Consider the following 461,373-nt stretch of genomic DNA (forward strand, 5'->3'; position numbering starts at 1 on the left):
GCCTGGAAGCGGAGTTGGAACGGCGGGTCGAGCACTGGCGGATTCTGGGCGGCGATCAGCTTCCCTTCGACGCCGAATACGTCCGCGCCCTGGAGCGAAGGGTCATCGAGCACACCGGGCACGACGCCACCAGTACCGCGCATGCCCGCGCCGACGCGTCCGACCTGGACCGCACCGAGCAACTGGCAGGGGCCACAGTGCCCACCCTGGTCACCTCTGCTCCCGCCGAACCGGTCTCCCCGCCGCCCCATCCCGACCACCTCGCCCAGGCGATTCAAGGCGCACGCATCATCGAGATCCCCGGCATGGGGCACGCACTCCCACCTGAGGTGCACACGCCGCTCGTCGCCGCGATCCTGGACCACACCACCAGACACTGATGCGAGGCCATCACCACCGAGGCGACCACCGCACCCCACGGCACGCTGTCGGCGGTGCCGGCCGCAACACCGCAGGACACACTTCAGCAGCTGCAGTCGATCCTCGGTGCCATCGACGACATGCCGCCCGCCGCCCCCACGATGCGATACGCGCAGGGGCCGGCAGGCCGCACGTGACGCGTCAGGTCCTGTGGGCGATGGCGGCGAACCCGCCGTCGGCCGGGACGTCCACCGTCAAGGTGTCATCGGCCGTCACCTTGTGGCTCTCGCGCACGAGTCCGTCCGGGCCGTCCCTGACCACGTCGATCGTGTACGTACCGTGCCCCAGGAAACGCAGCGGCACCTTCTCGGTGTGGGCCTCGCCGGCGGTCACGTTGCCCAGGAACCAGCGGTTGCCGTCCCGGCGGGCGAGGGTGGTCTTCTTGCCGGGGTCACCGGCCACCAGCCGGGTCTCGTCCCAGACCGTGGGCACGGTCTCCAGGAACTTCTCCAGCTCCGGGCGCTTGCGGTACTCCTCCAGCGAGCCCGCGAAGTTCTGCAGCCCGGATTCGTAGACCACCGAGAGCGCCAGCTCCGCGGCGTCGGACACCGGGATCTTGCCGGTCTGGAAGTCCATCGGGGTGAAGTCCATGGAGCCGACCACGTTGCGGGTGTACGGCAGCACCGACACATTGGCCGCCGTCACGTTCATCTGCTCCGCGCCGTGCACCGCCTCCATCGACATGACCTGCGGCCAGGTCCGCTGGATGCCGTGCGGGATGGTCGAGCCGTGGAAGTCGACGAGGAGGTGGCGGGCCGCCGTCTCCTTGAGGATCCCGTCGTACCACTGGTAGCGGACCTGCTGGTCCGAGTCCATGAAGTCGATCTTGACGCCGACGACACCCCAGTCGGCCAGCTTGTCGAACATCGCCTTCTGCTCGTCGGCGGTGTCCACGTCGGTGTAGTGCAGCCAGAGCAGGACCTTGACGCCGCGCTCCTTGGCGTACGCGGTCAGCTGCGGCATCCAGTCGGTGGTGTTCCAGCCGTCGTCGACGAGTGTGTACTCCCAGTGGTGCTCGGCGGCGTAGTCCACCATCGACTTCTGCTTCTCCAGGCTTCGTTGAGCCTCGTGGCCGCCGTCCATCCACGACCAGGCGACCTTGCCCGGCTCGATCCAGGAGGTGTCCCTGACCCGCGACGCCGGGGCGACGTCGTCGTTGAGCGTGGACTCCGTGACCGTCGCCAGATCGCCGGTCGTCACCGTCCGCCACGGGGTGCTCAACGGCCCGGACGAGTCGACCTCTTCGTCCGCGAGCGAGACCCGGTACTCGCCCTTGCCCTTGGTGTGCGCCAGATGGCTGCCGGAATAGCTGCCGGTCACGTCCGACTCGCTCAGCAGCACGTAGTCGCCGTCGGACCCCGTGCCGCTGGTGCGGAACAGTGCCGGGTAGGCGTAGGCGTCGTCTGCGGCGCCGGCGGCCGAGGTCGACTGGTGTGCGGCTTCGTAGTTGCCGTCCGACCAGGTGTTGATCCACGCCGGCGCGGTGTCGGGCACCTCGAAGGTGGAGGCCTCCTTGGTCACCTTCACACCGTCGCCCTTGGCGTCGGGCACCACGTAGCGGTACGCGATGCCGTCGGCCGCGGCACGCACCACGACCCCGAGCCGGGCGCCGTCCGCGTTCTCGAAGTCGAACCGGGACTCCGTCTGATCGACCGTGCGCTTGAGGCGCTTGCCGACGGTGGCGGTGTAGCGCTCGTGCACCTTCCGGTCGGATCTGTGCACGAACTTCAGGCCGGACGTCAGATCACCCTCGTCGGTGACGATGCCCAGCGCCCCGGGTTCGAGCACGGTGCGGCCGTGCAGACCTACGCCGAGGGTGAGCCTTCCGTCATCGGCCAGGCGGAGGTTGGCAGTTGGCCCGGTTCCACCCCGGGAGACGGCCCAGCACCGGTGGTCGTCGGCCTGCGCCGACGGGGCGAGCAGGCTGCCCGCCATGGCCGCGGTCGCGATGGCGACGAGCAGCACGGATGGTCGTACACGCATGAGTTCCCCTTGGTCTCGTGGTCTCGGAAGCCGACGGCAGCATCAGGGTTTCCGGACGCGGCGCCCGCTACAGCAGGGTCAAGCTGTCGATGTTCGCGCCGGCGGACCGGGTGAGGGCCGCGCGGACGGTGACGTTCTCCCCTTGCGGAAGGTCCGCGGAGAAGGAGGCCGTGGCCCACGTGTCCCAGCCGCCGGTGGGCGGCATGGCAAGGGTGGCGACTTTCGTGCCGTTGACGTCGACGTCCATGGGGCGGTCCGCGTCACCGCCGTTGGCGTACCGGACAAGGAGCCGCTTCTCGCCCACCGCGGGCACGGTGACGGTCCATGCCAGGGTCGACCCCGCCGCCGACGTCCCGGTGAACTCGGCGTAGCCGGTGCCGGTGTAGCCGGGGTGGCGGCTGCCGATGACGAAGGCGCTGTCGAGCCGGGCGGCTTCGGCCTGGTGGACCGTCCCGCCGCCGACTCGGGGGTACGGGGCGCCGCTGGGTTCGACGGTGACGGCCCTGCCGCCGCCCTTCGCCATCCGGATCTCCGGGGTGACGACGCTCAGGACCTTCGCCTCGGCGTCCCACACACAGCCGGCTCCCTTGTCGCTGAGGAGGGCGGCAGCCTCACTGGTGAAAGCGGGCAGCGTGCCACCGCCGTCGACCCGCATTCCCACGGGGCTCGCCAAGCCGTGGAAGCGGACGAGGAAACGGCGGGCGTCGGGCGCGCCCTCGTACGAGCCCTTCGGGTGCGCGATGACGGCGCGGGTGGAGGCGTCGGTGAAGGTGAGGTGCGTGACGCTCGTCTGCCTGCCGCTCCGGTACGCCTCGGTCACCCCATCGTCCTCGACGACGTCGAAGACGCCGTCGGCCCCCGCGTAGACATCCATCTCCAGCTGCCGCTTGGTGAGGTAGGCGGTGCTCTGCGCGTACGGGTACTTGGGCAGGATCGCCCCTGCCCTGACGAACAGGGGTGTTTCGCCGGTACTCGCGGTGTGGGAGAGGTCTTCGCTGTCGGATCCGGTGTGCTTCTCATCCGTCCAGAAGTCGTACCAGTGCGCACCGGCCGGCAACCAGATGTGCTGCTCCCGGCCCTCGGAGGTGACGGGGGCGACGAGGAGCGAGGGGCCCCACATGTACTGGAGGTCGTGGGTGTAGGCCTGGGGCCGGTCCTGGTGGTCGATCACCATGGCCCGGGCCATGGGCATGCCGGTGGCGGCGGCCTGGTGGGCGAGCGTGTAGACGTACGGCATCAGGCTGTAGCGCAGCTGCCCGAATCGCGCGAAGTCCGCCTGGGCCTGCGGGCTTTGGTCGAGTGGCCAGCGTGATGCCCGCTTGCCCTTGTCCTTGGTCGAAGCGGTGCCGTGCGGGCGCCAGATCGGGGCCAGACTCGACCAGCCGACGGGCCAGTTGCGGTAGAAGGCGTCGGAGATCACCTCGCCGTGGCCAAAGCCTCCGCCGTCGATGTTGGCGTACGGGAATCCGCCGAGGCCGGCCGTCTGCATACCCCGGATCTGGTTGCGCATCTCGTCGTAGGTGGAGTCGATGTCACCGGTCCAGTAGTGCCCGTAGCGCTGCTGGCCCGCGGTGGCACCGCGGCACCAGGTCCACGGGCGTTTGCCGGGCCCGATGTGCCCGGCCCCTGCCGGGTCCCAGCCCTCCTCGCCGACTCCCTTGTGCAGGTTGAGAAAGTAGGCGTTGCGGTCCTCGGACCAGGTGCGGCCGTCCGCCGTCTTCGCCGTGTACGGGATGGCTCCGAGGTCGTCGACCTCGTCGATCCACAGTCCGTCGCCGGGATACTCGAGGGCGGGGTCGAGTGCCTTGCCCCAGAAGACCTTCCACACCCAGGCACGGGTGTCACGGTTGCTCCAGTCGGGAACGGCGTTGTTCTCCTTCACACCCGCAAGATCGGCGACCGCGAAGCTGTAACCAGGGGGCGGGCCGCCCTTCCAACCCGCCATCTCGTTGGTGTTGTTGCGGTTGTAGTCCAGCGTCACGGTGACGCCGTTCCCGGCGGCCCACTTCTGGTACCCGGCGGGGTCGGGCCAGCGCTCGCGGCTGAACTCGAACCACGATCCGGACCAGGAGCCCGAGCCTTCGGGCCAGCGGTTGTCGTTGACCTGGTGGTCGAACGGGAAGCCCGCGGCGCGATGTCGGGTGACCTTCTCTCGCCACCAGTCCTGGTCACTGACGTCGGCGAAGTTCTTGTCGGACATCTGAAGCCCGAAGATGGACCGCTGAGGCAGCCGCGGACGCCCGGTCAGCTGCGTGTAACGGTCGAGGAGCTGCGCGAACCGTGGACCGTTGATCAGGAAGTAGTCCAACTGGGGGCGCGCTCCCCCGGCGTCATGACCGTCGGCGTGGAACCCGTACCCGCCGCTTCCACCGAAGCTGAACGTCGTGTCGAACGTGGTGTTGAAGAAGACCCCGTACCCCTTGCTGGAGAGGTAGAACGGCACGATCGCGGGCGCCTGATTGGTGGGGTTCTCCACCGCGCCGGAGTAGTTGTGGGACACCGTGTCACCGGTACGGTCGAGTCGCGGCGTGCGGCCGAGGACGCCGTGCCCCGCCTTCAGGAAACGTTCGTCGGCCTGTGGTGGCGCGAACGCCTCGGCGGCGACCGTGTGGTCCGGGCCGCTCCAGGTGATGCCGTGACCAGCGTCCTCCTTCGCGAGCAGGGCGCCGGTGTCCCGGGCGTAGAACTCCAGCCGTAATGGCTTCTTGCGCAGGACGACGCGGGGACCGTCCGTCGCCGCGGTGCGGAACTCGACGGTGTCCTCGGTGGCCCTGACGTGCAGGCTGCCGCGCATGGCGGAGTGGCTCCGCGGCTGCACCATCTCGTAGTGGGTGTCGGGGAGGAAGCTCTCCCCGGCGCGGGCCGCGCGCACCCTGACGATCTGGTCGCCGTACGCGGTGAGGCGCAGCCGCTGGCCAGTGACGCTCGTGACGGTGACGCTCCGGCCGTCGTCGGTGGCGTGTCCGGCGTAGTCGGTGAGTTGTTCCTGCGCGTCATCTGCCGCGTGGGCGCTCTGCGGCACGACGGCGCCCGCGGCCAGGGCGCCGGCCGCCGTCGACAGGAGGGTTCTGCGTCTGATGCGTTCGCGCTTCATCGCGTCTCCAAAATGGACCGAATGGACCGACTGGACCGACTGGACCGACTGGACCGACTGGACCGACTGGACCGGACGGAGTCGTGCGACTCAGAGGGACGGGCGATCACCACATGACATCGTTGTCAAAGCCCCCGTACACGCATCACTGGATGTGTTTGTGCGGTGCCGGTGAACCTAACGGGCGACCCTTCGAGGGGTCAACAGCCGTGCACCACCTGCCTGTTGGGAGCGCGGCACTGGTGAGCCGGCGGGGCTCCGAGGGCGGGTTGGAGGTGCCCGTCCAGGTACCGCGGCTCCCACGTCGAGCGTCCAGGAGTTCCACCAGCCAACGGTCACCGTCGTTCCGCTGAGGCTCAGCGGGAGCCACACCAACGGGGAGGAACCGAGGTCGTCGGTGTTCCAGCGGTCTCCCGCGTAGATGTAGGTAGTGGCTGAAGTGCCTCGGACCGGGATGATGTTCGCGGTCTGCGTGTTGTACGTCTTGGTGCCCTGAGGCGCCAAGGTGCGGAAGGACGACCAGGAGCCGGAGAGCGAGGTGGCGGTCGCGTAGACGTTGTCGGCTCCGGTGGTTCCCGCCGCGCCGAATCGCGGGCTTAACCGTGCTTGAGCCGGATCTCAAGGCCGACTTAAAGATCGCCGACCGGGCCCTCAGCGATCGTTTCAAGACACTCCGACGACTAGATTCGCCCCGTGAGTCCCGAAGCAACCGCCCCTGATCCGTCCATGTACCCCGCCCTCTCCGCCTACTTGACACAGACACCACGGCTCGGGCGACGCAGGACGGTCAGGTCGTCACATCCAGAGGCCGGACCGACCAACCCCGTGCCGTCTACCGCAGCACCCACCTCACACCGCAGGACGGGCAAGGGGCGCCGCCGCACGGCCGGCCCGGCGAACCGGACGACCGGTGCCGCCACCCCGGCACTACGCATCCCGCTGCCGCGCCCGGGGTACGCGTTCGCCGCCGTGATCGCCCTGGCCACGGCCTCGTTCCTGGCCCCGACGCACGACTCCGCACCCACCCGACCGCACGCGGCAGCCCCGCACCAGCCCGACGTGTCCAGCCCTCCACACCCTCCCGCGAGCCCACCGTCCCCCACCGACAAGCCCGCACATCACTCCGCTCCTCCGGCGAACCCCGGCACCTCCCGACCACACACGACCCCGGATCCGGACGAAGGAGACCAGGATGTCCTCGCTGTCGGCAGTACCGGCAGCGCGGTGGTGCGGGTACAGGAACAACTGCGGCAACTGAGGCTCTACACAGGCCCCTTGGACGGCCACTACAGTCACGACGTCGCAGCCGCGGTGGCCCGCATGCAGCAGGCACAGGCCATACCCGAGCCTCTCGGCCACTACGGACCAGCGACCCGCGCAGCGATCACCACCGCGGCCACCTGACTCCGACTCCCCCCACTCCTCCACTCCCCCACACCCCCACACCCCCACACCGAAAGGTGACCACATGCACCGCAACGCCCTGCGCGCATACGCCACTGCGGCGGCCGCTATCGGCTGCGCCATCACCTTCTGCGTCTCCACCGCGCACGCCGCCGTCATCTGGGACGGGGACGCGTCCCAGGGCACGGGCGCCTTCGCCACCACGCTGTGCGACAGCCCCGGCAGCGTCACGACGGGCAACTGGAACGACGGGCACGGCACGTTCTTCAAGTTCAACAAGCCCATCGGCACGCCGCGTTGCGAAGGACACAGCGTGCGTACCTCGGCAGGCGAGTACACGTTCAAGAACAACAGCACGTACTGGTTCGGCTGGGACTCGATGACCAAGACCGGCAACGCGCAGACCGTGTTCCAGTGGAAGTCCAACGGCACCAACGACCAGCACAGCCAGAACTATCCCGTCCTCATGAAGGTCGAGGACGGGCAGCTCAAGGCCTGGTACGTCGCACCCGGCGAGACGTGGATCCCTATTGGCAGTACGCCCTGGACCGAGGGCGCCTGGCACTCCGTCCAACTGGGCATCACCACGGACTCCGCGGGGCAGGGCACCTTGTCCGTCTACAAGGACGGCAACCGGTTCGCCTCCCGCACCGGGGCCCGAACCTGGGACGACCTGGGCAACAAGCCACGCTGGGGCACCTACTTCGGCACGGACACCAGCACCGCCTCCATCAACTGGGTCGCCGGACTGAAGATGGGGACGTCCCGGGAAGACGTCGACTGAACCACACACCCGCCCGGTCCACGCACATCGCAGGCAGGAACCCGGACACTCGACCCAGCCGGTCCGTGAGATCTTTCCTCGGCTCCGACCTCTTCCCCATACCAACCAGTCGGTACTACCGTCGGGCCACTCCACGCGCACAGTCAACATGCCGTGGGCTCACGGAACCGGACTGGGAGGCACGGTGTCGATCACGCCTGCGGCGGCGCAGCACCCGAGTACCACCGGGCGGGGCGCGCCCCTGCGTCTGCTCGGAAACCGGCGGCTCGACCGGTATCCCGAACGCGGGCCTCGCTACTGGTACTTGGGGATCGTGGTGGCCGTCACGATCATTCTCTACTACCAGCTGTACGTGCAGTACGCGGTGTCGACCGCCATCATCGGCGAGTACGACATGTCGTTCCGGTACTTCGTGTACATCTCGGTGGCGGCGAACGCCGTCGGCGCGTTCGCCTCGCTGGCGGCGGGCCTCGCCGACCGGTGGGGACGGGCCAACATCGTGGTCTACGGCCTGCTCGTGGTGGGTCTGCTCACCACGTTCGCGCTGCCGCACGCGCCGGACAAGGTGAGCTACCTGCTCGGATACTGCGCCGTCGCGCTCGTCGAGGGCATGATCCTGGTGGCGACCCCGGCGCTGATCCGTGACTTCTCTCCGCAGCTCGGCCGCGCTTCCGCGATGGGCTACTGGACGATGGGGCCGATCATCGGCAGCCTCGTCGTCACCGCGGTGACCTCCCGCACCTACGGGGGCGGGACGAACTGGCAGGACGAGATCCGCTTCGCCGGGATCAGCGGACTCGTGTTGTTCGTCGTCGCGTTGTTCGGGCTGCGGGAACTCGCGCCGGCACTGCGCGACCAGATCATGGTGAGCCTGCGCGACCGTGCGCTGGTCGAGGCACGGGCCAAGGGCATCGACACGCAGGCGGCGCTGCACGGGCAGTGGCGGCAGATGATGCGCCTGGACGTGATCGGCTCGGCGGTCGCCATCAGCCTGTACCTCATGCTGTACTACGCGGCCGTCGGCAACTTCGTGCTGTACTTCTCCACCACGTTCGGCTACACACCGCAGCGCGCGAACGCCCTGCTCAACTGGTACTGGGGGGCCAACGCGGTGTCACTGGTGGTCGCGGGGCTGCTGTCCGACCGGCTGCGGGTGCGCAAGCCCTTCATGCTCCTCGGCGCACTCGGTTCGATCGGGTTCACGGCGGCGTTCGCCCTGCGCGCCACCCAACCGGACACCGGCTACTACACGTTCGCTCTCATCGTCGTCGGGATCGGAGTGACCAGTGGTGTGGCCTACTCGCCGTGGATGGCGAGTTTCACCGAGACCGTCGAGCGGCGCAACCCGGCGGCCACGGCGACCGGGCTCGCGATCTGGGGCTGGGTCGTGCGGATCACGGTCGCCCTCTCCGCTGCCCTGCTGCCGCTCGTCGTGCACTCGACGACCCCGCTCATCGAGCACGGCGCCGAGGTCAAGCAGGCCTCCGTGCAGGCGGCACCCGCGCTGAAGATCCGCGCGGCCCACCCGAAGCTGTTCGCCCAACTCGACACGTATGCACCGGGGAAGGTACCGCCGGCGCTGCAGGCGCGCGCGCAGGACGAAGTCGGTGCCGCTGGATTGCGGACCGTACAGAAGGCGGCACCACAGCTGAAGGTGCTAAGCGAACACGGAGCCGAGGTCGAGCAGGCCACCGCCGACACCCCTGGCCAGTGGCAGGCGTGGTGGTGGGTGTGTCTGGGCGGGCAGGCACTGTTCCTGCCCTTCGTGTTCGTCATGTCGGGTCGGTGGCGGCCGCGGGACGCGCGGCGGGACCTCAGTGACCATGAGGAGGCCGTGGCCCGGCAGTTGTCCGAGATGCACAGCGAAGAGGAAGAAGGTGCCCGCGCATGAGCGCCCCCACCGAGCTGCACGCGCTGACCGCACTGGAACAGGCGGCCGCCGTCCGCGCAGGCCAGGTATCCGCCGTGGATCTGGTACGTCATCACATCGGGCGCGCCGACGCCCACGACAAGCGGTTCGGCGCATTCATCACCCGCACGAACGAGGCGGCGCTGGACGCCGCGGCGCACGCCGACGCCACGCCGGCCGCGCAGCGGGGCACCTCTGCCCTGTTCGGGGTTCCGACAGCCGTCAAGGACCTGGTGGACACCGCAGGTGTGACCACCACGTTCGGCTCGAAGGCCTTCGCGTCACGGGTACCGACCCTCGACGCGCACAGCGTGACTCGCCTGCGGAACGCCGGCACGATCAGCCTCGGCAAGACCAACACCCCGGAATTCGGCTGCTGTTGCTACACCGACAACGACGTCGTGGGCCCGGCCCGCAACCCGTGGGACCCGGCCCTGTCGGCCGGCGGGTCGAGCGGGGGCGCGGCCGTCGCGGTGGCACTCGGGCTGGTACCCGTCGCCCACGCCAGCGATGGCGGCGGCTCGATCCGTATCCCGGCGAGCGTGTGCGGACTGTTCGGTATCAAGCCCTCACGTGGCCGCGTCAGTTCCGGGCCGGCCGGCGCCGAGGCGACCGGTCTGTCCGTGCAGGGGCCCCTGGCCCGCTCGGTACGCGACGCGGCCGCACTGCTCGACATCCTGGCAGGGCCCGAACCCGGTGACCCCCACTGGGCACCCCCGCTGCCGTCCGGCGAATCGTTCCTCGGCCACGCGGACCGTCCCCCGCGCAGACTGCGCATCGGCCGGTACGCGACACCTGCCGCGCAGGGCATCACCGTGGACCCGCAGTGCCTGGCCGCCTGGGAACACGCCTCTCACCTCCTGGAACGCCTCGGGCACACCGTGGAGGACATCCCCACACCCTTCGGCCCCGAGATCAGCGACCACTTCGTGACGGCATGGGGTGTGCAGTCCCTCGGCCATGTCCTCGACACCGAACAAGAGGCGCTGCTGCGGCCGGTGACGCGGGCTTGGCGGGAATACGGACGCGGAGTGAGCGGCGAAGAGTTCGCGGCCGCACTGACCGCAATGCACCGGGCGTCACGCGCGGCGGTACGCGCGACGCAGGACTATGACGCCGTACTGACACCGACCCTGGCAACACTGCCACAGCCGCTCGAGCACTTCGACGAGTCGGGCGACCCGTTGGTGAACCTCCATCGCCAGAGCGCTTTCAGCGCGTTCACCAGCCCGTACAACATGACAGGCCAGCCGGCCGTCAGCCTCCCCCTGTACTGGACACCCCACACCGGGACCCCGGTCGGCGTCTCACTGGCAGGACGGCCCGCGGACGAGGCCACACTCATCACGCTCAGCGCCCAACTGGAAGAAGCAAACCCCTGGCGCCACCAGTACACACGCCTGCAGACCGCACACTGACCCCGGCTCGGGGGCCCGCCGACCATAACGCTTGGTCCACCATCACAACTCCGGTACGGACGACGGGAAATGACCCGCCCCCCGACCGGTGTGCCGACGCCGCCTCCAGCAGCGCCCGCGATCAGTGGGCGCCCGGCTTGGCCGCGACGCGCTCCAGGACGGCGTCCAGTTCGGCGCGGGACCACCAGGAGCCGTCCCGCATCACTCCCGCGATCCTTCGGAGAGCGGCGTGGTCCTCCAGCGGGTCCTCGTCGAGGAGCACCAGGTCGGCGGGCATACCTGCGGCGACCTGACCGAACTCGCCTTCCTCGCCCAGGAATCGGGCCGCTTCGGTCGTTGTCATCCGCAGGATGGTCAGCGGGTCGAGCCCGGCCTCGGTGAGGTGGTCGAACTCGTCGTGGAGGGCGAAGCCCGGGATGATTCCCGCCGCCCCGCACGCATCCGTACCGGCGACCATCGGCACTCCGGCGTCGGCGAAGGTCTTGGTCATCCTCAGCTGGGCCGCCCAGTGGTTGTGCAGCGCGTCGCGGGTGACGTCGGGGAGCTGGGAGAACTTCTTCGACGACTTGTCCCAGGTACGCAGTTCCTCGGGGGCCATGTAGCGGCGCCTCGGGTCCTGGGTGTGTTCCGGTGAGTCGCCGAACTGCTGGGTGTGGACCCGGATCAGGGTCGGACACTGCCACGTGGTGTGTTCGACGAAGAGGGCCGCCAGTTCCTCCGCCTTCTGCTGGTCGTACGTGCCGTCGGCGAGGTCGTACGCGTGCGCCTCCGTCTCGGACGTGGCGGTCGCGGGGTTGGTGACCATGCCCTTGATCAGCTTCATCGCCAGCTTGTCGGCGCCCGGGATCTTGACCTTGGGAATCGGCGGGAGCTTGCGGGTGGCGTTGGTGGCCCGCACCTCACCCTCCTTCGAGGACGCCGCGGCGAACACGGTGACACCGGGGCCGAGGTGCTCGATCGACCACACACCGCCGTGGGCCGCCTCACGAGGATCGAGGTCGGCGGGCAGGTGGCCGCCGAGACGGATACCGAGACGGTTCGCCTCCTTCAGAGCCGCCAGGAAGGTCTCCCGGGTCGTCATGCCCGCCTTGACGAAGTCGGCGCCGTCCCGGTGCTGTTCACGTACGGCCTGCACCGCACCGTCGGTGGTGCTCGCGTTCAGCGGGGTCAGCAGGTCACCGGCCGTCGCCTTGAGCGCGGGCGCGCCGGTCGGCTGCGGCAACGTTCCCATGCTCCGGGACTTCAACAGCGCCCGGTTGCCCGACATCTGGCGGAAGCCGACGACACCGTTGGCGAGCATCAACGCGTACGTGCCATCGACGTCCTTCGGGGTGTTCAGGGCGTGCAGGTGCATGTCCATGTACGCCGGGACGACGAACCGGCCCCGCCCCTCCACCACGTGCGCGCCCGAGGTGGGCGCACCGGTCGCGGTCACCGACGTGATCCGGCCGCCTTCGACCACCACGTCCTGGCCGGGGGTGCGGCGCCCGTCCAGCGGGTCGACCACGGTGACGTCGCGCACCACCACGCGCCCGTTGACCGAGGACGGCTCGACGTACCTGCTCATGTCTCTCCTTGATGTCGTCTTGGTGTCATCGCGAGATGTGGTCTTGGTGCCATCGCGGGATGTCGTCTTCGTGTCATCGCGGCGTTCGGGCCTGGGCGGCCGTCATTCGGCGAAGAGGCGACGCGCGTTGCGGGTCGTGAGGTCCCGCCAGGTATCGGTGGCGGAAGGCTGCGCCGCCGAGTCGACGGAGGCAACCTGGGCGAGGGCTCCCTCGGCAGGTGTCCAGCAGTAGTCACTGCCGTACAGGAGGCGCTCGGTGCCGAACGCGCCGTCCAGGGCCGGGATTTGGCGCGGGAAGGGTGTGCCGGCCATGTCGTACCAGAGGCGGCCGAGCTGCTCCAGGGCGCTGGGCGCGTCCTTGTTGCTGCCACCGAACACGGTGCTGAACAAGTCGATGCGGTCGGCGAGCAGCGGCAGCGCTCCCCCGCCGTGGGTCAGCACCCAGCGAATCCGCGGATAGCGGGTGAGTACGCCGCGCAGGAGTAGGTCGCCGGCGGTGCGGGCGGTGTCGAAGAGGAACTCCAGCATCGGCCGCGGCCGCCCCAGGGAGACATCATCGGCGTTGGGCGGTGACGTGGGGTGGACGAAGACGAGGGCGCCGCGGCGGTCGAGGTCCTCCCACAGCGGTTCGAAGCGCGGGTCGCCGAGGTAGACGCCATGGTGGTTGGTCTCCACGGCGACCCCGTCCGCACGGAGCACGTCGAGGGCGTGGGCGACTTCGGCCAGCGAGCCCTCGACGTCGGGCAGCGGTAGGGAGGCGAAGTGGCCGAACCGCTGCGGCCGTTCGGCCCGCACACGGGCGCCGGACTCGTTGACCTCGCGCGCCAGCGAACGGGCCGCGTCGTCGTCCCCGAAATGCACGCCAGGCGAGGAGATCGACAGGTAGGACTTCTCGATGCCCGAGCGGTCCATCAGGTCGAGGTGCTGCTCGACGCTCCACGAGGGCCAGCCCGGCATCCCGTCGGGGTGCTCGACGCCGGCGGACCGGGCCGCGGCGACGTAGCTGTCGGTGACGAAGTGGGCGTGGACGTCAATGAGGCCGGTCGGGGCCGGGGTCGGGGTCATGCGGGGCTCCCTGGATTGCAGGTCCGTACCTGAACCAGCGTAGGAACGCCGCCGTAGGATGGAATCGGTGATGCCAATGAATGAAACGCCGAGTTCTGGTGGCGGCGACTCCCGGCCGCGACGCGGAGGGAAGCCCGCCGAGGGGCAACCGGTCATCGACCGGGCCTTCGCCGTGCTCGGCACGTTCGACAGCGACCACCGTGCGCAGACGCTCGCCGAGCTCGCGCAACGCAGCGATATCCCCCGCAGCAGCGCGCTGCGGCTCGCCCGGTCACTGGTCCACGCCGGTGCGCTGGAACGTCTCGACGACGGCCGTTACGTCGTGGGGCTGCGGCTGCTGGAGACCGCGTCCCTGGCGCCGCGCGGGCACGGGCTGCGGTCCGTGGCCATGCCGTTCATGGAGGACCTCTTCCACGTCACGCGGCAGCACGTGCTGCTCGCCGTGCGGGAGGGCGAGGAGGCCGTGCTCGTCGAGCGGCTCTCGGCGCTCGACGCCAGCCCCGTCCGCTACCGCGTGGGAGGCCGCCTTCCGCTCGCGTCCACCGGCGCAGGACTGGTCCTGCTGGCGTTCGCCCCGCCGCCCGTCCAGGACCACGCCATCGCGACCTACGCCCCCGGCGGCGAGGGCCACGACGACATCTGCACCCCGGCCGACCTGCGGCGCATGCTGGCGGAGGTCCGGCGCGGCGACCACGCATTGGGCCGGCAGAGCCGCCCGTGGCCGGTGACCACCGTGGCCGCGCCGGTGCGGCAGGGGGACGCGGTGGTGGCGGCGTTGTCGGTGGTGGCCCCCAGCACCGGCTTCGCGGAGGCGGGCTACGGTCCGGCGGTGCGGGCGACGGCCCGGGCGATCTCGCGTCGTCTTGACGAGGACGGCCGGCGGACGACGCGTCCCGGCGACGCCGGCACCGATCTGTGAGGCTGCGGCCGGGCCGGGCCGACGTGCGCCTGCCCCCGCCGCGGCGGTTGCCTAGCCCCTATAAACCTCCAACAACCGCAACCACACCTCACTGATCGTCGGATACGCCGGCACCGCATGCCACAGGCGGTCGATCGGGACCTCGCCCGCGATGGCGATCGTTGCCGAGTGGATGAGTTCGCCGACCGCCGGGCCGACGAATGTGACGCCCAGGAGGATCTCGCGGTCGAGGTCGACGATCATGCGGGCGCGGCCCGTGTAGCCGTCGGCGTAGAGGCCGGAGCCGGCCACGTTGGCCATGTCGTAGTCGATCGCGCGGACGCGGTGGCCCGCTGCCTCCGCCTCGGCGAGGGTGAGGCCCGCGCTCGCGGCCTCGGGGTCCGTGAAGACGACCTGCGGGACCGCGTCGTGGTCGGCCGTCGCGGCGTGGGCGCCCCAGCGGTCGGTCTCCAGGAGCGGGACGCCCGAGGCGCGGGCGGTGATCGCGGCGCCGGCGATGCGGGCCTGGTATTTGCCCTGGTGGGTGAGGAGGGCACGGTGGTTGGCGTCGCCGACCGCGTAGAGCCACGTGCTGTTCGTGACGCGGAGGGAGTCGTCGACTTCGAGCCAAGAGCCCGGTTTCAGGCCCACCGTCTCCAGGCCGATGTCGTCCGTGCGCGGCGCGCGGCCCGTCGCGAAGAGGATCTCGTCGGCCTCGAGGGTCGTGCCGTCGTCGAGGGTTGCCGTGACCGTTCCCGCGGGCGACCTCTCCACCGATGCCACCGAGGTTCCCGTGCGGAGTTCCGCGCCCGCCTCGCGCAGCGCGTCCGCGACCAGCTCGCCGGCGAAGGGCTCCATGCGGTCCAGGAGGCCGCTGCCGCGTACGAGCAGCGTGACCTGCGAGCCGAGTGCCTGCCAGGCCGTGGCCATCTCGGTGGCGACCACGCCGCCGCCGACCACGATGAGGCGGCCCGGCACCCGGTCCGCGCTCGTGGCCTCCCGGCTGGTCCACGGCTTCACCACGTCGAGGCCCGGGAGCGGCGGCAGAGCGGCGCGGGTCCCCGTACAGACGGCGACCGCGTGGCGCGCCGTGAGTGAAGTCACCGTGCCGTCCTCGGCGGTGACCGTGACGCCGCGCGGTCCGTCGAGGCGGCCGTGGCCGCGGTACAGGTCGATGCCGATGGACTCCAGCCAGCCGACCTGGCCGTCGTCCTTCCAGTGAGAGGTGTAGTCGTCGCGGTGCGCGAGGACCGCCGGGGCGTCGAGCGGGCCCTGCACCGCCTGGCGCAGGCCCGGCACCCGGCGGGCGTCGGCGCGGGCGATCACCGGGCGGAGCAGCGCCTTACTGGGCATGCACGCCCAGTACGAGCACTCACCTCCGACGAGCTCGCTCTCCACGATGGCGGCGCTCAGTCCCCCGGCTCGCGCGCGGTCGGCGACGTTCTCGCCGACGGGTCCGGCTCCGAGCACTACGACGTCGTACGCGATGGCTTCGGTCATACGCGCCAGTGTCTCAGTGTGGTCGGATGTGTGCGTGCCGAGCACATGGGTACGAGCGCGGAATACGTCCGACATCCGGACGGTTGTGCACAGCGGCTTTGCCCCCGACGGCTTCGCCCCGAACCCCGGAAGCAGGAAGAGGGAAAACACCATGAGCAGCACCACCACGGAGCTGACCAAGGAGAACTTCGATCAGACGGTCACGGAGAACGAGTTCGTACTGATCGACTTCTGGGCTGACTGGTGCGGGCCTTGCAAGCAGTTCGCCCCGGTCTACGAGGAGGCCGCTGAGGCCAATCCGGACCTGGTGTTCGGCAAGGTCGACACCGAGGCGCAGCCGGAGCTTGCCGCCGCTTTCGGGATCCAGTCGATCCCGACGCTGATGATCGTGCGTGACCAGGTTGCCGTGTTCGCGCAGCCGGGGGCGCTGCCGAAGGAGGCACTCGAGGACGTCATCGGCCAGGCCCGCAAGCTGGACATGGACGAGGTCCGTGCGTCGGTCGCCGAGCAGCAGGCGAAGGCCGAGCAGGAGGGCCAGGGGCAGGGTCAGGGTCAGGAGGGCTGAGACTCCTCCTCCCCCTCCCTCTGTCACTCGACTGAACCCGAGGCGGTCGCCTTTTTGGCGGCCGCCTCGCGGCATACCCGCGTCCTTGCCGGTGGGGCGCGCGCGTCAGGCCGACTCGCGTGCCACCAGTGTCACCGCCAGCGCCTCGCGCGGTTCCGGCTCCGTGTCCTCCTCCGGGGCCCTGACCAGGCGGTCCACCAGTTCGGCCAGCTCCCGGCCCGAGGGCAGGTCGAGGCGCACCGTGCTCAGGCGGGGGCGCAGCAGCCGGCCCAGCATCAGGTCGTCGGCGCCCATCACGGCGACGTCGCCGGGGATGTCGACGCCCGCGTCCTGGAGCGCGCGCATCAGCAGCATGGCGTACTCGTCGTTGTAAGCGAACACGGCTTGGAGCCCCAACTCGCTTACCTGCGCTGCGACTTGGGACGCGTCCTGCTCGTCGTACGCGAGGGGCAGCGGGACCGTCTCCGCGCCCGCCTCGCGTACGCCCTCAAGACGCGGCACCGCGAACATGTCGAGGCCCGTCTCCTTCGGCATGACGACGCCGATACGCCGGCGGCCACCGTTCAGGAGATGCGCGGCGGCGACGCGGCCGACCTCCCGGTGGTCCGTGAGCAGGGCGTGCGGGCCCTCGACCGGCTCCGGGCCGAGCGTGATGACCGCGCGGGCCCCGGAGCGGCGGAGCACCGCGATGCCGTCGGGTCCCATTCCGACCGGGCCCAGCACGGCGACGGGGCGCAGCTCGGCCCAGGCGCGCGCGGCGTCGTCGCCGCTGAGGCCCACGCTGCCGTACTGCACGACGGTGTAGTCGAGGCGGCTCAGCGCCCACTGGAGTTCGTTGAGGAAGGCGCTGTACAGAGGCCCGATCGGGACGTCGGGGGTGGGCACGAGGACGATCCGGGTGCGTCCCGCGCGCAGGCTGCGGGCGGCGGCGTGCGGGACGTAGCCGAGTTCCTTGGCGGCCGCGTGGACGCGCCGCCGGGTCGGCTCGCTGATGCGGACCGCGCTCGTGTTGTTGAGGACGTAGCTGACGGTGGCGCGCGAGACCCCGGCGAGGCGTGCGACATCGGCGCTCGTGGGCAGGGCGCCGGATGCGGCCTTGTGGGGCACGGACGGCTGGGCGGACTGCTGCTTCGGTATCTGCACCATGACGTACGGCATCCTTGCAGACGCCGCCCAGCGGCTTCGGCTACCCCCTGCCCCTGGCCCCTACCCCTGGCTCAGCCCCGCGCCAAGGTCCTCCACAGCTTCGGGTCCTCGAAGTTCAGCGCCCACAGGACCGTGTTCCGTACGCCGTACTTCCGCAGGACCGGGAGGTGTGCGGCGGTGCCGGCGGCGTCCTGGTACCAGACGGTGCGGCGGGTCGCCTTCTTGCCCTTGCCCTCCTTGTACGTGAAGTGGGGGGTACGGGACTCCGGGTCGAGGACGTAGCGGGCGCCGACCTTGCGACGCAGCACCTCGGCGGACTTCGACGTGACGTGCCGGGCGCGGTGCTTGCCGCCGCCGTGGGGGCCGCCGACCTTCCAGTTCCAGCCGTACGCGGGCAGGCCCATCTCCAGTTTGGCGCGCGGGACTTGGGTGGTGGCGCGGGACAGGATCTCGTCGTACCACTGGGGCGAGGCCAGCGGTCCCGGCTTGCCCTCCGCGGAGTGCAGGTTGTACGCCATGATCCGCACGCGGTCGGCGGCGGCGCCCAGCTTCCTGTAGTCCCAGATGCGGCCCGTCGAACGGGTCTTGGGCATCACGGTCAGGAAGCACTTCTTGCCGGAGGCGTGCAGGCGCGCGCAGAGTTGGGTGGCGAAGGTGGTGTAACCGGCGCGCACCGCACGGTACTTGTCGTCGGGGGCGGTGGCGATCGACTCGTAGTCGATGTCGAGCCCGTCGTAGGCGCGGCTGCGGACGACGTCGAGGAGCGCGTCGATGTGGCGGGTGCGGGACTTCTTGTTGTTCAGGACCTTGGCCAAGGCGCTCGGCTTCATCGTCTCCATGACCGTGGGGACGACCTGGATGCCGCGGGCGTGCAGTCCGTTGATGATGCGGCGCTCGCCCGCGCCGGTGTGGCCGGCGACGCGGGCCGCGGATTTCGTCTCGTACCAGAAGGGGCTGATGGTGCGGATCTGCGCTGCGTGGGCGAGGGCGTTCTGGTAGGCGGCCTCCTGGTCCCAGTACGGGAGCCAGGCGGAGACGGTGCGCGGGGGCGCGGCCTCGGATGCGGCGGGCCCGGCGGGCGCCGCGGCGGTGAGGGCGAGGGTCCCCGCGAGGACGCTGAGGACGGTGGTGTGACGTCGTTTCATGGGGCGAGCCTGCGACCCATCCGGCGTACCCGCCGCAGGGATTGGGCCGGTCGGCGTCTAACGTGACCCGCGTGACTGCCTATACGGATGACCATGCATACGAACACCCCGGCCGCGGCGGCGCGACGGCCACGGTGGAGGCCGAGCCGACACGGGTCGGCGCGGTGCGCACCGAGTACGCGCCCGCGCACGACGGCGACCCGGATCCCGGCGAGATCGTGTGGACCTGGGTGCCGTACGAGGAGAACGACGGGCGCGGCAAGGACCGCCCGGTGCTCGTGGTCGCCCGGGAGGCGGCGGGCACCCTGCTGGCGGTTCAGCTGTCCAGCAAGCGGCACGACGGCGACCGCGAGTGGGTGGCGCTCGGCTCCGGCCCCTGGGACAGGGACGGCCGGGACTCGTGGGTGGACCTCGACCGCGTGCTGCGCGTGCACGAGAAGGGGATGCGCCGCGAGGCCTGCGCCCTGGACCGCGGCCGGTTCAACACGGTGGTGCTGCGGCTCCGGGAGCGCTACGGCTGGCGCTGACCGCCAGCGCGAAAGGCCCGCTCGAACGTGGAGCGGGTGGCCGCGCCCTTCGTCCGGTCGAGAACGGCGAACACGACCTGCTCGAAGCGGTCCGCGAAACGCCCTTCGAGCGGGGCGCGGAAGGCCTCGGCCACCCGCCCCGGATCGTTGCGGAACACCCCGCAGCCCCAGGCTCCGAGGACGAGCCGCCGGTACCCCTCGGCCGCGGCGACCTCCAGCACACGCTCGGCGCGCGCGGCCAGGGCCGCGGGTATCTCGTGCACCCGCTCCGGGGTGCGCTGCGCGATCACTCCCGCGTTCGGCGCGGGTGACGTCAGGAAGCCGGCCTCGAACGGCGCGTCGAGCAGCCGGCCCTGGTCGTCACGGAACACCGGGACGGCCGGCGCGTGAATGACCCGGTCGCTGTAGAAGGCGTCGCGGTGCTCGCGGTGGTGGGCGTAGAACTCGGGCACCTCGATGAGGCACGTGTACAGCGCGGAGCAACGACAGAGCGCCTCTTCCTGGGCCTGCGCTCCGTTGAGGTAGCCGCCTCCGGGGTTGCGCGCCGAGGCGAAGTTCAGGACCGCCACCGGCTGCGGCCGCTCCCCCACCATGCGCCGCGCCGCCTCCAGGCTGCTCTCGCCCGTGACCTCGACGCGCGTCCGGTCCGCAGACGACGCCGGCGGCACGGGCGATACGTGTGTCACCGGCGACACCGGCGGCATCGGTGGCACGGGCACCGGGTCGGGCCCGTACATCCTGGTGCCCGCCCGCGCCCGCTCCACCGCGGCGCCGATCGTCACCACGCGGCCCCCGTCGCCCGCGTACTCCCCCGAGTCGACGATCTTCTCCGTGCTCCGCGCGAGCTCGCGCAGTCGTGCGCTCACGCCGCGTCCCCCGTCGTCTCCCCCCGTCGTGTTCATGAATCCATCGTGTACGCACAGTGACTGCTCGGGCAACAGGTTTTCGCCGTGCCCGGACAAGTGCCGGACAAGTCCCGGGGATGTCCAGAGGCACTCTTGTGCGAGCCGCCCGAACCGTCTTGGGTGGAGGGTCTGCATCGCCCGGAAGGGGCCCGAACCACGGGCCGAATCGACGGCATGGCCCCCACCAGGGACCATGGAGAACGTGCGAACCAGGAGGAATCCCCCATGAGCGAGGGAGACTGTACGGCGTTCGGTGAGCTGGTCACCGAGGCCGAGGCGGAGGCTCTGGTACGGGGCATCTGCTTCAAAACCGGACCACCGCGCAAGGTCGGGGTCGAGCTGGAATGGATCGTGCACGAGCCGCGGCCCCTGCTGAAGCCGTGGCACCCCTTACCACCCGAACGACTCGATGCGGCGTACGTCGCACTGCGCGCCCTGCCTCTGAGCTCGGCGCTCACCGTGGAACCCGGCGGGCAGCTGGAACTCAGTTCGCTCCCCGCCTCTTCCCTCACCGAATGCGTCTCGGCCATGCGGGCCGACCTGACCGCCGTGCGCGCCGCGCTCCGCGGCCACGGACTCACCCTGTCGGGACACGGCACCGACCCGTGGCTCCCCCCGCGGCGCGTTCTCCATCAACCCCGTTACGACGCCCTGGAGGCGTCACTCGACCGTGCCGGGCCCGCCGGGCGCTCCATGATGTGCTCGTCCGCGTCCGTGCAGGTGTGTCTGGACGCGGGGCACGAGGAGCCGGGCCCGCAGGGGCTCGGCAGGCGCTGGCGGCTCGCGCATCTGCTGGGCGCGGTCCTGGTGGCCGCTTTCGCCAACTCGCCGATGCTGTCCGGGCGCCCGACCGGCTGGCGCTCCACGCGGCAGTTGCTGTGGGAGCGGATCGACGTGGGCCGCTCCGGCGGCGTACCCCTCGACTTCGATCCGCGCGAGGCATGGGCACGGCACGTGCTCGACGCGCCCGTGATGTGCGTGCGTGCCGAGGACGGGCCGTGGCAGGTGCCGGACGGGCTGACCTTCCGCGAGTGGGCGCGCACGGGTGAGCCGCGGCCGCCGGCCCACTCGGATCTCGACTACCACCTGACCACCCTCTTCCCGCCCGTGCGCCCGCGCGGACACCTCGAACTGCGCATGATCGACGCGCAGTCGGGCGACGACGGGTGGCTGGTGCCGCTCGCCGTCACCACCGCCCTGTTCGACGACCCGCAGGCCGCCGAGACCGCGTACCGCGCGGTCAAGCCGCTCGCGGAGCGCGCGGGCCCGCAGCCCGCTCCGCACAACCCGCTGTGGCACGACGCGGCGCGGCTCGGCCTCACCGATCCCGAGCTGCGCGAGGCCGCCACGGCCTGCTTCACGACGGCGCTGGAAGCACTGCCGAGGATCGGCGCGGGCCCGGACGTGCGGCAGGCGGTCGCGGACTTCACGCGCCGCTATGTCGTCCGCGGCCGCTGCCCCGCCGACGACGTGCTCGACCAGCTCACGCGACAACCCGCTCAGGGGAGGACGGTCCGGTCATGACCGCTGAGGAGAATGTCACCACGGACCCGGAGGCGCTTCGCGGCCGCGCCGCGGACGCACTCGAGGCCGCCCGGCGCCGCACGACACTGCTGACGAGCTGTGTCGAAGAGGGCGAACTCACCGCCCAGCACTCGCCGTTGATGTCACCGCTCGTCTGGGATCTCGCGCACATCGGGAACCAGGAGGAGCAGTGGCTGCTGCGCGCGGTCGCGGGCCAGGAGGCGATCCGCCCCGAGATCGACCCGCTGTACGACGCCTTCGAGCACCCGCGCTCGGAGCGCCCGAGCCTGCCGCTGCTCGCGCCGCATGAGGCGCGCGGCTATGCGGCGGACGTCCGCGGGCGCGCCTTCGATGTGCTGGAGAAGGCCTCGTTCGAGCCGGAGGGGATGCGGAGTCTCACCCGCTCGGGCTTCGCCTTCGGGATGATCGCCCAGCACGAGCAGCAGCACGACGAGACGATGCTGATCACGCATCAGCTGAGGAAGGGCGGCGCGGCGCTCACCGCGCCCGACCCGGAGCCCCGGGCGCGTCCGTACGACGGTCCCGCCGAAGTCCTCGTCCCCGGCGGGCCGTTCACGATGGGCACGACGGCCGAGCCGTGGGCCCTGGACAACGAGCGTCCCGCGCACACCCGCCTGGTTCCGCCGTTCCACATCGACACGACGCCGGTGACGAACGCCGCGTACATGGAGTTCGTCGAGGAGGGCGGCTACCGGGAGGAGCGCTGGTGGGCGCCGGCCGGCTGGGCGATGGTGCGCGAACACGGCCTCGAGGCGCCGCTGTTCTGGCGCCGCGAGGGCGGGCAGTGGCTGCGCAGGCGGTTCGGGGTGACCGAGCCCGTGCCGCCGGACGATCCGGTGCTGCACGTGAGCTGGTACGAGGCCGACGCCTATGCGCGGTGGGCGGGGCGCCGCCTGCCGAGCGAGGAGGAGTGGGAGAAGGCGGCCCGCCACCACCCGGCCTCGGGCCGTTCGATGCGCTATCCCTGGGGTGACACGGACCCGACGCCTGACCGCGCCAACCTGGGCCAGCGCCACCTGCGGCCCGCCACGGCCGGCAGCTATGAACTCGGCGAATCCCCGCTCGGCGTACGGCAGTTGATGGGCGACGTGTGGGAGTGGACGTCGAGCGACTTCCTGCCCTACCCGGGGTTCGTGGCGTATCCGTACCGCGAGTATTCGGAAGTGTTCTTCGGGTCCGACCACAAGGTGCTGCGCGGTGGTTCGTTCGCCGTGGACGCGGTGGCGTGCCGGGGCACGTTCCGCAACTGGGACCATCCGATCCGGCGGCAGATCTTCTCCGGGTTCCGCACGGCGTGCGACGCCGAGCCACTGGAGCGTGCCTGATGTGCCGTCATCTTGCCTATCTGGGGCCGCCGGTACCGCTCGGCGAGGTCGTCGACGCGCCGCCGCACAGCCTGTTCCGGCAGTCCTGGGCGCCACGCAGGCAGCGCCACGGCACGGTCAACGCCGATGGATTCGGGGTGGGTTGGTACGCGGACGGCGACCCGGTGCCCGCCCGCTACCGCCGCGCGGGACCCATCTGGGGCGACGCGGCCTACCAGGACCTGGCCCGCGTGGTCCGCTCCGGGGCGCTGCTCGCGGCGGTCCGTGACGCGACGCTGGCCGGGGCGGACGGGGAGGCGGCAGCGGCCCCGTACGCGACCGGGCCCTGGCTGTTCAGCCACAACGGGGCGGTACCGGGCTGGCCGCAGTCCCTGACCTCTCTGACACCCACCCTGCCGCCGACGGACCTGCTCTCCATGGAGGCCCGCTGCGACGCGGCGTTCCTGTGGGCGCTCGTCCTGCACCGGCTGCGGGCGGGCGACGAGGAGGCGCAGGCGCTCGCCGACACCACCCTGGAGATCGCCGAGGCGGCACCCACCGCCCGCCTCAACTTCCTGCTCACCAACGGCGAGACGATCACCGCCACGGCCTGGGGCGACACCCTGTGGTACCGCACCGAGCCGGGCCGCTCCGTCGTCGTCGCCTCCGAGCCCTACGACGACGATCCGCACTGGATCGAGGTCCCCGACCGCACGCTGCTCGCGGCGAGCCGCACCGACGTCCTGTTGACCCCGCTCAAGGAGCCCTCCGCGTGAGCCCGTTCCGCATGACCCGCACCCTGCCCGAGGACGCCACCGACGCAGCCCTTCGGGCCGACGTCCAGCACGGCCTGACCAGCTCCCCGAAGACACTGCCGCCCAAGTGGTTCTACGACGCGCGCGGCAGCGAACTCTTCGACGAGATCACCCAGTTGCCCGAGTACTACCCGACCCGCGCCGAGCGCGAGATCCTTATCGCGCGCGCCCACGAGATCGCCGCGGCGACCGGTGCGCGCACGCTCGTCGAGCTGGGCTCCGGCTCGTCCGACAAGACGCGCCACCTCCTGGACGCGCTCACCGACCTCACGACGTACGTGCCCGTGGACGTGAGCGAGAGCGCGCTGCGCGGCGCGGCGGACACGCTCCTCGCCGAGCGGCCCGCGCTCGACATCCACGCCATGGTCGCCGACTTCACGGCCTCGTTGGAGCTGCCGGAGACACCCGGGCCGCGCCTGGTCGCGTTCCTCGGCGGCACGATCGGCAATCTGCTGCCGGACGAGCGGTCGGCCTTCCTGACGGCGGTGCGCGGCCTGCTCTCCCCCGGCGACTTCTTCCTCCTCGGCACGGACCTGGTCAAGGACGAGGCGACGCTGGTGGCGGCGTACGACGACGCGGCGGGCGTCACGGCCGCGTTCAACAAGAACGTGCTGTCCGTGATGGACCGCGAGCTCGGCGCCGATTTCCGTCCCGACGCGTTCGAGCACGTCGCCCTGTGGAACGCCGAGTGCGAGTGGATCGAGATGCGGCTGCGCTCCACCACGGCGCAGACCGTGAAGATCCCGGCCCTCGACCTCGAGGTCGACTTCGCGGCGGGCGAGGAGGTGCGCACGGAGGTCTCGGCGAAGTTCCGCCAGGAGGGCGTGAAGGCGGAACTTCACGACGTGGGCCTTGAGTTGGGCCACTGGTGGACGGACGAGGAGGGAAGGTTCGCGCTGTCGTTGAGCAGGGCGTCGGCCGGGCCCTTCTAGGCGGGGCCCTTCTGGACGGGGCTCTTCTAGGCGGGGCCCTCAGGACCTGTCCGACGGGCCGGCGGGACGGTCCGCTGTGACCAGCCAGGACGTGCTGAGCAGCCGGACCGTCCCGTCCGCCGCCTCGAAACCGCGCAGGTGGTCCGTCAGGGTGCCGCGGGCGCGGGCCTGCGCGCCCGCGCCGGTCTGCTCCATCAGGTGGCGGCCAGGGCCGGTCCCCAGCAAGAACTCCGCCGCGTCCTCGGCGCCGGTCCCCCATGTCCCGTGGGCCTGCGCCTGGTTGACGGTGACGGCGGTGAAGCCGGCCGCGGCGAGTACCTCGCGGATGCGGTCCGGGTCGGCGAGGGAGAACATGCCGGGCAGCCCCGCCCGCCCGAGGTCGCCGACCGGCAGGACGCCGCGCAGGGATGCCATCGCCGCGACCCAGTCGTTGAGGGCGGCGGCGGCCGGGCAGACGAAGGCCAGGCGGCCGCCGGGGCGCAGCGCCCTGCCGACGTTGGCGAAGGCCGCTTCAGGGTCGGCGTAGAACATCACCCCGTAGCGACTGATCCCCGCGTCGAACGCGCCCGCCTCGAAGGGATGCGTCTGCGCGTCGCCCTGCGTGAAGGAAATGTTGGCGATGCCCTCCCGGTTCGCGCGGGCCCGCGCCTCGGCCAGCATGGGGCCCGACAGGTCGAGGCCCACCGCGTAACCGTGGGGCACCCGGAGCGCGGCGAGGCGTGTGGTCTGCCCGGAGCCGCAGCCGAGGTCGAGGACCCGTTCGCGCCCGGCGACCCGGGCGGCGGCGAGGAGCGGGGCGTTGAACCCCTCGTTGACGGCGTTCCAGCGGTCCTGGTGCCGGGCCCAGTGGGCGCCTTCCGGGCCGTTCCACGCATGCGCCTGCTCTGTGTTGACGATGTCCGGCACGGGGGCCTCCTCGGGTGAAGGACGGAGAATGGGCGTGCGCCCAAACAGTATGGGCATGTGCCCAACCTGGCAATCCCCGCTACCATCCGGGATGTCGTGCCCCTCGCGGGCAGCGGAACCGGAACGGAAGAGGGGCCCATGTCACCGCGCGGAGTGGCGACGCCCGATGTGCGCGAGCGACTGTTCGCGGCCGCCGAGCGCGTCGTGCAGAGGGACGGCCCTGGCGCGCTCACCAGTCGGTCCGTGACCACCGAGGCGGGCTGCGCCAAGGGGCTGCTGCACACGCACTTCGCGGGGCTCGACGAGTTCGTGGCCGAACTCTGCCTGGACCGCTTCGCGCGGACCGCGACGAAGGCGCGGGCACTGTCGGAGCTCGTCGGAAAGGGCACGGTGGCGGGGAACGTCGACGACGTCGCCCAGGCGCTGTTCGACTCCGGTGGCCCTGCCGTCTCGGGCCTCGCCATGACCCGCCCCGCCGCCGCGCTGCGCGTCCGCGAGGCACTGGAGGGCGGGGCGCCCGGCTTCGCGACCATCCAGGAGGCCGTCACCGGCTATTTGGAGGCCGAGCGGGAGCTCGGCCGGGTGGCGCGGGCCCTCGACGCGGGCGCGACGGCCCTCGCCGTCGTCGGCACCGCCCATCACCTTCTGATGACGAGCTGGCCGGGCGCACCGGACCCGCGGCCCGAAATGACGCGACTGGTGGCCGCGTTGGTGTGCAGGTCATAGACCCTGTCTTCAAACTCCCGTCTGCCCGACGGCGTTGACGGGAGTTCGAGAACAAGGCCTAGTGGCCCGCGGGCTCCGCGGCCGCACCGGTAGCGGACCTGCCCTCTGGGACCGCGGACTTGGGCGGCTTGTCCGTTCCGGCGTCGGCCTGGCGGCTCCGCGTGCGGTGCCGCAGCAGGGCCAGCGGGGTGAGGAGTACGGCCAGGAGGCCGCCGCCCAGGCCCAGGGCGGGGAAGCCGGCGCCCGCCACCACCGCGCCGGAGGCCGCCCCGCCCGTGGCGCCCGCGAGGGAGATGCCGACGTCGACGAGGCCCTGGGTGCGGGCCCGGGTGGCCACGGGGAGCGCGTCCGTGATGAGGGCGGTGCCGCTGACGAGGCCGAAGTTCCAGCCGAGGCCCAGCAGGACCAGGGCCGTGGCGAGCGCGGCCACGGAGTGCGGCGGCGCCAGGGCGGCGAGCGCACCCGCCGCGAGCAGCGTCGCCCCGGAGGCCGCGGCCAGCCACAGCCGTCCGATGCGGTCGACAAGGAGTCCCGTGAGCGGGGACGGCAGATACATGGCACCCACGTGCAGGGCGATGACCAGGCCCGTGGCCTGGGTACCGTGCCCGTGGGCCTGCATGTGGACCGGTGTCATCGTCATGACAGCGATCATCACGAGCTGGGTGAGGACCATGACGGCGGTGCCGGTGGCCACGCCGCGGGTGTCCGTACGTCCTGCGTTTCCGGTGGCCGACACCCGCTCCGCCGCCTGCTCCTCGGCCGCTCGCTCGCGCGAGAGCAGCAGCGGGTCGGGGCGCAGGAGGACGGCCAGGGCCACGGAGGCCGCACCGTACGCGACCGTGGCGAGCAGGAAGGGGCCCGCGAGGCGCGGTATGCCCCAGGCGTGCGCCCAATTGCCCGTCGCGTGGACGAGGTTGGGGCCGATGACCGCCCCGAACGTCGTCGCGAACAGGACGGTGCTGACCGCCCGGCCGCGCCGCGCGGGCGAGGCGAGGTCGGCCCCGGCGTACCGGGCGAGGAGGTTGGCGGCCGTGCCCGCGCCGTACACCAGCAGGGAGACGAACAGCAGCGGCACGCTGCCCGCGACCGCGGCGAGCACGACGCCGAGGCTGCCGACCGCGCCGGTCCCGTACCCCAGGGCGAGTCCGGGGCGGCGGCCCCACCGCTGGCAGAGCCGCCCGATGCCCACCGACCCGAGCGCGGCGCCCCCGGTGAACAGCGCGCTGGGCAGCCCGGCAAGACCCGTGGAGCCCAGCATCTGCTCGGCGAGCAACGCCCCCACGGTGATGCCTGCGGCGAGGCCCGCCCCGCTCAGGGCCTGGCAGAGGACGAGGACGGCCAGCACCCGCCGCTGCGCGGGGTGTTCGGGCGTCGGCCGTCCGGCCTGCGGGGACCGTGCCGCAGAGGTCACGCCGCGCCCATCGGCTCGGCGGGGGCGCTCGGCGCCATCGGTTCGAGCGCCGCGATCTCGTCCAGCGGCATGCCCAGGTGCTGGTGCAGGTAGCGCACGATGGTCCAGTGCGGCAGCGCACCCTCGTCGAAGGGCCCGAACTCCCGGCAGTGCAGCGGGATCCAGCGCAGCGCCTCCTCGGCGACCTGCTCGCGGCCCGGCTCGGCCTGGTAGTCCTCGTAGGCGATGCTGCGATGGTGGATGAAGTACCGGCCCGGCAGGCGCTCCTCGCACAGGGCGACGTACTCGCGGGTCTGCAGGATCAGGTAGTGCCAGATCTCGTCAATGGCCTGCTCGACGGGGAGGAAGAGGCCACTGAGCCGCTCGCGGTACTTCGAGACGAGGTAGAGGTAGCGGAGGCACTCGGTGATCTGCCGCTCCACGTAGGCGCGTTCCTCGCCGGTCTCCTCCTCGCCGGTCTCCTTCACGAAGTACGCGACCACCTCGCCGTGCAGGTCGTGCCCGAGCAGTTCGCGAAGGTCCTCACCGGCGACGGTCGCGGCGGGCGCCTCATGCGGGTCGTTCTGGTTGCCCATGTGGCTCTGGTTATCCACGTGGTTCTGGTCGTTCACGTCGTTCCCCTCAGGTGCTTCCCTCGGTGCTTCCCGGGTACGTCCCGGCCCTCACTCCCCCGCATGGGGGCTCCTCCTCAACTCCTCGCCAGCCAGGCATACTTGCCGGAGGCGCCGATGGGGATGTGGTCCCGGTGTTCGACGCGGCAGGCGCGCCCGGTCAGCGCGGAGACGGAGCGCCCCAGTGCTTCGGACTCGTCCGTGCCGAGCGGCTTGCCGTCGAAGGTGGTGCAGCGGAGCACGGCCGACTGTGGCCCACTCCCCTCCGACTCACCCTCCAGCAGCAGCAGTTGGTGCACGAAGACGCGGGGTGAGGCGGCGCCGACCCGCTCGTCCAGGTCGCCCGCCGCGACGGGCCCGTCCGGCCCGTCGAGGAGCTCCTTCTCCCGGCCGCAGAACGAGACGATCTTCTCGGGGTCCGGCGAGCCGTCCCGCGTACGGGCGCAGTCGCCGGAGCGATAGCGGACCAGCGGCATGTGCGGGTTACGGACGCTGGTGACGATGAGGGAGTAGAGGGTGCTGCCCGGGGTGACGGGGAGGAGCTCGACGCTCATCCCCTCCAGGTACGGGCGGTAACTGCCGGTGCGGTCGCTGTAGAAGAGGTAGCCGAGCTCGGTGCTGCCGAAGAGGTCGACGACCGGGCAGTCGAAGCGGCTCTCCAGGAAGCGGCGCACGTTCCTCGGCGTGTACTCGTACGCGGTGATGATGCTCGCCGGGCGCGGGAACGCCCCCGGGTCCTCCCACAGTCCGGCGTCCTCGGCATGGCGCACGAGGTGCGCCAGGTGGTAGCCGGAGCAGTCCAGGTGGTAGCGGCCCTCGGGGTGCGAGGCGGCGATCGCGCGCAGCTCGCCGAGCATGCGCTCGACATCGGCACGCTCCCACAGGGCGGGATCGAGCCGCAGGTTGAGGTAGACGGTGCGCTCGTCCAACCGCCGGTCCTCCAGGGAGGGTTCGGCGTCCGGGGTACTCGCGTGGCCGTCGTTCCCGTCCTGCCCGCCGCGCTTCTTCGCGTTGACGCGGGCCACGTGTTCGGTCGCCAGGACGGTGGTGAGGGAGGCGCGTCGGCAGCCGTCCCGCCAGGTGTGCGCGATGTCGGGGTGCTCGCTCCACAGCCGGTAGTAGGAGCGGAGCAGGAAGTAGGGGGGTCGGATGAGCTGCATCCGCGCGTGGTTGGTGCCGGTGGACAGGACGTACTCCGCCTCGCCGGCCGCGAGGGCGGCCTCCAGCGGCGGCGTCATCCAGTTGTCCGGGAATCCGCGGGCGATCTCGGGCTTCTCCAGCACGGGGAAGTGGCCGCGCGCGACGGAGTCGCGGTAGATCGGTATGTCCTTGACCTGCTCTATGACGTCGGCCGTCGGCTGACCGTCCATGGTCGTCCTCGGAGGATCGGGAACGTGGGGGGTGAGGCGGGCGGGGCGCTCACTGTCGCCCGTACGCCGCCTGGAGGCGGGCCGGGCCGGTCCTGTCGGTCCGACCGCGGCCCGCTCCGGGGACCGCCGCTGTCACCTGGGCCGGTGTTCAGCCGCAGCCCTTGATCATGCGACCGGGTGCGTCCTGCTTCAGGAAATGCAGCCGGTCTTCGGGGCGGCGCTGATGCAGCCCGCCTTGGGGGCCGCGCTGATGCAGCCGTCCTTGGCGGCCGTCGCCGAGTTGGCGGCGACCCAGCCCTGCCAGTTGGCGTCCTGGGCCATCTTCTTGACGAGCTTCTCCATGTCGACCTCCGTAATGGGTGGGGACAGCGGTACGACCAAGATCCGTACCGCCCGGCCGAGCGTAAAAGGGGCCCCAAGAAAATGTCAAAGGTCGGTAAAGTGAACGAGCCAACGACGAGGGGAAATCGGCTCGAACTGATCGTTAACGGGGTGCCCTAGCCGCGCTCGTCGAGGCGGTGGGTGATCTCCCGGGAGGCCCGCTCCGCCTCCGTCGACGGGTCGCCGCCGGCGAGGACCTTGGACATGTACTTCTTGATGGGGTTGTCGCCCGCCTCCACGTTCGGCCACAGCGGCGAGCGGGGCGTCGCCTTGCCGTGGGCGGCGCCGACGGCCATCGCGGCCACGCCCGGCTCGCCCGCGACCGCGCCGGCGAGGGTGGTCTTGTTCGGTACGTAGTTCATGGTGCGGGCCAGGTCGGTGTTCCACTTCTCGCCGGCCAGCGCCTTCACGACCTCGACGGCGCCGTTCCGGTCGTCGGTGTTCGCCGGCACGACCAGGTCGGAGCCGCCGGTGAACACCGTTCCCGGCCTGCTCGACGTCTTGCCGGGGATCGGGAAGTAGCCCAACTTGCCCTTCAGTTCCGGGTTCTTCTGGAGGATGAGCTGGGTGGCGCCCGGCACGGAGATGATCTGCGCGATGTCGCCGCGCGCGAACTGCTCGGCCTGCGGCGGGTGTTCCTCGTCGGCGTCCTTGGGGCCACCGCCGAGCGCCTGGAGTTGCCGGTAGAAGGCCATGCCGCGCAGCGCGGCGGGGGTCGCCAGGGTGCCGGACCAGACACCCGAGGACTCCTTGGCGAGGTGGCCGCCCTCGTCCCAGATGAACCCGGAGAGCGTGTACCAGTCCTGTCCCGCGAGGTAGATGCCCTGGGTGCCGCCGGAGTTCAACTCCCGTGTCGCGTCCAGCCATTGGGCACGCGTGGTGGGCGGCTTGTCGATGCCCGCCTGCCGGAAGAGGTCCTTGTTGTAGATGACGACCCGGTTGGCCGCGTACCAGGGAATGCCGTACTGCCGGGAGGTGTCGACGCCGGGCTCGGCGAGGCCGGGCAGCCAGTCGTGCATGCCGAGGTCGCGCGCGGACTCCAGGGAGAGGTCGAGCAGGCCGTCCCCCTCGACGTACTGCGGGACCTGGGTGTTGCCGACCTCGATGACGTCGGGTGCGCCGGACTCGTCGCCGCGCTCCTTGCCGAGCGCCTTGGTGACCTTGGCGCCGATCCCGGTCCAGTCCTGGATGCGGATGTCGAGGGTGATGCCGTCGTGCCGGTCCTCGAAGTCCGCCGTGAAGCGTTTGACGAAGTCCTCCGACGCGCTGCCCCGCATCAGCCACACGGTGACCGTCTTCTCCCCCTCCCCCGTGCCCGGCAGGGCTCCGCATCCGGTGAGCAGCGCGGCGGTGGCGAGGAGGGAAGTGAAAGTCAGGGCGGGGCGGCGGGAGTTCACGTCGGTCACTTTCTGCCTGCGGACAGGGAAGGTCGGCCCGACGTGGGGGATGAGCGCACGGCTCGTACGGGTGTTCAGGGAGTTTGGTATAGACCAACGGAGGGGTCAAGAGGTGTGGCATACGGATGGCGGGCCACGCCCCGCTGGGGCACGGTGGAACCATGTCGAACCACACGTATCGCGTCACCGAGATCGTCGGCACCTCTCACGAAGGCGTGGACGAGGCGGTCCGCAATGGGATCGCGCGCGCCTCGCAGACCGTGCGCAACCTCGACTGGTTCGAGGTCACGCAGGTCAGGGGGCAGATCGTCGAGGGCCAGGTCGAGCACTGGCAGGTCGGCCTGAAGGTCGGCTTCCGCCTGGAGGACGACTAGGGTCCTTCTGACGGATCAGGCTGGACGCGGGAGGCCGTGAATGTTCGGTTCCGGCGAGCGGGGTAATGGGGCCTCCCCTGCTCGAGCGAAGCCGAGAGCTTGGGGAAGCGTGCAGCTGCAAGGCGGAGGAGGGCGTCAACGCGAAGGGGGTACCTCCCGCCCGAGCCTGGCGAAGCCTGGTTCGAGGGTGGGGGAGTTGGCAACCGACGACAACGCAGCAGATGTGCGTGCCAGACCCAGCGACTCCAGCAGGATCCGTCAGAAGGGCCCTAGGGCTGAGCCCGCCCCGGCTCAGGTCCGCCCCTCGCGCTCCTGCGCGTCATTCAACGCCGCCGACGTGCTCGCCCAGCGGGCCCGTACGACGGTGAATCCGGCGCGCTCCGCCTCGTCGCAGACCAGCTCGTCGTCGTCCACGAACGCCCGGACCTCCCGGCCGCGCGCTATGCGGCGCAGGACGTCCAGCTTGGTGCGCCGGGCCGGCCTGCGGTCGTCATTGCGCCGCATGTGGACCGGCCCCTCCGGCAGCTTCTGCGCCGCGAGCCAGGCAGCGGTGTCGGCCCGGCACCGCTCCGGGCGCCCGGTCAGATAGACGACGTCGCATTCCGCCACGTACGAGAGGACGAGCGCGATCCCCTCGGCGAGCGGCGGATCGTGCGGCGCGGCCGCGAAGAACGCGTCCCAGTCCCGCGGCCTGCGCTCCAGGAACCGCTGGCGGTGCGCGGTGTCCGCGAGGGTGCCGTCGAGGTCGAACACGGCGAGGGGGCGTCTGTCACTGGGCATGTCGCTCAGCTTATGCGGAAGGCCCTTCGCGGCTTACGTGGAAGACCCTGCGCGGCCCGGGAATCCCTGGGACGCCACGGCGTTGAACCAAGGTGTGAGCACCGTGATCGAATCGACCCGCTTCTCCGTCCTGGACCGCTCCCGCACCCGCGAGGGCCACTCCGACCAGGACGCGCTGCGCGACACCGTTTCCCTGGCACAGGACCTGGAGCGCCTCGGCTACAGCCGCCTGTGGGTCTCGGAGCACCACGGGGTGCCGGGCGTCGCCGGTTCCGCGCCGACCGTGCTCGCGGCGGCCGTCGCGGCGGCGACCCGCACCATCCGCGTCGGCACCGGCGGTGTCATGCTGCCCAACCACCAGCCCCTGGTCGTGGCCGAGCAGTTCGGGGTCCTGGAGTCGCTGTTCCCCGGCCGGATCGACATGGGGCTCGGCCGCTCGGTCGGGTTCACGGGCGGGGTGCGCAAGGCGCTCGGCCGGGACAAGGACGACGCCGACGACTTCGCGGCGCAGCTCGACGAACTCCTGGCGTTCTTCACCGGTACGTCGCCCACGCGCGTGCACGCCCGCCCCGCCGAGGGCCTGGCCGTCCCGCCGTTCGTGCTCGCGATGGGAGAGGGCGCCTCGATCGCCGCCCACGCCGGTCTGCCGATGGTGATCGGCGACCTCCGCTCCCGCGAGAAGATGCTGCGCGGCATCGACCGCTACCGCACCGAGTTCCGCCCCTCGCCCTGGGCCGCGGAGCCGTACGTCGTGATCTCGGGGACGGTGGCCGTGGCGGGCAGCGAGCCGGAGGCGCGCCGGATCCTCGCTCCCGAGGCCTGGTCGATGGCGCACTCGCGCACGCACGGCACGTTCCCGCCGCTGCCGCCCGTCGAGCGCATCGCGGGCTTCGACATGACCGAGAAGGAGCGGGAGCTGTACGAGTCCGGGCTGCGCGGCCACATCGTGGGCACGGAGCAGCAGGTCACCGACGAGCTGGAAGCGGTGATCAAGGAGAGCGGGGCGCAGGAGGTGCTGGTGACGACCAGTACGTACGACCGTGAGGCCCTGCTGGAGTCGTTCCGCCGTCTGGCCAGGATCGCGCGCCTGACGCCCCGCTAGGACGCCCCGCTAGGTGCGCTCCTTCACTCCGAGGCCGTGCAGCAGCATCGGCAGTGACGCGTGCAGTTCGCGTTGCCAGTACGGCCAGGTGTGGGTTCCGGGGCCGTAGAAGTTGGTGGTGAGGTGCTTGGCGCCCGCCTTCCTCAACTGGGCGGCCAGGGCGTGGTTCTGGCGGTTGAAGTCGGCCTCCAGGGCATTGGTGGTGGTGCCCGGCGGGTCCAGCGGGCCCGCGGTGCCGTCGCCGCAGGAGAGGTACACGGGGAGCGACTTGAGGCGCTTGGCCAGGTGGTACGGGTCGTGGGCCGCCCAGATGTCGCGCTGCGCGACGGGGTCGCCCCAGACACGCTGCGGGTCGTCGCCCTGGCCCGCGAAGAAGCCCATGATGCGGCTCGTCGACTCGTCGTTCAGGAGCGGATGCGCGGAGCCGGAGTAGGCCGCGGCCGCCTTGAACATCCCCGGGTGCCGGGCCGCGTACAGGAGCGCGCCCTGGCCGCCCATCGAGAGGCCCGCGACGACGCGGCGGGAGCCCGCGCCCCAGTCGCTCTCCAGGAGGCGGCGCAGGTCGCGGGTGTGGAAGGTGTCCCAGGCCGGATCGCCGCCCTCACCGTGGTTCCACCAGTCGCTGTACCAGCCGTTCCAGCCGGCCTCGGGCATCACGACGAGGACGTCGCGCAGGCTCTCCACGGAGGCAACGTCCGTCATGTTCGTCCAGGACGTGTAGTCGCCGCAGCAGCCGTGCAGCAGCCACAGCGTGGGCCAGTGCTTCGTGCGGTCGTCCGGGTTCCAGCCGTCGGGGGTGAGCAGGCGGACCTTGACCGTGCGCCCGCCGAGCGCCGACGCGCGTACGGAGAGGTCCACCTGACGGTCGGCGACCTGAGTGACGTCGACGACCTCGGCGGCGGGCCGCGACTTCGTGGCGGCGAGGGCCGGCGGCGCCGAACCCAGGGTGAGCAGCAGGGCGGCCAGGACGAGCAGCAGGCGTCTGGTGCGGCGGGTCAGGGCGGCGGTCATGGCGGCTCCCTCGATTCGTCCGGCGCTCGGGTCAGTGGATGTCCGCTTGGGTCAGTGGGTGTCCGCTTGCGTCAGTGGGTGTCCGCTTGGGTCAGCTCGGGTCAGTGGGTCGCGGGGAGCACCAACAGCGCGTCCCCGACCGGGCGTTCGCCGGTCACGTCGGACGGATCGTTGATCACCTGGTCGTCGACGACCATCGTGGTCGAGCCGCCGCCGTCGAGGTTGATGGCGTCCCGCAGGCCGAGGGACTTGGCGACATCGGCGCTCTCGTTGATGCTCAGGCCGAGGGATCCGGTGCCGCGGCCGTCGGCGGTGACGAGCACGGTGCGGCCGGCGGCGTCCGTGCCGGCGAGGGTGCGCGGGTTCCGCTTGTGCACCCAGCCGTAGTAGAAGCTCGGGTTGTCGGGCTGCACCATGCCGTCGGTGGCCGGGGTGACATGGAGGCGGCCGTCGCGGACGAGTTCGGGGCCGCCGTTGAGGATGCTGGTCGAGCGGGAGGCGGTGAAGGGCCGCCCCTTGGTGTCCTTCAACCCGCCCTGGATTCGGAGGGGTTGACCGATCTTGGCGAGGGCGGTCAGCTGCGCCGCGTACGCGCCCGTGACCTGGACGCTGCGGCCTCCGGCGGGCAGGGCGCCGCCGCGCGGCGAGCGCACCTCGACGACCCGGCCGGCCCGGTCCAGGACGGCCTCGGCGCCGTCGCCCTTCGGGGTCTGCTTGCCGAACTCCGGGGTGAACGCGACGAGTTCGTCGGGGTCGGTGCAGGTGGTGTCGTGCAGCGGCCGGGCGGTCGGGGAGTCGTCTGCGGTGCCGCCGCAGTTGCGGATCAGGCCGGGGACGCGGTCGATGCCGTCGAGCGGCAGTTTCGCCCCGCCGACGCGGACGCTCCCCCGCCAGGTGAGCCGCTCCACCTCGGTGCCGCGCGCGGAGTCGTGGACGACGAGGCCGGGCCGGCCGTTGACCGCCTCGCTCAGCAGCCGGCCGTTGTAGACGCCGACGCCCGCCGGGTCGCCGGGGGCGCCCGCCTTGGGGTCGAGGACGAAGAAGCCCGCATTGACGCCGGCCGTCGCGTTCTCGGCGGCGGCGAGCGCGCTGGTGGTCTCGCGGTTCTCCAGGTCGGGGCCGTACGAGGCCTTGAGGTCGCCGTGGAACTTCTTCGGGTCGATGGTCAGGACGTCGACGCGCCAGGGGCCGCGGTCCCCCGCGTCCCCGTCCCAGCCGGTGTACCAGGCGGATCCGGTGTATCCGGCGGCGCGCAGCCGGGTGCGTTCGGCGGTGGCAGCGGCCTCGGTCGTGAAGGTGCCGACGCGGACCCGCCAGCCGAGCGTGCCGCCCGCGTAGTCGGCGGTCGCCGCGGTGGTGACCTTCTCCGAGCGGGCGTCGAAGCCGTCCGTGCGCAGGTCGGAGGCGAGTTCGGCGGCGCTGGCCGCGTCCTTCAGGGCGGTCGGCGGCGCGTCCGGGTCGGGCGATCCCGCGCCGCCCGGGATGGAGACCTCCACGGTCCACGCCATGGCCGGGGCATCGGCGCCGCGCACGATCCGGGTGAGCGTCACGCCCGGCTGCAGTGTCCGTGTCGTCCGCGTCTCGGACAGGTCGGCGGCGCCGAGGGGCAGGCCGCCGTGGCGAGGACCGGACGAGGCGGGGGCCGGTGACGACGTGGCCGGTGCGGTCGCCGCACCCACGAGGGCGAGAGCGCACAACGCCGCGCCCACGCCGAACAGTCTGCCGCTCACAAGCCCCCCACTCACTGCCCGAATGACGACCTCCGTAACGGTGCGTGAGCCCATGACCACCAGTCAAGGCGTGTGCACATCATTCATCGGGCGTTCTCCGTGCCGCCGCGACCACGCCAGGGGTGGATCATGGAGTGCGACACCGTGACCGCACAGCCGTCCGTACGACCGGGAGCCCGCCCCATGCACCACCCCACCTCGCCCGACCCCCGCCACGACGGTCTCGTGCGGGTGCGCGGCGCCCGCGAGCACAACCTCAAGGGCGTCGACGTCGACATCCCGCGGGACGTCCTCGCGGTCTTCACGGGGGTGTCCGGCTCGGGCAAGTCCTCGCTCGCCTTCGGCACGATCTACGCGGAGGCGCAGCGCCGCTACTTCGAGTCGGTCGCCCCGTACGCCCGCCGGCTGATCCATCAGGTCGGCGCGCCGAAGGTCGGCGAGATCAGCGGTCTGCCACCCGCGGTGTCACTTCAGCAGAGCCGTTCGGCGCCGACGTCCCGCTCCTCGGTCGGCACGGTCACGACGCTGTCGAACTCGCTGCGGATGCTGTTCTCGCGAGCCGGTACGTATCCGGAGGGCGCGGAGCGCCTCGACTCGGACGCGTTCTCGTCCAACACGGCGGCCGGGGCGTGCCCTTCGTGCCACGGCCTCGGCCAGGTGCACCGCACGACCGAGGAACTGCTGGTGCCCGACGCTTCGTTGTCGATCCGTGAGGGGGCCATCGCGGCGTGGCCGGGGGCCTGGCAGGGCAAGAACCTGCGCGACGTCCTCGACGCGCTGGGCTACGACGTCGACCGCCCGTGGCGGGAGCTGGCGCAGGCGGACCGGGACTGGATCCTGTTCACGGACGAGCAGCCGGTGGTGACCGTGCACCCGGTGCGGGACGCGGGCCGAATCCACCGCCCGTACCAAGGCACGTACATGAGCGCGAACCGGTACGTGCTCAAGACCTTCTCTGACTCCAAGAGTCAGTCGCTGCGCGCGAAGGCGGAGCGGTTCCTGGAGAGCACGCCGTGTCCGGCCTGCGGCGGCGCCCGGCTGCGCGCGGAGTCGCTGGCCGTCACCTTCGCGGGCCGTACGATCGCCGATCTCGCCGGTGTCCCGCTGGCGGACCTCGCCGACCTCCTGGCCACCGAGGGCGACACGTCCGAGACGGCGCGCGTGCTCACCGAGGACCTGCGGGCCCGCATCGCCACGGTCACGGAGCTCGGCCTCGGGTACCTCAGCCTCGACCGGTCGACGCCCACCCTGTCCTCGGGTGAGCTCCAACGGCTGCGGCTGGCCACCCAGTTGAGGTCGGGTCTCTTCGGCGTCGTGTACGTCCTCGACGAGCCGTCGGCCGGCCTCCACCCCGCCGACACCGAGTCGCTCCTCACCGTCCTCGACCGGTTGAAGGCGTCCGGCAACTCCGTCTTCGTGGTCGAGCACCACCTGGACGTCATGCGGCACGCCGACTGGCTGGTCGACGTGGGCCCGCAGGCCGGGGAGCACGGCGGCCTGGTACTGCACAGCGGCCCCGTGGACGGCCTGCGCGAGACCACGGACTCGGCGACAGCCCGCTACCTCTTCGCCGAGGAACCGGCGACCGAACGCCAAGTCCGGGTGCCTACCGGCTGGTTGAAGGTCGGTCCGGTGACCCGGCACAACCTGGTCGACGTCACCGCCGAGCTCCCGCTGGGCGCCTTCACCGCCGTCACGGGCGTCTCCGGTTCCGGGAAGTCGACGCTGATCGGCGAGATCACCGAGGACCTGGAGGGCGTCGGCCGGCTCGTGGTCGTGAACCAGAAGCCCATCGGCCGCACACCCCGCTCCAACCTGGCCACGTACACGGGCCTGTTCGACGTCGTACGCAAACTCTTCGCGGCGACCGACGAGGCGAAGACGCGCGGCTACGGCGTCGGCCGCTTCTCGTTCAACGTCACCGGCGGGCGCTGCGAGACATGCCAGGGTGAGGGCTTCGTCAGCGTGGAGCTGCTGTTCCTGCCGAGCACGTATACGCCGTGCCCGGACTGCGCGGGCGCCCGCTACAACCCCGAGACCCTCCAAGTCACTTACCGGGGGCGGAACATCGCCGAGGTCCTCGACCTGACGGTGGAGTCCGCGGCGGAGTTCTTCGAGGCGGCAGACGACGAGACGGCTGCCGCGGCCCGTCCCGTACTGCGCAGCCTGCGCACGCTCCTCGACGTCGGCCTCGGCTATCTGCGACTCGGGCAACCCGCCACCGAACTGTCGGGCGGCGAGGCCCAACGCATTAAGCTGGCCAGCGAGTTGCAGCGCGTGCGGCGCGGCCACACCCTGTACCTCCTCGACGAGCCGACGACCGGACTGCACCCGGCCGACGTCGAGGTGCTGCTGCGGCAACTGAACGGCCTCGTCGACACCGGGCACTCCGTGGTCGTGGTCGAGCACGACATGGCGGTGGTGGCAGGGGCGGACTGGGTCGTCGACATGGGGCCCGGCGGTGGCGGCGCGGGCGGCCGAGTGGTGGCGGCAGGCCCGCCACGAGAGGTCGCCGCCGCACCCGAGAGCGCCACGGCGCCATACCTGGGACGCGCACTGCCCTAGGGTCTGCCCGCCGTGACGGGCAGGCACTCGGCGAGCAGGTCGACGACGTCGCGCCAGGCTCGCCGCGCGTGCTGTGGGTGGTAGCCGACGCCGGGACGTACGGTGTGGTCGACCTGCGGGTGGTGAAAGGCGTGCAGGGCGCCGCCGTAGACCGCGAGGCGCCAGTCGACGCCCGCAGCCTGCATCTCAGCGGTGAACGCCTCGCGTTGCGCGGGTGCCATGATCGGGTCTTCCGACCCGACCCCGGCCCACACCGGGCAGCGAATGCGCGCTGCCTCGCCCGGTCGGCCCGTGGTCAGTGCGTTGACTGTCCCGATCGCGCGCAGGTCGACGCCGTCGCGCCCGAGTTCCAGCCCGATGGCGCCCCCGGTGCCGTAGCCGACGGCGGCGATCCGGTCGGGGTCGGTCCGCGGTTCGGTGCGCAACACGTCGAGCGCCGCATGACCGATGCCCCGCATCCGGTAAGGATCAGCGAGCAGTGGCATGCAACGGGCCAGCATCTCCTCGGGGTCGCTCAGATAGCGCCCGCCGTGGAGGTCGAAGGCCAGCGCTACATATCCCAGCTCGGCGAGAGCATCGGCCCGGCGGCGCTCGACGTCACTGAGCCCCGTGCCCTCCGGTCCGAGCAGCACCGCGGGCCGGCGGTCGACACCGGCCGGAAGCGCGAGGTGCCCGATCATCGTCAGCCCGTCGGCCGGATACTCGACCGTACGCGTCGTGATCTTCGTATTCGTCGTCATGAGACTGGACTGTAGTGATCGTCGATCCCGGTCCGGCCGCTGTTCTGCCGCAGGCAGAGCAACCTGACTCCGAGCAGGCGAGGGGCGCCGGGGGGGATCTTTGTGACGGTGGCGGAACGCGATGACGGGACCGGAGGTTGAGCACCACGCCGGTCCCGCCCACCCCGCGATCTTCGCGGGACGCCTATCGCCTACGGCAAGGTCAGCGGCTGACCTTGCGGTTCGCGCGCAGCCACTCCTTGTTCATGCTGGTGATGGAGAACAGCGGGATGCCCTTCGGGCAGGCCGTCGCGCACTCGCCGGTGAGGGTGCAGCCGCCGAAGCCCTCCTCGTCCATCTGACCCACCATGTCGAGGACGCGGGTCTCGCGCTCGGGAGCGCCCTGCGGGAGGACGTTGAGGTGGTTGATCTTCGCCGAGGTGAACAGCATCGCCGCGCCGTTGGGGCAGGCGGCGACGCAGGCGCCGCAGCCGATGCACTCGGCGTGCTCGAAGGAGAAGTCCGCGTCCGGCTTGGGCACGGGTGTGGAGTGTGCCTCGGGGGCGGCGCCCGTCGGGGCCGTGATGTAGCCGCCGGCCTGGATGATCCGGTCGAAGGCCGAGCGGTCCACGACCAGGTCCTTCACGACCGGGAAGGCGGAGGCGCGCCACGGCTCGATGTCGATCGTGTCGCCGTCCTTGAAGGACCGCATGTGCAGCTGACAGGTGGTGGTGCGCTCCGGGCCGTGCGCGTCGCCGTTGATGACGAGCGAGCAGGCGCCGCAGATGCCCTCGCGGCAGTCGTGGTCGAAGGCGACCGGGTCCTCACCCTTGAGGATGAGCTCCTCGTTGAGGGTGTCGAGCATCTCCAGGAACGACATGTCCTGCGAGATTCCGTCCACGTCGTACGTGGACATGTGGCCGTCGGCGTCGGCGTTCTTCTGGCGCCAGACGCGCAGGGTGAGCTTCATGCGTAGCTCCGCTGAGTGGGGTGGACGTACTCGAAGACCAGGTCTTCCTTGTGCAGGGTGGGGGCAGCGCCGGTACCGGTGAACTCCCAGGCGGCCGCGTAGGAGAACTCCTCGTCGACGCGGGCGGCCTCGCCGTCGGGGGTCTGCGACTCCTCGCGGAAGTGACCGCCGCAGGACTCGGCGCGGTGCAGCGCGTCGAGGCACATCAGCTCGGCGAGCTCGATGTAGTCGATGATGCGGTTGGCCTTCTCCAGGGACTGGTTGAACTCCTCGCCGACGCCGGGCACCTTGATGCGGCGCCAGAACTCCTCGCGGATCTGCGGGATCCGGTCGAGCGCCTTGCGCAGCCCCGCGTCGGTGCGGGCCATGCCGCAGAACTCCCACATGAGCTCGCCGAGTTCGCGGTGGAAGGAGTCGGGCGTGCGGTCGCCGTCGACCGCGAGCAGCTTCGCGAGCCGCTCCTCGGTCTCGCGCACGACCTCGACGGTGGCCGGGTGTTCGGCGTTCACCTCGTCCGTGTGCGGGTGCTTGGCGAGGTAGTCGTTGATGGTGGCCGGGAGGACGAAGTAGCCGTCCGCGAGGCCCTGCATCAGCGCGGAGGCACCGAGCCGGTTGGCGCCGTGGTCGGAGAAGTTGGCCTCGCCGACCGCGAAGAGCCCGGGGATGGTGGTCTGGAGGTCGTAGTCGACCCACAGGCCGCCCATCGTGTAGTGCACGGCGGGGTAGATCCGCATCGGCGTCTTGTACGGGTCCTCGTCGGTGATCCGCGCGTACATGTCGAAGAGGTTGCCGTACTTGGCCTCGACGGCCTTCTTGCCCATGCGCTTGATGGCATCGGCGAAGTCGAGGTACACACCCTGCCCGCCGGGACCCACTCCCCTGCCCTCGTCGCACACGTTCTTCGCGGCGCGGGAAGCGATGTCACGAGGCACGAGGTTGCCGAACGCCGGGTAGATGCGCTCCAGGTAGTAATCGCGCTCGTCCTCGGGGATCTCGCCCGCGGGACGTGTGTCGCCCTTCGCCTTCGGCACCCAGATGCGGCCGTCGTTGCGCAGCGACTCCGACATCAGGGTCAGCTTCGACTGGTGGTCGCCGGTGCGCGGGATGCACGTCGGGTGGATCTGCGTGAAGCACGGGTTGGCGAAGTAGGCGCCGCGCCGGTGGGCGCGCCAGATCGCCGTCGCGTTGGAGTTCATGGCGTTCGTCGACAGGTAGAAGACGTTGCCGTAGCCGCCGGAGGCGAGCACGACGGCGTCCGCGAAGTACGTGTCGATCTTGCCGGTGATGAGATCGCGGGCGACGATGCCGCGGGCCTTGCCGTCGACGATGACGAGGTCGAGCATCTCGGTGCGCGGGTGCAACTCGATGTTCCCTGCGGCGACTTGGCGGCTGAGGGCCTGGTAGGCGCCGAGCAGCAGCTGCTGTCCCGTCTGACCGCGGGCGTAGAACGTACGGGACACCTGCACACCGCCGAAGGAGCGGGTGTCGAGGAGGCCGCCGTACTCGCGGGCGAAGGGCACACCCTGCGCGACACACTGGTCGATGATCTCGACGGAGATCTGCGCGAGGCGGTGCACATTGGACTCGCGGGCGCGGAAATCGCCGCCCTTGACGGTGTCGTAGAACAGGCGGTGCACCGAGTCGCCGTCGTTGCGGTAGTTCTTCGCGGCGTTGATGCCGCCCTGCGCGGCGATCGAGTGGGCGCGGCGCGGCGAGTCCTGGTAGCAGAACTGGACGACGTGGTAGCCCTGTTCGGCGAGGGTGGCCCCGGCGGAGCCGCCCGCGAGGCCCGTGCCCACGACGATGACGGTGTGCTTGCGGCGGTTGGCCGGGTTGACCAGCTTGGCCTCGAAGCGACGGGTGTCCCAGCGCTCGTTGACGGGGCCTTGCGGGGCCTTGGTGTCGACGACCGGTTCGCCGGTTGAGTAGTCCGCATACTCCGTGGATACAGTCATGTCTCTCAGCTCACCAATCCGGTCATGACGCCCACGGGCACGGCGATGAAGCCGAGCGTGAGCACTACGGCGAGTACGTTGCCGACGGTCTTCAGAACGCGGTCGCGGGTGCGGCTGCCGACGCCGAGGGTCTGTGCGGCGCTCCAGAACCCGTGCTGGACGTGGAGGCCGAGGGCGAGCATCGCGACGATGTAGATGACGTTGCTGTACCAGGTCGAGAACGTGTCGATGATGTTCTGGTACGGGCGCAGGTGCTCGTAGCCGCCGGGGTGCACCGTGCCGGTCGTCAGGTCGAGGATGTGCCAGACGATGAACAGGGCGAGGATGATGCCGCCCCAGCGCATGGTGCGCGTGGCGTAGTCCGAACGCGGCTTCTTGTGCACGTACTTGCTGGGGCGCGCCTTGATGCCGCGCCGGCTCAGCTGGTACGCGGACGTGGCGTGCGCGACGACGGCGACGACCAGCACCACCCGGACGATCCACAGGCCCCACTCGTAGTGGAGGACCGGCTCGCCCATGGTCCGCAGCCAGTGGGCGTAGTGGTTGATCTCCGGAGGACCGAAGAAGATCTTGAGGTTTCCGATCATGTGGGCGACCAGGTAGAGCAGCATGACGAGGCCGCTCACCGCCATCACGGTCTTCTTCCCGACGGAGCTGTCCCAGACAGTGCGTGCCATGGACGGCCGTCGGTCCGTCCTCGTTGCCAGAGCCATGGGTCAAGACGCTAGAGCCCAAGGGCCCGATCGGTCCAAGACATGGTCCGCCTCATTTCGATAGGCATTCGCTATCGAGGGAACTAAGCTGGCCGGTATGCAGTTCCAGCAGCTCCAGTACTTCGTCGCGGTCGCGGAGACCCGGCACTTCACGCGCGCCGCCGAGCTGGTGCATGTCGCCCAGCCGTCGCTGTCCCAGCAGATCCGGGCGCTCGAGCGGGAGCTGGGGGTCGATCTCTTCCTGCGGGCCCGCGGGAACATCTCGCTGACCGATGCCGGGGAGGCGCTGCTGCCGCTCGCCCGCAGGATCCTCGCCGACGCGGACACGGCGCGGCACGAGGTGCAGGAGCTGGCGCAGCTCAAGCGGGGCCGGGTGCGGCTGGGCGCGACGCCTTCGCTGTGCACGGGCCTGCTGCCGGACGTGCTGCGGTCCTTCCACGACCGGTACCCGGGGATTCAGCTGCTGATCGAGGAGGGCGGCTCCCACGACCTCGTACGAGAGCTCGCGCGCGGCGCCCTCGACCTCGCGCTCGTCGTCCTCCCGCTGCCGGCGCCCGCGCCCGCCCTGACGACGGTGGAGCTGCTGCGCGAGGAGCTGGTGGTGGTGTCGTCCCAGGACGCGCCCGCGCCGGGACGGGGCCGGAAGTCCGTACGGATCTCCGACCTGGAGGGCGAGCGGCTCGTCATGTTCCGGCACGGGTACGACCTGCGGGAGCTGACCGTCGCCGCGTGCCGGGGCGAGGGGTTCGAGCCGGACTTCGCGGTGGAGGGCGGCGAGATGGACGCGGTCCTCGGGTTCGTACGGGCCGGGCTCGGGGTGGCGGTGGTGCCGTGGATGGTGGCGCACCGGGCCGGGGCGGATCTGCGGGTCACTCCGTTGGCCAAGCCGGGGCTCAGCCGCACGATTGCGCTGGCGCATCGGTCGGATGTGGCGCCGCCGCGGGCTGCGCGTGAGCTTCAGCGGATGCTCTTCGAGGGGCGGGAGTGACGGGTTGCGGTCACCCCTCTTGTTTGCGGTCACCCGGTGGCGCGGTCGCGGGGCTCTGCCCCGGGCCCCGCACCCCGCGGCCTCTCGTCCAAGAGCGGGGCTTAAATTGGGTCCCGGTCCGTGAGGCAGTACGTTCCGCCCGACGGGTCCCGCAGGACCGTCCAGGCGCGGCCCTCCTGGAGGGGTGTCGCGCCCAGTGACGTGTGCCGGGCGACGGCCTCCTTGCGGTTGGCGCAGGCAAGGTCCGCGTGGGCGGACGGCGCGTCGTCGGTGTCGAGGCGTTGGAGCAGGAGTTGGATCGGCGTCGCCTTCAGGAGGCGGAACTCCGGGCTCTCGCAGGGGACTTCGGGCCATTCGGTGAGCGCCGACCAGAAGTCGACCTCCGCGTCGTACGCGCCCGGCGCCGTGTCCAGGCACAGCTGGTCGAGGCGGCTGCGGGGCTCGGTGGTGGGCGGTGGGACCGTGTGCTCGCCGCGCCAGGTGTCCACGCAGAACCGGTGCCCGGCCGGTGAGCGCAGCACTTCCAGGCCGGGTTCCGCGTGCAGCAGGCTCGCGCCGAGCCGGCGGGCCCGCTCCCCCGTGGCCACCACGTCGTCCACCAGCAGGTCGAGGTGGGCGCCGCCCGGCCCGTCCACCACGCCCTGAACCTTCACGCAGGCGTCGGTGGCGTCGGGCAGCAGCGTGGCGAACTGCCCTTGTTCACCCCGGAGTTCGGAGGTCCGCGTCCCGGTCGCCCGCGACCAGAACGCGCAGGCCGCGTCCAGAGTGGCGTACGGCCGGTCGAGGAACAGATACGCCCAGCGGATCATCCGGCGCTCACCCCGTCGCGTCGGCGAGGGCCAGTTCGTGGAGGCGGTCCGGGGGGCCGGGGCGGGCGTAGTACCAGCCCTGTGCGGTGTCGCAGTTGAGGTGCCTGAGCTGTTCGGCCTGCGCCCCGGTCTCCACGCCCTCGACGGTGACCGAGAGGTCGAGGCTGTGTGCGAGCGAGACGATGCCCTCGACGATCTTCAGGTCGACGGGGTCCGCGGGGAACTGCTGCATTCCCTGCGTGAAGGAGCGGTCCAGCTTCAGGACGTTCACGGGCAGGCGGCGCAGGTTGGCCAGATTCGAGTAGCCGGTGCCGAAGTCGTCGAGGGCGATGTCGACGCCCATTTCGGAGAGCCGTCTGAGGGGCTTCAGGAGGTCGTCGTCGGCGCCGATAAGCGCCGACTCCGTGACCTCGAGGCAGAGCGCGTCCGGTTCGAGGCCGAAGCGCTCCAGGATGTCGACGGTGTCCGTCACCAGGCCGGGGTGGGTCAGCTGCATCGGGGACAGGTTGACGTTGATGCGGAACGGGCCCGCCTCCTCGTACCGGTCCTGCCAGATCCGCGCCTGCCGGACCGATTCCTCGAGGACCCAGCGGCCGAGCGGCACGATCAGCCCTGTGTGCTCGGCGAGCGGGATGAAGCGGTCGGGGCCGAGCACGCCGTGCTGCGGGTGCAGCCAGCGGACCAGGGCCTCGGCACCGCGCACGCTGCCGTCGCCGAGGTGCACCAGGGGCTGGTACTCGATGAAGAACTCGCCGCGGTCCAGGGCGGCGGGCAGCGCCGTCGTCAGACCGTGCCGCGTGATCGCCCGGGCGTCGGCCTCGGGGTCGGCCAGCTCGTAGCGGTTGCCGCCCGCGGACTTGGCCCGGTACATCGTGATGTCGGCACTGCGCAGCACCTCGGCGGGGCTGCGCTCGGCGGCCGGGCCCTCGACGATGCCGACCGAACCGCGCACGGTCAGCTCGCGGCCGTCGATGCGGATGGGCGTGGCCAGGGCGTGCATGATGCGTCCTGCCAGCTCGTCGACCTCGGCCTGGGTGTCCTTGCCGGTGGTCAGCGCCACGAACTCGTCGCCGCCGAGCCGCGCGACCATCTCGCCGGGCGCGGTGGCGCAGGCCTGGAGGCGGTCCGCGACCTCGACGAGGAGCCGGTCGCCCGCCGCGTGGCCGAGGCTGTCGTTGATTGTCTTGAAGCCGTCGAGGTCGAGGTAGCAGAGGCCGAAGCGCATGCCGTTGCCCGCGCTGAGCACCTTCTCCAGGCGCTCGAAGAACAGGGTGCGGTTGGGGAGCCCGGTGAGCGCGTCATGGGTGGCTTCGTAGCGCAGCCGCAGGTTCAGCAGCCGGCGCTCGGTCACGTCCTCCATGAGCGCCAGCTGGTACTGGGGGGCGCCGTCCGCGTCGCGCAGCAGCGAGACCGTCAGGTTCGTCCACAGGGCGGTGCCGTCCGGACGCGAGTAGGCCTTCTCCACCCGGTAGTGCTCGCGGTCCCCCTGCACCAGCTCGTGGTACATGCGCCAGATGTGCGGGGCGTCCTCGGGGTGGGTCAGCTGGTGGGCCTTGCGCTTGAGCAGCTGCTGCCTGCTGCCGCCGAACATCCGCACCATCGTCTCGTTGACCTCGAGGATGGTGCCATCGAGGTCGGCGATCCCGATGCCGATCGCGGCGCCGTGGAACACCGCGCGGAACTTGGCCTCGCTCGCGTGCAGGGCCTCGGCGACGGCGCTGCGGGCGTCGAGCGCGGCGCGCGATATGGCCTCCTGTTCGCTGCGGGTGCGCTCCCGCAGCGCGCCCGCGAACCCGGCGGCCATCGCGTGCTGGATGCGGGCGCAGCGGGAGCGCAGTTCCTCCGCGCGCTCCGCGGAGGGCTCCTGTTCGCCGCAGTGCCGGACGAGATGGGTCTCCACCACGTCGAGGGACTGGGTGAGCGCCTCGGGGTCGGTGCAGTGGGCGTCGACCAGGGCCGCGCCGACGGCCTGTGCCTCCGCGCTGTCCAGGGCCTGCGCGGCGAGCACGGTGCGCAACCGGCGTACGAGCGGCACGAGTTCCGTCTCGAACTCGTGCCGGGTCAGCGAGGTCGCCGTGACCGGGAAGATCGCCCGGCTCCAGATCATGGCGAACTCGCGGGCTCTGTCTTCGGTCCCGCCCGACGCATCACCACCGATGCCGTCGTCGGTCCGTGCCGACTTGCCCGCCCGGCCGGCTTTTCCGGCCTGAGGTCCGGGGTTCGTGCCCCGGGAGGATGCAGCAGTCACGCCTTGCGCCCCACTCCCACATAGCCCGCGTACGTGTACGGGTCCTCGTCCTCCGGGGCGGTGTCGGGCCGCCACACCGGCATCGCCACGATGCCCGGTGCGACCACCTCGTACCCCTTGAAGAACCGTTTGATCTCGTCGCGGTTCCGCATGATCAGCGGATTGCGGACATCGTTTCGATAGACGTCGACCATCCCGTCCGCCCGCTCCGTCTCTATGGGCATGCCCTCATTGGAGGCATGCGTCACAATGAGCAGGCTGCCGGGTGCGAGCGCCTCACTGAGTTCGGCCACCGCCGCGTACGGGTCGTCGGCCTCCTCGATGAAGTGCAGTACGGCGACGAGGAGCAGGGCCACCGGCCGTTCCAGGTCGAGGAGTTCGGCGACTTCGGGGCTCTCCAGGATCTCCCGCGGCTTGCGAAGGTCCGCCGTGACGACTCCGGTGTGCGGGACGTCCTCGAGGACCGCCTTGCTGTGCGCGACGGCGACCGGGTCGTGGTCGACGTACACCACGCTCGCTCCGGGGCTCGCCTGCTGGGCCACCTCGTGCACATTGCCGAACGTCGGGATGCCGGAGCCGATGTCGAGGAACTGTGTGATGCCCTGCTCGGCGGCGTACCGCACGGCCCGGCGCATGAACGCCCGGTTCGCCTGCATGATCTTGGGCAGCCCCGGCAGGAACTCCATGGCCTTGCGGGCGGCCTCCCGGTCGACCTCGAAGTTGTGCGAACCGCCCAGGTAGAAGTCATAGATTCGGGACACACTGGGCACCGAGATGTCGATGCCCCGTGGGGCCCAGGCGGGACGCTGCATCAAGGTCTCCATGGCGTAGGCGTGCCGGTGTTCGAGCAGAGGCTACTGATCCACCGCCAATGGAGCGAGTCAAAACGGAAATTGACCGTCCGTTCCCGGTCACTGCCTCCGTCACGTGCCAATCGGCAACGATCCGAAACCATCCCGAAACCTTCTCTTTCCTCGACGAAAAGAACCGGCCCGCTCCCTCCACACGGCCTGACCTGGCCATGCGGGGAACGGACCGGCGACGAGCCAATTCCGTTGACGACTCTACTGTGAGCGACTCACCGAACGCACTTGACCCTCCTGGTTGTTACTTGGGAGCGCCTACCGGCTTTCCATTCGGAGCGGCCGCGTACCAAGTACCTCCTACGCCCTGACCGTTCGTGTCACCTGGCTTTTTGTCGCCCGAGAAGGTGTAGACGGGCCAGCAGTTCAAGGTCTGCTGCTTGGTTCCGTCGGGCCTTGTGAAGGTCATGTAGCCCTTCAGTGGAATGTTCTGTGTGTCGTTCTTCGCAACCGGAGCGAGTGCGGGCCACTTCTCGGCGCAGGCGCCGACGCAGTTCGACTTGATGGGCCAGGCCGAGTCCTTGAGGAAGCGGTAGACCGTCATCCCGTTCTTGTCGACGACGACCTCACCGAGCTTCGGGTCGTTGCGCGTGGAGAGGCCCTCGAGGTCGGCGGGTTGGGCCCCGGCCTCCTGCTCGGCCTTCTTGTTGGCCTTCTTGCCGTCGGGGGCCGCGGCCCACCAAGTTCCGCCCACTCCCTGGCCCTTGACGTCACCGGCCTTCTTGTCCATCGCGTAGTGGTACATGGGCCAGCCGTCGACCGTCAGCTGCTTCGTGCCGTCGGCGGCGGTGACCTCGCCGAGCAGTGAGGCGTCGACGCCGGGCGCGGCCTTGGCGCCGCTCGCCGGCACGACCGGCCACGCCTTCAGGCAGGCCGCGTCGCAGTTCGACTTGGGCGGTTCGGCGGTGTCCTTGTCGAAGCGGTACAGGGTCATACCGTCGCTGTCGGTGAGCACCTTGCCGAGTTCCTCGCTGTCCCACGAGGCCAGCTGTCCCGCGGACTTGGCCTTGGCCGCGCTCTTGTCGGTGGTGCCCGACGAGCCGTAACCGTCGGAGGACCCGTAGCCGCCTTGCGCATCGGCCGCGCTGCCCACGTTCTGGCCCGTGTCCGCCTGGTCGCCCTGGTCCTGACCGCACGCCGTCGTCAGCGCCAGCAGGGCCGCAGCTGTCGCTACGAGCGAGGCGCTCCGCCAGGAGGTCTTCATCTCAACTCCCGCACATTGCTTGGGTGTTGTGCGAGCCCCGGGTGGGTCGCACATGGCCCTAGGTACGCGCGGCGGTGACGGCTGTGTTCAATGCGGGGGAAGATTTCTTCGGGTGCGGCAGAGGAGTGCCCCGTAAGGCGCAGGTTCCGTAGCAGGCCCGCGCACTCCTGCAAACCCGAATGCTCCCGCGCCCCACCATCGGGGCATTCCGGGTCCGTGTCGGCGTGCCGGGGCCCGCCGCTGCTCAGGATCATGGTCGTGCATCGAACCAAGCGCTCCGGGTCAGCCCTGGTCACCCGCGTCATCGCGGTGCTCGCCACCGCCTGGCTGTGCGGCGCGCCGAGCGCGGCCGCCATCGCCGCACCGCTCGCCGTCCCTGCCGACGCTTGCGCGTACGCCTCCGTCGACGGCGGCTCGTCGGGCGACGCGGTGGCGGTCTCCGGCAGCGGCGTCATCTGCCGCGCGGGCCCCAGCACTCCCCCACCGAAGAAGCCCGCCCCCAAGCCTCCGCCCCCCAAGCCGGCACCCCCACCACCTCCTCCACCTCCGCCGCCAACACCTCCGCCGCCTCCGCCTCCACCGACACCAACACCGACCCCGACGCCTCCCCCACCTCCGCCCCCGGCTCCCGAACCGCCCCCGAAACCACAGCCGAAGCCGACCCCGACCCATACGAAGCCGCCGCCCAGCCCGAAGCCGGTGCACTACCCGGCCTACCGCCCCACCGCCCACCGCGCCCCACCGCGCGGCGGCCCGTCCCTGGTCACGCTCACCCTGCTCATCACAGCGCCCGCGGTGCTCGCCGTCGCCGCGCTGCGCCCCCGCTGAACTTGTTGAACATTTGTGGAGCTGTCGATGTCGGAATGGCTTGTTCTCGCCCTCGCGATGCTCGCGGTCTGCGGTGTCGTCCTCGTCGTCCAGGTCCTGCAGCAGCGCAGGATCGGCGATGACGACGACCCGTCCGAGACTCCCGACGTCATCGAGTACATGACGATGATGATCGGCGTGGTCTACGCGATCGTCCTCGGCCTCGCCATCGCGGGCGTCTGGGAGGGCCGCAGCGCCGCCGAGGACCACGTACGCAACGAGGCGCAGGCGCTGCACGAGGTCAATGAACGCGTCCGGGTCTACCCGGCGGACGTGCGGGACAAGATTCGCGCGGATGTCGACAGGTATGTCAGCCATGTCGTCACCACCGAATGGGACTCGATGCGCAACAAGGGCGAGCTGACCGCCAAGGGCGACGCGCTGTTGCAGAAGGTGCGCGAGGACGTCACGGACTTCGAGCCGAAGAACGACTTCCAGGCGCAGGCCTACCAGCCGCTGCTCGACCAGGTGACGGCCGCCGACGAGGCGCGCGGAGCCCGCTCGGACTCGACAAGCGCCACGATGCCGGGCGTCGTCTGGTTCGGTCTGATCGTCGGCGCCCTGGTCACCATCGGCATGATCTTCGCGCTGCAGATCAGGCGCACCAAGCGCGAGCTGGTCCTCGCCGGGCTCTTCTCGTCCCTGATCGCGTTCCTGCTCTTCCTGATCTGGGACCTCGACGCGCCGTACAGCCGGGGCGTCGCGGCCACGGCGGAACCGTTCCTGATGCTGTTCCCCGGCGCGAACTGACCGTTTCCTGCTGCGGTTCGCCCCTGCGCGCCGCACGCTGTGGTGCATGACCCGATGGCACGCACCGATCGTCGTCCACCCGCCCGCACCGGCGGGTGGACGGCATGTCTCCGTCCGCGGACAGGCGCTCGGCCTGGCGCACAGCGATACGGACCTGACCGAGCTGCTGCGTCGCGCCGGGTTCGGCGAGTCGGACGTGACGCTGGACGATCCGCACCTCGTGGAGTGGCGTGGCGCGGACCCGCACGTCTGGCACGCCGGCGGTCCGATCGAGCATCAGCACGGCCGGGAAGACACCTGACCGGCCCACATGTGTGCCCCGTTCGTACGACACCGATCGCGGCCGTACGGGGGTGTCCCTAGCGTTTCCGGCATCGAGGTGCCTGTCCCCTGCGCGCGGAAACGGTCCGCTGCCGCTCCTCGTGGACCCCGGAGGAACCCCATGCACGCGATACGCGCCGCATCCGCCGCCGCTCTCTCGCTCACCGCACTGACCCTGACCGCGCCGACGGCGCACGCCGAGGACTCCGACTCGTTCCGGCCGAGCATCTCCCCCACCACGATCGCCGCGGGCGGCAAGGTGACCCTGTCGGCCAGCGGGTGCAAGGGGGACACCGAAGTGTCGGCCGGGATCTTCGACACCGCCAAGATCGGCCCCGGCGAGGGCCCCCGCACCGTTCCCGTCGACTGGGACGCGAAGCAGGGCGCCGCCTACACCGTGACGTTCACCTGCGACGGCGGCCAGCCCCGCAGGGTCGACCTCACCATCGCCACCGGCCGCCCCGACTCCTCCCCCAGCCCCGTCCCCCAGGGCGTCAAGGCCGGTATCGGTGGCAGCGCCGGTGGGCTCGACCTGCAAGAGGTCGCCCTCGGTGGCGCGCTGATCGCGGGCGCGCTCGGCACCGCGTACGTCGTGGCGCGCCGCCGCACCGGCGACAAGAGCGCCTGACCCGCCCCGCCGCCTCCCCATGTCGAACTGGCGCTTCGCGGACGAGGAACGGCCCAGAAGGCGCGCCCCGTGGGGTGTGCTCGCGCTGGTGCTGCTCACCGGGCTCGCACTCGTCCGCAGCGGGTCCGGGGAGTTCGACTCGGGCCCGCCGCAGCCCGCATCTGCGGCAGCCGACGAACGGCGCGCGCCTGAGCCGGCGCAGGCGAAGGCCGCCCGCCCGCTGTCCTTCTCGCCGGTCGACCGGGTCCGGATCCCGGCGATCCGGGTCGACGCACCCGTGACGGAGGTCGGCCTGGACGCGGAGGGCTGGATCGACGCGCCGCCGCCAAAAGAAGCCAATCTGGCGGGCTGGTTCTCGGGCGCCGCGGCGCCAGGCGAGCGGGGCACCGCGGTCGTCGTCGGCCACGTCGACAACGCACGCGGCCCCGCCGTCTTCTACGGCCTGGGCTCGCTGCGCGAGGGCCACCACGTGGAGATCCGCCGCAAGGACGGCAGGACGGCCGTCTTCCGGGTCTACGGGGTCGAGGTGTTCGCGAAGTCCCGTTTTCCGGGCCGCAAGGTCTATCGCTCGCACAGCACACCGGAGCTGCGGCTCATCACGTGCGGCGGCCACTTTTCGAAGCGCGACGGTTACGAGGGGAATGTCGTGGCGTTCGCGCGCCTGGTGTCGACGCGCTGACCTCACATCACACGCCGTACGGGCGCGGAACCGTCATCCGGTACCCGGCGTCTAGCAGGCGCGGCAGATAGCTGCGTACGGCGGTGAGTGTCTGGGAGCGGTCGCCTCCCGCGTCGTGGTTGAGGACGATCACGCCGGGGGCCGCCCGGTTCACGACCCGGGAGATCACCGTCGGGGCGCCGGGGTTGTCCCAGTCGAGCGAGTCCACGGTCCAGGCCAGGGGCTCCATGCCGAGTTCGGTCCCCAGCTCGAAGACGTTCCGGTTCCACGCACCGTAGGGCGCCCGGAACCAGAGCGGAGGCTCGCCGATGGTCCGCTCGATGAGCTCGCAGGTGCGCTCGATCTCGGCGCGGATCCGCGTCCTGTCCAGCTTCAGGAGCAAGGGGTGCGTCCAGGTGTGGTTGCCGATGACATGTCCTTCGTCGGCCATCCTGCGCAGCAGGTCGGGGCTCTCCCGCGCCCGGTCCCCGCACACGAGGAACGTCGCGCGCACGTCGTGCTCGCGCAGGATCCGCAGGATCTCGGGGGTGTACGCGGGGTCGGGGCCGTCGTCGAAGGTGAGCGCCATGGCGCGGTCGCCGGGATCGGTGCCGAGGCTCAGGATGGGCGCCTTGCGCACCTTCAGGGCCGCGCGCCGCGGACCGCCCGGTCCGGCGATCGGGCGCAGCCGGTACATGGACGGCTCGCGTACGGGTCGGGCGGCCCCGCCCGCCGGGTCCGGGGCGGCGCCCTGCCGGTCGGGTCCCGCGCAGCCGGTGAGCGCGGCCAGGCCGACGGCGGTGACGCCGCGCAGCAACGCGCGCCGTCCCGTGGTGTCCTGATGCTTTGTCATGATTAATGCGTGACACGGCACGCGGGCGCCGCGCACGGAACCACCGGATGGGACGCGGGAAAGCACCTGATCGGCGGCTTCTCGGTTAACCTCTGCCGCGTGACCGAAGATCAACCACATCAGTTCGAACGTGGCACCGACGGACCGAAAGTGATCGTCGTCGGTGTCGACGGATCCGATTCCTCGTTCCGCGCGGCGGCCTACGCAGGGGGCCTGGCCCGCAGGCAGCACGCGCTGCTCGCCGTGGTCTACGTGCAACCCGTGATGACGAGCGGGGCCGCGCTCGGGGTGCCCGTCGCCGAGACGACCGACGAGATCGCGGAGGGGCTCATCGCCTACATCCGCGAGGCCACGGAGCGGGTCAAGGGCATATACGACGTGCGCTGGGAGTTCCACACCTTCCGCGGCGACCCGTTCAACGGCCTGGTCACGGCCGCCGACGAGTTGAAGGCGGACGCGGTGGTGGTCGGTGCATCGGAACAGGCGGGACACCGCATCGTCGGCTCGGTCGCCGTACGCCTGGTGAAGGCGGGCCGCTGGCCGGTCACGGTCGTCCCCTAAAAATTTCCGTGGGTGCGCCAACGGCGCTGCTGTCTTCCGTACCTGCCGCCGCAGCGGCATCATGATCGGCCGTCAGCCGTCGTCGCAGCAGCGAAGAGGTGAGGTCCCCATGACCGTCCCCCCGAAGATCTCGAGAGGGCAGGGCGTACTGCGCCGTAAGCCCATCGAGCAGATCGAGGACACGGAGTCCGGCGGAAAGCTCACCCGCTCCCTCGGCCTGTGGCAGCTCACCGCGATCGGCGTCGGCGGCATCATCGGCGCGGGCATCTTCACCCTCGCCGGCACCGTCGCGAACGGTACGGCGGGGCCCGCGGTCCTCATCTCGTTCCTCATCGCGGGTGTCGCGAGCGCGGCCGCGGCCCTCTCGTACGCCGAGTTCGCCGGGATGATTCCGAAGGCCGGGTCCGCGTACACGTACGGCTACGCCGTGCTCGGCGAGATCGTCGGCTGGTTCATCGGCTGGGACCTGCTCCTGGAGTACACGGCGATCGTCGCGGTCGTCGCCATCGGTATCTCCGGCTACTTCAGCTTCCTGCTGGGCGAGATGGGTGTCGACCTGCCCAGCTGGATGCTGGGCGCGCCGGGCACCGGCGGCGGCCACAAGGTCGACCTGTTCGCCGCGGCGCTGTGTCTGCTCATCGCGTGGCTGCTGAACATGGGCATGAAGAACGCGGCCCGCTTCGAGACCTTCGTGGTCATCCTCAAGGTCCTCGTCGTGCTGCTCGTCATCGGCGTCGGCGTCTTCCACATCAACTCGGACAACTACACGCCGTTCTTCCCGTTCGGCGTCAGCGGCGCGTTCACGGGCGCGGCCACGGTCTTCTTCGCGGTCTTCGGCTACGACGCCATGTCGACGGCGGCCGAGGAGTCGAAGGACGCGCAGCGCCACATGCCGAAGGCGATCATCTACTCGCTCATCATCTCGATGATCCTGTACGTGCTCGCCTGCCTCGTCCTGACCGGTATGCAGAACTACAAGGACATCGACCCGGAGAGCGGGTTCTCGACCGCGTTCAAGTCGGTGGGCCTGAGCGGCCTCGCGGACGTGATCGCGGTGGGCGCGATCATCGGCATCCTCACCGTGATGTTCACGTTCATGATGGGCGTCACGCGCGTGTGGTTCGCCATGTCGCGCGACGGCCTGCTGCCGAAGTGGTTCGCGAAGACCCACCCGACGCGGCACGTGCCGACCCGTGTGACGTGGATCGTCGGCGTCGCCTCGGCGCTCATCGCCGGGTTCCTGCCGATCGGCGAGGCGGCCGAACTCACCAACATCGGCATCCTGTTGGCGTTCGTCGTGGTCTGCGTCGCGGTGATCGTGCTGCGCTACCGCCAGCCGGAGCTGCCGCGCTCCTTCCGTACGCCCGCCATGCCGTTCGTGCCCGTCTTGGGCATCATCTTCTCGATCTGGCTGATCACGTTCCTGCAGTGGCAGACGTGGGTGCGGTTCGCCGTGTGGTTCCTGATCGGTCTGGTCATCTACTTCGGCTACTCCTACCGGAAGTCCGAATTGGCCCGTACATCCGACTGATTCGGCTGATTCCGCACTGGCCCGCCGGGGCTCCGCCCGTCCCGCTCGCCGCACCGCTCGTCGAGGGCTTCGCCCCGCCCGCCGCACATCCCCGCGCGTCCCCTGGGCGCGCGGGGCGTGCTGCGTTGCCATACGCCCATGACGACGGCGCTCACGACACCCACGACGACGGAGGAGGACCTCGCCCAGGTCCAGCGGGAGCACGGCGGTCCGCTGTTCTCGTTCCTGCTGCGCCTGTGCGACGGTGACGCCCAGCGCGCGGAGGACCTGGTGCAGGAGACGTACGTACGCGCCTGGCAGCATCCGGAGGCCCTCGACCCGCGCTACGAGTCGGTGCGGCCCTGGCTGTTCACGGTCGGGCGGCGGCTCGCCATCGACGCCCGCAGGGCCCGGCTCTCCCGGCCCGCCGAGGTGGGCGACGCCGTCCTGGAGAACGCCCGCGTGTGCGCGGACCACGCGGAGCGTTCGGCGGCCGCGCTCGACGTGCGGGAGGCCGTGGCGACCCTCTCCCCCGAACACCGTGCCGTACTGCTCGAGGTCTACTTCAAGGGCGCCAGTGTGGCGGAAGCCGCACGCGCACTCGGCATCCCCACCGGTACCGTGAAGTCCCGTGCGTATTACGCGTTGCGGGCGTTGCGGCGTGTACTTCCGGGTTATGCATCCGACCTGCGATGAAACCGAGGGCCGGGTCAAGCATCGGTAAAGCGCCTTGCTCCGCACCCCCTTTCCTCGATTGAGTAATCCGCTGTCCTCCCCGGTGAGTTGAGACGGGTGGTCCGGGGGCCGGAGCAGCACGCGGACCGGAGGAAGGCAGGAAGGCGATGCGGTACGGGAGCGATGAGGGCACGGACGGCATGTCCGGCGCCGAGGGTGGACCGGGCGGCGGACTCGTCGTCCCCATGGCGTGGTTGTACGCGGAGTACATCGCGGACGAGTTGTTGCGGACGGGCGACCTGATGCCCCCCACGTCCTTCGAGTTCAAGGCGGGGCGGGACGCGCTCGCGCTGACGATCTTCCTGTCCGACGCGGGCGACGAACTGTCCGGGATCCGCGTCGTGTCCCAGCTGGAGAACTGGCTGTCGCTCACGGCGTACGACCAGCCGTGGCAGTCATGGGTGCGTGACCGCTTCACGGAGCGGCTCGACCAGGACGCGCTCGCGCGGCGGCCCTCGCCCGACCTGCTGCTCGCCGAGGCGGCGTGGAGATGGCTGGAGGAGACCGAGCTGCTCGCCCCCGACCTGGACGCGGTGCCAGTGCCGGACGAGGAGGACGGGCCGCAGGTGTGGACTCCGGCGTGGCAACTCGGGTTACCGCTCGGCCACTTGGCGATCTCGCTGTTCTAGCCCCCCCTCCGTTTCAGGCGTTCGCGGGGGCGGCTACGGCGCGTACACGCCCGCCCGGTACTTCGGGATGCGGATCGTGATCTTCATGCCCGCACCCTCCGCGGTCTCGATCACCAGGCCGTACGCGTCGCCGAAGACCTGGCGCAGGCGTTCGTCGACGTTCGACAGGCCGATGCCGTGCCCCTGGCCGCCCTCGCCGCGCAGGATCGCCCGGAGTTCGCCGGGGTTCATGCCGACGCCGTCGTCCTCGATGACGACCTCGGCCTCGGCTCCCGCGTCGGTGGCACCGATCGAGATACGGCTGCGGGTGACGGCGCCCTCCAGGCCGTGCTTGACCGCGTTCTCGACGAGCGGCTGCAGACAGAGGAACGGCAGAGTGACCGGGAGGACCTCCGGGGCGATCTGCAGGGTGACGGAGAGCCGGTCGCCGAAGCGGGCGCGCACCAGCGCCAAGTACTGGTCGATGGAGTGGAGTTCGTCGGCGAGCGTGGTGAAGTCGCCGTGGCGGCGGAACGAGTAGCGAGTGAAGTCGGCGAATTCCAGGAGGAGTTCGCGAGCTCGCTCGGGGTCCGTGCGAACGAACGAGGCGATCGCCGCGAGGGAGTTGAAGATGAAGTGCGGCGAGATCTGCGCGCGCAGCGCCTTGATCTCCGCCTCGATGAGACGGGTGCGGGAGCGGTCCAGTTCGGCGAGTTCGAGCTGGACCGACACCCAGCGGGCGACCTCGTCGGTGGCGCGGGCGAGCACCGCGGACTCGCGGGCCGCGTAGGCGACGACGGCGCCGAGCACCCGGCCGTCCGCGACCACGGGCGCCGCCACCGCCCACCGCAGCGGGCAGTCGTCGTTCGGGCAGCCGCAGCCGAACGCGGCGCTGCGGCCACCGGCCAGCACCGGGCCCACCCGCTCCATCACCTGGGCCGCGTGGGCGTGTTCGGCCGCACCGTCCCAGGCGAGGACCGTGGAGCGGTTGGTGACGGCGAGGGCGTCGGTGCCGAGCAGCGTACGCAGGCGGCGCGCGGACTTGCGGGCGGTGTCCTCGGTGAGGCCCGCGCGCAACGCCGGAGCGGCGAGCGAGGCGGTGTGCAGGGTCTCGAAGGTGGCGCGCTCCACGGGCGTGCCGACGTCGCTGCGTCCGTCTGGATGCGCGGTGCGCCGCCCGAGCAGGAATCCGGCGCCGAGCAGGAGGGGGCACAGGGCGATGAGGACCGCGGTGACGGTGCCGCTCACTCGGGATCGCCTCCCGTCTCCCCCGCACGCGCCCGGGGCGGCTGGCCGCCCAGCGCGTCGAGACCGCGTCCTGACGCCCCCAGCGACTCCGGGAGGTGCAGCCGCGTCATCGTCGCCGTCGTGTGCGGCGGGATCGCGTCCCGCGTGGCCAGGGACACCAGGATCATCGCCAGGAAGCCGACCGGCACCGACCACACGGCCGGCCAGGCGAGCAGTGTGTGCAGCCAGCCGGACGTGACAGGTCCTGCCACCGTCAGCGTCACCGCGACCAGGGCGGAGCCGCCGCCGAGGAACAGGCCCGCGAGGGCGCCCGGCGGGGTGAGGCGGCGCCACCAGATGCCCAGGATGAGCAGCGGGCAGAACGAGGACGCCGACACCGCGAACGCCATGCCGACCGCGTCCGCGACCGGCACCCCGTCCACCAGGAGCGCCCCGCCGAGCGGCATGGCGATCGCGAGCAGCACGGCGAGCCGGAAGTGCCGTACGCCGCGCGCCTGCAGCACGTCCTGGCTGACGACCCCGGCGACCGCCATCGTCAGCCCCGACGCGGTGGACAGGAACGCCGCGAACGCGCCGCCCGCCACCAGCGCGCCGAGGAGGTCGCCCGCCACCCCGTCGAAGACCCGCCCCGGCAGCAGCAGCACGGTGGCGTCGGCGTCCTGGGTGGCGGTGAGTTCGGGCGCGTACAGGCGGCCCAGCCAGCCGTACACGGGCGGCAGCAGATAGAAGAGGCCGATCAGGGCGAGGACCACGACGGTGGTGCGGCGGGCCGCGCGGCCGTTGGGGCTGGTGTAGAAGCGGACGACGACGTGCGGCAGGCCCATCGTGCCCAGGAACGTGGCCACGATCAGGCCGTACGTGGCGTAGAGCGGATGGTCGGCGCGGCTGGTGGCGAGCGGCTGGCCCGCACCGACCCCGGCGGACGGCGGGGCGAGGGTCGCGGCCTCCGGTGGCGGGGCGCCCTGGCCGTGCCAGGCCAGCAGGAGAAAGAAGGCGGGCACCAGGAGGGCCGTGAGCTTGAGCCAGTACTGGAAGGCCTGGACGAAGGTGATCGAGCGCATGCCGCCCGCCGCGACCGCGAGCACCACGACCGCGGCGACGAGCGTTGCCCCGAACCAGCGGGGCGCTCCCGTGAGGATCTGCAACGTGAGGCCCGCGCCCTGGAGTTGGGGCACCAAGTACAGCCAGCCCGCCCCGACCACGAACAGGCTGACCACGCGCCGCACTTGGCGGGATTCGAGCCGGCCCTCGGCGAAGTCGGGCAGCGTGTACGCGCCCGAGCGGCGCAGCGGCGCCGCGACGAAGACGAGCAGCACCAGGTAGCCGGCCGTGTATCCGACCGAGTACCAGAGCATGTCCGGGCCGTGGATGAGGAGCAGCCCGGCGATGCCGAGGAAGGAGGCGGCCGAGAGGTACTCGCCGCTTATGGCCGCCGCGTTGAGCCGGGGTCCTACCGTGCGGGACGCCACGTAGAAGTCGGACGTCGTGCGGGAGACGCGCAGGCCGAAGCCGCCGATGAGGACGGTGGCGAGGACGACGACGGCCACCGCCGTGATCGCGTACGCCTCGTTCACGGCGCTCCGTGGTCGTGCGCGTCGGCCGGGCGGCCGCGTACGAGGTCGGCGAAGTCGCGCTCGTTGCGCTCGGCGCGGCGTACGTACCACCAGGCGATGAGCACAAGGAAGGGGTAGCAGCCGAAGCCGAGGACGAGCCATTGGACGGGTGCGTTGCGCAGGGCGCCGAAGAACAGCGGCAGGGCTGCGACGGGGACCGCGAGGAGCATGAACGCGGTGATTCCTGCGCGGAGTTGGCTGCGCATGAGGGAGCGGACGTAGGCGGCGCCGAGGGTGGTCTGTTCGTCGATCTCCCATTGCGTACGGAGGCCTGCCGGGCCGGGGGGTTGGCGGGGTTCGCCGGTCACGGTTTCGCGTTGCGGGGGATCGAGCACGTGGCGGAGTTTAGGCAGGTGAGGCGGGTTGGCGGAAGGGTCTGGGTGCAGCACGACGGCGTTACGGTTGCGGGGCTCTGCCCCGGACCCCGCTGCTCAATCGCCGCAGGGGCTTAAATTGCTCGGCCCGCACCGGAGCTTGAATGGGCCGCCCGCACCGGAAGGGGCTACGGCCTCCGCATCAGCAGTTCCCGTACCCGGCTCGCATGTCTGCGGCTTACCGCGATCTCCGCCGAGCCGACCCGGACCGTCATTCCGCCGCCGTCGAGGCGGAGTTCGTCGATGCGGTGGAGGGCGACGAGGTGGCTGCGGTGGACGCGGACGAAGCCGAGTTCCTGCCAGCGTTCCTCCAGGGTGCTGAGCGGTATCCGCACCAGGTGGCTGACGCCGTCCTCCGTGTGCAGGCGCGCGTAGTCGCCCTGCGCCTCGGCGTAGGTGATGTCGGAGATGGCCACGAGCCGGGTGATGCCGCCGAGTTCGACGGGGATGCGGTCGGCGACGGTGGCCGGGGGCGGGGCACTGACCACGCGTTCGGCGACCCGGCTCACGGCCTCGGCGAGGCGCTCGCGGCGCACCGGTTTGAGGACGTAGTCGACGGCCTTCAGGTCGAAGGCCTTCACCGCGAAGTCCTCGTGGGCGGTGACGAAGACGACGAGCGGGGGCCGCGCGAAGCCCGCGAGCAGCCGCGCCACGTCGAGTCCTGTCAGGCCCGCCATCTGGATGTCGAGGAAGAGGACGTCGATGGCCCCGTCCCCGCCGGGCCCATCCTCCAGGGCGCGGCCGATGCGGCGCAGCGCCTCGTTGGCGTCGGTGGCGCCCTCGGCGCTGCGTACGCGCGGGTCGGCCCGCAGGAGGTACAGGAGTTCGGCGAGGGCGGGTTCCTCGTCGTCGACGGCCAGTGCGCGCAACATGCCGCGGAGTGTAATCGCGCGGTCGCTTGAATGAATCAGCCGCCTCCTGCGTACCGGTAACCGACAGACGGAGGAAGGCATGTGGTCCCTGGAACGGCATCGCGACGTAGGCGCCTACGCGCTGGGGGTTCTCGACCCCGCGGAACGCTTCCGCTTCGAGGACCATCTGCCCGAGTGCGCCACGTGCGCGTCCCTGGTCGGTGAACTGGCGCCCACGACAGGTGCGTTGGCCGTGTACGCGCGGGCGACGCCGCCGTGCGTGGAGGCGTTCGCCCGCCCGGCGCCCACGTTCGTCGACCGGGCCGTGGATCGGCTCGGCGCGCTGCACCGCAGGGCGCGGCGCCGGCTGTGGGGGGCGGTCGTCGCGGCGGTGCTGGTGCTCGCGGCGACGGGGCAGGGAGTCGCGCTGCTCACCGGGATCGGTACGGGTCCCGGGCACACGGCGACGCTGCGCGGCCACGACGCGGGGACCGGTGTGGCGGCGACCGTGACGGCGGACGACCGGGACTGGGGCACACAAGTGGGCCTGGACGTCCGGGACTCGGGCGGGCCGCGGGTGTGCGAGCTGGTCGCGGTGGGCCGGGACGGTTCGGAGCAGACGGTGGGGACGTGGACGGTGCGCGGGGACGACGTGGCGCTGGACGGCGGGGTGGCGGCGCGGCCCGCGGACCTCGATCGGTTCGAGGTGCGGGCGGACGACGGGGTGCCGCTGCTGTCGCTCCCGATGCGCTGAGCCCCTATTTGAGCAGTCGTGACATCCGCCGGTCCGCGAGCGGCTTGCCGCCCGTCTGGCAGGTCGGGCAGTACTGGAGCGCGCTGTCGCTGAAGCTGACCTCGCGGACCGTGTCCCCGCACACGGGGCACTTCTCCCCGGCCCGCCCGTGCACGCGGAGCCCGCTCTTCTTCTCGGCCTTGAGCTTCCCGGCGGCGACCCCGCGCGAGCGCTCGACGGCTTCGGTCAGCGTCGTGCGCATTGCCTCGTACAGCGTGTGCACGTCCTCAGCGCTCAGCCCTGACGTCGGTTTGAACGGGGACATGCGGGCGGTGTGCAGGATCTCGTCGCTGTAGGCGTTGCCGATGCCCGCGATGAGCGACTGGTCGCGCAGGGCGCCCTTGATCTGGCGCCGCTCGCCTTTCAGCAGTTCGGCAAAAGCCGCCTCGTCGAAGTCGTCCGCGAGCGGGTCGGGTCCGAGGCGGGCGATGCCGGGGACGTCCCCGGGGTCGCCGACCACGTACACGGCGAGCTTCTTCGTGGTCCCGGCCTCGGTGAGGTCGAAGCCCTCGCCGGTCTCCAGGGCGATGCGCAGCGCGAGCGGTCCTTTGCCGGGTTTCGGCGGCCCGTCGGGGAGGCGCTCCTTCCAGTGCAGCCAGCCCGCGCGAGCCAGATGCGTGACCAGGTGGGGGCCGTCCCCGGTGCTCACGTCCAGGAACTTGCCGTGCCGCGTCACGGCCGTGACGGTGCGGCCCTCCAGGGCGGTGGGCGGCGGGTCGTACGTCTTCAGGACGCTCACCGCGACCGGCAGGACGCGCACGATGTCGTGTCCGACCAGGTGCTCGGTGAGGAAGTCCTTGAGCGCTTCGACCTCGGGGAGCTCCGGCATGTCCGTCAGCCTCTCACTCGCGCGTGGGCACCACGAATTCGCACCAGACGCACTTGCCCCCGCCGCGCGCCTCCACGCCCCACACGTCGGCAAGCTGGTCGACGAGGAACAGGCCGCGCCCCGATACGCCGTCCTCGCCCGCCTCGCGGCGGCGCGGCAGGGCGCTGGAGGTGTCCTCCACGTCGACCCTGAGCCTTCGGTCGGCGCCGGTGAGGACGCGCAGGGTGACGATGGCGGGGCCTTCGGTGTGCATGAGGGCGTTGGTGATCATCTCGTCGGCGACGAGTTCGATCTCGTCGGCGTTCTCCTTCGCTCCCCAGGCGCGGACGGCGTGCCGAATCATGTGGCGGGCGGCCCTCAGCGCCTCCGGGTCGCCGGGCGGCACGTGTTCGGTGAGCCGGCTGCCGCTCTGCACCGCGCCCGCGCCGCGGCGGCGCAGGAGCAGCAGCGCCACGTCGTCCTCGACGTCGCGTTCCTCGCACGACGCGACGAGCCGGTCCGCGAGCAGGTCGAGGTCGTCGGGGCCCGTGCCGATGAGCGTGGTGAGGGTCTGGAGCCCGTCGTCGAGGTCGGCGCCCGGCTGTTCGACGAGGCCGTCGGTGCACATCACCAGCGCCTCCCCTGGGTCGAGTTCGGCGGTGGTCACCGGGTATTCGAGCCGCCCGAACTCGGCGGACAGGCCGAGCGGGAGCCCGCCCTCCACCGCGAGCCTGCGGCAGTTTCCGCCGGTCAGGCGCAGCAGCGGGTCGAGGTGTCCGGCCCGGACGAGCTGGACGACGCCGGTCGACAGGTCGGCCTCCGCGTACAGGCAGGTCGCGAAGCGGTCGGTGTCGAGTTCGTGCAGGAAGGAGGAGGCGCGGGCCATGACGGTGGCGGGCGTGTGGCCCTCGGCTGCGTAGGCGCGCAGCACGATGCGCAGCTGGCCCATGACGGCGGCGGCGTGCGTGTCGTGTCCCTGTACGTCGCCGATGACCGCGCCGACGCGGCCGCCGGGCAGCGGGATCACGTCGTACCAGTCGCCGCCGATGTCCCGGCCGAGCGAGGCCGCGCGGTAGCGGACGGCGAGGTCGGCGCCCGGCACGTTCGGGATGGTGCGCGGCAGCATGGCCTGCTGGAGGCCCTGGGCGAGGTCCTTCTCCTGCTCGTAGAACATGGCGCGCTGGAGGCTCTGCGCGATGCTGCTGCCGAGCGCGACCATGACGTTGCGCTCGGAGTCCGTGAAGCCCTGGCGGTCGTGGAAGAGCAGGCCGACGACGCCGATGGGCCTGGCCTGCGCGATGAGCGGCAGGTAGGCGGCCGAGGTGATCTCCATGTGGGCGATCCGCGGCCACAGCTCGGGGTAGTCGGCGGCGAACTCCTGCGGTGACTCGATGAAGCGGGGCTGGAGGGTGCGCACGGCCTCGCTCATCGGATACGGGTCGTCGACGCGGGTGGTGTGGATGCCCGGAACGAAGGTGCCCTGGGGCCCCTCGGCGACGAGGTGGATGCGCCCGGACCTGACGAGGCCCATGACGAAGCTGGCCGAGCCGCGTTGGTCGACGCCGTGGGTGTCGCGCAGCACGTCGATGACGTCCTGGACGGTGCGGGCGTGCGCGAGGGCGGCCGTGGTGTTCTGCACGACGCCGGTGTCGCCGCTCCGGAGGGCTCGCCGGGCCTCGCGCTCGGCGTGCACGGTGGCGTCGTTCAGCTCGTCGGTGGCGTCACGGACGATGCCCACGATGCGGCGCGGGCGGCCGTGCTCGTCGCGTCGGATGTAGCCGCGCGTGTGGGTCCAGCGCATCTCGCCCGTGCGGGTGCGGATGCGGAAATACGTCCCGTAGGTCTCCTCGCCGCTCTTCAGGGCCCGCGCCACGAGGCTGTCGAGCCGCCCGCCCTCACTGACCGGCACCCGCAGGGCCAGCGTCTCCGGGTTGCCGTCGTACTCCTCGGGGCGCAGGTCGAAGACCTCGTGGGCCTGGGCGTCCATCGCCATGAGGCCGGTGTCGAGGTCCCAGTCGAAGCTGCCCATGCGCAGGCCCCGGCCGTAGGCCTCCAGAAATCCGCGTGGGGAGTCCTCCGGGCCCTCCCCGCCTGGGGCGTTCCCGGACTCCTCGCCGCCCCCGTTACCCGCGCCCATGGGCCCCACGCTAGGCCGAGCCCCCTTCGCCCGCACGTCGTGACCTTGGCGGGAAACGGGGCACACACTGGTGGCATGGACTGGTTCGGCGCTACGGACTACTGGCTCGCACGCCTGGTGTTCCAGCGGGGCCTCGCGGCGCTCTACCTCGTCGCGTTCGTGGCGGCGGCGCTCCAGTTCAGGGCACTGCTCGGGGAGCGCGGGCTGACGCCGATCCCCCGGTTCGTGGCGCGCGTGCCGTGGCGGGCCGCGCCCTCGCTGTTCCGGCTGCACTACTCGGACCGGTTCTTCGCCGGGTGCGCGTGGGGCGGCGCGGTGGTGGCGGCCGGGCTGCTCGCGGGGGTGGACGGGCTAGTGCCGCTGTGGGCGGCGATGCTGCTGTGGCTGGTGCCGTGGGCGCTGTATCTGTCGATCGTGAACGTGGGCCAGACCTGGTACGGCTTCGGCTGGGAGTCGCTGCTCCTGGAGGTCGGCTTCCTGGCGGTGTTCCTGGGGAACGACGAGGTGGCGCCGCCGGTCCTGGTGCTGTTCCTGCTGCGCTGGGTGCTGTTCCGGCTGGAATTCGGGGCCGGGCTGATCAAGATTCGGGGCGACGCGTGCTGGCGGAAGCTGACCTGCCTCGACTTCCACCACGAGACGCAGCCGATGCCGAACCCGCTGAGCTGGTTCTTCCACCACCTGCCGCGCCCGCTGCACCGGGTGGAGGTCGCGGCCAACCATGTCACCCAGCTGGCGGTCCCCTTCCTCCTCTTCACGCCGCAGCCGGTCGCTACCTGGGCGGCGGCCCTGATGATCGTCACTCAGCTGTGGCTGGTCGCCTCGGGCAACTTCGCGTGGCTGAACTGGCTCGCGATCGCCCTGGCGGCCTCCGCGCTCGACCTGTCCGCGCTGCACACACCGCCCGCGCTCCCCGAGGCGCCGCTCTCGTACGAGATCGTGGTCATCGCCCTCACGGCGGGGGTGGCGGCGCTCAGCTACCGGCCGGTGCGCAATCTGCTCTCGCGCCGCCAGTCCATGAACCGCTCCTACGACTCCCTGCACCTGGTCAACACGTACGGGGCGTTCGGCTCGGTCGGGCGGGTCCGGCAGGAGATCGTGATCGAGGGCACGGCGGATGAGGTGCCGCGCCCCGAATCGGGCTGGCTGGCCTACGAGTTCAAGGGGAAGCCGGGCGATCCGCGCCGGCTGCCGCGCCAGTTCGCGCCGTACCATCTGCGGCTCGACTGGATGATGTGGTTCGCCGCGCTGTCGCCCGCGTACGCCAGATCCTGGTTCCAGGGCCTGGTCGAGCGACTCCTGGAGGGCGACCGGGACACGCTGCGGCTGCTGCGCCACTCCCCCTTCCCCGCCGACGCGCCGCCCGTGCACATCCGGGCGCGCGTGTACCGCTACCGCTTCACGTCGTGGCGTGAGCTGCGGGAGACGGGGGCGTGGTGGGAGCGGACCTACGTACGGGAGTTCCTGCCGCCGACCCGGCTGAGGTAGACGCGGCGGGCGGTGCCCCCGAAGATGTGCGGGTCCGCTCCGCCCACCAACTCCCGTGCCGTGTCGACTACTTGTTGATAGGTGGCCGCGAGCGTGCACACCGGCCAGTCGGAGCCGAACATCACGCGGGCGGGGCCGAAGGCGTCGATGACCGTGTCCGCGTACGGCCGCAGATCCTCGACGGTCCAGCCCGCCCAGTCGGCCTCGGTGACCATACCGGAGAGCTTGCAGACGGTGTTGGGGAGCGCGGCGAGCGCGCGCACGTCGCCCCGCCAGGGGTCGAGCTCCCCCGATGCGATCGGCGGCTTGCCCAAGTGGTCGAGTACGAAGGTGAGTTCGGGGTGTTCGGCGACGGCCTTCACGCAGGCCGGCAGCTGGTGCGGCAGGACCAGCAGGTCGTAGACGAGCCCGGCGTCCGCGACGGCGGCGAGCCCGCGCCGCACGTCGGGGCGGAGCAGCCACTCGGGGTCGGGCTCGCCCTGCACCTGGTGCCGGATGCCCACCAGGTGCCGACCGCCCGGCAGCCCCCGCAGCCGCTCCAGGGTGTCGCCGACGTCGGGCCGGGTCAGATCGGTCCAGCCGACGACCCCCGCGACGAGGTCGCTGCGCTCGGCGAGCGCCAGGAACTCGGGCGTCTCCTCGGCGACGCTGACCGTCTGTACGAGCACGGTGGCGTCGACACCGGCCGCCCGCAGGTCGGGGGCCAGGTCGTCGAGGGTGAACGTGCGGCGTATCGGCGCGAGTTCGGGTCCGGTGATCCAGTCCTGGTCGCGTACGGAGAGGTCCCAGACGTGGTGGTGCGCGTCGACTGTTCCGGGTGTCACGGCAGCTCCCATGCGACGGGCAGTCCGGCGTCGGCGCCTTCGGCGGAGTAGTCGTGGGCGACGTCGAGGAGTTCGTCCATGCGGGCCTGCCAGGCGATGTTCACCGGCAGCTTGTCGAGTTCGGCGAGCATGCGGGCGTAGTCCTCGCACTCGATGACGTGGAACAGGTCGGTGCCGCTGCGCCAGATCGTCCACTGCCGGGCGCCCGCCGCCCGGATCGCGGCGACGAGTTCCTCCGGCACCTCCCGGTGGGCGGCCTCGTACTCGTCGATGAGGTCGGCGCGGACCTTGGTGTGCAGGGCGACTCTCACGTGTGCGGCTCCTGTTCCGAAGGTACGGGCACGTCGGCCGGGAGGAGGTGCCGGTCGCGGGCCTCCTGCCAGAACGCGGCGGGCACGGGGGTGGTGAACTGCTGTGCTGTGTCGGCGACTTCGGCGGCCGAGCGGGTGCCGACGAGCACGCTCGTGACGCCCGGGTGACCGAACGGGAAGGCGAGCGCGGCGGCGCGCAGGGTCGTGCCGTGGCGCTCGGCGAGGTCCTTGAACCGCCTCGCGCGGCGGAGGACCTGGGGCGAGGCCAGGGCGTAATCGAAGGTGCCGCCCTGCTTGGGGTCGGCGAGCAGGCCGGAGTTGAAGACGCCGCCGACGACGACGGAGACGCCGCGTTCGGCGGCCGTGGGCAGCAGCAGCTTCAGGGCACGCTGGTCGAGCAGCGAGTAGCGGCCGGCACACAGCACCACGTCGACATCGGTTTCGCGGACGAAACGGGACAGCATCGCGGACTGGTTCATGCCCGCACCGATGGCGCCGATGAGCCCTTCGCCGCGCAGCCGCTCCAACTCCGGGTAGGCCTCGCCGAACGCCTCCTTCGCGTGGTTGTCGGGGTCGTGGATGTAGGCGACGTCGATGCGGTCGAGCCCGAGGCGGCCGAGGCTCTCCTCGATGGAGCGGCGCACCCCGGCCGCGCTGAAGTCCCACACCCGGCGCGCGGTGGCGGGCACCGCGAAGCCGTGTGCACTGTCGTCGCCGACGGCCTCCCCGTTCGCGGACCGTTCGAGCAGGCGGCCGACCTTGGTGGACAAGGTGTACGAACCCGTGGGCCGGGTGCGCAGAAACTCGCCGATCCGGCGCTCGGACAGGCCGAGGCCGTAGTGCGGCGCCGTGTCGAAGTAGCGCAGGCCCGCGTCCCAGGCCGCGTCCAGGGCGAGGTACGCCTCTTCGTCGCGGACGGGCGTGTAGAGGTTGCCGATGCCCGCGCCGCCGAAGCCGAGTGCGGTGACCGGGACATCGCCGCGGCCGAGTGTGCTGGTGCGCATGCGGATCACTGTTCCACGGGGCGAAGACGCAGCCCCTGCATGCCGCCGTCCACGGCGACGGACGTGCCGGTCGTCGCGCCGGACAGGGGGCTCGCCAAGTGGGCGATGGCGCCCGCGACTTCGGCGGCGGAGACCAAGCGCCCGGTGGGCTGGCGGGCTTCGAGGGCGGCGCGTTCGGCGGCCGGGTCGTCCGCCTTGTCGAGGAGCCGGCCGACCCAGGGGGTGTCGGCGGTGCCGGGGTTGACGCAGTTGACGCGGATGCCCTCGCGTATGTGGTCGGCGGCCATGGCGAGCGTGAGGGAGAGGACCGCGCCCTTGGACGCCGCGTACAGGGCCCGCTGCGGGAGCCCCGCCGTGGCGGCGATGGAGCAGGTGTTGACGATCGCCGCGTGCTCGGAGTCCCGCAGCTTGGGGAGCGCGGCCCGGGCGACGCGGACCATCCCGATGACGTTGACGTCCAGGACACGGTGCCATTCGGCGTCGTCGTTGTCGGCGACGGTGCCCTGGGCGCCGATACCGGCGTTGTTGACGAGTACGTCGAGCCCGCCGAGGTCGCGGGCCGCCGCGGCCACGGCGGCCCGCACGGCGGCGTCGTCGGTGACATCGGCGGCGTATCCGCGCAGCGGCTTCTCCACGTCGGTGATGTCACGGTCGAGCACCGCGACGTCGGCGCCGCGCGCGGCGAGCAGCTCGGCGGTGGCCCGGCCGATGCCGGAGGCGCCGCCCGTGACGAGGGCCTTCAGGCCCGCGAAGTCCTGGACGCTCTGGACGCTGGCATCGCTCATGCGGCGGCTCCGTTCGGGTCGGTGGATCCGGGAGCTTCCGTGGATCCGGGTGCTTGAGTGGCGAGGTCCTTCGCCCAGAACTCGCCGTCCGGGTAGGTGAATTCGGCGATGGACGAGGCGTGCATGGTGGCGGAGAACCCGGGGGCCGCCGGGGCGGCGTAGTGGCCCTGGCGGACGACGACCGGGTCGACGAAGTGCTCGTGCAGATGGTCGACGTACTCGATGACACGGTCCTCGGTGGTGCCCGTCAGGGCGACGAAGTCGAACATCGACAGGTGCTGGACGAGTTCGCACAGGCCCACGCCGCCCGCGTGCGGGCAGACGGGGACGCCGAACTTCGCGGCGAGCAGCAGGATCGCCAGGTTTTCGTTGACGCCGCCGACGCGCGCGGCGTCGATCTGCAGGATGTCGATGGAGCCTGCCTGGAGAAGCTGCTTGAAGACGACGCGGTTCTGCACGTGTTCGCCCGTGGCGACCTTCACCGGGGCGACGCCCCGACGGATCGCCGCGTGGCCCAGGATGTCGTCCGGGCTGGTCGGCTCCTCCACCCAGTACGGCTCGAACTCGGCGAGGGCGTTGGTCCATTGGACGGCGTCGCCGACGTTCCAGCGCTGGTTGGCGTCGACGGCCATGCGGATGTCCGGGCCGACGACCGCGCGGGCGGTGCGGCAGCGGCGGATGTCGTCGTCGAGGTCGGCGCCGACCTTCAGCTTGATCTGGGTGAAGCCGTCGGCGACGGCCTGCCGGGCGAGGCGGGTGAGCTTCTCGTCGCTGTAGCCGAGCCAGCCGGGAGAGGTGGTGTAGCCGGGGTAGCCACGCTCGACGAGGCGCGCGGTGCGGTCGGCGGCGCCCTGCCGCCCCAACTGAAGGAGCTCCAGGGCCTCTTCGGGGGTGAGGGCGTCGGCGATGTAGCGGAAGTCGACCTGGGACACCAGCCACTCGGGGTCCGCCTCGGCGAGCAGCCGCCACAGCGGTTTGGCGGCGCGCTTGGCGGCGAGGTCCCAGGCCGCGTTGACGACGGCGCCGATCGCCATGTGCATCACGCCCTTCTCGGGCCCGAGCCACCGCAGTTGGCTGTCGCCGATCAGGTCGCGGTTGAGGCTGCCGGGGTCGGCGCACAGCGCGTCGAGCGGGCGGCCGACGACGTGGTGGCTCAGTGCGCGGATCGCGGCGACCTGGACGTCGTTGCCGCGCCCGATGGTGAAGGTGAACCCGTGCCCCTCGTGTCCGTCGGGGTCGTCGGTGCGCAGCACGACGTACGCGGCGGAGTAGTCGGGGTCGGGGTTCATGGCGTCGGAGCCGTCCAGCTCCCGGGAGGTCGGGAACCGGATGTCGTACGTGTCGACGGCGGTGACGCGGGGCGAGGTGGAGGACACGTGCTGCCTTTCGGGCGGGGGCGGAGGCACTGCGGGGTCAGTCCTGGGCGCGGCCGGTGGTGACACGGGCGACCATGAGGGCGAGCAGGATGATTCCGCCGTAGATGGCCTGGATCCAGAAGGACGGCACCTGGGCGAGGGTCAGCATGTTCTGTACGACACCGAGCAGGAGTACGCCGGTCAGGGCGCCGAACATGGTGCCCTTGCCGCCGTCGAGGCTGATGCCTCCGATGACCGCGGCGGCGAACACCGTGAAGATCATGTTGTTGCCCTGGTTGGCGCTGATGGCACCCACGTATCCGGTCTGCATGATGCCGCCGACGGAGGCGAGGACACCCGCGACCACGAAGACACCGAGCATGACGCGCTCGACGCGGATGCCCGCGGCGCGCGCGGCCTCGGCGTTGCCGCCGATCGCGTACAGGGCACGGCCCACGCGGTGGTACTTGAGGATGAGCCCAGCGACGCCGAACGCGATCGCGGCGAACCACACCGACATCGGGACCCGCAGGAACGTGGAGGTGGCGAGCGCGAAGAACGCGTCGGGCATTCCGAACAGCGTCTTGCCCTTGGTCGCCCCGACGAGCAGTCCGCGCAGCACGATCAGCATCGCGAGCGTCACGATGAACGCGTTGAGCTTCAGCTTGACGACGAGCACACCGTTGAAGGCGCCGATGCAGGCTCCGGCCACCAGCACCGCCAACAGCGAGACGGCGACGGGGAATTCGGTCCCGAACCCGGACTGCGCGACGGGCAGCACGAGCAGGGCGCCGAAGGCCGGCGCGATGCCGACGACCGATTCCAGCGACAGGTCGAACTTGCCGCTGATGAGCACGAGCGACTCGGCGAGCACCACCATCGCGAGGGCGGCGGAGGAGCCGAGGATGGAGATGATGTTCTGCTCGGTGAGGAACGAGTCGTTGAGGACGGAGCCGAGGATCAGGAGCAGCAACAGGGCGGGTACGAGGGCGAGTTCGCGGGCGCGGCGTAGGAGGACGTTCTTGGCACTATTAAGCCCCTGCGGCGATTGAGCAGCGGGGTCCGGGGCAGAGCCCCGCGGCCTGGGCCGCATGGCGACCGGAGCTTTACGGGTTGACGTCACTGGAAACCCCCTCGATCGACGCGATCAATTCCTGGTCCGCCCACCCCGCCGCGTGCTCCGCGACAACACGCCCGTGGAAAAGCACAAGCACCCGGTCGCACCGCCGCAGGTCGTCGAGCTCGTCGGACACGACGAGGACCGCCGTGCCGTCGTCCCGCGCGCTGTCCACCCGCCGCAGCAGCGACTCCTTGGACTTCACGTCGACGCCGGCCGTCGGATTGATCAGCACGAGCAACCGCGGGTCAGAGGCGAGCGCACGGGCCATCACCACCTTCTGCGCATTGCCACCGGACAGATCGGACACGAGCTGGTCCGGCCCCTCCGTATGGATGTCGAGCCGCTGGATCAGCTCACGGGCGAACCGCCGGCGGCTCTCCGTTCCGATGAACCCGCGCCGGCCGAGCCGCCCGAGCACCGACAGCGTGGAGTTGTCACCGATGGACATCCCGGTGACGAGCCCCTGGTCGTGCCGGTCGCGCGGGACACACCCCACACCCGCGGCGAGCGCGGCGGACACGTCCCCGAAGGGCAGCACGCGCCCGTCGAGCCGGGCGGTGCCCGACGTGGGCGTGTGCAGTCCGGCGAGGGACTCCGCCAGCGCGATCTTGCCGCTGCCGCTGGAGCCCGCGAGCCCGACGACCTCGCCGCGCCGCACGGTCAGATCCACGTCCTCGTACGTGTCCGAGGTCAACCCCACCACCTCCAGGACGACGGGCTCGACCGCCTCCTCGGCCGCCTGCTCGACGACCGCCTCCGCCGCGGCCGCCGCCTGTTCCGCGACCGCCTCCCCCGCCATCGCCTCGACGAGGGCGGGCCGCGGCAGTTCGGCGACGGGGGCGGTGGTGATCCAGCGGGCGTCACGCAGCACGGTGACCGTCTGGCACACCTCGTACACCTCCTGGAGGTGGTGCGAGATGAACAGGAAGGTGACGCCCGATTCCTGGAGCGCCCGCATGCGGTCGAAGAGCCGCTCGATCTCGCGGTTGTCGAGCTGCGCGGTCGGCTCGTCGAGCACGATGAACCGGGCGCCGCCGCTCAACGCCCGCGCGATCTCGACCATTTGCCGGTCCTCGACCTTGAGGTCGGCGGTGCGCGCGCCGGGATCGACGCGCACGCCCCACGTGTCGAGCAGTTCCCGGGCCTCGGCGTCGAGCTTCTTCCAGCTGAAGAAGCCGCTCCGGGCGCCCGGCTGCCGGTTCAGGAACAGGTTCTCCGCGACGGTCAACTCGGGGATGACCGTGGGCTTTTGGTAGACGCAGGCGACCTTGGCGCGCCATGCTTCCCGGTCGCCGAGCGGCGGCGCGGGCTCCCCGTCGAAGGTGAGCTCGCCCGCGTCGGCGGCCTGCAGCCCGGTGAGGACCTGGACGAGCGTGGACTTGCCCGCGCCGTTGCGCCCGACGAGCGCATGGGACTCGCCCGCGCGCACGGTGAGCCGGCCGTCGGCGAGGGCGACCGTGGGCCCGTAGCGTTTGACGATGCCGCGGGCCTCGACCAAGGGCGGGGTGGCGGCGGTCACTTGACCGTGTTTCCCCACAGCTCGGAGTCGTCGACGTTCTTCTTGGTGACCAGCGGGGCGGGCAGTTGGTCCTCAAGGGTGCCGCTGGGCAGCTTCACGATCTTCGAGCCGTGGTCGGTGGGCCCGGGCTTGAACTTCTTCCCCTGCATCGCCGCCTTGATGTAGTACATGCCGTACTTGGCGTACGTGTCGGCGGGCTGCGAGACCGTCGCGTCGATCTGGCCCTTGCGGATGGCGGCGAACTCCTGCGGGATGCCGTCGTTCGACACGATCGTGATGTGCTTGGCCGAACCCGCCTTCTCCAGCATCCCCTTGGACTTGAGGGTCTGCAGCGTCGGCGCGAGATAGACCCCGCCCGCCTGCATGTAGATCCCCTTGATGTCGGGGTTGGCGTTGAGGAGGGTGTCGAGCTTGGACGCGGCGGTGTCCGACTCCCACTTCGCCGGGATCTCCAGGACCTTGAGCTTCGGGTATTTGTCCTTCACGCAGTCCCGGAAGGCCTTGGACCGCTCGCGCCCGTTCACCGACGCGAGATCGCCCATGATCTGGACGACCTTGCCGGACTTCACGTGGTCGCCGAGGTACTCGCAGGCCTTCTTGCCGTACGCGACGTTGTTGGCCCGTACGACCATGGCGACCTTGCCCTTGTCGGGCGCGACGTCCACGGCGACGACCGGCACGCCCTTGCGCTCGGCCTGGTCGAGCCCGGCGCCGATGGCGGCGCTGTCGAGCGGCGCGACGACGAGGCCCTTCACGCCCTGGTTGAGCTGGTTGTTGATGTCGGTGATCTGCTGCGACGGGTCGCTGTTGGAGTTGACGGTCTTCAGCGCGTCCACACCCTCGGACTTCGCCATCTTCGGCACGTAGTCGTTGTACGACTGCCAGAACGGCGAGGTCAGCAGCGGCAGGATGACGCCCACCTTGCCCTTGCCGTCACCTGCTCCGCCGCCACCGCCCGCGCCGGACGCGGTGTCCTTGGTGCTGCCGCAGGCGGCGAGGGCGAGGGCGGCGCAGCCGAGCAGGGCCACCGCGCCCAGCCCCCGCCTTCTGGAACTGCGGGCGCGCGAACTGCGAGCGCGCGCCGCGCTGTTCCCCCTGGTCGTTCCCTTCGAGTCCATCGTGGTGCCAGTCATCGGACTGCTCCTCGGCTCCTGAAGTCATGGGCGCGGTCGGCCCCCGCCCCTCCGGTTTCCGGCCCGCGCCGAGATATTTATCAGACCACTTCGGGGCCCCAACACCCTTCGTAGGCAAGTTTTCTCGGTATTTACGCCCTCTGGTGCCGCGAAGAGGTCCGACTTCCTCGGTAGTGGTCCGACCACTTGGCTGGTTACACTGCGCGGCATGCAGAAGGCCACCGTCACCCAGCGGGCCATCGACCAGCTCAAGGCGATGATCGGCAGCGGCGAGCTCCAGCCGGGCCAACGGCTGCCCACCGAGCGGGATCTGGCGGTGCAGCTCGGCATCTCGCGCAGCTCCATGCGCGAGGCGATCCGGGCGCTCACCGTGCTCGGCGCCCTGGAGGCGCGGCACGGATCCGGCATCTACGTCACGCAGTTGGAGGCCGGTGACCTACTGGAGACGTTCGGGGTCGTCGCCGACCTGTCGCGCGGGCCCCGGCTCGTGGAGCTGCTCGAGGTGCGCCGCATCCTGGAGTCGACGGCCACGGCGCTCGCCGCGGCACGGATCACACGTGCGCAACTCGCCGAGGTCGAGGACCACTTGGCGGCGATGGAGGCGACGGACGATCCGGAGGAGATCCTCTCCCACGATCTGGCGTTCCACCGGACGATCGCCGCGGCCGCGGGCAACGACACGATGGCGGCGATCCTGGAGGGTCTGTCCTCCCGGACCTTCCGGGCGCGGGTGTGGCGCGGCTATGAGCAGGAGGGGGCCTTCGAGCGGACCCGTCGCGAGCATGCGCGGATCCTGCGGGCGCTGACGGCGCGGGATCCGGAGGCGGCGCGGGCCGCTGCCGCGGCGCATGTGGGTGAGGTGGAGGAGTGGTTGCGGGGGCAGTTGGGCTGACGCCCCCGGTCGGGCGGGGTTGACGCCGCGGGGCTCTGCCCCGGACCCCGCGCCTCAATCTCCCCCAGCCAACGCTGGGAGGTGCCCCCTGCGGGGCTTGAAATGACGAGACTCAGTCGCCGACCGGGCCAGGTTTGCCGACAGGACTTGAGACGGTCGACCCGGACGCCAGGGAGGAGGCGGTCGGTCCGGCCGCCGCCAAGCTGATCGACTTCTTCGGCAAGCATCTCTGATCAGGCCCGCCTCTGATCAGGCCCGCCTGAAGCCCGGAACCGAAGGCCCCACGCCCACCGCGGGTGTGGGGCCTTCGCGCGCGCTCACTCCGAGGCCGCGACCTCCAACGCCGTCAGCAGCAACTCCAACGCCACCTCGAACGAACTCCCCGCCATCAGCGGCAAGTGCTCGCGCGCAGCACCGAGTTGGGGATGCGTCTCGGCCGACAGGTTCGCGTACTCCCCCGTCCACGCCCGGTCGTCCGCCTCCCGCCGCTCCGCGGGCAGCGCCAGATACGCGGCGTCGAGGGCCGCGTGGCCGAGGACGGTGTCGACGAAGGCGGAGTAGTGCCGCACCGCGTCCTCGTCCCCGAAGCCGGCCCGCTTGAGCAACCCGATCCCCGCGTCGACGGCCCGGAACTCGTGCGGACGCCGCGTCACCCGGTACGCCGCGAGCGCCGCCACCCGCGGGTGCGCGCGGTACCCGCGGTGGATGCGCAGGCCGAACTCGCGCAGCCCGTCGCGCCAGGCCATCCGCTCGGGGTGGAAACCGTCCATGGCCTCGCCGATGAGCCGGTCGGAGACGGCGAGCAGCAGGTCGTCCGTGCTGTGGAAGTAGCGGTACAGCGCGCTCGGGTCGCAGCCCAGGGCCGCTCCGATCCTGCGCACGCTCAGCGCATCGCCGCCGTGCTGCCCGACCAGGCGCAGCGCGCAGTCGACGATCACGTCCTCGGACAGCAGCACCCCCGACCTTGTCAGCTTGCGGCGCCGCCGCTCCACCGGGATCCGCCCTTCCGGCACGGCCCTCTCCCCTCCGTCGCCCGACGCGTCCCGCTTATGACAACACCATTGACGCAAGCTGACAAGGCCGATTTGATCGCGGTCGCCGCCCCCTCGCCGCCCCTCGCGCACCTCCCACCCCCTTTCCGTCCCCGCCTCCCCGGCCATCAGGAGATCGATCATGAGAAGCGAACCACCGGGCCTGCGCCGCTCCCTCGGCCTCGTCGACGGCATCGCCATCGCCGCGTCCAGCACCGCCGCGACCACCAGCATCGGCATCGGAATGGGGTCCCTCGCCGCGACGGTCGGGCTGCACGCGCCCGCGGTCCTGCTCGTCGCGTTCGTGCCGATCCTGGGGATCGCGGTGGCCTACGCGCGGCTGAACCGCCAGGAGCCGAACATGGGCAGCGGCTATGTATGGGTGGGCCGTTCGCTCGGCCCCTGGCTAGGCTTCCTCACGGGCTGGGTCACGCTCGTCGGCACGCTGATCTTCATGGCGTACACGAGCGCGGTGACGGGCTCGGTCTTCCTTCAGTTCGCCAACAAGGCACATCTGCATACGGTGTTGGGGATCGACCTCGACCCGAACTCGACGGCACTTTCGACCGTCGTCGGCCTGCTCGTACTCACCGCCGTCACCGTCACCGCGGTCACCGGCGTCCGCAAAGCGACCCGCCTCCAGGCGTGGCTGCTCGTCTTCGAGTACGTGGTGCTGCTCGGGTTCTGCGGCTGGTCCCTGGTCACCGGCGAGCACGCCTTCCAGTGGTCGTGGTTCAACCCGTTCGACATCCACGGCGGCACGGCCTTCGCGCAGGGCCTGGTCCTCGCGGTGTTCTTCTTCTGGGGCTGGGACGCGGCGTTCACGGTGACCGAGGAGACCAAGGACGTGCGGGACGCGGGGCGCGGCGGACTGATCGCCCTGTTCGCGATGCTCGCGCTGTTCCTCTACGGTTCCGTGGCCTTCCAGCGCGAGATGTCGCTGCCCGAACTGGTCGAGCAGGGCCCACAGGCCCTTACCTATCTCGGCGCGAAGCTCGCCGACGAACCGGTGGCCAGCCTGCCGCTGCTCGCGCTGCTGTTCTCGGCGGTGGCGTCCCTCCAGGCCAGCGTGATCCCGACGGCGCGCGGGCTGCTCGCGATGGGCCGGGACCGCACGATGGGCCAGGTGTGGACGCGGGTGAGTCCCCGCTACGGTTCGCCGGCCGCGGGCACCGTCGTCGTGATGTCGATCGCGGCGGCCGTCGCCCTGCTCGCCTTGGCGATACCGAAGTTGAACGAGATGATCCTCGCCGCCGTGAACTCCATCGGGCTCACCGTCGCCCTCTACTACGGCCTCACGGCCCTCGCCTGCTCGGTCCGTTTCCGCTCACTGCTGCGCACAGCGCCCCGCGAGGCGGTGCGCGCGGTCCTCGTGCCGGGGCTCAGCGCACTCGCGCTGCTCGGCATCGGGGCGTACCTGGCGTACTCGTACGCGACGATGAGCGACCACTTCGAACTGTCGCCGGACAACGGCTGGTTCATGCTGGCCGTGCCCGCGGCGATCGTCGTGTCCGGTCTCGTCATGGCCGCCGTCGCCAAGTACGGGCGCCGCTCCCCGTACTTCAGGACCGGGCGCGGCACGGACGCCGACGCCGTCGAACTGGCCGGGCCGACGGCCAACTGACCGCCCTCTCGTAACACCCGCACATGTACTAGGAGTTGAAAACATGTCCACACCCGCCGACCTCGTCTTCACCGGCGGTCCCGTCCACACCGGCTCCCCCGCCCGCTCGCGCGCCACCACGGTCGCGGTGCGGGGCGAGCGGATCGTCGCCGTAGGCCACGACGAGGTGCGCGAGTTGATAGGCCCGCGCACCGAAGTGGTCGACCTGGCGGGGAAGTTGCTGATCCCCGGCTTCCAGGACGCGCACGCGCACCCCGTCGGGGCGGGCATGGAGATGGGCCAGTGCGATCTGAGCGGCTCGACGACGCTCGCCGCGTACCGGGAGCGGATCGCCGCGTATGCGAGCGCGCACCCGGACGCCGAGTGGATCACCGGGGGCGGCTGGGCGATGGAGGCGTTCCCCGGCGGACTGCCGACGGCGGCCGAGCTCGACGCCCTGGTGCCGGACCGGCCGGTGTATCTGGTCAACCGCGACCACCACGGCGCCTGGGTCAACTCGCGTGCCCTGCGGGCCGCGGGGATCGACGCCCGTACCCCCGACCCTTCGGACGGCCGCATCGAGCGCGACCCGGACGGCACGCCGACGGGCATGCTCCAGGAGGGCGCCGCGAACCTCGTCGGCCGTCTGCTGCCTCCGGTCACCCGCGAGGAGAAGATCGCGGGCCTGCTCCGCGCCCAGGAGCACCTGCACTCGCTCGGCGTCACGGCCTGGCAGGACGCCATCCTCGGCGACCACGCCAACCTCACCGACCCGACGGACGCGTATCTGGCGTGCGCCGACGACGGGCGGCTCACCGCGCGTGTCGTGGGCGCGCTGTGGTGGGACCGCGCGCGCGGCACCGAGCAGATCGGGGAACTGCTCACCCGGCGCGAGGCCGGCACCCGTGGCCGGCTCCGCTCGACGACCGTGAAGATCATGCAGGACGGGGTGGCTGAGAACGGCACGGCGGCGCTGCTCGGCCCGTATCTCGACGGCTGCGGCTGCCGGTCGGACAACAGCGGGATCAGCTTCGTACCGCCCGAGGCGCTGAAGAAGTACGTGACCGAGCTGGACGCCCACGGTTTCCAGGTGCACTTCCACGCGCTCGGCGACCGGGCCGTCCGCGAGGCACTCGATGCCGTGGAAGCGGCACGGGGGGCCAATGGTTGGACGGATACCCGCCCGCACCTGGCTCACCTTCAGGTCGTGCACCCCGATGACATCGGCCGGTTCCGGGAACTGGGCGCGACGGCGAACATGCAGGCGCTGTGGGCCGCGCACGAGCCGCAGATGGACGAGCTGACGATCCCGTTCCTCGGGGCGGAGCGCTCGGCCTGGCAGTACCCGTTCGCGGCGCTGCTGGGGGCGGGGGCGACGCTTGCGGCGGGCAGCGACTGGCCGGTGAGCAGCCCGGATCCGTTGCAGGGGATCCATGTCGCGGTGAACCGGGTGCTGGCGGATGCGCCTGCGGGGACGCCGGTGTTCCTGCCGGAGCAGCGGATCGGGCTGGGCGATGCGCTCGCGGCGTATACCTCCGGTAGCGCGTACGTGAATCATCTTGACGCGGATACCGGGGTCATCGCGGGCGGGTGCCTCGCAGACCTCGTGGTCCTTGACCGGGACCCGTTTGCCGGGCCCGCGACGGAGATCGGCGCGACGCGTGTCGAGCAGACCTTCGTCGGGGGTCAGCGAGTGTTTGCCAGTTGACGCCCAACGGGGCTGGGGCCTCGGGGCTCTGCCCCGGACCCCGCGCCTCAATCGCCGGCGGGGCTTGAGAAACCCGACCCGGCGTCAGTCCACGCTGGGCAGAATGTGCGGCTCCGCAAGATCGTCCTCGTAACCCGCGAGGCGAATCGGCGCCGACCTCGCCCAGACGTCGAGACTGCCAAGCTTCTCCGGCCTGCGTCGGCCGGCCCGCTCGGCTCGGTCCTTCGGGCTCTGTTCGCGATTCGTCTTCTCTGGTGTCACCGCGCACTCCTTGTGTGTCGGGTAACCCGCTTCGGCGGTCCGTCCCTGCGTCGCGCGGGGTCCGGCGCCCGATCGGGCTTGTGTAGAGGGCCAGTTCGGGCGCGGTGGCGCCGGTTGTCGCTCGTTGGGTCGGCCGTGGTTCTCGGTCTGTCCCTGTACGGCCACCATGGGTCGAGGTGTCGGACCCACTTGCGGTAACCGTGCGGCTACAGCCTAACCATATGAGCGGGGGTCCGCTCACTGGGGCTGGAATCTCTGGGTCTTTCGGAGGTCGCCTGGCGTTCATTCAGCCATGGACACCCGTCCAGGCGCGAAGGGTTTTCGCTCGTACGGGGGCACTTCAGGACATCACGGCGTGTCGCCAGGTGGTGTTGACGCGGCCCCAGGCGTCACCCGGGGCCGACGAGGCGCGTGGGACGGGGCGGCCGACGCCGAAGATTGGCGTCAACTCGCCCCCTGCCGCCGGAGGCTAATCGCTCTCGACCGGAACGTTCGCTGCTCGCCCGCGCAGGGTCCGTACAAGGAAGAACGCCCCCACCAGCACGACGACCGCGACCAGGACGAGCAGGTCCGGGACGCGGTCGCCCATGCCGCGCGCCCACTGCTCGGCGGCGAACGAGTTGTCGACGTCGAGGAGTCCGGGAAGCGCCGTCGTCCCGTCGAAGACCAGAAACAGCGTGCCGAGCGCCAGGAAGAACAGACCGGAAGCCAGCGACGTCGAGTGCGTTTCGAAACGGCCGATGCGGACCGGACGGCCGCGCAGCCACCGCTTCCCGCCAAGGTCGAACCGTTCCCACAACAGCGCGAGCAGGAACAGCGGTACGGCCATGCCCAGGGCGTACACCGCGAGCAGCGCTCCGCCGTACACCGGGTGCCCGCCGAGCGCCGCGACCGTGAGGACGCTGCCGAGGATCGGTCCCGCGCAGAAGCCGGCGAGGCCGTAGACCGCCCCGAGCGCGTACACCGACACCGCGTTGGTGGGGCGGATGCGGCCGGAGAGTTCCGACATGCGGCGGGAGGCGAAGCCGCGTCCCGCGATCTGCAGCACCCCGAGCGCGATGATCAGCCAGCCGCCGATGGAGACGAGCAGGTCACGGTTGCCGTAGAAGAATCGGCCCGCGTACGAGCCGGCGGCGCCGAGCGGGACCAGGGTGGTGGCGAGCCCGAGGTAGAAGACTCCAGTGCGGGCGACGAGCCGCGTCGGGCTGTCGATGGAGTACGCGAAGAACGCGGGCAGCAGCAACGCGCTGCACGGGCTGAGCAGCGCGAGCAGGCCGCCGAGGAATGCCGCGAAGTAGCCGATGTCGCTCACTTGCCGCCGCCGGACTTCGCGGACTGTTCCTTCGCGGACCGGTCCTTCGCCGCCTCGATGGCCTGCTCGAAGGCGGCCTCGGGCTGCGCGCCCGCGATGGGCTGGCCGTTGATGAGGAAGGACGGCGTGGAGGTGGCTCCGAGCGCGTACGCCTCGTCGCTGTCCTGCTTCACCGCCGCCTGCGCCGCCTTGCCTGCGCGGTCGGTGCGGAACCGGTCGAGGTCCTTCACCCCGGCCTCGCGGGCGAGCGCGTCGAGGCGGTCCGCGCCGAAGCCCTTGTCCTTGGCGCCGTCGGCGTACGCCGCCTTGTGGAACTGCCAGAAGCGGCCCTGCTGTCCGGCGGCCCACGCGGCGCGCGCGGCGGACTGCGAGTCGGCGCCGAAGATCGGGAAGTTGCGCCACTCGATGCGCAGCGTGCCGTCGTCGACGTACTTCTTCACCAGGTCGGGTTCGGTGTCGCGAGCGAACTTCCCGCAGTAGCCGCACTTGAAGTCGGCGTACTCGATGAGCACCACGGGCGCGTCGGCGCGGCCCTGCGCGAGCGGGTCCTTGGCGTCGCGCCGGGCGAGCTTCACGAGCTTGTCGGTCAGCTCGTCGTTGGCCTCGGTGGTGTCCGCCTGCTGCTGGTCGGCCACGTCGGTACGGGCCTCGGGCCTGGTCGCGGTGTACGAGACGGTGCCGAGGAGGATCGCGGCCACGGCGACGGATGCGGCGATCGCGGCGGTGCGGCGCTGCTTGGCGCGGATGGAGGTGTTCTTGGGCATGACGAAGTCGTCCTTGCGTGCGTGAGGAATGCGTGATGACGGGTGGGGCGGGGCGTCATCTACACGCGCAGGACGGACAGTTCGACCGGTGAGGGCGGATCGTTGGGCGGCGGCGGGCCGCGACCCGCCGGGGTCGGCGGCACGATGCCCGTGAGCGGCGCGGCGGCGCCGTGCCCGTGGGCGTACGCGAGCGGGGCGAGGAGTTCGTGGGCGCTCGTGCCGCGCGTGGGCACGCCCTGGCGACTGTCGGGGGCGTGCTGTCCCTGCGGGTCGCAGTCCGGTGTGCCGGGCGACGCCAGTTGCTGTACGGACGCGAGGGCCGGGGCCGGTTCGACGGGCGCGCCGCCGAAGTCGCTGCCCCATGCCGTGCCCAGCACGGTGACCAGGAGGGTCACCAGCAGAGCGGGAACGGTGAGGCGGCGCATGCGGCAATTCTGCACCATGGGAGAAAGGGGACAGCGTTCACGTCCTGTTGACCGGTGGGTCGGCTCGGCCTCAGTTCGCCATGGTCTGCTTCCGGACAGGCTGCGGAAGAGCTTCGGGAGGAGCCGTCCATGGAACGCGTCGAACTGCGCACCGTCGAGGAATTGATGGCCGCCCTGCACGCCTGCCGGGGCGCCTGGGACGCCCCGGACCGCAGCGGCGACCCCGTCGATCTGCACGACCACGCGCTGCAGACGGCGGCGTTGCTGCGCCGCTCCCGGCCCAGCGACAAGGAGTTGCAGGTCGCGGGCCTCGTCCACGACCTCGGACATCTGCTGTGCCCGGGCGACGACGCGGGACACGCGGACCGGGCGGCGGACGCGGTGCGCGGCCTCCTTGGCGAGCGGGTGGCACAGCTCGTACGGCTGCACGTGCCGGCGAAGCGGTATCTGGCGACGACCGAGCCGGGGCGCGGCCTGTCCCCGCAGAGCGCGCTGACGCTGGGCGTTCAGGGCGGGCCGATGACGCCCCGGGAGGTGGCGGCGTTCGAGGCGGACCCGCATGCCGAGGACGCGGTGACGGTGCGGCAGGCGGACGACGCGGGCAAGGTGGTGGGCCTCGACGCGGGGGTCATGGAGGACTGGCGCCCGGTGCTCGAACTCGTGGCGGCCACCCACGCCTCGTACGTCCGCTAGGTCGGCGGCCTCCACAAACGACCCACGAAGCGTGCACAACTGACACATCGTCATACACCGTGCGCCCGTGAGACCGTACGCGCATGGCTGCGTCCCCGATGGCTCCCACGGATCACCCGCGCGTGCTCGACGGCAGGGCGGCCGTCGTGACCGGTGCCTCGCGCGGCATCGGCCGCGCGATCGCGGAGGAACTCGCAGACTCCGGCGCCCTGTTGTGCGTGACGGCGCGGGATCCGCACGGGGTACGCGAGGCCGTCGCGGCGCTGCGGGCGCGGGGCGCGGAGGCGGTGGGTGTGCCCGGGTCCGTGGCCGATCCGGCGCATCTGTGGGAGGTGACGGAGCGGACGATGGCCGAGTTCGGGCGGGTCGACATCGTCGTGAACAACGCCGCGACCAACCAGCCGTACGGCCCGCTCATGGACGCCGACCCGGACGTCTGGCGCACGGCCTTCACGATGAACGTGGAGGCGCCGCTGCGTCTGGTGCAGTGCGCGTGGCGGGCGTGGATGAGCGAGCACGGCGGCGCCGTCGTCAATGTGTGCACGGAGGGCGCGGGCCATGTCGGCCCGAACGTCGGCGCGTACGGCACCAGCAAGGCGGCGCTGCTGCACCTGACCGCTCAACTGGCGGGCGAGATGGGCCCGTTGGTGCGCGTGAACTCCGTCTCCCCCGGCCTGGTCCGCACCGAGATGGCCCGCTTCGTGTGGGAGCGGGCCGAGGAGTCGGTGGCGGCGGGCCTTCCGGCCGGGCGGATCGGGGAGCCGGAGGACGTGGCGCGCGCAGTGCGCTGGCTGGCCTCGGACGAGGCGTCCTGGATCACCGGGGCGGAGCTGCTCGTGGACGGCGGTACGCGGGTGCGCGCCGCCTCAGCGGGCGGCGCGTCGAACGACGCCGTCCACAAGCAGCTCCGTCACCACTTGCCGGGCTCGTAGTCCTTCAGGAAGACGCCGTACACGTCGTCGCCGGCCTCGCCGCGGACGACGGGGTCGTAGACGCGGGCGGCGCCGTCGACCAGGTCGAGCGGGGCGTGGAAGCCCTCCTCGGCGAGGCGCAGCTTGTCGTAGTGCGGGCGTTCGTCGGTGATCCAGCCGGTGTCGACGGAGGTCATCAGGATGCCGTCGGCCTGGAACATCTCGTGGGCGCTGGTGCGCGTCACCATGTTCATCGCGGCCTTGGCGGCGTTGGTGTTCGGGTGGCCCGCGCCCTTGTAGCCGCGGCCGAAGACACCCTCCATCGCCGAGACGTTCACGACGTACGCGCGTCCGCTCTCCGCCTTCTTCGCGGCGTCGGACATGGCCGGGCGCAGCGCGCTGATCAGGATGAACGGCGACGTGTAGTTGCAGAGCTGGGTCTCGAGCAGCTCGACCGGGGAGATCTGGTCGATGGTCTGCACCCAGGTGTTGGAATCGACGACGTCGGGGACGAGGCCGCCCGCGTCGATCGCGGAGCCGTCGAGGTGCCGCTCGACGCTCGCGTTGCCCGCGACGAGCGCCAGGTCGGCGACCTTCTGGGCGTCGATGCCGCTGGTGCCGATGGGCAGCGCGGCGATGCCGTCGACGGAGCCCGAGTTGAAGGCGCCGATGACGTGGTGCGGCGGCAGCTCTCCTGCGGGCAGCGGCGCGCTCTCGCCGTCGACGAGGGCGGCGTAGGCGGAGGGCAGGCGGCGCACGGTCTGCGTCGCGTTGTTGATGAGGATGTCGAGCGGGCCCGCGGCGGCGACCTGCTCGGCGAGGGCGACGGCCTGGCCCGGGTCGCGCAGGTCGAGGCCGACGACCTCCAGGCGGTGGATCCAGTCCGCCGAGTCCTCCATCGCCTTGAAGCGGCGGATGGCGTCCTTGGGGAACCGGGTGGTGATCGTGGTGTGCGCGCCGTCACGGAGGAGGCGCAGCGCGATGTACATGCCGATCTTGGCGCGGCCGCCGGTGAGCAGGGCGCGCTTGCCGCTGAGGTCGGCGCGGGCGTCGCGCTTGGTCCGGTTCAGGCGGGCGCAGTCGGGACAGAGCTGGTGGTAGAAGTAGTCGACTTCCACGTACCGGGTCTTGCAGGTGTAGCAGGAGCGCGGGCGCTGGAGTATCCCCGCGAACCTGCCCTCCTCGGTCTGCGAGGAAGGCAGGATGCCCTCGGTCTCGTCGTCGATGCGCTGCGCGGACCCGGTCGCCGTCGCCTCGGTGACCGCCTTGTCGTGGGCGGTCTTGGCGGCGCGGCGCTCCTGGCGGCGGCGCTGCTTCACGGTCCGGTAGATGCCGGCGGTGGCCCTGCGGACGGTGATCGCGTCGGGATGGTCGACGTCGATCTCGTCGAGCTCCTCCAGCACACTGAGGCAGACGGCGAGCCGCTCGGGGTCGATGCCGGGGCCGAGGTCGGCGTCGCCGCTCTCGACGGCGTCCGTGGCCTCGACGACCTCGTCGGCCTGGTTGTCCTCTGTCACGGTCATCGCCGCTGCTGTTCCTCGTGTCGCTCGTGCCGCGGCGACACCTGGGGGCCGCGGCTGCCAAAAGGCGGCACCTTACAGGTCACTCGGTTGATCCCGCCAGATCCGGAGGATACTGGCGGGAGCGGCGTCGACCCAAATGACGGCCGTCGGCACCAGCGGCTACGTCAGGTCGCCGCCTTCTCGCACGCCGCCCCGAGCGCGGCCACTTCCTCCCGGATCGCCCGCGCCAGCACGTCGAGGTCCGGTACGGCGCTCGCGTCGGCGACGAGGCCGTAGTGGACCCGCCCGCGGTACGTCGACACCGCCACCGCGAGGGACTGGCCCTGGGCCAGCGGCGCCAGCGGGAAGACCTCGGTGAGCGGGCAGCCGCCCAGTTTCAGGCCGAGGCTGGGCAGCGGCACGCTCGTGACCAGCAGGTCGAAGAGGAGGCGCGCGTTCTGGCCGACGAGGCCGCCGCCGAGCCGGAGGCCGAGCGGTGGGACGTGGTCGGCGAGCAGGGCGACGGCGCCCGCGCCGCGCGTGGGCCCGACGTCCTTGCGCCGGTTCATGGCGGCCCGTACGACCCGCAGCCGCTCCACCGGGTCCGGCTCGGCGACGGGCAGGCGCAGGAGGTAGCCGGAGAGCCGGTTGCCCTGCGGGTGGGCGGTGCGGGGCCTGCGCCGGGAGACCGGGACGAGGGCGCGGGGCTCGACGCCCTCGCTGCCGTCGCCGCGCTCGTCGAGCCAGCGCCTGACGGCTCCGGCGACCACGGCTATCAGCACGTCGTTCACCGTGCCGCCGACCGTCTTGCGGATGCGGTGCACGTCGTCGAGGTCGAGCACGACCCCTGCGGTGCTCCGGGTGCCGCTGGCCTTCGAGGTGAGCGCGGGCGACGTGCGGACGCCCCAGGTGGCGCGGGCGACGGACGCGCCGATGGACACGGCCTGTGTGGCGCTGGTCGCCAGCGCCCGCACATGGTCGGGGTAGCGGCGCGGGTCGAGGTCACCGAGGGTGATCTCGCGCAGGCCGGGAAACGGGAGGCGCAGGCCGCGGCGCGGCGCGGGCGCGTCCTTCGGGGCGCGACCGGCGGGCAGGTCGATCGGGTCCATGACGCCGGCGGCGAGGGTCAGGGCGCGCAGCCCGTCGGCGAGGGCGTGGTGGAACTTGAAGAGCACGGCGAACGACGCGCCGTCGGCGGCCGGCAGCACATGCGCCTCCCACGGCGGGCGGCCGCGGTCGAGCGGGCGCTCCATCAGCGCGCCCGCGGCGGCGTGGAAGTCGTCGACGGGCCCGGCCATCCACACGTGGTCGAGCGGGTCGAAGTCGGCGGCCGGCACGCGGGCCGCGCCGCCGACCGGCACGAGCACGCCGGCGATCCGCATCCGCAGGCCCGCCACGCCCGCGGCGCGGGTGGCGAGCAGCTCGAAGGCGTGCCGGGCGGCTCCGGGGTCGTCGGCCTCGAACACGCCCAACGCCCCGAGGTGCATGGGGTGTTCGGCGGTCTCGATGTTCCAGAAAGTCAGGTCGAGTGGAGCGAGCAAGTCCGAACTCAGAGAGGTCATGAAGGGCTCTCGCGTCGACGACGGTGAGCCCGCAGTCAACCGCCAGCAGTCGATTACGGTCAAGTACGATCATGCCACTCTGCGTTAACAACTGATGAAGACCCGCCCCTCTGGGAGAGGCGGGTCTCATGTGACTCAGTAGACCACTCAAGTGGCGTGTCGTTTACGTCACTTGAGGGCGGGCGGCGCCGCGTCGGCACCGGTCCCCCACGCCGACGGTTCGCCGCCGACGGTGAAGGACAGGTTCCGCAGGCCCCGCAGATCCTCCGTGGTCAGATACGTCTTGTCGTACGCGGCGCCGTCCGTCCGCGCCGACTGGATGTACCGGTTGCCCTCCGAGGTGCCGGGCGCCCGGACGGTCAGCGCGCCCTTCGGGTAGTAGCGCCGGTCGAGCGTGACGTCGACCCGCTCGAAGACGGGCGTCGACAGGCTCCACGTGTCCGTGCCGGGCTGCACCGGGAAGATCCCGATCGACGACAGGACGTTCCAGGCGGACATCGTGCCCAGGTCGTCATTGCCGGTCATGCCGGTCGGGGTGTCGGTGAACAGGGTCAGCGCGGCGTGCACCACGTCGGTGGTCTTCCACGGCTGACCGGTGGAGAGGTACGTGTAGGGCGCGATCAGGTCCGGCTCGTTCTGCGGGTTGTACTTGTCCGCGTTGTAGTAGTCGTACGGGCCGTTGACCCACACCTCGCGGGCGGTCTTCGCGGGGTCCTTCACCAGCTCGTCGTAGGCGAAGAACGAGTCGAGGCGCTTGTTCGCGGCCTCCTTCCCGCCGATCAGATCGACCATGCCGGGCAGGTCCTGCGGGACGAGCCACTGGTACTGCCAGGACGTGCCCTCGTGGAAGCCCTCGCTCTTGGCCGGGTCGGCGGGGCCGGTGAAGGCACCCGAAGCGTCGCGCGCGCGGAAGAATCCGGTCGAACTGTCGTAGATCTTCAGGTAGTTCTGCGCCCGCTCGGTGTACCGCTTCGCGTCGTCCTTGTGCCCGAGCTCCTTCGCCATCTGGCCGAGCATGGCGTCGGACAGGGCGTACTCGAGGGTGGCCGAGGCACCGTGGTCGTAATCGGAGTCGCCGGGCTTCACGTGCTCGCGGTCCTTGATGTACGGCGCGAACCCGTCGGCGAGGTACTCCTTGTTGGCCTCGCGGCCCACGGGGGCGGAGTCGGCCGGCGGCACGCCGTCGGCGTTCTTCTTCAGCGCCCGGTAGGCGTCCTCCTCGTGCCCCTTGAGCAGACCCTGCTGGTAGGCGTTGGTGAGGAAGGGGGTGACCGGGTCGCCGGTCATGATGTTCGTCTCGACCGTGCCGTAGCCCCACTTGGGCAGCCAGCCGCTGTCCTTGTCGATCCGGATCACCGACAGCGCCATGTCCCGCGACTCGCGCGGGGCGAGCAGCGAGAGCAGCTGCGCCTGGGTGCGGTACGTGTCCCAGAGCGACCAGTTCTGGTAGTACGTGAATCCCTTGGCGCGGTGGATCTTCTGGTCCCAGCCGGTGTAGCGGCCGTCGACGTCGCTGCCGATGTTCGGCGCGAGGAACGAGCGGTACAGCGAGGAGTAGAACGTGCGGCGCAGGGTCTCGCTGCCGCCCTGTGCCTTGACGTCGTCGAGCCGGTCCTCCCACGCGGACTGGGCCGCGGCGTGCACGGAGTCGAAGGAACGGGCGCCCTCCGTACGGAGGTTGAGCGCGGCGCCGTGGGCGTCCACGTAGGAGATCGCGGTCGTCGCCTCGACGGTGCGGTCCTTGCTGGTGTCGAAGCGGAGATACGCGCCGTTGCGCTCGGCGTCCGCGGCCGAGGACTTGGAGCCCTCGGTGACGGTGTCACCCTTCCAGGTGCCGGACGTGGCGAAGGGCCGGTCGAACTTGGTGATCGTGTAGAGCGTGTACTGCTTGGTGTCCTGGCAGAAGCCGCTGCCGGTGATGGCGGTGCGCACAGTCCTGCTGTCGAGGATGTCGACCTTGGTGTGCACGGTCTTGTGCAGCGACTGGCCCGCGTTGATCATCACGTTGGCCTTGTCGGTGGCCGGGAACGTGTACTTCTGCACGCCGGTCCGCTTGGTGGCGCTCAGCTCGGCGTCGATGCCGGTCTTCAGGCCCACCTTGTAGTAGCCGGGCGACGCCTTCTCGTCGTCGTGGCTGAACTCGGCCGCGTACTTCGCGTAGTCCGTGCTGCCGATGTCGCCCACGGTCGGCAGCACCGGCAGGTCGCCGCCCAACCCGCAGCCCACGCCGGACAGATGGACGGTGGAGAAGCCGCGGATGTGGTTCTCCGAGTAGTCGTATCCGGTGTTGTGCCCGGTGTCGGGCGAGAACTGCACCATGCCGAAGGGGACGGCGGCGCCCGGATAGGTGTTGCCCTCGTTCTCCGTGCCGATGAACGGGTTGACCAGATCAGTCAGTCGGCCGTCCTTGGACGGGGCCGAGGCCGCGGCGGGTGTCGCAAGGCCGGCGCCGAGCAGCGCGGCGGCCGCGGCGAGCACCCCCAGTGTGCGGCGGACGGGTCTTCTGCGGCTTCTCATCCTGCACCCTTCGACAACGTTGTCAGCATGGCTGGTCATTCTTCGTGCGCCCCAACGGCCCGTCAAGACTCCGGCGCCCACCAAGACTCCAGCACCCATCAAGACTCCTGCGCCCATCAGGAATCCAACCGCCACAGGTGGTCCTCCGTCCCGTTGTCGGCGAACTGCACGACCTGTGCGCTGTCGGCCGTGGACATGCCGTCGACACCGAGCACCTTGCCGCTGTGCCGGTTGCGCAGCAGGAACCAGCCGTCGCTCTGCTCCTCCCGCTCCCACAGCAGATCCTCGCGGCCACTGCCGTCGTCCTCGTACTGCACGACCAGCGCGCTGTCGGCGGTGGAACTCCCCTTCACTGCCAGGTACTTACCGCTCTGGCCGTTGCGGATCCGGAGTGCGCCCGCGTCGGCCGGCAGGAGCTGCCACGCATGGTCGCCGGTGCCCGCATTGCGGAACTGCACGACCCGCGCGTCGTTGTCCGTCGACATGCCGTCGACCGCGAGGACCTTGCCGCTGTGCCGGTTCAGCACACGGTGGTGGCGCGGCTGTGGCGTCCACGAACTACCACTCGGGGCCGCGGTCGGGAACGCGGTGATCCGCAGCCGGGCCACGCCCATCGGCACCAGGGTCACGTCCTCCACCACCGCCCGGCTGCGCGCGGGGCTCGGTTGCAGGGGTGCGACGACGCCCTCCTCGTCGGCGATCCACTCGGGGATGCGGCGGGCCCGCGCGGTGAGCGTGAGCGGCGTGCCGTCCAGGGTGAACGGGTTGTCCGCGAGCGGCCCCTCCTTGCGGTGCACGGTGGCCGAACTGCCCGGAACCAGGCCGTAGTTCCAGGGGGTGGTGGCGTGCGCGTCGTACTCGGGGAACGTGTCGTCGCCACCCGTGCGCACATATCTCTCGCCGATCCGCAGCGAGTACGTGAGCGGGCCGTGGTCGACGCTGACGCTGTCGTGGTTGCCCTTCCAGGTGCGCAGCGCGGTCCTCTGCGGCAGTCGCAGCCGCACCTCGTCGCCGTCCCGCCAGGTGCGCCGGACCTCCGCGAACGAGGGCCCCTTCGCGGCCTTCACCGGGCGCCCGTTGACCGTCAGGCGCGGCGCCTCGCACCACCCCGGAATGCGCAGGCGCAGCGGGAACTCCACCGCACGCTCCACGCCGACGCTCAGGGTCACCGTCTCGTCGAAGGGATACTCCGTCTCCTCCCGCACCGTGGCCTTCACCCCGTCGCCCACCTCGGCGCGTACCTCGCACGGCGCGTACATCGCGGCCACGAGCCCGCCGTCGGGCCCCGCGAGCCACAGTTCCTCGGCGAAGTAGGGCCAGCCCATGCCGTAGTTGTGCGGGCAGCACCGGTACTGGTCGACGCCGGGCTGGTAGGACTGCATGGCGAAGCCGTTCTGGAACTGCCCGTCGGTCTTGCGGGTGTTGTCGAGGTCGATGCCGTTGGCGCTGGTGACGTAGTGGATTCCCTTGCCGGTCGGGTCCAGGGCGGCCGGGAGCATGTTGAAGGCCAGGTCCTCGCAGCGGTCCGCCCACACGGGATCGCCGGTGATCCGGGTGAGCAGCTCGTGGCTGGCCATGAACTCGACGATGCCGCAGGTCTCGAACCCCTGGCGCGGGTCGCCGAACCCGGGCCGGGCGTTCTCGTCCCCCGCCATGCCGCCGCCGGGGAACTGCCCGTATTCGTGCAGCACTTGGTCGTACGTGCGGTAGGTGGCGCGGCGCAGTTCCTCCGCCCCTTCGGTGGCCCACTGGGCGTACTGGGCGGGTTCGCGGAAGCCTTGGGCGATGTTGACGTTGTGCGGGGTGGGGAGCTTTCCCGTCCAGTCGGCGCCGTAGCGGTGCATCTTGCCGACGAGATCCACGAGGAAGGCGTCGCCGGTCCGCTCGTACAGCCAGCGCGCGGTGTCGATGCCGTCGCCCCAGCGCACGGAGACCCAGCTGCTGTCGAAGGCGCCCTTTCCCTGGGCCGCCATGTAGGTCATGAAGCGGGTCAGGAACGGCACGATGCGCTCGTCGTGGGTGTACTCCTCCCATGTGCGCAGCGCCATAAGGAGCGGCAGGAACGGCCAGAAGTCCGGGCCTCCGTTCAACGACGTGCGCAGGGCGCGCGGCCCGAAGAATCCGTCGGACTGCTGGGTGGCGAGGATGGGGTCGATCCAGCGCCTGCACGTGGCAAGCGCGTTGGCGTCGCGAGTGGCGATAGCGAGGGGCACGAACCCCCGCAGCCAGTACGGGACTTCCTCCCAGCCGGCGAGTTCCGGGTGGATCCAGCCACACGTGTCCATGTCGAGGAAGTGGGACTTCTGCTCGTACCGTCCGCACAGTCCGGCCAGTTCCAGGCGCAGTTGGCCGGCGAGCCACCCGTCGGCGGTGACACTGCCGACGGGCAGGCGCGTGAACGCGTCGGCGGCCGGTCCCGACGCGTCCGCCCGCGCCGTCGCGGTGGCCGCGCCGCCCCACGCGGTGGCCGCACAGGCCACCGTCGCGGCCTGGAGCACGCCGCGTCGAGTCACAGTCATGAAGTGCCTCCTACGAAAGAGGGGCGGGCCCGTGAGTACGGGCCCGCCCCAAGGGCGTACGGGTCAGGAGCAGTTCGCCACGGTGTCCTGCGAGGCGTCGCGGATCAGCGCCTGCTGGGCGTCGTGCACCCGCTTCACGTCGGGCTTGACGACCCGGCGGTCATAGGTGAGCAGACCGTTCAACTCGCCCTCGACGTCGGAGATCTGCGTGTAGACGGCGCCGTTGCCGCCCTTGCAGGCCAGCTTGTGCACCTCGTCCAGCTTCTCGAGGTAGCCGTCCGTGTACGTCGCCGGGTCCACGTCGACGTAGGACTGCTGGACCGACCAGGCGTGGCCCGGCACCGCGAGGCCGAGGCCGCCGTACTCGCCCGCGACCAGGGCGCGTTCGCCGTCCGGCTTGGGTGGCAGGGCGGGGCTCGGGTAGCCGTGTTCATCCATGATGTCGCCGGTGCCGCCGTCCTTGCCGAGGTTGAGGCCCGACATGCCGTTGATGAGGCGGGTCGGGTCCCAGGACTTGGCCTGGGTGGCGAGGCGGCCCTCGTCGTACTGGCCCCAGCCCTCGTTCAGGGTGACCCACATGACGACCGACGGGTGGTTGATGTGCTGGTCGATCATGATCTTCATCTCGCGCTCGAACTCGGCGCGGGCGGCCGTCGACGGGTTCGTGCCGGCCTCCATCGCCGGCATGTCCTGCCAGACCATCAGGCCGAGCTTGTCGGCCCAGTAGAACCAGCGGTCGGGTTCGACCTTGATGTGCTTGCGGACCGAGTTGAAGCCCATCTTCTTGTGCATCTTCAGGTCGTACGCGAGCGCGTCGTCGCTGGGCGCGGTGTGCAGGCCGTCGGGCCAGAAACCCTGGTCGAGGGTGGCCATCATGAAGACCGGCTTGCCGTTGAGGATGGTGCGCGGCGTGCCGTTCACCTTCTCGACGGAGATCGAGCGCATCCCGAAGTAGCTGCCGACCTTGTCCTCGCCTACGCCCACCTTGAGGTCGTAGAGGAAGGGGTCGTCGGGCGACCACAGGTGCGGCTTGGCGATCTTCAGGGTGAGCGGTCCGCCGGAGGTTCCGGTGGCGGTGGCGACCTTCTTGCCGTCCGCGTACGCCGTCGCCGTGACGGGGACACCGTCACGAACACCCGTTGCGGAGACGGCCACTTCGCCCGTCTTCACATTCGGCGTCACCTTCAGGTCGGTGGCGTGGTCTGCGGCGACCGGCTCCATCCACACGGTCTGCCAGATGCCGGAGGACGGGGTGTACCAGATGCCGCTGGGGTCGAGCCGCTGCTTGCCCATGGGCGGGTTCTCGGCGTTGTCGGCGTCGGTCGGGTCGTAGACACCGACGATGAGTTCCTGGGTGCGGCCCGGCTTGAGGGCGTCGGTGACATCGGCGCTGAACTTGTCGTAGCCGCCCTTGTGATCGGCGACCTTCGTGCCGTTCACGTAGATCTCCGACTTCCAGTCCACGGCACCGAAGTTGAGCCGCAGCCGCCGCTTGTCGCCGACCTTCCAGTCGGCGGGCACGGTGAAGGTGCGCCGGTACCACATGCGGTCCTCGTGGCGCTGGACGCCGGAGAGCTGGGACTCGACCGGGTAGGGCACGAGGATCTTCTCGCCGAGCTTCTTGCCGACCGGCGGCTGCTCGCCCTCCTTGGCAGCGGCGAACTCCCAACTGCCGTTGAGGTTCTTCCACTTGTCACGGGTGAGCTGGGGCCGCGGGTACTCGCGGTGCGCGTTGGCCGGGGTGACGTCGTCGCCCCACTTGGTGGTCAGCTCGTGCGTCGAGTGGTTGGGCCCGCTCGACCAGAAGGAGCCGATGGCCGTGCCGTCGCTTCCGGCCAGCCCGCCCTTGCCGTCGTACGTCACGTCGGCCTGGCCCGAGGCGTCGCCGTCCTTGTTGCCGACGACCGGCTCGTCGAGGCCGACGATCAGCGCGCGCGGGTCGTCGGGGTCCGCTTTCGCCGTGCCGAGCGGCCACTTGGCGCCGCCGATGACGGCCTTCAGGTGATCGTTGATGTCACCGGGGACGGCGCCCAGCTTCTGCGCGAAGTCCAGCTTCAGGGTGCGGCCGTCGCCGAGCACGGTGGTGCCGATGGCACCGTCGTACTTCCAGTCGTCGGGGATCCGGAACGCGGAGGACGGGATGGCCTCCTTCTTCTCACCGGGCTCGGTCCAGCGCAGGTGGAGGTTGGAGCCGCCGATGTGCTCGAAGTACTCGACCTTGATGTCGACCGCCTTGCCCGCGGTCAGGTCGACGGGCTGGGAAGTCTGTTCCTTCTCCCAGTCGTCGACCCAGTGGTCGATGACCAGCTTGTTGTCGACCCACAGCCGGAAGCCGTTGTCACCGATCATAGACAACGTTGTCGGCCCGGACTTCTCCGGCACCAGCTTCCCGGTCCAGCGCACGCTCGCGTCGTCCGCCTGGCCGGTCGCGGACGACAGACGGGAGTCGAGGCTGTTGAAGTCGATCTGCGGGTCGAAGCCGGTGGCCTTGAGCTTGTCGAAGTCGAAGGCGCCGGAGGCGGACTGGGTGTAGTACTCGCCCTTCAGTCCGTGCGGCACGACCGGGTCGTCGTCCGCGGTGGCGGCGGCGCCGGACGGGGCCACCGCGAGGGCGCTGAGGCCCAGGGCCGCGGTGAGGAGCAGGGACAGATGCCTTGCGTGACGTCTGAGGGTTCGGGGCTGTCCGGATTTTCTGGGGGTTCTTGTGCGCACGGATCCTCCTGTGCTGGGACGCGTCGAGGATGAGTGGCGGCTCGCCGCTCGGGTCTGTGCAACTGCGGTGTATTACGTTGGACTTCGTTGAACATTGTTGCGGGGACGGGCAGTTGGCATCACAGCACGGGCGCGCGTCCCCGGCAAGACCGCGGGACCCGGATGGCCACTGAAACCACACTGAAACCAGCCTGAGTGCGCCGTGCCACAGCCTCTGCCGCATGACCACCACGACAGCGACACCCCCTCCCCTCGCCATCGCGGCGAAGGGGCTCCGCAAGGCCTACGGCGACAAGGCCGTGCTCGACGGCATCGATCTCGCGGTGCCGGCCGGCTCCGTCTTCTCGCTGCTCGGGCCGAACGGCGCGGGCAAGACCACCGCCGTCAAGATCCTCTCCACGCTCGTCACCGCCGACGCGGGCGAGCTGTCCGTCGGCGGCCACGACCTCGCCGCCGACCCCCAGGCCGTGCGCGCGGCGATCGGGGTGACCGGGCAGTTCTCGGCCGTCGATGGCCTGATCACCGGTGAGGAGAACATGCACATCATGGCGGATCTGCACCATCTGCCCCGGCGCGAGGGCCGCCGGCTGGCCGCCGGGCTCCTCGACCGCTTCGACCTCTCCGAGGCGGCAAGCAAGCCCGCGTCGACGTACTCCGGCGGCATGACGCGCCGCCTCGACATCGCCATGACGCTGGTCGGCTCCCCGCGCATCCTGTTCCTCGACGAGCCGACGACCGGCCTCGACCCGCGCAGCCGCCACACGATGTGGCGCATGATCCGCGAACTCGTCGCCGACGGTGTCACCGTCTTCCTCACCACGCAGTACCTGGACGAGGCCGATGAACTCGCCGACCGCATCGCCGTGTTGAGCGAGGGCCGGATCGCCGCCACGGGCTCCGCCGAGGAGCTGAAGCGGCTCGTGCCGGGCGGCCATGTGCGGCTGCGGTTCACCGATCCGGCCGGCTACCGGGCCGCCGTCGCCGTGCTGCGCGATGTCACCACGGACGACGACGCGCTGACGGTACGGATTCCCAGCGACGGCACCCAGCGCGAACTGCGCTCCGTACTCGACTGGTTGGACGCGGCGGGCATCGAGGCGGACGAGCTGTCCGTGCACACCCCCGACCTCGACGACGTGTTCTTCGCCCTGACCGGCGGCGCCGAGCAGACCTCCCGGCCCGAGGAGGCCCTCCGATGAGCAGCACCGCCCTGTCCCTCGCAGTTCGCGACTCGTCCACGATGCTGCGCCGCAACTTCCTGCACGCCCGCCGCTACCCGTCGCTCACCCTGAACATCCTGCTGACACCCATCGTTCTGCTGCTGCTCTTCGTGTACGTCTTCGGCGACGTGATGAGCGCGGGGATCGGTGGCGGCCCCGCCGACCGGAGCGCGTACATCGGCTATCTCGTGCCGGGGATCCTGCTGATGACCATCGGCGCCACTCCGGCCGGGACCGCGATCTCGGTCACGATGGACATGACGGAAGGGATCATGGCCCGTTTCCGTACGATGGCCATCCACCGCGGGTCCGTGCTGATCGGGCATGTCGTGGGTAGCGTGCTGCAAGCGGTCGCCGGCGTCGTTGTCGTCGGCGCGGTCGCGGTGGCCGTCGGCTTCCGCTCCACGGACGCGACCGCCCTGGAGTGGCTGGCGGCGTTCGGCCTGACGGTGCTGGTGGCCGTGGCGCTGAGCTGGGTGGCCGTCGGAATGGGCCTGGCCAGTCCGAACGCCGAGGCGGCGAGCAACAACGCGATGCCGCTGATCATCCTCCCGTTCATCTCCAGCGCCTTCGTGCCGATCGACGCGATGCCCGGCTGGTTCCGGCCGGTCGCCGAGTACCAGCCGTTCACGCCCTTCATCGAGACACTGCGCGGACTGCTGCTCGGCACGCCGATCGGTCACAACGGGTGGCTCACGGTCGCCTGGTGCCTGGGCCTGACCGCACTCGGGTTCTTCTGGTCGAGGGCGCTGTTCAACCGCGATCCGGCGTAGCGGCGGCGCGGGCCGCGTCCCGCAGTTCGTCCCGCCCGAGGGCGGCGTACTCGGCCACCGCGTCGGTGTACGCCGCCCGGTCGGCGCTCTCGGCCGCCTGTCGGGCACGGGCCGCCGCCATCGTGGGCTGGAAGTCCCGCAGCACCCACAGCCGTTCGGCCAGGGCGAGCGTCCGTACGGCTTCCGGGGTACGGTCCGTGAGCCCGGCCGCGCCGAGCGCGTGCAGCACGGTGCCGAGGACGGGGAGTGCCAGCTGGTCGGCGGTCGGCCCCGCGTGCACGGCCCGCAGCCGGTCGACCGTGTCGGCGACCGGTGCGAGCCGGTCCGCGTACGCGTGCGCCGTCACCGCCGTCGCCTGGATCTGCAGAGCCCACGGGTCGTGCCACAGCTCCCCGTCGTGCTGTGCGCCGGCGGCGGGCAGCCGTGCGACGGCACGGCGCCACAGCTCAAGACCGGCCTCGGTGTCGCCGCGGGCGAGCGCGATCTCGGCGCGTACTCCCAGGTCCGGGCTGTAGAAGGGGTCCTTCTGCGCGGTGCCCTCGGCCTGTGCCCGCCGCTGCCAGGTCTCGGCCTCGTCCGGGTCCGCGCGTTGCAGGCAGGCGAGCGCGAATCCCCAGCGGATGCCGACGTAGTCGTTCTCGTCGCCGAACCGGGGCAGTGCCTCGCGGGCCGCCCCGAGGTAGCGGTACGCGGCGTCGCCGTCGCCCGTCGTCAGACACAGCTGGCTCAGCCGTGAGTAGCCCATGACCTCCAGGGGCGGGCTGTCGACCGCCGCCAGGACGTCGACGACCCGCCGCGCCGATGCGAGCGTGCGGCCGATGTCGTGCTCGTACTCCCAGACGTACGTGGCGACGCTCTCGGCGACGGAGACGACCAACGGGTAGTCGCTGTCGCAGAGTTCGCGCAGCACGTCGTAGTCGGGAGGCAGCATCTCCGGTACGGCGACCAGCACGACCGCGATGGCGCGCAGCAGCGTGTCCGGCGGGGCCGCGGGCAGCCGACGCAGGGTGACGAGGTGGCGCAGGACGCGCGGTGCGTGGTCCACGATGAGGCTCGCCGCGCACAACACCGCGGCGGCCCGGGCCACTTCGACGTACCCGGGTTCGGGGCGGTAGTGCGAGAGCGGGGCGCCGGTGTCGGCCGCGAGGGCGAAGAGGCGGGCGAAGTCCGAGTCCGTGGACCACAGGGCGGCGAGTACAGCGGTGACGGCCGCGGTGGTGGCCCCCTCGCCGCGGGCCAGGGCGTGCCGGAGGGCGGTGACGAGGTTGTCCTGCTCGGACTTGATCAGCTCGCGAGTGTCGGGGGAACGCGGGCCGAGCAGTGTGTCGTAGTGAGCGACACCGAACTCGCGTGCCCAGGAGCAGAGTTGACCGAGAGCCCGTTCCTCCTCGCCGGATTCCGCGAGCCGGGCCGCGCTGAACTCCCGTACGGTCTCCAGCATCCGGAACCGGACCCCTGAGGGGGCGTCGGCGACGGTCAGGAGTGACTGCTCGGCGAGCTGCTCCAATACGCCCAATACGTCCAGCACGCCCAGCGCGTCCTTGCCGAGGACCCGTTCCGCCGCGTCGGCGGAGAACCCGCCGGGGAAGACGGACAGCGTGCACATGGCGGCGCGGGCCTCGTCCGCGAGGAGGTTCCAGCTCCACTCCACGACGGCGTGCAGGGTGCGGTGCCGCTCGGGGACGTCGCGTACGCCGCCGCGCAGCAGGGCGAAGCGGTCGCCGAGGCGGCGCGCGATCTCGGGCACGGACAGGGCCCGCACCCGCGCCGCGGCCAGCTCCACGGCGAGCGGCAGCCCGTCGAGGTGTCCGCACAGTTCGGCCACCGCGTCCGGCGGCAGGTCGACGCCGGGCCGCGCGGCCCTGGCCCGCTGGCCGAACAGCTCGACGGAGGTGTCGGGCCCCAGCTCCGGCAGCGCGTGCACCGCCTCCGACGTGAGCCCGAGCGGCGACCGGCTGGTGGCGAGCACGCGCAGGTCGCGGGCGCGGGACAGCAGCGCCTGGACGAGGTCGGCGACCGCCCCGACGACGTGCTCGCAGTTGTCGAGGACCAGCAGCGCGGGTCCGGCACCGAGCGTCCGGACGATGCCGGACACCGGGTCGGCCGGGGCATGCCCGGCGACGGCGCCGTGCCGCCCCTCCCCCACGCCGAGCGCGGAGGCCACCTCCGCGGCGATGTCCGCGTCCGCGGGGACACCGGCCAACGGCACGGCGTGCACGACGCGTTGCCCGGCCCGGCGGGTCACGGCGTACGCGAGCCGGGTCTTGCCGAGTCCGCCGGGGCCGACAACGGTCACGGCGCGCGCCTCACGCAGCAGTCTCTCCACCGCGGCGATGTCCTGTTCACGGCCGAGGAGTTGGTTCGGTTCGTGCGGTACGCCGTGCCGGACGACGGCCGGTTCGTCCCGCAGCAACTCGGCCTGAATGTGACGGAGTTGAGCACCGGGCTCGGCACCCAGTTCCTCCCGGAGCCCACTGCGGTACGTCTCGTAACGGGCGAGCGCGGTGGAAGGGCCGGCCGTGGCGGCCTCGGCGCGGAGCAGTTCGGCGAGCACCTCCTCGTCGCGCGGCAGCCGTACGGCGGTCTCCGCCAGCGGGCCCGCGGCCTCCGCGTACCGGCCGAGCCGGGCGAGCGCGAGGGCCCGCGCGCGGGCGAGTTCCCGGCGGACCGGGCCACGTTCGGCGCGCAGCGCGGCCACGGGATCGTGCGTGCCGCCGGCCTCCTCCGGGGCGCCCTCCCACAGGGCGAGTCCGGCCTCGGCCCCGGCCAGCGCGCCTGCGTGGTCCCCGGCCCTGGCCCGCTCCGCGCACACGGCGGCGTACCGCAGCAGCGCGGAGCTGTCGACCTGGTCATCGGCGAGGCCGAGCCGGTAACCGGTCGGCGTGCTCGCGATGACGTCGGCGCCCAGCTGGGCCCGCACCCGCGCGACGAGCACCTGCACCGCCTTGCCCGGGTGCTGCGGCAGCTCCTCAGGCCACAGCCCCGCCACCAGCCGCTCCGTGCTGCACCCGGTGCGCGGCTCGCTCGCGAGGAGGGCGAGCAGGCCGCGCAGCCGGGGCGCGGTGACCTCCTGCCCGCGGTGGGCGACGCGGGGCAGGAGGGTCAGGTCGGTGGCCATCCGTGCAGGTTAGCCAAGCGAGCCGGGCGCGGGCGCCGCCCCGGCTCCACGCGGCGCCGCACGAGGGCGACTCCCGGCACGGAGACTGCTACACCCAGGGCGAGCCAGAACACGAGCTTGCCCGACGGCCCGTTGGCCGTCCTCAGTTCCCCGTCGTCGTGCCGGCAGAACGAATCCGGCGGCAGGTACCGCGAGACCGGCGTACCGGCGCCGTGGCACGGCGAGGTCTCCGGGAACAGGGCCGGTTGCGCACGCTGTGAGAGGAACCCGCCGACGAGCACCGTCAACCACCCGGCGGCCAGGAACACGGTCAGCATCCAGGCCGGGACCTTCGCTCGTCGCCCCAGCAGCCACAGGCCGCACGTCGGCAGGGCGAACACCAAGAGCGGCACGGACAGCACCAGCAGCGCTTTCATGAGCCAAGTACAGCACCGGCCACCGGCGCGCCCTCCCCTTTCTGCTCAGTGCACCGACTGCCCCTTGCCGAGCGCGATGACTCCCGACTTCGACACGGTGTAGAGCTCCGCGTCGCGGCCCGGGTTGACGCCGATGGTTGCGCCGACCGGGACCTCCACGTTTTTGTCGAGGACGGCGCCGCGTACCACCGCTCCTCTGCCGACCCGTACGTTGTCGTGCAGGACCGAGCCCTGGACGACCGCGCCGTCCTCGACGACGACGCCCGGTGAGAGTACGGAGCGGGTGACCTGGCCGCGGATGACGCAGCCGGGGCTGACGATGGACTCGGCCGCGATGCCGCCCGCGCAGAACTTGGCGGGCGGCAGCTGGCCGGGGTGGGTGTAGATCGGCCAGCGGCGGTTGTCGAGGTTGAAGACCGGGGTGTCCGAGATGAGGTCCATGTGGGCCTCGTAGTAGGCGTCGAGGGTGCCGACGTCGCGCCAGTAGCCGTGGTCGCGGTCCGTCTCCCCCGGCACGTGGTTGCCGTCGAAGTCGTAGAGCTGGGCGACGCCTCGCTCAGTGAGCATCGGCACGATCGAACCGCCCATGTCGTGCGCGGAGTTGGCGTCCTCGGCGTCGGTCGTCAGCGCGTCGACGAGGACCTTCGAGGTGAACAGGTAGTTGCCCATCGATGCAAACACCTGGTTCGGGGTGCCGGGCAGCGGCGGCGGATCGGTCGGCTTCTCCAGGAAGGCGTCGATGCGCGTGCCGTCACGGGCCGGCGTGATGATCCCGAACTGGGACGCCTCCCCGCGCGGCACCCGGATGCCCGCCACCGTGACGCCCGCGCCCGACTCGATGTGCTGGGCGAGCATCTGCCGCGGATCCATCCGGTACACGTGGTCGGCGCCGAACACCGCGATGTAGTCGGGCTGTTCGTCGTGGACCAGGTTGAGGGACTGCAGGATCGCGTCTGCGCTGCCCGAGTACCAGCGCGGCCCGAGTCGCTGCTGGGCCGGGACCGGGGTGACGTAGTTGCCGAGCAGGCTCGACATCCGCCAGGTGGTCGTGACGTGCCGGTCCAGCGAGTGCGACTTGTACTGCGTCAGGACGCAGATGCGCAGGATGTCGCCGTTGACGAGATTGGACAGGGCGAAGTCGACCAGGCGGTAGGTCCCGCCGAACGTCACCGCGGGCTTCGCCCGGTCCGCGGTGAGCGGCATCAGCCGCTTGCCCTCCCCACCTGCCAGCACGATCCCGAGCACCGAAGGTCCGCCGCGCATCCCAACCCCCCTGTGATTCACGTACCGTTGAGAATCTCCTGGTACACGTCGACCGTGCGCCGGGCGATCGCGTCCCAGCCGAACTCCGCCGCCGCCCGCTCCCGACCCGCCTCTCCCATCGCCCGCGCCGCACCGGGATCGGCGACGACCCGGTTCAGGGCGACCGCGAGCCCCGCCTCGAAGGCCTCGGGCTCCGCGGCCGCGTACGGGACGAGCAGCCCCGTCTCACCGTCCGCGACGACCTCGGGGATGCCGCCGACCTGCGAGGCGACCACCGCGGTGCCGCAGGCCATCGCCTCCAGGTTGACGATGCCGAGCGGCTCGTACACGGAGGGGCACGCGAACACCGAGGCGTGCGTGAGCAGTTGGATGACCTCGGCGCGCGGCAGCATGGCGGGGATCCAGCGCACCCCGTCGCGCGTGGCCTTCAACTCGTCGACCAGCTCCCGGAACTCGCGCCCGACCTCCGGGGTGTCGGGCGCGCCCGCGCAGAGCACGACCTGGACGTCCTTCGTCAGCCCCTTTGCCGCGCGCAGCAGATGGGGCACGCCCTTCTGCCGGGTGATGCGGCCGACGAAGAGGATGTAGGGGCGCTGCGGGTCGATGTCGTAGCGGCGCAGCACGTCCGTGCCGGCGTCCGCGTGGTAGAGCGAGACGTCGATGCCGTTGTGCACTACACGGACCTTCTTCGGCTCCAGGGCCGGATAGCAGGCGAGGATGTCCTTGCGCATCGCGTGCGACACGGCGATCACGCCGTCCGCGGCCTCGATCGCGGTCCGCTCGGCCCATGCCGACAGCGCGTAGCCGCCGCCCAGCTGCTCGGCCTTCCAGGGGCGCAGCGGCTCCAGGGAGTGCGCGGTCATCACGTGCGGTATCCCGAGGTGCAGCGCCGCCAGATGCCCGGCGAGGTTCGTGTACCAGGTGTGGGAGTGCGCGAGGTCGCGGCCTTCGATGGCCGCGGCGATGGCCAGGTCCACGGAGAGCGTGCGCAGCGCGTCGTTCGCACCGTCGAGCGCGGGCCAGGCCCGGTGCCGGCGCACGCCGTCGGCCGCTCCCTCGCCCCACGTGTGCACCTCGAGGTCGACGAGGGGGCGCAGCTCGCGCGCCAGGAACTCCACGTGCACTCCGGCACCGCCGTAGACATCCGGCGGGTACTCCCTGGTCAGCAGTCCCACACGCACGCGCGGCCCCCGTAGTCGTCGGTCGGCGACACTCGCTCCGGATCGCTGTTCGAAAGCGCACCTCATGGTCACCCATGGAGGGCCCGTGCGGAAGAGCGCGGACCGTAACGGGCCCGAGTCTCCCCCGGGTCCCTGGGGCACCCGCCCTGGGGATGAATCAGGATGCGGCCTACTCCAACGGGAGTAGGACCCAATGCGTGCTCAAGTCGGACGACAGGGAGAGGTGAAAAGAGCGATCGTAGAGAGTATGAGAAGCGACCGTGCGCCACGCTGCACCCCCAGGGGCGCCTCATGAGCGACCTGGTGCTTTCCGTGCTGCTCTCGCTCGTCTCCGCCGTCGCGTACGCGGGCGGGGCGATCGTGCAGGAGCGCGTGGCCGTGACGTCGCCCAAGGCGGCGTACGCCCCCCTGCGCCGGCCCGCCTGGTGGGGCGCCGGATGCCTGAACGGCCTGGGTGCGCTGCTGCACGTCGCGGCGCTCGCCTTCGGCCCCCTCAGCGTCGTACAGCCGCTGGGCGCCCTCACGATCGTGCTCGCGCTGCCGATGTCGGCGCTCCTGGTGGGGCGCAGGGCCGGGGCGACGGCCTGGCGCGGCGCGATCATGGCGACGGTCGGCCTCGCGGGGCTGCTCTCGCTGACCGGGTCCACGACCGAGCAGTCGCTGGACGGGACGCAGCGCCTGTTCGTCGGTCTGATCACGGTGGGCGGCGTGCTGACCCTGATGTCGTCGGCCCGCGTGGCGCACCGGCACCCCGTGGTGCGCGCGGTGCTGCTCGCGGTGGCGGCCGGCGGCGCGTTCGGCATGGCGTCGGTGTTCACGAAGTCCGTGACCGAGGACTGGACCGGGCAGCCGCTGGAACAGCTCGCCACGCTCCTCGCGATCGCGGGCCTGGCCGTGACCGGGATGCTGCTGTCGCAGGCCTCCTACCGGGGCGCAGGGCTCGCCGCACCACTGGCGACCGCGACGGTCGTGAACCCCGTGGTGGCGGCGACCATCGGCCTCACCATGTTCGGCGAATCGTTCCGGTACGGCACGATCGGCACGATGCTCGCGCTCGCCTGCGGCGTCGTGGCGGCGGGCGGCCTGATCCTGCTGACGACGGAGCGCATCGGGCGCGGCCGCCGGTCGCGCGCCTCGGTCGTCACCACCCTCCCGCACGGAGCGTCACCGGTGATCCCGCCCGTGGTGCCGGACAGCCCGGCCGGGCTCGACTCCGTGCCGCTGCCGCAGCGCGCGCCGGGCCCCCGGCAGAAGCCGCCGTGCGGGGGCTGGACGGCCGAGGACATCCGGTCGTCCTGATACCGGCCCTGAGGCCTCTCGGACACTCGGTCCCTGAGGCCTCTGGGACGCTCAGATCCTGACGCCGCGGGCCCGCAGATACGCCAGCGGGTCCACGTCACTGCCGAACCCGGGCCCCGTCCGCACCTCGAAGTGCAGATGCGGGCCCGTGCTGTTGCCCGTGGAGCCGGAGCGTGCGATGCGCTGGCCCGCCACCACGCGCTGGCCGCTCTTCACCGTCAGCGCCGACAGGTGCCCGTACTGGCTGTACTTGCCGTCGGCGTGCCGGATCACCACTTCGTAGCCGTACGAGCCGCCCCAGCCGGCCGAGACGACGTTCCCGGCGGTGATGGCCTTCACGGACGTCCCGGTGGGCACCGCGAAGTCGACGCCCGTGTGGTAGCCCTTCGACCAGGACGAACCGGCGGCGCGGTAGGGGGTGCCGAGGGACGCGGCGACGGGAGCGACGGCGTTGTGCGTGGTGGCCTTCGCCGTGTCGGACTTCTTGGCGACGGGATTCTCGGAAGTCTTGGCGGCGGGCTTCGAGGCCTTCTTCGCGGGCTGCGCCTGCGTCTCGCCCTTACCCTTCCCCGACACGGCGAGGCGCTGCCCCGGCGTGATCAGGTCCGGGTCGGAGCCGATCGTGGCGCGATTCGCCGCGTACAGCGCCCGCCAACCGCCCTTCACGGACCGCTCGGCGGCGATTCCGGAGAGGCTGTCCCCGCTGACGACGCGGTACATCTGGGCGCGTCCCGCCCGTGACTGCGGCGTGGCCTGCGGCCGCACGTCCGGCGTCGCGGTCGTGCGGGTGAGGTCCGCGCGCTGCGAGCACACCGGCCAGGCGCCGGGCCCCTGCCCCTTGAGCACCTTCTCCGCCACGGCGATCTGCTGGTCCCTGGTGGCGAGGTCGGCGCGCGGCGCGTAGGCGGTGCCGCCGTACGCGGCCCAGGTGGAGCGGGTGAACTGGAGTCCGCCGAAGAACCCGTTGCCGCTGTTGATGCTCCAGTTCCCGGAGGACTCGCACGCGGCGACCTTGTTCCACGTGTGCGCGTCCGCGGCCTGCGCCGTGCTCGCGCCGACGATCGGTATCGCCATGCCCACACCGCCCACGGTCACGGTGAGCGACGCCCGATTGACCCGGCTCGGCTGATACCGGCGGTGCCGGCCACGTAACGCCATGAATGCCCCCTCAGCCACACGTAGGAGCGGCAAATTAGCCGCTCCTACGTAAGTGGACAAGAGTGCCCCGAGCCACCTTGGCGGGATTCAGCCCCTCAAGTGCCCAGGAATCCAACGAAGTTGTGCGGCCTGCTGGAAGGGGCCGCCGCCCTCGTGGTCGTTGAACGTGTACACCTCGATCGACTTCTCGGCGCCCGCCCAGTGGTTGTACGCGCCGAAGACCGTGGACGGCGGGCAGGTCAGGTCCTCCAGGGCGGCGGAGAACAGGGTCGGCGCCGTGGCACGCGCCGCGAAGTTGATGCCGTCGAAGTAGGAGAGCGTGCGGAAGGCGCGCTCGTCCTCGCCGATGTGGGCCTTGAGGTAGAGGGCGATCTCCCGGTACGGGTGACGCTCGGTGAGCGTGGCCGCGCGCCGGAAGTCGCACAGGAACGGCACGTCGGGCGCGGCAGCCCGCAGGTCGGGCACGAGGCCCGCCACGGCGATCGTGATGCCGCCGCCCTGGCTGCCGCCGGCGACGGCGACCCGCGAGGCGTCCACGAGCGGGTGCGAGCGGGCCGCGTCGACGGCGCGCACGGCGTCCGTGTAGACGCGGCGGTAGTAGTACTCGTGCGGGTCCTGGATGCCGCGCGTCATGAAGCCCGGCTGGGACGGCGTGGAGCCGACCGGGTCGGGGGTGTCGCCGACGCTGCCGCCGCTGCCCTGCCCGCGGGTGTCCATCACGAAGTGCGCGAACCCGGCGGCCGCCCAGCGCAGGTGGGTGTGCGGCAGGCCGCGGCCGCCCCCGTAGCCGATGTACTCGACAACGGCCGGAAGCGGCTCGTTCGCGCCTGCCGGAAGGACCAGCCAGCCCTTCACGGGATGCCCGCCGAAGCCCGCGTACGTAACGTCGAATACGTCGACTGCCGTGTACGGGACATCGACGGGCTCGAAGCGTGCGTCCAGGTCGTGCTCCCTGGCCTCGACCAGGGTCTTCTCCCAGAAGGCGTCGAAGTCGTCGGGGGCGGTCAACTCCGGCTGATAAGTACGCAACGCATCGAGTGACAGGTCGAAATGAGGCACGCACGGCTCCAATTTCGTAGAGAGTCCACGGTGGAGAGAATCCATGGTGGGGTCGGATCGCCAACCTAACTCGACCCCCACCAGAAATGAACAAGATCTTTCATTTTCCGCAGGCACAAGCAACAGAAGCGACAGGAGCGGCAGGCATGAGCGACACAGCCCAGATCGGTGTCACAGGGCTCGCTGTGATGGGGCGCAATCTCGCCCGGAACTTCGCCCGCAACGGCTACAGGGTCGCCCTTCACAACCGCACGGCGTCCCGTACGCACGCGCTGGTCGAGGAGTTCGGCGAGGAGGGCATCTTCGTACCGACCGAGACGGCCGAGGAGTTCGTGGCCGCGCTGGAGCGGCCGCGGCGCCTGGTCATCATGGTGAAGGCGGGCGAGCCGACGGACGCGGTGATCAAGGAGTTCGCGCCGCTCATGGAGTCGGGCGACATGATCATCGACGGCGGCAACGCGCACTTCGCGGACACCCGTCGCCGTGAGAAGGAACTGCGCGAGCAGGGCATCCACTTCGTCGGCACCGGCGTCTCCGGCGGCGAGGAGGGCGCGCTGCACGGGCCGAGCATCATGCCCGGCGGCAGCGTCGAGTCGTACGCCTCGCTCGGCCCGATGCTGGAGAAGATCTCCGCCAAGGCGAAGGACGGCGCGCCCTGCGTGACGCACGTCGGCCCCGACGGGGCGGGCCACTTCGTCAAGATGGTGCACAACGGCATCGAGTACGCCGACATGCAACTCATCGGCGAGGCCTACCAGTTGCTGCGCGACGTGGCCGGGTACTCCCCGGCACAGATCGCCGACATCTTCCGCACCTGGAACACGGGCCGCCTCGACTCCTACCTGATCGAGATCACGGCCGAGGTCCTCTCCCACGTGGACGAGGCGACCGGCAAGCCCTTCGTGGACGTCGTCCAGGACCAGGCCGAGCAGAAGGGCACCGGCCGCTGGACGGTGCAGATCGCGCTCGACCTGGGCGTGCCGGTGTCCGGCATCGCGGAGGCGGTGTTCGCGCGCTCCCTGTCCGGGCACGCGGAACTGCGCACCGCTTCAAGCGAGTTGGCGGGGCCGACGGCCGTGGCACTGAGCGAGTCGGAGGCGGCCGCCTTCGCCGACCGCGTCGAACAGGCCCTGTACGCCTCGAAGATCGTGTCGTACACGCAGGGCTTCCACGAGATCTCCGCGGGCAGCGAGGAGTACGACTGGAACATCGACTCCGGTGCGGTGGCCCGGATCTGGCGCGGCGGCTGCATCATCCGTGCCGCGTTCCTCGACCGGATCACGGCGGCGTACGAGGCGGAGCCGAACCTGGTCTCGCTGCTGTCCGACAAGGGCTTCGCCGACGAGATCGCCGCGGCGCAGGACGACTGGCGCTCGGTCCTGGTCGCGGCGACCACGCAGGGTGTGCCCACGCCGGGCTTCGCCGCCGCGCTCGCCTACTACGACGCGCTGCGCGCCGAGCGCCTGCCGGCCGCGCTCACACAGGGCCAGCGGGACTTCTTCGGCGCGCACACGTACCGCAGGGTCGACCGGGAGGGCTCGTTCCACACGCTGTGGGGCGGTGACCGCTCCGAGGTCGACGCGTAGCCGCTAAGCCGGTGAGGGCTCGGGCTCCGGTGGGTGTGGATCGGGGTCCGGGTCCGGCAGCGGCGGCGTCGGTGACGGCGAGGGCCGCGGCGAGGGCTCGGGCACCGGCGTCGGGAATGGGTCCGGCATCGGACCGGGATCCGGCCGGTCGGGACCGGGGCCGGGCCCGGGCGTGGGGGTCGGCGGGACGGAATCGGGGAACGGTTGGGTCATCGTTGGTTCCTCCAACGGTTCGGAGGGGACCTTTCCACTGTCTCCCGGCTCGCGTGCCCACGCCCGCCGAGTCCACGCCTACGACCCGTCGAGTGGCCGGCCGAGGTCGGCGAGCAGCTCGTCGAGCGCCTGCGCGAGGGCCTCGACGTTGGCCGGATCGAACCAGGTGGTGCGGATGCGTTCGTTGTTCCCGTTCGGCGTCTCGTGGTCGGCCGCGAGTCGGTCCAGGGAGCGGGTCCCGTCGCCCAACGAGCGGCCGACGCCCTGGAAGAGGCCGCGGACGTAGCGGTCGGCGTCGTCGGGGGCGATGCCGTGGTCGGCAGCCCATGCGGCGAGCGTCGCGAGATACGCGTAGTGGGTGGTCAACGTGCCGGTCAGCGCGGAGAGAACGTTGAAGGCGGCCTCGTCCGCGACGGGCAGCGCGCCGCCCATTCGCGCGAAGAAGGCATCCACCTCCGGGTGCGAGGGGTGCACGACCGTGACGGAGCGGCGTTCGCGGATGGTCGGCAGGGGGATGGCGCGGACCAACGGGACGTCGGTGCCGAGCGTTCGACGCAGTTCGTCATTGCCGACGCCGGCCATCACGTTGACCACGACCCTGTCGCCGTCGATCCGTAGTCCGGCCACGGCGTCGTGCCGGTCCCGGCGGCGCACCGCGAGGAGCACCAACTCGGAGCGGTCCAACACCTCTTGGTTGTCGGCGCACACCGTGACACCCGCGTACTGCTCGGACAGTGCCTCGGCCGTGCGGGCTCCCCGCGGGGAGAGGAACACATCCGGCCAAGCACCGCCCTCGTGGCGCAGGCCCTCGACGACGGCCCGGCCGATCTCGCCCACCCCGATGATGCCGACGCGTCGCACCGTCTCGTCCTCCACCACCTGTCTCCTCCTCCATGGGTCCGTGATCACGTCGAGGCGGGTGCTGCGCGACAGGCCTGTCGCGCAGCACCTCGTTCAGTCCGCCAGAGCCGCACCGAGGAACTCGCGGATCTCCGTACGGGCGACCTCGGCCTGCGGTTCCATGCCCGGCAGGGAGAGGAACGCATGCTTCGCTCCCGGGTATTCGGTGAGCCTCACGGGTGTCCCGGCCTCCCGCAGTCGTTCGGCGTAGCGACGGCCGTGGTCGGCCACCGCGTCCTGGGTCGGCACCACCACGAGCGCCGGCGCGAGTCCGCCCAGGTCGTCCGCGTACAGCGGCGAGTACGCGCGGGCATCGATCCCCGGCGGGACGGACAGTCGCCGCAGGAAGCGCAGTAGCGGCAGGGCGCGGGTCGGGCTGTACGCGTACTCGGCCGTCGAGGGGTGGTCCTCCATCGTGTCGGTCACGTCGACCGCGGGATTGACCAGGACCTGCGCCCTGAGCCGCAGGCCGGCCTCGCGGGCCCGGATCGCGCTCAGGGCACTGATCAGCCCGCCGAAGCTCTCGCCGAAGACGGCCGTGCGCGCCGGGTCGACGCCCCACCGCTCGGCGTTCCGCACCACGTGCCGCAGCACGTCCCAGCCGTCGTCGGCGGCATGCGGGAGCGTGCTGTCCTGGGCGACGAGGCGATGCTCGACCGAGACGACGACCGCGGGGAGCCGGGCGGCGAGGTGACTGTTGGCCCAGTCACACTGCGCCGCCGTGCCCACGAAGCCTCCTCCGTGCACATGGATCACGAGCGGCAGATCGACCCGGCCGCCGGCCTCCGCGTCCCGCGTCGCCACCGGCCGGTACACCCGGACAGGCAGGTCGCGGCCAGGCAGCGCCACGTTCCGCCAGTCGACGACCGCGTCCGGGTCCGGCTCGCCGAGGACCGCCCGAGCCGCGCGGGACGCCCTGAAGCGGTTCTCCGCCTCGCGGTAGGCGATCAGTTCCTCGTTGGTGATCGCCGAGAAGTCCGGCTCCGGCGGCCGCTCCACAGCAGTGGTCTCACTCATGTCCCGTCTCCCCTGCGTCTGTTCGCTGCTTCGTCTCTTCGCTGCTCCCGATCGGGAGGCCCGGTCGGGCATGTGTCCTTAGTATGCACGCGGTGCGTGCATAACCAAGTGCATTACTGAGAACTACGCTCAGTGCAGTGCCGGGTGCATGGCCATGTGCATGAGCTAGGCTCGGCCGGGACGAGAGGGGAAAAATGGCAGCCCGAAGGCGCTGGTCGACCGAGGAGATCCTGGACACGGCGGCGGAGCTGCTGCGCACGAGCGACGCCGAGTCGTTCAGTGTGCGCAAGCTCGCCGGCGCTCTCGGGACGGACTCCTCCAGCCTGTACCGGCACTTCCGCAACAAGACGGAGCTGCTGCGCGCGGTCGCCGACCGCATCCTTGCGGCCGCGATGGAGGGCTACCGCCCCGAGGGTGACTGGAAGCAGCGCATCACCGCGACGGCCCTGCGTCTGCGGGAGTCCTTCGGCGAGCACCCTCAACTCGCCGCGGTCTGGGGGCGCTACGCGTCCGGAGGTGCCGGCTCCCGGCTGGTCATGGAAGAGGTACTACAGGCCTTGCGGACCTCGGGCCTGCCCGATGAGGAGATTCCGGCCCGCTACCACCGGATCGTGATCCTCGTCGCCTCGCTGATCGCCTCCGAGGCGGGCATCGGCAGCCTCACCCCCGGCGAGTACGAGCAGGGCATGGAGCAGTTCCGGGTCGCGGTGCTGGGTGCCGACCCCGAGCGCTTCCCCGCCCTGGCCCACTTCGCCCGCGAGATCCGCCCCCTCGGGGCCGACCGCGGTGCGGCGTTCGACGAGATCCTCGCCGCCCACCTCGCCCGGATCGAGGCCGCGATTCCCTGACGCGGGCGGGGTGGTGCGGCGAGTGACGACCGGGCCGATTCTCAGCCTTCGGTGCGGCGCAGCCGTACGACGGGAATGTCGCGGCTCGTCTTCTTCTGGTAGACCGCGTAGTCCGGGAACAGCTCCACCAGGGAGTCCCACACCCGCGCCTTGTCCTGCGGCGACAGGGTCTCGGCGCGCGCCGTGAACCGCTCGGTTCCCACACGCAGCCGGACCTCGGGGTTGGCCTCAAGGTTCAGGTACCACTGCGGGTGCTGGTCCGAGCCGCCGTACGACGCCACGATCAGCTGGTCGTCACCGTCCGTGCCGTAGATCAGGACGGTGCGCCGCCACTGGCCGCTCTTGCGGCCCTCGTAGTCGAGGAGCAGGCACGGGGCGCCGTGGATGCTGGTGCCCTTGGTGCCGCCGGACTCCTCGTAGGTGCGGGCCTGTTCGGCGACCCAGCCGGTGGGGCTGATGACGACGTCGGTGCCGGGGTCGGTCATGCGGACTGCCTCCTGGTTCGGGGAGCCGGCCGGTCGCGCCGGCGGGCTCCCGGGTTCCGGGTAACTCCCTTCAAGCTAAGCGTTATTGGCGCTCGCGCATTCCGACGCGGCGGCGCCGAGTCCGGGGCGCGGGCTGGAGAGCACGGGCAGGGCGGTGTGGGCGCGCTCGGCGGCGTCGGTCAGGGAGGCCTGGGCCAGGACGATCACGTCGGCCTCGGCGATGCCGTCGATGGCGGTGGCGACGAGCGCGAGATACCCGTCCCTGTCCCCGGCGAGGAACAGCTCCCAGGCACCCTCGACGAACACGGTGCGCACGTCCACCGCGCGCCCGGCCCGCCGGGCCTCCTCCTCGACCAGGTCGACCGTCGGCCCGAAGGTGCTGCGCACCGTGGCGACCACGGCGATCCGCTCCCCCTCGGCGACGGCCCGCGCGGCCATCGGCCGGTCCACGCGCAGCACGGGCACACCGGCGTCCGCGGCGAGGCCCTCCGCGACGGCGCCGAGCGTGGAACACGTGCACAGCACGGCGTCCGCCCCGTCGGCGACGGCCGCGACGAGCAGCTCCCGGACCTCGTCGGTGACGGCCTCGGGCCCCTCAGCGCCGGCCCGCACGAGCAGTTCCTCGCGTACGACGTGACGCAGCTCCAGGCCCGGGTGGTCGGCGTCGCGCAGGGCGTCGAAGACCGGCACGTGGACGGGCGAGGTGTGCACGAGCGTCAGGTTCATGACCGGCACCCTATGCGCGGATGATCACCGGGCGCAGGGCCGTCTCACCACTTGTCGGGGTCGGCCTCGAGGGCGGCCTTCGCGGCGAGCAGCAGGCCGGCGGAGGCCTCGGGCGCCTCGCCGGGGTGCCGCTCGGCCCACCGGACGACGAACGGGCACAGCGGCGCCACGGCCACCGACTCGGCGGCGGCGATGCCGTACAGCTCGCGGGCGAGCGAGCCCGCGATCCCCTTGCCCTCGTGTTCCGGCTCCACGACGGTGTGCACCGCAACGAGGGCCCGCTCGGGCTCGTCCAGGACGAAGTACTGGATGCGGCCGACGACTTCGCCGCCGGAGCGGGCCTGCAGCAGCCCGTGCTCGCGGTCGTCGCGGATCTCGATGTCACTCATGGGCTCTCCTGCGTCGTGGGCGACCCCGGTCGGCCTGCACGACACACGGCCGCACGTCGCGGGCCTCGGCCTCCTCGACCCGACCGTAACTGATGATCGCGATGTCAGGTCACCGCGTACGCGATGTCGCGCACCGCCGTCCGCGGGTGGGTGAAGCAGCCGAAGTGGCCGCCGTCCAACAGGCGGGCCTCCGCCGTGTTGTCGGTGACGGTGTGCCAGGCGCGGTCGGTGTCCTGCGAGAGGTCGTGGTCGTCCGTCCCGCGCACCGAGGTCAGCGGCACGCTCAGTGGCGGGCCTGTCGTGGGGCGGTAGTCCGTGAGGAGCGCGAGGTCGGCGGTCAGGGTCCGGGTGGCCAGTGTGGCCGTCTCGGTCGTGGTCAGGTCGGGGGTGTCCAGCCACTGGGGAGGCGTGTCGGCCTCCGCGCGGCAGGCGGCCGCGGCCTCGGCAGGGGGCGGGCTCCCGGAGACGATCAGGCGGCGCGGCTGCGGAAGGCCGAGCAGTGCGAGGTGGCGGCAGGTCTCGTAGGCGACGACGGCTCCCATGCTGTGGCCGAACAACGCGTACGGCTTGTCGGCCGCCCATTGCAGGGCGAAGGCGATCTGCCGGGAGAGTTCGCCGAGGCCCGACGGGTGCGGTTCGCCGACGCGGTCCTCACGGCCCGGGTACTGCACGGCCCACAGCTCGTACGCGTCGGGCAGATGGGGCAGCCAGCGCCGGTAGACGCTCGCCGCTCCCCCGGCGTGCGGGAAGCAGACGAGGCGGACGTCGGCGGTGGGAGAGGTCCGCAGCGGGCGCAGCCAGCGGGCCGCGGGCCCGGCCGCGGCGGTCATGACCGGCCCGCCGAGGTGGTGGTCTGCGCGGTGTCGACGGCGCGTGCCATGTCGGCCAGGGTGGCCGAGGCCTGGAGTTCGCGCAGCGGGATCTCGGTGCCGAAGCGGTCGTTGACGGCGAGTGCGAGGCGCATGGTGAGCAGGCTGTCGGCGCCGAGGTCGTAGAAGTTGTCGTGGCGGGAGGCGGGGGCCGGGCCGAGTACGCGGGCCCATTCCTGTGCGAGGGCCTGCTCCGTGCCGGGCCGTGGTGGTTCCTGTGGCGTGGGTTCGCGTGGCGGCGCCGCCCAGGAGATGAGCTGTTTGCGGTCGACCTTTCCGTTGCCGTTCAGGGGGAGTTCGGGCAGCAGCAGGTAGTCGGCGGGCTGGGTGTAGGAGGGTAGCCAGCGCCGGGCGTGGTCGCGTACGTCGTCGAGGTCCACGCCGTCGCCCTGGGGCACGAGGTAGGCCACGATGCGGCGGCCCGCTCCGGTGCCGGCCAGGACGGCGACGGCCCTGCCGACGGCCGGGTGCCTGCCCAACACCCCTTCGATCTCGCCGAGTTCGATGCGGTATCCGTTGAGTTTGATCTGGTGGTCGGCGCGGCCGAGGAACTCCAGGACGCCGTCGGGCCGGTAGCGGCCGAGGTCTCCCGTCAGGTACCAGCGCATGCCGTCGCGCTCGACGAAGCGTTCGGCGGTGCGGTCCGGGTCGGCGCGGTAGCCGAGGGCCACGCCGGTGCCGCCGATCCACAGTTCGCCGGGCACCCAGTCCGGGCAGTCGCGTCCGTAGGCGTCCACGGCCCGGTAGTGCTGGTTGCGCAGTGGGGTGCCGTAGGGCACGGACGGCCAGTCGGGGTCGGTCTCGGTGACTTCGTGGAAGTTGGAGTAGACGGCGCCTTCCGTCGCCCCGCCGCAGGCCACGAAGTGGCAGGAGGGCAGCAGGCGGCGCAGGCGTCCCGGCAGGTCGGTGCCGATCCAGTCGCCGCCGGTGAACACCAGGCGCAGGCTGTCGGTCGCGCCGCGCAGCTCGCCCGCGGTGATCAGCATGTCGAGCAGTACGGGGACGGAGTCCCAGACGGTGACGGCGTGCGTCTCGATGAGGCGGAGCCATGCCTCGGGGTCGCGTCGTTCCTCGGGACCGGGCATGACGACGCGGCCGCCCGCCATCAGCGGACCGAAGATCTCGTAGACGGACAGGTCGAAGTCGAGCGCGGAGACGGACAGACAGCAGTCCGCGGGGCCGACGTCCCAGCGCCCGTTGAGGTCCTCCAGGGAGTTCACGGCGGAACGGTGACTGACCTCGACACCCTTGGGGGTGCCGGTGGAGCCGGAGGTGAAGATGATGTATGCGGGCGCCTCACGGTCACCCAACACCGGTGCGGGCAGCAGTGGTTGGGCAGGATCGAGGGCGGCCTGCCACGACAGACGCAGCGGCCCGTCGTCGGGTCGCCGCCCACTGGGCGTCGCGGCGTGCTCGGGATCACGTATCACCACGCGCGCCCCGGACACCCCGAGCACCTGGCCCCTGCGCTGCTCGGGCTGTTCGGGGCCGATGGGGACGTAGCAACCACCGGCCGCCAATACACCCAGGGCGGCAGTGACTTGGGCCTCTCCTGAGGTCAGACAGATCCCGACGGGTTCGCCGCCGCGCACCCCGAGGTCGCGCAGGCGGGCCGCGAGACGCAGGGCACGCTCGGCGAGCGCGCCCCGGGTGAGGGTCGTGTTCTCGTGGTGCAGGGCGGGAGGGGTGGCGTCGGTGGCGGCCAGTTCGAAGAAGCGCTCGTGCAGCAGCAGCCCGCTCTCGGGCCCGGTGGTGTCGTTGACCCGGGCGCGGGTCTGCCGCTGGCGCGCCGGAAGCCGCTGCGGGACCGGCGAGCTCCAGTCACGGTCGGCGAACGCCCGCAGCACGTCGTCGCAGTACTCGGTCATCGCGTCGAGCGTTCCGGGCAGGAACACCTCCTCCACGGCGTCCCAGGCCAGCACGTAGCCGTCCGCCGGATCGTCGGAGACGGGGTGGGCCAGACAGTCGAGCCAGACCTGCGGAGTGTGCGAGAGCATCCAGGTCAGCGAGCCGAACCGGCGCGTGAACCGGCGGGAGACCCAACTCTGTTCGAGTTCCGTGTAGACGACGCCGAGCATGCCCGTGCGCTGCCCATGACCGCGCGCCGCCTGCTGGAAGTCGTCCACGGTGGGCGCTTGTGCGCGCAGCACCCCCTCGGAGCCGTGGGCGAGTGCGCGGAGATCGGACGGCGCTCCACCGGGCACCCGGGCAGCCGTCAATCGGCTGAAGTCGCCGACGGTCCGCTCTAGTTGGGGATTGCCACCGGGCCGGTCGAAGGTGGGCATGTTGAGGACGAATCCCGCTGCCGGGTCCGCCTGCCAGCGGTGCAGGGTCGCGCAGAACGCGGCGAACGGGACGGCCCGCGCGGAGATGCCGCAGGCCCGCGCCCGGTCCTGGATACGCCGCCACACCGCGCCCGGCACGGGCACCTGGCGCCGGGTGAACCGGGGGACGCCCGCCAGTTCCTCGGGTTCGGTGGCGTACGGCAGCCGGGGCGCGGTGCGCGGCGCGGAGGTGCCGTCGCCACCCTCGCCGATCCGGCGCTCGTCCCGCTCCCCGTTGTCGTCGGAGCTACGGCGCCGGTGGTCCGCGAAGTCGTGGGACACGTCCGGGAGTTCACCGTCATACAGCGCCACCAGGTCCTCGAAGAGTACGCGGATGGCCACCGGGTCGGCCGCCAGCAGGTCGATGTCGGCGTGCAGCCGGGATCCGCCGCCGGGCAGGAGGGTGAGGCCGAGGTCCATCACGCGTCCGGCGGCGACATCCAGGCGGCGGTGCGCCATCCGCTCGCGGATGCGGTCCAGTTCGCCCGCGACGGTGGCGGGGTCGGCGCCGCGCAGGTCGTCGACGACGAGCCGGCCGGTCGGCGACGCCAGCGGGGCCCCTTGGTCGAGGCCGTTGAACGCGGTGCGCAGGGACACGTGCCGTTGCTGGAGCCGGTGGTAGGCGTCCTGGAGCCGGGTCTGGTCCGGCGCCCGGTCGTGGTCGAACTCGAAGGTCATGTGGCAGCCGGTCCCGCCGAGCGGCGTGCCGTCCTGGCGGCCCAGCAGATACGCCCGCTGGACGTCGGTGAGCGGATAGGGGGCGAGGTGGGAGGCGTAGGAGGTGTGGGGGGCCTGCGTCATGAAGTCCTCTCCAGTCGGTCTGCGGCCTGGGCCGCGGCGACGAGCGTCTCGGCGCCGCGCCGCACTTCGTCGTCCGTCACGGTCAGCGGCGGCATGACCCGCACGCAGTTCCCGGCGCTGCCACCAAGACCCACCAGGAGCCCGCGGGTCCGGCACTCCTCCTGCACGGCGGCGGCCGTCGCCGGGTCCTGGAACGCGACCGCGAGCAGCAGCCCCCGCCCCTGCACCCGCCGTACGCCGCCGACGCCCGCGAGCCCCGTCTCCAGGAGGCCGCGCAGGAGATGCCCTGCCGTGTGCGCCCGAGCCGGGAGGTCACGGTCCTCGATCACGTCGAGGGTCGCGAGCGCGGCGGTCGTGGACAGCTGATTGCCGCCGAACGTCGAGATCGACGGCATCGGCAGGCAGTTCATGACCTCACGCCGTCCGACGACGCCGCCCAGCGTCAGCCCGCCGGCCAGGCCCTTGGCGAACACCAGCAGGTCCGGCCTGACGTCGTCGTCCCACTGGTGTCCCCACCACCGTCCGGTACGCCCCCAGCCGGTCTGTACCTCGTCGCAGATCAGCAGGGCTCCGTGGGAGCGCACCGCGCGGGCGTAGGCGGCGAGTTGCCCGTCGGCGAGCGGGACCGCCCCGGCCACGCCCTGCACCGGTTCGGCGATCAGCGCGGCCACCGGACGGTCCGGCTCGCTGTCCAGGACCCGCGTCAACTCACTTACTCCATGGGCAACTTGATGCTCGTCCGCCACCTCGCCGGGCCCGACCTGCGGCGGGACGTCCGGCACGAGGTCGACCCGCAGCGGGGTGCGTCCCGCGCCGTGCCAGCGGTGGTCCCCGGTCACGGCGAGCGCGCCGAACGAGCGGCCGTGATAGCTGTGCCGCAGCGCCACGACCCGGCCGCTGCGCCGGTGCTCGGTGGCCAGCAGCAGCGCCGTCTCCACGGCCTCGGTGCCCGAGCAGGTGAAGAACACCACCGCGTCGTCGATCCCGGACAGTCGCGCGATGCGCTCGGCCAACTCCACCTGGGAGGCGATGAGATAGAACGTCGAGGTGTGCACGACGCCGGTCCGCAGCTGCCGCTCGACGGCCTCGCGCACCTCCGGTACGTCGTAGCCGAGCAGGTTGACGGCGATGCCGGAATAGAAGTCCAGGTACGTACGGCCGTCGCTGCCGCGCACGGTCCGGCCGCTGCCCGACACGATCTCCAGCGGCTCCCGGTACGACAGCGGGGACCAGGGCGGCAGGACCGCCCGGTGCCTCTCGATCAGACTGCGGTCACCGATGACGGGCCTCCTTCGTCGTGTGCGCCGGGATGCGGGACGACAGCGGGCGCCGGCCCGGCGGGCGCTCCCAGCGCCATGCCTCCGACGTGCATCACCTCACTGCCGGACCCGGCCAGGAACGGCGCCGTGACGGGCGCTTCGAGTGCACCGATGGGGCAGGCGCCGAGACCGAGATCGGCCGCGGTCAGGCACAGCGTCTGCATCAGACATCCGGTGTCGCGGTAGACGAGGCTGAGCGTCATGCCGCCGTACTTCCATGACGTACGGGTCACGTGGGAGGCGAAGTACAGGCTGACGGGCGGGGCTTGGTCCATCCGTCCCGGCACGGTGACCAGCCGGTCGACGAGCTCTTCGAGGTGCGCGTCCCACTCACCGCGGCGCTCCAGCGTGTGCCCGAAGGGGTCGTAGTGGTGGACGCCGGGCTCGAGGCCGTCGACGGACCTGGCCAGGACGTAGATCTCCAGGCTGTGCCGACCGCCCCCGGAAGGGGATGGCCGCTGGGTCTGCTGGTGCTCCAGTGGCGACAGGTGGCCCCGCACGCGCGCCGCGCGCCCCAGCAGTGTTCCGAGGAGGTGGAGCGGCACCGGCTCGCTCGTGAACTCGCGCAGACTGCGCCGCTGGGCGAGCACGGTTTCGAAGGGGTGGGTCGGCGCCGGGGCCGGCGGATCGGGCAGCCGCGTGACGGTTTCCGGCGTGGCCGGTGCCGGTAAGCGGGCCGGGGGTGGTGTGCCCGGCAGGGAGTCGATGTCCGGGGGCACCATCGAGGCCTCCCGATGTGCGGCGCTCTGGTGCGGGCTGCAGCCGCCGGGACGATCGTGCGGGCTGTCGCGCGCGGCAGACACGGTGACGAGACCGGCCCGCGCCGCCGCCTCCAACACCTCCTGTAATCGGACGAGTTGTGGGGCATCGGGCCACCGGCGGTGCAGCTCCTCGGCGGTGGTGGGGGCGCCCAGTCGGGACAGGACGCGCAGCGTGAGTTCGGGGTCACCGGACGGGTCCGGCCAGGGACATCGGCGGCCGCTGCGCGCGTCGATCAGGAGGACGGGATGGCCCGCCGGATCCTCCTCGTCGGACGCCCACTCCATCAGGAGGTTCGGGTCGCGTTGATAAAGGAGCGGATCACTCATGCAGTCCGTATGCCTCACAAAAAACGGTACGGAACATGCACACGCCACATTCGGTATAAGTGTGACGATCGCACTTTCGGTGGGCTTTATCCGACTCGGGGACCGGCGGCGAGGCAGCGGCCGCGCCCCGAGCGGCGAACTATTCGGCCCCTGCGCTCGGCACCAGGTTCGACGCCGACGCCTTGATCAGGTCGAGGGCCTGGGCGACCACGGGGTGCCGGGCGCCGCCCTTGCGGGTGGCGGCGAGGATGCGGCGGGCGGGGGCGGGTTCGCCGGAGAGGGGGATGCGGGCCACGGGCCATTCGGTGTTGATGCGGGCGAGGCGCGGCACCAGGATCACGCCCAGGCCGTGCGCCACCATCGCCGTGCCGGTGTCCCACTCGTCGGACTGGTGACCCATGTCGGGCATGAAGCCGGCGGCCATGCACGCGGTGACCAGCAGGTCGTGGTACGTGGTGCCCGGTGTGCCCACGATCCAGGTCTCGCGGGCCGCGTCCGCGAGGACCACCCGCTCGCGCGCGGCCAGCGGATGGTCGGCCGGGACGACCAGGTCGAGCGGGTCGTCGAGGAGCGGCTGCTGCTCGAAGCGCTCATCGGTCAGCGGCGGCGAGTCGGCCGTCACGACGACCAGGCCGAGGTCCGCCTCTCCCGTGAGCAACAGCTCGAAGCAGCGCGCCGGCTCCGCCTCCACCAGGCGGACCCCCAGCTGCGGATGCCGATCGCGCAGGGTCGCCGCGGTGGACGGCAGCAGACGCGTCGCGGCCGTCGAGAAGCCGCAGAGCGTGAACGAGCCGGTCTGCACGTCGGCCATCGCCGCGAGGTCGCTGCGCGCCCGCTCCCACTGCGCCTCCAGAACGGCCGCGTGCTGGAGCAGCGTACGGGCGGCGGCGGTCAGCTTGATGCCTCGGCCCGCGGGCTCGAGGAGCACCACGCCGACCTGCTCGGCCAGCTGCCTCAGCTGGTACGAGACCGTCGACGGCTTGAGCCCCGTGGCCTCGGCGGCCGCGGTCACGCCCCCGTGCGCCTCGACCATCTGCAGCACCTTGAGCTTGGGATCGATCATTCGACCATCTTGCACGGTCACATGCAAGATTGTGTAATTGTGTCGATGGGTTACCGGTGACACCCTGCGGTGGTGTTGATCCGCTTTATCGCCCGGGCCACGGTCGGCCTGTTTCTCGCAGTCGTCCCCGCAGTCCTGATCGCCTCGGAGCAGAGCGATCCGGCCGTCGTCTGCTGTATGCCGTTGTCCGTTCTCGTGTGCTCGGCGCTCGCGCGGCCGCTCGCCGCGGAATGCGGCAGCCGCCCCGCCCAATTCGCGGGTCTGACCGCTCTGTTGGCGAGCCTTTCCGTGGTGTCGTTGACGGCTGGGCAATGGTCGGCCGGGATGTCGGCCTGGCCGACCGTGGCCGCCTCCGTGTTCGCCGGATTCGGTCACGGTCTCGCCCGCGGCGGAGCGGGCGCCGCCCTCGGCGTGCGCGCACCCACCGTCTCTTACCTGAGCTTCGGCCTGCCGGTCGTCGCCACGGGGCTGCTCACGCTCCTGTGTTCGGCGGCGACGGCGACAGCCCTGGTGGCCTCGGTGGTGGCGCTGCTCGTCTTTCCGGCGACCGGCGCCGCCCTCGGGACCGGCCGCGCCGGGCGCCGCCCGGATCGGCGCATTCATTGGATCGACCTGAACCACCTGTGCGGGAATCCCACCCGCAGTACCGCGCAATTCTGAGGAGTAGTACGTGCCAGCCGCGCACACCGTTTCCGAGCTTCCCGATACAAGGGCGGCCTCGGCCGGCGAAACATTGGTCACCGACCCCAAGGTGACCAGAAGGGCCGTCGGCGCCGCAGCCATCGGAAACATCACCGAGTGGTTCGACTTCGGCGTCTTCGCCAATCTGACCCCGGTACTCACCGCGGTGTTCTTCACCGGCGCGAGCCCGGCCGTCGGCACGATCGGAACCCTCGGCCTGTTCGCGGTCGCCTTCCTGGTCCGCCCGATCGGCGGCATGTTCTTCGGCCCGCTCGGCGACCGGATCGGCCGCACCAAGGTGCTGTCGATCACGGTCATCATGATGGCCATCGGCACGTTCGTGATCGCGTTCATCCCCGGCTACGAGACATGGGGCCCCGCCGCCCCGCTGCTGATGCTGCTCGCCCGCCTCGTGCAGGGCTTCTCGACCGGCGGCGAGTACGGCGGCGCGATGACGTTCATCGCCGAGTACGCCCCCGACAAGAAGCGCGGATTCCTCGGCAGCTGGCTGGAGTTCGGCACACTGACCGGCTATCTCCTCGGCGGCGTCGCCGGCCTGGTCATCCAGCTGCCGGGCGTCATGTCGCACGAGGACCTGCTGTCCTGGGGCTGGCGCATTCCGTTCCTGATCTCCGGGCCGATCGGCATCATCGGGCTCTACCTCCGCCTCAAGCTGGAGGACACCCCCGCGTTCAAGGCCGTCGTGGCCGAGCAGCAGGGCCGTGAGGGCAATCAGACCCTCAAGGAGATCCGTCGGGTCTTCACCGACCACTGGCGGCCCATGCTGATCTGCATGGGTCTGGTGCTCGTCTTCAACGTCACCAACTACATGCTCACGACGTACATGCTGGAGTACATCGACAAGTTCGCCCCGTCGGTGAGCCCCACCTGGGCGCAGCTCCTGGAGATCTCGGTGCTCGCCGTCGGCATGCTGCTCATCACCTTCGTCGGCCGGCTCTCGGACCGCATCGGGCGCAAGCCGGTGCTGTACTTCGGCTGCGGCATGCTGATCGTGCTCGGCGTTCCTTCCGTGCTGCTGATCCAGCAGAACACCCTGATGTCGGTCTTCTTCGGCCTGGTGCTGATGTCGATGATGCTGCTCTGCTTCAACAGCACCATCCCCTCCACGCTTCCGGCGCTGTTCCCGACGGACATCCGCTACGGCGGTCTGTCGATCGCGTTCAACCTCTCGGTCTCGCTGTTCGGTGGCACGACCGCCGTCGTCAACGCCCTTCTGGTGGAGGCCACCGGCGACGTCAACGTGCCCGGGTACTACCTGATGGCGGCGGGCGCGATCGGCGCCGTCGCCGCCTACTTCGCGGCGGAGTCCGCGGGGCGGCCGCTGCCGGGTTCGGCCCCGGCGGTGGAGGCCCCAGCGGTGGAGGCCCGCGCCTGAGGCACGCCGTCACTCATCACCCCGGTCACATATGTTGAAACTTGTGTGACCGGGGTTTTGACGTTGTCCGGATGATGTCGCGGGGCTGTCACAGGGGAACAAATGAGCGCATCGACATGCCTACGGTGTCGGTGTACCGGACAGCAATCCCCCACGGAATGGACCGCAGTGACTCGGCACACCACCTCCCGCCGCTTGCTCTTGGGCGTCTCCGCCTCCGCCCTCCTCACTGCCGCGTGCTCGCCGTCGTCCGACACCAAATCGTCGGGATCGAAGACCTCGCCGTCGCAGTCGCCGTCGGTCGAGGGCAAGGCAGCCGCGGCCGAGGGCAAGGTCCCGGGCGGCGCGCCCGACGGCGCCCTCGGCGTGAACTTCAACGAGGACCCCGCGGGCCTCGGCGCCACCCAACTGAAGGCACTCTCGGCCACCTGGGTGCGCGGCTTCGTCCCGATGACGCCGGGCGATCTCAAGGGTGACGTCACGCAGCAGCGCGCCATCAAGGCGCTCCTGACCGCGCACGGTGACGGCCGCAAGACGATCCTCTCGCTCAAGTTCCCCTATGCGCTGGGGCCCACGAAGGGCCCGCTCCCCACGCCGGGCAGCGCCGAACTGAAGGATCTGCTGGCCCTCGTGGACCGGGTGCTGGCCGCCGTGCTCGGCAAGGTCGACATCCTCACGATCGGCAACGAGCCGTTCCTGGAGACGCTGCCGGAAGAGCGCAACAAGACGCTCAACGTGTTCTACGAGACGCTGGCCCGCCACGTCATCGAGTACCGGGGGCAGCACGGCGGCGCGGGCTCCGGGACCAGCCTCTACATGGGCGCGCTCAACCACCTCGACGACCCGGCGGGCCGCACGCCCGCGACCGAGCGGTGGCTGCGGTTCGTCAACAAGACACCCGAGCTCGCCGGCGTCGACATCCACCCGCACGTCACGTCGCTGCAGAACGCCGCCAAGTACTTCAACTACGTGGTGCCGACCCTGCGTTCGGACCAGAAGTTCCTCGCCACGGAGTTCTCCCTGGTGCAGTTCTGGAAGGAGCACATGCACGACCCGGTGTCCCCGGCGTTCGCCAAGCGCTACAACGTGGACCCGGGCCGGAAGGTCTGGCAGGTGATCGGGGACGCCATCCAGCAGCCGTTCCCCCAGGCGAAGTGGAACGACTTCATCTCCATGACCCAGTGGTTCGACACCAGCAGGAACTACCTCACCGAGCAGATGAAGGCATTCCGCGACACCGGGAAACTGGCGGTGGCGACCTACGGGGGCCTGCAGATCGAGTCGATGGCCTCGGGCTGGGACGCCAACAAGATGCCGTGGATCCTCAACCCCCTGTACGCCAACCGGACCGTGCGGCCGGGCGAGGGCGGCACGCTCGGCCGCAGCGTCTGGTTCGAGCAGTTCAAGGCCCTTCAGAACCGCGCCTGACGCACGTCGTTGGCCACCACCGTGTTGCGCAGCGTTCCGAGGCGTTCCACCTCCACCTCCACCACGTCGCCGGGGTGCAGCAGCCACGGGGGCGTGCGCGCGTAGCCGACGCCGGAGGGGGTGCCGGTGGCCAGCAGGTCACCGGGGCGGAGGGTGAACGTCCGGGAGATGTGAGCGAGCGTGTCGCCGACGCCGTACACCATCTCGTCGGTACGGCCGTCCTGGACGATCTCCCCGTTCACCCGGGTCACCACGCGCAACCCCTCGCGCAGGTCGCCGACTTCGGCGGCAGGGACCATCGGGCCGAGCGGGCCCGAGCGGTCGCCGTTCTTGCCGAGGATCCACTGCGAGGTGAGCTTCTGGGCACGGCGCGCGGTGAGGTCGTTGAACGTGGAGTAGCCGACGACCGCGGCCAGCGCCTCCTCGGGGGTGGCGTCCACGAGCGGCGCCCCGACCCACGCGACGACCTCGCCCTCCCAGTCCAGGCCGTCCTCGCCGGACGGGACGGGGACGTCGGCGCCGTCGACAGTGAGCGACTGCGTCCAGCGGGCGAACAGCGTGGGGAACTCAGGCAGTTGAGTGTCGCGGAAGGTGCCCTCCGCCACGTGCTTCAGGTAGTTGAGGCCGATGCAGATGACGCGGGCGTCGGGGCGCACCGGGGGCACGAACGTCACGGTCGAGGCCGCGAGCGTCGGCCCGTCGGCGCCCGCCGCGAGATGTCCCGACGGGTCGGACCAGAACTCCTCCACCGGAGCCAGCACGGTCACCTCCCGCCCGTCGTCGGAGAGTTGGGCCACGTCCGTGCCCCTGTCCGAGCCCGGCTGCCGGATACCCACTGTGCGCATGCGCTGCTCCCACATCGGAGGAAACCTCCAATCCCTTTAAAGGTTCGGAGGTTTGTGCTTCGATGGCGACTATGCCTGACGAACCAGCGGCCCGACAAGCGCTCATCGGCGGCCTGGGCGCCGCGCCCCGTCGTACGCGGGCCGAGCAGCTCGCCGCCGACCTCGATGCCCGCATCCGCGCGCTCGGCCTCCGCGCCGGCGACCCGGTGGGCACCCTCGACTCCCTGCGGGAGGAGACGGGTTACGCGTATTCGACGGTCAGCGAGGCGGTGCGGATCCTGCGCGACCGCGGGGTGCTGCAGATCCGTCCCGGCCGGGGCGGCGGCCTCTTCGTCGCCGACCGGGGCCCGGTGGTACGCCTGCGCCACACCTTGCTCGACGTACGGGACGAGCCGGAGACAGTCGCCGACGCCATCGAACTCCGCGACCACCTGGAGGTGTTGGTCGACATCGGCGCCGCCCGCTGCCGCACCGACGAGGACGTCGCCGAGCTGCGTACGCTCCTGGAGGGGATGCGCGCGGCGCCGGACTGGGACGCGTTCATGCGGGCCAACTGGGCGCTGCACGAACGGATCGCCGCGATCTGCCCCAACCGGATGGCCGCCGCCGTCTACACCGGAACGCTCGGCCACCTCAACGCCTCCGCCTCCTCCCGGCTCGACGACGACACGGAGGCCTCGCAGCGATACCGGGCCGAGCGGTGCGGGGCGCACGAGGACCTCGTCGAGGCCATCGCCGCGGGCGACGAGTCCGCCGTGCGCGCGGCCGTGGCCCGCCACAACACAACCAGCTAGGGCCCGTCCGGGAGGAACGCCTCATGTCATCCGCCGCGTACCGCGAGTACCTCTTTCCGCCGGACCACCCGCGCATCCGGGAGCTCAAGGGCCTTGACCCGTACGCCTATCGGGAGGTCGCGCGGGCCGAGGGCACCTTCACGGGTGAGCTGATCCGCGGCTGGACGCCGCTCTACAAGAACGACTTCCGGGGCATCACGGAGAACGGCTCGCTGCGCGAGGGTCTCCACCCCCTGGAACCGGCGAAGCCGGGCGAGGAGGCACCGGTCGGCGACATGGTCTCCGCGGCAAGGGAGTTGCTCGACACACTGGACGCGGAGAGCCGGGACCGGATCTGCCACGCGGTGGACGCGGTGGAGTGGCAGACATGGGCCAACCCGGAGTTCATGCAGTTCGACACGGGCCTGCGGCTCGAGTTCCAGCCGCCCGAGGTGCGCCGCGCGGCGCTCACCCTCGTACGGGAGTCCCTCAGCGCGGAGGGGTACGACGAGGTCCGCACGATGATGCGGATCAACGGCTTCCTCGGTGAGGTCGTCGACCTCGAGAACATCCTGGGCGAGTTCAGCTACAACATCGCCCTGTACGGCACCCCCGACGAACACGCCCCGTGGGGATGGCAGCTCTTCGGCCACCACTGCGCCGTCAACTGCCTTGTGGTGGAGGGCCGTTCGACCGTCGGTCCGGTCTTCCTCGGCGCGGAGCCCAACGAGATCGACGCCGGGCCGCACGCCGGGACGACCGCCTTCACCGAACGTATCTCGCTGGGCCGACAGGTCATGGCGGCACTCACCACAGAACTGCGCGCCGCGGCGACCGTGTACGAGCGGATGGTCGACCCGGGTATGCCGGAGGGCCGGGTGCACCCCGGTGACGAGCGACATCTCGCCGGCGCCTTCCAGGACAACCGCGTGATCCCTTTCGAGGGAGTACGTGTGCGTGAAATACCCTCCGCCGCACGTGAGTTGGTGATGGCGACCGTGGAGGAGTTCCTCAAGCTTCTGCCGCCCGGCCCCCGCGCCGCGCGGATGCGGGAGGTGCGCGCGCACCTGGACGACACATGGTTCTCCTGGATCGGCGGCCACGGCCCCGACGACGTCTTCTACTACCGCGTCCAGTCCCCCGCGGTCATCGCCGAACTCGACCACCACTGCGGGGTGTTCCTCGACTACGACTCCCCCAAGCCGTTCCACGTCCACACCGTGCTGCGCACACCGCACGGCAACGACTACGGACGCAGTTGGGTGCGACAGTGGCAACAGGGGCGTCACCGGTGACCGAGGAGGACGCTCGATGACACGCACCACTGGCGCACGTGCGGCCACAGCACTCGGTCTGGCCATGCTCTGCATCGAGGGATACGACCTCTTCATCCTCGGCGCGGTCGGCCCCTCCCTCCTCAACCACCCCGGCTGGGACGTCACCAAGTCCACGCTCGGCCTGCTGGGCAGCCTCACCGCGCTCGGAATGCCCATCGGTTCCGTCGCGGCGGGCTGGGCCGGGGACCTGTACGGGCGGCGGCGACCGATGGTCATCAGTCTGGCCTGGCTCTCCGTCTGGATGCTGCTGAGCGCGGTCGCCGGGACGCTCGGCCTCTTCGCCGCGACCCGCTTCGCCACCGGCATCGGCCTGGGGGCGCTCATCCCGCTGGTCACCGCGTACGTGAGTGAATCGGCGACGCCCGCACGCCGCAACCTGCAAGTCGGCACCGCGCTGACCGGCCTCGCCTTCGGAGGCATCATCACGGGTGTCATCGGCCGCGCGCTGCTGCCCGCGTGGGACTTCCACTCCCTGTTCCTCTTCGGTGTCTTCCCGCTCGTGCTCATACCGGTGGTGTGGCGGCTCGTCCCTGCGTCGGTGCCGTCGGCGGCCGGTGGGGAGCGGCCTACCTCCGCCAACCGCCTGGGCGAGATCCTCGTCGCCCGGCACCGCAGGGCGACACTCCTCTTCTGGGCGGCCACCTTCACCGGCCTCGTCCTCGTCTACGGTGCGGGCACGTGGCTGCCGACCCTGATGGTCAAGAACGGCTACGACCTCAGCTCGTCCCTCGAGTTCTCCATCGCGTTCAACGCGGGCGCGGTGCTGGGCACGTTGGCCGCCGTTCTGTTCGCCGACCGCGGCCTCCTCAAGGCCGCCACGGTGGCGAGCTTCGTCCTCGCCGCACTCGCCATGATCACGTTGAGCACTCCGCAGCCCCGCCCCGTGCTGCTGCTCGCGTCCGCGGTCGCGGGGCTCGGCGCCCTGGGCACGCAGAACCTGGTCAACATCGCCGTCGCCCACTACTACCCGCCCCACCTGCGCGGCACCGGCCTCGGGTTCAGTCTCGGGGTCGGCCGCATCGGCGCCGTGGTGGGCCCGAGCTACCTGGGCGCGGTCACCGTCCTGTTCGCCTGGCCCAAGGCCGGCTTCTACGCGTTCGTGGTTCCGGCACTGCTGGGGGCGGGGTTGGCGGCGATGTTCAAGGGCACCTCACGCCGCTCCGAGGCAGCCACCCCAGCCCGCGCGACACCGCGAGCCCGCTGGCGATGACCGCGGGCCGCACCGCCCGCAGATCCGCCGTGCCGGCCCGTACGACGACGCCGAGTGCGGCGACCACCGCACCGTCGGCGTCGAGGACGCGGGTGGCCACGGAGTCCACGCCGGGCGAGGTCTCCCCGTGCACCGTGGCCGCCCCGCTCTCGCGCACCTCGGCGAGCTCGGCGCGCAGCCGTTCGGGCTCGGTGAGCGTCCGCGGAGTAGGCGCCGGGAGCCCGTCCCGTACGAGTACGTCGATGAGTTCGGGTGCCGCGTGGGCGAGGAGCACCTTGCCCACGCCCGAGCTGTGCAGGGGCAGCCGCCCGCCGGGCCGGAACTCGACGTCGACCGCGCGCTCGGCCGAGAGCCGCTCGACGAGCACCGCTGACGTACCGTCAAGGACCGCGATCTGCACGTGCTGGCGCAACGCGGCGTGCAGGTCCTCCATGTACGGCAGCGCGACCGTGCGCAGCGGAAAGCTCAGCGGCGCCAGCGTGCCCAGCTCCCACATGCGGATCCCCACCGTGAACGTGCCGTCCCGCGCCCGGTCGAGGGCGCCGGCCTCGACGAGCTCGAGGGCGAGCCGGCGCACCGAGGCGTGCGGAAGTCCGGTGGCACGGGTCAACTCGGCCAAGGTGAGCCGGGAACGGCCGGCACGGAAGGCGAAGAGGACGTCGAGCAGACGCGCACTCACGCTGCGCCCGGGCTGCCCGGTACGCGACATTCAGCCCCTCCTTCTCCCTCTACGCATGGGTAGTTGACGCCGATGTTCGCTCAATGAACATAGCGGTTACGCCGGTCGGCGGGGAGGGCGAGGATCCCCAGGGTGCCGCGAAGACAACGACGTACGCGGCGGAGTCCAGGAGGAAGCCAGTGCGCAACAAGCAGCAGGCAGGACCGCGGACCGCGATCGTGGGCGGTGGCATCGGCGGCATGGCGGCCGCGGCCTTCCTCCACCGCGCCGGACTGGGCGTGACCGTCCACGAGCAGGCGGCCGCGCTCACCGAGGTCGGCGCGGGCCTGGTGCTCGCGCCCAACGCGGTGCGGCCGCTGCGCGCGCTGGGCGTGGCGGAATCCGCGCTGCGCCGGGCCGTACCCCTGGACTGGGGCTGGGAGTTCCGCCGCTGGGAGGACGGCACGGTGCTGTCCGCGGAACGCCTCGACGGGGTGTGCGAGCGCCTCTACGGGGAGCGCACGTACACCGCGCACCGCGCCCACCTGCTCGACGCGCTCAGGTCGGCGGTGCCGGACGAGGCGGTGCGGCTCGGGGCGCGCTGCACGTCCGTCGAACCGCATGCCGACGGCGTACGCCTGACCTTCGCCGACGGCACCCGCACCGACGCCGACCTGGTGATCGGCGCGGACGGCATGCACTCCCTCGTCCGCGAGACGGTCGCCGAACCGGAGCGCCCCCGCTTCTCGGGCCTGTGCGCCTTCCGTACGGTGGTCCCCGCCGCGGCGGCCCCCGCCTTCGCCCTCCGCCGCGCGCAGACGCTGTGGCTGGGCCCCGGCCATCACTTCGTGCACTATCCGATCTCCGCCGGCGCGGGCGTGAACGTGGTCGCGTTCGCCCCGGCGACGGACGACACGGAGGAGTCGTGGAGCGCGACGGCCACGGTCGAGGAGTTCCACGCGGAGTTCGCCGACTGGGACGACCGGGTGACCACCCTCATCAAGTCCGGTTCCCTGCCCGGCCGTTGGGCCTTGTACGACCGCCCGCCGCTGCCCTCGTGGACCCGCGGCCGCATGGCCCTGCTCGGCGACGCCGCACATGCGATGTTCCCGTTCTACGGCCAGGGGGCCGCGCAGGCGCTGGAGGACGCGGCGGTCCTGGCCCGCTGTCTCGCCACCGCCCCCGACACCCCGGACCGGGCCCTCGCCCGCTACGAGTCGGAGCGCCTCCCGCGCACCACCCGCCTCCAACAGGCGAGCCACGCCCGCGCCGACGCCAACCACCTGCCGGACGGCCCGGAGCAGCGGGCCCGGGATGCGGCGCTCGGGGACGCGGATCCGTTGGTGGGGAGTGGGTGGATATACGGGTACGACGCGTCGGCGCTTGCCGTGTAGCGCCCCACCGTGCAGGGTTCTCTGGCCGACGACGTCCATGAACACGAAGGGGAGTTGACTGTGGCGATCGATCCGAAGGGTGCCGATCTCAAGCGACTGCTGGCCGAGGATCCCGGCGGCCCCGTCGTGATGCTCAACCTGCTGCGCTTCGCACCGGACGGCCGGGCGCTCTACCAGGAGTACGCCCGCCGCGTGGAGGAGGTGTTCCTGCCGCGCTACGGCGGAGAGGTCCTCTACTCCGGCTCGGGCGAAACCCCGCTGGTCGCCGAGACCGGCCAGGCCTGGGACGCGGTGCTGCTCGTGCGCTACCCGAGCCGCGAGGCCTTCAGTCGCATGGTGTCCGACCCGGAGTACCAGGAGGTCACCGGGCTGCGTACGCGGGCGTTGAGCGAGGCGGTCTTGCAGCCGTTGTCGGGTGGAGCGTGACGCCCGCGGGGCGTCACCGCGACGCCCTCCCCGGCGCCAGGTCGGCGAGGAGTTCGTCCAGCACGGCCTCCTCTTCGACGCGTACACCCATCTCGGCCAGCGCACCCGGCAGTTCGGGGTCCCAGGGTGCGGCGGCGGGGGCGCCGGTCAAGAGTTCCGCGCCGGTCAGACCGGTGGCGGCGCGGCGATAGTCCGCGGCCGTGTAGCGCCAGGGACGCCACGCGATGTGCCGGGCGAGGGTGGCCGCAATCCGGAGGCCGCCCCAGTCGAAGTCGCCGTGGTAGCGGAAGCCGACATCCGGGTCCGGGTCTTCGGTGCGCGTCCCCGCCAGCAGCGTGAGTGCGGCCGTCGATGGCTGTCCCTGCAGGCACACCAAGGGCGGACAGAACGGGCCGTACTCCTCGGCCGCCGCGGACAGGACGGCCGGGTTCTCGCAGATGTACACCGGGCCGGCCACCTCGATGTGGTGCCCACGCGCCAGTTGCCGGAGTGTCAGGACAGCCGGTTCGCCCGTATCGGCGAGCCAGTCCAGGGCCGGGGTACCCCGCAGGTTGAGGGTGAGGACGGTGGAGGAGAGGTCATCGCGCAGCAGTCCGGCGGACGCCCACGCCTCTCGCCGCCACCGGGAACCGCTGCCGTCCGGGAACCCGGTGAGCGCACGGACACCGGACAGGACGAGAGTCGCCAGCGGCGTCCCGTCGTCCAAGGCATGGGCGGATCCGAGCACGCGGGCCGCATAGGCCGGTAGGGAAACGGGCGGGGCAGCGGGCAGGTGGCGCAGCGCCTGCACCGCGTCCGCCACGAGTGCGCGCGCCGTGTCCGGGTCGCCGGACAGCCGTCGCACGAGGCCGCTGCGGGGCAACTGCTCCGTCCAGGAGCGAAGTTCAGTGGGCGCGCCTGCCGCGGCCACCAGATCGTCCAGCGGCCCGTACGCCGATCGCCAGGCCCGCTCCTCGCGCATCCGGGTGGCGGCGAGTGAAGTGACGGCGCCGGTGAGTGCGACGACGGCCGGAGCAAGGCCGCCCGGGCTGGCTCCGGAACGCCGCAGGAGCGCGTCGACGACATCGAGTCGCACGCTGAGGCTGCGCCCGCCGACCCGCGGCGGACGCCCCAAGAGCCGCTCCGCTGCGGCCTGTTGAGCGGGGGTGGGGGCGGTCAGGCTGACGCTCCCGGTGAGGAGCTCGTCCCGTTCGAGGCGCCGCCGCGCACGGTCGAGCAGCCACGCAAGATCGGGGTCGCCGAGCAGGCGTCGCAGGCGGGGGCCGTCGACGGGAGGTACGGCCTGCCCGTCCGGAGCGGGCGCTGCCCAAGTGGGCCCGGGCGGCGCCGAAAAGCTCGACTCCGGCCTCAGCTCCTGGCCCTGCTGGTGCCGTGGCTGCTCGCTCAGTCCCACAGCGACTCCTGGGCCGCATCGGCGTCGACTGCCCCGACAAATCCGCCGCTGTACTCGGAGGCTTTGGGCCCTCCCGGTACGGCCCGGGGGCCAGGCACGACGGGTATGAGCGCCGCGCGCGGGTCCGGGCCTCTCTCCCGCCGCGCGCCGTTCCACTCCCACCGACTGACCAGCACGGCGGCGACCTCGTCGATCCTGGACAGCTGCGCGATGGCGACGCCCGGCACCTGCGGATAGCACGCCCACTCGCGCTCGCTGGTCATCACCACGTCCAGGTCGAAGGCGTGCAGCAGACCGAGGCACTTGGCGCGCGAGTCGTCGTCGACGCCCGCGAACGCCTCGTCGAGTGTGACCAGACGCGGCGCCTGTGGATTGCTCGCCGTCTGGTAGTGCGAGGACGCGGCGGCGAACAGCGGCACCGACACGGCCAGGACACGTTCACCGCCGGAAGCGGGTCCGGTCGCCGGCACCCACTTGCCATGCTGGTGGCGCTCGATGCCGAACTCGTGCCAAGAGCGGTAGTCGAGCGCCTCGGTCAGGTACTCCAGCCAGCTTCCCGCACTGTCGCCCTCCTGCTGCGCCGCGATCTGTGTCTGGAGGAACTCGCCGACGGCGGCGCGGTCCTCGGTCGACCACGCGTCAGCAGACTGCCGCAGGAGTTCGCGGGCCCTGGCAAGCCCGGCCGGCGCCTTGCGGGACGGGCGCCACACCAGGCGCAGCCGCATACCTGTGGAGGTGGGCCGATCCTCGAGTTCGGCATTCATCGCCACCACCTGCCGCTCCGCAGCACCGATCAGCTCCTGCAGCGTTCCCGCGACCTCGGTGAGCAGGTATGTCTCCAGGATCTCGCGCTCGTGCGCGGACAGGATCCGCTGGAGTTCGGCCACCTCGGCGGTGAGCGCCCCGGCAAGCGCGGGCACGGCGCGTTCACTACCCTGGTACACGATGTCGACGACCATGCCGTCCTCGACCATCCGCGCCGACGCGGAGTGCCCGTGCCGGGAGAGGGCGTCCTGAAGTGCCTTGTACTCCTCGTTCAGGCGCTTCTGTACGCGCTCCCACGCCCCGTCCGAGCTGTCGACCGAGCCCAGTTCCTGCTCGACGGCGCGGGCGAGCGCGATCGCGGGAGTCGGCGCCCAGGGCCCGGAGTGCTGGTCGGGGACGTCGAGTTCGGGCTGCGCGACAATGAGCAGGCCGGTGCCGACGAACCTCTGGAACGCGGCGATGGCGTCCGCACGCTGGGCCGTGGCCGCCGTGATGTCCTCCTGGAGCTGCTCGATGCGGCCCTCGGCCTTGTCCGCGAGGCGCTGCGCGGTGGTGTGCGCCTCGCGCGCTCTCCGCTCGTCTTCTGCGCAGGTGCGCAGTGCGTCGGCGGTTTCGGCGAGGCGGCGCTCCAGATCGGCGACGGCGGCACCGACCGTGGAACGGAGGGTGAGGTGGCGTTCATCGGCGGCGGCTGCCAGGCGCACCGCCTCCTCGGCGCGCGAGGCGAACGCCTCGGCGCGCTCGGCAGCCTGTCCGGTCTCGGCCCGCTCCTCGGCCAACGCGCTCGCGGCCTCGCCGCGTTCGCGTAGCTCGGGCCAGAGAGCGGCGAGCACGAGGGCGTGGCCGGTGAGCCCCTGGCGCACGGCATCGAGTCCTTCACGGTCCGCGGGAAGCCCCAAGTCGGCCGCCGTGTCGTCGAGTTCGCGGTCCGCCGACTCGGCGTACTCGATGGCGCGAGCCAGTCGTCGGGCCTGCTCGGCGTGGCGCTCCCCGGCCCGCTGGGCGGCCGCTGCGGCCGTGCCGGCATGGGCGTAAGCCTGGCGCAGAGGTGCATCGTCGGGCAGCGCGGCGAGTTCGGTGTCGAGGGTCCGGCGGCGGGCCTGAACACGTCTGCCGGCTTCCTCGATGCGACTCAACTGCTCGCTCGTGTACTCCAATTCGGCAACGACGACGGCAATGCGCGCACGGCGCGCCGCCTCGCGGGCCCCCTCCCCCACGTACGCGGCGGCCGGCTTGGTCCAGCGGCCGGTGAGAGCACCGACACGGAAGCGGCCGTCGGCACTGACGGCCGTGAGAACGCCCGCGCTCTCAGCGGAGTCCTCGATGGCCCGCGCGTCCAGGGCGATGGAGCGCAGCAGTCGGTCGACCGCCGCTTCGGACACGGCGGTCGCGCCCGCGTCCGCGTGGTCGATCGCGGGCCGCAGCACGTCGGCGAGGGTCGGTCCGGCCAACGGGGCAGAGGCGCGTACGAGGACGTCCTCCGTGTCGACGGTGGTCATGGCGCTGCCGTCGGGCAGCACCCAGGCGTCGAGCAGCCCGGACGCCTCGAGAGCCGCTTCGAGTCCGGCTCGCGCGTCGGCGTCGAGCCCCGAGGCGTCCGCGCTGTCGTCACGAAAGTCGACGAGTCGCCACAGCGGGGCTCCCTGCCGCCCTTCCCGCACGCCGTCGCCACGTGTGTACGGCGCGGACGGCCCGCGCTGACCGCCCGCCTCCAACTGCTGGTGTTCACGACGTAGTTCGGATTCCGCCGAGCGCAGGGCCGCTTCCCTCTGCGCGTTGCCGGCCGCCGCGTCGGCCAGTTCGGCGGCACGCACACGCTGGGCGGCACCCACGGCGGCCCGGGCGGGCGACGGGCCGTTCAGGTGGCCGGTCCAGTCCTGGAGGCGGTCGAGCATCCCGGTCTGGTCGTCGACCATCAACTCCGTGCATTCGGCGAGGTGTCCGCGCACGGATTGAACGAGGTCCCGTCCGCGGTCCTCGGCCGCCGCGTCCGCCTCGGCTCTCAGCTCGGCGGTGTGGGTGACTTCCTCCTCCGTCTCGTCGGCGCGGTGCGCGGCCGCGAGCCGCTCGGCGGAAGCCTCTTCCACGCGTGTGGCGAGGGCGTCGACGTGCGCGACGGTGCGGTGACGCCGCTCCACCTCCCCCCCGGCGGCCTTGCGCAGCTCCGCGAGCGGCGCGCCGTCGACGCGGATGTCGGTGGTGATGCGGGCGGCCCGGGCCGTGTCCGTGGCGCGCGACAGGGTCTCGGCCACGCGCTCCTCGACAGCCCGAAGCCGGCCGGCGGCCGCGTTCTCCCGCTCGAGGGCACGCTGGTGCAGGGCCTCGGCCTCAGCGCGGTCGCGCGCCACTTGTGCGGCGTCGGCCGCCGTGCGGTGCGCGTCGGCGGCGGCCTGTTCCAGGGCGCGTGCGTCGCGCATTTCGGGGCCTTCGCGCAGCGCGGTGTCCTGCGCGGCAAGACGGGCGGCAGTCTCGTCGAGCACGGCGAGCCGCGCGGACGCCGCCTCGCGGGCCGTCTCCGCCGCCGCCTTCTCGGCCTGGTGCCGGTTCAGGTCGCGGTTGAGGGTCTCGTACCGCACGTGTTCCTCACGCGGGAGACGGGCACGACGGCGGGAGGCGACGCGGGCGTAGCGGCGGTAGTGGTCGAGGAAGGCGGTCGCGGCGCGCTCCGCCTCACCGGCGGCACGCAATTCGTCCTTCTCCTCGTCGAGGGACCGGAACGCCTCGGCGACGTCCGCGACGACGGCCTGATCCATCGGCGGCAGCGCCTCGGTCAACGCCCGTGACAGGGCCGCCTCGTTGGGCCGCTTGGACAGCTGCGGCTGGCGGAGCTGGACGAGCAGGTCGACAAGGGCGGTGTAGCGCTGTTCCCCCAGTCCGAACAGGGCCTCGTCGACGGCCCGCCGGTACGCCTTGGCCGTGTCGTGGACCATGCCGTGCCCGGCGACGGCCTCGGCGAGCCGCTCCCGGGACAGCGCGGTGCGGGTGGCGTCCAGCAGGTTCAGGTCGCGCCCGATGCGCTGGTCGGTGACGGCGAACCAGTGGCGGGCGATGCCGCGCCCGGCGACCGCCTTCAGGCCGCACAGGAGCGTGCGGAAGTGTGCCTCGCCCGTGGTCTCGTCGACGCGGCCGAACTCGATCCAGGTGTAGCCGAGCCGTTCGGAGTGCGGGTGCTCGCCGCCGAGCAGGAGGTTCCACTCCATGCGCTTGTGCGGGTCGCCGTCCGGTTCGACACGGCGTGCGGAAAGGTCGCCGTCCAGGAGGAACGGCAGTGTCAGGGCCAGGACCTTGGACTTTCCGGTGCCGTTGTTGCCGCGCAGCAAAAGCCGCCCGTCACGGAACCAGAACTCCTCGTCGTCGTAGTAGAAGAGGTCGACGAGCCCGATCCGCAGCGGCTTCCAGCGCCCAGGGGCCGGTTCGGGGAGGTCCTTGAGGGGCTGGCCGGCGGCCGGCGCGGCGGGGTCGGTCATGGTCACAGGCCCTTCCGGGGTGTGGCGGTGCGGGTGGTGCGGGTGTCGAGCACGACGGTCTCGCCGACGGCGTAGCGGGCGAGCGCGGGCCGCGCGCGCACCGTGGTGCCGTCGCGCGTGATGAGGCCCAGGGCTTCGAGCCGGGTGACGGCTCGCTCGACGAGTTCGGGTTCGGCACCCGGTTCCTTCGCGGTCTTGGCCCAGTAACTGCCGTGCTCGGTGGCGAGCTCACGTACGCGCACGTGCAGCGTGGCCAGAGTGACGGGCTTGTCCTGGGCGGCGAGATGCTCGGCGAGGAGCAGGGTGATGTGGCCGTTGGTGCCCTGCTCGGGCATGCGCACGTCTGTCAGGTCGTCCTTCGGGTCGACCATCGCGATGCCCTCGGCCCGCACCTCCGCGACGAGCCCGGTCAGTTCGGTGATGCGCGCGGTGAGGAAGGAACGCTGACGGGTCAGATACGACAACTCCGCGTCGGTGAGTTCGTCGTAGTAGAGAACGGGGTCGTCGAGCAGGCGACGAGTGAGGGTGTGCCGGGTGGCACGGAAGCGCAGGTCGTCGCTGTCGAGGGCGGTCTCCGCGGTGAGCGCGGCGAGGCGCTCCTCGAACGTGGAGGCACTGACGAGCGAGGGGCCGTTGCGCGTGGCGAGCAGCCCGGCGAGCACGCGGCGCTCGACGTCGTAGAGGACGTCCCCGGCGCCGTTGACGTACGCGTCCTCGTCCCCGGCGACCCGGCGCAGCACTCCGAGGCGCAGCAGCAGGCGCACGACGGCGGCGAGGTCGAGGCGTTCGTCGCGCCGGTCCAGGGTGAACTCGATTCCTGTGGCGACCAGTTGGGGATCGGCGGCGTCGAGGACGATGTGGTCGGCGAGTCGACCGAGGGCGATCTGTGCCTCGCCGCGCTCCAAGGCAGCGAGGGCGAGGCACAACAGGACGTAGCGGCGCCGCGTGAAGGGGCGGGCCGCGGCGTTCGGCTCACGCGCGGGGTGGGTGGCGTCGTGCCGGGTACCGGGGGCCTTGCGCAGGCGGGCGGCCTGCGCGTCGACCTGGAGCGACCAGCCGGTGTTGCGGTCGAACCAGTCCCGCAGGTCGTCGGCGTGCCCGCGCACCAGCCGGAATTCGTCCGCGTACGGGCCCGTGGCGAGCAGCAACGGCTCGTTGAGCAGGGCCCGCGCGGCCCGCTGGAAGTCGGCTGCGCGCTGCCCGTCGAGGACTTCGGCGAGGGGCGTGGTCATCTGACAGCCCCTTCCGTGGCCGCGGCCGTGTCGCCGATGGCCAGGTCGACGATCTCCACGAGGTGATCCGGCCCCCGGAAGATCCCGTCCGGCAAGCGGATCTCCGCCTGCCCCGCATCACGAGGCAGGGCGGTCAGGCGGATCTCCATGGCCCCGTCGTTACTGGTCGCGACGGTTTGCGTCATGCCGGGGCGCCATGTGGCGAGGGCGTCACCGAGCAGTTGGAGGAAGAGCCGGAAGGCGAGCGTGTCGAGTTCACCGAGCCGGGAGAGGCGTATCTCCCCGTCGGTGACGAGCCGGGCGCGCGCGGCGGCCGTCTGCGCGGACTGCTCTGCGGCGAGCGCCGCGAGATGGCTTCGGGCCGCCGAGCGGTCCTCGACCCTGCGGGTCTTGCCACGCCGCTCGTAGCTGCCGGTACGGCGCAGCTGGGGGCTGATACGCAGGGCCGGCGCCTCGGCCCAGGGGGTCGCGGCGGCGACCGGGTCGGCAGCCCGTTCGCTGGCCGTGTCCGCGTCCACGGAGAGGTGCCGGGCCGGGTAGAGGCCGAAGGCGGTGCGCCACAACCGGTGCCGGGCCGCGTCGTCGGGGGCCTCGGCGAACCAGCGGGCCAGCGTACGGAAGTCCGCCGACCGGTCCGAACGGCCGGCCCGGCGGTCGTTCAAGGAACGGACCACCGCGAGGAGTTGAGGGATCGCACCGAGCGCCCGGCCGCGCAGCAGCCGCGCCTGCGATTCCCGCCCGACCTCGGAGACGAACCAGGCGGCGAGCCCGTCCCAGCGCCCGCTCCACCGGTCGTAGGCCAGCTTCTCGGCCCGGTCGGCCTCCTCGGGCGCAGCGTCGCCGGCCTCGCGCGCGGCGGCGATCCTCAGCAGCGGTTCGATGCGCCCTTCCAGCTCTCCGATGAGCCGGGCGATCCGCCCACCGAGGGTGATCAGGTCCTGCACAAACCTCTGGAGGTAGTCGATGAGCTGGTCCTTGTACGCGAGGAACACCTCGACCTCGACGCCGTGGAGGTCGATGGTGCTCTGCAGGGACCCCATGAACGCCCTGGCGTTGTCGGCGAGATCGGTGAACCGGCTGGTGAGGGCGTCGAGGGTGAGATGCACCTTCGCCGGGTCGCCCGCGCCCGCCTCGACATCCGAGGCGATGACCAGCAGGGCCCGCAGCTGCGTGATGATGTCGTGCAACGCGACCGCCTGCAGTGCACCGCGCCGCCCCAGCGCGTTGTCGTACGTCTGCAGCGCTTCTTCGGCGGCCTCGCCCGCCCGTGTCAACTGATAGATGAACCGTTTGCGGTAAAAGTCCTCGACTGCGGTGACGCGCGCGGTGTCGGGGTCGGCCCTCAGGTTCCCCCATCGCACCAGGGTGTCGAGTGCCTGCCCGACCTGGTCGACGTCGGCGGGGCGCCGCTGGGTCGGCAGCATCCCGTGCACGTCCTCGGGGCGCAGGTGTACGGCGAAGCGCTCCTTCGCCTCGAGGAAAGTGCCCATGACGGCGCGATACAGCACGGTGTTCTGCACCGTGAGGTGCGCGAAGGGCGAGTAGTCCTCCGTGTCGGCGTGCGGTGGTGGTTCTTCGATCATCGCCGCCCATTGTCCCCGACGACGCAAGCGCCGGGCCGGGTATTCGCCGCATCACCGCCGGTCACGACTGCCCGGTGGTAGCGCCATGGCCGCGACTACACCACCTGCCGTACCCCCTGGCCCCCGATCCCAGGGTTTTCCCCGTGGCCCAGGGGGTACGGCCGGGTCCATCGTGGAGACACGAAAGCACACGGGGGCTTTCGACACGGGGGACCCGACGGGGGAACAACGGGGAACCCACGGGGGATAACGGGGGACTGGGGGTGCCCGATGCGGGCACCCCCACTGTCTGTGCGCGCTGCGGAGGTACGTCAGGGGCGCGCCGACTCGCTGAGCAGGCGCACGAGTTGGGCCCGCCGGTGCACCCCGTCCAGCTTTCGGTAGATGTTGCCGAGGTGGAACTCGACCGTCTTGACGCTGAGGAAGAGCTGTTCCGCCGCTTCGTGGTTGGTGACTCCGCGGCCCACCGCCAGGGCCACGCGGAGTTCCTGGGGGGTCAGGCCGTCCAGTGGTGTGGGGCCCGAGTCGACGCGGTCGCCGCCCGCGGCGTGGAGTTCGGCGGCGGCGCGGCCCGCCCAGCCGGCCGCGCCGAGGCGATCGAAGGTGGCGAGGGCGCGCTGCAGCCGGCGTCGTGCCTCGCTGCGGCGGCCGAGGCGGCGCAGGAGCTCACCGCACGCGAAGTCGGTCCGTCCCCGCTCGAACGGCGCCTGGATATCGCCGAGTTCGGCGAGCGCCCGGTCCATATGCCGCTCCGCGTAGGCCGGTTCGAGCATGCCCCGGCAGCGGGCGGCCGCCGCGGCGGTGATGGGGCGCCTGCCCCGGCCCGCCTCGTGGTCCAGGACGCGCAGCACCTCGTACGCCTCGTCGGTGCGGTGCAGATGGACGTAGGCCTCGGCGAGGTCGGCGGCCCAGGAGAGATAGAGGCCGTCGCCGCGGCCGTTGGCGAGGGAGAAGGCGCGTACCTCTTCCAGGTGTGTCGCCGCGTCTTCGTAGCGCCCCAGGCCGAGTTCGAGGAGGCCGAGCGCTCCACGCGCGCGTGCCGCGTCCATGGGGAGTTCGGCGGCCGCGGCCAAGGAGCGGCACTGTGCCTCGTGACTGCGGCAGTCCGCCTCCCTGCCCAGGACTGCCTCCGTGCGGGCCTGCGCCGCCAGCGCCCGGCACACCTCGATGACCCGTCCCGTGTCCTCGCCGAGGCGGACGGATTCGTCGGCGTGGGCGAGCGAGGCGTTCCACTCACCGCGCCAGAACTCGACGACGGAGAGCGTGCCGAGGAGGTGGGCGAGGAGGCCGACCGTGCTGGAGGAGCGGGCCGCGTGCACCGCGCGGTCGAGGAGCGCGTGGCCCTGGTCCAGCTCTTCCGTGGCCAGGTAGCACAGGCCGCCGACGCCGGAGACCGGGTAGGGGAAGGACAGGTCCGGTACGGCCAGGGGCTTTTCGAGGTCGTGGAGCAGGGCGCGGCCGTCCTCCGCGTTGCCGCCCAGGAGTTCGACCAGCGCGTGCAGGAGGCGTACCGGCAGGGCCGCCGCCGCGTCACCGAAGGCGTCCGCGAGCTGCATCGATTCGGCGGACGTGGCGCGGGCTGCCGTGAGGTCGCCGATGGCGAGTTCGGTGAGGGTGATGCCGCCGAGCATGACGGCGGCGAGCGAGGGGTCGACGCGGCGGGCCTCGTCGACGGCGGAACGCAGCTGCTCGCGCGCGCGGGCGGGGCGGCCGCGCTGGATGTCCACGTAGCAGCGCAGTTGGCGCAGCTCCAGGCGGGTGCGTTCGTGTGAGGCATGGTCGAGGGCGCGGTCCAGAAGGTCGGCGGACTCGTCGAGCGAGCCCGCGGCCTGGGCGGCGCGGGCGGCGGCGAGCAGGCGGAGCGCCTTGCCCTCGTCGTCGGGGGTGAAGCGGGCGGCGTGGGCGTAGAGGCGGGCGGCGAGCGGGAAGGTGAGGCTGGCGGGGCCGCCGGACGCCGCCTTCGTGAGCGCGGCGGCGACCTCTTCGTCCGGATCGGCGCCCGATTCGGACAGGTGCCAGGCGTAGCGTTCGAGCGCGGCGGGGGCGCGGGCGCCCTGGAGGGCCCGTGCGACGGTGCGGTGGGCGCGCCAGCGGCGGACGGCGGTCGCGCCGTGGTAGACGCCGGAGCGGACGAGCGGGTGCCGGAAGATGTACGCGCCGCCCTCGACCGTCATCAGGCCTGCCCGCTCGGCCGGTTCGAGGTCCGCGTAGGTCAACTCGTGGGCGCGCAGTACCCGTTCGGTTCCGGCGAGCGGGCGGGGGCCGAGGACCGCGAGCAGCAGCATGGCGTCCCGGGTGGGGTCGGGGAGCCGGGTGATGGCGCTGTGGAAGGTCCGGGCGAGGATGTCGCCGATGGGCAACGGAGCGCCGCTGTCGGGGCGGTGGCCGCCGTGGGCGATCAGGGCGGGGAGTTCGACGAGGGCGAGCGGGTTGCCGCGGGCCTCGGACAGCAGCCACTGGACGTCGTGCGGCGGCAGCGGCTCCGCGGCCTCCTCGGCGACGAGTTCGCGGGCCGCCCCGGCATCGAGACCGTGGAGGCTGAGCGACTCCACGGGCGCGAGGCGGGAGGCGGTCTCGTCGGTGTCGCGGGTGGCGAAGAGGGCGACCACGCCCTCGCGGCCCAGACGGCGGGTCGCGAAGGCGAGGGCGTCCAGGGAGTACGGGTCGAGCCATTGGGTGTCGTCGACGACGAGGAGGACCGGACCGGACTCGCTGATCGCGCCCAGCAGGCTGAGCGTTCCGGCGGCGACCGCGAACCGGTCCTGCGCGACGGCGGGCCCCAGGGCGAGGGCGCCGGTGAGAGCCGCGGCCTGCCGTTCGGGGATGCGGTCGAGGTGGTCGGTGACCGGCCGGAACAGGTCCGCGAGCCCCACGTACGGCAGTTCGCGCTCCGTCTCGATGCCCTGCGTGTGCAGCCGCGTGAGGTCACGGGCGACGGATTCGGCGTAACCGAGCAGGCTGGTCTTCCCGATGCCCGCCTCGCCACGGACGACCAGGGCGGCGCTGTGCCCGGTGCGCGCGCCGTCGACGAGGTCCGCGAGGCGCGCGCATTCCGCTGTGCGACCTACCAGCATGCGGTCAGGGTAACCCGCGGTCACGTTGCGGCGTGAGTGGTCAACTGGCCGTTCGCGCGGGCGGGTTGGGCACATCAAGCCCCGCTCCGGGACGAGAGCCGGCGGGTCCCGGGGCAGAGCCCCGGGACCGCAACCACGGTGACCGTGGCGCCCCCTACGCCGCCTCCACGACCTCCGCTCCCCCGAACTGCGTCCGATACAGCTCCTCGTACCGGCCGCCCCGCACCACAAGCTCCTCGTGCGTCCCGCGCTCCACCACTCGCCCCTCCTCCACCACGAGAATCTGGTCGGCGGAGCGGATCGTCGAAAGCCGGTGGGCGATGACCACGGCCGTGCGCCCCTCCAGCGCCTCGGCGAGAGCCTCCTGCACGGCCGCCTCCGAGGTGTTGTCGAGGTGGGCGGTGGCCTCGTCGAGGATGACGACGCGCTGGCGGGCGAGGAGCAGCCGGGCGATGGTCATGCGCTGGCGTTCGCCGCCGGAGAGCCGGTAGCCGCGTTCGCCGACGACCGTGTCCAGGCCGTCCGGCAGGTCGCGGACGAGTGCGTCGAGGCGGGCGCGGGTCAGCACGTCCCACAGGTCGTCCTCGCTCGCCTCGGGGCGGGCGAGCAGCAGGTTCGCGCGGATGCTGTCGTGGAAGAGGTGTCCGTCCTGCGTGACCATGCCGAGCGTGGCGCGCAGCGAGACGGCGCTGGTGTCGCGGACGTCGACGCCGCCGATGCGGACGGCCCCGCCATCGGTGTCGTAGAGCCGCGGCAGCAGCGACGCGATGGTCGACTTGCCGGCGCCGGAGGAGCCGACGAGCGCCACCGTCTGGCCGGGTTCGGCCCGGAAGGAGACTCCGTGCAGCACCTCGGCGCCGCCGCGTGTGTCGAGGGAGGCGACCTCTTCGAGCGAGGCCAACGACACCTTGTCGGCGGAGGGGTAGCCGAAGCGGACGTCGTCGAACTCGACGGCGACCGGGCCCTCCGGGATCGCGCGGGCGTCGGGCTTCTCGTCGATGAGCGGCTTGAGGTCGAGCACCTCGAAGACCCGCTCGAAGCTGACGAGCGCGCTCATCACCTCGACGCGGGCGCCGGCGAGCGAGGTGAGCGGCGCGTACAGGCGGGTCAGGAGCAGCGCCAGAGAGACGACCGCGCCCGCCTTCAGGGTGCCGGTCAGCGCGAAGTAGCCACCGAGGCCGTACACGAGTGCCAGTGCGAGGGCGGAGACGAGGGTGAGCGCGGTGATGAACGCCGACTGCGCCATGGCGGTGCGTACGCCGATGTCGCGCACCCGGTGGGCGCGTTCCGCGAACTCGGCCGACTCGTCGCCGGGCCGGCCGAACAGCTTGATCAGCGTGGCGCCCGGCGCGGAGAACCGCTCGGTCATCCGCGTCCCCATGGCCGCGTTGTGCTCGGCGGCCTCGCGCTGGAGGCGGGCCATGCGGGAGCCCATGCGGCGGGCGGGGAGCACGAAGATCGGCAGGAGGACAAGGGCGAGCAGCGTGATCTGCCAGGACAAGGTCAGCATGACCGCCAGGGTCAGGATCAGCGTGACCACGTTGCTCACCACACCGGACAGCGTGTTGCTGAAGGCGCGCTGCGCGCCGATCACGTCGTTGTTGAGGCGGCTGACCAGGGCTCCCGTGCGGGTCCTGGTGAAGAAGGCGACGGGCATGCGCTGTACGTGGTCGAAGACGGCGGTCCGCAGATCGAGGATGAGGCTTTCGCCGAGGTTCGACGAGAGCCAGCGGGCCAGCAGCCCGATGCCCGCCTCGGCGAGCGCGATGACCGCGATGAGGAGGGCGAGCCGGATGACGCGGCCCTCGTCGTCGCCGCCCACGATCGCGTTGACGACCGTGCCCGCGAGCATCGGCGTCGCCACGGCGAGCAGCGCGGTCAGGATGCTCAGGAACACGAACTGGGCGATGCGGCGCCGGTGCGGCCGGGCGAAGCCGGCGATCCTGCGAAGGGTCGCGCGGGCGAAGGGACGGCCCTTGGGCCCGCCGTCCTGGGCGTTCATGACGCTGTGCAGCTGCGTCCAGGCTGTGGTCTCCATGCTCATGCCGATGACGTTAGGACCTCAACCAATCTTGAGGTCAAGAACAATCGAAAACCACGGGAAATGGCGTACGACTGTGCACCGGTCACAGCGCTCGCTCCAGAAGATCGAGCGCGGCGCCGACACCCCGGTCACACCTCTTGACCCTCGGGTAACCGGAACGTAACTTCGCTTCAATTCTTGTGCCCATTACACAAGTTGTGGGCCCCGTACGATCGGGAAGCGAAGGCATGCCGGAGCTACGCAGACGTACCCTGCTGTCCGCGATCGGCGTCACCGCCGGCGCGGGCGCCGTCACCACCAGCCAGACCGCCACCGCGTACGCGGCCCCGACGGACACCGCCGCGCCGCCCGCGCGGCACGAGAGCAAGGTCCGGGGCCTCCTGGCCCGTATGACTCTCGAAGAGAAGCTGGGCCAGCTCCAGCAGCTCCCCTGGTCCTACGACCTCAATCCGGGCTCCGGCACGACGAAGGCGGTCGAGGACGCGGCGCGGGCCGGGCGGGTCGGCTCGGTGTTCAGCATCTTCGGCGCCAAGACCACCAACGAGCTGCAGCGCATCGCCGTAGAGGAGTCCCGGCTCGGCATCCCGCTCCTTTTCGGGCTGGACGTCATCCACGGCTTCTGGACCAACTTCCCGATCCCGCTCGCCCAGGCCTCCAGCTTCGACCCGGACGTGTCCCGCTCGGACGCAGAGGTGTCCGCCAAGGAGGCCCGCTCCAACGGCGTGCACTGGACGTTCGCGCCGATGATGGACGTCACGCACGAGCCGCGCTGGGGCCGGATCGCCGAGGGCAACGGCGAGGACCCGTATCTGACCGCGCGGTTCGCGGCGGCCAAGGTGAAGGGCTACCAGGGTTCGGGCTACGGCTCGAAGGACACCGTCGCCGCGTGCGCGAAGCACTTCGTGGCGTACGGCGGCGCGGAGGGCGGCCGCGACTACAACACGGTCGACGTGTCCGAGTCGCGCCTGCGCAACCTCTATCTCCCGCCGTTCAAGGCGGCGTTGGACGCGGGTGTCGCCACGGTGATGGCCTCCTTCAACACCATCAGCGGCGTCCCGGCGCACGGCAATCCCCACACGCTCACCGACATCCTCAAGAAGGAGTGGGGATTCGAGGGCCTTGTCGTCAGCGACTACACGGGCGTTCAGGAGCTGATCGCGCACGGCTTCGCCGAGGACGGCGCGGACGCGGCCCGGCTCGCCCTCAACTCCGGTGTCGACATGGAGATGACGAGCACCAACCTCCTCACCAACGGCAAGAAGCTGCTGCGCGCCGGGAAGATCAAGGAGCGGCGGATCGACGAGGCGGTGGCGAGCGTGCTCCGCCTCAAGTACGAACTCGGCCTGTTCGACGACCCGTACGTGGAGGAGTCGACGGCGATCAACGAGCCCTCGGCGGCCGCCCGCAAGGCGGCGCGTACGGCGGCGTCCCGCTCGATGGTCCTGCTGAAGAACGAGCAGGACGCGCTCCCGCTGAAGAAGTCGCTCAAGTCCCTTGCTGTGGTTGGCCCGTTCGGCGACTCCTCGGATCTGCTCGGTACGTGGGTGGTGCCCGCGTCGGCCGAGAAGTTCCCTGCGGTCAAGGTGCTCGACGCGGTGAAGAGGGCCGCGCCGGACGCCAAGGTCACGTACGCGCGCGGCGTCGACCCGGAGGGCAAGGACACCGGCGGCATCGCGGACGCGGTCACCGCCGCCAAGTCCGCCGACGTCACGATCGTGGTCGTCGGTGAGCCGTCGTCTATGAGCGGCGAGGCCGCGGCCCGCAGCGACATCTCGCTGCCGGGCGCGCAGGAGAAGCTGATCGCGGCGATCTCCGAGTCGGGCAAGCCGTTCGTGGTGGTCCTGGTGGGCGGCCGGCCGTTCACCGTCGGCGACTGGCTGGACAGCGCCCCGGCCGTCCTGGAGGCCTGGCACCCCGGCATCGAGGCGGGCAACGCGATCGCGGACGTCCTGTTCGGCACGGTGAACCCCGGCGGCAAGCTGCCGGTCTCCTTCCCGCGCACGACCGGCCAGATCCCGATCCACTACAACCACGAGTCGACGGGCCGCCCGTACGATAAGGACAACAAGTACACGTCGAAGTACCTGGACCTGCCGCCGACTCCGCAGTTCCCGTTCGGCTACGGCCTCAGCTACACGACGTTCGCCTTCGGTACGCCGAAGCTGAGCCGCTCCTCGATCCCGGCGGGCGCCCTGCGCAAGGGCGACACCTTCGAGGTGTCGGTCCAGGTCCGCAACACCGGCTCGCGCTCCGGCGACGAGGTCGCGCAGCTGTACGTGCGCGATGTGGCGGCGTCCCTCACCCAACCGGTGCGCAGGCTGCGCGGGTTCAAGCGGGTCACGCTGGACGCGGGCGCGTCGACGACGGTCCGGTTCCAGCTCGGCGCGGAGGACCTCGGCTTCTGGACGAACGACTCCAGCGGCGAATTCCGGGTCGAGGAGGGCACGTTCGAGCTGTACGTGGGAAGTAGCTCGACGGCGGATGCGAAGCTGAAGCTCACCGTCACCTGACCCCGTTGCCCCGGAGGTTCTCATGCCGGTCCGCGTCGAACGCGCAGGCCACGTCACCACGGTCGTCCTGTCCCGCCCGGAGGCCCGCAACGCGGTCGACGGGCCGACGGCCGACCGACTGGCCGACGCCTTCCGGGCGTTCGAGGCGGACGGCGCGGCGCGGGTGGCCGTGCTGTGGGGCGAGGGCGGCACGTTCTGCGCGGGCGCCGACCTCAAGGCGATCGGCACGGAGCGCGGCAACCGGGTGGCGGAGGACGGGGAAGGGCCGATGGGCCCGACCCGCCTCCGCCTGACGAAGCCGGTCATCGCGGCCGTGGCCGGTCACGCGGTGGCGGGCGGCCTCGAACTCGCCCTCTGGTGCGATCTGCGGGTCGCCGAGGAGGACGCGGTGTTCGGTGTCTTCTGCCGCCGCTGGGGCGTCCCGCTGATCGACGGCGGCACGGTACGCCTCCCCCGCCTCATCGGCGAGAGCCGCGCGAGCGACCTGATCCTCACCGGCCGCCCCGTCCCGGCACAGGAGGCGTACGACATCGGTCTCGCGAACCGCCTTGTCCCGACCGGGAGTTCGCGCGCGGCGGCGGAGGCGCTCGCCGCGCAGATCGCGGGCTTCCCGCAGGACTGCCTGCGCAGCGACCGGGCGTCCCTGCGGGAGCAGCACGGCCGGGACGAGGCGGCGGCGATGGGCACGGAACTTCGTTACGGCATGGGTGTGTTGGGCGGGGCGCTCGAAGGGGCGGGGCGGTTCGCGGCGGGGGCGGGGCGGCACGGGGCCTTCGAGGACCACGGTCCGGAACGCGACTGAGGCGGCGGCGCTGCTGGAGGCGGGACGCGGCTGGGCCGCTGGATGCCGGACGCGGCTGACCTCACAGGAGCCGAGCTGCAGAGCCGACCTCAGAAGCTCACCTCACCCGACCTCAGAAGCTCACGCCACCCGACCCCAAGACCTCACCTCACCCGAGCTCAAGAGTCGTCACGCCGAAGACCCGCTCCTCGGCGAACGCCCGGACCGGCCCGGTGTACATCCGGGCCGTCTCGAACCCCGGCACGAGACCCCGCCCCTCGGCGAGAGCGACGGCCGCCGGGTTCGACGCGGGCACATCGAGGCCGACCGGCCGCCCCGCCGGAGCGAGCGCGTCGAACAGGACACGCGCGTCGTCCGGCGTGTCCGCGAACAGCGGCCCGATCCGCTGCATGTCATGTCCCTCGCGCAGCACGCCGTACCCGGTGACGCGCCCGCCGACGACGCGAGCGCGGACGACGTGCCCCTCCGTGGTCAGCCAGGACTCGAGGAAGCGGGGCCGGTCCGCCGGATAACAGGCACTGTCGTACGCGACGAGTGGCGCGATATCGCCCTCGACCGGCACGACGCCGCCGGCCGTGGGCCCGACCGCACCGCCGGTCGCGATCCCGGTGAACCGGACGGTGCGGTGGGCGAGTTCGAAGCCGGACTTGCGGTAGTTGCCCTGCTGGGCGACGACACCGTCGAGCCCGACGGTGCGCCCGCCCGCGTGCGCCAGCCCCGCCTTCCAGGTGGCGACGCCGTGGCCGATGCCACGCAGGTCGGGACGGACGAGATAGCAGCCCAAGAAGGCGTAAGCGTCCCCGTAGTTGACGACGGTGACGGCGGACACGGGCTCGCCGTCGATCCGGCCGAGGAAGAACCCGTCGGGGTCCTGGGCGAAGAAGCTGACCCCGTCGGCCACGCCGGGGTTCCAGCCCTCGTCGGCGGCCCACCCGCGGATCACCGGCCAATCGGCGAGCGTGGCGCGGGAGATGTCGAGGCGTGCGGGACGCTGGGGGACGCCACTCATGCGCGATGCTCCTGTCTCAGTTTCCACTCCGATGTCTCAGTTTCCACTCCGAGCTTCCACCCCGACCAGCCGTCCTCCCCCATTGCACCCACACGCTTCGCACACGTACGGCAGGATGTTCGTGCAGGCACTCGAACATCCACGGACGACAGGGGAGTTGCAGCCACCCATGCCCTCGACGCCCGACACATCCCCCACTCCACCGCGCATCGACACCAGCAGGCCGCACCCTGCGCGGGTGTACGACTGGTATCTCGGCGGCAAGGACAACTATCCGGTGGACGAGGAACTCGGCCGGCAGATCACCACGCTGGAGCCGACGGCCAAGTACGCGGCGCGGCACAACCGTTGGTTCATGCATCGCGCGACCCGGATGCTCGCGGCGCGCGGCGGCGTCACCCAGTTCCTCGACATCGGCACCGGCATCCCGACCGAGCCGAACCTGCACCGCATCGCGCAACTCGCGGCGCCCGAGGCGAGTGTGGTGTACGTCGACAACGACCCGATCGTGCTGCGGCACGCGGAGGCGTTGCTGCGCGGCACGCCGGAGGGGGTCACGCGCTACGTCCAGGCCGACGCCCGCGAGCCGGACAGGATCCTCGAACTGGCCCGGGAGATCCTGGACTTCGAGCGCCCGATAGCGGTGTCGTTGATCGCGCTCCTGCACTTCATCCCGGACGGCCAGGGCGCGTACGACATCGTGCGCACGTTCGTCGACGCCCTGCCCTCGGGCAGCCACTTGGTCCTGTCGCACGTGGCCGCGGACTACGACCCGTCGCGCACCCAGCAGGCGATCGACATGTACGCGGCCGGCGGCGTCACCCTCGCGCCGCGCACGCACGAGGAGATGACGAAGTTCTTCACAGGGACCGGACTCGAGCTCGTGGACCCCGGTGTGGTCTGGCTCCCCGACTGGCACCCGGAGTTGGCCGTCGACGAGGACCGCGACGGATCGCCGGTGCCGATGTACGGGGCGGTGGGCCGCAAGAACTGAAGTGACCTGAACCACCAGGCCACTTGGGAGCGACAGGACTTACGACGCCTTTACGCATGACGAAACTCACACATGGCGATAGCCACGTGACGGACCGCAGCGAATAGACGTACGGATCCCCTACGCTCTTTCACATGTCCGCCATCCCAGCCTCACGCTCCATACGGTCCGCCGACGTGGTCAACGAGCAGATTCGTGACCTGTGGGCGCGCACGGGTGGACGCCTGAACCCCGAGGACCGCGCCGAGTACGAGTCGCTGGTCACGGAATGGGCGTCCGCGATCGGCAGTGGGGTCGCGCAGCGCGCGTGACCCCACCCCGCGACCGCCGCCGCAGTCAGGACTGCGGGCGAGAGCCGTGATTCGCCGCGTGCTTGCGGCGCGCCTTCTTCTTCCGACGACGCTTCGACGACATGGGACCTCCCGGGGCAGAATGGGACATTTCGCCTGTTAACCATTCCACAGGCCCCACCCACCCGCGAACGGACATCCGGCTACGCAGCGCGACGGCTCGCATACACAGGTCACCACTCTCGGCAACCACTCCAGATGCGTCCCCTGCCGAGCACTCATACCGTTGCTGCCATCCCCCAGCTCAACCACGCAAGGAGCAGTCATGGGTGACGACAGCGCCATGGACAAGGCCAAGGGCAAAGCCAAGGAGATGACCGGCAAGGTCACCGGCAACGACCGGATGAAGGCCGAAGGGCAGACCGACCAGGCCCGCGGCAAGGCCAAGGAAGGCGTCGAGGGCCTCCGCGACAAGGCCGAAGGCGTCCGCGACTCCCTGCGGCGTGACGACGACCAGTAGTCGGCCTCGTACCGTGCCCGTGCCCTCCCGCTAGCGGGAGGGCACACGCATGCGGCGGCACGCGGCCCGCACGGACGTCACCCCGAAAGGCGCGGCGTCCGTGCGGACAGAAATCCGCAGGACTGCCCGCCCGCCTACTCCGGCGGCGTCGGCGTGTCCGCGCTGCGGTACATGGCCTGGAGGTCCATTTCGAGCTTGACCGTGGGGCCGACGACCGCGATGCCCTTGGCGAGCATGGTGCGCCAGTTCAGCGTGTAGTCCTCGCGGTGGAGTTCCGCCGTGGCGAGGGCCGCGCAGCGCAGTTCCTCGGCGTAGCCGCCGTTGACGACGCCGAGGTAGCCCGTTTCGAGGTCGACCGTGCGGCTCACGCCGTGCATGGTGAGGGCGCCCTGGACGGTCCACTTGGAGCCGCCCCGGTAGATGAAGCGGTCCGAGCTGAAGTGGATGTACGGGTAGTTCTCGATATCCAGGAAGTCGGCGGAACGCAGGTGGTTGTCGCGGGTGTTGTTGCCCGTGGTGATCGACCCGGCCTCGATGCGGACCTCGACCCGCGAGTCGGCCATGTCGGGCGCGATCTGGATGCCGCCCTCGAAGCGCGTGAAGCGGCCGTGGACGTGGGCCATGCCGACGTGCTTGGCGATGAAGCGGATCGCGGTGTGCGGCGGGTCGAACATCCAGGTGCCTGGCTGCGGCAGCTCGGGCGAGCGGCCGACGTGCAGCTGGATCCCGGTGAGCGGCAGCGTCTCGCCCTCGACGACCTCGACCGTCTGCTGGAACGGCTCCAGGCCCTCGGCCGCTATCAGGATGCTGTAGCGGCCGGGCTCCAGCGTGACGAAGACCAGGCCGAAGGGGTCGGTCGTGGCCTTCACGGAGACGCGCCCGCTCTGCGACTGCGTCACCGTGACCTGGGCGCCCGGCATGGGCTGACCGAACGGGTCGATCACCTCGCAGTGCACGCCGCCCGCACCCTGCGGCACGGAGTGGACGGGCCCACCACCCCGCGCTGCGGAACCGGCGCTCTTACGGCGGAACAATGCGAGGGGCATGAGGGGCCTTTCTTGGACATGTGACACGAGCGCGCCCACCTTGCCATGCACCCCGCCTGCCCAAATGGGGCGGAGTCGCGTATTCCGGCAGGCGCCAACCCGCCATTTCACAAGACCCACACCTTTCCGACGCCACCCGACCCCTGGACGTCACGCTCCTTCTCTCCCTCCCCGTGCGTGTTCACGGGTTCTCCGCAAAGCGTTGACGAAGCACGAAGCGCTCTGGCAGGGTCGCGAACCGGCGCCACCCCCACGTGGGACCGAGGAGATCCCCACCCGATGAAGTCAAGGCACACCCCCGCTCGCAGGACCGCGCCCCACACCCCCGCCCTGCGGCGCTTCGCCGAGACACACTGGGCCAGGGAGCCGGTGGTCGTCACCGACGCCCCGGCGCTGGGTCTCGACCCGGCCGACGCCCACGCGCTCCTCCTGGCGGCGGCCGCACAGCCGGATCCCGTTCCACTGCGCCTGGCCACGGCCGACGGTGTGCTGCGCGAACCGGACCCCCTGCTGCCCGGCCCCGCCGACCGGAACCTCGGCGGCTACGTCGCCCGCCTCGCCTCCGCGCCGCAACTCGGCGGCGACGGCTGGCTGCTGACCGCCTCCGACCCGCTGCACCGTGACTTCTCCGCGTGGTCGCGGGTACGGGACGCGCTGGCCGGGCTCTGGCGGTACGTCGGGTGGCCCGCGGTCCCGGTGACCGCGGAGTTGGCCGTCGGCGACCGACACCACTCCGTCACCGAGGCGGGCGACCCCGGCGCCGCGTCCCTCACCTGGGTCATCGACGGCGAGCTGACCGTGCGGGTGCGCCCCGAACACACCGGAACCGAGTACGAACTCCGGGCCACTGCGGGTGACTTGGTGCACTGGCCCGCCGGGAGCCGGCACCTCGATCACCGTACGGGACCGTGCACGACGCTCCGGGTGAGTGTGCCCGCCCGGACGGCCTCGGCCCTGCCGCCGGTCCTGGACGCCGTCAGCGGGCTGATGCGAAGACGCGGCCCGCACCCGGACACCCCCGTGACGCTCCCCCACCCGCTGCCCACGAGAGCCGACGGACGGCTGGCGTTACCCGCCCGGCTCACCGCCTCCGCCCGGCTGTTCACGGACACCGTCGCCGATCCGGACACCGAGCGGGCCCTGCTCGCCCACTGGGCCGGGCTGCGCTCCGCCGCGGGCCTGAATCCGGCACCCGCGCCACACCCCGCCGTACCCCTCACCTCCCGGCACCGATTACTGCGCGTCAGCGAGATCATCCGGGTCGCCACCGGGACGGACGACGCGCTGTGGGCGGCGAACGGACATGTCTGGCCGGTGCGGGGCCGCGCTGCCGACCACGTACTCAGCCACCTGCGCACGACACACCAAGACACCACGGTGGCCGACCTGGCCCGCTCGTCGGGGCTGTCCGACCGCTCCGCTTACCTCCACGGTGTGCTCCGCGAGCTGTGCCGTTCACGGGCCGTCGCGATCACGCCACCGGACCCGCACCGGTGACGGCGGGCGCCGCCACCCCGATCGACGTCCTCGGACCCGTCGGCCGGTCGGTCGACTGGCAACGCGTCGCGGCGGACCATTGGGACCGCCGGCCCGCGCTGCTCCGCCCGATCCGGACTCCCGGCCGAACCGCGCCTTTCAACCCCCACGAGGTCTTCGAGGGCGCCGTCGCCGCCGCGCACCACACCACGGCGGACGCCGACGAACGGATCCGGTTCACGTTGGGGCCGCGCCGCCTCACCGACCCCGGTGACCTCCTGCCCCGGCCGGAGGACGGCTCGTTCGCGGCCTACGACCGCCGCCTTGCACGGCAGTTGGGCGACACCCCCTTCGCCCTCGTCGTCCGGGAGCTGCACGCGGGACACCATCCGCTGTGGGCCAGGGAGCGGACCTTCCTCGCAGGTCTATGGGACGAGGTCGGCCAGCCCCTGGCGCCCATCGGCACGACGCTGTGCCACGGAACGTCCGAGCCACCACGCCCCTCGCCCTCCCACCACCGAGCAGCAACGTTCCTCTACGTCCTCCACGGCCGCCCCCGATTCCACCTCACCGGCCCCGGGGACCGACACTGGACGGCCTCGGCGCTCCCCGGCGACCTCCTCTACTGGCCCGCGGACCACGAGCACACCGTCCACGCGCCCGGCTCCCCCGCCACGACCGTGCGCATCTCCGTCCCGCGCGCCGCCTCGCCGCTCATCAGCCACTCCTCCCCGCACGGGACGTGGGGCGCGGTCGACACCCTCGTACCGCACGGCGAGCCACCCGACGACCTGCCCGGCACCCTGCCCCCTGCCCTCGCCGCTGCGCTCGACCACCTCCGCCAGGAGGCCCGCCCCGCACCGCTCCAACGGCGCCTGGCCCACGAGGTGTTGCGGCACGCCACGGACGGCGGCCTGCGCCCGGCACCGGCGCCCACCCGGCCCGGCTACTTCACCGACGACGACGCGGTGCGGGCCACGGAGCGCGTGGTGTGGATGCCGGCCGGCGGGCAGCGCCTGGTCGCGGCGTGCGGACACGTCACGCGGACGGGGCTGACGGCGCGCGAACTGGGCGCCCTGATCGGCCGCTTGAACGACGGCGAGACGCTCCCGGTGGGCGAACTGACTCCGCCCGCACGCCGGTTGCTGGCGCGACTCTCCGCATTCCGCGCCGTGGAACGCCTGTAGAACCCACCCCGCCTAGATACGCAGGACTTCTGCAAAATTCTCGTACGCACAGGGTTCCCCGACCCTCACCCTTATGCAACAGTCCTGCACAACCGGACCGACGACACCGACGATACCGACGACGCGGCGGAGGCACAGTCCATGGCGGGGCACGACCGGGCGCGCGGGCACGATCTCGCGGCCCTTCGCGGACTCAACACCTCAGTGGTGCTGCGGTCGTTGCGCCAGGAGAGCCCGCAGACGGTCAGCCGGCTCACCGGCTCCACCGGCCTGTCCCGGCCCACGGTCGAGGTGCTGGTCGAGGAGCTGATCGCACAGGGCTGGATCGCGGAGACGACCGCGCCGCCCGCCGTACGCTCCCCCGGGCGGCCCGCGCGCCGCTTCCGGTTCCGGGCCGAGGCCGGGCACGTCGTCGGCGTCGACATCGGCCTCAAGAAGCTGGTGCTGCTCCTGTCCCGCCTCGACGGCGAGATCGTCGCGCGCCACCGCGAGGACTTCCCCACGCCCCTGACCGGCGCGGAACGCATCGAACTGCTGCGCACCAGGCTGCGCACCTTCCTCGCCGACCACAGACTCGGCCCGCACGACGTGTGGTCCGTCGGCATCGGCGTGCCGGGCATGGTCGACGACACCGGCCGGATCCGCTCCGTGATCGTCCCGGACTGGACCGACCTGGACCTGGCGCGCCGCCTCGCGGACGAACTCCCCTGCCCCGTCCTGGTCGAGAACGACGTGAACCTCGCGACGCTCGCCGAGCACTGGCAGGGCGCCGCGGAACTCGCGGACGACGTGGCGTGCGTGCTCGTGGGGCGGCGCATCTCGTGCGGCGTGATGATCGACGGGCGCCTGCACCGGGGGCGCCGCGGTGGCGCGGGCGAGCTGGGCATCCTGCCGCAGCTCGGCCTGAACGAGGCCGGGGACGCGCTCGGCTGGGACGGCGACCGGCTGCCCGGCGAATCGGAGACCGACGCACTCGCACGCGCCGTCCGCGCCCAGCACCCCAAGGCCCTCGCCGTCCTGGACCGCTACCTCGCCGGCCTCGCACCCGGCATCGCCGCACTCGTCCTCGCCCTCGACCCCGAACTCCTCGTCCTGTCCGGCGCCCTGTCCCCGGTCGGCGACCCACTGGGCCCCCTCCTCGCCGCCCACCTCTCCCCCCTGACCCTCCACGTCCCCCGCATCGCGGTCAGCACGCTGGGCCGCGAGGGCGTGGCACTCGGCGCGGTGCGCCGCGCACTGGACGAGGTGGACACCCATCTCCTCGACGGGGCGGGTCCTTCGCGCCCGTCGTCCCTCGCTCACTGACACCTCTCCGTACACCTACCGACCGGAGGCGCGCATGCGCAGGAGAAGTCTTCTCGCCGGTGCCCTCGCGGCGACCCCGTTCGCCGCCGGCTGCAGCGCGAGCGGCGGCGATTCCACCGCCGCCACCCGCACGGGCCGCACCGCACTCTCGTACGGCATGTGGGACCCGGCCCAGGTCCCCGGCATGCAGCAGGTCATCCGGGCCTTCGAGCGCGAGAACCCGGACGTCTCCGTGGAGATCCAGCTCACCCCGTGGAACTCCTACTGGACGACGCTGCGCACGGCGATGCGGGGCGGCACGGCGCCCGACGTGTTCTGGATGAACGCCGTGAACATCAAGCTGTACGCGGCCAATGGCACGCTGGTGCCGCTCGACGAGCACATCACCCGCGCCCGCACCCCGCTCGGCAAGCATCCCGAGGCACTGGTCGACATCTACAAGTACGGCGGCAGGCAGTACGCGCTGCCGAAGGACTTCGACACGATCGGGCTCTGGTACAACAAGGAGCTGTTCGACAAGGCGGGCGTGAAGTACCCGGATTCCTCCTGGACCTGGGACGACCTGCGCGACGCCGCACGCGAGCTGACCGACCCGAAACAGCGGGTCTACGGGATCGCCGCCGAGATGGACCGGCAGAACAAGTTCTATCCGACGATCTTCGGCGCCGGCGGCTACGTGCTGCGCGACGGCCGCTCCGGGTTCGCCGATCCGCGCTCCATCGAAGGCCTGCGCTTCTGGACCGACCTGGTGGACCGCGGCTGGTCGCCGCCACAGAGCGCCATGTCGGAGGTCCGGGCGCGCAATCTGTACCTGTCGGAGCAGGTGGCGATGAATTACGACCTGTCGTCGATGGCCTCGTTCATGTACGGGACGCCCGCCATTAAGGACCACGGCGGCGTCGCGGTCCTGCCGAAGGGGCGGAAACGGGCGACCGTCATCCACGGCCTCGCGAACTGCATCAGCGCCAAGTCCCGCAAGCGGGAAGCGGCCTGGAAGTTCGTGGACTTCATGGCGCGGAGCCGGGCGGGCGAGATCCAGGCCAAGGGTGGCGTGACCATCCCGTCGTACGCGGGGACGCAGGACGCCTGGCTGAAGTCGATGCCCGAGTTCGACCTGCGGTGCTTCCTCGACATGGTCGACTACGCGTACCCCTATCCGAGTTCACGGAACACGGCCGTCTGGGAGGACCTCGAGTATCTGCTGCTCGGGGCGCCGTTCAGCGGCAAGGGCGGCATCGAGGGCGCGGCACGCACGCTCGCGAAGCAGATGGACCGGGCGCTCGACGAGGAGGACAACTGATGGCCGTGTTCCCGTCGACGGCCGCCGCGGAGGCGGAGGGCCGCAGCAGGAAACCTCGTACGAAGGCGGGGCGCGAGGGCACCACGCGCGGACCCAACTCCCGTACACAGAAGGCCGCGTACGTCTTCATCGCGCCGATCGGACTCGGCTTCCTGCTGTTCTACCTCTGGCCGATGCTTCAGACCTTCGGCTTCAGCTTCACCCACTTCGGACCGTTCGGCGGCAACACCTGGACCGGCGGCGAGAACTACGCGCGCGTGCTGCAGGACGTCACCGTGTGGCGGGCCATCGGCAACACGCTCCTGTACGGGGCGATCGGGCTGCTCACGCTGCCGCTGTCGATCGCCGTCGCGGCCCTGCTGAACCGGCGCGGCCTGCGCGGCGTCGCCGTCTACCGGGCCCTGTACTTCATCCCGTTCGTGACGCTCCCCGTCGCGGTGGGCCTGGTGTGGAACTGGCTCTACAACGGCAACTTCGGCCTGCTCAACGAGGTGTTGTCGTGGTTCGGCGTGTCTCGGCACTTCTGGGCCTCGGACCCGTCGACCGCGCTGTGGGCCATCGGGGTCGTCGCCGTGTGGCAGAGCGTCGGCTACTACCTGATCATCTTCATCGCGGGGATCAAGGGCATTCCACAGGACTACTACGAGGCCGCCGAGCTGGACGGGGCGGGCCCGGTGCGCCGGTTCTTCACCATCACGATCCCGCTGCTGAGCCCGAGCATCTTCTTCGCCGCCGTCATCTGCGTGATCAACTCGCTCCAGATGTTCGACCTGATCTACGTGATGATGAGCCCCATGAACCCGGCGCTCGGGTCCACGCAGTCCGTCGTCAGCCTCTTCTACCAGTGGGCGTTCCAGCAGAACAACCAGGGCGCCGCGGCAGCTCTGGCCTTCCTCCTGATGCTGCTCACGGCGGCCCTGACGTTCCTCCAGTTCCGGCTCCAGAAGAAGTGGGTGCACTATGCGTGACTCGCTGCGCCGCGTGAACGGCGGCTCCGTCGCCACGCACGCGCTCCTCTCGCTCGGCGCGCTCGTGATGGTCTTCCCGTTCCTGTGGCAGCTGCTCACGGCGCTGAAGACGCTGCCGGAAGCGGTGCACGTACCGACGACGTTCCTGCCGCGGCAGTGGAACTGGGGCTCCTTCAAGGAGGTGTTCACGGCACTGCCCTACGGGGAGATGCTCGGCAACAGCCTCATCAACACGGCCGGCCGCACCGCGGGGCAGCTAGTGTTCTGCTCGCTCGCCGCGTACGCCTTCGCGCGGATGCGGTTCCGGGGCAAGAACGTGCTGTTCGCACTGTTCCTGTCGGTGCTGCTCGTCCCGTCCTCGCTGCTGATCCTGCCGCAGTACGACATCATCCAGCGGCTCGGCCTGCTGAACTCGCCGCCCGCGCTGTTCCTGCCGGGGATGTTCAGCGCCTTCGGCACCTTCATGCTGCGGCAGTTCTTCCTCTCCCTGCCCCGGGAGCTGGAGGAGGCGGCGCGCATCGACGGCGCGGGCCCCTTCCGCATCTTCTGGTCGATCATGCTGCCGCTGATCCGCCCCGCCCTCGCCGCGCTCGCGGTGATCACGGCGATGTGGTCGTGGAACGACCTGCTGTGGCCGCTCGTGGTGAACACGGACCCGGCGAAAATGCCGATCAGTGCCGGGCTGACCTCCCTGGAGGGGCAGTTCGAGACCAACTATCCGGTGATGATGGCCGGTTCGCTGATCGCGAGCCTGCCGATGATCGTCCTCTATCTCTTCCTTCAGCGGCACTTCGTGCAGGGCATCGCCCAGAGCGGCGCGAAGGGCTGACCCGAAGGACGAACCGCCCCCTCAGCAAAGGAGCTTCATGGCACGCCTCGACGTGGGCCTGATCGGTGCCGGCGGTATCGCCCGTGCCCATCTGCCCGCCTGGACCGCCCTGGGCGCGCGCGTCACGGTCCTGTCCACCGACGGTCATGCGGAGCAACTGGCCTCCAAGTACGCCGAGTTCGATGTGACGGCGGTACAGAGTCTCGCCGAACTCCTCGACCGGTGCAGCGTCGTCGACGTGTGCACCCCTACGTACACGCACCGGCAGCTCGTCCTCGACGCGGTCGCCGCGGGCAAGCACGTGGTGTGCGAGAAGCCGCTCTCGCTCGATGTCGCCGAGGCGCAGGAGATGGCCGGTGCGGCGCGGGCGGCGGGGGTGCTGCTGTTTCCCGCCCACGTCGTGCGGTACTTCCCCGCGTACGCGGCGCTCGCCGGTGCGGTCGCGGCCGGGAAGATCGGGGAACCGGCGGCGCTGCGGTTCACGCGGGCCGGGCGCTTTCCCGTGTGGGCGCCGTGGTTTTCCGATCCCGCGCTGTCGGGTGGCATTCTCGTCGACCAGATGATCCACGACCTGGACTTCGCGCGGCTGCTCGCCGGTGATGTCGTGCGGGTGCACGCGCAGGTGCGCGGCAAGCAGGACGCGGGTGCGGTCGCGGGGGACGTGGCGACCGGCACCGCGGTCCTCACGCACGCCTCCGGCGCCGTCAGTCATGTGCTGGGGGTGTGGGGGCAGCCCGATCTGCCGTTCCGGACGACGTTCCGGGTCGCCGGGCCTGGCGGGATCCTGGAGCACGACTCCACCGCCCACACCGGCTTCCGGGTGCTGGCGCAGGGGGTGCGCCAGGTCGGTGAGGGCATTCCGGGCAGTCCGATGACGGAGAGCCCCTATCTGACAGAGCTGCGGGAGTTCGCCGCGGCCGTCGAGGGCGGTCACGCGCCCCGCGTGACGGCGCACGACGGCGTCGAGGCCGTGCGGATCGCGTGCGCCGCCGCCGAGTCCGCGCGCACGGGCGCGCCCGTCGAACTGAAGGTGACCGAGGAGGCCGGGCTGTGAAGGGCGTGCAGGGCTTGAAGGTGGGTGTGTTGTCGTTCGCGCATGTGCACGCGGGCGGTTTCGCGCGGCAGCTCGCCGCGATGGACGGCGTGGAGGTGCTCGCGGCCGACCCCGACACAGATCTCGCGGCACCGGGCGAGGCCCGGGGGAAGGACTTCGCGTCCCGGATCGGCGTCAACTACGTAGACACGTATGAGGAGTTGTTCGCCTGGGGGCCCGACAAGGTCGTGGTCTGCTCGGAGAACGTGCGGCACAGGGCGCTGGTCGAACGCGCGGCCGCGCACGGCGTCGACGTGCTGTGCGAGAAGCCGCTCGCCACGACGCCCGAGGACGGCGCGGCGATGGTCGAGGCGTGCCGGGCCGCCGGGGTGCGGCTCGCGGTGGCGCACCCGGTGCGGTTCAGCCCGGCCTATCTCGCGGTGCGCGAGGCGGTGCGGGCGGGCACGACGGGTGAGGTGCTCACGGTGGCCGGCGCCAACAACGGCTATATGCCGGGCGCGCGGAGCCGCTGGTTCACCGACCCCGAACTCTCCGGCGGCGGCGCCGTCATGGACCACACCGTGCACGTCGCGGACCTCCTCGACGACCTCTTCGAGGGCTCCCCCGCGCGCTCCGTCTACGCGCAGACCAACAACCTGTTGTACGAGGGCCGGGCCGCGGTCGAGACGGCGGGCCTGCTCACCGTGACGTACGCGAACGGGGCCGTCCTCACGCTCGACTGCAGCTGGAGCCAGCCGCAGCACCACCCCGCGTGGGGCGGGCTCTCGATGCAGGTCATCGGCAAGCGGGCGGCGCTGGAGATGGACGCCTTCGACCAGAAGGTGCACGGCTTCAGCGAGACGGCACGGGCGGCCGTGGAACTCCCGTACGGCGTCGATCTGGACGCGCTGATGCTGCGGTCTTTCCTGTTCGGAGCCGACGGTTCCCCCGTCGATGTCACCGACGGCGAAGCCGGGCTGCGGTCGCTGCGGATCGTGGCCGCGGCGTACGAGTCGGCGCGGACGGGACGGACGGTGGCGGTGGCCGGCTAGCCCGTGGTCGAGTTCGGCCGCCGGGCCGGGACCGGTCCGGCGGCCGGTCTCTGTCCGGCCGTCGGGATCACCGGCTCCGGGCAGGCAAGGCGTGCGACAGCGCGCGCATGCTGATGTCGACGACCGTACGGAGCTGCTTCTGGCTCGTCCCGGCCCTGCTCATCACGGCCAGCGACTGGTTCACCGCCGCGAGGTGCACCGCGAAGTCGTCGGCATCGCCCTCGGCCAACTGCGCGGCCCCCAAAGCGGTCCGCAGGCGCGCGCATTGCAGGCCCAGGGCCTCGGTCGCGCGTGCGGCGATGGCGGGACTGAGTGCGGGTGACGACATTGCGGTCTGGGCGACCAGGCATCCGTCGGGTACGTCGGGGTCGGCGATGCGTTGCAGGGTGACCTCGAAGAATGCCCGTACCGCCTGGAGCGGTTCCTCGGACGCACGGGAAAGTGCCTGGTCGTAGCTGTCTCCGTAGCGCGCGGCGTAGCGGTCCAGGCAGCGCAGGTAGAGCGCGTCCTTGTCGCCGAACGAGGAGTAGAGGGAGCTGCGGTTCAGCCCGGTCGCCCTGGAGAGGTCGTCGACGGACGTGTCGGCGTATCCGGCCCGCCAGAACTGGGCCATCGCCGCGTCGAGCGCGACGCCCACGTCGAACTGCTTCTTGCCCGCCATCACGCATGCACCTCGTTCCTGGGCCGGTCGTCGTGGCCCCCGGCCCATCCTATCTTGAACTAATCAGTTCAAGATGACGTAGGGTCGATGCATGATCGACGACGACGCCTTGACCATGGCCCCGAACCGCTCCCACGAACAGAACCCGCTTCCCGGGCTGCCGCTGCACGACCTCGCGGGGTTCACCCACCGCTGGGTCGACGCGGACGGCATCCGGCTGCACGCCGTGGAAGGCGGCCGGTCGGGCGACCCTACCGTCGTGCTGCTCGCCGGATTCCCGCAGACCTGGTGGGCCTGGCGCAAGGTGATGCCGGGCCTTGCGGAGCGCTTCCACGTGATCGCGATCGACCTGCCGGGGCAGGGCCACTCCGACCGCCCTCAAGGGGGCTACGACACCCACACCGTCGCGTCGCGCGTCCAGGCCGCGCTGGACGCGCTCGATGTGCCGAAGTACTGGCTCGTGGCCCACGACATCGGGGCCTGGGTCGCCTTCTCGCTCGCCCTAAGGCACGAAGAGCGCCTGCACGGCGTCGCCCTGCTGGACGCCGGCATTCCCGGAATCACGCTCCCTGACTCGATCCCCACCGATCCCGAACGGGCCTGGAAGACCTGGCACTTCGCGTTCCACCTGGTGTCGGAACTGCCCGAGACCCTCCTCACCGGGCGCGAGCGCGACTACGTCGAATGGTTCCTGAAGACCAAAACCCTTCTCCCGGACGCCTTCGACGGCGCGGAGATCGACCACTACGCCGCCGCCATCGCGGCCGAGGGCGGACTCCGGGCGTCTCTCGCCTACTACCGCGACGCGGCGGAATCGGCGCGTAGGAATCACGAGGCGCTCGGGCGAGGGAAGTTGACCGTTCCGGTCCTGGGGATCTCCAGTTCCCATGGATCGATCCCCGACATGGCCGCCTCGATCGGCCCGTGGGCGGAGAACGCGACAGGAGCCTTCATCCCAGAGGCCGGGCACTTCATCCCCGACGAGCAGCCCGACGCGACGGTGGACGCGTTGACCGCGTTCATCGATCGCGGGCGTGTCGGGTAGTTCGCCGTCACCCGCCGACCGGACACCCGGCGGCCCGGTCAGCCGCGAGGCTCCCGCCCCGCCGCGGCCAGCACCCGCGCCGCCTCCCGGACCGCCGCCGTGTTCGCCTTGCCCTGCCGGGACCCCGCCAGCTTGGCCTTGATGTGGTCGCGGACGGTGATCGGCTCGTAGGCGAGGCCCGCGTCGGCGTCGAGGTGGCTGGGGAGGGTGGCGATGACGGCGTCGATGTTGCCGTCGTGGAAGTACGCCACCGAGCGGCGCCGCTTGATGGTGCCGTCGACGATCGGCGGCTTGACCCGGTGCAGGGTCGACATCCAGCGGTCGTTGGTGAGGCGGGCGGTGAGGTCGCCGAGGTTGACCAGGAGGGCGCCCTCGGCCGGGGACACGTCGTGCCAGACGCCGTCGGAATCGAGCACCTGCAGCCCGGCGACGCGGTCCGCCCACAACACAGTAACCAGGCCGAAGTCGGTGTGCTCGCCCATGCCGGTCAGGTCGCCGTCGAGGGTGACGGTGCCTTCGGGGAGCGCGTAGTTGTTCATGCGCAGGACGTCGACGGAGTGGTCGGTGAGTGCCTCGAAGTGGCCGGGTTCCAGGCCGAGGGCGTCACCGAAGGCGCGGGTCAGGACGCGGGCGACGCGGCCCGCGTGGCCGAAGTAGGCCTGCACGCGCGGCTCGAAAGCATCGAGTTCGGCGGGCCAGACGTTACGGCCGTAGTCGTCCTCGGAGAGGTCGAGGCCGGGGAAGGAGCGGGCCTCGGTGCCGACGTTGAACGCCTCGAAGAAGTCGTTCATCCGGGACGCCGACTCGACGCCGAGGCTGAGGCTGAGCGACTCGCTCTTGGGCGGACTGTAGCCGCGGTTGGCGCCGGTGACCCGGTAGGCGTTCTTGCGCTCGGGCGGCAGAGCGAAGAAGTCGTCGACGGCGCCGGCCAGTCCGTCGAGCACCGCGTCCGGGACGCCGTGCCCGAGGATCTGCACGAAGCCCACGCGGGCGCAGGCGTCGTCGAGGGCGCGGGCCACGCGGGCCAGGTCCTCGGCCGAACCCCCGCCCACGTAAGGGCCGATGTCGACGACGGGAACCTCGAACGGGGTCGTCGCGGTCGGTTCGGGCACGGGCGTCTCCCTTGGTGAGGACCTCGACGGGCGGTCGCCGACATTGTTGATGCGAAACGGCTGGTGCGAAACGGCTGGTGCGAAACGGTTGGCGCGAACTGCTGGTGCGGACTGCTCGTACGAAATTGTTGGTGCGAACATTTTCCGCGTACGGTCCATGCCGTTTCGGCAGCGTAACGCGCCCAGTTGACCCTCGCCGCGTCCAGCCCCACGTACATCACATGGGCCCACCACACCGGTTCCCGCACACTTGAGGTCCCCACCCTCTCCACACTTCGGGCACGTACGGCAGGATGTCCGCAGTGCGCCCCCGACCGCGATTCCGGTCGGCGCGCCACCTCCGGCCCCGAACAAGCAGGTACCACGTGACCACACATCACATATCCGTCCCCACCGCAGCGTTCAGCTCTCGTGCCGGAGGTGCCCGTTGAGTCGCGGCATCGAAGTGCACGACCTGATCCTCGCCGGTGTCGCCCTGCTCGGCGGCCTGCTGGCGGGACTGCTGCTGCGCACCCTGCTGCGCTGGCTCGGCGTGCGCGCCGGGCAGACGCGGTGGTCCGGGGACGATGTGATCGTCGACGCGCTGCGCACGCTGGTGCCGTGGGCGGCGTTCGCGGCCGGCGCCGCCGTGGCCGCCGAGGTGCTGCCGCTCACCCCGCGTACGGGGCGGAATGTGAACATGGCGCTCACGGCGCTGCTCATCGTCATGGCGACGCTGACGGCGGCGCGGGTGATCACGGGGCTTGTGCGCGCGGTCGCGCAGTCGCGTGCGGCCGTGGCCGGTTCGGCGACCATCTTCGTGAACATCACGCGGGTCGTGGTGCTCGCGATGGGGTTCCTCGTCGTGCTCCAGACCCTCGGGATCTCCATCGCGCCGCTGCTCACCGCGCTCGGTGTGGGTGGTCTGGCCGTGGCGCTCGCCCTTCAGGACACGCTCGCCAACCTGTTCGCGGGCGTGCACATCCTGGCCTCGAAGACCGTCCAGCCCGGTGACTACATCCGGCTGAGCAGCGGCGAGGAGGGCTATGTCGTCGACATCAACTGGCGCAACACGGTGGTGCGGCAGCTCTCCAACAACCTCGTGATCATCCCGAACACGCAGCTGTCCGGCACGAACATGACCAACTTCAGCCGCCCGGAACAGGAGATGACCCTCACCGTGCTCGCCGGGGTCGGCTACGACGTCGACCTCGAGGTGGTGGAGCGGGTGACGGTCGAGGTCGTGACCGAGGTGATGAAGGAGGTCGAGGGCGCCGTGCCGGAGCACGAGCCGCTCGTGCGCTTCCACACGTTCGGCGACTCCCGGATCAGCTTCAACGTGATCCTGGGCGTCGGCGAGTTCAGCGACCAGTACCGGATCAAGCACGAGTTCATCAAGCGGCTGCACGCGCGCTTCCGCGCGGAGGGCATCAGCATCCCGTCGCCGGCGCGAACGGTGGCGCTGACGGCCGGCAGCCCCTCGATCGTGATCCCGCATCAGCGGGACGCGCAGGGGACGCCCGTCGCCCCGTCTCTGTAGCGCTCGACTCTGTAGCGCTCGACACCCGTCAGGTGCGGGCCGCGTCCGCGAGGATCTCTCCGACCACGCGCGACGCCGTCCGCACCATGAACGGGTTCAAGTCCCGGTAGTACGCCAGCTCGTGCACCGCGATGGTCAGCGCCCAGCCACGCCCGCGCACCCACGCGTCGTCCTCGACCGCCGCGGCCTCCCGGAAGATCCGCCGCTCCGGCCCGCCGAGGACGTACCAGGCCGTGATCAGGTCGACGGCCGGGTCCCCGGTGCCCATGCACCCGAAGTCGATGACCGCGCCGAGCCGCCCTCCGGACACCAGGAGGTTGCCGGGCTGCAGGTCACCGTGCAGCCACACCTCGCGGCCCGCGCCAGGGGTGCGCACCGCCTCGTCCCAGACCGCGAGGGCCGCCGCGGAGTCGATCGTTCCGTCCAGACGGCTGATCACCTCGCGGGTCCCGTCGGCCCGTTCGGCGAGCGGCCGGCCGCGGAACGACTCCGGCGCCCCGGCGGTGTCGATCGCGCGCATCGCCGCGACGAACCCCGCCAGATCCCCCGCCAGCGCCTCGGGCCGGTCGAGCCGCCCCACGACGGGGTTCTCGCCGGGCAGCCAGCGGTGCACCGCCCACGGCCACGGAAAGCCGTGCCCCGGCTCCCCCTCGGCCACCTGCTCCGGCACGGGCACCGGCAGCCGGGCGGCGAGATACGGCATCCACTGCCGCGCCCCCTCCAGCTCGGGCACGATCCCGTCCTGGCGCGGCAGCCGGACCACCAACTCCTCGCCCAGCCGGTACAGAACGTTCTGCGTGCCGTGCGAGTCGACGTACTTCAGGGGCAGCTCCGCCCACTGCGGGAACTGCTCGTCGACCAGCGCGCGGACGAGGTCCTCGTCGATGTCCGGCTCGTCCTGGTGCAGCTTGCGAACGCCCATGGTCACCTTTCGCGGGAGCGGTCCCTTGGCCGGGCCGAGCGTAGCCAGGCCCGGCCGCGCCCCGCGATCGGATTTCCGCTCACATCCGCGGGGTCACCCGGAGACCGAGGCCCGCCCGTTCTCGATGTGGCCCATCAGGCGCCGCGCGAAGTCGGGCTCGTCCTCGCAGCGCACCACCAGGTCGTACCAGCCGTGGGACTTCGCGGCGGGGTGCGTCACGGTGGTGCTGTCGCCGGGCGCGACACGGACCTGCCGGGTCAGGGCCGCGGCGTCGGCGGCGCGCACGTAGGCCTGTGGGCGGACGGTGAACACCTTCGCCTCGGTGCCGTGGTTGGCCAGCTTGATGCGCAGTTCGCGGGTCTTGGCGCGCACGGACGACGTGACCTCGGCGGTGGACGCGGCGAGGCCCGCGAACTCGCGGCGGAAGCCGTTGGGCCCTGTGACGGTGAACCGGTAGCGGTCCTTGGTCGGCGTCACGGTCAGGGCGCGGGTGCCGGAGACGTCCCGGTGCTGCGGCACGTCGAACTCCCCCTCGTACGGGTAGAGCGCGAAGTGGGCGCTGGAGGCGCCGGTGTTGGCGAGGGTGACCTCGACGCGCCCCTCGGCGATCCGTGCGTACGCGTCGGTCTGGTACGGCAGCGGGCGCGCGGGCCGGGTGCCGGGCTCCTGCACGGGCATCTTCTGGTCGGCCGGCGGGCTGGGCTTCCACCGGGCGGCGGCGGGCGGCACCGGGCCCGGGTTGTGCACGGCGGGCTGCTTCTCGGCGGTGTCGAAGTCGAACGCGGAGGTCAGGTCGCCGCATATCCGGCGGCGCCACGCCGTGATGTTGGGGTCGTCGATGCCGGTCCACTTCTCCAGGAAGCGGTTGACGGAGGTGTGGTCGAACAGCTCGGAGCAGACGTGACCGCCCACCGACCACGGCGAGACGACGAGCATCGGCACGCGCATGCCGAGCCCGGTCGGCTGCCCCTGCCACCACTCGTCGGGCTCGCCCGCCTCGGGCACGGGCGGCGGGACGTGGTCGAAGAAGCCGTCGTTCTCGTCGTAGTTGATGAGCACGACGGTCTTGCGCCACACGTCGGGGTGCGAGGCCAGCGCGTCGAGCACCTTGTACGGGACGCTGGCGCTGGCGGCGGGGACAGAGACGCTGGGGTGCTCCGAGTCGACCGCGGACGGCACCAGGTAGGAGACCGCGGGCAGCTTCTTGGCGGCGACGTCGGCGGCGAAGCGCTCGGCCAGGGTGCCGGTGGGCACGCGGCGCAGGGCCCGCTCGAACAGGCTGCGCTCGGCCGCCGTGAGGACGTCGACCCCCTCCTCCAGGAGCCCGAGCAGCCGGTCCCGCTCGGCCGTGTCGCCGGCGTCGGCGGCCTTGCGGACCAGCGCGTAGAACGACTCCATGTACGTGTGCCCGCCGGTCTTGGCCAGCGCCTTGCGGGCGACGGCCTTGAAGGAGGCGTAGAACTCGATCTGGTTGTCGGTGAAGTTCTCCCACTCGGTGTACGTCTGCCAGCTGCGGCCCTCCTTCTCGAGGAGTTCGGCGAACGTGGGCCAGTCGTAGCCCTTGTGGGTGCCCTCGTCGTACGCGTCGTTGCCGATGGCGCGACCGCCACCCGGCTCGTCGCCGGAGTTGCCGCTCCACAGGTAGTTGCGGTTGGGGCTGGTGGAGCTGTGCATGGAGGAGTGGTAGGAGTCGCAGATGGTGAACGTGTCGGCGAGCTCGTACTGCAGCGGGATGTCGGAGCGGTCGTAATACGCCATGGTCGCCGCGGTCTTGGCGGAGACCCACTGGTTCATCCAGCCGTTGTTCCAGGCCTTGTGGCCGCCGTTCCAGTCGTGGTTGAGGGCGTCGATGTACTGCAGGTCGTGCTGCTGCGCCTCGGCGGCCGCGCGCACGGAGAACGGCAGGACTCTCTTCGCGCCGTCCGGCTGCTCGAACACGGGCTTGCCGTCGGCGAGTTGGACGGCGTTGAGGTCGCCGAAGCCGCGGACGCCGCGCAGCATGCCGAAGTAGTGGTCGAAGGACCGGTTCTCCTGCATGAGGATCACCACGTGCTCGATGGCGTCGAGCCCGCCGGACGGCGGCGCGGCGGCCAGGGCGCGCTGCAGCGAGGGCGGCAGCAGGGAGCCCGCCGCGGCGGCTCCGACGGCGCCCGCGCCGAGGGCGAGGGCGCGACGCCGGGACACGGGGTTGGAGAAGGGATGGGGCATGTCGGCGGCTCCTGGGTTCGGTGGGCGCGGTCGGTACGCAGGGACGCTACGAGTGCAGACGGTACGGATGGTGAGCACCGGATGAACTCATGTCGGCACCACACAATCAAGCTCTGGACAAATGTGAGCATGGAATTGCTTGAATTTGACGAGTAGTGTGCGCCGCATGCTGGCAGAGCGACGACACCACCTGATCCTGCGTGCGCTGCGCTCCGGTGGGCCCGCGTCCGTCGCCGAGCTCGCCGAGCAGCTCACCGTGAGCCCGGCGACCATCCGCCGCGACCTCGTGAAGCTGGAGGAGGACGGGCTCCTCACCCGCGTGCACGGCGGCGCCGTCATGGAGGAGGGCGACCAGCCCTTCTCCGAGGTCGCGCAGGTGCGGGTCCCCGAGAAGGACACCATCGCCGAGCACGCGGCGTCCCTGATAACCGACGGCCAGTCGGTCCTCCTCGACATCGGGACGACCGCGTACCGCCTGGCCCGCCAACTGCACGGCCGCCGGCTCACCGTCATCACCAGCAACTTGGTGGTGTACGAGGAGCTGGCCGACGACACCGGCATCGACCTGGTGCTGCTCGGCGGCATGGTGCGCCGCGAGTACCGCTCCCTGGTCGGCTTCCTCACCGAGGACAATCTGCGCCAGCTGCACGCCGACTGGCTGTTCCTCGGCACCAGCGGCGTCCGCCCGGACGGGCAGGTGATGGACACCACCGTGGTGGAGGTCCCGGTCAAGCGGGCCATGATCGCGGCCGCCGACCGGACGGTGCTCCTCGCCGACTCCTCCAAGTTCCCCGGCACCGGCATGGCCAAGGTGTGCGGCCCCGACTCCCTCGACGTCCTCGTGACCAACTCCTCCGCCCCGGCGCCGACTTGTGCGGCGCTGACGGAGGCCGGCGTGAAAGTAGTCCAAGTATGAAGCTGACGATTCTCGGTGGCGGCGGATTCCGGGTGCCGCTGGTGTACGGGGCCCTGCTCACCGACCACGCGGAGGGCCGCGTCACCGAGGTCGCCCTCTACGACCTCGACGGGCAGCGGCTCGACGCGATCGCGCGGGTCCTCGCCGAGCAGGCCGAGGGGGTGCGGGACGCGCCGGCGGTCACCGTCACCACCGACCTCGACGAGGCCGTGCGCGGCACGGACTTCGTGTTCTCGGCGATCCGGGTGGGCGGCCTCGAAGGGCGCGCGGCGGACGAGCGGATCGCGCTCGCCGAGGACGTGCTCGGCCAGGAGACGGTCGGCGCGGGCGGACTCGCGTACGGGCTGCGGACGCTCCCGGTCGTCGAGGAGATCGCGCGGCGGGTCGCCGAACTCGCCCCGGACGCCTGGTTCATCAACTTCACCAACCCGGCGGGCCTGGTCACGGAGGCGCTCGCGGATCACCTGGGCGACCGTGTCATCGGCATCTGCGACTCCCCCGTGGGCCTCGGCAAGCGCGTGGCGCGGGCGCTCGGCGCCGACCCGCAGAACGCGTGGGTCGACTACGTCGGCCTCAACCACCTGGGCTGGCTGCGCGGGTTGAAGGTGAACGGCCGCGACGAGCTCCCCCGCCTCCTCGCCGACGACACCCTCCTCGGCTCCTTCGAGGAGGGCAAGCTGTTCGGCACGGAGTGGCTGCGCGAGCTGGGCTCGATCCCCAACGAGTACCTGCACTACTACTACTTCAACCGCGAGGCGGTCCACGCCTACCAGGAGGCGGAAGCCACGCGCGGCGCGTTCCTGCACGTGCAGCAGTCCCGCTTCTACGACCGGATGCGCGACCCGGCGGCCCCGCCGCTCAAGACGTGGGACACGACGCGGGCCGAGCGCGAGGCCACGTACATGGCGGAGAACCGGGAGGCGGCGGGCGCGGGCGAGCGCGACGAGGCCTCGCTCACCGAGTCCGGCGGCTACGAGAAGGTGGCGCTCGACCTGATGCGGGCCATCGCCCGCGACGAGCGCACCACGCTGATCCTCAACGTCCGCAACCGCACGACCCTTTCGGCCCTCGACGCGGACGCCGTGATCGAGGTGCCGTGCCTGGTCGACGCCAACGGGGCGCACCCCGTCGCCGTCGACCCGCTGCCCGGCCACGCCACGGGCCTCGTCACGTCGGTGAAGGCGGTCGAGCGGGAGATCCTCGCCGCCGCCCGCTCCGGCTCGCGGGCGACGGCGGTGAAGGCGTTCGCGCTGCATCCCCTGGTGGACTCGGCGAATGTCGCGCGGCGCCTGGTGGACGAGTACCGGCAGGCGCACCCGGGCCTCGCCTACCTGCGCTGACCCTCCCGGTGCTCGACCGAGTTCCGGTATCCGTACGCCGCGTAGACGCCCACCCCGATGAGCATCCACACCGCGAACCGGACCCAGGTCACCCAGTCCAGGTTGCTGATCAGCCACACGGAGAACGCGACGCCGATCGCGGGAACCCACGGCACCAGCGGCGTACGGAAGGAGCGCGGCAGATCGGGCCGCGTCTTCCTCAGCACGACGACGGCGATCGCGACCACGATGAACGCCATCAGGATGCCGATGTTGGTGAGGTCGGCGGCCTCCCGGATGGGCAGGAACCCGGCGATCAGCGCGGAGCCGATGCCGACCGGCCAGATCACCCGCGTGGGCACGTGCCTGCGCGGGTGGTTGCGCGCGAAGTAGCGCGGCAGCAGCCCGTCGCGGCTCATCGAGTACCAGACCCGGGACACCGCCAGCATGTTGGCGAACGCCGAGGTGGTGATGCCGATGACGGCACCGACGGCCACGACGAGACCGAGCCCGCCGAGCCCAACTGCCCCCAGAGCACTGGAGAACGGACTCGCTACATCGATATCCCGATAGTTCTGCATCCCCAACAGCACGACACACACCGCGAGATAGATGAACGCGGCGATGCCGAGCGAGACGAGGATGGCCTTCGGCAGCACCTTCTTCGCCTCGGCGCTCTCCTCGGCGGCCGCGCTCATGGCGTCGTACCCGTAGACGGCGAAGAACGCGGTGGCGGCGCCCGTGAATGCGCCCCCTACTCCGTAGGGAAGAAACGGCGTGTAGTTACCGGACTTGATGTGAAAGGCCCCGGCGACGACGACGAGCGCGACGATCCCCAGCTTCACCACGACGAGGATGGTCTCGAACCTCGCCGACTCCTTCGTCCCGCGCGACAGCACGAACGCAAGCAGCAGGCACAGCAACAGAGCGAACAGATCGACACGATGCCCGGACCCGGTGCCGGGCGCGCCGAGCATCCAGGACGGCACATCGATCCCGACATGCTCCAGAATGTACGAGAAGTACCCGGACACCGCGATGGCGACCACGGCCACGATCGCGGTGTACTCGAGCAGCAGGTCCCAGCCGATCGCCCAGCCGACGAACTCGCCGAGCGCGGCATAGGAGTACGTGTAGGCGGAGCCCGCCTTTGGGATGGCGCCGGCGAACTCGGCGTAGCAGAGGGCGGCCGCACCGCTGGCCACGATGGCGATGAGGAACGAGAGCATGACGCCGGGCCCGGCGTCCTCGTTGGCCACGACGCCGGCCAGCGAGAAGACTCCCGCGCCGACCAGTCCACCGAGGCTGAGGGCGACCAGCTGCCACAGGCCCATGGTGCGGCGCAGTCCGCCGCTGGTCTCCTCCTCCGAGTCGTCGACGGGCTTGAGGCGGAAGATGCCGGCGCGGGAGAGGAGTCCCCCGTCGGGCCCGGCCGGGTCTCGGGTTGGGTTGGTTGTCGTACGGGACACGGTGACTCCTTCAGGGACCGCGGGGGCCCTGCTGTGTCAGAGCACGAAGCCGTGCGGGAACGGGTCGCGCGGGTCGAGGAGGTAGTTGGCCGTGCCGGTGATCCAGGCCCGACCGGAGAACTCCGGTACGACAGCGTCGAGTTGACCGACCTTCGCGTCTCCGACGAGCCGCCCGGTGAACCGCGTACCGATGAACGACTCGTTCACGAACTCGGTGTGCAGCGGGAGTTCGCCGCGCGCGTGCAGCTGCGCCATCCGGGCCGAGGTGCCGGTGCCGCACGGCGAGCGGTCGAACCAGCCGGGCTGGATCGCCATGGCGTTGCGCGAGTGCCGGGCGGTCGAGTCGGGGGCGAGGAACTGCACGTGCTTGCAGCCGCCGATGACCGGGTCGAGCGGATGCCGCGGCCGGTTGTGCTCGTTGATGGCGTCGGAGATGGCGAGCCCGGCCTTGAGGATGTCGTCCTTGCGGGCCCGGTCGAAGGGCAGCCCGAGCTGGTCGAGCTCGGCGATCGCATAGAAGTTCCCGCCGTACGCCATGTCGTAGCGCACTTCCCCGTAGCCGGGCACCTTCACGGTGGCGTCCAGCTCCAGCGCGAAGGCATCCACATTGCGCAGGGTGACCTGCTCGGCGACACCATCGCGCACACCCACCCGCGCCTCGACGAGCCCGGCGGGTGTGTCGAGCCTGACGACGGTCTCCGGCTCGCTCACCTCCACCATTCCGGTCTCCACGAGCACGGTGGCGACGCCGATGGTGCCGTGCCCGCACATCGGCAGGAAGCCGCTGACCTCGATGTACAGGACACCCCAGTCCGCGTCCGGACGGGTCGGCGGCTGCAGGATCGCGCCGCTCATCGCGGGGTGGCCGCGCGGCTCGTCGACGAGGAACCGGCGCAGTTCGTCGAGGTGTTCAAGGGCGTAGGTGCGACGCTCGGCCATGGTGTCACCGGGGATGGGCCCCACGCCGCCGGTGACGACACGGGTGGGCATGCCCTCGGTGTGCGAGTCGACGGCACTCAGCGTGCGGACGGACCGCATCAGACCGCCTCGCCCTTCTCCAGGGACGCGATCGCGCGGGCCATGTCGGCCTCGACCTGCTCGCGCATCTCCGGCAGCAGCGCACCGCGCGGCGGCCTGCAGGGCCCGCCGAACCGCCCGACCTGCTCCATCCCCAACTTGATGGCCTGCACGAACTCGGTCCGCGAGTCCCAGCGGAAGGCGGCGACCAGCGGCTCGTACAGTGCCCGCGCCTCCTCCACCTTGCCCGCGATGGCCAGGTCGTAGAGCCGGGCGGACTCCGCAGGAAAGACATTCGGGAACCCGGCGAACCACCCGGTGGCTCCCATCAACAGACTCTCGAGCACGACATCATCAGCGCCACTGATGATCTCAAGACTCGGCGCCTTCTCCTTGATCTCAAGCACCCGCCGCACATCGCCGGAGAACTCCTTCACGGCGACGATGTTGTCGATCTGCGCGATCTCGGCGAGCAGATCCGGGGTGAGATCCACCTTCGTGTCGAAGGGATTGTTGTAGACCATCACGGGCAGCCCGACGGAGGCGACGGCCGCGAAATGGTCAATGACATCACGGGAGTTGGCCCGGTACAGGGTGGGCGGCAGACACAGCACACCGTCGGCCCCGTCCTCGGCCGCGACCTCGGCCCAGTGCTTCGCCTGGTGGGACCCGACCCCGTGCACCCCGACGACGACAACACCATCGTCACCGACGGCCTCAATGGCGGTCCTGGCGACCCTCCGACGCTCCTCGTCCGTGAGGGACGAGTACTCACCGAGGGACCCGTTCGGACCGACACCACGGCAGCCGTTGTCGACGAGCCAGCGGCAGTGCTCAGCGTAACGGTCGTAGTCGACGGCGAGCCCGGCGGGCGCGGAGGCGTCCTCGGAGTAGGGCAGAGCGGTGGCGACAACAACGCCACCAAGACCGATGGAACCCTTCGCCTGCTGCTTCTTGGCACTCATGAACTGCTCTCCTCTGTAAGGGAGTTACTGGGGGACGTGGCAGTGGTTTCGGGGGTCGTGGCAGTGGTTTCGGGGGTGGCGGCCAGATCGCCCAGCCGGATCGGGCGGGCGATGGGCCGCCGGTGCTCGCTGGCCGGGGGCAGGCCCGCGATGGTGTGGTCGTCGTCGCCGGGCGCGGGCAGGCCCGCGATGTCACGGCTGTCGACGCCGGGCCCGCGCAGGCGCGCACCGATCTCGGCGACGGTGGGCCCGCACATGCGGGCCTGGCAGGGTCCGAGTCCGGCGCGGGTGGCGAGCTTGGCGGCGCGCGGTGCGGAGGTGGACTCGTCGGTGGCGGCGCGGCACACGGTGGCGTAGTCCGTCTCCTCGCACCGGCACACCACGGTCTCGGGCCGCAGCCAGCCGGACCAGCCGGCCCCGATGGGGTGCGCGCGGGCAAGGCGGGCGGCGAAGGCGCGGCCCTGGTCACGGCTGCTCCGCAGCCGGCGCACGGCCACGGTGTTCCGGTCTCCGCCCGCGGCGAGCCACCCGGCGAGCGCACCCTCGACACGGGCGGCGGGCGCGCCCGCGATGCCGGTGATCTCCCCGGCCGCGTACACGTCGGGGCAGGTGGTGCGCTGGTCGCCGTCGACCTCGACGAACTCCCCTGCCGGGGTGGCACGCAGCGCACACCCGGCGGCGAGCGGCAGCTCCAGCTGCGGACTGAACCCGTGCGAGACACACACGGCGTCGACGGCGACGGTCCGCTCACTGCCCTGCACGACCGACCAGTCGGCGCGCAGCCGCGCGGTGACGACCTCCTCCACACACCCGTCGCCGCGCGCCTCGATGACAGTACGTCCCGTGCGGTACGGAACCCGGTGCCGCGCCAACAGGGCGCTGTACTCGGCGAGTTCGGCGGCCTTCCCGGCCTGTGCGGCCAGCTCCCAGGGCCGCCGCCCCCACCCGCGGGCGAGAGTGGCAGGGGTACTGGCCTCCAGCACCTCACGCACCCGCGACCCGGCCTCGATCAGCGACGCGGCCACCGGCAGCAGGAACGGCCCGCTCCCGGCCACGACCACCTGGTCGCCGACCACCACCCGCTCCCCCTTCGCCAGCGCCTGCGCCGCGCCCGCGGTGAACACGCCGGGCAACTCCCATCCGGGGAAGGGCAGTACGCGGTCGTGGGCGCCGACCGCCAGCACGAGCGCGTCGGGGTGGAGCACGTGCCGGTCCCGGCCACCCCCGTCGGACGGGCCGCGCAGCACGTGTACGCGCGGCGGTCCCGGCTCGGCGGGGTCGGGGCGCTCCAGGGCCCACACGGCGGTCTCGGACCACCAGACGCAGCGCGGATGGGCGAGGACACGGCGGCGACGTGCGTCGAAGGCGCGCCAGCCGTGGTGCAGGCGCTCCGGCCGGGCGGCGGCGTAGGCCTCGGGGAGCATCCGGTGGTACTGGCCGCCGGGCTGCTCGGCCTCGTCGACCAGGGTGACCCGCGCGCCCGCACCGAGCGCGGCATCGGCGGCGGCGAGCCCTGCGGGCCCCGCGCCTACGACCACTACGTGGCGTGTCATGTGGCCTCCGTGGGGATCGGGTTGAGCGAGTACGTGAGGGTGAGGGTGAGGGGACTGTGACGTGGGACTTCGAATTGGCCGTAGTTAGGCGTCACAGTCCCTCGCGGCCCGCGACGAAGCTCGCGATGCAGCGGGCGACATGGGCGACGCGCGCTCACCGTTCCTCCCCGCGCGCCTGCGTCCGTACCTCGTCCCCGTCCCGCGCCCGCCTGCGGCACGCCCGTACGTCGCGCTCGGGGCCGACCGTGACCAGGCAGTCGAAGCAGGCACCGATGCCGCAGAACACTCCGCGGGGCGCGCCGGAGCGGCCGGTTCGCCAGGCGCGGCGGCCTGAGGCGAGCAGGACGCCCGCGATGGACTGGCCCTCGATTCCGTCGACGGGCTCGCCGTCGACGGTGATCGTGAGCGGCGTCTCGCGCCGCTCGACGGCGTCCGTGGCCGCCGGTATGCGTCGTGGGCTCATGCTGCCCAACCTCCTTGAGCGGTTCCCAGGACGGCCGGGCGATCCACCCGGAACGGCGTCGCGTCGATCTCGGTGGGCCGGCCCAGGAGCAGGTCCCGCACGAGGCGTGCGGTGCCGACGGACAGGCCGATTCCCGCGCCTTCGTGGCCGCCCGCGTGCCACAGTCCGGCGAAGCGCGGGTCGGGCCCGATGACGGGCAAGTGGTCGGGTACGTAGGGGCGGAAGCCGCCGTAGGCGCGCATCACCGGGACGTCCGTGAGGGACGGGAAGAGGCGCAGCGCCTTGGCGGCGATCGCGGAGAGGGCGTCGACGCGGAGCCGGTCGTCGAAGCCGACGCGGCGGCGCGAGGAACCGATGAGGACGCTGCCGCCGCGCGTGGATTCGACGACGGCGGAGGTCTGCAGGTCCTCGACGCTGCTGCCGACGGCGCCCACATAGTCGGCGTCGTACACCTTGTGGAAGACGGTGGGCGGGAGCGGGGTCGTGACGAGGACGTCGCCGCGGCGGGGGCGGACGTCGACGGGGGCGCCGAGGCGGGTGGCGAGTTCGCCCGCCCAGGGTCCTGCCGCGTTGATGAAGATGTCCGCCTCGATGAGGTCGCCGTCGGACGTGCGGACGGCGGTGAGGCGGTCGGAGCGGGTGACCGCGCCGTGCACCTCGCAGTGGGTACGCAGGGTCGCGCCTGCCCGCAGGGCGTCGGCGAGGAGGGCGGCGGCCGCGCCGGAGGGCTGGACCTGGGCGTCCTCGGGGTAGTGGATGGCTGCCGTGTGTTCCCGGGTGACGTACGGCTCGGCGGCCGCGAGTGCCCCGGCGTCCAGGGTCTCGGCGCGTACGCCGGCCTCGCGTTGAGTCGCCGCGAACTTCGTCAGTTCGCGGGCCCCGTCGTCGGTGGTGGCGACGACGATGCCGCCCTTGGGGTCCCACTCCGTCAAGTCGCCGACGCCATCGGCCCGTTCGGACATCTCGGCGATGATCTGCGGCCACAGGCGGCCGGACAGTTGCGCCAACTCGAGTTCGGGGCCCGGGCCTTTGTCGGATACGAGGATGTTGCCCTCGCCGTGCGCGGTGGTCGCGGCGGCCGGGCGGCCGCGGTCGACGACCGTGGTGGCGCAGCCCGCGAGGGCCAACTCCCGCGCACAGGCGGCTCCGACGATTCCGGCCCCGAGAATGACCGCCCGCGTTCCATACATCGAACCGCCTCCGTTCGCTTCATCGAACAGCTCGGAGGCTAGGACGGCCCTTCAGGGGGTGTCAACGGGTCCGGAAGGAGTGATCGATTAATTACCTGTAACGCTCACTCGTTCTCGGGTTCGGAGGCACCCGGGTTCGGGTGCGGGATCCCCAAGTGGGCGTGCTCGTGCGGTCGGTACTGGAGCAGCAGCACCGAGTGCACGTCGCCGTCGAGCGCCGTGTAGGAGTGCGGGAGCGTGGCGTCGAAGCCCACGTAGTCGCCGGGGCCGAGCTCCACCTCGTCGCCGTCCACGCGGACTTGGAGCCGGCCGGTCTGCACGATGGTGTGCTCGGTGCCGACGTGACCGAGCGAGTCCTGCCTGCTGTCGGCCCGCACCACCTGGTCGTACACCTCGAAGACCAGGTCACCGAACTCCATCCGGCGCAGCGGCCGCAGGTCGACGCCCTGACCACTGAGCACCTCGACCTCCTTGGCGCGCACGACGGTCAGGCCGCCCGGCGCCCGCGTCTCCAGGAGGTCGGAGACGGGTACCTCCAGGGCGCGCGAGAGGCTGAACACCGTCTCGATGGTGGGGTTTCCGGTGCCGGACTCGAGCTGGGAGAGCGTCGCCTTGCCGATCTTGGAGCGTCGCGAGAGCTCCGATATCGACAGGCCGCGCTGCGTCCTCGCTCGGCGGAGATTGGCCGCCACCATGTCGCGCACCGACTCCTGAGGAACGTCCATAGCCTCTCCCTGACTCCCTTGACAGCGTTCGCTTTGACGAACACTATGCCGCACAACGCGTTTACTGACCCGAACGGTTCCTCGTTCGTTTCCATACTTTCGACGCTTTCGACGCAACGGCACCCAAGTACACGCCACTTGGAGGACTGATCGTGCGGCACCCCTCTGAACGTCTCCGACCGCTCCCCGGCGCCCAGGTAAAGCTCGTCGGCGGCCTCCTCGCCGACTGGCAGCGCCGCAACCGCGAGGCGACTCTGCCGCACACGGTGGAGCAGCTCCGCGCGGCGGGCAATGTGGACAACCTCCGCAGACTTCTGCCGGATGAGAGCGGGGCCACCGCGTTCCGCGGGCGGTATCCGTTTCTCGACACCGACGTCTACAAGACGTTGGAAGGGCTTGTATACGAACTGGCCGAGCGGGATGGCGAGTTGGGCGGTGAGTTGGGCCACGAATTGCGCGGTCGTCTGCGTGACTTCTACGAGGAGGTCGTCACGCTTCTCAAGCGGGTCCAGGCGCGCGACGGGTACCTCAACTCCTATTACCAGGACCCCGACCAGGCCAAGGAACCCTGGTCCGACCTCGCCTGGGGGCACGAGCTCTACTCCTTCGGACACCTCGCCCAGGCCGCGATCGCCGCTCACCGGCGGCTCGGCGACCGGCGGCTGCTCGATGTCACCGTGCGTTTCGCCGACCTCGTAGTGAAACGTTTCGGTCCGGGTGGCGAGGAGGCCGTCTGCGGGCACCCCGAGGTCGAGATGGCTCTGGTGGAGCTGTACCGGGAGACCGGGGACGACGCCTACCTCGCGCAGGCCCGGCTCTTCATCGACCGGCGCGGGCAGGGGCGGCGCAGCGGGCTGCGGCACAGCGTCTTCCCGCCCTCGTACTTCCAGGACGAGGTGCCGCTGCGCGAACTGCCGTCGGTGACCGGGCACGCGGTGCGCATGGCGTATCTCGCGGCGGGTGCGGCTGACGTGGCGCTGGAGACCGGCGACGGCGCGCTGCTCGACGTGTTGGGCCGACTGTGGGCCGACATGGCGGCCACGAAGCTGTACGTCACCGGGGGCCTGGGCAGCCGGCACTCCGACGAAGCGGTGGGCGACCGCTTCGAGTTGCCCTCCGAGCGTTCCTACAGCGAGACCTGCGCGGCGATCGCCACCATGCAGTGGGGCTGGCGGATGTTCCTGGCCACCGGGGACGCCACGTACCTCGACACCTTCGAGACCGTCCTCTACAACGCGTTCGCGGTCGGCCCCTCCGCCGACGGCCGCGCCTTCTTCTACGACAACCCGTTGCAGCGCCGCGCCGACCACGAGCAGCGCAGCGGCGCCGAGGCCGAGGGGGAGCTGCTGCGCAGGCCCTGGTTCGGGTGCCCGTGCTGCCCGCCCAACATCGTGCGGTGGATGTCCCAGCTCGGCGAGCACCTCGCGGCCGAGCGCACGGACGAGCTCGTGGTCGCCGGGTACGCGACGGCCCGGATCGACGGCCAGGAGCTGGCGGTCGACATGGTGACCGGGTATCCGTGGGACGGCGAGGTCCGCCTGACGGTCCGTACGGCGCCGGAGCGGCCCTACGCCCTCACCCTGCGCGTACCCGGCTGGGCCGACCCGGGCGATGTGCGGCTCACCGTGTGCGGGGAGGCCTCGGACCCCGATGTGGCGGACGGCTGGGTGAGCGTCCGGCGTCTGTGGCGGGTCGGCGACGAGCTCGTGCTGCGGTTGCCGATGGCCGTGCGCGCCCACGGTTCCCACCCCTACCTGGACGCGACCCGCGGCGCCGTCGCCGTCGCCCGCGGCCCTCTCGTCTACTGCGTCGAGCAGCAGGACTGCGGCGTCGACATCGACGACGTGACGCTCGACGTGGCCCAGGTCGCGGCCTCCCGTCCGCGTACGGACACGGACTTCGAGGGCGCGGTCGTCCTCGACGCGGAAGCGGGCGTCGCACCCCCGACGTCGCCCGAGCTGTACCCCGTACTGACCGGCACCGCCACGTCCGCCGCGTCCGCCGCGGACACCGCCGCCAAGACCACCGGCCTCACCCTCGTCCCCTACTTCCTGTGGGGCAACCGCGAGGCAGCATCCATGCGGGTCTGGATCCGGCGCGCCTGACCGCCGGTCCTCCGCCTCCCCCTCGCCTGTCTCTCCCCCTCGCCCCTCTCGCCCTTCCCCCTCTCCGCACTCTCCAGAAGGCGTCATGAGAAAAGCAATAGCCCTGCCCGCCGCCGTCCTGTGTACCGCGCTCGCCCTGACGCTCTCCGCCTGCAAGGGCGGCGGCGCGTCGGCCGCCAAGGAGGCCGACCCCGGCGCGGCCGCCGCGACCGGTGGCACGGTGCACGTCCTGGCCAACGCCGACTTCTCGCACCTCGACCCGGCCCGCGGGTTCGACGGCGGCGTCAACAACTTCTATCGCCTCATCTATCGCACCCTCACCACAACGGCGGCCGCCCCCGGCGCCAAGGGAACGAAGATCGTCGGTGACCTGGCCACCGACGCGGGCAAGCCGTCCGACGACAACAAGACGTGGACGTTCAAACTGAAGTCCGGCACCGCCTTCCAGGACGGCTCCGGCATCACCAGCGAGGACGTCAAGTTCGGGGTCGAGCGCGCCTGGGACCCTGATGCCGGGATCGGCTCGCCGTACGCGAAGCAGTACATCGAGGCGCCGGACGACTACCAGGGTCCGTACAAGTCGGGTGGCCTGTCGAGCATCGAGACGCCGGACGAGCACACCATCGTCTTCCATCTCAAGAAGGCGACCGCGCAGTTCGGTTACATCGCCGCGCAGCCCACGTTCACGCCGTTCCCGAAGGGCACCGGCACCAAGGCGGCCTTCGACCGCGAGCCCATCGCCTCGGGCCCGTACAAGCTCAAGAGTTATCAGCACGGCTCGAAGCTCGTCCTCGTACGCAACAAGGCGTGGAAGCGGTCGACGGACAACGTGAGGGACGCGAAGCCGGACAGTTTCGTGTGGACCTTCGGTCTGGACCCGGCGACCATCGACGAACGTCTCATCGCCGGGCAGGGCGCCGACGCGAACGCCATCACCGGGGCCGCCCAGCTCCAGCCGGCGAGCGTCTCCCGCGTCCAGACCCCGCAGCTCAAGCAGCGCACCCTGTCGGGCATGACGGGCTGCACCTCGTACATGAGCATCAACACGAGCAAGGGTCCGCTCAAGGATGTACGGGTCCGTCAAGCCATCGAGTATGCGGTCAACAAGCAGACGACTGTTGATGCGCACGGCGGTTCCTCGCTCGCGACCGTCGCGACGTCCATCGAGCCGCCGGGCATTCCGGGCCGTGACACGACCGACGTGTACCCGAGCAAGGGCGGCACCGGTGATGTGAAGAAGGCCCGCAAGCTCCTTGCCGAGGCGGGGCGTTCCAAGGGCTTCACGTTCACGCTGGACACCCGGGCGGCCGGTGTGGAGCAGGCCACGGCCGTCGCGGTGCAGCAGTCCCTGAAGCGGGTCGGCATCAAGGTCAAGGTCAACACCATTGACACGTCAACGTTCTACGAGGTCATCGGTACACCCTCGCAACAGCACGACGGCGCGCTGACCGGCTGGTGTCCCGACTGGCCGGGCGGCAGCACCTTCCTGCCGCCGCTGTTCGACGGCCGCAACATCTCCGGCAGCGGCAATCCGAACATCGCCATGCTCGACGACAAGAAGATCAACGATCGGATGGACGCGATCGAGGCGATGAGTGATCCGGACGCGCAGAACGCGGCGTACGGGAAGCTCGACGGGCAGATCATGAAGCTGGCGCCGATCGTGCCGCTGCACTACACCAAGGTCGTCTCCGTCACCGGCGACAACATCGCGGGCGCGTATCTCAGTCAGTCGTTCTCCGGCGGCATCGACTTCGTCTCCGTCGGCCTCGCGGACCCGGAGAAGTAGCCCGCCATGTCCACTTCCGTCCTCCACGAGGCGCAGCCGGGCACGGCCGGCGCGCCGCCGGGCACCGAGCTGCCCGGCTCCACCGGGCGCCGGGTCCTGCACGCCCTGTCCCGCGATGTCGGGGCGGTGCTCAGCACCGCCTTCCTGCTCCTGATCGTCCTGATGGCGCTGTTCGCCCCACTGCTCACCATGATCACGGGGCACGGCCCCGACGCCTTCGACCGCGCGGCCGTCGACACCGACATCGGCGGCCTGCCGCGCGGCTCGTTCGGCGGGATCAGCGCCGAGCACTGGTTCGGCGTCGAGCCGCAGAACGGCCGCGACGTGCTGGCGCGGATCGCCTACGGGGCCCGTACCTCACTTCTGATCGCCGTCGCCGCCACCCTGATCACCACCGCGATCGGCACGGTGCTCGGGGTGCTCGCCGGGTTCCTGCGCGGCTGGGTGGACACGGTGATCTCCCGGCTCATGGACTTCCTGATGGCGTTCCCCGCGCTCATCTTCATGATCGCGATCCTGTCCGCGCTGCCGGGCAGCGGCCGGGCGCCGCTCCTTGTCGTCGTGCTCAGCGTGTTCGGCTGGCCGTATCTGGCGCGCGTGGTGCGCGGGCAGACGCTGGCGCTGGCCGAGCGGGAGTTCGTCGAGGCGGCCAGGGCTTCGGGCGCGGCCAAGTGGCCCCTGGTGTTCAAGGAGATCCTGCCGAATCTGCGCAACTCGGTCCTGGTCATGGCGACGTTGTCGGTGCCTGGCTACATCGGTACGGAGGCGGGTCTCTCCTTCCTCGGCGTCGGCGTCACCCCGCCGACGGCGTCGTGGGGGCAGATGATCGCGAGTTCCGTCTCCTGGTACCAGGTCGACCCCCTGTACTTCGCGATCCCCGGCGCCTTCCTGTTCGGCACGGTGCTCTCGCTGACCGTGCTCGGCGACCGGATCCGGCACGCCCTCGACGCGGGGGAGGCCGTCTGATGGCCCGTTATCTCGCCGGACGCCTCGCCTGGGTGGCTCTCATCCTCGTGGCTGTCTGCGTCTTCACGTACCTGATCTTCTTCCAGCTCTCCCCCGACCCGGCCGTGATGATCTGCGGCAAGACCTGTACCGCCGAGCGGATCGAGACCATCAGGTCGTCCCTCGGTCTCGATCTGCCGTTCTTCACGCAGCTGTGGGACTTCCTCAGCGGCATCGTCGTCGGCCGCGACTACGGCAGCGGCGCGAACCTCGTGCACTGCCACGCCCCCTGCCTCGGCTACAGCTTCCAGAGCGGCCAGTCCGTCTGGGACATGGTGCTCCAGCGCCTTCCCGTGAGCGCGACCGTCGCGATCGGTGCCGCCGTGCTGTGGCTGCTCGCCGGGGTGGCCTGCGGGCTGCTCAGCGGCGTCAAGGAGGGCACCTGGTGGGACCGCGGCGCGATGAGCCTCGCGCTCGGCGGCTCCAGCATCCCCAACTACGTACTGGCGCTGGCCCTTCAGTACGTGCTCGTGGTCAAGCTGCAGATCCTGCCCTTCCCTGCGGCGGTCTCCTTCGGCGACGATCCGCAGATGTGGCTCGAGTCGTATCTGATGCCGTGGATCGTGCTCGCCACCGGATACGCCTGTCTGTACGCGCGGTTGACCCGCTCCAACGTCATCGACACCCTCTCCGAGAACTTCGTACGTACGGCGCGGGCGAAGGGGCTGCGGCCGACGCTGCTGATGCGTCGGCACGCGCTGCGACCCGCGCTCACCCCCATCACCACGCTCTTCGGCATGGACTTCGCGGGGCTGCTCGGCGGGGCGATCATCACCGAGACCGTCTTCGGGCTGAACGGCGTGGGCAAGATGGCCTCCGACGCGATCTCCAAGAACGACCAGCCGGTCATCATGGCGGTCACGCTCCTCGCGGCCTTCTTCGTGGTGCTCGGCAACCTCGTCGTCGACGTCCTGTACACCTTCCTGGACCCGCGCGTGAGGATCACCGCGTCATGACTTCCGAGATACCGAACCAAAGAGCAGCTACAGAAGGCCTGTTGACGGTCGAGGGGCTGACCGTCACGTTCCCCACCGGGCGCGGGCCCGTCGACGTCGTCCGCGATCTGTCGTTCACCGTGGAGCGGGGCGAGACCCTCGGCATCGTCGGCGAGTCCGGCAGCGGGAAGTCCATGACCTCGCTCGCGGTCATGGGCCTGCTTCCGCGCGGCGCGCGCACCAGCGGCAGCGTCCGCTTCCAGGGCCGCGAGCTGCTCGGCCGCCCCGACCGGGAGCTGCGCCGGCTGCGCGGTGACGCGATGTCGATGGTGTTCCAGGACCCGCTGTCCTCGCTCAACCCGTACTACACGGTGGGCCTGCAGATCGCCGAGGCCTACCGCAGCCACCGCGGCGGCTCGCGGCGGACGGCACGCAGGCAGGTCATCGAGGCGCTCGGCCAGGTCGGCATCCCGAGGCCCGCCGAGCGTGTGGACCACTTCCCGCACCAGTTCTCCGGCGGCCAGCGCCAACGCGTCATGATCGCCATGGCGTTGGTGTGCGAACCGGCGCTGCTGATCGCGGACGAGCCGACCACCGCCCTCGATGTCACCGTGCAGGACCAGATCCTCACGCTCCTCACCGAACTCCAGCAACAGACCAGCACCGGCATGCTGTTCATCACCCACGATCTGGCGGTGATCGCCAACCTGGCGGGCCGTGTGCTGGTGATGCGGGGCGGCGAGCAACTGGAGTACGCGACGACGGAGGACGTCTTCTGCGCGCCCCAACACGCCTATACGAGAAAGCTGTTGGAGGCGATCCCCCGCATCGACGACGAACTGGCCGAGCCCGGCGGGACGCTCGCCGATCTCACACCTCTCGGCGCGGCACAGGAGGCCCCCCGGTGACCCTCGACCACTCCGACTCCGGGCGCGTGCCACTGCTGCGTGCCCGCGGGCTGACCAAGACGTTCACCACGCGCGGCTCGCTCGGCCGCACGTCCGAGACCACCGCGGTCGACGACGTGAGCCTCGACATCCACCCCGGCGAGACGCTCGCCGTGGTCGGCGAGTCCGGCAGCGGCAAGTCGACCACCGCGCGCCTGGTGGCCAAGCTGATGGAACCCACCGCCGGCACCCTGGAGTTCGCGGGCGAGGACGTGACACGCGCGGGCGGCGCCGCGCTCGCCCGCTTCCGCAGCAACGTACAAGTGGTGTTCCAGGACCCGTACTCCTCGCTCAACCCCCGGCACACCGTCGAACGCATCCTGACCGCCCCGCTCGACTACCAGCACCTGCCGGTCCCGGGAGGCCGCCGCGCCTTCACCCGCGAGCTGATGGAGCGCGTCGGCCTCAACCCGGACCACGCGCTGCGCTATCCCGCACAGTTCTCCGGCGGCCAGGCGCAGCGCATCGGCATCGCCCGCGCGCTCGCGGTCGGCCCGCAGCTGGTGATCTGCGACGAGGCGGTGTCCGCGCTCGACGTGTCGGTGCAGGCCCAGGTGATGAACCTGCTGCTGCGCCTGCAACGGGAGAACGGCTTCTCCTACCTGTTCATCGCCCACGATCTCGCCGTGGTCCGCCGGATCGCCCACCGCGTGGCGGTGATGCACCAGGGACGTATCGTCGAGTCCGGCCGCGCCACGGACGTCTTCGACCGGCCGCGGGACACGTACACCCGCACCCTGCTCGGGGCGATCCCGCGCATCAACCCGGAGTGGGACCGCCGCCGGCGTGCCGCTCCCCGGACCTCTCAAGGACTGGAGTCGGCATGACAGAGACGACCCCCGCCACCTCCGCGCCCAGGTCGAGCACCCCGGATCCCCGGATGCCGCGCCTGGCCGAACTGCCGGACTTCGCCGCGTACATGGGCCAGGGCTGGGACGAGGCCGACCGGACGCCACCGACCGTGCCGGGGGTCGCCGATGCGGCCGCCGCGCACCGTGCGCGGCTCAGTGCGGAGTTCGCCGGGCGGCCGCTCGTGGTCGCCGCCGGACGGGCCCCGGTGCGCAGCAATGACACCGCGTACGACTTCCGGCCCGACAGCGACTTCTACTGGCTGACCGGTTGCGCGGTCGAGGGCGCCGTTCTGGTGCTGCGTCCCGCGCCCGGCGGGCACGACGCGGTGCTGTATCTGCCGCCGCCGGCCCGCCCCGGTGAGACCGGGTTCTTCGCGGACGCGGCGCACGGCGAACTGTGGGTGGGCCCGGCCCCCGGTCTGGACGACTGGCGCGAGGCGCTGCGCGTGGACACGGCGCCGCTGGGCGCCCTGGACGAGGCGCTGGCCGCGTGCACGTCGCAGGGCCCGCTGCTCACCGGCCCGCTGGATCCGGACACCGCCCGCCGCCACGGGATCGCGGTCTCCGCCGACCTCGGCCGGGCGCTCTCCGAGCTGCGCATGGTCAAGGACGCGTGGGAGATCGGCCAGCTGCGCGAGGCCGTGAACCGTACGGTCGAGGGCTTCGCCGCGGTGGTCCGCGAGTTTCCCGCGGCCGTGCGCGGCGGTGGCGAGCGCTGGCTGCAGGGCACCTTCGACCGCTACGCCCGCACGTACGGCAACGGTCCCGGGTACGCCACGATCGTGGGCAGCGGCCGCAACGCCGCGACGCTGCATTGGGTGCGCTGCGACGGGCCCGTGGCCGAGGACGCGGCGGTGCTCCTGGACATGGGTGTCGAGACGCGCAGCTACTACACGGCCGACGTCACCCGCACCTTCCCGGCGTCCGGCCGCTTCACCTCCGCCCAGCGCTCCGTGCACGACCTGGTGGAGCGCGCGCACCGGGCCGGGCTCGACGCCGTGGGCCCGGGGCGGGACTGGGCCGACTTCCACACGGCGTCGATGGAGGTGGTCGCGCGCGGCCTCGACGACTGGGGGCTGCTACCGGTCTCCGTGGACGAGGCCCTCTCCCCCAAGGGCCAGCACCACCGCCGCTATCTGGTGTGCGGCATCGGCCACCACCTCGGCCTCGACGTGCACGACTGCGCCCGCGCCGACTACTCCGCGTACCAGGGCGCCCGCATGGCTCCCGGCATGGTGCTCACGGTCGAGCCGGGCCTGTACTTCCACGCCCATGACACGACCGTGCCCCCGGAGCTGCGCGGCATCGGGGCACGCATCGAGGACGACATTCTGGTGACCGGTGCCGGTTCGGAGGTGCTGTCGGCCGAACTGCCCCTGGATGCGGCGGGGTTGGAGCGGTGGATGGCGGCATAGGCGGACCGCCACACCTTTACGTGTCTCACATATCGAACACCCATTACCGGTGAGTGAGACACATGAAAGGTTGTGATCCTCGTACCGTCCGACCGGTGCGAGGGTCGCCGGCGTCGAGTGCCGGTGGACGTACACCGCAACACCCCTGGGATTGACCCGAAGATGTCCGCTTCTGCCACCGGCCCGGCCCCTGCCACGTCCGCCGCGCCGTCACCCGCCTCCGGCCCGAACCCGGCCGCGCCGGTCAACCCGCGCTCGCGGGTCCTGATCGCCAGCCTCATCGGGACGACGATCGAGTTCTACGACTTCTACGTCTACGCGACCGCCGCCGTACTCGTCTTCCCCGCGCTCTTCTTCCCCAGCAGCGACCCGACCACCGCGCTCCTGTCGTCGTTCGCCGTGTTCGGCGCCGCGATGGTGGCCCGGCCCATCGGCGCGGCCTTCTTCGGGCACCTCGGTGACCGGCTCGGCCGCAAGAAGACGCTGGTCGTCTCGCTGCTCACGATGGGCATCGCCACTTTCCTGATCGGCGTGCTGCCCACGTACGGGTCGATCGGCTGGGCCGCCACCGCGTTCCTCGTGCTGATGCGGCTCGCGCAGGGCTTCGCGCTCGGCGGCGAGTGGAGCGGCGCGGCGCTGGTCGCCACGGAGAACGCGCCTCCGGGCAAGCGGGCGCTGTGGGGCACGTTCCCGCAGCTGGGCGCGCCGCTCGGGTTCATCATCGGCAACGGCCTCTTCCTGGTCATCGCCGCCCTCCTGCCGTCCGCTGCGGGCGCCGACCCCTCGCAGCCTTCGCAGGCGTTCCTGTCGTGGGGCTGGCGGATCCCGTTCCTGTTCTCGGCCGTGATGGTCGCGATCGGCCTGTGGGTGCGGATGCGCCTGGTCGAGGCGGAGGTCTTCACCAAGACGCAGGAGACCAAGAAGGTCCGCAAGCTGCCGCTGGCGACCGTGTTCCGGCACCACTGGAAGCAGCTGATCCTCGGCACCTTCGCGATGCTGGCGACGTACGTGCTCTTCTACCTGATGACGACGTTCTCGCTGAGCTACGGCCGCACCGCGAAGGACGCCGCCGTCCCCGGGCTCGGCTACAGCTACACCACGTTCGTCCTGATGCTGATCTTCGGCGTGGTCTTCTTCGCCGCGTTCACGCTCATCTCCGGGCCGCTGGCCGACAAGTACGGCCGCCGCAAGACGCTGGCGTGGATCACTGCGGGCATCTTCGTGTTCGGTCTGGTGTGGGTGCCGCTGATCGGGCTGGGCACGCTCGGTGTGGTGCTGTGGCTGGTCCTCGGCTTCACGCTGATGGGCCTCACCTTCGGCCCGATGGGCGCGCTGCTCCCGGAGATGTTCCCGACGTCCGTGCGCTACACCGGCTCCGGCATCTCGTACAACGTCAGCTCCGTCCTCGGCGCGGCCGTCGCCCCGTTCATCGCGGTGGCTCTGTGGGATGCCGGCGACGGCTCTCCGTGGCTGGTCGGCGTCTACCTGTCGGCGATGGCCGTCCTCACCTTCGTCGCGCTGCTGTGCAGCAAGGAGACGAAGGATGTGGCACTGGAGGCGGGCGAGAGTCCGGCGTAACCACCCTCTGCGTAAGAGCCCGGGCCGCCCTTCGTGGGCGGCCCGGGCTTTTGCGCCTACTCAGCCGCGGCGGCCGCGGGAGGTGACGCGGCGGTGACCGGCCCGGACGAGGGTGATGGCCAGTCCGAGCGCCGTGAGCAGGCCCGCGCCGAACAGGAGCGGGCGCGCCGACGACGGCCCGGTGTCGGCCAGTTGGTCGCCCGACGGACCACCGGTGGGAACCGAGGTGGTCGGGCCGGGAGACGGCGGCGTCGAGGTCGGAGTCGGGGTCGCGCTGGTGGGTGACGGCGTCGGGGTCGAATTGGTCGGCGACGGGCTCGAGCAGCCCTCGCCCGGCGTGTAGCTGAAGGTGATCCGGCCGTTGCCGGAGCGGGCACCGTCGCTGAAGGTGCTCCCGGTCGGCCCGATGCTGGACCCTCCTCCGCCGCCGCCCCCGGAGTTCTCACCGCCTCCGCCGCCGCCACCGCCCCCGCCGATGGCACCGCCGCCCCCGCCTCCGCCGCCCGCGCCACCGGTCGTGCCGGTGGGAGCGATGTCGGCGTTTCCTGCGCCGCCGGTGCCACCGCTGTCCGGGGTGCCCGCCCCGCCGTCCTCGCCCGCCAGAGTGGGGCTGTTGTTGATCACCGTGCCGCCCTGACCGCCGGCCGCGCCCTTCCCGCCGGCCTGGCCTCCTCTCGCGGCTCCGACGGCGGCCCCGTCGTCGCCGCCGTCGGTGCCGTCCCGGCCCCCGCTGCCGCCGTTCACATCGGGGAGCCAGCCCGCCGCCCCGCCACCGCCCCCGGCGATGATCAGGGGGCTGCCGGACCGGAGCACGGTGCTCGCGCCGCCGCCTCCGCCACCGTCGGGCCGGTCGGTCCCCGCACCTCCGGAGCCACCACCGTTGTAGCCACCGGTGGTGCTGCTGCCCTGTCCGCCGACCTGCACCCGGAACACGTTGCCCGGTGCGACCGTCAGCTGGGCGCTCACCTGGCCGCCCAGACCACCGGTCGAGGGCGCCACGGAGCCGCCCTGCGCACCGTCGGCCACCACTTGGAGCCGGCACACGCCCGCGGGCACCACGAAGCCCTGCCCGCTGCCGGTGTACCCGAACGTCGCCGTCTGCGGCGCGGCGGCGGACGCGGCCGGCGTCGCGGCCTGCCCCACCGCCAGCAGTGCGGCGGATCCCAGGAGAGCCCCGGCCACGCCCAAGGGTGCCGTGCGAGCGATGCGGGTCCGGCAGGCGGCCGACCGCTTACGGGGGCGCTCCCCCGCGGTCCGACGATGAGGTGTCACAGGAAATGACCTCGTTCCAGAGCGGGGGCCGTGCGCTGACGGCATGGGACGTCAACCTGGCTACCACGGCACACCAATGGGGTTCCCGGCCGACACTCGCCCCGCAGCGGAGGAGTCATCCGTCCGGCTCAGCCCCCGGCGCCCTGCCCCGCTCTTCCCTCCGAAGCCCCGTCCACCGGCTCCGCCGACGCGAGCCGCGGCGGCCACACCCCCGCCACCAGCACACCCTCCGCATACGCCCGGGCGACCAGTTCCGTGCGGTTCGACGCGCCCCAGCGGCGCGACAGTTGGCGCAGGTGGTAGGTGACGCCGTCGGTCGTCAGGCCGGTCTCGCGGGCCGTGCGGGCCGTCGTCGCGCCCGCGGCGAGCAGCGCCAGGATCCGCGCCTCCTGCGGGTGCGCGGGCGCGGACGCGGACGGCTTCGCGTCGGGCCCGACGGCCGTGTCGAGCACCCGTACCGTCACCAGCAGGTCGGGCACGCGGTTCGCGGTCTCGCTCACCGTGTCGACGATCAACTCGCCCCGGCGCCGCGCCCCGTCGCCGCCGCGCCAGGCCACCGCCACCGTGTAGCGCGAGCGGCGGCGCGCCTTCTGCGCCTGTGCGATCCGGTCGACCTGTGCCGCGTCGACCGGCGCGAACAGGTCGAGGATCGCGCGCCCCTTGAGGCGGCCCGCGGTGGTGCCCCACTCCAGGGCGAACGCGGCGTTCACCAGCCGTACGTCGCCGTAGGGATCGCACACCGCGACCGGCATCGGGATCCGGTCGAACAGCACCATCGCGCGATTGCGCCACAACACGGCGTCCCCGGTGTCCACCGACGCCTCGCCTCCCGCCTCCGTACGTACCGCTGTGCCACGGACGGCGCCCGCGCACAAGTCCGATACACCGTCAGCCACTACACAATCATGTAGTGGACCTGGCCTGGCCGGCAGGGGGAGCGGATCAAGCTGGAAGGCGCAGCTCCCCCACGCTGCGACAGCAGGTTCCCCCTCGCGAAAGGCACCGCCCCACCATGCCGGACTCCGCGCCCGCCCCCTCCCCCACGCCCGACGGCGGCGCCTACGCCGCCGCCGGTGTCCCCGTCGTCGACGTCACCGCCACCGGCCTCGGCCCCGGACCGCTGCAGCAGATCATGGGCCTGATGCGGGAGCACGGTCCGCAGCTGGTGCGGCGGGTGCACGGCCGGGACGCCCTGTTCGTCTCCGAACTCGACCTCGTCACCGAGCTCGCCGACGAGACGCGGTTCGCGAAGAGCATCGGCCCGGCGCTGCGCAACGTCCGCGAGTTCGCCGCCGACGGCCTGTTCACCGCCTACAACGACGAGCCGAACTGGGCGCGCGCCCACGACATCCTGATGCCGGCCTTCGCGCTCGGCTCCATGCGTACGTACCACCCGGTGATGTACGAGGTCGCGCGCCGCCTCGTCGACTCCTGGGACCTCGCCGCCGCCGACGGCAGCCCGGTCGACGTGCCCGGTGACATGACCCGGATGACGCTCGACACCATCGGACTCGCCGGATTCGGCTACGACTTCGCCTCCTTCGCGAGCAGCGAGCCGCACCCGTTCGTCGAGGCGATGGTGCGCTGCCTGGAGTGGAGCATGAAGCGCCTGGCGCGGGTGCCCGGCGGCGACTACGAGGCCGCCGACGCGGCGTTCCGCGCCGACGCCGACTATCTCGCCCAGGTCGTCGACGACGTGATCAGCGCGCGCGTCGAGAGCGGCGAGCGGCACACCGACGACCTGCTCGGTCTGATGCTGACGGCGCAGCACCCGCAGGACGGCTCCACGTTGGACACGGCCAACATCCGCAACCAGGTCATCACATTCCTGATCGCCGGGCACGAGACGACGTCGGGCGCCATGTCCTTCGCCCTGTACTACCTCGCCAAGAACCCGGCCACCCTCGATCTCGTACGCCGCGAGGTGGACGCCCTGTGGGGTGACACCACGGACCCGGCGCCGGACTTCGACGAGGTCGGCCGGCTCACGTACACCCGGCAGGTCCTCAACGAGGCGCTGCGCCTGTGGCCCACGGCCGCCGCGTTCAGCCGGGAGGCGCGCGAGGACACCCTGCTCGGCGGCCGCATTCCGCTGCGCGCGGGGCAGGCCGTGACCGTCATGTCGCCGATGCTGCACCGGCAGCCGGTGTGGGGCGACAACCCGGAGCGCTTCGACCCGAACCGGTTCACGCCGGAGGCCGAGGCGGCGCGCTCCCCGCACGCCTTCAAGCCCTTCGGCACCGGTGAACGGGCCTGCATCGGGCGGCAGTTCGCGCTGCACGAGGCGACGATGCTGCTCGCGATGCTCGTGCACCGCTACCGCCTGGTCGACCACGCCGACTACGAGCTCTCCGTGAAGGAGACCCTCACCCTGAAGCCGGACGGCTTCACCCTCACCCTCGCGCCGCGCACCCCGGCCGACCGCCGACACACTCCCCTGCCCGGCGCCGCAGGCAAGGCCGAAGCGGACCTGGTGTCCGACACACTGCCGGCACGGGTACTGCCCGGCACCCGCGCCCTGTTCCTGCACGGCAGCAACTACGGCACCTGCACGGGGCTCGCCGCGCAGCTCGCCGACGAGGCCGCCGCGCTCGGCTGCGAGACGGAGGTCGCTCCGCTGGACGCGTACGCGGAGGGTCTGCCGACCGACCGCCCCGTGGTGATCGTCGCCGCGTCCTACAACGGCCGGCCCACCGACGACGCCGGGCAGTTCGCCGTCCGGCTCGACGCCGACACACCTTCGGACGGCGTGGAGTACGCCGTGCTCGGTGTCGGCGACCGCAACTGGGCCGCCACCTACCAGCACTTCCCCACCCGCATCGACGAGCGCCTGGCCGCGCAAGGCGCCGAGCGGCTGTGCGAGCGGGCCGCCGCCGACGCCTCCGGCGACCTGGGCGGCACCGTCCGCGCCTTCACCGCCGACCTGCGCACCACCCTCCTGGAGCGGTACGGGGACCCCGAGGCCACCGCCGCGAACACCCCCGCCGAGCCCACCACCTCCTACGAGATCCGCGAGATCACCGGCGGGCCGCTGGACGCCGCGGCGGCCCGGCACGGGCTCGCTCCGCTGACGGTCACCGAGGCGCGCGACCTGACGGCGCCCGGCCATCCCCGCGTCAAGCGGTTCGTGCGGCTCGCGCTGCCCGATGGTGTGTCGTACCGGACCGGCGACCACCTCGCGGTGCTGCCCGCGCACGAGGACGGGCTCGTCGAGCGCGCGCTGAAGGTCCTCGACCTCGACCCGGACGCGCTGCTCGACATCCGGGACGCCCGTCCGCGGCGCGACGCCCTGCCCCTCGACCGGCCCGTCACCGTACGCGAACTGCTCACGTACCACGTCGAGTTGCAGCACCGGCCGGGCCCCGACGAGGTGGCCGCGCTCGCCGCCGCGAACCCCTGCCCGCCGGAGGCCGCCGCGCTGCGGGAGCTGTCCGCAGACGACCCGCGCACCTTCCTCGACCTGGTCGAGGACCACCCGGCGCTGCGCGACGTCCTGAGCTGGGACCTGCTGCTCGGGCTGCTCCCGCCGCTGCGCCCGCGCCACTACTCCATCTCGTCCAGCCCTGCCGAACTCCCGGGCCACGTCGACCTGATGGTGTCCGTGCTCGACGCGCCCGCCGCCTCCGGCACCGGCCGCTACCGGGGCACGGGCTCGCACCACCTGGCCGCGCTCCGCCCCGGTGACACCGTCCTCGGCCGTGTCCAGCCGTGCCGCGACGCCTTCCGCATCGGACCTGACACCCCCGAGCCGGTCATCATGATCGCCGCGGGGACGGGTCTCGCCCCGTTCCGCGGAGTGGTCACCGAACGAGCGGCGCAGGGCGCCCAACTGCCGCCCGCGCTCCTCTACTTCGGCTGCGACCACCCCGAGCGGGACTTCATGCACGCCGACGAACTCCGGGCCGCCGACGCCGCGGGCGCGGTCTCGCTCCGCCCCGTCTTCAGCGACGCCCCGGTCGACGGCCACGCCTTCGTCCAGCACCGCATCGCCGCCGAGGGCGCCGAGATCGGCCGCCTCCTCGACGCCGGGGCGCGGGTGTACGTGTGCGGGGACGGCGCCCGGATGGCACCCGGCGTCCGCGCCGCGTTCCGCGCACTGCACCGCGAGCGCACGCCGGGCGCCGACGAGTCCGCGGCCGAGCAGTGGCTCACCACACTGATGGCCGAGGGGCGTTACGTGGAGGACGTGTACGGGGGCTGACCGCACATACCCCCACGGGGCCGGTCGGCGCCCGTGCGCCCCGAGCACAGGTAGGGTGACCTGGTGTTCTCAGACATAGGCCCCTTCGAACTGCTGGTCGTGGCGCTCGTGGCGCTGGCCGTCCTCAGCGTGCCGACGCTCGTCGCCCGCCGCCGGAGGGTTCAGCGCCTGCGGCTGGTCGTCGTGGTCAATGTGATCGGCGCCTTCACCGGATTGTTCTGGTTCGTCGCGCTGATCATGGCGATGACGATGGCCACCCGTGAGCCCGACGTCACGCCGGTGCCGGGCAGCCAACCGGGCCGCTGACGACTGGCCGCAACGCGGCGAGCGTCAGCCCGCCGCCGGCACCAGCGCCGCCGCCGCCGAGCGCGCCGCGGCCAGCGCCTGGCGGTGTTCGGCGCCCGGCTGGCCCAGGACGACCCGGGTGCTCAACCCGTCGAGCAGCGCGAGGAGTTGGGCCGCGCGGCCGGCGACGTCGTCGACGGCGAAGGCGCCGCGGTCCACCCCCTTGGCGAGGATCGCCTCCAGGTCGCGCTGCCAACCCTGGTCCAACTCCTGCTGCGCGGCGCGCAGTTCGTCGTCGGCCCCTGAGCGTGCCCACAGCTCGATCCAGAGCATCCAGCGCGGGTCGCGGGGGCCGGCCGGCAGATACAGGTCCAGGAAGAGGTCGAGCCGGCGGGCCGGAGTCACCCTGCGGGCCAGCAGCCCCGTCCGCTCGTCGGTGAGCGCGGCCTCGCTGTACCGCAGGGCCTCGACGAGCAGCAGGTTCTTCGAGCCGAAGTAGTAGAGCAGGTGGCCGCCGCTGGTGCCGAGCCGCTTGGCGAGCGAGGCCATGGTCAGGGACGCGAGGCCCTGCTCGGCGACGACGGCCGTCGCTTCCTGGAGCGTACGGGTCCGCAGATCGCCGCCCGGCCGTCCCGACCGTGCCGCTGTCGACCCTGCCATCCGTGCCGCCCCTCACCGCTGTTCGTGCTGATCGCAGCCTACCTCTTGACGTGGGGCGGCACCGCGCCGCATCTTGAATGCCATTCAAGTTTCTTGAACGGCATTCAAGCCGTTCCCTTGCGACGAGAGGCGACGGCATGACGGCACACCCGACCGCGCGGAACGCCCCCACGCGGGACGTCCCCACGCCGGACGCGCCCGCGCAGCCGGCCCGGGACGAGGTGTTCCAGGTCGAGGAGCACGGCATCGACCCGATCCCGGAGTCCGAACGGCACGGCGGGGCGCGGGACCTGTTCTGGCTCTGGTTCGGTTCGAACCTGACGTTCACCTACGTCATCAACGGCGCGCTGGCCGTCTCGTTCGGACTGTCCTTCTGGGAGGCCGTGCTCGCGGTCGTCCTCGGTGGCCTGACGTTCTTCGCCATCAGCGCGGCGGGCATGAGCGGCGTACGGACGGGCACGGCGACGCTGGTCATCTCCCGCGCCGCGTTCGGTGTGCGCGGCAACTGGCCGGCGGGCCTGCTGAACTGGATCGTCAGCATCGGCTACACCATCGTGAACACCGTCGTCGGCGTCCTCGCGCTCCAGGCGATCTGCGCCGAACTCGGCTGGCACGGCACCGCCGCCCGCGCCGCGAGCCTCGCCGCCACCCTGGCCCTCACCTTCGCCGTCGCACTGTGGGGCCACGCGACCGTGCAGTGGGCCGAGCGCTGGCTGGCGTACGCGCTGACCATCGGGTTCGCGGCGATGCTGCTGTTCCTGCTGCCGGGCACGGACACCGGCGCCGCACCCGCGCCGGGCGGTGCGGCCGCCTGGTCCCTCGCGTTCGTCGTGGTCCTCGCCGGGCCGATCAGCTATGTGCCGATGCCCGCCGACTACACCCGCTACCTGCCGGCGACCACCACGATGCGCGCGCTCACCTGGAACGGGGCGCTCGGCGGACTCATCTCCTCGGTGGCCCTCGGTGTCGCCGGCGCGGCGGCCGCGACACAGGCCGACCTCACGGACGCGGTGGCCGGGACGCAGGGGCTGCTGCCGGGCTGGTTCCAGCCGCTGTTCCTCGCCCTGGTGCTCGGCGGCTCGGTCACCAACTCGATCATCACGCTGTACTCGTCGAGCCTCAACCTCCAGGTCCTCGGCATCCCTTGGAGCCGCGCGAAGGCGATCCTGATCAGCGCGGCGGTGACGGCCGCAGGCTCGCTCGCCGCGCTGTTCCTGGTCGACTTCACGGAGTCGCTGCTGTCGTTCCTCTCGCTGCTCGTCATCGTGTTCGCGCCGTGGGGCGGTGTCTTCCTCACCGACATGGTGCTGCGCCGCTGCCGCTACGACGCCGAGTCCCTGCACACCGGACGCGCGGGCCGCTACTGGTACCGCGCCGGCTACAGTCCCGCCGGCCTGACCGCCCTGCTCGCCGGCATGGTCTTCGCGGCGCTCACCTGCGACAGCGCCCTGTGGCGGGGCCCGCTCGTGGCCCCGCTCGGCGGCATGGACCTCAGCGCCCTCGGCGCCGTCGTCGCGGCCGTCGTGTACGCGGCCTTTGCCCGCACCAGCGCGCGCCCGCACACCGCGTGACACCCCTTCCCTCACCACACCCCTCGTACGAGAAAGAACCGCATCCCCATGGCACGCGCACAGCACCACTCCCCCGAACCCGCCCCCGCCGACCTCGTCCTGCGCGGCGCCCGCATCCACACCGTCGATCCGGAACTGCCCGCGGCCGAGGCGCTCGCCGTGCGCGACGGGCGGATCGTGTGGCTCGGCGACGACGCGGACGCCGGGCGCTGGACCGGCCCGGACACCCGGGTCGTCGACGCGGAGGGGCGGCTCGTGCTGCCCGGGTTCATCGACGCCCACAACCACGTCCGGCTCGGCTCGGACGACGCCTGCGTCCAACTCGCCGGAGCGGCAAGCCTTTCGGAGATCCACGACCGCATCGCCGCCTGGCGCGAGCGGAACCCGGACGCCGCCTGGATCGAGGCCGAGGCATTCGACTACTCGGCGCTGCCGGACGGCCGGATGCCCACGGCCGCCGACCTCGACCCGGTCACCGGTGACACCCCCGCCATGGTCCTGAGCTACGACGTGCACACGGCCTGGCTCAACTCGGCGGCCCTGGACCGGCTCGGCGTCCGCGCCGACCGTACGGAACTCCCCTTCGGCATCGCCCAGACCGACCCGACGACCGGTGAACCCACCGGCTTCGTACGGGACTTCGCCGTGCGTGGGCTGTCCCGGGACGGCCACCGGGCGCTGCGCGAGCTCGGTGTGCCGTGGGCGTGCCCCGAGCGGCAGTACGGGCGGCTCGTGAAGTCGCTCGACGACGCGATCCGGTTCGGCATCACCACGGTGGTAGAGCCGCAGAACTCCCTGGACGACCTGGCCCTGTTCGAGCGGGCCAGGGCCGAGGGGCGGCTGCGCTCGCGGCTCGTCGCCGCCCTGTTCCACCCACGCGGCACCTCGGACGCGGACCTCGACGACTTCGAGGCAGCCACGCGCGCGTACCGCGACGAGCGGATGCAACTCGGCCCGCTCAAGCTCTACATCGACGACGTCGTGGAGCCGCGCACGGCCGCGCTCCTCGAACCGTACTCGACCGGCTGTGGGGGTCACCGGGGCGAGACCTTCTACCCGGCCGAGGAGTTCGCCGACCTGCTCACGAAGCTCGACGCCCGCGGCTTCCAGTGCTTCGTGCACGCCACCGGCGACCGGGGCATCCGCACCGTCCTGGACGCCGTCGAGCAGGCCCGCGCCGTCAACGGCCCGCGCGACGCCCGCCACCAGGTCGTGCACGTGGAGTGCCTGGACCCGGCGGACGCGCCGCGCTTCGCCGGGCTCGGCGTCGTGGCGTGCATGCAGCCGCGGCACTGCGCACCGGAGATCGCGGGCCCCGGCCAGGACTGGGCGGCGAACGTCGGGGCGGGCCGCTGGCACAAGGCGTGGCCGATGCGCACCCTCGACGCGGCCGGCGCGACCCTCGCGTTCTCCAGCGACTGGAACGTCGCGGAGATGGACCCGATGATCGGCATCTACACCGCCATCACCCGCAAGCCGCTGGCCGGCGGCCCGGCGTGGATGCCCGAGGAGACGGTCGACGTGGCCACGGCCGTGCACGCCTACACGATGGGTTCGGCGTACGCCAACTTCCTTGAGGACGAGCGGGGTTCGCTGTCCGTAGGCAAGGTCGCGGACTTCGCCGTGCTCTCCCGGGACATCCTCCGGGCCGCCCCTGAAGACATCCCCGGCACCGTCGCCGAACTCGTCGTGGTGGCTGGGGACGTGGCCCACGAGACGGGCATATGCAGGAGCGGGCATTCCGTGAAGAATTGATGGGCACCTTGCTCCTTTTCGCCATTTCCCTCTGTACGGCAATGCGTGCATTCCACCGGTGAAGACCTTTCTCACAGTGGACCTGGTCGCAGAAATGAGGCAATGAAACCGCGCATTAACTGACGCGTATCCACCGGGACTCCTGGCGTCGATGCACTCCTTGGCATTGCAGGTCCGCCGTCAGGAGGAAATTCATGTCCTTCTTCGCCAGGGCTTCCTGGCCAGGAGACCACCGTGACGAGGTCGTGGCCGGCGCGCTCGCCGCCGCCGTGATCATCGTCCTCGGCTACGCGTCCGGCATCGGCGCAACGGCCGACCAGACCACAGCCGGCACCGCCCCGCCGACCGTCGGGGCGCCCGCCTCCCCGTCCGCCCCCAGCAGCCCCGCTCCGACACCGACCGAGTCCCCCACGTCGGATTCCGGAGGTGACGGAACCGGGGACACCGGCGAGCTGCCCGTGGGCGGAATTCCCGGCGGCGGCACGGGAGGAGCGGGGGAAGCCGCGGCCGGCCATGAGGGGCACGACAATTCCAGTGGCCTTCCCGGTGACTCCGGCCATTCCGGTCACACGTCGCCGAACTCGCCGACCCCCTCATCACCGCCGTCCGCCACCCCTTCGCCTTCCCCCTCCTCCCCCTCGACGTCGCCGTCGTGCGCGGCCGGAGAAGTCCGCCTCGTACAGCCGCTCCTGAAGGGGGCGCTCACCCCTGTGACCGGGCTTCTGGATGGCCTGACCAACGGGGGCGACGGGACCTCCTCATCGGCGCCCGGCTCTCAATCCGCATCCGACGAAGAGGTCACCCCCTGCGTCGGCCTGGCCTCCGACCCCGCCCTGCTCACGGAGTTGACGCCGTGAGAACTCGCACTCGCTCCCTTTACGTCGTCGTTCTCGCCTTCGTGGCACTCCTGTTCACGACCCCCGCCGCCTCCGCTCACACCGAGCTGGAGTCCTCGTCCCCCAAGAGCGGGGCCCGTCTCGACGAGCCCCCGAAGGAAGTCACGCTCACCTTCACCGAGCCCGTCGACCTCGCCGACCTCCATGTCACCCTGGGCGGCGACGAGTTGGCGCTCGCGCAGGGGAAGGTCCGCGACACCGTTGCCGCCGACATCCCCCTACGCAAGGCCAAGGAAGCCGGCCGCCGCCTCACCCTGGATTGGCATGTACGCAGCAAGGGGGACGGGCATCCGTCCTCCGGGTCGCTGTCCTTCGCCCTCCCCGCGCACACCGGTTCCACCGCTCCGGACCACACATCCACGGACGACGCCGCCGCCCCCGCGGTCGCGCCGTCCGGCACGGTCCGCACCGCCTGGGCCGTCGCCCGCTGGGTCGGATATCTCGCGCTGGCGCTGTACGTCGGCGGGCTCGCGTTCGTAGCGATGCTGTGGCCCGATGGCACACGGGAGCGCAGGACCCGGCGCATCCTCGCCTCGTCCTGGGCGGCCGGCCTCGTCGCCACCGTGGCGGCGGCCGGGCTACAGGGCGCGTACGGCGCGATGGGCTCGGTCGGCGACGCGTTCAAGGCCTCCACGTACGTCGACCTGTTGGGCAGTGAGGTCGGTGTCGCCCTGGCCTGCCGGGCCCTGATGTGGGTGCTCGCGGCGGTGGTGCTCGCCGCGCTGTTGCAGAACGGCGAGCGCGCCGCACGGTCGCCGGGCTGGCGGGTCGGTGCGGCCGTCGTCTGCCTGGGGCTGCTGCGCACCACGGGCATGGCGGGCCACAACTCCGAGGGCAGTCACCCGGGTTGGGGCGCGGTCGCAGACCTCGTCCATCTGCTCGGCATCTCGCTGTGGCTCGGCGGACTCACCCTGCTGCTGGCCGGCGTGCTGCCGCGCCGCCGCCCGGAGGAGATGTCGACCGCCGTCTCCGGCTACTCGGTGCTCGCCGGGGTGTCCGTCGCCGCGATCGCGGCAGCCGGGGCCGTACTCACCTGGCAGGTCGTCGGCTCGTTCGACGCCCTCTTCGCCACCGGATACGGGCAGCTGCTGCTCGTCAAACTCGCGCTGCTGGCCGGGGTGTTGCTCATCGCGCAGCGCAGTCGCGGCTGGGTGCGCACCCGGCTCGACATCGCCGTTCTACTGCGCGGGGACCGCGCGACCGTACGGCCCTTCGTCTACTCGGTCGCGGCCGAGACGGGGCTCGTCCTCGTCGTGCTCGCCGCGACGAGTTTGCTGGTCACCGCCGCTCCCGGCCGTTGACCCGCGTACCACCATCACCCAGTCCACAAGCCGATCCGCAAGGAACCGTGAGGAGAAGTTCGTTCATGACTACTGACGTTTCCGATCGCGACACACAGGCGCGGCAGCGCCCGCCGTCCCGGCGCGGCAATCGTGCCCTGCTCGCGGCCGGGCTCGGCGCCGCCCTGGCGTCCGTGGGCTGCCTCGGCCTCCTCCAGGCGGCCGACGGAGCCGCGGCTCCCGCCACCGCCGCGCCCCAACCGGCCGCCGAGGCCCACTCGATGGCCCAGATGCAGGAGCAGCGGCCCGCCGCCGCGGCAGCTGCGGCCGACCACACGATGAAGATCGCGGACATGAAGTTCGCGCAGACCAAGATGACCGTCAAGGTCGGCGAGACCGTGAAGTGGGTCAACGAGGACTCCGCTCCACACACGGTCACCGCGACGAGCGGCCCCGCGAAGTTCGACTCCGGCACGATGGAGAAGGGCGACAGCTGGTCGTACACCTTCACCAAGCCCGGAAAGTACGAGTACTACTGTGCCGTGCACCCCGACATGGTCGCGTCGATCACGGTGGTGGCGGACGACTCCGGCGGCGGGGCGGGCGGTTCGGACACGGGTGGTTCGGGCAGCACGGGCGGCTCCGGAAGCACGGGCGGTTCCGGCTCCGGTGGCTCGACCGGCGGCAGCGGATCCGGCGGCTCGACGGGCGGTTCCACCGGCGGCTCGTCCGGCGGTTCGTCCGGGGGTCACGAGTCAGGCGGCTCCATGGGCGGCGCCACCGGAGGGTCGAGCGGCGGTTCCGGCGGTGGCGACGACGGTGACGACGCCGGGCAGTGCCAGAGCGTCCAGCAGGTCCTCCTGCCCATCCTCCAGCACCTCAACAAGGCCCACCTGGAGGAGTCCCCGGGCCAGCAGGTCCAGGACGCGCTGAAGCTCGACAGCTACATCAAGATGCACACCGTCTGGGTCGAGTCGATCCTCACGCCCACCGTGGAAGGCGGCGGCTCCGTCCTCGACGGCACGCTCGGCGTCCTGCTCCAGCACGTCAACTCCGCCCATCTCGAGGAGTCCCCGGGCCAGCAGGTGGCGGACATCCTGAACCCGGACGCGTACGTCAAGATGCACACGGTCTGGGCGGAGCGCCTCCTCGCACCGTCGATCAACTACGTGTCGACCTCCTGCTGAACCGAGGTCGCCGACGAGGCGCGTGATGGCGGGCCGGCCGAGTCGCAGTCGGCCGGCCCGCCACCGCCGCCATTGTCCCCGCACGACCCGCCCAATGCCATGCCCCTCCCTCGTGAACCGAGGTGCCCGCCATGAGCGCACACATGACCACGCAGACCCTGCCCGTCCCGTCCGCCGCCCCGCCCGAACCCGGCCCTTCCTGGCTGCCACGCCCCGGCGCGTACGCCGCCGCCGGAGACCGCTGCATCGTCGAAATCAGCACCCGGCTCGGCCCGTTGACCACCCTGCGCCGCCGCGTCACCGCCGACGAGGCGACACTCACCGTCGCACCGACACCCGACGACTGTGTGCTGGCTCTCCGGCTCACCGGTGACGCGCTCGGCGGCGACGAGCTCTCCTTCGTCAGCACCGCCCTCGAACCGCGGGCGGACGGCGCCCAGTTGCTCGTCCACGGTGAGCTGGCCACGGCCGACACGACCGTTCCCGGCGTCCCCGCGACGCTGCCCCTGCGCGTCGTTTCCCGCACGGACGACACACTCCTCGTCCTCGGCACCGCCCGCGTCCCCTACGGTCACCTGCGCCGCACCACGGGCTTCGCCCTGTCCCGCATCCGCCCCGCAGACCAGCTGCGTCTGCTCGTCGCCGCGGAGTTCACATGCCCCGCCTGACCCACCGCGCCGCACACCTCGCGCTCGCCACCGTGATCGGCTCCGGCGCCGTCGTGTCCCTCCCCGTGCCCGCCGCACACGCGGCGGGTCACCAAGTCCTCATGTCGGACTACAAGTTCGGGCCCCGTACGCTCACGATCCCGGTCGGCGACAGCGTCACCTGGGTCAATCAGGACACCGCGCCGCACGACGTCAAGACCACGTCGGGCCCGGCCTCGATCCACTCACCGATGCTCGACAAGGGCGGCACCTGGAGCCACACGTTCACCAAGGCGGGCTCGTACGGCTACGTCTGCACCGTGCACCCCGGGATGACCGGCGGAATCGTCGTCAAGGCCGCCGCGACGACCCGCGCCCCGGCTCCCAGCACCCCACCCCCGGCGGCCGCACACACCCACGAACACCCCAGCCCGACACTCACCAAGACATCGAGCGCGAGCCCCACCCCCAGCTCGACACCCACGCCGTCCGAACACCACAGCAGCGCTGCCGCCGCGCCACCGGCCCCCGCATCCCCCACATCGCAAGCGGAGCAGACCCCGGCGACCCAGGCCGTCGGCGCCGCCCGCCCGCTCGACCCGCTGCTCGTCCTGGCCGGGATCGTCGCCGGGTGCGCCGTGCTCTGCCTGCTCCTGGTCGGCTCCCGTGCGGCGGCGGCCTCCGCCGCGCACCCCCGGGGAGGGGAGTGATCACACCGCGCGGAACCGCCACCCATGGTCGACCGGCCCGATCCCGGCCCCCAGCGCGAACCCCGCCGCGATGGCCCCGGTGACGTACTCCTTGGCCCGGCGCACCGCCTCCGGCACCTCATGCCCCTGGGCAAGACCGACCGCGACGGCCGAGGCGAGGGTGCAACCCGTGCCGTGGGTATGGGCGTTGTTGTGGCGCGGCGAGCGCAGCCAGTGCTCGTCCGTGCCGTCGGTGAGCAGGTCGACGGCCTCGCCGGGCAGGTGACCGCCCTTGATGAGCACCCAGCGGGGACCGTAGGCGAGCAGCCGCTCGGCGGCCCGCCGCATGTCACGTTCCGCGGTGTCGGCCTCGACCGCGACGCCGGTGAGTTCGGCGACCTCGTCGAGGTTCGGCGTGACCACCGTCGCCACCGGCAGCAGGCGGTCCCGTACGGCGTCGATCGCATCGTCGGCGAGCAGCCGGTCGCCGTGCTTGGAGACGCTGACGGGGTCGACGACGACGGGGGCCGGCACCTCGGACAGCAGCTCGGCGACCGTGACGACCATGTCGGGGGCGGCGAGCATGCCGGTCTTGAGCGCCTGCACGCCGATGTCGTCGACGACGCTGCGGTACTGGGTGCGCACGGCGTCGAGCGGGATGCTCCAAGCGCCTTGTACGCCAAGGGAGTTCTGGGCCGTCACGGCGGTGAGCACGCTCATGCCGTGCGCGCCGAGGGCCAGCATGGTCTTGAGGTCGGCCTGGATCCCGGCGCCTCCGCCGGAGTCGGACCCGGCGATGGTGAGCACGCGGGGCGGCGCGACCGCGGGCGGTGTCTCGGTCATGCGGAGGCATCCTTTCGGATACGGGGACGGGTGTGGGTATCTCGGCTGCCGGCCCAGTGGTCGGCGTAGGTCCGGGCGGCGACCAGTGGGTCGTCGGCGGCGCAGATGCCCGAGACGATCGCGGCCCCCGCCGCGCCCCCGGCCCGCAGGTGCGGCAGGTCGGCCGGGATGACGCCGCCGATGGCCACGGCGGGCAGCGCGCTCGCCCCGGCCAGTGCGGCGAAGCCGTCGAGGCCGAGCGGCTCGGGGGCGTCGTCCTTGGTGCGGGTGGTGTGCAGGGCGCCGATGCCGACGTGGTCGACGCGGGCGTCGGAGACCGCGGCGGCGTTCAGCTCCTCAGCGGTGGCCGCGCTCAGCCCCAACACCGCGTCGTCGCCGATGAGTTGACGTACGGCGGTGGCAGGCAGGTCGGACTGGCCCACGTGGACGCCCGTGACGCGTGCGCCGTTCGCCCGTGCGGCCAGGAACACGTCGACCCGGTCGTTGACGATCAGCGCGACGTGCTCGGGCAGGACCTCGGCGACGTCCAGGACGGTGCGCAGGAACTCCCGTCCGCTCGCGTGCTTCTCCCGGATCTGTACGGCGGTGACGCCCCCGGCCACGGCCTGCGCGACGGTCTCGGTCACGGTGCGGCCGCGGGCCGCGCACTGCGCGGTGTCGGTGACCAGATACACCGACAGGTCGACACCGGCATCCGTCGGCCGAGGGCGGGCCGTCATGTGTGCCGTCATGACACCTCCGCATGCTTCGCGAGGTCCTCCGGGGTGAGCGCGGCGAGCGCGTCCAGGAAGCCGACGGCGAAGCTGCCGGGTCCTGCCGCGGTCCGGGCCGCGGACTCGGCGGCGACCGTGTACGCGGTGGCCGCGGCGACGGTCGTCGCGAACCGGTCCTCGTCCACCGCGGCGAACGCGGCCATCACCGCGCCCAGCGCGCAGCCGCCGCCGGTCACGCGGGTCAGCAGGGCGTCCCCGTTGGCGATCCGGGCGGTGCGCGTGCCGTCGGTGACGTAGTCCACGGGCCCCGACACGGCGACCACGCTGCCCGCCGTCCGCGCGAGCTCCGCGGCCGCGTCCTCGGCGTCGTCGACACCGTGGGAGGCGTCCACGCCCCGGCCGCCGCCGCCCGCGCCCGCGAGCGCGATGATCTCGGAGGCGTTGCCCCTGATCACGGTCGGCCGCAGCGCGAGCAGGTCGGCGGCCAGGGCCGTGCGTACGGGCAGCGCGCCGATGGCCACCGGGTCGAGCACCCACGGTGTGCCCGCCTCGGTCGCGGCGCGCGCCGCCTCGGGCATGGCGGCGCGCTGCTCGGCGCGCGGGGTTCCGAGGTTGACCAGCACGCCCGAGGCCACGCGGGCGAAGGGCCCCGCCTCGTCGGGGATGTCGACCATGGCGGGCGCGGCGCCCACCGCGAGCAGCACGTTGGCGGTGAACCCGGTGACCACCGCGTTGGTCAGGCACTGCACCAGCGGTGCGTCGTGCTGTACGCGCCCGAGCGCCTGCGCCGCGAAGGCGACGAGGTCATCGGGGCGGCCGGGGGGCGTCTGGTGCATGGGGTGACTCCAGGTACAGGAGGTGCGACAAGTACAGGTGGTGCGAGGTACAGGGCTCGTACGGCAGGTCAGCCGCGTCGCCGCAGCCGCAGCGGCGCGTACACAACGGCGGCCACGAGGAACGCTACGTAGTACGACACGTCCGCGCCGTGCAGCGCTTCGGCCACCGGGCCCACGTACAGGCTGGTGTCCATGAACGGGACCGCCGCGGCGAAGGCCGCCGCGAAGGCCAGCAGGGCCGGCCAGGCGGGCTGCCGCCGCTCGCGCTCGGCGGCGAGGTCGAGCGGCGCTCCGGCCCGCGCCCTGGCCCGCGCACGCCAGTCGACGAGGACGATCGCCACGAAGCCGGGGATCCAGTACCCGACGAACAGCAGCACATTCTGGAACCGTGCGGTGGTGTCGGCGGCGTGCATCCACAGCACCAGCGGGAAGCCGAGCGCGGCGGCGAGGGCGGCGGCCGCCGGGCGCGGGATGCGCACGCCGATGGTCTGCAGGGCGAGCGAGCCGCTGTAGTCGTTCATGGCGTTGCTGCACAGCGCGGCCAGCGCCACCGCGAGCAGCCCGAACGCGCCGACCGCTCCCCCGCCGAGGATCTTGTCGACCCCGGCCGCCGTCTGGTCGGTCAGCACGGAGGCGCCCCACAGCCCGAGCGCCTGGACGGCCACGAACGACACCAGCAGGCCGAGCAGCGTGTACCAGAACATGCGGGTACGGGAGGTGGTGGCGGGCAGGTAGCGGCTGAAGTCGCTGGCGTACGGCGCCCAGGACAGACTGAGGCTCAGCGCGATGGTGCTGGTCAGGACGAACGCGCCGGCGCGGTCGGCCCCGTGCACGGAGCCGTGGGCGGCCGGGTGCACGCCGTCGAGCAGCCGCCAGGCGATCAGCGCGAACGCGGCGCCGAGCACAAAGGTCATGACGATCTGCAGCCGGTGGATGGCCTCGTAGCCGAAGACACCGAGCAGGCCCTGAGCGAGCAGCATGACGAGGACGCCGGCCCAGAACGGCCAGCCGAACAGCCGGGCCAGCGCGTCGCCGCCGAACAGGCCGATCAGCGCGTCCCACGCGATGGACGACAGCCACTGCAGCACGCCCGGCAGCACGACGCCCCGCCCGAACGCGAGCCCGGCCAGCGGCAGTTGCCCCGCCCCGGTCCGGCTCCCCCACGTCCCCAGGTAGGCGGTCGGCACCGCCCCGACCAGGGTGCCGAGCACGACGGCGGCGAGCGCGGTCGCGAAGTCGAGGCCGAGCGCGATGCCGACGGTGCCGGTGAAGACGCCGGTCATGGTCAGGTTCGGGGCGAACCACACGGTGAACAGGCGCCCGGCCCCGCCGTAGCGGTTGCCCTCGGGCACCGGTTCGATGCCGTGCCCCTCGATGCCGAGGTCGCCGGGTGCCGCGGGCATCCGCCCGTCGAAGGCGCCGCTCTCGCGGTCGGCAGGCAGGCCATTGGAAACATGCGCGACAGGCATGAGACATCCCTCCGCCAGTACGAACTGGTTCAGGTTCGACGGGTGTGTTCTCAGCCCTCGGGTGGGGCACCCCGTGTCCGGTTACGGCGGCCAGGGTAACGCGATGGCCGGGGTCGGTGCGCGCGTGGGTTCCCGTTCCGCCATGCCGCCTCTACCTTGCCCCGTGCAAAGTCCGCAATGAGGACCTGTGCGGCAGCTGGCCGACTTCCATCGGGTTTGCGATGCCGCGGCGCCCTCCCGCCGCGTGGACACAGGGCCGGCGTCCGCAGGGGCACACCACGAAAACGGGCCGAGATCCATCGGTCACCGGGCAAACACCGCGCGGCCTTGATCATCGCATCGAGCTAATGTCACCGGCTTTCCTTGGTTGGGCGGTCGAGGCGGCCCTTACGGTGATCCAGGTTCTGGACGCATTACCCCTGACATATCCATCTTTCCTTCTTCTGTCCCGTTGTTACGGGCAAGCGCGCTTTCGCCCGACCAAGGAGAGCTCACTCGATGACCGTTGACTCGACCACGCCGGACACCGCGTCGGTGCCGCGGCAGCAGACCAGCCTCGGCACGGCGGCCGCCCGCAACCTCGCCACCACGACCAAGTCCGCACCGCAGATGCAGGAGATCACCTCGCGGTGGCTGCTGCGGATGCTGCCCTGGGTCGAGACCAAGGGCGGCGTCTACCGGGTGAACCGCCGCCTGACCTACACCGTCGGCGACGGGACCATCGAGTTCATCCAGGACGGCGGCGACGTCCGGGTGATCCCCCGCGAACTCGGTGAACTGGCGCTGCTGCGCGGCTTCGACGACGTCGAGGTGCTCACCACCCTCGCCGACCGGTGCGTGCAGCGCGACTTCCGGGCCGGCGACACACTGGTCGAGCGCGGGGCACCGGCGGACAAGCTCCACCTGATCGCCCACGGCCGCGTCAGCCAGCTCTCCGAGGGAGAGTACGGCGACGAGGTCGCGCTCGACGTCCTCGCCGACGGCGACCGCTTCGGCGACAGCGCACTGCTGGACGAGGACGCCCGCTGGGAGCAGACCGCGGTCGCCGAGACCTCGGGCACCCTGCTCACCCTGTCGCGCTCCGACTTCGCGGCCGTGCTGTCCGCGGCGCCGCACCTGCGGGAGCACGTCGACGAGTTCAAGTCGCTCGCGAGCCGGGGCCAGAACCATCGAGGCGAGGCCGAGATCCCCATGTCGGCGGGGCACGTGGGCGAGCACGAACTGCCCGGCGCCTTCGTCGACTACGAGGCGAAGCCGCGCGAGTACGAGCTCTCGGCCGCCCAGACGATCCTGCGGGTGCACACCAGGGTCGCCGATCTCTACAACGAGCCGATGAATCAGACGAAGGAGCAACTCCGGCTCACCATCGAGGCGTTGCGCGAGCGCCAGGAGCACGAGCTCGTCAACAACCGGGAGTTCGGCCTGCTCCACAACGCCGACTTCAAGCAGCGCCTCCAGCCGCACTCGGGTCCGCCCACGCCGGACGACCTGGACGAGCTGCTCTGCCGCCGCCGCGGCTCGAAGTTCTTCCTGGCGCACCCCCGCACGATCGCGGCGATGGGGCGCGAGTTCAACGCGCGCGGGCTCTATCCCGACCACGTCGACCTCGGCGGCCAGCAGGTGCCGGCCTGGCGCGGGGTGCCGATCCTGCCCTGCAACAAGATCCCGGTCACCAAGGAGCGCACCAGCTCGATCCTCTGCATGCGTACCGGCGAGGACAACCAGGGTGTCGTCGGCCTGCACCAGACCGGGCTGCCGGACGAGTACGAACCGGGGTTGTCGGTCCGGTTCATGGGCGTCGACGAGCAGGCCATCACCAAGTACCTCGTCAGCACCTACTACTCCGCCGCGATCCTCGTGCCGGACGCGGTCGGTGTGCTGGAGAACGTGCAGATCGGCCGCTGGCCCAGCAGGTAGCGGAGCAGGACCTTCGGCCGACCGCCCCACCAAGGAGCCCTCAAGGAGACATGGATGCCCCCGCCTGAGCCGACACCTCCTCAGTCGAGCCTGCCGGAAGCGGTCTCCCGCTTCGGGGCGCAGGTCCTGGCCGACGCCGCGGCCCGCGCCCGTGACATCGCCGCCGTCACGGGCGGCGCGCCCCGAGTGGCCCCGCCGGCCGCCGAGGCGCCCACGGTCGAGGTGCCGACGGCCCCGGTGCCCGCGGCCGAGGTGCCTGCGGCCGAAGTCCCGGCCGCGACCGCCGACTTGGAGCGGCTGCTGCGCGGGCCCAGCGGCCTCGGCACGGCGGGCCTGCGGCTGACTCCGCGAGCGGAGCCGAGTCCGTCGGACCCGGCTCCGACGCCAAGTACCGCGAAGGGCCGGCCCGTTCCCGGCCTGTACCACCACCCGGCGCCCGACCCCGATCCCGTACGGGTCGCGGAGGTCGGCCGCCGGATCAAGGCCTGGGCGCTGGACGAGGTCGACCTGTACCCCGACGACTGGGAGGAGGAGTTCGACGGATTCTCCGTGGGCAGCTACATGGTCGGCTGCCACCCCGACGCACCCACCGTCGACCACATCATGATCGCCACCCGGCTGATGATGGCCGAGAACGCGCTGGACGACTGCTACTGCGAGGACCACGGTGGCTCGCCCGTCGGCCTCGGCTCCCGGCTCCTGCTCGCGCACACCACGCTCGACCCGCTGTACACGACGCGGGAGTACCAGCCGCAGTGGGTGGAATCGCTCTACGCGGACGCGCCCCGGCGCGCGTACCGCTCCGCCATGGAGTACTTCGTCCAGGCCAGCAGTGATTCGCAGGCCGACCGCTATCGGCACGACATGGCCCGGCTGCACATGGGCTACCTCGCCGAAGCGGCCTGGTCCGAGCACGACCACGTACCGGAGGTGTGGGAGTACCTGGCGATGCGCCAGTTCAACAACTTCCGCCCCTGTCCGACCATCACCGACACCGTCGGCGGCTACGAACTGCCGGCGGATCTGCACGCCCTGCCGGACATGCAGAAGGTCATCGCGCTCGCGGGGAACGCGACGACCATCGTCAACGACCTGTACTCGTACACGAAGGAACTCGACGCTCCCGGACGGCACTTGAACCTGCCGGTCGTGATCGCGGAACGCGAGGACCTGTCCGACAAGGAGGCCTACCTCAAGTCGGTCGAGGTCCACAACGAACTCATGCACGCCTTCGAGACAGAGGCCGCGGCCCTGGCCGCCGCCTGCCCGCTCCCGAACGTCCAGCGCTTCCTGCGGGGCGTCGCGGCGTGGGTCGACGGCAACCACCAATGGCACCAGAACAACACCTACCGCTACAGCCTGCCCGACTTCTGGTAAGAGATAGGACACATCAGTGACCAGCACCGAACTCACCGCCACGGCCCCCACGACCACCCCGTACATCCCCGAGCCGGCCACCCCCTACCAGGGGGACATCGCCCGCTACTGGGACGGCGAGGCCCGGCCGGTCAACCTGCGGCTCGGCGATGTCGACGGTCTGTACCACCACCACTACGGCATCGGCGCCGTCGACCACTCCGCGCTCGGCGACGGGACGGGTGACGCGAACGAGCAGAAGCTGATCGCCGAGCTGCACCGTCTCGAGTCCGCACAGGCCGAGTACCTGCTCGGGCACCTCGGTGACATCGGGCGCGACGACACCCTGGTGGACGCCGGCTGCGGCCGCGGCGGTTCGATGGTGATGGCGCACCAGCGCTTCGGGAGCAAGGTCGAGGGAGTCACGCTCTCCGCCAAGCAGGCCGACTTCGCCAACGGCCGGGCCGAGGAACTCGGCATCCAGGACCACGTCAGGGCGCGCGTCTGCAACATGCTGTCCACCCCGTTCGAGACCGGGCAGATCTCGGCGTCGTGGAACAACGAGTCGACCATGTACGTCGATCTGCACGACCTGTTCGCCGAGCACTCCCGCATCCTGGAGGTCGGCGGCCGCTACGTGACCATCACCGGCTGCTGGAACCCGCGGTACGGCCAGCCCTCGAAGTGGGTGTCCCAGATCAACGCGCACTTCGAGTGCAACATCCACTCGCGCCGGGAGTACCTGCGCGCGATGGCCGACAACCGCCTGGTGCCGCAGACCGTCATCGACCTGACGCCCGACACTCTTCCGTACTGGGAGCTGCGGGCCACGTCCTCGCTGGTGACGGGGATCGAGGACGCGTTCATCAACTCGTACAGGGACGGCTCGTTCCAGTACCTGCTGATCGCGGCGGACCGCGTCTGACCGTCCGCTGACCACCAGGGAGGGGCCGTTCGCGAGCGGCCCCTCCCCCCTTCGACACACCCGGCGTTCGCGCCTGTGCCATGATCCGTCGACGGCGGCCGGCCCTGGGGAGGGACCGGCCGCCACTTACACGGCACGACACAAGGGGAGTTCACAAGTGAATCCGGGTGGGGATCAGAGCGGTTCGTCGCTGTCGGACGAGGATTGGGAGCGCTTCCTCCAGGAGTCCGAGGACGGTGTGCGGGACGCTCCGAAGGAGCCGTCGGCGCGCGCCCGCATGGTGACGCGCCGTTTGCAGGAGGAGGACGCCCGGCCCGATCCGTGGCGTTCGCACCAGCCGGCCCGGCGGCGCCACCGTACGGGTTGGTACGTGCTCGGCCTGGTGGCGGCGCTGGCCGTGGTGGTCGTGGCACTCGCTCCGGGACGGGTGACGGACTGGTTCGGGTCCGGGTTCGGATTCGGGTCCAGCTCCGCCTCCGACGAGACGACACCGCTCGCCGCGTCGCCGCCACCCGCGGGGTCGGCGGAACTCCCCACACTGGCCGATCCGTTCAAGGGCTCCCCCGCCGCACGCTGGGCCTCCGGAACGGCCGGGATCTCTCTGCCCGCGGCCCGGGCCACCGGCTGGATGAGCAAGGCCCAGGTCGCCCGGACCCTCGAACGCTCCCGGGACTTCCTCGCCGCGTCCAGCCTGGACCCCGGGGTGCTGCGCGGCGAACACCCCGCCGAGGCCATCGCCCTCATCAACCCCCACCAGCCGAAGGAACGCTCCTTCCTGGACAGGTCACTGACCTCACCGAGCGAGAAGTACAACCCGCTCGTCCTGTTCAGCCGCTTCGACGCAACGAAGGTCGAGCCGGCCGGCGACGTGGTCAAGACCCGTGGCCGCATCACGTACCGCGCGGGCGAGAAGGGTGCGCTGGAGGTCACCACCGACGTCACGTACGTGTACCCGGTGATGAGCGCGGAGACCGGCGACGACCGTGTCACACGCGTCATCGTCCGCCGCGAGGTCGTCATGAACTGGCCCGACCCGGCGAAGGTGATCACGGAGCCGGGCACCTTCTCGGTCGTCTCGAACCGCGTGGACACCACCAACGCCGGCTGCGAGACCTACACCGGCTACCTCACCCCGACCTTCACCGCCGAGCACGCCGCCGGCGACGGCCCCGTGGTGGACCCGTACGACCGGAGCGTCGCGATGGACGAGCGGATGGGCGGGGCCGGGGACGAGAAGTGCGGGGTCGCTACGCGGTCGTGAACCGGAGGGGGCGGCGCGTCCGCCGAGCGCCCCGCCCCGCCCCGTCCTGCCCCTCGCCGACCCGATCCATCATGGGCGCAGTGACTCGGCCAGCCGCTCCAGGTGCCGCCTGATGTCGGCGAGCAGGTCGGTGCGCCCGCCGGACAGGACCCACTGCAACTGAAGGCCGTCGGACACGGCGATGCACTCTCGTGCGATGGCCTCGTAGTCGACGTCCTCACGGAAGAAGCCCTTCCGGGCACACGCCTCGAAGCGTGCCGCGAGTTCACTGATCGTGCGTTGGTACCTGGCCGCGAAGAGCTCGTGTGCGGCGCTGGACGGGTCCGCCGCCTCGGCGCTCAGCGTGACGAACAGTTCGATGAGTCCCGGCTCGGAGACGAATCGTCGGGTGACCGCGAGCAGGGCGTCGATCAGCGCGTCCCCGTCGGCGTCGGCCGAGGAGTCCACGAGGGCGGCCGCGACATCGAAGCGATGCTCGGCGACCGCGAGCAGCAGGTGCTGCTTCGACGGGAAGTGGTGCAGCAGGCCGGTCGCCGTGATGCCCACTTCCTTGGCGATGCCCGTCATCGAGGTGTTCGCATACCCCGTTGTCGCGAACCGCTCGGCGGCCGTCGCGACGATGCGGTCCCTTCTCTCCCGTCCCACGGCGTAGCTGCCTCGACGTCTCGACTCGCTCATGCACCGCAGCCTATCCCCGAAAACCGAACCCATTGGCTTTTCATTGAAACCCGAGTACTTTCGGTTTTCGTTCTCGCCGCCCGACGAGGCATGTCACGAAGGAGCCGCCGGTGGTCGCAGCACCCGTCACCCACCTGACCGTCGAGTACCAGCCCGCCGCCCTCGCGATCGCCGTGCCGTGCCCACGCCTGTCCTGGGTGCCCGGACGGGAGCAGTCCGCTTACGAGATCGAGGTACGTGCGGCCGGTGAACTCGTCGCCCACACAGGGCGCGTGCCCAGCCGGGAGTGCCACCTGGTGGAGGTGCCGGATCTTCGCCTGCGTTCCGACACCGACTACGAGTGGCGCGTGCGCGTCTGGGACACGGACGGGGCGGTGAGCGGCTGGGCCTCCGCCCGGTTCGGAAGCGCGCTGCTGTCCGCGGACGACTGGACGGCCAGCTGGGTGCTGCCGAAGGCGCGCCCCACCGACATCGAGCGGTGGACCCTGCTCGACTGGGTCACCGGCCGCCGCCCCCAACAGGAGGCGAGCGAACGCCTCGTACCGGTGCAACTGCTGCGCCAGCGCTTCGATCTCGACGCCCCCGTGGTGCGAGCCCGCCTCTACCTGACGGCCCGAGGCATCTACACCGCGGAGCTGAACGGCCGACGCGTCGGCGACGAGGTCCTGGCGCCCGGCTTCGACAGCTACACCTCCCGCCTCTCCGTGCAGTGCTACGACGTGACCGATCTGCTCGGCCGCGGCGACAACATCCTGGGCGTGGCGCTCGCGGACGGCTGGTGGGCCGGGCGGATCGGGCTGACGGGGTCGAGCGCCCAGTTCGGCGCCACCACCGGCGCGCTCTGGCAACTGCACGTCGAGACGCACGACGGACAGCGCCACCGTGTCACCTCCGACGGTGACGTGGTGTCCGCCGAAGGACCGTGGCCATACGCGGACCTCTTCATCGGCGAGCGCTTCGACGCCCGCCTGTACGACCCGGCTTGGAGCACACCGGGCTTCGACGACACCACCTGGAACCCGGTCGAGACCGAGCCGACCGACCCGGGCGTGCTCGTTCCCTTCGCCGGGGAACCGGTCCGCCGCGTCAACGAACTGCCGGCGCTGTCCGTTGCCCCGGACCCCGACGGCGGCTGGATCGCCGACTTCGGGCAGGTGGTCGCGGGCCGCGTCAGGATCACGCTGCGGGCGCCGGGCGAGGGTGACACCGTCACGCTCGAACACACCGAGACACTGGACGCGGACGGCCGCTGGTTCGAGAACATCGATGGCATCAACAAGGAGCAGCGCGACACCTACGTCGCCGCCGGCCGCCCGGCCGAGACATACGAGCCCTCCTTCACCTTCCACGGCTTCCGCTACCTACGGGTGCGCGGGATCCAGGCCCCGCCCCACCTCGACGACCTGCGGGCGGTGGTGCTCTCCAGCGACCTGCCCCAGACCGGGTCCCTGCACCTGTCCGACGAGCGCCTGGACCGGCTGCACCGCAACGTGGTGTGGAGTCAGCGCGCCAACTTCCTGTCCGTACCCACGGATTGCCCGCAGCGCGAGCGGGCCGGATGGGCCGGAGACATCCAGGTCTTCGCCCCCGCGGCGGCCAACAACGCGCTCGTCGCACCGTTTCTGACCCGATGGCTGGACAACCTGCGCGCGGACCAGGACAGCGAAGGGCGTATCCCGATCCTCTCCCCTCGCTCGACCTACGACGACCAACTGGCGGACACCGCCGAGGGGTTCGGCTCCATCAAGGCCTGCGCCGGGTGGAGCGACGCCATCGCCCTGGTGCCCTGGGTGCTCTACGAACGCTACGGCGACCGGCGGGTGCTGGCCGACACACTCGATGCCGCGCTGCACTGGATCGACCACCAGCGCGGCAGCGCCGCCGAGTTGCCCGAGCGGCTGCGTGACACCGCCCTCACACCCGAACAACACACCCGCCAGGCACTCCTCTACAACGCGGGTGAACACTTTGGCGACTGGCTCACACCGAGCACCCTGGAGGGACGCCCCCTCCACGAGGCCATCGGCATCGCGCCGAAGCTGACGGCCGAGCTGATCGCGCCGATGTTCCAGGCACAGACGCTCACGGTCACCGCCCGATCCGCCGCCGCACTCGGCCGCACCGCCCTCGCCGCGCGACTGCGCGACGAAGCCGCACACGTCCGCGCGGCCTTCGCGGCCGAATACGTCGATGCCGAGGGACGTCTACCGGTCGCCCTGCAAGGCCCGTACGTCCTGGCCCTCGCCTTCGACATGGTGCCGGCCGCGCAACGCCCACTGCTCGTCGACCATCTCGTACACCTCATCACCGAGCGCGGCGAGCGCCTGGACACCGGATTCCTCTCGGTTCCGTATCTGCTCGATGTCCTCTGGGACGCCGGCCACGCGGACCTCGCGCGGCGCCTGCTGTGGCAGGACACGTGCCCGTCCTGGCTGTACGAGGTCGACCGCGGCGCCACCACCATCTGGGAGGCGTGGGACGCCATCACGCCCGACGGCACGGTCCGCGCCGTCTCGTTCAACCACTACGCCTTCGGCTGCGTCGACGACGTGCTGTACCGGCGCATCGCCGGCATCCGGGCCACCGCCCCGGGCTACCGCTCCGCGGTGCTCGAACCCGACCTCACCGGCCCGTTGGACCACGCCGACGCCGAGGTGTGGACACCGTACGGCCCGCTCCGCGTCGACTGGACCGTCACCTCCGGTGTCGCCGCGATCCACACCGAGATACCGCACGGCGTGGACGCCGTACTGGTCGCGGCCGGCCGCTCCGTCCAACTCGCCCCAGGTACCCACTACTTGCACATCTCCCTGCCCGCACAGGAGCACGGCAAGAAGTAGCACTACACCCCACGGTCATGCTTCGGACAAAGGAGTTCCCGATGACCGCCAACGCACTCCCGCTCACTCCGGCGAACGCCTCCGTCACCAACGACACGGGCCCACGCCGCGGATTCATCCTCGTTCTCGGCCTCGCGGTCGGCTCCCTCAACGGAGTCCTGCTCGCCGCCTCGATCCTCACCCTCTCCATAGCGGCAGGCGGCATCGACAGCGCCCGGGCCACGACCGTGCTCTCCGCCGCCGTCACGGCCGGTGGGGTCGCCCAACTCGTGGGCTACCCCTTGGTCGGCCGACTCAGCGACCGCACCGCGTCACGATTCGGCCGCCGTCGCCCCTACCTGTTCAGCGGGGCGGTCGTCATGGCCATCGGCGGCGCACTGGAGGTCGTCGCCCGCTCGACCACGGTCCTCGCTCTCGCCTACGTAACCCTGTCCATCGGCGCGGTCTGCGCCCTCGTGGCATGCAACGCGATCGTCCCCGACCAACTGCCCGCCGAGCGCCGCGGTCCCGCGTCCGCGGCCATCGGACTCGGCGCCCCCATCGGCGCCGTGGTCGGAATCTTCCTGGCCCAACTCGGCCAGCCGGACCTCGGACTCATGGTCCTTTACCCCACCGCCCTGGGCATCGCCTCGGCACTCGTCCTCGCGGCGTTCATCACCGACCGGCCGATCGGCCGCGCCGAACGCCCGCGGGTCACGCTGCGGATGACGTTGACGACCTTCTGGGTCAACCCGGTCCGCCATCCCGCCTTCGGGCTCGCCTGGCTCAGCCGCTTCTGCATCTTCTTCGGCGTCTCCAGCGTCAACGGCTACCAGGCCTTCTACCTGATCACGGTCCACCACATCGACCCGGCGACCGTCGGCACGAGCGTCCTGATGGCATCCCTTGTCGGCACTGGCACGGCCGTGCTCTTCTCACCGCTCGCCGGAAAACTCTCCGACAAGGTCGGCCGGCGCAAACCCTTCGTCATCACCTCCGCGGTGCTGTTCGCCGCCGGACTCGTCCTCACGGCTCTCGCCCGCGACTTCCCCGCATTCCTCGCCGCCGTGGCCGTCACCGGCCTGGGGCAGGGCATCTACTTCGCGGTCGACTTCGCCCTGATCACCGAGGTCCTGCCCGACCTGGACAACACCGCGAAGGACCTCGGCATCATGAACCTCGCCATGTCCCTGCCGTCCTCGGTCGTCCCCGCGATCGCCCCGACGCTCCTCGCGATCGGCGCGTCGACCGCAGCCCCGCAGAACTACGCCGCCCTGTTCGGCGCCGGAGCGGTCGCCGCCGTCATCGGGGCCCTGGCCATCACCCCTATCCGCGGGGTCCGATAGCCGCCCACACGCGCCCAGTTCAGGCACGAGCCTCCGCGGCCGCAACGATCCAGTTCCTGAACTCCACGGCGTAGTGCCGCATATGGTGGTCCAGAATGTCCTCGGGGCAGGCCGTGGGGAAGTAGACCGTCAGGCTCGCGGTGAACCCGTCGGCGGTGTCGCCGAACTGGATCAGCGCCCGCCCGACGACGGTGCCGTCCTCCAGGAACAGGTTCGAGGACTTCTTGTTCGGGAACTCCGCCTCCGGCAGGAGTTCGGCCGCGTCGTCGGCCCAGGCCATCGCGGCCGTCCCCCAGCCGCCCATGTAGAACGAGCAGACGTGGGGGCCGATGTTCTCCACCACGCGCGCCCCGATCTCATCGGCGCCCATCACGTAGTGCTCGGGGTGGGCGGCCAGGAGCGGGCGCTCGTCGCCGCCCTCGAAGGCCGCGTCCATCCAGGCCAGGAACTCGCCCGAGGTCAGACCGCGCGCCGTGAGCACCGTCGTGCCCGCGTTGAACTTGCCGTCGGAGGTGCGCGCGCACTCCCGCAGGAAGGCGTTGCCCTTCTCGATGTCCTCGGCCAGCAGGTCGAGCAGGCCCTCGCGGCCCAGTCGCGTCCGGAAGCGGTCCAGGGCGCGGCGCGCGTAGAACAGCTCCATGTCGTCGATGCTCCCGGCGCCGGTGGGCCCCGAATCGAGCGTCACGGTCACGGCCTGGGCCTTCTGGTCGTCGGTCACGGGCAGCTCCTCCAGTCAAATGCGAACGTGCATGTACATTCGCTTTATGGCGATGAGAGTAGCCAGAGCGGGACACCCCTTGTCAACAACCGCTGCCATGACCGCCGTCGATACGATGCGGGGCATGACCGACCAGCACGACCGCCCGGCGCCGTACCGACAGCCCCAACAGGCGCGCAGCGCCGCGACGCTGGCCCGCGTGCTGCGCGCGGCGGAGGAGATCGCCGCCTCGTCCGGCCTGGAGGAGATGACGATCACCGGCGTCGCCGCACGCGCCGGCGTCTCGGTCGGCACCATCTACCGCCGCTTCGAGGACAAAGAGCAGCTGATCAACGCACTGACGGAACGGATGCTGGAACGGCGCGAGGCGTACGTGACCGAGCAGCTGAGCAAGGCCGAGCCGTCGCTCCCGGGCGTCATGGACGCCTACGCGCACGCCCTGCTGCACTCCTTCGCCGACCACAGCAACCTCTTCCCCGAACTGCTGCGCACACGGGGGACCAAGCCTCCGGACCGCGGGGCGCGCACCATCACCGAGGTCCACCGCCTTCTGCTCGAGGCAGCGGCCCCCTATGCCGGCGAGATCCGCCGCTCCGACCCGCACAAGGCGCTGGACACCGCGGCCCGCGCCATCCTCGGCGCGTGCTTCCACAACTCCGTACGCCCCGACCCGGCCACCGGCGAGCAGGCCCAACGCCAGTACGCGGACGAACTCAGCGACATGGCGATCGCCTACCTCCTCACGCCCGACCGCCGCGGCGCCGACCGCACTTGAGGCACCCTTAGCCGTCGACGGCCGGCGGCGCCGGGACCAGCACGCTCTGCACGGCGGGTCCGACGAGCGTGATCAGCTTCCCGCGCTCGGCGCCGGTCAGCGTGGGGACACCGACGACGCGGCGCCCGACCACGAGCCCGACGAGCATCGACGACACGATGCCCGCACGGAGCGTCGCGTCGTCGATGTCGCGCGACGTAATGGCGTCGACGAGCAGCCGCTCCTCGAGGAACTCGCGCAGCTGGCCGTTGGCCTGATCGTTGGCGATGGCGCCCCGGAGCATCGCCATGAGCGGCTCCGAGCTCGCGGCGTCCACCTCCCACACATCGAGGAAGGCCCGGACCACGCGTTCACCGAGTCCCTCGTCCGGGCCCTCGAACGCCTCACTGAAGCGCGTCAACGCCTCCGCGGGGACGGACATCACGGCAGCGAACAGCTCGTTCTTCGACCGGAAGAACTGCATCACCAGCGACGCGTCCACCCCGGCGTCGGCCGCGACCCGGCGGATCGTGGTCGCGGTGAAGCCGTCCGCCGCGAAGCGGGCGCGAGCCGCCGTGAGGATCGCCTGCCGGGTCGTGTTCGTGCCCGGCCGGCGCCCGCGACGAGCGGCGGGGGTGGCCTCGGCGGCGGCACTCGTATGCGCGGTCATGCCCCAAAACTACCTCCCATGCAATTAACTCAACACGTGTTGAGTTTTCGCTGTCGCAGACCTACGCTCGAAATGTCGGCAGAGCCAGTCCGCCGGCGGAGAGATGCGAGGTACGCGCCGTGAGCGATGTCCAGAAGGTGTACATGCCGTCCCAGCCGCTGGAGCCGGGCCCCCGCTACGGGATCCTGAGCGACTTCGAGCCCGGGACGCGCACGCTGGAGGCGGGCTTCCGGATCGCGCCGCCGTTCAAGCCGCTGCCCGTCGACATCGTGCTCGACAAGGACGTACCGGTCACCCTGCGCGACGGCGTCACGATCCACGTCGACGTCTTCCGTCCCGCCGACTCCGAGCAGGTCCCGGTGATCGTGGCGTGGAGCCCGTACGGCAAGGGCCAGGGCTCGTCCGCGAGCGTGATGGGCATCTTCGGCATGGTCGGCCTCGACAACGGCATCGTGTCCGGACTCGAGAAGTTCGAAGGTCCCGACCCCGCCTACTGGTGTGCGCGGGGCTACGCGATCTGCAACCCGGACATCCGGGGCGTGGCCAACTCCGAGGGCGACAGCGCCATTTGGGACCGCCAGGAGGGCCGGGACTGCTACGACCTGATCGAGTGGCTGGGCGTCCAGGACTGGTGCACCGGCAAGGTCGCGATGAGCGGAACCTCCTACCTCGCGGTCTCCCAGTGGTTCACCGCGGCCGAGCAGCCGCCACACCTGGCGGCGATCAACCCGTGGGAGGGCGTCAGCGACGTCTACCGCGACCTGGTCATGCGCGGCGGCATGCCCGACACCGGCTTCGCCCGCCAGCTCCAGGACAACAGCTTCTACGGCAAGGCCCAGAAGGAGGACATCCTCACCGAGGCCGAGCACCACCCGCTGATGGACGGCCTGTGGGAGAACAAGATCCCGCGGTTCGAGAACATCAACGTGCCCGCGTACGTCGTCGCCAGCTACTCCAACACCCTGCACACCGCCGGTACGTTCCGCGCCTGGCGGCGGATGGCCTCCACGGACAAGTGGCTGCGCGTCCACAACAGCCAGGAATGGCCCGACTACTACGACGAGGCCAACGTCGAGGACCTGCGCCGCTTCTTCGACCACACCCTCAAGGGCGAGGACAACGGCTGGGAGCAGACACCCCGCGTGCGCTACTCCCTCCTCGACCTCCAGGGCGGCGACCAAGTCAGCGTCCCGGCGGACCAGTTCCCGCCGGCCGATGTCACGTCGACGAAGTACTACCTCGACGGGCGCACCCGGACCCTGGCAACCACGGCGCCCGCCGCCGAGGCCACGGTCGGCTACGACGTCGCGGCCAGCCCGGACCTGGTGTCGTTCGTGGCGCGCTTCGACGAGGAGACCACGCTGGTCGGCTACCCCAAGGCCCACCTGTGGGTCGAGGCGGACGGCTCCGACGACATGGACCTGTTCGTCCTCGTCCAGAAGCTCGACGCGCACGGCACACCGCTGCAGGCGTTCACCGCCCTCAACCAGGGCGCGCTGGCCATGGACGTCACCGAACGGGGCGCCTCGATCCTGCGCTACAAGGGCTCCGACGGACGCCTCCGTGTCTCGATGCGCCACCTGGACAAGGCCCTGGCCACCGACGACGTCCCGGCCCACACCTTCGACCGGGTCGAGAAGCTCTCCCCCGGCGAAGTCGTCGACGTCGAGATCGACCTGCTGCCGGTCGGACTCACCTTCCACCCGGGCGAGCAGCTCCGCTTCATCGTCAGCGGCCGGTCGCTGCTGGGCACGATGATGCCCGGCATCCGCGAGTACGCCCCGGCCAACAGCGGCCGCCACATCATCCACACCGGCGGCGACCGGGCCTCGTACCTGCAACTCCCGGTCAGGCAGGCGTGAACAACCGTCTGCTCAGGCGGGAAGTTCGGTGATGCCGAGGGCGAAGTCCAAGTTCCCCACCCCGTGATTGGCGAGGCCCACCGTGACCACGCCCGCCCCTTCCAGCCAGTGCGCCATTTTCAGGCCGCCGACGTCGAGCGGACGCATCCCGAGGCTTTCGATGAATGCCTCCACGCTCTCCTTGGCCCGCGCACTGTCGCCGGCGATGAAGACGTCGGGCCGCCCCTTCTCCAGGACATGGCGGAAAACGGTGTTGAACGCCTTCACCACGTCAGCGCCGGCCGGGGCCGCCTTGGCGACTTCCTGCGCGATCGAGGTCTCCTCGCGGTGGGCCAGCCCGTCGAACGTGGAGTTGAAGGGATTGCTGATGTCGACGATGACCTTGCCCGCGAGTGCGTCTCCATACTGGGTGACAACCGGTACGACGCCGTCGTGCAGCAGGGCCACGATGACGATGTCCCCGGCCGGGGCGGTGCCCCATTCTCCCGTCGTGGCGCCGCCGCCGAGAGCCTTGGCCAGGTCGTCGGCCTTGGACTGATCGCGGCCCATGACCTCGACGGTGTTGCCGCCCGCTATCGCCCGCGCGCCGATGGTGCGGGCCATGTTCCCGGTGCCGATGATGCTGATGCTGCTCATGAGGTGTCCTGCCCTGGTTGTCGGGTGGTGTGCGGTTCAGAGGGCGGTGGTGCCGCCGTCGGCGACCAGTTCCATGCCGTTGACGTAGCTGGAGTCGTCCGAGGCGAGGAAGAGGGCGGCGGAGGCGATCTCGTCGGGGCGGCCCATCTCGCTGCGGGGAATGAGGGACTCGAACTGGCGCTTGGTGGCCTCGTCGAAGAGTTCTTCCTGCTTGGCGGTGGCGACCTGGCCGGGGGTCAGGACGTTGACGCGAATGCGGCGGTCCTTGAGCTCGTTGAGCCAGATGCGGGCCCATGCCTGCTGGACGGCCTTGCTGCCGGCGTAGACGCTCCAGCCGGGGAACGCGCCGAGGGAGGCGTTGGAGCCGGTCATGAGGATGGAACCGCCGTCGTTGAAGAGCGGGAGGGCCTTCTGGACGGTGAACAGGGTGCCGCGGGCGTTGAGCCCGAACCAGGTGTCGAACTGGGCCTCGGTGATCTCGCCGAGCGGGGCGGGCTCGCCCCCGCCCGCGCTGGCCCACAGCACGTCGAGGCTTCCCTTCTCCCGCTTGACGGTGTCGTACAGGCGGTCCAGGTCGTCCAGGTTCGCGGCGTCGCCCTGGACGCCGGTGACGTTGCGGCCGATCTGCTTCACGGCCTCGTCCAGGGCGTCCTGGCGGCGGCCGGTGATGAAGACGTGCGCCCCTTCGTCGACGAAGAGCTTCGCGCCGGCCAGCGCCATGCCGGTGGTGCCGCCGGTGATGACCGCGACCTTGCCGTCGAGCTTTCCCATGGTCGTTCCCTTGAGTCGGTAATGCCGTGTGTACCTGGGGCGACGGCGTTAAGTACACCGTCTAGTGTGCTTACCGTACGGGGCGGACGCCCGGCGCGCAATCTATGTACACCGGTCGTTACCCAACTCGGGTACCATGGCTCCATGACGGAGACGGAACTGGAAAAGGGCCCCACGGGCCGCCGCCGCGGTCGGGGCGCGCGCGAGCGCATCATCAGCGCGTCCCAGCAACTGTTCCGCGAGCAGGGCATCAACCGCACCGGCATGAACGAGCTCTGCGCGGCTGCCGAGGTGTCCAAGCGCACGGCCTACCAGCACTTCAACGGCAAGGACGAACTCGTCGCCGAGTACCTGCGCCGGTTCGACCCCTCCGTTCTGTCCGGCGTGTTCGACCGCACCGACCTCACGCCCCGCGAACGACTCCTCGCCGCCTTCGACGTCTCCCCCACCACGCCCCTGTGCCCCTTCATCGCGGCGGCCGTCGAGCTCCACGACCCCCAGCACCCCGCGTCCCAGTACGCGCGCGACTACAAGAAGGCCGTCGCCGCGCGACTCGCCGACACCGCCCGCGAAGCCGGCGCCGCCGACCCCGAACAGCTCGGTGAGCAGCTCGCGCTGCTGATCGACGGCGCCGCGGCCCGCACCCGGGTCCTCGACGCCGACGCCTTCCCCACCGCCGCCGCCATCGCTGCCGCCCTCATCGACAACGCCATCCCCGCCACAGCCGGCGAGGACCGGCGATGACCGGCGACGCGAGGAAGCATCAAGGTGACTCGGCACTCCGCGGCCGGACTGGACACGCTGCCGGTTCGAACTGACGGCTGATCACATCAGCCCGTACGCGGTGGCGCACGAAGAAGTCGTACGCAGCTGGGGGGGGGGGAGAGACGGGGGCCAGTCGGCCTGCTCAAGCGTGCCTTGAGGCGGCACCGCCTCCAAGCTGCCACATCTCGTAGTTCCCACACTCTGCCGTGATCTCGGCCGTCGACCGAGCCGCGGTGACGAAGTCGTCCACTACCGGCGAGGTGTGCGAGGCCGCCACCGCGAGGCACACCTGGTCGGGTGTCAGATCCGGGATGGGCACATAGGCGACGTCCGGATGCGAGTAGAAGACGGACGCCGAACGGGCCAGGAAGGAGATGCCCCGGCCGGCCGCGACAAGCTCGAGCGTCTCGTCCACCCCGCGTACCGGGTACCCGGCATTGGGGAGCGGGCGCCTGGTGGGCTGCGTGCTCGGGTCACCGTGCCAGACCAGCGTTTCACCGGCCAGGTCGGCCTCGGCGACCTCCTTCTTGCCGGCGAACCGGTGCCCTGCGGGCAGTACCGCCACCCGCGGCTCGGTGTACAGCGGGGTGACACGCAGGCCGGCCTCGTCGATGGGCAGCCGCACATAGCCGACGTCGATGCGGCCGTCGAGCAGCATCGCTGCCTGGTCGTCCCCTTCGATCCGCTGCACGTCCACGGCCACGTCCGGGTGCCGCTCCTCGAACGCACGGGCCGCCGGGATGACGGCAACGCCGGCCCGGAAGCCGACCATCAGCCGCCGCTTGCCGCCGGCGGCCGCGGACACCCGGCGGCGGACCGCGTGGGTTGAGGCGAGCAGCGGAACGGCGTCGTCCAGCAGTTGCCGGCCCGCATCCGTCAGCTCCACGCCGTGGCGATCCCTGGTGAACAGCGTGGCGCCGAGATCCTTCTCGAGCGCGCGGATCTGCCGACTGAGTACCGGCTGTGCGATGTGAAGCTCATCGGCGGCGCGGCCGAAATGCAGTTGGTCGGCCACGGTGACGAAATAGCGCAGTTTGCGCAGATCCAGATCCATAGAACCCCCAGCCCCGTGATACCTCGAGGGTATCACCGCGGCTTCAATAGGTCTTGGACGCCACTCGGGCCAGATGACAGCATGAAAAGCAGGCACTTAAGGACGTCGCAGTGAATTCGACACCAGAATTCTGCACAAGAATTCCGCATCGAAATTTGACCATGGAATTCAACGGCAGGACCACAACCCGGAAAGCAGGAACACCGATGAGCAGCATCAGCGTTATCGGACTGGGAAACATGGCCCGCGCCTTGGCCACTCGGGCGCTCGCCGGCGGTAACGCCGTCGAGATCATCGGCCGCGACCCGGCCAAGGCCAAGGACTTGGCCGCCACGCTCGGCGGCGCCACTGTCGGGACGGCCGGGGCCGCCCCGGACGGGGACATCGTCGTCCTCGCCATGCCGTACACCGGCGCGGCGGCCGTAGTGAGGGAGTACGGGGACGCACTGCGCGGCAAGATCATCGTCGACATCACCAACCCCGTGGCCCCCGACCTGCAGGGATTCGTCGTCCCCGACGGCAGTTCCGGCGCACAGGAGATCGCCAAGGCGGCTCCCGACGACGCGCATGTCGTCAAGGCGTTCAACACCGTGTTCTCCCACGTTCTGGCGGCAGGACCGGCCGAGGACCGCCCTCTGGACATATTCATCGCCGGCGACGACGCGCAGGCGAAGGCACGTGTGGCGGCGTTCGTCGAAAGCCTGGGGCTGCGCCCCTGGGACACCGGGGACTTGTTCATGGCGCGGGCACTGGAGAACGTCGCCCTGCTGGAGTTGGGCCTCATGAACAACTCCGTCAAGCACACCAATTTCTCCCTCGGCATCACCCTTCTCGACTGAGCGCACCCGTACCACCACCTCACGTGCCGCATTACGCAGCCCATTCACGGCACGAAAAGACTCTGCACCTACCTTCACAAGGACAGGTTAAAGATGCGCGTATTCGTCGCTGGAGGGACCGGCCATTCCGGTTCGTACATCATTCCCGAGCTGATCGCCGCAGGGCACGAGGTCACCGGCCTGGCCCGGTCGGACGCCGCCGCGGCGGCACTGTCCGCGCTCGGCGCGAAGGTGCGTCGCGGCGACCTTCAGGATCTCGACGGGCTCAAGGAGGCCGCCGCGGACTCCGAAGGCGTCATCCACGTCGCCCACCGGCAGGATCTGCTGCCCTCCGGCGGGCTCGACGCCGTGGCCGCTGCGGAGCTCCCGATCGTGCTCACGTACGGCGAGGCACTCGCGGGAACCGGAAAGCCGCTGGTCACGGCGGGAAGCATAGGCTCGCCCGGCAACCTGGAGCGGCCGGCCACCGAGACGGACCCGGCCCTCCCCGCCGGCGAGGAGCACAAGGGCACCCTCCGCGTCCGCAACGTCGTGGAAAGGGCCGTTGTCGACCTCGCCGCGCAGGGGGTGCGGTCCTCGGTCGTGCGGATCGCCAACATCGCGCACAGCACGACCGATCGTGCCGGCTTCCTTCCCACGCTGATCGCGCTCGCGAAGGAAAAGGGGTTCGTCGGCTACCCCGGCGACGGCGCGAACCTGTGGAACGCCGTGCACATCCGCGATGCCGCCGCCTTGTTCCGCCTGGCGCTGGAGAAGGGGCCGGCCGGCACATACTGGCACGCGGTCGAGGACGGGGGCATCGCGTTCCGCGACATCGCAGAGGCCATCGCCGGCCGCCTGGGTCTGCCCGCCGTGAGCGTTCCCAACGATGCCCTGATGACTCCGGGGTACTTCGGGTTCCTCACGAATATCGTCACGCAGAGCTATCCGGCGTCCAACCTCATCACCCGCCGGACCCTCGGCTGGGAACCCGCCCGGCCCGGCCTGCTCGCCGATCTGGACAACGGCCACTATTTCCCCGCCGGTTGACCACGTGCCCGCCCGGCCGCGATGAGGCGCAGCGTCGCGGAGAGGTGAGCCGGCGCCGGTGTCGGAGTATGGACGCAAGAACAGGAGCCCAGGCCGTGCTGGAGGAGGGGTGAGTCGATCCAGTACGGGGCGGACAGCTCGGCGAGGGGCTCATCGTGCAGTGCGTGGCTCATACCTGGGAAACGACTGTGCCCCGTGCGCGGGCGCGTGCCCCGGCGAAACCGTTATCTCGCCGGCCCCGCACGAGTGAAGCCGGATGCGCTCCGTGAGCGAAAGTGCCGATGTGAGGCCAACGTCGTGGACGAGTGGTGCTCGCGGCGCGGAATCGGGGTGCGTGCCGTCAACCCGCCGGGGCCGGCCCCGTCAGTGCGTACGGCTGCTCATTCCGCCTTCTCAGGGGATCATGGTGGGGTGGAAGAGGACGCCGCTCCCAGTCCGGGTCCCGTCTTCGACTTGGAGAGTCTCCAGGCGGCGACGGTGGGGGCAGGGCTGGTCACAGGGCCCTTCCACCGGCTGAGAGAGCGCAACCAGCCGTTCGAGAAACTGTTCGACTTCTGGCGGGTGGGACAGGAAGCGGGCGTCGCCCTGGCGGGGCCTGCCCTGCGGCCCGTGCTGCGTGCCCTGGATCTTGCCGGGACGGAGCGATCGACCGTCCTGGTCGATGTCCCCGGCAGTCGCTCCGAGGGCGCGGCGCACCATGCGTGTGTGGTGACGTGCGTCCCGGTGCGGATCTGGTGCGGGCGTGCCACGTTGCTGCTGGCCGCGCGCATCACGACGCGCGTGCTCGGTGCCGGTGGTGGGGTGCGGGAAGAGGCGCACGACGCTCCCGCGAATGCGGTCAGGCGCTACGAGGCCCTGCTGTCGGCCATCCCGCACGTGGTCTGGCTGATGGACAGGGACGGGAGCGTGTCGGCCCTGGTCGGCCGGTTCGGACAGGACAGCGGCGGCCTGTGGAACCCGGACGGGAACGGCTCGTGGATGGACGCCGTCCATCCCAAGGACCGCGCGTGGTTCGAGTCCAGGTGGCAGGACACCGCGCGCGGCCGGTCGCTCCTCGATGCGGAGATCCGCGTACGGGCAGCGGACGACACCGGCGGTTACCGCCACGTGAAGATCATTGCCGTACCGGTGCTGAGGGACGGCGAGCTCGTCGAGTGGATCGGCACGGTGAGTGACGCCGAGGAGCAGTGGCACAGGCAGATGCGGGAACGGCTCCTCGCAAGGGTGGCGGCCGAGCCCGTGGCGGGTGACCTCGCGGAACTGTTCGCCGGTACGGCCTCGGCCGTGGTGCCCGACCTCGTCGATGCCTTCGCCGTCTTCCAGCTTCAGAGCGGCGGCCCCGCCGGGCGCGATCCCGGCTCCGGCCTCCACCTCACCAGCCGGGTGCGCATCGCTCGCTCCCCGAACCTTCCGCCGATAGCTCCGCTCGCGGGCGACTTCGTTCTCGGCCCGCTGGCCGAGCAGGCGATCGAGCAGCGCCGGGCCCGGGTCATCAGGTTCCCGGTCGGCAGACCGCCCGACGGCCTGCTCTCGGGACCGACGCGGGCGTGGCTGGCCCGCGCCCAGGGCACGAGCCTGACGCTGCTGCCGATCGTCGTGGACGAGCGGACGGTGGCCCTCGCGGCGGCGGCGACCTGCCAGGGCAATCCACCACCGAGCGACGCGGACATCGAGCTTCTCCAAGAGGTCCTGCACCGGGCTCAGGGCCCCGTGTCGCGCACCCTTGAACTCCAGAACGTGCGTGACACCGCCCTGGCCCTCCAGCGCTCGTTCCTGACCGCCCCTCCCCAGGTCGACGGTGCGGAGCTGGCAGCGGTGTACCAGCCCGCCAGCTCCCGGGCCGAGATCGGCGGTGACTGGTACGACGCCACGGCCTGCCGCGACGGATCCCTGACCCTGACGATCGGCGACGTCGCCGGGCACGACCTGAACGCCGCGACAGCCATGAGCAAGGTCAGCAACATGCTGCGCGGCTTCGCCTACGACAACCCCACGAGCCCCGCCCGGACGCTGAGCCGCCTGGACCAGGTGACACAGGGCCTCGACACCAGTCCGTACGTCACCATCCTCCACGCGGTGCTCACCCCGACGGGGAACGGTGGCCGGGATGTGGTCCTGTCCAATGCCGGACACCTCCCGCCCCTGCTCATTCCGGCCGGCCATGGGGTCCCGCGCTATCTCACCGCCGTCGACGGTCCGGACCTGCCCCTGTGCGTGGCACCTGGCGCGCAACGCGGTGAGTGGCACGAACAGCTCGGGCCGGGAGACACCCTGCTGCTCTACACCGACGGCCTCGTGGAGGTACCCGGGCAGGACATCGGCGACGGGCTCGGCCGACTGGCGACCCGAGCCGCCGACCTCACGTCCCAGGGCCTGCCGCTCGCGACCCTCATCAAGGAGCTGCTCACCCTGCCCGGCGAGCGCCGCGACGACATCGCCATCATCGGCCTCCGTGTCACGGCCAACTCGCCGTGTACGGAGCGGACTTCAGGCGTTCACCAATAGGATCTCCCGACCTGCAAGAGCAGTAGTCCGTCAAGGGCGACGGACGACGAGTTGAGCCGCCATGCCCCCGCTCCCGACGGCCCAACACCCGCCGCTGGAGGAACAGTTGACTCCCAGAAAGTGGGTGCGGTCGAACTGCGTCCAGGATTTTCCGCTGTCGGTGCTCACATCGCTGCCACTGGGACCGACCGCGACAGCGGTGTGTCCGCCGCCGGGGACCCAGGCCACGCTGTTGCGGAACCCGCTGAGGGGGTCACCGATCGACCAGGACGAGCCACCGTCGACAGTGGAGGCAGCCACACCCGAATCGATCCCCTCGCCCGGGTTGAAACCGCCACCGACCGCAAGGCCGTGCCGGGGGTCCCGGAAGGACAGCGAGGCGATGCTCGCTGTCTCGCCGCGAATCGGAGTGTCGGCAGCACTCCATGTCTTGCCGCCGTCGCGGGTATGGAACACCTGAGGGTTGTGACTGGAGCCGTCGCTGGTGCCGGTCGTCCCGAACCAGGCGTTAAGCCGGCCGTTGGCGACCATGCACGTGCCGGTCGCCAGGGCGCTGTCGCCGGGTGTCGCGGCAGGCATTCCGCCGGACGGTGTCTGGCGCCATGTCCGGCCGCCGTCCTCGGTGGCCAGAATGCGGTACTTGCCGCCGACGGGGTCACTGACCGCAAGGCCGTGGCGGTCGTCGAAGAACGCCATGCAGTCGTAGAAGGCGTCCGGAAGCGTGTTGCGGAACACCAGTTGCCAGGTGGCCCCGCCGTCAGCGGTGCGGTAGATCCGCGAGAGTTCATCACCGATGGGAAGTGCCAGGACGAGGGCGTGATCACGGTCGAACGCCTCGACGTCCCGGAAGCTGTCGACGGCCCCGCCCGGCGGGGTGACGTTCTGCCAGGAGCGCCCGCCGTCCACCGTCCGCACCACGGAACCGTCGTTGGTGGCACCCCCGAATCCGCCACCTGCGGCCCACACCACCTTCCGGTCCACCACGTCGAGTGTGATCAGCGTGTTGGTCGTGGCAGTCGGTGTGAGGCGCCACGACGGCAGGTCAGCCCGTCGATCCGCCGCAACGGACTCGGCAGCCGCCCCAGGAGCGATCAGAGCAACCACGAGTCCGAGCACCATGAGTATCCGGACGGCGATCCCACGAACACCAAGTTCCATCCCATGAAGACTGGTTCGTCGCCGCGGGACCGGCCACCCCTGTAACTGGCCATTCCTGAAGAGTAATTGGGGCACGGCAGGTGCAGCTCAATCATCCGACCCGCTGGGGCAACACATTGATACTCATGGATGGTCCGGCGTCGCACTGACCCTCACGGCACAACCGTTCCCCCGACCCCCCGCGCCATGAAAGGGTCTTGACCATGGCGGAGCACCCCGAGCACACCTGGGACCACGAGGTCGACCTGCTGGTCCTGGGGTCCGGGGCGGGTGGTCTCGGCGCGGCGGCCGTCGGCGCCGAGGAGGGTCTCGACGTCCTCGTCCTGGAGAAGACGGAGTGGCTCGGCGGCACCACCGCCTACTCGGCCGGCACCGCCTGGGTTCCCGGCCACCGTCACCAGCAGGACCCGGCCGCCGACACCGAGGCGGCGCACGAGTACCTCGACGCGCTCGTCGGCGACCGCGCGCCCCGTGCGCTGCGGGAGAGCTATCTCAGCCACGGCCCCGCCATGGTCGACTACTTGGAGAAGCGGCTCGACGTCGGCTTCTGGCACTCGAAGACGGTCGTCGACTACCACCCCGAGATCGCCGGGTTCGGCATCGGCCGCGCCCTGGAACCGCGTACGTTCGACGGCCGCAGGCTCGGCAAGGCCCGCTTCGGCCGGGTCCGCCGCCCGGTCCCCGAGTTCGCGCTGTTCCGGGGCACGCTCATGGTCCGCCGCCCCGAGGTGAACCGGCTCCTGAGCATCTTCGACGGCTCACCACGCGGCGTCGCCACCGCCCTGCGCCTCGGGGTGCGCTGGGCGTGGGACATGCTGGGCCACCCGCGCGGCACCCGCCTCGCCATGGGCAACGCGCTGGTCGCCAACCTGTACCACCAGCTGCTCCGCCGTCGCGGCGACGTCTGGTTCACGGCCCGTACCAGTGAACTCGTCGCCGACGGCGAGGGCCGTGTCATCGGTGCCGTCGTCTCGCACCGGGGGCGCAGCGTCAGCGTCCGTGCGCGTGGGGGCGTGGTCCTGGCGGCGGGTGGCTTCTCCGCGAGTCATGAGTTGAGGGAACGTCATCTGCCGTATCCCACACCGCAGTTCACGCGGGCGTGCGAGGGGGCAACCGGCGATACGATCACCCTGGCCGTCGGGGTCGGCGGAGTGCTCGGCGAGTCCCGCGACGACAACGCGCTGTGGTTCCCCAGTTCCATCGGCCGCCGCCGCGACGGCTCCACCGCCGTCTTCCCGCACATCTGGGACCGCGCCAAGCCCGGCATCGTCGCCGTGAACGCGGCCGGGCGCCGCTTCGTCGACGAGTCCGTCTCGTACCACCGCTTCACCCGCGCCATGTACGACGCGCACAAGTCCGTGCCCTCGATCCCGGCATGGCTGGTCACGGACGCGCGCACCCTCGCCAAGTACGGTCTGGGCATGGTCCATCCGCACCTGCCGACGTCCCGTCTGCGGCGCCACATCGCGTCCGGGTATCTGCGGACGGGCCGCACCCTGCACGAGCTCGCCGCGTCGATCGGCGTGGACCCCGAGGGCCTGGCCCGTACCGTCGACGACAGCAACCGGTACGCGGCCACCGGCGTCGACGAGGAGTTCGGCAAGGGCTCGCACCTCTTCGGCCACCAGTACGGCGACCCGGCCCACACCCCGAACGTCAACCTCGGCCCGATCGAGAAGGGTCCCTTCTACGCCATCGCCGTCGTCCCTACGCCGCTGGCCACCGCACTCGGCCTGCGCACCGACCCCGAGGCCCGCGTCCTCGACGCGAAGGGCGCACCCGTCCCCGGCCTCTACGCCTGCGGCAACGACGCCCACTCGGTCATGGCCTCGGAGTACCCGGGCGCGGGCTGCCAGATCGGCGCGGGTCTCACCTTCGGCTATGTGGCGGCCCGCCATGTCGCCCGACACACCACGGATCGAGCGGACCCGTCCGTCACAGCCCCAGATAGATCTGCCGGACCCGCGGGTCCTCGCTGAGTTCCTCGGACGTGCCGGTCATGGCGACGGCGCCGTTCTCCATGACCAGGCAGTGGCTCGTCGCGCCGAAGGTGAGCTTGGCGTTCTGTTCCACGAGGAGCATGCTCAGGCCGTCCTCGCGAAGGCGGGTCAGGACGCGCAGGATGTCGCCGACGAGTTTGGGTGACAGGCCCATCGAGGGTTCGTCCAGGAGCAGGATGCGGGGTTGTGCCATGAGGGCCCGGCCGATCGCGAGCATCTGCTGTTGGCCGCCGGACAGGGCTCCGGCCAGGCGCTGGCTCATCTCCCCCAGGACCGGGAAGAGTTCGTGGACCTCGGTGAGCGTGGACCGAGTGTCGTCGTCCCAGGCACGGGCGTACGCGCCGAGCAGCAGGTTCTTCTCCACCGTCAGGCCGGGGAACACATGGCGGCCCTCCGGTACGTAGCCAATGCCGTGCCGGACCATGTCGCGGGCCCGTACGCGGGTCAGGTCGAGGTCGCCCAGCGTGACGCGTCCGCCGCCGCGCGGGACCAGACCCATCACGGCCTTGAGCGTGGACGTCTTGCCCGCGCCGTTGGCGCCGATGATGCCGACCGAGGCACCCGGCTCCACGCTGAAGCCGATGGAGCTGACCGCGCGGACGCCACCGTAGTGGACGGACAGGTCGTCCACGGTGAGGGTCGCGGCGGACGGGGTCGTGGGGGTGCGGGGGCGCGGAGCGGGGATCAGCTTCACCGGGTCGGCTCCTTCGGCAGCGGCAGCGGTGGTGTGGGCGCCGGCAGCGGGACGTCGTGGGCCATCGCCGAGTCACCGAGGTACGCCTCGATCACCTCGGGCGACGCGACCACCTCGGCCGGTGTGCCCTCGGCGATGACACCGCCGCTGGACAGGACGGTGACGCGTTCGCACAGCGACATGACCAGGCCCATGTTGTGCTCGATGAGGACGACCGTGGTGCCGCTGTCGCGGATGGAGCGCACGATGTCCGCGAGCTGGCGGACTTCGTCGCCGTTGAGGCCCGCCGCCGGCTCGTCGAGCAGGAGGAGGCGCGGGCGGGCGCCCATGGCGCGGGCGATCTCGATGCGGCGCTGGATGCCGTACGGGAGTGAGCCCGGCGCGGAGCGTGCGAAGTCGGTGAGGCCGAAGCGGTCCAGGAGTTCGGCGGCCTCGTGGCGCAGGCGCCGTTCCCTGCGGGCCACGCCCGGCTGCCACACGGCGTACTGCCAGATGGTGCGGGTGCGGGTCCTGTCGAGGGCGACGAGGATGTTCTCACGGACCGTCAACTGGCCGAACAGGCGCAGGTTCTGGAAGGTGCGGGCCATACCGAGGAGGGACAGGGCGTAGGGGCGGGCGGTCGTGGTGTCGCGGCCCGCGAAGGCGACCGTTCCCGAACTGGCCCGGTAGAAGCCGGTGATGACGTTGAAGAGAGTCGTCTTTCCGGAGCCGTTCGGGCCGACGATGCCGCGGATCTCGCCGGGGCGCACCGTGAGTGAGACGTCGTCCAACGCCCGCAGGCCGCGGAAGTCCTTGGTGATTGAGCGGATGTCCAGGAGGGGTTTCTCCGCAGCACCCTCCTCGCGCATGGACACCACCTCGTACGGCTGGAAGGGGCGCAGCACCGCGCGGTCCTCGCTCCTGCCCCGCCGCCTGTTCGTGAACTCCCTTACCCGGGAAGGGATTCCGGCCAGACCCGTCGGTGCGAAGACGACCATCAGGACGACCACGACGCCATATCCGAGCTGTGCGTACGTGGAGAAGTCGGAGAGCCACTCGCGGATGAGGGTGAGGCCGACCGCTCCGACCACGCAGCCGACGAGGGAGCGGCGGCCGCCGATGATGACCATGGCGAGCAGGATGAACATGTTGGCGATGGAGAAGGTCTCCGGGGCGACGTAGCGGATGAGCCCCGCGTACAGCACCCCTGCCAGGCCTCCGTAGAAGCTGGCGAGGAGGAAGGCCGTCATGCGCAGCAGCGGGATCTCCGCGCCCATCGCGCCCGCGGCCAGCGGGTCGTCGCGCATGGCGCGCAGCCGACGGCCCAGCGATGTACGGACGACGAAGAGTCCGAAGCCGAGGCCGAGGGCGCAGATCACCAACTCCAGGTAGTAGTAGAGGTATTCGCTGGAGAGGTCGATGCCGGGCAGGGTCGGCTGCGGGATGCCGGAGATGCCGTCGGCGCCGCCCGTGATGGACGCGTTGGTGATCCAGTTGATGAAGCCGAGAGCCAGGCCGAGCGTGACGATGCCCAGGTAGTGGGACTGCATGCGCAGCGCGGGGATGCCGACGAGCAGGCCGGCGGCGACCGTGGCGAGCAGGGCGAGCACCGCCGATATCCAGAAGCCGTAGCCGGAGTGGGTGGTGAGGATCGCGACGGCGTAGGCGCCGACGCCGAAGAAGGCGACCTGGGCGAGGTTGATCTGCCCGGAGATGCCCATGGCCAGGCCCATGCCGATGGCCAACAGGGCATAGATGAGGGCGATGTTGACGATGTGGATGGCGTAGCCGCCGAGCCCGTACGGCAGCAGCCAGCCGGCCACCGCGAGTACGCCGAGGCCCCCGAGTCGATAGCGGCGGGTCATGCGCGGCTCACCGTCCTCTCCCCGAAGACACCCATCGGGCGGATCATGATGGCGACGGTGAAGACCAGGAAGGTCACGAGCACCGAGTAGCCCTGGAAGTGTCCGGCCGCGTAGGAGTCGAGGACACCGATGGCGAGGCCGCCGACGACGGCGCCGGGGATGGAGCCGAAGCCGCCGAGCATGGCCGCGGCGAAGCCCTTGATGCCGAGGGCGCCGCCGAGCGAGGCGTCGACGTAGAGCATGGGTCCGACGAGTCCGCCGGCGAGCGCGGCGAGTCCGGCGCCGATGCTGAAGGCGAGGGCGTTGCTGCGGCCGACGTTGATGCCTACGGCGGTGGCCGCCTCGTGGTCCATGGCGACGGCCTGCATGGCGGCGCCCCGCTTGGTGCGGGCGAGGAACCAGGCGAGGCCGGTCACGGCGAGCGCGGCGACGGCCATGACCACGAGGTCGTAGGTGCGTACCCGGACACCGAAGAGTTCCAGTGGGGCGGACGGGACGGGCGAGGGCACCGCTCGTCCCGTGGTGCCCCAGATCAGGATGGCGACGGCCTGGAGGACGATGCCGAAGCCGATGGTGCCGATCAGCATCAGGTCGAAGTCCTTGTTCTCCAGCGGGCGCAGCACGCGCTCGATGACGAGACCGATGGCTCCGGTGACGACGATCGCCACGATCATGGCGACAGCGAAGGGCAGTTTGGAGGTGAGGTAGAAGGTCGACGCGGCGTAGGCGCCGATCATGGCGATGTCGGCGTGGGCGAAGTTGACGAGCCCCATGGTCCGGTAGACGAGCGAGAAGCCCATGGCCACCAGGGCGTAGACGGCGCCGAGGCTGAGTCCGCCGACGAGTGTCTGCAGTGTCTCTTGCATGTCTGCTCAGCTCCCCCGGGTCACTGCTGCGGGACGAGCTTGCCGGCGCGGATGACGCCGATGGTGGTCTTGGTGATGCCGACCCCGTTCTCGCCGAACTCGAAGTCGCCGAGCAGGCCGTCGTAGCGGGTGTCGCGGATGGCGTCGGCGAGCTTCTGGCCGGTGGCGGCCTTGCTGGTCTTCAGCGCGGTCAGCAGGATGTTCGTCCCGTCGTAGGCCTTCGCGCCGTGCAGTTCGGCGGCCTTGTTGTACTTGGCCTGGTAGGCGGCGGCGAACTTCTTCGACGCGGCGCTGACGTCGTTGCTCAGGTACGGCGAGCTGACGATGGTGTCCTCGACGGCGGCCTTGCCTGCGGTGTCGATGAAGACGGGGGTGCCCTGCGGGGCGGCGCCCGCGAAGGGCGCGGTGATGCCCAGGTCGCGTGCCTGCTTGACGATCAGGCCGGCCTCGACCTCCTCCGAGCCGATGAACACGACGTCGGGCTTCTTCGCGCGGATCTTGGTGAGGGCGCTGCTGAAGTCCTTCTGGTCGGTGGTGACCACCTGGTCGGTGACCGGGGTGACACCGAGGTCCTTGGCCGCCTTGAGGAACGCGTCGTGCTCGCCCTTCCCGAAAGAACCGTTGTTGGAGATCATCGCGATCTTCTTGTGGCCCTTGTCCTTGACGAGGTACTCGGCGAGCGTCGCGTCGTACGTCGTCGAGGTCGGCCCGTTGAGGAAGAGGTACGGGCTTCCGACGTCGACCAGGGCGTCGGCCTGCCCCGAGGTGATGTTGGGGATCTTGGCCTGCTGGAGGATGGGCGCCATGGCCACGGTCACCGCGCTCTCCGCGGTGCCGATCATCGCGACGTAGCCCTGACTGTCCAGCTTCCGGGCGATGTTGGTGCCGGTGGTGGGGTCGCCCTGGTCGTCGAAGAGCTTCACCTGGATCTTCCGGCCGTCGACGCCGCCCTTCTTGTTCCACTCGTCGATGGCGAGCTTGGCCCCCTTGTACTCCCAGTCGCCGAGCGAACTCAGCTGTCCGCTCTGCGCGTTGACGACGGCGATCTTGATCGGGCCCGACGAGTCCTTGTCGGAGTCGCCGGATTCGCCGGGCGCACTGCACGCGGTGAGGGCGGCGGCCAGCGCGGCGGCCGTGCAGACGGCTGTGCGGGTGGTGCGGATCATGAGGTCACCTCGTTGTGGCGGGGACGGGGTCAGCCGGGCGGGAGTAGGGGGCGGCGGTCAGTCGGTGAAGGATCCGCGGTAGATGTCCTTGATGTTCCAGTGCCCGGGGGTCGGCACCGGTTCGTTGACCATGGGTACGTCGATGACGGCGGGCCTGCGCCGGGTGATGGCGTCGGCGAGTGCCTTCGCGAGGTCGGCGGGGGCGGTGACGTGGTAGCCATCCGCGCCGCAGGAGGTGCCGAGGTCGGCGAAGTCCGGGCTGTACGGGCGCCCTTCGGCGTCGGTGAACTCGCAGCCGTAGGACCGGCCGAACGAGGCGGACTGAAGGTCGGCGATGGTGCCATGGGCCCGGTTGTTCATCACGACGAAGATCACCGGGAGGCCCTGTTCCACCGCCATGGGCAGTGCGGGGAGTTGGGCGCTCATGCCGCCGTCGCCGATGAGGGCGACCACCACCCGCTCGGGCTCGGCCAGTTGGACGCCGACGGCGGCAGCGGGACCGAAGCCCATCGTCGAGGCGCCGCCGGGCGTGATGAACCGGCCACCGGTGGGGAGTTCGTAGCACTGGGCGACGCCGTTCTTGTTCCAGCCGACGTCGGTGACGAGGACCGCGTCTTCGGGGAGCGCGTCGCGCAGGTCGGCGAGGATGCGCTGGGGGCGCAGCGGGAACGCGTCGCTGCGGCCGTCCTCGCGGGCCGTGTCGAAGACGGCGCGGCGGGCTGCGGCGATCGAGGCGCGCAGTCCTTCGCGTTGGCGTGGTTCGGGCTGCCGGGCACGGACGGCGGCGGCGATGGCCCGGACCGCGTCGGCGACATCCGCGACGGCGCCGATCTCCACGGGGTAGTTGCGGCCGATCTCGGCCGGGTCGATGTCGATCTGGATGAGCTTGCTGGGCGGGCTGTCCTTGTCGCCGAACGTCCAGGTGTACGCCGGGTCCCAGGAGCTGGCGTCGGTCTCGGCGAACCGGGTGGCGAGCGCGAGGACGACGTCGGCGCCCTTGGTGTACGCGTGCGTGGAGTCCAGGCCCCAGAAGCCGGGCATGCCGAGCAACAGCGGGTGCGTATCGGGGAGTATGCCCTTGCCCATCAGGGAGTGGGCGAGGGGGATGTCGAGGTGTGCGGCGAGTGCGGCGAGGGCTTCCCGGGCTCGGGGGTCGCGCAGGCCGCCGCCGAAGTAGATCAACGGCCGCTCGGCGGCGAGGAGTTGGTCGGCGATGCGCTCGGCGGTCGGCCGGTCGAGGCCGGGTGCGCCGCTGACGGCGGGCAGCGGGTACTGATCCTCGTACGGTTCGACGGGCCGGTTGAACAGGTCCATGGGGATGTTGACGAGGACGGCGCCGGGGCGGCCCGACTGCGCGGTCCAGAAGGCGCGTTCGGTGGTGCGGGCAAGGTCCTGGACGCGGTGCACGTCCCAGGTCCGCTTGGTGAACGGCCGGTAGATCGCGCTCTGGTCGGCGTCCGTGTGGAGGTTGACCTCCTGGTGGGGGTGGCGGCCCGCGTAGTACGAGGGGATGTCACCGGAGAGGACGACGAGGGGCACGGAGTCGAGAGCGGCGGTGGCCACGCCGGTGACCGCGTTCATCATGCCGGGGCCGACGTGGGTGAGGAGCACGCCGGGGCGGCCGGTGGCGCGGGCGTAGCCGTCGGCGGCGTGGGCGGCGGCCTGTTCGTGGCGGGCGATGACGAACTCGATGGAGCTGGGGGCGAGGGCGTCGAGCAGGGCGATGTTGGTGTGTCCGCAGGTGCCGAAGATGTGGCGGACGCCGTAGGACTCCAGTTGGCGGACGAGGGCGTGGGCGGCGGTGACGGTCCCGTCGGGGGTCGGCGCCGGGTCCTGGGTCGCGGTCTCGTGCGTCTCGCTCTCTTGCGGCTCGTTCTGTTGCGTCATGCGTCCATCTCCCCGTCGAGGGTGGTCGTGTCGCCCCACACGGACAGGCCGCGGAGCATGAGCGTCTTGACGACGGTGTAGTCGTCGATCATCGAGCGGGGTGTCTCGCGGCCGAAGCCGGAGTCCTTCACACCGCCGAACGGGACATGGTCCAGGCGGTAGTTGGAGGTGCCGCCCGCGATCAGCGCGCCGGTCTCCAGCTCGCGCCAGGCCTTGACGATGCGCCCGATGTCGCTGGTGAAAAGCCCCGCCTGTAGTCCGTAACGGCTCGCGTTGCACGTCTCGATGACCGCGTCGAAGTCGTCGTACGGGAGCACGGTGACGAGCGCGCCGAAGACCTCGTGCACGACGACGGAGGCGTGCGCGGGCGGTCCCGCGACGACGGTGGGTGTCACGGTGGCGCCGTCCCGGTGGCCGCCGCGCAGCACCCGCGCGCCGGCGTCGGCGGCCTCGGCCGTCCAGCGCACCACGCGCTCCGCGGCCTCCTCGTCGACCATGGCCCCGACGTCGGTGTCCGGGTCGAGCGGGTCGCCGACCTTGAGGCCGTCCACCGCCGTGGTCAGCAGGGCGAGGAAGTCGTCGTAGCGGGAGCTGTGGACGTAGACCCGCTGGACGGAGATGCAGCTCTGGCCCGAGTTGCTGTATCCGGCGCGGGCGCACTCCTTGGCCGCCTTCGCGAGGTCGGCGTCCTCGCAGACGATAGTGGCGGCGTTGCCGCCGAGTTCGAGGACGAGGCGCTTGGCGCCGGCCGCGCGCGCCACGGTCTGTCCGGTGGCCGCGCTGCCGGTGAAGCTGATGACGGCGACCTGGTCGGCCGCGCACAGCAGGGCGCCGATCTCGCCGCCGCCGTGCAGGAGTTGGACGGCCTGCGGCAGCATGCCGGATTCGAGGAGCAGCGCGACCACGGCGGCGGTGGCGGCCGGGGCCTGCGGCGGGGCCTTGACGAGGGTGGTGTTGCCGGCAGCGAAGGAGGCGCCGAGCTTATGGGCAAGCAGGTTGGCGGGGGCGTTGAACGGGGTGATGGCGAGGGCCACCCCGGCGGGCGCACGATAGGTGAAGGCCGTGTTGCCGACGCCGCGCTGCCGTCCGGCGACGGGCAGGGTGTCGCCGCCGATCTGCCGGGCCTCGGCGGCGCAGACCGCGAAGGTGTCCGCCACGCGGTCGATCTCGCCGAGGCCGTCCTTGAGCGGCTTGCCCAGTTCGAGGGCCAGCAGGCGGGCGAGGTCCTCGCGGTGGGCCGTGGCGGCCGCGGCGGCCCGGTCGAGGATGTCGGCGCGGGCGGCGGGCGCGAGCCGGGCCACGGCGCGGGCGGAGGGGCGGGCGTAGGTCAGGGCGCGGGTGACCTCTTCGCCCGTCGCGGCGGTGGTGCGGCTGACGGTGCGGCGCAGGTAGGGACCGGTGCGCAGGAGTTCGGGTCCGTCACCGCCCCACCGGCCGGCGATGAACGGGGGCGCGTCGACGACCACGCCGTCCACGCCGGCCTTGAGAAGGGAATCGAGCATGACATCTCCCAGGAAACCGCTGAGTGGTACTGGTGGACTGCTCTGTGGTTCGGCGTGTAACGTACGGGCGCCAACTCGCCGTGACAAGAGGTCAGTTGAAGAATCAGTTGCGGAAGACCTCCGCGGATGGCATCCACCGGCGGCAGGCACGGACGACAGCGGACGGAAGGCGGTCCCATGGGCAGCACTGACAGCACAGGACCCGGGCAGGCGGCGGAAGCGACCGGCGTACGCAGTGTGCGCAGGGCCCTGGACATCCTGGGGTTGCTGACCGAGGATCAGCCGGCGGTCACCCTGCGGGAGATCGTCGACGCCACGGGGCTCGCCAAGACCACGGCGGTCCGCATGGTGCAGACCCTCGAACAGTGCGGCCTCCTCTGGGACACCCCTGCCGGATACACGGCGGGCCCCGGCCTGTGGCGCTGGGCGCACCTGGCGCACACGAGCTGGGAACTCCCGCGTGAGACGCGCAAGTTGATGCGTGAGCTCGCGGAGGAGCAGCAGGAGACGGTCAACCTGTTCATGCTGCGCGGGCTCAGCCGGGTGTGCGTGGCACAGCAGGAGAGCCCGCAGCCGCTGCGCCATGTGGTGCGGGTGGGCGACGAACTCCCGCTGTGGGCGGGGGCTTCGTCGAAGATCCTGCTTCGTTCGGCGCCCGAGAGCCTGCTGCGTCGTGTCGCCGTCGATTCGCCGCACGGCGAGGGGCACGCGCGGCAGCTGCGGGTGTGGGCGGACGTCGCGGTCGAGCAGGGGTTCGCCGTCAGCAGGGGCGAGCGCGACGAGGGGCTCACGGCGGTGGCGGTGCCGGTGCTCGGCCGTACCGGGACCGTCGTCGCGTCGCTGTCGCTCAGCGGCCCGAGCCACCGTTTTCCCGAGGCGACCGTCCAGCGGTTCGCCACCGCACTCGTCGAGGTCGCCCGGCAGATGTCGGAACAGGGCTTCGACCACCCGCTCAGTCCGGTCGGCCCGGCCGGCGGCAGGAAGTGACTCCAGCACCGACAGCAGGGAGTGACTCCAGCATCGCCAGCAGGAAGTGACTCCCACAGGGGACCCGTAACGGACCCGCAACTGCCGTGCGGGGACCGTGAGTCCACTCCAGAAACCGGTAAGTCCACCACGGAGCCGTGAACCCACTCAGGAACCGCAGAAGGAGCCGGTGCATGCCCGAACGACCGCTCTCAGGAATCCGCGTACTCGATCTCACGAACGTGCTCGCTGGACCGTACTGCAGTTACCACCTCATGCTGCTCGGCGCCGAGGTCGTCAAGATCGAGCAGCCCGGGAAGGGCGATCTGGCCCGTGCCCTCGGCCCCGATCCCGAGCTGAACCGCAGCGGGATCGGCGCCTCCTTCCTCGCCCAGAACGCCGGCAAACAGTCCCTCGCCCTCGACCTCAAGGACCCGGCCGACCGGGCCGACTTCGAGCAGCTGGTGCGCGGCGCGGATGTACTCCTCGACAACTTCCGGGCCGGGGTCCTCGCCCGTATGGGATACGACGGTGCCCGCCTCGACGCCCTCAACCCGCGCCTGGTCAGCTGCTCCATCACGGGCTTCGGGCAGTCGGGCCCGATGAGCGGCGCCCCCGCCTACGACCAGATCATCCAGGGCGTGTCGGGGATGATGAGCATCACCGGCACGACGGACACGGCCCCACTGCGCGTCGGCTTCCCCGTCTGCGACTCGCTCGGCGGCATGGGCGCGGCCCTCGCCATCAGCGCCGCTCTGCTCGGCCGCGAGCGGACCGGGCAGGGCGCGCACCTCGACGTCTCGATGCTGGAGGTATCGCTGTCCGCGATGGGCTGGGCCGTCTCCAACTACCTTGTCAGCGGCATCGATCCGGAACCGATGGGCGACCAGAACGCGACGGCCGCACCCTCCGGAACCTTCGAGACCGCCGACGGCGGCCTGAACATCGCGGCCAACCGCCAGGAACAGTTCGCCACGCTCTGCCGCCTCACCGGCCTCTCCCACCTGATCCACGACGCGCGCTTCGCGGAGCGCGAGGCCCGCAAGCTCCACCGGGCCGAGCTGAACGCCGAGTTGAACGCGGCGCTGTCGCAGAAGACCGCGCTGGAGTGGGAGGAGACACTCTCCGCCGCCGGTGTCCCCGCCGCGCGTGTCCTGACCGTGCCGGAGGCGGTGGAGCTCGAACAGCTCGCGCACCGCGGGTTCTTCACCGATCTCCCCTACCCGGACGGCTCCGACCGCACGCTGCGGGTCAGCGGCAACGGCGTCCTGGTGGACGGCGAGCCGCTGCCGCCGGCCTCCCCTCCCCCGCTGCTCGACCAGCACGGCGAGGAACGGGCGCGGCTCATCGCGCGCTGGCGCACCGACAGCCGCGCCACAGAGGCGCTGCGCTCATGACGGCCTCACCCCCTGAGGGGCAGGACCCGGACAGCCAGGTCGCCCAGTGGTGGGCCACGGCCGTCAGCCGTATCGAGCCGGGCATCATCGAACTGCGCGAGCACCCCGTGCAGGAGCTGATCGGACACACCACCTTCGTCGAGACCATCTGGCTGCTGCTGCGCGGCGAGCTCCCCCGCCCCGACCAGGCCCGCCTCCTCGAAGCGGCCCTCGTGGCGGGGGTCGACCACGGTCCGCAGGCACCCTCCATCGCGGCCGCCCGCATGGCGGCGACCTGTGGGGTCGGCCTCAACAGCGCGGTCGCGACCGGGGTGAACATGCTCGGGGACGTGCACGGCGGGGCGGGCCAGCAGTGCGTACAGCTGCTCACCGACATCGTCGAACTACACGCTCAGGGACGGGAGTTGGAGTCCGCCACGGCCGACGTGATCGCCGAGTGGCGTGCCCGTTCCCGCTATCTGCCGGGCTTCGGCCACCGCTTCCACCCCCACGATCCGCGCCGCGACCCGCTGCTCTCACTCGTGGACCGGGCGGTGGCGGACGGCACCGTCGAGGGCGCCTACCTCCGCGCGGCTTTGGCCGTGGAGTCGCACCTCAACCGGGGCCGCGAGGGCCGCAAGCCGGTCCCGATGAACATCGACGGCGCCACCGCCGTCATCTACGCCGAACTCGGCTTCGCCGCGCCGCTGGCGCGCGGCCTGTTCGTGCTCAGCCGCAGCGTCGGCATCCTGGCGCACGCCTGGGAGGAGACGGGGCAGGGGCGCCGCAACAAGAGTCCCATGCCGCCGTCGATGATCCCGGTCCACCTGGTGGTACCAACCTCACCTGCATAAACGGGAGTTGAGGAAGTTCGCGGCAACAACCCCCGCCCCAGGTATTGCCATGCCCGCACCCCCGTCCCTAACGTGACCCACCATCCCGCGAACCTACTGTGCGGAACTTTCGAACCATCTAGCGGACCTTGATCGAATCGAGGCACTGAACGATGGAAAGACGCACCTTCCTGCTGACCGCCGCCGCGAGCGGCGCGACCTCGCTCCCCGCACTCGCCGGCACCGCCGAGGCGGCCCCGAAGCCCGCCGGCCTCGCGCTCCCCGTCCCCGCGCAGCCCGCCACCCTGGGCGTCGCCGCGCGTGACTGGCCCAAGGTCGGCGGCAACTTCGGCAATCAGAACCACTCCACCCTCACCGCCATCACCCCGGGCAACGTGAAGAAGCTCGGCGGCGCCTGGCACATCAATCTGGAGGGCGGCTCCACCAGCGCGTACCAGCAGTGCACGATCGTCGTGCAGAAGGGCGTGCTGTACGTCGAGACGACACAGCAGAACGTCTTCGCCGTCGACGGGCGCACCGGCAAGGTGCTGTGGAAGACGAACCTCGGCACCGAGACCACCAACATGCGCGGCGTCGCCGTCGCCGAGGGCAAGGTCTTCACCATCTCGGGCGCCAACATCGTCTACGCCCTCGACCAGAAGACCGGCGCGGTCCTCTGGCAGAAGAAGCTGATCGTCGAGGACAACGGCGGCGACGACGGCTGCGACATCAACAGTGGCCAGTGCGGCGGCAACAGCGGCGGACTCGCCGGCGCGGTCGTGCACCACGACGGCAGGATCTACGTCGGCACCGAGGGCTCGACGGCCGGCGCGCGCGGCCGCGGTTACGCACTGGACGCGAAGACCGGCGACGTCGTGTGGACCTTCTGGGGGCCGCCGGGACCGGGCGAGTACGGCCACGACACCTGGGAGGGCGACTCCTGGAAGACCGGCGGCGCCGTGCCCTGGATCCACCCGGCCGTCGACCCCGAACTCGGCCTGGTCTACTGGACATTCGGCAACCCATACCCCCGCACCGACGGCTCCTCGCGCGGCGGAGACAACCTCTTCGCCAACTCGATCGTCGCGATCGACGCGAAGACCGGGAAGCGGCGCTGGCACTTCCAGTCGGTGCACCACGACATCTGGGACGCCGACAACGTCATGGCGCCGGTCCTCGCCGACCTCCTCGTCGACGGCAAGAAGCGGCAGGTCGTCGTCTACGGCTCCAAGACCTGCTGGTTCTACATCCTCGACCGGCGCACCGGCGAGGCGCTGCACGGCATGGAGGAACGCAAGGTCCCTCAGCACACCCTCCAGAAGACATCACCGACGCAGCCGTTCCCCGGCGGGGAGCCGTTCACCGACCCGTTCCCCCGCTTCGACAAGCCGACGAAGCCGGTGCCGTTCTACCCGGCGGGCGGCCTGTACTCGGTGTTCTGGGACCGGGCCACCATCATCTTCCCCGGCGCGGGCGGCGGCGGTGACTGGGGTTTCCCGTCCTTCAGCCCGAAGACCGGATACGTCTACATCGGCTACGGCCTGGTCAACTCCTCGTACTCCAATACGCGCGGCGGAAGGGTCAACACCGCCCGCCCGCTTGGTGAGTTGTTCGGCGGCGGCCTGGTCGCCATGGACCCGCGGACGAACACGGTCGCCTGGCGCAAGGAGGGCGACTGGTCCCTCGCGCACGGCAACGGCATCCTCACCACGGCGGGCCGCGTCCTCTTCCAGGGCCGCCCCGACGGCGTACTCGAAGCGATGGACGACACCGACGGCTCGACGCTGTGGACGTGGCAGTGCGGCGCCGGGGTCAACACCATCCCCGTCTCGTACGAGATCGACGGCGAACAGTACGTCGCCGTCCTCGCCGGCGGCAACGGACTGCCGTTCCCCGACATCCCGCGCGGCGACCACCTGTGGGCGTTCAAGATCGGCGGCAAGGTGGGGCAGGCACCGGCACCCACACCGCCCTCCCGCCGCAACCAGATCCGCACCGCGGCGGTCACCGGCGAGACGGCCAAGAACACGGTCGTCCTCGGCCGCGTCTGGGACACCAAGACCAACGCACCGGGTACGACGGAGAACACGGTCGCGCAGAACGCCATGGCACCCCAGCACCTCACCGTTCCCGTCGGCACGGAAGTCACCTTCACCAACCCCGCCGACAATCAACAGGCGCACGGCGCCGCCGCGTTCTTCGACGCCGAATTCGACACGGCGCTACTGATGCCGGGCCAGTCGGCCAAGCACACCTTCACCGAGGCGGGCGAGTACTTCTACAACGACCCGGCCTTCCCGCAGTCCACGGGCAAGATCGTCGTCAAGTGAGAGTTCCGAGAGTTCCGAGAGTTTCCATGGGAGGTCCGACCGATATGACGGCAAGACCCCGCACCCCGATGACCCTGCTCGCGGCGGCACTCGCGACCGCTCTCGTGGCCCTCGCGGCCTTCCTCGGCGCAGCCCACGGCCAGACCCGCGACACCAAACCGGGTGCCACCGGAGCCCAAGAACTCGGCGACCCCGACTACGGCGTCTGCCGCGGCACAAGCCCCAAGTGCTACCACGACTGGGGCAACTTCACCCCGGCCACCGACGGCTACAAGGTCCTCCTCTACACCCGCACCGCCGGCCCCCGCCACGCCAACCTCGGCCCGGCCCTCGGCAGCGGCCTCAACCCGACGCTCGGCGACGCGAACGTCGTCCAGAAGGCGCTCGTCGCCATGGGCCAGAAGAACAACTTCACGGTCGACTGGACGGAGGACGTCACCCAACTGGCCACGCCCTCCCGCCTGTTCAACTACAACGCGGTCATCTTCTACTCCACCAGCCGCGACACCCTGGACGACGCGGCGCAGACCTCGCTGCGCCAGTACGTGCGCGGAGGCGGCGGCTTCGTCGGCATCCACAACGCCTTCGGTACGGAATACAACTGGCCTTGGTACGAGGGCCTGTTGGGCAACGCCAACTTCTACGACCACGGCCCGAACCAGCCCGGCACGGTCGTCACCGAGAACCACCGCGACACTTCAACCAAGGACCTCCCGGCACGCTGGAACTTCACGGACGAGTGGTACAACCTCGTCCCGGCTCCCACCCGCGTACGCCTCCTGGCCACGGTCGACGAGTCCACCCTCGCCGAAGGCGCGACCGGCAACCAGGGCCACCCCGGCCACGGAAAGTCCCACCCGGTGGCCTGGTGCCAGTACTACGACGGCGGCCGCGCCTGGCTCACCACCCTGGGCCACGACGCCAAGGACTTCACCTCGGACGGCTCCTTCCCGGGAGCCGAACAGTTCCAGAAGCTGATCCTGGGCGGCATCGAGGGGGCCATGGGCAAGGAGCCGTTCTGCCGGGCGGGGTGAGTCACGGCCCCTGGTCAGGCCGGGCAGGGTGAGCAGCGGGAACCCGGCCGTGAAGGGGCGGGGCGGCCGTCTCGCCGTCACCCGCACAACCGCGGTACCGTCCACCGCCGCATCGACCGATCGGCCGCTCCGTGAGGGGCCCTGCCATTCCCCCTAACAGCTCGGCCCCCCATAAAGCCCCACAGGCGCGATGACACAGGTGACGCGGTCGTAGGCTGCCAGCGAGAGGTACGGCCGCAGGGTTCCTCCCGGGTCGGGTCACGGACGGCGCACGTCGACGTGCCCGGCACCGCCTCGCCGCGCGCCGCGTCGGGCTCCCGACGAGCGGCGGCCGGGCGACCGGACCAGAGTGGAACCGGCCCGAATGCGATGGAGCGGAGAGCACTGATGCACAACATCCACCTGCGCGATCTGGAAGTTTCCCGGATCGGTCTCGGCGCGATGGGCATGTCCCAGGCCTACACCGGCGCCGGGAAGGACGACGCGGAGTCGATCCGCACCGTGCACCGCGCCCTGGAACTTGGCGTCACCTTCATCGACACCGCCGAGATCTACGGCCCTTACACGAACGAGGAACTGCTCGGCCGCGCCCTGAAGGGACGACGCGACGAGGTCGTCCTCGCGACGAAGTTCGGCATGGTCTCGCACGACGGCGCGGGCCCCGGCAACCTCGACTCGAGCCCGGCCAACATCCGCACCGCCGTCGAGGGCTCCCTCACCCGCCTCGGCACGGACCACATCGACCTGTACTACCAGCACCGCGTCGACCCGAACGTTCCCATCGAGGAAACGGCGGGCGCGGTGGGCGAGTTGATCGCCGAGGGCAAGGTCCGCGCGTTCGGACTGTCCGAGGCCGGGCCCGACACCATCCGCCGGGCCAACGCCGTGACGCCGGTCAGCGCCCTCCAGTCCGAGTACTCCCTGTTCACCCGCGACCCGGAGGCCCACGTCCTGCCGACGCTGCGCGAACTGGGCATCGGCTTCGTCCCGTTCTCCCCGCTCGGCCGCGGCTTCCTCACCGGCACGATCCGCTCCATCGAGGGCTTCGACAAGGACGACTTCCGGCGCGACAACCCGCGCTTCACCGGCGACAACTTCGCGCACAACCTGCGCCTGGCCGACGAGGTCAAGGAGATCGCCGCCGAGGCCGACGCCACCCCGGCCCAGGTCGCCATCGCCTGGCTGCTCGCGCAGGGCGACGACATCGCCCCCATCCCCGGCACCAAGCGCGTCACCCGCCTCGAGGAGAACGCCGCCGCCGACACCGTGCGGCTCTCCACCGCCCAGTTGGAGCGCCTGACGAACCTCCCGCCGGCGGCCGGTGACACGCACACCGAAGCCCAGATGAAGATGATGGAACGCTGACACCACCGCGCCCTGCACCGTGCCTCCCTCTGGAGAACACCTGAGCAGGAGCCCTCTGGCGATGAACTCGCCCACCCCGCCCAGCAGGCCGCAGCTGCGCGGCCTGCTGGCCGGAGCGGCGGTGGCGACTGTGGCGACGTCCAGTGCCTGCTCGTCCTCGAACCCCACTCCGAAGGCAGGTCGACGACGGCGAGACCGTTCGCCGGGTCGAGCATGGCCAGGAACGCGTGGGCCGGGTTGTCCAGAGCGGCTCGGATCAGGGTGATCGAGCCGGTCAGGTTGGTGGTGATCAGGTGGTCCACCTGCGCGTCGGTCGCTCCAGAAGCCGGCTGGACAGCGCGTGCCCGAAGCCGCTGTTGACGCCGGTGATGAGCCAGGTGCGAGAGGTCATGCGTGGTCTTCCTCAGAGGTCGCGGGAGCGATGTCGTCGACCGCGCGCAGGGCGTTGAGGGTGCGCGGGTAGCCGATGAACGGCAGCAGCGCGGTGAGTACGGCGATCAGGGTCGCCCGGTCGTTGCCCACATGGAGGTTGGCGCCCACGTGGCCACGGACCTGCGGGTCCGCCCCGCCCAGCGCGGCCAGCAGCGCGAACGTCAACAGTTCGCGGGTGGGGACGTCCAGGCCGGTGCGGGTGTAGTGGTCGCCGAAGCAGTTGGCGCTCAGCAACTCCTGGATGTGCTGCTCGTCGGCGGGCGCGTTCGCGTACATGGTGTCGACCGTGGTGTCACCCACGATCTGCTTCTGGACGGCGAGACCGTCGGCGCCCCGTGTCCCGGGGATGGTCGTGGACTGACCGGCCAGGGGCAGTTCCACACCCCGCTCGGTCAGCACGTCGTTCGTGGCGTGCAGGAAGTCGAAGACCCGGGCCATGCCGACGTACGGCACCGCCTGGTACACGACCTCCTTGGCCTCCACCGGGGTCACACCGACGGTGAGTGCCGCGCCCAGCATGACGCGGTACTCGGACACCGCGCCGACCGCGATCATCGCCGCGAGCTGCATCGCCAGGCGTGTGCGTTCCGGCAGGTCGGGGGTGTGTCGCAGCACCTCGTCGAAGGCGAAGTTGTCGAAGTACGCGATCAGCTCCGGGTCGGTCACCGCGAGCGTCGAGACATGGCCGGGGAACAGCCGCTCGTGCGCGGACCGTGCGGCATCGTTGGGCTTTCGGGCCGTCATGGCCGCACCAACTCCTTCAGAGTGTCGATGGTGTCCCTCCGGCAGTGGCCGCTGACCATGTTTCGCATGTCAGGGGTGCCTCTTGGGACGCGCGTTCACCGCCCATCAGACCTCGGAACGGCGCCCGGCGGCAGGCCCTGTCGTTCGGGGTACTGTCAGTCCCCCTCAAATTCCGCCGGTCGTTCGGCGGCCTCGGGCTGTGCGAGGAACCCGCACACCAACGGCGGGCTCCGGGGGTGCGGTCATGTCGAGCAGAAGCACGGCGTCGTAGTCGGGGGTGCCCGGCTCGGCCAGGTACACGCCGAGCTGTTGACCAGGGGTGCCGTTCAGCGGCATGGACTGGGAAGTGAGCGTGAGGGTGCCGACCTGTGGGTGGTGAATGGTCTTGTGGCCGGCCTTGCCGCCACTGACCTCGTAGCGCTCCCAGAGTTTGGCGAAGTCCGGGCTTTTGAGGAGGAGTTCACCGACGAGACTGGTGAGGTCGGGGGCGTCGGGCGCGGTGCCCGCCTGGGCGCGCAGTTCGGCGATGCAACCGCGGACCTGGCGGTCCCAGTCGGGCAGCACTGCTTGGGCGTCGGGGTGCAGGAAGAGATACCGGGCGAGGTTGCGCTGCTTGTGCGGCCAGTCGGCCATGCCCGCGTACAGGGCGAGGCCGCCGGGGTTCCAGGCGAGCAGGTCCATGTTGCGGCTGACGATGTACGCCGGGTCGGGACGCAGCGACTCCAGCAGCAGCCTGAGGTGGGGGCGCACGGTGCGGCTCGGTGCCGGCGGCGGCTGGGGCGCGTAGCGGGCGGCGCGGGCAGCCAGCTCACGTAGGTGCTGCTGCTCGGCGTCGTCGAGCTGAAGGGCGCGGGCGAGCGCGTCGAGGACCGAGGGACTGGGACGGGTCTCCTTGCCCCGTTCCAGACGTACGTAGTACGCGATGCTGATCCCGGCCAGGGCGGCCAGCTCCTCCCGGCGCAGGCCAGGGGTGCGGCGCAGGCCGGCCCCCGCAGTGAAACCGACCTGTTCCGGGCTGGTCGCGGTGCGGCGTGCACGCAGGAACCGACCCAGCTCCGCGCCCTCGCTCGCACCGCTGGGGGTGTGTTCATGTGCCATTTCTCCAGTCTCGCCCCGGACCGGCCGACTCGGCGGTGCGGTGGGGGTCCCTGTCATTACCCCCAAGATCCCGGTCTGCCACCGGGACGAGATCTCGCCGAAGGTGGTTGTGCGGCACGGCTCCGGCAGCCGCAGCAGTAGCGATCGCCTGACGGTCACCCGTGGACGGGCAGGCCGCGCACGCAGGCAGAACAAACCTTGGAGCAAGAACCATGAAGCACACCACGCTCGGAGATCTCGAGGTCTCCCGGATCGGTCTGGGCGCCATGCCGATGAGCGACGCCCTCTACACGGGGGCCGGCAAGGACGAGGCGGAGTCGATCCGCACCCTGCACCGGGCGCTGGAGATGGGCGTCAACTTCGTCGACACCGCCGAGGTGTACGGCATGTACACCAATGAGGAAGTCGTCGGCAGGGGCCTCAAGGGGCGCCGTGAGCAGGCGGTGGTGGCCACCAAGTTCGGCTTCATCTCCTACTCGGGCCGCGGCGAGGGCGCCCTCGACTCCAGCCCCGAGAGCATCCGTATCGCGGTGGAAGGCTCCCTGAAGCGGCTCGGCACCGAGTACATCGACCTGTACTACCAGCACCGCCTGGACCCGGCCACGCCCATCGAGGAGACCGTGGGCACGCTGGCGGAGCTGATCCAGGAAGGCAAGATCCGCGCCTACGGGCTCTCCGAGGTCGCGGCCGGCACGGTCCGCCGGGCCCACGCGGTCCACCCGGTGGCGGCACTGCAGACCGAGTACTCGCTGTGGGAGCGCCCCGCCGAGACCGAGCTGCTGCCCCTGACCCGGGAGCTGGGCATCGGCTTCGTGCCATGGGCCCCGCTGGGCCACGGCATGCTCACCGGCAAGATCCGCTCGACCGAGAGTTTCAGCGCGGAGGACTTCCGCACCACCAACCCTCGTTTCACCGGCGAGAACTTCCGGGCCAACCTGCGCATCGTCGACGAGGTCGAGGCCATCGCCGCCGAGGTCGGTGCCACGCCGGCGCAGATCTCCCTGGCCTGGCTGCTCGCCCAGGGCGACCACATCGTCCCGATCCCCGGCATCGAGAAGGTCGCCTACCTGGAGGAGAACGCCGGCGCCGACGCCATCGAGCTCAGCCCGGAGCAGCTGGCCAAGCTCGACGGGCTCACCCCGCCGGCGGGCGACCGGCTCACCGAGGACTACCTGAAGGTCATCGAGAGCTGACCGGGGTCCCGCCCCGCGTCTCCCGGCCTCCCGCACCACCTCGCACACACAAGGACCCCTCATGTCTGCAAAGTCCCCCCTCATCACGCTGAACAACGGCGTCGCCATGCCCGCCCTGGGCCTGGGCGTGTACCAGAGCACCCCCGAAGAGACCGTCCCCGCCGTGGAGACGGCGCTCACCAACGGCTATCGGCTCATCGACACCGCGGCCGCGTACGGCAACGAGAAGGAGGTCGGCGAGGGCATCCGCCGCTCCGGCGTCGACCGCTCGGAGGTGTTCGTCACCACCAAGCTGTGGCTGACCGACTACGGGTACGACTCCACCCTGCGCGCCTTCGACACCAGCCTGGCCAACCTGGGCCTGGACCACCTCGACCTGTACCTGCTGCACTGGCCGGTCCCCTCCGACCTGGACGCCACCGTCGCCTCCTACCGGGCGGCCGAGAAGCTCCTGGCCGACGGCCGGGTACGGGCCATCGGTGTGTGCAACAGCAGTCCGGCCCACCTGGCGGGCCTGATGGAGCGGACCGAGATCGTCCCGGCGGTCAACCAGGTCGAGCTGCACCCGTACTTCACCCAGCGGGACGTCCGCGACTTCGACGCCGAGCACGGCATCGTCACCCAGACCTGGTCCCCGATCGGCGGCGTGAACCGCTACTTCACCGACACGCCGAGCGCCGCCACCGACCCGCTGCGCGACGAGGCCGTCACCACTCTCGCCGAGAAGTACGGCAAGACCGCGGCCCAGGTCGTCCTGCGCTGGCACCTCGAACGCGGCTTCTCGCCGATCCCCAAGTCCGTCAAGGCGCACCGCATCGTGGAGAACATCGACGTCTTCGACTTCTCCCTCACCCCGGACGAGGTCGCGGCCATCGACGCCCTGGACACCGGGGTCCGCGGCGGACCCGACCCCGAGCAGGTCGGGCTGCGCTCCTTCTCATGAGCCCGCCCGGGGGGCGCCGCACCGATCCGGAACCGGCGCCCCCGTCCACCCGCTACCGTCCGTAGGTCTTCTTCCATCGCGACCGGTGCCGACGGTTGCCCTGACCGCCACCGTTGACGGCAACCAAGGACGTCAGAGCCGCCCCGCTGTTCCACAGGCCGAGATGGTCCCGATGGACGGCAAGAATGTCGTTGTCGACGGCGAACCTCTCGGACGGCCCGGTAAACCGGGTAGTGGTCACGAAGACAGCGACATCGGCCTTGAAATGCGTCCGAGCGCCGAGCAGGTCGCGCAGCTCGCGGCTGGGGATACTGGCGGCCGGGGCGTAGCGCTTGCACTGGATCACCATCGAGCGGCCGTCCGGCAGTCGGCCCACGACGTCCGCACCGTTGTCCCCGCTGCCGCCGACCCGACGGACCTCGGTGCAGCCGTCGCGTCGACACAGGCCGGCGACCAGGTCCTCGAACTGAGTGCCGGTCATCACGTCCACCTCGGCGAGCGTGCGACGGCCGGACCTGACCGCCTCGTTCCGACGCCAGGCCCTGTCTCCGCTTCGCAGCAGCCGGTCGGTGCGCCACAGCCACCACCCCGTACCACCCAGCACCACGGCAGCCACCAGGACGGTGACATAGACCCAAATGTGCTCCCAGTACACCAGCACGAGGATCATCAGGACCAGACCGGTCGCCACCGTAGCCCTCAGTCGGACGGCCCGCCGGTTCCGCGCCGCGGAGCGGTGTCGTCTGCGTCGGACCATGACTCCGCCCCCCCCTACGGCAGTTCCCTTCCCGCAGTGTCCTCAGCGCACTTGGGCGCGGAAAGGCCGCCAATCAGCCACACCGTGAGGCGAAGACCCAAGCACCGCGCGGGCTCGCATGAGTGACTCCGCACCCACCCCGACCAACAGGACCTCGGGACTCGACACATCACTGCGACGCCCTCCCGCGCGTTACGCCCAGGAAACCGGACGCGCCCCCTCCCGGTAACAGGCGCTGCATAGGAAAGGCACATCACCCGCGCACGCCACGTGTCACCACGTGACATGTGTATACCGCGATACGACGAGGGGTCTTGATGTCACACGAGCCGCGTATACCGAACCACCTTCCCGGTGCGCCCACCGCCGAGGCCACTGAACTCCCTGCGGTGTACGAGGCGTTGGCGTCCCGGCTCGGGCGGCGCGGCATGTTGCGCATCGCGGCGGGACTCGGTGCGGCCGGTGGAATGGTGGCCGTGGGCTCGCATGCCGCTGCGGCGGCGGCATCGCGGCCCGCCGCCGTCTCCCGACCTGGGCGCGTCCTGCAGCCCGGCAAGGGGCCCATCCACGGTCAGCACTATCTGCGTGCCACGCCCGACACCGTCCGCTGGGGCTACGTGCCCGCCCGCGACGCCGAACCCGTGCTGCGCATGCGGTCCGGCGAGACGCTGACCGTGGATGCCGTCTCGCACGAAGGGCTGCTCGAGGACCAGGGGCGCGACCCGGTCGCCTGGTTCGAGGAGCACGGTGTCGGGGAGGAACAGGTGTTGCGGGACGCGGTCGATCTCGCCCGCGACTACACACGTACGCCCCGCTCGTTCGACACCGACGGCCCGCACGTCGTCCTGGGCCCGGTGCATGTGGCGGGCGCCGAGCCCGGTGACGTACTGAAGGTTGAGACACTGTCACTGCTGCCGCGCGTACCTTACGGCGTCGTGTCGAGCCGGCACGGCAAGGGCGCCCTGGCGCGTGCCCGGGACGGCGGCGCCCCCGACGGCATCGCGCTCGACGAGGTCATGCCGCCCGTCGCCGCGGACGGCCGGGCATCCTCCAAGAACCCCGAACAGTACGGAAACGTCTCGGTGTTCACCCCGATCCGCACCGGCGGCGGGAGCGGGGACGGGCACGGCGTGCTGCCCCTCGACGGGCCCGGCGAGGTCACCTTCCCGCTCAACCCGCACATGGGCCTGATGGGCACCGCGTACGCCGACGCCGACTCACTCACCGACCCGCTCCTGAACTCGATCCCGCCCACCCTCGGCGGCGGCAACATCGACATCCGCCACCTCGGGTCCGGGTCCGCCTTCTACCTCCCCGTGCACGCCGAGGGTGCCCTCTTCCACACCGGCGACCCGCACTTCGCGATGGGCAACGGCGAGGTGGCGCTGACCGCGCTCGAGGGGTCGCTGCGCACGACGTTCCGGCTCACCGTCTGCAAGCCCGGCTCCGGCCACGCCCCTTCGGTCGCGTACCACTACCCGTTCGGGGAGACCGACGAGGCGTGGCTGCCGATCGGTCTTTCCGATCCGGACGGCGCGGCCGGGGACAAGGGCCAACTCTCGGACCTGGACGTCGCGATGCGCCGCGCGGTCGTCAACGCGCTCGACTTCCTGCAGTCCGACCTCGGCATGAGCCGCCCGGTCGCGTACGCGTATCTGTCGGCGGCGGCCGACTTCGAGGTGTCCCAGGTGGTCGACCGGACGACCGGGGTGCACGCGGTCATCAGGAAGCAGGACTTCGGGCGGTAGCCCCTCTCCTCCATTCAACCGCTTTCTCTCAACACCGCACGGCCACCCACCAGTTAGGGAGTTTTGTACGCATGCAGGCAGTGAATCGACGGGGTTTCCTCACTCTCGCGGCCGCGGCGGGCGCCGGTGCGGTGCTGCCGCTCGGTGCACGCCCCGCCTCCGCGGCACCCAGGCCCGGAACCCACGACCCCACCGTGTGGCGGGAGTTCGGTGACCCGCTGGTGGCCGCGACCGGGCACGGCCCGCTGTCCGGGCTCCGTGTCGCCGTCAAGGATCTGTTCGCCGTCGAGGGGCACCGGGTGGGCGCGGGCAATCCCGCGTGGCTCGCCGAGAGTCGGCCACAGGCCGTGACCGCCGCGGCGGTCGCCGCCCTGCTCGCGGCGGGCGCGGACGTCGCGGGCATCGCCCGCACCGACGAGTTCGCGTACAGCCTGGCAGGCACCAACGGCCACTACGGTACGCCGCCCAACCCCGCGGCCCCCGACCGTATTTCGGGCGGATCGACCTCCGGGCCCGCCAGCGCCGTCGCCCTCGGACAAGCCGACATCGGCCTCGGCACCGACACCGGCGGCTCGATCCGGATCCCCTCCTCCTACCAGGGCCTGTACGGCATCCGCCCGAGCCACGGCGCGGTGTCCACCGCGGGACTGCTGCCGCTCGCGCCGTCCTTCGACACGGTCGGCTGGATCGCCCGCGACGCGGGTACGCTGCGCGCGGCGGGCCGGGTCCTGCTCCCCCGCGCCGAGGGGCCCATGCCCTCGGGTGCGGTGCTTGCCCAGGACATCGTCGACGTGGCCTCGACTGAGGTATCCGCCTCCGTGCGACGGGCGGTGGCCGGCTGGCGTCGCGCCGCGGATCTGCCGCGGCTGCGTACCGTACGGTTCGACGCGAGTGTGCTGCCCGGGTGGGTGCGCGCCTTCCAGACCAAGCAGGGCGTGGAAGCGTGGCGTCAGTGGGGCCCGTGGGTGTCTCGCCACTGGGACTCGCTCAACCCCGATGTCCGGGCGCGCTTCGAAACCGCGTCCGCCTACACCTCCGCCGACCTGGCCGCCGCCGAGCGCGTGCTGCGCGAGGCCCGGGGCCGCGTCGACGACCTGCTCGGCGACCGGATCCTGCTCCTGCCGTCCGCGTCCTCCGTGGCCCCCACCCGGGAAGAGGCCTCCATCGGCGGTCCCGCCATCGAGGAAACCAGGGCCCAGACCTTCCAACTCACCTGTCTGGCAGGCCTGACGGGGCGCTGCGCCGTCAGCATTCCCATCCGCAGCCGCACCGCTCCGGTGGGCCTCTGCCTCGTGGGGCCGCGGGGCAGCGACCGGCATCTGCTGGATTTGGCGGTGCGGGTGGCGGCGGCCGGGGTCGCCTCCCGGTAAGAGTCGCTCGCCGCGCTGGTCCCGGCCTGGCGAGAATCGCTCCCCGCACCGGTCTCGGCCCGGCGAGAATCGCTCGCCGCGCCGGCCCCGCCCACCTTCACAGCAGCCCCGGCGGATGGAACTCCCCCAGGCCCGACCCGCGGTCCCGGTCCAGCCAGTAGCAGCGCGGCTCGGTGAGCATGACGTCCACGCCGGCCTTCACGATGCCCGGCACCTCCGCCAGTTCGTGGTCGATGAACGCCGCCAGAGCGACCCGGTCGGCCACGAGCCCGGTGCACAGCACGGACAGGTCGCCCGCGACGTGGGCGGTGAGCCGGGTCTGGGGCAGCCGGTCGATGCGGCCCATCACGTCGGACGTCGAACCGGGGGCGACGCGCAGACGCAGCAGGAACGGGGTGTCGAACCCCAGCCATTGCGAGACCGTCTCGAGCCGCGGCTGGACCCAGCGTTCGTCCAGGACCCGGCGGACGACGCGGTGTGCCGTGGAGTTGGCCAGGCCCGCGGCCCGGCCGTCCCGCATCAGATGGTCGACCACGGTGCGTTCGGACTCGCTGAGCGGCTTGCCGGGCGGAGTCGCGGTCGCGGTGCCCTCGGGGTGGACGCCGGTTGGGCACCCTGCTGACCGCGGCCACCTTCCGCCACCCGGGGCTGCTCGCCACCACGGTGGCCACGGTCGACGAGATGAGCGGCGGCCGCGTCGAACTCGGTCTCGGTGCGGGCTGGTACGCACGCGAACACGAGGCGTTCGGCATTCCCTTCCCGCCGCTCGCCGAACGCTTCGACCGGCTCGAGGAGCAACTCACCGTCATCCGCGGCCTGTGGGACAGCGCCCCGTTCTCCCACGACGGCACGCACTACCGCCTCACCGACAACCGCACCCCGCCCCGGCCCACCCACCGCATCCCGGTGATCGTCGGCGGTGCAGGCCCACGCCGAGACCGACCGCCGGTCCTCGGTCGCAACCTCCGCCTTCCTGCGGGAAGCGGCGGTGGTCGGCATCCCGGACACCGTCGTCCAGCACATCCACCGCCTGGCGCAGGGCAGCGCGGACACCGTGTATCTGCACCTCTACGACGCCGGGGACCTGGCACACCTGCTCCTGCTCGGCGCAGAGGAGCTTCCGCATCTGCCATGACGATGCGGCGCGCCGGCGCCGGAGTTGATGCACCCCTGCCCCGTAGCGGACCGGGCGGCAGTGTTTGATGGCTGGGCGTTCCCGTGCCACACGTGAAAGGTGCCCGAAATGCCACTGCCGAGTGAACTGGCCGCCGCCCTGGACGGGCCGGCCATCTGTTTCCTGACGACGCTGATGCCGGACGGTTCGCCTCAGATCACCCAGACCTGGGTGGACAGGGACGGGGACCAGGTGGTCATCAACACGGTGACCACCCATCAGAAAATGCGGAACATCCGCCGCGACCCCCGCGTCGCCGTCGGCATCGCGGACCCGGCAGATCCTTCTCGGTACTGGGCGGTGCGCGGCCGCGTCGTGACGTCCACGACCGAGGGTGCGGAAGCACACATCGACAAGGTGGCGCACAAGTACCTGGGCGGGCCCTATCCCTGGTTCGGCGGCCGCGACCAGGAACGCGTCCTGCTGACCATCAGCGCCGACACGGTGCACTCTCCGCGGGGCTGACCGACGTCGCGGCAGGGGTCCGCCCAGCCGCCGTACGGGCGGCGGGCGGACACTCGATCCGATCAACTCCCGGACCGCAAACGGTCAACTCTGGCTGGAGAACGTCCTGTTACTCGCCGGCCGTCGTCGCCTGCCACGCGCCCGGGCGTTGGCCTGTGGCCCTGCGGAAGAAGACCGAGAAGTTGGATGCGTCGGGGAAGCCGAGTGTGTCCGCGCAGCGGGCGGCGCTGAGCCGGTCGTGTGCGAGGAGCCGTTTGGCTTCCAGGACGATCCGTTCGACGATGTACGCCTTCGCGGTGCGGCCGGTGGCCTGCTGCACCGCTCGGGAGAGGGTGCGGGGCGCGTATCCCAGGGCGCGGGCGTAGTAGCCGGCGTCGTGGTGTTCCCGGAAGTGCGCTTCGACGCTGGAGCGGAACAGCCGGAACACCGGATGTGTGGACCGCGCTTCGGCGTGCGGTGGGCGCAGCCGCGCGATGAGCGCGGAGAGCAGGATTCCGGGCAGCTCCGTCGAGAAGTCACCGGGCGGGGCGGATGCTTCGAGGAGCAGATGGCTGCGCGCCGTGTCGACGAACGGCCAGTCGGTGTCGGGGATGCTCCAGTGCGCGGCCAGATCCGGGGACGCGACCAGCTCCCGGGTGGCGTCAGCCGGGGAACGGCCCGACCCTGGTGTTCCTGCACTACTGGGGTGGTTCCGCCCGCACCTGGGACCTCGTCGACGACCGCCTGGCGGGCCGTGACGTACTTCCGCGGGTGGAGCCGCTCGAGCGCTCTGCCCGGTCCTTACCCCCTCGGCCAGCTCGCCGACGACACACTCGCCGTGCTCGCCGATGCGGGGGTCACCGACCACGTCCTGGTGGGCATTCAATGGGCGGCAAGGTCGCACAACTGGTCGCGGCCACCCGGCCTGCGCGGCATCGCGCAGGACACTACCGAGCACACCCGCATGGTCGGCGTGCCCGCACTCGTCGTCGCCGGAGAACACGACCAGGTGGAGCCCGTCGACGTACTCCGCGACAACCTGGTGCCCTACCTCTCCCAAGCCGACTTCGTGGTGATCCCGCACACCGGTCACCTGATCCCGCTGGAAGCCCCGGCCACCCTCGTCGACGCCATCACCGCATTCGCGCCGACAGCCTGAGTGAACGCTGGTCCGAACACGAACACGAACGCCGCCCCCTTGGCGCGGCGTTCGCGGGCGGTCGCTACGGCCTGGTGAACGTCATGTGCGTGACGCCGCCAGGCGTTGTCACGGACTCGGTCCGGAAGCGCTTCTCGAGTCCTTCGAGTCCGTCCCACAGGCGCTCGCCACGGCCCAGAAGGATCGGAACGACGACGATGTGCAGATGGTCGACGAGGTCTTCGGCGAGGAACTCGCGGACCGTGGTCGGCCCGCCGCCGATCCTCACGTCCAAGTCGCCCGCGGCCTCGCGCGCCTGACGGAGCGCCTCCTGCGGCGTGGCGTCGACGAAGTGGAATGTGGTGCCGCCCTCCATCTCCACCGAGGGGCGCGGGTGGTGGGTCAGGACGAACACCGGGGTGTGGAAGGGCGGATTGGGCCCCCACCAGCCCTTCCAGTCCTCGTTCTCCCACGGCCCGCGCTGGGCGCCGAACTTGTTGCGGCCCATGATCTCCGCCCCGATGCCGGCATCCCAGGCGCCGGCGAAGGCGTCGTCGACACCAGCGCTCCCACCCGGCTTGCCCAGCATGTGCTGGAAGGTCCTGGTCGGGAAGAACCACTCATGGAGCCGCTCGCCGGCGTGGCCGAACGGGGCTTCGAGACTCTGCCCTTCGCCGGTGGCGAATCCGTCGATGGAGATGGCGAAGTTGTGGACCCTTACGCGGGACATTGCATCGACTCCTGCCGTCGAAGCGATGTGATTGCGAATTGCAATCACTAGCTGTGCGTGAGCCTAGACTTGGTGATGGCAGAATGCAATCACTGGAGGTGGGCAACTGGAGGTGGGTAATGCGAGACAGACCGCGGTCCGGATGTGCGATCAACGCGGCCGTGGAGGCACTCGGGGACCAGTGGAGCCTCATCGTCCTGCGCGACATGGTGTTCGGCGGGCGCCGGCACTTCCGCGAGCTGCTCAGCGGCTCCGAGGAAGGGATCGCGTCGAACATCCTCAGCAGCCGCCTCAAAGCCCTCGTCGCCGGCGGCCTCCTCACGCAGGAGCAGGCCGAACGAGGGCGTCGAGCGACCTACAGCCTCACGGAAGCGGGCATCCAGACGGTCCCCATCATGGCCGCGCTCGGTTCCTGGGGAATGCGGCACCGCCCGACCACCCCCGAACTCACCGTCCGCGCCCGCCTCTTGGAGGACGGCGGCCCGCAGCTCTGGGAGGACCTCATGGACGAACTCCGCGAGGTGCACCTGGGCATTCCCCGCCCGAACCCCGACCGCCCCCGGGCCTCCGAACTCCTTCAGGCCGCCTACGAACAGGCCCTCACGGAGACGCACTGACGGCTGCCCCCGATACAGGGGACACACTCACCCCGTACCGTTTCCGCATGCACCTACGCCCCTCCGCCCGCTCGCACCGCAGGCCACATGTCCGCTGACCCGCACGCCCTCGACGGAACGTCGCACGAACGCGGCCCACGCCCCGTCCCGTCGAGAGGTGACGGTTCCGTGCGGACCTGGCGAGCCGCGCTGCGCCGCACCCCGGTGTCGATGTGGCGCGACGACATGTCGGACTCCGCGGCCGCGCTCACGTACTACGCGATCCTGACCGTGCTGCCCTCCCTGCTGGTCATCTCCCTGGCGTTCAGCCTCATCAGCCCGGAGACGGCCGAGGAATTCATCGCCCACGTCAGCGAGTACGCTCCCGGCCAGTCCGGCACCCAGCTCCACGACGTGTTGTCCCGGGCGCTGCACCACGGCACGGCCGCCTGGATGCTGCTGGCCGCCGGCTCGGTCAGCGCGCTGTGGTCGGCCTCCAGTTACCTCGCGGTGTTCCGTCGTGCGGTCCACCGCATGCACCGGGTGGCGGACCGCCGCTCGACCTGGCACAAGGCCCACCGCATCCTGATCACGGCCCTCGCCCTGCTCGGCATCCTCGTCCTCAGCGCCCTGGTGCTCCTGATGACCGGACCGGTCGCCGAGACACTGGGCCGCTACCTCGGCCTCGGCACCGTCGCCTCCTTGGCCTGGAGCCTGCTGCGCTGGCCCCTGCTGCTGTGCGTGGTCGCTCTGCTCGTCGTCATCGTCTTCCGTACCGGTCCCGCACAGGCCCGCGTCCGTACCCACAGCATCCCCGGCGGCGCCCTGGCGGCCTTCCTGTGGCTGTGCGCCTCCGCCGGATTCGCCTTCTACACCTCGGAGTTGAGCGCCTACAGCAGGCTCTACGGATCGCTGGCGGGCGCCGTGGTCTTCCTCATCTGGCTGTGGCTGTCCAACCTGGCGCTGCTCGCCGGCGCACAATTCACCGCGGAGCTCAGCGAGTTGGAGACGCGGACGTCGGGCTGAGCGACATGTGCGGTGCGGCTCACTTCCGGTGGGTGGCGGCCAGGGTCGCGGTGAGGCTGCCGGTGAGGGCGGTGTCGTTGTGGGCGGTGCTCGCCCAGGCGATGTGGCCGTCGGGGCGGACGAGGGCGGCGCGGACGTCGGCGAAGTCGGCCGGAGGCTGGTCCGGGGTGCCGACGTGGACGTGCAGTCCGGGGCGCGCGTACCCGGTGAGACGTCCGCTGCCGGTGAGGTCCAGCAGCAGGTAGCGGTCGGCGCGCAGCAGGGCGAACAGGCCGGTGTCGCCGATCCGGAGGTCCGGGGCGCGGGTGCCGGTCAGCGGGTGTGCGTCGGGGGCGGCGGGCGGGTAGGTGACGGCGAGTGAACTGACCTGGGTCGCCAAGTGGTCGTTGAGGTTGGGCAAGTTGGCGATCAGTCGGGCGAGCAGGCCGCGCAGGTCGAGCCCTTCGGGGGTGAAGGCAGTCATCAGGGCGACTTGGGCGCGGCTGGTGGTGGTGAGGTCGACGCCGACCGGGTGGCGTTCGGCGTGGTAGGTGTCCAACAGGCCGCTGGGGGCCCAGCCGTTGAGGGTGGCGGCGAGCTTCCAGGCGAGGTTGGCGGCGTCCTGGATGCCGACGTTCATGCCGACGCCGCCGGCCGGGAAGTGCTGGTGAGCGGCGTCGCCTGCGAGGAAGACGCGGCCCTTGCGGTACTGGTCGGCGAGGTGGGTGGCGTTGCCGTAGCGGGAGAGCCAGACCGGGTCGCGCAGGCCGAAGTCGGTGCCGGCGATGGCGATGACGTTCTCGCGCAGTTCGTCCAGGGTGAGGTCGCCGGGCCAGGTGGTGACGAGGTCGCGGGGCGTGATGCCGACCAGGCGGTGGATGCCGCCGGGCATGGGGACGACCATGAGGGCGCCCTCGGGGCCGAAGTAGCTGTAGCCGGGGGCGGGCGGGTCGTCCAGGACCACGTCGCCGAGCCAGCCGAGCACGGTGGAGGGGGTGCCGGGGAAATCGATACCGGCCTCGGAGCGCACGGTGCTGCGGGCGCCGTCGCAGCCGACCAGGTAGGCCGCCTGGAGGGTGGCGGGCCCGTGCGGTCCGGTGGTGTGCACGGCGATGTGGTCGGTGTGCTCGGTGAACCCGGTGACCTCGTGTCCGCGCAGGATGTGCGCGCCCAGGTCGAGGGCCTGGCCCTCCAGCAGTGCCTCGGTGCGCTCTTGAGGCAGGGCGAGGGTGTACGGGAAGGGGCTCGGCAGATGACGAAAGTCCAGACGGGAGTCGAGGCCGCCGAAGTGGCCGCCGGGCAGCGGTATGCCCTCGCTCACGAAGGGCTGGTGCGCGCCGCGGGAGGCGAAGGTCTCGATGGTGCGGGGGTGCACGGTCAGGGCGCGGGAGCGGGAGTCGCGTTCGAGGCGGGGCTCGATCACGGCGACGGTGACTCCCGTGCGGCGCAGTTCGCCGGCGAGCCACAGGCCCACGGGCCCGGCGCCTGCGACGACAACTTGGTAGTCCATGGTCCTTCTCTCCCTCGAAACACACTCTTGGTCGGTGACCAATGATTGAGCTGGAGTAAACTAGGTCAGTGACCAAGAAGCAAGCCAGGGAAGACGCGGCAGGCCAGCTCACACGCACCGCCGTGATCGATGCCGCGCTCCAGGTACTGGACGAGCGTGGCCTTGACGGCCTCTCCACCCGGGCGGTCGCCGACCGCCTCGGGGTGCGGATGAACACGGTGCTGTGGCACGTGAAGACCAAGGCGCGAATGTTGGAACTGATGGCCGACGCCGTCCTCGCCGACATCGGCTACGACGACCTGCCCGACGCCCCTCTGGAACGTGCCCGCGAACTGACCGGCCGCTACCGGCGCACGCTGCTCGCCCACCGCGACGGCGCCGCCCTGGTCACCGGCACCTATTCAGCAGAGCCGCACACGCTGCGCTTCGCCGACCGCCTCGTCGACGCGTTCCTGGAAGCCGGTGCCGACGAGCGCCAGGCGGCATGGACGACCTGGACGGTCAACTACTTCACCCTCGGCCTGACCCAGGAGGAACAGGCCGCCCCCGAAGAAGGCGACGAACGTCTCGACCAGGCCGTCGACCCCGCCGCACACCCGTCCCTGCAACGAGTCCTGCCCCACCTCCGACAGAACTTCGACGAGCGCTTCACCTTCGGCCTGGAGGCGATCCTGTCCCGCATCTCGGCATGACGGTGTGCCCTCCTGAGGCGTGCCCCAGGAGCTGCGGATCGGGCATCGAGGGCGTGGCAACGGTTCGGCAGCCGCCGATCTCGACGCGTTCCGCATGCAACGCCCCGCCCTGGGCACTCCTCCACGAGCCGGCCTAGCGGAATACGGGCTGCGGGGCCGGGCGAAGACTGCCATGGTGGCGGTGGAGGACAACGTGTTCGGAGCGGGTCGTGTCATACGGAGCGGGTCGTGCGGAGGGCAGCCACTCGGGCCTGTCCGCCGCGTTGCAGTCGAACCCCGCACCGGTGCCTGCGCGTCGGCCGCTGACCAGCCCAACACCCACCGGAGCCCTCATGCCCGACCCCGGAAAGCCACAGGACCAGAGCCCGCCCGGGACCCCGCTGCCGTGAACCGCGCATCTTCGGCGAACGCCCGTGACTACCGAGCGGTCGTGGTGGTGGCCTCCTCGGCCGGTGGCGTGGAGGGCCTGCGGACGCTGCTGGGCGGCCTTGACCCCGAGCTGCCGGTGACCGTGCTGGTCGCGCAACACCTGCGCCGCGGCCGCGAGACACAGATCGTTCCTGTGCTGTCCCGTGCGACCGCGCTCGAGGTCGAGCTGGCCCGGAACGGGCCCTTGCGTGCGGGAGTCGTTCATATCGCTCCACCCGACCGGCACCTGTGCGTACGGCAGGACGGCAGGAGACTGTTCCTGACGGGCGAAGAGCGGGTGAACTACGCCCGCCCGGCCGCCGATCCACTGTTCGAATCGGCGGCGACAGCCTTCGGGCGGGGCGTCATCGCCTGCGTGCTGACCGGCTCCGACGGCGACGGCGCCCAAGGTGTCTCCGCCGTCAAGGCACACGGCGGCACCGTCATCGTGCAGGACCCGGACACCGCCGCGTTTCAGGGCATGCCCCAATCGGCGATCAACACGGGCCTCGTCGACCTCGTTCTGCCTCTCGAACGCATCGCACCGGCCATTGCGGAGTGGGCGGGCCGCTGACCTGCCCGGTGGTCGACACCGCCCGCTCTTTTGTAGGGTCGAGGACACAACGAGCACGAGCTTGGGAAAACAGGCTCGCTCCAGGAGTACGAGCCACCCGCAACGGGTGTTGATCGGCCCCTGGTCATCTTGCTGACCGCGACGATGAGGAGCGAACCATGGCCACACGTCACGTGCACGACGATGCCCCTGACACCGAACAGGACTTTCTCCGGCTCGCGAACACACCCGAAGGACGCGAACGGGACACACTGGTCGAGCAGTTGGTGGAGGCCTGGCTGCCCATGGCACGCCGCCTGGCCGGCCGGTACCGCAACAAGGGTGAGAATCCCGATGACTTGAACCAGGTCGCGGCTCTGGGCCTCGTGAAGGCCGTCGAACGTTACGAACCCGGGCGCGGAGCCTTCGAGGCGTACGCGGTTCCCACGATCACCGGTGAGCTGCGCCGCCACTTCCGTGACCACACCTGGGACGTACGCGTCCCGCGGCGCGTCCAGGACCTGCGCAACAAGGTCCGTGTCGCCCGCCGGGACCTGCTCGACGAGCCCGATCACCGCCACGAACCCGACCTGGAGGAGATCGCGGCCCGGGCCGGGCTGACCCTGGACGAGGTCCGCCGGGGCATGGAGGCGCTGGAGAGTTACAGCAGCCTGTCCCTGGACGCCGAACTCGGCTCGTCCCAGGACGGAGGGGACGGAATTAGTCTCGCCGACACGCTCGGCCAGGAGGAGCCCGAGTACGATCTGGTCGCCGACCGGGAAGCAGCCAAGGAAGGCCTACGGACACTCCCGGAACGTGAGCGCTCCATCCTCTACATGCGCTTCTTCGAGGACATGACGCAGTCCCACATCGCCCAGGAAATGGGCGTCTCCCAGATGCACATCTCCCGCCTCATCAGCCGCAGCTGTGCCCAGGTACGGGAGTACGCGGCACCTGACATCACCGAGAGTCAGCAGGCTGCCTGACGGTTCAGACGACCACCCTCCCGCCCCCGCTCCGAACGGACATAGCGGCTCGTTCGTTGGGCACGCGGAGAGAACTGTTCACGCACCGGCACAGGGCCGATCGTGCGCCGGTTACCTGAAAGGAACGTGCCGCATGCGCAGTGTCGGGGTGGAAGAGGAACTGCTGCTCGTCGACCGTGACACCGGCGAGGCACGCGCCATGTCGAGCGCGGTCATGGCGGTCGCCGCCCGCGAGGGCGATGAGGCCTTCGAGGCCGAACTGCACCGCGAGCAGCTGGAGTTCGCCACCAGCCCGCACGAGGCGACGTCGGATCTCGCCGTGGACATCGCCCAGTGCCGCAGGGCCGCCACCGATCACGCGGAGAAGCTGGGCTGCGCGGCCGCCGCTCTTGCCACGTCCCCGCTCCCGGTGAGTCCCACCGTGGGTACCGGTGCACGTCACCAGTGGCTGGCGGAGGAGTTCGGCCTGACCACGCAGGAGCAGCTCACCTGCGGCTGCCACGTCCATGTGTCAGTCGACTCGGACGAAGAGGGCGTCGCCGTGCTGAACCGGATCCGTCCCTGGCTGTCGGTGCTCGTCGCGCTGAGCGCCAACTCGCCGTTCTGGCAGGGCAAGGACTCCGGGTACAGCAGCTATCGCAGCCGGGTGTGGGGGCGTTGGCCGTCCGCGGGGCCGGTGGAACTCTTCGACGACGCCGCCGCGTACCACCGCCAGGTCGAGTCCATGGTCGCCACCGGTGTCGTACGGGACGAGGGCATGGTCTACTTCGACGCCCGGCTGTCGGCCGCCCACCCGACCGTCGAGGTGCGCGTCGCCGATGTGTGTCTCGAACCGTCGACGACCGTTCTGCTCGCCATGTTGGTACGTGGTCTGGTCGAGACGGCGGCACGCGAGTGGCGCTCCGGCGAACCCGCTGCCGACCACCCCGTGGCGCTCCTGCGCCTCGCGGCCTGGCGCGCAGGCCGCTCGGGCCTCGACGATCAGCTCGTGAGCCCCCTGCTGATGCAGCCCGTACCGGCCCGGACCGCCGTGGACTCGCTCCTGGAACACGTGCGGCCCGCGCTGGAGGACGCCGGTGACTTCGAAGAGGCCCAGGCACTGGTGTCCCGGCTGCTGCGCGACGGCAACGGCACCCGCCTGCAACGCGAGGCCTTCCGGCGTACGGGCAGCCTGCGGGAGGTGGTCGCGGAGTGTGTGCGCAGGACCCACAGTGGCGTGTGAGGCACCCGCCTCCGCAAGGACAACACCGAAGTCAGGCCTGCCGCGAGTGCACCGGCCCACGCCGCCGATGAAGAGCACCGGCGCGGCCACCCAGGGCGCGATGTCCAGCGGGTGCCACCGCCACGATCGTCACGTCGACCAGGCTCATGAAGCCGGCCACCAAGGTGGTCGCCGGATTCGGCGTGCTCCGTGGATCGGCATCCTCGGTAGCGTGGCCATCTACTGCACGGGGTGTCCATGGGAGGCCATGGGAGGCCATGGGTCCGGCCGACCCCTGCAGGTCCCCCGACGGAGAGTGATGAGGCGGCAATGAGTGAACTGACGAAACCCGAGGTCGACGTTCCCGAAGGCGAAGCTCCCACCGAGCTGACCATTCGGGACCTGGTCGTCGGGGACGGGGCCGAGGTGAAGCCGGGCATGGTGGTCAGGGTCCACTATGTCGGGGTGACCTTCGCGTCCGGGAAGGAGTTCGACGCCTCCTGGGACCGGGGCGAGCCGTTCAAGTTCGCCGTGGGCGGTGGCAAGGCCATCAAGGGCTGGGACCGCGGGGTGAGGGGGATGAAGGTCGGCGGTCGGCGCGAGATCATCGTTCCCCCGCGTCTCGGCTACGGCAACCAGTCGCCCTCGCCGTTGATCCCGGCGGGCTCGACCCTGGTCTTCGTGGTGGACCTGCTCGACTCGTATTCCAGGACAACCGGGTGGAGCAACTCCTGACGAGCTCGTGCATCCATCACTGCGATTCACCACGCCACAGCAGGCACTTTCGCAACCAGCCCTAGAGGCCCCACAGCCCCTTGCCCACGGCCAAGGCGCCGCCCGCCACGGCGAGGCCGAGCACCATCACCCGGACAGCGCGCTCGGGGACCCGCCCGGCCAGGCCCCAGCCCACGAGGGCACCGGCGGTGAGGGCCGCGCCCGCCACCCACCAGGCCCGTCGGTCGAGCCCCGGCAGGCCTCCGGCGGCGACCGAGACGACGTTCACCACGACGCCGTAGAACTGGGCGTTCGGCACGAACTCGCGCATGGACCAGCCCGCGTTCACCCCGTACAGGGACATCGGGGGTCCGCCGACGCCGGCCGCCGCGTTCATGAATCCGCCCGCGCCGCCGGCGGCGAGCGCCCCGCCCGTGCCGCCGAGGGCGGGCAGCCGCAGTCCCCGCGCGACCAGGCCGACGGCGAGGCAGACCAGGGAACCGAGCACGACCATCAGGACGGGTTCCGGCAGCCGGGCCGCCGCCCAGGTGCACACCGGCACCGTGCACACGGACGCGGCGACGAACGGCGCCATCGCCCGCAGTCGCACCCGGCGCCAGCCGCCCGCCAGGCCCGCGCAACTGACCACTCCCGCGGCGCAGTTGGCGAGCAGTACCCCGTCATTCGGGCCGAGTAGAAGCACCAGGGCGGGCACGGCGACCAGTGCGAAGCCCATCCCGGTCAGCCACTGCACGCATCCGGCGACCGCGACTGCGCAGGCCAGCACCACATCACTCACCGCGCGAGCGTAAGAGCCCACGAGCCGGAGAAGAACCCCTGTGACAGCGTAGCCGTGGCGTACCACGAGGAGCACGGCCCGTAATTGCCGACGGCGGTGTTCACCGCCGTCGGCACCTACTGCGGCCTGTCCATCGATGAGGCCGCGGTGAAGGCCGGCAGTCTTCCCGGCGTGCTCGTCCCCATGCCCTGACCACCACAGCCGACGACGTCGACCCCCACCATGGAACATCTGCCGTGGGGGGTAACGACAGGGTCCCCCACCTTCGGCGGCGTCTCCTTACGCTGGCCGCATGGACAACCGGCAAGAAGTCAGTGCATTCCTGAAATCGCGCCGCGCCAGGATCACCCCGGAGCAGGCGGGTCTGCCCGTGTACGGGCAGCGGCGGGTGCCCGGGCTGCGCCGGGGAGAGGTCGCGATGCTCGCCGGGATGAGCGTCGAGTACTACACGCGCATGGAGCGCGGCAATCTCGCGGGGGCCTCCGACAGCGTCCTGGACGCCCTCGCTCAGGCCTTGCGCCTGGACGACACCGAGCGGGACCACCTGTACGCCCTGGCGCGGACGGCCGGCAGCAGCCCGGCGCGCGGCCGGCGCCGCTCGAAGAGGGCGACCGTTCGGCCCAGTGTGCTGCGCATCGTCGAGGGCCTGCACGACCAGCCCGCGTACGTACGCAACAACCGTATGGACATCCTGGCCGCCAATCCGCTTGCGCGGGCCCTGCACTGCGAGCTGTTCGCGACCGCGACCGAGCCGGTCAACACCTGCCGGTTCGTCTTCCTCGACCCGCGGGCCACCCGCCTCTACCCCGACTGGGAACGGGTGGCCCGCGAAGGCGTGGGGGTGCTGCGGGTCGAGGTCGCCAAGAACCCCTACGACCGTGAGCTGTCGAACCTGATCGGTGAGCTGTCGACCCGCAGTGACGCCTTCCGCACCATGTGGGGCGCGCAGGACGTGCACGTCTTCACCGAGGGCACGAAGCGGTTCCTGCATCCGGCGGTGGGCGAGATGGAGCTGGTCCACGAGACCTTGGACCTGCCCGGTGACGACGGCCTGTCCATCACCGTCTACAGCGCCGATCCCGGGACACCCGCCGCCGACGCCCTGCGGCTCCTGGCCAGCTGGGCCGCCACCCAACGGCAGGAAACGGCCGCGGAGCAGTCCGGCGCCGAGGGCTGACGCCGAACCCCGTCCCGCCTCGGCGCGGAGGGGTGCCCTGCCGTTACCCCTCACGAACGTGACTGTTTGCCGCCCGCCGCGACTGGTTCCGTAGATCTCGGCGGGGTGTTCACGCCCCCGCCGGTACGTCCCCACGGCACGTCCGCCCCCGGTCGCTCTCCAGCGCCCGCCGCGCGTGCCGTCCGATCGAAAGGACCCTCGGTGACTTCCGCCGCGTCCCCCTCCCCCACCACCGGGCAAGGCCCCACAGCCGGCACTTCGCCGGAGCACGACGGCAGCGCGCCCGTCCTCACAGAGAAGGTCAAACTGCCGCCGGTGGTATGGCTGTTGGGTGCCATCACCTTCATCATGGGCACCAGCGAGATGATCGTCACCGGCCTGCTGCCGCAGCTCTCCGGCGCCCTCGGGGTGACCGTGTCCAGCGCCGGAATGCTGATCACCATCTTCGCCGTCGGCATGATGATCGGCGCCCCGGTGATGTCCCTGGCCACCCTGCGCCTGCCACGCCGCAACGCATTGATCGCCGCACTGCTCGTCTTCGCCGCCGGCCACGTCGTCGGCGCCCTGAGCTCCGGCCTGGGGCTCGCCATGGTGGGCCGGTTCGCCGCGGCGCTGGGCAACGGCACCTTCTGGGCCGTGGGCGCGGTGATCGCGACCGCCGCCGCGGGCCCGGCCGCCGGCACCCGCGCCATGGGCGTCATGGTCGGCGGCACCACCCTCGCCAACGTCGTCGGCGTGCCCCTGGGCACCGCCGCCGGCCAGCTGTCCGGCTGGCAGACCCCCTTCTGGGTGCTCGCCGCCCTCGCCGTGATCGCCGCCGCTGTGATCGTGCGCCGGCTGCCCGCCGACCGTGGTGGGGCCGACGGCACGCTGCGCGCCGAGACGGCCTCGCTCAAGCACCCGCGCCTGTGGCTGGTCTACCTGGCCATCGCGCTCATCCAGGGCGGCGTCATGGCCGCCTACAGCTACGTCGCCCCGCTGCTGACCGACCGCGCCGGCCTCGCCGAGGCGGCGGTACCACTGGCCATGCTCGGCTTCGGCGCCGGCGCGCTGGCCGGCACCACGCTCGGCGGCCGCCGCGGCGACAGCAAGCCCTACGGCACCCTCATCCCCGCCACCGCGGCTACAGCCGCGATCCTGGCCGCGATCACCCTGTGGGCGACCAGCAGCGTTCTCGCCGTGGTCCTGGTCGTGCTGCTCGGCGCCGCCGGCTTCGCGACCAATCCGGTCGTGGTCGGTGAGGTGGTCCGCGTCGCCGGAGCCGGCCGGGCCCTGCCCATGGCGCTGGCCACGTCCGCGTTCCAGGTCGGCATCGCCCTCGGCTCCTGGCTCGGGGGCGCCGCCCTCACCTCCGCCTTGTCCCTGCAGGGGCCGCCGCTGACCGGCATGATCCTCGCCCTTCTGGCGCTGGTGCCGCTGGGCCTGCTGGCCGCCTCGCGGCGCAAGGCGGGAACGGTGACGCAGAGCTGACCGGGGCCGGGGTCGGGACCGGGAGCACGTTCACCTGCCCCCGCCCGGCAGCGGTGGCTCTGGATGCGCGAACACCCCCTCAACGACAGGGTGTTGCGGTGTCTCAGCGGCACGCGCAGATCGTCATCACCTCGTAACTGCGCTTCCCCCGAACACATCCGGTCAGGCAGGCTCAAGATCGAACAAGGGAACGGCCCGACCGGCCGACCGACCGCACATCCATACATCAACGGGGGAACCACATCATGTTTCGCAACCACCGCCGCAAGGCCGTCCTCACCGCCGCCGCTCTGATGGCCACGACCACGTTGCTCACGGCCTGCCAGGGCGGCGCGGACGGGGGCGACGCGTCGAGCAGTTCCGGGTCGTCGACCGCGGCCTCGGATGCGAAGGACAAGTCCGGAGCCGACGACGCGGGTTCCGCGGGCGGCAGCACGGAGTCGCAGGCCGGCAGCGGTTCCGGTTCCGGGGGGACGTCGCAGGGCAAGGGCGTGAGCGGAACCTGGTTCGGCACCGTCTCCTACCTGGCGCCCGGCAAGTACACCGTCAGCGATCTGAAGGACACCGAGCAGGCGTTCTTCACCTCGACCGACACCAACATCCAGGGTGCCGGCCGCATCTGCGGCGACGCCGAGGGCCAGGCCGCCACGCCGTGCACCGAGAAGGAACTCGAAGCCGCGGCAAGGAAGGGCGTACCCGCCACGGTGAAGGTCAAGAACGGCACGGCGGTCAGCATCGTCGAGGACCACTCCAGCAGCGGTGGCGACGACTCGGACACCGTCAAGCCGAGCGGCACGCGCTCCGGGGAACTCGGCTACCTGGCCCCGGGCAAGTACTCCCTGGTCGACAGCGACGGGAACACCAGCTCGTTCTTCAGCGCCACCGCCACGACCATCAACGGCAACGGCTGGATCTGCGGCGAGAACGGCGACAACAAGCGCTGCACCGAGGGCGAGCTCGAGGCCGCGGCGAAGAAGGGCGGCGTGCGGGTCGTCGTCAAGCTGTACAACGGCGCCGCAGTCACCATCGACGAAGAGCACAACTGAGCCACCTCCGGCCCGACTCTCTCGTAAGCCCCCGGCAAGTGGGTCCGACGTTCCGGACCTCTCGTCGGGGGCTCACGACGTAAGGAGTCGGCCGGACGGATCGACATCGAACTCCCGCGGAAAGCCTGGCGCCTTCGAGGTGCAGCTGTTAGCTTCCCCTCCCGTCAATCATACATTCAGTCACAGCATGTATGAATGGAGGGGCCATGCAGGGAAAGACCGCCGTGGTGCTCGGTGGCAGCGTCGCGGGACTGTGCGCCGCGGGTGCGCTCGCGCGCCATTTCGACAAGGTGATCGTCCTGGAACGGGACCAACTCCCGCCGGACGCCGAGCATCGACGCGGTGTACCGCAGAGCAAGCACCCGCACTTCCTGCTCAACTCCGGGCGCCGCGCGATCGGTGAGATCTTCCCCGGCTTCGAGGACGCGCTGATCGCCGCCGGCGGCATGCTCCTGATGCCGTCGCTGGACGCGGCGTACTGCGAGAACGACGGCTGGGCCGCGCGCAAGTCCAGTTCGATGACGATGGTCTACAGCTCCCGCGTGCTCATCGAGCGGGTCCTGCGCGACAAGGTCCGTGAGCTCCCTGCCATCGAGATCCGCGAGGGCGTGGCCGTCACCGGACTGCGTACCAGCGTGGGCGACACAACACCCGGGCGCGTAGCAGGAGTTGAGTTCCGTACGGAGGACGGCTCGGGTTCGCTGGACGCCGAGCTCGTCGTCGACGCGCTGGGGCGGGGCTCCTCCGTGGCGGACTGGCTGAGTGGGGCGGGGTGGCCGGCGGCCGAGGAGAGGACCCTCGACGCCAAGGTCACCTACACCTCACGGTGGTACGACCTGCCGCCCGCCGACCGGCGTCCCGCGTCGTGGTGGTGGAAGCACCTGGTCGTCACCCCGACCCAGGACACCGGCGGCCACCCCGAGGAGCACGAGTTCCTCAGCAACTTCTTCCCGATCGAGGGTGATCGGGCCATCGTGTGCATGGGGGCGTGGGGCCTGCGGATGCCGCGCGACGTGGACACGTTCGAGGCCGCGGCGGACCGTGTGCGGGCGGCGGCCTTCGGGCGGGCGATGCACGACAGCACGCCCACGTCCGAAGTGCACCTGACCCGCTCGACCGGAAACAAGTGGCGCCGCTTCGACCTGCTGGACCGGCCGCCCCTCGGCCTGGTGAGTGTCGGTGACTCCATCTGCGCGTTCAATCCGTTCTACGCCCAGGGCATGAGCTCGGCGGCCCGTTCCGCGCTCATCCTCGCCGAGCTGCTGCGCGCCCGCGACACCCTCGACGGCACCTTCTTCCGCGAGTTCCTCGATCGGCAGAAGGAGTCGCTCGACGTGCCCTGGATGCTCGCGATGGCGCGCGACCAGGCCTACGACTTCGCGACCGGCACCGAAGTCGTCCCCGGCTGGCGCCGCAGGATCGCTGCACGCATGAGCTGGCCGGTCTTCAACGCGACCACCGCCACGAGCCGCGAGGACGACTACGTGGACCGGACGTTCACCGCCGTCTTCAACCTCGACAAGTCGCTGCGGGAGATGGCCACCGACCCGCGCTTCTGGCTCCGTATCGCGCGCTACAAGGTGCGCGAGCTGCGCGGCCGCACGGTCGTTCCCCACGGCTTCGACGACCAACAGGACCCGCCCGGAACCGACTTCACCGGCATCACGAAGGCCAACTCCCGGACCTACGAGAACCGTTCGCCCGCCACCGAGACCGACCTCGTCAACGACTGAGACACCACCGCCGACCGACTGGAATCGCCCCGAACCGACTGGAACCAACCGGAACCGACTGGAGGAGTGACGAATGGGCTACTCATGCGACTCCGCGGCCGAGCGCCTCGCGGAAGGGCTCGGCTTCTCGTGCCATGACGCGGCTCCGATCGTGGACTTCCGCAACCCGTTCGGCCTGGAGAGCGGCACCATGCCGTACCTGGAACTGCTCGTCATCGGTGGGGCGGTGTTCGCCTTCGTCCACGCCTGGCGACGGTGGCGCCGCGACGGCGACCCGGTCAACATCTCGCTGTGGTTCGCCTCGGTCGTCTACCTGGCGGTGATCGAGCCGCCGCTCTACTTCCCGAGCTGGTTCGGGCTCCAGGAGTACGTCGGCTTCATCTTCTCCCACAACGTGTTCACCGTGCAGTTCATGTACGACCGGCTGCCGCTGTACATCGTGGCGTTCTATCCGGCGCTGTCGCAGCTCGCCTACGAACTCGTCCGCGCCCTGGGCGGCTTCACCCGGCGCGGCCGCCTTTCCGGTCCGGTCGCCGGGTCGCTGGCCGTCGCGTTCGTCTGCCAGGTGTTCTACGAGATCTTCGATCAGCTCGGGCCGCAGCTGAAGTGGTGGGCCTGGAATCCCGGCAACACGATGATCAACGAACCGGCGCTCGCCTCGGTCCCGATGAACAGCATGTTCCTGTTCGCGTCGGTGTCCTTCGGCGCGATGACCTACCTCGTCGTACGGTTTGTCGGCGCACGGGACGGCCGTGCCACGCTCACCGGCCGGCAGATCGGCCTGCGCACCGTCGCCGCCGGTGTCCTGACACCGTTGGCGATGGGCATCGCCGGTGTGCCCAGCAACCTCTTCGCGGGCGGGGACCAACTCGGCATCCAGCGAGCCATCCTCGGCGTCGAGATCGCCCTCGTCTGGATCGTCGGCCTCTACCTGCTCGCGGACGCGTGGCGTGCGCGCCGTTCGCAGCCGATGCCGGTTGCTGCCGCGTCGCCGGGGTTCGCGAGGACGTATCCGGCGCTGTACCTCGTCGTCCATGTCGTGCTCTGGCTGGTCGCGTTGCCCGCCTACGTCGATGCGTCCAGCGGCGTCACCGAGCAGGGCACACCGGTCGGCAGCCTCTGGTACACCGCTCTGTGCGCCGTCGCCGCGACCGGCCTGGTCGTGGCCGCACTCCGCGCAACCAGGCCCCAACCGGCCGTGGAGCCTGTGCGATCCTGAGGCAATGGGGCACCACGGCTGGGGAGGCCGACCTCCCGCATCGGACGCGGAGGCACGGCAGCGGATCATCGACGCGACCGCCCGCTGCGTCGACCGGCACGGCGTCACGAAAACGACCCTGTCCGACGTCGCGGCCGAACTCGGCGTCACCCGCCAGACCGTGTACCGCCACTTCGGGCGACTCAGCGACATCGTCGCCGAGGTGGCGGCCCAGGGCGCCGAGTCGTTCGTCGACCTGATGATCGCGCACCTGCAAGGCATCACGGAACCGGCCGAAGCCGTCGTCGAGGGCATGGTCTTCTGCGTACGGACCATCCCCACCGAGCCACGCCTGAGCCTTCTGCTGCAACTCGGCGACACCACCGCCTTCGGCCGCGGCGCCACCACCAGTGACACCATCGGCTACGGCGCCAGGATGCTGCGGCGCTTCCCCGTCGACTGGGCCGCCGCGGGCGTCGGCGACAAGGACCTCGACGGCCTCGCCGAGATGATCATGCGGCTCCTGACCTCACTGCTCCAGCACCCCGGTGAGCCACCACAGGACGAGACCCGACTCCGCACCCTCCTCAACCGCTGGCTGGCCCCGGCCCTGTCCCGGACGGCGGCGTCGGCGGGCGTGACGGGTGACTCGGCCTGACCAGTCGAGCCGAGCCGTCCCGGCCATGAGCGTCAGCCTTCGAACTCAGCGGAGACTGCAACCGCGGCCATCATGTGAGAGCGATCAACTGGCCGTATCTGTGGCCCCGCCTGACAGGAATTCGCGAGCCCCGCGCATCCTGGTGCGGAGACTGCGCTGGGTTCCGCTGCTGTCCAGACGCACGTCCAGCGGTCCAGGCACGCCCGTGTCGGCCCGTCGCCGCGCAGGCAGAGTGGCCGGGTCGAGGCCATCGCGGCGAGCGATCAGGAGGCCGAGTTCGTGACGGCTGACCGCGTCCGGCCCTGCGACGTGGCGGATTCCGGCGTGATCGGAGGACGCTAGTTCCAGAATCGCGGCAGCAAGGTCCGACACATGCACGGGGCAACGGACATCGTCGGTGAACAGGGCCCCGTCACGGCGCCCACCGGACAGCTCATGCACCAACGTCTCGTGCGCGGAATCCCCATCGCCGATGATCAGCGACGTTCGGGCGATGACGGCTGCCGGGGCCAGCAGACGGATCGCGGTCTCGGCGGCGGCCTTTGCGGCGCCGTAGGGCGTGATCGGATCCGGTGCAGCGGCTTCGTCGTAGTAGGCCTGGGCTCCGGAGAAGACCGCGTCGCTGGATACGTGCACCAGCCGTGCTCCCCGGCCGGCTGCGGCCATCGCCACCTGGATGGCTCCCTCCGCCGTGGTCGCCCAATCTGCCTTCCGTGAGGCCGCGTTGACCACAACACGTGGATCCACTTCGTCGAGCACCGAGGCGATCTCCGCGCGATTGCGGAGGTCAAGCGGCAGCCACTGAACCTCGGAGGAGCGGCCGGGGTTCCTCATGAAAGTCGCGGCAACGGCGTGCCCGGAAGCAGTCGCCTGTCGTACCAGTTCCCCGCCGAGGAAACCGCTGCCGCCGATGATGAGCAAGGTCATGACCCGACACACTATGCCGAGAAGGACCGCCTAGCAGGGGTGCGGTGACCGGTGGAGGGCGGTGAGGAGGACGCGACCGGCCCTCTCGCCAACTCCCGCTCCAGGACCAGGAACAGCGCCTCGCTCAGCTTCGGCCGGGCAGCCACGTTTTCGGGTCGGCGGCCTCCGCCGGCCTGCGCGCCAGCAGTCGGCGGGCGGGCCGCTCGGTCTCTTACCAGGTCACGGGCAGTGCGTGCAGGCCGTAGATGATGGCGTCGTACTTGAAGGGGATCGCGTCGAGGTCGTCGATGGCGCGGAGGGTGGGGATGCGGCGCAGCAGGGTCGGGTAGATGACCTGGAGTTCCATGCGGGCCAGGGGCTGGCCGACGCAGTGATGGGCGCCGGCGCCGAACGCCTGGTGCTGGCGGGCGTTGCGGGTGAGGTCGAGGCGGTCGGGTTCGGGGAAGACCGAGGGGTCGCGGTTGGCGAGTTCGCCGAGGAGGATGACGCCGTCTCCGGCGCGGATGGTGTGCCCGGCGACCTCGATGTCCTCCATGGCGGTACGGCGGCGGCCGAGGTGGACGATGGAGAGGTAGCGCAGGAGTTCCTCGACGGCGGTGCGGATGACGGCGGGGTCGTCCGTGTCGCGGATCAGGGCCAGTTGGTCGGGGTGCTGCAGGAGCAGCAGCGTACCCAGGCTGATCATGTTCGCGGTCGTCTCGTGTCCGCCCAGGAGCAGCAGCACACCCATGGTGGCGGCCTGGCGGCGGGTGATCTCGCCGCTCTCGATCTGCGTGCAGAGGCTGGAGAGGAGGTCGTCGCCGGGTTCGCCGAGCTTACGGCCGACGAGGTCGTCGAGGTACGTGGCGAGGTTGGTGTGGGCCGTCTGGCGTTCCTGGGGAGAGGCGACGGCGGAGACGATGGACTTGCTGTTGGCCTGGAAGAACTCGTGGTCCTCGTAGGGCACTCCGAGCATCTCGGAGATGACCAGGGAGGGGATCGGCAGGGCGAGGGCCTGGACGAGATCGGCGGGCTTGGGGCCCGCCAGCATGGTGTCGATGAAGTCGTCGGTCATCTTCTGCACGCGGGGGCGCATCGCCTCGACGCGCTTGATGGTGAAGGCGCCGCTGACCATGCGGCGCAGCCGGGCGTGTTCGGGGTCGTCCATGCCGACGAAGCTCAGGTCGGTGCTGCCCGCGTGGGCGTGTGTCGGGTCCACGGGGCTGGGGAAGCCCGGCCGGGTGAACTCCACGCTCAGGCGCGGGTCGGACAGCAGGGCCTTCTGTTCGGCGTGCCCGGTCACAGCCCAGGGAGTGCTGTCACCCCAGGAGCGGACCCGGGTGACGGGGCCGTGTTCGGACAGCGCCCGCATGCCGGGAGACGGGGCGAAGGGGCACTTCGAGGAACGCGCCGCAGGGAAGTCGGGGATCTCGGGTGTGCCGGCTTCGGGGGTGGCAGGCGTGGTGGTCATGGTGTCCTCCGGTGGGGGGCCGCCTCCGTCGTGCGAAGGGTGGGAGGCGTGCGCGGATCAGTCGGTGGGTGACGGAAACATGCGAGCGTGCGACGTGGTGGGAGCCGCTGGGGTGGCACCCGGTTCGGGCGGCGGGCTTCGGGGCACGCGCGGTCGGCCTGCCGTTGCGGGCAGCCGGTGACGTGTGTGGGCCGAGGCGTACCTGCCACTCGGTATAGGCCCTCGTCAGCGCGAGGCGGCGGCGGGTTCGACCCGGGGTGCGGGGGCGTACCGGTCGAGGAGGGCCTGGCGGTGTTGGCGGGCCTGTTTGGGCATGTTCCAGCCGAGGACCGCGATGGGGCGCCCCTCGTCGTCGAGGTACTGCGCGACGAACCGGCCCTGTTCCGTGTCACCTTCGACGATGCGCACGGTCGCGGTGGGTGTGGGCAGCCCGTACACCTGGATCTTGACGCCGAGTTGGTCGGTCCAGAAGTAGGGGACGGGACTGTAGGGGCGGTCCTCGCCCAGGATGTTCGCGGCGACCAGCATGGCCTGCTCGGTGGCGTTCGTGCGGTTCTCCAGCCGCAGCGACCGTCCGAGGCCTTCGTGGTGGAAGCGGGCCACGTCTCCCGCCGCGTAGATGCCGTCGGCGGCGCGGCAGCGGGAGTCGCACTCCACGCCGTCCCGCAGCGCCAGTCCGCTGTGGGTCAGCCAGTCGGTGGCGGGGGTGCTGCCGACCGCTGTGACGACGAGATCGGCGGGAAGGGGGTCGCCGTCGACCGGGCGGACACCGGTGACGCGTCCGTCGGCCGTCTCCAGCCCGTCCACCAGGGTGTCCGGGCGCAGCCGCACTCCGTGTTCGGTGTGCAGTGCGGCCAGGCGCTGGGCGATGTCGTGGCCCAACTGCGCCTGCATCGGCGCGGCTTGAGGTCCTGTCATGGTGACGTCGGCGCCCATGAGGCGGGCCGTGGCGGCGATCTCGGCGCCGAGCACGCCGTCGCCGACGACCACGACCCGTTCGGCCTTCAGCAGTTCCTCGCGCAGCCGACCGGCGTCGCCGAGGGTCCGCAGCACATGCACGCCCGTCGCACCCGACAGGCCGGGCAGCCTGCGTGCGTGCAGTCCGGTGGCCAGTACGACGGCCTCCGCCCGCAGCTCCGCTCCGCTCGCGGTACGCACCGTGCGCGTGGCGGCGTCGAGGGCCACCGCGCGCTCACCGAGGGCGAGTTCGGCGTCCAGGGCGTCCAGCACGTCACGGGTGCGGAGCTGCGTGCGCTCGGCCTCCCAGGTGCCGGCGAGTACCTGTTTCGACAGGGGCGGGCGGTCGTACGGCGCGCCTTCTTCCTCGCCGAGCAGCGTGATCCGTCCGCGGTAGCCCTTGCGGCGCAGGCTCTCCGTGACGGCGAGGCCCGCGGCGCTGGCCCCGACGACGAGCACGTCCGAGGGCGTACTCACGCGTCCTCGTGCAGGTGGATGGCGGCGGCAGGGCAGACGCCTGCGGACTCGCGCACTCCCTCGTGGTGCTCTGCTACGGGCGCGGCGTCGAGCAGGATGACGATGCCGTCCTCGTCACGCTGGTCGAACACTTCAGGCGCGATCAATACGCACTGACCGGCGCCGCAGCACTTCTCCTCGTCAACAGTTATCTTCACGCTGTCTCCCTTGTCGAGTCGAGTCGGGTCAGGCCGGACGGCGTTGGTTCGCACCGGCCTGTAACGGTCTTTCAGCGACGGGTGGTAGGCGCGGCGAGGAGCCCCACCAGCGCGTCTTCCAGTGCGTCGGCGATGCGTTCCCAGGACGGGCCGGGCTCGGCCGGGGTTTCGGCGAGGGCGCGTTCGCGCTCCGCGCAGGTATGGGTGATCAAGTGGCGGGCCATCTCCGCGCGTTGGGGGCGGACCTCGGGGGGCACGATGTCGTACAGGCACCGGCCCAGCCCCTGAAGGGTGCGGCGCAGGCTGTCACGGGTGAGGGACTCGTCCGTCACCAGCGTCCGCATCAGCGGGTCGGTCATCACCTGCGCGGCGAACCGTGCGTGCCAGGACGGAAAGCCGAGGGCCGCGTGATATTCGGTCACCGGACGCAACAGGCAGCGGACCCAGTCCCGCAGGTCGTCGCTGTCGCCGGCGGCCTCCACGTAACGTGTGCGGATCACGTCGACCTGATCGCCGTGCCTGGTCATCATGGCCCGTACGAGGGTCGCCTTGCTGCCGAAGTGGTAACTGACGGCCGTGGTGTTGCCCTGGCCGGCCGCCTCGCCGATCTGCCGGTTGGAGACGTTCGACAGCCCGTGCTCGGCGTAGAGGCGCTCGGCCGCGGCCATGATGGCCTCGCGGGTGCCGGCGCCGCGGCCGGTGCGGGGCTGGGTGCTGTTCACCATGTCAGGCTCCTTGATTCCGCGCTCTTGATCACTAGACCTCACACTTCCAGTTAAGTCAACCGACTGACTTAATATCTGGTCCGGCCAGGTGGGCGCGACGGGCCGGAATCGGAGGCAGGGTCACCGGTACCCCTGCGGGATTCGAGTCCTCGTACACGAGGCCTGAGGCCTGAGGCCTGAGGCCTGAGGCCTCAGCGGTTCACCGCACGCCGATCCCCGCCAGCAGATCCTCGTCCTGCCGCAGGATGCGCGCATGCAGCGCGCGCAGCGTCGGGCCCGGGTCCGCGCCCAGGGCTTCGGCGAGGCGGTGCCGGGTCGCCTCGTAGGCGGCGAGGGCTTCGGAGGAACGGCCGGTGCGGTAGAGGGCGTGCATCAGCAGCTCCACCGGACGCTCGCGCAGCGGGTGCGCGGCGATGAGCCGGATCAGCTCGTGGACCTGCTCGAAGGAGCGGCCGTGGGCGATCTCGCCGGCCAGTCGTTCTTCCTGTACGGTCACGCGCTTCTCCGCCCAGCGCTGACGTTCGGCCTCCAGGTAGGGGGCGCGCAGGCTCTCGGCGAAGTCACCGCGCCACAACTCTTCCGCACGCCCGACGAGTTCGGCGGCCGCAGGCAGGTCGCCGGCGTCCCGGGCGGCGATGGCCCGGTCCACCAGGGAGCGTCGCTCGCCCAGATCGTCGATGCCCGCGCCGGTCAGCCGGTATCCGCCGCCCGTCCAGGTCAGGTCGACCGCATCGCCGAGGCAGCGACGCAGCCCGGAGACGTACTTCTGCACCAAGTTCCTTACGTGGCGCGGTGGTTGGCTGCCCCAGACGGCGTCGACCAGAGCGTCGTACGAGATCGAGCGCCCTTCTTGCAGGAGCAGGACGGCCAGGACGGCGCGCTGCTGTGGCGGGCCCAGCGGCACTGCCTGCCCGTCCGCGCCCAACACCCGCACCGGGCCCAGCATTTCGAACCTCAACACCCGCTCGGCCTTCACGTCCGCCCCCTCGCCCATGGGGCGAGCGTAGCCCGCGCGGCGTTCCAGCGGTTGTTCCAGCGGGCGTTCCAGCGCTCGGTCAGCGGCGGCATCGAGCCTGACGGTCACGGAACACCCGCCCTGGGAAAGGCAGTTCACCATGTTCACCGCTCTGGCCCGGCTTGCCGTACACCGAGCCCGCACCGTCCTCGTCGTCTCCCTGCTGGCCTTTCTGGGGCTTGCCGGGTACGGCGCCGGCGGGCTCGCGGAGCTCGATCTGTCGCGGTGGAACTCACCGGGGACCGAGTCCGTCCGGGCCGGGGAGGTGCTGCGCGAGGAGTTCGGCACCGGGAACCCCAACGTCGCCCTGCTGGTCACCGCCCGCGACGGCGACGTCGACAGCGCCGCGACCCGCCGCGCGGCGAACCAGCTGCAGCGCGAGGTCGAGAAGGTCCCGAACGTCACCGACACCACGTCCTACTGGCAGGCGGACAGCACCGCCCTGCGCGACAGCGACGGCCGCCGCGGCCTCCTGCTCGTCCGCCTCGAAGGCAGCGCCACCGACACCCGCGACCAACTGGCGGAGCTGTCCCCGCGGTTGACCCGCACGGCGGGTGCGGCCGTCGACGTCCGCGTCGGCGGCCAGGAGGAGATCTCGCGCCAGGTCGGCGAGCAGGCGCGGACGGACTTCCTGCGCGCCGAACTGTTCGCGCTGCCCGCGATCACCCTGCTCCTGATCCTGCTCTACCGGCGCACGGTGGCGGCCCTCCTCACGGTCGCCGTCGGTCTCCTCGCCGTGGTCGGGACGCTCGCAGGGCTGCGGGCCATCGCGCAGTTCACCGAGGTGTCGACGTTCGCCGCCAACCTCGCGCTCGTGCTCGGCCTCGGACTCGGCGTCGACTACAGCCTGTTCGTCATCAGCCGCTACCGGGAGGAACGGACGGCCGGCCACGCACAACAGGAGGCGGTGGCCCGGGCGACGGTGGCGGCGGGCCGTACCGTCCTGTTCAGCGGCGTCACGGTGGCCGCTTCGCTCAGCGCCCTGCTCGTCTTCCCGTTCTTCTTCCTGCACTCCTTCGCCTACGCGGGCGCGCTGGTCGTGCTGACGGCGCTGGCAGGGGCCGTGATCCTGCTGCCGGCCGCGCTCTCCCGCTGGGGCGACAAGGTCGAACGCCGGTCCCCCGTACGCCACTCCGGCCTGTGGCACCGCACCGCGCTCGGCGCGATGCGCCGACCGGTGCTGTCCGGCATCGGAGTCCTGGCGATCCTGCTCCTGGCCGGCGCGCCCCTGCTCGGCCTGCGCTTCGGCCTCCCCGACGAGCGCACCCTCCCGGAGGGCGCCTCCTCGCGCACCACGTCCGAGATCATCCACCGCACGTTCCCGGCCGAGCCCACCGACACCGTCCACCTCGTCCTGTGGGGCGACGTACCCGAGCCCGAAGCCGTCGCCTCGTACGCCGCCGAACTGTCCCGCATCCCGGGCACGTTCCAGGTGGACGCCCCCACCGGCGCCTATCGCGAGGGTCAGCGCACCGGCGCACCCGGCCAGTCCGGCCTGACCTCTCCCGACGGCCGCGTACGTATCGCGCTGATCCCCACCCAACAGGCCATGTACGGCAACGTCCCGTCCTTCGTCGACCGCATCCGGACCACCGAGTCACCCACCACGTCCGTCCTCGTCGGCGGCTACCCGGCCGAGACCACCGACTTCCGCGCCACCCTCCTGGACCGACTGCCGCTCGCCGCCGGAATCGTCCTCGGAGCGACGTACCTCCTGCTGTTCGCGATGACCGGGAGCATCCTGCTGCCGCTGAAGGCGACGATCCTCAACCTCCTCAGCCTGTCCGTCATGTTCGGCTGCCTGGTGTGGGTCTTCCAGGACGGACACCTCTCCGGCCTGCTCGGCTTCACCGCGACCGGCTCGATCGAACCGAGCATCCCGGTCCTGATGTTCTGTGTGGCCTACGGCCTGTCGATGGACTACGAGGTGTTCCTGCTCGCCCGCATCAAGGAGGAGTACGACCGCACGGGCAGCACCCGCCCGGCCGTCGCGGAGGGCATCCGTAGGACCGCCCCACTGATCACCGCAGCCGCCGGCATCCTCGCCCTGTCCTTCCTCTCGTACGCGTCGGGCGGCGTGCTCTTCCTCAAGGAGCTCGGCATCGGCACCGCCCTGACGATCCTGGTCGACGCCACCCTGATCCGCGTCGTCCTTCTCCCGGTCACCATGCGCCTGGCCGGCCGCGCCAACTGGTGGGCCCCGGGCCCGCTGCGCCGCCTGCACGACCGCATGCGGAAGTCCTCCGCCCTGTCACCGGGGAACGAGCCGGAGGACTTCACGCCACCGTCGTCCCGTGAGCTCAGCACGAGGCGATGACCTCTTCGATGCCGCGCGGTGAGTACGCCGTGCCGGTGCTCGGGAGGTGTTCGAGTTCTTCAACGACCTTTCCTGGGACGGCGACATGGACGGCAACCGGCCCCGGGACAGCCACATGGCGACCGGCACCGCCTCCCACCCGTGGAACGGCACGGTCAACAAGGCCTCCGTCTCCCCTCGCGCATCAGTAGGTCGGCGCGGTTCAGCGCTGCGCGCCGACCGTCCAGTTCGGCTGCGTGGCTATGGAGTTGAGTGGATCGGGGGCGTGAAGGTGCCAGTCCGTCCGACCCTGGAACGCGTCACCGGCGCGCAGCACGAGTTGTTCGTCGAAGCAGCGCCCCGCGATCTGCAGCCCCAGGGGCATGCCGTCGTCCGTGAAGCCGAAGGGGACGCTCATCACCGGGTTTCCGGTGGTGTCCCAGTAGCCCGTGTACAAGGGCCCGATGCCGCCGGGCTGGAAGAATCCGTCCTTGACGCGTTCCAGGGAAGCGGCACCGCCTCCGGAGGTGGGGGTGAGGATGAGGTCGACGTTCTCGAAGGTCCGCTGGATCGCCTTCTGGCCGACGCGGCGGGCCCGTTGGGCCTGGAGGTAGTCGGCGGAGCTGTAGTAGAGGGCGGCGCCGATGGTCTGCCGTGTGGCGGCTCCGTAGTCGAGCCACCGGGTACGCAGGTCCGGCAGGTGGTAGCTGAAGGCCTCGGAGAACATGATGACTTCGTCGGCCGTGGTCATCTCGGCGTAGTGGGGCAGTTCGATGTCGACGACCTGGGCGCCGAGTCCGGCGAGGACTTCGAGGGCGGAGTCGAAGGCCCGGTTCACGGCCGGGTCGTACTCCGGGTTGACACGCTCCAGGCGGTCGACGCCGATGCGCACTCCGGTCAGATCCCCTGTGAGGGCGCCCATGTAGTCGGCGCTCGGCGCCGCGGCGAGGGTGGGGTCCGAGGGGTGGGGCCCGGCCAGTACGTCGAGCAGGGCGGCGCAGTCGCGAGCCGAACGTGCCATGGGGCCGATGTGGTCCAGGGTGTAACCGAGCGGCACCGTACCGGACTTGGGGACCAGGCCGTACGTGGGCATGAGGCCGGTGATGCCGCAGTACGCCGCGGGTATCCGGATGGAGCCGCCGGTGTCGGTGCCGAGGGCGCCGTGGACGGCGCCGAGCGAGACCGACGACCCGGAACCGGAGCTCGATCCGCCGGCCCAGCGCTCAAGGTCCCAGGAGCAGCGCGGAATCGGGAAGGGCTTGGCGGGGTCCGGCATGCCGATGGCGAATTCCATCGTGGTGAGCTTGCCCATGACGATGCCACCCGCGGCCCTCAGCCGTTCGACGACCACGGCGTCGCCGGACATCGCCGTGCGGTCGTGGACGAGCGACTGCGCGGTGGTCTCGCCTTCGCGAGTGCTGATGATGTCCTTGATGCCCAGCGGTACTCCGTGCAGGGGGCCGACCGGTTCGCCGGCCGCCAGGGCGGCGTCGGCGGCCCGAGCGGCTTCGAGCGCCTGCTCGTCATAGCGGGCGAGATAGATGCCGACCGCCTTGTCGTACTTCTCGGCGGCTTCGATCGCGTCGGTGACGACCTGGACGCTGCTTGTCGCCCCGGTCCTGATCGCCTCGGCGACGTCCGTGAGGGTCTTGACTCCCGTGGTACTGCTGACACCCGTGGTGCTGCTGACAGGGATACGGTCCACTGTGGTCATGTCGGTACGCGTCCTCCGGTCGGATCAGGTCAGGGCGTTGAAGGTCACGGCCGGCTCCTCGTAGCGGACGCCGTTCAGTCGGTAGAGGGCCGCGAGCGCAGCCCTGCACGGGGCGTAGTTCGCCACGAAGAAGTCGACCTCCTCGTGAGGGACGGTCAGGCCGTGCTGGGCGATGGCGGCTTCGACGAACTCGCGGTCGTGGGGCGTGGGCGTGGGCTGGGGCATGACTCTCCTCGCGTAGGGGCCTACCGGGAACGGAGGACCCACAAGGCCCACAGGACCTTTGGGCGACAACAGCTTTCGTAGGTGGGGTTACGCGTCGTGGTTGCCTCTGGGGCTCCGGGGTTTCCGTTTCTCCGAACGGGTGCCGACATGGTCCGACCGCGTGCCAGGGCGCGTCGAGGTCCGGGTCCCGTTTCGCTGCGGGGCGGGGTGGGGCTACAAGTGCCGGGCACCCGGGGGCCGTTGGGACAGGACAGCAGGGTGTGTCACGTCCGCGCCACACGCGTCCGGCGAGGCGCGCCCCCGCGCGCGTATCGCCGGGGCGAGACTCCGAACTGCTCCTGAAAGCGCGCGTGGAAGGTGGACGTGGACCGGAACCCGCAGGCGTGCGCGATGTGTTCGACCGTGAGCCGTGCCCCCTGGAAGCGCAGCGCCCGCTCGGCGCGCCCCAGTCGGCAACGCAGGATCTCCGCGGCCACCGTGGCTCCGTGCTCGGCGAAGGCCCGGAAGACGGTTCGGCGCGAGACATGGAGCATGGCGGCCAGGGCGTCGGGGCCGAAGCCCGGATCGTGGCTGGAGGTCTCGATCAGGGACATGGCCTCGGCATACAGACGCTTCGACGCGCTCAGTGCCCGAGCCAGGTCGGGGCTGGTTCCCATGAGCATCTCGGTGGCCTCCAGCAGGCTCGGCAGGAGGCTGGACAGCGGTCCCGGCCCCTGCCGGGAGACCAAGGACCACAGGCCTTGGACGAAGGCCAGCCACGGAGCCCCGAGCCCGTGCGAGTCGACGCGCAGAGCATGAGTCATCAACTCGTCCACCCGCGTCCCGCGGCGGCGCATCTCTGCCGTGGGCACCGACAGAACCAGTTGCCGGAAGCCCCCGGGACAGTGAAAGCGGAACGGCGCGCCAAGATTGACGAGGCATGCCTCACCGCTGCGCAGAACCGTCTGCTCGCCGTTCTGCTCGGCCACGGCGCCGCCGTCGAGCATGAAGACAATGTCGATGCGCTCCGTGGCATCCCGCGCCACATCCTTCGAACTGCGGTGGGAGGCAAGCGACTTGGCGTCGATGCTGAGCATGTGGAGGTCCCTCTCCCCCACCGCCCGCAGCTCTCCTGCGAAGTCACCGCCCATCGCGCGGAAGGACATTCCAGCGTGTTCGCGTTCCATGACTTCCGTCCACTGACGAAGGTCCGCCGACTTGTTGCGCCGTATCGCGTCTCCCTTACAGGGAACGCGTTGACTCATCACGGACACCGGACTCCTTCCAGCAGGAACAGCCAGCAAGGAACGTAGAGACGTCCTGTTTCGTACGGGTAACGGGATGCGGACGCACTGTCGTGCGGGCAGCCCGGAGCCCGTCGCCGTACGCCCCGTGCGGCGGGAATTCCCGCGGACTCTGGCCAGGTGGTTGAGAGACGGATCATTCCGGGTGAGGCTGTGGGCTGTAGTCGATGAAGGGATGACCCGCCATGGCCGCCACCGCCAAGCCCCCGTTCCGCGCCGACCACGTCGGCAGCCTGCTGCGCCCGCCCGCGCTCCTGCAAGCACGGGCGGAACACGCCGCAGGGAAGATCGACGACGCCGCGCTCGCCGCCGCCGAGGACACGGCGGTCCGTGAGGTCGTCGCGCTGCAGAAGGAGGCCGGACTGCGCAGCGCGACCGACGGCGAGTTCCGCCGCGCCTCCTGGCACATGGACTTCATCTACTCCCTCGGCGGCATCAGCCGCGTAGAGGACGAGTCGCTGCATGTCCGCTTCCACAACGAGGACGGCGACATCGAGTTCGCGCCGCCCTCCACGCGCATCGACGGCAAGGTGCGTCTCGAGCGCACGATCTTCGCCGACGCCTTCTCCTTCCTCCGTGACACCGTCACCGACGGCATCACCCCGAAGCTGACCATCCCCTCGCCGAGCATGGTCCACTACCGCGGCGGCCGCGCCGCGATCGACGCGTCCGTCTACCCCGACCTCGACGCCTTCTGGTCGGACCTGACCGACGCGTACGCGGCCCAGATCCGCGGCGTGCACGAACTCGGCTGCCGCTACCTCCAGTTGGACGACACCTCGCTCGCCTATCTCAACGACCCCGAGCAGCGCTCGTACGTCTCCTCCATCGGCGGCGACGCCGAGCACCAGCACGAGACGTACATCGCCAACATCAACAAGGCCCTGGCCGGCCGCCCCGACGATCTGCGCGTCACCACCCACATGTGCCGCGGCAACTTCGCCTCCTCCTGGGCCGCTTCGGGCAGCTACGACTTCGTCGCCGAGGCGGTCTTCGGCGGCCTCGACGTCGACGGCTTCTTCCTGGAGTACGACGACGAGCGCTCGGGCGGGTTCGCCCCGCTGCGCTACGTCCCCAAGGACAAGCACGTCGTCCTCGGCCTCGTCACCACCAAGCGGCCTCAGCTGGAGGACAAGGACGCCCTCAAGCGGCGCATCGAGGAGGCCTCGCGCTACATCGACATCGACCAGCTGTGCCTGTCCCCGCAGTGCGGCTTCTCCTCCACCGTCGAGGGCAACAAGCTCACCATTGACGACCAGTTGGCCAAGCTCCGGCTCATCGTGGAGACCGCGGAGGAGGTGTGGGGCGGAGTGTGAACCAGACTCGACAGGGGGAAGCAGTCACGCCAACTCCGCACGCCAACTCCGAAGTCCTGTAACTCCGTTACGGGGCCATGACGTCAGCGTGCGAACTTTTCGATGGCCGCTGGGGTGACGGGGGTGAAGAAGTTCACGAGGTTGCCGTCGGGGTCGCGGAACAGCAGCGACCGGTTGCCCCAGGGCATCGTGGTGGGCCCGCCCACGAACTCGGTGACGAGGCCGGTCAGGTTCTGGTGAACGCGGTCCACGTCGTCGACGAGGAACTCGGTGATCACGCTGTGGTTGTCCGCCGGGCGGGCGGAGCCCGGGGCGAACAGCGGGACGGTGCGGGTGCCGGCGATCGCGAGGGTGGCGCCCGCGGTGTCGAGTTCGGCGAAGTCCTCGGTGGCCCACGTCGCCCGCACCCCCGTGGCTCGCTCGTAGAACTCGACGAGGCGCGCCACGTCGCTGGTGATGATGCGGATCGAGACGAACTTCATGGGGGGGCTCCTTGGCTGTGCTGGTGGTGGCGTGCACTGCGCAGGTTAGGAGCAATAGAGGACAGAATCGGTCCGGTATTCACGTTAAGTTGTGTGCATGTCCCGACCCACTGCCCGCGTGCTGACCCTCCTGGAGCTGCTGCAGTCGGGCGGCACCCGGACGGTGGCCGAACTCGCCGAGCGGCTCGGCGTCGAAGGGCGCACCGTGCGGCGGTACGTGGACCAACTGATCGACCTGGACGTGCCCGTGGAATCGGTGCGCGGCCGCTACGGCGGGTACCGGCTCGCCCCCGGGTACCGGCTGCCTCCGCTCATGCTCAGCGACGACGAGGCGCTGGCCGTGCTGCTCGGTCTGGTCGCCGGCCGCAGAACGGGGCTGACGACGACACAGCTCACGGCAAGCGAGACGGCATCGGCGAAGATCCGCAGGGTGCTGCCCAAGCACACCGCACGCCGGCTCGACACACTCCTGGAATCCCTCGCCTTCACGGAACAACCCGGAGAGTTCGACACCCCGGACGCCGATGTCCTGCTCACCCTCGCCGATGCGGTGCGCCACCGCCGGCCGGTCTCGATCCGCTACACCGACCGCGACGCACGGCCCAGCGAACGCACGCTGCACGCGTACGGGATCGTCGCCCACTCGGGCCGGTGGTACGTCACGGGCAAGGACGCCCGGATCAGCGAGGACCGGACCTTCCGGCTCGATCGCATCGCGGACGCTCGGACCCTGCCCGGCTCGTTCGAAGCGCCCGTTGGTCCCGGTCCGGCACAGCGCCTGCTGTCGGCGTTCGCCACGGCCGAGTACCGGCATGAGGTGACCTTGCGGATCCACGGGACAGTCGAGCAGATCCGCACCCACCTGCCCGCCACCGTCGCGAGCCTGGAAGAGCACGAGCCCGCGGCGGACCAGGAGCGGGCGACCGAGCGCTGGCTGCGCGTCGAACTGCGGGCGGAGCGGCTCGACTGGCTGCCTCCCGTACTCGCCGCACTCGACCGGCCGTTCGTCATTGAACGCCCCGATGAACTGCGCGACCTCGTCACCGCGTTTGCCGATCGCCTTGCGTCCTACGCCCGCCGAGCCTGACCGCGAGGAACCGATGTCATGAGACCGATGTCATGAGATGGCACACCCCTGGCCTTCAGGGGATGCCGGCCCTCGCCTCAAGCGCGAACGCTACGTACTGGACGTACTGGCGACAGGGGGTGGCGCGGTCGGCCCAGAGCTCCGCCCTGCTCGGGCGCCGCCACTCCGACCTGCGCACGTTCGGCCATAATCTTCGCTACGAAGATAAAAGTCGACGTCGTGTAGATTACGGATTGCGGGTCGGCGCGCTGCCCGACCGCGCTCCCCGAGAGAGCAAGGTGAGTGCAATGAAGACATTCCTGATCACCGGCGTGAGCAGCGGCCTGGGACGGGCCTTCGCGCAGGGCGCCCTTGATGCAGGCCACACTGTGGTCGGCACCGTCCGCAAGGAGGCCGATCTGGCGGCGTTCGAGGAGCTCGCGCCGGGTCGGGCGCACGCCCGGCAGCTGGACGTGACCGACGATGCCGCGGTGTTCGCGACGGTCGAAGAAGTCGAGTCGTCCGTCGGCCCGGTCGACGTGGTCATCGCCAACGCCGGCTATGGCCTGGAGGGCGTCTTCGAGGAGACGTCGCTGTCCGACGTGCGGGCCCAGTTCGAGACCAACGTGTTCGGTGCCGCTGCCACCCTCCAGGCGGTGCTGCCGTACATGCGTCGCCGCCGCTCCGGTCACCTCATGGCGGTCACCTCGATGGGCGGCCTGATGGCTGTGCCGGGCATGTCGGCCTACTGCGGAAGCAAGTTCGCCCTGGAAGGCATGCTGGAGGCAATCGGTAAGGAGGTCGCGCCTTTCGGGATACACGTGACGGCCATCGAGCCGGGTTCCTTCCGTACCGACTGGGCCGGGCGCTCGATGACCCGCTCCGAGCGATCCATCGACGACTACGACGCGTTGTTCGCCCCGATCCGCGAAGCCCGCGTCAAGGCGAGCGGCAACCAGCTCGGCAACCCGGAGAAGGCCGCCGCCGCGGTACTACAGATCCTGGATGCGCCGAAGCCGCCGGCCCACCTGGTTCTCGGTTCGGACGCCTTGCGCCTGGTCGCCGCCGGTCGGCAGGCGGTGGACGAGGACATTCGCACCTGGGAGTCCCTCTCCCGCACCACCGACTTTCCCGACGGCCAGCAGATCGCGGCCAATTGACCACAGCCCTCCTTCGACGAACTCCAGCGGGCGGGCGCCGCCTGCCGGGGAATCCGGCTGCGCACCGCCCACCGCGACCGACCCGGACCCCAATCCGTTCGTGCAGGTGCCATTCAGCCGGTCATGACGCGACGCCAGATACCGACAGTGGTCGCTGTCGCCCGGGCCAGGTCGGGCTCGGGCGAGCAGGCAGCACGGTAGAAGGTGCGCTCCGTCATCCAGCACAGCGCATACGCCAGGGCGGCCGCATCCTCGGCGCCGTCGCCCTCTGGGACGCCTGCGCGCTTCAGGACCTCGGTCATGGTGCGCGCGAAGGCTTCGACGGTGTCGTTCCAGGCAGCGGCGATTACGGGGTGCAGCGCCGAGTAGTCGACGGCCGCACGCATGACGGTGCCGTGTTCGCGCCAGACCTGCTCGACTCCGCGCACCGCCCGCTCCATGGCATCGGCCGGTGCGGCGGCCTCGTCCTGGGCGGTGCCGTCGGCCGCGGCCCGGACGGCGCGCATGGTGCGCTCCACGAGCGCCGCGAGGACTTCATGCTTGTTGCCGAAGTAGAAGTACAGGGAGCCGCGCGAGATGCCGGCGCCCTTGGCGATCGCCTCGACGGTCAGGTCCTCGAGGCTTGTGTGCTCAAGCAGCGCCTCGGCTGTGTCCAGAAGGGCCTGTTCACGCAGGTCGCCTTTCCGGGGCGTGTCCTTGCGCCTTCCCACGGTCTTCTCCCCTGATCTGCTCTCTGCGAGCCGGCATGTCCGCCACTGTCGACGCAGAACGGCCGACCGTCACCGCGCAGATGCTTCCGGCCGTGGAATCTACACTACGTCGACTTTTCCCTCGGTGCCGCAGGAGAGGGTCACCCCGGCGCCCCCACAACGGGACATTGGGCGGGGCCCAAACAGGCGTCAGCCCTCGGGGATTCGGTGTTGCCTGCGCAGGGCGGCCCAGTGGCGCAGGCGTTCGCTGATCTGGGCTTCGTAGCCGTTGCGGGTGGGCTGGTAGTACGTCTCGCGGTCCATGTCGTCGGGGACACGTTTGCCGAGTCTGACGAGGCGACCCCGGACACGCCTGCGACGATCTTCGGATGCCGCTGTCGGACATTGCCTCGCTCGTCCGAAATCCGATCACGACGCCCGCTGCTGTGCTGCGAACCCGCGTGACCAAAGATGCGGAAGTGCCGGCGCTACGGCACGAGGACGCAGCGCTGCGCCGGCACCGTCAACTCGCCGCCCGGACATGGACGTTCGTGGATCGGCAGCCCCTCTGTCGAGTGATGCCCAAGACGAGGAACACCGGCCGGGTCACAGGCACCAAGTGCAGCCTGCCGCCCGCCGAAGCGGCATCACATTGATGCCGGACCAGGAGAGTCAAGCCCCGCTCGAGTCAGTGAACGACGCCCCGGCCAGACCGAATTCGCACCGCCGCGTGCGCAACGGCACCACCGCCTCGTCCATGCAAGGGCAGGGAAACAGGTATACAGGTCGAGTTCCCCGGCGACACCGGGCCTGGATCGCGTCACCTGTTTCGCCGGCCCGAATGGCCAACGGAGCGTGGCAGATCCCAGTGAGCGACGTCACGGCCATCGGGAAGACAACGTGGCCAAAGATTGTGGCTGGAACCAGGGGGCTGCTTTGCGCGCCCCGGAGCCTGACCTGACCAGCTTTTGACGCAAGAGGAGCCCCCATGCAGCAGTCGGCCAAGCGACGGATCGCCGTGCGAGCAGTTGGAGCGCTGTTGGCGGTGGCGTTCGCGGCGAGTTGTTCGGCGAGCGTGGGATCGAAGAACGTGAGCAAGGACGAGGTCGCGAAGCAGGCCTCAACGGCCCTGGGCAAGCAGATCGGCCGGGAGCCCGACGACATCACCTGCCAGGACAGCCTCAAAGCCGAAGTGGGCGCGACCGTACGCTGCAAGCTCACCGACGGCGGCGAGAAGCTGGGCATGACGGTCACCGCGAAGTCGGTCGACGGCGACAAGGTCAACATGGACTTCAAGGTCGACGACGCTCCGGGCGCCGACGACTCCGCGGATCCTGAGCCCACCGACGCGGCGAGCACCGGCACTGGCGGCGGGTCGGTGAGGAGGGCGGAGGTGGCCCGTCAGGGCAAGGCCGCCCTGACGGCGCAGGTCGGCAAGGAGCCCGACGCCTTCTCCTGCCCCGAGGACCTCCCGGCCAAGGTGGGTGCCGTCGTCCGCTGCCAGTTGGTGTCGGAGGGCAAGCAGTACGGGGTGACGGTCACCGCGAAGTCGGTCGTCAACGGCCGGGTCAGCATGGGCTTCAAGGTCGACGACGCCGCGGTCGGCTGACCCCGGCCACCATGCCGGCGCCGTACTGAGCCGCCAGAACACGAGGGCGTGCTGTGCGTGGGGGGCAGGGGGAAGACCTCGCGTGGAGGGCCTCCCCCGCTCCCGGCTCAGAGGGTGGGGGGGACCAGCCATGGCCTGTCTCCTCGAGCTCGGCGCCCCTGCCCCCTTCGGCTACGCCGCCGACTCCGGTTGGCGTTCAGCGGCATCCGGCGTCCCGGCCCCCGTAACAGTCACGGCACTCTGCACAGAGCCCGCACCTCGGCCGAAGAACAGCGATGCCGCGAACGCCACAAGGCCGATGACGCCCGCGAGGACGAACGCCGCACTCAGGCCACTCGCGTCGGGCGCACCGGACGCACCCTCGGACGCACGGGACGCCACGGTGACGAAGACCGCCGTACCGAAGGCGCCCGCGACCTGCTGCATCGTCGCGAGGATCGCACTGCCGTGGGAGTGCAGGTGGTCCGGCAGCACGTTCAGGGACGCCGTCATCAGCGGGGTCATCATCAGGCCGAGCCCGCCCATGAGCAGCAGGTGCATGCCGATGACCGCCGCCAGCGAAGAGTCCGGGTCGAGCAGCGAGAACAGCCACAGCGAGGCCGCCAACGCGGCCGCCCCCGGGATCACCAGCGGACGAGCGCCGGCGCGGTCGTAGAGCCGGCCCACGGGTCGGCCGAGGACGCCGAGGAGCAGGCCGCCGGGCAGGACGGCGAGGCCGCTGACGAAGGTGGTCGTCCCCATGACCGTCTGAAGGTAGAGCGGCAGCAGAATCGCGGCCGCGCCCAACATGCACATGAACAGCAGCGCGGACAGCAACAGGGCTACGGAGAAGGTGGGGTTCGCCAGCGGGCGCAGGTCCAACAGGGCGCGATCCTGGCTCTGCAGGCGCAGTTGGCGCAGGACGAACACGGTGAGGGACAGCAGACCGGCGACGATCGGCATCCATGGCTCGACGGTGTGTTCCCCGCCGCCGGACTCACCGATGGAGGCGAGGCCGTAGAGGACGCCGCCGAAGCCGACGGCGGAGAGCACCACCGACAGCACGTCCAGCGGCACCTTCCGTGTCTCGCTGTCCAGGCGCAGCCATATCGCACCGATCACCAATGCCGCCAGTGCCAGCGGCAGGACGATCCAGAACATCCAACGCCAGCCCAGCGAGGACAGCACCGCGCCGCCCACCGTCGGGCCGATGGCCGGGGCCACCGCGATGACGATCGTGATGGTGCCCATCATCGCCCCTCGACGCTCCGCAGGGACCAGGCGCATCACTGTCGTCATCAGCAACGGGATCATCACAGCGGTGCCGAACGCCTGCACCACGCGTCCGGTGAGCAGCACGCCGAAGCCGGGCGCGAGGGCGCTGATCAGGGTGCCGGTGCTGAACGCCGTCAGCGAGGCCAGGAAGATCCCGCGCACGGAGAAGCGCTCGAGAAGGAAGCCGGTGATGGGGATGACCACGGCCATCGTCAGCAGGAAGCCGCTGGTCAGCCACTGCACGGTCGTCGTGGAGACCCCCAGGTCGACGGTGAGGTCGCGCAGGGCGACGCTCAGGATCGTCTCGTTGAGGATCATCACGAACGCGGACGCGACAAGGACCGCGATGAGGACACCGGCGCGCGCTGATGTCCCGCCCTCGGGCGGGGCGGCCGTACTGCCGCCCTCCCCGGGTGCGTCCACGTTCTCGACGTTGGTTGGCTGGCTCATGTGGGGCTGTACCTCGCAAGAGTCGGTCGAAGTCATCGGCCGGGCCGTACGCCGCGGGCCAGGACTTGGCACACACGCACAGGCCGGGCCGCTCAGGGCGCTCACCGCAGGGCAGGAGAACGGCGCGCACACGTAGTGCGCACTCAACCCCCAACGGACCGTCGGTGCACGGCATTCCCGATATGACGGCGATCACAGCAGATCGCGCCATCGCAGCGGATCACGCCAACGCGCCGGATCACGCCGACGCGCCGGATCACGGCACCGCGCCGGATCATGCCGACGCGCCGGATCGCCGTCGTCGGCCTATCCCTGCGGGAAGTCGACACCGGCCGCGATCAACCTCGCCTCGACCAGCGCGTTCAGCCGGGCAATTGAGGGTGCGTCGTCCTCCCGGTGGCGGTTGACCAGTGCGTATCGGGCCGCGTTGTCGGTGCGGCCCCGAAGCCTGGTTCCCGCCGTCAGCAGCTCGCGGTCGGCCAGCACCTTCTCGGCGAGCGCCGCCGCCAGTTCGTCGAGCCGCGGATCGTCGGGCGGCCAGGACCCCGCGTCCCAGGCGCGCTTGGTCAGCTCGACGTGCTCGGGATCGTCGAGGAGGTGCTCGAGCCGGGTCAGGAAGGTGTCGAACATCTCCGGGACCAGCGCCCGGGTGAGCACCAGCGCCTCCCGTTGCGTGGCCAAGTACTCGCCGCGGAAGCCGAGTTCGGCCATGCGATCCAGGACCTCGCAGGCCCGGTCGGGCAGCAGGGCCCTGTCGCCATGGGTGATCCGGTGCAGCGTGTCGCGGCGCGCGACGAGGTCCTCGATCTGATCGGTGAGCCGACGGTGGACGTCGTCCAGGGCGACAGTGAACCGCTCGGGCGCCGCGTCGAGCAGTTCACCGACCTCGGCGAGCGGCACCCCGGCCCCGGCGAGAGTCCGCGCCTGGACAAGGCGGAGCAGTTCGGCCGAGCCGTAACGCCGGTAGCCCGACGTGTCCCGCTCCGGCTCGGCGACCAGGCCGAGCCGGTGGTAGTGCCGCACGGTCTTGATCGTGACGCCCGCGTAGGCCGCCGCCTGACCGATGGTGAGCCCGCCCTTGGCACGCATCCGTTCCCACTCCCCCCGAAGAGACTTGACCTTGACCTTAGGGCAGGGACCAGGCTCGCCGTACTGCCACTTCGGGCAGAGGAACAGAGGAGACGACCATGAGCCAGTCCCCGCACACCGCAACCGACTTCCACGCCGGGCCGGACCGTCCGCAACTGCGCGGCGTCCTCCAGGAGATCGTCGATTCCGGCATCACCGGAATTCAGCTGCGAGTGCACGACGAACAGGGCGCGTGGATCGCCACCGCCGGCGCGGCAGAGCTGGACGGCAGCGCCAAGCCTCCGGCCGACGGGCACGTACGTATCGGCAGCAATACCAAGACCTTCACCGCGACCCTGGTGCTGCAACTGGTCGCCGAGGGCAAGGTCGACCTCGACGCGCCGGCCGTCGACCACCTCCCCGAGTTCGACCTCGACCGCCGGATCACGGTGCGCATGCTGCTGCAGCACACCAGCGGGGTGTTCAACCACACCGGCGAGCTCTTCGAGGACGGGAGCGTGGTCCCCGGGATCACCTCGACCATCGCAGGCAAGGAATGGGTGGACAAACGCTTCCACTCCTACCGTCCACAGGATTTGGCCCGGGTGTCGCTGTCGAAGCCACCGCGGTTCGAGCCGGGCGCGGGCTGGAGCTACTCCAACACCAACTACGTGCTGGCCAGGCTGCTGGTCGAGAACGTCACCGGCCGACCGTGCGCCGAGGTGACACAGGAGCGGATCCTGGACCCGCTCGGCCTGACAGGCACGGTGGTGCCGGGCACCTCGCAGGACATCCCCGAGCCGTACGCCCACGCCTACTACCGGTACGAGGACGCCGGTCACCGGCACACGGTCGACGTCAGCCGCCAGAACCCGTCCTGGATCGATGCCGGCGGCGACATGATCTCGACCACCCAGGACCTGCACACCTTCGTCTCCGCGCTGGCCCGCGGCGAGTTGCTGCCCGCCCCGCTCCTCGCCGAGATGATCAAGCCGCACCCCGAGAGCGGCTTCGGGCTCGGCCTGCGCATCCAGCAGACCGGCCCCGACGGCGAGACCCTCCTTTTCCACAACGGCGGCCACAGCGGCCACGCGGCGCTGATGTACAGCACGGCCGACGGCAGCAGGACCCTGACCGCCGCGCTCAACTACGTGGACGACGCCGAAATGACCCTGGCGGTCCCGTTCATGAAGGCTCAGGAGAGGCTCGTCGAGGCGGTGTTCGGCGGCTGAGCCCGCGCAGCGGGGCGGACGGCGGTGGGGACGGCTCGTCTCAGTGACCGGGTGCCCGGCTCCACGCCCGTTCGGCTCCGCGGCGCCGCGAAAGACATGCCGCCACATGGCCAACAACCGTTCGTACGCTGCGCCGCGCCCCGACAAAGAGCCTGTACGCCGATGAGGACCCGGACAAAGTTCGACGTCACCGAAGGCCATGCCCCACTGGCGGCAGCGGAGACGGCCAGGAGAGCGCCACCGAGCATGTTGATCACCCGAAACACCTGGGCGTCCGGCTCGATGACACGACGCGCGACCAACAGGTAGGCGGCAGCCGTGGACAGGGCGCCCACCCACCCTGCTGCCGTCGCCGCTGAGGTCGCGCTTGCCTGCATGTCCCCCATGGTGGACACCCCGGTCCTGGACCGCAATTGCGTTCCGAATTCCCGGGCCTGGAACTACAGATCCACGAGATGGACGGCGAGAAGGCGCAGCAAGAGCTCCGCGCCGGGACGGTGGACCTCCTGATCGTGGAAGCCGAGACCCCCATCGGCCGCAGGTCCGCGCGTGGAACCCGCGACGTGCCGATCCTCGAGGTGCCATGGGTGGTCGTCACACCCGCCGGAACTCCTGCACCCACAACCCTGACGGACCTCGAACACCTCACCTGGCTCGGTGTCGACACGTACGCCGCCGCCCACGGCGCCACCGAACATGTACGCCGCGGCATGACCCTCGCCCGCACCGCCCACAGCTACTACGACTACAACGCCGCCCTGGCTCTGGTCGCAGGAGGACTGGGCGTCGCTGTGGTGCCGTCGCTGGCCGTGCACGGCATGCCACTTGAGCGCGTCAAGGAGGAGGCGCCGGTGATGACAACGGCCTGGTCCTGAAGGTGGTTCATGGGGATCTTCCGATGAAAAGGCTCGGCACGCTGCTGTCCTGTTGGGGCAGCACGGCCGGCAGCGATGAGGTCGCGGGATGTCAGCGCTTGCGACGCTCGACGACGTAGGCGTACTGGTCCGGCCAGGTCGGCTCGGCGCCGAGCGCCAGCGCGGCGTGCTGGGCCCAGTAGGGGTTCCGGAGCAGTTCACGGCCGAGGAAGACCGCGTCGGCCTGCCCGCTGGAGAGGATGCCCTCCGCCTGCTGCGGCTCGGTGATGATGCCGACGGCTGCGGTGGGGATGCCGGCCTGGTTGCGGGCCTGGTCCGCGAAGGGCACCTGGTAGTTCGGCCCGGCGACGATCTTCGCGTCGCGGACCATGCCGCCGGTGGACACATCCAGCAGGTCGACGCCGCGGGCCTGGAGCTCTTTGGCAAGGCGGACGGTGTCGTCCCCGGTCCAGCCCTCGCGAGCGTCCTCGGAGTTCTCGGTCAACCAGTCTGTGGCCGAGGTACGAAAGAAGACCGGCAGGTCCTCGGGCCACACGGCGCGCACGGCATCGACGACCTCCAGGGCGAAGCGGATGCGGTTCTCGAAGCTGCCGCCGTAGGCGTCCGTGCGGTGGTTGGAGGCCGGGGAGAGGAAGGAGTTGATCAGGTAGCCATGGGCGCCGTGCACCTCGGCCACCTGGAAGCCGGCGGCCAGCGCGCGCCGCGCGGAGTCGGCGAAGTCACCTACGAGCTGCTGGATCTCGTCCACGGTCAGCTCGTGCGGGACAGCCAGCCCGTCGTACGCGATTGCGCTGGGGGCGACGGGCTGCCAGCCGTTCTCGTCCTCGGGCAGGTAGCGGTCGGACAGCCAGGGCTTGTCGACGGACGCCTTGCGGCCTGCATGCGCGAGCTGGATGGCCGGGACGGCGCCGTGCGCCTTGATGGCCTCGGTGATACGGGCGAACGCCTCCTGCTGGCGGTCGTTCCACAGGCCCAGGTCCCAGGGGCTGATGCGCCCGTCGGGACGTACGCCGGTGGCCTCGGCCATGACCAGACCGGCGCCGCCGGCGGCGCGGGAGGCCAGGTGGCCGAGGTGGAAGTCGGTCGGTGCACCGGTGTCCGGGCCTTCGGGGGCGGCGGAGTACATGCACATCGGGGACATCCAGACCCGGTTGGGTATCTGAAGGGATCGCAGGGTGAAGGGGGTGAACAGGGCAGTCATGTGGGGGCTTCTCTCGTGGTCGGTGATCGATGACAGCGCGGGTCGGCCGCCGTCGGAGGTCAGGCGATGATCGTGTGGAGGCTCGCGGCAGCCTGGGCGTAGGCCGCTTCGAGGACCGTGGTGGCTGCCTGGGCAGTGGCTACCTCGGCCGGGTCGAAGGTGGCGTGTCGGCTGAGGAAGGCTCCCTTGGTGTCGACCGCACCGGGGCAGGTCCGTTGCCGCCCCGATGATCTCGGTCGCCCGCCAAGCCCCAGCCCGCCTGTGCCATCAGGCGGGCAGACGAGTGTCGATGACGAAGTTGGTCTCGATGAGCTGGCCGGGGAAGAACAGGTCGGCGACGCCGATGGTGCTGCTGGTGGGGCGGTGGTCGCCGAAGTAGGCCAAGTTGGCGGCCGCCATCGCGTTGTTGTACTTCGGCAGGTTGACGATGTACTGGGTCTCGGAGACGACCTGATTGCGGGTGGCGCCGTAGTGGGCGAGAACCTTCTCGAAGTTGGCGAAGACCCGCGCGGTCTGGGCCTCGAAGTCACCCGGGTACAGGAACTTGCCCTCGTCGTCGTGGGAGAGCTGGCCCGAGACGTGGATCGTGTGGTCGACCTTGATGGCCTGGGCGAAGCCGAACTCGCGCTCGCCCGGGACGCCGTGGCTGTAGGAGTCGATCGCAGTCATGGTGGTTGGCCTTCTCTGGTGGTGGGGGCGGGGCGCGGGGCTCAGACGGCGAGGCGGGCGACCGCATCGGCCACGGGGGTGTCGCCGGAGGTCAGCTCGACGATGACGCGGCTCAGGCGCGGCTCGTGCAGGGCGGCGTCGATGAACGCGGCGACATCGTCGCGGTGCACGTCGCCGTACTCGACGGCCGGGCCGGCCGTGACCCGGCCGCTGCCGGGGGTGTCCAGCAGGGTCCCCGGACGGACGATCAGCCAGTCGAGATCGGTGCACGTCAGGTACACATCGGCACTCTTCTTGACCTTGATGTAGTGCTCGAACCCCTCACCGGCCTCGCCGCCACGCAGCGCGTCGGGGAAAACCGAGACCAGAACGAACCGCGTCGCCCCGGCGAGGGCGGCCGCGTCGGCAGCCTTGCGAAGGCCCTTGCCGTCGATGAGGGTCGTCTTGTCCGAACCGGTGCCGTGCGCGCCGGCCGAGAAGACCACCGCGTCATGGCCCCGCATCTTCTGCGCGAGGTCGTCGACCGAGTCGTTGATAAGATCGCCGGCCACCGGCGTCCCGCCGGACTCGCGCACGGTCTCGCCCTGATCGGTCCTGCGGTGCATACCGGTCACCGAGTCGCCGCGCGCGGCGAGGAGTTGGGTGAGACGGCGGCCGACTCCACCGGCCGCGCCGATCTGGAACACCTTCATGAGTTCGTCCCGGCTTTCGAGTAGTGGTCAGTAGGGAGGAGGTGCGGTGCTTGCCGGTCAGGCGGCGAACACCTGGGAGTCGTCGGCGAACGCCTTGAACTCCAGAGCGTTGCCCGCCGGGTCGAGGAGGAACATCGTGTGCTGCTCGCCCTTCTGCCCCTCGAAGCGGACGTAGGGCTCGATGACGAACTCGGTACCTGCCGTGCGCAGCCGCTCGGCGAGCTCCTGGAAGGCAGGAATTGCCAGGATCACCCCGAAGTGCGGCACCGGGACATCGTGACCGTCGACCGGGTTGTGTATGCGCTGCGCACGCTCCGGTGCGAGGTGGGTGACGAACTGGTGGCCGTACAGATTCCAGTCCACCCAGGTGTCCGCGCTGCGGCCCTGCTCCAGACCCAGCACGTCGCCGTAGAAGCGACGCGCGGCGGACAGGTCGTCGACCGGCACAGCCAGGTGGAATCGCGGGATCGGGGACTCGAGAACGCTCATGACGCTGCCTTCCGGGAATGGGTCCAGAGGGTTGACTTGTCTCAATGTTAACATTGAGACAACAGCAAGATGTTAACATTCGGACGTAGCTTGAGGAGGTGTGCATCGGACATGGGTGATCAGGGCAAGGTGTCCCCGGCCCGCCGCCGCGGCCTGTCGGACGAGGTCGCGGACCGGATCCGCGAGGCCATCTTCAATGGGGTCTACGCCCCCGGCGCACAGCTCCGCGAGGTGGAGCTGTCCACCACGATGGACGTCAGCCGCGGTCCCGTACGTGAGGCACTGCGCGTACTGGAACGCGAGGGGCTGGTCCACTGCGCGTGGCATCGCGGGACGACAGTGACGACGGTGTCCGCTGAGGATGCCGCCGAGCTCGACAGCCTACGTGGCGCGCTGGAGGACCTGGCTGTCCGCCAAGTGATCACGCGCGCCTCGGACGAGGACCTCGCGTCCCTCGCCAAGGCGGCCGAGGTCATGAAGCACGTCACGGACGCCCACGAGATGGTCCGACTGGACATCGCCTTCCACGACGCCGTCTTCGCCGCCGCCGGCCACCAGCGCCTCGCCGACGCCTGGGACGGCATCCGGTGCCAGGTCCACCTGTTCCTGCTGACCCGGATCAACCTCAGCACCGACGGGTACCTCGGCTGCATCCCGCGCGAACACCACGGGCTCGTGACCGCGCTCCGCTCCCGCGACACCGAAACGGCGCTCGAACTCTTCGCCGCGCACCGTCGCCACGCCGTCGCCGTAGTGACCGGGAACGCCGACCCGAACTGAGGGGCCCGGCCGGCCGCAGCCTGTGGGGCTCGTAAGTCATCGCTGCCGGTGGAGTCGCGGGCCACGCCAAGGCTGGTGGTTGAGATGCTGCGGTGGTGATCGTCTCGATGCTGTACCAGGTCACCCAGGCGTTGCTATCCATGCCGGGTGCCTGCTGCACCGCAGCGCGGCCAAGGACGCCCAACTGCTGGTACTGAGGCATGAGAATGCCGTGCTGCGTCGGCAACTTGAGGGCCCGGCCCGTTAGGAGCCGGCGGACCGGGTCTGGTTGGCCGCGCTGTCGTCGCTGATACCGCGCTACGACTGAAAGCGTGCCCTCCCGGTCACCCCGGGGACGTTGACGGCCTGGCACCACAGGCCGATTGCGAAGCGGTGGGACTACTCTCACGGGCATCGACGGGGCGCCCCCTCGCCCGTCCGTCATGCCGTCGGGGAAACAACGCCCGAGATCGCGTTCAGTTTCCTGGCCCTGCGCACGAACCCTTGATGCAAGTCACGTGCCGCCTGCGCCACCGCGTCGCCCCTCCGGCGCTGCAGCATGAGAAGGACGCACGTCGAGTCGTCCGCGATCGGCCGGTAGGTGATCCTGCCGAGCCGTTCCAGCGGATCGCCGATCACACTGAAGTCCGGCAGGACCGTCGCACCGAGCCCCTCGGCCACCATCAGCTTGCCCATCTCGGCGCCGTCGGTGGAGTACGAGAACACCGGGTCCCGGCCTGCCAGGAGCCGGTGCACGAACCGGTGCATGACATAGCCGGAGCGCATCGCCACCAGAGGTTCACGGAGCAGCTCCTCCACCGTGATCGCGGGCCGGGCGGCGAGCGGGCTGTCGGGGTGCACGCACACCACCGGTCTGCCGCGCAGGAGTTGGGACGACTCCAGGCCCGCGGGCACGTCGTCGCCGGCCAGATGGTTGACGAGGCCCAGGTCGAAGCCGCCCTCGGACAGGCCCCGTTGAATCTCCGGCTGCTGCGTCCCGACCACCTCGACCTGTGTGACCGGATGCGTCGCGCGGAACTCCCGCACCACCGGCACGAGAAGGGGAATGGTCGCCGCGTTCACCGTACCGACCCGCACCATGCGGCTGATCCGGTGTTGCTCGCCGGCTGCGGCCCGGAGCCGGTCCAGCGCCTCCAGCACGCCTGCGATGTGCGGCAGCAGTTCCCGGCCCTGTGTGCTCATCGTCGATCCGGAGCGCTTGCGCTCCAGGAGGTCGACTCCCAATTCCCGTTCCAGGTTCCTGACGGTCTCGCTCAACGCGGGCTGCGACACGCGCAGTTCCTCCGCTGCCCGGCGCAGAGAGCCGAGCCGGGTCACCGCGGCAATGTATTCCAGTTGTTCGGTCCGCATGCCAGCAGAATGCGGATGCCGATCCGGACAGTGCAAGGGTTCCCCTATCACAGGCTCGTGAAATTCAATGGTCCACGATGCGAAACCGGTCTGGTTTCCCTTGACGGTTTTCAGGACGCCCTGCCAGCATCGAATCCATGAACAAGCAACTGGACCTCACGCGGCGACTCCATGTCGACCTCGCGCGCGTCTCCAGTGCTTCCTGTCGCGCTTGCGGCCTGGATCGCCAACTCGCGGCCTGAATCGCTGATCCGCCGCTCTCCCCCAGCACCAGCACCAGCACCAGCACCAGCACCAGCACCAGCACCAGCACCAGCACCCGTCATACCGACCGGCGTGCCGTGCTGTCCTCGCACTGCCTGAACTCGACTCCCGCACAAGCCTGTCGAAATCGGCGTGCCTGAAATTCCCAGCATTCCGCATTCCGCGACAGGAGTTCCGCATGCCCGCGCCCCTGAAATTCGCCTATTGGGTCCCCAATGTCAGCGGCGGCCTGGTCACCAGCAAAATCGAACAGCGCACCGACTGGGGCTACGAATACAACCGGGAACTCGCCGTCCTCGCCGAGAACAACGGCTTCGACTACGCCCTCAGCCAGGTCCGTTACATGGCCAGCTACGGAGCCGAGTACCAGCACGAGTCCACCAGCTTCAGCCTCGCTCTGCTGCTGGCCACCGAGCGTTTGAAGGTCATCGCCGCGGTGCATCCCGGACTGTGGCATCCCGGCGTCCTCGCCAAGCTCGGTGCCACGGCGGACCACCTCTCCAAGGGCCGGTTCGCGGTCAACGTCGTCAGCGGCTGGTTCAAGGGCGAGTTCACCGCCCTGGGCGAGCCCTGGCTCGAGCACGACGAGCGTTACCGCCGCACCGAGGAGTTCATTCGCGCGCTCCGCCAGATCTGGACCGAGGACCACACCGAACTCGCGGGCGACTTCTACCGGTTGCGCGACTTCACCCTCAAGCCCAAGCCTCTGAACACTCCCGGGCGGCCTCATCCGGAGATCTTCCAGGGCGGCAACTCCACGGCTGCGCGCGCCATGGCAGGCCACGTTTCCGACTGGTACTTCTCCAACGGCAAGGACTTCGCCGGGGTCACCGAGCAGATCGACGACGTACGCAAGTCCGCCGCCGAAGCGGGCCGCAGCGCACCGAAGTTCGGCCTCAACGGCTTCCTCATCGCCCGTGACACGGAGGCCGAGGCACGCGAGACGCTGCGCGAGATCGTCGCCAAGGCCGACACCGAGGCCGTCGAAGGCTTCGGTGCCGCCGTCAAGCAGGCCGGCCGGTCCGCCGCCGACGGCAAGGGCATGTGGCAGGACTCCTCCTTCGAGGACCTGGTGCAGTACAACGACGGCTTCCGCACCGGGCTCATCGGTACACCGGAGCAGATCGCCGAGCGGATCGTCGCCTACAAGAAACTCGGCGTCGATCTGCTCCTGCTCGGCTTCCTGCACTACCACGAGGAAGTCGAGTACTTCGGCCGCCGGGTCCTGCCCCTGGTGCGCGAACTGGAGTCCCAACTCCCCTCCTCCGAGGACTAGTTCACGTCGCGCCCGTTCCGCCCGATCGTCCCGCACACCCTCCGTACTGCCCACCTTCCACGCCACACCGCACCACACCGCTCCGCACCGCGAAAGAGGTCACACACCATGAGCACCGTCACGCCCGTCGACTGGCAGACCCGCCCCGCCCCGCAGTCGGCCGAGGACTGGATCACCCGCGCCGCCGAGGTCGCCACTGTCCTGGCCACCGACGCCGCCGCCCGCGACCACGCCGGCGCCACTCCGTACGCCGAGGTCCAGCTCCTCAAGGACTCGGGCCTGGTCACCCTGCTCGGCCCCACCGAGCACGGCGGCGCGGGCCAGGAGTGGCCGACTGCCTACCGGGTGGTCCGCGAGGTGTCCAAGGCCGACGGTTCCATCGGCCAGCTCCTCGGCTACCACTACCTGTGGAACTGGGCCGCCCGCCTGGTGGGCACCCGCGAGCAGTGGGAGCACGTGGAGGCCGAGGCGGCCAGGAACCGCTGGTTCTTCGGCGGAGCCGTCAATCCGCGCGACGCGGACGTCGTCGTCACCGAGGACGGCGACGACCTGGTCTTCACCGGTCGAAAGTCCTTCTCCACCGGCAGCAAGGTGTCGGACGTCACCGTGCTTGAGGGCGTCTTCGAAGGCACCGACCAGCACGTCTTCGCGATCGTGCCCTCCGACAGCGACGGCCTGACCTTCCACGACGACTGGGACAACATCGGCCAGCGACTCACCGAGAGCGGCGGCGTCACCCTCGATGGCATCCGCACCCCGTGGGCCTCGGCAGCCGGATACGTCGACAAGAAGTTCCAGCCGCGCATCTACAACACCCTCAACGTTCCCACCATTCAGCTGGTGTTCGTCAGCTTCTACCTCGGCATCGCGGGCGGTGCGCTGCAGACAGCCGCCACCTACACACGCGAGAAGACCCGCCCCTGGCTGCACGGCGGCCATGAGCACGCGGTCGACGAGCCGTATGTCATCGACATCTACGGCGACCTCACCGCGAAGCTGTGGGCGGTCGAGGCACTGGCCGACGCAGTCGCCGCCGAAGGGCAGCGACTGCACGAGGAACCCGACGCGGTCACCGAGCAGTCCCGTGGCGAATTCGAGGTGCGGGTGGCCGCGGTCAAGGCACGCGCCACCGACGTCGCCCTGGAAGTGTCCAGCCGCATCTTCGAGGTCACCGGGGCCCGCTCCACCGCCAGCTCCGAAGGTCTCGACCGGTTCTGGCGCAACGTGCGCACCCACACCCTGCACGACCCGGTCGCCTACAAGCGCCGCGAAGTCGGACGCTGGGTCCTGGGCGGTGAGCTGCCCGAACCGACCTGGTACTCCTGACCGCTCCCCCGGGCGCCTCCCATACCACGGGAGGCGCCCCGCCATCCGAAAGGGCGCCCCTGGCCACCGTCCTGCCCCTCTCCGGCAGCCCCTCCGCCTCCTCCCCCACCGGAAAACTGCTGCGCCACCTCGATACGCACCTCGCCGCCCAGGGCCACGAGGTGATCCCACTCGACGTCCGCACCATCCCCGCCGAAGCGCTCCTGGGCGCCGACACGTACTGGCCATCGACTACGCCCTGCGCCCGGTGCTCAGTTCCATGGGCGCCGGCCACATCGTCCAGGGCTGGTTCACCCTCGACAAGGACCTCACCGCCCACGAGGACGGCACCCTGACCGTCGCGCCGGCCGCGGGCGAAGCCCTGCCCCAGGTCCTCGACCAGTTCGTCTCGGCCCTCGTCCGTACGCCGCTGCTGGCCGCGGCGGGCTCAGCGACTGAAGTGGCCCCTTTAGGGTGCCTTGCCTGGGCCGCCCCGCCTCCTCAATGCCCTCACTCCTCGCCGGGCACCACACGGGTGCCGCCGATGGCGCCGAGCCAGGCGGCCGAGGGTTTGGGCGTACGGACGAAGGTCTCGCGGTCGACGGCGATCAGGCCGAAGGTCGGCGCGTAGCGGCCCCATTCGTAGTTGTCCAGGGCGCTCCAGTGGAAGTAGCCGCGGACGTCGATGCCGTCCCGCATCGCGGCGGCCAGGGAGTCCAGAGCGCCGGTGGTGTACGTGATCCGGCGGGCGTCGTCGGCGGTCGCGATGCCGTTCTCGGTGACGATCAGCGGGGTGCCGCCGCTGACGGAGGCGCTGTGCCGCACGGCATGCCCCAGCGCCTGCGGGTAGTACTCCCATCCCATGAGGGTGCGTTCCGCGCCCTCGGGTACGGGCAGCCGGCCGTTCGGGCCGATGAGCGTGCGCGTGTATGCCTGCACTCCGAGCCAGTCGTCGCCGCGGGCCGCTTCGAGGAAGACGTCCACGCGGGGGCGCCGGAAGGCCGCGGCGACATCCTCGGCCCCGGGCAGGGGCTGGCACACCAGGTTGGCGACGGACCAGCCCGTACTCGCCTGTGGCGCAAGGGACTTGACCGTGTCGACGGCGCGGGCGTGTGCACGTATCAGGGCATCGGTGGTGGCCTCGTCCGGGGCCGGCGGGTTCTCGGCGAAGTCGACGGCCTGCCCTGAGGCGAGGGCCGTCTGCGCGGCGGCCATGACGGCGAGAATGTTGGGCTCGTTGATGGTGCACACGTGTGCCACGTCCGTGGCGAAGATGGGCGCTGCTGCCGTGAGGTAGCGGGCGAAGAGTTCGTCCGATCCGGCGGCGGCCCAGCCGCCGCGCTGGGCGAACCAGCGGGGTGCGGTGAAGTGGTGCAGGGTCACCATGGGCCGCAGGCCCCGCTCGCGGGCGCCCTCGACCATGCGCCGGTAGTGGGCGATGGCGGCGCGGGAGAACTCGCCCGGGGCCGGTTCGATGCGGACCCATTCGATGCTGAACCGGTAGTCGGTGAAGCCGAGTTCGGCCAACAGGTCCATGTCCTCGCGCCAGCGGTGGTAGCTGTCACAGGCGTCACCGCTGGGCTCTTTGACGTACGGGATTCCGCTGTGCTCGAACTCCCACCAGTCGCTGTTGGTGTTGCCGCCCTCGATCTGGTGGGCGGCGGTGGAGGCGCCCCACAGGAATCCCTCGGGCAGGCGTCCTGCATGCGTCATGAGCTGCTTCTCTCTTTCGGGTGTGAATCGGGTGTGCATTTGGGTGTGAAAGCGTCAGGCGGTGGGGTCGAGGGCCCGTTCGCGGCGCGCGTGCAGTTCCTTCTGAACGCGGGCCACGTCGTCGGCGTACGAGCGGTGAAGGAGCGTCAGGAAGACGCCGTTGATCAGCATCAGGACGACAAGGGCCCACAGGAAGACCGCGCGCAGCCCGACGGCGTCGCCGAGGAAGCCGGCACCCAGGCTGTACGCGGCCCAGGCGATCGCCTCGACGATGGATACGTAGAGGGCGAACGCGGCGCCGCGCAGTTCCGGTGGGGTGATGGCCATGACCATGGGGCGGTTGACGCTCGGGTTGATGCCCTGGGTCGCGCCCATCAGGGCGAAGAAGACGCAGAACACGGCGATGCTGTCGTAGCCGAACTGGGTGCCGAAGTAGGCGAAGAGCGCGAAGGCGAACTGGGCCGCCTGGAGGACCGCGACCAGGCCGTGGCGCGGGCTGCGCCGGGTGGCCCGGTCTGCCGCGAAGCCGCCCAGCAGCGTGCCGAGGAAGTAGCCGACACCGAAGGGCAGCAGCACGATCGACGCCTTCTGGGTGCTGAAACCGTAGACGTCCACGAGGAAGACCACGCCGAAGGTGCCCACCAGGAGGTGTCCGGACAGCAGGCGCGAGACGAGCAGGACCACCAGGCTGCGGATCCTGAGGAGCGAGAGCGCCTTGGTCCAGGTGAGTTTCGCCTGGGCGTCGCGGGTGGCGCGGTCGAGGTCGGCGAGCTGCTCCTCCGCCGCGCCGCGCCCCGGATCGCGGAACCCCGCCCAAAGGGCAAGCCCCAGCAGGATGTTGAAGACGCCGATGCCCCACAGGCCCCAGCGCCAGCCGTCGTCGACACCGGCCAGCTGGCCCTTGAGCGGGCCGATCACGGCGGTGACCAAGGAGACCGCGCCGTAGACCACGCCGACCGCGCGGCCCCTGGACGATCCGCCGAAGAGGTCACCGATCAGCTCGGTGATGATGGGGTTGGCGGCCGCATATCCCGCCGCCAACACGGTGTAGAGGACGAGGAGTTGGGTGAAGTTCTGCGAGAATCCCGCGGCCACGCCCCAGACACCCCAGAGTCCGGTGGCCATCACGAGGACGCTCTTGCGCGACCAGCGCTGCGCCGCCCACACCCAGAAGGGTCCGGTGAAGGCGCCCACGACCTTGGCCGAGGCGGTCAGTATCCCGAGGGCGCCAAGCGAGACCCCGAGGGACTGCCGAATCAGCGGGAAGAGGCTGCTGACCAGGCTCGCCTCGGTACTGTCGACCAGCATCGTGCCGCCGAGCAGGGACAGCTGCCGCCAGCGCCCCTCGACCCGGACCTCGGCTTTGGGCCTGACGGGGCTCTGGCTAAGCTCAGGCATCGCGCCATCTCTTTTCTCTGCGTTCTTCTTGGCGGGAGATCTGCGGGAGGGAGAGGGCAATCGCCGGTGACGGGGCGGCAACCCCGTCACCGGCTCAAATAGCCGCAAGGTGCTCAGAGTTGAGCGAGTTCCTCGGCCACCAGGCGGAGGTTCGACGGCGGGAACAGCGCGCCCGCCATCGCGGCGACGTCGATGAGCGGGGTCGCCCCGATCATCTGGAGGAGCTCCGAGTCGGCGACGCCGGGCAGGTGCCTGCGCAGCACTTCGATGGCGACCGGGTCGGAGATCAGCGCCGCGAGGGGCGTACGCAGCGACAGGCGGCCCTCGGGGAAGTCCTCGGCGCGGGGCAGCGGTTGGGCGGCCCTCTCGGCCTGCTCGCGCTGGGCCCGTACCAGGAGGTGCTTCTCCGTGACCGGGCCGTGGGCCGGCAGACCGAGGCGTTCGTACTGGCTGGGCGGGGCGTCGCCCGCGCGCATCAGCTCCACCAGGTGGGTGGCCATGCGGAGTTCGACGTCGTCGTCGACCAGCGGGGTGTGCTGCTCGGGGTCGGTCTCCAGGTCGAAGAGGAGCGTGCCGTGGTGGTACGGGTTGACGAGGGTGCGGCCCGGGACGCGCAGGGTGCGGACGTTCTTGGTGAAGTCGAACGGCTCGGCCAGTTCCAGGTCTACGAGCTCGGCGGGCGAGAAGCGGCCCCGCATATGGGTCGGCATCAGGGTGTGTTCGTACAGGGGCGCGTTGTCGGGTGAGGCGGGCGCCCGCATGTAGACGTAGCGACCGTCGGTAACGTTGACGTGTCCGCCGTGGATGCCGAACAGGCCCGCTTCCCGCACCGGGATGTCCTCGGCGACCGGGAGCGGCGCGCCCTGCATGTCGCCGGGGCGGTCGACGCCGAAGAACTCAAGAAGGGTCGGCGCCACGTCCACGGTCTGCACGAGCGCCGAACGCCGTTCGCCCGCAACGCGGTTGCGCGGATCCCAGGCGAACAGCGGCAGATGCACCAGCTCGTTGAACCAGGGCTGGACGCTCTTGCCCCACCAGCCCTTCTCGCCGAGCAGCAGCCCGTGGTCGGTGTTGACGATGAGCAGGGTGTCGTCCCACAACTCCAGCTCGTCCATGGTGTCCAGGACCCTGCCGAGCGAGTGGTCGCACATCGACAGGAGCGCCCCGTACTCGAAGCGGGCGTGCTCCACCTGGCCGTCGGTCTCGACGACGCGCTTGTAGTCGGGCCAGTCGAAGTGCGGTCCTTCGTAGTCGTGCGGGTAGAGGTCCTTGTACTGCTGGTGGCTGAAGAACGGCTCGTGCGGGTCGAAGGTCTCGATCTGCACGAACCACCGGTCGGCGTCCTTGTTCGTGCGGACGAAGTCGAGGCCCGCGTCGAAGGTGAGGGTCTGGGGGTGCCGGTCCTCGGTCGCCATGTGGGGGCGGTTGACCCAGTCCTGGCGGTAGGCGCCGAAGCGCATCCGCTTCAGGTCCTCGGGTATCTCGGGGTCGGCGACCTGTCCCTTCCACGGGTCGCCCTCCTGGCCGCGGAAGAACTCCCAGGTGTTGTACCGGCCGTGGTAGGTGGCGCCGCCGTCCTCCCAGTAGTGCGGATGGTCGCTGACGAGGTGGGTGTAGACGCCGGTCTGCTTGAGAAGTTCAGGCATCGAGTCGTCGAAGGGTTCGAGCGGTCCCCAGCTGCGGTGCAGGAAGTTGTGCCGCCCCGTGTGGAGTTCGCGGCGGGCCGGCATGCAGGGCATCGAGCCCGCGTACGCGTTGTCGAAGGTGACGGCCCTCTCCGCGAGCCGCGCGAAGTTCGGGGCGTGGGTCCAGTCGCCTCCGTACGGCGGCAGCATGTGCCGGTTGAGGCTGTCGAACATCACCATGATGGCCCTCATCGGACGGGCTTCCCTTCTGTCAGGCTGCGCAGGGTCCGCTCCAGCCAGTCGGCCCAGCGGTCCATGGCGGACGCGCCGAGCGTGTGGAGCGCGTCGTGGACCTGCCGGTCGAGGTCCTGGTCGAGGCCGGGTGCCGGGTCCTCGTAGTGCAGGGTGCGGTCGCGGTCGCGGTTCTTGGCGATCTGCGCGCGGCGGTAGTCGAGTTCGGTCCCGACGATCCGGATCGCGGCGTCCTTGTCGAGCGGCGCCGAGACGCTGAACCGCGCGAGGAAGTCGATCTCCTGGAAGCGGCTGGGCGGCGCGTAGGGCGAGCGCACCCATTCCATGAGGACCTCGCGCCCGCGCGCCGTGAGCCGGTACACCTTGGCGTCCGGGCGGCCCTCGCGCGCGTCGACCTCGTGCCGCACCCAGCCGTCGGCCTCCATCTGCCCGAGCTTGCGGTAGATCTGGCTGTGGTGGGCCCGCGCCCACAGGAACTGCCCTTCGATCTCAAGCCACTTGCGCAGGTCGTACCCGCTGTAGGGGCGCCGGGCCAGCAGGCCGAGCAGGACGTACTCGAACTTCACGGGGGTGGACTCCCTTGTACGGACGCTGCGTTCGCTGCGTTCGCTGCGTTCGCCGTATCGCTATGTGCAGTTTCACCTAGGTGAGAATTCATATATCCGTGTCACGGGGACGTCAATGGGTTGTGCGGGCCGACGGCCGACCGCACCGTCTCGACCAGTTCGTGTACGTCGTCGAAGCCGAGGGGGACGATCGGGAGCCCGGCGAGCTGGCTGAGGCGCATGTTGGCGACCATGCGGTGGCGGGGGCTCCCCTCCTTGGGGTAGGCGTCGCCCATGGACTTCTGGACGCGGTTCAGCAGTGCCTGGATGGCCGGGCCGCCCACGGGGTGGGCGAGCCATACCGCGACGGTCGAGTCGGCGTCGGGCCGGTCGGCGTAGGCGTCGCCGTCGACCGGGACCGTCGCGGTCAGCCGGATGTCGCGGCTGGAGGCCCCGACGTCGATACGGTGGTCGGCGCCCTCGACGAGCCAGGTGCCGGCCGCGGTGTCGAAGTAGGCGAGGTCGGCGCGGGCGATCCGGACGGTGACGTCCCGGGTCTCGCCGGGCGTGAGCCACACCGTGGCGAAACCCTTCAACTCCCGTACGGGGCGCCGGGCCCGCTCCCCCGGCGCGGCCACGTACACCTGGACGACCTCGTGTCCGGCCCGCTCCCCCGTGTTGGTGGCCGACACGGTGACGTCGAGCCCGCCCGCGTCCGGGACCACCCGCAGATCCGCGTAGCCGAACGTCGTGTACGACAGGCCGTGTCCGAAGGGGAAGGAGACCGCCATGTCGCGGGCGTCGTAGTGGCGGTAGCCGACGAACTGCCCCTCGTTGTACGTGACATGGCCGTTCTCGCCGGGCCAGGCCAGGTACGCCGGGGTGTCGGCGAGCCGCAGCGGGATGGTCTCCGCGAGGCGCCCCGACGGGTTCGCCCGGCCGAACAGGAGGTCTGCGGTGGCCGATCCGCCCGCCTGTCCGAGCAGCCAACCCTCCAGGACGGCCGGTACGTCGTCGATCCACCCGGCCAGGCGCACGACGCCGCCGTTGGCGAGGACCACGACGGTGTTCGGGTTCACCGCCCGCACGGCGCCGAGCAACTGGGTCTGTTCCACAGGGAGTTCGATGTGCTCACGGTCGTAGCCCTCGGACTCGTAGCTCGGCGGGAGGCCGAGGAAGAGGACGGCCACGTCCGCCGACTCGGCCGCGCGGACGGCCTCTTCACGCAGCGCGGCCGCGTCGGCGTCCGGGGCGTCGACGGGGAAGCCGGGAGCGAAGGTGATGTGCGCCGCGGGCGCGGCCTCGACGACCGAGGTGAGGGCGTCGTCGAGCCGGGTCGGGGTCACGCGCGAGCTGCCCTCGCCCTGATAGCGGGGCGTACGCGCGAACTCGCCGATGACCGCGATGTGTTGGGGCGCGGCGGGGTCCAGCGGGAGGAGTGCGCCGTCGTTCTTGAGCAGCACCGCCCCGCGGGTGGCGACCTCACGGGCCAGGTCGTGGTGGGCGGCCGGGTCGTAGGAGGCGTCGGGGCGCGCGTGCGCGGCTGCTTTGCGGGCGAGTGCCACGACTCGCGCGGCGCTGCGGTCCAGCGCTTCCCCGGCGAATTCACCTGATTCCACGGCCGCGACGGCCCGCGCGGGGCCGACACCGGACGAGGACGGCATCTCCAGGTCGAGCCCGGCGGCAAGCGCCGGCGCCCGGTCGACGACGGCACCCCAGTCGGAGACGACCACGCCGTCGTAGCCCCATTCGCCGCGCAGGACGTCGGTCAGAAGCCACGGATTCTGCGACGCGTACACGCCGTTGACCCGGTTGTAGGCGCACATGACGGTCCAGGGCTCGGCCTCGGTCACGACGCGGTGGAAGGCCGGGAGGTAGATCTCGCGCAGTGTGCGTACGTCGATGTCCGCGCTGACCGACATGCGGCCGGTCTCCTGGTTGTTCGCGGCGAAGTGCTTGACCGAGGCCCCGACGCCCCGCACCTGCAGCCCCTTGACCCAGGCCGTTCCCAACACCCCACTGAGCAAAGGGTCTTCGGAGAGGTACTCGAAGTTGCGTCCGCACAGCGGGCTGCGCTTGATGTTGACGCCGGGGCCGAGCAGCACGTGCACGCCGTGTGCCAGGCACTCGCGGGCCAGCGCGCCGCCGACCCGCCCCGCGAGGTCGGAGTCCCAGGTGGAGGCCAGGGTGACGGCGGGCGGGAAGCAGGTGGCCGGGGCGCTGCCGTTGATGCCCAAGTGGTCGGCGTGCGTGTCGTTCTGCAACCGCAGCCCGTGCGGGCCGTCCGAGAGACGGACCTCCGGGATCCCGGCGTCCGGGAGTGCGGTGGTGTGCCACCAGCCCGCGCCTGTGGTCAGGTCGGCCTTCTCGGCGAGGCTCAGCCGGGCCACCGTCTCGCCGGGCGTCTCCGTCGGCTGGTTCGGGGTGTTCATGTCTTCTCCTTGGAGCGGGGTGCGGGGTGGTGCGCGGTGCGGAGGCGGTGGTGGTCCGCCATGGTCATCGGACGCTCTTCACCCGCAGGACGGCCACCGCACCGAGCAGCGCGAAGGCCAGGGCGAGGGGGAAGAGCGTGCGGTAGCCGCCGAGCCAGAGGACGACGGCTCCGGCGATGGCGGGCGCGAGGACCTGCGGCAGGGTGGCCGCGACGTTCACGACGCCCAGGTCGCGGGCGAAGGACCGTTCGGACGGGAGTACTTGGGAGATGAGGGCGGTGTCCACGCCCTGGAAACAGCCGAAGCCGATACCCACCAGGAAGGCCATCGCGGTCATGCCGGTCATGGTGGGGACGGCGAACGGGATGAGCATGGCGCAGCCGATGAGGGACGCCGAAGCCACCACGAACACCTTGCGCCGGCCGAGCCGGTCCGAGAGGGGTCCGGTGACGGCGGCGGCCGGGAGCAGCCCCGCGACGGCGGTCAGCGCGAGGACGGGTACGCGGTCGATCGCCTCGTCGTGCAGGCCGATGTAGTCCTGCAGGATGTAGAGCTTGTAGCCGAGGACCAGGAAGTACGCCAAGTTGGTGCTCAGCCTGCTGACGAACACCCAGAAGAAGTCGGGGTGCTTGCGCGGGTTCGGCAACAGGCCGCTCAGGAACTCACGTACCTGGAAGGGCTCTTGGGGAGCGTTCCGGCTCGGGCGCTCCGGGTTGAGGGTCACGAGGACGACCGCCAGGGCCATGGCGAGCAGGGCGAGCGCCACGTACGCCGTGGTGATCCGGTCCTCGAAGGTGGCGGCGAAAATCTGGCCGAAGAGCGAGCCGCACATGGAGCCGAGGCCGGTGACCGTGGAGAACAGGCCGCGCTTCTCGGGCGGCACCCGGTCGGGCATGACGGCCGAGAGCGGGCCCGCCCCGAAGTTGTAGCCGAACTGCACCAGGCACCACAGGGCCAGCATCGCCGGTACGGAGTGGGTGAACGCCATGCCGATCAGGGCCAGTCCACCGGTCGCCACGCCCGCCACGACCCAGGGCCCGCGCCTCCCGAAACGGCTGCGGGTCCGGTCCGAGACGGCTCCCGCGACGGGCTGGGCGACCATCGCGACGAGCGCGCCCACCGTGGTGACGACCGCGAGCGTGCCGACCTTCGCGCCCTCGCCCACCGTGCGCTGGACCTGGAGGGCAAGCAGGGTGCCGGGGACGGCTCCCCACACGAGGGCGATGCCGAGGTGGGCGGGGCCGATGCATGCCATCAGGCGTCGCAGCGCCCGCCCGTCGAGCGCCGGGGCGGCCGAGCCGGCCGGCTCGGCAGGGAGCGGGGAGGGAGCACGGAGCTCGCCAGGGGGTCTCGCCATCGGGACCTTCTTTCGGTGGGCCGCACGGGGCCACACCTGCGACTGACGAGAAACAGTACGGCGTACTGTTTTTGCGGGCAAGGCTTTGCGCAAGGGAAGTGACCGCCGCATAGGGTGGCCGCGTGACAGCCAGAAATTCCTACCCCAAGGGGGTCGCCAAACGGGAGGAGATCCTCAAGGTCACCCTTGAGATCTTCGGCCGCGAGGGCGAGCGGAACACCACCCTGCGGATGGTCGCCAAGGAGAGTCGCATCAGCCTGACCGGGCTGATGCACTACTTCGAGTCCAAGGACCACCTGCTGACCGAGGTCCTGCGCGCCAACGACCGCGCGGCCGAGGTGCGTTTCCGCGACCCGGAGGCCGTGCACGATCCGGGCGAATTCCTGGCCAAGGCCCTGACGGTGAACGCCGCGAACGCCGCCCGCGTCCGGCTCTACGTCACCCTCGCCGCAGCCTCGACCGACCCGGCGCACCCGGCCCACACGTACTTCAGGGAACGCTTCGCACTACTGCGCGCCACGATCGCCGAGCACCTCGCGGCCGAGCAGCGGGCCGGCCGGGCGAACCCCGGCCTCGACCCGCGCTTCACCGCCTCAGCCCTCGTCGCCGCGACCGACGGCATCCAACTCCAGTGGCTGAGCGACCCCGACATCGACATGGCGGACCACGTCCGCGGGGTCTGGCGGATGCTCACGGCGTCGCCCGGCTCGGAGGATGCCGCCGCATCACGCACCTAGCACCCATCACACACGTAGCACTTCAGACACGATCGGCCACATCGTGGCCCGTAACCGCTCGGGCGTAGGCGCACAGAGCGGTGATCACTTCGGTGCGGGAGCGGCGGCCCGCGAGGATCTCCATCTGGTAGCCGTCCTCCATGGCGACGAAACTCGCGGCGAGCAGGCGCGGTGGGTCCTGAAGGGTGAAGTGCCCCTGGGCCTGCCCGAGGACCAGGATCCCCGAGTACACGGCGATCTGGCGTTCCGTCAGTGCGCTGTCGAGGGCCGCTGCCCTGGCGTCGCGCAGGCACCGTGGCCAGTACTCGAAGAGCAGCCGGGTCAGCGTGTCGTCGGAACCGCTGGCGACGCCCATGTCGATGCAGGCCGCGAGTTGGTCGCGTGCGTCGGTGAAGCGGTTCGCCGCGCGTTCTCGTTCCTGGCTGTAGCGCTCGATGGCCTGTTGGTAGGCCGCGTGGACCAGGGCGTCCAGGTCGCCGTAGTAGAGCACCGCGGCCGGGGTGACCCCCGCTTCGTCCGCGATGTCGCGCAGCCGCAGGCCCTCGAGCCCGCGCGCCACGAGGGCGCGCTCCACCGCTCTGCCCAGCTCGGCCCGGCGGGCCTCCTTGCTGCTGCCCTTCCTCGCGGCCACACCGTTCCCCTCGCCGTTCTGTTGTACGCAGATTTAACGATAGCCCGGCACCTATTGACGGGACAACGACCCACGTCTTAAATCTGCGTTTAACAAACCTGCGGCTTACGGAGGCACCATGCCCAACCCGACCGACGCCGAGGCCAGAACGGAATCCGCGCCCGCCCGGGACAAGGGATTGCGCGGCGGCGCGGTGGGCCTGCTCGCCTCGGTCACCCTCGGACTGTCCTGTGTCGCCCCGGCGTACAGCATCGCCGTGACCCTCGGCTTCGTGACCCTGACCGTCGGCCATCTCGCGCCGGCCGCACTGCTGCTGGGCTTCGTGCCGATCCTGCTCACCGCGTTCGCCTTCCGTGAGCTGAACCGCGAGATGCCGGACTGCGGCACCACCTTCGTGTGGACCACGCGCGCGTTCGGGCCTCTGACCGGCTGGCTCGCCGGCGGTTGGGTGGTGCAGATCGCCACGTTCATCGCGATGACGGCCCTCTCCCAGGTCGGCGCCACCTACCTCCTCCAACTGCTCGGCCTGCACGCACTCGCCGACAGCGGTACCGCCGTGGCGATCACGGCGGTGGTTCTCCTGGCGGCGGTCACCTCGATCGCCTACCGGGGTCTGCACCTCGCAGCGTCCGTCCAATACGTGCTGCTCGGGCTGCAGTTGGCCGCCCTGCTCGGCTTCGGCGCCGCCGCCTTCGCCCGCCACGGCGCCGTCACCCCGTCCCTGTCCTGGCTCAACCCCTTCGCCGTCGACGGCTTCGGCCCGCTCGCCGAGGCGGTCATGCTGTGCCTGTTCATCTACTGGGGCTGGGACGCGCTGATCACCGCGAACGAGGAGACCCGCGACGGGGAACGCGTCGCGGGCCAGGCCGCCGTCATCTCCACCCTCGTACTCCTCGGGACCTACCTGTTCACCGCCTTCGCGGCGATCAGCTTCGCCGGGACCGGCACCGGCGGGACCGGGCTCGGCAACCCCGACAACGCCGCCGACGTCCTGTCCACCCTGGCCCCGCCGGTCCTCGGCACGGCACTGGCCAAGGTGATGCAGCTGGCCGTCTGCGTGTCCGCGGTCTCCGCCCTGCTCACCAGCCTCGTCGGCTCCTCGCGCGGCACCCTGTCCATGGCCGCCCACGGCGCCCTGCCCGCGGCCTTCGCCCGAGTCCACCCCAGGCACCGCACCCCCGGCTTCGGCACCGTGTTCATCGGCGCGACGGCCGCCTGCCTCCTCGTCGTACTCACGCTCGTCTCCACCGACTTCCTCGGCGACGCCATCCTGTGCATCGGACTGCTGATCGCCTGCTACTACGGCACCACCGCGCTCGCCTGCGTCTGGTACTTCCGGGGTCGCCTGCGCGACTCGCCCCGCGACCTGCTGCTGCGCGGGGTCCTGCCCCTGCTCGGCGGGCTGATGATGCTGGCAGCCTTTGCCCGCAGCGCCCACGACATGTACGACCCGGCCTACGGCAGTACGTCCTTCCACGGCATCGGCGGAGTCTTCCTCCTCGGCGCCGGCACCATCGTCACCGGCGTCCTGGCCCTGGCCGTCGTCCGCACCCGCTTCCACCGCTTCTTCCGCGACGGCCGCACCACGGTCGCCGAACTCACCATCACCGAGGACTGACACACCCATGCGCACGCTCGCCATCGCCGCCGTCCAAACCACCCCCGTGCCCCACGACCTCGAAGCGACCTGGCAGCGCTTCGCCGACCAGGTCCGGTCCACCCGCGACCTGTTCCCCCACGTACAACTCGTCGTCGTCCCCGAGCTGTTGCTCGCCGCCGAGGGCGCACTGCTCCAGCCGGCCCCTGACGACTGGATGGAGCAGGCCGCGGTCACGGTCCCGGGCCCGCTCACCGACCGGATCTGCGCCCTGGCCGTGGAGACCGGCCTGTGGCTGATCCCGGGAAGCGTGTACGAGCGCGCCGAGGACGGGCACATCTACAACACCGCTCTGGCCATCTCCCCGGAGGGCGAGATCGCCGCCCGCTACCGCAAGGTCTTCCCGTGGCAGCCGTACGAGAAGACCACCCCCGGCCACGAGTTCACGGTCTTCGACATCCCCGGCGCCGGTCGCGTGGGCCTGGCCATCTGCTACGACGGCTCGTTCCCCGAGACGGTGCGCCAACTCGCCTGGCTGGGCGCGGAGATCGTCATCCAGCCCACCCTCACCCCCACCCGCGACCGGGAGATGGAACTGGTCTGCGCCCGCGCCAACGCCTGGACCAACCAGGTCTACGTCGTCAACGTCAACGCCGGTGACCCGGCCGGGGTCGGCCAGAGCGCCATGGTCGACCCGGAAGGCATCGTGCGCCAGCAGGCCGGCCCCGGCGAGGAGACCCTCGTCGACGTCCTCGACCTCGACACCGTCACCCGCGTACGCCGCTACGGCAGCGCCGGCATCAACCGCCCCTGGAGCCAGCTCGCCCGCTACGGAACGTCGGTGAAGCTCCCGATGTACGGCGGCGAAGGCATCCACACACCGGACTGGCTCAGGGACAAGGCCGTGTAACGACTCCGCCGCGCCCCGCCCCACCACACACCGGACGGCCTCGTCGATCTCAGCCACCCAAAGGTCGGCGCCCTACGCTCCACCCCATGCACCTCGAAAACACAGGTGCCAGGGGGGGGGGTGGCGTGTTCGGGATCATCGGGCCCACCGCCCACGCCGGCGGGCCCGATGGTGTCCCCCGTGCCGTTCGGAAACTCGTCGCAACCCCTCTCCCGGTCGTTCCAGGACACGAGAAAGGGGCCGTTCGAAAACGGCCCCTCATCTGCGACGTTCGATCGTTCGAACTGTCGGGACGACAGGATTTGAACCTGCGACCCCTTGACCCCCAGCAAAGTGCGATGTTCCCTCGCGAGACCTTGAAGGATGTGACGCGCTCTCACGCGCGGTCAACGAACGATGAGTTGCTCTTCGCGAACATCACACGCAGCATGTCGCCACTAGGCGCTCAGTGCACCCGTCGGGCGCTATGAGCGGACGTACGGCGCTGTTGCGTACCGGGTTCCGGCTCGTCGCCCATGCGGGAAGTCCGCCTCGGTCGCCCCGGCGTGACACTGCATCCGCCAGGAGAGCTCAACGGCGCCCCACGAGCGCTCCGCGTGCCGTAGTTGCCCGAGCAACGCATAGGGGTTGGCCCGCACGAGAGACAAGATCCTGACCGCGTCGGGACTCAGTCGTGCAGGACGGTGACAGTTCGACCCGACGGGGTGACGGCCTCGGCGACCGTGGTGCGTTCGGTGATAGGCGCGGCCGTGGGGCGCTGGTCGAAGACGCGAGGATACCGGTGTCGAGACCGAGTCGGTCGAGGTAGGCGTCGAGCTGGGCCAGCCCCTCCGGTACGGGATCGGGGCACCCCTCGCGCCGGACCTTGAGCTCCATCGCCTCGCGCTGCCAGGCACGGCTGCCGTCCGGTGCGGTGTAGGGCTGGCGGACCAGGAGGTCGATCGGCCGCGGCCGACGCCGTGCTCGCGGTCGATGTAGCCTCCCCCGTTCACGATGCGGTGCAGGTAGGCCATCATGATCAGCTGCGGTGCGACCTCGTGGTACGACGAGGACTTCGCCAGGAACTCGCCGTGCTCCTTCCAGAAGGCGACGAAGCCGTCGAGCAGGCGGGGGAAGTCGAGCCTGCCGCCGGGGGAGTTTGAAGCTGCGGGGTTCGTCGGTGATCACTTCCTGGGTGCGGTCACCGAGGATCCGGCCGAGCGTGGGGTGCCCACACGCGAGGCGTTCGCGGCCTGGCAGTGAGACTTCACCCGCCCGCCCCCGACTACACCGACACCCTCCCTCCCCTGACCACCGCGCTCCCGCCCGGATCCGCCTTCGCCCTGGACGACCTCGACGCCCTGGCCCGCGACACTGCCCGGCGCGCACGCCGGCTCGCCGACGGGCACACCGCCTCCCTCACCTGCCCCCGGTCGACGACGCCATACGTCTGTCGGCGGCCGGGATCAGCGAGCAGTGGTTCCAACGGCTCGTCGTCGCCTCCGGGTCTGCCCCGGCACAGTTCGCCCACCTGGTGCGTGGCCCGCGCCACGGCAGACGCGCGGAGTGGCCGTCGCCCGCGCACCGTCCACCCCGGACCGCGCCGCCATGGCCGCCGCCCACACCGCGCTTGCCGACCCCGACACCACCGTGGACCTACGCACCTGGCGCAACCGTCTCACCGCCGACGCCGAGGACGCCCAGATCCGCCTCGGACCAGACAGCCGCTGGCACCCCTACCGCCGCGAAGGCCACGGAGTCCCCGCCACCAGCGACGCCACCGCCACCTTCCTCGCAGCCCGCACGGCCGGTGTGGCAGGCAGTGGCGAGGCGTACGGAGCAGCGGGGTCGTACGCCTGATGCGGATACGCATGCCCCGCCTCCCGCCCGGCTAATAGCCTTCGTTACGGGGGCGGCCGGCCGTGTGTAACGCCTCCCCCGCACCGTCCGCCCCACACTCACAACCGCCCTGAAGGAACGCGCCACTCATGGTCAAGCACGGCTCCGTTTCCCGCTCCACCGCGTCCGCTCCCACCGGCACGGTCCACCGCCTCAAGATCACCTTGGAGGGGGTGAAGCCCCCGTTGTGGCGCCGCGTCATCGTCCCGTCGCACCTCACCCTCGGCTCACTCCACGACGTGATCCAGACGGCGTTCGGCTGGGGCGGCAGCCACCTGCACGACTTCCGCGAACCTGCCCGCCGAGGCCGCCGCTGGGCACCCGCCGAATACCTCGAGGACGGGCTCACACTCGGCCTTCCCGGAGAGCCACAGGACCTGGACGAGGAAGCCTGGACGCTGGCCGAAGCCCTGTCGGCCGAGCGCAACACCCTGCGCTACACGTACGACTTCGGCGACGACTGGCGGCACACCGTCACGGTCGAGCAGATCCGCCCGGCAGGCCCGGACGACACCGGCCGCGCGCGCTGCACCGGCGGTCGGCGGGCCATGCCGTACGCCGAAGACATCGGCGGCTCCTGGGTCCTCGACATCGCCCTGGCACGCTACGCGGCGGGCGAGCGCCCGCACGGCACCCGGCACGGACGCGGACGCCAGGCCTGGACCGAGTACGACGACCCGACCGACGAACTCCTCGCCGAGTGGCGCGCCCACGGCTTCGACCCAGCCGCCTTCGACGCCGCCGAGACGGACCGGCAGCTCTCGCACATGACACTGTGAACCGGCGCGCGGTCCACACCGGCCAGGACGGCGGCGTCGATCTCGCCGGCGTCCTGGGCGCACTCCTGGCGGGCAGGTCGCTGGTGGTGTCGCCCGTCCGCATCGCCGACGAAGCCGAACGGGCGGCAGAGTTGCGTTCGGCGCCCCTCATGGCCGCCGCGCTACGCCTCGCCGCCCGGTGCGGGCGCGAACGTCCCGCACTGGCCCGGAAGAGCGTCCTGCGCCCCGCCTGCTATCAGCGGAACAAGGTGAGTTGCTCGTCCTCCGGTGCCTGTGCCAGGCCGGGCTCTTCCGCGAGTTCCGGATCCACGCTCATCGACTCGGTGTCCGCGACCTCTGAAACCACCCCGAGCGCCGCCACCAGGTTCTGCTCTTCTTCCGTACGCTTCGGCTCGGCACCGGCCTCAGAGGCCTCCTCTCCGTCGTCGTCGGACTCCGTGACGGTGGGCAGAACGTAATGCTGGGCCAATGCTGCCAGGTGCACGGGCAGCGGCAGCGAGAGTGCGTCCAGGTAGTCGGGCGCCTGGCGCAGCTGGTGGACCGCGAGCGCCAAGGCCTCGGGTGAGTCGCCGTCGGCAGGGTGACACCCCAGCACAGCAATCTCCACGAGTCCCGGGTTCCAGGCCGGGATATGCGTGTCGAGTGTGGGCTTGCCTTTGTTGGGGCCCTGTCGGAGCGGGCGCGGGGCGATCTTGTCGGCCTCTACCGCGGAGTCGCGGAAGGTGCTCGCCTTGGGAGTGGTGCTGTAGAAAACGCGCCCGGACGACTCGGAAGCCGAGTGCCCCTCGACCCACAGGCCCTGGGGCAGGCCATTGGCTTCGCCAGGGGCGGCATTGCCCCACCACTGAGGTGTTTCGCGCCCGGTGGCTGTGCGCACGCGGACCAAGCGCAGGTCAGGGTCGAGTCCGGCCGGCTCCGCGTGACCAGTCTTGATCAGGTCGCGTTCGGTGAGGCCGTCCTGCAGCCAGGGCCAGTGCTTGCGGCTGTTCTGGGAGTGCGTGAGAAGCATGGTGGGCCGGCCGCGAAGGGAGCGAATCATCTTCTGGAGGTAGCGAGCGGTCGCCCGGCGCTGCTCCTCCATGTCCTGCTGCCAGATCTTGTACGGCGAGCGCTGGCGGGGGATGCCGGCGCTCACCTCCGGTTCGGCCTGCGTCTCGGACTCGGCCGGCTCCTGGACCTCCGGAATCTCTGCGGTCTTCACCAGGCCGAGCAGAAACCTCGGGTAGGGCACCCACCGTCGGCTCCCCTCGTCCCAGCCGGTCACCGCGGCCAGCCCGCTGCCCGGTGCCAGCGGCGTGACCATGACGGACACCGGAGTGTGCCGCGGCAGCCGGGTGGGTCCGTCCTTGCGGCGCTTCACCATGTACGTGGCGACATAGCGCAGGCCCTCGGGAAGTGCCTCTCCGAGAGTGTGCTCCGGCAGGACGCGCACGCCGAACTGGCGCAAGGCGTCCTCCCAGCCCGAATGCACACGGTGGGCAAGATCCTTTCCGGTGTCACGCCCCTTGGTCTTCTTCGGGTGAGCGAACTGGGTGAGCACGCCCGCGTCGGCGCAGCCCAGCCGGATGGCGTACTTGGGGTCGTCCAAGCGGTGTGCGAAGTCCTGGCGTCGGTCGATCTCCACCAGGGCGAAAGTGGGGTGGTACGGCTCGGCGCCGTCGGCCGCGAGGAAATCTGCTGTCGCCTTACGGCGGCGGCTGATGCCTGCCTCCAGGGCCTTGCCCTTCGGCCGCTTCTGGGGATCGATGCCCAGGGTTTCGGTGATGCCGCCGGTCGTGCGCAGACAGCGGAGACGCAGGGCGAGGTCTGGGGTCGTCCACTCCAGGATGACCGGGGTTCCCGGACCCGTCTGCTCGTACGGGTCCTCTTCCGTCGTGGACACCGGGCGGCCGCCGTCACCTTCGAGTCCGAGCACCTCGGCGAGCGCGTCGATCGCCGCTTCCCGGAACGCCGCGCTCTGCCACAGCAGTCGGACCTCGACCGAAGTGACGCCCACAGCCTGTGCGGTTTCCTTCAGCGCGTCGGCAGCGCCCTGCCCGCCATTGATCCTGGCCGCCACCGCGAGTGCAGCCTGGCGGGCACGTGCCGAACGCTCCACCTCGGCCGCCTTCTCCGCGGCCTTGGGCTTGGGCCGTGCGTTGGCGGGTGCGCTGCCTCCCGCGCTCGCGCGGATCAACGAGGGGACCCTGGCCATCCCTTCGGGCAGTGCCTGCTCGGCCCATTCGGTGATCTGGGATCGCTGGTGGGACATGAGTCCGGCGCCGATGCCGTGGGCTCCCATGTGTGTGCTGTGGACGACGGCAGCGCGGGTTCCGGCACCGTCGCCGATCCACTGCACGGGGTCCGCGAGCAGGGTCTTCGGGTCGGGGAAGGGGCGGCTGAGCGCGAGCCTGCCGAGGATCTGGGCGGGGCCGTTGTTTCGCCATGTGTAGTCCTGGACGTCGCGGCTCCAGGCCAGTCGTGCCACCGCGTACCGGTCGCTGAGCGGCGTTCCGGGAAGCCAGGGGATGGCCGGCTGGAGATAGACGGAGGTGTCACGCCCGAACGGCAGTCGCAGCCGCCCCTTCTTGGCGTCGGGGCGGGTCGCCCAGCGGCGTACTCCGGTGTGCAGGTGAAGGCGCGGCCTGGGGTCGAAGGGGACGGTGTGCAGCGTCACATTGATCACGATGGAGAACCACCACTCGCGTCCCTTAATCACGTGAGAGAGGGGCTGGGAGAGGAGCTCCGCCCCCTGTTGGCGGGGGCCGCGTGGCACGGCGCGGAAGTGCAGGCTGCCCGCACTGTGTTCGTAGGGGCCGAGCGCGAGGATGCGGCGGGCCAGGGCATCCGTGGCCAGTTGGTACTGCCTCTCGCGCGGCGAAGCCGTCTCCCCCTTGGTCAGGGGGCAACCGAGAAGGTCGACGGTGACGTCCTCCCACTGCGGCGGGGTGGCCCGCAGAGCGGCGAGCGTGTCCAGGACGGCACGGTGGTGCTCGGGTTCGGGGCGCAGGTCCTGGAGCCAGGCCCCGGTGAGCCGGTCAAGGGTGTCGCCGGGCAGCGGATGGGGCATGTCGGTCGGGGCGTAGAGCCAGGCGTCCTCCGTGCGCTGTTCCTGGTCGCGTAGCCTGCCCCGCACGACCAGATCGGGAGCGAGGGCCTGGAGCACGCCGTTGAAGCGGGCGACGGGGGCGGCACGGTAGGGCTCGGATCCGGGCTTGAGCCCCTGGTTGCAGAGGTTCAGGATGCTTTCGTGCCACTGCTCGGGAAAGTCCAGAGCGCGGTAGCCGACGGTCCATGGTGCGGCGTCGGGCTGAAGGACGTAGGCGGCGCGGCTGGAGTCACGGTACTTGGCGGCCATGGGAGTTCCCTGTCTCCTTCTGATTCTCGGATGAAGAGGTCGGCGAGTGCGCGGAGGGAGAGTCCGTCTCCGAAGCTCAGTCCCCGGAGCTCAGTCCGCACAGGGCGTCGTAGAGCGGGTGGTAGAGCGTGCGAACCAGGGCGGGATCGGACCGGTGCGCGAAGGACTCCGACGCGGTGTCTTCGTCGAAGTACGGCGCGAGGACATCACGGAGTTTGATGAGCAGACCGTCATCGGTCCGCCGGCGAGAAGGTCGTAGTACGTCGGACGGGGCACCGGCCTCGGCCAGGCCCGGGGCAAAGGCCGCGTCGACGAACAGCACACGCGCGGGCACACCGCCTCGCACCAGGCGCCCGATGACCTGCCAGATGGTGACGAGCTGGTCCCAGGCGAAGGAGATCTTCTCCTCGTCGCTGAGTTGCGAGTAGACGTAGCGACGGGACAGCAGTCTGCGCCATTCGGAGCGGGCGGCGTGGCGGAAGGAGAGTCCGGCGGCATCCAAGTCGGGGGCATCGGCCACGAGTTTGCTGAAAGTTCCGGCCTGGAGGCGCGGCTGGTCCCGGACGCATCGGGTGACCCAGTCGTTGATAGCGAAGACGGCCAGTGACAGATCGTCGGGGCGGGGGTGAGGTCGGGCCAGGAAGAGCACAGTCCCGAAAGCCGCCTTGTGGCTGCTGTTGAGGATGTTGTGCCCGCGTTCGATGGCCATCAGCGGGGCGACGAGGACCTCGGCATCCTGGTCCTCGGCGAACGCGGCGAGGTCGCCCCGACGCACGGCGGAAGCGTTGCCGGCACTTCCGGTCGAGGCGCTGTCACCGGCGCTCTCGGGGTCGAGGTCGGCCTTGTCAGAAGCCAGAACTCGGACCTTCCCCTCCCAGCGCCGCATTCCTTGGAGCAGGTCGGCAGCGATCCGCGCGTCGTGGTAGCTGCCGACGAGCAGCAGCGCTCGATGTCGCGCGCCGTCCTCGATCCGCCGCAGCTCCTGGTCAAGAATCGAGGACCCTCCGGGCGAAGCCTTTCCCAACTGGGTGACCATCTGTGCCAGAACCCCCGTGCGTGCCTCTGGTTTCGCCCCGGAGAGCGTGAGCGGCGCCCCCTCCGCGTCGTAGAGGAACCGGGTCCTGAATGTGGTACGGCGAATCGAGTCGACGGCCTGGCGATGCGGCTTGAGAACTGCCGTGACCGGCACCATCACATGGGCGCGGGTCGAGGTGCCCGCCCAGCTGGTGCCCGACATCAGCAGGACGTGCGGGCCGGGGCGCCCCGCACCCGCGTCCGCGCCCAACGAGGGGAGATTGAGCAGGAGTTCGCGGCCGACACCGGCACAGCGGAAGAAGCGCAGCGTGCCACTGCGGTGCTCATCGCCGTCCGGGCCTCGTTCGGGGTCCTCGGGCAGGTACTGGAATCCGAGGACGTTGCCCATCGGAGCCTCCGGCACTACGGGGGCGTAATCCAGAGGCGGCCGGCGGGACAGTTCGTTGTCGGCGGTGTCCAGGTGCAGGGCGGCTTCCACCTGCGGCCAGAGGAAGGTGACCCGCTCGAGGCGCTGATGGAGTGCGGCGAGGACGAGCGTGAATTCCAGCCGCTGGGCGGCCCGTTCCCTCCAGGGCTGTGTGCCCCAGACGTCCAGGGCGTCCCGCTCACGCTGCCCAGGGCGGAGCGGACGCTGCCGGAGAGTGCCGTCGAGCAGTGGCGATCCGTCGAGCAAGGAGTCCACTACGTCCCGGACACGGTCCCTGGCCGCCGCCGGATCCAGGTTGTGCAGGAGTTCGGCTGTTCTGCGTACCAGTGTGTCGGTGAGCCCCTGGTGCGGTCCGCGGTCACCGAGCGGGTCGTCGCGGAAGGCATCGAGGGAGGCGGTCAGTTGGTCCCGCCGGGCGGACCAACTCTCCGCTCCGGCATCGGCGCCGGAGACGACCGGGTCGTCGGCGTCGCCGGTCGCCTCGTACACCTCGGACTCGAACCGGATCCCGTCGGGCAGGGAACCGTCGGCCCGCAGCCGGGGGTACCACTCGTTCAGCAGCTTCTCCTGGAGGGTCCACGCGCTGAAGTACTCGATGTCCGCCCACTCCCGGAGATCGGCTTCGGTGATCAGCATGCGGTAGAGCCGGTTGGCGGCGATGTGGACCAGGTCGAGGGCTGCCGACCAGTTCTCGACATCGCGTGCGGTGAGCGGGATACGTCCCTGCCGGGCCAATTCGCCGATCTTGTGGATACCGATCCGGTCGACCCAGGAGTCCATGCCGCGCGTGACCAGGGTCGCGGACGGGGCGAAGGCGGTGTCGAGCTGCATCTGTACGCGGTCGGCCTCGTCGACCACGATGATGTCGCTGCGCAGGCAGGCCAGTTCGAGGCGTCGGAGACGTTCGGCGTTGAGGTGGTGCGGCACGGAGCTCTGCACCAGGCTGGCCGGATTGGCCACCCAGATCAGCGCGTCGACCATGTCACGGTCGGTGGTGTGCCGCGGGCAGACGTTCCACACCGGGCACCCGTGGAAGCCCGCGGTCTCCTCGGTGGCGACGTCCGCAGCCGCCGCGGGGTTCTGTGCCTCGGCCGGCTCGTGCCGGTACACCGGCAGTGGGACATCCTCGACGATGCGATCCGTCTTCTTCACCGGCCGCAGTTCCGTGCACGGCGCGTCCACGTACCGCAGCGGTGCGGCCGCTTCGAGGCCACGCTGTGCGTCCAGGACGCAGACCGTGCTCAAGTCGTCGAAGGCCTCGTCGTCGTGCTGGAGCAGCGACTCCTGCCCTCGTCCGGCGAGCCGGCGGTGCAGCCGGGAAGCGTGCTGTTCCCGGGTGGTGCCGCCGACGACGGGTGCGGCACTCAGGCCGATATCGCGGATCCGGCGCACGAGGGTGAGCTGCTCCGCGACATCTCCTACGACCAGGGTTGTGCGCAGCCCCTTCCGCGCTCCCCAGGCCGCGACGAGGATCATCAAGGTCGTCTTGCCCGCACCTACCATGCCGACCAGATGCAGCAGTTGCTCCAGGCGTAGCACATCCGTTGCCTCGAAGCGGAGGCCGTCGGCGGTGAGTGCGTCGAGGTGCAGGTCGTCGAGTCGCTGCACCCAGTTTCCCGACGGCAGGTCGTGTGCTGTCTCCTGCTCCTCCATCCAGTGTGCGGTTTCGGCGAGTTCGGCGACCGGGATGTCGAGTGTGCGCCCCGCGGTACTCGGAACGGCGGTCAGGTCGTGGCCGGTGGCGGGCGGGAAGCAGAGCTGTTCGGGGATGTTCACGGAGGCGGGGCGTTGCCGTTCGGTGAACCGGGCCTGTCCCGCCGGAGCCAGTGGCAGCGGCCGGCGGGCGAAGCCGGGCAGCTGGGACAGGGCCCGCTCATACGTGGCGAACCGGTCAGCGGCGACGGTCGGTTCGACTCGCCGGGGCGGTCCTCCTCCTTCGGGAAGGCGGTAGGCGCGCAGTCGTTCGTCGAGTCGTGCGTACGTCGACAGGCACTGGTGCCACATGCGGCGGCGGCGCAGCTTCCACAGCAGATGGCGTGCGGCGTCGATACGGGCCTGCTGTGCCGGGGTGGTCGCGATACCCGCGGCGGTGGCGAAGGGGTAGCCGCCGAGCAGGGTGTACACGCCGGTGGCGTCGCGCGCCGGGTCGAGCCCTTCCATGAGGTAGAGGCCGAGTTCCACCTGGCAGAGCAGGGAGGGCTTGACGTCCTTGTGCTCCGGGGGCCAGAGCGGTTCCAGGGACTTGGCGAGTTTCCGGTACCACCCGCTGGCGTCACGCACGGGGTCCTCCGTTCGTCGGGTTGGGGTCCTTCAGTTGAGGGCCGGCCGATCCACGGAGCCGGGCCCCGGCGAGGGCCACGATCCGGTCGTCGGTGTGCAGGGGTAGCGCGCCCGCGTCGGCGGGCCGGTTACGCCGATACGTGCCGAGATAGTCCCGGTGCGCGTCGGCCTGTTCTCTCGGCACCACCCAGCACGCCTCGTCGAAGGGCGGCTCCGCGCGGACGGGTTTCGCCGCGCGGCCGAGCAGTCCGGGGTGCTTCCAGTCCTTGACGTCGAGGGCCCACACGTGACCGTCCGGGAAGGTGACGCGAAGGTCGTACGCATCGAATCCGGGCCAGAGCTGGACCTCGAGCCCCAACTCACCGAGCCGGGTGGCCAGTTCCACCTCGGCTCGTCCCGGGCTGGTGACGAACTGGCGGAGCGGGCGACGCAGGTGAAGAAGACCACCGGCGTCGGCCCCACTGAACACGCGTCCGTGCGGGGGCGCGCCACGACGACGGCACCGGTCGCGCTCACACCACCAGCCGTCCTTCCCCACGGGGGTCAGGAGCGTCAGGCAGCGTCCGCAGGTGGCGTAGGCGCCGGCACGCTCACAGGCGGCGGGCACAGGTGCGTAGCACTGGTCCACGAGCTCCCGGAGAGGTGCGAGGAACAGGTCCGTGTCGACCTCGAACCTCTGCGCTCCGGTGAGCACCGGTTGGTCCACGAGAAGCCTGCGGAAGGCTGTGTAGGACTCGGGCGAGGACGCCTTGCGGCAGAGGTGCATCGCCGTGTGGATGACCTGGCGGTCGAAGTGGGCCGCGCCCGCGTCCTTGGCCCGGATCCACCATTCGTGGCACAGCTGGGTGGGGACGAGCGCGTCGGGGTCGACCAGGAAGTCTCCGGGGCCGAAGGCGTCCGGGGGCAGATCGAGCGGCCAGTCCTCCAACGGGCGGCTGTGACACCAGAACAGCAGCTCCGGCAGGCTGCGGGGAACGCCTTCGACGCCTCGCAGCAGGCAGGTGAGAACGGTCTGGTCCAGGGCACGCTGCGCCTCGGCCGGGTACGGGAGGCTGAATGAGGTGAGCGGCCCCAGGTCCGCGAGCTGGATCACGGCGCCCGCGAGGGTGTGGACGAGCCGCACGTCGGGGAAGTCGAGCCAGTTGCCGTCCTGGGTGTGGTGCGAGGCGGTCATACGGACTCCTTCTGCTTCTCCGCCAGGTATGCGGTCCCCGCGTGGCACCAGTCGAGGGCCTCGCAGGTCACACACGGTCGGCCGGGGGTCGCGGGGTAGTTCTGGTCGTGTGCCCACGGCTGGGCGAGGGTTGCTATCACTTCACGTGCTTTGTCGACGGTCCCTGGCCGGGAGGGATCCAGCTCCTCGAACGTCACGTCGTCGGTGTGGAGCAGTTCGAGTTCGACGCGCGAGCGCGACAGGTCACCGTCCAGGGCGCCCGCGGCGAGCATGAGCACGCCGAGTGCGAGCTGCGGGTACCTGGCCATCAGGGGTTCGCCCTCGTAGAGGTACCGGCTCGCGGTCTTCGTCTCACGCCACATCCATCCGCCGCGACGCGTGTACAGCACGTCGGGGGTGGCGATCAGGATGAGGTCGAGCTCGCGGTCGTAGCAGGTCACCTGATGCTGAACCCGGACCTCTTCCCCCTGCCCGAGTCCGTCCAAGGGGCAGACGTACCCGTGCTGTTCGAGCATGGCCGCTCCGTCGACGGCCTCTGGACCGGTGAGGTGGATGCCGTCCGCTCCCCAGGACGAGGAGTCCACCGGTCCCGGAATTCCGTCGCAGCTCCGGTACGGGGCGGCGCCGTGCCGCTGGTTCAGGACGCTGTCGACCACGCGCCCGCGCCGCACCTCCGCGCTCTCGGGCCTGGTGGAACGGATCTTGAGCTGCCGAGTGGCGTGGTACTTCGCCGGGCAGTCGCGGTAGGCGCGCAGATCAGTGACCGAGAGGCTACGGCGGGCTCGGCGTGGTTCGGGCGGTGCGATCCCGATCAGTCCCGGAGTGCGCGGCAGTGTTTCGCACCCGGACAGGGCCTTGCAGTCGACGCAGCTGGATCCGGCGAGAACTCTGGTGCCGCCGATGGCCTGCCTGAGTGCGGGCCGTCCCGCATCGCTGAAACGCCGTTGCACCTCGTCACGGCCCCAGTCGAGGAGATCACGGTGTATGCCGTCACCGCAGCCGAACTCGATGACCCGCACGCGTTGGGGAGGCGTGACGCGACCCGGATGAAGCGTGCCGGCCGGCACCGGGGCGGATCGCTTCCGCCATCCCACCTTCGCTGGCCTGCCACGCGCGGCCACGAACGCGGCGGTGGCCTTCTCCGACTCCGGGCGGTCGTCCTTCGCGGCTCCGAAGGAGAGGAGCCACAGATCACGGACCGAGCCGTCGAGCGCCGCATAGCGCCGCCCCCAGGCCGTCATCTCGTAGGTGTCCGCTCCCAGGGCGTCGACCGTTCCGGGGTCCGCGCCGACGGCCCAGGTGTCCCGGACCGGGAAAGTCACCGGGAGTCCTGCCACCTGCCGCGCCCGCTGGTCGACGGCGCGGGCCGCGACATAGCTCCGGACTGCCGCGATCGACCAATCCACGAGAACCGGATGTGCTACACGCCGCCGGTACAGGCCGAACGTGCCGTTCGTACGCCGGAGTTCCTCGATCACCTCGTCCAGACCCCGGCGGCCGTGCTCGATCAGGTCGAGCGCATCCATCATGACCTTGAGCGTGAAGTCCTGGAGCTTTTCAGGGAGTTCCGCCGGCTCCGGGTCCGCAATCAGCATGGGCCGCAACTGACTGCTGCGGCCCGTGGGGCAGTCACGGGGATCCAGGCGCGCCGCGGCCAGATTCGTACGGACCAGCCGGATATCTCCATCGGTTCCTGCGGGACGGTGCCAGTCGGTCATGTACTCCCCCGAACGGTCTGAGCGGGACGCGCATCGAATGCCGAAGCGGAGCCTCACGAACGACGCAGCGAGGCTCTCGGCACACCCAGCATGCCACAAGGCATGTGTGAACTGAGTCCACTCACGAAATTCCATCCGCGCGCTCTACACTGAGGCGCAGTCGGTGGACGACCCACCGGAGGGAAGAGCAGACGCGCGCCGTGTCCCCGTGTCGGGACAGCGGACACGGGACGCTTCAGAGGCAAGGGGCGGGTATGCAGAAGGGCTACGTACTGGGCGGCCGGTACGAGCTGATCGAGCACCTGGGCAGCGGCGGCATGGCCCATGTCTGGCGCACGAAGGACGGGCGCAGCGGGCGGGAGGTCGCCGTCAAGTTCCTCCGTACCAACGGCGATTCGGCGGCAGCTTCGACGGACGACGAGATTCACTCCGAGCTCGATCATGCGCGGGGACGCTTCCGCCGGGAGGGCGCGCTCCTCGGACAGCTGCGCCACCGCGGCATCCCCGAGCTGTACGACCAGGGCGTCGACCACGGCGATCCCTACCTCGTGATGCGGCTTGTCGAGGGCAAGGCGCTGAACGACTTCATGGACCAGTACACCCTCACCGTCGGGGCCTGCGCCGCCATCGGCGTCCAGATCGCCGACGCTCTGGCCTGTGCCCACGATCTGCCGGTGGTGCATCGCGACCTCAAGCCGTACAACTTGATCATCGATGAGTACGGCATCGTCGTTCTCATCGACTTCGGCATCGCCAAGCCGCTCTGGCCGGGCGTCACCGACTACACCCGGCACGGTTCCACGGTGGGCAGCCGGCACTACCAGGCCCCGGAACAGCTCCTGGAACGCCAGATCACCCCGAAGACCGACCTGTACGCCTTCGGCTGCGTCCTGTACCACCTACTGACCGGCCACATGCCGTTCTCCGGGGACCGGCTGACGGACCAGCACGTGCACGACCTGCCGCTTCCCCCCACCTGCCATGTCGGGCACCTCCCGGACGAGCTCGAGGAGCTCGTCCTGCGACTGCTCGCGAAGCGTCCCGAGGACCGGCCCGCGGACGCACGCGAGGTCGCCGAAGTGCTGCGCCGGTACGCGCCGCGTCCCGGCGATCCCGCCCCGGATCCCCGGCTCGAACCGGACCCCACCCGGCCACTCCGCCTGCCGGACGACGCGCAGTACGAGCGGCCGACGGCTCCCGGATCCCCGAGGCCAGCGGCTTCCGCCCGTCGGCGGCGTGCCGCCTTTCTCAGTCGCCGCACCTTCGACGAGGCCGTCGCGCGGGCCCGCGCGGAGACCGACTCCGGAGAGCCGAAGGGCGCCCTGGACGCACTCGTCGAGCTGCTGCCCGCAGCCAGACGCGACTGGGGCGCCTCCGACCAGGCCACCCGCGCGGCACTTCGGGTCGCCGCAGACGGCATGCGTGTCGTGGGGCGCTACCGGAAGGCAGTCGAGCTGTACGAGCGCATGGCGCGTCCGCCCCGGGACGGCGAGGCTCCGGAAGATCTGGCGGACCGTTTGGAGGGCACTCTCGGAGCGGCGGAATGCCAGATGCCTTTCGGCGACCCGTTCCCGGCACTGGAAGCGCTGGCCCATGTGATCGGCGCGCTTGCCGAGCGCCCTGAGCTTCCCGTTCCGTACGCCCGACGCCTTGAGGTCCGTTGCCGTGAGGTCGCCTTCGAACTCAGGCAGCTCGAATTCGGCAGCCAGGTGGACGAGTTGCTCCGGAGTCTGTGAGGCAGACCCGTCAGGCCGCTCGCGGACCGGTGGGGCCTGGCCGAGGTTACGAGGCGGCGGGGCCCCATCGCCCTGCCGCGAGCCCGTCGCCGAGCCCCCGGACGACTTCCTCTCCGGCCGCGGCCACGGAGCGGAGTGCTTCCTCCAGAGCGAGGAGTTCACGGAACGCGGTGCCGTAGCGCTTCTGCTCAGGCAGCGCGAGCTGCAGGATCTGGAGCTTGCGGACGTCGATCCGGGCCGAACTGGAGGTGTGGGTCCCGGCCTGCCGCATGTTCGCGGGAGCGCGAAGGCATCCGGCGAGGAACCACGGGTCGAGGATGTCCTGGTCCGGGCGCAGTGCGTTCAGCTGCGAGCCCAGCACGAGGGGGGATTCCGCCTGAACCCACACACGGTAGGCGCGTTCCACACCGACCACCACGATGTCTCCGGGGTCCGCCAGGGTGAGCTTGCCTGCCCGCACGCCCGCCGCCACCGCGTCCTCGGGCAGCCACCCGCCCGGCGCACCGTTCAGGACCAGATCGGAGACGTTGAGGACAGGCACCGCACCAGGTGGGGCCTCGCCTTGCGACACCTCGCCCGGCGGCGTCTGGCCCGCCCTCAGCCGAAGTGCGCGTGCACGATCCAGCTCGGCGACCGTAACGGTGTTCACGCCCCTGCCTGCCGTCGGCAGGCCGATCTTCGCGAGTGACCTGGACCGGCTGCGCGCCTCGTTGAGCAGGCCGTCGAGGCGCCCCCACGAGTCATGCAGCCCGGCCTGGGCCTGCTCGGCCGACTCCGGCACGTACCGGGCTGGCGTGAGGTCGGTCTGCTCGTCGAGGAGTTCCATCACGGATACGGAGGCGCAGCGCTCGGGAAGTTCCGCCGGCTCCCGGCCGGTCCGACCCTCGTACCAGCGATGGGAGCGGACGGCGTCGAGAACCCGGCCGCTCAGCCACGTCCAGTCGATGCCCTGAGCGCCGCCGGCCGCCCCCGGCGTGGCGGCGGCATCCACCATGAGCACGCGCTCGGCCGGTCCGCCTCCGCCATCGGGAGCGCAGAGGACCCACAACTGGAGGGAGACACTGTGGGGTTGGGCTGCTCCGGGGGGCAGGGCCACCACCGTGCGCAGGGCGCCGGTCCGCAGCAACGCACCGCGGATACGTCGCCCCGCCCGGCGGGAGGCCACGGCCGGAGGCACGAGGACCACCGCGACACCGCCAGGTGCGAGCCGGGCGAGTACGTGCTCGATCCAGGCGAGTTCGGGCTCGGTCCGTGGCGGGAGGCCGTAGGACCAGCGCGAGTCGGTGGCCAACTCCTCGTGGCCCCAGTCGCGTTCATTGAAGGGCGGATTGCACAGGACGATGTCGGCGCGCACCTGGGCGTAAGGGTCGTCCCGGATCGAGTCGCCGGCCGTGATAGGCCTGGTGTACTCCGCCGCAGCGCCCGGCCGGGCGACAGAGCCGCGCCGATCAGTGGCGCCGGCTCCATCCCTGTCTCCGCCTCCGTCCCCTAGGGCAAATCCCACCCGCACCGCGGCCAGTGCCGCGAGCGTCGGATCGCGGTCGACCCCCCAGAGTGCTACCTCACGCCCGTTCAGCAGGTCGGCCGCAGCCAGGAGGAGTCCACCGGTGCCGCACGCGGGATCGAGGACCGTGACAGGCCCGGCATCACCGCCCCCGTTGCAGCTCACCTCCAGGGCGATGTCCGCCATCAATCGCGCAAGGGCATCCGGCGTGGTGCTGACCTGGCGTACATGTACGTCGAGCCAGCGCGAGAGCAAGAAGGCGAAGGTCTCCTGTCCGCCTTCACTCCGGGCCGTCTCGACCGTGGCCTCCACCACCCGGACCGCGTCGCCCGTAAGGGCTGCGACCTCAGGAACCGGCCGATCCCCCAGTCTGGTCCCAGCCAGCACCCTTACCCCGGCCTCCGCGAGAGCCGCGCCCATCACCGTACGGTCGCCCAGGACCTCGTACTGCGGCCACAGCCGGTCGAGCGGCCCGACCCGTTCGATCTTCCCCTGCTCCTGAAGCCATCGCTCGATGCCGGAGAGGGAGAACAGCGGGCCGGCGTCCGTCCCGCCGACCGGATCGGGGAAGGTGGCGTGGCGACGCCGCCAGTTACTGACCGCCGCCCGGCCGACTCCCGCGATACGCGCGATTTCCGCCAGAGTGACGGGTACGTCGAGCGGGTCTGTCATGGAACTCTCCGAGCGGGTAGTCGATTTCCGGCCAGGCCTGGCGCGGAACGGCCGCAGCGTAGCGGAGGCATCATACCGCGGCTTCGTCATTGACAGAGTTCACAGTCAATTCCGCCAGCTGGCGCCCCACACGCCCTCTGCCCTCCTACACTGGGCGGTCCGGCTGGCCACCGATCACATCCGGGAGCTCCAGCGAAGACAGGTCCTGAAGCGCTTGCCGATGCCCCCGGGCTGACAGGGGCAAAGGGTCCGGATCGTTGAATGCCGGACATGGCGACACCATGTGACCGAGGATGTCGCCGGGGGGGTCCCGTCGCCGGAGTGACCTGCACCGATATCGATGCGGAAGCGACAGGGCGACGGTGACGAGCAGATGTGTGCGGGCGGGGAGCATCGACTCTCCAGTGGGGAAGGGCGGGGCGGTGCGCGAAGAAGCGAGAGTCTCGGCGGCGGCACGGAAAATCGTGGCGCTGGTGGGAGAGCACGAGAGCGGACTCGACCAGGACACGATGGCCGCGATCGTCAAGCGGCGATACCCCAGGTTTCCCGAAGGACGCCTGGGACCGCTGCTCGCGGAAGCGGTCGGGGCCGGTCTCCTCGTACGGACGGGCGCGCGGTATCGGTCGGCCCCGGCGCCTGAGCCCGCGTCGGTGAGTACGAAAGCGACGCCGGGAAAGGAAGCGACGCCAGGCACGGAAGCTGCACCGGAACCGCAGGCGCGGCGGCCCGACGGCGCACCACTGCGCGCTGTCGCCCTGGACATCGAGAGCCTCGTGCGCACGACGGCCGAAGAGCCGTACGTGGAACGGCAGGTCTACGAGATCGCCGTGGTGCGCACCGGCACGGACGAGGCCTGGGTGCGGGCGGAGCCCGACCGGCAGCGGTTCCTGCGGATTCCCGGGGCCGCCGACGCGCTCCGTGAGCCGCGCGTCAGGGCGGACGTGGAGCGGTACGGCATCGAACCGGCGCAGGCCTGGGCGGAGTTACGCGCGTGGGTGGCGGACGCGGACGCCGTCGTCGCGCACAACGGCACGGGGCTCGACTTCGCCGTCGTCCGGGAGGCGGCAGAGGCGGCCGGTGTCCCCGATCCGCTGGCGGGCCTCCGCACCGTCGACTCGCTCTATCTCGCGCACGCCCTGTGGCCCACCGCGCCTTCGCACCGCCTCCAGGACCTGGCCCCGCAACCGGTCGGAGCCGGCCGCGCGCACACCGCCCTCGGCGACGCCCGGCTCCTCACGGCGCTCCTGGAACGAGCAGCCGCACGCTTCGCCGGGCTCGGTCCCGAGTGGTCGGACCTCATCGCCGACAGCTGCCCCGACTCGACAGGATGGCGGCTGCTGCGCGAGCTGGCCCACGGCCACCGGTCCGTCGAGCGCACACCGTTGACCTGGGACGCGAGCCAGGTCGCCGAGCTGCTCGGCGACGGCCTCGCGCCGCGCACGCCCCGGCGTTGTGACGCACGGCAGTCCGCGGGGCGTGCCGCCGTGACGGTTCCGGACTCGTTACGTGGCGCCGACGGCCGGGTCGACCCCACCGCGATCGCCCGCGCGGTGCGCGACGAGCAGGTCGAACCACGCCCCGCACAACAGCAGATGACCACAACGCTCCACGCGTGGGCCGACCGTGGCGTGTGCGGTCTGATCGAGGCGCCCACCGGCACCGGAAAGAGCTTCGCGGTGCTCGCGGCGGCCCTGGACTGGCTCGCAGGAGACGACCGCCGCACGGCCGTCATCGCGACGTACACCAAGCAGTTGCAGAACCAACTCGCCGGTGACCTGCTGGCACTCCGCCAAGCGCTGCCCCGGCTGCTCGGCGTCACCGACCTGGTCAAGGGCCAACGCAGCAGGCTGTCACTCGCCGCCCTCACCGCCGTACTCGCCGAATCCACCCGGAGGACAGGAGCCCCGGCGCGTGCGCCGCGAGGGAAGGGCCGGCCGCCGCAGCCGGCGCGGCGCGGCCGGGCCCGTTTCGGTGGCGACCCGCGCTACCGGGAGCTCGCCGTCTACCTGGCGCTCCGACTTCTCGCCTCGCCCGAGCCCCCGCTATCCTGGACCGCGCGCTCCGTCGACCCGGTCGATCTGCCCGCCTTCTTCGGCCAGTACGCGGGCCGCGCCCTGCCGCTCTGGCTGGAGTCCCTCTCCCAGCGGGACGGCGACCTCGCCCCCACCGCAGCCAATCCGCTCGCCGCGCACACCGACTCCGTGCGCGAAGCACTCCAAGGGCACCGGCTGGTCCTCGCCAACCACGCACTCGCGGTATCCCACGTGGACGATCTGCGTGCGCTCGGATCCCGCACCCTCCTTGTCCTCGACGAAGCACACGAGTTGGAGAACGCCGCCACCTCGGCCCTGACCGTGAGCGTGGACCACCAGGATCTGGAATCCCTGCTCGCCGACTACCGCGGATGCTTGTCGGAGGCACGTCCCGGCGCCGGCCGGGACCGGGCAACCCAGGCCCTCGCGGAGCTCGACCGGCTCCTCGACGACGAACGGCTGCCACGGATGGCGGCCCGTGCGTTCGACGCCCATGGCCGCGGTGTCGGCGCCCGGGTCGGCAGCCGGGCGGCAACGCTCGCAGGCCCGTACACCGGCACCGCCGGCAGCCGCGGGGCACGCGACATGGCCCGGCTGCTCGCACGTATCGCCAAGGCCGCCGCCGTCTGCCGGAACACGACTGAGCAGTACGCCGTGGAGCACGCGGCCACGCTCGACGTTCTGGAACGCGAGCGGATCCGCGGCCTCGTCGCGCACACCGACACCGTGCTGACCGCCGTGGACCGCATCACCAACGACGTGGACCGCCTACTCGACCAGGCGGCCGCCCTCGACGGCGAACCGCCCTCACGCGTCGTCTACCTGGAGGAGCTCGCCGAACCCGCCGTCGACCTGCGCGCGTACCGCTTCCGCATCGCCGGCAGTCCCGTCGACCTGCCGGCCGACCCGGAGTGGCGCAGGTTCCTCGCCTCCTTCGACCGCGTGGCCTACGTCTCGGCGACCCTGCGGGTGTCCGGCGCCTGGGACTTCGTGCGGGACCGGCTCGGCCTGGCACCGGACATGCCCGCCCTCGCGCTGCCTTCGCCCTTCGACCTCGGCGCCCAGGCCGAGCTCGTCTGTTTCGCCGACTTCCCCTCCTGGGCCGAACAGCAGGAGGGTGCGCTGCGCACGGTCGCCCACCAGCTCGCGGGATTCGCCAGGGAGACCGTCCGGCCGCGGCACGACGGCCGGGGACACGACGGCGGGGGCCTGGTGCTCACCACGGCGCGCGCGACCGCCGCAGGGATCGGCAGCCACCTCCAGCGAGAGCTGCGCACCCGTGACCTGGACACACCCGTCGTGGAGGCACTGCCCCTCGGGAACGGCCGCGCCTACACGGAGTTCACCGACCCGGAGAACGGCGGCGGCTTCCTCGTGGGGACCAAAGGGCTGTGGCAAGGCGTCGATGTGGCGGACGAGGACCGGATCCGTCTCGTCTGGATCAACAAGCTTCCCTTCGCGCCGTTCGCGGCGCCCCTGATCGAGGCCCGCCGTTCCGCCGTCCGCGAGCGTGCCGCCACAGCAGGCCACCCCGACCCGGAAGGGGCCGCGACCGAGCAGTACTACCTGCCGCTCGCCGCCCTGCAACTGCGCCAGGCGGTCGGCCGGCTCATCCGCTCCGGCCGGCACCGGGGTGTGATCGTCATCAGCGACCGAAAGCTCGCCGGGCACAGCGCACTGCGCCGCTCGTACCGCCGCGCGTTCCTCGGGAGTCTCGACGAGGGGCTTGTCAGGCCCTGCCCCGACACCGGCGATCCCGTCGGCGGCAACGTCGTGCCCATGGCCGAGGGATGGCGTCGCATCTGGGCCTTTCTCGCGGCCCAGGGCGTCATTCCGCCGTCGCGCGCCGAGGACCTGTGCACCGCTGCCGCGCTGGACGAGCAGGCGCTGCTGCCGCACACCCGCCGGATCCGCAACCTCGCACTCACCGCCCCCGAGGCCGTGAAGCTACGGGAGGAAGGACGGCTCACCGAGGAAGTGCTCGACCGCTGCGAGCAAGTGGCCGGGCTGCTGCGGCTCACTGACGAGCCGGTACCGCTGCGGCGGGGCCAACGGGCCGTCATCACCGCCGTGGCCGAGGGACGCAACGCGCTCGGACTGCTGCCCACCGGGTTCGGCAAGAGCTTCACCTTCCAGCTTCCCGCACTGGTGCTTCCGGGAGTAACTCTCGTCGTCAGCCCGCTCGTTGCACTCATGCACGACCAGGCGCTGGAACTGAACCGCTCGATCGGCGGGGCGGTCCGCGCGCTCGTCTCTCCGATGCGGGAGTCCAGCAGCAGAACCGGCAAGACCGAGGTCGCCGACCAGCTCGGCGGCCGGCACGACCACGGCATCCGGCTCGTCTACATCAGTCCGGAACGGCTGTGCCAGCGGCGGTTCCGTGAAGTCGTACGACAGGCCGTCGCGGCGTGCCGGGTCACCCGAATCGCCGTCGACGAGGCACACACCTTGGCCCAGTGGGAGGACTTCCGCCCCAGCATGCGCCGGGTCAGCCGGTTCCTGGACGAGCTGCGCCGCGACCACGGGCTCGGCGTGACCGCGGTCACCGCGACCGCGAACCGGACCGTGCACGCGGCGCTGCGCGAGGGACTCTTCCGGCTGCCGGGGGACATTCCCGCGCCCGGGTCGACGGCCGAGCAGGCCGAGGCCGGGCGGGCGGGGGTTCAGGGCAGCCTGGTGACGGTGCGCGAGAACCCTGTCCGGCCGGAACTCGCCATACACCGGCGGTCGTTGGGGAGGCTGGGGCCGGGCGGCACGGCCGGGCTGGTGGAGCGGGTGACGGACGCCCTCGACGGGCACGCGATCTTCTACTGCCTCACAGTCAAGGAGGTCACCACGCTCTATACACACCTGCGCGAGTACGTCGGTGACGCCGGGGTCCGTGTGCTGCGCTACCACGGGAGGCTCACCGAAGCGGAGAAGTCCGCGGTGATGAACGAGTTCCGGGACGCACCGCGCGAGGGGGACGAAGGGTTCGCGCCCGTGGTCACCGTCGCCACGTCCGCCTTCGGCCTCGGCATCAACCGGGACGACATACGCACCGTGTTCTGTGTTTCGCCACCGACCGACCTGGCCGCGCTGTACCAGCAGATCGGACGCGCGGGACGGGACCACGCGCAGCGGGACGGTACCGGTGACGGACCGTCCAACACGGGACTCGCACTCGCCAGCGACCGCGGACTGCGCCTGGTCCGCTTCATGACCGCCGCCGAAGCCGGGCCCGGACTCCTGAGGAGGATGGGCAGGCTCGTTCTCGCGCAGGACGGGGGCAGCTTCGATCCGGCCGAACTCGCCGGTCGGCTCATGGCCCAGGACGCGGCCGCCGGCGTGCTGTCCGAATCCGATCTGCGTGATCAGCACACCCAGGACCGCTACCGGAGCGGTGTGCTGCGCGCCTTCAGCACGCTCGCCGACCTCGGCGCGGTGCAGGATCTTGGCGACTATCCGCCGGTGTGCGCGGTCCGTCCCGGGGAGCTCGGCCCGAGCAGCGACCCGGTCCGCCACGGAGTCAACGGGAAGGCCGACCGCACCGACGAGGGCCATGTGATCGACACCGTGCTCGGCAGCGTGAATCCGGCACGCACCGACGTACGCCTCCTCGACCGTGCCCTCGCCGAAGGCGACCCCGGCTACCGGTCACTGGCCGACTCCCCTGCTGCCACCTGGGAACTCCTCGCCGACCTGCACGACCGCGGCCTGCTCGACGTGTCGGCCGCCCCCAGCCGCCGCCTCGTGACCGGCCTGCGCGTCCTCCACAAAGACCTCCCTCCGGGATATCTCGAACTGCTCGGCCGGCGTAGTGCCCGCGCGGACCAGGAGATCGCCGTTCTGCGTGCCTTCTTCGACGCGCCCACCACATGCGCCCAGCGCCTCTTCGCGGACTACTTCGGTGTCCCCGATCTTCCGGAGGGCTGCTGCACCTGGGCGGGCCGCCGCTGCTCGGCGTGCTGGGAATCCGGCCGATGGCCCACCGCCGACCGCCGCCCCGCCGTCGCCCACGCCTTCGGCAGCCCCCGCCCCCACCTGGGAGGCGGCAGCGACACTGCCCTGCGGAACCAGCGCGTCGACCTCCAGGTGTACCGGCTGCTCCAGCTACAGCCCCAAGGCATCCACCCCCGGCGTCTCCTGCACGCCCTGCGCGGTGACGAGAGCGCCTTTCAGCCCGGCTCCGGCACGGTCGTCCAGCTGCCGAGGGCTCTCCGGGACAGCCGGCACTTCGGCGGCCGTGCCGACCTGACGCCCAGGGAGGTCGACGCGAGCCTGGCCCGGCTTGCCGAGCGCGGGGCCGCCGAGGAAGCCGGACAACGACGCTGGCGCGCGCTGCGCGCGAGCACGCCTGCGAGGACCGACGAGACCACCCGAAGGGGGAACCGACCATGACCGTGCCCCGTCCCGGACCTGCGACGCACACGCCGGTCTGGCAACCGTACGAAGAGGAACCGCTGCTGACCGCCGCCATGACCGGCGGCCCGGACACCACGCCCCCACAAGACCTCCGACGCCTGCGGCAGTACCTGGAAGCCGTCGCCGCGGAACGCGAGGGCCCGCTGCACACCGCGGTGGCCTTCAACGCGGCCTACTTCGGTTACGAGACCGGGGGCGAGAGGTACGGGCGAATCCCCCTGGATCCCGACACCTTTCCCGAGCTCAGGCTTCGCGGCGAGAGTCCGCCGCTCCCCGTGGGGGCGCTGGTGCGCATCGACACCGGGGACTGCAACACGCTGCTGTACGCAGAGATCGTCTATCGCGAAGGGCGGCACCCCGCCGCCGAGGAGGCGGACGACGTACCCGCCTGGCTGTCGGGTGCACCGGCCGGTGCCACGGACCCGAGGCTGCCCGCACCGGAGTATCGGCCCGGCGCGGGCGGACCCGCCGTCCGACGGGAGCTCCTGGTGCCGGACCTGACACTTTTCGGACTGCAGCCCACAGACGCCAAGTTGAGCGCACTGTGCCGTCAGGACAAGTGGCTGAACCGGCACGGACATCTCCTCACGGACATCCGGTACGCCTCCGCGGATGAGGCAGCGCGCAGCGACCGCGCCGCCTTCGTCGCATACCTGCTCACCTGCCAGCGCGAGGCCCTCCTCGCCGCCCACGTTCCCGTGCCGCTCGCCGTCCTCGCGGGCAGCACCGATGACGGTCGGCTCCAGCAGGCTCTGGAGGGCATACTCGATGTGATCGAGCACGCCTTGGCCGGCAGCGAAGAGCTCCTCTCGTGGCAGTCTTACGCCCTGCCACGACGCCGGGTCGCCGAAGGGCTCGGCAGGGACGGCGCGCTGGGCCGGCACGATCTCGCCACCTTGGCCGGATCACTCGAGCGGGCCGTGCTGCCGCGCCCGGGACACCGCCGGGCCGATACAGGGCCACGGTCGCTGTACACCGCGGTGGCCCCCTGGCTGACCTCTATCCGTGACGCGGGCGAGCTGCTCGACGGCCCCGAATACGCGGTCACCGTGTGCCGCGTCAATCTCGCCATGTCCCAGCACCTCGGGTCGGCCAAAGGAGGCCTTCTGGAGGAGTCCGACGTCCGGGTCTCACTCGACGACGCCTTCGAGAGCGGAGGGATCTGGCGCTCGCACCATCCCGGATCGGATGAGAAGGATGACGATCCGCTGACCCCGGCAGGACGGGGATGGACAGAGTCGGTCCCCCGGCCCGCGGAACACAGCGCACCGCCCACCCCTGCGCCTGAGCCCGAGCCCTTGGACGACCCGCTGGAGGACGACACCCGCCTCGGCGGTCCCCAAGACCTCCGCATCGGCGACAGCGAGGTCACCTGGCGGTTCCCGCTACGCCTCAAACACCTCACCGAAGGGACGCTTCCACTGCGCCCTCTGGTCCGCGAGGTGTTACGGACCGGGTGCGACGAAAACCGGATCGCACGCGTGGAGTTGCATCACCCGGGAGGCACCCTCGAGCCGGACGAGGAAGTACAGGAGACCATGCTCGACACTGCCACCGAACACGGCGAACTCAGTGGAATCAGCTGGCCGTTCGACTTCTTTCCGGGCCTGTTCATCACCGTCCAGTGGACCCGTGGCGCCCGCTTGTTCCGTCTGTCCACATCCGAGCTCGACGTCCCGGTGGAGGTGGACGGAGAGCTCGTGTCCCATGCGTACGACGCTCACATCCATATCCGTGAAACGGGTCCGGCCGCACGGCGACCCTCCGGCGCGGGACTCGGCGACCTGGTGTTGCGGACGGTCCGCCGGTGCGGCCGTCTCACTCCCGACGGGCACGCGCTCCTCGACCGTTCCGCGCTGCCGCGCACGGTGTACGGCGATGGCGCGACCGAGCATCAAAGCACGTCGATCCAGGCGGAGTTGAGCCGACTACTGACCGAAGGCCGATTGTTCTCAGCGATCGGCAGCCGGGATGCGGACGGTGTTCCGTGGCACCCGGCGCGCGAGGGCGAGGTGGTCATTCCGATCGTCGGGTACGACCCCGCGCCACGAGCGGTACCGCGCTCCTCGGTGCCGCGCACCGGTCCGGTGGCGAGGTCGACGGTGGCCGTCCACCACGTCAGCGGTTTCCTCAGGCGTCTGCCCGCGGGATGGGACCCGAGCGATGCACAGCGGGCCGCCTACCGGGCGCACTGCCGATGGATAGGCAAGGCGGACGGCGCCGAACTACCGCCGGGGTTCACCTTCGTCACCGAACACGACCGCAGAGGCTGATCCGCACCTCCCCTGCTCCGTCCTGTCCGCCAGGAACCGCGCGGATTCACCCAGCGAAGGAAGGCACGTCGATGAAGCCCCGCTATCCCGTCCGGAACCACCTCCCGTTCACTCCTCCAGACGTTCCGGAACACCTGCTCACCACCCTCTCCCAGGCGCTTTACGTCCTCGATCCGGTGGTACGCCCGACCCTGTCCGAACTCACCGTCAACGAGATCGAGAAGGTACTCAACTCGCTTGCGCAGAAGGACGGACAGCACCTCATGCTCCACCTCGGGCTACGCAAACTCGCACCGCGGCGCTTCGGCCCCACACTCAGCGAGCAGGTACTGAAGAGGCTGCAGGGGATATCAGACAGCGCAGACCTGGAGGGGGCCACGGCCCTCCTGACAACGCGAGTGATCCACGACAGCGTGCGCCAGGCGGTGGAAGAGCATGCCGGTCGGTCGGGTCCGGACAGGCCGTTGCGGTGGAGTGAGAACGTGCTGCGCCTGGCCGTCTTCTCCCATCTGACGGCCTCCGCGCTCGATGCGCGCGTCGTCCTGTGGGCCGCAGACAGGGACTGGCTCGGCGTCGAGGCCGAGAAGAGCGTCCTGGAGGCGATCCGTGCAGCTGCCGTGGACCTCGTGACCGCCACCCCCGGCTTCCCGGAGGATCTTGTGCCGCAGAGGCCGAGTGGTGACCGGCCGGGCCACGCGACACGCGAGCCCGAGGAGCCTGCAGCTGCTTCCCCTTCCGCGGGGAGGGAAGCCGAGGGAGCCGAGGAACAGGGAGGCAAGTACGAGGAACCCGTGCAACCTCCCGAGGATTCCACGCTCGAAGATGCGCGAGACGCTGTCGTCCGGGCGATGAGCACAGCGCAGGATGCGGTCGAGCGGATGCGCGGCGCACTCGCCGCCGGGAGCCCGCCGGGAGACGACGACCAACGCACGGTGACCGAAGTCGCCCCGGCCTTCGCCCGTGCACTGGCCCTGCTCGACGCCGCCGGGAGCCCCGGGATCGCACCGCGGTTGCTGGACATCACGGAAGCGACGGCGGCCCGGGTCGACGCATCGCGACGCGACACGCTCGCCCGTGCCCGGCTTGCAACCGTACGCATGCTTGTCTGCCCGTACGGGGGCCCGGTGGCCGATGTCCTCGCCGGGGCCCGGGAACAGGCCGAGGCTCTTCTCTCAACAACGGCATGGAGTGCGTCCGAATCGGACCGCGCACACGTCCTGGGGCTCCTCGCGGACCTGGTCGAGGTACGCGACCGGTCGGGTACAGGCCCGGAGCTGACCGAGGCGCAGCAGAAGCTTTCGGCGGCGCATGCACCGTACGCGGTGGCGGCCGTACTGCACGATCAGATCGTGGTGTCTGCACCCGCCGGGCTGTCGGTGCAAGCACCGACCCAGCGGAGTAACACTGTGCCGCAGCAGAGAGACACCACGGGGAAGGCGGAGGTCGCCAGAGAGCTGCCGGCCCATGCCACGCACGAAGGTGCGGACCCGGCCGTCACCGCCACGTCGCCGCCCGCGGCCGGCGACGGTTCCGGCGGGCTCGACGCCCCATCCGGCCTGCCGGGCACCGTCGCGGAAACGGCCGGTGGGACCTTGGAAGGGAGCGGCACCTCAGAGGACATCACGGCGACTGCTCCGGAGGACGACACAGAGACCAATCACTCTGCGGTGGAAGTTCACCCGCCGGCCGGCACGGACCCGACCGGTGGAGACAGCGCACGGCTCGTGAAGTCCATTGCCGCCGACATGCCGCCCACGGACGGCCCCGGCGAAGGCCGCACGGAGCGTCGTGCCGTACCCGGAAACCACACTTCGGCGCCACCCGCGCAGCACACGGCCGCACTTGGGAACCTCACCTCCGCCGGAGACGTCGAACTCGCCCTGGCGCGGCTCGTGTCCGAACGCCGCTTCGGACTCGCCGCGCACATCGCCGCAGCGGCAGAGCGTTCCAGGGCCGAAGTCACCGCGCTCCGGCTGGCCGGCGCGGTCACCGCACTGCGCACCCCCACGGACAAGGCGGCCGTCCATGTCGCCGAGCTGTTGCGGAACGAGGACCGGCTGGCCGACGCCGATGCCGACGGCGTACCTCTGGTTCTGCTGCCGAGCCTGGTACGGGCTGCGCTGGTGACCGGGGACCTCGTGGTCGGAGCCCAGTTGAAGACGCTCTCCACCCGGTTCTCCGGAGCCTTGGCCGAAATGGCGGCAGTGGTGGCAGACGCCACCCTGAAGGGCGCGCTGCTCGCCGTACCGCCCAGCACGGTCGTCGCCGACGTCTCAGGAACCGAGGCGAGGTTACGCGAGACGGTTGATGCCTGTCGCACGCAGCTGAAGGGAGTCCACCTCCGCTTGCCGCGGGCCACCCGTATGGTCAAGGGATGGCTCAAGCCCGAGGGCGAGCTCGGCTCCGCCCTCACCGCGATCGTGAACGGGGTCCCGGACGCGGAGGAACGCGCGCAACGGCTCGCGGACACCTTCTGCCGCAAGGCCGACATCGAAGCGTTGATCGACAAGGCCGATGCCGCCCTGCGCGGTTCCAGCGGCAGTGTCATCCAGGGAGCCGTGCGCACCGGTGCCAGGCAGTTCGTCGAGCGAACCTGTGCCACGGTCCGTGCCTGGCAGATCGCACGGCAGTCCGCCGCCCGGCACACCACCGACAACGCCTGGGCGTTCGACGAGGTCGCCGCGCTCCGGAACCGGCTCCTCGCTCTGCGGGGACAGGCGGTCGCGGACCTGGACTCGGCGGGCACCCGGACCACGCCTCTCACGCGAGCCGCCGCATTCGTCGCACGGGCTGTACTGACCGACGCGCTGGACGAGTTGGAGCACGGCGCGAGCGCCTCCTTGCCGCTGGTCACCGCGGACACCACGCGCGTACTCGACGCGGAACTGGAGAAGATCGCCCCGACCGCCGGCGACCTCCCCGACGACTCCCGTCACCGCCCTGTGGACCTGTCCACCCTGCTCCTCGCCGTGAGCACGACGTGGTCCGAGGCCATCGCATGTCTCCACGACCGCGACGCTTTCGCTTCGATCCGCGACATCTTCGTCCTCGCGGACCAGGGAGTGCTGCCGGACTCCCCCACGCTGACCCTCTCCGCGCAGGAACGCGAGGAGCTGCTCGAACGGGAGGCCCAGCGCTCGTCCCGGCTTCGGAGCCGAGCCGGGGAGCTCACCACGCTCCTTCATCTGGCACAGAGTGACGGCGCGCTGACCGTGGTTCAGGACGTGGAGCTACAGGAACTGCTCGCCGACGCCGGGCCGCACACCGAGTCCGGCACACCCCGCCCGCTCCACGCGATCCGGCACAACCTCGACCGCGTCGAGGAACTCCTGCCGCGCTACCGCAAGGAGGCGGCCGACCGGCTCCGCGCCAGGCTCCACGACCTTCCGGCCGAGCCGGCCGAGACCCGGGCGCGCATCCTCCGCTACCTGGAGGACGACAACCTGGCCACCGCGACCGAGCTCGCCTACTTCTTCGAGATCGGCGAACCCGAACCCGACATCACCAGCTACGAGTCCCACCTGGACGCCTTCCTCCCGGCCGTCCCCACGGCCCTGCCCGACGGCATCACCCCCGGTCTGATCGATGCGGTGCGCAGCAGGAGCAGCTACGGCGGCGCCCCGGCGCTCGACTACTCCGGACTTTCACGCGAGGCTTCGGAGCAGGCAGCCCAAGCCCTCGAACTCTGGTCGAAGTTGTCCGCCACGACCGCCATCAACCAGATCAACCCGCGCGTAGACCTCAGGCCCGCGCTCGCTCTTCTCGGGTACGAGGCCAAGAGCGCGGTCCCCGACCGTATGCAGGGCAGGGACCACCGCTTCTACGAGCTGACGGGCGTGCAGGTTTCCGGACGGGCCTGGGCTCCCGCGTTCGGCTCGCACATCGCGGATGCCGGGCGAAAACTGCGGACGCTTCTCCTGTGGGGGCGGCCCTCCGCACAGCATCTCCTGAGCCGCATCATGCGGGACCCCAGCGAGGACAGTCTCCTCGTCGTCCACTTCGGCACCATGGACGTCCGCACCCGTACCGAACTGGCCACAGCCTCCCGGAACGGCAGACCCGTCATGGTCGTCGACGACGCGGCTCTCGCCTATCTCACCGCGCGCGGGGACCGCCGTGCCGATGCCACCACCGAGACACTGCTGCCGTTCTCCGCCGTGAATCCGTACATCAAGGAGAAGCGCGGGCGCATCGGACGGGAGATGTTCTACGGCCGGGACCACGAGCGCAAATCCATCCTGGACCCGCAAGGAACGCAGATCCTGTACGGCGGCCGAGGTCTCGGCAAGTCCGCCCTGCTCGCCGACGCCGGCGACCGTTTCGTGGAGCAGCGCCCCGGCAAACACCTGGCCATCTACCTCAATCTCGACACGATCGGCATCAGCAGGAACAGCGCCCTGGGAGCAGCCGCCATCTGGTCCGCCCTCGCAGATCGGCTGACCAAGGCCGACGTGCTCGCGGAACCGCGTCGCAAGGAACAGAACCCCGACCACGCGAAACGGGTCCGTGAGGGTGTCGACCACTGGCTCATGCAGGACCCCGACCGGCGCCTGCTCGTTCTCCTCGACGAGTGCGACAACTTCTTCGAGGCCGACCTGCCCGACTGTACGGAAACCAGCAGGCTGCGCGGTCTCGGCGAACCTTTCCACGGTCGTACAAAGGTGGTGTTCGCCGGCCTGCACTCCGTGGTCCGCTTCACCAGCCTCGCCAGCAACACACCGTTCAACCAGATGACCCAGACCCCGACCGTCATCGGCCCGCTGGCGCCACAGTTCGCGGCAGACCTGATCGTGCACCCGTTGCGGGCCCTCGGCTTCGAGTTCGCGGGCGTCGACCTGGTCAACCGAATCCTCGGACACTGCTCGTACCAGCCCTTCCTGCTCCAGATCTTCGGCAGCAGGCTCGTCGACGTGCTGCAGGCGAAACGGTCACGTACGGATGCCCCGCCCCCGTACGTGATCGAGTCGGCGGACGTGGATGCGATCGAACGGGACCACGGTCTGCGCTCCGACATCCAGGCCGCATTCCGCGCCACGCTGGAACTCGACCACCGCTACAAGGTGATCGCCCTGGTTCTGGCCCAGCAGGCGAGGGAACACGGCCTCGAGACCCGGCTCAGCGACCGGGACATCCGAAGCGAGTGCGACTACTGGTGGCACGACGGTTTCGCAGGGCTGGACAGTTCCGGCTTCCGCGCCTATCTGGAGGAGATGGTCGGTCTCGGCGTCCTCGCCCCCAACCACGACGGGCGCGGCTGGCACCTGCGCGGGCCCAATGCGCTGCGCATGGTCGGCACAGCGCAGGAGATCGAGATGTGGCTGATCCGCGCGAAGGAGGACTGCCGTCTGGAGGAAGCCATCCTTCAGGCGAGCCGCCCCAAGTTGAACAGCGGCAGGTCCGCTCCGCTCACGGTCAACGAGATCCACTACCTGCTCGGCAACGGCGGCAACCAGGTCAGGGTCGTTCTCGGCACCGAGGCGACCGGAATCGACGCCGTCGAGGCGACGTTGCGCGAAGCCACCGGGCACACGGCGGGCTGGGCTACCCCGCCGATCGGCAGCGCCGGCGCGCATCGCACAGCGTTGATCGCCGGTCACGCCGGCGAACGGCGGCTACTGATCAGCGACTTGGCCAAGGGCGCCGACAAGCCCTGCCGCGAATCGTACGAGCGCGCCACCACGCTCTTTCCCACCGTGCCTGACGCCGGCCGTTCGGTCGTCCTGGTCTCCGGGCCCGAGCAGCTCGAGTTCTGGCGCGAGCGGCTCGCCGCGGACGCGGTCGGCGGCCAGGACACGGTGCTGGCCCTGCGCCGATACGACGCACGAGCCCTTCAGGGCTGGGCCGGAGCGCACAGTCTGTGTGAATCGGAGGAGCGGCTCGGCCGCCTCGCCGAGGTCACGGGCGGGTGGCCGTATCTCTTGAACCAGGCGCTCGACCTGCGTGCCCGGCACCACGGAGACCAGGACCGGATATTGCGGGACCTGTCGCAGTGGACCTCAGAGCGGGACCGGATGGAGGAATTCGCCGAAGCCACCGGGGTTCGATCGGACCAAGGACTCCTCCACACGTGGGCTGCACTGGTCGAACATCTCGGCACCGGCTGGCACCCGGACGGCGACTGTCAGGCCGCGGCCCAGCTCGCCGGACTGCCCGCCGACCAGGCCGCATCCACCCTGGCCTGCCTGGAAGCGATGCAGACCATCGACAGGGATGGCACGCTCCTACGCATAGAACCCCTCCTTCACCGGGTTCTCACCGCCCTGGGCGAGGTGCCCCGCCAGGACTGACCGAGCCTCGGGGGCCCTTCACCACCGACCTCCGCGCTGCGAAAAGTCCACTCCAGTCGGAGGGCAGTGGTCAAGGGCCCCCGATCCACGACCCGGTTCGGTCATCGCCACAGATTTCGTGGCGAGCGGTACGTCAAGGCCCGCGCCAGCGGGCGAAATCCTTACGATCGAGAGCCGCGTCCGAAGACGATCGACGCGTTCCTGGAGAAGGTCGAGGAGTGAGTCGCCTACCTCGCCATACCCCAGACATTCTCAGTACTCCGGTTGTTGCCGACGACCGACCGCGAGAAGGACGCGCCCGCACGTCCTGCCGGGGCCAAGGTGCCGCACGCCCGGTACCTCTCCCACGGTGCAGCCATGACATCACTCCTCCCTGCGTCACCCGATCACCCACCGACGGTGACCGCGACCGACCCAGCGCTCACGTCCGGGCAGCAGCCCGACACGAGCGTCGCCGCTCTGGCCACCGCGCTGCTGACGGCTCTGACCGCGGCCACCGGCCGCCCGGCACCCCGCCTTCCCGACGCCCCGTCTCTCGCCGGCTACGGCGCGCGCGTCATGGACCTCGCCCTCGCGGGCCTGGAACCGACCACGCGCGGGGCCTACCTCGCCGCCTGGCACCAACGCCTCCTGCCCGATCTGGGCGACGTGCCGATTGACCGCGTCACCTGCGGAGCGATCGACCGGGCCGTTCACGACTGGGCGACGGCGGGCCACCAGCAGTCCGCGATCAAGAACACTCTGGCCCTGCTCGCCCGCATCACCCGCCAAGCCGTCCGCGACGGCTGGCTCGCGCAACGTCCCCAGGCGCTCAAGGGATGGCAGCGCCTCTACCTCTCCACCCACGACACGGCCGACGACTCCCGCGGCCTGGCCCTGCCCGACTTCACCACGCTGCACCACCTCGCCGACGCACTGACCGACGCCTCCCACGACCGCTACCCCGGCTGGGGCCACGCCGTGATCTTCGCCGCCTGCACCGGAGCACGCATCGGCGAGGTCTCCGGCGTACGCATCAGCGACATCGACACAGGGCGCTGGATCTGGCACGCCCGCCGCCAGACCACCCCCGCCCCCGGCGGCCTCACCGACAAACGCACCAAAGGAAAGCGCGCACGCCTCATCCCCGTCATCGAGCCCCTGCGCCCCCTGCTCACCGCGCGCATCGCAGCAGCCCAAGCGGCGCCAGAGGCACGTCTGTTCACCGGCCCAGCCCGCGGCCGCATCACCACCGCAGGTCTCCGCCGCGCCACCCACTGGGACGACGTCACCCGCAGCCTCGGCCTTCCCCACCTGCGCCGCCACGACCTGCGCCACACCGCCCTGACGTGGATGGCCGACGCCGGTATCCCCCTCCACGTCCTCCAACAGATCGCAGGACACCGCAGCATCACCACCACCCAGCGCTACCTCCACCCCAGCATCCGCCACCTCACGACCGCGGGACAGACCCTTGCCGACTACGTCAACGGCAACTGCCGCCCCATCCCGGGAACCCCACAACGCTGGTAAGCCCCATCCCCGTACCACCGCCCAATCGAGCGCCAGAATCGAACAGTTGGGAGCACGTGGGAGCAGAAACAACTCGACCAGGCGGTAAGCCGCTCCAGAAACCCCGACATGCGGGATGAATGACCCGGCAGGAATGCGGGGCCTTTTGCCGCAACCCGCTGTGCGGCGCTGTAGCACGCCCTCAGGGCTCCTTCGCGTCCGCGCGACCCCTTACACCCGAGACATGTTGTCCATCGAACAGCGCCACGCCCAAGCAGAGCGACGACCTGCACAGACACGCGTCCGCACCACGCCACTCACGCCGCGTTTTCGATTCCGGGAGCACACGGGCTCCCACCACGCTCCCACCCGTCAAATAGACAACGGCCGGTTCGAGTTACCTCGAACCGGCCGTTGACCTGCGGCTTCTCACCACGACACCGTCGGGACGACAGGATTTGAACCTGCGACCCCTTGACCCCCAGCGATGCGGACAAGGGTGGGTCGAGCTCTTGGACACGGTACGGCGACCTACACGGCGGCAAGACGTCGATCCTCGCTTCTCACACACCTTGGCGGTTCTTCAGAGCAGTTGAGCGCGCTCACACAACCTACGTAGCCGCAGCCCGATGTACGTGGTTCGTCGACCCAAGTCCCTCGCTGGCCCCCACAGCAGTCAAGCGCGGGCCGGTTCACCTCAATCTTCCACCGCATCGCGCGGTTCCCATCGAGTGACATCAACTGTGGGCACGCATACCCGTATGCCACGGACGGTCGTCACCGACCTGCCCCTCAACGCTGCAGCAGACCCCATGTCTCTGCCGGAGCGGACCGCAGCGTGAGTTGCGGTCTACACGGGTTCGGACAAGCAGCCAGGAAGGCGCACCGTGCACAGCCACGAACCCGTTGACTACAACTGCCCGTTCTGTGACTTCCCCCTGTCCGGGAGCCGGAAGTCGTCTACCGTGATGCGCTGTCATCGCCACGATTTGCCCCCGTTGGTGGCCACGGAACGAGGGACATCTGCTGATCATCCCCATTGCCCATCACGAAACCTCTATACGCTCCCCGCCGCTGACGGTCACGCGGTCTTCGACGTCACCCAAAAGCTTGCCTGCGCCATGCGGTCAACCTACGACTGCGCGGGCGTCTCCACTCGCCAGCAAAACGAGCCCGAGCGGCCAAACCGTCTGGCATTTCCACCAACACCTCTTTCCCCCGCTACCCCGGCGACGATCTGTACGCTTCGGCACCGCAGCCGGACGCACTCCCCGCCGAACGCCGCCGCGCCTACGCGCCACACTCAAGTCCTAGAGGCAGCAGCCCCCTTGGGTTGGCCCTACCACCTTTCTGCCGTCACTGACCTTGGCCCCCGGCCCGGTCCGGTGGGGGCTTGGGCTCCTTGCGTACCCGGAGTTTGGCCGTAGCGTCGGCATAGCCGGGGCAGCGTGCGGTGAACGTGACGTAACCCGGGTCGTAGGTTTCGGTGATGCGCGTGTTCGTGGCTCCGACGTCGCTCCCCTCGAGCAGGACGCGGCCCGCCACCGGTGAGCCGTCGCCGGAGTCGTGGACGAGGACGGTCACCGTGCTCTGGCCCTCCAGCACGTTGGCGGGGTTCACCGTGGCCCGCAGGACACCGGACTTCGGGATCGGGCTCCACACCCCGGCGTAGTCCCAGACGGCTGCCCCGCCCCACAGGGTGAAGGCCATGCCGTTGATCTCCGCTCCGCCCAGTCCCACGGCCGGGGCGGGGATGTCGAGGCGTATCCATTCGCCGGACGGCGGGAGAGGTCCCAGGTGGCGGCGTTCCGTCGTGCCCGGTGTGCCCCACGGAAGGCGGTCGGCGCCCCAGTACGCCCGGTGCAGCCACTCCGTGGTCCGCCACTGCAGCATGATCTCGTCGGGCGGAGTGTCCGGGTCGAGGAGCACGTAGGCGAACAGGACGTCGGCGGCGGCCACTTGCAGCGTTTGCGTGGCACCGAGGAAGTAGTGCTGGTGCCCGCCGTCCGCGCGGGCCGAGCGGTGCAGTACGGCGCCGTGGAAGGGTTTCGGGTCCGCCGTCCACAACCAGGTGTCGGCGTCGGCGAACGGCTGCGCTCCGGCAGGCAGTTGGTCGTCCACCCAGACCCGGTCGCGGCTGTCGAGCTCACGCCAGTCCACGATCCAGCACCCCTTGTAGCGCCCCTGCTCGCCACGGGTGGGAGCCACCGAGACCGCCGCGTCCACGTGGTCGGTGTGCACCTGTGTGGTCACCGTGCGGACGCCGCTCCTGTTGATCATCCCGTTGCGCAGGTCCTCGAGATGGCGCACATCACGCACCTCGATGCGCCGGGTGCCCGAGGACGGCGGGAAGTCCGGCCGGACGCTCACGGCCCAGTCGGCCTGGTTCCCGGTCGTGCCCGGTGTGCACAGGGCGCAACGTGTCGTGCCGGTACGCAGGTTGGGTCCCGGCTCGGCGAACTTCACCACCCAGTCGATGGGGTGCATCTCGAGCCAGGCGTGGTGCCGGGTGGGCGGGGTGTCCCAGGGATCGAGCACGGTGGCGGGGTCGCCGTGCCAGCAGTCCTCCCACAGCGGGCCGCGCAGCAGCACGTAGTCGCCGGTGCGCAGCGGGCCGCGGCCGTCGGGGTAGTAGGGGTGGAACGGGAAGCACGCCCCCGTGTCGCTGCCGAAGGGGTTCACCCATCCCGCCGGTGCGGGCCCGCGGCCCACGAAGTGCCGGGTGAACAGGCCACCGGTGTTGTTGACGTGCCAGCTGTTCAGCTCGCCGTGGATGCCCTCCGCGTTGCCCGGCAGGATCCAGGAGTTGAGAGTCACCGTCGTGGGCCGGCCGGACGTGCCCGCGAACGGAGGGCCCGCGGGGAAGGGGATCCGTGGCTGGTCGCCGGCCGGGTTGCCCGGGTACGAGGCGGCGGTGAGGGCCGAACTCAGACCGCCCGGGCCGTACATCCGGTCCATGAAGACGCTGTCGTAGCGCACCTCGTAGTGGATGTCCTCGATGCCGTGCGCGTATTGGTTGATGTACGGCTGCGCCGGGGTGTCGCCGTTCGGCCGCCACAGCCAGCCCGCGACCAGTGCGTCCGCGTACACCAGGTTGCGGCGCTGCTGGCAGTTGTAGTGCCACTTGCCGGTGATCGACTCGAAGTCGTCAGGGCAGCCGAAGAAGACGTCGGTGGCCCGCACTGCGGGGTCCGCACGGAACCTGCGCTCGGTGTACCGGGACAGCGTCCCGTCCTCGACCACGCGCATCTTGAGGCTGTTCAGCCCCAGGGACGGAAAATCTCCCGGGAGCAGAGGAAACTTGGTGTCGCCCACCACCAGGAAACTCTGCTGAGCCGAACTCTCGCGGGCGAGCGAGACGCTCGGCACCGTGAGCATGACCTGCGCCCGGTCCCGACTCAGCCGCGCGGCTGTCGCGGCTGACCGGTGCCGCGCAGCACGGCCCGTACGGCGAGCAGCCCGACGGCGACGGAGAGCGCCACCAGCGGAATGTCGATGATCAGGAACTCCCAGCCGACCAGGTACTCCCCGCTGGCGACCGTGGCGAGCACGCCGAACAGGACGGCCCCAGCGATCCCGGTGAGGAGCCGGAGGCCGGGGCGGACGAGGGCGAGCACCGCGCCGAGCACGAGACCGGAGGCGATGGGGAACAACTCGTTCATCGCGCGCCCCCTTTGGGGCCGAGGAGACCTCGAAGCGAGGCCATAACGCGACGATAACGGGCGAATCATCACCTGTCTGTACGGAAGGTTTGTTCTGTTACAGATCCTCACCAACGCTTCCGCTCACGGTCCACGCGGGCAGAGCTCACGGTGCGGCACATCCGTGGTGTAGCGGCGCCGCTGGTCCCGGTCGAGGGCGCCCGTCGTCGTCGCGCAGATACGGGCGATGGCCGCCTCGGGGTTCAGGTTCCAGATGCGGACCGTGTCGTCGGCTCCGCCCGTCACGAGGGTCGTGCCGTCGGAAGCCAGGGCGAGGGCGAACGTGCCGCGGTGGTTGCCCTCCAGCGGGTCGCCGATGAGGCCGGGACGGGCCCGGTCGTGTACGTCCCAGAGCCGCACATCGTCGCCGGCGGTGGCCAGCAGGCGTCCGTCGGCGCTGAACGCGACCCCGGTGACATGGCTCGTGTGACCGGTCATCCTGGCGCCCAACTGCCGTGGCCGGGCCGGGTTCTTGAGGTCCCACAGGTGTACCGAGTGGTCGGAGCTGCCGGTCACCAGGGTGTTTCCGTCCGGGCTGAAGGCCAGGGCGAAGCCGTTGTCGAAGAGGGACCTCGCGTCTCGGCCCGCCCGCCATGTGTGCAGCAGCTTGGGGTGCGGGGACTTGGTCATGTCCCACAGCCGTACCTTCTGGTCGTAGCCGCCGGCCGCCTGGAGCCGGCCGTCGGGGCTGAAGGCCAGCGCGCCGATCTGCGTGGTGGACTCCGCCGACGTCCGGTTGACCGGACGGCTCGGGTCGGACACGTCCCAGATGTGCAGCGCGGCGTCGAAGCCGCCGGAGACGAGGAGCCGCCCGTTCGGGCTGAAGGCCAGGGCCGAGACCGGCTTCTTGTGGGCGCGCGGCAAGCCGGCGACCAGCCGTGGGTGGAGGGGATCGGCGACGTTCCACAGCAGGATGCTGTTGTCCTCGCCGCCCGCGGCCAGGAGCTTTCCCGAGTGGCTGAAGGCGAGGGAGAGGGTGGCTTCGGCGGGTGCGTCGAGCGGGTCGCCCAGGGGTCGGGGCCGGGCAGGGTGGGCCAGGTCCCACAGGCGGACGGTGTCGTCCCCGCCGCCCGTGGCGAGGACCCGGCCGTCGCTGCGCAGGGCCATCGCGTCGATGGAGTCGGCATGGCCCGTGAGCGCCGTCCGCGGCAGGTCCCACACCCGGGCGGTGCGATCGGGGCCGCCGGTGGCGAGACGGCGTCCGTCCGGGCTGAACGCGACGGCACGCACCATGCTGTCGTGGCCGGTCAGCGTGGTGTGCAGCAGCGTGGGCGCGGCGGGGTCGACCACGGTCCACACCTCCGCGGACCCCTCCGTGCCAAGGGCCAGTTCGCGTCCGCTCGGGCTGAAGGCTGCCGCGACGTAGCCGGGCCACGGATCACCCAGCGATGTCGGCTTCGCCGGGTTCTTGACGTTCCACAGGCGTACGTTGTCGGTCCCGCCGACGGCGAGGGTGTGCCCGTAAGGGGCGAAGTCCAGGGACAGCACCCAGCCCGACGGCTTGGGGAGTACAGCGCCCACCGGCCGCGGTGCGCGCGGGTCGGCCACGTCCCACAGCTGCACGCTCTTGTCGAGGCTGCCCGCTGCGAGGAGGCGTCCGTCGGGGCTGAAGGCGGTCACGTCCAGGTCGTGGCCGCGCCCTGCGACGCGGCCAAGGCGGACGGGGCGGCGCGGATCCGAGACGTCCCACAGCCGTACGGTCTCGTCCGCGCTCCCGGTGGCGAGCACCTCCCCCGCCTGCCCGAAGGACACTGTTTCGACGCCTTCTGTGTGGCCCGTCAACGGCTTGGACAGAGCGGCCTGTTCGTCGTTGATGAGCCGGGTGCGGGCCGCGTCGGTCGGGGAGGTCCGGTAGGCGAGGATGTCCAGCTGCGCCGCCAGCGAGATGTCGGTGTCGCGTAGTTGGTCGGCCTGTGCCACCAGGTAGTTCGAGCGTGCGCGGTTTCGCTGGTCCAGGGCGGTGTTGCGTTGCTGAAAGGCGACGACGGCAGCGGTGCCGGCCAGCAGCGAGAGCACCATCAGGCCGACGACCCCGAGGCGCCGTTGCCGCCTCGCCTTGCGGTGCAGGGTGATGTGTCGGCCCACGAGGTAGTCCTTGTCGGTGCCGCGCAGCGGAGCGACGATCTGCGCAACGCTGTTGAGGAGTACGGGATTCGACCGGTCGAGGAGCCTGGAGGCCCGCACGGACGACAGGTCCACCCACAGCGGCTCCGAGGCGAACATCCCGCGGGCGCTGGGCGGCAGCGAGTCGGTGCGCTCCCAGTCCCAGTCGCCGCCAGCGTCGCTCCAGGTCAACTCCCCCGACGTCAGGACGATGCAGACGCGGCTGGCCGGGCGATTCGCGCGCCACCACGCCAACTCGCGTTCCACCCACTTCGAGAGTGCCGCCTCGGGGGACGCGAGGAGGATGAGCCAGGACGACCGGGACAACGCCGTCTCCAGAGCGCCCCGCAGGTCGTGCGATGCCGACAGGCTCGTGTAGTCGCGGGAGATCCGCAGACTGCGCGGCCGGTACCAGGGCGTCGCAAAACGCTCGAGCCAGTGCTGCAGCGAGGTCGCCAGGGCACCGTGCAAGGCGCTGCTGTACGAGATGAAGGCGTCGTAGTGGGGTGAGTCCCCTTCGGCGTGCGGCGTCCGCAGAGTCACACGGGACTCCCTTCAGGGCCAGCGGCCCGGTCGGATCGGACATCCGCGAACTTCCGTTTCGGTGACAGGCGTTCAAGGCCCATAGAACGAGTCACGGCTGGCGTCGCGTTTCGTCGAGCAGCAGCTCAGGGGCGTGGACACCAGCAAGTCGTGCGAAGCCGAGTGTGTAGGTGTGCAGGTTGTGTTGGACGGCGCCGAGTGCCGCACGACACTCGGCGCCGTCGGACCAGGCCGATTCGGGGTCTTGCGGGTGAAGCCGCTCGTAGGTGTGCAGTCGGGGGTGCCAGGTGGCCAGGAATGGGCGCAGTTCACGGTTGAGCATGGTGATGGCGAGGTATTCGACGGTGCGCCCGCCGGTGGCCCCTTTGGAGGGGCGGCCGGCCTTGAGGGTGTCGCGTGTCGTGGCGAACAGCCCGTACAGCGAGTTGAGCGCCTCACGCAGGTGACCTTCGTCAGGGCTCAGCGGCTGAGTGGAGATACGAGTCGCAGTCTCGACGAACAGATGCCAGGCCATGTTGCGGGCGTCGTTGTTCACGACGAACGTCAGTTCGCTCACCTGCGGAATTTGTATGGTGACCTCGCTCAGCCGCGCGGTGCGCGCGTAGAACTGGAGGATCGTCGCGGTGACGGCGCCTGCCAGACTGCCCGTGACGATGAAGAGATTACGACCGGTCACCTGCGTCAAGGCGAAGACGAGTAGGCCGGTGGCGGCACCGACCCCTACAGCCACGGCCATCCGCGTGCCCTGCCAGCGCAGTCCCCACAGGACGGTATTCTGCCGGTACATCGTCTTTCACCTCCCTGCCGTTCGAGCAACTCCGGGCTGGCCATGGATGCGGCTCGATGTCGGTCGGCGTGTGATCGGGAAGCGGCGGTTCAGCCGGTGCTTCCCGCCGCGTCGAGTTCCGGCGCCGCCTCCCCTCGCGCGAAGTCGGCTGCTGGCCGAAGGTGCACGCGTGCCGGGTGTCAGCCCGGGAGCGGGTGGAGCGCAGCGTGCGACGTCCAGAGACCGAGCTGGTCGCCCCGCGAACAAGAGGACCCAGTGGGCCGCGCCCGGGACGCACCGATCAAGTGACGAGGGGGCCCGCGCTCCAGCCGCTGGTACCCCGCCAGTAGTGCTGGTACTGCCCGTCTGTGCGTTCCGCGATCAGTTCCAGGTTCGTGCCGTAGGTGCTCTGCAGCAGGCCGATGACGCGACGTATGCCGGTGCCGAAGACCGCCGAGCGGTTCCAGGGGCCGGGCGAGCTGTTGTAGCGCCACCAGTGCTCGATCTGCCCGCCGGCGATAGGGACACATAGTTCGAAGTTGCCGATGCCGGCATCGTCCCCCGCTCCGTATGTGCTCTCAATAAGGCAGGGCGCCCCGGTCGCGTTCTGGCCGAAGGTACCGATGAGGGTCCAACCGATGGCGGCCAAGGCACGGCGGAAGTGGAGCAGCTGTCCGTCAACGGCCGTGCACACGTAGTGCAGTTCGCCCTGTTCGTTCTCCGGGGATCCGGTCATGCCGAGTTTGCTTTGTACGAGGGAGGGCCCGCCGAGGGCGATTCCGTCCCCGAAGACCTGCCGCTCGTACCACTCACCGGGGGTGTGAGTCCACGGCGCGCTGTTGTGCTTGGTGAGGTGGTGGGCCCGTCCGTCCTGGGTGACGACGACCACCTCGAAGTCGCCGGGCGCTCCGCGGTTGCTCTGTACGAAGCCGGGGATGCCCACGGGGTCCGTGGGCCCGAAGAGCGTGGCGTCGTTCCACCAGCCCGAGGACTGGTCGTAGTAGACGTGCCGCAGTTTGCGGTAGTTGGAGCGGTACACGAGCTCGAAGTCGCGATTGAACGTGGACTGAATCGCCGCCGGGCAGTCGAGTGCGTCATCGTGGAAGGTGTCCCGGTACTTGTCCACCGAGCGCACGGTCCCGACGCGGATCCAGGGCATCTTCGAGTCGGCGTTCTCCCTATACCAGTGCTCCAGGTTCGAGCCGACCTTGACGAAGAGTTCGAAGTTGTTGCGCAGCGCCCCGTTGCCGCCCTGTACGAGCGCGCCGGTACGCAGCCGCCGCTTGGCCCACGGATCGGGGTTGGTGCCGCGCAGCCCGGTGAAGCCGACATCCTCCAGCAGCCCGGCGTCGTAGGAGACCTTGCCGTATCCGCCGACGCCCCACGTGGTGCCCCAGGAGTTCTTGACGATCCAGTACCGCTCGTCGTCGTTGAACCCGACCACGAGCAGCGCGTGCGCGCCACCCTTGACTGTGGTGGTCGGCTTGTAGATGCCGTCGTGCAGGCTCCCGAAGTCAACGGGCGGCACCAGCATCACGGCCATCGGCCCGACCAGGTCGATCCACTGCCGCTTCCGGGCGGGCTCGGTGAGCGTAACGTTCGCCCCGGCGACTATGCGCATCGTGCGGCCCGCGCGGTCGGGAGTCGGGGACAGCGGGGTGGCCCGCAGATCTCCGGCGTGCGGCTTGGCCGTGTACATAGCAGCAGCTTCGCCCCAGGGAAAGCAGTCGGGGTCGGCGAGCCCATAGCGCTCCACGAAGATCGTGCCTTCGCCGATGTTGCCGAGGTCCCACGCCTGCTTGCCGGTGCCTCGTGCCAGGTCCCCTTCTGAGCGACGTGCCCACAGGCAGTGCTCGATACGGATCATCGCCTCGTACAGGGCAATCGTTGCGAACGCCCAGCAGTTCTGCGAGCCGCCCTGATCGCGCACGCTCGTGATCCAGCCGCGCCCGAAGCGCGAACGCCAGTCAATATTGGTCACGGCCCGCTCCTCTCGTTCGCTGGGAGTAGCCCGAGCTCCGTCCAGCGTGCCCGTAGATCGGGATTGGTCGGCGGCTGCGTGCTCAGCAGCTCGTGCAGGTCAACTTCCGGCGGCAGTACGGCGAGTCGCGCAGCTTCGGGAATTTGCTCCTCCGGTAAACCGCCACGCGTACGGTCGGGGAGAGGGTCGCCGTCGGCGAACCGTGGATCGACTGTCCAGGGATCGCCCAACCTTGCCAGGAGCTGCCGCAGTTCACCGGCTGTATGTGGTGTGTCCTTGCCGTTGCCCATGCCAACCTCCCCTGACTGGCGAACAGCGCCCAGTCCCAGTGCACGTAGGCGGCACAGCACGGTCAAGAGACACGGGGCCGGGGCGTAGGGTGCGGTCCCGGAACCCGTGTGTGATGGCTCGTCGGCACGGGGCACCCGGCGTAGTCACGGGTACGCCCGCTCTCTCCTTTGGCACAGCCCCTCGAAGCCGACGCTGCCGACTTCCTGAATCGCCCCGGGTTTGATGGAGACATCGAAGACCCGGAAGGATGTCGACCATGGCTGCTCCCCGTAAGTACCCCGACGAACTGCGCGAGCGTGCAACGCGGTTGGGTGTAGCTCTCTTCCGGGGACGGCCCCGAGGTTTGAGCTAGGAGATCGTGGTTGTGGGTGATGGCGGCGTGGTCGGGGTCTCTACCGTGTGGGTGGAGGAGGCGACGTTGATGGGGTCGTTGATCGGGGAGTTGGAGGCGCGGGAGGCGGCGGCCCGGGCCCGGGTGCGGTCGCCGCCGTCCTCGACGAGTGACGGAACCGCCGGGGCCGCACCGTGCCGGGAGCCGAGCGGGTCGGGCCGCCCACCGACTAGCATCGCCGAGTTCGCGCCACCCACCGGCCCGGGCATCGCGGCGCGGCGTACAGGGGAGCTGGCACGGCATGAGAACGAAGAGCGCAGCGGCGTGGGCGGTAGCGGTGCTGGTGCTCGGCGCAGCCGTCGGCGGCTGTGCCGAGCAATCGGAGAAGGGACCGTCCGGCAGCAGCGCGAAGCACACGAAGTCGCACCGCGAACCCGAGGACAAGCCTGATTCACGGGTCGTCGAGGACGACGAGGACCACACCGTCCTCGAACTGTCCGACGGCCGGCAGGTGTCGCTCCGCTTCACTCGCCGCGGCCTGGAGGCACAGCATCGCGACGCCTCTGACGACGCCTGGTCGGCCCGGAAGACGGTCTATGAGACCGGCACCAGACCGTGCGGCGGCATCAGGGCAAAGGCGTACCGGGACACCGTGTGGCTCGCGGCTGGCTTCGGCGCGTACTGCAGGGACGGCGAAGAACCGCAAGAGGTGATCGCGGCCGTCGCCACCGGGGACCTCTCCTCCTGGACCACCGACCCGACCAAGAACACCATCGTCTGGCCGAAGGTCCGCATCCGCGACGGTGGCGCCCGAGTGGACTTCGTCGCTCCCAGCTGGGTGCGAACCGCCACGCTGACCTGGCGCAAAGGCTCCGGATTCGCCAAGGTGGCCATGAAGTACAAGCCCATCCACCCCTGGTTCGTGGGCCGGTGGCGAGCCACGGACGGCAGCCAGCAGCTGACCATCCATCAGGTCGGGCCGGGCAGATGGGCACGCGCGGTCATCGAGTCCCGCACCGGCCCGCGATGCAAGGGCAGCGCCATTGTCACCGGCATCGGCCAGCACGACCTGTCCATGAGCAACTTCAAGCTCGATCAGGGCATCAGGACCGTCAACTGCCCGCCGAAGGAGACCGAGTACGACTTCGACGTGAAGTCCTCGGACGGCCCGCTGCGCCTACGCAAGATCGGCAACCACCCGAAGACCGTCCTTACCTATGAGCGGGCCGGCTGACATACGACTGCGCATGAGGGGCGGCGGGAGAGTCGGACGGACGCCGGAAGAGCTCCGCGGGCGATGCCCCTCACCGGTATCCGGTTGCGTCCGCCGGCTTGCCGGCGTCGTCGACCTCGACCAGGTAGCGCCAGCAGTCGGGGCGCTCGTCCTCCAGATGAGCCGTCAGCCGGGCTAGCTCCGCTACGAGCGTCTCCACCCGGGCCTGGGCCGCCGCCTCCCGCGCCTCCAACTCCCCGATCAACGACCCCATCAACGTCGCCTCCTCCACCCACACGGTAGAGACCCCGACCACGCCGCCATCACCCACAACCACGATCTCCTAGCTCAAACCTCGGGGCCGTCCCCGGAAGAGAGCTACACCCCATCTACGGGGACCTTGACCTGGCCGGATACACCCTCGCCGCCTGATCTTCAGGCCCGCACTCTGCTGACCAGGGCCGCAGACCTGCTGCGGTCGCCGACAGACGGACGGCGTCCATCACTCCCTGACCACGCAGAAGGGATGCCCAACAGGATCGATGAGGACCCGCGCCCTGGCCTCATCATGCGGCTGATGATCCGGCTTGCTCGCGCCCAGCTCCAGCAACCGGGCCTCGGCCTCGTCCAGCTCCTCGTCGACCTTGAAACAGATATGAAGCTGCTGGGGGACGTTCTGACCGGGCCAGCTCGGCGCCAGGTAGTCGTCGACACGCTGGAAGCCGATCAAGAGACCATCCCCCCAGTTGAGACCGGCGAATTCGGCACCGGATTTCGGGTGGAGTTCGAGGTCGGTGGCCTGCTGATAGAACGCCACCAGGGCCAGCGGATCAGGACAGTCGAGGGTTATCGCACTCAACCTCATCTGCAGGGACATCGCACCTCCGGGCCGGTCATTGGACTTCGCGATGCCCACCCTAGAAGCCTCCGCCAGCCTGGTTCGCGGCCATCCCTTCAGAGGCGCTACACCCATCCGCGTTGGCTTCGTGCGACTCCTCGTCACCGAGGGGCGACCGGGTGCGCATCGAGTTGCACGAACCCGAGCCTGAGAAGTAGTCCGCGAAGCCGGGAAGATGCATGACGGTGCGGTGACGGCTCGAAGGTGGCCACCGTGCCGTTGAAATCCTGGTGCAGGCTTCTCCACGATCTGCCATTCTCACCGCATGTTCAGGTTCGAAGATCTTGTCGCCGAAGGGGAAGCTGTTCCAACTCCAGGCTGGGACTTCTCCTGGTTCGCTGGCCGCGCGACCGAGCAGCGCCCGTCATGGGGCTATGCGAAGTTGCTCGCTGAGCGGATGGCGAAGGCCGAAGCAGCACTTGACATCCAAACCGGTGGGGGGCGAAGTGCTGGCCTCGGTGCCTGTTCCCCCGCCGACCCTGACAGCAACGGAATCGTGGCAACCGAACCTGGAGATCGCCCGGCGTAACCTGGCCAAGTTCAACGGCACGGGTCTGCCGCACGATCGGGTGACATCTTGACCTGCCCCACGTCCTGGGTTCCAGTTCTGGTGGCTAACTGACGGCCCTTCACGGAAGGCTGGCAGTCATGCCTCGTCCCTATCCTCCGGAGTTCCGGGCGCGTGCCATCGCGCTGGTCCGCGCCGGCAAGCAGACCAAGCAGACCGCGGTCGAGCTCGGCATCCATCCCGTCACGTTGTCCAAGTGGTTGCGCCAAGACGACATCGACCATGGGCGGCGGCCGGGAACCCCGTCGAGCGAGTCGGCCGAGCTGCGGGCCGCTCGTCGCAGGATCCGCGAGTTGGAAACCGAGCTGGGGATCGTCCGGCAGGCGGCGAAGTTCCTCGGCGAGGACCAGCCCCGCCCAAAAGGCTCTACCCGGTGATCGACCGACTCGTCGATGCCGGGGCACCGGTCGACCGGTGCTGCCGGGTCCTTGGCGTCACCCGGCAGAACTACTACAAGCACAAACGCACACCCACCACCCCGCGCCAGCTACGGCGGGACTGGCTGACCGGGCTGATCCGGGAGGTCCACGTCGCCTCCCGTGGCACCTACGGCTACCGCCGCATCCACGCCGAACTCACCCTGGGCATGGGCATCCGGGTCTGTTGCAGGACCGTGTCGGTGCTGATGACGCTGGCCGGGATCCACGGTCTGCCCGGCCCGGTGCGCATCAAGCAATTGCGTGGCATCGTCAGCGCCGACGATCTGGTCAATCGCAAGTTCCACCGGCTGCATCCGGACGAACTGTGGGTCACCGACATCACGCAACACCGCACCAGGGAAGGGTGGGTGTACTGCGCGGCGGTCCTGGACGCGTTCAGCCGCAGGATCGTGGGCTGGTCCATCGACTCACGACCGGACGCCACCCTCGTGGTCAACGCGCTGGACATGGCCATCCGCAACCGCCGCCCCAAGCCGGGCGGGATCGTTCACGCCGACCACGGTACCCAGTTCACCTCCTGGGTCTTTGGGGAGCGGATCCGCTCCGCCGGCCTCCTGCCGTCGTTCGGCACCGTCGGGGACGGACTGGACAACGCGATGATGGAATCGTTCTGGTCCTCGATGCAAATCGAACTGCTCGACCGCAAGCGGTGGAAGACCCGGGTCGAACTGGCCAACGCCATCTTCGAGTTCATCGAAATCTTCTACAACCGCCAGCGACGACATTCTGCACTGGGCTACCGCACCCCCATCGAGTACGAACTACTCTCCAAGAACGACACCATCCCGGCAGCCGGTTAGTCACCGAACCTGGAGCCCAAATGGTGGGGCAGGTCATCTGAACTGGCTTGCCCTGTAGGGCGGGTGGGAAGGATGTCGCTGTGCCCAAGCCTTATCCGGAAGAGTTCCGCCAGGATGTCGTGCGCGTCGCGCGGAACCGCGGCCCGGGTGTGACGGTCGAGCAGGTGGCCGCCGACTTCGGTGTCCACGCGATGACGCTGTGGAAGTGGATGCGGCGCGCGGACATCGACGAGGGGGCCAAGCCCGGAACGTCCAGCCAGGAGAGCGCCGAGCTTCGGGAAGCACGCCGGCGGATCAAGCTGCTGGAACAGGAGAACGAGGTCCTGCGCCGGGCTGCGGCCTATCTGTCGCAGGCGCATCTGCCGGGAAAAGGATCTACCCGCTCGTAAAAGAGCTGGCCGCAGGCGGGGTTCCCGTCACGGTGACGTGCCGGGTGTTGAAGCTCGCCAGGCAGCCCTACTATCGCTGGCTGGAGCGACCGGTGACCGCTGCCGAGTTCGAGCAGGCCGCTCGCGCGAACGCATTGTTCGACGCTCACCGCGAGGACCCGGAGTTCGGTTACCGCTTCCTGGCCGACGAGGCCCGCAGCGTCGGTTCTGGCATGTCCGACCGGACCGCGTGGCGGATCTGCCGGGACAACCGCTGGTGGAGCGTCTTCGGGAAGAAGCGCGGGCGGACCAAGAAGGCGGGCCCGCCCGTGCATGATGATCTCGTCCGCCGTGACTTCACGACGGACGGTCCGAACCGGTTGTGGCTCACCGACATCACTGAACATCCCACGCGGGAGGGCAAGTTGTACCTCTGTGCGATCAAGGACGCCTTCAGTAAGAGGATCGTGGGCTACTCCATCGACGATCGGATGAAGTCGCGGCTGGCCGTCGCGGCCCTGGACAACGCCGTTGCCCGCCGCGAGAACGTGGCCGGGTGCATTGTCCATAGCGATCGCGGATCGCAATTCCGATCAAGGAAGTTCGTCCGGGCACTCGCCGGCCACCAGCTGGCCGGTTCGATAGGAAGGGTCGGGGCGGCGGGCGACAACGCGGCCATGGAGTCGTTCTTCAGCCTGCTGCAGAAGAACGTCCTGGACCGCCGGCCATGGGCCACCCGCGAAGAACTGCGGATCGCGATCGTGACCTGGATCGAGAAGACCTACCACCGACGCCGCAGACAAGCCTCACTCGGCCGGCTCACCCCCGTCGAATTCGAGATCGTCATGACCGCACCGGCCCTCCAGGCCGCGTGACCGAACCTGTCACCTGAAGGTGCGGCAGACCCCACCGTCGTTGAAGTCGGTGATACGGCTGACCTGCCGTTCCCCTCGGACCACTTCGACTTGGTGGCCAGCCGTCACCCAGTGGTGACCCGTTGGGACGAGATCCGCCGTGTCCTGCGCCCGAACGGTACATATTTTTCCCAGCAGGTGGGCTGGGGCACCGTGCGCGAACTGTCCGACTTCATGATGGGGCCACAGCGGGATGCGCCTCAGTCGCTGCTTCCTCCGCTGGCGACCACAGCTGGCGCGACCCCCATGGCAGCGGCGGTCAGCGCGGAAGCGGCAGGTCTGGACGTCGTGGCCGTGCGTCAAGAAGCGCTCCGGATGGAGTTCCACGACATCGCGGCGGTCGTCCATTTCCTTCGCAAGGTCATCTGGATCGTCCCGGGCTTCACGGTGGACGAGTACCGCGACCGTCTGGCAGAACTCCACCACTTCATCGAGCGCCACGGCCCCTTCGTAGCCCACTCACAGCGCTTTCTCATCGAGGCCCGCAGGAGATAGCTCAGGTTGTTGGGCCTGGAGCGGCGGGACGCTGCCGCGCGATCGGCCCACTGAACTACGCGACCAGATAAGCAAGTTGACCGCCCTCCTCTCGGGACAGGAAGGGAGTTCTGTCTCAGTTGGAGAGGGGTGTCTCCGCTTACAAAGGTCAAGCCGAGCTCAGCATTTGCCTGATTCGGCCCGCCTGAGCGCAGCAGAGAACAGGCCGAAACCTCCAGGTCACGCGCGGGTCGAATCAAGATCGACTGCCCGGGAGCCGCAGGACACGGCGATGCCCTCGTGGGGGTCGATTCGCCGCCTGGCCGCGCGCCAAGCCGCAGCGCATTCAGGCAGGGCCCCTCAACAGGAACCGCGCCCAACCGGGGTTTAAGTAGGAGAGGCGAGGATCGCGTCGAGTAGCCCCGGAAACCGGGCGTTCAGGTCGTCCCTGCGCAGGGTGAGAAACCTCTGGGAGCCTTGGACTCGCGCATGCAGGACGCCTGCTTCGCGTAGCACCTTCTGATGGTGCGAGAAGGTGGAACGGCTCATTGTCAGGCCGGCGTCGGCCTGGAGCCTGGTGCAGTCCGACTCCCCAAGTCGAGCAAGGGCTTGCACAGTAGTCAGCCGCCCCTCATCGCCGAGCGCCGCCAACACCTTGGCGAGCCGCAGCTCGCTCACATCGGGGTGCATCCCGTCTGCCATCACCGTCACCTACGGATCGTAGATCGAGGCTTCCTGTATGTCGAACTTCCTTGTACTGTTCGACGATCTTCGACATAGTCGATGTTCTTCGAACACCTGGGGAGTGTCATGGATTCAGCTGAACGCCGTCACTGGCCGCTTCTGCCAGTCATCCTCGCGGCGATGTTCATGTACGGCTTCGACCTCAACGTGGTCAACGTCGCCGTTCCGTCGCTTCAGCACGAACTGCACGCCGGTCAGGTGGCGTTGGAGCTTGTGGTGGGGGGATACGCCTTCACCTACGCTGCAGGGCTGGTGACCGGTGGGCGCCTCGGTGACCTGTTCGGCCACCGCCGGATGTTCCTCCTCGGCATGGCGGCCTTCACAGTCGCCTCGGTACTGTGTGGCATCGCTCAATCACCCGGTCAGCTGGTCGGGGCACGGCTGCTGCAAGGGCTGACGGCGGCGATGATGGTGCCGCAGATCCTGGCCATGATCATGGCCAACTTCGCTACGGAGGAACGGCCCAAGGCGCTGGCCTGGTTCGGCGTCACGGCCGCCGTCAGCGGAGTGTTCGGCCAGGTCCTCGGTGGGCTGCTACTGGATGCGGATGTGTTCGGCCTGGGATGGCGGGGGATCTTCCTGCTCAACCTGCCGGTCGGTCTCGTCGTCCTCGCCCTCGCCACACGTGTGCTGCCCCGGAGCGCGGCCGCTCGGCATGCCGCATTGGACCCCGTGGGCGTCCTGGGGGTGTCTGGTTCACTGGCACTCGCCCTGGTGCCGCTGGTGCTCGGTCGCAGTCAGGGCTGGCCGCCCTGGTGCTGGGTCCTACTGGTGGCGTCCGTTCCGGCCGCGCTGCTGACACTGTCGTACGAGCGTCGGCTGCTGGCACGCGGTAGTACACCGCTGCTGGACCTGTCCCTCTTTCGGGTCCGCACGTTCAGCGCCGGCCTGGCTATCAGCGTGGCGTTCATGAGCTACTTCACCAGCAGCATCTTCGTTGTCAGCCTGTTGCTCCAAAACGGCCTCGGGCTCACCCCGCTACAAGCCGGACTGACGTTCGCGCCGATGGCCGTCGCCGGAGTCGTCGCGCCGCTGGTGGGAAAGCGATGGATCGTCGCCCACGGCACAACCAAGGTCATACTGCTCGGCTGCGCCATCGACCTTCTCGCCAACCTTGCTCTCGCCCTCACCCTGAACCTCCAAGGCGGGCACGTGGCCGTCCTGTGGCTTGCCGCAACACTCGCCCTGATGGGCCTGGGCAACACCCTGATCCTCCCGGCGCTCATCGGCGCCACCCTCTCCGGTGTGCAACCCCAGCAAGCAGGGATCGCCTCCGGGATGCTGAACACCACCCAACAGTTCGCCGGCGCAGCCGGCCTCGCGGTCATCGGCACCGTGTTCTTCAACGCACTCGGAACCCATCCCACAAGCGCCGCCAGTTATGCCGCAGCCACCATGACCGCGGCCTGGATTAGCGTCGCCCTCGTCGCCGCCATGGCTGTCCTCACGGCGGCACTGGCCCGTCCCTCCCGCGCGAACTCGCCCGCAGGGATCCGCAAGACCGTCACCACGACCGAGCGATGACCCCCCGTTGGGTGCGGTTCCTGTCAAGGGGCGGCCCCACCTGAATGACGTGTCCTGCGACGCCCTAGCAGTGGCACTGGACCGGGCCTCGAGCGTGACCTGGAAGAGCTATCCCTGCTGAGTTCAGGCGGGCCGTTCAGACAAATGCCCAAGTCAGCTTGTCCCTTAAAAGGAGCTACGCCCAAGGACGATGAGGGGAGATGGAGCGACCGTGGCTTCCTGGACTACTGTCTGCGCGACAGTGCCGCCCTTTCCGACACGCACGTGAAGCAGATCCTCGCCCTTGCCGACCGCAGCCCAGGGGCCTGGCCCCTTCTGATCGGCGGATGGTTGCGGGATCCTCTCATCGAGCGCATCAAGTCCCACCGCGAAGACTTCCTTACCGCCGCCCGCGCTACCACTGGCACGGAGCCAGTCGAGGCGAGTGGCTGAAATGGCAGACCAACACTGCCCCCAGGGCATCCTGTACGTCCCCTACAGCGACATAGCCTCGGCTCGGGCAGACCTGCTGGTGACACCGGGAGCAATACCAGCCCGCACGGGTCGTCGCTCAGCTGCACCGGGTCCTGCCGACCGAACCCAAAGAGGTCCACCACCTCGACTTGGCGAGAGCCCGTGTGGACGGCTCTCCCACGGGCGCCAGAACCCGGAGGGCGTTACGTCTCGTCCGACGCCCCATCCACGCACCGTGCTCGGCTACCGCAAGGACGGCCGACCGATCCACCCGATCCTCGGCGCAGACGAGCGCGCCCCCTCCAACGGGGTGCAGCCGCCCGGCAGTCAGGGCCGCATGTTCACCCAGGACGCGGTGGTTCAGCTCGAGAAGACTTGTCCGGCTACACACCAACGTCGGCTGCCTCAGTCCCGTCCACGAGGAGATCGCCCTCGCCGCCTGACCGCCACACCAACGATGTCCACCAACCACGGAACACAAGCCCATCAATCGCTTCAGGCCCAGGGGCATAGCCAGGGGGAGGTTCAAGGGGTCTGCACTGCTCGGCGTCGGCGCCCCGCGCCACGTGATGGCGGGGTGATAGCAGCCGCCCCCGGGAGGCTACGGTCCGCCAGCTGATACGCCGGGGGGATGCCGCCTGCACTGTGGAAGCCAATTGCCCCCTCGTTGGAGGTGAGCTTCATGGCTCCTCGCTCCCCTGAACGCGGTCGCCTCTACCGGCGTTGCGGGTGCCGCCGGCCCGACGGACGGCAGTTCGGGGCCCGATGCCCCAAACTCAAGGGCCCTTCCAGGCACGGCTCGTGGGCCTTCGCCGTCTATCTGTCGTCCGCCGACGGCACTCGCAGGCCGCTGTGCCGTAGCGGATTCGCTACCCGCAAGGACGCGCACGCGGCGCTGGAACGTGCCCTGGTCTGTGAGCGCACCGGCCTCGAATGCGACGAGAGCCTGACCGTCGCGGGCTATCTGGGCGAGTGGCTACGGGCCAAGCAGGACACGCTCCGGCCGGCCACGTTCGTCCGCTACCGCGACCATGTCCGCAACGATCTGGTCCCCGGCTTCGGGCGCATGCGGCTGGCCGATCTGCGCCCTCGACACATCACCGCCTGGCGCGAGGCCCAGGCCGCCCGGGGGCGCGGGCGCGTCGCCGTCTACCGGATCGCCGCCACCCTTTCCAGCGCGCTGGGTTCCGCCGTGCGCGCCCGGCTGATCCCGGACAACCCGTGCCGGTACGCGCTGCCACCCCGGCTGCCCTCCCCCGAGCGCATCTGCTGGAACCCCAGCCAGGCGGCCGCGTTCCTGCGCCACAACCACGCCCACCACCACGACCAGCTGGCCGACCTGTTCGAGGTGCTGATCGGCACCGGCCTGCGGCGCGGTGAGGCCCTGGGACTGCACTGGCCCGATGTGCACCTGGCGGAGCAGACGCTACTGGTGCGCTGGAGCCTGACCGCCGTCAACAACAACCGGCTCTATCTCGGCCATCCCAAGACGCGGGCCAGCCGGAACTGGGTGAGCCTGTCCCCGCGGGTGGTCGCCGCCCTGCAGCGCCAGGCCGTCCTCGCCCGGGCCGGCCAGGCACCGGGCACGGCGCTGGCCGGGCTGGTGTTCTGCCACCCGGACGGCGCTCCGCTGCGTCCGCAAGGCGTCCTGGTCGAACTGCGCCGGCGGGCCGCCCAGTGCGGCCTGCCGAGGATCGGGGTGCACGACCTGCGGCACACCGCCGCCACCCTCATGCTCAGCTCGCAAGTGCCGCTCGCGGTGGTCTCCAAGACGCTGCGCCACTCGACCCTTTCCACCACCGTCAACCTCTACGGCCACCTGCTCCCGCACGCCGCCCGTGACGCTGTCACCGCACTCCAACAGTCCCTGGAACAGGCCGACGACGCACACCGCACCCGCCGTGAGGGAGTATCAGGGCGGCGGTAGGCCTGAGATCCCGGGCGCACCGCGCCCCCGCCGGAACCTGCCGAGGCCAGCTACTGCCTCGGGCGCCGGCTGCCATCACGTCGCCGTCACGTGTCACACGAACGCAATCAGCGGGCCCGCCGTTTCCGGCAGACCCGCTGATCAGCACTGTCGGGACGACAGGATTTGAACCTGCGACCCCTTGACCCCCAGTCGCGAGCCCATGAACGCGGTACGGTGCCCCGCGCGACCGTCACCCGCTGCTGGACGCTCTGCGAGCACCGGTGGCGGTCTACGCGGCGCCCCTTCGCGGTCACGCGACATGAGCGGACATGAGCCGCCATGAACGAACCTCCGCGACCCTGCAGCCTTCCCGCGTCCGCACCCGCACACGGCAGCGTGGCCCAGCCGTGGCACCAGGTGACCGACCACGGGGCCCTCACCCACGACCCGTCCGACGACTACCCCGCGCCATGCATCGCGGCAGCGGAAGCCACCGTCGCCGATCCGGGGTCGCTCGGCATCGTCCTAGGCGGCTCCGGCAACGGCAAACAGATGGCGGCGAACCTCGCGCCCGGAGCCCCCGCCGCCCTCGTCTGGAACCTCTCGACAGCCACCCTGGCCCGGTCCCACAACAACGCGAACGTGATCGCTCTCGGCGCCTGCCAGCACACCACCGATGCCGCGCTGGCGCTCGTCGACGCGTTTGTGGCAGAGCCTCTCTCGGGCGAAGCCCGCCACCAGCGCCGCATCGACCAGATGGCCCGCTACAAGGACCGGGCTCCGGCCGGCACGGGGTGAAGTGCCGGGCACGCGAGGCTCGTCGGGACGACCGGCGGCCTCGCGGCCGGGCCTCCTGAGTGGGCGCCTGCGAGCCGTCGTGTCCGATTGTCCGGGGCCGCGGCCAGAGGGGCCTTCTTCCGCACGGCTTTCCGCCGTACACAGCGGTGCACTTCGGGCTGTGGCGCGAAGACAGCTCCGACCGGGCCGGCCGATCTGCTGCCCCGGACAAGAAGAGCCGGAGCAGCAAACTCGGCACCACCACCAACGCCGCTCTCGACGGCCCAAGGCAGGGCCCGTGCGTGACGGGCTGCACCGATACCCGTCGATCGACCTTGACCGTTTCCCACGCTCAAGAGCACAATGATCCGCTCGAGTTGGATCAACATCCGCCCCATCCGCGCCGGCTGGCGCCCGCGGTTGCGGATATGAAGAGCGATACGGGTACCCCGGGGGCGTGATGTCGGACCTGACGAAGGATTCGGAGAGCATCCGAAGCGGAGACTGCCCAGTGAGGCGGAGCTGACCCGGATGTTCGTGGCCAGCCGCGGAACAGTCAGGGAAGCACTCCGGCTACTCACCAGCCAGCACCTGGTGGTCACCACGCGAGGAGTCACCGGCGGCAGCTTCGTCTCGACGCCCAGCGCCAGCAGCGTCGCGGAGAACCTGGGCGGTTCGCTCGGACTTCTCGTCAACGCCGAGAACCTGACGGTGGGAAACCTCCTGGAAGGCCGTCTGATCCTGGAACCGGTGGCTGCGGGTCTGGCCGCCGAACGCTCCGACCGCGATGCTCTGGAGACACTGCGGGCGACCGCCGCCAGCACCGGCGACCTCGCTCCAGCCCGCGGCTTCACCGTCCACTGGGACTTCCACGCCGCTCTGGTCTCGGCCACCGGCAACCCCTTGCTCACCCTCATGTGCCGACCCATCAACGAGGTCCTGAGCGGCCGCCTGCACCGCGACCGCGTCGCCCGCGAGCAGTGGCACGAGGTGGACGCCGACCACATTACGATCCTGCGCGCCGTCGAGGACGGAGACGCCGCCGCGGCCGAACGCCTCACCCGTGAACACCTGATACGCCTGCGCCACCTGTACGAACAGGTGGAAGCGTCGACACCCCGACAAGGCGAGTAGCAGGGCAGACCGTCCGGGACGCCTACACCCCACCGCCCCCTGTCCGTCACGCAGGCCCAGCAGAACTCGCCGGCGTCCTCGAAGAACGGCTCGGCAACGACAGTCGCACGGACGTACGCCCGCGTGGCCAGTTGAGTCGGGTCGCCTCCAAGCCGATCGTCGTCCGTCAACGGGGTGTTGTTGGACGTGCCCTAGAACTCGACATGGCTGACGACGGATTCGATGCGCTCCCGACCGTCTCCCAGCTTCGAGGAGCAGTCGTCGACGGCGTTCTGATGGAACCGCCACGAGCAACAAGCCGCCCTCGAAATCAATGCAGTTGTCCGGTCCGGACTCCTTGTCCTTCCAATCGGTGCGCCTCCGACTCGCCCACCAAGGAACTTATAACTTTCACGGACGAGCACGCGAGAACCCCGCACCAGAGACACCATCTCCCCCTTCGACCCCACTCGAATATCGTGACATAGCCGGGCATTTAAACCAGGCCAGATGAAGCCACACGGCGAGAAGGGTTGACGACACACGAATGACTTATAAGACTCTGCGGCATGTCACCCCTGTCAAACCTTCGTGTCGTCGACACCGCCACCCTCTTCGCCGGCCCTCACGCCGCGTCGATGCTGGGTGACTTCGGTGCGGACGTGATCAAGATCGAGCATCCGCGGCGCGGAGACCCGTCGCGCGGGCACGGGCCGTCCGTCGACGGCGTCGGCCTGTGGTGGAAGTACCTCTCCCGCAACAAGCGGGCCGCAGCCGTGGACTTGTCGAGCCCGGAGGGCCAGGAGGTTCTGCGTCGAATCCTCGATGAGGCGGATGTACTGGTGGAGAACTTCCGTCCGGGCACCCTGGAGCGTTGGGGCCTCGGTCCTGATGTGCTGCAGGAGCGCAACCCGCGATTGATCATTGCGAGGATGACAGGCTTCGGACAGTTCGGCCCGATGGCCTCCCAGCCGGGATTCGGCACGCTGGCGGAGTCCATGAGCGGGTTCGCCGCAATGACGGGGGATCCGGACGGTCCGCCCACGCTGCCCCCGCTCGCGCTCGCCGACGGGGTGGCGGGCCTCGCCATGGCCTACGCGATCATGGTTGCGCTGCGCACACGGGAGGAGACCGGGCGCGGGCAGGTCATCGACATGGCCATCATCGAACCGCTGCTGGGTCTCCTCGGCCCACAGGTCACGGCCTACCAGGCACTCGGCACCCTGCCCGAGCGCACCGGAAACCGCTCGAGCAGCAACGCACCCCGCAACATCTACCGCACACGGGACGGTCGTTGGCTGGCCATCTCGACCAGTGCCCAGCCCATCGCGGAGCGCGTCATGCGCCTGGTCGGCCGCGAAGACGTGGTCACCGAGCCGTGGTTCGCATCAGGAGCTGGCCGCGTCGCTCACGTCGAGGAGCTCGACAAGGCGGTGGCCTGCTGGATTGCAGCCCGCGACGCCGACGAGGTCATCACCGCGTTCGGCGAGGCGCAGGCTGCGATCGCGCCCATCTACGACGCGTCGGACATCGTCAAGGACCCGCAGTACCAGGCCCTGGGTACCTTCGTCGAGCTGCCGGACGAGGAACTGGGCAGCGTCACCGTGCAGAACGTCCTCTTCCGTCTGTCGGACACCCCCGGTGAGGTCCGGTGGAGCGGCCCCAGCCTGGGCAGTCACACCACGGACGTTCTCACCGACATCGGCTACGACGAGCACACCATCGACAGCCTGCGCACCGCAGGGGTGATCGCGTGAGCGCGACGCCTGTCGTCTGGTTGTACGTCCCAGGCGACCGCCCCGAGCGCTTCGCCAAGGCTCTGTCCAGCGGAGCGGACGCGGTCATCATCGACCTAGAGGACGCTGTCGCCCCGGCCGCGAAGGACCGGGCCCGAGCACATGTGGCCGACTTCCTCACGGATGACCCCACGGCGGGGCCGCCCGACATCCAAGTGCGCGTCAACGACCTCGCCACCGCCCGTGGACGGGACGACCTCGCGGCCATCGCGGGACTCCCCGGGCTGGCCTCCGTACGCCTGCCCAAGGTGGAGGACACCGAGACACTCGACGTGTTCGACCGCCTGGTACCGGACACGTCCATCGCGGCTTGGGCCCTGCTCGAGTCGGCCCGCGGGCTCGCGGCCACGACGCGCATCGCGGGACACCCGCGCGTAGCCGGCCTCGCGCTCGGGGAGGTGGACCTCGGCGCGGAACTGTCGATCACCGCGCCGACCGCGCTGGACCACATCCGCGTGCAGACCGTCCTCGCGGCAGGAGCCGCTGGGCTCGCGCCGGTGGCCATGTCGGTGTACGCCAACATCGCCGACCGCGAGGGGCTCCTGGAATCCAGCCGCCACGGCCGGACGCTCGGCATGTGGGGGCGAACCGCACTACACCCGGCTCAGATCCCGGCCATCAGGGAGGCCTTCGCCCCCACCGCCGAAGAAGTGGCCCGCGCCCGCGAGGTCGTCGAGGCCGCCGAAAGCGCCGCGTCCGACGGCATCGGCGCCGTCGCTCTGCCGGACGGCCGTTTCCTTGACGCACCCGTCCTCGCCAAGGCGCAGCGCGTGCTCGCGCTGGCTGCTCGGCGCTGAACCTCATCACGCATACGTCCAACTGCCCACACAGAGCGCGTCGTTACAGAGAGGTGACGAGATGGCGTCATGGCTGAATTCGGGGACCTCGCAGCAACTTGCGGCCCCGGAGCGGCAGGACGACCCGTCCGCCGAGCCCAAACGAACCAGATGGACCTGGGACACCGTCTGGTCGAAGCATGTGGGTGTCATCCCACTGCCGATCTACCTGCTGCTCATCGTGGTCCTGGCCGGCCTCGCCTGGCAGGACGACCTGGCTCCGGACATACCGCACATGGCGGCACTGCTCGGTGTGTGCGGGTACACCTGCCTGGAGGTCGGTCGTCGCATCCCCGTCTTCCGCGCCATCGGCGGGTCGGTCATCCTTGTCACGTTCCTGCCGGCGTTCCTGGTAGCTCAGGAGTGGATCCCGAAGGACGTCGCCGAGCACATCTCGACGTTCTACGAGTCGTCGAACATGCTGTACGTCTTCATCTCGGGCATCATCGTCGGCTCGATCCTCAGCATGAACCGGGAGATCCTGGTCAAGGGGCTCCTGAAGATCTTTCTTCCGCTCTTGGCGGGCTCTGTGGCCGCCCTGCTCGTCGGGTCGCTGGTCGGATGGGCGATCACGGGCGACCTGGAGCACACCATCTTCTACATCGTCGTGCCCGTCATGGGCGGTGGTCTCGGCGAAGGCGCGGTCCCGCTGACTCTCGGCTACTCCCAATCCGGTGCCGGAGAGGCCGGCACCTTGCTGGCGCAGGTGCTGCCCGTGATTCTGTTCGCCAACGTCTGCGCCATCCTCTGCGCCAGCGCCCTATCGGTACTCGGCCGCCGCCGTCCCCACACCACGGGGAACGGCCGACTGCAGCCGAGCTCGGACGCGGACGACATCCCCCACCAACACGAGGGAAAGCCGGGTCCGTTCAACGTACGCATGCTTGCCGCCGCGGGGTTCATGGTGGTCGGCCTCTACCTCATCGGCCAGCTGGCGCACGTGACGCTCGACTGGCCCGCCCCGATCGTGATGCTGGGCGTCACCATCGCCCTCAAGCTCAGCCGCAAGCTCCCGCTCGGCCTGGAGCGGCACGCCTCGATCGTCTACGATTTCATGTCGACCAGCGTGGCGTACCCGCTGATGTTCGCCGTCGGTGTCGCCTCGACGCCGTGGGACGAGCTGGTCCAGGCGTTCAGCCTGGCGACCGTGGTCACCATCATCGCGACCGTCGTCACCATGGTGTGCGTCGCCTACCTCGTCGCCTCGCGCCTGCGGATGTACCCGGTCGACACCGCGATCGTCATCGGCACCCACAGCGGACTCGGTGGGACCGGTGACGTCGCGATCCTGAGCGCTGCCAGGCGCATGGAGCTGATGCCCTTCGCTCAGGTGGCGACCCGGATCGGTGGCGCCGTCACCGTATCCCTCGCCCTCGTCGCGTTCACGAGTCTGCACTGACACGTACCAGAGGGACGAGGGGAAGCCGCGGGACGGCGCGGGCTCACAGGGGTCCGCGCCGTCCCAGCCGATAGGCGCCACTGAATCCGACGTGCTCGATCATGATCCGCTCGGCGGTGTACCCGTCTCCGGCCCGCAGCGCCCGGCACAACTGCTCATGCGCGATCAGTTGGTTCTTGGCCTGGTCGGGGTCGAGCCACAACGACGCTCCCGCGGGCACGGAATGACTGTCGTGCAGCGCGCGTGCGTGCTCTCCCAGGAAGGAGGGCCCACCGATGTCGGTGATAGCCAGATGGAAACGACGGCTCTGCTCACCGAGCAGCTCGTGCCGTCCCTCCCGCTCGTTCTTCACCATCGCGTCGTGCAGTGCCGTCAGCTCCTGCAACTGGGGCTCAGTGATCGCGGCAGCGGCAAGTCGCGCCCCCAGTCCCTCCACGACCGCCCTGACCCGGTAGAACTCCAGCAGAGCATCATCTGTGAGATCGATGACCGTCGCGCCCTGGTGACGCTCGTAGGTGATGAGGCGGTCCCTCTCCAGCCGCCGGAAGGCCTCCCGGACCGGAGTGATCGATACCCCCAGGCGCTCCGCGACCGCTGCCGCCCGAAGCGGCGTTCCGCCGGCGATCTCGGCGTTGCGGATCTCCTTCGACAGCAAGCCGTAGACGTAATCCGCCTTGCTCATGGGCTCCTTGGCCGCACTCAATTGCTCTCCCGCTGCCACCGTGTGTCTGGCGCCTTCGTACGGCCCAGATTCATAAGGTAGCGCGTCGGTCTCACGCCTCATCGGGGCAGGAACGCCTCCTCGCCGCATCCTTCGACCTCACCGGCCGAGGGCACCTGCTCAACTCAGTTGGAAGTTCGGCATGATTCTGCGACCGCCGATGTCGTGGGTCGTTGTCCCAAGTCCTGAGTGCATGCCGTCCGCCCGGACGCCGTGAGGAACATCAACACCGGTCTCTTCCACGTCAGTTCGGGCACCACCCGTCGACCGCGACTGGAACCCCCCGCCGACGCCGCGGCGGTGTTTTCCTGCACGACGTGGCGAAATCCTTCATCCGCGTTCATCCACGCGTACGGGTTGGAGGCACGGTCTTCACGTCCACCCGAGACCGGGGTGTGCAGGATTGCCATCCGATACCCCGTACATATGCAAGATTTTGCCATTGACCGGCGAAAATTCGCTGGTTAGCGTCAAAGCATGACCCAGGAAGCCCTTTCGGGCAGCATCGACGAGCTGGACCGCCGCGTCATCGCGGCCCTCCAGCTCAACGGTCGTGCCCCGTGGAGTGCGGTCGCGCGGTGGGTGGGTGCCAGTGAGACCACGGCCCAGCGCCGCTACACGGCCATGCGCGAGCGGGGACTGCTGCGGGTCACCGGCACCCTGGAGCTCGACCGCACACGGCAGGGCTCCTCCATGCTGGTCCGGGTGCAGGCCCGGCCGGGGCGCGGCCTTGAGGTCGCGGCCAGGTTCGCGGAGAGTCCCGATGTCCGCTTCGTGGCCGTCGTCACAGGGTCCGCCGACGTCATCGTCGACTTCGTCGCCCGCGACAACGAGGAAATGCTGCGGATGCTGTTTACCGACCTGCCGGCGGCGGACCTCATCACGAGCACCGAGGCGGCCCCTGTCATCCGATCGTTCACCACGGCGGCGATGTGGGACACCGGGCTGCTCCCGCCGGCCGCGGTCGCCGCGCTGCGGCCGGACCCGTGGTCACCCGCAGGAGACCGGCCCGGCAGGGACCGCGCACCGCAGGCGCTCACCCCGCTCGAGCAGGAGATCGCCACCGCCCTGCGGGAGGACGGTCGGGTGCAGGTCAGCATGCTGGCCCGCCAACTGAAGCATGCGCAGTCAAGTGTCGCGCGCGCCATGGACCGACTCATCTCCCGGGGCATTCTCCAGTTCCGTACGCTTGTGCAACCGCCACTCCTCGGGTTCGACGCGGAGTTCATGGTGTGGCTGTCCATCGAGCCCGATCAACTGGATGCCGCGGGCAGGCAGCTCGCCAAGCATCCGGGCACGAAGTTCCTCAGCGCGGCAACCGGGCGTTTCAACCTCGTCGGGCACGTGGTGCTGCCCCGCCGCGCGGACCTCTTCCCCTACACCCGGGATGTCATCGGAGCGTTGCCCGGCCTCATGGCATCCGACGTGACCCTGCACCTCGTCACCATGAAGTACTCCTGGCACCGCATGGTCCACCCCGCCTGAACCCTCGGCCCGCCGTCGAACTCGCGCATCGTCGCGCGAGCACACGCCTCACCACCCGATTCCGAACGCCCGGCTCCGCCCCCCGTTATGAACGGCCAGCCCCGAACAGCCGCTCCAGAACGTCCGGTTGCGAATGGCCAGTACCCAAGGATTGCCCCCTCTTCCGTGGAGTTGCTGGTGTGTTCCAGGTCTGATGGCGTCGAGTTGCTGGACAATTGACCGTTCAGCAGCCTTCGGAGGCCGTCATGCCCCGCAGCTATCCGCCCGAGTTCCGCCGTAAGGTCCTTGATCTCGTCGAGTCCGGCCGGAAGATCGCCGAGGTGGCCAAGCTCCTCGGCATCAGCGATCAGACGATCTACGCCTGGCGGCGCCAACACCTGATTGATACCGGGCAGGTGCCCGGCACCACCAGCAAGGAAAGTTCTGAGCTGGCTGCGGCTCGCCGCCGGATCACCGAGCTGGAGGCCGAGTTGGCCATCCACCGGCGGGCCGCCGAGCTGCTGGGCGAGGTGACGTCCCCAAAAGGCGGTTCGAAGCCATCCACGTGATGGCCCAGGAGCACCTGCCCGTGCAGCTCGCCTGCCGGGTGCTGCACGTCGCGGAGTCCGGCTACTACGCCTGGCGCGTGAGACCGCCGTCGAACCGCCTGGTCAAGCATGCCTGGCTGACCGAGGCCATCGTCGGCATTCATGCCGCTTCCCGCGGCACCTACGGTTCGCGCCGAGTGCATGCCGAGCTCGACCTGGGGCTGAGCATCCACGTCAGCCACGGCACCGTGGAACTGCTGATGCAGCGAGCCGGCCTGCACGGACTGCCCGGTAACCGCCGCCCCCGCGCCAAGCACGTCACCCCCTCAGTCGAGGACCTGGTGGAGCGCAACTTCACCCGGCACGCTCGTGACCAGCTGTGGGTCACCGACATCACCGAACACCCCACCTTCGAGGGCAAGGTGTACTGCGCGGTCGTCCTGGACACGTTCTCCCGCCGAGTGGTGGGCTGGTCGATCGACGCCTCACCCACCGCGGCCCTGAACACCAACGCCCTGGCCATGGCGATCGGCAACCGTTCCCCACAACCCGGCGGCACCATCATTCACTCCGATCACGGGGTGCAGTTCGGCTCCTGGGCCTTTACCGAACGAGCCCACGCGTCCGGACTGTTGCCCTCGATGGGCTCCATCGGAGACTGCGTGGACAACGCGATGATGGAGTCCTTCTGGGCCCGAGTCCAGGTCGAACTGCTCAACCGCAGAAGATGGTGGACCCGGATGGAGCTCTCCACCGCGCTCTTCGAGTACCTCGAGATCTTCCACAACCGGCAGCGGAGGCATTCCGCACTGGGCATGCTCAGCCCGGTGGAGTACGAACTCCGCACACCACCGGTAGCGTGAAACCAAGTAACTCGGCTCCACTCAACTCGGGACACACCAAAACAGCCCGCCCCGACATACGTCGACACGATCGCCCTGACGGCATCCTCCATGAGTACCAACATGCCTCATAACCAGCGCGGATGAGGTTTTCGGCAAGCGCAGGGTCACGATGCCCACCTTCACCCGCGACGGTGACCGTCGCGCTCATGACGTCGCACCATACGACCCCCATGCCCAGCACCCGCACTGATCCACCCACCCCAGCAAGAGCCATCAGAAGCGACCTAGGTGACTTCCCGTCCGTCCGCCTCCACAGAGATCACCGTCGGTAGCTCCGCGACCCGTAGCCGGGCGCTGCCGTATGGCACCAGGGGGCAGTCCACCGCCGGCGAGCCCGTCACTACCGGGCTGTCCGGCGGATGCGGTGCGGAGCCGTGCTGCGCCCGCCACTCCGGCACGCGGGCGCCGCGGCCGCGGATGGTGACCGGGGGGCCTTCGGCGGTGAAGGGGACGTCCGGTACCGGGGTGCGCTCGACCGGCCAGTTCTCCAGGCCGCCCCGGGCGCGGGCGTGCAGCCCGAAGTTCCAGGAGGACAGCGGAACCACCTCCCACTCACCGAGGCCGCGCGCCTCGGGCAGCGGACGCCACGACTCGGCGACCGGCACCACCATGACGAGCGGTCCGAGCCGCACGCCCAGCGCGCCCCGCTCCCGGCGCACCCGCCGGATCGCCATCGGCAGACACAGCTCGACGACGTCGCCGCTGCTCCATGTCCGGTCGAGCACGACGTAGCCGTCCGTCCCGGCGACCGCGGCGATGCTCTCCGCGTTGACCCGCAGCTCCGGTGCCGTGCACCAGCCCGGGATCCGCAGCCGCAGGGCGAACCGGGCGGGCGTGCCGAGCGTCAGCGTGAGCCGGACCGTCTCGTCGAACGGGTACTCCGTCTCCTCCTCGATGGTCACGTCGGTGCCCGCGACGCGGGTGGTGAGCGTGCTCGGGGCGTAGGCGAACACGGCCAGTCCGTCCGCCGCCTGCATCCACAGCGAGGCCGCGAACTTCGGCCAGCCCTGGTGCAGGTTGGCCATGCAGCAGCCGTAGTGTGGTTCTAGGCCGAAGATGTTGGCGTCGTCGGAACTGTGGGTCCAAAGCCGCTCGTCGACCGTGGCGGCGATCTGGGTCGCCTGCTGGTGATACTGATGGGCCTTCATGGTCGGGTCACAGGCCGCGGCCAGCTGGTTGAACGCCACCAGCTCGCCGAGATCGCCGAGTTCGCCCTCCCCGAAGGCGAGCGCCGACTGCTCCAGCGTGTACAGGTACTCGACGACCTGGCACGTCTCGATGCCCTGGTACGCCTCCCGCCCCGCCAGCCACTCGTCCCCGGAGAACATGCCGTGGACCTGGCCGTGCCAGCGGTCCAACTCGCCAAGACAGGACCGCAGTTCCGTCATGCGTCCGACGCCCGTACCGTTCCCGGCCGCGCCCGCGTCCGTGTTCGCGGCGGCGTCCAGGAGTGCCCGTACGGCCGGGACCTTCAGCCCCATCGCGACGTTCGGACCGTGGGTGAGGTGGTCGAAGACGGTGGCGCGGCCGGTGATCAGGTCCTCGGTGAGGTAGCGAGTCCAGTCGGCGTTCTGCTCCATGAGCAGTTCGCCGAGCCGAAGCCAGCGTGCGTCCCCGTCCCGGCGGTGCAGCCACAGCGCGGCGAGTACGTTCTCGGTGGCGCGGACGGCGCCCCACTCCGTGAGCGGCCGCCCCGGCAGATGCTCCAACTCGTACGCGAAGTAGCGGGCCAGGAACGGCGGAACACGCTCGTCGCCGGTCGCCTCGGCGTGCTGCACGAGGACCTTGAGGGCGACCATGCGCGGCCACCAGTCGTCGTTCGCCTGCGGGCCGAACTGCCCGTCCGGGCGCTGGCTGGCGAGGATCCACTCGATCCACGCCTTCGCCTTGCCCAACAGGGCCTCGTCGCCCAGGACATGGGCGAGCGGCACCAGGCCGTCGAGGTAGTAGGGGCCGCGTTCCCAGTTCTCGCCGGGGCCACCGAGCCAGCCGGAGTCGGGGCCGAGGTCCGGCCAGATCTCCTCGGCCCGGCCGGTGAGCCCGGCGGCCTGCAACTCCAGCTGGCGGCGCAGCCAGCCCCGGGGGCGTATCTCGCCGAGTCGTACGGGTTCGAAGGTCATGCCCATGTGCGGTGCGGGTCCTCTCGGTGCGTGCGAGTCGGGAAACGTCGTAAGGGGTGAGAAGAGCGCGGCGGTCAGTCGCCCGAGACGGTCGAGCCGCGGACCACGAGCCGCGGCTCGACCAGTTCGATGCCGCGCCGCCCGGAACCGGAATCCGACTGGATCTCGGCGAGCAGCAGTTCGGCCGCGCGTCGTCCCAGGAGTTCCAGCTCCATGTCCACGGTGGTGAGTTGGGGGCGGCTCGCCGACCACATCACCTGCCAGTTGTCGTAGCCGGTGACGGCGATGTCGTCCGGTACACGCAGACCGCGCTCGCGCAGCCGGTCGGCGGCCGCGCGCGCCAGTTGGTCGGAGGAGCAGATCAACGCGGTGACCGGCGAGTCGGCGGCCTCACCGTCCGTACGCAGGGCGAGGTCGACCGCTCTGCGTCCCCACGGCTCGCTCCATTCGCCGAACAGCGGCTCCCCGGCGAGTTCCATGCCGGCTTCGGTGAGGGCCTTGCGCAGGGCGGCGGCCCGCACCCGCGAGGTGTTCTGCTCGGCACGCCCCGCGATGTGCGCCACCCGGCGGTGGCCGAGGGTGCGCAGGTGGTCGACGACCAGCCGCATCCCTGCCGCGTCGTGCGGCAGTACGGAGATGTCGTCCGGGTCGGTGGAGGGCGCGAGCGCGTAGACGACCGGCACCGGGACCTCGATCGGATCGCGGGCGTCGGTGGTCTTGCCGGTGACGATGATGCCGTCCACCCGCCGTGCCACGAGGGTGCGCAGGTGGTGCTGCTCGCGTACCGCGTCGTGCCGGGCGGTGGCGACCAGCGTCGAGATCTCGCCCGCCGCGAAAGCGTTCTCCGCGCCCTGCATCACCGGCATGCTGAACCGGCCGATGTCGTCGGTGCTGAGCAGGCCGACGATGAACGTGCGCCGCATCGACAGCGCGCGGGCTCCGGCGTCGGAGACGAAGCCGAGCCGGTCCGCCGCTTCCCGCACCCTCTCCCTGGTGGTCGCCTTCAACGCCCCCGAGTCGTTCAGGGCCTTGGAGACGGTGCTCGGGGAGACACCGGCGGCGCGTGCGACGTCCACGAGGCGCACGGGCCGGCCATCCTGCTTCATGTTTCCTCCGCGTTTCCGGTCGTTCTCATCGGACACCAATGGGCTCAACTCGTCAATCCCGCCGAAGAGTTCACCTGGCGGAAACACGGGAGAAACAGAGGGTTGACGGCCCGTCGGCGCGCTCCTACGGTTCGGGAAATCGGTTTCCTGATTTTCCCTCTGGCAGGAGTTGGACACGATGGAGCTCACCCGGAGCCGGTTCCTCACGCTGCTCGCCGGCGGTGTGGTCGGCACCGCACTCACCGGCTGTGCCACGTCCCCGCCACCCATCGACGTCACCTCGGCGGCATTCGAACGGCGGGCCGGCGGCACGGTGAACGTCTGGTGCCGCGGTGGGCTGCGCGCCACCTCTGAGCGGTTCGTCTCCGCGTTCCACGCGGCACAGGACCGGGTCCGCGTCCGGCTCACGCCCGTGCCCGACGGGGCGTACGTCACCAAACTCGCCACCGCCATCCGCGGCGGCCGGATGCCCGACCTCGTCGACATCGATGTCATCAACTCGGCCGCGTTCGTCCAGCGCGGCGTCTTCGCCGATCTGACCCCGCTGATCGAGAAGTTGCCGTACAGCGACCGGCTCAGCCCCGGCCACCTCGCCCTTGCCGAGCGCGACGGCCATTACTACGGCGTTCCCGCGCTCGCCGACAACTCCGCGCTGTGGTGCAACCGGGCCCTCCTCGACCGAGCGAAGGTCGACCTCCACGATGCCACCGGCTCCTTCGAGGGGTACCTGGAGGCGGCGCGCGCCGTGCGCGGTCTCGGTGAGGGGCACTACGGCTGGTACCTGCCCGGAAACGGCTCCGGGGGCCTCGCCTTCACCGTGCAGCCGCACATCTGGGCCGGCGGCGAGGACCTGGTCGCGGGCGCCATCGGTAACCAACGGGCGAACGTCGCAGGCAACGAACCACTGCGACGCACCCTCACGTTCCTGCACACCCTGTGGGAGGAGCGGCTGATGCCGCGCGACTGCTTCGCCGACGACGGCGCCCGCTGGACGGCCGCCTTCTACGCCGGAAAGATCGCGATGCTGCCCAGCGGCTACAACATCACGTACCCGAAAGCCCCAGCGGCGCTGCGCGACGACCTCGCGGTGCGCCTGCTCAGCGGCCCGACCGGCGGCCACGCGTTCTTCGCCGGCGGCAACAGCTTCGGCATCCCCAACGGCGCCGACAACCCGTCGGCGGCATGGGAGTTCGTACGGTTCTGCCTCGACGTGCGCCAGCAGGACGACCTGCCGGACACCGGCCTCGCCCCGGTCCGCGCCGACGCCGCCACGCACGCCTTCCGCAAGAAGTACCCCCTCGCAGTGGCCCCGTTGGACGACATCGACTCCGGCCGCACCCCGCTCGCCCTCGCGTACAACCGCCTCTTCAACCAGAACGACGGCCCGTGGCTCGCCATGATCCGCCGGGCCGTCTTCGGCGGCGAGGTCGACCGGGCGATACGTGAGGGCCAGCAGCGCTTCGACGAGGTTCTTCGACAGGGGGACGCATGAGTACGACCCTCAAGGCAGCCCCGACCGAGCGGAGTTCGGCAACTCCGACCGGGCACGCCTCCAACAGGCGGCAATCCGGTTCACTCACTCACCCCGCCAGGACCGGCCTCCTGCTCGTCGCGCCCGCGGTCCTGTTCGTGCTCGTCTTCGTCTGCACACCGCTGGTCGTGGCCGGATACATCTCACTCACCGACTTCCCGCTCATCGGCTCCTACCACTTCACCGGCCTGAAGAACTACGAACTCGCCCTCACAGACCCGGTGTTCCTGCCGTCCATCGGCTACACCCTGCTCTACACGGCGATCGTCACCGTCCCGATTCTGCTCCTCGGCTACGCCCTGGCCGTCCTCGTCAGGGCCAATCGCCGCGGTTCCACACTGCTGCGCACGATCTTCTTCCTGCCGTTCATCATCGGCCTGACGACGATCAGTTTCACGACTCTCCTTGAGGCCCAGCCCAACAGCGGCGCACTCAACGCCTCCCTCAAGGCGCTCGGCATCACCGACGGCACCACGGCCTGGCTGGTCGACGGCCCGCTCGCCACGGGAGTCATCGCCGTCATGGTCGTCTGGGGCACCTCGGGTCTCACCATGGTGCTTCTGATGTCGGCCATGCAGGCCATCCCCAAGGAGGTCTACGAGTCGGCCGAGTTGGACGGCGCAGGCTGGTGGCGCACCGAACGGCACATCACGCTGCCCATGGTGCGCCGGGCCCTCGCACTGAGCGCAGTGATCTCCGTGATCGGCTCCCTGCTGGCATTCGGCCAGTTCTACATCCTCACCCAGGGTGGTCCCGGATCCGAGACCACCACCGTGGTGATGTCCATCTACCGACGCGCCTTCGTGGACCTGCAGTTGGGCACGTCCAACGCGATGTCGCTCATCCTCGTACTGATCATTGCCGTCATCGCAGCCGTGCAGTTCTGGCTGCTCCGCGAGAAGGACTGAGGTGCCATGGCCACGACCGTGACCGCACGGCCGACCGGGCCGCGACGCTCCGACACCCGCATCAAGCTACTCCTCTATGTCCTCGGTGGGGGCGGTGCCGCCCTGGCCTTCCTCGTCCCGCTCGGCTTCGCGCTGTTCCGCTCCGCTCAGCCGAACGACGTCATCATGAACAAGCCCACCCTGGCGACGTTCTTCGACTGGACGACCGACAACTTCCACCGCCTGCTCAGCGACGGCGGCATGGCCCGCCCCGTCCTCAACAGCCTGCTCGTGTCGCTGTCCACGGCGGCGCTGACGGCCGTGCTGGCGACACTGGCGGGGTACGGCTTCGCGCGCTTCGTCTTCCGCGGCCGGGGCGTTCTCCTGAGCGTCGTCGTGCTGACCATGATGGTGCCGTTCCAGGCCATCCTGACCCCGCTCTACCTGGAGCTGAACACGCTCGGCCTGACCGACTCGCTGCTCGGTCTGGTGCTCTTCTACACCACGGTCAACCTGCCGTTCGGCGTCATCGTGATGCGCAACGCCTTCGCTGCCATCCCTGCCGAGCTGGAGGACTCGGCGCACGTGGACGGTGCGGGCACGGCGCGACTGCTCCTGTCGGTCCTGCGCCCGCTCATCGCTCCGGGCGCGGCGACAGTGGCCCTGTACGCGTTCCTCGCGTCCTGGACGGAGTTCCTGGGCGCCCTCACCTTCCTCACCGACCCGGACCTCTTCACCCTGCCGGTCAGCCTCTCCAACCTGCAGCAGGGCACCTACGGCCAGGTCGACTACGGCCTGCTGGCGGCCGGCGCGGTGCTGGCCATGATTCCCTGTGTGGTGCTGTACGTGGGCCTCCAGCGCTTCTACGTCGCGGGGCTCGCGTCGGGGTCGGTGAAGGGCTGAGGGCCGGGTGTGTGGCCGGGCTGTCCACGGGCGCCTTTCCTTCGGGGGAGCCGAATCGCATGAACCGCCATCGGCATGCAGACCAGAATGCGGCACATCAGTCCGCCCGGCACTGGAGGGCCGACCATGCCCCAGGGCCGCAACGTCACCACGATGGTGCTCCACCCGCACCTCATGGGCTACTTCAAGGCGCCCGCCGCATCTCGGCTGAGCGCTGTGAGCGCGATGTGCACCGCGTGGTGACGGCGGCCTCTGCGCCTTCAAGGGAAAACGATCTCCGGACTCCAGTACTTGGCGACGCCATCGGCACCGTAGCCGACTCCGATTCCCAGAGCTTCCAGCGTAGAGGCATAAAACCGTTCGCTGGCCTCGAAGTCCGAGCGCGGCCAGACCGATCAAGCACCTCTGCGAGGCGTTATCAGTAGCCACCTGCGGCGATTCGGGATGTTCCGGCACCGCCCCGGACCGCGGCGATCCGGCGGGTGGCGGCATCGCGCAGCAGCCCGATGTCGTTGCCGGGGGTGACCAGGTGAAAGCCGGCCTCGACCAGTTGCAGAGCCTCTGACTCGTCCGCGCAGAACCCTCCCACGTAGCGACCGGCACCGCGGACCGTGTCGGCCACCTTGTGCAGCGCCTTCAACACGGTGGGCGAGAGCTGTCCGGGACGCTCGCCGAGGGACAGCGCAAGGTCGTTGGGGCCGACGTAGATGCCGTCCAGACCGTCCACGTTCACGATCTCGTCGAGATTGTCCAGTGCCTGCCGCGATTCCACCATGGCCCAGGTCAGTACGGTCCGGTCCGCTTCGGTGACGTAGTCGGCGCCGCCGTAGAGCAGTCCCCGGGCAGGGCCGTAGCTGCGCCGTCCGTGGGGCGGATATCGGCAGGACGCCACGAAGTCGGCGCAGGAATCGGCGTCGTCGATCGCGGGGCAGATGACCCCGTACGCACCGGCATCGAGCAGTTTGCCGATCTGTGCCGGGTCGGACGAGCTGCACCGCGCCATGGGTGTGGCGGGCCCACTCGACACGGCCTGCAGCAGCCTGACAGCGCTGTCCGTGCCGAACATGCCGTGCTGCAGATCGACCGTGACGGAGTCGAATCCGGCGTGGGACACGGCTTCGGCGACGTAGGCGCTGTCGCCGGACAGCCAGGCGTTGACAGCGACGTCGCCGGTGTCGATGACTCCGCGGACGGTATTGCTTCTCATGATCGGACCTTCTTTCGATCTTCAGGAAATTCCTGGTGAGTTCGTGGTGAACGATGGCGACCAGGCCGGGTGGAACGTGTGCGGCGCTTTTGCCGCGCCGGTCAGCGGGCGAGCCAACTGCGTAGATGACCGGCCAGGACGGTGGGGGCCTCGATCGGGCACATGTGGCCGGCGCCCTGGATCGTGTGGTGCTCGGCACTGGGGATCGCGGCGGCCAGCTCGGCCTGCAGCGCTGCGGGGCATGTCTGATCCAGTTCACCGGTGATCACGAGCGTGGGGACCGCGATCCGGTTGAGACGGGGCCGGCTGTCGGGTCGTGTGGCCTGAGCGGCAAGCTGACGCAGAAATCCCTCGGCGCCGACGGTGCGGGCCATGGCCAGGTTCCGCCGGGTCAGCTCCGCTCTGCGCCCCGCCGGCAGCGTGGCTGACGCGAGCTCCGCGGCAACTGCGGCGAATTCACCGGCTTCCACACGCGCACGCCAACTCGACCATGCCGCAAGCTGCCCTTGCGAGGGCCCGCGGGCACTGGAGTTGACCAGCCCCAACCGCGTGACACGGTGCGGTGCCTGCCGGTACGTCTCAAGGGCCACGATGCCGCCCAACGAGTGCCCGGCGAGCGCGAACTGCGGCGAGGCCACGGCCAGGACTCCGGCGGCCATCGCGGACACCGTGTCGTCCCGGTCGATTTGGCACACGCGCACGGCGGCACGGTCGTGCACCCCGGGGACGACCCCGTCCCAGGCCGTGGCGTCACCGAGCATTCCGCCCAACAACACCAGCGGTTGGCGCCCGGTACTCGACACGCGGCCACTCCCGTTCCCGGGCGCCGACTTGGGTTCTTCGTGGCTGATTGGCTTCTCTTCTCATACGTATACACTGACGATCCGTCTGCACCGTTCCTCGCGAGCCGCTTGGAGGGTCCGCCATGGCCGCACCCGTTACCAGCCACGACGTGGCCCGTGTGGTGGGTGTCTCGCAGGCCACCGTCTCTCGTGCTCTGCGGGACGACCCCAGCATCTCGGCGCGCACCAAGAGCCGGGTGCTGGATGCGGCCGCGAAGCTGGGCTATGTGGCCAACGAACTGGGGCGCAATCTGTCCACGCGCACCACGCGCAGGATCGCCCTGGTGGCCGATCTGGACAATCCGCTGTGGCCGCTGCTGGTGGCCGAGATCCACGACGAGCTCAGCTCCCACAACTACTCGATGACGTTGCTCACCGAGCGTGGTGACCCCGGTGGGATGCAGGCGAACCTGCTGGGGGGCTGGGCCGACGGGGTCGTCATCACCTCCGCACGGCAGGCGGCCCAGCTGCCCTTCGAACTCGTGCGACGGGGTGTCCCGTTGGTGCTGGTGAATCGGACCGTCGAGGGCCTGGACGCCGATTGCTCGGTCGCCGACAACGCTGCGGGGGGCCGGGCCGCCGCCCAGCTTCTGATCGAGTCGGGGCATACCCGGGTGGGGGCGCTGTTCGGGCCCGCCGATACCAGCACGGGCCGGGACCGGGAGCTGGGGTTCCGTGAAGGTCTGGCCGAGGCGGGGATGGCTCTGCACCCGGCAGATGTGCGGCACGGCCCGTTCGACTACGCGTACGGGCGGGCTGCGCTGCCCGAGCTGCTCACGGGCGGGAGCGGTCCGACGGCGCTGTTCTGTTCCAACGACATCATCGCGATCGGGGCGATGAACACCGCGCACGAGCTGGGCCTGCGGGTGCCCGAGGACATCGCGCTGGTGGGTTTCGACGATCTCGCACAGGCGTCCTGGCCGTTGTTCAACCTGACGACGATTCATGTTCCCTTTCAGGAAATGCTGCGCAGCGCGGTGACGATGCTGCTCGATCGGTTGGAAGGGCGCGTCACGCAAGCCCGCCATCAGGTGCATCCGGTGACCCCCGTGTTGCGGGCAACACACCGGGTTGGCGGGCTGTCCGGATGAGCACTCTGGCGGCCGGCGGTATGGGTCTCGACACTCACCACGGTTCTCCGGGACGTGCCGGGGACGAACCGACCAGGGGCCGTCGGGGTCGGTGATGGGTGGGCCGGTCGAACGCGTCGTAGCAGCGGCCGGTTCCCGGTCATCGATTCACCGTGCGGTGGGCTCGTCGCCGCGGGCCCGGGCGATCTGGGCCATGACGGCGATCTCGTCGTAGACCCGCCACTCCCGAATGATCTTTCCCTTGCGCAGCAGGAACTGCGAGGAGCCGAGGATCTCGACCGGTGTCCGGGTGATCGGCCCGTAGATGGGGGCGCCGTCGTAGGTTCCCGTGAGCCGCCACAACACCCCGACCCTGGTTCCTTGTTCGTCGGCGGTGTTGACCGCGATGTCGCGGACCTCGATGGTCGCGTCGGGGAACGGCGCGATCATCTGGCTCAGGTCGATCCGGTAGTTGTGCGGCCGGGTGCGGACGCGGGCCCGGGTGGTCTCCAGGAACAGGTCCCGCTGAGTGAACTCGGGCACCCGCTCCAGGTGCCGCTTGTTCCACACCTCGCGCAGGAACTCGTCGATCATCGAGGCTTCTGCGGTGTGGGTGTCCGGGCGAGGCCCGGACTCCCCCGCGGTGACCGCCGAGTTCGGGGCCGGGGTACCGAACAGCCCCTCGGCCTCGTCGGTGAAGGCGACCTTCCTGGCGATCTCCTGCGGGTCCAGGCCCAGCGTGGTGACGACGCGGTACTCGTCGCGAACCACCCACTCCTCCTCGACGAGCCCGTTGCGAACGAGGCAGATGGCCATGTTGCGGGACTCGGAGTTGTTCAGCGTGGGCGGGCCATAGGTCGACCACCCCTCCTGCGGACCGCTGTGGAAGACGCGGTGGTGGCTGATGAATGCGTCGTCGCCGCGTTCCTCACAGATCACGTCCTCGGCGGTGCCGACCCTGTTCGGGAAGGCGCTCTTCTTCACGAGCGATCCGCGCAGCACGTCCTCCACTCCACGGATCGGCCCGTAGGCCCCGTGTACCACCATGTGCTGGGCGTAGTGCTCGGGAAGCCGGCCCATGCCGTAGTCGTCCCAGATCAGGTCGGTCCACGACAGGATGTAGTCCTCGGGGCTGTCGAACGGAGCGTGGGACTTCGGGTTGATGGCCATCGGGCTCGGGTTTCCTCTCAGGTGGTGACGGGAGCGTCCGGGGCGGTCCGGATGCGCGCGGCGCGAGCGCTCCGCGCCGCGCGCATCCTCTGCGGATCATGACTCGGCGCCCACCAGCGAGGCCGGGGCCAGGTATCCGTTGGCGTCGTATGCAGTGCCCTTGGCCAGAGCCGCGGCGCGGACCTCCTCGTCCCAGTCCAGGCGCACCCGCCCGTCGCCCTCGGTCATGACGACCAACTGGCCTGATCCGTCCCCGATGTTCTCCAGTTCGCGCCACGCCCCCGCGGGGACCGACAGGCAGTCGTAGGGGCCCAGTTCGGTGGAGACGGGCTCCTCGCGGTTCATCGTGACCCTCCAGTGCCCGTCCTTGACGATCAGGACCTGGGCGGCGTCGTGGCGGTGCCGGGACATGCCCTGACCGGGCGTGGCACGCAGCCAGGACAGGCTGAAACCGTGCGGGTTGTGCACCCGGGGCGCCTGGTTGCGGTCCTCGGTGATGCCGTAGCCCACGACCAGCGCGAACTCGGCCCCACCGCCGGGCAGTTCGGCGTCGAGAAACGGCGTGCTCGACCACCGGAGGTCCTCAGGGGTGGTGAGCCGGTCGCGCATCTGCTGCGCACTGACCGGAGGCAGCTTCGCGATCTCTTCCTCGGGCATCGGCGTCATCAGCTGCACGTCCGTGGGCGGCTCTCCGGGCTTCCCGAGCACCAGCCGGTTGTCCGCGGACAGGAAGCTGCCGCGCTCGGCCGCCGCCGTGAGCACCGACGGCGCCCAGACAACGCCGCCGGTCTCGTCCATGCCCAGCGAGGAGAACATCCAGCCGTCGTCGGCACCGATGTTGGTGAACCCGCGGAACATCCAGGTCGGCATGGTGATGACATCACCGGCCCGCACGACCGCCTCGCCCTCGGCACCGTCGACGCCCCACCGGAACAGCCACTCGCCGCTGAAGCAGCTGAACACCTCGGCGGTGAAGTGCATGTGCAGCGAGTTCGTGATCCCGTTGGGCATCGCCGCGACCCCGAGGTTGAACCCGTGCGGATCGGTGACCGGAACCACCTGGTCAGGGTTCTCCGAGACACCCGGCCCGATCAACGCGTAGTTCTCCTTGCCGGCACACTCCGGCAGACAGGTGTCGACGAACGCCGACTTGTCGGGGATCAGCTCGGTCCGCCGGATCGTGCGGCGCTCGATCTCTGCTGCCGTCACGGTGGTCGTGTCTGACATCAAATTCTCCTCACGTATACGTATACGGAGTGCTGGCGTGTCCACCTCGTGAACCAGTGGGACCCGTTGCCCCACCGCGCCGAGCACTGTTCAGCTGACGATCGCCGCCGACGACTGGTCGGACTTCGCCCGATACCCCTCGGGTGCGAGGCGGGCGCGGCGTCCCTTGAAGGCCAGGAGGACGACGGCGAACGAGAAGAGCGTGATGGCCATGACGTAGTAGGCCGGTGCCAGAGCGCCGCCGGACTCGACCAGCGCGGTGGCGATGAAGGGAGTGGTACCGCCGAACACGGTGAAGGCCAGGTTGTAGGTGATCGCGCCGGCGGTCACCCGTACTGCCGCCGGGAACATCTCCGCGACGCTCACCGTGACCACGGGAGAGATGAAGAACAGCGCGACCGCAAACACCAGCTCCGAGCCCAGTACCGCACCGAAGCCAGGCTGATCGGCCAGCATGAAGGACGGCAGGATGAGCACGCCCAGCAGCCCGGTCCCGATCAGCAGGCAGGGCTTGCGCCCGATCCGGTCGCACAGCTTGCCACCGAAGGGCAACGCTACGATCAACATGATCAGCGCGATCGAGTTGGCCAGCAGCGCCTCGCTCTTCGGGTGACCACCCGTGGTGGTCAGATAGGTGGTCAGGTAGCTGGAGAACAAGTAGGAGCCGACCGCATTGGAGATGGCGAAGGCGAAGAACACCGTCATCGGCTTCCAGGAAGTGCGCACCGCCTCGGTCACCGGCGCAGCGACGACGTTGCTGGTCTCGACCACCTTCTTGAACTCGGGGGTGTCCTCCATCTTGGAGCGGATGTAGAGCCCGATCAGGCCCAGCGGTGCGGCGATGAGGAACGGAATGCGCCATCCCCAGGAGTTCAGGGACGCCTCGCTGAGCGTCGAGGTCAGCAGCGTGGCGAACCCGGAGCTGGCGAGCAGCCCGACGAATACGCTGACCGCGACCCAGCTGCCGTAGTAGGCGCGCTTGCGCGGCGGCCCGTGCTCCACAACGAACGACACCGCACCGGAGTACTCGCCGCCGGCCCCGAAACCCTGCACGAGCCGGCAGGCCAGCAGCAGCGCGGGCGCGGCGACACCGATCACGGCGTAGCCGGGCAGCACACCGATGGCGAATGTGCCGCCGGACATCAGCAGAATCGTGAACGAAAGTACGAACTTGCGGCCCCGCCGGTCCCCATGACGCCCCATCACCAACCCGCCGAGCGGGCGGATCAGGAACGACACGGCCAGCACGGCATAGGTCGACAACAACGCCGCCGTCTGATCGGACTCGGGGAAGAACACGACCGCGAACACCGGGGCCAGATAGCCGTAGATGCCGTAGTCGAACCACTCGATGGCGTTGCCGATCATGGAAGCCACTATCGCTTTGCGGCCCGCGGCCCGCGTGCTCACAGCCCCGTCCGGATCTGTCGCTGCGATATCGGGCCCGCTCGGATCACTCATGGAAACCTCCATGTTTCCCTCCGCCGCGCCACTGGCCGGAGAAGTGCGAGTGCAGGAGTACCGACGATGCCCGTGACCTCGGCTGCTGGCGCGGCACTGCGGCTGCACGCGGAGCTCGGTCCGGTCGCTCGATCGGGTCGCTCGGTGGGGACCGTATGCGTATGCGTAATCGGTGTCAACGGTCTCAACGAAGCCGCATTGCGGGGCGAGTTGGGCGACTGCGCCCCGCCGGACAGGTCTCGAGGCGCACAAACAGGGAGGTCATCGCGGCCCGTCACACCGGCGCCGCCACCGACCGGCACCAACCGGTTCACGTCGCCCGGCCACAACGGGATTTGGGGTGATGCAGGCGCCGGACGCGCCTTGCCAGCCCCGAACTTCCAGAAACAAGAGCCCGAGGAAGCGACGGCATGACAGGTGCGCGTGCGATTCCGCGCACCTGTCAGCGGTCGGAGCCAGCGTCGAGCTCAACCGTCCGGTATACCCCCATCTCCTCGCGGGCCATCCGCGCGTACGGCGTTGAAGATCGGCGCACGCATCTACATGGAGAGTGCCGCCTCGCCGAGCGCGAGGCGGAACGCCGCGTCGGCGGCGACGCAGCGCTCGAGGTCGCGGTCCGTGCTCGCCTCGGCCGCCTCGCCGATCAGCCGCTGCAAGGTAGTCCGTTGGTCGCCGCCGGACACCGGTCCGGCCGAGCAGCGTGAGCGACTCGATCGCCTCCCGTGTCCAGCGCATGTGCGATGCCTGCCACAGAGCCAGCAGCACTGCACACCCTGCGGAGATTCAACGATCGACCCACCAGGCGACCAACCTCTGGTATACGTATACGGAAGCCGGACGGAACACCCTGTCCGAGTCCCTTGCTCCCTACCGTCACCCGGTGGAGATCTGCACTTTCCCCGCCTCAGGCCCCAGCGTGCCGCCCGTCGGCACCGGCACGACCGCAGGCGATGGGAATCGTCCACCGCTGTACCCATACATGGAGTTCGTCTCGTCCGCGATGACGTCGCCTTGCCGGAAGGACCGAGAAGCATGACCGAGCTCGCATCGTCGGCCTACGCCCCGTACAACGACCCCGAGGACTACATCCTGTCCTGGACGGACAAGATCTGGGAGGCACGGGGCATGGGTCAGATCCGTGACCACTACATGCCCGATCTGCGTGTGCACGGCGCCTACGGCACGATCACCGGCAGCGAACAGATCATCCAGGCGTCCCTGCAGAAGAACGCCGCCTACCCGCACCGGTCCTTCACCGGAGAGGACGTCGTGTGGGAGGTCCGGGACGAGAACACCTGGTTGAGCTCGCACCGAATCCTGAACTGCGGACGCCAGGAGGGCCATTGGCAGTACGGGCCACCGACGTTTCAACACACTGTCTCGCGCAACATAGCCGTCTGTCTGGTCCGTGACGCCATGGTCGCCGAGGAATGGGTCGTGCGTGACGAGTGGTCGGTCGTGGAGCAGTCCGGGCACGACATCGACGAGATCGCACGCGGGATCGCCTTCGCACCGAATTCCGGTCTCCTCGGCGACCGCCCGGAGAAGCTGCTGGGCGAGGCCCCCAAGAACCCTCTCGTCAAGGGTATTTCGGGGACTCGACCGGACCTCCGCCGCGACGAGGACGACCATGCCGTAGCGATGATCGACGAGGTCTGGAACCAGCACCTCGGCAACCTGGTGCCCGACTACTTCTGCCGTGACATCGTCATCAATACGACCCGCAACCTCACCTTCGCCCGCGAGGACGGGTACAAGGAGGCGCTCGACCGTCTGTTCGCGCCGTTCCCGGACGCGCAGGTCGAGGTCTATGACGTCGCGTTCAACGAGGATGCGTTCCACGGCACCCGCGTCTCGGTGACCTGGGTCCTTCGAGGGTCCTACTCCGGAACACCGCTCTACGGCCCCGTCACGAACTCCCCCATCGAGATCCTCGGGGTGTCCCAGTTCCAGTTCCGGCACGGAAAGATCATCCGGGAGTGGCGGGTGTACGACGAGCTCGCCGTCCTGGCGCAGATCAAGAAAGCCCAAGGCGCCGATCCCCGCTGACTGTTGGGGGCCTCGGCGGGCCACCTGGTGTGAGGCCCGCTGCGGCTCGCAGCCGGTGCACGATCTCGTCGACGCACCCGATGAGTCGTGAGGTCGGCCGGGAGACGTAGACGACGGCGAGCAGTTCGCCGGCCTGGTCCCGGAGCGGAATCCCGAGGGAGGTCAGCCCGATCTCTGCTTCCTCGCTGGCGAGCGCGTAGCCGGGCTCGCGCTCGACGCGCAGTCGGCTCAGTAATCCGCCGAGGTCACGCGGTGCGGCCAGGCCGTGCGTTGGGGCGAGCAGGTCGTCGGCCGTCAGGCCCTCCACCAGGTTGTTGTCGGAGCGAACAGCAAAGCGCGACCTGACGCGGTGCAGTGCAGGGGAGAGCTTCTGCCGACCCAACCGCCCGCCCGTAAGGACTGCATGGATTCTTCTCTGGGCACGGCGAGCGAGCGGTTGCCGCGTCGCACCGGGAGCACAGCGGGCTCACCGGACCGTGCGACGGCCCTGCGCGGCGCAGGCCGAGCGGACGCGCAGCAGGGCCGAGTCCCCAGCCCTGGAGGCGAGCACCGGCAGGTCCCAGCCCAGGCGGTAACGCGGCGAACACCGGGTTGCACACTCTCCGAGATCGCAGATCACCCCACAGGCTTTCGAAGAAGACAGTGAGGCGACCCATGCCCGAGCACGAACCGTTGTCGGCGAAGCGGCTCTACGGGCCACAGACCGAGCTGGGGGTGACCAACTTCCCACTGCGCGGCCGTACGTTCGGCGACCTGGGAGCGTTCGTGCGCAACTATGCGCGGGTCAAGCTCGCTGCGGCCCGGGTCAATCACGAGTGCGGTGTCCTCGACGCCGTTCGCCGGGACGCGATCGTCGCCGCGTGTGAGGAGATCATCTCCGGCGCACACCCGGACCAGTTCCCGACCCCGCTGGTGCACGGCGGCGGTGGCACCACGACGAACATGAACGTCAACGAGGTCGTCGCCGCCCGCGCATCCGTGCTCGCCGGGGTCGAGGTGCACCCCAACGACCATGTCAACGCGTCCCAGTCGACGAACGACAGCTACCCGACGGCGATGTCACTGACCGTGCGGGAACTGATCGGGGGTCCGGCATCCGCGCTGCGGGAGCTGGCCGGCGCGTTCGAGCGCAAGGCCGAGGAGTTCGCCGGCACCCGGCACCTGGGCCGTACCTGTCTGCAGGATGCGGTCGCCCTGACCGCCGGTGACACGCACCGTGGGCACGCCGGCGCGATCCGCAGGGCAGCAGACGGCTTGGAGACGGCCGCCTCCGCCCTGCGCGAGGTGCCGATCGGGGCAACCGCCGTCGGCACCGGGGTCGGAGCCCCGGACGGCTTCGGCGAGCGGGTCGCCGCCGACCTCGCGGGGCTGACAGGCCTGATGATCACTGCCGCGCCCGACCGGTTCGACGCGCTGGCGCACATGGACCCCTATGCCGCGATCGCCGCGGCCGGATCCCGGGCGGCCATCACCATGGCCAAGATCGCCGCGGATGTGCGGCTGCTGTCGTCCGGCCCGCACGGAGGCCTCGGTGACCTCACCATCCCCGCGGTGCAGGCCGGTTCATCGATCATGCCCGCGAAGGTCAATCCGGTGATCCCCGAGTACGTCATGCAGCTCAGCTACCGCATCCGCGGCCAGGCCCTCACCGTCGACTGCGCCGTCGCCGCCGGTGAGCTGGAACTCAACGTGATGGAGCCGGTCGTCGTCGACGCGCTCACCACGCTCCTCGACGACCTGACCGCAGCCGCACAGACCTTCGCCCGCCGCTGCGTCGACGGTCTCGCCTGGAACGGCCCACACCGTGAGCGCAATCTCACCGGCGCGCTGGACCACTGGGTCGAACGCGCCGCCTTCGACGGCTACGAGAACGCCACGACCCAGCTCCGAAGCAAGTCCGCCGACAAGTAGCGTGACCCTGCACGTCTCTCCCAGCTGCGGAACTTCGGGCCTTCATTTGTCGGGCCGTTTCGACCCGGGGCCTGTGGTGGCGGGGACCAACACCTGACGGAGAACAGCCGACTGCTCGGCACTGGATGTACCGAGCGTGCCGCCGGCCGGATCAGAAGACGGCGATCGGATTGACGACGAGTCCGGTGGTGCCGGTGATGCGCGGCGGTGCCAGGACCAGCATGAAACTCCAGCGGTTCGACGCCTCGCAGCGCTGGGCGAGAGATCCGAGATCGGCGGCGTCGACCAGTGGGAGGCCGAGTCGTGCGAGCGCGATCTGGTGCATGGGCATGGGGAACCGTGCGGGGCGGGCGTCGCTGATGTCCCCGATATAGATGCTCGCACCGTGCTCGTTCAGCCAGTGCACGGCGCTGACGTCCAGTCCGGGCACTGGCTGGTCGAAGGGCTGGTTCGTGTCCCATCCGCCGCGCACTACGACAGCGTCTCCCGCGGACAGTGTCGTGCCTGCCCGCTCCAGGGCAGCGTCGAGGTCGGCACCACCGATGCGCCCGTCGGCGGGCAGGCTGCCGCCCCCGGGCGCCAGGTCCAGGAGTACGCCGCGGGTCACGAGTCCCTCGCCGAACGGATCGGCCGAGCCGTGCGTCACTCCGGTCGGTGTCACGGCCGCGTGCACCGGCACCCCGGGGTAGATGTGCTCGTCAACGGGCATATGGGCGACGGCATCAAGATGCGTCAGGGCGGCGTTGTGCGTGTTGATGACGAGGGTGTCCGTCATGGCCAGGGGCTTCGCGCCGTTGAAGTTCACCGCCTGCATGACTCCGGCCGGCATGGTGGCGGGGCTTCCGACGGGGCTGAGTCCGGTCGTGAGCGACACCGGCCGGATGCGGCGTGCCAGGCTGACGTGGTGCCCGTCCCTCACCTCGGCCGCGGCTCGTCGCTTTGCCGCCGCGTCGATCAGGTGCAGCGTGCCCAGCTGGTCGTCGTCGCCCCATCGCCCCCAGTTGGTGGGGAGTTGCGTCTCGCTCACTTCCCTGCTCCGTTCCGCATCGACAGGCGCGCGGGCAATCGGTCCAGAGCGGCGCGGAGGCCGGCGTCCCCGGTGCCGCGTGCGCTGAGATAGCCGTCGGGGCGTACGAGGATCCAGTCACCCTCGGTCGCGGCCAGCGTGTCCTGGACCCGGCCGTCGGAGTCCCACACACCGTGGCCGTCCTCGTCCGGGGCCGGCCGGCTCCGGTCGATGGTCACCTTGTTCAGCCAGGCCGGTAGTGGCGTGGTCACGTCGGTGGCCTGGTCCTGGCCGGTGGCGTGCTTGCTCCGCGCGAAGACGAGGAGGTGCCAGGCCGAGGTCCTGAGCAGCGCACGCAGTGCCGTCCAGCCGGGTGATTGAGCATCGGCGGCGGATACTTGAGTGAGTCGCTGGCCGGCTCTCGGGCCCTCACCCGGCTCGTCGTCGGACACCGTGAGCGGGCTGTCGGGGTAGGCGATGCTCAGCCCCGACATGTTCCGGATGAGCCGGCGCATGAAGCCACGATCCGAGTCCCGGGTGTCGCTGGTGTCCGTGGTGGTGGTGTCCACCATGGACGTGTTCATGACCTCTCCGGTGGAGGCAAGCAGGGCCTGTCCGATGGGGACACGCTCGGCGTCGTAGGTGTCGAGTAGGGCGGCATCGGCGTACCCATGTACGACCATGGCCAGCTTCCACGCCAAGTTGTACGCGTCCTGGATGCCGGTGTTGAGGCCCTGCCCGGACGCGGGTGAGTGGACATGGGCGGCGTCGCCCGAGACGAAGCACCGCCCAACGTGCATCACCGGCACCGCGCGTTGCTGGATGGTGAATTTCGATACCCAACTCGGGCTGTCCACGGTGGTGTCGCGCCCCAGGGCCTGCGACAGCTTGGTGCCGAACTGCCGGGCGATCTGCGCGGGTTGCTCAGCATCTCCCTCGCCGGTCGTGTCCAGGAGCCGCCACTTTCCCGGGTCCGGGAACGGGAACAGCATCAGCGCGCCGCCGGCCGGGAACAGCCAGTGCAGGCCGTCCCGCTCCAGATCGGTGTGCACGATCGCATCGGCGATCAGCCAGGTGTGGGCGGCTTCGCCCACCAAGGGGAGTTGGAGGGTCTTGCGGACGGTCGAGTGCCCGCCGTCGCAGCCCCAGAGGTATCGCGCACGCACGGTCTCGTGCCCCGCAGCCGAGCCATCGTCGCGGCACAACACGGCCGTCACGGCGTCATCGTCGTGCTGGAACGATTCCAGCCTCGTATGCCACTCCACCACGACCCCCGCCGAAGCGGCATGCCCGCGAAGCACCCTCTCCGTGACCACCTGGTCGATATTGAACATGTACGGAAACCGGGTCGCCAGGCCGCCGAAGTCGTAGTCGACCCGGGACGTACGGTCGGCCTGATGACGGATGAACCCGTTGACCCTCGTTCCGTGCGGAGCGATGTCACCGAGGATCCCGAGCTGATCGTAGATTTCCAGGCTTCGGGCGTGAGTACCCAGCGCGCGGCTGGTCGTGGCCGGGCCGGACGCGGCATCCACCAAGCGAACGGAAACGCCCCGCCGGGCCAGTTGCAACGCCGCAGTGAGCCCGACCGGGCCGGCCCCTACGACAAGAACGTCAACGTCATAACTCGTCATGGCAAGTAGACCTCCTGTGTCAGCTAAGCTGACACAGGAATGTAGGCGAGCGAGAGGGACGCAAGCAAGTGGGTACTGACGATCATTCGGACACGCATCTGCCACTCGTCCACCTTCTGCAACGAGGCGTCCGGTGGTTCTCCGACGAACTGATGGAGCGTCTGGAGGCCGCGGGCGTGGACCCCATCACACCGGCACACGCGACCGTGCTCGCACACCTGGACCGCGCCACATCGCTGAGCGTCGCCGAACTCGCCCGCCGCGCCGGCGTCACCCGCCAGACGATGCATCGCGCTGTCACGCAGCTCCTCGGCGAAGGCCTCCTGACCCGTGCGCCGGGGCCGGGATTCCCGCGCAGCACCCTCATCGGACTGACCGACGCGGGATGTCAGCGCCGTGACGTCGCCTTGGGCATTCTTCGCGACCTGGAACAAGTACTCGGCAGTCAACTGGGACCCGCGGCGCTGACGGAGTTGCGCAGCAGCCTGACGCGAGCATGGCCACAGTGAGGACGTCGGACGCGCCCGCCCCTCCTTCCCGCTGAACGCATCCCGTCCGCATCGGCGCCTTCACGCACGACGATCAGCCGACAACATGGTCGGCGCCACGTGCCGAGCCAGTACGCGGTCAGCATCCTTCTACCCGGTCACACCCGATGTTGCAGTCGCCGCAACTCCGTTTGTCCAGGCGGCCACAGGGCGCTGAGCATGACCGCGTTCCGCCTTGTCCCGGGCGGGCTTCACAACGGCGTGAGGACGGTGCATGACAGCAAGAGAAGACACGCTTGGAAACAGCCGGTCAGCGTTTTCTCCCACGGCACGCTTGAGTTCGTTGCCCGGAACCACCGCGTGGCAGCGGCTGTGGTGTGTGGTGCTGGGAGCTCTGTTCACGTTCGATGTCGTCGACATCAACGCGTTCTCGTACGCAGCTCCGACCATCACGGAGGAGTGGGGGCTTTCGCTGTCCAGTGTGGGCGTCGCGACCTCAGCGGCCTTCCTGGGCATGTTCTGCGGAGCAGTAGCGGGTGGCCGGGTGTCCGACCGGGTGGGGCGCAAGCGGACCATCGTCGGCGGTGTCCTGCTGTATTCGGCCGCGTCGTTGCTGACGACGCTCGCGGGCGGCCTGGGGTTCCTGGTCGTCGTGCGGTTCCTGACCGGCGTGGGGATCTCGGTGGCGACCGGCGCACTGATCGTCTACGTCGCGGAGATGTTTCCGCGTGCGTCCCGGGGCCGCTACCAGTCACTGCTGCTCGCCATCGGGCTGCTGGGGGCGCCGCTGGCAGCGTTCTTCGCCCGTCTGGTGATTCCGGCCGGCGAGGGCATGTGGCGATGGGTCTTTGTCCTGGGTGCCGGCGGTCTCGTGCCGGGCCTGGCGGCCGCGCGGCTGCTGCCGGAATCGGTGCGCTGGCAGTGTGCGCGCGGCCGGATCGACGACGCCTTGCGTACCGTGCTGCGGCTGGAGGACGAAGCCGAGCGGCGCTACGGGGCGTTGCCGCGGCCTCAGGAGGAGCCGGCGGTCGTTCCGGCCGGTCTCCGGGATCTTCTCCGGGGCGGAAATCTGCGCAACCTCACCGTGGGGGTGGTCAGTTCGGTCCTGGTGTCCTTCGCGTTCTTCGCCTTCAACGCCTACGTGCCCACGCTGCTGGTGGAGAACGGCTACACCCGTACCGAGAGCCTCAGCCTGACACTGGCGTTCTCCTGCGCGGCGGTTCCCGGGGCCCTGCTGGCCTGGCCTCTCGTCGACCGTCTGGAGCGCAAGTGGGCCATCTTCGGCCTGACGGTGCTCGTCGCCGCGCTGATGCTCCTGTTCGGCATGACCCGGAGCGAGGTGGGGGCCGCGGTGTTCGGGTTCGTGCTGAGCATGCTCCTGCAGACCCAGACCGCGTTCATGTACGCCTACCTGCCGGAGCTGTTCCCGACGCAGCTGCGGGGGCTGGGGGCCGGCCTGTCGAACGGGCTCGGACGGCTCGCGGTGTTCGGCGGTGGGTTCTTGTTCGCCCCGATGCTCCACGGCCTCGGCTTCGCCGGCTTCTTCGTTCTGATCGCCACGATTCTCGTGCTGGGCGGAGCCACCACCGGTGTGTTCGGCATCCGCACCTCGGGCCGGGCCCTCCTCGAGAACGAAGCCACGTCCCACACACCCGAACAAGCATCACATCCGTCGAAGACCACGGCATGAGGCCACGGCCCGACACGTACAGCGGCCGACACGTACACAGGAGGAAAAGTGGAAACTGAAGACGAGCTGACCTGGGCACCTGCCTGGAAGCTGCGTGAACTCGTCGCCGCCAAGCAGGTGTCGCCCGTGGAGCTGACACGGCACTTCCTCGCACGCATCGAAGACCTGGAACCGACACTCCACGCATTCATCACCGTCGCCGCCGACGACGCCATCGAACAGGCCCGGCGCGCGGAGGACGCCGCCGTCCGCGGCGAGGAACTGGGGCCGCTGCACGGCGTGCCGATCGCCATCAAGGACCAGTTCTGGACCCGCGGCATCCGCACGACCGGTGGTTCCCTGGTCTTCGACGACTACGTGCCTCAGGAGGACTCGGTGCACGCCGAGCGCGTCCGACGGGCCGGCGCGGTCATCGTCGGTAAGACGAACACTCCCGAGTTCGGCATGTTCGGCCGCACGGTCAACCGGATCACCGAGGAGACCCGGAACCCCTGGGACACCTCCCGTACGTCCGGTGGGTCGAGCGGGGGCTCCGCGAGCGCCGTCGCCGCGGGCATGGTCCCGCTCGCCATCGGCAGCGACGGAGGCGGGTCCCTGCGGCTGCCTGCCGCGTACTGCGGGGTGTTCGGCCTGCACCCGAGCGACGGCCGCGTGCCGCGCCACGGCAGCTTCGGCGGAGCGCTGTTCACCTCCGGGGTCGGCCCGGTCAGCCGGAACGTCCGCGACGGAGCCACGCTGTTTCAGGTTCTGGCCGGACCGGACGACCGCGATCCCACCTGCATGCCGGACACCCCACCCGACTACCAGGGTCAACTCGGCGACGGTGTAGGGGGGATGAGGATCGCGTGGACCTCCGACTACGGCTATGGCGACTTCGCCAGCGGGGACCCGGAGTTCCTGGACACGGCCAGGGCGGCGGCGCTGTGCTTCGGTGAACTCGGTGCGAAGGTCGAGGAGATCACACTCGGCCTGCGCGATGCCGACACGGCGTGGCGCCTGGTCTCCGGCGCCGACCGTTACGCGTCGCTGGGAGAGCGGCTGCACGGGGATCCGGCGACCCGTGCCCAACTCACCCCCTATGTCGAGGCGATGTTCTCGGCGTCGCGTGCCATCACCGGCGCGGAGTATTCGAGGGCGATGCGGATGCGCTACGAGTCGATCGCCCGGATGCGCCGGCTCTTCGAGGAGTACGACCTGATCGTGACGCCGACGACGCTCCTGCCTCCCAGCGAAGTCACCCCCAAACCCGCCGCGCTCACCCAACCGCAGGCGCACGGGTACACGCGGTACACCAGGCTGATCAACTTCACCGGGCTGACCGCGGCCAGCGTTCCCTGCGGGTTCGTGCGGGGTCTGCCGGTCGGGTTGCACGTCATAGGGAAGCCGAACGGCGAGGCGGGCGTGCTGCGCGCCTGCCGGGCGCTGGAGGAGATCGCGCCTTGGACGGACCGGCACCCGGCGCTGCCCTGACATGTGGCGGGGTGCTGCCGTGCCGACCATGGCGGCGCGCTCCAGTTGTTCGGCGGCGGCTCGGACGGGACCGATCCATTGACAGTCGGTCCGGTCCGAGCTGCCGGTTCCCCGCGGGTCAGCGGCGCGGGCGGATCAGCCGTCCTGGCTCCCGCACTTGCGCATCAGATCCGTGAGATCCGCGAGGCTGTCCAACTCGCCGACACTTTCCTCGATCTGGCGTACCTGATCGGCGGCGAGAACCCGGCCGGCGTTCGAACGGAACTTGCCGAGGACCACGGCCTCGTCGAGGGGATTGCCCGGTGTCCCGCTGGACGTGGGGATCCGCCTGCGCAGTTCACGCCCGTCCGCCAGGCGCAGGATCACCTCGCCCGGGAAGCGGACGGGGAAGTCGCTGTCGGGGTCGGGCGGGCACCCCACCTTCGCGGCGACCGCGAGTACGTCTGGGTCGTCCAGCGGCTGGTCGTAAAAGGTCGCCAGGTCGACTCGGCCGGAGACCAACGCCTGCGCCACGATGTACTGCACGCTGAACTGCGCCTCGTACAGCGTCCGCGGAGCCTTCTTCCGCTCGGCGGGCTCGGTGACCGAGGGCATGATGCGGGGCGTGGTGGGGCAGATGATCTCCTCGATCTCCGTGGACTTCAGGGGCTGCCCGCCCAGCTGCGAGCGGAGGTCGAGGGCCGCGTCGACGAATGCGTGGGTGAAGTGGCAGCAGGGGTAGGGCTTGAGCGCCGTGTCGGCGCACATCCACCGGTTGCCGAGGTCGTCGAGCCCGAGGTCGATCTCGGCCGGCGTCATGCCGAGGTGGCTCGCGAACAGGCCGCGCGGTCCTTCGAAGATCGTGGGAGGTCCGGCGAAGCCGGATGCCGCGAGTGTCGCGGCCACGATCCCGGAGTGGGCGGCCCAGCCCGGGTGGAGGCGCTTGAGGGAGGAGCCGGCGAGTTCCAGGGTGCCGGCGGCCTGGCTGCCGCAGATGCCGAGGGCCGAGACTGTGTCCGCGGTGTCGAGGCCGCGCAGGCGCGCGGCGACGGCCGCGGCCGCGAAGGTGCCCGCGATGCCGGTCGGGTGGAACCCTCGGTCGTGGAAGCTGCCCGCTCCCGCGCCCGCCACCCGGCAGCCGATCTCCAGGCCGATGACGTAGGCGGTCAGGAGGGACTCGCCGTCCGCTTCCTGCTCCTCGGCCACGGCGAGCGCGGCGGCGAGCGCGGGCGCCGTCGCATGGTAGATGGCGCCGATGTGGGTGTCGTCGAAGTCCAGGGCGTGGACGAGGGTGCCGTTGACGAGCGCCGCGGATGCCGCCGGCAGCCGCGTTCCGTATCCGATGACGTGGCTGCGTCCGCCGTCACCGAGGGCCAGGGCGGCGTCGAGGACGGGTCGGGTGAAGTCCATGCCGGAGGAGGCGAGTGCGATGCCGATTCCATCGAGCAGGTGGGCGCGGGCCATGGCACGCACCTGCTCCGGGATGTCCTTCGCACACAATTCGGTGGCGAATCGGGCGAGCCGTTCGGCGGCCGTCGCGGGCACGTTGGCCGGTGTGCCACTTCCGAGTGCTTCACCGGTCGGGCTCGCGCCGACGGTAGGTGTGATGCCGGTGGTCACAGTCACTCCTTCAAAGGATGCGGTCAACGGGGCGATCTCGTTTTCGTTGATACCGCGCGAGAATTTCCCGACCCATTACCGCAAGCGTGAAGGGGCGCCGCGACATGTCGGCGCATGCGTCCTGGGCCGGTCGTCATCGTCGGATCGGCCACGGTCGACGGGCAACCTTAGTGCCGTTCACCGCAACTAATCTCGGCGACGTCAGCGGGTCAGCAGCTCCTGGATCGTCACGTCCAGCGAGTCGAGGCGCACCGACGAGTTCGGCCCGATCACCACTGCCAGGCGAGGGGCGAGTTCGGCGCTGGCGGCCTGCAACGATCCCACCAGTCCCAGCAGTTTCCGCTCCGGCAGGCGTGCCTCGGGCCCCGCGATCGCCAGCGAGCCCAGCGGGTATCCGTCGGCGGGGTCGAGCAGGGCCGTCGAGATGCCGTGCAGTCCGACGTGATTGCTGGAAAAGGACATCGCGTAGCCCTGTTCGCGGATCTCCGAGAGCTGCCTGCGCATCCGGGGCCGCTGCTCGGGCGCCAGTTGCTGCTCGATGATCTGCTCCGCCTCGGCCTGCGGCAGATGCGCCAGGATCGACGTCCCGCTGCACCCGGAGGTCAGAGGCGAACGCTCACCGAACATCACCACCCGGCGCAAAGCGCTGTGCGGCGCCTCCTCGCCGAGTACCAGGACCCGGTGCCCGCCACTGCGCAGGTGCAGGGTGGCCGTCTCTCCGCCGCCCAGGGCCAGGCGCATCAGCACGGGCCGGGTCGACCGGATGAGCGCCGGACGCGGACTCATCAGTGTGGCCAGAGCGATGGCACGGCTCCCGATCCTGTAGCCGCTGCGCCCGACGTGATGGACGAATCCGCTGTCCTGAAGGTTCCTCAACGCGCGGTACGTCCGTGTCTTCGACAGCCCGGAACCGGCCGAGATCGCGGTCAAAGAAGCGGGCTGTTCCATGCCGGCGAGCAGTTCGAGCACCCTCAGCGCACGAAGCGCCGGTACCGGCTCTTCCGGGGCGGTCGTTGGCGCGTCGCATGCGACGTCCGTGTTTCCCATCGGAACTCCACTCCTCGATCTCGTGCCACCATTCCCGCTCGGTGCACGCTCCCACGGCCTCCGTGGTTGCGTTCATCGCAACTCTGATTGCGGCCCGTGCCGCGGATCGTCCACGGTCCTTGAGGCCGATGTCAATGGAGTCCCACGGAAAGCGACCCCGGAGACCCGGCACCGCTGACGCCATCACGGAGGTTTTCCCATGCCCGACCAGACGCGGCAAATGTCCCTCATCGCGTTTCTCCAGGCACAGAATTGCTCGAATTACGTCGGGTCCTGGCGGCACCCTGCATCGATGACGGACTTTCTGTCCGCCGACTACTTCACGCGTATCGCGAGGACACTGGAGGACGCCACCTTCGACATGGCGTTCTTCGACGACCGGCTCGCCATGCCGGACATCTACGGACAGAGCCACGACCTCGCCGTCCGCCACGGCATCCGCTCGGTCAAGATGGACCCCACGCCGATCCTCATGGCAATGGCCATGGCGACCCGCCACCTCGGGCTCGGGGCCACGTACTCGACGACGTACTACGAACCGTTCCACGTGGCACGCCTGTTCGCGACGCTCGATCTCATGACCGGTGGCCGCGTCGCCTGGAACATTGTGACGTCGATGAACGACTCGGAGGCCGCGAACTTCGGCCGCGCCTCCCACCTGGAGCACGACCTGCGCTACGACCGGGCCGACGAGTTCCTGCAGATCGTCCGTGACATGTGGACCAGCTGGGACGACGACGCTCTCGTCCTGGACAAGTCGTCTGGGGAGTTCGCCGACCCCGGCAAGGTCCGCAGGACCGCCTTCAACGGGAAGTACTTCGACGTCAACGGCACGTTCACGGTGCCACGTTCCCGCCAGGGACACCCCGTGCTGCTGCAGGCGGGCTCCAGCGGGCGCGGCAGGGCCTTCGCCGGCCGCTGGGCCGACGTGGTCTTCACCGCCTACTCCTCCCGCGAGGCCGGCGAGAAGCAGTACCGCGCCGTCAAACAGGCCGTCGCCGACGCCGGCCGGGACCCCGGGCAGGTCGTGGTCGCACCCGCGATCGGAGTCGTCACCGCAGAGACCCCCGAACTCGTCGAGAAGAAGTACGAGTTGATCGATGCGCTGGCCCGCCCGGAGGACAGTCTCGCCCTGCTGTGCGAGGTCCTCAACACCGACCTGTCCACGCGCCCCTACGACGAACCGTTCACCGACAAGGAGCTCGCCGACATGTCCTGGCAGGGACTGCGGGACCGGGTGATCCAACTCAGCGGCACCGCCAATCCCTCGGTGCGCGACTTCGTGCAGTACTCCGGACGCGGATCGCTGCCCAAGGGCGGTTCCACGCTTGTGGGTACACCCACCCAGATCGCCGACCAGTTGGAGACATGGTTCGGCACCTGCTGCGACGGCTTCGTCATCTCCGCCGCCTCGGTACCCGGCACCTACGAGGACTTCGCCCGGCTGATCGTGCCCGAACTCCGCCGCCGCGGCCTGGTCAAAGAGACCTACGCCGGCGACACCCTGCGCGGCAACCTCGGCCTGCCCGCCCCCGCCCCCTTCGCACAGGGGGCCCGCGCATGACCGTCTCGCTCCCTCTCCGCGTCTTCACCCCACAGGGCATGCTCGGCTACGGATACGACGAGACCGACCTGCACCGCACCATGGAAGACGGCGTCGACGTCGTCGTGGTCGACTCCGGGTCGACCGACCCGGGACCGTACATGCTCGGCCTCGGCACCACCCTCGTCACCGAAAAGTCCTACGCCCGCGACCTGCGCCCCCTGCTCAGGGCCTGCCTCGCCCACGGCGTCCCGCTGATCATCAGTTCGGCCGGCGGAGCGGGCACCGACGCCCAAGTGCGCTGGATGACGGACCTGGTGGAGCGACTCGCTGTCGAGGACGGCGTCTCTCCGCGCATAGCGAACATCTTCGCCGACATCCCCGCCGGCACCGTCACGGAGCGCCTGACGCAGGGCCGCATCGAGCCCAACGTCCGGGGGGAACTGCCCACACGGAACGACATCGGGCAGGCGGAGGCGATCGTGGCCCAGATGGGAGCCGAGCCCTTCCTCGGGATCCTCGGTGGTGACGAGGCCTTCGATGTGATCATCGCCGGCCGTTCCTACGACCCTGCCCCGCACGCCGCGTTCGCCATCCACCACGGCGTCGACCCCGCCATCGCCTGGCACATGGGCAAGATCCTCGAATGCGGCGCGGCCTGCGCGGAGCCCAAGGGAGGCGGCGTCGTCGCCACGGTCCACCGGGACAGCTTCGAGCTGACGCCCACCGGCGCAGCCCAGCGCTGCACCCCGCTCTCCGTCGCCGCACACACTCTGTACGAGAAGAGCCGCCCCGATCTCCTGCCCGGCCCCGGCGGCGTGCTCGACGTCAGCGACTGCACGTACGAGGCCGTCGACGAGCGGACCGTGCGGGTTCAAGGAAGCCGCTTCATCCCGTCCCCGCATCCGACGGTCAAGCTGGAGGGGGCGGCGGTCGTCGGCCACCGAGCCGTCTTCATCGGGGGGATCCATGATCCCGTCCTCATCGGCCAGCTCGACACATTCCTGGAACGCGTCGAGCAGCGCGTCGGCGCCCTGCACCCCGACCTGGCCTCCGGAACAGCCACCCTCGCCTTCCACGTCTACGGACGCAACGCGGTCATGGGACCGCGCGAGACCGAGACCACGATGCCGCACGAGGTCGGGGTCCTGGGTGAAGTCACAGCCCCCACACAGCAGTTGGCCCTCGACATCTGCACCAGCGTCCGGATCGGCTGCCTGCATCTGAGCTACCCCGGCCAGCTCGCGACGGCGGGGAACATGGCACTGCCCCTCAACCCGATGGAGAGTCCCATCGGCCCGGTGTGTGCCTTCACGCTCTACCACGTCATGGACAGCCAGGACCTGGACCTGTTCCCCATCTCGTACCGGCAGATCGGCTCCCCGGAGGTGGTGTCACGATGACCGCGACCGTCCCACTGCGCGAACTCGCCGCGGTGATCCGCAGCAAGAACGCGGGCCCCTACGAGATCACCTTCGACGTCATGTTCAACGAGCCCTCCCGCTACGCCCACGTCCGCGACAGCGGCGTCCTGAACGCCGCCGGCCTGTCCGCCCTCTTCAACGTGGCCGAGAAGGACGTCCGTACCTGCGTCTTCTTCGAGCCCGCGCTGGCCTTCAAGTTCACCATCGTCCGCGGGGGCGCCCAGGGAAGCGTGGGCGAGCGCGACACCTTCGGAGCCCAACAGCACGGACCGCTGCTCGACATCCGGATCCCGGTACACCGGTCCGCCGCGTCGTGAGCGGAGAGGAGATACACATGACCACCCCGACCGCTTCCACGGTCACCACCACAGGCCGTCGGCTCGATCCACAGACACTGCGCGAGGCGTTCGGCCAGTTCCCCACCGGCGTCGTCGCCCTCGCCGCCGAGGTGGACGGTGAGCGCGTGGGCCTGGCCGCGAGCACCTTCGTGCCGGTCTCCCTGGACCCGCCCCTCGTCTCCGTCTGCATCCAGAACACCTCCTCCACCTGGCCCCGACTGGCCGGCGCGGACCGGCTCGGGATCAGCGTGCTCGGAGCCGAACACGGCGCGGCGGCCCGTACGCTGGGCAGGAAGGCCGGGGACCGCTTCGCCGGCCTGTCCACCCACGCCACCCGTCAGGGTGCGCTGTTCGTGGAGGGCGCCTGCACCTGGCTGGACACCTCGGTCGCGGACACGGTCCACGCCGGCGATCACACGATCGCGCTCCTTCGCGTCCACGACCTCACCGTACGGCCCGAGTTCAGCCCACTCGTCTTCCATGCCAGCGCGTTCCGCCAACTGCTGACGGCTTCGTAGCACGCCGAACCCTCAGCCGACTGCTCCGACCGGTGAGTGCCCGACCACGCGACCAGGAGCGCGCCCGGCCCGTTGTAGGCGGTGGCGCGGCTGCGGGACCGCGTGGCCCAGCACGCCGACGGTGTGCACCTCCTGGCCGTTCCGTCAGGGCGGTTTGGCCTCACCGCTTCCTCCAACCAGCGGCGAGACCAAGCCTTGTCCCGCCCGCGGCGGGTGGTCAGGCGGCCCGGCTGCCGTCGGCGTCGACGCGGGTCAGGCCGCGGGCGGCGACCAGATGGGCGCTGCCGTCGGCCAGACGGTAGGTCAGGCCCACGACCGCGGTCCGGCCGGCCTCCACCTGCTCGGCCAGGGTCCGGGAACGCTCCAGGAGCAGGTCGACGGTATTGCGGGTGTGGGCGGCGATGATGTCGCCGTTGTCGGTGAGTCCGGCGGCCCGTGCGGCAAGCACGCTGGGGGTGACGCGCTCGATGACGTCACGCACGAACCCGTCGGCGCTCGCGCCGTCCTCGACAGCGCTGCGCGTCGCGGCGACCGCCCCGCAGGCGTCGTGTCCGAGGACGACGACCAGCGGGCAGTCCAGGATGCCGGCACCGTATTCGATGCTCCCGAGCACTTCCGGGCCGGCCACGTGGCCGGCCGTGCGGACGACGAACAGGTCACCCAAACCGCGGTCGAAGATGATCTCTGCGGCGAGGCGGGAGTCGGAACAGCCGAAGAGCACGGCGAACGGCTCCTGCACAGAGGCGAGGGCCGTGCGGCGGGCGGCGTCCTGGTTGGGGTGCTCGGGCACGCCGGCAACGAATCGCCGGTTGCCGGACATCAGCAGCTCGAAAGCATCGTCTGGGCTCAGGTGCGTCTCATCAGCCATGCCCACAAGAGTATGGCGCCGCACCCCAGGGGCAGGCGGCAGGCTTCGGGCCGCAAGCGGCACGCGGACACCGTCGCAGGAGGCCCCCAGCCACTGTCAGGTGGTGTCCTCACTGCCGAAGACACCGGTCCGCGAGGCCGCCGCCGGGGCGGGAGCGCTGGGTGCAACGCTCCATCCCGCGCTCTCGCAGCATGGTCAACTATGCGACGCAGGAACGGAGTTGGTGCAGCAGTCGGGAGAGGGGTTTCGTTCTGGCTTGGCTCTGACGCTGTGCAGATCGATCGCCAGGCAACTCACAGGCAACTCATCAGAAGCCCGGTTCGGACGGCAGGCCGTCCGGGGCCCGCACCGCGCCGCCCGGGCCCACCGCCAGGTCGTCCGCGGCTTCGGTCAGGGCGCGCAGCCCTTCGACGAGACCGGCACGGACCCCGACAGGGAGGGTGCCGACGAGACCGGCGACCTCCCTGTGGCGGTGATCGAGCACCTGGCGTACCAGGGAGGTGCCGGAAGGGGTGAGCCGGAGGACGACCTCTCTGCGGTTGTCCGGGTTGGCCTTCCGGTCGACCAGGCCGCCGGCCTCCAGCTTGTCCACCATCCGCAGGGCCGTCGACGCATTGACCCCCAACGTGGCGGCCAGTACGGCGAGTTTCACCGGACCGCACCGGTCGAGCACCACCAGTGTGCGCAGCTGCGGCAGCGTCAGCGTGGCGTCGACCGTGGCGAGGGCGCGCGCCGACAGGGCGACCAGGAGCCGCGATGCGGCCATGACCGTCTCGGTGACCTGCTCGGTCTCCTCGTCGACGCTCTGCGGTTCGTCGTCGCGCCTGGCCAGACCGTCCACCGCTGCCACACTCTCCATCTCGACCCATGTTCACTATTGCAGTCTGCAATGTTACTCTCGGCGTATGCCCTCCCCGTATCGGCATGGCGGGGCTGGTTCGAGGAAGTGATGGCCGTGAGCAGTGAACTCGTACATCGAGGATATTCGTTCGTATGCCTGAGCTGTGGTCATGGATGGGAGGCCGAGTTCGCGATTCGGCTTGCCACGGACGACTACGGGAGGCTGCACGCCACGTACTACGTCGATGAGCGTCGCGTGCCGTCGCCGCTCAGCCAGGCCTGCTGCCCGACCTGCGAGAGCCATCACGTGCGCATACTGCGTCCTGGCCGGGTGGACTCCGCCCGGGTGCGGCGCGAGGACTGACCGGCCACCCCCGCGCAGCAGCACCTGAAGGTTCTCGCCTTCCACATCTCCCCCGGGCAATGACGCCCGCCCCTGCCCCCGCGAGCCCACGAGCCGACGGGCCGCTCCGGCGCGCCCGCACGGCGGCAGGTTCCTGCCCGTACGCACCACCCGCACCATGAAACCGGAGGCTCCGTGGCCACGCCCACAGCCGCCAAGGCTCCCCGTGAGCCTGCCGCCGCACAGCCAACTCCCCACACCCACCCCAAGATCCCGCACCTGGGCGACTTCCACGTCATGCCGAGGGTGGCGGTGATCGCGGCCCTGGCCGTGCCCGTCGGGGCAGCGGCGGCCCTCGTCGCCGTCGGGCTGCTCAAACTGATCGCCCTGTTCACCAACCTCTGCTTCCACGGCCGTCTCTCCTTCGGAGACACCACACCGGCGACCACCACACACTGGTGGCTGATCCTGTTCATGCCGATCGTCGGTGGGCTCGTCATCGGCGTGATGGCGCGCTACGGCTCGGAGAAGATCCGCGGGCACGGAATGCCGGAGGCCATCGAGTCGATCCTCGTCGGCGGCAGCAGGGTCCAGCCCCGCATCGCCGTCCTCAAACCCGTCTCGTCCGCGGTGTCCATCGGGACCGGCGGCCCGTTCGGCGCCGAGGGCCCCATCATCATGACCGGTGGCGCGGTCGGCTCGATCCTCGCCCAGTTCCTGAAAGTGACCACCGACGAACGCAAGACCCTGCTGGTCGCCGGGTCCGCCGCAGGCATGGCCGCCACCTTCAACGCCCCGTTCGCCGCGATCCTGCTCGGCGTCGAACTCCTGCTCTTCGAATGGCGCCCCCGCTCCTACATACCGGTCGCCGTCGGCGCCGTGACCGCGACCCTCGTGCGCGGCCCGATCCTCGGCACCACCCCCCTCTTCGCCGGCGCGCACGTCCCGGACCGGCTGGCGCTGTCCGCGTACGGACTGTGCGTCGTCGCCGGCATCGGCGCGGGCCTCCTCGCCCTGGTCGCCACCTGGCTCGTGTACTTCTCCGAGGACATGTTCGCCCGGATCCCGCTGCACTGGATGTGGTGGCCTGCCATCGGCGGCGCCGTCATCGGCCTCGGCGGCCTGGCCGAGCCGCGCGCCCTGGGAGTCGGCTACGACGTGATCGACCAGCTCCTGACCGGCCGCGCGACCGTCGGCCTCATCATCGGCATCCTCGTGGTCAAGACTCTCATCTGGGGACTGTCGCTCGGCTCCGGCACCTCCGGTGGCGTCCTGGCCCCCATGTTCATGATCGGCGGCGCGCTCGGTGCCGCCGAAGGGCTCGTCTTCCCCGCCGTCAGCCCCGGCTTCTGGGCCCTCGTCTCGCTCGCCGGCGTCCTCGGCGGCGTCATGCGCTCCCCGCTCACCGGCATCGTCTTCTGCCTCGAACTCACCCACGAGGTCAACGCGCTCGTCCCCATGGTGATCACCGCGTCCTCCGCGTACCTGCTCTCCGTGATCCTCCTCAAGAGATCCGTGCTCACCGAGAAGATCGCACGCCGCGGACTGCACCTCACCCGCGAGTACTCCGTGGACCCGCTCGAGGTGCATCTCGTGCGCCAGCTCGACACATCGCCCCCCGCCCTCACCCTCCACGCCGACGCGAGCCTCGACACCACCGCCGCCCGGCTTCGCAGCCTGCGCGACGCGTGCGACGCGTCGGGGATCGCGGCCCAGCGCCTCTTCCCCGTTGTCGACGGCGCAGGCACGCTGTCCGGCGTCGTCACCTCGGACCAGGTACTGCGGGTCGGCCCCGGCGACACCCGCCCGGTCAGCTCTCTCACCGGTCCGCCCGTCATCGCCCACCCCGACGAAACCCTGCGTACGGTCGCCAACCGGATGGCCGCCCACCACGTCACCCGCGTCCTCGTCACACCACGCGAAGAACCGGACCGCGTCGAAGGCATCCTCAGCCTGAGCCAGCTCCTGGAAGCCCGCCGCGTCGACCTCCACGAGGAACAGCACGTAGAGCGCACCTTCCTGCGCGGGCGTACCCCGGCCCGGGCCGCGACCTAGCCTAAGGCCCGGCGTCGAGGGGCCGGTTGCGGAACGCGGTGACCTGCTCGTCGAGGTGCTTGGCCATCGTGGACACCTGGGACTGGGTTCGCCCCGAGGGATTCGGCGAGCTTTTCGACCCGGCGGGTGGAGACGCCGAGCAGGTAGGCGGTGGCGACCACCGAGATGAGGGACTGTTCGGCCCGGCGACGCCGCTCGAGCAGCCAGGACGGGAAGTAGCTGCCCGACCGGAGCTTGGGGATGGCGAGTTCGACGGTTCCGGCGCGGGTGTCCCACTCGCGCGGGCGGTAGCCGTTGCGGTGGTTGCCGCGTCCGTCGCTGACCTGCCCGTACTCGGCGTTGCACACGGCATCCGCCTCGGCGGGCATGAGGGCGTCGGCGAACGTCTTGACCATCGCGCGCAGCAGATCGGGACTCGCCGCGACGAGGGTGTCTTCGGCCAGGGCGTGCGGGGGCAGACTGTCTGGTGCCGACTTGACGCCGATTCCCTACGTGACCTGCTGGCTTCCCTGCCGATGCCGCGGTTGGACAGGCGGATCGTGCTCGCCGTGGACGTCTCGTCGTGGCTGCACTCGAACGCGGCCCGTTCGCCGGAGCAGCTGCGGTCCTCGGCGATCGGCGCCAGCCCGGACGACGTCGGCTTCGCCTGGTCCTGCTACCTGCGCAGATTCGACCTGGAGCACGCATTTCTCTCGGGAAGAGGAAGGAGCGAATGTACTGACCTTCGCCGAGAAATGCGCCAGGGCACAGAGCTCAGGGAGCGGGGCTTGGCCCGCCACGTCGTCGCGGGACCCGGCACCCTCACCTGCGCACCGACCTGACACCCGCAACCGGTCCCGGCCGGAACGCCGCTGTGGCGTCCCGGCCGGGACCGTCACCCACCGAGCCGGCGGAGCGTCACGTGGCGCAGTGCACCGTCGCATCGCCCCAGTCGGAGTGGTCCTTCGCGTCGCCGTCGCCCGAATCACCGACGTGCAGCGTCAGCCGCTGCGCGCCGGTCACGTCGGCCGTGACGGGCACCGCCGCATCGGCGTTGGTGAGTTTGTCGCCCGTGTGGACCTTCTTTCCGTCGGCAAGAACTTCGAAGACGACGCTGCCCTCCGGGTCCGCCTCCTCGTCCAGACCGACCTCGGCCGTGAACTTCGTACAGGAGCCGCCGAGATAGACCTCGACGGTGGACGGTGCGTGCACTCCGAGGCCCTTCTTGTACGTGTCTTTTCCGATGGTGAGGGTCGTGCCGTCACCCGCCGCGGCCTCGCCGTTGCTCTGGTCGCGTTCCACCGGACCCCAGCCGTTGTCGGCGGTGAGCAGGTCGAGGTCGGAGACGTACGCCGTACCCCTGGGTGCGGGCGGGGTGGCTTCGAGGCGGACCGAGGCCTGTGCGCTGACCCGTGCCCCGCCCGTGGAGGTGGCGGTGACCACGGCCGTGGTCAGGCTCTTGCCGATGGGTCCCTCCTCGCCACGGGTGATCTTCACCTCGACCGACTTCTCGCCACCGGCAGGCACCTCGCCGACAGTCGCGGAGCCCGCGTCGGCGGTCCAGCCGGAGGCCGGGTCCACGGTCACCGAGGCGTCCTTCAGGGCGTGGTCGCACGGGTTGCCGACGGTGAGCTTCGCCGTCGTCGAACCGCCCGGCGGCAACGAGGTGTCCTCAGCGGTCAGTTCGGCGGTCGGGGCGCACACCACGGGTCCGGACGGCTTGCCCGTCGAGGCCTCGGCGCCCGTGAGGGGACGCAGCCGCAGCGAGTACGCGTACTCGGCGTCCGGCCGCACCTGGTACTCGGGCATCACGGTGTGGAACGTCTCGCTGACACCACTGACCGCGTGGTCGAGGTGCAGGGTGTTGCCGTTCGGGTTCCGCTTCAGCGCGAAGGGATACGCCGCGCGGTCCAGGTCCGTGTAGGGAGTCACCCCGGCGGAGAACGCCGTGGAGTCGCCGGAGACCAGCAGACCGTTCCTCCCGTCCGTGAGCGAGGCCCAGCGGACGTCCTCGTGGTTGCCGTAGTCCTGCGGGCGGAGGTAGCCGGAGAACTGCTTGTCGACGTCGGTCGCGTACACGCCGGCGGGAGCGCCGTCCTCGCGGTCGTTGTAGTTCTCCTCCGGTCCACGCCCGTACCAGCTGAACTGGTCGTACTTGTCCGGGAGTTGGAGGGACAGGCCGATGCGCGGCAGGTACGGCACGCTGCGGGCCCTGCCCTGCGCCTGGACGCGGTGGTCGACGCGGATCTCGCCGCTTCCGGAGACGGTGTAGCGGATCGTCTGCGTGAAGGACGAGTCCTTCACCCCTGGTGCCGCCACGGTGCTGGTGACCGCGACGACGACCGCTCCGCGCTCCTTGGTGACCTTCACCTTCGCCGGTTCGGTCCGCAGCCGGTCGAGGCCCGCATCGCGCCAGGACGCGTCCTCCGAGTTGATCTCGTTGGCGACCGGCGCGCGCCAGGCGTCCAACTCCGGTCCCTTGCTCAGCAGTTCATGGCCGCCCGCCTTCATGGAGGCCAGGTCACCGCTGGTGCGGTCGAAGGCGTACGCGAAGCCCTTGCCCTCGACGGTGAGCCGGTCGCCGGAGTCGGTGGCCTTCACTGTGCCGGGGGCCTGGGCACGCACCACACCGGCCAGTTGCCTGCCGCCGATGTCGAACTGCTCGACCGCGACGGTGTGTCCGGCCGGAGCCCATTCCGTGCGCCCGGCCTGTACCGCGCGTACGGTCAACTGCCGGTCGGCGTCCTTGGGGTTGGCGGGCGGCTTCGGGAGCTGGACCTCGGTCTTCTGGCCGGGATCCAGGGAGAGCGGGCGCGTCCCCTGGGCGAGCGTCCGCTCCCCCTCTCTGATCTTCCAGGTCAGTTTCAGGTCACCGGTGCCGGTGAAGGAGCGCTCGTTGAGTACGGCGATCTTCCCCGCGTCGGCCTTCACGTCCGAGATGCGGATGGGTGCGTGGACGGCGGCCAGTGCGCGTGTCTCGGGCTGGGGTGTGCGCTCGGTGCTGACGAGACCGTCGACACCGCCCATGCCGGATCCGTACGACTGATAGGTGCCCTCGGTCTTGAGTTTCTCGAAGTCCAGCGCGAGGACCGCGTCGGAGGCGGGGTCGGCCGCGAGCTGCTGTTCGGTCAACGCCTCGTGGTAGACGCGTACTTGGTCGATGACGCCGTGCGCCATGCGAGTGCCCATGCCCTCCATGCCGGTCTCGGCGTTGCGGCCGATGTTCACCGGCTGCGCGGAGTAGGCGACGGTGCCCTTGAAGTCGGCGGCGGCGACCTGCTTGCCGTCGATGAGCAGCTTCAGGGTGCTGCCGTCGAAGGTGCCCGAGGCGCGGTGCCAGGATCCGTACCAGTCGTCAGGGACGGTGACCGACGCGGTGTGCGGCTTGCCGTCGTCGCCCTGGACGGCGAACTCCAGGGTGTTCTTGTCCTTCATGCGCAGGGCGTAGCTGTGGTCGCCCTTGGAGGCGATGGTGAAGTCGCCCGTCCAGGCGGCCGGCTTGACCCAGGAGTCCACGGTGAGCCTGTCGGAGACCTGGTCGAGCTTCGGGTCGCGGTAGACCTCGACGAAGTCGTCGAGTCCGGAGAGCGAGAGGGCCTTGCCCTGGTGCCCGTCGACGTGGTCCGGCTTCCCGGTGAGGTAGGAGAGGATGCCGTTGCCCGAGGAGTCGGGGGTGGTGACCAGCGGCTGGGTGAGGTTCTGCTCGGCCCAGTCCCAGATGAACCCGCCCTGTACTTCAGGGTATTTGCGGACGACATCCCAGAACTCGCGGAAGTTGCCGAGTGAGTTGCCCTGCGCGTGGGCGTACTCGCCCATGACGATGGGCTTCTTCGTGGTCTTCGCCTTGTCCTCGAGGCTCTGGGGCGAGGGGTAGCGCGGGCCCCAGACGTCGGCGAACGGCGCGTCGCCGTCGGGGGTGTTGGACTGGTGGTAGAGGGGTCGGCCGGGGTCGTGCTCCTTCAGGTAGTCGGCCATCGCGTAGTGGGCCTTGCCGAGCCCGGCCTCGTTGCCCGTGTCCCACATTAGGACGCTGGGGTGGTTCTTGTCCCGCTCGTACATGGCGACGGCCCGGTCCATGAAGGCCTTCTGCCACTCCGGCTTCTCGGCGAGGCAGTTGTCGGGGCAGCCGTCGTGGTGGTGGGTCTCGATGTCCACCTCGTCCGCGATCCACATGCCCTGGCTGTCGGCGCGCTCGTACAGGTACGGGTCCGAGGGGTAGTGGGAGGTGCGGACGGCGTTGATGTTGAGCTGCTTCATCAGGGCGACGTCGGACGCCGTGCGCTCGTGCGTGGCGTGGCGGCCGGTCTTGGGGTCGGTCTCGGCGCGGTTGACGCCCTTGACCAGGATGCGCTCGCCGTTGACCAGGATCTTTTTGTCCTTGACCTCGACTTCGCGGAAGCCGAGGGTCTGGCTGGTCGTGTGGGTGACCTTGCCGGTGCTGTCGGACAGTTCGACGACGAGGGTGTACAGGTTCGGTGTCTCGTCGGTCCACTTGTCCGGGTTCGCCACGTCGCCCTTCAGCCGGGCCGTGGTGGTGCCCGCCTTGGCGGCCACCGGCGTGGACAACGTTGTCACACGGCGTCCGCGGCGGTCGTACAGCTTGCCGGTGACCTTCCCCTCAGCCGCCTCGTCGGACGCGACATCGATGTCGGCGGACAGGGTGGCGTCGCGGTAGTCCGCGTCGAGGTCGGTCTTGACGGTGATGTCCCGTACGTGGGTGGCCGGGGTCGAATAGAGGCCCACCGACCGGAAGATGCCGGAGAAGCGCCACTGGTCGTAGTCCTCGAGATGGGATCCGGATCCCCAGCGGTGCACCTGGAGCGCGACTGTGTTCTTTCCCGCGTGCAGGTACTTGCTGATGTCGTACTCGGCGGGCGAGTAGCCGCCCTGGTCGTAGCCGGCGTAGTGGCCGTTGACCCAGACCAGGTTGCCGCTGGTGACTCCTTCGAAGCGCAGGAACGTCTCGCGCTTGTCCCAGCCCTGCGGGAGGTCGAAGGTCCGCACGTAGGCGCCGGTGGGGTTGGTGTCGTGGGGGACGTTCGGCGGGTCGTCCGGGTACATCTCGGTGGGGATGTTGCGGAACACCGGGTGGTCGAGGCCGTCCGTCTGCCAGGTGTGCGGGACGCTCACGCTCTTCCAGCCGTCGCCGGCCGTGTCGTAGCCCTCGGAGTAGAAGTTCTTGGGCACGTCCTCGGGCCGGTCCGACATGTGGATCTTCCACGCGCCGTCGAGCGACTTCTTCCACGGGCTGCGCGTTCCGCCCGCGCGGGCATCACGCTCGTCGGCGTACGGCGTCAGGTCGGCGTGCGGCGCCTCCTGTCCGACACCGGTCGTCTCCGGATCCTCGAGGAGTTCGTACACGTCCGACGGCGGCGGTGGCGGGGCCTCGGCCGCGACGGCGGGGACGGGTGCGGCGAGCGCCACCGTCACCGCCAGTACGGCGAGTGTGCGGAACAGTCTTCGTTGGTGCATCCGGAGTTCACCTCTCTGCACACAGGAATCTCTCAGGAAGAAACAGTTCCGCACGGTACCGAACATCGATGGGCGCGCCTAGGGTCAGGACGCGCCATCACAACTCCGGTACGGGCGACGGGAGATAGGCCGTCTCCCTGCCGGGGTCGGCGCCGACGAGCCATGCCACGCCCCCTGTCAGACAGTGTCACCAACAGAGCCAACGACGCCGCTGCGCTTGGGGGCCTCGACGATCAACGCCGACTGGACCGTGATGGCTGTTTGCGCCCATTCCGAGCGTGTCAGCGTGTGGTGCAGAGTGGGCATGTCCGGAACCGCAAGGTCGGCGACGAGCTGGAACTCGCCGGTGGTCGCCGCGGCGTAGCGCACGTGCGGCGAGGCAGCAAGGGCATGTCCGATGTCGTCGACGTGCTGGGGGCGGGCCTGGATCCACAGCATCGCGCAGACCGGGAGCCCGATCAGGGCGGGGTCCACGACCGCTCGTACGTTGACTCGCGTGCTGGCGAGGAGGTTTCGGACACGGCGTTGCGCGGTGGGTTCGGACACTCCGGCCAGTCGCGCGAGGGCTTCGTTGGCCGTCCTCCCGTCCGCGGCCAATGCGTCGCGGATGATGCGGTCCTCGCGGCTGAGCGTGGGGAGGTCGGCAGCTCCCGTGGAGGGCGCGGAGGCTGGCGTGGCGGCCGCAAGCTCATCCGCCTCCGCTGTCGTGATCAGGTTCGGGCGCCACTGGTGGGCGCCGCGGTAGTACTGGGTCACCATGTGTGCGTCCACTTCCAGCAGCCCACGGACGGCATTCACTTCGTCGAGCGTCAGGGACGCGAGCCGGCTGCGTGGAGTGAAGATCTCGGCGTGGCAGTGAACGGTGCCGCTGAGCAGGTAGCAACTGGTGCAGTCGGCCCGGCTTGCCAGGACGGCCCCGACGAGACGCGACGCGCCGGGGGCACAGCGCATACGCAGGACGACGGCCTCCCCTCGTGCGGCGGTGGCGACCACGGACACTGTTCCGGAGCTGAGAAGGATGGTGCCGCGTCGGGCGACCGTCCGCTCGGGCTCGCCGAGCACCGTGGCAATACGGCGCCACGAGGCCCTGCCATTCACCTGAAGCGCTCCCACGATCCGACGGTCCAGAGGAGTCAGGGGGCGGCGGTTCTCGATCACCTGGCGACGGTATGCCGACGGAGAGCCGACAGACCATGGCTGTCGAAGAATCCGTCAAGTATCTGGCGGATTCTTCCGATTGCTGCGCCAGTTCTGTCGAACTCTCTCGCTTGTCGGCATCGTTCTGGCTGTATCAGAAAGCCCACGTCGTGGGCTGGAACAGGTGCGCCCCGAGACAACGAGTGAGGTACGCGTGGGAGCCAAGACGCAGGCAGCCAGGACGATCGACCGCGAGTCCGCGAGGCTTGTCGATCTGAGCCGGCGCATCCATGCCAACCCGGAGCTGGGGTTCTCCGAGTACAAGGCAAGTGGATGGGTCGCCGACGAACTCGAACGCGGCGGCTTCGAGGTGCGGCGCGAAGTGGCAGGCCTGCCGACCGCCCTCTTGGCCACTGCCGGGAGCGGCCCTCTCGTTCTCGGCATCTGTTGCGAGTACGACGCGCTGCCCGACGTGGGGCATGCGTGCGGGCACAATCTCATCGCCGCCGCCGGTGTGGCGACCGCGCTCGCCCTCGCCCCGCTCGCCGACGAGCTCGGGGTCACGGTGAAGGTGTTCGGCACCCCCGCCGAGGAGAGCGGGGGCGGCAAGGTCATCATGCTCGAGAACGGTGTCTTCGACGGCACCCATGCGGCGATGATGGTCCACCCCGTGCCCGCGCCCACGGAGCGGGCGGACGCACGGATGATGGCCAATGCCCGCCTTGAGATCGAGTACACGGGCCGGTCCGCGCAGTCCGCGAACTGGCCGCAACTGGGCATCAACGCCGCCGACGCCCAGACGGTCGCGCAGGTCGGCATAGGCGTGCTGCGCCAGCACATCCCGGACGGGGACCGGATCCACGGCATCGTCACCCATGGCGGGGACGCACCCAACATCGTGCCCGGCCGGACCACCGCGACGTACATCCTGCGCTCCGAGACACTCGACGGGCTCGCCGAACTTCGTCCGCGCGTCGAAGCGTGCTTCGAGGCGGGCGCGACAGCCACCGGAGCCGCTGTTGCCATCGGTCAGCCCTGTCCCTCGTACGCGGAGTTCCGCAATAACGACCTCCTGACCAGCGCCTACCAGCGCAATGCCGAGGCGCTGGGACGACGCTTCCCCAAGGAACCAAGTCCCCGAGCGTCGTCCGACATGGCCAACGTCTCCCAAGTGATCCCGGCACTGCACGCGAGTGTCGGCATCGAGACCGCGGGCGCCGTCAATCACCAGAAGGGATTCACGGCGGCGTGCAGGTCTGCCTCGGCGGAGGCCGCCCTGCTGCAGAGCTCTGTCGCGATGGCCTGGAGCTGCGTCGATCTCGCTCTCGACGACGCGCGACGAACGCGGCTGATGCAGCCCACGCGTTGAGGACCGGTTCCGCCCCACCCACTGTCCGGTGAAGCCCCACACGCGGCAAGCACACACCTGAAGAAGGGAATCGGATGATGTATCCGATGATGGCCGCCGCTCTCGTCCTCGCCGTCCTGGCGGCCGGCGAGGTGGCCTCTGCACTGACCAGGGCTCGGGTACCGGGTTTCCTGGTCTCGTTCCTTGCACTGTTCGCACTGGTACAGCTCGGCGTCTTCCCCCGTGACATCGTGGACTCCTCCACGTGGAAGACCACCGGCAATCTGCTGGCCCCGGCGCTCATGGTGCATCTGGGCACGATGATCCCGCTTCGGATCATGCGGCAGCAGTACCGGGCCGTGCTGGTCGCCGTGTGCGGGATGGCGGGTGCCGCGGCCGTGGTGACGGCCGTCGTCACCCCTGTATTCGGGTATGCCGCCGCCGTCGCGGGAGCGGGTCCCATCGACGGTGGGCTCGTCGCGTACCTCGTCACGGACAAGGCGCTGCGACAGGCGGGCCTCGACTCACTGGTGGCGGTGCCGTTGCTCGTGTTCGTCCTCCAGCAGATCGTGGGGCTGCCACTGGTGACCAACCTGCTGCGACGGCACGCCGCGACCATTGCGGTCCGTGCCGCTGCGCCACAAAAGGCGTCCGTCCTCGCTGGTACCGGCGTTGCGAACGACGGCGCGTCCGACACGCTGGAGGAGGGTCCCCGGACCGCTCCACTCCAGCGGGCGCAGCCCCGACTGCGCATTCCCGCGCGATTCGCCGAGAACCACACCGTCCTGCTCTTCCTTGTTTTCGTGGGAGGGGCGTGCGCAACCGGTCTTGAGGACCTCACCGGTGTCAACTACGCGGTGTGGGGACTGGGCATCGGCCTTCTCGGCAGTTGGCTGGGCGTGTATCCGATCAAGGCGTTGGAGAAGGCGAACAGTTTCACCATCGCCATGGTCGGTCTCCTCGCCGTGGTGCTGGCGAGTGCAACTTCCCTTTCTCTGGCGCAACTTGCCGGGGTGCTGCCCCTCGTTGCCACGATCGTGGTGACGGGGGTGGCGGGCCTGGCGCTCGGCGGGTACGTGGCGGCCCGGATCATCGGCTGGGCACCGGTCAAGGGCATGGCCGTCGCGATGACCGCCCTGCTCGGTTTCCCGCTGGACTATCTCACCACCCAGGAGGTGAGCAACAGCGTTGGCCGCAACGAGATCGAGCGCCAGGCGATTGTCGACGACCTCCTGGCCCCGATGCTCATCGGAGGGTTCACCACGGTCAGCACCGGCTCGGTCCTCATCGCCGGCCTCCTGGTCAAGACACTGTGACACGTCCCCGTCAGACACCCCTTCGAAGACAGCTTCTCGAGGTGTGACGGTGATGTGGGTGGACGAAGACAGGTCTGCGGCGGCGGTTCAACCCTCGAGCAGGGGAGCGGAACGGGCATCGCCCAGGTGGACGCCGAGGGCGATGCTGTCCCCGTCTCGTCGCGTGCGGATCAGGCCGGGGCGTGCTCGGTGCCCGCGCACCAAGTGCGGCTGATGGCGCGAGTGGCACGGATGTCGGTCAGCGGGTCGCCGTCGATGAGGACGAGATCGGCCCGCAGGCCTGGCGTGACGGCGCCGCGGTCGTGCAGCGCGAAGTGATGGGCGGGCGCGGTGGTCGCGGCTCGGAGGGCCGCGGTTGTGGTCAGGCCGGCGTCCACCAGCAGTTCCAATTCGTGGTGCAGGCTCTGGCCGTGTGAGACCTGGTAGGGCACTCCGGGCTGCGTGTTGGCGTCGGTACCGGCCAGCACCGGTACGCCAGCCTGGTGCAGTGCGGACACGTTCTGGCGGGCGGTTCGGTAGGCGGCCGCCACCCCGCGGGCCGCCGCCGTGCCTTCCATCATGGTCAGAGTCGGAACACACACCTGGCCGCCGCCCGCCATACGCTCGATGTCGGCCCTGTCCAATGGCCCGTCGAGGGGAATGTGGGTGACGACGTCGGCTCCGGCCTGAAGGGCCATCGTGTAGGCGCCGACCGTGGCCGCGTGCACCACTGTGCTCTTTCCGTGTGTGCGGGCGGAGGCCACCAACGCGTTCACTGTCTCCTGGTCGGGTCCTCCGTCGCCCGGTGACTCCGCCACGATCTTGATGTAGTCGGAGCCCGCCGACACCTGCGCCGCCACGAACTCGCCCGCCTGCTGGGGGCTGCGCACGATGGCGTCGGCGGACATGCCGGGAATCCTGGCGTGCGGTCCGCCGGGGCCGATGGCGGGTGTGCCCGCGCTGCGAATGTCGGTCAATCCTTGTGAGTGGCGCAGCGAGGCGAGCAGCTGCGGCGGCCATGTGGCCATGTCCAGCGCGGTGGTGACACCCCAGGCGCACAGTTGCTTCAGGGTGTCACTACCGTGCAGATGGACATGGGCGTCGATGAGCCCGGGAATCAGGACCATGCCGTCCCCGTCGACGACCCGGCTGCCGGCCGTTGTGGTGTCCGCGCTGATGACATCGCCGTCGATGACCACCGTGCGGGGCTCGGTGATCCGTTGGCCGTCGAAGACGCGGACGTGGGTCAGCGCCGTCCTGGCAGCCTCGCGAGGCATCGGGGCAGGGTCGAGAGGTGCGTCGGTCACCGGATACTCCCTGGTGCGTGAGGTGGACGTGGCGGTCAGTGGTTCGACTGTCGCTGCGGGCGGAGGTGGACGCGCGGCCGTTGTGTCCGACCGGGTGAGCGGCGGGCATGCGGACCGCCCCGACCACGAGGCAGGGCAGCCTCGGCACAGGGCGCGGTCGGGGCGGGAATGGGCGGGAACACAGGCGTCGGTTGGGTTCGACCGGCCCGGCGGGGCGAAGTGCCTACCGCGCCGGAGTCGACTCACGGATGTGCACCGGTGCTGCGGTGGCTGCGAGGACCTGGCCAGTCGACACTCCGGGCGCCGTCTCCACAAGGACCGGACCGCGGTCGGTGATGTCGAGCACGGCGAGGTCGGTGATGATCCGGTCGACGCATCGGCGGCCGGTCAGCGGCAGGGTGCATGTGGAGACGATTTTCGGGCTGCCGTCCCGGGCGGTGTGTTCCATGGTGACGATGACCCGGCGGGCGCCGTTGACGAGGTCCATGGCCCCACCCATGCCCTTGATCATCTTTCCCGGGATCATCCAGTTGGCGAGGTCGCCCTCGGCGGACACCTGCATGCCTCCGAGGATCGCGGTGTCGATGTGTCCGCCGCGGATCATTCCGAAGGAGTCGGCGGAGTCGAAGAACGACGCTCCCGGCAGGACGGTCACGGTCTCCTTGCCGGCGTTGATGAGGTCGGGATCGACGTGGTCCTCGTCCGGGTAGGGGCCGGTACCCAGGATGCCGTTCTCCGACTGGAGCACCACGTGCACGCCTTCGGGGACGAACCCGGGGACGAGGGTGGGCAGGCCGATGCCGAGGTTGACGTAGTCGCCGTCGTTGAGTTCGGCCGCCGCGCGGGCGGCGATCTCGTTCCTGTCCCAGGCCATCAGCGTGTCACCGTTCCTCGGGTCCCCGGGGTGGAGACCGTCCGCTTCTCGATCTGCTTGTCGGCCGCCTGCCGCGGCGTCAGGGCCACGACGCGCTGGACGTAGACGCCGGGCAGGTGGATCTCGTCGGGGCCCAGCTCTCCCGGTTCGACGAGCTCCTCCACCTCGGCGATCGTCACCCGCCCGGCCATGGCCGCCTGTGGGTTGAAGTTGCGGGCGGAGGCGTCGAAGACGAGGTTGCCGTGCCGGTCCCCTCTGGCCGCTCGTACCAGGGCGTAGTCGCAGGTGATGGCTTCCTCCAGGAGGAAGTCCCGGTCGCCGAAGCGCCGGGTCTCCTTGGCCGGGGAGGCGACGGCGACACTGCCGTCGGCGCGGTGGCGCCAGGGGATGCCACCGTCGGCGAGCGGGGTACCGACTCCGGCAGGGGTGTAGAAGGCGGGGATGCCGGAGCCCCCGGCCCGCAGCCGTTCGGCGAGGGTGCCCTGCGGCACGAGTTCGACCTCGAGTTCGCCCGACAGGTACTGGCGGGCGAACTCCTTGTTCTCACCCACATAGGAGCCGGTGACCCGGGCGATGCGGCGGGCTCCGAGGAGGATGCCGAGGCCGTGGTCGTCGGTGCCGCAGTTGTTGGACACCACGCGCAGGCCGCTCGCGCCCTGCGCGTACAGGGCGGCGATGAGGGTGCTGGGGATGCCGCAGAGGCCGAACCCGCCGACGGCCAGGGAAGCGGCGTCGCCGATGTCGTCCACGGCGGCGGCCGCCGAGCTGACTGTCTTGTCCATGGGTTCCTTCGGTTCTGGGAAGTTGCCGCCGTGGGCATCCGGGCCGCGCGACAGCGGTGACGCGGCCCGGACACCGGACGGTGCCGCGGCACAAAGGCCCCGGCACGGCGGCGCGTCGGCCCGTGCGGGACCGGCGCCGCGGTCGGCGCGCTCTTGCGGTGGCGGAGCGTCTACTGCTCTCCGGCGACGATCAGCCTGCCGGAGGCCGCAGCGTCACGGTCGACGGCGGGTCGACGCAGCAGTGCGCGCAACTGGCCCACCAGGCCGTGCAGTTCGGTGTCGTCGGTCGCCGCGCCGAACAGGTAGAAGTCCGGCCGGATCACGGCCGCTACGTGCCCGTGCTCGCGCAGGTGCGGCAGATAGCCGCCAGGGGCGTCGGTGTAGCCGTCCTCGGGTGCGGCGGTCTCGTACAGCGGGACGAGGTGGGCCCCGATGTCGGTCAGGAACGCGCGGTCCGCCTCGTCGAGGGCACGCAGCGGTGTGTCGCCGTCGGTGAGGACGGTGAAGCCGCCGCCGGTGAGGTCGTCGAGGAGCGCGGTGCGGCCATGGTGGATCAGGGTGTACTGCGGGCTGAGGTGACCGACGCCGGCGGCGCGGGTGCCGTCGGCCGCGCGTTGGAGGACTCCGTCGCCCAGCACCGGCGGAGGGGTGGGCGGCAGTGCCCGTTCCGGGTCGGCTCCCGTTGCAATCATCCGCCGGTCGCGGGCCGCGGCCTCGTCGGCGTCGAGTACGCACATGACCCGGCCCAGCGCCATCGACATGCCGATGGCGTGCTGCACGTGTTCGCTGCGCTCGGACGTGTAGGTGTCGAGGAGGTCCTCGTGGGCCCGGCCGGTCAGGACGAGGTCCAGTTTCCACGCCAGGTTGGCCGCGTCGCGCATCCCGGAACACATGCCCTGCCCCGCGAAGGGCGGCATCTGGTGGGCCGCGTCCCCGGCCAGCAGCAGCCGGCCCTCCCGCCAGGCGTCCACCCAGCGGGCCTGGAAGGTGTAGACGACGTGCCGTTCAAGGGTGGTGTTCTTTGGTGTGCGTCCCCATGGCTCCAGCAGGCGCCAGGCCGTCTCCTCGGTGTTGAGGTCCTCAACACTCTCGTGTGCCAGACGAAGGAACTCCCACCGCCGACGCCCCGGGCCGCCGGACACGATCGTGGTGGGCCGCTCGGGGTCGCACAGCTGCCAGTTCATCGGCGACCACACCTCCTCCTCGTGGGGGAGGGTGTCGACGATCAGCCAGTCGTGGAAGAACCCGAGGTCGGTGACGGAGGTGTCCATCGCGGAACGGACGAAGCTGTTGGCCCCGTCCGCGCCGATCACGTACCGGGCCCGCACCGCGCCGGTGCCGTCAGCGCCAGAGGTGCTCAACTGCACACCATCCGTGCCGACTTGCACATCCATGACCTCACAGCCGCGACGCACCGTGACCGTGGGCTGTTTCTCGGCGGCCTCGGCGAGCACCGTCTCAAGACCGGGCTGGCTGAAGAAGCTGGCAGTGGGCCAGCCGGAGGGGCCGTCCCCTGACCAGTCGATCCGTACGAGGGGTTCGCCGGCCGCGTTGCGCCACTCGTAGTGGTCCGGAACCGGGGCGGTGACCGCACGCACCTCCTCCCCCACCCCGGCGGCCTGGAAGATCCGGCCGATCTCGTGGTCGAAGTGGACGGCGCGGGGCAGGTCGTACGGGCTGGGCCAGCGTTCCAGGGCGACGACGTCATGGCCTGCCCGGCCCAGCAACAGCGCCAGCATCTGACCGACCGGCCCGAAGCCGACGATCGCGACGTCGTGCACCCTCGACGAGTCGTACTGCACGGGGGAAGACGCCTCTTTCACGGTTCTACCTCTCACTGTGCGTGCCGGTCATGATGGCGGCCAGGTCTTCGGGGGCGAGGAACGAGGGCGGGGGCGGCGGGCCCCAGTTGAACAGCCCCTTCGCGCCCTCCAGGATCTCCGGCGTCCACAGTTGGTCGTCGACGATGCAGTCCATGTCGGAGTAGTACTCGGAGAAGTTGCCGGCCGGATCCTTGAGGTACCAGAAGAAGTTGGACCCGGCGTGATGCCGTCCCAGGCCCCACACGTGCCGCTCGGGATGCTCCTCCAGCATGGCGGTGGCGCCACGGCCGACCTCGTCGATGTCGTCGACCTGCCAGGACGTGTGGTGCAGGAAGGTGACCGGGGCCGCCAGGACCAGAATGTTGTGGTGGTCCGTGGAGCAGCGCAGGAACGCGCCGTGGTCCTTGACGTAGTCGGACGCCTTGAACCCGAGTCCGTCGCGGAAGAAGGCGGTGGTGGCCTCGAGATCGGTGGTGCCGACCACCGCATGGCCGAGCTTGCGGGGGCGCACCGCGGTCTCACGCAGCACTCCGGGCGCCCTGCAGTCACTGCGTTCGACGCGACCGGGCCCGTTGTACGGGGTGGGCGCGACCGGGTCCTGAACGAGTCGGGGAGCCACTTCCAGGACGGCCCGGACCCCGGTTGCCTTGTCGTGGGCGGTCAGCCGCGTGTCTTCCAGTCGGCTGTCGGTGCCGAGCCGCTTCAGCCGGGAGGCGGCGGCCGCCAGGTCGTCCGGGGTGTCGGCGCCGATGCGGACCTCGACGAGACGGCGGGTCGGGGCGTGCACGATGCGCAGTTGGCGGCCGGCGTCGCGGGTCGCGAACCAGCCGTCGCCGTCCGGGGCGAGGCCGAAGTCCGCGTAGTAGGCGGCCGTTTCGGCGACCTGGGGCACACCCATGGTGATCGAGGTCAGACGGTGCAGTGCCATGAAGGGACTCCTTTGTCCGTCCGGTTCGGTCAGGCGAGGAAGGTCTGCCGCAGCTCGCCGATGCCTTCGATGGAGCTGACGAGTTCGTCACCGGCGGCGAGGAAGCGCTTCGGGTCCCGGCCCATGCCGACGCCCGCGGGTGTGCCGGTGAACAGGACGTCGCCGGGCAGCAGCGGCAGCGTGGCGGACAGCCGGGCGATCAGGGCGGGCACGGAGAAGATCAGCTCCCGGGTGCGGCCCTTCTGCATCTCCTCGCCGTTGATCGAGCAGCACAGCTCAAGGTCGTCCGGGTCGTCGAACTCATCAGGGGTGACCAGCCACGGGCCGATCGGCGCGAACCCGGGGTGGGACTTGCCGAGGCTGAACTGCGGCGCGGGTCCGGCCAGTTGCGAGATCCGCTCCGAGATGTCCTGACCCACGGCGAGTCCGGCCACATGACTCCAGGCGTCCGCCTCCGACACACCTTCGGCACGACGCCCGATGACGGCCACCAGCTCGACCTCCCAGTCCGTGTTGCCGCCCTCGGGCAGCTTCACTTCGGTGACCGGCCCGGAGATTGCGGTGACGAACTTGGTGAAGACCGGCGGGAGCGTGCCCGGCACCTCGAAGCCCGACTCGGCCGCGTGTTCGCTGTAGTTGAGCCCGATGGCCAGGGACTGGCGCGGCGCCGGCGCGGGCGAGCCGAGCGCGGACGTCTCGAACGTCTCCCCCGCGGGCAGCTCCGCGTCGGCGGCCCAGGAACGGAACTCCTCCCAGCGCTCGTACACGGCCTGCGGCTCGGCGGAGAAGAGGCCACCGCTCGCCTGCTCGACGTCGACGGCCCGACCGTCGACGAGCAGGGCCAGGCGGCCGGAGAGATTGGCGATACGCACGATGGGGCTCCTGTAACGGGTAATGAGGGGCGGACGACTTCGCGCCGTCACCGCTCGCACAGTGACGGCGCGAGCCGGGCCTGCCGGTGGTTCGAGTGATGCGAGACGCAGGCGCGCCAGCGACAACACGCCCTTGCCGATCCATCCGCTATTCAGCATGATGAATACCCTGATATTGCGCTCGACTCCATCACAGCGTCAAGAGTCTCGGGCTAAAATCGTCATGACGAATACACCGATGCGAGGAGCCACCGTGAGCACCACCGCCAACCGCGGGGCGCAGTCAACTCAGGAACGGTCCGGCCGGACCGTGCGGGGCAACGACCCCGGACAGCGCGCCCGGCCGACGGCCGCGGGTCGCGCCGAGCGCGCGGCGGAACGCGTCGTCGCGCTCATCGAAACCGTCTCCCCCGGCTCCCGCCTTGGCACCAAGGAGGAACTGCGGACCCTGTGCGAGGTGTCGGTCGGCACCTTCAACGAAGCCCTGCGCCTGCTTCAGTCCCGCGGCCTCGTCACCGTCAAGCCGGGCCCGGGCGGCGGCCTCTTCAGCGCCGAGCAGACCCCCATGGTCCGGCTCGGCAACTCCGTCCTCGCCCTGGACGCCCAGGAGACCGACGTCGCCAACGCCGTCCGCATCCGCGACGCCCTCGACCCCCTGCTCATCGAGGACGCCCTGTGGCACGCCTCCCCCGCCGACATCGCCGGACTGCGCGAGCACATCGCCGCGATGGAGCGGGCCGTGGCGGACGAGGACGCCACCGCCTTCGTCCACGCCAACTGGGCCCTGCACGCAGGCATCGCCGCCATCACACCGAACGCCCTGCTCGGCTCGCTCTACGCCAGCCTGCTGGACCTCATCGAGGCCCACACCCTGTCCGTCCTGCCGGCCAGTGACCAGCCGCTGGGCGACTACATCACCCACCGACACCGCCTGCACCGCGACCTCATCGAGGCACTCGACCGCCGAGACCGCGAGGAAGCCCTGCGCCTGATCCACGAGCACAACACCACCCTCGCCGCCGAGGAGTCGACAGAAGGGACCAGCGAGAAGGCCACCACGATCAACACGCCACGCTGACCTGTCCATTCGTCCTCACGCATCCCTCCTCACTCCGCACCGAAGGGCCTCCCTCCCGAAGCATCCGCGTCCGGCGCATTGACAACCGCCGTCTCGGCCCTCCAGCATCACTGCCAGATCACCGCGGTGCAGCGGCACACGAGTGCACATCACCTTCGGCCCGGCCGACTTGACGTGCGCCCCCAACTGCTCCGCGACATCTCGTCGACGACGGCCCAGCGACGCCTCCTCGACGACGTTCCTTGCGCTCACCCCAGCCACGAGTCCTGTACACACACGTGCCGGTGACGCCGCCCCTTGCGCTCCCTTTTCCGTGCCACACCTTCGTCTGGAAGGACCGCCATGACCGGCAGACCTGGCCTGCCCGGATCCGGACGCGGCTCCACCGCCGCCGTCACGCTCGGGACCCTCGTCCTGTGCGTCGAGGGATACGACCTGTTCGTCCTCGGAGCCGTGGGTCCCGCCCTCCTGAACCACCCGCAATGGCACGTCACCGGATCGACCTTGGGGCTGCTGGGCAGCCTCACCGCACTCGGCATGCCCCTCGGGTCCATCGCCGCGGGCTGGGCGGGAGATCTGCGCGGCCGGCGTCTCCCGATGGCGGCGAGCCTTGTCTGGCTGTCGCTTTGGATGCTGCTGAGCGCGACGGCCGGCGACCTCGGCTTCTTCGCCGTGACCCGGTTCGCCACCGGTATCGGTCTCGGCGCCCTCATCCCCCTTGTCACCGCCTACGTCAGCGAGTCCGCCGTTCCTGCCCGGCGATCCGTGCAGGTCGGCGCGGGCCTGTCCGGCGTCGCCATCGGGGGCATCGTCTCCGGCGTCCTCGGCCGGGTGCTGCTGCCCGGATGGGACTTCCACACGATGTTCCTGTTCGGCGTGTTCCCTCTCCTCCTGGTTCCCATGGTGTGGCGCCTCGTTCCGGCGCCGACGGGCAGGGCGCCCTCACCGGAGGCCGACGTGAGAACCGCGGATTCCGGGCCGCCGAGGCAGGCCCGCAACCGGGCCGCCCGGCTGCTCACACCCGCGTACCGCAGAGCCACGCTGCTGTTCTGGGGAGCGACGTTCAGCGGGCTCGTCCTCGTCTACGGCGCCGGTACCTGGCTGCCCGCGCTGATGGTCAGGGCCGGCTACGACCTGAGTTCCTCGCTGGAGTTCTCCGTCGCCTTCAACGCCGGTGCCGTCCTCGGCACGCTCGGCGCCGCCGTGCTCGCCGACCGCGGCTTCCTCAAGACCGCCACGGTGACCAGTTTCGTCCTTGCCGCCCTCGCGATGGCGGTCCTGAGTGCCCCTCAGCCACGCCCGGTGCTGCTGCTAGCCTCGGCCTTCGCCGGCCTCGGCGCGTTGGGCACGCAGAACCTCGTCAACATCGCCGTCGCTCGCTTCTACCCGGCGGAACTGCGCGGCACCGGACTCGGATTCAGCCTCGGTGTCGGACGGCTCGGCGCCATCGTCGGCCCCAGTTACCTGGCCGCCGTCACCGCACTGGTCGACTCGCCCGAGGCCGGCTTCTACGCCTTCGCCGCTCCCGCCGTCCTCGGCGCCTTGCTCAGCGGGATGTTCCGCGGACCGCAGGACACCCACACGGGACGCCCAACCTCGCTGCGACCCGCATCGACGGACGGCTGACCGACCGGACCACCCCGGCGCGGCACGGCCATCCCGACGGCCCCCATTCCACCCTCCTCGCAGATCACTTCTGACAAGGACAGTTCCATGTGCGGTTGTTCTGGCCACCCTTCAGAGAACGAGACAATTACTCAGCGAGCGGAGCCCGGATCCGGCTCCGGCCATCGGCGCAGAGACTTCATGCGCGCTCTGGCCGTCGGTGGGCCTGCGGTGCTCGGCACGGCAGCGTGGGCCGGGCCGTCCGCTGCCGCGACGGACACGACCACCTTCCCGAAGCACGGCACGTCGCACCGCGGGCTGGAGGTGATCCTGCTCGGCACCCAGGCCGGTCCCCCACCGGCGGTGGACCGCGCGGGCATCTCCTCCGCTCTGATCGTCGACGGGACCACGTACCTGGTGGACTGCGGCCGCAGTGCGGTCACTCAGTACCAGCGCGCCGGACTCGCCTACGCATCGCTGAAGAACATCTTCCTGACCCACCTGCACGCCGACCACATCGCCGACTACTACAACTTCCTCATGCTCGCCGGCCTGCCGTCGGCCTCGGCCCCGGGTGATGACATGGTCCCAGCGCCGGTCACCGTGCACGGCCCCGGATCAGCAGGTGCGCTGCCCGACCCCTTCGGGGGCAAGCCGGTCGACACCGTCCACCCCTCCGACCCCGTCCCCGGAACCGCCGCCCTCACCGAGGCCTGCCACGCCGCCTTCGCCTACAGCACCAACGTCTTCATGCGGGACAACGGTATGCGGGACATTCGCTCCCTCGTCGACGTACGGGAGATCGACGTACCGGACGTCGGAGCCTCGGCACGCGGTAAGACCGCGCCGCCGATGCGACGGTTCACCGTCATGGAGGACGACCGCGTCAAGGTGACCGCCGTACTCGTCCCGCACGGGCCGGTCTTCCCATCCTTCGCATTCCGCTTCGACACCGACCACGGTTCGGTCAGCTTCTCCGGCGACACCAAGTACAGCGAGAACGTCATCAGGCTCGCCCGCTCCTGCGACCTTCTCGTACACGAAGCGCTGGGCGACCCCTCCGCGGCCGGACTGGGCCCGGAGGTGGAGAAACACATGCTGGAGTCCCACACGCTCGTGGACGACGTCGGTTCGCTCGCCGCTAAGAGGTGCTAACAAAGGCGTTGGACGTGCCGATGAGTGATCAGGCAGGCGGCCAGCCCGAGGAAGGCTTCATGGATGTCGTCACGCCGCTCCCAGCGGATGCGGAGACGACGGAAGCCGTGCAGCCACGCGATGGTGCGCTCGACCACGTACCGGAAGGTGCCCAGTCCGGTGCCGTGCGGCTGACCGCGTTCGGCAATGACCGGGCGGATGCCGCGCTGTCGTACCTGGCGCCGGTAGATGTCGTGGTCGTAGCCGCGGTCAGCGAACAACAGGTCCGGCCGCTTGCGTGGCCGTCCGACCGTGCCTGCCACGGCGGGGACCTTGTCGAGCAGGGGCAGGAGTTGAGTGACGTCGTTGCGGTTGCCGCCGGTCAGCGATACGGCGAGCGGGATGCCCTGGCCGTCGGTGAGCACGTGGTGCTTGCTGCCCGGCCGCGCGCGGTCGACCGGGCTCGGCCCGCTTTTGGGCCCCGCCGAGCGGCCCGCACGTGCGAGGAATCGATCACCGCCCGGGACCAGTCCAGCTTGCCCGCCGACCGTAGCTTCTTCAGCAGCACCAGGTGCAGTCCGTCCCACACCCCCGCCTCGTTCCAGGCGGCCAGCCGGCGCCAGCAGGTCATGCCCGAGCCGAAGCCCAACTCCTGCGGCAGGTACTCCCATTGGATGCCGGTGTGCAGCACAAAGAGGATCCCGCACAGTGCCTGCCGGTCCGGGACCCGTGGTCTGCCCTCGACCTTCTTCGGGCCCGGCTTCGGCAGCAACGGCTCGATCATCGACCACAGTTCGTCCGACACGATCCATGGCCGCGACTGACGCTCTCCCATGACCAGACCTACGGACAGACAGACCGAAACACTCATGATCAGCAGCTTTTGTTAGAGCCTTTAAGGCGGACGTCCCGGAACTGGTCCTTTCCCACATCGCCGACTTCGGCAAGCCGGTGGACGTCCGCTCCTGGACGCACCGCGCACGGCAGGGCTACAGCGGGCGCGTCACGGTCGGCGCAGACCTCATGCGCGTGCCGGTGCGCGCCCACGCATGAATCCCCACCCAGTAGTTGACGCAGGCGTGGGACCACACCACCAGGGCGACCGAGCCTTTGATCCGTTGCCCGTCAGCGCTCAGGTCGACAGGGGACAACCGGAAGCTGTACGTAACCGGGGCGCGCCGGTCCGGTGTGGAGACAGTTGGTCGCTCCGGTGTGGTAACTCGAGTCATACGCGTGGTGGGTGCCGTGGCCGTGGCCGTCGTAGGGCTGGATGTCGACGCGGATGCGGTGGCCGGCACGGATGAGGGCGGTGTGCGGGATGAGTTCGATCTCCACCGGGACGACCTCACCCGCGGTCAACGGGGCGTGATCGGCCTTGAGGTGGGTGTGCTTGGGCGCGTACTCGGTGCTGCGCGTCGGGTCGAGCTTTCGGTGGGACACCTTCAGCCAGCCCTTGGCCAGCGGATAGTGGCGGGTCTTGAGGCCCATCGTCGTGGGGCCCGAGTGGTCGACCTCCCGGTTCTTGTCGTCAATGACGCGCAGCGAGACGTAGATGTCCATGTCCTCGCTGTCGGCGGAGACCCACAGTTTGACCTTGCCGTATCCAGCGAGGACGTGGTCCTCGGTCACCGGGGCGCTGATGAAGGAGACGCCTGTGGTGCGGGGGTCGGTCGCTGTCGACTCCGTGTCGCCGCGCAGGCTTTCGGGGCCCAGTGTCGCGTCGGCGAGCCGGACCTCGGCGGAGTAGCTCGCCCGGGCCTCCTCACTCGGCGGCGTCGGCGCGAGGCGCAGGAAGTCGTCGCGTATGCCGTCGCCGGGCAAGTCGGAGGGGACGGCGTCGAAGTACCACTTCGTGTACTGGGTCCGTGCGATCGGCCATTCGTCTTCCTCTTGGAGGTAGGAGGCGCCGTTGCCCGTGCGGATTTCGAGCCGTACTGGCGGCTTGTTCATAATGCCGTTGTCGATGCCCTTGAGCCAGTGGTCGAAGAACGCCATGTGGTCGGCCACGGACTCCTCGGCGTAGGACTTGACCAGCCAGTCCTCCCAGAAGTCCAGCTTCTTGTGCGGAGTCGGGGTTCCCAAGTAGGTCTCGCTGCTGCCGAGTTGGTGGAGGTGGCTCACGTGAGTGGTCGCCGCGACGGCCCAGAGCGGCACCGTCACCTCGCTCATGTCCGGACTCATGAACACCTCGGCGCGCGGGCCGAAAATGGCCTCCGGGTCGGAATCCTTGAACGGGTTGTCCCGCATGGCTTTGAGGAAGTCCACGGCGTCGAGTTCTCCGCACACTGCCGGTACGAGGCCGTTCCGGTACCAGTGTGGGAAGAACTCCTCGTTGAGGATGCCGCCGTTGTAGGCGACCTGCTCGTAGAGGTCGATGTCGGTGCCGATGGCGACCATGGCCTTGAGGTGGGCGGGCTGGAGGCTGGCCACCGCGTGCTGGGTGACGGCGAGGTAGGACATGCCCCACAGGCCGACGTTGCCGTTGGACCAGGGCTGTTCGCCCGCCCACTCGATGGCGTCCTTGTAGGCCTCGGCGGTCGCGATCCCCCAGGGTGCCAGTGTGCCGGGGCTCCTGCCGCTGCCGGGGCCGTCGACCCGGATGACGGTGTAGCCGTTCGGTACCCACACGGCGGTGTTGACCGTCTCGTGGTTCTCCCAGGGAAGCCCGTCGGCATTGCCGTGGAAGTACTCGTCCTCCATCTGCTCGTGCTCTTCGAGGTCGGCGTCCGTGCAGATGGAGTGGTGGTTGAACGCCTTGCCGTACACGCCGCAGCCCATGATCACCGGGTATTTGCCGTCGTCCGCGGGGCGGAACACGTCGGCGTAGAGGTACGAGCCGTTGCTGAGGGGGATCTTGACGTCGCGGAAGCGGCGGATGCCCAGCGCGTTGCGGCGCAGTTCGTTGCGGGCGGCGGCGGGAGAGCAGAGACCCCTCGGTGTGCGGTACTTGAAGACGTCCGCGCGGTTCAAGTCGTCGAGGAGCGTGACGATGACGGGGTCCTCGGTGAACGCCTGGATCTCGTCGTCCTCACGGCCGGCGAACGCGATGTCACGGCGGAAGTCGAGCGGTCGGTCGGCGATGATGTCGTGGACCTCGGGGGGTATGTGCGTGCCGTGGTCCCGGTCCCCCTCGCTGTCGAGCGTGAGGACCAGGCGGGCGATGTTGGTGACGCCGGGGTCCTTGAGTTTGTGCAGGTTTCCGTCGACGCGGGCCACTGTCTGGGCCAGGTTCACGCGCGATGCGGCCTTCACCGTTCCGATCGCGGTCTCGCCGAGGAGGAAGGCGACACGCTCCCCTTCGCGGTACTGGAATTCGCCGCGCTCGTTCGTCAGGCCGGAGCAGCTCGGCGTCTCGTACTTGATGCCGCTGATGGGGCCCGCGAGTACGCCTGTGCGGAGCATGGTGGAACCTCCTGGTGTGCAGTGTCTGTGTCGTGAGGCAGGTGGCGGCAGGGACCGAGTTGTGCGGCGGGGGTGAGGTGCTACGCCCGCGGGCCTGCGCCCTCGTCCGGCGACGGCAGGGCCACGGCTCGGAGAAAGGCCTGCGCGAACGTCTCGATGGTCTCTTCCTTGCTGGGCAGGTCGGCCGCGGCTACCTGGCTGGTGACGGGGCGCAGCAGGAAGTGATGGAAGATCGGGCCGGTCATCAGCTGGGTGAGCAGCATGGGCGGCAGATCCCGGACGCGGCCGGCTGCGGCTTCCGCGGCGAGCCACGCTCCGAGGCCGGACAACAGGCGCGGGGTGAGGGTCTGGAGAACCGCTCGTACGTTGTCGTCGCCGGGGCGGGCGAAGACCTCCGCCAGGAGGGCCTGGAGCACGCGCGGCTCGCGTTCCAGTGTGTCGACGATGAGACGAGTGAGGCGTCGCACGGTGTCCGCCAGGTCGCCGTGCGACGTGGCCAGGAGCGCCTCGACGTCGACGGTGGGGCTGTAACGCTCGAAGACGAGGCGCAGAAGTTCGTCGCGTCCCCCGAAAGCCGCGTAGAGGCTGGGTACGGAACACTCGGCGGCGATCGCCACACGTTCGAATGTCACCGTGCCGAGTCCCTGCGTGCTGATCAGGTGGCCGGTGGCCTCGATCGCGCGTTCCTTGACCGGCTTGCGTCCACCAGGTTCGACGCCGGCGGCGCGCAGCGCCTCGTCCAGCGCGTGCCGGCTGCCGCCGATCCGACGCACCAGCGTGCTGTGGGAGATCCCGGCTTCCAGGGCGATGTCACGGAGGGGCACCTCGGCCGCGGAGACACCGTGTGCTTCCGCGGCCCGCAAGGTGGCCTCGATGACGCCCTGGGGAACGACCTGCCCGGCCGCCGACTTTTTGGTGCGTGACATGTTTATAAACGTATCCTACATTCACATGTCACGACGGACGGGTGCCGTGCGCCATTGCGGGAACAGCCACTACGAAGTCCGTTCGAGGACGCCGGTCGAGGCGTGGGCCTCGACTCCGCACAGCGCCCGACCGATGTTCTCGGTCCAGGTGTCGATGCCGTGCGCGGCGTGCAGGCTGCCCGCGCGACAGTTACGAGCGATCAGCTGGAGGGGCTGGCGTTTGGCGATCGCCGAGGCCCCGGACGCGCGAAAGAGTGTCTCGACGGCCGAACTGCATGCGTCCCATATGTAGGCGACGTCGGTGTGCAGTTGAAGAGTGTCCCTGTCGGACGGGTCCGTCTCCTCGGCGTCCAGACGGTCGAGTTGGGCCACTGCCGCGTCGGCCACTGCGGCCGCCGCCCGGACTTGGGTGTGCGCGCGGCCGACAGTCAGGTGTGCGATGGGCGCATCGACCTGTTTCACGTACGGGGAGTACGGAATGCTCCGCTTCTCGACCGCACCCAGGAACACCTCCATCGCGTGGTCGGCCATCCCGAGCGCCACGCCCGCACCTGTGACGAGCGAACGGGCGAGACCCCCGCGGCGTGGCCCTTCGCCGCGCGCGGTGAGCTCGGCGAGCCGTTCGGTGAGCCGTTTCGGGGTGCTGAAGTGCCCCTCGGGGACGAACAGTTCGCCGTCGGTCGCCATGGTCTGGCTGCCCGTGGCAGCCATTCCCATCGCGTCCCAGTCGTCCCGGGCAACAAGCGCGCCTTTCGGGACGAGCGCCATTCCCGTCTTCGTGTCGTCCGTCTCGTCGTAGAAGACGGCGAGGTAGCCGTGGGACGCGTGGACGCTTCCGGTGGCGAACGGCCACGCGCCTTCGATCATCCAGCCGCCGTCGACCTGCCGCGCGGTGCCCGCCATACGCCGGCTGGTGCCACCGACGGCGAAGGTGCGATTGCCGACCCAGGGGGCCTCGTACACCGGGGCGACGGCGTCCTCGTCGAAGGCGAAGCTCCACAGGTTCCCACCCGCGGCCGCCCACACCATCCAGGCCGTCGCCCCGCATCCCGAGCCGAGCGCACGGAAGATGTCATGCAGCTCTCGTGTCGTGAAGTCCGCTCCCCCGAACCGCTTCGGCGTCGTCAACCCGAAGACACCTGCCGCATCAAGGCGGTCGATACTCTCCTGGGGGATGCGCCGTTGCCGCTCGGCCGCGGCCTGCTGCACGCGCAACCAGGGCCGTAGCTCCAGGACATGGTCGACGATCTCCTGAGCCTTCGGCCAGTCGGTGTCCGTTTGGCTGCTCGTCGTCATGGACCCCATCACCTTCTTCCTCTCTCGCGTTCGGGTGTAGCCGCGGACGCCTTGACGTCGGCCGCGGGGCGCTCGGGGTGAGCGGTCAGCTGGGCCAGTCCACCGGCCCCATCGGGGTCCCGTGGAAACCGGCTACCGGGCTGAGACTCGGGTCGGTTCCGTTCCGCATGTCCACCGAGGCGTCGGGGTGGTCGTCGAACCATCCGTCAGCGGGGTACTTGTACATCCAGTCGACCAGAAGCCTGCGGCGAGAGATCAGCCAGACGCCGTCGCGTCGCTCGAACCGGTCCAGGTAACGCGCCCAGAGCCTGACGTAGTCACCTTTCCAGTGATGCCTCTCCGAGCCCTGGTGATCGGCGTTCAGGTAGGTCTCGACATGTGCAACATCGGGACCGTCGAACTCGATCAGGCTGTTGCCGAGGACGTGCATGGTGCGGACGAACCGCGGCATCTCACCCGCCAGGAAGTCGACGAAGCCGTCGACTGTACCGACGTGGAGACTTTCGGGGAACTGCACCCACGCGTCCTCGTGAAAGACGCCGCGCACCAAGGACATGTCCACCCGGTCGAGACCTCGGCAGTAGCGCAACAGCGCGTCGTGAATCTCCGCACGAGCAGTCAGTTCTTCAAGAGTCATTGACCTCTCCCTCGATTTGACCGGCGAGATCGGGTTCCCGGTCGCGATCGCGGAGTCGCAGTGGCCACCGTCCGCCGGGAGTGACGGGCACGCGGTCCATCATTGAGAGCTTCCACAAAATATGTCAACACTTTGGATCGGATGCGAGTGAGCGTACCCAGGTGACGGCAGTGAAATGCCGCCGAGCGAAGGCAGCGACCCATCAAGCCTGAGCTAAATGTTGACACTTTAGGAGAGTGGCTTTTACGGTGCGGCACACAGCCACCCCTGCTTCTCCCGGCCGGCGCCGATGCTTGCTGTCAGCAGCCTCGTCCGTCGGTCGACAGTCTCCGCCGCCGAACGCTCCAGACCGGCGGCCCTACCGGAATCGAGTGCCGCGACCGTGCCGATCGACATCACCCGGATCTCCCAGGCCCAGCCCTTCCAGCCGGTCGGTCACCACGGCGTGGGCCCCGTTCACCTCTTCGGTGGCGACGGATACGACGGCGCCGTGACGACAGCCCTGTCGCACTACCTGCCCGGCGGACATGCCGAGATGTCACCCGTCGCCTCGGAGACGCTGTACATAGTCCTCTCCGGCACGTTGACTCTCGACGCCGAGGGCGACATCCACGATCTGAACCCCCTGGACGCCGTTCGGCTCACCGTCGGGACACGCCGGAGCGTCGAAAACCGCACGAACCTGCCCGCGAGCATGCTCGTGATCCGGCCCAACCCGGCCGCCAGGCACGCGGACACGACAGGGGCCCACACCGTCTCAGCGTGACTCCCGGACGCCTCTCCGATGGTCTTCCACGCGAGCCACTTTCGGCGCCTGGCCGCCATCCGACCCCGCTGGGCCCAGCCGCTCCCCTCCCCTATGAACACACACGTCTTTGCGCACAACAAAGGAGTTGACGTCGATGAGTGTCTCCCGCGACACGTCCGACACCCTGACGGCGGTTCTCGACAAGGTCCGTGCGCTCGGGCCCACCTTGCGCGAGCGCGCCCTTGAGGCCGAGCGCGCAGGCCGTCTTTCGGACGACACCATCGCCGACCTGGACGCCACCGGCGCCTTCGACATCGGCAGTCCCGCCGAGTTCGGCGGCCACGAACTGACGGTGCGCCAGCAGCTCGACGTGGTGTCCGAAGTCTCCAAGTGGGACGGCTCGGCCGGGTGGATCGTGTGGGTGGGCGCCTCCACCAACTGGATTCCCGCCGGCTGCGGCACCCGCGTCGTCAAGGAGGTCTACGCTCCCGAATGGGTCGGCCCACGGATCGCGGGCTCCAGCCACTTCCCGGCCTCCCGGGGGCGTGCGAAGCGGGTCGACGGCGGGTGGATCGTCTCCGGCGGGCCCTGGACCTTCGGGAGCGGCTCCCTCTGGGCCCCGTACACCAACCTCGGCTGCATCGCCGACGGCGGTGACGGCCCGTATCTGGTCGGTATTCAGGTTCCGCGGGAAGAACTGCGGTTCCTCGACGACTGGAAGGTCGCGGGCATGCGCGGCACCGGCAGTGTCTCCTCGACCCTGGTGCAGAACGAGCTCTTCGTACCCGAGCACCGCGGCGTCGATTTCCGTGATGTCACCGGCCAGGCCCTGGAGAACGGCCTCGCGGGCTCGCTGTGGAAGGCTCCCACGCTGGGCTGGGCGTTCAGCCTCATGGCGGGCATGTCGATCGGCATCGCGCAGGGTGCCCTTGAGCGGTTCCTGGAGCGCTCCGCCGGGCGGCCCATCCGTGGCACCACGTACAAGAACCAGTTGGAAGCACCCCTGACACACCTGATGCTCGCCGAGGTGCATGCCAAGATCCAGTCGGCCACGGCCCTCACACGCGCCAACGCCGAAGAGACGGACCGGCTCGGGGAGTTGGCCGCCGCCGGTACACCGGCCGACGGCGAGTACATGCAGAAGTTCAGTGCCCGGGTCCTGCTGGAGACGGCCTACGCGGCCAAGTGGTGCTCGGAAGCGATCGAGTTGCTGCAGCGGAACTCCGGCTCGACCGCGATCATGGAGAGCGAGCCGATTCAGCGGGCCTGGCGCGACGCACGTGTCATCACCCTGCACGGCGCACTCAACCTCGAAGCCCTCTCCGAGAACTACGGACGGCTGATGGCCGGATCCGAGCCGCACAAGTTCGCCGGGATCACCACTCTGGACCGCTTCGCCCCGACGCCCACGCCCTCCACCCCGAAGAGCGATGCCTGACAAACAGGCGACGCGCCCGAACGACGTTCGCAGAAAGGGAGGTTGAGCAATGGCAAGCACGCAAGCGCACGACGACGTCGGCTCGCGCGCCGAGGTCCGGGCGGCCGTCGTCGATGCCCCGGGCGCCGCACCGCGCATGGGCTCGGTCGTGCTCCCGCCGCGCACGCCCGGCACCACCCTCGTCGCGGTGGTCGCCGCACCGTTGAACCCGCTCGACCTGGTCATCGCGTCCGGGACGTTCCACTCGGCGCGCCACGAAGCCCCGTACGTCCCGGGCAGCGAGTGTGTGGGGGTCGTGCTCGACTCCGACCGCCATCAGGTCGGTTCGTGGGTGTACGCCGAGTGCCACGCCGCACCGGACAGCCCCGGTGCCTTCGCCCAGCGGGTGCTCGTCGACGACGATGACGTGCTGCCGCTGCCCGAGGGGCTCGATCCGGTGCGGGCCGCGGCCGTCGGCAACTCCGGCACGGCCGCGTTCATTCCGCTCGTCGAGGAAGCCGCCCTGGGCACCGGGGAGACGGTCCTCGTCCTGGGGGCCACCGGAGCCGTCGGTCAGCTCGCGATCCAGGTGGCGTACCGGCGCGGCGCGGGCCGTGTGGTCGGCGTCGCCCGCGACCGCGCCGCGCTGGAGCGCCTCCCGGGCCTCGGCGCGGACGCCGTCGTCGAGCTGCGTGCGGGCGAGAGCGCCGAGGAGCTGGCGGAGCGCCTGCGGGAGGTGACCGGGCCGGTGGACGTCGTCCTCGACGGGGTCTACGGGGTGCCGCTGGAGGCCGCGTTGCAGGTGTGCGCACCCCGGGCCCGGGTGGTCAACGTCGGCAATCCGGCCGGCGCGACCGCGCGGATACCGGCCGGGCTGCTGCGCGGCAAGCAGCTCACCCTGTCCGGTTTCGCCGGCCTGCACACCTCGCTGCGCGCCAAGGAGGCGGCGCTGAGCTGGTTGTGGTCCGCCCTCGCACGCGGCGAACTGCGGGTCGATGTCCGTACCTTCCCGCTCGATGAGCTGCCGTCGGCCTGGCGGACGCAGGCGGTCTCGCCGCACGCCAAGTGCGTTGTCCTGCCCCAGGACGGCGGGCTCCCGGAGTACGCCACCACCACCTCGGACCGACGCGATCGGAGCACACGTCCGTGAATCACACACCTGCCGCGCCCCTACGACCGGCGGTCGACTGCGTGGTCGTCGGCGGCGGCCCCGTCGGTCTGCTGACCGCCGTCTTCCTCGGCCGGGCAGGGCTGACCGTCTCCGTCGTGGAGCGCTGGCCGCAGCGGTATCCGCTGCCGCGGGCGTGCACCATCGACCATGAGGCGCTGCGCATCCTTCAGGCCGCCGGGCTCATGGAGGAGCACATCGACCTGTTCGAGCCGTCCCAGGGCGAGCGGGGCGGGTACGAGTTCCGCAACGGCGAGGGCGAGCTGCTGCAGGCCATCGACTGGAACAGGATCGCCGAGTCGGGCTGGGCCAACACCAACGGCTTCTACCAACCCGAACTCGAGGCGGTACTGGAGGACTTGGCGCTCGCGACACCTGGTGTGACGGTCCACCGCGGCTGGACGTTCCAGTCCCTGGAGCACGACCAGAACCCCGAGGGAGTGTCCGCCCTGGTGGCTCCCACCGAGCAGCCGGACGAGCACGTACACCTCCGGGCACGCTGGCTGGTCGGTGCCGACGGGGCCAACAGCGCCGTCCGCTCCGGACTCGGTATCGGTGTCGGTGACTCGGGGTTCGAGGCCGACTGGCTGGTGGTGGACTACGAGCCGCTGGCCGAGGAGAAGTGGAGCGCCTTCGTCACCCAGTACTGCGACCCGGCGCAGCCGGCGACCGCGGTCAACAGCGGTCCGGGGCGGCGGCGGTTCGAGTTCATGCGCCGCGCGGACATGACCGTCGAGGAACTGGGCCAGGAGGCCACGGCCTGGCGGCTCATGGAGCCCTGGGGTGTCACCCCGGGGACCGCCCGGCTGGAACGGCACGCCGTGTACACGTTCCGGGGGCGGTGGGCGCACACCTGGCGCGAGGGGAACGTCTTCCTCGCGGGTGACGCGGCCCATCTCATGCCTCCGTTCATGGGGCAGGGGCTCTGCTCCGGCCTGCGGGACGCGCGAGCCCTGGCGTGGCGGCTCGGCATGGTGCACCGCGGCCTCGCGGCACCGGAGGTGCTCGACACGTACGGGCCCGAACGTACCGGCCACGTACGGGAGATCATCGACGAGGCGGTGGCCGCGGGGCGGGTCATCTGCGAGCTCGACGTCGGCCGGGCAGCCGCCCGGGACGCCGAGATGAAGCGGCGCTCACTCGATCCCGACGCCGTCACGCGGGAGCCCCCGCATCCACGGCTCGGCGAGCCGTCGCTGTCGCCGTCGCTCACAACCGGCGGAGCCGAGGGACGTCTCGCGCCACAGGGACGCGTCCAGGTCGCCGAGATTGTAGGCCTGTTCGACGATCTCGTCGCAGGCGAAGGCTGGCAGCTGATCAGCCGCGTCGGGGATCCGGCCGAGGTGTTGGACGACGAGGACGCGTCCTGGTTCCGGCGGATCGGCGGCGTACTGGCCGACGTATCGGGCGCAGGCCATATCAAGGATCTCGACGGCGCCTACGCGCGCTGGTTCGCCAAGCACGACTGTGAAGTGCTCCTGGCGCGGCCGGACTTCTATGTCTTCGCGGCCGGCGAGCACACCGACATCCCCCGCTTTGTCTCACTCCTGCGTCGCACGCTCGGAGGACTCACATGAACATGCGGAAGTCCGTGCCACCCACCTCGACACCCACGGCGCCACTCACCGAGCCACCCGACACACCGTCCGCCGAGTCGAGGGCGGGGTGGCGCACGGCGGTGGCGTCCACGCTCGGGCTCGCGTGCGGGCCCAGCGTGCTGGCGGTCACGACGTTCGGGGCGTTCATCGCCCCGCTCCACCGCGAGTTCGGGTGGGGGATTCCGGCCATCGGCCTCGCCTCCTCCATCCTCAGCATCACGCTCGTGATCGTCTCGCCCGTGCAGGGCCTCCTGGTCGACCGGTTCGGCGGTCGCCGGGTGATCCTGTGCAGCTCGCCCTTCTTCGCGCTGTCCCTGATGGCGATGTACTTCCTGCCCGACAGCCTGCCCGCCTTCTACCTGGGCTGGGTGCTCATCCCGCTCTGCGGCATGGGCCTGTGGCCGGCGTCCTACCTCCGGCTCACCGCGGGCTGGTTCGAGCGCAGGCTCGGCCTCGCCCTGGGCGTCGCCAACTCCGGCATCGGGATCGGCACGGTCCTCGCCCCGATCCTCACCACGGTGCTGATCGGCACATGGGGGTGGCGGGCGGCGTACCTCGGACTCGGAGTGGTCGCGATCCTCGCGTTCCCGATCGCGTACTTCTTCCTGGCCGATCCCCGTCCGCGTACGGAAATGCTGCGCGCCAGCGGCGACACACTACGGGCCGCGGCGAGGACGCGGCCGTTCTGGCTCGTGCTCGCCGCGTTCGTCCTGCTGGGCACGGTCGGTTCCACCGTCCTCGTCCACCAGATCTCCCTGCTCCTCGACGCCGGGATCCCCGCGAACATCGCGAACCTGGTGCCAGTCGCACTCGGAGTCGCGCTCATCGTGGCCAGGATCGTGACCGGCTGGCTGCTCGACCGCTTCACGGTGTCGCACGTCATGTCGGTCTACCTCGTCGGCGGCATCGTCTCGGTGCTGCTGTTCGCGGCAGGGCCGAACGTACCGACGGCGCTGCTCGCGGCGGCGCTGTCCGGGCTGTTGATCGGCGCCGAGTTCGACGTCCTCAGTTACCTCATCCCCCGCTACTTCGGGCGACTGTCCTTCGGCAGGATCTACGGTGTCGCCTTCTCGACGTTCCAGATCGGCGGGGCGGCCGCTACATCCCTGGTGAGCGTGAGCCGCGACAACTACGGCTCCTACACCCCGGCGATGCTCGTCCTGGCCGTCGCCTGCGCGCTCTGCGCCGTGCTGTTCCTGTGCCTCGGCCCGTACAGGTACGACGGAGGCCCCCAGGCACACACGCCGGATCCACTCCCCCACCCGACGCCGGACCTCGCGATGGTCGGCGACCACCCCACGAAGAAGGGCACGGAACACCATGACGGCGACGCGTCACCCGCATGACCCGCACCTCCCGCATCCGGGCTCGCACCCGGGCGGTGAGCTGCCGAAGGCGCACCAGCCGCGGCCGGGCGGTTCGTTCGACGCCACGGCGATCACGTTCGCGGCGATGGGTCTCTTCGACGGCCTGAGCGGCGACCAGCGTGCGCGCGTGCTGCTGCCCCACGAGAACTCCTCCCGTACACACTGGAACTTCCTGCCCGAGTCCGGCCGGCACGGCCTCCCGCTCCGCGAACTCGACCGCCACCAAGAGGCGTTGGCGCACCGGCTGATCGCCGAATCGATGTCGATCCCGGCCTACGCCCGCGTGGTCCAGGTCATGTCCAACGAGCACGTGCTGCGCGAACTCAACCTGCCCGTGTTCGGTCATGTCGCGGCCACCTTCCGCGACCCCCGCGGCTACTTCCTCACGTTCTTCGGCCAGCCGCAGCCGGACACCACGTGGGGCTGGCGCCTGGTCGGCCATCACCTGTCGGTCAACATCACCGTCGTCGACGGCGACCTGGTCAGCGCCACCCCGTTCCTGCTCGGCGCGGAGCCCGCCCGGTTCGGCCCGTTCCGCATCCTGGGCGAGGAGGAGGACACCGCCTTCGAGCTGCTCGACGGCCTCACCGGCGCCCAGAAGCAGCAGACGGTCATCCACTCCAGGCCGCCGGCGGACTTCGTCACCCGCACCGTCTCCGCCATCGGCGACGTCGAGTACCCCGCGTACCACGGCGTCGGACGCCGCGACGCGATGATCACGGACGACGACCGCAAGGCCCTGGCGTACTTCCGCGCCCACCCTCGCGGCATCCGGGCCGGCGACCTCTCCCCCGCCCAACGCACGTACTTCGACGCCCTGTTGGCCCACTTCGTCGAGCGCGCCCGCCCGGGCCTGGTCGGCCACGAGATGGACCGCATCGCGGCAGCGGGCGGCGTCGACGAGCTGCACTTCGCCTGGGCCGGCGGCACGTCCATCGAGCAGCCGCACTACTTCCGCGTCCAAGGCCCGGTCACCCTCGTCGAGTTCGACAACGCCGAGGACAACGCGAACCACGTACACAGCGTCTGGCGCGACCCGTCCAACGACTTCGGGGCCGACCTGCTGATCCAGCACCACCTCGAACACGACCACCACACCGGCTCGTCCGCGGACGACTCGCCCTGACCGGCGGCGGGTTGGCCGTCTCCGACGCATCAGCAACGACGAAAGAACAGTCCCGGGTCTGCCTCCGGAGACAGGAAAGGGAACCTCATGAGAATCGTGGGTGTCAGGCGAGCGAGCGGCGGCTCAGGCGTGGAGGTCGCGACCCTGGCCGAACAGGACGACGAGGTCACCGTCATCGCCTCACTCGCGGACTTCTGGGCCGACCCGGCGGGACACCTCTCCCGTCCGCCCGTCGGGCCGACGGTCCCGGTCGCGTCGGTCGAGCGGGTTCCCCCCGTACTCCCGGACGCGCGAGTCTTCTGCATCGGCCTCAACTACCTCGACCACGCGGCAGAAGGCAGCTTCCGCGACCAGGAACTGCCGCCGTACCCGACGCTGTTCGCGCGCTGGCCGCAGTCCCTCTCCGTGGACGGGACGGAAGTGCCCGTGCCCGCCAACGAGGAGGGCCTGGACTGGGAGGGCGAGGTCGTCGCCTGGGTCGGAGCGCCACTCGTCGACGCCTCCCCCGAAGAGGCCCTGGCGGCGGTCGCCGGATACTCCGTGTTCAACGACCTGACCTCGCGCCGGGCACAGAAGCTGACCTCGCAGTGGATCCTCGGCAAGAACGGGGACCGCTCCGGACCCCTCGGCCCGCTCGTGCCCGCCGCCGAGGTCGGCGACCTGAAGCAGGGACTTCGGCTGCGGACCCGGGTCAACGGCGAAACCATGCAGGAGAGCACCACCGACCAGATGATCTATACGGTCGGGGACACACTCTCCCTCATCTCGCACACCCTGACCCTGCGCCCCGGCGACCTCCTCGCGACCGGCACACCGGCGGGCGTCGGCTACAGCCGCACACCTCCCCGGCTGCTGCAGCCGGGAGACACGGTCGAGGTCGAGGTGGAACGCCTGGGCACGGTGCGCAACACCGTGGTGGGCAACGACCACCGGATACGCCAGGACGCCCGACCGGACGCGGCTCAGGCGGAGGCCCTGACCTCGTAGGACGCCACAAGGCCGCACGTCGCCGCCCGTCCCGCTCGGAAAATGTCGACAGGTGGGCGGCGTCGGCTACGGTTGTGCCAGTAACTCGTCCGGGCACTTCCGAGAAACCACCGAACGCTGAATGGAGACGCGTGAAAGGCCTGCAGACGACGTCGGCGCAGTCCGCCGAGGCGACGAACAAGCTCGCGTCCTCCGGTGACATGAGCAAGGCCCACCCCGATGAGGTGAGCCGGGCCCACCACGCGCTACGGCGCGCGATCATGCACGGTGAACTGCGTGCCGGCGACCCGCTGTCGCAGGTCGAGCTGGCCCGCCAACTCGGCGTGAGCCGGGGCCCCCTGCGTGAAGCGCTCAGGATCTTGCAGCGCGAGGGCTTCGTCCAACAGGAGTCGCAACACCGCGCCCGCGTCGCGGAATTCAGCGACGACGACCTGGACGAGCTGTACGCGATGCGCATCAACCTCGAGGCGCTGGCCATCGGCATCGCCGTGCCGCGCATGACCGAGGACCATCTGCGCCAACTCGATCAGTTGCTGCAGGAGATGGACGACAAGGCCCGCACCGGCGACGTAGAGCAGTGGGAGTGCCCGCACGAGCAGTTCCACCGTGCTCTGGTCCACCCGTCAGGGCCGCGCATGGAACGGGAACTCGCCCTCCTGTCGGACCACGCCACGCGCTACCGCATGGCGTTCGTCTCGTGGAACCCGCTCGAGTGGCAGGCGGACACGAGCACGCAGCACCACACCATCGCCGAGGCGGTGAAGTCGGGCGACGCGAACGCCGCCTCCCGCGCACTGGCGACCCACCTCGCCCGCACCGCTCTCGTCGTCCTCTCCATCGCCTCACCCACGTACGAACCCGTCCGCATCCGCAGGGCCCTCGCCGCCGCCTGCGGCCAGTAGCCCTATCGCTCAGATGCTCACCGTCGCCTGCGGCCAGTAGCCGCAGCGCTCAGGCGCGAGCCTCCGCCGCGGCGACGATCCAGTTCCTGAACTCGACGGCGTAGTGCCGCATGTGGTGGTCCAGGACGTCCTCGGGGCAGGTCGTGGGGAAGTAGACCGTCAGGCTCGCGGTGAACCCGTCGGTGGTGTCGCCGAACTGGATCAGCGCCCGGCCGACGACGGTGCCGTCCTCCAGGAACAGGTTCGAGGACTTCTTGTTCGGGAACTCCGCCTCCGGCAGGAGCTCGGCCGCGTCGTCGGCCCAGGCCATCGCGGCCGTGCCCCAGCCTCCCATGTAGAACGAGCACAGGTGAGGGCCGATGTTCTCCACCACGCGCGCCCCGATCCCATCGGCGCCCATCACGTAGTGCTCGGGGTGCGCGGCAAGCAGCGGGCGCTCGTCGCCGCCCTCGAAGGCCGCGTCCATCCAGGCCAGGAACTCGCCCGAGGTCAGGCCGCGCGCCGTGAGCACCGTCGTCCCCGCGTTGAACTTGCCGTCGGAGGTGCGCGCACACTCCCGCAGGAAGGCGTTGCCCTTCTCGATGTCCTCGGCCAGGAGATCGAGAAGGCCCTCGCGGCCCAGTCGCGCCCGGAAGCGGTCCAGGGCGCGGCGCGCATAGAACAGCTCCATGTCGTCGATGCTCCCGGCGCCGGTCGGCCCCGAATCGAGCGTCACGGTCACGGCCGGGAGCGTCTGGTTGTCGGTCACGGGCAGGCCCTCCAGTCGGATGCGAATGTAGATACACATTCACTTTATGGCGGCGAGACTACGCGCCGGGGTCCACCCCTTGTCAACAGCCGGCACCGTGACCTCCGCCGATACGATGCGGAACATGACCGACCAGCACGACCGCCCGGCGCCGTACCGGCAGCCCCAACAGGCGCGCAGCGCCGCGACGCTGGCCCGCGTGCTGCGCGCGGCGGAGGAGATCGCCGCCTCGTCCGGCCTGGAGGAGATGACGATCACCGGCGTCGCCGCCCGCGCCGGCGTTGCGGTCGGCACGATCTACCGCCGCTTCGAGGACAAAGAGCAGCTGATCAACGCGCTCACCGAGCGGATGCTGGAACGGCGCGAGGAATACGTGACCGAGCAGCTGGCCAAGGCCGAGCCGTCGCTCCAGGGCGTCATGGACGCCTACGCGCACGCCCTGCTGCACTCCTTCGCCGACCACAGCAACCTCTTCCCCGAACTGCTGCGCACACGGGGGACCAAGCCGCCGGATCGCGGGGCCCGCACCATCACCGAGGTCCACCGCCTCCTGCTCGAAGCGGCGGCCCCCTACGCCGGCGAGATCCGCCGCTCCGACCCGCAGAAGGCGCTGGACACCGTGGCCCGCGCCATCCTCGGCGCCTGCTTCCACAACTCCGTACGCCCCGACCCGGCCACCGGCGAGCAGGCACAGCGCCAGTACGCGGACGAACTCAGCGACATGGCGATCGCCTACCTCAGCACACCCGACCGCCGGACCTGAGCCCCGGGCTCACAGCCAGCGACGCCACTTGAAGACACCCCAGAGGCCGAACCCGAAGCCGAGCATCAGCGCCACGGCGAACGGATAGCCCCACGTCCAGTGCAGCTCCGGCATGTGGTCGAAGTTCATGCCGTAGATGGAGGCGACGAGCGTCGGGGTGAACAGGATCGCCGCCCACGACGAGATCTTCTTGACCTGCTCGCCCTGCTCGATGGTCTCCTCCGCCAGGCGGCGGCTCTCCTCGCCCTGGGCGAGGCTGGCGCTCGACATGCGCCGCATGGCCTCGTTCTGATCCATCGTCACCAGTGTGGAGTGCACAGTCAGGGCGTTCTCCAGCAGGGCCCTCGCCCCATCGACGCGTTCCGTCACCCGGATCGTGTGGTCGAGAACATTGCGCAGCCGGTTCTGCACCTCGTCGCCGGTGCCGTACCGGTCCGCTCCGCGAAGCAGGCCGCGCACCATGTTGGGGAGCGCCCCGATGGCGCGCTGCAGGGCGATCACCTGCGCGAGCAGCCGGTAGATCCGCTCGGACAGGGCGGGATCCGCGTTGCCCTTCCCGAACAGGGTGTCCTCGATCTCGTCGATGTCATTCATGAGCCCGGCGACGACGGGCGCGTAGCCGTCGACGATCACGTCGAGGAACGCCGTGAGCATCGCCTCGGGCCCCAGGCCGAGGAACTCCGGCTCCGCCTCGAGGGCGTCGCGGGCCGCCGACAGGTCCGGGACGGTGCTGTGCCGGACGGTGATGACGAACTGCGGCCCGACGAACAGGTGCACCTCGCCGAAGTCGACACACTCGTGCCGGTCGTCGTAGGAGGCGGGGCGCAGCACGACGAACATCGTGTCGCCGTAGCGCTCCAGCTTCGGGCGCTGATGTCCCTTGTGCGCGTCCTCGACGGCCAGGGGGTGCAGTCCGAACCGGGCCGCGGCGGCCTCGAGTTCGTCCGGGCCGGGGTCCATCAGGCCGATCCAGGCCACACCGCCCGAGCGCTCCAGGTCGTCGGCGGCGTCCTGTAGATCGGACGGGCACTGGGCGCGGCGCCCCTCGACGTAGATGCGGCCGTCGATCGCCGTCATGGGCTGTCCGTCCCCTCGTCGTCGCTGGGCTACGGCGTCGGGACCAGCACGCTCTGCACGGCGGGTCCGACGAGCGTGATCAGCTTCTCACGCTCGGCGCCGGTCAGCGTGGGGACACCGACGACGCGGCGCCCGACCACGAGCCCGACGAGCATCGACGACACGACCCCCGCACGGAGTGTCGCATCGTCGATGTCGCGCGAGGTGATGGCGTCGACGAGCAGCCGCTCCTCGAGGAACTCGCGCAGCTGGTCGTTGGCCTGGTCGTTGGCGATGGCGCCCCGGAGCATCGCCATGAGCGGCTCCGAGCTCGCGGCGTCCACCTCCCACACATCGAGGAAGGCCCGTACGACGCGTTCACCGAGTCCCTCGTCCGGGCCCTCGAACGCGTCACTGAAGCGCGTCAACGCCTCCGCGGGGACGGACATCACGGCGGCGAACAGCTCGTTCTTCGACCGGAAGAACTGCATCACCAGCGACGCGTCCACCCCGGCGTCGGCCGCGACCCGCCGGATCGTGGTCGCGGTGAAGCCGTCCGCCGCGAAGCGGGCGCGGGCCGCCGCGAGGATCGCCTGCCGGGTCGTATTCGTCCCCGGCCGGCGCCCACGACGGGCGGCGGGGGTGGTCTCGGCGGCGGGAGTCGTGTGCGCGGTCATGCCCCAAAACTACCTCCCCCGACATGAACTCAACACGTGTTGAGATTTTGCCGTCGCCGACCTACGCTCGAAATGTCGGCAGAGCCCGTCCGCCGACCGAAAGACGCGAGGAGCTCACGATGAGTGACGTCCAGAAGGTGTACATGCCGTCCCAGCCGCTGGAGCCGGGCCCCCGCTACGGGATCCTGAGCGACTTCGAGCCCGGGACGCGCACGCTGGAGGCGGGCTTCCGGATCGCGCCGCCGTTCAAGCCGCTGCCCGTCGACATCGTGCTCGACAAGGACGTACCGGTCACCCTGCGCGACGGCGTCACGATCCACGTCGACGTCTTCCGTCCCGCCGACTCCGAGCAGGTCCCGGTGATCGTGGCGTGGAGCCCGTACGGCAAGGGCCAGGGCTCGTCCGCCAGCGTGATGGGCATCTTCGGCATGGTCGGCCTCGACAACGGCATCGTGTCCGGACTCGAGAAGTTCGAAGGCCCCGACCCCGCCTACTGGTGCGCGCGGGGCTACGCGATCTGCAACCCGGACATCCGGGGCGTCGCCAACTCCGAGGGCGACAGCGCCATTTGGGACCGCCAGGAGGGCCGGGACTGCTACGACCTGATCGAGTGGCTGGGCGTCCAGGACTGGTGCACCGGCAAGGTCGCGATGAGCGGAACCTCCTACCTCGCGGTCTCCCAGTGGTTCACCGCGGCCGAGCAGCCGCCACACCTGGCGGCCATCAACCCGTGGGAGGGCGTCAGCGACGTCTACCGCGACCTGGTCATGCGCGGCGGCATGCCCGACACCGGCTTCGCCCGCCAGCTCCAGGACAACAGCTTCTACGGCAAGGCCCAGAAGGAGGACATCCTCACCGAGGCCGAGCACCACCCGCTGATGGACGGCCTGTGGGAGAACAAGATCCCGCGGTTCGAGAACATCAACGTGCCCGCGTACGTCGTCGCCAGCTACTCCAACACCCTGCACACCGCCGGTACGTTCCGCGCCTGGCGCCGGATGGCCTCCACGGACAAGTGGCTGCGCATCCACAACAGCCAGGAATGGCCCGACTACTACGACGAGACCAACGTCGAGGACCTGCGCCGCTTCTTCGACCACACCCTCAAGGGCGAGGACAACGGCTGGGAGCAGACACCCCGCGTGCGCTACTCCCTCCTCGACCTCCACGGCGGCGACCAGGTCAACGTCCCCGCGGACCAGTTCCCGCCGGCCGACGTCACCTCGACGAAGTACTACCTCGACGCACGCACCCGGACCCTGGCAACCACGGCGCCCGCCGTCGAGGGCACGGTCGGCTACGACGTCGCGGCCAACCCGGACCTGGTGTCGTTCGTGGCGCGCTTCGACGAGGAGACCACGCTGGTCGGCTACCCCAAAGCGCACCTGTGGGTCGAGGCCGACGGCTCCGACGACATGGACCTGTTCGTCCTCGTCCAAAAGCTCGACGCCCACGGCACACCGCTCCAGGCGTTCACCGCCCTCAACCAGGGCGCGCTGGCCATGGACGTCACCGAACGGGGCGCCTCGATCCTGCGCTACAAGGGCTCCGACGGACGCCTCCGTGTCTCGATGCGCCACCTGGACAAGGCCCTGGCCACCGACGACATCCCGGCGCACACCTTCGACCGGGTCGAGAAGCTCTCCCCCGGCGAGGTCGTCGACGTCGAGATCGACCTGCTGCCGGTCGGACTCACCTTCCACCCGGGCGAACAACTCCGCTTCATCGTCAGCGGCAGGTCGCTGCTGGGCACGATGATGCCCGGCATCCGCGAGTACACCCCGACCAACAGCGGCCGCCACATCATCCACACCGGCGGCGACCGGGCCTCGTACCTGCAACTCCCGGTCAAGCAGGCGTGACACCGACCCGCCGACTCACTCCCCCGCCGCCCGGTCGCAGGACCTGACGAACGCGCGCACCGCCCCGGCGATTTCGTCGGGGCGGCTGAGTGTCACCACATCCACGTCGGCCGCCATGTCACGCAGGGGCCGGTAGACGAGGTCCCGGAGCCCGATGCGTTCCGCGGCGGCCGGGACGACGGCCACACCCACGCCGGCCGAGGCGAGCACGAGCGCGCCGAGGGTGCCGGTCACCAGGTGGACACGGGCCCGCTGCTCCGCCCCGAAACGGTCGAGCACGCTCTCGTCGTCTTGGTCGGCCGCGTACACGATGAGGGTCTCGCCCTCCAGGTCCCCGGGGGCGACCGAGGCCTCGGCGGCCAGCGCGTGGTCGTGGCGCACGGCGATCGAGAGAGTCGTCCGGGCTCCGCGCCGCACCGCGAGGTCGCTCACCTCCCCCAGCCCGTTGTCGGGGCTGTATCCGATGTCGAGCGTGCCGTCGCGCAGGCCCTGCACCTGTGCGGCGGGCGGGAGTTCGGTCAGGTGGAGCTCTACACGCGGGTGAGCCGCGTGGAAGCGGCGCAGGTCGGTGGAGAGGGTGCCTTCCAGCACGGCGATCCCGGAGAACCCGATCCGTACGGCCCCGGTCTCGCCCCTGACCGACTGCCGGGCGACGTCCAGGGCACGGCCGGCCTGCGCCAGGGTCCGTCGCGCCTCGACGAGCAGCAGCTGCCCCGCCTCCGTCAGCTCGACCCGGCGGCTGGTGCGGACGAAGACGGGGCCACCCACCTCGCGCTCCAGCGCCTTCACCTGGGTGCTCAGCGTCGACTGCGTGACATGCAGCCGGGCGGCGGCGCGGCCGAAGTGGCACTCCTCGGCGACGGCCACGAAGTACCGCAGATGGCGAAGTTCCACGCGAGATCCCCGATCACTCGCCCACATTTCCAATCGCTGTCAACGAACAATAGATCAGATCTATCAATTGGAACTATCAATGGAAGGGTCGGAGACTGGAGCCATGCCTTCCACACCGTCACTTCCGACACTTCAGGACCGCCAGGACATCGCCGACCTCATGACCGGCTGGATCCATCGCGACAAGGGCCAATGGGACCGGCTCCGGGAGCTGTTCCACCCGGGCGCTCGGATCGAGATCACCTGGTTCGAGGGCCCGGCTGCTGAGTTCGTCGACGCGTCCTCGCGGATGGCCGCCACCGATCTGCGGACCAAGCACCTCATCACCTCCCCCTCCGTGACCTTCTCCGCCGACGGCACGCGCGCGGTCGCCGAGACCAACGCGGTCATCGTCGCCGAGAACGGCCGCCTTGGCCTGGGCTGCAACGGCCACAACCGCTTCATGGACCGCATCGAGCGCCGGGACGGCGTCTGGCGCATCGTCGACCGCAAGAGCGTGTACGACTTCGCCACGTTCACGTTCCCCGCCGGGATCGTGGAGATCGACCCCGAGGTGGTGGCCAGGTACCCGCGCGAGTACGGGGCGCTGGCCTACGTGCTCGACCAGAGCGGGTTCCCCGTCCAGCGCGTCTTCGCGACGCAGGGCAGCGAACTGGAACGTGACATCACGGATGCCGCGTTCGCCTGGCTCGGCGAGGAAGCCCGGGGCTGACGGCATGAACAGGACTGACGCAATGAAGCTGATCACCATCGAGGAGCACACCCTCGACACCGCGGTGGCGCAGGCCTCCGCCGGACGCGCGGCGCAGGTGAGCCCGCACTTCGGGGCGGCGTACTCGCCGGCCAGTGGGCTGCCCTACTGCCCCACGGCCGAGGAGCTCGAAGACCTCGACCAGGGGCGTATCGCCGACATGGACGCGCACGGCATCGACATGCAGGTGCTGTCCAACCTCACCACGCAGTTCCTGCCCGCCGACGTGGCTCCTGATTTCGTACAGGGAGTCAACGACCGTCTCGCGGCCGCCTGTTCACGCCACCCCGACCGTTTCGCCGCCTTCGCGTCGCTGCCCACGTCCGCCCCGGAGCAGGCCCCGGCCGAGCTCAAGCGTGCCGTCGAGGAACTCGGCCACGTCGGCACGCTCATCCACGGACGCACCGACGACGAGTTCCTGTCCGCCGAGCGCTTCGACCCGATCCTGCGGGCGGCCGCCGAACTGCACGTCCCGATCTACCTCCACCCCGCCCCGCCCACCCGTGACACCAGCGCGGGCAACTACGAAGCGGGCCTCGACCCCGTGGTCGCCACACGGTTCGCCACCGCGGCCTGGGGATGGCACAACGAATCGGGCATCCACTTCCTCCACCTCGTCCTCAGCGGCGCCCTGGACCGCTACCCGGACCTGCAATTCGTCCTCGGGCACTGGGGCGAGATGATCCCCTGGTTCCTGGACCGCCTCGACGAGGCACTTCCCCAGCGCGCCACGGGCCTCGACCGGACCATCGGCGACTACGTACGCCAGAACGTCTGGTACACCCCCAGCGGCATGTTCACCGCACCGCACCTGCGCTTCTGCGCCGATGTCCTCGGCACCGACCGCATGATCTACTCCGTCGACTACCCCTTCGTCGGACACGCGGGCGCCCGCAGCTTCCTCGAGGACTGCGACCTGCCCACGGACGCCAAGCGGGACATCGCCCACCGCAACGCCGAACGACTGCTCGGCCTCTGAGGCCGTGTCCCGAACGGGCCCGGGACCGAACGGGGAGCTCGGCCCTCTCCCTAACAGACTGACGATGCAGGTGAGTTAAGGGTCCAGTAAACTACCCGCATGTTTTCCAAGCCGGTGTCCCGGGCGCAGCAACTCGCCAACGAGATCGAGCGGTCCATCGTCGAGCGGAACCTGCTGCCCGGTGACCGCATCGCGACCCAGGACGAGCTGCGGGAGCGGACCGGCTACGGGCGTTCGACGATCGGCGAGACGGCCCGGCTGCTCTCCGAGCGGGGGACCGTCGAGGTGCGACCGGGCCGGGGCGGCGGGCTGTTCGTCGCGTCCATCAGTCCGGTGGTCCGGCTGCGTCGCACCCTGCTGACCGTGACCGAGGGTGCGAGCACCGCCAGTGACGCCATCGCCGTGCGGGAGGCGCTCGAGGAACTCATCGCTGTCGACGCCGCGCGCCACCGCACGGCGACCGACATCGCGGAGCTTCAGGCCTGCATGTCCGAGATGGCGGCGCATCGCGACGACTGGACGGCGTTCATGGCCGCGAACTGGTCCCTCCACGAGCGCATCGCGGCCATCACACCCAATGAACTCGCCCGCGGCGTGTACGTCGGCACCATCCGCTGCGTCGCCGAGCTGGAGGTCCATGCAGGAACCGAGCAGGAGAACGACGCGGCGGAATACCTCGCCTCACGCGTCGCAGTGCACGCGGAGCTCGTCGACGCGATCGCGTCCGGGGACCTCCCCCGCACGCGCGACGCCGTCGAGGCGCACCGCGGGAGCTCCGTCGATGCCGCGTCGAGCGGCTCGTCGGCGTCAGGACCTGCGTCGGCCGACGGATAGGTCCACACACCACAGGCAGCCGCTGCCGCCGCCGCTGTCATGAGGAATCGGCGCGGGGTCGGCTCGGGCATGGACCGGATGACATCCGAGATGTCATCGCACATCGAACTCCCCCTGCCCAGTTGGGCGTTGGTGACGGCGTTGGTGACTCTCTTAGGCGTTGATGGCTCTCTAGCCGACCAGCGACGCCGCCCGGGCGACCCGCTTGAGACCGTCGATCCACGACTCGACCTGCTCCGTGGAGGCGGAAGCGGGCAGCCCGGTCATGCGGAGAGCCATCGGCGGCAGGTCGGCCGGCGTGGGGATGAGGACGACGATCGACACAAGGTCGTAGCGGCGTCCCGGCACGAGGTCGGGGCAGAAGATATCGGCGAGCTCGGCGGTCACCTGTTGGACGGCGCGTTCATGGCGCGGCAGCCGGTCGGACTGCTCGAACGCGGACAATGCCACCCGATGGCGTTCCAGCAGCTCCGGCTCGGCGGCGAGGAGGGAGTAGCCGCGCTCTCGGACCTTGTCGAGCAGGGCGCTGTGGACGTCGCGGGTCTCGTGACTGTCGTCCGGGGAGCGCCGCAACCACCCGTCGACCTCCTCCGGAGCCGCGTCCACCATGAACACGGCGCCCATCGGGGGAATGATGGGCTGCCGGTGCCCGAGCGGCGGCGAGTCACCCACGCGCCCCTGATTGGTGGCGAGCACCTGCACCGCATCGTCGCGGACTCTGGCAAGGACGCTGCAGTTGACCTCGAACTCGGTGCTGAGTTCCTCGACCTGAGCCCTGATGGTCTCTGCGAGGTGCGCCGCCTGGATCAGTTCGGGGTCGGGCGCGGCGACGAAGGATCCGGGTGAGAAGCGCCCGTAGCCGCCCTGGAAGAAGAGCAGTGGCAGCGTGGACCGTTCGACGGCGAGGCCATGGACGCGGCCGAGGACGATGAAGTGGTCCCCCGCCTCACGCACCTCCTCGTATGTGCACTCGATCCAGGACACCGCTCCCTCGATGATGGGTGCCCCCAGCGGACCGGGCCGCCAGCCCACACCGTCGAACTTGCCCTCGCTGCTGGTCGCGATCTGTCGGCACAGCGGCTCCTGGTCGGATGCCAGGACGTTGACGCAGAACGCCGGGGCGGCACGCAGTCGCGCGAAGCTGCGGGAACTGCTCGCGGGGAAGAAGGCGATCAGCGGAGGGTCGAGGGAGACCGACGAGAAGGTGCCGACGACCATGCCGTCCGGTGTCCCGTCGTCCGTCATGGTCGTGACGACGGCCACCCCCGTCGGATAGTGCCCCAGGGTCTCGCGGAACAAGGTGGCGTCTATGGGCCCGGACATGGCTGCTCCATCTGGTCTTGGACGGCGCGGAACTCCCGCCGCACGAACTGCTCGAAGGTCGTGGGCGGCCGGCCGAGCAGCCACGTGAGCACGTTGGGGTTCCCGACGAAATCGTGGCTGCTGTAGCGGGCGCCGATCGCGCGCAACACCTCGGCCTGGTACGGCACTTCGTCGAGGTTGTCGACCCCGAGGGACGCCTTGAGGAAAACATCGGAGTCGATCTCCTCGGCGGTGACCTCACGGCCCGTCACCTCGGAGATGACGCGCGCGAGGTCGTACGCCGTGTAGCGCCCGGGTGCGACGAGCTCGTAGGTGGCACCCTCATGTCCCCGCGGATCGGTCAGAACGGCCGCCGCCACCGCCGCCACGTCGTCGACGTCGACCATCGACTGGCGGCGGTCGAGCGCCCACGACAGGCGGAAGACACCTTCCTCGAAGGCGGGGACCAGCCGATGGCGCAGCATGTAGTTGGCCGGCTGGAGGATGGTGAACTCCAGGCCCGACGACACCAGGTACTCCTCGAGATCGCGCTTGATCTCGTGCTGGATCAGGTCCGTGATGATCGCATGCAGCACCGAGCTGAACACGAAGTGCGTCACGCCCGCTCCCTTCGCGGCCTCGATGGCCACGAACCCGGTCGCCCGCTCGTCGGGGTGAAGGGCGGGCCCAACGTAGTAGACCGCCTCCACACCGCGCATGGCACGAGCCAACACCGCCGGATCGGCGAGGTCCCCGACCAGGACGTCGGCCACCCCGGCGGCGCGGAGCGCCCGCCCGGACTCCTCGGAGCGGACGCAGGCGCGCACCTCGGCTCCTGCTGCCACCAGCCTCGGGATCAGACGCTTTCCTTGATTGCCGTTCGCGGCGGTCACGAGAATCACGGGTGCACCCACTTCTGGCGTCTGCCTCTTCTACTTCTTCGCGGTGATCGCCTTGAGGAACGCGAGGTCGCCCTTCTTCGCGAACTGGTGCAGCCCTTGGGAGTTCATGTCCGGCTGGTGCTCGCGCTGCGG

Annotated in this window: 373 protein-coding genes, 11 pseudogenes and 1 riboswitch (2 of these 385 running past the window's edge); of the genes and pseudogenes, 191 read left to right on the forward strand and 193 right to left on the reverse strand. The window is 70.4% G+C overall.

Annotated elements, in window-relative coordinates; all coding sequences use genetic code 11:
• Positions 1-380 carry the final stretch of an alpha/beta fold hydrolase gene (locus tag OHA73_RS03655; RefSeq protein ID WP_327654148.1) on the forward strand. Its footprint begins 493 nt before the window's first position, so 380 of the gene's 873 nt are visible here — the last part of the coding sequence; the start codon falls outside the window, past its left edge; the stop codon is at positions 378-380.
• A gap of 54 nt (positions 381-434) precedes the next feature.
• Entirely contained in the window at positions 435-557 is a 123-nt protein-coding gene (locus tag OHA73_RS03660) for a hypothetical protein (protein ID WP_327654149.1), read from the forward strand.
• A 4-nt stretch (positions 558-561) separates the two neighbouring features.
• Here the strand turns inward: OHA73_RS03660 and OHA73_RS03665 are convergent, their stop codons facing one another.
• Both OHA73_RS03665 and OHA73_RS03670 read right to left on the reverse strand, forming a co-directional pair.
• Positions 562-2,403, reverse strand: coding sequence for a glycoside hydrolase family 97 protein (locus OHA73_RS03665; RefSeq protein WP_327654150.1), 1,842 nt, complete (start codon positions 2,401-2,403; stop codon positions 562-564).
• A 67-nt stretch (positions 2,404-2,470) separates the two neighbouring features.
• Positions 2,471-5,497: a TIM-barrel domain-containing protein gene (locus tag OHA73_RS03670; protein WP_327654151.1), complete on the reverse strand. Its 3,027-nt coding sequence runs from the start codon at positions 5,495-5,497 to the stop codon at positions 2,471-2,473.
• Between the two features lie 825 nt (positions 5,498-6,322).
• Between OHA73_RS03670 and OHA73_RS03675 the strand changes: the two genes are divergently transcribed.
• The 4 genes from OHA73_RS03675 to OHA73_RS03690 all read left to right on the forward strand — a co-directional run bounded on the left by OHA73_RS03675 (position 6,323) and on the right by OHA73_RS03690 (position 11,012).
• Positions 6,323-6,901 (forward strand): peptidoglycan-binding domain-containing protein, encoded by a 579-nt coding sequence (locus tag OHA73_RS03675; protein WP_267072149.1) that lies wholly within the window; start codon positions 6,323-6,325, stop codon positions 6,899-6,901.
• A 64-nt stretch (positions 6,902-6,965) separates the two neighbouring features.
• Positions 6,966-7,685, forward strand: a complete 720-nt coding sequence (locus OHA73_RS03680; protein WP_266717438.1) for a heparin lyase I family protein — start codon at positions 6,966-6,968, stop codon at positions 7,683-7,685.
• A 184-nt stretch (positions 7,686-7,869) separates the two neighbouring features.
• A complete protein-coding gene (locus OHA73_RS03685; RefSeq protein ID WP_327654152.1) occupies positions 7,870-9,576 on the forward strand; it encodes an MFS transporter in 1,707 nt (568 codons plus the stop codon).
• Positions 9,573-11,012, forward strand: coding sequence for an amidase (locus OHA73_RS03690; protein WP_266717434.1), 1,440 nt, complete (start codon positions 9,573-9,575; stop codon positions 11,010-11,012). The genes OHA73_RS03685 and OHA73_RS03690 overlap by 4 nt, the downstream gene beginning before the upstream one ends.
• A 121-nt stretch (positions 11,013-11,133) precedes the next feature.
• On the opposite strand, the gene OHA73_RS03695 is transcribed toward OHA73_RS03690, so the two are convergent.
• On the reverse strand, positions 11,134-12,579 hold the full coding sequence (locus tag OHA73_RS03695) for an amidohydrolase family protein (RefSeq protein WP_327654153.1): 1,446 nt from the start codon (positions 12,577-12,579) through the stop codon (positions 11,134-11,136).
• A gap of 102 nt (positions 12,580-12,681) precedes the next feature.
• Entirely contained in the window at positions 12,682-13,644 is a 963-nt protein-coding gene (locus OHA73_RS03700) for an amidohydrolase family protein (RefSeq protein ID WP_327654154.1), read from the reverse strand.
• Between the two features lie 70 nt (positions 13,645-13,714).
• On the opposite strand from OHA73_RS03700, the gene OHA73_RS03705 reads away from it, so the two are divergent.
• On the forward strand, positions 13,715-14,563 hold the full coding sequence (locus OHA73_RS03705; protein ID WP_327654155.1) for an IclR family transcriptional regulator: 849 nt from the start codon (positions 13,715-13,717) through the stop codon (positions 14,561-14,563).
• A gap of 51 nt (positions 14,564-14,614) precedes the next feature.
• Here the strand turns inward: OHA73_RS03705 and OHA73_RS03710 are convergent, their stop codons facing one another.
• Positions 14,615-16,042 carry a dihydrolipoyl dehydrogenase family protein gene (locus tag OHA73_RS03710; RefSeq protein ID WP_327654156.1) on the reverse strand — a complete coding sequence of 476 codons (1,428 nt, stop codon included), beginning with the start codon at positions 16,040-16,042 and terminating at the stop codon, positions 14,615-14,617.
• 151 nt (positions 16,043-16,193) lie between these two features.
• Between OHA73_RS03710 and trxA the strand changes: the two genes are divergently transcribed.
• Positions 16,194-16,607: a thioredoxin gene (gene trxA, locus OHA73_RS03715; protein WP_266717420.1), complete on the forward strand. Its 414-nt coding sequence runs from the start codon at positions 16,194-16,196 to the stop codon at positions 16,605-16,607.
• A gap of 105 nt (positions 16,608-16,712) precedes the next feature.
• On the opposite strand, the gene OHA73_RS03720 is transcribed toward trxA, so the two are convergent.
• Both OHA73_RS03720 and OHA73_RS03725 read right to left on the reverse strand, forming a co-directional pair.
• Positions 16,713-17,753 (reverse strand): LacI family DNA-binding transcriptional regulator, encoded by a 1,041-nt coding sequence (locus tag OHA73_RS03720; RefSeq protein ID WP_327654157.1) that lies wholly within the window; start codon positions 17,751-17,753, stop codon positions 16,713-16,715.
• Between the two features lie 71 nt (positions 17,754-17,824).
• Positions 17,825-18,898: a glycosyl hydrolase family 18 protein gene (locus OHA73_RS03725; RefSeq protein WP_327654158.1), complete on the reverse strand. Its 1,074-nt coding sequence runs from the start codon at positions 18,896-18,898 to the stop codon at positions 17,825-17,827.
• Between the two features lie 71 nt (positions 18,899-18,969).
• Between OHA73_RS03725 and OHA73_RS03730 the strand changes: the two genes are divergently transcribed.
• Positions 18,970-19,425 carry a type II toxin-antitoxin system PemK/MazF family toxin gene (locus tag OHA73_RS03730; RefSeq protein WP_266717416.1) on the forward strand — a complete coding sequence of 152 codons (456 nt, stop codon included), beginning with the start codon at positions 18,970-18,972 and terminating at the stop codon, positions 19,423-19,425.
• Here the strand turns inward: OHA73_RS03730 and OHA73_RS03735 are convergent.
• Positions 19,410-20,327: a TIGR02452 family protein gene (locus tag OHA73_RS03735; RefSeq protein ID WP_443063026.1), complete on the reverse strand. Its 918-nt coding sequence runs from the start codon at positions 20,325-20,327 to the stop codon at positions 19,410-19,412. The two genes, OHA73_RS03730 and OHA73_RS03735, sit on opposite strands and share 16 nt — an antisense overlap.
• A 228-nt stretch (positions 20,328-20,555) precedes the next feature.
• On the opposite strand from OHA73_RS03735, the gene egtA reads away from it, so the two are divergent.
• From egtA to egtD, 4 genes are read left to right on the forward strand one after another with little or no spacing between them, the layout of a single operon-like run.
• Positions 20,556-21,854, forward strand: coding sequence for an ergothioneine biosynthesis glutamate--cysteine ligase EgtA (gene egtA, locus OHA73_RS03740; protein ID WP_266717412.1), 1,299 nt, complete (start codon positions 20,556-20,558; stop codon positions 21,852-21,854).
• Positions 21,851-23,200, forward strand: coding sequence for an ergothioneine biosynthesis protein EgtB (gene egtB / locus OHA73_RS03745; RefSeq protein ID WP_327654159.1), 1,350 nt, complete (start codon positions 21,851-21,853; stop codon positions 23,198-23,200). Before egtA ends, egtB begins: the two co-directional genes overlap by 4 nt.
• The gene (gene egtC / locus OHA73_RS03750; RefSeq protein ID WP_266717409.1) at positions 23,200-23,955 is read left to right on the forward strand and encodes an ergothioneine biosynthesis protein EgtC; all 756 of its coding nucleotides are present in this window, start codon (positions 23,200-23,202) and stop codon (positions 23,953-23,955) included. The genes egtB and egtC overlap by 1 nt, the downstream gene beginning before the upstream one ends.
• Positions 23,952-24,926 (forward strand): L-histidine N(alpha)-methyltransferase, encoded by a 975-nt coding sequence (gene egtD / locus OHA73_RS03755; protein ID WP_327654160.1) that lies wholly within the window; start codon positions 23,952-23,954, stop codon positions 24,924-24,926. The genes egtC and egtD overlap by 4 nt, the downstream gene beginning before the upstream one ends.
• Before the next feature lie 39 nt (positions 24,927-24,965).
• Here the strand turns inward: egtD and OHA73_RS03760 are convergent, their stop codons facing one another.
• Positions 24,966-25,832, reverse strand: a complete 867-nt coding sequence (locus tag OHA73_RS03760) for a class I SAM-dependent methyltransferase (protein WP_327654161.1) — start codon at positions 25,830-25,832, stop codon at positions 24,966-24,968.
• A gap of 138 nt (positions 25,833-25,970) precedes the next feature.
• Here OHA73_RS03760 and OHA73_RS03765 point away from each other — a divergent pair, with 138 nt between their 5' ends.
• Entirely contained in the window at positions 25,971-26,558 is a 588-nt protein-coding gene (locus tag OHA73_RS03765; RefSeq protein WP_267072144.1) for a TetR/AcrR family transcriptional regulator, read from the forward strand.
• A 58-nt stretch (positions 26,559-26,616) separates the two neighbouring features.
• Here OHA73_RS03765 and OHA73_RS03770 read toward each other — a convergent pair whose 3' ends face one another.
• The 5 genes from OHA73_RS03770 to OHA73_RS03790 form a co-directional block, all read right to left on the reverse strand.
• Positions 26,617-27,969 carry an MFS transporter gene (locus OHA73_RS03770; RefSeq protein ID WP_327654162.1) on the reverse strand — a complete coding sequence of 451 codons (1,353 nt, stop codon included), beginning with the start codon at positions 27,967-27,969 and terminating at the stop codon, positions 26,617-26,619.
• Entirely contained in the window at positions 27,966-28,544 is a 579-nt protein-coding gene (locus OHA73_RS03775) for a hypothetical protein (RefSeq protein ID WP_327658400.1), read from the reverse strand. The genes OHA73_RS03770 and OHA73_RS03775 overlap by 4 nt, the downstream gene beginning before the upstream one ends.
• Positions 28,545-28,657: 113 nt before the next feature.
• On the reverse strand, positions 28,658-29,950 hold the full coding sequence (locus OHA73_RS03780; protein ID WP_327654163.1) for a hypothetical protein: 1,293 nt from the start codon (positions 29,948-29,950) through the stop codon (positions 28,658-28,660).
• 189 nt (positions 29,951-30,139) lie between these two features.
• Entirely contained in the window at positions 30,140-30,292 is a 153-nt protein-coding gene (locus OHA73_RS03785) for a hypothetical protein (RefSeq protein ID WP_266717401.1), read from the reverse strand.
• A gap of 155 nt (positions 30,293-30,447) precedes the next feature.
• Positions 30,448-31,728 (reverse strand): extracellular solute-binding protein, encoded by a 1,281-nt coding sequence (locus OHA73_RS03790; RefSeq protein ID WP_443063027.1) that lies wholly within the window; start codon positions 31,726-31,728, stop codon positions 30,448-30,450.
• A 161-nt stretch (positions 31,729-31,889) separates the two neighbouring features.
• On the opposite strand from OHA73_RS03790, the gene OHA73_RS03795 reads away from it, so the two are divergent.
• A complete protein-coding gene (locus OHA73_RS03795; protein ID WP_327654165.1) occupies positions 31,890-32,102 on the forward strand; it encodes a dodecin in 213 nt (70 codons plus the stop codon).
• Between the two features lie 291 nt (positions 32,103-32,393).
• On the opposite strand, the gene OHA73_RS03800 is transcribed toward OHA73_RS03795, so the two are convergent.
• On the reverse strand, positions 32,394-32,882 hold the full coding sequence (locus tag OHA73_RS03800; RefSeq protein ID WP_443063028.1) for a phosphatase domain-containing protein: 489 nt from the start codon (positions 32,880-32,882) through the stop codon (positions 32,394-32,396).
• Between the two features lie 94 nt (positions 32,883-32,976).
• Here OHA73_RS03800 and OHA73_RS03805 point away from each other — a divergent pair, with 94 nt between their 5' ends.
• Complete coding sequence (locus OHA73_RS03805) at positions 32,977-33,984, forward strand: MsnO8 family LLM class oxidoreductase (protein ID WP_327654166.1); 1,008 nt, start codon at positions 32,977-32,979, stop codon at positions 33,982-33,984.
• A 9-nt stretch (positions 33,985-33,993) separates the two neighbouring features.
• Here OHA73_RS03805 and OHA73_RS03810 read toward each other — a convergent pair whose 3' ends face one another.
• Both OHA73_RS03810 and OHA73_RS03815 read right to left on the reverse strand, forming a co-directional pair.
• Positions 33,994-34,995 (reverse strand): alpha/beta hydrolase, encoded by a 1,002-nt coding sequence (locus OHA73_RS03810; protein ID WP_327654167.1) that lies wholly within the window; start codon positions 34,993-34,995, stop codon positions 33,994-33,996.
• A 101-nt stretch (positions 34,996-35,096) separates the two neighbouring features.
• Positions 35,097-36,725, reverse strand: coding sequence for a phosphodiester glycosidase family protein (locus OHA73_RS03815; protein ID WP_327654168.1), 1,629 nt, complete (start codon positions 36,723-36,725; stop codon positions 35,097-35,099).
• 183 nt (positions 36,726-36,908) lie between these two features.
• On the opposite strand from OHA73_RS03815, the gene OHA73_RS03820 reads away from it, so the two are divergent.
• Entirely contained in the window at positions 36,909-39,290 is a 2,382-nt protein-coding gene (locus OHA73_RS03820) for an excinuclease ABC subunit UvrA (protein WP_327658401.1), read from the forward strand.
• On the opposite strand, the gene OHA73_RS03825 is transcribed toward OHA73_RS03820, so the two are convergent.
• From OHA73_RS03825 to OHA73_RS03840, 4 genes are all read right to left on the reverse strand, one after another.
• On the reverse strand, positions 39,287-40,030 hold the full coding sequence (locus OHA73_RS03825; protein ID WP_327654169.1) for a dienelactone hydrolase family protein: 744 nt from the start codon (positions 40,028-40,030) through the stop codon (positions 39,287-39,289). The genes OHA73_RS03820 and OHA73_RS03825 overlap by 4 nt on opposite strands.
• 202 nt (positions 40,031-40,232) lie before the next feature.
• On the reverse strand, positions 40,233-40,979 hold the full coding sequence (locus OHA73_RS03830; protein WP_266717388.1) for a succinate dehydrogenase/fumarate reductase iron-sulfur subunit: 747 nt from the start codon (positions 40,977-40,979) through the stop codon (positions 40,233-40,235).
• Positions 40,976-42,934, reverse strand: coding sequence for a fumarate reductase/succinate dehydrogenase flavoprotein subunit (locus OHA73_RS03835; RefSeq protein WP_327654170.1), 1,959 nt, complete (start codon positions 42,932-42,934; stop codon positions 40,976-40,978). The genes OHA73_RS03830 and OHA73_RS03835 overlap by 4 nt, the downstream gene beginning before the upstream one ends.
• A 5-nt stretch (positions 42,935-42,939) precedes the next feature.
• Entirely contained in the window at positions 42,940-43,647 is a 708-nt protein-coding gene (locus OHA73_RS03840; protein ID WP_327654171.1) for a succinate dehydrogenase, read from the reverse strand.
• Positions 43,648-43,744: 97 nt separating this feature from the next.
• On the opposite strand from OHA73_RS03840, the gene OHA73_RS03845 reads away from it, so the two are divergent.
• Entirely contained in the window at positions 43,745-44,635 is an 891-nt protein-coding gene (locus OHA73_RS03845; RefSeq protein WP_266717382.1) for a LysR family transcriptional regulator, read from the forward strand.
• 101 nt (positions 44,636-44,736) lie between these two features.
• On the opposite strand, the gene OHA73_RS03850 is transcribed toward OHA73_RS03845, so the two are convergent.
• The 4 genes from OHA73_RS03850 to OHA73_RS03865 form a co-directional block, all read right to left on the reverse strand.
• A complete protein-coding gene (locus OHA73_RS03850; protein ID WP_327654172.1) occupies positions 44,737-45,444 on the reverse strand; it encodes a VOC family protein in 708 nt (235 codons plus the stop codon).
• A gap of 7 nt (positions 45,445-45,451) precedes the next feature.
• Positions 45,452-47,551 carry a putative bifunctional diguanylate cyclase/phosphodiesterase gene (locus tag OHA73_RS03855; RefSeq protein WP_327658402.1) on the reverse strand — a complete coding sequence of 700 codons (2,100 nt, stop codon included), beginning with the start codon at positions 47,549-47,551 and terminating at the stop codon, positions 45,452-45,454.
• A 137-nt stretch (positions 47,552-47,688) separates the two neighbouring features.
• Complete coding sequence (locus OHA73_RS03860; RefSeq protein WP_266717378.1) at positions 47,689-48,504, reverse strand: SAM-dependent methyltransferase; 816 nt, start codon at positions 48,502-48,504, stop codon at positions 47,689-47,691.
• Positions 48,505-48,799: 295 nt separating this feature from the next.
• The gene (locus OHA73_RS03865) at positions 48,800-49,759 is read right to left on the reverse strand and encodes an SCO0930 family lipoprotein (protein ID WP_267072134.1); all 960 of its coding nucleotides are present in this window, start codon (positions 49,757-49,759) and stop codon (positions 48,800-48,802) included.
• A 252-nt stretch (positions 49,760-50,011) separates the two neighbouring features.
• On the opposite strand from OHA73_RS03865, the gene OHA73_RS03870 reads away from it, so the two are divergent.
• The 5 genes from OHA73_RS03870 to OHA73_RS03890 all read left to right on the forward strand — a co-directional run bounded on the left by OHA73_RS03870 (position 50,012) and on the right by OHA73_RS03890 (position 53,004).
• Positions 50,012-50,587: a hypothetical protein gene (locus OHA73_RS03870; protein ID WP_327654173.1), complete on the forward strand. Its 576-nt coding sequence runs from the start codon at positions 50,012-50,014 to the stop codon at positions 50,585-50,587.
• Between the two features lie 27 nt (positions 50,588-50,614).
• Positions 50,615-51,376, forward strand: a complete 762-nt coding sequence (locus OHA73_RS03875; protein WP_267072133.1) for a bestrophin-like domain — start codon at positions 50,615-50,617, stop codon at positions 51,374-51,376.
• Positions 51,377-51,422: 46 nt separating this feature from the next.
• Positions 51,423-51,677 carry a hypothetical protein gene (locus OHA73_RS03880; protein ID WP_266717370.1) on the forward strand — a complete coding sequence of 85 codons (255 nt, stop codon included), beginning with the start codon at positions 51,423-51,425 and terminating at the stop codon, positions 51,675-51,677.
• 141 nt (positions 51,678-51,818) lie between these two features.
• Entirely contained in the window at positions 51,819-52,325 is a 507-nt protein-coding gene (locus OHA73_RS03885) for a hypothetical protein (protein ID WP_327654174.1), read from the forward strand.
• Positions 52,326-52,344: 19 nt separating this feature from the next.
• Entirely contained in the window at positions 52,345-53,004 is a 660-nt protein-coding gene (locus tag OHA73_RS03890; RefSeq protein ID WP_266717366.1) for a class F sortase, read from the forward strand.
• 7 nt (positions 53,005-53,011) lie between these two features.
• On the opposite strand, the gene OHA73_RS03895 is transcribed toward OHA73_RS03890, so the two are convergent.
• Positions 53,012-53,836, reverse strand: a complete 825-nt coding sequence (locus OHA73_RS03895; protein ID WP_327654175.1) for a polysaccharide deacetylase family protein — start codon at positions 53,834-53,836, stop codon at positions 53,012-53,014.
• Positions 53,837-53,935: 99 nt separating this feature from the next.
• Here OHA73_RS03895 and OHA73_RS03900 point away from each other — a divergent pair, with 99 nt between their 5' ends.
• The 4 genes from OHA73_RS03900 (at position 53,936) to OHA73_RS03915 (ending at position 57,271) form a co-directional block, all read left to right on the forward strand.
• Positions 53,936-54,397 (forward strand): universal stress protein, encoded by a 462-nt coding sequence (locus tag OHA73_RS03900; protein WP_266717362.1) that lies wholly within the window; start codon positions 53,936-53,938, stop codon positions 54,395-54,397.
• Between the two features lie 109 nt (positions 54,398-54,506).
• Entirely contained in the window at positions 54,507-55,928 is a 1,422-nt protein-coding gene (locus OHA73_RS03905) for an amino acid permease (RefSeq protein ID WP_266717360.1), read from the forward strand.
• A 138-nt stretch (positions 55,929-56,066) separates the two neighbouring features.
• The gene (locus tag OHA73_RS03910; protein WP_266717358.1) at positions 56,067-56,603 is read left to right on the forward strand and encodes a sigma-70 family RNA polymerase sigma factor; all 537 of its coding nucleotides are present in this window, start codon (positions 56,067-56,069) and stop codon (positions 56,601-56,603) included.
• A 146-nt stretch (positions 56,604-56,749) separates the two neighbouring features.
• Positions 56,750-57,271 (forward strand): hypothetical protein, encoded by a 522-nt coding sequence (locus tag OHA73_RS03915; protein ID WP_404073213.1) that lies wholly within the window; start codon positions 56,750-56,752, stop codon positions 57,269-57,271.
• Between the two features lie 33 nt (positions 57,272-57,304).
• Here OHA73_RS03915 and OHA73_RS03920 read toward each other — a convergent pair whose 3' ends face one another.
• The 4 genes from OHA73_RS03920 to OHA73_RS03935 form a co-directional block, all read right to left on the reverse strand.
• The gene (locus OHA73_RS03920) at positions 57,305-58,498 is read right to left on the reverse strand and encodes a sensor histidine kinase (protein ID WP_266717356.1); all 1,194 of its coding nucleotides are present in this window, start codon (positions 58,496-58,498) and stop codon (positions 57,305-57,307) included.
• Positions 58,495-60,072 carry a sodium/solute symporter gene (locus OHA73_RS03925; RefSeq protein WP_267072128.1) on the reverse strand — a complete coding sequence of 526 codons (1,578 nt, stop codon included), beginning with the start codon at positions 60,070-60,072 and terminating at the stop codon, positions 58,495-58,497. Before OHA73_RS03925 ends, OHA73_RS03920 begins: the two co-directional genes overlap by 4 nt.
• The gene (locus OHA73_RS03930) at positions 60,069-60,419 is read right to left on the reverse strand and encodes a hypothetical protein (protein WP_266719126.1); all 351 of its coding nucleotides are present in this window, start codon (positions 60,417-60,419) and stop codon (positions 60,069-60,071) included. Before OHA73_RS03930 ends, OHA73_RS03925 begins: the two co-directional genes overlap by 4 nt.
• A 194-nt stretch (positions 60,420-60,613) precedes the next feature.
• Positions 60,614-61,357, reverse strand: coding sequence for a LytR/AlgR family response regulator transcription factor (locus OHA73_RS03935; RefSeq protein WP_327654176.1), 744 nt, complete (start codon positions 61,355-61,357; stop codon positions 60,614-60,616).
• 79 nt (positions 61,358-61,436) lie between these two features.
• Here OHA73_RS03935 and OHA73_RS03940 point away from each other — a divergent pair, with 79 nt between their 5' ends.
• Positions 61,437-62,090: a zf-HC2 domain-containing protein gene (locus OHA73_RS03940; RefSeq protein WP_327654177.1), complete on the forward strand. Its 654-nt coding sequence runs from the start codon at positions 61,437-61,439 to the stop codon at positions 62,088-62,090.
• A 4-nt stretch (positions 62,091-62,094) separates the two neighbouring features.
• On the opposite strand, the gene OHA73_RS03945 is transcribed toward OHA73_RS03940, so the two are convergent.
• Together OHA73_RS03945 and OHA73_RS03950 are read right to left on the reverse strand one after the other, a co-directional pair.
• The gene (locus OHA73_RS03945; RefSeq protein ID WP_327654178.1) at positions 62,095-62,958 is read right to left on the reverse strand and encodes an Fpg/Nei family DNA glycosylase; all 864 of its coding nucleotides are present in this window, start codon (positions 62,956-62,958) and stop codon (positions 62,095-62,097) included.
• Positions 62,959-62,971: 13 nt separating this feature from the next.
• Positions 62,972-65,074: a SpoIIE family protein phosphatase gene (locus OHA73_RS03950; RefSeq protein WP_327654179.1), complete on the reverse strand. Its 2,103-nt coding sequence runs from the start codon at positions 65,072-65,074 to the stop codon at positions 62,972-62,974.
• Positions 65,075-65,149: 75 nt separating this feature from the next.
• On the opposite strand from OHA73_RS03950, the gene OHA73_RS03955 reads away from it, so the two are divergent.
• Positions 65,150-66,559 carry a lipase maturation factor family protein gene (locus OHA73_RS03955; protein ID WP_327654180.1) on the forward strand — a complete coding sequence of 470 codons (1,410 nt, stop codon included), beginning with the start codon at positions 65,150-65,152 and terminating at the stop codon, positions 66,557-66,559.
• Here OHA73_RS03955 and OHA73_RS03960 read toward each other — a convergent pair.
• From OHA73_RS03960 to OHA73_RS03995, 8 genes are read right to left on the reverse strand one after another with little or no spacing between them, the layout of a single operon-like run.
• On the reverse strand, positions 66,520-67,395 hold the full coding sequence (locus OHA73_RS03960; RefSeq protein WP_327654181.1) for an amidohydrolase family protein: 876 nt from the start codon (positions 67,393-67,395) through the stop codon (positions 66,520-66,522). The genes OHA73_RS03955 and OHA73_RS03960 overlap by 40 nt on opposite strands.
• Entirely contained in the window at positions 67,380-67,694 is a 315-nt protein-coding gene (locus OHA73_RS03965) for an L-rhamnose mutarotase (RefSeq protein ID WP_267072122.1), read from the reverse strand. The genes OHA73_RS03960 and OHA73_RS03965 overlap by 16 nt, the downstream gene beginning before the upstream one ends.
• Complete coding sequence (locus OHA73_RS03970) at positions 67,691-68,698, reverse strand: aldo/keto reductase (protein WP_327654182.1); 1,008 nt, start codon at positions 68,696-68,698, stop codon at positions 67,691-67,693. Before OHA73_RS03970 ends, OHA73_RS03965 begins: the two co-directional genes overlap by 4 nt.
• A gap of 5 nt (positions 68,699-68,703) precedes the next feature.
• On the reverse strand, positions 68,704-69,483 hold the full coding sequence (locus OHA73_RS03975) for an SDR family NAD(P)-dependent oxidoreductase (RefSeq protein ID WP_267072120.1): 780 nt from the start codon (positions 69,481-69,483) through the stop codon (positions 68,704-68,706).
• The gene (locus tag OHA73_RS03980; protein WP_267072119.1) at positions 69,480-70,859 is read right to left on the reverse strand and encodes an L-fuconate dehydratase; all 1,380 of its coding nucleotides are present in this window, start codon (positions 70,857-70,859) and stop codon (positions 69,480-69,482) included. Before OHA73_RS03980 ends, OHA73_RS03975 begins: the two co-directional genes overlap by 4 nt.
• Before the next feature lie 37 nt (positions 70,860-70,896).
• The gene (locus OHA73_RS03985; RefSeq protein ID WP_267072118.1) at positions 70,897-71,931 is read right to left on the reverse strand and encodes an ABC transporter permease; all 1,035 of its coding nucleotides are present in this window, start codon (positions 71,929-71,931) and stop codon (positions 70,897-70,899) included.
• 13 nt (positions 71,932-71,944) lie between these two features.
• Positions 71,945-73,477 (reverse strand): sugar ABC transporter ATP-binding protein, encoded by a 1,533-nt coding sequence (locus tag OHA73_RS03990; protein WP_327654183.1) that lies wholly within the window; start codon positions 73,475-73,477, stop codon positions 71,945-71,947.
• The gene (locus tag OHA73_RS03995; RefSeq protein WP_267072116.1) at positions 73,474-74,610 is read right to left on the reverse strand and encodes a sugar ABC transporter substrate-binding protein; all 1,137 of its coding nucleotides are present in this window, start codon (positions 74,608-74,610) and stop codon (positions 73,474-73,476) included. The genes OHA73_RS03990 and OHA73_RS03995 overlap by 4 nt, the downstream gene beginning before the upstream one ends.
• A 208-nt stretch (positions 74,611-74,818) precedes the next feature.
• On the opposite strand from OHA73_RS03995, the gene OHA73_RS04000 reads away from it, so the two are divergent.
• Positions 74,819-75,502: a FadR/GntR family transcriptional regulator gene (locus tag OHA73_RS04000; RefSeq protein ID WP_266717326.1), complete on the forward strand. Its 684-nt coding sequence runs from the start codon at positions 74,819-74,821 to the stop codon at positions 75,500-75,502.
• Between the two features lie 317 nt (positions 75,503-75,819).
• Here the strand turns inward: OHA73_RS04000 and OHA73_RS04005 are convergent, their stop codons facing one another.
• On the reverse strand, positions 75,820-76,515 hold the full coding sequence (locus tag OHA73_RS04005; protein ID WP_327654184.1) for a TetR/AcrR family transcriptional regulator: 696 nt from the start codon (positions 76,513-76,515) through the stop codon (positions 75,820-75,822).
• 160 nt (positions 76,516-76,675) lie between these two features.
• Between OHA73_RS04005 and OHA73_RS04010 the strand changes: the two genes are divergently transcribed.
• Positions 76,676-78,157 (forward strand): APC family permease, encoded by a 1,482-nt coding sequence (locus OHA73_RS04010; RefSeq protein ID WP_327654185.1) that lies wholly within the window; start codon positions 76,676-76,678, stop codon positions 78,155-78,157.
• Positions 78,158-78,200: 43 nt separating this feature from the next.
• Positions 78,201-79,844: an amidohydrolase gene (locus OHA73_RS04015; RefSeq protein ID WP_327654186.1), complete on the forward strand. Its 1,644-nt coding sequence runs from the start codon at positions 78,201-78,203 to the stop codon at positions 79,842-79,844.
• 84 nt (positions 79,845-79,928) lie between these two features.
• Here OHA73_RS04015 and OHA73_RS04020 read toward each other — a convergent pair whose 3' ends face one another.
• From OHA73_RS04020 to OHA73_RS04035, 4 genes are all read right to left on the reverse strand, one after another.
• Positions 79,929-80,105 (reverse strand): hypothetical protein, encoded by a 177-nt coding sequence (locus OHA73_RS04020; RefSeq protein WP_267072111.1) that lies wholly within the window; start codon positions 80,103-80,105, stop codon positions 79,929-79,931.
• A 469-nt stretch (positions 80,106-80,574) separates the two neighbouring features.
• Positions 80,575-81,417 carry a cytochrome c biogenesis CcdA family protein gene (locus OHA73_RS04025; protein ID WP_327654187.1) on the reverse strand — a complete coding sequence of 281 codons (843 nt, stop codon included), beginning with the start codon at positions 81,415-81,417 and terminating at the stop codon, positions 80,575-80,577.
• Positions 81,414-82,181: a DsbA family protein gene (locus OHA73_RS04030; RefSeq protein WP_327654188.1), complete on the reverse strand. Its 768-nt coding sequence runs from the start codon at positions 82,179-82,181 to the stop codon at positions 81,414-81,416. The genes OHA73_RS04025 and OHA73_RS04030 overlap by 4 nt, the downstream gene beginning before the upstream one ends.
• A gap of 59 nt (positions 82,182-82,240) precedes the next feature.
• On the reverse strand, positions 82,241-82,606 hold the full coding sequence (locus OHA73_RS04035) for a hypothetical protein (RefSeq protein WP_327654189.1): 366 nt from the start codon (positions 82,604-82,606) through the stop codon (positions 82,241-82,243).
• A 129-nt stretch (positions 82,607-82,735) separates the two neighbouring features.
• On the opposite strand from OHA73_RS04035, the gene OHA73_RS04040 reads away from it, so the two are divergent.
• Entirely contained in the window at positions 82,736-83,299 is a 564-nt protein-coding gene (locus OHA73_RS04040) for an HD domain-containing protein (protein ID WP_327654190.1), read from the forward strand.
• Positions 83,300-83,382: 83 nt separating this feature from the next.
• Positions 83,383-84,231 (forward strand): SDR family oxidoreductase, encoded by an 849-nt coding sequence (locus tag OHA73_RS04045; protein ID WP_327654191.1) that lies wholly within the window; start codon positions 83,383-83,385, stop codon positions 84,229-84,231.
• On the opposite strand, the gene OHA73_RS04050 is transcribed toward OHA73_RS04045, so the two are convergent.
• From OHA73_RS04050 to OHA73_RS04070, 5 genes are all read right to left on the reverse strand, one after another.
• Positions 84,210-85,733 carry an SDR family NAD(P)-dependent oxidoreductase gene (locus OHA73_RS04050; RefSeq protein WP_266717311.1) on the reverse strand — a complete coding sequence of 508 codons (1,524 nt, stop codon included), beginning with the start codon at positions 85,731-85,733 and terminating at the stop codon, positions 84,210-84,212. The two genes, OHA73_RS04045 and OHA73_RS04050, sit on opposite strands and share 22 nt — an antisense overlap.
• Before the next feature lie 164 nt (positions 85,734-85,897).
• Positions 85,898-87,265 carry a wax ester/triacylglycerol synthase family O-acyltransferase gene (locus tag OHA73_RS04055; RefSeq protein WP_327658403.1) on the reverse strand — a complete coding sequence of 456 codons (1,368 nt, stop codon included), beginning with the start codon at positions 87,263-87,265 and terminating at the stop codon, positions 85,898-85,900.
• 177 nt (positions 87,266-87,442) lie between these two features.
• Positions 87,443-89,791 (reverse strand): GH92 family glycosyl hydrolase, encoded by a 2,349-nt coding sequence (locus OHA73_RS04060; RefSeq protein ID WP_327654192.1) that lies wholly within the window; start codon positions 89,789-89,791, stop codon positions 87,443-87,445.
• A 116-nt stretch (positions 89,792-89,907) separates the two neighbouring features.
• A complete protein-coding gene (locus OHA73_RS04065; protein ID WP_327654193.1) occupies positions 89,908-92,310 on the reverse strand; it encodes a beta-L-arabinofuranosidase domain-containing protein in 2,403 nt (800 codons plus the stop codon).
• 63 nt (positions 92,311-92,373) lie between these two features.
• Complete coding sequence (locus OHA73_RS04070) at positions 92,374-95,022, reverse strand: PA14 domain-containing protein (RefSeq protein WP_443063029.1); 2,649 nt, start codon at positions 95,020-95,022, stop codon at positions 92,374-92,376.
• A 221-nt stretch (positions 95,023-95,243) separates the two neighbouring features.
• Between OHA73_RS04070 and OHA73_RS04075 the strand changes: the two genes are divergently transcribed.
• Both OHA73_RS04075 and OHA73_RS04080 read left to right on the forward strand, forming a co-directional pair.
• Complete coding sequence (locus OHA73_RS04075; RefSeq protein ID WP_327654194.1) at positions 95,244-96,221, forward strand: ATP-binding cassette domain-containing protein; 978 nt, start codon at positions 95,244-95,246, stop codon at positions 96,219-96,221.
• The gene (locus OHA73_RS04080; protein ID WP_327654195.1) at positions 96,218-97,015 is read left to right on the forward strand and encodes an ABC transporter permease; all 798 of its coding nucleotides are present in this window, start codon (positions 96,218-96,220) and stop codon (positions 97,013-97,015) included. Before OHA73_RS04075 ends, OHA73_RS04080 begins: the two co-directional genes overlap by 4 nt.
• Here the strand turns inward: OHA73_RS04080 and OHA73_RS04085 are convergent.
• From OHA73_RS04085 to glgA, 4 genes are read right to left on the reverse strand one after another with little or no spacing between them, the layout of a single operon-like run.
• Positions 96,996-100,133 carry an ATP-binding protein gene (locus OHA73_RS04085; protein WP_327654196.1) on the reverse strand — a complete coding sequence of 1,046 codons (3,138 nt, stop codon included), beginning with the start codon at positions 100,131-100,133 and terminating at the stop codon, positions 96,996-96,998. The two genes, OHA73_RS04080 and OHA73_RS04085, sit on opposite strands and share 20 nt — an antisense overlap.
• A complete protein-coding gene (locus OHA73_RS04090; RefSeq protein ID WP_327654197.1) occupies positions 100,118-100,549 on the reverse strand; it encodes a hypothetical protein in 432 nt (143 codons plus the stop codon). Before OHA73_RS04090 ends, OHA73_RS04085 begins: the two co-directional genes overlap by 16 nt.
• Before the next feature lie 45 nt (positions 100,550-100,594).
• Complete coding sequence (gene glgC / locus OHA73_RS04095; protein ID WP_266717297.1) at positions 100,595-101,812, reverse strand: glucose-1-phosphate adenylyltransferase; 1,218 nt, start codon at positions 101,810-101,812, stop codon at positions 100,595-100,597.
• Positions 101,813-101,829: 17 nt separating this feature from the next.
• A complete protein-coding gene (gene glgA, locus OHA73_RS04100) occupies positions 101,830-102,987 on the reverse strand; it encodes a glycogen synthase (RefSeq protein WP_327658405.1) in 1,158 nt (385 codons plus the stop codon).
• Positions 102,988-103,284: 297 nt separating this feature from the next.
• Here glgA and OHA73_RS04105 point away from each other — a divergent pair, with 297 nt between their 5' ends.
• Positions 103,285-104,292 (forward strand): DMT family transporter, encoded by a 1,008-nt coding sequence (locus OHA73_RS04105; RefSeq protein ID WP_266717295.1) that lies wholly within the window; start codon positions 103,285-103,287, stop codon positions 104,290-104,292.
• Positions 104,293-104,343: 51 nt separating this feature from the next.
• On the opposite strand, the gene OHA73_RS04110 is transcribed toward OHA73_RS04105, so the two are convergent.
• Together OHA73_RS04110 and OHA73_RS04115 are read right to left on the reverse strand one after the other, a co-directional pair.
• The gene (locus OHA73_RS04110; protein WP_327654198.1) at positions 104,344-105,450 is read right to left on the reverse strand and encodes a transglycosylase family protein; all 1,107 of its coding nucleotides are present in this window, start codon (positions 105,448-105,450) and stop codon (positions 104,344-104,346) included.
• An 87-nt stretch (positions 105,451-105,537) separates the two neighbouring features.
• On the reverse strand, positions 105,538-106,509 hold the full coding sequence (locus tag OHA73_RS04115) for an acetylxylan esterase (RefSeq protein ID WP_327654199.1): 972 nt from the start codon (positions 106,507-106,509) through the stop codon (positions 105,538-105,540).
• Between the two features lie 146 nt (positions 106,510-106,655).
• Between OHA73_RS04115 and gndA the strand changes: the two genes are divergently transcribed.
• Entirely contained in the window at positions 106,656-108,095 is a 1,440-nt protein-coding gene (gene gndA, locus OHA73_RS04120; RefSeq protein WP_327654200.1) for an NADP-dependent phosphogluconate dehydrogenase, read from the forward strand.
• A gap of 291 nt (positions 108,096-108,386) precedes the next feature.
• On the opposite strand, the gene OHA73_RS04125 is transcribed toward gndA, so the two are convergent.
• Together OHA73_RS04125 and OHA73_RS04130 are read right to left on the reverse strand one after the other, a co-directional pair.
• Positions 108,387-109,184 carry an NAD(P)-binding domain-containing protein gene (locus tag OHA73_RS04125; RefSeq protein ID WP_327654201.1) on the reverse strand — a complete coding sequence of 266 codons (798 nt, stop codon included), beginning with the start codon at positions 109,182-109,184 and terminating at the stop codon, positions 108,387-108,389.
• 78 nt (positions 109,185-109,262) lie between these two features.
• Positions 109,263-110,225, reverse strand: coding sequence for an alpha/beta hydrolase (locus OHA73_RS04130; RefSeq protein ID WP_327654202.1), 963 nt, complete (start codon positions 110,223-110,225; stop codon positions 109,263-109,265).
• Positions 110,226-110,419: 194 nt separating this feature from the next.
• On the opposite strand from OHA73_RS04130, the gene OHA73_RS04135 reads away from it, so the two are divergent.
• On the forward strand, positions 110,420-111,073 hold the full coding sequence (locus tag OHA73_RS04135; protein WP_266717285.1) for a TetR/AcrR family transcriptional regulator: 654 nt from the start codon (positions 110,420-110,422) through the stop codon (positions 111,071-111,073).
• Between the two features lie 41 nt (positions 111,074-111,114).
• On the opposite strand, the gene OHA73_RS04140 is transcribed toward OHA73_RS04135, so the two are convergent.
• The 8 genes from OHA73_RS04140 to OHA73_RS04175 all read right to left on the reverse strand — a co-directional run bounded on the left by OHA73_RS04140 (position 111,115) and on the right by OHA73_RS04175 (position 120,137).
• The gene (locus tag OHA73_RS04140) at positions 111,115-111,558 is read right to left on the reverse strand and encodes a nitroreductase family deazaflavin-dependent oxidoreductase (protein ID WP_266717284.1); all 444 of its coding nucleotides are present in this window, start codon (positions 111,556-111,558) and stop codon (positions 111,115-111,117) included.
• Positions 111,559-111,633: 75 nt separating this feature from the next.
• Positions 111,634-112,284: an aspartate/glutamate racemase family protein gene (locus tag OHA73_RS04145; RefSeq protein ID WP_266717282.1), complete on the reverse strand. Its 651-nt coding sequence runs from the start codon at positions 112,282-112,284 to the stop codon at positions 111,634-111,636.
• A 44-nt stretch (positions 112,285-112,328) separates the two neighbouring features.
• Positions 112,329-112,673 (reverse strand): GNAT family N-acetyltransferase, encoded by a 345-nt coding sequence (locus tag OHA73_RS04150; RefSeq protein WP_327654203.1) that lies wholly within the window; start codon positions 112,671-112,673, stop codon positions 112,329-112,331.
• Between the two features lie 104 nt (positions 112,674-112,777).
• Positions 112,778-113,503, reverse strand: a complete 726-nt coding sequence (locus OHA73_RS04155) for a thioesterase II family protein (protein ID WP_327654204.1) — start codon at positions 113,501-113,503, stop codon at positions 112,778-112,780.
• Entirely contained in the window at positions 113,500-116,667 is a 3,168-nt protein-coding gene (locus tag OHA73_RS04160; protein WP_327654205.1) for a non-ribosomal peptide synthetase, read from the reverse strand. Before OHA73_RS04160 ends, OHA73_RS04155 begins: the two co-directional genes overlap by 4 nt.
• A complete protein-coding gene (locus tag OHA73_RS04165; RefSeq protein WP_327654206.1) occupies positions 116,664-117,863 on the reverse strand; it encodes an aspartate aminotransferase family protein in 1,200 nt (399 codons plus the stop codon). The genes OHA73_RS04160 and OHA73_RS04165 overlap by 4 nt, the downstream gene beginning before the upstream one ends.
• 65 nt (positions 117,864-117,928) lie before the next feature.
• On the reverse strand, positions 117,929-119,074 hold the full coding sequence (locus tag OHA73_RS04170; protein WP_327654207.1) for a SagB/ThcOx family dehydrogenase: 1,146 nt from the start codon (positions 119,072-119,074) through the stop codon (positions 117,929-117,931).
• A gap of 139 nt (positions 119,075-119,213) precedes the next feature.
• Positions 119,214-120,137 (reverse strand): LysR family transcriptional regulator, encoded by a 924-nt coding sequence (locus tag OHA73_RS04175; protein WP_266717272.1) that lies wholly within the window; start codon positions 120,135-120,137, stop codon positions 119,214-119,216.
• A gap of 72 nt (positions 120,138-120,209) precedes the next feature.
• On the opposite strand from OHA73_RS04175, the gene OHA73_RS04180 reads away from it, so the two are divergent.
• From OHA73_RS04180 to OHA73_RS04190, 3 genes are all read left to right on the forward strand, one after another.
• Positions 120,210-120,797: a hypothetical protein gene (locus OHA73_RS04180; RefSeq protein WP_327654208.1), complete on the forward strand. Its 588-nt coding sequence runs from the start codon at positions 120,210-120,212 to the stop codon at positions 120,795-120,797.
• Between the two features lie 91 nt (positions 120,798-120,888).
• Complete coding sequence (locus tag OHA73_RS04185; protein WP_266717269.1) at positions 120,889-122,214, forward strand: MFS transporter; 1,326 nt, start codon at positions 120,889-120,891, stop codon at positions 122,212-122,214.
• Between the two features lie 168 nt (positions 122,215-122,382).
• A complete protein-coding gene (locus OHA73_RS04190) occupies positions 122,383-123,642 on the forward strand; it encodes a hypothetical protein (protein ID WP_327654209.1) in 1,260 nt (419 codons plus the stop codon).
• Here the strand turns inward: OHA73_RS04190 and OHA73_RS04195 are convergent.
• Positions 123,627-124,487: a fumarylacetoacetate hydrolase family protein gene (locus OHA73_RS04195; protein ID WP_327654210.1), complete on the reverse strand. Its 861-nt coding sequence runs from the start codon at positions 124,485-124,487 to the stop codon at positions 123,627-123,629. The genes OHA73_RS04190 and OHA73_RS04195 overlap by 16 nt on opposite strands.
• A gap of 71 nt (positions 124,488-124,558) precedes the next feature.
• On the opposite strand from OHA73_RS04195, the gene OHA73_RS04200 reads away from it, so the two are divergent.
• The 3 genes from OHA73_RS04200 to OHA73_RS04210 are packed head-to-tail and all read left to right on the forward strand — an operon-like array spanning position 124,559 to position 127,807.
• Positions 124,559-125,281, forward strand: a complete 723-nt coding sequence (locus tag OHA73_RS04200) for a FadR/GntR family transcriptional regulator (protein ID WP_327654211.1) — start codon at positions 124,559-124,561, stop codon at positions 125,279-125,281.
• A gap of 23 nt (positions 125,282-125,304) precedes the next feature.
• Positions 125,305-126,555, forward strand: a complete 1,251-nt coding sequence (locus OHA73_RS04205; protein WP_327654212.1) for a DUF3500 domain-containing protein — start codon at positions 125,305-125,307, stop codon at positions 126,553-126,555.
• 16 nt (positions 126,556-126,571) lie between these two features.
• Positions 126,572-127,807 carry an MFS transporter gene (locus OHA73_RS04210; RefSeq protein ID WP_327654213.1) on the forward strand — a complete coding sequence of 412 codons (1,236 nt, stop codon included), beginning with the start codon at positions 126,572-126,574 and terminating at the stop codon, positions 127,805-127,807.
• Here the strand turns inward: OHA73_RS04210 and OHA73_RS04215 are convergent.
• On the reverse strand, positions 127,737-128,516 hold the full coding sequence (locus tag OHA73_RS04215) for an IclR family transcriptional regulator (protein ID WP_327654214.1): 780 nt from the start codon (positions 128,514-128,516) through the stop codon (positions 127,737-127,739). The genes OHA73_RS04210 and OHA73_RS04215 overlap by 71 nt on opposite strands.
• A 53-nt stretch (positions 128,517-128,569) precedes the next feature.
• Here OHA73_RS04215 and OHA73_RS04220 point away from each other — a divergent pair, with 53 nt between their 5' ends.
• Together OHA73_RS04220 and OHA73_RS04225 are read left to right on the forward strand one after the other, a co-directional pair.
• Entirely contained in the window at positions 128,570-129,859 is a 1,290-nt protein-coding gene (locus OHA73_RS04220) for an FAD-dependent oxidoreductase (protein ID WP_327654215.1), read from the forward strand.
• A 9-nt stretch (positions 129,860-129,868) separates the two neighbouring features.
• Complete coding sequence (locus OHA73_RS04225) at positions 129,869-130,285, forward strand: DUF1330 domain-containing protein (RefSeq protein WP_266717253.1); 417 nt, start codon at positions 129,869-129,871, stop codon at positions 130,283-130,285.
• Between the two features lie 13 nt (positions 130,286-130,298).
• Here OHA73_RS04225 and OHA73_RS04230 read toward each other — a convergent pair whose 3' ends face one another.
• The 6 genes from OHA73_RS04230 to OHA73_RS04255 all read right to left on the reverse strand — a co-directional run bounded on the left by OHA73_RS04230 (position 130,299) and on the right by OHA73_RS04255 (position 143,837).
• The gene (locus tag OHA73_RS04230) at positions 130,299-131,678 is read right to left on the reverse strand and encodes a TIGR02679 family protein (protein ID WP_327654216.1); all 1,380 of its coding nucleotides are present in this window, start codon (positions 131,676-131,678) and stop codon (positions 130,299-130,301) included.
• A complete protein-coding gene (locus tag OHA73_RS04235) occupies positions 131,669-135,910 on the reverse strand; it encodes a TIGR02680 family protein (RefSeq protein WP_327654217.1) in 4,242 nt (1,413 codons plus the stop codon). Before OHA73_RS04235 ends, OHA73_RS04230 begins: the two co-directional genes overlap by 10 nt.
• A 2-nt stretch (positions 135,911-135,912) precedes the next feature.
• Entirely contained in the window at positions 135,913-137,142 is a 1,230-nt protein-coding gene (locus OHA73_RS04240) for a TIGR02678 family protein (protein WP_266717249.1), read from the reverse strand.
• Positions 137,139-138,725, reverse strand: a complete 1,587-nt coding sequence (locus OHA73_RS04245) for a TIGR02677 family protein (protein ID WP_266717248.1) — start codon at positions 138,723-138,725, stop codon at positions 137,139-137,141. Before OHA73_RS04245 ends, OHA73_RS04240 begins: the two co-directional genes overlap by 4 nt.
• A gap of 311 nt (positions 138,726-139,036) precedes the next feature.
• Positions 139,037-141,799, reverse strand: a complete 2,763-nt coding sequence (locus OHA73_RS04250; RefSeq protein WP_327654218.1) for a helix-turn-helix transcriptional regulator — start codon at positions 141,797-141,799, stop codon at positions 139,037-139,039.
• Positions 141,800-141,953: 154 nt separating this feature from the next.
• Positions 141,954-143,837 (reverse strand): ABC transporter ATP-binding protein, encoded by a 1,884-nt coding sequence (locus tag OHA73_RS04255; protein ID WP_266719117.1) that lies wholly within the window; start codon positions 143,835-143,837, stop codon positions 141,954-141,956.
• 233 nt (positions 143,838-144,070) lie between these two features.
• Between OHA73_RS04255 and OHA73_RS04260 the strand changes: the two genes are divergently transcribed.
• Together OHA73_RS04260 and OHA73_RS04265 are read left to right on the forward strand one after the other, a co-directional pair.
• Positions 144,071-146,353, forward strand: a complete 2,283-nt coding sequence (locus tag OHA73_RS04260) for a glycoside hydrolase family 3 N-terminal domain-containing protein (RefSeq protein WP_327654219.1) — start codon at positions 144,071-144,073, stop codon at positions 146,351-146,353.
• Between the two features lie 22 nt (positions 146,354-146,375).
• A complete protein-coding gene (locus OHA73_RS04265) occupies positions 146,376-147,155 on the forward strand; it encodes a crotonase/enoyl-CoA hydratase family protein (RefSeq protein WP_327654220.1) in 780 nt (259 codons plus the stop codon).
• 148 nt (positions 147,156-147,303) lie between these two features.
• On the opposite strand, the gene OHA73_RS04270 is transcribed toward OHA73_RS04265, so the two are convergent.
• Entirely contained in the window at positions 147,304-148,164 is an 861-nt protein-coding gene (locus tag OHA73_RS04270) for a GNAT family N-acetyltransferase (RefSeq protein ID WP_327654221.1), read from the reverse strand.
• Positions 148,165-148,333: 169 nt separating this feature from the next.
• Between OHA73_RS04270 and OHA73_RS04275 the strand changes: the two genes are divergently transcribed.
• The 3 genes from OHA73_RS04275 to OHA73_RS04285 all read left to right on the forward strand — a co-directional run bounded on the left by OHA73_RS04275 (position 148,334) and on the right by OHA73_RS04285 (position 149,968).
• A complete protein-coding gene (locus OHA73_RS04275; protein ID WP_267072074.1) occupies positions 148,334-149,158 on the forward strand; it encodes an SAM-dependent methyltransferase in 825 nt (274 codons plus the stop codon).
• A 134-nt stretch (positions 149,159-149,292) separates the two neighbouring features.
• On the forward strand, positions 149,293-149,469 hold the full coding sequence (locus OHA73_RS04280; RefSeq protein WP_266717239.1) for a hypothetical protein: 177 nt from the start codon (positions 149,293-149,295) through the stop codon (positions 149,467-149,469).
• Between the two features lie 304 nt (positions 149,470-149,773).
• Complete coding sequence (locus OHA73_RS04285; RefSeq protein WP_267072073.1) at positions 149,774-149,968, forward strand: CsbD family protein; 195 nt, start codon at positions 149,774-149,776, stop codon at positions 149,966-149,968.
• A 134-nt stretch (positions 149,969-150,102) separates the two neighbouring features.
• Here the strand turns inward: OHA73_RS04285 and OHA73_RS04290 are convergent, their stop codons facing one another.
• A complete protein-coding gene (locus OHA73_RS04290) occupies positions 150,103-151,014 on the reverse strand; it encodes a YceI family protein (RefSeq protein WP_266717235.1) in 912 nt (303 codons plus the stop codon).
• Between the two features lie 279 nt (positions 151,015-151,293).
• Here OHA73_RS04290 and OHA73_RS04295 point away from each other — a divergent pair, with 279 nt between their 5' ends.
• The 8 genes from OHA73_RS04295 to OHA73_RS04330 all read left to right on the forward strand — a co-directional run bounded on the left by OHA73_RS04295 (position 151,294) and on the right by OHA73_RS04330 (position 160,164).
• Positions 151,294-152,511: a hypothetical protein gene (locus OHA73_RS04295; protein ID WP_327654222.1), complete on the forward strand. Its 1,218-nt coding sequence runs from the start codon at positions 151,294-151,296 to the stop codon at positions 152,509-152,511.
• Positions 152,508-153,677, forward strand: a complete 1,170-nt coding sequence (locus OHA73_RS04300; RefSeq protein WP_327654223.1) for a hypothetical protein — start codon at positions 152,508-152,510, stop codon at positions 153,675-153,677. The genes OHA73_RS04295 and OHA73_RS04300 overlap by 4 nt, the downstream gene beginning before the upstream one ends.
• Positions 153,678-153,818: 141 nt before the next feature.
• Positions 153,819-154,982, forward strand: coding sequence for an ROK family protein (locus OHA73_RS04305; protein WP_327654224.1), 1,164 nt, complete (start codon positions 153,819-153,821; stop codon positions 154,980-154,982).
• A gap of 34 nt (positions 154,983-155,016) precedes the next feature.
• Positions 155,017-156,282, forward strand: a complete 1,266-nt coding sequence (locus OHA73_RS04310; protein ID WP_327654225.1) for an ABC transporter substrate-binding protein — start codon at positions 155,017-155,019, stop codon at positions 156,280-156,282.
• On the forward strand, positions 156,282-157,250 hold the full coding sequence (locus OHA73_RS04315; protein ID WP_266717226.1) for a carbohydrate ABC transporter permease: 969 nt from the start codon (positions 156,282-156,284) through the stop codon (positions 157,248-157,250). Before OHA73_RS04310 ends, OHA73_RS04315 begins: the two co-directional genes overlap by 1 nt.
• Positions 157,243-158,079: a carbohydrate ABC transporter permease gene (locus tag OHA73_RS04320; RefSeq protein ID WP_266717225.1), complete on the forward strand. Its 837-nt coding sequence runs from the start codon at positions 157,243-157,245 to the stop codon at positions 158,077-158,079. Before OHA73_RS04315 ends, OHA73_RS04320 begins: the two co-directional genes overlap by 8 nt.
• Positions 158,080-158,116: 37 nt before the next feature.
• Positions 158,117-159,133 carry a Gfo/Idh/MocA family protein gene (locus tag OHA73_RS04325; protein ID WP_327654226.1) on the forward strand — a complete coding sequence of 339 codons (1,017 nt, stop codon included), beginning with the start codon at positions 158,117-158,119 and terminating at the stop codon, positions 159,131-159,133.
• The gene (locus OHA73_RS04330; RefSeq protein WP_327654227.1) at positions 159,130-160,164 is read left to right on the forward strand and encodes a Gfo/Idh/MocA family protein; all 1,035 of its coding nucleotides are present in this window, start codon (positions 159,130-159,132) and stop codon (positions 160,162-160,164) included. Before OHA73_RS04325 ends, OHA73_RS04330 begins: the two co-directional genes overlap by 4 nt.
• Positions 160,165-160,231: 67 nt before the next feature.
• On the opposite strand, the gene OHA73_RS04335 is transcribed toward OHA73_RS04330, so the two are convergent.
• Positions 160,232-160,825: a TetR/AcrR family transcriptional regulator gene (locus tag OHA73_RS04335; RefSeq protein WP_266717222.1), complete on the reverse strand. Its 594-nt coding sequence runs from the start codon at positions 160,823-160,825 to the stop codon at positions 160,232-160,234.
• Positions 160,826-160,916: 91 nt separating this feature from the next.
• Here OHA73_RS04335 and OHA73_RS04340 point away from each other — a divergent pair, with 91 nt between their 5' ends.
• Positions 160,917-161,870, forward strand: a complete 954-nt coding sequence (locus OHA73_RS04340; protein ID WP_327654228.1) for an alpha/beta fold hydrolase — start codon at positions 160,917-160,919, stop codon at positions 161,868-161,870.
• A 38-nt stretch (positions 161,871-161,908) separates the two neighbouring features.
• On the opposite strand, the gene OHA73_RS04345 is transcribed toward OHA73_RS04340, so the two are convergent.
• On the reverse strand, positions 161,909-162,982 hold the full coding sequence (locus OHA73_RS04345) for an isopenicillin N synthase family dioxygenase (protein WP_327654229.1): 1,074 nt from the start codon (positions 162,980-162,982) through the stop codon (positions 161,909-161,911).
• 427 nt (positions 162,983-163,409) lie between these two features.
• Here OHA73_RS04345 and OHA73_RS04350 point away from each other — a divergent pair, with 427 nt between their 5' ends.
• Positions 163,410-164,501, forward strand: a complete 1,092-nt coding sequence (locus tag OHA73_RS04350) for a mechanosensitive ion channel family protein (RefSeq protein ID WP_266717218.1) — start codon at positions 163,410-163,412, stop codon at positions 164,499-164,501.
• A 28-nt stretch (positions 164,502-164,529) separates the two neighbouring features.
• Here OHA73_RS04350 and OHA73_RS04355 read toward each other — a convergent pair whose 3' ends face one another.
• Together OHA73_RS04355 and OHA73_RS04360 are read right to left on the reverse strand one after the other, a co-directional pair.
• Entirely contained in the window at positions 164,530-165,423 is an 894-nt protein-coding gene (locus OHA73_RS04355) for an aminoglycoside phosphotransferase family protein (protein WP_327654230.1), read from the reverse strand.
• A 93-nt stretch (positions 165,424-165,516) separates the two neighbouring features.
• The gene (locus OHA73_RS04360; protein WP_327654231.1) at positions 165,517-167,631 is read right to left on the reverse strand and encodes a phosphocholine-specific phospholipase C; all 2,115 of its coding nucleotides are present in this window, start codon (positions 167,629-167,631) and stop codon (positions 165,517-165,519) included.
• Positions 167,632-167,797: 166 nt separating this feature from the next.
• Between OHA73_RS04360 and OHA73_RS04365 the strand changes: the two genes are divergently transcribed.
• The gene (locus OHA73_RS04365) at positions 167,798-168,547 is read left to right on the forward strand and encodes a DeoR/GlpR family DNA-binding transcription regulator (RefSeq protein WP_267072062.1); all 750 of its coding nucleotides are present in this window, start codon (positions 167,798-167,800) and stop codon (positions 168,545-168,547) included.
• Positions 168,544-169,887, forward strand: coding sequence for a 6-phospho-beta-glucosidase (locus OHA73_RS04370; protein ID WP_327654232.1), 1,344 nt, complete (start codon positions 168,544-168,546; stop codon positions 169,885-169,887). Before OHA73_RS04365 ends, OHA73_RS04370 begins: the two co-directional genes overlap by 4 nt.
• Here OHA73_RS04370 and OHA73_RS04375 read toward each other — a convergent pair.
• From OHA73_RS04375 to OHA73_RS04405, 7 genes are all read right to left on the reverse strand, one after another.
• Positions 169,875-171,263: an amino acid permease gene (locus OHA73_RS04375; protein ID WP_327658406.1), complete on the reverse strand. Its 1,389-nt coding sequence runs from the start codon at positions 171,261-171,263 to the stop codon at positions 169,875-169,877. The genes OHA73_RS04370 and OHA73_RS04375 overlap by 13 nt on opposite strands.
• Before the next feature lie 108 nt (positions 171,264-171,371).
• Positions 171,372-172,373, reverse strand: a complete 1,002-nt coding sequence (locus OHA73_RS04380; protein WP_327654233.1) for a proline racemase family protein — start codon at positions 172,371-172,373, stop codon at positions 171,372-171,374.
• Positions 172,373-173,317, reverse strand: coding sequence for a dihydrodipicolinate synthase family protein (locus OHA73_RS04385; RefSeq protein WP_266717205.1), 945 nt, complete (start codon positions 173,315-173,317; stop codon positions 172,373-172,375). Before OHA73_RS04385 ends, OHA73_RS04380 begins: the two co-directional genes overlap by 1 nt.
• Complete coding sequence (locus OHA73_RS04390) at positions 173,314-174,870, reverse strand: FAD/NAD(P)-binding oxidoreductase (RefSeq protein ID WP_327654234.1); 1,557 nt, start codon at positions 174,868-174,870, stop codon at positions 173,314-173,316. The genes OHA73_RS04385 and OHA73_RS04390 overlap by 4 nt, the downstream gene beginning before the upstream one ends.
• Positions 174,871-175,024: 154 nt before the next feature.
• The gene (locus OHA73_RS04395) at positions 175,025-175,333 is read right to left on the reverse strand and encodes a (2Fe-2S)-binding protein (protein WP_327654235.1); all 309 of its coding nucleotides are present in this window, start codon (positions 175,331-175,333) and stop codon (positions 175,025-175,027) included.
• The gene (locus OHA73_RS04400; protein WP_327654236.1) at positions 175,330-176,523 is read right to left on the reverse strand and encodes an NAD(P)/FAD-dependent oxidoreductase; all 1,194 of its coding nucleotides are present in this window, start codon (positions 176,521-176,523) and stop codon (positions 175,330-175,332) included. The genes OHA73_RS04395 and OHA73_RS04400 overlap by 4 nt, the downstream gene beginning before the upstream one ends.
• A gap of 104 nt (positions 176,524-176,627) precedes the next feature.
• Positions 176,628-177,248, reverse strand: a complete 621-nt coding sequence (locus OHA73_RS04405) for a helix-turn-helix domain-containing protein (protein ID WP_327654237.1) — start codon at positions 177,246-177,248, stop codon at positions 176,628-176,630.
• Between the two features lie 152 nt (positions 177,249-177,400).
• Here OHA73_RS04405 and OHA73_RS04410 point away from each other — a divergent pair, with 152 nt between their 5' ends.
• The 8 genes from OHA73_RS04410 (at position 177,401) to OHA73_RS04445 (ending at position 187,873) form a co-directional block, all read left to right on the forward strand.
• The gene (locus OHA73_RS04410) at positions 177,401-179,353 is read left to right on the forward strand and encodes a glycoside hydrolase family 127 protein (RefSeq protein WP_327654238.1); all 1,953 of its coding nucleotides are present in this window, start codon (positions 177,401-177,403) and stop codon (positions 179,351-179,353) included.
• Positions 179,354-179,438: 85 nt separating this feature from the next.
• Positions 179,439-181,142 carry an ABC transporter substrate-binding protein gene (locus OHA73_RS04415; RefSeq protein WP_327654239.1) on the forward strand — a complete coding sequence of 568 codons (1,704 nt, stop codon included), beginning with the start codon at positions 179,439-179,441 and terminating at the stop codon, positions 181,140-181,142.
• Between the two features lie 6 nt (positions 181,143-181,148).
• The gene (locus OHA73_RS04420; protein ID WP_327654240.1) at positions 181,149-182,108 is read left to right on the forward strand and encodes an ABC transporter permease; all 960 of its coding nucleotides are present in this window, start codon (positions 181,149-181,151) and stop codon (positions 182,106-182,108) included.
• Entirely contained in the window at positions 182,108-183,103 is a 996-nt protein-coding gene (locus tag OHA73_RS04425; RefSeq protein ID WP_266717189.1) for an ABC transporter permease, read from the forward strand. Before OHA73_RS04420 ends, OHA73_RS04425 begins: the two co-directional genes overlap by 1 nt.
• Positions 183,104-183,144: 41 nt before the next feature.
• A complete protein-coding gene (locus tag OHA73_RS04430; RefSeq protein WP_327654241.1) occupies positions 183,145-183,990 on the forward strand; it encodes an ABC transporter ATP-binding protein in 846 nt (281 codons plus the stop codon).
• A complete protein-coding gene (locus OHA73_RS04435) occupies positions 183,987-184,856 on the forward strand; it encodes an ATP-binding cassette domain-containing protein (RefSeq protein ID WP_327654242.1) in 870 nt (289 codons plus the stop codon). The genes OHA73_RS04430 and OHA73_RS04435 overlap by 4 nt, the downstream gene beginning before the upstream one ends.
• The gene (locus OHA73_RS04440) at positions 184,853-186,295 is read left to right on the forward strand and encodes an aminopeptidase P family protein (protein WP_327654243.1); all 1,443 of its coding nucleotides are present in this window, start codon (positions 184,853-184,855) and stop codon (positions 186,293-186,295) included. Before OHA73_RS04435 ends, OHA73_RS04440 begins: the two co-directional genes overlap by 4 nt.
• 162 nt (positions 186,296-186,457) lie before the next feature.
• Positions 186,458-187,873 carry an MFS transporter gene (locus OHA73_RS04445; RefSeq protein WP_327654244.1) on the forward strand — a complete coding sequence of 472 codons (1,416 nt, stop codon included), beginning with the start codon at positions 186,458-186,460 and terminating at the stop codon, positions 187,871-187,873.
• A gap of 60 nt (positions 187,874-187,933) precedes the next feature.
• Here OHA73_RS04445 and OHA73_RS04450 read toward each other — a convergent pair whose 3' ends face one another.
• Entirely contained in the window at positions 187,934-189,055 is a 1,122-nt protein-coding gene (locus tag OHA73_RS04450) for a hypothetical protein (RefSeq protein WP_327654245.1), read from the reverse strand.
• A 218-nt stretch (positions 189,056-189,273) separates the two neighbouring features.
• The gene (locus tag OHA73_RS04455) at positions 189,274-189,921 is read right to left on the reverse strand and encodes a PAS domain-containing protein (protein WP_327658407.1); all 648 of its coding nucleotides are present in this window, start codon (positions 189,919-189,921) and stop codon (positions 189,274-189,276) included.
• 236 nt (positions 189,922-190,157) lie between these two features.
• Here OHA73_RS04455 and OHA73_RS04460 point away from each other — a divergent pair, with 236 nt between their 5' ends.
• Positions 190,158-193,346, forward strand: coding sequence for a cytochrome P450 (locus tag OHA73_RS04460; protein WP_327654246.1), 3,189 nt, complete (start codon positions 190,158-190,160; stop codon positions 193,344-193,346).
• A 63-nt stretch (positions 193,347-193,409) separates the two neighbouring features.
• Complete coding sequence (locus OHA73_RS04465; RefSeq protein ID WP_327654247.1) at positions 193,410-193,652, forward strand: superinfection immunity protein; 243 nt, start codon at positions 193,410-193,412, stop codon at positions 193,650-193,652.
• 24 nt (positions 193,653-193,676) lie between these two features.
• On the opposite strand, the gene OHA73_RS04470 is transcribed toward OHA73_RS04465, so the two are convergent.
• A complete protein-coding gene (locus tag OHA73_RS04470; protein WP_327654248.1) occupies positions 193,677-194,291 on the reverse strand; it encodes a TetR/AcrR family transcriptional regulator in 615 nt (204 codons plus the stop codon).
• A 137-nt stretch (positions 194,292-194,428) separates the two neighbouring features.
• On the opposite strand from OHA73_RS04470, the gene OHA73_RS04475 reads away from it, so the two are divergent.
• The 7 genes from OHA73_RS04475 to OHA73_RS04505 all read left to right on the forward strand — a co-directional run bounded on the left by OHA73_RS04475 (position 194,429) and on the right by OHA73_RS04505 (position 202,337).
• Positions 194,429-195,862, forward strand: a complete 1,434-nt coding sequence (locus OHA73_RS04475; RefSeq protein ID WP_327654249.1) for a purine-cytosine permease family protein — start codon at positions 194,429-194,431, stop codon at positions 195,860-195,862.
• Between the two features lie 48 nt (positions 195,863-195,910).
• Positions 195,911-197,617 carry an amidohydrolase gene (locus OHA73_RS04480; RefSeq protein WP_327654250.1) on the forward strand — a complete coding sequence of 569 codons (1,707 nt, stop codon included), beginning with the start codon at positions 195,911-195,913 and terminating at the stop codon, positions 197,615-197,617.
• A 194-nt stretch (positions 197,618-197,811) separates the two neighbouring features.
• Complete coding sequence (locus OHA73_RS04485; RefSeq protein ID WP_327654251.1) at positions 197,812-198,474, forward strand: hypothetical protein; 663 nt, start codon at positions 197,812-197,814, stop codon at positions 198,472-198,474.
• Positions 198,471-199,814, forward strand: coding sequence for a copper resistance CopC/CopD family protein (locus OHA73_RS04490; protein ID WP_327654252.1), 1,344 nt, complete (start codon positions 198,471-198,473; stop codon positions 199,812-199,814). The genes OHA73_RS04485 and OHA73_RS04490 overlap by 4 nt, the downstream gene beginning before the upstream one ends.
• 65 nt (positions 199,815-199,879) lie before the next feature.
• Complete coding sequence (locus tag OHA73_RS04495) at positions 199,880-200,980, forward strand: cupredoxin domain-containing protein (RefSeq protein WP_327654253.1); 1,101 nt, start codon at positions 199,880-199,882, stop codon at positions 200,978-200,980.
• Between the two features lie 131 nt (positions 200,981-201,111).
• Positions 201,112-201,648, forward strand: a complete 537-nt coding sequence (locus tag OHA73_RS04500; protein ID WP_266717164.1) for a hypothetical protein — start codon at positions 201,112-201,114, stop codon at positions 201,646-201,648.
• On the forward strand, positions 201,636-202,337 hold the full coding sequence (locus tag OHA73_RS04505; protein WP_327654254.1) for a cupredoxin domain-containing protein: 702 nt from the start codon (positions 201,636-201,638) through the stop codon (positions 202,335-202,337). The genes OHA73_RS04500 and OHA73_RS04505 overlap by 13 nt, the downstream gene beginning before the upstream one ends.
• On the opposite strand, the gene thiD is transcribed toward OHA73_RS04505, so the two are convergent.
• The 4 genes from thiD to OHA73_RS04525 form a co-directional block, all read right to left on the reverse strand.
• Positions 202,338-203,159 (reverse strand): bifunctional hydroxymethylpyrimidine kinase/phosphomethylpyrimidine kinase, encoded by an 822-nt coding sequence (thiD, locus tag OHA73_RS04510; RefSeq protein WP_327654255.1) that lies wholly within the window; start codon positions 203,157-203,159, stop codon positions 202,338-202,340.
• Complete coding sequence (thiE, locus tag OHA73_RS04515; RefSeq protein ID WP_327654256.1) at positions 203,156-203,890, reverse strand: thiamine phosphate synthase; 735 nt, start codon at positions 203,888-203,890, stop codon at positions 203,156-203,158. Before thiE ends, thiD begins: the two co-directional genes overlap by 4 nt.
• A complete protein-coding gene (thiM, locus tag OHA73_RS04520; RefSeq protein WP_327654257.1) occupies positions 203,887-204,708 on the reverse strand; it encodes a hydroxyethylthiazole kinase in 822 nt (273 codons plus the stop codon). The genes thiE and thiM overlap by 4 nt, the downstream gene beginning before the upstream one ends.
• Positions 204,709-204,776: 68 nt before the next feature.
• Entirely contained in the window at positions 204,777-206,177 is a 1,401-nt protein-coding gene (locus OHA73_RS04525) for a purine-cytosine permease family protein (protein WP_327654258.1), read from the reverse strand.
• Positions 206,167-206,261, reverse strand: a riboswitch (TPP riboswitch). It overlaps the preceding gene by 11 nt.
• A gap of 414 nt (positions 206,262-206,675) precedes the next feature.
• Between OHA73_RS04525 and OHA73_RS04530 the strand changes: the two genes are divergently transcribed.
• From OHA73_RS04530 to OHA73_RS04545, 4 genes are all read left to right on the forward strand, one after another.
• Positions 206,676-208,094: a family 2B encapsulin nanocompartment shell protein gene (locus OHA73_RS04530; RefSeq protein ID WP_267072038.1), complete on the forward strand. Its 1,419-nt coding sequence runs from the start codon at positions 206,676-206,678 to the stop codon at positions 208,092-208,094.
• A 54-nt stretch (positions 208,095-208,148) separates the two neighbouring features.
• The gene (locus OHA73_RS04535; RefSeq protein WP_327654259.1) at positions 208,149-209,471 is read left to right on the forward strand and encodes a family 2 encapsulin nanocompartment cargo protein terpene cyclase; all 1,323 of its coding nucleotides are present in this window, start codon (positions 208,149-208,151) and stop codon (positions 209,469-209,471) included.
• A gap of 16 nt (positions 209,472-209,487) precedes the next feature.
• Positions 209,488-210,375 (forward strand): geranyl diphosphate 2-C-methyltransferase, encoded by an 888-nt coding sequence (locus OHA73_RS04540; protein ID WP_327654260.1) that lies wholly within the window; start codon positions 209,488-209,490, stop codon positions 210,373-210,375.
• Positions 210,376-210,532: 157 nt separating this feature from the next.
• Positions 210,533-211,636: a hypothetical protein gene (locus OHA73_RS04545; protein ID WP_327654261.1), complete on the forward strand. Its 1,104-nt coding sequence runs from the start codon at positions 210,533-210,535 to the stop codon at positions 211,634-211,636.
• Between the two features lie 69 nt (positions 211,637-211,705).
• On the opposite strand, the gene OHA73_RS04550 is transcribed toward OHA73_RS04545, so the two are convergent.
• On the reverse strand, positions 211,706-212,314 hold the full coding sequence (locus OHA73_RS04550; protein WP_266717147.1) for a TetR/AcrR family transcriptional regulator: 609 nt from the start codon (positions 212,312-212,314) through the stop codon (positions 211,706-211,708).
• A 110-nt stretch (positions 212,315-212,424) separates the two neighbouring features.
• Here OHA73_RS04550 and OHA73_RS04555 point away from each other — a divergent pair, with 110 nt between their 5' ends.
• Together OHA73_RS04555 and OHA73_RS04560 are read left to right on the forward strand one after the other, a co-directional pair.
• Positions 212,425-215,154, forward strand: a complete 2,730-nt coding sequence (locus OHA73_RS04555; protein ID WP_327654262.1) for a family 78 glycoside hydrolase catalytic domain — start codon at positions 212,425-212,427, stop codon at positions 215,152-215,154.
• A gap of 41 nt (positions 215,155-215,195) precedes the next feature.
• Positions 215,196-216,479, forward strand: coding sequence for an MFS transporter (locus OHA73_RS04560; protein ID WP_267072033.1), 1,284 nt, complete (start codon positions 215,196-215,198; stop codon positions 216,477-216,479).
• Between the two features lie 19 nt (positions 216,480-216,498).
• Here the strand turns inward: OHA73_RS04560 and OHA73_RS04565 are convergent, their stop codons facing one another.
• The gene (locus tag OHA73_RS04565; protein ID WP_267072032.1) at positions 216,499-217,197 is read right to left on the reverse strand and encodes a hypothetical protein; all 699 of its coding nucleotides are present in this window, start codon (positions 217,195-217,197) and stop codon (positions 216,499-216,501) included.
• A 124-nt stretch (positions 217,198-217,321) separates the two neighbouring features.
• Here OHA73_RS04565 and OHA73_RS04570 point away from each other — a divergent pair, with 124 nt between their 5' ends.
• Positions 217,322-217,972 carry a TetR/AcrR family transcriptional regulator gene (locus OHA73_RS04570; protein WP_267072031.1) on the forward strand — a complete coding sequence of 217 codons (651 nt, stop codon included), beginning with the start codon at positions 217,322-217,324 and terminating at the stop codon, positions 217,970-217,972.
• A 7-nt stretch (positions 217,973-217,979) separates the two neighbouring features.
• Here OHA73_RS04570 and OHA73_RS04575 read toward each other — a convergent pair whose 3' ends face one another.
• Positions 217,980-218,621, reverse strand: coding sequence for a TetR/AcrR family transcriptional regulator (locus OHA73_RS04575; RefSeq protein ID WP_267072030.1), 642 nt, complete (start codon positions 218,619-218,621; stop codon positions 217,980-217,982).
• Positions 218,622-218,740: 119 nt separating this feature from the next.
• On the opposite strand from OHA73_RS04575, the gene OHA73_RS04580 reads away from it, so the two are divergent.
• Complete coding sequence (locus OHA73_RS04580; RefSeq protein ID WP_327654263.1) at positions 218,741-220,483, forward strand: CocE/NonD family hydrolase; 1,743 nt, start codon at positions 218,741-218,743, stop codon at positions 220,481-220,483.
• Between the two features lie 12 nt (positions 220,484-220,495).
• Here OHA73_RS04580 and OHA73_RS04585 read toward each other — a convergent pair whose 3' ends face one another.
• Complete coding sequence (locus tag OHA73_RS04585; protein ID WP_327654264.1) at positions 220,496-221,119, reverse strand: NADPH-dependent F420 reductase; 624 nt, start codon at positions 221,117-221,119, stop codon at positions 220,496-220,498.
• Positions 221,120-221,155: 36 nt separating this feature from the next.
• Positions 221,156-221,890: an SDR family NAD(P)-dependent oxidoreductase gene (locus tag OHA73_RS04590; protein ID WP_327654265.1), complete on the reverse strand. Its 735-nt coding sequence runs from the start codon at positions 221,888-221,890 to the stop codon at positions 221,156-221,158.
• Between the two features lie 144 nt (positions 221,891-222,034).
• Here OHA73_RS04590 and OHA73_RS04595 point away from each other — a divergent pair, with 144 nt between their 5' ends.
• A complete protein-coding gene (locus tag OHA73_RS04595) occupies positions 222,035-222,634 on the forward strand; it encodes a TetR/AcrR family transcriptional regulator (RefSeq protein WP_327654266.1) in 600 nt (199 codons plus the stop codon).
• A gap of 163 nt (positions 222,635-222,797) precedes the next feature.
• Here OHA73_RS04595 and OHA73_RS04600 read toward each other — a convergent pair whose 3' ends face one another.
• A complete protein-coding gene (locus tag OHA73_RS04600) occupies positions 222,798-223,709 on the reverse strand; it encodes a LysR family transcriptional regulator (RefSeq protein ID WP_327654267.1) in 912 nt (303 codons plus the stop codon).
• Positions 223,710-223,915: 206 nt separating this feature from the next.
• On the opposite strand from OHA73_RS04600, the gene OHA73_RS04605 reads away from it, so the two are divergent.
• The 3 genes from OHA73_RS04605 to OHA73_RS04615 all read left to right on the forward strand — a co-directional run bounded on the left by OHA73_RS04605 (position 223,916) and on the right by OHA73_RS04615 (position 228,082).
• On the forward strand, positions 223,916-224,548 hold the full coding sequence (locus tag OHA73_RS04605; RefSeq protein WP_327654268.1) for an NADPH-dependent F420 reductase: 633 nt from the start codon (positions 223,916-223,918) through the stop codon (positions 224,546-224,548).
• Between the two features lie 93 nt (positions 224,549-224,641).
• Complete coding sequence (locus tag OHA73_RS04610) at positions 224,642-225,577, forward strand: SDR family oxidoreductase (protein WP_327654269.1); 936 nt, start codon at positions 224,642-224,644, stop codon at positions 225,575-225,577.
• 411 nt (positions 225,578-225,988) lie between these two features.
• Positions 225,989-228,082: a SpoIIE family protein phosphatase gene (locus OHA73_RS04615; protein WP_327654270.1), complete on the forward strand. Its 2,094-nt coding sequence runs from the start codon at positions 225,989-225,991 to the stop codon at positions 228,080-228,082.
• Between the two features lie 30 nt (positions 228,083-228,112).
• Here the strand turns inward: OHA73_RS04615 and OHA73_RS04620 are convergent, their stop codons facing one another.
• Positions 228,113-229,063 (reverse strand): WD40/YVTN/BNR-like repeat-containing protein, encoded by a 951-nt coding sequence (locus tag OHA73_RS04620; RefSeq protein ID WP_327654271.1) that lies wholly within the window; start codon positions 229,061-229,063, stop codon positions 228,113-228,115.
• A gap of 380 nt (positions 229,064-229,443) precedes the next feature.
• Here OHA73_RS04620 and OHA73_RS04625 point away from each other — a divergent pair, with 380 nt between their 5' ends.
• Positions 229,444-231,219, forward strand: coding sequence for an FAD-binding protein (locus OHA73_RS04625; protein WP_327654272.1), 1,776 nt, complete (start codon positions 229,444-229,446; stop codon positions 231,217-231,219).
• Here the strand turns inward: OHA73_RS04625 and OHA73_RS04630 are convergent.
• From OHA73_RS04630 to OHA73_RS04655, 6 genes are read right to left on the reverse strand one after another with little or no spacing between them, the layout of a single operon-like run.
• Positions 231,176-231,934 (reverse strand): ABC transporter ATP-binding protein, encoded by a 759-nt coding sequence (locus OHA73_RS04630; RefSeq protein WP_327654273.1) that lies wholly within the window; start codon positions 231,932-231,934, stop codon positions 231,176-231,178. The two genes, OHA73_RS04625 and OHA73_RS04630, sit on opposite strands and share 44 nt — an antisense overlap.
• Positions 231,931-233,778 carry a branched-chain amino acid ABC transporter ATP-binding protein/permease gene (locus OHA73_RS04635; RefSeq protein WP_327654274.1) on the reverse strand — a complete coding sequence of 616 codons (1,848 nt, stop codon included), beginning with the start codon at positions 233,776-233,778 and terminating at the stop codon, positions 231,931-231,933. The genes OHA73_RS04630 and OHA73_RS04635 overlap by 4 nt, the downstream gene beginning before the upstream one ends.
• Positions 233,775-234,644 carry a branched-chain amino acid ABC transporter permease gene (locus OHA73_RS04640; RefSeq protein WP_266717104.1) on the reverse strand — a complete coding sequence of 290 codons (870 nt, stop codon included), beginning with the start codon at positions 234,642-234,644 and terminating at the stop codon, positions 233,775-233,777. The genes OHA73_RS04635 and OHA73_RS04640 overlap by 4 nt, the downstream gene beginning before the upstream one ends.
• Before the next feature lie 20 nt (positions 234,645-234,664).
• On the reverse strand, positions 234,665-235,810 hold the full coding sequence (locus OHA73_RS04645) for an ABC transporter substrate-binding protein (RefSeq protein WP_266717102.1): 1,146 nt from the start codon (positions 235,808-235,810) through the stop codon (positions 234,665-234,667).
• 57 nt (positions 235,811-235,867) lie between these two features.
• The gene (locus OHA73_RS04650; RefSeq protein WP_266717100.1) at positions 235,868-237,697 is read right to left on the reverse strand and encodes a thiamine pyrophosphate-binding protein; all 1,830 of its coding nucleotides are present in this window, start codon (positions 237,695-237,697) and stop codon (positions 235,868-235,870) included.
• Positions 237,694-239,199: an aldehyde dehydrogenase family protein gene (locus OHA73_RS04655; RefSeq protein WP_327654275.1), complete on the reverse strand. Its 1,506-nt coding sequence runs from the start codon at positions 239,197-239,199 to the stop codon at positions 237,694-237,696. Before OHA73_RS04655 ends, OHA73_RS04650 begins: the two co-directional genes overlap by 4 nt.
• 177 nt (positions 239,200-239,376) lie before the next feature.
• On the opposite strand from OHA73_RS04655, the gene OHA73_RS04660 reads away from it, so the two are divergent.
• The 6 genes from OHA73_RS04660 (at position 239,377) to OHA73_RS04685 (ending at position 247,103) form a co-directional block, all read left to right on the forward strand.
• Positions 239,377-240,186, forward strand: a complete 810-nt coding sequence (locus tag OHA73_RS04660; RefSeq protein WP_266717096.1) for an IclR family transcriptional regulator — start codon at positions 239,377-239,379, stop codon at positions 240,184-240,186.
• A gap of 173 nt (positions 240,187-240,359) precedes the next feature.
• Entirely contained in the window at positions 240,360-241,562 is a 1,203-nt protein-coding gene (locus OHA73_RS04665; RefSeq protein ID WP_327654276.1) for a CaiB/BaiF CoA transferase family protein, read from the forward strand.
• Entirely contained in the window at positions 241,559-242,395 is an 837-nt protein-coding gene (locus OHA73_RS04670; RefSeq protein ID WP_327654277.1) for a citryl-CoA lyase, read from the forward strand. The genes OHA73_RS04665 and OHA73_RS04670 overlap by 4 nt, the downstream gene beginning before the upstream one ends.
• A gap of 152 nt (positions 242,396-242,547) precedes the next feature.
• The gene (locus OHA73_RS04675; RefSeq protein ID WP_327654278.1) at positions 242,548-244,704 is read left to right on the forward strand and encodes an outer membrane protein assembly factor BamB family protein; all 2,157 of its coding nucleotides are present in this window, start codon (positions 242,548-242,550) and stop codon (positions 244,702-244,704) included.
• Positions 244,705-244,748: 44 nt separating this feature from the next.
• The gene (locus OHA73_RS04680; protein ID WP_327654279.1) at positions 244,749-245,738 is read left to right on the forward strand and encodes a ThuA domain-containing protein; all 990 of its coding nucleotides are present in this window, start codon (positions 244,749-244,751) and stop codon (positions 245,736-245,738) included.
• 387 nt (positions 245,739-246,125) lie between these two features.
• Complete coding sequence (locus tag OHA73_RS04685; RefSeq protein WP_327654280.1) at positions 246,126-247,103, forward strand: aldo/keto reductase; 978 nt, start codon at positions 246,126-246,128, stop codon at positions 247,101-247,103.
• A gap of 387 nt (positions 247,104-247,490) precedes the next feature.
• Here the strand turns inward: OHA73_RS04685 and OHA73_RS04690 are convergent, their stop codons facing one another.
• Both OHA73_RS04690 and OHA73_RS04695 read right to left on the reverse strand, forming a co-directional pair.
• A complete protein-coding gene (locus tag OHA73_RS04690) occupies positions 247,491-248,279 on the reverse strand; it encodes a carboxymuconolactone decarboxylase family protein (RefSeq protein ID WP_327654281.1) in 789 nt (262 codons plus the stop codon).
• Positions 248,280-248,444: 165 nt separating this feature from the next.
• Positions 248,445-249,377 (reverse strand): helix-turn-helix transcriptional regulator, encoded by a 933-nt coding sequence (locus OHA73_RS04695; protein ID WP_327654282.1) that lies wholly within the window; start codon positions 249,375-249,377, stop codon positions 248,445-248,447.
• 212 nt (positions 249,378-249,589) lie between these two features.
• Here OHA73_RS04695 and OHA73_RS04700 point away from each other — a divergent pair, with 212 nt between their 5' ends.
• Both OHA73_RS04700 and OHA73_RS04705 read left to right on the forward strand, forming a co-directional pair.
• Positions 249,590-250,570: an aldo/keto reductase gene (locus OHA73_RS04700; protein ID WP_327654283.1), complete on the forward strand. Its 981-nt coding sequence runs from the start codon at positions 249,590-249,592 to the stop codon at positions 250,568-250,570.
• Positions 250,571-250,631: 61 nt separating this feature from the next.
• Positions 250,632-251,513 carry an aldo/keto reductase gene (locus tag OHA73_RS04705; protein ID WP_327654284.1) on the forward strand — a complete coding sequence of 294 codons (882 nt, stop codon included), beginning with the start codon at positions 250,632-250,634 and terminating at the stop codon, positions 251,511-251,513.
• Between the two features lie 52 nt (positions 251,514-251,565).
• On the opposite strand, the gene OHA73_RS04710 is transcribed toward OHA73_RS04705, so the two are convergent.
• A complete protein-coding gene (locus tag OHA73_RS04710) occupies positions 251,566-252,204 on the reverse strand; it encodes a restriction endonuclease (RefSeq protein WP_266717078.1) in 639 nt (212 codons plus the stop codon).
• Between the two features lie 383 nt (positions 252,205-252,587).
• Here OHA73_RS04710 and OHA73_RS04715 point away from each other — a divergent pair, with 383 nt between their 5' ends.
• Together OHA73_RS04715 and OHA73_RS04720 are read left to right on the forward strand one after the other, a co-directional pair.
• Positions 252,588-254,018, forward strand: a complete 1,431-nt coding sequence (locus tag OHA73_RS04715; protein WP_327654285.1) for an acetamidase/formamidase family protein — start codon at positions 252,588-252,590, stop codon at positions 254,016-254,018.
• 71 nt (positions 254,019-254,089) lie between these two features.
• The gene (locus tag OHA73_RS04720) at positions 254,090-255,388 is read left to right on the forward strand and encodes an amidase family protein (protein WP_327654286.1); all 1,299 of its coding nucleotides are present in this window, start codon (positions 254,090-254,092) and stop codon (positions 255,386-255,388) included.
• A 97-nt stretch (positions 255,389-255,485) separates the two neighbouring features.
• Here OHA73_RS04720 and OHA73_RS04725 read toward each other — a convergent pair.
• Positions 255,486-255,977 (reverse strand): annotated as a pseudogene (locus OHA73_RS04725) (Lrp/AsnC family transcriptional regulator); the annotation flags it as partial.
• A 14-nt stretch (positions 255,978-255,991) separates the two neighbouring features.
• Here OHA73_RS04725 and OHA73_RS04730 point away from each other — a divergent pair.
• The 3 genes and pseudogenes from OHA73_RS04730 to OHA73_RS04740 all read left to right on the forward strand — a co-directional run.
• Positions 255,992-256,324: pseudogene (locus OHA73_RS04730) on the forward strand (LLM class flavin-dependent oxidoreductase); the annotation flags it as partial.
• Entirely contained in the window at positions 256,308-256,523 is a 216-nt protein-coding gene (locus OHA73_RS04735; protein WP_327654287.1) for a hypothetical protein, read from the forward strand. The pseudogene OHA73_RS04730 and the gene OHA73_RS04735, both read left to right, overlap by 17 nt.
• Before the next feature lie 108 nt (positions 256,524-256,631).
• Positions 256,632-257,027: a PPOX class F420-dependent oxidoreductase gene (locus tag OHA73_RS04740; protein WP_266717068.1), complete on the forward strand. Its 396-nt coding sequence runs from the start codon at positions 256,632-256,634 to the stop codon at positions 257,025-257,027.
• A gap of 109 nt (positions 257,028-257,136) precedes the next feature.
• Here the strand turns inward: OHA73_RS04740 and OHA73_RS04745 are convergent.
• Positions 257,137-257,667, reverse strand: a pseudogene (locus OHA73_RS04745) (helix-turn-helix domain-containing protein); the annotation flags it as partial.
• A gap of 23 nt (positions 257,668-257,690) precedes the next feature.
• On the opposite strand from OHA73_RS04745, the pseudogene OHA73_RS04750 reads away from it, so the two are divergent.
• A pseudogene (locus tag OHA73_RS04750) lies at positions 257,691-258,165 on the forward strand (alpha/beta fold hydrolase).
• 64 nt (positions 258,166-258,229) lie between these two features.
• Here the strand turns inward: OHA73_RS04750 and OHA73_RS04755 are convergent.
• Entirely contained in the window at positions 258,230-258,874 is a 645-nt protein-coding gene (locus tag OHA73_RS04755) for a dihydrofolate reductase family protein (RefSeq protein WP_267072003.1), read from the reverse strand.
• Between the two features lie 119 nt (positions 258,875-258,993).
• Here OHA73_RS04755 and OHA73_RS04760 point away from each other — a divergent pair, with 119 nt between their 5' ends.
• Together OHA73_RS04760 and OHA73_RS04765 are read left to right on the forward strand one after the other, a co-directional pair.
• On the forward strand, positions 258,994-259,491 hold the full coding sequence (locus tag OHA73_RS04760; RefSeq protein WP_327654288.1) for a winged helix-turn-helix transcriptional regulator: 498 nt from the start codon (positions 258,994-258,996) through the stop codon (positions 259,489-259,491).
• Positions 259,492-259,578: 87 nt separating this feature from the next.
• Positions 259,579-260,496, forward strand: coding sequence for a YihY/virulence factor BrkB family protein (locus OHA73_RS04765; protein WP_443063030.1), 918 nt, complete (start codon positions 259,579-259,581; stop codon positions 260,494-260,496).
• Between the two features lie 19 nt (positions 260,497-260,515).
• On the opposite strand, the gene OHA73_RS04770 is transcribed toward OHA73_RS04765, so the two are convergent.
• Positions 260,516-261,985, reverse strand: a complete 1,470-nt coding sequence (locus tag OHA73_RS04770; protein ID WP_327654289.1) for an FAD-dependent monooxygenase — start codon at positions 261,983-261,985, stop codon at positions 260,516-260,518.
• 68 nt (positions 261,986-262,053) lie between these two features.
• Here OHA73_RS04770 and OHA73_RS04775 point away from each other — a divergent pair, with 68 nt between their 5' ends.
• From OHA73_RS04775 to OHA73_RS04795, 5 genes are all read left to right on the forward strand, one after another.
• Positions 262,054-262,677: a TetR/AcrR family transcriptional regulator C-terminal domain-containing protein gene (locus tag OHA73_RS04775; RefSeq protein WP_327654290.1), complete on the forward strand. Its 624-nt coding sequence runs from the start codon at positions 262,054-262,056 to the stop codon at positions 262,675-262,677.
• A gap of 385 nt (positions 262,678-263,062) precedes the next feature.
• Positions 263,063-263,659 (forward strand): chemotaxis protein CheB, encoded by a 597-nt coding sequence (locus OHA73_RS04780; protein WP_327654291.1) that lies wholly within the window; start codon positions 263,063-263,065, stop codon positions 263,657-263,659.
• A gap of 158 nt (positions 263,660-263,817) precedes the next feature.
• Positions 263,818-264,624 carry a SigB/SigF/SigG family RNA polymerase sigma factor gene (locus OHA73_RS04785; protein ID WP_327654292.1) on the forward strand — a complete coding sequence of 269 codons (807 nt, stop codon included), beginning with the start codon at positions 263,818-263,820 and terminating at the stop codon, positions 264,622-264,624.
• Between the two features lie 133 nt (positions 264,625-264,757).
• The gene (locus tag OHA73_RS04790; RefSeq protein WP_327654293.1) at positions 264,758-265,846 is read left to right on the forward strand and encodes a glutamate--cysteine ligase 2; all 1,089 of its coding nucleotides are present in this window, start codon (positions 264,758-264,760) and stop codon (positions 265,844-265,846) included.
• 309 nt (positions 265,847-266,155) lie between these two features.
• Positions 266,156-266,560, forward strand: a complete 405-nt coding sequence (locus OHA73_RS04795) for an FKBP-type peptidyl-prolyl cis-trans isomerase (protein ID WP_323179645.1) — start codon at positions 266,156-266,158, stop codon at positions 266,558-266,560.
• Positions 266,561-266,621: 61 nt separating this feature from the next.
• Here the strand turns inward: OHA73_RS04795 and OHA73_RS04800 are convergent, their stop codons facing one another.
• Positions 266,622-267,338, reverse strand: a complete 717-nt coding sequence (locus OHA73_RS04800) for a sulfite exporter TauE/SafE family protein (RefSeq protein ID WP_327654294.1) — start codon at positions 267,336-267,338, stop codon at positions 266,622-266,624.
• A 292-nt stretch (positions 267,339-267,630) separates the two neighbouring features.
• Here OHA73_RS04800 and OHA73_RS04805 point away from each other — a divergent pair, with 292 nt between their 5' ends.
• The 6 genes from OHA73_RS04805 to OHA73_RS04830 all read left to right on the forward strand — a co-directional run bounded on the left by OHA73_RS04805 (position 267,631) and on the right by OHA73_RS04830 (position 274,620).
• Positions 267,631-268,515 (forward strand): helix-turn-helix transcriptional regulator, encoded by an 885-nt coding sequence (locus OHA73_RS04805; protein WP_327654295.1) that lies wholly within the window; start codon positions 267,631-267,633, stop codon positions 268,513-268,515.
• Positions 268,516-268,716: 201 nt separating this feature from the next.
• The gene (locus tag OHA73_RS04810) at positions 268,717-269,985 is read left to right on the forward strand and encodes an MFS transporter (protein WP_327654296.1); all 1,269 of its coding nucleotides are present in this window, start codon (positions 268,717-268,719) and stop codon (positions 269,983-269,985) included.
• Positions 269,986-270,230: 245 nt separating this feature from the next.
• Positions 270,231-271,031 (forward strand): hypothetical protein, encoded by an 801-nt coding sequence (locus OHA73_RS04815; RefSeq protein ID WP_327654297.1) that lies wholly within the window; start codon positions 270,231-270,233, stop codon positions 271,029-271,031.
• Between the two features lie 206 nt (positions 271,032-271,237).
• Positions 271,238-272,764, forward strand: coding sequence for an FAD-dependent oxidoreductase (locus OHA73_RS04820; RefSeq protein ID WP_327654298.1), 1,527 nt, complete (start codon positions 271,238-271,240; stop codon positions 272,762-272,764).
• Positions 272,765-272,837: 73 nt separating this feature from the next.
• Positions 272,838-273,983 (forward strand): hypothetical protein, encoded by a 1,146-nt coding sequence (locus OHA73_RS04825; RefSeq protein WP_327654299.1) that lies wholly within the window; start codon positions 272,838-272,840, stop codon positions 273,981-273,983.
• Positions 273,984-273,987: 4 nt separating this feature from the next.
• Positions 273,988-274,620: a TetR/AcrR family transcriptional regulator gene (locus OHA73_RS04830; RefSeq protein ID WP_327654300.1), complete on the forward strand. Its 633-nt coding sequence runs from the start codon at positions 273,988-273,990 to the stop codon at positions 274,618-274,620.
• 84 nt (positions 274,621-274,704) lie between these two features.
• On the opposite strand, the gene OHA73_RS04835 is transcribed toward OHA73_RS04830, so the two are convergent.
• From OHA73_RS04835 to OHA73_RS04860, 6 genes are all read right to left on the reverse strand, one after another.
• Complete coding sequence (locus OHA73_RS04835) at positions 274,705-275,547, reverse strand: SDR family oxidoreductase (protein WP_327654301.1); 843 nt, start codon at positions 275,545-275,547, stop codon at positions 274,705-274,707.
• 211 nt (positions 275,548-275,758) lie between these two features.
• On the reverse strand, positions 275,759-276,997 hold the full coding sequence (locus tag OHA73_RS04840) for a cytochrome P450 (RefSeq protein WP_267071996.1): 1,239 nt from the start codon (positions 276,995-276,997) through the stop codon (positions 275,759-275,761).
• A gap of 225 nt (positions 276,998-277,222) precedes the next feature.
• A complete protein-coding gene (locus tag OHA73_RS04845; protein ID WP_327654302.1) occupies positions 277,223-278,431 on the reverse strand; it encodes an NAD(P)/FAD-dependent oxidoreductase in 1,209 nt (402 codons plus the stop codon).
• On the reverse strand, positions 278,428-278,628 hold the full coding sequence (locus OHA73_RS04850) for a ferredoxin (protein WP_267071994.1): 201 nt from the start codon (positions 278,626-278,628) through the stop codon (positions 278,428-278,430). Before OHA73_RS04850 ends, OHA73_RS04845 begins: the two co-directional genes overlap by 4 nt.
• 71 nt (positions 278,629-278,699) lie before the next feature.
• Positions 278,700-279,353: a TetR/AcrR family transcriptional regulator gene (locus OHA73_RS04855; protein ID WP_327654303.1), complete on the reverse strand. Its 654-nt coding sequence runs from the start codon at positions 279,351-279,353 to the stop codon at positions 278,700-278,702.
• A 199-nt stretch (positions 279,354-279,552) separates the two neighbouring features.
• The gene (locus OHA73_RS04860) at positions 279,553-280,347 is read right to left on the reverse strand and encodes an AfsR/SARP family transcriptional regulator (RefSeq protein WP_327654304.1); all 795 of its coding nucleotides are present in this window, start codon (positions 280,345-280,347) and stop codon (positions 279,553-279,555) included.
• 121 nt (positions 280,348-280,468) lie between these two features.
• Between OHA73_RS04860 and OHA73_RS04865 the strand changes: the two genes are divergently transcribed.
• Positions 280,469-282,685 carry an MMPL family transporter gene (locus tag OHA73_RS04865; protein WP_327654305.1) on the forward strand — a complete coding sequence of 739 codons (2,217 nt, stop codon included), beginning with the start codon at positions 280,469-280,471 and terminating at the stop codon, positions 282,683-282,685.
• 202 nt (positions 282,686-282,887) lie between these two features.
• Here the strand turns inward: OHA73_RS04865 and OHA73_RS04870 are convergent, their stop codons facing one another.
• From OHA73_RS04870 to OHA73_RS04880, 3 genes are all read right to left on the reverse strand, one after another.
• Entirely contained in the window at positions 282,888-284,378 is a 1,491-nt protein-coding gene (locus tag OHA73_RS04870) for an amidase (protein ID WP_327654306.1), read from the reverse strand.
• Positions 284,379-284,402: 24 nt separating this feature from the next.
• The gene (locus tag OHA73_RS04875) at positions 284,403-284,603 is read right to left on the reverse strand and encodes a hypothetical protein (RefSeq protein WP_266717022.1); all 201 of its coding nucleotides are present in this window, start codon (positions 284,601-284,603) and stop codon (positions 284,403-284,405) included.
• 263 nt (positions 284,604-284,866) lie between these two features.
• Positions 284,867-285,847 carry a helix-turn-helix domain-containing protein gene (locus tag OHA73_RS04880; RefSeq protein WP_327654307.1) on the reverse strand — a complete coding sequence of 327 codons (981 nt, stop codon included), beginning with the start codon at positions 285,845-285,847 and terminating at the stop codon, positions 284,867-284,869.
• A gap of 224 nt (positions 285,848-286,071) precedes the next feature.
• Between OHA73_RS04880 and OHA73_RS04885 the strand changes: the two genes are divergently transcribed.
• Positions 286,072-287,202: a 5-methyltetrahydropteroyltriglutamate--homocysteine S-methyltransferase gene (locus OHA73_RS04885; RefSeq protein ID WP_327654308.1), complete on the forward strand. Its 1,131-nt coding sequence runs from the start codon at positions 286,072-286,074 to the stop codon at positions 287,200-287,202.
• Between the two features lie 83 nt (positions 287,203-287,285).
• On the opposite strand, the gene OHA73_RS04890 is transcribed toward OHA73_RS04885, so the two are convergent.
• Positions 287,286-287,684, reverse strand: coding sequence for a VOC family protein (locus OHA73_RS04890; protein ID WP_267071987.1), 399 nt, complete (start codon positions 287,682-287,684; stop codon positions 287,286-287,288).
• A gap of 97 nt (positions 287,685-287,781) precedes the next feature.
• Between OHA73_RS04890 and OHA73_RS04895 the strand changes: the two genes are divergently transcribed.
• Both OHA73_RS04895 and OHA73_RS04900 read left to right on the forward strand, forming a co-directional pair.
• Complete coding sequence (locus OHA73_RS04895) at positions 287,782-288,771, forward strand: helix-turn-helix transcriptional regulator (RefSeq protein ID WP_327654309.1); 990 nt, start codon at positions 287,782-287,784, stop codon at positions 288,769-288,771.
• A gap of 287 nt (positions 288,772-289,058) precedes the next feature.
• A complete protein-coding gene (locus OHA73_RS04900) occupies positions 289,059-289,910 on the forward strand; it encodes an oxidoreductase (protein ID WP_327658409.1) in 852 nt (283 codons plus the stop codon).
• Positions 289,911-290,023: 113 nt separating this feature from the next.
• Here the strand turns inward: OHA73_RS04900 and OHA73_RS04905 are convergent, their stop codons facing one another.
• Positions 290,024-290,620 carry a TetR/AcrR family transcriptional regulator gene (locus tag OHA73_RS04905; RefSeq protein ID WP_327654310.1) on the reverse strand — a complete coding sequence of 199 codons (597 nt, stop codon included), beginning with the start codon at positions 290,618-290,620 and terminating at the stop codon, positions 290,024-290,026.
• A 368-nt stretch (positions 290,621-290,988) separates the two neighbouring features.
• Here OHA73_RS04905 and OHA73_RS04910 point away from each other — a divergent pair, with 368 nt between their 5' ends.
• Both OHA73_RS04910 and OHA73_RS04915 read left to right on the forward strand, forming a co-directional pair.
• Complete coding sequence (locus OHA73_RS04910; protein ID WP_327654311.1) at positions 290,989-291,255, forward strand: hypothetical protein; 267 nt, start codon at positions 290,989-290,991, stop codon at positions 291,253-291,255.
• 332 nt (positions 291,256-291,587) lie between these two features.
• On the forward strand, positions 291,588-292,208 hold the full coding sequence (locus OHA73_RS04915; protein ID WP_327654312.1) for a DUF4333 domain-containing protein: 621 nt from the start codon (positions 291,588-291,590) through the stop codon (positions 292,206-292,208).
• 171 nt (positions 292,209-292,379) lie between these two features.
• Here the strand turns inward: OHA73_RS04915 and OHA73_RS04920 are convergent, their stop codons facing one another.
• Complete coding sequence (locus tag OHA73_RS04920; RefSeq protein WP_267071978.1) at positions 292,380-293,912, reverse strand: DHA2 family efflux MFS transporter permease subunit; 1,533 nt, start codon at positions 293,910-293,912, stop codon at positions 292,380-292,382.
• 306 nt (positions 293,913-294,218) lie between these two features.
• Positions 294,219-295,001: a MerR family transcriptional regulator gene (locus tag OHA73_RS04925; protein WP_327654313.1), complete on the reverse strand. Its 783-nt coding sequence runs from the start codon at positions 294,999-295,001 to the stop codon at positions 294,219-294,221.
• A 98-nt stretch (positions 295,002-295,099) separates the two neighbouring features.
• Here OHA73_RS04925 and OHA73_RS04930 point away from each other — a divergent pair, with 98 nt between their 5' ends.
• A complete protein-coding gene (locus OHA73_RS04930) occupies positions 295,100-296,212 on the forward strand; it encodes a serine hydrolase domain-containing protein (protein ID WP_327654314.1) in 1,113 nt (370 codons plus the stop codon).
• On the opposite strand, the gene OHA73_RS45720 is transcribed toward OHA73_RS04930, so the two are convergent.
• Complete coding sequence (locus OHA73_RS45720; protein WP_443063031.1) at positions 296,176-296,598, reverse strand: CBU_0592 family membrane protein; 423 nt, start codon at positions 296,596-296,598, stop codon at positions 296,176-296,178. The genes OHA73_RS04930 and OHA73_RS45720 overlap by 37 nt on opposite strands.
• Positions 296,599-296,625: 27 nt before the next feature.
• Here OHA73_RS45720 and OHA73_RS04935 point away from each other — a divergent pair, with 27 nt between their 5' ends.
• Entirely contained in the window at positions 296,626-297,087 is a 462-nt protein-coding gene (locus tag OHA73_RS04935; protein WP_327654315.1) for a LysR substrate-binding domain-containing protein, read from the forward strand.
• 91 nt (positions 297,088-297,178) lie between these two features.
• Here OHA73_RS04935 and OHA73_RS04940 read toward each other — a convergent pair whose 3' ends face one another.
• From OHA73_RS04940 to OHA73_RS04955, 4 genes are all read right to left on the reverse strand, one after another.
• Positions 297,179-298,288 (reverse strand): NADH:flavin oxidoreductase/NADH oxidase, encoded by a 1,110-nt coding sequence (locus OHA73_RS04940; protein ID WP_327654316.1) that lies wholly within the window; start codon positions 298,286-298,288, stop codon positions 297,179-297,181.
• A gap of 267 nt (positions 298,289-298,555) precedes the next feature.
• The gene (locus tag OHA73_RS04945) at positions 298,556-298,957 is read right to left on the reverse strand and encodes a RidA family protein (protein WP_327654317.1); all 402 of its coding nucleotides are present in this window, start codon (positions 298,955-298,957) and stop codon (positions 298,556-298,558) included.
• A 41-nt stretch (positions 298,958-298,998) separates the two neighbouring features.
• The gene (locus OHA73_RS04950) at positions 298,999-299,649 is read right to left on the reverse strand and encodes an NAD(P)H-binding protein (RefSeq protein WP_327654318.1); all 651 of its coding nucleotides are present in this window, start codon (positions 299,647-299,649) and stop codon (positions 298,999-299,001) included.
• A gap of 57 nt (positions 299,650-299,706) precedes the next feature.
• Entirely contained in the window at positions 299,707-300,138 is a 432-nt protein-coding gene (locus OHA73_RS04955; RefSeq protein ID WP_267071972.1) for a VOC family protein, read from the reverse strand.
• A 111-nt stretch (positions 300,139-300,249) separates the two neighbouring features.
• Between OHA73_RS04955 and OHA73_RS04960 the strand changes: the two genes are divergently transcribed.
• Positions 300,250-300,918: a GntR family transcriptional regulator gene (locus OHA73_RS04960; RefSeq protein ID WP_267071971.1), complete on the forward strand. Its 669-nt coding sequence runs from the start codon at positions 300,250-300,252 to the stop codon at positions 300,916-300,918.
• A 420-nt stretch (positions 300,919-301,338) separates the two neighbouring features.
• Here the strand turns inward: OHA73_RS04960 and OHA73_RS04965 are convergent, their stop codons facing one another.
• Together OHA73_RS04965 and OHA73_RS04970 are read right to left on the reverse strand one after the other, a co-directional pair.
• A complete protein-coding gene (locus OHA73_RS04965; protein WP_266716992.1) occupies positions 301,339-302,268 on the reverse strand; it encodes a LysR family transcriptional regulator in 930 nt (309 codons plus the stop codon).
• Between the two features lie 64 nt (positions 302,269-302,332).
• Positions 302,333-302,587, reverse strand: a complete 255-nt coding sequence (locus OHA73_RS04970; RefSeq protein ID WP_327654319.1) for a hypothetical protein — start codon at positions 302,585-302,587, stop codon at positions 302,333-302,335.
• A 123-nt stretch (positions 302,588-302,710) separates the two neighbouring features.
• Between OHA73_RS04970 and sfnG the strand changes: the two genes are divergently transcribed.
• From sfnG to OHA73_RS04985, 3 genes and pseudogenes are all read left to right on the forward strand, one after another.
• Positions 302,711-303,808 (forward strand): dimethylsulfone monooxygenase SfnG, encoded by a 1,098-nt coding sequence (gene sfnG, locus OHA73_RS04975; RefSeq protein WP_327654320.1) that lies wholly within the window; start codon positions 302,711-302,713, stop codon positions 303,806-303,808.
• Between the two features lie 108 nt (positions 303,809-303,916).
• Complete coding sequence (locus tag OHA73_RS04980; protein ID WP_327654321.1) at positions 303,917-305,134, forward strand: acyl-CoA dehydrogenase family protein; 1,218 nt, start codon at positions 303,917-303,919, stop codon at positions 305,132-305,134.
• Between the two features lie 59 nt (positions 305,135-305,193).
• A pseudogene (locus OHA73_RS04985) lies at positions 305,194-305,558 on the forward strand (NADPH-dependent FMN reductase); the annotation flags it as partial.
• Between the two features lie 65 nt (positions 305,559-305,623).
• On the opposite strand, the gene OHA73_RS04990 reads toward OHA73_RS04985, so the two are convergent.
• From OHA73_RS04990 to OHA73_RS05015, 6 genes are all read right to left on the reverse strand, one after another.
• Positions 305,624-306,826: a glycoside hydrolase family 1 protein gene (locus tag OHA73_RS04990; RefSeq protein ID WP_327654322.1), complete on the reverse strand. Its 1,203-nt coding sequence runs from the start codon at positions 306,824-306,826 to the stop codon at positions 305,624-305,626.
• 54 nt (positions 306,827-306,880) lie between these two features.
• Positions 306,881-308,224 carry an MFS transporter gene (locus OHA73_RS04995; protein ID WP_327654323.1) on the reverse strand — a complete coding sequence of 448 codons (1,344 nt, stop codon included), beginning with the start codon at positions 308,222-308,224 and terminating at the stop codon, positions 306,881-306,883.
• Between the two features lie 113 nt (positions 308,225-308,337).
• Positions 308,338-310,101, reverse strand: coding sequence for a sulfatase (locus tag OHA73_RS05000; RefSeq protein ID WP_327654324.1), 1,764 nt, complete (start codon positions 310,099-310,101; stop codon positions 308,338-308,340).
• Positions 310,098-310,667: a PadR family transcriptional regulator gene (locus OHA73_RS05005; protein ID WP_327654325.1), complete on the reverse strand. Its 570-nt coding sequence runs from the start codon at positions 310,665-310,667 to the stop codon at positions 310,098-310,100. The genes OHA73_RS05000 and OHA73_RS05005 overlap by 4 nt, the downstream gene beginning before the upstream one ends.
• 101 nt (positions 310,668-310,768) lie before the next feature.
• A complete protein-coding gene (locus OHA73_RS05010; protein WP_327654326.1) occupies positions 310,769-313,078 on the reverse strand; it encodes a glycoside hydrolase family 3 C-terminal domain-containing protein in 2,310 nt (769 codons plus the stop codon).
• 64 nt (positions 313,079-313,142) lie between these two features.
• Positions 313,143-314,435 (reverse strand): MFS transporter, encoded by a 1,293-nt coding sequence (locus tag OHA73_RS05015; RefSeq protein WP_327654327.1) that lies wholly within the window; start codon positions 314,433-314,435, stop codon positions 313,143-313,145.
• A 122-nt stretch (positions 314,436-314,557) separates the two neighbouring features.
• On the opposite strand from OHA73_RS05015, the gene OHA73_RS05020 reads away from it, so the two are divergent.
• A complete protein-coding gene (locus tag OHA73_RS05020) occupies positions 314,558-315,172 on the forward strand; it encodes a TetR/AcrR family transcriptional regulator (protein WP_267071960.1) in 615 nt (204 codons plus the stop codon).
• A 22-nt stretch (positions 315,173-315,194) separates the two neighbouring features.
• On the opposite strand, the gene OHA73_RS05025 is transcribed toward OHA73_RS05020, so the two are convergent.
• Positions 315,195-315,803: a TetR/AcrR family transcriptional regulator gene (locus tag OHA73_RS05025; RefSeq protein ID WP_267071959.1), complete on the reverse strand. Its 609-nt coding sequence runs from the start codon at positions 315,801-315,803 to the stop codon at positions 315,195-315,197.
• A 118-nt stretch (positions 315,804-315,921) separates the two neighbouring features.
• Here OHA73_RS05025 and OHA73_RS05030 point away from each other — a divergent pair, with 118 nt between their 5' ends.
• The 5 genes from OHA73_RS05030 (at position 315,922) to OHA73_RS05050 (ending at position 320,967) form a co-directional block, all read left to right on the forward strand.
• Positions 315,922-317,421: an APC family permease gene (locus tag OHA73_RS05030; RefSeq protein WP_327654328.1), complete on the forward strand. Its 1,500-nt coding sequence runs from the start codon at positions 315,922-315,924 to the stop codon at positions 317,419-317,421.
• Positions 317,422-317,428: 7 nt separating this feature from the next.
• Entirely contained in the window at positions 317,429-318,310 is an 882-nt protein-coding gene (locus tag OHA73_RS05035) for a carbon-nitrogen hydrolase family protein (RefSeq protein WP_327654329.1), read from the forward strand.
• 1,014 nt (positions 318,311-319,324) lie between these two features.
• Complete coding sequence (locus tag OHA73_RS05040) at positions 319,325-319,552, forward strand: hypothetical protein (protein ID WP_327654330.1); 228 nt, start codon at positions 319,325-319,327, stop codon at positions 319,550-319,552.
• A 303-nt stretch (positions 319,553-319,855) separates the two neighbouring features.
• Positions 319,856-320,149 carry a hypothetical protein gene (locus tag OHA73_RS05045; protein WP_327654331.1) on the forward strand — a complete coding sequence of 98 codons (294 nt, stop codon included), beginning with the start codon at positions 319,856-319,858 and terminating at the stop codon, positions 320,147-320,149.
• Positions 320,150-320,277: 128 nt separating this feature from the next.
• Positions 320,278-320,967 (forward strand): plasmid pRiA4b ORF-3 family protein, encoded by a 690-nt coding sequence (locus tag OHA73_RS05050; protein WP_327654332.1) that lies wholly within the window; start codon positions 320,278-320,280, stop codon positions 320,965-320,967.
• Positions 320,968-321,202: 235 nt separating this feature from the next.
• Here the strand turns inward: OHA73_RS05050 and OHA73_RS05055 are convergent, their stop codons facing one another.
• From OHA73_RS05055 to OHA73_RS05070, 4 genes are all read right to left on the reverse strand, one after another.
• A complete protein-coding gene (locus OHA73_RS05055) occupies positions 321,203-324,304 on the reverse strand; it encodes a pPIWI_RE module domain-containing protein (RefSeq protein ID WP_327654333.1) in 3,102 nt (1,033 codons plus the stop codon).
• 76 nt (positions 324,305-324,380) lie between these two features.
• Entirely contained in the window at positions 324,381-328,046 is a 3,666-nt protein-coding gene (locus tag OHA73_RS05060; RefSeq protein ID WP_327654334.1) for a hypothetical protein, read from the reverse strand.
• Positions 328,039-329,220, reverse strand: coding sequence for a restriction endonuclease-related protein (locus OHA73_RS05065; protein ID WP_327654335.1), 1,182 nt, complete (start codon positions 329,218-329,220; stop codon positions 328,039-328,041). The genes OHA73_RS05060 and OHA73_RS05065 overlap by 8 nt, the downstream gene beginning before the upstream one ends.
• Positions 329,217-330,938, reverse strand: coding sequence for a PD-(D/E)XK nuclease family protein (locus OHA73_RS05070; protein ID WP_327654336.1), 1,722 nt, complete (start codon positions 330,936-330,938; stop codon positions 329,217-329,219). Before OHA73_RS05070 ends, OHA73_RS05065 begins: the two co-directional genes overlap by 4 nt.
• A 254-nt stretch (positions 330,939-331,192) precedes the next feature.
• Between OHA73_RS05070 and OHA73_RS05075 the strand changes: the two genes are divergently transcribed.
• The gene (locus OHA73_RS05075; RefSeq protein ID WP_327654337.1) at positions 331,193-332,674 is read left to right on the forward strand and encodes a serine/threonine-protein kinase; all 1,482 of its coding nucleotides are present in this window, start codon (positions 331,193-331,195) and stop codon (positions 332,672-332,674) included.
• Positions 332,675-332,720: 46 nt separating this feature from the next.
• Here the strand turns inward: OHA73_RS05075 and OHA73_RS05080 are convergent, their stop codons facing one another.
• On the reverse strand, positions 332,721-334,850 hold the full coding sequence (locus OHA73_RS05080) for an N-6 DNA methylase (protein WP_327654338.1): 2,130 nt from the start codon (positions 334,848-334,850) through the stop codon (positions 332,721-332,723).
• 473 nt (positions 334,851-335,323) lie between these two features.
• On the opposite strand from OHA73_RS05080, the gene OHA73_RS05085 reads away from it, so the two are divergent.
• The 4 genes from OHA73_RS05085 to OHA73_RS05100 all read left to right on the forward strand — a co-directional run bounded on the left by OHA73_RS05085 (position 335,324) and on the right by OHA73_RS05100 (position 351,359).
• Positions 335,324-341,263 carry a DEAD/DEAH box helicase gene (locus tag OHA73_RS05085; RefSeq protein ID WP_327654339.1) on the forward strand — a complete coding sequence of 1,980 codons (5,940 nt, stop codon included), beginning with the start codon at positions 335,324-335,326 and terminating at the stop codon, positions 341,261-341,263.
• On the forward strand, positions 341,260-343,560 hold the full coding sequence (locus OHA73_RS05090; RefSeq protein ID WP_327654340.1) for a hypothetical protein: 2,301 nt from the start codon (positions 341,260-341,262) through the stop codon (positions 343,558-343,560). The genes OHA73_RS05085 and OHA73_RS05090 overlap by 4 nt, the downstream gene beginning before the upstream one ends.
• Positions 343,561-343,631: 71 nt before the next feature.
• Positions 343,632-349,847 (forward strand): hypothetical protein, encoded by a 6,216-nt coding sequence (locus OHA73_RS05095; protein WP_327654341.1) that lies wholly within the window; start codon positions 343,632-343,634, stop codon positions 349,845-349,847.
• Positions 349,848-350,246: 399 nt separating this feature from the next.
• The gene (locus OHA73_RS05100) at positions 350,247-351,359 is read left to right on the forward strand and encodes a tyrosine-type recombinase/integrase (protein WP_327654342.1); all 1,113 of its coding nucleotides are present in this window, start codon (positions 350,247-350,249) and stop codon (positions 351,357-351,359) included.
• Between the two features lie 1,335 nt (positions 351,360-352,694).
• Here OHA73_RS05100 and OHA73_RS05105 read toward each other — a convergent pair.
• The 6 genes from OHA73_RS05105 to OHA73_RS05130 form a co-directional block, all read right to left on the reverse strand.
• The gene (locus OHA73_RS05105; protein ID WP_327654343.1) at positions 352,695-354,716 is read right to left on the reverse strand and encodes a hypothetical protein; all 2,022 of its coding nucleotides are present in this window, start codon (positions 354,714-354,716) and stop codon (positions 352,695-352,697) included.
• Positions 354,717-354,736: 20 nt separating this feature from the next.
• The gene (locus OHA73_RS05110) at positions 354,737-355,000 is read right to left on the reverse strand and encodes a hypothetical protein (protein WP_327654344.1); all 264 of its coding nucleotides are present in this window, start codon (positions 354,998-355,000) and stop codon (positions 354,737-354,739) included.
• A gap of 123 nt (positions 355,001-355,123) precedes the next feature.
• Entirely contained in the window at positions 355,124-357,685 is a 2,562-nt protein-coding gene (locus tag OHA73_RS05115) for a hypothetical protein (RefSeq protein ID WP_327654345.1), read from the reverse strand.
• A 91-nt stretch (positions 357,686-357,776) separates the two neighbouring features.
• Positions 357,777-358,472, reverse strand: a complete 696-nt coding sequence (locus tag OHA73_RS05120; RefSeq protein WP_267071953.1) for a hypothetical protein — start codon at positions 358,470-358,472, stop codon at positions 357,777-357,779.
• A 280-nt stretch (positions 358,473-358,752) separates the two neighbouring features.
• The gene (locus tag OHA73_RS05125; RefSeq protein ID WP_327654346.1) at positions 358,753-360,432 is read right to left on the reverse strand and encodes a C1 family peptidase; all 1,680 of its coding nucleotides are present in this window, start codon (positions 360,430-360,432) and stop codon (positions 358,753-358,755) included.
• 639 nt (positions 360,433-361,071) lie between these two features.
• On the reverse strand, positions 361,072-361,323 hold the full coding sequence (locus tag OHA73_RS05130; RefSeq protein WP_327654347.1) for a hypothetical protein: 252 nt from the start codon (positions 361,321-361,323) through the stop codon (positions 361,072-361,074).
• 32 nt (positions 361,324-361,355) lie between these two features.
• Between OHA73_RS05130 and OHA73_RS05135 the strand changes: the two genes are divergently transcribed.
• Positions 361,356-362,288 (forward strand): hypothetical protein, encoded by a 933-nt coding sequence (locus tag OHA73_RS05135; protein ID WP_327654348.1) that lies wholly within the window; start codon positions 361,356-361,358, stop codon positions 362,286-362,288.
• A 70-nt stretch (positions 362,289-362,358) separates the two neighbouring features.
• On the opposite strand, the pseudogene OHA73_RS05140 reads toward OHA73_RS05135, so the two are convergent.
• Positions 362,359-362,445, reverse strand: a pseudogene (locus OHA73_RS05140) (dehydrogenase); the annotation flags it as partial.
• Between the two features lie 324 nt (positions 362,446-362,769).
• On the reverse strand, positions 362,770-363,144 hold the full coding sequence (locus OHA73_RS05145) for a VOC family protein (RefSeq protein ID WP_267072997.1): 375 nt from the start codon (positions 363,142-363,144) through the stop codon (positions 362,770-362,772).
• Positions 363,145-363,430: 286 nt separating this feature from the next.
• Between OHA73_RS05145 and OHA73_RS05150 the strand changes: the two are divergent.
• The 4 genes and pseudogenes from OHA73_RS05150 to OHA73_RS05165 form a co-directional block, all read left to right on the forward strand.
• Positions 363,431-363,677 (forward strand): annotated as a pseudogene (locus OHA73_RS05150) (class I SAM-dependent methyltransferase); the annotation flags it as partial.
• A gap of 136 nt (positions 363,678-363,813) precedes the next feature.
• Positions 363,814-364,973, forward strand: a pseudogene (locus OHA73_RS05155) (IS3 family transposase).
• Positions 364,974-365,053: 80 nt separating this feature from the next.
• Positions 365,054-366,216 (forward strand): IS3 family transposase gene (locus OHA73_RS05160; protein ID WP_267071949.1). Its coding sequence is split into 2 segments (ribosomal slippage): positions 365,054-365,338 and positions 365,341-366,216, totalling 1,161 coding nucleotides; the frame shifts between segments, so codons are not numbered across the junction.
• Positions 366,217-366,222: 6 nt separating this feature from the next.
• Positions 366,223-366,750: pseudogene (locus OHA73_RS05165) on the forward strand (methyltransferase domain-containing protein); the annotation flags it as partial.
• 366 nt (positions 366,751-367,116) lie between these two features.
• Here OHA73_RS05165 and OHA73_RS05170 read toward each other — a convergent pair.
• Positions 367,117-367,431: an ArsR/SmtB family transcription factor gene (locus OHA73_RS05170; RefSeq protein WP_267072996.1), complete on the reverse strand. Its 315-nt coding sequence runs from the start codon at positions 367,429-367,431 to the stop codon at positions 367,117-367,119.
• A gap of 108 nt (positions 367,432-367,539) precedes the next feature.
• Here OHA73_RS05170 and OHA73_RS05175 point away from each other — a divergent pair, with 108 nt between their 5' ends.
• The 7 genes from OHA73_RS05175 (at position 367,540) to OHA73_RS05205 (ending at position 377,280) form a co-directional block, all read left to right on the forward strand.
• Positions 367,540-368,997 carry an MFS transporter gene (locus tag OHA73_RS05175; protein WP_327654349.1) on the forward strand — a complete coding sequence of 486 codons (1,458 nt, stop codon included), beginning with the start codon at positions 367,540-367,542 and terminating at the stop codon, positions 368,995-368,997.
• 1,135 nt (positions 368,998-370,132) lie between these two features.
• The gene (locus OHA73_RS05180; protein WP_267071947.1) at positions 370,133-371,377 is read left to right on the forward strand and encodes a tyrosine-type recombinase/integrase; all 1,245 of its coding nucleotides are present in this window, start codon (positions 370,133-370,135) and stop codon (positions 371,375-371,377) included.
• Between the two features lie 321 nt (positions 371,378-371,698).
• Positions 371,699-372,157: an RpiB/LacA/LacB family sugar-phosphate isomerase gene (locus OHA73_RS05185; RefSeq protein ID WP_267071946.1), complete on the forward strand. Its 459-nt coding sequence runs from the start codon at positions 371,699-371,701 to the stop codon at positions 372,155-372,157.
• Positions 372,158-372,640: 483 nt separating this feature from the next.
• Entirely contained in the window at positions 372,641-373,270 is a 630-nt protein-coding gene (locus tag OHA73_RS05190; protein WP_267072995.1) for a FadR/GntR family transcriptional regulator, read from the forward strand.
• 548 nt (positions 373,271-373,818) lie between these two features.
• Positions 373,819-375,006 carry a CaiB/BaiF CoA transferase family protein gene (locus tag OHA73_RS05195; RefSeq protein WP_267071945.1) on the forward strand — a complete coding sequence of 396 codons (1,188 nt, stop codon included), beginning with the start codon at positions 373,819-373,821 and terminating at the stop codon, positions 375,004-375,006.
• Positions 375,003-375,842, forward strand: coding sequence for an HpcH/HpaI aldolase/citrate lyase family protein (locus OHA73_RS05200; protein ID WP_267071944.1), 840 nt, complete (start codon positions 375,003-375,005; stop codon positions 375,840-375,842). The genes OHA73_RS05195 and OHA73_RS05200 overlap by 4 nt, the downstream gene beginning before the upstream one ends.
• Before the next feature lie 61 nt (positions 375,843-375,903).
• Positions 375,904-377,280, forward strand: a complete 1,377-nt coding sequence (locus OHA73_RS05205; RefSeq protein WP_267071943.1) for a 2-hydroxycarboxylate transporter family protein — start codon at positions 375,904-375,906, stop codon at positions 377,278-377,280.
• A gap of 43 nt (positions 377,281-377,323) precedes the next feature.
• Here OHA73_RS05205 and OHA73_RS05210 read toward each other — a convergent pair whose 3' ends face one another.
• Positions 377,324-377,983: a GntR family transcriptional regulator gene (locus OHA73_RS05210; protein ID WP_327654350.1), complete on the reverse strand. Its 660-nt coding sequence runs from the start codon at positions 377,981-377,983 to the stop codon at positions 377,324-377,326.
• Between the two features lie 495 nt (positions 377,984-378,478).
• Between OHA73_RS05210 and OHA73_RS05215 the strand changes: the two genes are divergently transcribed.
• Together OHA73_RS05215 and OHA73_RS05220 are read left to right on the forward strand one after the other, a co-directional pair.
• A complete protein-coding gene (locus OHA73_RS05215; protein ID WP_267071941.1) occupies positions 378,479-379,486 on the forward strand; it encodes an Lrp/AsnC family transcriptional regulator in 1,008 nt (335 codons plus the stop codon).
• Positions 379,487-379,731: 245 nt separating this feature from the next.
• A pseudogene (locus tag OHA73_RS05220) lies at positions 379,732-380,876 on the forward strand (IS3 family transposase).
• A 266-nt stretch (positions 380,877-381,142) separates the two neighbouring features.
• Here the strand turns inward: OHA73_RS05220 and OHA73_RS05225 are convergent.
• Positions 381,143-383,038: a hypothetical protein gene (locus OHA73_RS05225; RefSeq protein ID WP_327654351.1), complete on the reverse strand. Its 1,896-nt coding sequence runs from the start codon at positions 383,036-383,038 to the stop codon at positions 381,143-381,145.
• A gap of 74 nt (positions 383,039-383,112) precedes the next feature.
• Positions 383,113-384,144, reverse strand: a complete 1,032-nt coding sequence (locus OHA73_RS05230; RefSeq protein ID WP_267071939.1) for a LacI family DNA-binding transcriptional regulator — start codon at positions 384,142-384,144, stop codon at positions 383,113-383,115.
• 178 nt (positions 384,145-384,322) lie between these two features.
• On the opposite strand from OHA73_RS05230, the gene OHA73_RS05235 reads away from it, so the two are divergent.
• From OHA73_RS05235 to OHA73_RS05245, 3 genes are read left to right on the forward strand one after another with little or no spacing between them, the layout of a single operon-like run.
• On the forward strand, positions 384,323-385,636 hold the full coding sequence (locus tag OHA73_RS05235; RefSeq protein WP_327654352.1) for an ABC transporter substrate-binding protein: 1,314 nt from the start codon (positions 384,323-384,325) through the stop codon (positions 385,634-385,636).
• Positions 385,633-386,583 carry a carbohydrate ABC transporter permease gene (locus tag OHA73_RS05240; RefSeq protein WP_267071937.1) on the forward strand — a complete coding sequence of 317 codons (951 nt, stop codon included), beginning with the start codon at positions 385,633-385,635 and terminating at the stop codon, positions 386,581-386,583. Before OHA73_RS05235 ends, OHA73_RS05240 begins: the two co-directional genes overlap by 4 nt.
• A 6-nt stretch (positions 386,584-386,589) precedes the next feature.
• Entirely contained in the window at positions 386,590-387,465 is an 876-nt protein-coding gene (locus OHA73_RS05245) for a carbohydrate ABC transporter permease (RefSeq protein ID WP_267071936.1), read from the forward strand.
• Between the two features lie 418 nt (positions 387,466-387,883).
• On the opposite strand, the gene OHA73_RS05250 is transcribed toward OHA73_RS05245, so the two are convergent.
• On the reverse strand, positions 387,884-388,672 hold the full coding sequence (locus OHA73_RS05250) for an HpcH/HpaI aldolase family protein (RefSeq protein WP_267071935.1): 789 nt from the start codon (positions 388,670-388,672) through the stop codon (positions 387,884-387,886).
• 101 nt (positions 388,673-388,773) lie between these two features.
• Entirely contained in the window at positions 388,774-389,475 is a 702-nt protein-coding gene (locus OHA73_RS05255; RefSeq protein ID WP_267071934.1) for an alpha/beta fold hydrolase, read from the reverse strand.
• A 122-nt stretch (positions 389,476-389,597) separates the two neighbouring features.
• Between OHA73_RS05255 and OHA73_RS05260 the strand changes: the two genes are divergently transcribed.
• A complete protein-coding gene (locus tag OHA73_RS05260) occupies positions 389,598-390,605 on the forward strand; it encodes a LacI family DNA-binding transcriptional regulator (RefSeq protein ID WP_267071933.1) in 1,008 nt (335 codons plus the stop codon).
• A 147-nt stretch (positions 390,606-390,752) separates the two neighbouring features.
• On the opposite strand, the gene OHA73_RS05265 is transcribed toward OHA73_RS05260, so the two are convergent.
• From OHA73_RS05265 to OHA73_RS05275, 3 genes are all read right to left on the reverse strand, one after another.
• Positions 390,753-391,754 carry a nuclear transport factor 2 family protein gene (locus OHA73_RS05265; RefSeq protein WP_267071932.1) on the reverse strand — a complete coding sequence of 334 codons (1,002 nt, stop codon included), beginning with the start codon at positions 391,752-391,754 and terminating at the stop codon, positions 390,753-390,755.
• A gap of 96 nt (positions 391,755-391,850) precedes the next feature.
• Positions 391,851-392,981 (reverse strand): cupin domain-containing protein, encoded by a 1,131-nt coding sequence (locus tag OHA73_RS05270; protein WP_267071931.1) that lies wholly within the window; start codon positions 392,979-392,981, stop codon positions 391,851-391,853.
• Positions 392,982-393,071: 90 nt separating this feature from the next.
• Positions 393,072-394,454, reverse strand: a complete 1,383-nt coding sequence (locus OHA73_RS05275; protein ID WP_327654353.1) for an MFS transporter — start codon at positions 394,452-394,454, stop codon at positions 393,072-393,074.
• Positions 394,455-395,474: 1,020 nt separating this feature from the next.
• Here OHA73_RS05275 and OHA73_RS05280 point away from each other — a divergent pair.
• Positions 395,475-396,491, forward strand: a complete 1,017-nt coding sequence (locus tag OHA73_RS05280) for a nuclear transport factor 2 family protein (protein WP_327654354.1) — start codon at positions 395,475-395,477, stop codon at positions 396,489-396,491.
• Here the strand turns inward: OHA73_RS05280 and OHA73_RS05285 are convergent.
• Together OHA73_RS05285 and OHA73_RS45725 are read right to left on the reverse strand one after the other, a co-directional pair.
• Positions 396,460-396,798 carry an IclR family transcriptional regulator domain-containing protein gene (locus OHA73_RS05285; RefSeq protein WP_267071928.1) on the reverse strand — a complete coding sequence of 113 codons (339 nt, stop codon included), beginning with the start codon at positions 396,796-396,798 and terminating at the stop codon, positions 396,460-396,462. The genes OHA73_RS05280 and OHA73_RS05285 overlap by 32 nt on opposite strands.
• Positions 396,786-397,088: an IclR family transcriptional regulator domain-containing protein gene (locus OHA73_RS45725; protein ID WP_443063032.1), complete on the reverse strand. Its 303-nt coding sequence runs from the start codon at positions 397,086-397,088 to the stop codon at positions 396,786-396,788. The genes OHA73_RS05285 and OHA73_RS45725 overlap by 13 nt, the downstream gene beginning before the upstream one ends.
• A 57-nt stretch (positions 397,089-397,145) precedes the next feature.
• Between OHA73_RS45725 and OHA73_RS05290 the strand changes: the two genes are divergently transcribed.
• Entirely contained in the window at positions 397,146-398,402 is a 1,257-nt protein-coding gene (locus OHA73_RS05290) for a lyase family protein (protein ID WP_267071927.1), read from the forward strand.
• Between the two features lie 151 nt (positions 398,403-398,553).
• Here the strand turns inward: OHA73_RS05290 and OHA73_RS05295 are convergent, their stop codons facing one another.
• Positions 398,554-399,429, reverse strand: coding sequence for a cyclase family protein (locus OHA73_RS05295; RefSeq protein ID WP_267071926.1), 876 nt, complete (start codon positions 399,427-399,429; stop codon positions 398,554-398,556).
• Positions 399,426-401,042, reverse strand: coding sequence for an FAD-dependent oxidoreductase (locus OHA73_RS05300; protein ID WP_267071925.1), 1,617 nt, complete (start codon positions 401,040-401,042; stop codon positions 399,426-399,428). Before OHA73_RS05300 ends, OHA73_RS05295 begins: the two co-directional genes overlap by 4 nt.
• 68 nt (positions 401,043-401,110) lie before the next feature.
• Between OHA73_RS05300 and OHA73_RS05305 the strand changes: the two genes are divergently transcribed.
• The 3 genes from OHA73_RS05305 to OHA73_RS05315 all read left to right on the forward strand — a co-directional run bounded on the left by OHA73_RS05305 (position 401,111) and on the right by OHA73_RS05315 (position 404,690).
• The gene (locus tag OHA73_RS05305; RefSeq protein ID WP_267071924.1) at positions 401,111-401,551 is read left to right on the forward strand and encodes a MarR family winged helix-turn-helix transcriptional regulator; all 441 of its coding nucleotides are present in this window, start codon (positions 401,111-401,113) and stop codon (positions 401,549-401,551) included.
• Between the two features lie 322 nt (positions 401,552-401,873).
• The gene (locus tag OHA73_RS05310) at positions 401,874-403,220 is read left to right on the forward strand and encodes an MFS transporter (protein WP_327654355.1); all 1,347 of its coding nucleotides are present in this window, start codon (positions 401,874-401,876) and stop codon (positions 403,218-403,220) included.
• A gap of 48 nt (positions 403,221-403,268) precedes the next feature.
• Entirely contained in the window at positions 403,269-404,690 is a 1,422-nt protein-coding gene (locus OHA73_RS05315) for an amidase (protein ID WP_267071922.1), read from the forward strand.
• Positions 404,691-404,825: 135 nt separating this feature from the next.
• Here the strand turns inward: OHA73_RS05315 and OHA73_RS05320 are convergent, their stop codons facing one another.
• Both OHA73_RS05320 and OHA73_RS05325 read right to left on the reverse strand, forming a co-directional pair.
• The gene (locus OHA73_RS05320; protein ID WP_327654356.1) at positions 404,826-406,289 is read right to left on the reverse strand and encodes an MmgE/PrpD family protein; all 1,464 of its coding nucleotides are present in this window, start codon (positions 406,287-406,289) and stop codon (positions 404,826-404,828) included.
• A 201-nt stretch (positions 406,290-406,490) separates the two neighbouring features.
• Complete coding sequence (locus tag OHA73_RS05325) at positions 406,491-407,336, reverse strand: IclR family transcriptional regulator (RefSeq protein WP_327654357.1); 846 nt, start codon at positions 407,334-407,336, stop codon at positions 406,491-406,493.
• 220 nt (positions 407,337-407,556) lie between these two features.
• Between OHA73_RS05325 and OHA73_RS05330 the strand changes: the two genes are divergently transcribed.
• Genes OHA73_RS05330 through OHA73_RS05345 form a run of 4 tightly spaced genes read left to right on the forward strand, consistent with a single transcriptional unit; the run spans position 407,557 to position 411,159 of the window.
• Entirely contained in the window at positions 407,557-408,900 is a 1,344-nt protein-coding gene (locus OHA73_RS05330; RefSeq protein ID WP_327658410.1) for an LLM class flavin-dependent oxidoreductase, read from the forward strand.
• Entirely contained in the window at positions 408,897-410,282 is a 1,386-nt protein-coding gene (locus OHA73_RS05335; RefSeq protein ID WP_267071919.1) for an acyclic terpene utilization AtuA family protein, read from the forward strand. Before OHA73_RS05330 ends, OHA73_RS05335 begins: the two co-directional genes overlap by 4 nt.
• On the forward strand, positions 410,279-410,620 hold the full coding sequence (locus tag OHA73_RS05340) for a DUF4387 domain-containing protein (RefSeq protein WP_267071918.1): 342 nt from the start codon (positions 410,279-410,281) through the stop codon (positions 410,618-410,620). Before OHA73_RS05335 ends, OHA73_RS05340 begins: the two co-directional genes overlap by 4 nt.
• A 17-nt stretch (positions 410,621-410,637) precedes the next feature.
• On the forward strand, positions 410,638-411,159 hold the full coding sequence (locus tag OHA73_RS05345) for a flavin reductase family protein (protein WP_267071917.1): 522 nt from the start codon (positions 410,638-410,640) through the stop codon (positions 411,157-411,159).
• Between the two features lie 217 nt (positions 411,160-411,376).
• Here OHA73_RS05345 and OHA73_RS05350 read toward each other — a convergent pair whose 3' ends face one another.
• Entirely contained in the window at positions 411,377-412,027 is a 651-nt protein-coding gene (locus tag OHA73_RS05350; RefSeq protein ID WP_267071916.1) for a carbonic anhydrase, read from the reverse strand.
• Between the two features lie 307 nt (positions 412,028-412,334).
• Positions 412,335-412,886, reverse strand: coding sequence for a MarR family winged helix-turn-helix transcriptional regulator (locus tag OHA73_RS05355; RefSeq protein WP_267071915.1), 552 nt, complete (start codon positions 412,884-412,886; stop codon positions 412,335-412,337).
• A gap of 519 nt (positions 412,887-413,405) precedes the next feature.
• Here OHA73_RS05355 and OHA73_RS05360 point away from each other — a divergent pair.
• Positions 413,406-415,265 carry a chloride channel protein gene (locus tag OHA73_RS05360; RefSeq protein WP_267071913.1) on the forward strand — a complete coding sequence of 620 codons (1,860 nt, stop codon included), beginning with the start codon at positions 413,406-413,408 and terminating at the stop codon, positions 415,263-415,265.
• A gap of 4 nt (positions 415,266-415,269) precedes the next feature.
• On the opposite strand, the pseudogene OHA73_RS05365 reads toward OHA73_RS05360, so the two are convergent.
• A pseudogene (locus OHA73_RS05365) lies at positions 415,270-415,723 on the reverse strand (transposase); the annotation flags it as partial.
• 57 nt (positions 415,724-415,780) lie between these two features.
• Between OHA73_RS05365 and OHA73_RS05370 the strand changes: the two are divergent.
• Positions 415,781-416,086, forward strand: a complete 306-nt coding sequence (locus OHA73_RS05370; RefSeq protein WP_267071912.1) for a hypothetical protein — start codon at positions 415,781-415,783, stop codon at positions 416,084-416,086.
• Between the two features lie 76 nt (positions 416,087-416,162).
• Here OHA73_RS05370 and OHA73_RS05375 read toward each other — a convergent pair whose 3' ends face one another.
• Positions 416,163-420,716, reverse strand: coding sequence for a glycoside hydrolase family 2 TIM barrel-domain containing protein (locus OHA73_RS05375; RefSeq protein ID WP_267071911.1), 4,554 nt, complete (start codon positions 420,714-420,716; stop codon positions 416,163-416,165).
• A 177-nt stretch (positions 420,717-420,893) separates the two neighbouring features.
• Positions 420,894-421,874: an Lrp/AsnC family transcriptional regulator gene (locus OHA73_RS05380; protein ID WP_267071910.1), complete on the reverse strand. Its 981-nt coding sequence runs from the start codon at positions 421,872-421,874 to the stop codon at positions 420,894-420,896.
• A 193-nt stretch (positions 421,875-422,067) separates the two neighbouring features.
• Here OHA73_RS05380 and OHA73_RS05385 point away from each other — a divergent pair, with 193 nt between their 5' ends.
• Both OHA73_RS05385 and OHA73_RS05390 read left to right on the forward strand, forming a co-directional pair.
• Positions 422,068-423,222, forward strand: coding sequence for an amidohydrolase (locus tag OHA73_RS05385; protein ID WP_267071909.1), 1,155 nt, complete (start codon positions 422,068-422,070; stop codon positions 423,220-423,222).
• A gap of 74 nt (positions 423,223-423,296) precedes the next feature.
• A complete protein-coding gene (locus tag OHA73_RS05390; protein ID WP_327654358.1) occupies positions 423,297-424,517 on the forward strand; it encodes a hypothetical protein in 1,221 nt (406 codons plus the stop codon).
• Between the two features lie 170 nt (positions 424,518-424,687).
• On the opposite strand, the gene OHA73_RS05395 is transcribed toward OHA73_RS05390, so the two are convergent.
• The 6 genes from OHA73_RS05395 to OHA73_RS05420 all read right to left on the reverse strand — a co-directional run bounded on the left by OHA73_RS05395 (position 424,688) and on the right by OHA73_RS05420 (position 431,082).
• Positions 424,688-425,803, reverse strand: coding sequence for an amidohydrolase family protein (locus OHA73_RS05395; protein WP_443063033.1), 1,116 nt, complete (start codon positions 425,801-425,803; stop codon positions 424,688-424,690).
• A 223-nt stretch (positions 425,804-426,026) separates the two neighbouring features.
• Complete coding sequence (locus OHA73_RS05400) at positions 426,027-426,677, reverse strand: CoA transferase subunit B (protein ID WP_267071907.1); 651 nt, start codon at positions 426,675-426,677, stop codon at positions 426,027-426,029.
• Positions 426,677-427,459, reverse strand: coding sequence for a CoA transferase subunit A (locus OHA73_RS05405; protein WP_267071906.1), 783 nt, complete (start codon positions 427,457-427,459; stop codon positions 426,677-426,679). The genes OHA73_RS05400 and OHA73_RS05405 overlap by 1 nt, the downstream gene beginning before the upstream one ends.
• A 170-nt stretch (positions 427,460-427,629) precedes the next feature.
• Positions 427,630-429,282 (reverse strand): bifunctional 3-(3-hydroxy-phenyl)propionate/3-hydroxycinnamic acid hydroxylase MhpA, encoded by a 1,653-nt coding sequence (mhpA, locus tag OHA73_RS05410; protein WP_327654359.1) that lies wholly within the window; start codon positions 429,280-429,282, stop codon positions 427,630-427,632.
• Positions 429,283-429,286: 4 nt separating this feature from the next.
• Positions 429,287-430,210, reverse strand: coding sequence for a VOC family protein (locus OHA73_RS05415; protein WP_267071904.1), 924 nt, complete (start codon positions 430,208-430,210; stop codon positions 429,287-429,289).
• A gap of 29 nt (positions 430,211-430,239) precedes the next feature.
• Positions 430,240-431,082 carry a fumarylacetoacetate hydrolase family protein gene (locus tag OHA73_RS05420; protein ID WP_267071903.1) on the reverse strand — a complete coding sequence of 281 codons (843 nt, stop codon included), beginning with the start codon at positions 431,080-431,082 and terminating at the stop codon, positions 430,240-430,242.
• A gap of 253 nt (positions 431,083-431,335) precedes the next feature.
• Here OHA73_RS05420 and OHA73_RS05425 point away from each other — a divergent pair, with 253 nt between their 5' ends.
• From OHA73_RS05425 to OHA73_RS05435, 3 genes are all read left to right on the forward strand, one after another.
• Positions 431,336-432,160, forward strand: a complete 825-nt coding sequence (locus tag OHA73_RS05425) for a FadR/GntR family transcriptional regulator (RefSeq protein WP_267071902.1) — start codon at positions 431,336-431,338, stop codon at positions 432,158-432,160.
• 342 nt (positions 432,161-432,502) lie between these two features.
• The gene (locus OHA73_RS05430; RefSeq protein ID WP_267071901.1) at positions 432,503-433,786 is read left to right on the forward strand and encodes an MFS transporter; all 1,284 of its coding nucleotides are present in this window, start codon (positions 432,503-432,505) and stop codon (positions 433,784-433,786) included.
• Positions 433,787-433,966: 180 nt separating this feature from the next.
• Entirely contained in the window at positions 433,967-434,920 is a 954-nt protein-coding gene (locus OHA73_RS05435; RefSeq protein ID WP_267071900.1) for an MBL fold metallo-hydrolase, read from the forward strand.
• On the opposite strand, the gene OHA73_RS05440 is transcribed toward OHA73_RS05435, so the two are convergent.
• The 5 genes from OHA73_RS05440 to OHA73_RS05460 form a co-directional block, all read right to left on the reverse strand.
• Positions 434,917-435,734 (reverse strand): IS5 family transposase gene (locus tag OHA73_RS05440; RefSeq protein WP_443063197.1). Its coding sequence is split into 2 segments (ribosomal slippage): positions 434,917-435,402 and positions 435,405-435,734, totalling 816 coding nucleotides; the frame shifts between segments, so codons are not numbered across the junction. The genes OHA73_RS05435 and OHA73_RS05440 overlap by 4 nt on opposite strands.
• Positions 435,735-436,024: 290 nt before the next feature.
• The gene (locus OHA73_RS05445) at positions 436,025-438,301 is read right to left on the reverse strand and encodes a CocE/NonD family hydrolase (protein ID WP_327654360.1); all 2,277 of its coding nucleotides are present in this window, start codon (positions 438,299-438,301) and stop codon (positions 436,025-436,027) included.
• A gap of 80 nt (positions 438,302-438,381) precedes the next feature.
• A complete protein-coding gene (locus tag OHA73_RS05450; RefSeq protein WP_267071898.1) occupies positions 438,382-439,227 on the reverse strand; it encodes a TetR/AcrR family transcriptional regulator in 846 nt (281 codons plus the stop codon).
• 69 nt (positions 439,228-439,296) lie between these two features.
• On the reverse strand, positions 439,297-440,523 hold the full coding sequence (locus OHA73_RS05455) for an acyl-CoA dehydrogenase family protein (protein WP_327654361.1): 1,227 nt from the start codon (positions 440,521-440,523) through the stop codon (positions 439,297-439,299).
• Between the two features lie 85 nt (positions 440,524-440,608).
• A complete protein-coding gene (locus OHA73_RS05460; RefSeq protein WP_327654362.1) occupies positions 440,609-441,160 on the reverse strand; it encodes a nuclear transport factor 2 family protein in 552 nt (183 codons plus the stop codon).
• A gap of 382 nt (positions 441,161-441,542) precedes the next feature.
• Between OHA73_RS05460 and OHA73_RS05465 the strand changes: the two genes are divergently transcribed.
• The 8 genes from OHA73_RS05465 to OHA73_RS05500 all read left to right on the forward strand — a co-directional run bounded on the left by OHA73_RS05465 (position 441,543) and on the right by OHA73_RS05500 (position 450,473).
• On the forward strand, positions 441,543-441,926 hold the full coding sequence (locus OHA73_RS05465) for a cupin domain-containing protein (RefSeq protein ID WP_267071895.1): 384 nt from the start codon (positions 441,543-441,545) through the stop codon (positions 441,924-441,926).
• Between the two features lie 136 nt (positions 441,927-442,062).
• Positions 442,063-443,346: an acyl-CoA dehydrogenase family protein gene (locus OHA73_RS05470; protein WP_267071894.1), complete on the forward strand. Its 1,284-nt coding sequence runs from the start codon at positions 442,063-442,065 to the stop codon at positions 443,344-443,346.
• Positions 443,347-443,395: 49 nt separating this feature from the next.
• Entirely contained in the window at positions 443,396-444,475 is a 1,080-nt protein-coding gene (locus tag OHA73_RS05475; protein ID WP_267071893.1) for a quinone oxidoreductase family protein, read from the forward strand.
• On the forward strand, positions 444,472-446,070 hold the full coding sequence (gene mhpA / locus OHA73_RS05480) for a bifunctional 3-(3-hydroxy-phenyl)propionate/3-hydroxycinnamic acid hydroxylase MhpA (RefSeq protein WP_327654363.1): 1,599 nt from the start codon (positions 444,472-444,474) through the stop codon (positions 446,068-446,070). Before OHA73_RS05475 ends, mhpA (OHA73_RS05480) begins: the two co-directional genes overlap by 4 nt.
• A 101-nt stretch (positions 446,071-446,171) precedes the next feature.
• Positions 446,172-447,437, forward strand: a complete 1,266-nt coding sequence (locus tag OHA73_RS05485; RefSeq protein ID WP_327654364.1) for an MFS transporter — start codon at positions 446,172-446,174, stop codon at positions 447,435-447,437.
• Entirely contained in the window at positions 447,412-448,584 is a 1,173-nt protein-coding gene (locus tag OHA73_RS05490) for a DUF3500 domain-containing protein (RefSeq protein WP_327654365.1), read from the forward strand. The genes OHA73_RS05485 and OHA73_RS05490 overlap by 26 nt, the downstream gene beginning before the upstream one ends.
• Before the next feature lie 87 nt (positions 448,585-448,671).
• Positions 448,672-449,571: a fumarylacetoacetate hydrolase family protein gene (locus tag OHA73_RS05495; protein ID WP_327654366.1), complete on the forward strand. Its 900-nt coding sequence runs from the start codon at positions 448,672-448,674 to the stop codon at positions 449,569-449,571.
• Positions 449,572-449,702: 131 nt separating this feature from the next.
• Positions 449,703-450,473 (forward strand): GntR family transcriptional regulator, encoded by a 771-nt coding sequence (locus tag OHA73_RS05500; RefSeq protein WP_327654367.1) that lies wholly within the window; start codon positions 449,703-449,705, stop codon positions 450,471-450,473.
• A gap of 49 nt (positions 450,474-450,522) precedes the next feature.
• Here the strand turns inward: OHA73_RS05500 and OHA73_RS05505 are convergent, their stop codons facing one another.
• A complete protein-coding gene (locus OHA73_RS05505) occupies positions 450,523-451,221 on the reverse strand; it encodes a hypothetical protein (RefSeq protein WP_327654368.1) in 699 nt (232 codons plus the stop codon).
• Between the two features lie 124 nt (positions 451,222-451,345).
• Between OHA73_RS05505 and OHA73_RS05510 the strand changes: the two genes are divergently transcribed.
• Positions 451,346-451,984, forward strand: a complete 639-nt coding sequence (locus OHA73_RS05510; protein WP_267071886.1) for a TetR/AcrR family transcriptional regulator — start codon at positions 451,346-451,348, stop codon at positions 451,982-451,984.
• A 9-nt stretch (positions 451,985-451,993) separates the two neighbouring features.
• Here OHA73_RS05510 and OHA73_RS05515 read toward each other — a convergent pair whose 3' ends face one another.
• A complete protein-coding gene (locus OHA73_RS05515) occupies positions 451,994-453,061 on the reverse strand; it encodes a magnesium and cobalt transport protein CorA (RefSeq protein WP_327654369.1) in 1,068 nt (355 codons plus the stop codon).
• 29 nt (positions 453,062-453,090) lie between these two features.
• On the reverse strand, positions 453,091-453,717 hold the full coding sequence (locus tag OHA73_RS05520) for a TetR/AcrR family transcriptional regulator (RefSeq protein ID WP_267071884.1): 627 nt from the start codon (positions 453,715-453,717) through the stop codon (positions 453,091-453,093).
• 119 nt (positions 453,718-453,836) lie between these two features.
• On the opposite strand from OHA73_RS05520, the gene OHA73_RS05525 reads away from it, so the two are divergent.
• Positions 453,837-455,579: a CocE/NonD family hydrolase gene (locus tag OHA73_RS05525; protein ID WP_327654370.1), complete on the forward strand. Its 1,743-nt coding sequence runs from the start codon at positions 453,837-453,839 to the stop codon at positions 455,577-455,579.
• A gap of 15 nt (positions 455,580-455,594) precedes the next feature.
• Here OHA73_RS05525 and OHA73_RS05530 read toward each other — a convergent pair whose 3' ends face one another.
• Entirely contained in the window at positions 455,595-456,473 is an 879-nt protein-coding gene (locus OHA73_RS05530) for a LysR substrate-binding domain-containing protein (RefSeq protein ID WP_267071882.1), read from the reverse strand.
• A gap of 103 nt (positions 456,474-456,576) precedes the next feature.
• Between OHA73_RS05530 and OHA73_RS05535 the strand changes: the two genes are divergently transcribed.
• The 3 genes from OHA73_RS05535 to OHA73_RS05545 all read left to right on the forward strand — a co-directional run bounded on the left by OHA73_RS05535 (position 456,577) and on the right by OHA73_RS05545 (position 459,037).
• Positions 456,577-457,185: a nuclear transport factor 2 family protein gene (locus tag OHA73_RS05535; RefSeq protein WP_267071881.1), complete on the forward strand. Its 609-nt coding sequence runs from the start codon at positions 456,577-456,579 to the stop codon at positions 457,183-457,185.
• Between the two features lie 22 nt (positions 457,186-457,207).
• Complete coding sequence (locus tag OHA73_RS05540; protein ID WP_267071880.1) at positions 457,208-458,203, forward strand: amidohydrolase family protein; 996 nt, start codon at positions 457,208-457,210, stop codon at positions 458,201-458,203.
• Positions 458,204-458,302: 99 nt separating this feature from the next.
• Positions 458,303-459,037 (forward strand): FadR/GntR family transcriptional regulator, encoded by a 735-nt coding sequence (locus tag OHA73_RS05545; protein WP_267071879.1) that lies wholly within the window; start codon positions 458,303-458,305, stop codon positions 459,035-459,037.
• A gap of 171 nt (positions 459,038-459,208) precedes the next feature.
• On the opposite strand, the gene OHA73_RS05550 is transcribed toward OHA73_RS05545, so the two are convergent.
• The 3 genes in view from OHA73_RS05550 to OHA73_RS05560 are tightly spaced (at most 30 nt apart) and all read right to left on the reverse strand, a layout consistent with a single transcriptional unit that may run on beyond the window.
• Positions 459,209-460,360: a flavin reductase family protein gene (locus OHA73_RS05550; RefSeq protein WP_327654371.1), complete on the reverse strand. Its 1,152-nt coding sequence runs from the start codon at positions 460,358-460,360 to the stop codon at positions 459,209-459,211.
• Positions 460,345-461,241 carry an SDR family oxidoreductase gene (locus OHA73_RS05555; RefSeq protein WP_267071877.1) on the reverse strand — a complete coding sequence of 299 codons (897 nt, stop codon included), beginning with the start codon at positions 461,239-461,241 and terminating at the stop codon, positions 460,345-460,347. Before OHA73_RS05555 ends, OHA73_RS05550 begins: the two co-directional genes overlap by 16 nt.
• 30 nt (positions 461,242-461,271) lie before the next feature.
• On the reverse strand, positions 461,272-461,373 hold the final stretch of the coding sequence (locus OHA73_RS05560; RefSeq protein WP_267071876.1) for a nuclear transport factor 2 family protein. Its footprint extends 423 nt past the window's final position; only the last 102 of its 525 coding nucleotides appear in the window; the start codon falls outside the window, past its right edge; it ends in the stop codon at positions 461,272-461,274.

This window comes from Streptomyces sp. NBC_00483 (assembly GCF_036013745.1).
Classification (GTDB): domain Bacteria; phylum Actinomycetota; class Actinomycetes; order Streptomycetales; family Streptomycetaceae; genus Streptomyces.

Coding starts and splice junctions, on each gene's coding strand:
- OHA73_RS03665 (WP_327654150.1), bottom strand. CDS start 2,403: ATGCGTGTACGACCATCCGTGCTGCTCGTCGCCATCGCGACCGCGGCC.
- OHA73_RS03670 (WP_327654151.1), bottom strand. CDS start 5,497: ATGAAGCGCGAACGCATCAGACGCAGAACCCTCCTGTCGACGGCGGCC.
- OHA73_RS03680 (WP_266717438.1), top strand. CDS start 6,966: ATGCACCGCAACGCCCTGCGCGCATACGCCACTGCGGCGGCCGCTATC.
- OHA73_RS03690 (WP_266717434.1), top strand. CDS start 9,573: ATGAGCGCCCCCACCGAGCTGCACGCGCTGACCGCACTGGAACAGGCG.
- OHA73_RS03695 (WP_327654153.1), bottom strand. CDS start 12,579: ATGAGCAGGTACGTCGAGCCGTCCTCGGTCAACGGGCGCGTGGTGGTG.
- OHA73_RS03700 (WP_327654154.1), bottom strand. CDS start 13,644: ATGACCCCGACCCCGGCCCCGACCGGCCTCATTGACGTCCACGCCCAC.
- OHA73_RS03705 (WP_327654155.1), top strand. CDS start 13,715: ATGCCAATGAATGAAACGCCGAGTTCTGGTGGCGGCGACTCCCGGCCG.
- OHA73_RS03710 (WP_327654156.1), bottom strand. CDS start 16,042: ATGACCGAAGCCATCGCGTACGACGTCGTAGTGCTCGGAGCCGGACCC.
- trxA (WP_266717420.1), top strand. CDS start 16,194: ATGAGCAGCACCACCACGGAGCTGACCAAGGAGAACTTCGATCAGACG.
- OHA73_RS03720 (WP_327654157.1), bottom strand. CDS start 17,753: ATGGTGCAGATACCGAAGCAGCAGTCCGCCCAGCCGTCCGTGCCCCAC.
- OHA73_RS03725 (WP_327654158.1), bottom strand. CDS start 18,898: ATGAAACGACGTCACACCACCGTCCTCAGCGTCCTCGCGGGGACCCTC.
- OHA73_RS03735 (WP_443063026.1), bottom strand. CDS start 20,327: ATGAACACGACGGGGGGAGACGACGGGGGACGCGGCGTGAGCGCACGA.
- egtA (WP_266717412.1), top strand. CDS start 20,556: ATGAGCGAGGGAGACTGTACGGCGTTCGGTGAGCTGGTCACCGAGGCC.
- egtB (WP_327654159.1), top strand. CDS start 21,851: ATGACCGCTGAGGAGAATGTCACCACGGACCCGGAGGCGCTTCGCGGC.
- egtC (WP_266717409.1), top strand. CDS start 23,200: ATGTGCCGTCATCTTGCCTATCTGGGGCCGCCGGTACCGCTCGGCGAG.
- OHA73_RS03765 (WP_267072144.1), top strand. CDS start 25,971: ATGTCACCGCGCGGAGTGGCGACGCCCGATGTGCGCGAGCGACTGTTC.
- OHA73_RS03775 (WP_327658400.1), bottom strand. CDS start 28,544: ATGGGCAACCAGAACGACCCGCATGAGGCGCCCGCCGCGACCGTCGCC.
- OHA73_RS03780 (WP_327654163.1), bottom strand. CDS start 29,950: ATGGACGGTCAGCCGACGGCCGACGTCATAGAGCAGGTCAAGGACATA.
- OHA73_RS03785 (WP_266717401.1), bottom strand. CDS start 30,292: ATGGAGAAGCTCGTCAAGAAGATGGCCCAGGACGCCAACTGGCAGGGC.
- OHA73_RS03795 (WP_327654165.1), top strand. CDS start 31,890: ATGTCGAACCACACGTATCGCGTCACCGAGATCGTCGGCACCTCTCAC.
- OHA73_RS03800 (WP_443063028.1), bottom strand. CDS start 32,882: ATGCCCAGTGACAGACGCCCCCTCGCCGTGTTCGACCTCGACGGCACC.
- OHA73_RS03810 (WP_327654167.1), bottom strand. CDS start 34,995: ATGACCGCCGCCCTGACCCGCCGCACCAGACGCCTGCTGCTCGTCCTG.
- OHA73_RS03820 (WP_327658401.1), top strand. CDS start 36,909: ATGCACCACCCCACCTCGCCCGACCCCCGCCACGACGGTCTCGTGCGG.
- OHA73_RS03825 (WP_327654169.1), bottom strand. CDS start 40,030: ATGACGACGAATACGAAGATCACGACGCGTACGGTCGAGTATCCGGCC.
- OHA73_RS03830 (WP_266717388.1), bottom strand. CDS start 40,979: ATGAAGCTCACCCTGCGCGTCTGGCGCCAGAAGAACGCCGACGCCGAC.
- OHA73_RS03835 (WP_327654170.1), bottom strand. CDS start 42,934: ATGACTGTATCCACGGAGTATGCGGACTACTCAACCGGCGAACCGGTC.
- OHA73_RS03840 (WP_327654171.1), bottom strand. CDS start 43,647: ATGGCTCTGGCAACGAGGACGGACCGACGGCCGTCCATGGCACGCACT.
- OHA73_RS03845 (WP_266717382.1), top strand. CDS start 43,745: ATGCAGTTCCAGCAGCTCCAGTACTTCGTCGCGGTCGCGGAGACCCGG.
- OHA73_RS03850 (WP_327654172.1), bottom strand. CDS start 45,444: ATGATCCGCTGGGCGTATCTGTTCCTCGACCGGCCGTACGCCACTCTG.
- OHA73_RS03855 (WP_327658402.1), bottom strand. CDS start 47,551: ATGATCTGGAGCCGGGCGATCTTCCCGGTCACGGCGACCTCGCTGACC.
- OHA73_RS03860 (WP_266717378.1), bottom strand. CDS start 48,504: ATGCAGCGTCCCGCCTGGGCCCCACGGGGCATCGACATCTCGGTGCCC.
- OHA73_RS03865 (WP_267072134.1), bottom strand. CDS start 49,759: ATGAAGACCTCCTGGCGGAGCGCCTCGCTCGTAGCGACAGCTGCGGCC.
- OHA73_RS03870 (WP_327654173.1), top strand. CDS start 50,012: ATGGTCGTGCATCGAACCAAGCGCTCCGGGTCAGCCCTGGTCACCCGC.
- OHA73_RS03875 (WP_267072133.1), top strand. CDS start 50,615: ATGTCGGAATGGCTTGTTCTCGCCCTCGCGATGCTCGCGGTCTGCGGT.
- OHA73_RS03880 (WP_266717370.1), top strand. CDS start 51,423: ATGACCCGATGGCACGCACCGATCGTCGTCCACCCGCCCGCACCGGCG.
- OHA73_RS03885 (WP_327654174.1), top strand. CDS start 51,819: ATGCACGCGATACGCGCCGCATCCGCCGCCGCTCTCTCGCTCACCGCA.
- OHA73_RS03890 (WP_266717366.1), top strand. CDS start 52,345: ATGTCGAACTGGCGCTTCGCGGACGAGGAACGGCCCAGAAGGCGCGCC.
- OHA73_RS03895 (WP_327654175.1), bottom strand. CDS start 53,836: ATGACAAAGCATCAGGACACCACGGGACGGCGCGCGTTGCTGCGCGGC.
- OHA73_RS03905 (WP_266717360.1), top strand. CDS start 54,507: ATGACCGTCCCCCCGAAGATCTCGAGAGGGCAGGGCGTACTGCGCCGT.
- OHA73_RS03910 (WP_266717358.1), top strand. CDS start 56,067: ATGACGACGGCGCTCACGACACCCACGACGACGGAGGAGGACCTCGCC.
- OHA73_RS03915 (WP_404073213.1), top strand. CDS start 56,750: ATGCGGTACGGGAGCGATGAGGGCACGGACGGCATGTCCGGCGCCGAG.
- OHA73_RS03935 (WP_327654176.1), bottom strand. CDS start 61,357: ATGTTGCGCGCACTGGCCGTCGACGACGAGGAACCCGCCCTCGCCGAA.
- OHA73_RS03940 (WP_327654177.1), top strand. CDS start 61,437: ATGTGGTCCCTGGAACGGCATCGCGACGTAGGCGCCTACGCGCTGGGG.
- OHA73_RS03945 (WP_327654178.1), bottom strand. CDS start 62,958: ATGCCGGAGCTCCCCGAGGTCGAAGCGCTCAAGGACTTCCTCACCGAG.
- OHA73_RS03950 (WP_327654179.1), bottom strand. CDS start 65,074: ATGGGCGCGGGTAACGGGGGCGGCGAGGAGTCCGGGAACGCCCCAGGC.
- OHA73_RS03955 (WP_327654180.1), top strand. CDS start 65,150: ATGGACTGGTTCGGCGCTACGGACTACTGGCTCGCACGCCTGGTGTTC.
- OHA73_RS03960 (WP_327654181.1), bottom strand. CDS start 67,395: ATGGGAGCTGCCGTGACACCCGGAACAGTCGACGCGCACCACCACGTC.
- OHA73_RS03970 (WP_327654182.1), bottom strand. CDS start 68,698: ATGCGCACCAGCACACTCGGCCGCGGCGATGTCCCGGTCACCGCACTC.
- OHA73_RS03975 (WP_267072120.1), bottom strand. CDS start 69,483: ATGAGCGATGCCAGCGTCCAGAGCGTCCAGGACTTCGCGGGCCTGAAG.
- OHA73_RS03985 (WP_267072118.1), bottom strand. CDS start 71,931: ATGCGGCCCAGGCCGCGGGGCTCTGCCCCGGACCCCGCTGCTCAATCG.
- OHA73_RS03995 (WP_267072116.1), bottom strand. CDS start 74,610: ATGACTGGCACCACGATGGACTCGAAGGGAACGACCAGGGGGAACAGC.
- OHA73_RS04000 (WP_266717326.1), top strand. CDS start 74,819: ATGCAGAAGGCCACCGTCACCCAGCGGGCCATCGACCAGCTCAAGGCG.
- OHA73_RS04010 (WP_327654185.1), top strand. CDS start 76,676: ATGAGAAGCGAACCACCGGGCCTGCGCCGCTCCCTCGGCCTCGTCGAC.
- OHA73_RS04015 (WP_327654186.1), top strand. CDS start 78,201: ATGTCCACACCCGCCGACCTCGTCTTCACCGGCGGTCCCGTCCACACC.
- OHA73_RS04030 (WP_327654188.1), bottom strand. CDS start 82,181: ATGCCCAAGAACACCTCCATCCGCGCCAAGCAGCGCCGCACCGCCGCG.
- OHA73_RS04035 (WP_327654189.1), bottom strand. CDS start 82,606: ATGCGCCGCCTCACCGTTCCCGCTCTGCTGGTGACCCTCCTGGTCACC.
- OHA73_RS04040 (WP_327654190.1), top strand. CDS start 82,736: ATGGAACGCGTCGAACTGCGCACCGTCGAGGAATTGATGGCCGCCCTG.
- OHA73_RS04045 (WP_327654191.1), top strand. CDS start 83,383: ATGGCTGCGTCCCCGATGGCTCCCACGGATCACCCGCGCGTGCTCGAC.
- OHA73_RS04050 (WP_266717311.1), bottom strand. CDS start 85,733: ATGACCGTGACAGAGGACAACCAGGCCGACGAGGTCGTCGAGGCCACG.
- OHA73_RS04060 (WP_327654192.1), bottom strand. CDS start 89,791: ATGAGAAGCCGCAGAAGACCCGTCCGCCGCACACTGGGGGTGCTCGCC.
- OHA73_RS04065 (WP_327654193.1), bottom strand. CDS start 92,310: ATGACTGTGACTCGACGCGGCGTGCTCCAGGCCGCGACGGTGGCCTGT.
- OHA73_RS04075 (WP_327654194.1), top strand. CDS start 95,244: ATGACCACCACGACAGCGACACCCCCTCCCCTCGCCATCGCGGCGAAG.
- OHA73_RS04080 (WP_327654195.1), top strand. CDS start 96,218: ATGAGCAGCACCGCCCTGTCCCTCGCAGTTCGCGACTCGTCCACGATG.
- OHA73_RS04085 (WP_327654196.1), bottom strand. CDS start 100,133: ATGGCCACCGACCTGACCCTCCTGCCCCGCGTCGCCCACCGCGGGCAG.
- OHA73_RS04090 (WP_327654197.1), bottom strand. CDS start 100,549: ATGAAAGCGCTGCTGGTGCTGTCCGTGCCGCTCTTGGTGTTCGCCCTG.
- glgC (WP_266717297.1), bottom strand. CDS start 101,812: ATGCGCGGCGGACCTTCGGTGCTCGGGATCGTGCTGGCAGGTGGGGAG.
- OHA73_RS04105 (WP_266717295.1), top strand. CDS start 103,285: ATGAGCGACCTGGTGCTTTCCGTGCTGCTCTCGCTCGTCTCCGCCGTC.
- OHA73_RS04110 (WP_327654198.1), bottom strand. CDS start 105,450: ATGGCGTTACGTGGCCGGCACCGCCGGTATCAGCCGAGCCGGGTCAAT.
- gndA (WP_327654200.1), top strand. CDS start 106,656: ATGAGCGACACAGCCCAGATCGGTGTCACAGGGCTCGCTGTGATGGGG.
- OHA73_RS04130 (WP_327654202.1), bottom strand. CDS start 110,225: ATGAGTGAGACCACTGCTGTGGAGCGGCCGCCGGAGCCGGACTTCTCG.
- OHA73_RS04135 (WP_266717285.1), top strand. CDS start 110,420: ATGGCAGCCCGAAGGCGCTGGTCGACCGAGGAGATCCTGGACACGGCG.
- OHA73_RS04140 (WP_266717284.1), bottom strand. CDS start 111,558: ATGACCGACCCCGGCACCGACGTCGTCATCAGCCCCACCGGCTGGGTC.
- OHA73_RS04145 (WP_266717282.1), bottom strand. CDS start 112,284: ATGAACCTGACGCTCGTGCACACCTCGCCCGTCCACGTGCCGGTCTTC.
- OHA73_RS04150 (WP_327654203.1), bottom strand. CDS start 112,673: ATGAGTGACATCGAGATCCGCGACGACCGCGAGCACGGGCTGCTGCAG.
- OHA73_RS04155 (WP_327654204.1), bottom strand. CDS start 113,503: ATGACCGCCGCGGCCGGGCCCGCGGCCCGCTGGCTGCGCCCGCTGCGG.
- OHA73_RS04160 (WP_327654205.1), bottom strand. CDS start 116,667: ATGACGCAGGCCCCCCACACCTCCTACGCCTCCCACCTCGCCCCCTAT.
- OHA73_RS04170 (WP_327654207.1), bottom strand. CDS start 119,074: ATGAGTGATCCGCTCCTTTATCAACGCGACCCGAACCTCCTGATGGAG.
- OHA73_RS04175 (WP_266717272.1), bottom strand. CDS start 120,137: ATGATCGATCCCAAGCTCAAGGTGCTGCAGATGGTCGAGGCGCACGGG.
- OHA73_RS04195 (WP_327654210.1), bottom strand. CDS start 124,487: ATGCGCACAGTGGGTATCCGGCAGCCGGGCTCGGACAGGGGCACGGAC.
- OHA73_RS04200 (WP_327654211.1), top strand. CDS start 124,559: ATGCCTGACGAACCAGCGGCCCGACAAGCGCTCATCGGCGGCCTGGGC.
- OHA73_RS04205 (WP_327654212.1), top strand. CDS start 125,305: ATGTCATCCGCCGCGTACCGCGAGTACCTCTTTCCGCCGGACCACCCG.
- OHA73_RS04210 (WP_327654213.1), top strand. CDS start 126,572: ATGACACGCACCACTGGCGCACGTGCGGCCACAGCACTCGGTCTGGCC.
- OHA73_RS04215 (WP_327654214.1), bottom strand. CDS start 128,516: ATGTCGCGTACCGGGCAGCCCGGGCGCAGCGTGAGTGCGCGTCTGCTC.
- OHA73_RS04220 (WP_327654215.1), top strand. CDS start 128,570: ATGAACATAGCGGTTACGCCGGTCGGCGGGGAGGGCGAGGATCCCCAG.
- OHA73_RS04235 (WP_327654217.1), bottom strand. CDS start 135,910: ATGACCGACCCCGCCGCGCCGGCCGCCGGCCAGCCCCTCAAGGACCTC.
- OHA73_RS04240 (WP_266717249.1), bottom strand. CDS start 137,142: ATGACCACGCCCCTCGCCGAAGTCCTCGACGGGCAGCGCGCAGCCGAC.
- OHA73_RS04245 (WP_266717248.1), bottom strand. CDS start 138,725: ATGATCGAAGAACCACCACCGCACGCCGACACGGAGGACTACTCGCCC.
- OHA73_RS04250 (WP_327654218.1), bottom strand. CDS start 141,799: ATGCTGGTAGGTCGCACAGCGGAATGCGCGCGCCTCGCGGACCTCGTC.
- OHA73_RS04255 (WP_266719117.1), bottom strand. CDS start 143,837: ATGGAGACCACAGCCTGGACGCAGCTGCACAGCGTCATGAACGCCCAG.
- OHA73_RS04260 (WP_327654219.1), top strand. CDS start 144,071: ATGCCGGAGCTACGCAGACGTACCCTGCTGTCCGCGATCGGCGTCACC.
- OHA73_RS04265 (WP_327654220.1), top strand. CDS start 146,376: ATGCCGGTCCGCGTCGAACGCGCAGGCCACGTCACCACGGTCGTCCTG.
- OHA73_RS04270 (WP_327654221.1), bottom strand. CDS start 148,164: ATGAGTGGCGTCCCCCAGCGTCCCGCACGCCTCGACATCTCCCGCGCC.
- OHA73_RS04275 (WP_267072074.1), top strand. CDS start 148,334: ATGCCCTCGACGCCCGACACATCCCCCACTCCACCGCGCATCGACACC.
- OHA73_RS04280 (WP_266717239.1), top strand. CDS start 149,293: ATGTCCGCCATCCCAGCCTCACGCTCCATACGGTCCGCCGACGTGGTC.
- OHA73_RS04285 (WP_267072073.1), top strand. CDS start 149,774: ATGGGTGACGACAGCGCCATGGACAAGGCCAAGGGCAAAGCCAAGGAG.
- OHA73_RS04290 (WP_266717235.1), bottom strand. CDS start 151,014: ATGCCCCTCGCATTGTTCCGCCGTAAGAGCGCCGGTTCCGCAGCGCGG.
- OHA73_RS04295 (WP_327654222.1), top strand. CDS start 151,294: ATGAAGTCAAGGCACACCCCCGCTCGCAGGACCGCGCCCCACACCCCC.
- OHA73_RS04305 (WP_327654224.1), top strand. CDS start 153,819: ATGGCGGGGCACGACCGGGCGCGCGGGCACGATCTCGCGGCCCTTCGC.
- OHA73_RS04310 (WP_327654225.1), top strand. CDS start 155,017: ATGCGCAGGAGAAGTCTTCTCGCCGGTGCCCTCGCGGCGACCCCGTTC.
- OHA73_RS04315 (WP_266717226.1), top strand. CDS start 156,282: ATGGCCGTGTTCCCGTCGACGGCCGCCGCGGAGGCGGAGGGCCGCAGC.
- OHA73_RS04320 (WP_266717225.1), top strand. CDS start 157,243: ATGCGTGACTCGCTGCGCCGCGTGAACGGCGGCTCCGTCGCCACGCAC.
- OHA73_RS04325 (WP_327654226.1), top strand. CDS start 158,117: ATGGCACGCCTCGACGTGGGCCTGATCGGTGCCGGCGGTATCGCCCGT.
- OHA73_RS04335 (WP_266717222.1), bottom strand. CDS start 160,825: ATGGCGGGCAAGAAGCAGTTCGACGTGGGCGTCGCGCTCGACGCGGCG.
- OHA73_RS04340 (WP_327654228.1), top strand. CDS start 160,917: ATGATCGACGACGACGCCTTGACCATGGCCCCGAACCGCTCCCACGAA.
- OHA73_RS04355 (WP_327654230.1), bottom strand. CDS start 165,423: ATGGGCGTTCGCAAGCTGCACCAGGACGAGCCGGACATCGACGAGGAC.
- OHA73_RS04360 (WP_327654231.1), bottom strand. CDS start 167,631: ATGCCCCATCCCTTCTCCAACCCCGTGTCCCGGCGTCGCGCCCTCGCC.
- OHA73_RS04365 (WP_267072062.1), top strand. CDS start 167,798: ATGCTGGCAGAGCGACGACACCACCTGATCCTGCGTGCGCTGCGCTCC.
- OHA73_RS04370 (WP_327654232.1), top strand. CDS start 168,544: ATGAAGCTGACGATTCTCGGTGGCGGCGGATTCCGGGTGCCGCTGGTG.
- OHA73_RS04380 (WP_327654233.1), bottom strand. CDS start 172,373: ATGCGGTCCGTCCGCACGCTGAGTGCCGTCGACTCGCACACCGAGGGC.
- OHA73_RS04385 (WP_266717205.1), bottom strand. CDS start 173,317: ATGAGTGCCAAGAAGCAGCAGGCGAAGGGTTCCATCGGTCTTGGTGGC.
- OHA73_RS04390 (WP_327654234.1), bottom strand. CDS start 174,870: ATGACACGCCACGTAGTGGTCGTAGGCGCGGGGCCCGCAGGGCTCGCC.
- OHA73_RS04395 (WP_327654235.1), bottom strand. CDS start 175,333: ATGAGCCCACGACGCATACCGGCGGCCACGGACGCCGTCGAGCGGCGC.
- OHA73_RS04400 (WP_327654236.1), bottom strand. CDS start 176,523: ATGTATGGAACGCGGGCGGTCATTCTCGGGGCCGGAATCGTCGGAGCC.
- OHA73_RS04405 (WP_327654237.1), bottom strand. CDS start 177,248: ATGGACGTTCCTCAGGAGTCGGTGCGCGACATGGTGGCGGCCAATCTC.
- OHA73_RS04415 (WP_327654239.1), top strand. CDS start 179,439: ATGAGAAAAGCAATAGCCCTGCCCGCCGCCGTCCTGTGTACCGCGCTC.
- OHA73_RS04420 (WP_327654240.1), top strand. CDS start 181,149: ATGTCCACTTCCGTCCTCCACGAGGCGCAGCCGGGCACGGCCGGCGCG.
- OHA73_RS04425 (WP_266717189.1), top strand. CDS start 182,108: ATGGCCCGTTATCTCGCCGGACGCCTCGCCTGGGTGGCTCTCATCCTC.
- OHA73_RS04440 (WP_327654243.1), top strand. CDS start 184,853: ATGACAGAGACGACCCCCGCCACCTCCGCGCCCAGGTCGAGCACCCCG.
- OHA73_RS04445 (WP_327654244.1), top strand. CDS start 186,458: ATGTCCGCTTCTGCCACCGGCCCGGCCCCTGCCACGTCCGCCGCGCCG.
- OHA73_RS04455 (WP_327658407.1), bottom strand. CDS start 189,921: ATGGTGCTGTTCGACCGGATCCCGATGCCGGTCGCGGTGTGCGATCCC.
- OHA73_RS04460 (WP_327654246.1), top strand. CDS start 190,158: ATGCCGGACTCCGCGCCCGCCCCCTCCCCCACGCCCGACGGCGGCGCC.
- OHA73_RS04470 (WP_327654248.1), bottom strand. CDS start 194,291: ATGGCAGGGTCGACAGCGGCACGGTCGGGACGGCCGGGCGGCGATCTG.
- OHA73_RS04475 (WP_327654249.1), top strand. CDS start 194,429: ATGACGGCACACCCGACCGCGCGGAACGCCCCCACGCGGGACGTCCCC.
- OHA73_RS04480 (WP_327654250.1), top strand. CDS start 195,911: ATGGCACGCGCACAGCACCACTCCCCCGAACCCGCCCCCGCCGACCTC.
- OHA73_RS04485 (WP_327654251.1), top strand. CDS start 197,812: ATGTCCTTCTTCGCCAGGGCTTCCTGGCCAGGAGACCACCGTGACGAG.
- OHA73_RS04495 (WP_327654253.1), top strand. CDS start 199,880: ATGACTACTGACGTTTCCGATCGCGACACACAGGCGCGGCAGCGCCCG.
- OHA73_RS04500 (WP_266717164.1), top strand. CDS start 201,112: ATGAGCGCACACATGACCACGCAGACCCTGCCCGTCCCGTCCGCCGCC.
- OHA73_RS04505 (WP_327654254.1), top strand. CDS start 201,636: ATGCCCCGCCTGACCCACCGCGCCGCACACCTCGCGCTCGCCACCGTG.
- thiD (WP_327654255.1), bottom strand. CDS start 203,159: ATGACCGAGACACCGCCCGCGGTCGCGCCGCCCCGCGTGCTCACCATC.
- thiE (WP_327654256.1), bottom strand. CDS start 203,890: ATGACGGCACACATGACGGCCCGCCCTCGGCCGACGGATGCCGGTGTC.
- thiM (WP_327654257.1), bottom strand. CDS start 204,708: ATGCACCAGACGCCCCCCGGCCGCCCCGATGACCTCGTCGCCTTCGCG.
- OHA73_RS04525 (WP_327654258.1), bottom strand. CDS start 206,177: ATGCCTGTCGCGCATGTTTCCAATGGCCTGCCTGCCGACCGCGAGAGC.
- OHA73_RS04530 (WP_267072038.1), top strand. CDS start 206,676: ATGACCGTTGACTCGACCACGCCGGACACCGCGTCGGTGCCGCGGCAG.
- OHA73_RS04535 (WP_327654259.1), top strand. CDS start 208,149: ATGCCCCCGCCTGAGCCGACACCTCCTCAGTCGAGCCTGCCGGAAGCG.
- OHA73_RS04550 (WP_266717147.1), bottom strand. CDS start 212,314: ATGAGCGAGTCGAGACGTCGAGGCAGCTACGCCGTGGGACGGGAGAGA.
- OHA73_RS04560 (WP_267072033.1), top strand. CDS start 215,196: ATGACCGCCAACGCACTCCCGCTCACTCCGGCGAACGCCTCCGTCACC.
- OHA73_RS04570 (WP_267072031.1), top strand. CDS start 217,322: ATGACCGACCAGCACGACCGCCCGGCGCCGTACCGACAGCCCCAACAG.
- OHA73_RS04575 (WP_267072030.1), bottom strand. CDS start 218,621: ATGACCGCGCATACGAGTGCCGCCGCCGAGGCCACCCCCGCCGCTCGT.
- OHA73_RS04585 (WP_327654264.1), bottom strand. CDS start 221,119: ATGAGCAGCATCAGCATCATCGGCACCGGGAACATGGCCCGCACCATC.
- OHA73_RS04590 (WP_327654265.1), bottom strand. CDS start 221,890: ATGGGAAAGCTCGACGGCAAGGTCGCGGTCATCACCGGCGGCACCACC.
- OHA73_RS04595 (WP_327654266.1), top strand. CDS start 222,035: ATGACGGAGACGGAACTGGAAAAGGGCCCCACGGGCCGCCGCCGCGGT.
- OHA73_RS04600 (WP_327654267.1), bottom strand. CDS start 223,709: ATGGATCTGGATCTGCGCAAACTGCGCTATTTCGTCACCGTGGCCGAC.
- OHA73_RS04605 (WP_327654268.1), top strand. CDS start 223,916: ATGAGCAGCATCAGCGTTATCGGACTGGGAAACATGGCCCGCGCCTTG.
- OHA73_RS04610 (WP_327654269.1), top strand. CDS start 224,642: ATGCGCGTATTCGTCGCTGGAGGGACCGGCCATTCCGGTTCGTACATC.
- OHA73_RS04625 (WP_327654272.1), top strand. CDS start 229,444: ATGGCGGAGCACCCCGAGCACACCTGGGACCACGAGGTCGACCTGCTG.
- OHA73_RS04635 (WP_327654274.1), bottom strand. CDS start 233,778: ATGACCCGCCGCTATCGACTCGGGGGCCTCGGCGTACTCGCGGTGGCC.
- OHA73_RS04640 (WP_266717104.1), bottom strand. CDS start 234,644: ATGCAAGAGACACTGCAGACACTCGTCGGCGGACTCAGCCTCGGCGCC.
- OHA73_RS04645 (WP_266717102.1), bottom strand. CDS start 235,810: ATGATCCGCACCACCCGCACAGCCGTCTGCACGGCCGCCGCGCTGGCC.
- OHA73_RS04650 (WP_266717100.1), bottom strand. CDS start 237,697: ATGACGCAACAGAACGAGCCGCAAGAGAGCGAGACGCACGAGACCGCG.
- OHA73_RS04655 (WP_327654275.1), bottom strand. CDS start 239,199: ATGCTCGATTCCCTTCTCAAGGCCGGCGTGGACGGCGTGGTCGTCGAC.
- OHA73_RS04660 (WP_266717096.1), top strand. CDS start 239,377: ATGGGCAGCACTGACAGCACAGGACCCGGGCAGGCGGCGGAAGCGACC.
- OHA73_RS04665 (WP_327654276.1), top strand. CDS start 240,360: ATGCCCGAACGACCGCTCTCAGGAATCCGCGTACTCGATCTCACGAAC.
- OHA73_RS04670 (WP_327654277.1), top strand. CDS start 241,559: ATGACGGCCTCACCCCCTGAGGGGCAGGACCCGGACAGCCAGGTCGCC.
- OHA73_RS04675 (WP_327654278.1), top strand. CDS start 242,548: ATGGAAAGACGCACCTTCCTGCTGACCGCCGCCGCGAGCGGCGCGACC.
- OHA73_RS04680 (WP_327654279.1), top strand. CDS start 244,749: ATGACGGCAAGACCCCGCACCCCGATGACCCTGCTCGCGGCGGCACTC.
- OHA73_RS04685 (WP_327654280.1), top strand. CDS start 246,126: ATGCACAACATCCACCTGCGCGATCTGGAAGTTTCCCGGATCGGTCTC.
- OHA73_RS04690 (WP_327654281.1), bottom strand. CDS start 248,279: ATGACGGCCCGAAAGCCCAACGATGCCGCACGGTCCGCGCACGAGCGG.
- OHA73_RS04695 (WP_327654282.1), bottom strand. CDS start 249,377: ATGGCACATGAACACACCCCCAGCGGTGCGAGCGAGGGCGCGGAGCTG.
- OHA73_RS04700 (WP_327654283.1), top strand. CDS start 249,590: ATGAAGCACACCACGCTCGGAGATCTCGAGGTCTCCCGGATCGGTCTG.
- OHA73_RS04705 (WP_327654284.1), top strand. CDS start 250,632: ATGTCTGCAAAGTCCCCCCTCATCACGCTGAACAACGGCGTCGCCATG.
- OHA73_RS04715 (WP_327654285.1), top strand. CDS start 252,588: ATGTCACACGAGCCGCGTATACCGAACCACCTTCCCGGTGCGCCCACC.
- OHA73_RS04720 (WP_327654286.1), top strand. CDS start 254,090: ATGCAGGCAGTGAATCGACGGGGTTTCCTCACTCTCGCGGCCGCGGCG.
- OHA73_RS04740 (WP_266717068.1), top strand. CDS start 256,632: ATGCCACTGCCGAGTGAACTGGCCGCCGCCCTGGACGGGCCGGCCATC.
- OHA73_RS04755 (WP_267072003.1), bottom strand. CDS start 258,874: ATGTCCCGCGTAAGGGTCCACAACTTCGCCATCTCCATCGACGGATTC.
- OHA73_RS04760 (WP_327654288.1), top strand. CDS start 258,994: ATGCGAGACAGACCGCGGTCCGGATGTGCGATCAACGCGGCCGTGGAG.
- OHA73_RS04765 (WP_443063030.1), top strand. CDS start 259,579: ATGTCCGCTGACCCGCACGCCCTCGACGGAACGTCGCACGAACGCGGC.
- OHA73_RS04770 (WP_327654289.1), bottom strand. CDS start 261,985: ATGGACTACCAAGTTGTCGTCGCAGGCGCCGGGCCCGTGGGCCTGTGG.
- OHA73_RS04785 (WP_327654292.1), top strand. CDS start 263,818: ATGGCCACACGTCACGTGCACGACGATGCCCCTGACACCGAACAGGAC.
- OHA73_RS04790 (WP_327654293.1), top strand. CDS start 264,758: ATGCGCAGTGTCGGGGTGGAAGAGGAACTGCTGCTCGTCGACCGTGAC.
- OHA73_RS04795 (WP_323179645.1), top strand. CDS start 266,156: ATGAGTGAACTGACGAAACCCGAGGTCGACGTTCCCGAAGGCGAAGCT.
- OHA73_RS04805 (WP_327654295.1), top strand. CDS start 267,631: ATGGACAACCGGCAAGAAGTCAGTGCATTCCTGAAATCGCGCCGCGCC.
- OHA73_RS04815 (WP_327654297.1), top strand. CDS start 270,231: ATGTTTCGCAACCACCGCCGCAAGGCCGTCCTCACCGCCGCCGCTCTG.
- OHA73_RS04820 (WP_327654298.1), top strand. CDS start 271,238: ATGCAGGGAAAGACCGCCGTGGTGCTCGGTGGCAGCGTCGCGGGACTG.
- OHA73_RS04825 (WP_327654299.1), top strand. CDS start 272,838: ATGGGCTACTCATGCGACTCCGCGGCCGAGCGCCTCGCGGAAGGGCTC.
- OHA73_RS04830 (WP_327654300.1), top strand. CDS start 273,988: ATGGGGCACCACGGCTGGGGAGGCCGACCTCCCGCATCGGACGCGGAG.
- OHA73_RS04835 (WP_327654301.1), bottom strand. CDS start 275,547: ATGACCTTGCTCATCATCGGCGGCAGCGGTTTCCTCGGCGGGGAACTG.
- OHA73_RS04840 (WP_267071996.1), bottom strand. CDS start 276,997: ATGACCACCACGCCTGCCACCCCCGAAGCCGGCACACCCGAGATCCCC.
- OHA73_RS04855 (WP_327654303.1), bottom strand. CDS start 279,353: ATGGTGAACAGCACCCAGCCCCGCACCGGCCGCGGCGCCGGCACCCGC.
- OHA73_RS04860 (WP_327654304.1), bottom strand. CDS start 280,347: ATGGGCGAGGGGGCGGACGTGAAGGCCGAGCGGGTGTTGAGGTTCGAA.
- OHA73_RS04865 (WP_327654305.1), top strand. CDS start 280,469: ATGTTCACCGCTCTGGCCCGGCTTGCCGTACACCGAGCCCGCACCGTC.
- OHA73_RS04870 (WP_327654306.1), bottom strand. CDS start 284,378: ATGACCACAGTGGACCGTATCCCTGTCAGCAGCACCACGGGTGTCAGC.
- OHA73_RS04875 (WP_266717022.1), bottom strand. CDS start 284,603: ATGCCCCAGCCCACGCCCACGCCCCACGACCGCGAGTTCGTCGAAGCC.
- OHA73_RS04880 (WP_327654307.1), bottom strand. CDS start 285,847: ATGAGTCAACGCGTTCCCTGTAAGGGAGACGCGATACGGCGCAACAAG.
- OHA73_RS04885 (WP_327654308.1), top strand. CDS start 286,072: ATGGCCGCCACCGCCAAGCCCCCGTTCCGCGCCGACCACGTCGGCAGC.
- OHA73_RS04890 (WP_267071987.1), bottom strand. CDS start 287,684: ATGAAGTTCGTCTCGATCCGCATCATCACCAGCGACGTGGCGCGCCTC.
- OHA73_RS04895 (WP_327654309.1), top strand. CDS start 287,782: ATGTCCCGACCCACTGCCCGCGTGCTGACCCTCCTGGAGCTGCTGCAG.
- OHA73_RS04900 (WP_327658409.1), top strand. CDS start 289,059: ATGAAGACATTCCTGATCACCGGCGTGAGCAGCGGCCTGGGACGGGCC.
- OHA73_RS04910 (WP_327654311.1), top strand. CDS start 290,989: ATGCCGCTGTCGGACATTGCCTCGCTCGTCCGAAATCCGATCACGACG.
- OHA73_RS04915 (WP_327654312.1), top strand. CDS start 291,588: ATGCAGCAGTCGGCCAAGCGACGGATCGCCGTGCGAGCAGTTGGAGCG.
- OHA73_RS04920 (WP_267071978.1), bottom strand. CDS start 293,912: ATGAGCCAGCCAACCAACGTCGAGAACGTGGACGCACCCGGGGAGGGC.
- OHA73_RS04925 (WP_327654313.1), bottom strand. CDS start 295,001: ATGCGTGCCAAGGGCGGGCTCACCATCGGTCAGGCGGCGGCCTACGCG.
- OHA73_RS04930 (WP_327654314.1), top strand. CDS start 295,100: ATGAGCCAGTCCCCGCACACCGCAACCGACTTCCACGCCGGGCCGGAC.
- OHA73_RS45720 (WP_443063031.1), bottom strand. CDS start 296,598: ATGGGGGACATGCAGGCAAGCGCGACCTCAGCGGCGACGGCAGCAGGG.
- OHA73_RS04940 (WP_327654316.1), bottom strand. CDS start 298,288: ATGACTGCCCTGTTCACCCCCTTCACCCTGCGATCCCTTCAGATACCC.
- OHA73_RS04945 (WP_327654317.1), bottom strand. CDS start 298,957: ATGACTGCGATCGACTCCTACAGCCACGGCGTCCCGGGCGAGCGCGAG.
- OHA73_RS04950 (WP_327654318.1), bottom strand. CDS start 299,649: ATGAAGGTGTTCCAGATCGGCGCGGCCGGTGGAGTCGGCCGCCGTCTC.
- OHA73_RS04955 (WP_267071972.1), bottom strand. CDS start 300,138: ATGAGCGTTCTCGAGTCCCCGATCCCGCGATTCCACCTGGCTGTGCCG.
- OHA73_RS04960 (WP_267071971.1), top strand. CDS start 300,250: ATGGGTGATCAGGGCAAGGTGTCCCCGGCCCGCCGCCGCGGCCTGTCG.
- OHA73_RS04965 (WP_266716992.1), bottom strand. CDS start 302,268: ATGCGGACCGAACAACTGGAATACATTGCCGCGGTGACCCGGCTCGGC.
- sfnG (WP_327654320.1), top strand. CDS start 302,711: ATGCCCGCGCCCCTGAAATTCGCCTATTGGGTCCCCAATGTCAGCGGC.
- OHA73_RS04980 (WP_327654321.1), top strand. CDS start 303,917: ATGAGCACCGTCACGCCCGTCGACTGGCAGACCCGCCCCGCCCCGCAG.
- OHA73_RS04990 (WP_327654322.1), bottom strand. CDS start 306,826: ATGACGCATGCAGGACGCCTGCCCGAGGGATTCCTGTGGGGCGCCTCC.
- OHA73_RS04995 (WP_327654323.1), bottom strand. CDS start 308,224: ATGCCTGAGCTTAGCCAGAGCCCCGTCAGGCCCAAAGCCGAGGTCCGG.
- OHA73_RS05000 (WP_327654324.1), bottom strand. CDS start 310,101: ATGAGGGCCATCATGGTGATGTTCGACAGCCTCAACCGGCACATGCTG.
- OHA73_RS05010 (WP_327654326.1), bottom strand. CDS start 313,078: ATGAACACCCCGAACCAGCCGACGGAGACGCCCGGCGAGACGGTGGCC.
- OHA73_RS05015 (WP_327654327.1), bottom strand. CDS start 314,435: ATGGCGAGACCCCCTGGCGAGCTCCGTGCTCCCTCCCCGCTCCCTGCC.
- OHA73_RS05030 (WP_327654328.1), top strand. CDS start 315,922: ATGCCCAACCCGACCGACGCCGAGGCCAGAACGGAATCCGCGCCCGCC.
- OHA73_RS05035 (WP_327654329.1), top strand. CDS start 317,429: ATGCGCACGCTCGCCATCGCCGCCGTCCAAACCACCCCCGTGCCCCAC.
- OHA73_RS05040 (WP_327654330.1), top strand. CDS start 319,325: ATGATCAGCTGCGGTGCGACCTCGTGGTACGACGAGGACTTCGCCAGG.
- OHA73_RS05050 (WP_327654332.1), top strand. CDS start 320,278: ATGGTCAAGCACGGCTCCGTTTCCCGCTCCACCGCGTCCGCTCCCACC.
- OHA73_RS05055 (WP_327654333.1), bottom strand. CDS start 324,304: ATGGCCGCCAAGTACCGTGACTCCAGCCGCGCCGCCTACGTCCTTCAG.
- OHA73_RS05065 (WP_327654335.1), bottom strand. CDS start 329,220: ATGACCGCCTCGCACCACACCCAGGACGGCAACTGGCTCGACTTCCCC.
- OHA73_RS05070 (WP_327654336.1), bottom strand. CDS start 330,938: ATGACCGACTGGCACCGTCCCGCAGGAACCGATGGAGATATCCGGCTG.
- OHA73_RS05075 (WP_327654337.1), top strand. CDS start 331,193: ATGCAGAAGGGCTACGTACTGGGCGGCCGGTACGAGCTGATCGAGCAC.
- OHA73_RS05080 (WP_327654338.1), bottom strand. CDS start 334,850: ATGACAGACCCGCTCGACGTACCCGTCACTCTGGCGGAAATCGCGCGT.
- OHA73_RS05090 (WP_327654340.1), top strand. CDS start 341,260: ATGACCGTGCCCCGTCCCGGACCTGCGACGCACACGCCGGTCTGGCAA.
- OHA73_RS05095 (WP_327654341.1), top strand. CDS start 343,632: ATGAAGCCCCGCTATCCCGTCCGGAACCACCTCCCGTTCACTCCTCCA.
- OHA73_RS05105 (WP_327654343.1), bottom strand. CDS start 354,716: ATGCTCACGGTGCCGAGCGTCTCGCTCGCCCGCGAGAGTTCGGCTCAG.
- OHA73_RS05110 (WP_327654344.1), bottom strand. CDS start 355,000: ATGAACGAGTTGTTCCCCATCGCCTCCGGTCTCGTGCTCGGCGCGGTG.
- OHA73_RS05120 (WP_267071953.1), bottom strand. CDS start 358,472: ATGTACCGGCAGAATACCGTCCTGTGGGGACTGCGCTGGCAGGGCACG.
- OHA73_RS05130 (WP_327654347.1), bottom strand. CDS start 361,323: ATGCCCGGGCCGGTGGGTGGCGCGAACTCGGCGATGCTAGTCGGTGGG.
- OHA73_RS05135 (WP_327654348.1), top strand. CDS start 361,356: ATGAGAACGAAGAGCGCAGCGGCGTGGGCGGTAGCGGTGCTGGTGCTC.
- OHA73_RS05145 (WP_267072997.1), bottom strand. CDS start 363,144: ATGTCCCTGCAGATGAGGTTGAGTGCGATAACCCTCGACTGTCCTGAT.
- OHA73_RS05170 (WP_267072996.1), bottom strand. CDS start 367,431: ATGGCAGACGGGATGCACCCCGATGTGAGCGAGCTGCGGCTCGCCAAG.
- OHA73_RS05175 (WP_327654349.1), top strand. CDS start 367,540: ATGGATTCAGCTGAACGCCGTCACTGGCCGCTTCTGCCAGTCATCCTC.
- OHA73_RS05180 (WP_267071947.1), top strand. CDS start 370,133: ATGGCTCCTCGCTCCCCTGAACGCGGTCGCCTCTACCGGCGTTGCGGG.
- OHA73_RS05185 (WP_267071946.1), top strand. CDS start 371,699: ATGAACGAACCTCCGCGACCCTGCAGCCTTCCCGCGTCCGCACCCGCA.
- OHA73_RS05195 (WP_267071945.1), top strand. CDS start 373,819: ATGTCACCCCTGTCAAACCTTCGTGTCGTCGACACCGCCACCCTCTTC.
- OHA73_RS05205 (WP_267071943.1), top strand. CDS start 375,904: ATGGCGTCATGGCTGAATTCGGGGACCTCGCAGCAACTTGCGGCCCCG.
- OHA73_RS05215 (WP_267071941.1), top strand. CDS start 378,479: ATGACCCAGGAAGCCCTTTCGGGCAGCATCGACGAGCTGGACCGCCGC.
- OHA73_RS05225 (WP_327654351.1), bottom strand. CDS start 383,038: ATGACCTTCGAACCCGTACGACTCGGCGAGATACGCCCCCGGGGCTGG.
- OHA73_RS05230 (WP_267071939.1), bottom strand. CDS start 384,144: ATGAAGCAGGATGGCCGGCCCGTGCGCCTCGTGGACGTCGCACGCGCC.
- OHA73_RS05235 (WP_327654352.1), top strand. CDS start 384,323: ATGGAGCTCACCCGGAGCCGGTTCCTCACGCTGCTCGCCGGCGGTGTG.
- OHA73_RS05240 (WP_267071937.1), top strand. CDS start 385,633: ATGAGTACGACCCTCAAGGCAGCCCCGACCGAGCGGAGTTCGGCAACT.
- OHA73_RS05245 (WP_267071936.1), top strand. CDS start 386,590: ATGGCCACGACCGTGACCGCACGGCCGACCGGGCCGCGACGCTCCGAC.
- OHA73_RS05250 (WP_267071935.1), bottom strand. CDS start 388,672: ATGAGAAGCAATACCGTCCGCGGAGTCATCGACACCGGCGACGTCGCT.
- OHA73_RS05260 (WP_267071933.1), top strand. CDS start 389,598: ATGGCCGCACCCGTTACCAGCCACGACGTGGCCCGTGTGGTGGGTGTC.
- OHA73_RS05265 (WP_267071932.1), bottom strand. CDS start 391,754: ATGGCCATCAACCCGAAGTCCCACGCTCCGTTCGACAGCCCCGAGGAC.
- OHA73_RS05270 (WP_267071931.1), bottom strand. CDS start 392,981: ATGTCAGACACGACCACCGTGACGGCAGCAGAGATCGAGCGCCGCACG.
- OHA73_RS05275 (WP_327654353.1), bottom strand. CDS start 394,454: ATGGAGGTTTCCATGAGTGATCCGAGCGGGCCCGATATCGCAGCGACA.
- OHA73_RS05280 (WP_327654354.1), top strand. CDS start 395,475: ATGACCGAGCTCGCATCGTCGGCCTACGCCCCGTACAACGACCCCGAG.
- OHA73_RS05290 (WP_267071927.1), top strand. CDS start 397,146: ATGCCCGAGCACGAACCGTTGTCGGCGAAGCGGCTCTACGGGCCACAG.
- OHA73_RS05300 (WP_267071925.1), bottom strand. CDS start 401,042: ATGACGAGTTATGACGTTGACGTTCTTGTCGTAGGGGCCGGCCCGGTC.
- OHA73_RS05325 (WP_327654357.1), bottom strand. CDS start 407,336: ATGGGAAACACGGACGTCGCATGCGACGCGCCAACGACCGCCCCGGAA.
- OHA73_RS05330 (WP_327658410.1), top strand. CDS start 407,557: ATGTCCCTCATCGCGTTTCTCCAGGCACAGAATTGCTCGAATTACGTC.
- OHA73_RS05335 (WP_267071919.1), top strand. CDS start 408,897: ATGACCGTCTCGCTCCCTCTCCGCGTCTTCACCCCACAGGGCATGCTC.
- OHA73_RS05340 (WP_267071918.1), top strand. CDS start 410,279: ATGACCGCGACCGTCCCACTGCGCGAACTCGCCGCGGTGATCCGCAGC.
- OHA73_RS05345 (WP_267071917.1), top strand. CDS start 410,638: ATGACCACCCCGACCGCTTCCACGGTCACCACCACAGGCCGTCGGCTC.
- OHA73_RS05350 (WP_267071916.1), bottom strand. CDS start 412,027: ATGGCTGATGAGACGCACCTGAGCCCAGACGATGCTTTCGAGCTGCTG.
- OHA73_RS05355 (WP_267071915.1), bottom strand. CDS start 412,886: ATGGAGAGTGTGGCAGCGGTGGACGGTCTGGCCAGGCGCGACGACGAA.
- OHA73_RS05370 (WP_267071912.1), top strand. CDS start 415,781: ATGCCGCGGTTGGACAGGCGGATCGTGCTCGCCGTGGACGTCTCGTCG.
- OHA73_RS05375 (WP_267071911.1), bottom strand. CDS start 420,716: ATGCACCAACGAAGACTGTTCCGCACACTCGCCGTACTGGCGGTGACG.
- OHA73_RS05390 (WP_327654358.1), top strand. CDS start 423,297: ATGATGTATCCGATGATGGCCGCCGCTCTCGTCCTCGCCGTCCTGGCG.
- OHA73_RS05400 (WP_267071907.1), bottom strand. CDS start 426,677: ATGGCCTGGGACAGGAACGAGATCGCCGCCCGCGCGGCGGCCGAACTC.
- OHA73_RS05405 (WP_267071906.1), bottom strand. CDS start 427,459: ATGGACAAGACAGTCAGCTCGGCGGCCGCCGCCGTGGACGACATCGGC.
- OHA73_RS05415 (WP_267071904.1), bottom strand. CDS start 430,210: ATGGCACTGCACCGTCTGACCTCGATCACCATGGGTGTGCCCCAGGTC.
- OHA73_RS05430 (WP_267071901.1), top strand. CDS start 432,503: ATGACCGGCAGACCTGGCCTGCCCGGATCCGGACGCGGCTCCACCGCC.
- OHA73_RS05435 (WP_267071900.1), top strand. CDS start 433,967: ATGCGCGCTCTGGCCGTCGGTGGGCCTGCGGTGCTCGGCACGGCAGCG.
- OHA73_RS05445 (WP_327654360.1), bottom strand. CDS start 438,301: ATGCTCCGCACAGGCGTACTCGCGGGCCCCATCAGCGGCATCAAGTAC.
- OHA73_RS05450 (WP_267071898.1), bottom strand. CDS start 439,227: ATGTCACGCACCAAAAAGTCGGCGGCCGGGCAGGTCGTTCCCCAGGGC.
- OHA73_RS05455 (WP_327654361.1), bottom strand. CDS start 440,523: ATGACGACGAGCAGCCAAACGGACACCGACTGGCCGAAGGCTCAGGAG.
- OHA73_RS05460 (WP_327654362.1), bottom strand. CDS start 441,160: ATGACTCTTGAAGAACTGACTGCTCGTGCGGAGATTCACGACGCGCTG.
- OHA73_RS05470 (WP_267071894.1), top strand. CDS start 442,063: ATGAGTGTCTCCCGCGACACGTCCGACACCCTGACGGCGGTTCTCGAC.
- OHA73_RS05475 (WP_267071893.1), top strand. CDS start 443,396: ATGGCAAGCACGCAAGCGCACGACGACGTCGGCTCGCGCGCCGAGGTC.
- OHA73_RS05490 (WP_327654365.1), top strand. CDS start 447,412: ATGACGGCGACGCGTCACCCGCATGACCCGCACCTCCCGCATCCGGGC.
- OHA73_RS05495 (WP_327654366.1), top strand. CDS start 448,672: ATGAGAATCGTGGGTGTCAGGCGAGCGAGCGGCGGCTCAGGCGTGGAG.
- OHA73_RS05510 (WP_267071886.1), top strand. CDS start 451,346: ATGACCGACCAGCACGACCGCCCGGCGCCGTACCGGCAGCCCCAACAG.
- OHA73_RS05515 (WP_327654369.1), bottom strand. CDS start 453,061: ATGACGGCGATCGACGGCCGCATCTACGTCGAGGGGCGCCGCGCCCAG.
- OHA73_RS05520 (WP_267071884.1), bottom strand. CDS start 453,717: ATGACCGCGCACACGACTCCCGCCGCCGAGACCACCCCCGCCGCCCGT.
- OHA73_RS05525 (WP_327654370.1), top strand. CDS start 453,837: ATGAGTGACGTCCAGAAGGTGTACATGCCGTCCCAGCCGCTGGAGCCG.
- OHA73_RS05535 (WP_267071881.1), top strand. CDS start 456,577: ATGCCTTCCACACCGTCACTTCCGACACTTCAGGACCGCCAGGACATC.
- OHA73_RS05540 (WP_267071880.1), top strand. CDS start 457,208: ATGAAGCTGATCACCATCGAGGAGCACACCCTCGACACCGCGGTGGCG.
- OHA73_RS05545 (WP_267071879.1), top strand. CDS start 458,303: ATGTTTTCCAAGCCGGTGTCCCGGGCGCAGCAACTCGCCAACGAGATC.
- OHA73_RS05550 (WP_327654371.1), bottom strand. CDS start 460,360: ATGTCCGGGCCCATAGACGCCACCTTGTTCCGCGAGACCCTGGGGCAC.